The organism is Paraburkholderia dipogonis, assembly GCF_042680985.1.
In the GTDB taxonomy this organism is placed as follows: domain Bacteria; phylum Pseudomonadota; class Gammaproteobacteria; order Burkholderiales; family Burkholderiaceae; genus Paraburkholderia; species Paraburkholderia phytofirmans.
The window spans coordinates 1-461373 of record NZ_JBHUFR010000001.1 but is presented as its reverse complement, the minus strand read 5'-3'; the positions used below and the strand labels follow the sequence as shown (position 1 = coordinate 461373).

The window sequence follows — 461373 nt, the reverse complement described above, 5'->3', positions numbered from 1 at the left end:
TTCGAATGTCAAGGATGCCGGTTTGGTCTGGATGGACGTGATGGTGATTCCGAAGGACGCGCCGCATCCGGAAGCGGCGATGAAGTGGATGAACTACATCGAAGATCCGAAAGTGAGTGCAGAGATTACGAATGAGGTTTTTTATCCGACCGCGAATCGTGCGGCGCGGCAGTTCGTGACGCCGGCTATTGAGCAGGATGCAAATGTATATCCACCTGAGGCCGTGCTGAACAAGATGACGTTGATGCGGCCGCAGCCGGCGCCGATCATGCGATTGGAGAATCGGCTTTGGGCGCAGTTGAAGTCGGGGAGTTGAGGCGCTTTGTAGCTGGCGGTTGGATTGGTAATTTCAGGTGAGTCTTTTGGGCGTGGCGCGGGCAGTGGGTGCAGGCGCTGCGCTTCTTTTTTCTATTCTTCTTTCTATTCGAGACGTTATGACTATTTTGACTATTGTGGATTTTTCGGCACCTGCCAAGGAAAGTAGTGAGTACATGCCCAAGGCGGAGGCTGTGCTGGCTGGTGATCCTTTGCAAATGGTTCACACGCATTTTTCTAGCCCTTGTGGGCAGCTTGCGGCCGGGACTTGGGAAGGCGCCTGTGGTCAGTGGGCTGTTAATTTTACGGAGAGCGAGTATTGCGAGATTCTTGAAGGGGTATCGGTGATTCGCGATGCAGACGGCGTGGCGAAAACTGTGCGCGCTGGGGATCGGTTTTTGATTCCCGCGGGGTTCAGGGGAACCTGGGAGGTTGTGGAGCCGTGCAGGAAGGTTTTTGTTTCGGTGGAGTTTAAGGAGTAGCTCGATGCAAGGCGGACGCGCAATAATTCTGCGCACAGCCGTCGTCCCGTGAAGTGAGGCGACCCGGCTCGCGCGATCAACCCTGCAAACGAAATTATCGGCAAGTTCGTCGTGTCCTCGACTGACTATCGACGGGGACAAACTCCATGCTCGACCCGGACGAGCTTTTGCGCTTACCATAAGCCGCGCTCACCGGAGTCCAGCGACGCAGCAAGCGCTTATAGCGCATGGTCAAAATGTGACGCGTGGTGAAGCCTGCGGTGGACGAGAGTGAATGAGCCTGGCAAATGAACACTAGCTTTCACTTCGGCGAATCCAAACCGATGATCTTGTGGCGGCGCCTGCTGTGGGTGTGGGCCACGTTCTGGCTGCTTATGCTGGCTCTCGGGATCCAGCAATCCCTCTGGACAGGCAGACTGCAGATCTGGCGGCCGCTCGTCAACACGGGCTCATCGGCCCTTGCCGCAACGGCGCTGATTGCGGTGCACGTAATGCGCGGAGATTGGCGCGATAGCCTTCTCAACCAGCCGTTGCGATGGTTTCTTCGCTCCTGGGCCTCGATGCCGCTGCGAATGGTCGCTTACATTGCTGCAATGTATGCGTTGCGATTCGGTATCTACGCAGTTGCGGGAGCCAGGTACCGGCATGGTCCGTGGACCGAAGTGATGGCCTACGAAGCGACGAGTTTCGTCATGTTCTACGCGTTGTTCACCGGTATCCTTTTCGGCGCTCGCTCTTACGGGGCGTGGGTTGAAGAACGGCTGGCCGCCGAAAAAGTGGCGAACCTGGCGCGACAGGCCCAACTTGCGCAACTGACCCAGCAACTACACCCTCACTTTCTGTTTAATGCGCTGAACACCGTTTCGTCGCTGATCCACGCTGATCCGGACGCGGCCGATAGGCTGCTCACCCGTCTGGCGATCCTGTTGCGCGCGGCGACCGATGCAAGCCAGCGTTCAGAACAGTCACTGGCCGAAGAGTTGACCTTGCTGCGTGCCTACGCGGACATCATGGTTCAGCGTTTCGCCGCTCGCGTCCGAATATCGTGGGAGGTCGATGCAACTCTACAGAATTGCCGCGTTCCCACACTCGGACTTCAACCGCTGCTGGAAAACTGTTTCCGTCATGTTGTCGAGCGACGCAGCACCATCCGTTCAATAATTTCTGGAGGCAGTTTGCGTTCCCGAGCGATCGCTATGCTGTCGCGACCTCGCGAATCCGAAATCGACGGGTCCGCTCCGGCGTCGATCAATAGGGTCTAGCGAGCCGCTGGAGCCTCGCCGCATAGAAAATGGGTGTCTCGCCATGCGCCCTGAGATTCAGTTCTGGTTTGGACTTCAACAGTGCACGACATACAACGTCGTCGTCGCGCCACACTGCCGCCCAAAGCGAATAGCTGGCGTTGGCGCCACGTTGCAAAAGAAACTCGACCAAAGGAAAGTTTTCTCCACGGGCGACGGCATACCATAGCGGCGTAGCTCGAAAATCCCCTTCATCCTCGTCCATTGGCACGGCCCGTTCGAGGTCTGCACCTGCTTCGAGCAAGGTTGTGATGGTTTTGATGCCGTTCGGTTCGACTAGTTGTGTACTACTGCCAGGTTTGACTTCGCATGCCCGATGCAGGGCGGTGAGCCCCTGCGGATCGCTCGCCGCGACAAGTTCGGGGGCTGCAACCAATAATGCGGCGACTGTCTGCCAGTCCCACATTCGGGATGCAGAGAACAGCGCTGTTCTTGAAGGTCTACCCATTTTCGCTCCGCACTTGATCGCGACCGCTCCGCTTCAAGCAGTGCCAATTGTCGCAAAGTATCGACTATTAGATTGTCGTCAATTTGGGGCAGGCAGTCCAATGACGCTTCTTGGGCGAACCCGGAAGTTCGACCGGCGCCCGTCGGCTACTTGCTCGGACTCGACACGAACTTCTATTGTCGACCCTGAGCGGAAGTAGCGTACGCGAGACTGGGTGCCGCAAAGCGGTCGGTTGAGTGGCGATGCGGCACAGGGATTCCCGCGTGCTAGCGACCTGACCCAGAGCGACTCGCGGTGAAAGACCGAAGCACATCTTCTCGGGGCAGCTCTGCCGGGGCATCGCCTGCGAGCCCGTAAACTTCGATTCCACTTAGCAACCCTGCGCTCTCGAAAATGAATATCCCGGCCGGCGCCTCGTCTGGACCGAAAATATAGTCCCCGAGGATATGTACCCCCGGTGGGGCCGGCTCGTGGTTCTTGATTCGGAAATTGATGGATCCACAGCCGCATGGGCAGCGCCAAGGCGTTACCTCCGCAGCTGTGAGTTGCTCAAGAAACTCTCTCGCCTCCGCTTCGCCGTGTTCAAGCATCCAACGCGCGAGCGACATCTCTGACACAGAGAGCGGGCGGTTTTGTTCGAGAGGACTCGTGGTGTGGGAAATCAACTGGGAACGCCAAGTGTAGCAGGCCGCAACATGCGGAAATGCTTTCTCAGAGCCTCGGGAACGGACCTTCGCGAATGACTCATACCGACCGCACGCTGCCTGCTGCGCTTTGGCTCATTCCGGACCCGACGCTGCCGTTCAATTACGTGGTTGGCTACCAGGACAAACTGGCGCAGGTCTTCGTTTACAAATTCCGGTGTGAACACATGGGTCCTCTGCGCGACAAGAATGCCATTTTACTCAGAGCTTCCAAGCCATTCTCGATGCGCCTACGAAATGCTCGGATTACGATTCGTGCCGCACCAGCGCGCTGTAGGGACGGCAGATTGCGACCCGAAAGAAGACATCAGCGAGCGCATGTGAGTGACCGCAGTTGGTCAACTCGGCCTAACACCTACTCGGGTCCGTCAAAATCCTGACGCAGCGAGCAAACCGGCTTTATATAGACTTGATTCAAAAACAAACGGTCCAACTGCCTCAAGTGACGTCGAATCATATTCGCCCACCTGGTAGGCAAAATTTTCCCAGACGTAGGATTCGCGATCGCGCCGCACGAGGGCCGAATATGCGCCGCAACCAACATCGCCGCACTCTGGGCAGATATAAAGCAGCACACGCTTTCCGTTCTCAGGCGGAGCGTCGAGCAGCGTCGCGCGAGTACGCTCGCATACCTCTGCAAACCCACTCACAAAGCACCCCATGAAATCAGAGTGTCCTCCAGCATTTTTCACCAGCATTTCCAGCAAAGACTGCCCGTCTATCAGGAAGTCTGCGGAGGTTCTCTCAGTGCAGGTAGCAGCCCCCGACCCGGTCCCTGGTCGATGAAGTATGCGATGTCCAAGTAGGTTCATGTTCGTGTACGGAATCGGCTAATTTATCGGCATTGTCAACGATTGAGGAGCCCGTGTCGAATGGCCGTTCATGGTCGACTGTACGCAGTCGCGGCCTCCGCCGGACCCAGGTCAACGGCGAGCGCACCAAACCGCCCCGTTACAGACGACCTGGTTGTTGTACTTCTAACGGCTGATATCTAGCCGGAGCAGACGCTCAATACAATCCCCGTCTCTCAGCACCATCAATACTTCTGAAACGCGATTGCTGAGCATGCTAGCCGGTCTGCAAGACTGCTGATTCCAGTTGCAAACACGAACCGGCAGCCCGATCAACTAGCTCAGCGATGCCCGCGTGTGCTCACTGAAAAGGGTCACGCTCCCAAGCTATCACCCCTCTATCTCCTCCAGTCCTGCCCGTCCACCTGTAGCGGCAACTCTGATTTTCGCCCGTGGCGTTCCGCGTCAAGAAGCAGTTCGCTGTCAGTCAACTTCCAGAAATTTCCGCGACGGACGATTGTCCTGGGGCCGCTCCAACATGCAGTACATGCGGGAGCCGGCCAAAGTTCGGCATATGTGCTGAAGACTTAATGCGGGAGACACAAGGGGTTGACCATGAACACAAGCATCAGATCGAATTCGACATATGAACGGCGGGCGATTGCGTTGCTCGCGCTTGGCTTCGGGCTAGTCGGGCTCGACCGCTGGCTCATTACGCCGCTGTTCCCGCAAATGATGCGCGACCTCGGTCTCACGTATCAGGATCTCGGGAACGTTACGGCCGTGCTGGGCCTCGCCTGGGGGGTGTCCGCGATCTTGATGGGACGTCTGTCCGACACGCTCGGCAGACGCAAGATCCTGATTCCCGCCATCATTCTGTTTTCACTGCTGTCAGGGTCGACGGGCCTTGTCGGCGGTGTTGCATTGCTGATGACGACGCGCGTACTGATGGGCATCACCGAAGGCGCGTATTGCCCTGCCAGCTTCGCGGCAGGAGACGACGCGTCGCCTCCCGTCCGCCGCGGTTTGAACCTGGGCATCATTCAGGGCTGCTTCGCGCTTTTCGGGCTCGGCCTCGGGCCGATCATCGCCACGCAACTGCTCTCGGTCGTTCCTTCGTGGCGCATCGTTTTCGCAATCGTCGCCGCTCCGGGGTTGCTGCTTGCATTCCTGATGTACCGCACGATCCGTGAGCCCGCTCACCTCGCCTCGACGAAGCCGTCCGAGCACACGCCGCACCGCGAGAGTTGGGGTTCGGTGCTTCGTTACGGGAACGTCCGCGTCGGCATGGGCGCCATTTTTTGTGCAATGGCGGGACTGTTCGTTCTCGCCGCGATCACCCCTGTGTATCTGACCGACCTCCGTCACATGCCGACGGCACAGATGGGTTTCGTGATGTCTGGCCTCGGGTTCGGCGGATTTGCCGGTCAGATCTTCGTATGCGGCATTTCCGATTCCATCGGACGCCGAAACGCCGCGAAGATCACCTTTCTCGCCGGCTGTGCGTCACTACTCGCCTTCGCTTATGCACCGACGATTCCGGCGGTGCTGTTCGCGCTCCTCTTTGCGATCGCCTTCTTCTGCTGTGGCGCGATCTCGCTGATGGCGGGTCCGGTCGCGGCGGAGGCCGTACCTTCGCTGCTGACATCGTCCGCGGTGGGCGCTGTCGTCGGCGCCGGCGAGATATTCGGCGGCGGCGTCGCGCCGGCCATCGCGGGCTTCATCGCTCAGCATATGGGCCTTCAATTCACGATCCTGTTCGCCTCGGCTGCGCTCGGCGCCGGCTTTCTGCTCGCCTTTCTGCTGAAGGAAACCGCGCCGGGCAAGCGAGGTGAAGCAGCGACGCACGAAAGCCTGACCACACAAAACAACTAAGTTGCATCGGAGATCTTCAATGAAAATGCTTCATCGGCCGTCAGCCGCTTTTCTGGCCGTGGCGGTTCTGGCGGGCACATCCACGCACGCGCTGGCTCAATCGAATGTCACGTTGTATGGCATCGTCGATTCGGGTCTCGTCTATCAGACCAAGTCCTCCGGCAACGCCGGCGCTCTGAAGGGAGCACTCGATGGCGGGTGGGCGCCCTCGATCTGGGGACTGACAGGACAGGAGGACATTGGAGGCGGGACCAAAATCGGCTTTGCGCTCGAGAACGGTTTCTCGACGACGACCGGTCAGTTCGGCAACTCCAACGGCGGCATTTTCGGCCGCCACGCATATGTCCAGGCAACGGGCAGTTTCGGCGATATCAAGGCCGGCCTGCAATTTTCGCCCTTCTTTCTGGCGATCGGCGGCCGCGACCCGCGCGCCATGTCCAATTTCGCGAGCGCGTTCACGGAGTATCTGGGTAAGGTCGGAATCAACGGGATTTTCGATTCCAACTCGCTGGTTTATACGTCGCCCACATTCGGCGGTTTGACCGGCAGCGTTCAGTACGCGCCGGGCGGAATCGCCGGCAGTAGCGTCAAGGGTCGCCGCCTTTCCGGCTCGCTGGTCTATTCGACCGGCCCCTTCTCCGCCGATGCCGCGTACTATCAGACGAAAGACGCGACGACCAGCGCGACCGCGATTGACGGCGCCACGCTAGGCGCGTCATATTCGTTTGAGTCGGTGACGGGTTACGCGCTCGCCATTCGCCTGCGCAATAACGAGGCTCCAGGCAGCCCGAACTACATGGTCTACGGTGGAGGACTATCCTGGAAGCCTGCATCTCCGATTCTTGTGGATTGCGGCGTGTATTACTCGAAGGACCGATCGGCGAGCGGCAGTCATTCGCTGATGTATTCCGTGGGCAGCATGTACTCGTTGTCGGCGCGGACGTCGCTCTACGCGCAAGTCGCCCTGGTCAACAATCACGGCGGCATGGGAACGGGTGTCGCGGCAAACGGCGACCTCACCCAGATCCCGAACGGCAATACGCTGGCTGCGTCGGTCGGCATTCAACACCGGTTCTAGTCTGGACGGCGTCCAGATCAATAAGAGGTACTCAAATGGCACTAGAACATCCGAAGTATGTTGCGGCCGTCGTTCAGGCCGCGCCGGAATTCCTGAATCTCGACAGAGGGATCGAAAAGACGATCGCATTGATCGACGAAGCGGGACAAAAAGGGGCGGCACTGATTGCATTTCCGGAAACCTGGCTGCCCGGCTATCCGTTTCATGTCTGGCTCGGGCCTCCCGCATGGGCACTTGGCTCAGGTTTCGTCCAGCGCTACTTCGACAATTCGATGACGTACGACAGTCCGCAAGCCGCCGCGCTCAGGGACGCTGCCGCGCGCAACCGGATCACAGTGGTATTGGGCTTGTCGGAGCGAAGCGGTGGCAGCCTTTATATCGCGCAGTGGATCATCGGCCCGGACGGCGCGACGATCGCCACGCGCCGCAAATTGCGGCCGACTCATGTCGAGCGCACCGTATTCGGCGATGGCGACGGCAGCGATCTGGCCGTGCACGATCTCGACATCGGCCGCGTCGGTGCGTTGTGCTGCTGGGAGCACATTCAGCCGCTGACCAAATACGCGATGTATGCGCAGCACGAACAGGTGCACGTCGCGGCCTGGCCGAGCTTCTCCATGTATGAATTCGCGCCTGCCCTCGGCCATGAAGTGAATAACGCGGTCAGCCGGGTTTATGCCGTTGAGGGCTCGTGCTTCGTGCTCGCGCCGTGCGCGGTGATCAGCGAACAAATGGTCGACATGCTGTGCGACACGGCAGACAAGCGTGCGATGATCCGCGCCGGCGGCGGACACGCTGTGGCGTACGGGCCGGACGGAGAATCGCTCGTCGAGAAACTGCCGGAGGCGGCGGAAGGGTTGCTGTACGTTGACATCGATCTCGCGCGCATCTCGCTCGCGAAAGCGGCAGCGGATCCGGTCGGGCACTACGCGCGCCCCGACGTCCTGCGACTCTGGTTCGACAAGCAACCGCGGCGGTGCGTGGAGCATCCTGGCAAAAACGATGCGTCATGCAGGTCGCAGTTGCCGGTGCGGGATGGCATACCGAATGACGCCGACGACCATCAAGACGCCGTCGACTGATGAATTAGCCGGTATTCGCGCGGCGTTTTCATGTAATGAGCACGAAACGCTCGACTGAAATGCGCCGCGCTCGCGAATCCCCAGGTTCCTGCAATCTGCTCGATCGAGCAATTTGCATAGCATTTCAGCGAGAGCCACTGCGCGCAATGCTCTAGCCGGGCGACGAGAATCATGCGGCCGATGGTGGTTTCATCCTGCTGAACGAGGCGATGAAGATAGCGTGCCGACAAACCCAGCGCTGCCGCGGCCATATCGGCGTTCAAATCGGGGTGACGCAAGTTGTTCGCAATGAACTGACGCAATTGCTGCAAGTGCATCGAATGTAGATTCGTTCGAGGGCCGGGGCGGACTTGCATCCACTCCGCCAGCAACCCGCCGACCATATCAGCGGCTGTCGTGGAAATTTGTGGCGCACACGGTGAACCGGCTAGCCGGTCGCGTTCGGCGCACAGTGTGATGAGATGTTGAGCCACGAGCATGCCCAGGCCCTTGGTGCCGGAAATCGTATGCGCGACGAAGGTGTCGCGAAGCGGAATCCGGTACGTGACAAGTGACATCGGGAACCGTATGCAGATTTGGTCGAACGGCTCGGAGAGCTCCCAGCGAAACGGCCTGCGCGAGTCGAATAAAACAAGGTCGTGATGCTCGACCGATGCGCAACGTCCGTCCTGAATGAGCTTGCCTGCACCCTGCAGCTGCAGACTGGCAAGGATGTAGTCTCCGTCCGTCCTGGAGACCGACGCGACATCGTGTTCGGCGACATGCCTTCCGCCAGCAATTCGTGAGATGCAGACATCGGCGATGGTCGCGCTTTGTATGCTTCCGGAGAAGTGAGCTTCTCGCTCGTGCGATATCGCAAGCGGAACGCAGCATTGAGCCGCCGCCGCCTCCCATCTGGCGAGCGATACGAGCGATTCGCCAACACGGCAATTCGCGTTCGAGGTATCGGGCGATCCCATTTTTCGACCTTCCCAGGGCAGTGCCCTTATGTTCGAAATGGCCGCCTGCAGGCTGCGCTACGATCCGCGCCGCGGCCGGCTGCGTAAATGTGTCGACGTACGCTCAACGGCGCGCACGCCGACACGCAACATGCGCTTCAATGCGGGTTTGTCGCTCTGTGCGGCTAACGTGCGCGGGCATCGACGAGTCTGACGAGGCTTGCCAGGCAGTGCGTATACGGCACGTCCACACCGACCTTGCCGGCGGCCTCGATGACCGCGCCGTTGATCGCTTCGATCTCGGTACGGCGGCCGGCCAGCACGTCCTGAAGCATCGACGGGCGGTGCGCGCGATGATGCGCGAGCGCGTCGCGGACATTCGACGCCACATGCGCTTCATTTGCCGCGACGCCGTGAGCTCGCGCGACGGCCATGACCTCCGAAACGATTTTCAACGCGAGTGCTTCGCCATCGGGGATGTTGGTCAACTCGCCGACCATACATTGCGTCACTGCACACAGGCTGTTGAGCGCAGCATTGAACGCAACCTTCTCCCAGATTGCAGCCCAGACGTTGGAATCCACATGACACGCGAGGCCGGCGTCATTCAACGCCTGCACCGTCTGTTCAAGCGCTCCCGTATGCGAGCCGTCCGCACTCATCAGGCGGATCGCACCCTGGCCATGCGAGCTGACGGCGCCAGGCTCCGACTTGTCCGCGGGCCAGGTGGTCACACCGATCATGACCCGATCAGGCGCTGCGGATCGGGCCAGTCTTTCAGCGTTCCCGAGGCCGTTCTGCAACGACAGAATGGCGGTGTCGGGGCCGAGTATTCTGCTTGCGGCAGCGAGCGCGGCTTGCGTATGCATAGTCTTCGTAAAGACGATGACAAGGTCGACAGGCTGCGTGGCTTCTTGCGGCCTCAGCGCGACGAGATTGCGCACGACCTGTTCGCCGGAATCGGTCGAAAGCCGCAGGCCGTTGTTGCGAATCGACGCGATATGCGCCACGTCGATATCGAGCAGACTGACCATATGACCCGCCAGCGCGAGGCGGCCACCGAAGAACGAGCCCATCGCGCCAGCGCCCAAAATTGCGATCTGCATGATGCGCTCCTCAGAACGGATAGTGGCGCGGAGTGGTCTGCAGCGTGATCCATCGCAAATCGGTGAACTCGGCAATCCCCGCGTGGCCACCGAATCTCCCGAAACCGCTGTCCTTGACGCCCCCGAACGGCATTTGCGCCTCGTCGTGCACCGTCGGCCCGTTGATATGACAGATGCCCGACTCGATCCGTCGAGCGACGTTCATCGCTCGCGCGCTGTCACGGCTGAATATGGCTGACGCGAGGCCGTAAGGGTTATCGTTCGCGCAGGCAATCGCCGCTTCCTCGCCGCGCACACGTACGATCGGCTTCACTGGACCAAACGATTCGTCGTGATAGATGCGCATGGCCGGCGTGACGTGATCGAGCAACGTAGCCGGCATGAGTGTGGTCTCCGCCTTGCCGCCGCTTACCAGCGTTGCGCCGTGCGCGAGCGCATCGTGGATCAGCGCGTTGCAGCGCTCGACCGTACTCATGTCGACGACCGAGCCGAGCACCACCGGGCCTTTTCGAGGATCGCCGAGCGGTAGCGCGCGCGCTCGCGTCGCGAGCCGGTCGACGAATGCATCCGCGATCTGTTCGTCGACGATAATGCGCTCGGTCGACATGCAGATTTGTCCCGAGTTGGCGAATGCACCGAAGATGGCCGCATCGACGGCTGCGTTGATGTCGGCGTCGTCGAGCACGATGAACGGCGCCTTGCCGCCGAGTTCGAGCACGGCCGGCTTCAAATGGCGGGCACATTGTTCCGCGATCAGACGCCCAACGCGCGTCGAACCCGTGAAGTTCACCCGCCGGACTTTCGGATGGGCAACCAGCGCGTCGACGATTTGCGGTGCGTCCGCTGGAGCGTTGGTCACGAAATTGACCGTACCGGGCGGCAATCCCGCCTCCTGCATGGCCTCGATGATCAGACCGTGGGTGGCGGGACACATCTCCGAGGCCTTCAATACCACGGTGTTGCCGCATGCAAGCGGCAGTGCGATCGCGCGCACACCGAGGATGACGGGTGCGTTCCATGGCGCAATGCCGAGGACGACGCCCGCCGGTTGGCGCATGCCCATTGCGAGGCTGCCGGGGACGTCCGACGGGATCAGTTCGCCACCGATCTGCGTGGTCATCGCGGCGGCTTCGAGCAAGCCCTGTGCTGCAAGGTGTACGTTGAAACTCGCCCACAGGCCGGATGCGCCCGTCTCGGCCGCCATTGCCGCTGCAATGGCCTCTAACTTTGCTTCGAGTGCGTGGGCCGCCGCAGTCAGCAGTTCGCGCCGCCTGAGCGGACCGAATCCCGACCAGACGGGGAACGCACGGGCCGCCGCGTCCACCGCTGCCTCTGCATCCTCCACGCTCGCGGCGGGCGCGCGCGACGCCAGCGCACCATCGAGCGGACTGCGCCGCTCGAAGATGGCGCCGTTGCGCGCCATGACCTGCTCACCGCCGATCAACATCGACACTGTCTTCATGGTTTGTCTCCTGGATTGTTCGAAGGTCAAAAGCTGGTTATGCGACCACGATTTCGACGAGCGACGGAACGCTTGACGAGAGCGCGTTTCGAAGCGCGTCGCGCAGGCCGTCCGCATGGTCCAGACGCTCGCCCGGGCATCCCATGCCGGCGGCGATCTTCACGAAATCGAGACCGGGCAGATCCGTGCCCTGTACAGGGTCTTCAGGACGGAAGCCGAACACCGGCGCGAAGTCCTGTAATGCCGCATAGCGCGTGTTGTTCAGAATCACGAAGGTGACGGGCAGTTGCATCTGCACGGCTGACCAGATGGCCTGGATCGAATACATGCTCGAGCCGTCTCCGATCACGGCGATCACCCGCTCGCCGTGACTCGCCAACGCCACGCCGACGGCGGCCGGCATCCCGAAGCCGAGGCCGCCGCTGTCCATGGTGAGAAACCCGCCCGCGCGCTGAATGGGCAGATACGCCTGCATTACCGGGCGCGCGCTCGGTGCTTCTTCGACGACGATGTTCTCGACACCGCGGATTTCATTCAGTGTCTGCAACGCGAAGGCGACCGACATGCGCTCACCCGGCGCGGGCGGAAGCGCGCGCGGCGGCAACTGCCGGGGCGCAGGCAGCGGCCGCGCGCGCGGCGCCCGGCGTTCGAGCAGATCCTGAATGCCGAGGCGCACATTTCCGACGACGGCCAGCCCCTGCGGCGTCCATGCCGCCGTGCCCGGATCATCGATCAGCTGACACAGCTGTGCGCCCACGGGAACGTGCGGGCCTTCTCCCTCGACGTGATAACTGAATGCCGCAGCGCCCACGGCGAACACCACGTCGTGGCCGTCGAGCAGTTCGACAATGCGCTCGCGCATTGCCGGCAGAAAACCGGCGAACAGTCGATGAGATTCCGGAAAGCTGCAGCGCCCGGTCATCGGCGCGACGTACACGCGTGCGCAATGACGTTCGGCGAGGCGAACGACGTCATCGACGGCACCGGCGCGATCCACGGCGCCGCCCACCACGAAGGCGGGGCGCTCGCATTGATCGAGCAGGTCTCCAATCTGCGCGAGCGCTTCGGGCGCCGGACGTGTGACGTGCGAAACGACGCGCTCGGGCAGCGGCTCGGCGGGCTGGTCCCAATCGTCGACAGGAATGGACACGAACACGGGTCCGCGCGGCTCCTGCATCGCGATCGCCCATGCGCGGGCGATGGCAAGCGGCACGTCCTGGGCTCGCGCCGGCTCGATGCTCCACTTCACATAGGGCTTGGGGAGTTCCGTGGCGCTCGTGGCCGAGAGAAACGGATCGAACGGCAGGATCGAGCGCGCCTGTTGCCCAGCCGTAATCACCAGCGGGGTTCTGTTCCGGAAGGCAGTAAAGATGTTGCCCATTGCGTTGCCGACCCCGGCTGCCGAATGCAGGTTCACGAGGGCGGCCCGCCCGCTCGTTTGCGCATACCCGTCGGCCATGCCGACGACAACCGCTTCCTGCAGTCCCAGCACATAGCGAAAATCAGCGGGAAAGTCGCGGAACATGGGTAGTTCTGTCGAGCCCGGGTTGGCAAACACGGACGTCATGCCGACGCGACGCGCGAAATCGATCACCACGTCGCGGACCTTCATATCCTGCGTGCCAACCTGATTGCCATGCGGTGGAAGGCTCTGCGCCATTGAAGTCTCCTGTCGTTCAGAACGGTCTTGGTCTACGGATTATCGGAACATCCGGGAGAGTCCGAAATTGCCGATTTCACAAAAAGGCATTACTTTTGGGCATGACCTTTAATCTCCAGCAGTTTCATGCAGTCGCCGTGATTGCATCGTCGGGCAGGCTCGGGCGGGCGGCACCGCACCGTTCGAGCACATGCAGCAGGTGTTCGTCGCAAACGGGCTCGGATTGCCGAACGTTGAGGTTCGATCCCCCACGCCCGCGACGGCGGCTTTCGAGGGTACATCGGTCACTCGTTCCGATTTGGGAACAGCCTTCTCGCTCGTGACATCTATTTCCTCAAACGCAGGCGAGACGCCAGTCATTCGCCAGGAAGAGCACACCGTCCACCGTCGAGGAGGCTCACATGAAAACCATCCGTTGGGTGTTGCTCGCCGCGTTCGCATTCGCGAGCGCCACCGCGTTGGCCCAAGGTTCGACCCCGACCGATCCCCAGATTGCCGCCATCGTCGTCGCAGCGAACCAGGCAGATATCAATGCTGGCAAGCTCGCCGAATCGAAGACGCATTCGAAAGATGTCAAAGCATTCGCGCAGCGCATGGTCGCCGACCATACCAGTGTCAACCAGGCGGCCTTCGATCTCGTGCACAAGCTCGGCGTCACGCCCGAAACGGACCCGACCAGCGACAGCCTCAAGCAAGGAGGCGAGGCCAACATCGCAAATCTAAAGTCGCTGCAAGGGGCACAGTTCGATCGCGCCTATATCGATCATGAAGTCACCTATCACGAGGAAGTCATCGACGCACTCGACAAGACGCTGATCCCCAGTGCGCAAAACGCTGAACTGAAGGCACTGCTGGTGAAAGTCAGGCCGGCGTTCCTCGCGCATCTGGACCACGCAAAGCGCGTGCAGGCGTCGTTGGCGAACGCGCAATGAGCCGCTTACATCGCTTCGCGCTGGCCGTCTGTGCAATCACGTCCGTGGCCGGCGCCAAGCCGGCGGCCGCGAGCACCCATGTCGTCACGATCGAGCAAATGCGCTTTGATCCGCCGACGCAGACGGTGCATCGCGGGGACAGCGTCGTGTGGGTTAACAAGGACCTCGTGGCCCATACAGTGAGCGCCGACGCAAGGATATTCGACTCCGGCAGCATCGCACCCGAGGCATCATGGCGATACGTCGTGAGCGAGCCCGGTCGTTATCCGTACAAGTGCCTGTTTCATCCGACGATGCATGGCACACTGATCGTCGAGCCAACACCATGACTGAGCCGGAGGCGGGAACATGGCCGACGTGTACTCAAGCAGACTGACGGACGCCGACGCGGAGATTGTGCGCCGCATCCTGGCAGGTGACCTCGCGGCTTTCGAACTGTTGATGCGACGCCACAACCGGCGCCTATACCGGCTTGCCCGCGCCACGCTGCGCAATGACGCCGACGCGGAAGACGCCTTGCAGGACGCGTATTTGAAGGCCTTCAGGGCGCTCGCGCAGTTTCGCGGCGATGCAACTCTCGCCACGTGGCTCTCGCGCCTTGTCCTCAACGAGTGTTTCGGCAGGATGCGTCGCGAGGCTCGCCGCCAGAACGTGTTGCCAATGCTGCCGCACTGCCCCGACGACGAGGAGATGTCTTTCGACATGGACCCGATGAACGCCCACGATGACTGCGCCCCCGATCAGGAGGTATCCCGTGCGCAGATCCGCGCGCTGCTCGAACGAAAGCTCGACGCTCTGCCCGTGGGCTTTCGTACGGTGTTCGTGCTGAGATCGGTCGAAGAGATGAGCATCGAAGAAACAGCGGAGAGCCTGGGCATCCCCGAGGCCACGGTACGCAGCCGTCATTTCAGAGCAAGACAGATGCTGCGCGAATCGCTGTCGGAAGAAGTCGAGCGGCTGGGCCCGCAACTATTCGAGTTTGGCGGCAGGTATTGCGACCGCATCGTCGCAGCCGTGCTCGCACGATTGCGGCAGCTGTAGCGTGGTCGATATGCTTCGAGGCCTCTGCACCTTCATCTGCATCGCTTACGCATTGGAAACCAACGCGGGCGTCTTCGCGCAATCCATTCGCATCGAATCCGGAACCTACGGCGCCAACTGCGGCGCGCGCCAAGGCAACGTCACGCGCGATCTCGCCGCACACTGCGATTCGCTCGCGACCTGCCGTTATGTGATCGACGCGACGGCCATCGATGGACGTCAGAATGATTGTGCGGCAGATCTAGTCACCGAATGGTACTGCGGGCCAAACGAGCGTCACATCGCAACGGCTCGTGCCGATACCAACAATGGCAGCTCTCTCGTGTTGACCTGTGTGCAGTCTATGGGCGCAGGCAAATGACCGGCGCCAATCGACGGCACGCGGCCCGCAGCCGCCGTTCAGGCTCGCGACACCGCGACGTCCCTCCGGATATGCAAGCGTCGCTCGCCCCACGGACCCGGCTTAATGCACGCCAAAGTCTGACTGAACCCTTCTCAGCTTCGAGGGGGTGACATTGAATTCGCGCTTGAACCAATGTATGAGATGTGAGCTGTCTGTAAAGCCGCACTCGTACGCGATCTGCGTGATGGACCGGTCGCTGTTGATCACCATCCATTTTGCGGCATTCAGACGCATGCCCCTCCAATACTGAAGGGGTGCGACTCGCAGATGCTTTCTGAAAAGCCGGGTAAGTTCTCGCTCGGTTGTCCCAATCGCTTGTGCGATGCCCGCAATCGAACCTGGCTCAAAGGTTCGTTGCCTCATCAGGCCGACGGCGTTCACGACCCGCCGGTCCGGGCAATGCAGGCCGATCTCCGAGTCGTCCTTCATAGCCTGTATTTCTTCGAATCCCCGATCGGCCATCAAATAGTGAAGTGCCTTGTGCGATCGCGTATTTCCACAGTGGGTCGTAACCAGGTGCATTGCAAGGTTGATCGCCGCAAGACCGCCCGGGCATGTGATGAATCCGCCGTCGACTACTACCGGGGCGTCTGTCACAGCGATGACGTCCGGGAAATTGCTCTGCATCGCCTGCGCGAGCGAGAAGTGAACCGCACATCGTTTTCCGGCCAAATAGCCCAGCTCGGCAAGAATGAACTGACCGGTGCATAGCCCGATGACGGGGACGCGTGCTTCAACGCAGGATTGTATAAATCGGTAAAGCTCGTCGGGGATCGCCTCGGCACTATGGAGCAGGCCGCCGTGCACCACAACGTAGTCATATTCGGATGGATCGTCGAAGAGTCTGGTCGGCACCATCGGGAAACCGCAACTCGATCGGATGGGGGAAAACTCATGGGAGAGAAGGTCCCACGAGCAGTAGATTTGCCTGCTGAAGTCCGATTCGTCTGCCGAGAGTCGCAGAAACTCGACAAAGCACGAAAGGGACATCAGGGTGAAGTCCGGTGTCGGCGCGATACCAATTCTGAGCGGCGCATCGACCTCCGGCGCGGACTTGCCCGGCCGCAGAAAAGAGTAATCACCCCGCATTCGTTGCCTCCATTGCCGTGCCGCCGATTGTCCGAAACATACAATTTTTTTGACGCATGGGCAATTATAGTTTTTGCATCAACACGCAAACGGCACGGAGGCGCCATCTTGAAGATCACGAAAATCTCTCTCTACCAAGTAGACCTACCTCTGAAAGAGGGTTCCTATAGCTGGTCGACATTCTCCTTTGCCTCGTTCGACTCGACGGTGATCGTCGTCGAAACGGATTCCGGACTCTCCGGTGTCGGCGAGATTTGCCCGCTCGGACCGTCCTATCTGCCCGCGTATGCTGAAGGCGCTCGCGCGGGCCTCATCAAGATTGCCGAGGGTCTGATCGGTGAGGATCCGTGCCAGATTGGCCGGATCAATGTCCGCATGGACGATCTTCTCAAAGGTCATCCGTATGTGAAGTCAGCACTGGATATGGCTTGCTGGGACATCCTGGGCAAGGCGACCGGCCAGCCGGTCTACAACCTGCTCGGCGGGCGGTTGCAAGATGCGGTCAAGCTCTTCAAGGTGGTGAGTCGGCAAGACCCCGATGCGATGGCGAAAAAGATCCGGGAGTATCAGGACAAGGGCTTCAAACAGTTCCAGATGAAAGTCGGTGCGGGTGCAGATTCGGATATCGAGCGAATCCGCAAGGTATCTACTGAACTGCGCCCCGGCAATGTCCTGGCAGCAGATGCGAACACCGGGTGGCGGCAGCACGAAGCGCTGCGCGTTGTCAAAGCCATTCGGGACGTCGACATCTACATCGAACAGCCGTGCCCCAGCTATGAGGAATGCCTCACGGTCAGGCAGCATACGGATCATCCAATGATCCTCGACGAATGCATGGAAGACATTCGCCTGCTGATGCGTGGCTGTCAGGACCGCGCGATGGACGTGGTCAACCTCAAGGTGAGCCGGGTAGGCGGTCTGACAAAGGCCAGGCAATTCCGCGATCTCGCCGTGACCATGGGAATATCGCTCACCATTGAAGATTCGTGGGGCGGAGAAATTGCGACTGCCGCACTTTGCCATCTCGCGCACTCGACACCATCCGGTTTTCACTTCCAGTCGTCGGCGTTCCATGAGTACCACAGCCTCACTGTCGCTTCAGGGGGACCGGAACTGAACGACGGCTACATGTCAGTTCCGGCTCAGCCGGGTCTTGGCGTCTCACCAAAAATGGACGTTCTCGGTGATCCTGTTGCCGTCATCGGTCAATCGGCTTGATACGGACCGCGCACGCAGTGAAGCACTCGATTGTCATCGCAATCGAGTGTTCACTCTCTCCAACGCTGCGCAGCAGCGGCTTCTCGACCATTAGTTCAAGAGCTGGACTTTCGCAAAAACAGAGGACGTGAACCGATGAGCGCTGTGATGTTGTCCATGCGAGATATTCGTTCAGTCATGACGTGGGAACGCGCTATTGAGGCACTTCGTGACGGTCACCGCGGGGCGCGGCCTCGCACTGAGGATCTGCTCCTTCAAAGCGGTCCGTTCAGCGTCTTTTCGCGAGGCGTCGTGCTTCCCGGCTATGGGGCGGGCATCAAGGTCTGTTCCATCTTTCCTCCAAATGCAAGTAGAGAAATACCGCTGCCGACCGAGGACGCCATCTTTGTCGTGATCGACGAAGACAAGAAGTCCATCTCGTGCATACTCGATGGCCCGGAAGTCACGCGCTGGAAGACCGCTGCAGACTCGGCGCTTGCATCCGCGATATTGTCGGCCAACGACAGTAAGACGTTACTTGTAATTGGAGCGGGGCCTGTCGCACTCGCATTGGCGCAGGCGCACGTGCATGTCCGACCGTCCGTTGAGCGGATCATGCTCTGGAACCGCACTCCGCAGAAGCTTGATGGCATCGCTCAATCATTGATGCCACTTGGCCGTACGATTGACGTGGTCACGGATGTCAACGACGCGGTATCACAGGCCGATATCATCTCCGCGGCCACGGGCTCCTTCAGTCCGATCATCAACGGTCGGTTCCTGAAGCCCGGCGCACATGTCGATCTGGTCGGCGGCTACCGGCCCGACATGCGCGAGGCAGATGACAACGTGATTGAACAATCCGACGTTTTTGTCGACTTCAGAGAAACCGCCGTCGAGGCTGGAGACATCGTGCAAGCCTTGGCCAATGGCTCGCTGGCTCCAGGCGATATCAAGGGCGATCTTTTCGAATTGGTTCGGGCTGCACCAGAACGAAGCGGAAAGGCGACCGTGTTTAAGAACGCGGGTGGAGCGCACCTGGACCTTCTCATAGCGCTAACCGCTGCCAGAGAATTGGGCGCCGGCGTATAAGGGCAAGGCCGAAGACCTGCTCCGCCCGTCAGAAGCAGTTCAATGAGTGAGGAACGTCTATCGGCTCTGCGTCGCATCGGACGCTTCAAGCGTGCGGCACTGTCGTGCTGGATTAGACCAGAGAAAGATTTTGACCGTGCCGAGAATGCGGCCTTTTGCCGACCGATTGCCTGCCCAGATGCCTTCGCCTAGAGATGATTTGGGCGGCTACGCCGGCTGACCGCTCCTAGCCGCCTCAACCTTTCTTGCGCTCCAGATCGTCTGGCTCCTGCTCGCCTTAAGAGAGAAGATCAGATAGCTCCGTCGGGGAAAGCCGCTTCATTTTCTTTTCGAGCTTGCGATCGTATTGCCGGTCGTTGGGATCTGACGATGCCTGAGCCTTGCGGGCGTATTGCTGGACGAACAGACCGAGTTCACCGGCCAGCCGCGGCTTTGTGCGTTTCGTAGTCATTTGGCGATCTTGCTCTGCTCGCAGTCGTGCCCGGCGCTCGATGGATCGGCGCCGTTGGAGCCATGTTTCTGACGAGCCGCCCATTGATACCGTTCGATCAGCTTTTCGGCAGCGGAGAGCGCCTGGTCACGCCACAGATTCTCGGCAGCCTCAATGCGAACATCCTCGCGTTCTAGAGCATCTGCCGCCCAGTACGCGCGGACGTTGCCGACTGGAAGATCGTCGGTTTCCGACGCAATCGCACGAAACAGCAGAAACTCCGGCTCGTTTTGAACCTTGGTCCAATACGCCAATAGAAGCATGACCCGAGCTGTTTCAATCACGCCAAGGCGACCTTCAAGCAAGTCCAGCGCTCTGGCGCGAATCTTTCGACAGTGTTTGCGCCAAAGCGCTTCGTTCCTGACTCCAGGAGGAATCTTCATCTTTAGTGGATCACGTTTGCGGACGCCGAATCGCATAAATCTCGGTTTTCCAGTCGAGAAGCAATTCGGCGACGCGCCTGGAATGTTCAGGATTCGCTTCTAGGCCCATGCGATCAGTCGCAACGTCGTCGAGGTATGCCGCAATGGGTGACGCGTCCATTCCCTCCTGCAACATCGTGAAACCTTGGGCAGATACCCTTGATATTCGTCGCGTGCAGCCGGACTGGTTGCGACGCCAATTGGGTCCCAGACATAGTACAGAACCTCATCCACTCGCCTGTATAGCTCCAACTCGGCGTCGGCCAATTTCCACCCCATCGTGCCTTTCCTTATTTGCGCACCCGACCATCGACAGGCCAGTACGGCAATTGTCCACAATCCAGGCAACGCCGTCGACCGGCCGCTTCCTGGCCGACTGTACGTATTCGTCTGCCGCGCCGAAAGCTGCCATTGACGAATCCAATGTCAGCTCCAAAGTAAATTCGCGGAACTCATGCTCTCGGCCATGAGCGGTCCTTGGGCTAGCGACTGCAGATGTGCGCTCACCTGTGCTCAGCGGCCCTGGTCGGTGAGTTACTTCCTGGCCGGGCGGTGGGACGTCATGCTCAAGGCCAGACCCGCCAACACCAACGCGACGCCCAAAACAAACGTTGCCCCTATCCGATCGCCGAACATGGCCGATGCGGCCACGACACCGACCACTGGTTGCAGGTATTGCACACTTGCGGCGACGCGCGCGGGAACAACCCGCAGCAGGCTCAACCATATGAAGAGTCCAGCAACTGTCACGACCACGCCAAGATACACGGCGGCCAAGAACCCTTGCGCGGTGACATGAAACGACGAAATATCCCACAGCTCTCGTGCCGTCCACGGTATCAGCGCGATGAAACCAAATAGCGTGCTCCATGCCGCTACGGTGGCGGTACCGTAGGCAGTGGTCAATTCGACGCTCCACACGTAGTAGAACGCAATCGCGAGCGCCGACAACAGAACCCACGTCGCTCCGCCGGCCGTCGTCTGGGCGCTCGTCGTCGCGCCTTCGTGCCCGAGCGCCACAAGCGCGATGCCTGCGAAGGCCGCAAGCAACCCGAGCTGCTGGAGTCCAGACACCGGCTGTCGCAGCCGGAGCGCAGCGAAAAAAACGATGAAGATCGGAATCGTCGCGGAAATGATCGTACCGACCGACGCGGACGTGCCGGCCACACCGAAGGTCTGCGAGACCTGGCCGATGCCTATGCCGAGCACGCCGAGCGCAGCGACCCGAGGCAGCGCACGCCACGGCATCGAATGCTTGCCCACAATGACAAACATCAGCAGCAGCGGCACTGCCACGCCGAAGCGCATCGCGGTGAGTGTCAGCGGTGGCAATGTCTGTAGACCCAGCTTTGTTATCGGGATCGACAAACCCCACATGACGGCTAGCAACAGCAGTGCGCCCAGATTGCGAAGTGTGAGCGTCGAACGAGTTGCCCCGTTGGTGGTCACTGCGGCGACGATGGTTTGATTCGACATAAAACTTTTTGCTGTCACTCGGGTTTAGACGTGCAGAGGCAACACGCCGCCGATCACGACAAAGATGCCGCCGCAGACCCGATTGAATCGTCGACCTACTCGTGAAAGCCAAGGGCGAATGCGGTTGGCCGCGCAGGCAACTGCGTATTCGGCAGCAAACTCGGTTGCGACGTACGTAACGGCGATCGCGACGAATTGGGTTACGAGATTACGTTGCGGATCGATGAACTGAGGCAGCAACGCGCTGAAGAAGAGCAGCCCCTTCGGATTTGTTGCGGAGGACAGAAGCCCAAGCCGGAACAGCGCCCAGCCTCTTGCACTCGTCGGCACATTGTTCATCTCTACCGCAATTGGCGGAGACCGCCACACGCGCACGCCGAGATAGATGAGATAGGCCCCGCCGATCAGTTTGAGCGCCATCAGCCAGAGCACCGACGCCCGCACGAGCGCACCGATGCCGAACATGCACAGCGCGATGACGCCGACAAAGCCGAGCAGCGCCCCCCCGATGGTGAAAAGGGTCTTACGGCTTCCGTACATCGCGCCGTGGGTCATCGCAAGAAGCCCATTCGGTCCCGGAGCCAGCGACATACCGATCGACGTCGCGAGAAAAATGAGCCAGCTATGAAATGCCATTCGTACCTCGTTCAATACTTCGTGGATGCGCCACGGGCGCAGCAGCGCGAACTGATGTTGCGGCAGCGGCAGGCTGCTGACAAACCATTTGTCGTCATATAATGCGTGAGCAAAACTCACGCGTGGCGACTTATGTTCGATCGACTTCCTCCGTTGCAGACCCTGCGAGCGTTCGAAGCAACAGCGAGGCTGCTCAGCATGACACTGGCGGCTGAAGAGCTTCACGTCACGCATGGGGCCGTCAGCCGACATGTGAAGACGCTCGAAACGCACCTTGGCGTGCCGCTGTTTCTGCGCTTGACGAGACGGATCGTGCTGACCGATGAGGGCGCGGAATTTCATGCCGCTGTCGCCCGACTGCTAGGGGAACTGACGCGGGAAGCTGAACGCCTGCGCGGCAATGACGCCGCGTCACGAATGACGATCAGTACCAGCGTGTCCTTCGCAAGCAAGTGGCTGGCGCCGCGCTTGCATAACCTGAAGACTCTGCATCCCGAGCTCGACGTTCATCTCGATGTGACCGATCTGAACGTCGACTTGGAAGACGGGCAGGTCGACGCGGCGGTACGCTACGGCGCGGGACGTTATGCAGGCGTGCAGAGCGAGCGGATTCTCGAAGAATTCGTTAGCCCGGTGTGCAGTCCCCGCTATCGCGACGAGATGGGCGGGCTGCCCGAGCCGGCGAGCCTTTCGCGTTGCACCCTGCTGCACGAGGCGCGAATGCTTGCGGACTGGGAACAATGGTTTGCGGCCGCCGGGGTGGACCGGCGCCGGAGCGTTCGCGGGCCGGCCTACAGTCACGGCAGCATGGCGATCGAAGCGGCCATACGGGGCGAGGGCGTCGCGTTGGGTCGCAGTGTGCTGGTGCGCGACGACATCATGGAGGGACGTCTGGTCGCGCCCTTCCCGCAGATCAGTCTCAAGGCAGAACGCGGATACGACCTCGTGTATCGCGTCGGCAGTCAGAAAAACCCGAAGGTGAACGCGCTGCGCGACTGGCTTTCCGCGGAGGTGCAACGCTTTTTGGCTAGCTGATCCTACTTGTGTGTTTGAAGCCGCGGCAGCAACTTGCGCCAACTCCGTTCGTGTGGGGCGTTGCCTTTTTCGCGGCACTTCAGCAGTTGCAAATTCAAGCCTCGTAGAGGTTCCGGAATCGTCCAATATTCCGACGCGTTCACCGGACACGCGTTCAGCAATCCTATGACGAATGGCGTCGCATTCGCCATTTAAAAAATCAATTGCGCGCAAACCTTTGCGTCAGGCCGTGCAGCGTTTGCCCTCCTTCAGCGATGCGCCAACGCGCCGTAATACCAGATGCATGGGCGTGAAGCTTTTGCCCTGCACTGCCTGAAGCACGCCTTCCGGCATACCCGACCGCTCGAATCCCCTCCCCGTGCACCAACAATTGGCAACTGGAGTTGAAAGATGAATCTCAGCAATCTGTCAGTGAAGGCAAAACTCACGGGAGCTTTTGGCGTGCTGACCGCTGTCGTCCTTATCGTGTCGGGCATTTCGCTGAAGTCACTGAACGATGCCAACGACCGATTCGCAAATTTCGTGTCGGGCGTCAATGCCCGCGCCGATATGGCTGCACAGGTTCGAACCGCGGTTGACCGTCGTGCGATTGCCGCGCGCAACATGGCGCTCGTGACCACGCCGGGCGATTTCGAGTTGGAAAAGGCCGCGGAAGCGCAGGCCCAGATGGATGTCCAGTCGAACATCGCGAAACTTAACCAGATGGCTTCGTCCGCGAACGACGCGACGGAAAAGACCCGCAGCCTTGTAAGCGAAATCAACCGGATCGAAACAGCTTATGCACCTGTCGCCCAGGCAATCGTCGCTCTCGCCGTTAGCGGCAAGCGCGACGACGCGGTGAAGAAAATCGACGACGATTGCCGGCCGCTGCTCGCCGCCCTGGTCAAGGCAACGGACGACTACGCACAATACACGCGCACCCATGAAGCGGAACTCGTCCAACAGTCCGAGGAACATTATGCAGCGCAGCGGAATCTGCTGATGGCGATCTGTCTCGCCGCTGTCGCGTTGGCGGTCGTGGCGGGCATGGTTATCACGCGAGGCTTGCTGCGTGCACTGGGCGCCGAGCCGGTGGCCCTCGGTGAGGTCACACGGCGCGTCGCCGCTGGCGATCTCAGTCCCGTCGCAGGCGCGAAGAATGCGCCGGACGGGAGCGTGCTCGCGTCAATGGGTGAAATGCAGGCAAGTCTCGTCAGCCTGATCGGTCAGGTGCGTACCGCCGCAGACAGTATTGCGACCGGCTCCAGCCAGATTGCTTCGGGCAACGTCGATCTTTCCTCCCGCACCGAACAGCAGGCTGCGTCGCTGCAGGAAACCGCGTCGAGCATGGAAGAGCTGACTTCGACGGTGAAGCAGAACGCGGAGAACGCTCAGCAGGCAAGCTCGCTTTCCGCCAACGCGTCCGAAGTGGCGCTGAAGGGCAACGAAGTGGTGAGTCAGGTCGTCGGTACGATGGGCGAGATCAGCACGAGTTCGACGCAGATCGCGGAGATCACGGGAATCATCGAAGGCATCGCGTTCCAGACCAACATCCTGGCGCTGAACGCGGCCGTGGAGGCGGCCCGGGCAGGCGAACAGGGCCGTGGCTTCGCGGTGGTGGCAAGCGAAGTCCGCAGCCTCGCGCAACGTTCGTCCAGCGCGGCGAAGGAAATCAAGGATCTGATCAACGCGTCCGTCCAGAAAATCCATGACGGATCATTGCTCGCGAATCAGGCGGGAAAGACGATGTCGGAGGTCACGCAGGCTGTCGCGCGAGTGACCGACATCATGGGCGAAATCGCCGCCGCGTCGACGGAACAAAGCCGGGGCATCGAACAGGTCAACCACACGATCACGCAGATGGACGAGGTCACGCAGCAGAACGCTGCGCTGGTGGAGGAAGCGGCGGCCGCATCCAAGTCGCTCGAAGACCAGGGGCGGCAACTTAATAAGGCTATTTCGTTCTTTCGTCTGGAGGCCGGTGCCGTTTTGGCTGTAACGGATGGACAGGCGTCTTCAGTCCATCGTCAGGTGCCGCGCAAACAGCCTGTACGGCGGACCATTGGGAACACCGCGGCGGCGGGCCGTCCGGTCGCTGCGTTGGGTGCCTCGGCAGGCGCGGCAACAACGGCCATGAATAGCGATGGTTGGGACAAGTTCTGAGTTTGGTTGAACGAAGTATTCTGCGGAGCAGGCCATGGAGACAATCGAAAAGATCAGCGTACGCAAGCTTCTTGCTTCTGTGGAGTTTAAGGGGTAGGTTTTCGTGGTCGTTTTGTGAGTGCTTGTGAAGGAGGCGCATGCGCACGCGCGTGTGCATGGCGCCTCGCTTCGTTGATGCTTTTGGTTTACCGCTATCCGTCGATCAGTGCCGCACGGGGACCAAGTGCTGCGTTTGCGTTTTTACGATCGATGCGGTTTTCGCGGGCGTTCTCTTCCGCTTTGCGACGTTGACGGTGGATTGCGATCCAGTCGCGATCTTCGATGCCTCCGCGAGAAGGCGTGTTGCGTGGCTGGCCTTGAGGCGAGTTTGAGAGGCGCCTTTTGCATCGAGTGCAATCACCTGGAAAAGCTCGCGGTCGTTTTCGAGGTCTTGCTGATATTCCTCTGCTGTGTCGACAAGCAGCTCAAGCATGGTCTGGCGACGGCGTCTTTCGTCGCTCGTGATGGGAGGATTCCTACATATCGAGGACGCGAGTGTAATCAGCGTGTTCAGTTGGCTCAATTGCCGGTCGCAGAAGTCGAATGCAGATAGGGCGAGTTTTTCGTACTGAAGTGCGTCGACAGGTGGGCGTGAAGCCGGTTGACTCTTGATGGACTTGGTCATTTTGCGATCTCCCTGATACCTACTTAGATCGCCCGACACTCGCTTTGGGAAGTTGGTGAGCGGGCACGTAGCGGGATTGACAGACCGTGATCGTAACGAAACGGCGAGCCTTGCGGCTCTCCCACTACGACCCGCCCATTGAAATATAGACGTGCAGCAGTAGACGCACGACCCGCTGGGCGGGTGTGCGGTTACGATCGCAGGCTGTCAAACCTGGCCGCCGGGTGTTTCCCGATGGCTTGGTGATTATAAATGAGGTGGGATTATGAGAGGGTAATTGGGCGGGATAAAGGCTTGGTTTTAGATGATCGGACAGGTTAATGATGTCGGCGCCGGTAGGACGAGGGTTTTCCTAGCACGCCGGGCCGGACGGCGCAGCAGTCAAGCCCTGAGGTAATGACCGAACGTCGGCAATTGCTGCCGCCGGGACCGGACGACCGCTACCTCAGCAATGTGGCGGACTGCGGACGGTGGCTTGGCGTCGCCGCCGAGTGACAGCTTTCTCGATCAGCGAACTCACACTCCCGACCCTGAACTGCCCTTCGACCCACCGTCTCGGCTAGGTCCGCTCGCAAAACGATAGCCGTCATTGTCCCGGTGAGCTGCCGCAGCGGCTTGCCTCCGTGCAACATTTCGAATATATTGGAAATATGGAAGACAAAGACGTTATCCGCGCCCTCGCGGCGCTCGCCCACGAACTGCGCCTGCGGGTGTTTCGCATGCTGGTTGTCGCTGGCCCGACCGGCTTGACGCCGGGCGCCATGGCGGAACAGCTCGACGTTCCCAATGCGACGCTCTCCTTTCACCTGAAGGAGCTGATGCACGCGGGGCTCGTCACGCAGGAGCGCGACGGGCGCAGCCTGATCTATCGGGCCGCCTATGACCAGATGAACGCGGTCCTGGGTTTCCTGACCGAAAACTGCTGTCAGGGGCAGCCTTGCCTTGAACCTGGCGCGGCCTCATGCAAATGCTGACGGAGAACCACCATGAAGCGGTTTCATATCCACATCCACGTCGACGACCTCGCAGCCAGTGTCGCGTTCTATTCAAAGCTGTTCGACGCGGAACCGGCGCGCGTCGAGGTGGACTACGCGAAATGGATGCTGGACGATCCTCGCGTGAACTTTGCGATTTCAACGCGCGGCACGAAAGCCGGTGTGGACCACCTCGGCTTCCAGGTCGACGACCCGGCCGAGCTTGCCGAACTCGCAACGCGGGCGGAGGCTGCGGACATGGTCCTGCTCGATCAGGGCGAAACCACCTGCTGCTATGCGCGCAGCGACAAGCACTGGGTTCTTGATCCGCAGGGGATTGCCTGGGAGCTCTTCCATACGCTGGACGGCGCTCCGGTATATGGAGAGAGCAGGCAAACATCGTCGTCGGCAGGGGCAACGTCCTGCTGTGCCCCGAGCGGCAAACCCATTGGCATCCCTGTTAAGCCTGCCGGTTCTGCCTGCTGCTGATCACGCTGCGCACAGACAACACCATGACCACAAACGTACTCATCCTCTGCACTCACAATTCCGCGCGCAGTGTGCTTTCCGAAGGCATGCTGAACCACTGGGCGAAGAAGCTCGGCAAGGACGTGCGCGCGTACAGCGCGGGCAGCGCCCCGAGCGGACGCATCAATCCGTTCGCGCTCGAAGCGCTGACGAACGCCGGTATTGATACGGAAGGCTATCGCAGCAAAAGCTGGGATGAATTCGCGCAGGACGGTGCACCCGAGATGCGCATCGTCATCACAGTCTGCGACAGCGCTGCGACCGAACAGTGTCCGTTCTGGCCGGGCAGCCCTGTCAAGGTCCACTGGGGCTACGCCGATCCGTCGAACGTGCCGGGTGGCGATGAAGGCAAGCGGCACGCATTCGAACTCACGCGCGAAGCGATCGGCTACCGCATGCTGCAACTGCTCACGCTCCCACTCGAAAGTCTGGACAACACCGAGCTGCAGCAGGCGCTAAACGACATCCTTCAGAGCTGAATCCTCTCCATCAAGTCACCCCATGAACACCCCCAATGTTGCCGCTTCGGGGAAGTCGGCCGCGAAACCGGCCATCAGCTTCTTTGAGCGATACCTGACCGTCTGGGTCGCGCTGTGCATCGTCGCCGGCATTCTGCTTGGGCAAGTCCTGCCTGGGGTCTTCCAGGCGATCGGCCGGATGGAATATGCGCACGTCAATCTGCCGGTCGGCCTGCTGATCTGGGTGATGATCATCCCCATGCTCGTCAAGGTCGACTTCGGTTCGCTGCATGAGGTGCGCCAGCACGTTAAGGGCATCGGCGTTACGCTCGTCGTGAACTGGCTGATCAAACCGTTCTCGATGGCATTGCTCGCATGGCTCTTCATCAAGCACCTGTTCGCGCCGATGCTGCCTGCAGAGCAACTCGACAGTTACGTCGCGGGCCTGATCCTGCTTGCCGCCGCGCCCTGTACGGCGATGGTCTTTGTCTGGAGCCGGCTGACCGGTGGCGATCCGCTGTTCACGCTTTCCCAAGTCGCGCTGAACGACAGCATCATGGTGGTCGCCTTTGCGCCGCTGGTCGGCCTGCTGCTCGGCATTTCCGCGATCACGGTGCCGTGGGCGACGCTGCTCACCTCCGTCGTGCTCTACATCGTGATTCCGGTCATCCTTGCGCAGATCCTGCGCCGGGTGCTCCTTGCCAGGGGACAGGCGGCGTTCGATGCCGCGATGGCAAAGATCGGCCCATGGTCCATCACCGCGTTGCTGGCGACGCTGGTGCTGCTCTTCGCGTTCCAGGGCGAGGCCATCCTGAAGCAGCCGCTCGTCATCGTGCTGCTCGCCGTGCCGATCCTGATCCAGGTGTTTTTCAATTCGGCGCTCGCCTACGGGCTCAATCGCGTGGTTGGCGAAAAGCACAACATTGCCTGTCCCTCAGCGCTGATTGGCGCGTCGAACTTCTTCGAACTGGCTGTCGCCACGGCAATCGGCCTGTTCGGATTCAACTCAGGGGCCGCGCTCGCGACGGTCGTGGGGGTGCTGATCGAGGTGCCGGTCATGCTGCTCGTGGTGCGCATCGTCAACCGCTCAAAGGACTGGTACGAGTGCGCCTGAGGAATACAGAAATGATCACAGAGGGCAAACGTGTCCGATTTCACGACTGACCTCCCGCAGGTGGACCCGGCGCTGTTTCGCGTGCCCGATATCAATCGCGTGCAGCCTGCAAAGGCGTCGCCGCATCCGCCGCGTATCCTGCTGCTCTATGGTTCGCTGCGCGAGCGCTCGTTCAGCCGCCTGCTGAGTGAAGAAGCCGCACGCCTGCTCACGGCGATGGGTGCCGAAGTGCGCACATTCAATCCGAGCGGCCTGCCGCTGCCGGACGACGCGCCGGACAGCCATCCCAAGGTTGCCGAGCTACGCGAGCTGGTGCTGTGGTCGGAAGGCATGGTCTGGTGCTCGCCGGAGCGGCACGGCGCGATGACCGGCATCATGAAGGCGCAGATCGACTGGATTCCGCTTTCGGTCGGGGCGGTGCGGCCGACCCAGGGCAAGACGCTTGCCGTGATGCAGGTCAGCGGCGGCTCACAGTCGTTCAACGCCGTCAACCAGATGCGCGTGCTCGGACGCTGGATGCGCATGCTGACCATCCCTAACCAGTCGTCGGTGGCCAAGGCCTTCATGGAGTTCGACGAAGCCGGCCGCATGAAGCCTTCAGCGTATTTCGACCGCGTTGTTGACGTGATGGAAGAGCTGGTCAAGTTCACGCTGCTGACGCGCGACATTGGCCCGTACCTTGTAGACCGGTACAGCGAACGCAAGGAGAGCGCTGAGGAACTGATGAAGCGCGTCAATCAGGCCAGTATCTAAAGCTTGGTGGCCGAAAGCAGTGGGCAATGCGGACGTTCGAATGTCGGGCCGAAAGTACCGGCAAATGTCTGGAAGTGGCCGGGCGCCGCCGTATGCATTCGGCATAGGGTGGTTAAGTTTCGACGCCCGCCTTGCGCAACCTGATCCATTCGTCTGCCACCTCCCCCATGTTCTTGGGTACTCCGCTTTTAATCCAGGCCATGAATGCACGATCGAGCCTGAACGTCTCACCACACTCACTCTTCAGAAATCGACGAACGTTCTGCGTGTTCTTGTAAGTTTCGTCAATTTTGGTGGCCCGGTTAATCGGGTCTCGGTGCCAGTCGAATTTCAAAGAGGCTCCCCTTCTTTAAAGTTGCCGGGAAAGACTGGCTATTGTTAGCGATCTACGCCGCAGCGTCGAGCGGCCGCAATTGGCCGACTGTACTCGTTCAGCACCCCGCACGGTAAGCAGCCACTCGCAGGTTCGCTCGACGCCAACGGTCGCTCCGTGGCGTTCTCGCCGAACGGGTACAACCGGCCACCAATAGCCGGACGCCGGTAGAACTCGAAGCACTGCAGTCGCGGCGATAGCTGCCGTTGACGCGACGCACCCAGAACCGACGCCGTCCGGGTACGCCGCGAGTTGTAGAGGAGGTGGATCCCGCTTCAAATGTATGGAGCGCTTTCAGAACGTCCGAAGTTCGGAACCTCGATTACGGCTATTGACGCAACCTGGGCGAGCGCAATCCGTGGCCTGGGCCTACTACCTTTCAGAATACACCGTGACGTCTATACTTTCGCTTGCTGAGCGAGCGTCGCGAAAGCTGGATGTATTAACTCATTCCTATGCTTCGCATCGGCCTGCCGATCTCTTCTCTTCCGATCTGAACAGGAGACAAGTCATGCTATTCGACGAGCAGAAGGTGCAAGACTTCATGGGGCGAATGGTTGGCGAGTTCGGCGCGGTTGCCGCAGCACCGCTGATCGCATTAGGCGACCGTCTTGGCCTTTACAAGGCGATGGCCGAGCAAGGATGGATGACATCGACCGAAGTCGCCGAGCGCGCCAGCCTCTCTGAGCGTTACGTGCGTGAATGGCTGGCGGCGCAGGCAGCGTCCGGCTTCATTCGTTACGATGCAGCCGCAGGTAAATATCAGCTCGAAAACGAAATGGCGATGTGTTTTGCCGTAGAGACGAGCCCCGCGTTTCTGCCTGGATTTTGCGATTGCGCCGAAGCCATGTTCCGCGATCTACCCAAACTGGAAGCGGCGTTCCGCACGGGACTCGGTGTGGGCTGGCACCAGCATTATCCCTCGCTGTTCAAGGGCACAGAGCGGTTCTTCAGGCCCGGCTACGCCCTGCATCTCATCGGCGAATGGATTCCCGCCCTTGATGGCGTGGAAGCGAAACTGAAGGCAGGTGACGCACAGGTGGCAGACGTGGGATGCGGTCACGGTGTGTCGACGATACTCATGGCGCAGGCTTATCCGAAGGCGACGTTCGTCGGCTTTGACTACCATGAACCCTCTATCCAGCGAGCACGCGAAGCGGCGGATGAGGCGCATGTGTCGGATCGAGTTCGGTTCGAGGTCGCGTCGGCCAAGGAATTTCCGGGAACCGACTATGACTTCGTTGCGTTCTTCGACTGCCTTCATGACATGGGCGATCCAATTGGCGCCGCGGCGCACGTGATCAAATCGCTGAAACCGGACGGTACGTGGATGATCGTGGAGCCGTTCGCGAACGACAAACTCGAAGACAACCTTAATCCTATCGGGCGAATCTATTACTCGGCGTCGACGATGATCTGCACAGGCGCGTCGCTTGCTCAGGAAGGGAAAATGGGACTGGGCGCGCAGGCAGGTGAAGCTCGGCTGAGGGAGGTAGTGACGACGGGGGGCTTTACACGTTTTCGTCGGGCGCATGAGACGCCTTTCAATCTCGTGCTTGAAGCGCGTCCGTGATGGCTGTGCTCGCAGCTGCGGCGTTTAGAGCAGAAAGATTACTCGGGCCGTGAAGGACACGAAGCGGGACGTGCTCGCTGTAAATTGCGCGCGGGGTCGTCCGTCTTTTGTTGGTGTCAAGATAGGTGCGGGTCTTCTCCGCGTTGCGCCGCCGGCGGGTTCGATAGCAAGCGGCCCTTCGCGGCAGAGCGAACTTCGTCCGCATTGGGTCGGGAGTGTGAGTTCGCTGATCGAGAAAGCCGTCACTCAGCGGCGACGCCAAACCACCGGCCGTAGGCCGCCACATTGCTGGCGTAGCGGTCGTCCGGTCCTAGCGTCAGCAAAGGCCGGACTAGGGCCTTTCATCACGCTGCCCTTGAACGTTTCCCGATCGCCCGCCCCCTCACCCCCCACCGCCCCCAACAACGCCGGTGCCCCAAACTCCCCAACCTTCGCATTCGACTTCTGGAAATAAAGCATCCAGAACTCCTTCAAAGCACCCATAGTCTGCGGATCGCGATAAACGTTCCTAACCTTCGCATCCCCAGCCAACAACCCCGCGCCGATCACATAAACCCGCGCCCCACCAAAATCCCCAATCAATCCCGCAGCCGCCGCCTTCTTCATCTCCACCTGCGGATCAATCCGCCGAACGGCATTGTGCGAATAAAAACTCGACACAGAGCTGTTCTCCAGCATGTCCGACGCAAGCAACACAACCTTATCCGAAGCAGGCGAAGCGCGAACCTTATCGCTGATATCCTTCAACGCCGCCAGAATGTCCGACTTCGCGAGATCATTCGTCGCCACCGACTCAACACGCCCAATCGACGTAAGCAGCGCCTTCTTCGCAAAAGCCGACTGCCCCGCCATACACGCATCGAAGTTCCGCAACGCGCGTTCACTAATATCGTCCCGCAATTTCTCAGGTATCGGCGACTCGATAACGCCGCGCGTCACGACCTCCGTGTAATGCCCTTGCGAGAAAGCCGAAAAATCGAACAGCGTATAGGCGCCTGCGGGCCTAATGGCCTTCCCGGCCATTTCCGCAATCTGGGCCTGCAACTTCTCATCGAAAACCGTCGTCTGGTCAATGGCAATGAAAAGCTCGTGATCGACGCCGCCCTCTACCGGCTTGATGTGATTGGCAGCGTAGCAACTCGGAATATCGTTCGTGACGCCGGCTTGTGCCGACACCGCAATCGCGGTGAAACACGCTGCCGCGACTACGTGAGTGAAATGTTTAATCATTAGCGTCGAATCAAGCCTTGAAAAGATCATCGAGTTCGGATTCCAGCGCGAGCTTAGCTTTCTCAGTCCGCTCTTTCCGAAGCTTGATCGCACTGACCACTTCAGTTCGCACCGACTCATCGAGGCCGTAAATCAATTCCTTCTTACGTGCCACATCAGACTCGGCTTCGATCTTCGCGACTAGCGCATCAATGCTCGCGGTCGCCGGCACTTCGTCAGACGCTGCTGCAGGTACCGCGACAACCTTCGCGGGCGCATCGGTCGCAACGCTTACAGGTGCTGCTTGCCGTGCCGTCATCTGAGGCTCCGGCGTATCGGCGGCTACCGTCGCCGCAGTTGTCGAACGAATCACCCCGCTTTCCAGATCGGTGAAATTCCGATGCTCCAGCACATAGTCCCGGAACGTCTTCGAGAAGGTCTTGCCCGAGATATCCGCGTTCTCAGCCATCCGCTTCTGAAGGTTCTCCAGCTGCGACTGCGCAATAGCTCGGAACGGTGCGTAGTAGTTGTTGTAGTCCTCGAACGTCTTGAAGCCCTTCGTCGTTTTCCACGCGGCGAGACTTTCCCGCCCACCGAAGCCCCACGCAAAGCCACCGAAGATACCCACGATCTGCGTGACCACAAAAATCACAGCCAGCGTGATAAAGGCCGCAGCACCTTCGCTTCGAGTCGACGACGATTCCTCTGCTTTCGCACGATCGTCAGCTGCTTTCTGACTGGCGACGAGTTCGGCCGGCATTGCGTTAGCCGTCGCGAACGGATTACCGGCGTCAGCGCCCTGGCTCACGCCCATCGCTTCACGCGTCTGTTCCGCGTTGAGGTTGCTCCAGCGCATCCACGTCGACGTCCCTGCAATCACGATAATGACCGCAACGGTCAACGCCACCATGAAATAGCTGTGACTCGTGCCGACGCGATTGGCAACCTGCGTGTAGTCGGGTTCGCCATCATCGACGGACTGATCGTCGTCGAGTTTGACCTTGCGGCTCGAAAAGCGCTCTTGCGATTTGTCCTGCTTCCATTGCTTCCGGCATCGCGCAACGAGATTCGAACGATAGAGCTGGTGCCCCGCAACGTGCGTCAGAAACACCATAATCACGCACAGCACGAACACGATAGCCACCATCAACAAGGTGTGCGTATTCGCGCTGCCATCACGGGCCATCCAGCTGCCCAGCAGATATGAAAACCCAAGACCCTCTGCGATAACAAGTACGCTCAGCAGAGTGAGAAGCCACAACGGCGTCGGCGAACGTCCGCTGTCGTCCGACTTCGCGAGATATTCATTGCGCTTGCTGAACTCGGCTTTCGACAAATACGAAATGAACTTGTTGTAGTCGCCGCACAGCGTACGCTCGGAATCGGTCCAACCATCTTTACCGTGAATACCATGGCGCGACAGACGCGCCGTCTTCCCGAGAACAGGGAACGTGTACTTCCAATGATTTAGCCAGAATTCGAGTGTCGAGCGGAAAGAGAATGCGCCAACTGCAAGCAGCACCACGACGATGCACCAGATAGCCGGGCCCAAATTGGCCTGAATGAAATCCATCATGTCCGTTATTACCCTCTTGTTAGGTGCGTGCGATGACCGGCACGTAATTCACCGTGAAATACTGACTGCTCTTGCGGCGCACGAGCTCACCGGACGTCGCCTTGCCGTTCGAGAAGATGATGTCGGCACAGTCGAACACGCCGCTGTTGTTCACGAAGACGCGATACAGGACGCCGCCCTTCACCGCGTAGGCGTTCACATCGGGAGACAAGGTCACTTGCGGCGAGCCGTTCGGACCAGCGCTCCGGTCAAAGTCTTTCCATACGAGCAGCGTCGGCTTTGCCCCTGCGGTCGCACCGTTGCGCAAGACGGAAACATCCTTGAGCGCGAGGTATTGTCCGTTCAGCGCGGCGCCCCAGCTGCTTCCATACAGATTCGGCAAGTGGTCGCGCACGGGCACTGCCCGATCATCGGCAACGGACTTCATCGCTCGCGAAACGCGCGGCCGGTCGTTCACGCAGCTCTTAGCCACCGGCGCCTCATCGGCTACCGCTGAAGAGAAGACCGAGAGTGTCGAGGACGATGCCGGCAAAGCTGCAAACTGGAGGCCAAGCGTCGCAGGGAGTGCCTCATGCCAGCCGAAATCGATGCCATCGGACGACGTTGAATGAACGGACGCAACTGGCGTAGGAGGCGCGGAGTTAGATGCGGCCGTCGTGTTGGCCGACACGGGAGCCGATGCTGCGCGCGCGGGCGTGGCGCCGGCCACTGCGGTCTCTGTCGCAACGCGATTCTTGGTAGCTGTGCGACGCGCTGCTTTGGTCGCCGGGTTACCAGAAGTTGAAGGCGGCGCGCCCGCAGCAGCCTGATCGGACTGAGCAGTCACCGCGCGGTAGTACTGGTATTTAGGCACGCGACTGCTCGCGTAGCTTTGCAAAATGTCGGTCCTCGCGCCGCTGAGATCGACGATCTCGACTCGACGGTTGGCCGAACGACCCTCTGCAGTGTGATTATCGGCAATCGGCAACGTCTCGCCTGCGCCCTGGTAGAACACGTTCTCCGGCGCAATGCCGTGGTCCGCGAACAGCCGCGCGACGGCTCGAGCGCGGCGCTCCGACAGGTCCGCGTTCAACTCCGAGCTGCCGGTGTCGTCCGTATGGCCGATGAGCAGGATTTTCGCTTGAGCCGCAGCGGCTTTGTCGGCCGCGCTCGACGCCTGGGCTACCCGACTGGACGTGCGATATTGCTCGGCAATTTCAGCGAAATAGACCGCCGCCTCCGGCGTCAATTCGGCCGAGCCGGTTTCGAATTGGGTATGTCGCGCGGTGTCGACGATCGTGAAGGAACTGCCGACCTGCTCGGTCTTGCCGGTATCCGGCGCACGCGCTTCGAGCGCGGTCGCCGTGTAGGTGAGGTCGTGCTTGGCAGCGATTTTCGACAATGCGCAACGCCGGCTATCGACCGCATGTCCAATGAGCCCGCCGGCCAAGCCGCCTGCGGCGCCGGCGATCGCCGCGGCCGCAACCTTGTTTTTGTTGGCGATGACTGCGCCTAAAACAGCACCAAGCCCGACACCGACTGCGATGCCAATGTTCCGGTTGCTATTCGCGCATGGGTCGGGGTTTGCAAATGTGCTCTCGAACACATTCAAATCTGCGGTTTTGTCCGGATCCGCCGGCGCCCCGCTGGTCTGCTGGAAGCCGCCGGGATTAGCACATCCGGACAACGCGAAAACGGTGATCGTAGCGAGCCAAAGCGGCCTCGCTTTTCCTATTCCTCTCACTGAGAAACCCCTCGGTCGATATATTTTTAATTGCGCCAACGCGTGCAGCGGCTTTGGAAACGCCGTGACGCTGTCGAGACAGGCGCTCACATATCGATATCGGCTGGGGTGGGGTGAACTTTAGGAATATTTTTGTGGGAGGACGGCGGTGAACGTGCGTCGTCGTTGCTGACCCACAGACGCCATGCAGGCTCGCCCGCCATCATTTTTGTTACCATTGCCGCTTAATTTGAACGAGCGCCATGGCAAACGGCAACAAAACCTTTTATCTCCCCTGGATCGACGGCCTCAGGGCAGTCGCGGCTTTGTCAGTCGTCGTGCATCACAGCGATCTTCTGGCGGAGCCGTCGATAGCTGCATTCAGGAATTTCCTCGGGTGGTTCGGGGTTGATCTGTTCCTTGTGCTAAGTGCGTTTCTTCTGTCGCGCCTTCTGCTTATCGAACGAGAAACGACGGGCGACGTCAGCATCCTCAACTTTTACATTCGTCGGGCCTTGCGCATCTGGCCGCTATATCTGTCGTTCGTCACGCTGGCGCTGCTTTGGGGTCTGCTTTGGGGCAGTCAAGAAACCGTGCAGCTGTTCGGCTGGTACGTGTCTCACCTGACCTTTACCCAGAACATCGAGGCGGCGTATCACGGATACACGCCGTTTCCGTTCTCGTCGCATTTATGGACGATCGCGCTCGAAGAGCAGGCTTATTTGCTGATCCCCATCGCAACCGCGACGTACTTTTCGCGTGGTCACGTGCGAGGCTTGAAAATGGCGCTCGCTGCGGCGGCGATAGGCTTTATGTTGATGCGTCTCGGCGTCGTGCTGATCGGTCGTAGCCATCCATTCGTATGGGTCTCACCGCTAAGAGCCGACACGTTTCTGTTCGGGATATTCATGGGCCTCGGCACTTCAGTAGGAGAATCTTTGGATTCGCAGGCGCGCAAGTCATTGCTTTCTGCTACCGCCGCTTTGTTGATACTCTCAGCGCTCGTATGGATGGGGCCGCCCGGTATCTCGCGAGTCTGCGAGGTGATTGGTTATCCTGTCATGGCGTTCGCGTGCTGTCTGATTGTTTACGCGGTCTCGATGTCATCGAAGCTGCGCGCAGCGTTGGGTTGTCGCCCTATGCGGCACCTAGGGAAGATCTCTTACGGGATCTACGTGTTCCACATTTTTGCGCTGACGGAGACCGCTAAAGTCCTGGATCAACTCGAAGTACACAACCGGTTCTCGAGATTCGCCGTCGCTGCCGTGGCCACGGTCTTGCTCGCGGACGTTTCGTATAGGCTTCTCGAGCGCCCTTTCCTGCTCTTGAAGAACCGATTTACCTCGGTACAGAGCCGCCCCGCTTGACGCATTTGGGGCTGTGATCCACTGGCATCAGGGACTCAAATCTCTCGACTCTGACGTCGTGATACCCTTTTTTGTGGGCAAAGGAATTCTCCACGAGTCTTCATCTAATTCTTCGAAGATGGAGTCTCGCGGGATCCCGGTGGCCGATGCCCCTTTGGGATCGCTGGTTATTCTTGCGGTAACCGGCCCATAGGCGGTCGTGTCCAGTACGGGTGGCGGGCGAACATCGTTATCGCAGCCTCCCAAAAGAATACCCAGTGCGCAAGTCAGAGAGGTGGCGACTCGGGCGAGCAATATTCTAGATTTCATTTATCCGCTCCCCAGCTATTGCGGCTGTTCTCCGTACTGCCAATGTCGTCTCGGTTGAGTGCAACGCGTTTGTTAGTACGCAAAGCGCTCCATGGAAAAGTCCCGTCTGCACATGCTACCTTGGCAAACAGCCATCATGGTTCGCATAGGCGGAACTCTGATGACGAAGCGCGAGCGTTCTCTCCCTAGCGGATGCAATCGTGTCACCGCTGGCGCAAAAACAACATTGCGCCGAAGCTCCCGTAATCCCGGGCAGTCGACACATCAATGCTGCCGGCGGGCCGATACTGCGGGAGCGCCCGTATCGCTTGCGCGACGGTCGAGCTGCCAGGCAAGTCTCTCTCGGTTGCTACGACTACATCAGCGGGACAACTTTCAATGGCTCGCTCGATGGCTTTCTCGTCGAAATGCAGCGTGACAGCGGTGACTGTTAAGTTACTGAGGCTGTAACACGGGGGACGGAGGCCCGTGAGGGGATACAGTATCAACATCGCACCGCTCGAACTCAAAGTGGCTTTGGCAGGAGCAAGGCGCCTGATCCGATCAGCCATGAGCAGGTAATTGCTATGCGGAATCGACTCGTCAGCCCAATATTTCCCGTGCGTCTCCTTGAAAGCGGGGTAGGTGAGATTAATAAAGATGCTGCGTTGAAACTCAAGCTGCGGCCACAGGAGCAGTAAGGAGACGCCGATGCAAATACTGCTGCAGATGACCTTTTGCGCTCGGCCAATGAACTGGAAAGTTCGCCAACCAAGGCTCGTGATGCCGCACAGGCCGATCAACGACCACGAGAAATGATAAGGAAAACCCAGCTTCGCGAGCGGTTCAACAAAAGGAATCAAACTGACAGCGGCCCAAAAAACGAAAGACTTAAGATATTCCGTCGTTCTTCCGCGAATCGACGCGATGGCAATGCATGCCGTTGCCGCAAAACTCATGACCAGCCCTGCGGCAGCCGCCTGCGCAGCGAGCTGCCCACTCGACTTGAAGAGCTTCCATCGCATATCGCCAAACGCTCCGTACCCGGCGCCCGTATCAACATATCCGGCTATAAAGCTGGATACGCCGCCCGAGCCTCGCAGGGCGATTGCCAGGATAAGTATGAGCGATCCAGCTGCCAAGCCGCCTGCAACGTAGTACATCAACCTACGAGTGCCCCGCTCCACGAAGATTGAGACCGCCCCCAACACAGCAAAAAGAAGTAGCGTTTCTCGCAGAAGTACGCCGAGTGCGACGAGTACGCCTATGGCAAAGTATCTGGACGAACTAGCTTGCTGCTCGGACAAGAACAGGATCACCGCATAGAGCAATGGACACTGCGCTATGAAAAAGCTGTTCTTGAACCCATATTGGATGAATGTCGGGTGGTTTAGTAACGCGAAAAACAGCGCAGTGATAAGCGCACTCGCTGTCAGGCTTCCACTCAAGCGCGCTGATATTCGCAGCATCAAGACAGCGGCCAGCGCGTCCGGAACGATATCAATCAGTCGCAAGGCAAAAATAGGATTGACCTTAAGCGAGTAGACGAAAGACGTCAGTAGCGGGTAGAGCATCAGCATGCCGTCATTCGGAAGACGCAGGTCTTGCGATAACCGGTCATGAATAATCAGCGCGTAGTACGCATAGATGCCTTCGTCCGTGGATGGATAGCCACCGACGACCGCCAGTCGCAGCACAACAACAACTAGCACGACGAACAAAGCGGCGGCGATTAGCCCTATGCGCTGACTGCGCGCGCCCGACGTTAGCTCCGATCTCAATGTTACGCTGCGGTACATTCTGTCAAACCTGCTTTGACGCTAGATTTTTTATCAGGGCGAGATAGTCATCGTAGTCGCGGATATAGTCCTCTTCCTTGTACATATCAGACGCGAGAATCAGCGCGACCGAGCCCGGATCGAAATTGACCTCTGCCGCCCAAATAAGCGGGGGAACGTGCAGGCCCTTCCATGGCCGATTCAAATGGATGCGCGTGCGGTTCTTGCCATCATCGACTTCGACGTCGAAGCTGCCCGAGAGGCAGATGATCAGCTGATTCAGCGAATGGTGCGCATGTGCGCCCCGGCTTTCTTCAGTGGGCACGTCGTATAAGTAGAAAACCCGTTGGATCGCGAATGGAATATGTTTATCGCTTTCGATAAACGTGAGATTGCCTCGTGGATCGTTGATCTTCGGCAGCTCGTAAAGCTTGCAGTCGGAAATGGCAGGCATAGTATTCATTGGCCTATTCACGGAAGATTGCGCGGGTAAGAATGAACATCGCGGGAACGGTCACACAAACGACGATGAGTGGCGCGACCTGCGTCGGAACGTGCAGCACATGTACGCAGAACCTCAACATGCCTAGTCCAAGCGCATAGTTGAGCAGGTAAGCTAGCGGATATGACGCTGCAGTCCGCACGCTCAGATTTTTCTTGAATACCCACTTAGCACTTAGCAGATAACCCAGCGCGATCCCGACCGCGTATGTGACTGTGTAAGCCCATGTGTACGGAAGAAACTTCAGCAAAAGCAGGTAAAGGAGGTACGTCGCAACGGTATTGACAACGCCCGAAACCAGGAATCGCTTGAACCTCATCTTTACCAGACCTGCTCGATAACTGTCTCAGGGCGCCGGTTTGTTTCTTCGAAGATCCGCCACAAGTACTCACCAATCAAGCCGAGCATGACAATCACGAGTCCCAGCATGAAGGAAATCAAAGAGACAATCGTCGCAAACCCGGGAACGGAAATGTTGTGAAGGAATGCGCCGATCACAACAATGAGTCCGTAGACAAAACTGCACACTGAGATCACGGCGCCGACGCCCGAAATCACCCGGATTGGCGTGATTGAGAATCCCAGCATGATGTCGAGAAACGCTGAGAATTTCTTGGCGAACGTCCAACCCGATTTCCCGTGGCGACGCGCCGGACGGTGATAGGTGATGACGCTGGGCTCGTAACCCAGCCAGTAAGCGAGTAGCGGCGTAAAAACCGATTTCGAACTATTCAGAAGGTGGGGCAACAGCGCCTTGTCCATCAGCGCCATGTCATATCCGCCGTCGGGGTAGTCGCGAATGACCAGTGCCCGCAGCAATTTATAGTGAATACGCGAGAAGAACTTCGACATGACCGGATCATCTCGCGTTACACGCTCGCAGATAACAAATTTGGAGCCGGCGAGCCACCGGTCGACCATCTCATTGATCAGCCCAGGCGGGTCCTGCAGATCGGCGGCAACAACGATGAATGCGTCACCCGTCACGAAGCGGAAGCCCGTCTTCGAACAGTGAACCGCCCCGAAGTTTCGAGTCAGCTTGACGACGGTGGTGGCAGGCCGGCTGTTCTTGAACTCCAGCAGTAGTTCCAGAGAATTATCCTTCGAGCCGTCATCGACGAAGATAAGCTCAAGCAGGATATCGCGGGCGAGCAGGCCCTGTTCGAGCGCGACTAGCTGCGGGAACAGGTGCGGCAGACTTCCGGCATTGAAATACACCGGAACGATCAAGGATATTTTTTTCTGACTCACGATCTCAAATCGCCAATTCGTAATATTCGTGGGCTACACCGCCGCCGCCAAATTCGGACTTGAATCGAAACAGTCCGTCGTTCAGTACCAGGCCTGCTGATTCATTGCTCGTTCCAAAGTCGAAATACCGTGCTCCACTAGCGCGAGCTTCTTCTATCGTGGCGCCGAATACTGCGTCGAGCGCGCCAACCTCATTGCCTCTTTCACTGGACGCAATGTATTGAGCGTGCCACACGTTTTTGGAGCGGAACAAAAGAACGCCCGCGATCACGCTTTCGTCCACGACTGCACAGCGAAGCTGAATCTCGTCCGGAAAGCGCGACGCCAGCAGAGCTATTTCGTCGGACGTGTGAACCGGAACAGCCTCGTGACGGCGCGCGAGCGTTTCGGTCAGAACCGCCCAGAATGCCGGTAGATCATCGATAGCCGCGCGTACCGAGACGGTCTTGCACGCCTTGCGCCTCGCGCGCTTTCGACGCTCGCTGACGGGCCGCTGGTGTTGCAGATCGATCGTGCATGACAGATCGCATCGAACACGCTGCGCGCCATGACGGAACAGCGCATACACGTCGTCTTGCGAGGGAACCTGCGCGTAGATGTACGGCACCACTTTGTAGACCAGTTTTTGGATACCACGGTCGCGATAGTGATCCTTCAATGCGCCGATCGCGTCGATCATTCGCTGACCTTGAAGCCAGCCGGCGTGCGCAATGCCGCCATACGTTGCGCCCGGATGACTTACGACGATATTCGGATCGCCGGTTGCCTTAGCCGCTGGAAACAGACCCACCAAACGCCCCTCGTTCATTAGCAGGACGGAAGCGTCTTCGAAGCGTGCACCGTGGTACGACAGAAAGCGTCGCGTATGCAACAGCGTTGCGTTGTCGCATTCGCGACACCAGTCATCCCATGCCTGCGCGTGTTCGGCAGTGTATTCGACGATATCGATGTTCACTTGATCAGTTCCGCGACACCGAAGCCCGTCACGCCGAAGTCGTTGCCGTTATAAAAGCAGAAAGTTTTGTCACCGGCATCGACCACCGCCGCGTACTCGACCGTCTCGTTGTCCCAGCCGGATGTGGAAACATCCAGTCCCATCTTTTCGTCTAGTCGCGTCCAGTGCCGGCCATCGGATGATTCGGCGTAGCCCATGCGATAACCCAGCGGCTGCTTCTTCCGGACGCTATAGAACATCTGGTAGCCGTCGGGCTTCTTGACCACGTACGGCCGACCGAACCCATGTTCGGCGTCGCGATTCATTTCAAAGACGCGGCTCCCCGCGTCGGGCCATACGATCCCGTCCGGGGACTCAAGATAATGGAGGTCGTAGACCGGCATGGCCTTTCCTTCCAGCGTCTCCCATTCGCTTCCCGCCACGTACCACATGCGGTAAGTGCCGTCTTCGGCCACGACAAATGGGCCTCCGCGAATATGCAGCTCTTGCGGCGATCTTTCCAGAATCGGCGTAGCTCGAAGACGTTCAAACGTCTCGCCGCCGTCGCGACTGATGGCAAGTCCGGTCAATAAACGGTAGCGGATTTGATGACAAATCTCGAAGCCAACGTAGTACATCGCCAACGTACCATCGGGCCGCGCGAGCACACATGTCTGGAACACGCCATTGTCGTCGAAGGCGCCCGGCACACCCACGTCGAGGACAGGATCTGGCGATACTCGAAGCACGCGCGTTGGATCGCCGGCGTCGACGTCGACGAAGCCAATGCGGCCAATGCCTTTTTCGTCACGCCCTTGCACGTAAAGGCGCAACGTGCCGTCCGCCAGAAACAGCGGCGTCGGACACGACGCATGGGATCGGGCCCACCAAAGGTCGCCGTTCGGGCACCAGACGACACCCAGCTTTCTCCATTCCATTTTCAGTCCGCGCGTACTTTGAAGAAGCGGCGAGCGCTTACCCTTGCGGGTTCGCTCTTGACGCCACCGTAGAGCTTGTCAGGTTCCGTGTCACTCGAAATCGAAACGCCGGGTCCGATCCAGTTGCTTTCGCCAATATTGACGTTATTGCTGACCGTCGAGTTAACACCCATAAAGGTATGGTGCCCTATGGTACAAAACCCGGAAATCACAACTTGCGATGAGATGAAGCAGTGACTGTCCACCTTGGTGTGATGCCCGATGTGATTGCCGCTCCAGAGCACGACATTATCTTCGATGCGGACAAACGGCTGCACGGTATTGTTCTCGAAGATAAAGCAGTGTTCGCCAATCGACGCATTTGGCCACACGAACGCTTTCGAACTGATATAGCTTGCGGGCTTGTAGCCCTTCGCCTTGCACGTTTCATAAAGGCGCGCACGCAGCCGATTCAGCTGCGAATAGACAATAGCCGCGTAGAAATCGACCCGCTCGGGCGGATAAAGCTCTTCGAGTCGCTCCAGCGGCACCACCGGCAGATCGAACAGGCGGTCGCGCGTCATGAATTCCGATTCCACGGCGAAAGCGACCACGTTGTACTCCGAGTCGTGCGTAAAGTACTCGTAGGCAACTTCGGCGAATGCACTGTCGCCAACGATAACCAGGTCTCGGGTCTTTTCCATTTGCGTCGCTTTTACGGTCGTTGGATCAGGATGTCTTCGCGGCGATTCGCCATGGGCAACGCTCGCCCTTGTGGCAGCACGTAGGCATCGAACCCGGCGGATCGCGCTCTCTCGAGAATCGAGAAAACGATTGAGTCATCGATCTGGTCATGCTCGATCTGATTGAAGCTCACGACCGGGCCGTCGGCTGTGCGCATGAACTCCTTGTGAAAACGGACGCCCGTTTCGCTGGAGAAGAAACGTTTGCGCTTGGATACATTTGGTATGTCGCCAAGCAACATCTGGCCTCCCGGCGCCAACAGGGACAGCGAATCGTCGAGGAAGCGGAAGAACGGTGCCTCCAGCACGATATATTGCAGAACGCTATAGCAAAGAATGACGTCTGCAGCCTCTCTGAGTCCGTCGATGAGGCCAGGGCAATCGGGGTAGCGCGCCGCAACCTTCGTGATGAATGGCCGGTCGTCCAGTTGCTGCAACATTTCTTCGCTATCCACCAAGGTGAGCGAATGGCCGTTCTTCTCGCAAAGACCGATCAGCATGCCCGGAAGATCGCTACACCCTGGGCCGATGTCGAGCACGTTCTGTTTCGGAAGTTGCAGGTTGTCCAACTTGCCGACGATGTCCGCGAAAATGTGACTCTCGAAACCTTGACGATATTCGTCCGGAAAACCGATGCGCTCGTATTTCGACAACGAGTCGTCGCTCGCGAGGCGCCGGAAATCGTCGAAGCCGATTTGCGATGTGCGGTTCTTTGGTTGATTCATTGCGCGGACTCACGTGCGAAATAGGCACAAACGGATTCGATTACGCGATCCACCTGCGCTTCGGTCATTCCCGGAAAGCACGGCAACGTGACGATCTCGGCCGCGCTCTGCTCCGTCACCGGTAAATGTTGACGGGGTGAAGCGGACCGGCTCGTGTAAGCGGTCTGCCAGTGATCGGGAATCGGATAATGCACTTCCGTTGCGACGTCCTGTTCGCCGAGATAGGCGCGAAATGAATCACGGTCGCGCACGCGAATGACGTAGAGATGGGCGACGTAATCCGCGTCCACGGATGAAGCGACCCTAGCCGGCAGTTCATTGAAGGCAGCGTTGTATCGACGCGCCACGGCTCGACGTTGCGAATTCCAGTCGTTCAGATGCGGCAACTTCTCGCGCAGAATCGCCGCTTGCACTTCGTCCATACGGCTGTTCCGGCCGCCCGCCAGTTCCACGTTGTACTTTGCACTCCATCCGTACTGACGCAGCATCTTCAGCTTCTGCGCGATCGCCTGGTCAGAGCATACGGCTGCACCGCCGTCACCCAATGCGCCCAGGTTCTTTGTCGGATAAAAACTAAAGCAGCCGATGGCGCCAAAGCTTCCCGCAATACGCCCTCCGCGCATCGCGCCATGAGCTTGCGCGCAATCTTCGACGACAGGAACCCCGGCTTGTGCGGCAATCGCCACGATTTCTTCGATAGCGGCGAGTTGGCCGTACAGATGCGTGACAAGAATCGCCTTCGGCTTTTCGCGCGAAAGCAGTTCGCGAAGGGCGGCCGGCGACATGTTCAGCGACGAAGCATCGACGTCGATGTAAAGCGCGCGCGCGCCAATCGCATTGACCGCCGTGCTGCCGTAAAAGCCGGCGTTGGCCACCAGCGCTACGGAATCGCTAGGCGTTACATCGAGCGCCCGCAACGCGAGTTCTAACGAGTCGGTTCCATTAGCAAGTGCAACGCAGGTATCGACGCCGATATACTCGGCGAACTCCCGCTCGAAGTTTGTCACTTCGTTGCCGAGGATGAACCAGTGACTGTCCGCCACGCGGTTGAAGGCACCCGCGAGGTCGATGCCGCGATTCGAGGCTTCAATGGAAAACAGAGGGACCTTGCCGGCCATAGCGCACGTACCTCCGCAATATGATTTAAGTCATCGCACGCGAGCCGTGCGATGACTTCGATTAAGTGGTTACCGTGTGAAATGTGCCCGAATCAGGATCCGAGAAGGTGACGACGGCAAACGCTTATCATAACTCATCGCGAATGTCGATGCCACGTTTGGACGCTATTGGGCGAACGCTGGAAAGACGGGTCGTGAGCTTCGATTTCGATGTCACGTGATAGCGACATACGATGTGCCGGCAGAACGCGGCATGCCTTGATACGAAAAACCTAAACTCCTTCTAACTCCTCTCCCGCTCATCCGGCATATGCCGCCGCATAAAAACGTCGATATCATCCACGCACGACGAGGCAAACGCCCTCACCACCACAACACCCACAATACCCAAAACAACCACCACAGCCGGAATCTCGAACAAGGTCATATCCACGATAAACCTCCTCATAAACCAGGAGCAGCCACGGCACGCCACAACATCGCCGCGGCCACACCTCACCCTCCCAGTCTACGAAGACAGACCTTGCCCACCAAACGAGCATTTTTCATCGCTATGTGAGAAATACTCGCCGTGACGCCGATCCAGCGCCACCGCCTTCTCAATGCCGCTCCGGATAGCGCAACCTCGAATGATTCCGGCCATAAGACATGTAAATGGTCATGCCGATCACAAGCCACACAACGAGCCGCACCCACGTAACAAGCGGTAGCCCGGCCATGAGCAGCAGGCAAAACAAAATCCCCAGAACCGGCACGATCGGCACCCCGGGAACCCTGAAAGGACGCGAAGCATCCGAGTCGCTGCGCCGCAAATAGATCACCGCGCCGCACACAAGAATGAACGCGAACAAAGTACCAATACTGACCATCTCTCCCAGCACGCTGATCGGCGTCAGCGCCGCGACGATCGCAACGACTGAGCCAATTAGAATCTGGCTCAAATAAGGCGTCTGAAGACGCGGGTGAACTCGCGCGAAAAGAGGCGGCAGCAAACCATCCGTCGACATCGTAAAGAAAATGCGGCTCTGCCCGTACAGCAGCACGAGAATCACCGTGGTCAATCCTGTCAACGCGCCGATCTTGATCAGAATCGAGAACCAGTTCACGCCGATGGCATCCACACCCTTGGCGATCGGATCAGGAACATTCAACTCAGCGTAAGGCACGAGCCCAGTGAGCACACCTGCCACGAGAATGTACAAAATCGTGCAGATGATCAGCGAGCCCAGAATACCAATCGGCATGTCCCGCTGCGGTTTCTTCGCTTCCTGCGCCGCGGTGGAAACCGCATCGAAGCCGATGAACGCAAAGAACACCACTGCCGAGCCGCGCAGGATCCCGCTCATGCCAAAGTTACCGAACTCGCCGGTATTCGCGGGAATAAACGGATGCCAGTTCGCCGGCTTGATGAAAAACGCTCCAAGCGCGATAAAAGCCACCACCACGACAAGCTTGACCGCCACCATGATGTTGTTGAGGCGTGCCGATTCCTTCGTACCGAGCACGAGCATGGTGGTAAGAATGGCGATGATCACTATCGCGGGCAGATTGACGATGCCCGTCGCGGTGCTGCCATCGGCTAGCTTGATGACCGTGCCGGGTGCAGTGGCAAAAACAGGCGGGATATTGATCCCCACGTTATGCAGCAAGCTGACGATATAACCGGACCATCCAACCGCGACCGTGGCCGCGCCCATCGCGTATTCGAGGATCAAGTCCCAGCCGATGATCCACGCGAAAATTTCACCCAGCGTGGCATACGTGTACGTGTAACTACTGCCGCATACCGGCAACATGGCAGCCAGTTCCGAATAGCAGAGACCGACGAATGCGCACGCAATGCCGCCGAGCACGAACGACAAGACGATGCTCGGGCCCGCGAATTGCGCTGCGGCGGTGCCCGTCAGAACGAAGATGCCGGCGCCGATGATGGCGCCGATACCCATCGCGGTAATGCTGATGGCGCCGAGTGATTTCGATAGTGAATGGCCTTCATCCGCGTCGGCGCTTCCCACAATATCGGCGACGGATTTTCGTGCCATGTAGCTCGTATCAGCCATGATGAGTCGTCCCGTTCAATTGGTGTTGGGCACGAGCCGACTCGGCTTGCTTCGGCTCGCGGAGCACGACAAAAACATCTGTTACTGAAGACTAGCGGGTAAGGTAAGGAGAATGGAAAATTCAGTGTATTCCGAATTAAAAGCAAAGTGAATATTTGATTCTGTCTCGTCCGCGGTCAAAGCTTTTGCTCGCGTTCTTAGGCAATCCTCAAATCTCCACCCGCGCCCCCAACTCGATCACTCGATTGGCCGGCAGCTTCAGATAAGCCGCGACGTTCCCCACGTTATGCAACATGACCGAGAACAAACGCTCTCGCCACATCGCCATGCCGCTATCACGAGTTGGCACGAGAGTCGCGCGGCTCAGAAAGTAGGAAGTCTCCGCCGGCTCGAATGACAAACCGTACGTTTTGCAAACTTCAAGTGCGCGCGGCAGATCGACTTCATCCATAAAGCCATACGTGATTGTGACCTGGTAGCATTCCGAATCGAGTGGATGCACGCTCACGCGCTCACTGGCGGGCACCCACGGTATCTCTTCGTTGTTGACCGTCACGAACACCACCCGTTTGTGCAGCACGCGGTTATGCATCAGATTGTTGATCAACGAATGCGGTACACCATCAGGATCCGGAGAAAGAAAGATCGCCGTGCCACCGCAACGAATCGGCGATTCCTTCAGCAGTGTCGCGAGATAAGGCTTGAGCGGCGTCGTCCCGGCTCTCACGCGCGCTTCGGCACGCATCATCTCCCAGCCTTTTCCCCAGGTTGCCATGATTGTGTAGATGATCAGTCCGACCAGAAGCGGGAACCATCCGCCTTCCATCAGCTTCAGCAGATTCGCGGAGAAAAATGCCGCGTCGATCATGAAGAAGAAGCCGGTCGCGAACACGCATAGAAACCAGTTGTAGTGCCACGCATAGCGAATGACGAAGAACGTCAGGATGGTCGTGATCAGCATCGTGCCGGTCACCGCGATACCGTACGCGGAGCCGAGCGCCGTGGATGACCCGAAGCCGACCACCGCTGCCACGACGGCAGCCAATAACGTCCAGTTGATGCCCGGCACGTAGATTTGCCCCATCTCCCTTTCGGATGTATAGACGACATTCATGCGCGGAAGAAAGCCGAGTTGCATCGCCTGCTTGGTCATCGAATACGTACCCGAGATAACGGCTTGCGACGCGATCACAGTCGCGACCGTCGAGAGCACGATCATCGGATACAGCGCCCATTCCGGAAACATTTTGTAGAACGGATTTTGCAGTGCGCCCGGATCGGCAAGCAGCAACGCGCCCTGCCCCAGATAGTTCAGCGCGAGTGCTGGAAATACGAGGCCGAACCACGTCAGCCGGATCGGCTTCGCGCCGAAATGTCCCATGTCGGCATATAGCGCTTCCGCGCCGGTCAACGACAGAACGACCGCGCCCAAAGCAACGAACGCAAGCCACCGATGATGCAGGCAGAACGCCAGCCCCGTGAGCGGATTGAGCGCGACGAGAATCGCGGGCGCCCGCATCATGTTGACGACACCCACCACGGCAAGCACGACAAACCAGAGCACCATCACCGGTCCGAACACGATGCCGATACCGGCCGTGCCATGCTTCTGCATCAGGAACAGCGTGACCAGCGCAACCAGCGTCACGGGAATCACACAGGTTTTAAGGAACGGCGCGGCCACTTCGAGACCTTCTACCGCGCTCAGCACCGAGATCGCCGGCGTAATCACACTGTCGCCGTAAAAGAGCGCCGCGCCCATGATGCCGATGCCCAGCAACGTGTGGCGCAAGCGCGGCCGCGCGGAAACCGACGACGCGGCGAGCGCCAGCAGCGCCATGATCCCGCCCTCGCCGTGATTGTTCGCGCGAAGAATCAACGTGACGTATTTGAGCGAGACGACGACGATCAGCGACCAGACGATCAGCGACACAATGCCGACCACATCCAGCGCGTTGAGCGACAGCCCGTTGACTGGATTGAACACCGTCTGCAGCGTGTACAGCGGGCTGGTGCCGATGTCGCCGTACACCACACCTAATGCTGCAAGCGCGAGTGCGGGCATCGCCGGGCGATGATGCCCGCGCCCGCCGGAATGGCCCGCATCGGGCGCGGCGGATACTGACTGGCTCATGTCTCGCTCCAGTTTCGCGTTCTCGCGATGCAACATACGGCTTGGGCCGCTGCGCGTGCGGAACCGCTTCATGCTTTTATCAGGCCTCGTTTTTCGAGGAGTCGCCTGCGCCCCAATAGTCAGCATCGCGGAAGCAACTTTCGTACAAGAAACGTGCGTCCCATCTTTGATGCTTTATGCGCCTTCTTATTGTTCTGATGTTTGCGTACCCGCCTTTCGCGGACGTGACTGTCTTTTTTCCGAAAGGCCGGTGTGCCGCTAATTCAACATATACCATCGGCCGTTTGCCACGCTACTGATACATGAAGTAGTGATCGATTTATTTCTCGGGCAGACATGCAGGACGCAAGCACCATTACATCAGCCTTTCGACATGGTATGCTCGCACCTGTCTTTGGGGAGTAGCCGGCTTCTACCCAGAAGCGCCTGCATCAACATTCTCGGTCGCGCAGACCGTGGTGCAGGTAGCCCTTTGGTTGGCAAGACCATCGACACACCACGCGACCGGTCGGGCGCGGCGGTGTGTCGCGGTTTTCCGCCCGACCACGAGCCCTCCTCTCATGAATCCTGTCGCAACGCTGTTCCTTGCTTTTGCCATGTCCACCGACGCCTTCGCGGCCGCGATCGGCAAAGGCGCCACGCTCAATCGTCCTCATTGGCGCGAGGCGGTCAGAACAGGGCTCATCTTCGGCGTCATCGAAGCACTCACGCCCCTGGTCGGATGGTTTCTCGGCAAAGCCGCGGCGCAATACGTCTCGGCATGGGATCACTGGATCGCGTTTTCGCTGCTGTTGGTCCTGGGCGCCCGCATGATTTTCAACAGCTTTAACACCAAGGAAATCGAGGAAACGAAGCCGTCGGCTCATTCGTTCTGGTTGCTGGCGCTAACCGGCTTTGCCACGAGTATTGATGCGATGGCGGTCGGTGCGGGCCTCGCTTTCGTGGACGTCAACATCTATTCCACGGCCGCTGCGATCGGTCTCGCCACCATGGCGATGGTCACGATCGGTGTGATGCTCGGCCGTGTCATCGGGCACGTGGCGGGCAGGCGCGCGGAACTGGCGGGCGGCATCGTGCTGATCGGCATTGGCAGCACGATCCTGGCTGAGCATCTGAAGGTCTTCGGCTAGACGGTGTTTGACTGCGGCCCGCAGATCTCCATTTCTTTCGGCGCGATCGGCGTCTGACGCCACCGGCCGCCTGTATGATGGCGGCTCCGCGTCCGACCCGAAGGTCCGACCTGAAGTCCACGCAAACGCCTCCATTCACGACAACCCAGAGGAAGATTGGCATGACGGCCGCAACGCAATTCGATCAGGTTTCCATTGTTAAACGAGCCAACGTCTATTTCGACGGCAAGTGCGTCTCGCACACCGTTCTGTTCGCCGACGGCACGCGCAAAACGCTTGGCGTGATCCTGCCGGGCGCGCTCAACTTCGGCACCGACGCGCCTGAACTCATGGAAGTGCAGGCCGGCCAATGCCGCATCCGCCTCGAAGGCAGCGACGAGTGGAAGACGTATGGTGCGGGCGAGTCGTTCTCGGTGCCCGGGAAAAGCCGCTTCGATATCGACGTGATCGAAACACTCGACTACGTCTGCAGCTATCTGTAAAACGCGTCGCATTGCACGACGTTGGAATGACGCGCTCTAAATCCCGCGTATAAAAGCGCGGGCTTTTCATAAAGAACGCACGTGGATTGCAGCAGCGCTACGTCACCGGCGGCACGCCACGTGTCTCATGTTCGCTCAGCCACGCATTGACGTGTCTCTACATTGTTCAACAGCGCCTCAAAATCCTCGATAGGAAGCGGGCGGCAGAAATAATAGCCCTGATACGCGTAGCATCCCGCTGCCGCGAGGAAATCCCGCTGAGCCTCCGTTTCGACGCCTTCGGCGATCACACCCAAACCGAGGCTGCGCGCAAGCGCCACGATAGTTCTGGCAATCACGGCGTCGTTGGAATCGACCAGGACGTCGCGCACAAATGAGCGGTCGATCTTCAGTTGATCCAAAGGCAGGCGCTTCAAATAGGACAGCGACGAATAGCCGATGCCGAAATCGTCGAGTGCAAAGACGATGCCTTTCGCTTTCAGTGCACTCATCTTCTCGATGATGTCTTGCACATTGTCGACCAGCACGCTTTCCGTCAGCTCCAGTTTTAACCTGTCGGGCCGCGCGCCGGTGCGACCGATAATCGTCAACACGTTGTCCACGAAATCGGCTTCGCGGAACTGCTGGACGCTGACATTGACCGCAATCGTGAGATGCGCCATGTCGGGCCGCGTTGCCCATTGCGCGAGTTGCGCGCACGCGGCCTCCAGTACCCAGCTTCCCAGCGCAACGATCAGTCCGGTCTCTTCGGCCAGCGGAATGAACTCGGCGGGCGGCACGATACCGCGCTGCGGATGCTGCCAGCGCACCAGCGCCTCCGCGCCTGTCACTCGCGTACCCACGACCTGTGCCTGGTAGTGGAGCAGGAACTGGTTGTCCTCGATGGCATTGCGCAAGCCCGCTTCCAGCGCGGCTCGCTGCACGACGACGGTTTGCATGTCGGGATCGAAGAAACGGACGGCATTACGTCCCCGTTCCTTGGACTTGTACATCGCGAGGTCGGCCTGCTTGAGGAGTTCGTCGATCGAGGCCTGATGGCCTCTGAACACCGTCGCGCCGATACTCGCACTAGTGCGGTACTCGATCTTGCCAAGCTGATACGGACTGCCCAAAACGGCGAGGATTCTTTCGCCCACGGCCTCCGTCTGGTTGGCCGCCTCCTGGCGGTTCCTGTGCAGGTTGCCGAGCACCACCACGAACTCGTCGCCGCCCACTCGTGCCACGGTGTCGCTTTCGAGTACGCTGTCTGCCAGACGCTGCGCCACTTGCTGCAGCAGCAGATCGCCTTTGTCGTGACCCAGGGTATCGTTCAACGTCTTGAAGTGATCCAGATCGATGAACAACAGCGCGCCACACGCTTCGTTGCGGGCACTGGCCGTGATAGCCTGCCTCAGGCGATCCAGTAGCAAGGTGCGATTGGGCAATCGAGTCAATGCATCGAAGAAGGCCAGTTCCTTGATTCGCTCTTCCGCGATCTTGCGTTCGGTAATGTCGTGATGCGTGCCGACATAGTGACTGACCGTGCCGTTGTCGCTCATCACGGCGGAGATCGTGAGCCATTTCGGGTACACCTCGCCGTTCTTGCGGCGGTCCCAGACTTCTCCTTGCCATCCGCCCGCACTGTGAATCTCTTCCCACATCTCCTGGAAGAATGCGTCGTCGTGGCGGCCGGATCGAAGCACGCGCGGTGTCTGGCCCACGATCTCCTCGGCGGTATAGCCGGTACATTCGGTGAAGGCCGAGTTCACGCGCAGAATGGTGGCGCTCGCGTCGGTGATCATCATCGGTTCCATCGAGTCGAATGCGACAGCCGCAATGCGCAGTTCAGCCTCGACCTGTTTGCGCTCGGTAATATCGCGGCCGCTCGTGCGAAAGCCGATGAACTCGCCCTTGGAATCGGTAATGGGAACCCACGACGCGGACAGCCACATGAGCGAGCCGTCCTTGCGCACGCAGCGAAACTCGAGGTCGTCGCCGCGCAGACCCTGTAGCGCCTTCTGGAATTCAGGCGCCACGCGGGGAATGTCCGCGGGATAAATCACGGTGCCCGCAAAATCCGGCAAGGCCATGCACTCGTCGACCGTATAGCCGATGTACGCCTCCACCGCCGAATTGATCCAGCGCGGCTTGCCGTCGGGTCCCCACCAGATTTCCCAGTTGACCGTACAGTCGGCAATCGCGCGGAATTTCTCCTCGTTCTCGCGCAATTCTTTTGTCATTGCCGAGGCAAGCCGCATCGCGCGGCCGCGGCCGGTCATCATCAGCCAGGTGAGCAGCGCCAGCAGCAGGCTGAGGCCCGTGCCGGTGCTGGCGATAGGCAGCGCGGCGTTACGGCCGAAGCGAGCCTTGAAGTCGTCCTGGGCATTCATCGAGAGTGTCCAGTCATGTCCGCCCACAACCAGATATTCGTTGGCCGACATGTCCGTGGCCCGATGATGACCGGGCGCCTCAGGCGTCTTGTGCAACAGCGCGGCGGCCGACGTTTCGACGCCATCGTAGATCGCGATAGTGAGGCCGGGCGGTTGCTCGCCGTACAGGCTGGCGATGACATCGTGAATGCGGAACGAGGCGAACACCCAGCCGACCAGATGCGCGCGGCGCTGGGCGACGCTGTCTTGCGGCTGACCTCGTGCATAGATCGGCAGGTACATGATGAATCCGGGGCGAGCATTGCCGGAATCCACCGAGAGGCGAACCTTGCCGGAAAGGGTCGCCATGCCTGAGTCGCGCGCCTGTTCCAACGCACGCCGCCGCACCGGGTCGGCCCATGCATCGAAACCGGGCGCCGCGCGATTGATGCCGATGAACGGCTCGCGCTGGATGATGGGCGCGTAGTCCTCGCGCGAGCCTTTGGGCTCGATCGCGTAGTCGGGCAAGCCTTGCCGGCGCATCGAAGCTATGTGCTCGACCATTTGCGTCGCCGGCACCCACGCGACGATGCCGATCGCCTGGATGCCGGAGAAGTTGGCGTCGAGATTGAGCGTGCCGACGTAGTCACGAAACCGGCCGCGGTCGATCTCGCCTGTCGCGGCGAACAGGCTCTGCACACCGCGTAACAAGAGCTCGTACGTGCCCATGCGCTGCTCGATGCGGCTGACCGCGTCGCCCAGCGAATAGTTGAACTGGGACAGCAGTTCATGACGGGCAGCTTGCCGCTCATGGTCCCACAGCATCCAAGTCACGCTGAGCGCGGCGGAGAGGACCAGAAACGGAAGCAGGACGAGGCGTGCCCAGTTCACGGCTGCGTCTTGAAATCGACCATCGAATCGGCGAGGTCAGGTTTGAAATACTTCTCGAAGATGCGCCGCACGGTGCCGTCCGCGCGCATTTCATTCACCAGCGCGCGCCACTTCTCGCGCTCGGCGGGCGACAGCGCCTTCTTCGACATGATCAGGCCATGGCGCACGGCGGGGTCGTCGAATTCCACGATGGTGGTCACGTCGCGGATTTTCTTTTCATCGATTGCAGGGTAATCGAAAGGCTCGATGATCATGCCTTGAATGCGCCGGAGAATCAGCGCCTGATACAGCGGCTCCAAGCCGCCGGCCTGGCTGACGCGGTTTGCGGCCGACAGCTTGTCGACCAGCCGGTTGGCCGAGTCGCTATAGCGGAAGCTGCGGATCACGCCGAGCTGAAACTGGTCGTTGTGCTCGAAGTCGGCAAGCCGATGAATTCCAGCGTCCTTGCGCACCAATAGATAGTACTTGTTGCTGAAGTACCAGGCGAAGTCCGCGTATTCGTTACGCTCGTCGTTGGCAATGCCCGACAGGCTGAAATCCAGTCCGCCGGATTCAATCAGCTTCCAGATCCGGGCTCGCGACATCAGGCTGACTCTGATCTGGCAACCGCTGCGGCGAATCAGTTCGTCAGCGAAGTCCTTGTCGATCCCGCTATCCGTGTCGACGGAATAGAGCAGACCGTGATCGTGTAAAGCGAGCGTAAACGAACGCGAACAATCGGGACCCGCGGCCATGGCGTTGCCCACGCAGCTTAGCGCCAGCAACCAACCCCCGAGGCATTGTCGAATCACAGTGTCTCCGTCGTACGAAGATGACTTGAGTACCACATTCAATTTCCCCGACGATGACGCCGACGAGATACTGCTATCTGGTCAATTTGAATGCGGCCAATGAGATGCCATTTTTTTCACGGACTGGCCAGCATACACCTGTCCGTAGCGCCAGCGGAACATTCAACCGAAGGCGCTCTTCACGCAATATCGGCAATGGGCTGCAGTTCTTGAGGTGGCGGTTGTTATTTTTTTCGTGGGAGCGGATTCTGTCGATTTGGAGAACTTGAGCCTTCATTACGACAGTCCGGACATTCGCGAGATCATAGTTGCCGGGGATATCGCCGTGGTGCGACTCTTTTGGTCATGTCGTTTGGCGACGATGCCGAATAAGGTTCTTGACTGAGTAAGCACGATTCCCCAACCAATGGCACTATTCTCCCCACCCTGCTAGATTTCTACTCAGCCGAATCATTGATCGGGAGAGATCGATGGCCGACAGACCGACTTCCAACGCCTCCACAGTCCGTTCGCTGGTTCTGATTGCAGTCGTCGTGGCTGCGCTGGCCGCGGCCTTCGCCTATACGGCCGGCTGGCTCTCGCCAGGGCGTCTCACGCCGGCAAAGATCGTCAACGGTCTCGCGCCGCCGGGCGGCGCGGCGCTCGGCTTCCGGCGCAATCATGCCAAGGGCATCTGCTTTACCGGCACTTTCGAATCGAACGGCGAAGCCGCGACGCTTTCCAAGGCACCGATGTTCGCGCAAGGCTCGTATCCGGTCACAGGACGATTCAACCTCGCCACGGCCGACCCTAAAGCGCCGGATGCCACGGTTAGGGTGCGAGGCCTCAGCCTGCGCATCGCGGGACCGGATGGAAGCGAATGGCGCACGGCGATGATCGACGCGCCCTTCTTCCCGGTCGCCACACCGCAGGCGTTCTATGCTCTGCTTCAGGCGTCGGCCGACAAGAGCGATCCGGACGCGATGAGGAATTTTGTCGCCGCGCACCCGGAGTTCGGCACGTTCGTCGGCTGGGCCGGCAGCGCGCCGTGGACGGCCTCGTACGCGCAGGACCGCTACAACAGCCTCAATAGCTTCATCTTCACGAATGCCCAAGGGCAGGAGCAGCCCGTGCGCTGGTCCTTCGTACCGGCGGCGCAGCCCGAGGCCGTCTCCCCGGACCAGCTGAAAGCGAAAGGCCCCGACTTCCTCGCCACGGATATCACGCAGCGGGTGCAAAGCGCACCGCAACGCTGGACGCTGGTCATCACCGCCGCCAATCCCGGCGACCCAACTGCCGACCCCAGCAAAGCCTGGCCGGAAGACCGTCGCAAGGTGGAAGCGGGCACGCTGGTGGTCAACGCGATCGAACCCGAGGCCGACGGTCCGTGCCGCGATCTCAACTTCGATCCCACGGTCCTGCCGTCCGGCATGCGCGTCTCGGATGACCCGTTTCCGGCCGCGCGCTCAGCCGCTTATTCCGTCTCGTTCAACCGGCGGACCGCCGAGGATAAGGACTATCCGCGCCATCCGGCGGGAGGAGCCACGCCATGACGACCCCGATCCACGCTCGCTTCACACCGCTGCAACGCGCGCTTCACTGGCTCATGGCGGTCTGCATTCTGGCGATGCTGTTCATCGGCGTCGGGATGGTGTCCACCGTTCGGCCGGATTATCTTTCGCTGGTTTCGATCCACAAGCCTCTGGGCATCATCATTCTCGTGCTGGCGCTGATTCGCCTGGTGGTGAGGTTGACGCGCGGCGCGCCGCCGCTGCCGGCGTCGATGCCGGAGCCGATGAAACTCGCCGCCCACCTGTCGCATCTCGCGTTCTATCTATTGATGATCGGGCTGCCGCTGATCGGCTGGGGCATGTTGTCGGCGGCGGACTATCCCGTCGTAGTGTTCGGGATACGTTTGCCGTCTATCCTGCCGCATAGCAACGGTTTGCACACGCTGCTGTGGAACGCGCATAGAGCACTCGCGCTATGTTTCTTCGCGCTAATCCTGCTGCACCTGGCGGCGGCGCTTCTGCACGCGCTGGTGAGGCGTGACGGTGTATTCGAAGCGATGGCATCCTGGTCGAAGCGGTGAGACGCGCGCCTCCAGCGATTGAAACGAAGCGGGTGACCTGAACAGGCCGCCCGCTTCAAACTCTACTCAGTTACCGCGTCGCCACGCTTACCGCACCTTCCCCTGCTTCCACGCAGTCAACAGCTGGTCATACTTGACCGTTTCGCCTTTCGGCTTCTCGTTCGCCAGCTTTTTCCACGGTGCATGCTGATCCGACAGCCATTTGTCCGGAGAGCTTTCCGGATTCAGCTCCGGCGCGCAGACCTTCATCCCCGCGCGCTGCAAACGGCCCAACACCTGGTCCATTTCCTTCGCCAGATTGTCCATCGCGGCTTGCGGTGTCTTCTCGCCGGCGACTGCCGTCGCGACGTTCTTCCACCACAGTTGCGCCATCTTCGGATAGTCGGGCACGTTGTTGCCGGTCGGCGTCCACGCGACACGCGCCGGGCTTCGATAGAACTCGATCAACCCGCCGTACTTGTCCGCGTTCTTCGTGAAGTAATCGCTATGAATGTCGGAATCGCGAATGAACGTGAGACCGGTAATCGACTTCTTCAGCGAGACCGTTTTGGATGTGACGAACTGCGCGTATAGCCACGCGGCAGCGCGCTGGTTCGGCGGCGTCGACTTGAAGAAGGTCCACGAACCGACGTCCTGATAACCGTTCTGCATGCCGTCCTTCCAATACGGACCGTGCGGCGATGGTGCCATGCGCCACTTCGGCGTGCCGTCCGCGTTGGTCACGTTGCCGGGTTTCAGCATCGACGCGGTGAACGCGCTGTACCAGAAGATCTGCTGGGCAATCTTGCCTTGCGCCGGCACCGGTCCCGCTTCGTTGAACGTCATGCCCGAGGCTTCGGGCGGCGCGAACTTCTTCAGCCAGTCGATGTATTTGGTGGTCGCGAACACCGCGGCCGGACTGTTCGTGCCGCCGCCGCGCGAGACCGACGCGCCCACCGCATGGCAACCGTCCGGCGTGACGCGCACGCCCCATTCGTCGACCGGCATACCGTTCGGAATGCCCTTGTCGGCTTCGCCCGCCATCGAGAGCCATGCATCGGTAAAGCGCCATCCCAGCGACGGGTCTTTCTTACCGTAGTCCATGTGTCCATAGACTTTTTCGCCGTCGATATTCTTCACGTCGTTCGTGAAGAATTCGGCAATGTCCTCATACGCGGACCAGTTCACCGGCACGCCCAGCTCGTAGCCGTATTTCGCCTTGAACTTGTCCTGCAGGTCCTTGCGCGCGAACCAGTCGGCGCGGAACCAGTAAAGATTTGCGAACTGCTGGTCGGGCAATTGATAGAGCTTCTTGTCCGGGGCAGTCGTGAAACTCGTGCCGATGAAGTCTTTGATGTCGAGACCCGGGTTCGTATATTTCTTGCCTTCGCCGGTCATATAGTCGGACAGCGGCATGATCACGCCATAGCGATAATGCGTGCCGATCAGGTCGGAGTCGGAAATCCAGCCGTCGTAAATGCTCTGACCGGATTGCATCGACGTCTGCAGTTTCTCGACGACGTCGCCTTCCTGAATGATGTCGTGCTTGACTGAAATGCCGGTGATTTCGGTGAACGCCTTGGCGAGCGTTTTCGATTCGTACATGTGCGTATCGAGTGTTTCGGACACCACGTGCACTTCTTTGACGCCTGCCGATTTCAGCGTCGCGGCGGTGTCGATAAACCACTTCATCTCGTCCATCTGCTGCTGCTTCGATAGCGTGCTGGGCTGGAATTCGCTATCGACCCACTTCTGCGCTTCGGGTGTGCCGGCGATCGCCGCGTGGCTCGTGAAGCCAGTCGCGATGACGCCTGCCACGGCGAGCGTGACGATTCGTCTCCTCTGTTGCATGGCTCTCTCCTGTCTCCGCACCCCTTGGATCAACTGCCGAGGTCCGCCCGGGGCATCAACGGAACCGGTCTGTCCAGATACGCAAACCTTCAGGACGCAATGCTGTTCATCCCTTCCACATGACGATCAGCAGCACGAGCATCGACGCCGCGAAACCGGGCCACGCGCTCGCATGTTCCGCGCTGATGCCGACCCACGCGAGATTGATATACGCGGCAATCAGCAATCCGATAAAGAGCCGGTCGCCACGCGTGGTGCCGATCGGCAGGAAGCCTTTGCGTTCGACGGTGGGCGAGCGCATTTCCCACACGGTCATGCCCGCCAGCATCACCAGGACGCAACCGAAAAAAATCGCCACTTCCGGTGTCCAGTACATCCACGTGAGCATCAGACTCTCCCCATCGCAAAGCCCTTCGCGATGTAGTTCCGCACGAAATAGATGACGAGCGCGCCGGGCACGATGGTCAGCACGCCCGCCGCTGAGAGCACGCCCCAATCCATTCCCGCCGCCGATACCGTGCGCGTCATCACGGCGGCAATCGGCTTGGCGTTGACCGTGGTGAGCGTGCGCGCGAGCAGCAGCTCGACCCAGCTGAACATGAAGCAGAAGAACGCGGTCACGCCCACGCCCGACTTGATCAGCGGCAGGAAAATCTTGATGAAGAACGCCGGGAACGTATAGCCGTCGATATAGGCGGTTTCGTCGATTTCACGCGGCACGCCCGACATGAATCCTTCGAGAATCCACACCGCGAGCGGCACGTTGAACAGCATGTGCGCGAGCGCGACCGCGATATACGTGTCCATCAAACCGACGCTCGAATACAGCTGGAAGAATGGCAGCAGGAACACCGCGGGCGGCGTCATCCGGTTGGTGAGCAACCAGAAGAACATGTGCTTGTCGCCGAGAAAGCGATAGCGCGAGAACGCGTATGCGGCAGGCAGCGCGACCAGCACCGACATCACCGTGTTCATCAGCACGTAGATGATCGAGTTGATGTAGCCCCAGTACCAGGAAGGGTCGGTGAAGATGACCTTATAGTTGTCGAACGTCACGTGGTGCGGCCAGATCGCGAACGCCGACATCGTCTCCTCGTTCGTGCGCAGCGAGATCGACAGCATCCAGTAGAGCGGAATCAGCGCGAACAGGATGTACACCGTCAGCACGGCCACGCGCATCCAGCGATTACTGCGCATAGTCGTCTCCGCTGCTGGCCGGGCCGCCTTTTCCGACACGCTCCATCCAGTTGTACAGAATGAAACACAGCAACAGGATGATCAGGAAGTAGATCAGCGAAAACGCCGCCGCCGGGCCGAGGTCGAATTGGCCGACCGCTTTTTGCGTCAGGTATTGCGACAGGAACGTGGTCGAATCGCCTGGGCCGCCGCCCGTCAATACGAACGGCTCGGTGTAGATCATGAAGCTGTCCATGAAACGCAACAGCACGGCGATCATCAACACGCCGCGCATTTTCGGCAGTTCGATATAACGGAATACGGCGAAACGGCTCGCGCCGTCGATTTCGGCGGCTTGATAGAAGGCGTCGGGAATCGCACGCAAGCCCGCATAGCAGAGCAGCGCGACGAGCGGCGTCCAGTGCCAGATGTCCATCACGAGCACCGTGATCCACGCGGCGGCGGGGCTGGCCGTGTAGTTGTATTCGACGCCCGCGTGATTGAGTGCATAACCGAGCAAGCCGATATCCGGCCGCCCGAAAATCTGCCAGATCGTGCCGACCACATTCCATGGAATCAGCAGCGGCATGGCCAGCACGACCAGCGAAGCCGACGCACGCCAGCCGGAAGCCGGCATTGCGAGCGCAAGACCGACGCCGAGTGGAATCTCGAACAGCAGCACGCACGCGGAGAAGATGATCTGCCGTCCGAGCGCGCCGCGCAGGTCGTCGTCGTTGATAATCGCGCGAAACCATTCGGTGCCGACGAACACATGTTGCGTCGGGCTGATGATGTCCTGCACCGAATAGTTGACCACCGTCATGAGCGGCAAGATGGCGGAAAACGCGACGCAGATGAACACCGGCACGACCAGCAGCCACGCCTTCTGATTGACGGGCTTGTTCATCGCGTGATCCTTTCGTCGTTGCTGAAGAACACGGTTTCCGCCGTGGCGAGCTTCAACCAGACCGCCCCTTCGCCGACCCGCAGATGTGGTTCGACTTTTGCCCTGAAGACGTGGCCGTCGCATTGCGCCGTGACGAGTTGGTAATTGCCGAGTTGCTGCACACGCAGCAGGTGCGCTTTCACCGCGCCGGCCTCACCGTCGCTCGCCACGCACACGAATTCCGGGCGAATGCCGAGCGTCAGCGTGCCGTTGGCGTGCTTCAGCGTATCGAGCGTAGGCGGGTCGAGTCGTAGATGCTGCGTGCCGATCTTGATGCCGTCGGCGTTCAGTTCGATCGGGCAGAGATTCATGCCCGGACTGCCGATGAAATAGCCGACGAACGCATGATCGGGCCGCAAAAACAGTGCACCCGGATCGCCTTTTTGCACGACACGGCCGTTCGTCATGACGACGACTTCATCCGCGAAGGTCAGCGCCTCCACCTGATCGTGCGTCACGTAGATCAACGTGAGCTTCAGTTGCTGGTGAATCTTCTTCAACTGACGGCGCAGGATCCACTTCATATGCGGATCGATAACGGTCAGCGGTTCATCGAACAGGATCGCGGCGACGTCCTTGCGTACGAGGCCGCGCCCGAGCGAAATTTTCTGCTTCGCATCCGCCGAGAGATTATTCGCCTTGCGCGGCAATTCACGCGTCATGTCGAGAATCTCCGCCACTTCGTGAACGCGCTGTTTCACGTCACGTGCCGACATTTTGCGGTTGCGCAGCGGGAACGCGAGGTTGTCGAACACGCTCATCGTGTCGTAGATCACCGGGAACTGGAACACTTGCGCAATGTTGCGTTCGCGTGGGCTCTTCGCCGTGATGTCGCTACCGTCGAACAGCACCTTGCCTTCCGACGGCGTCACGAGGCCGGACACGATGTTGAGCAGCGTGGACTTGCCGCAACCGGAGGGCCCGAGCAATGCATACGCGCCGCCGTCTTCCCAGACCATGCTCATCGGTTGCAACGCGTAGTCGTCGAGCGTGGCGGGGTTGGGAGCGTAAGCGTGCGCGAGATTCTGGAACTCAATGCGCGCCATGAGCGGCCTCCGGGCCAGACACCAGCGTCGTGTCCGCGCCGAACACGAACAGTTCGGCGGGGTCGATGTACACGTCGAGTTCCGTACCGAGATCGATCTGATGCACGCCTTGCAGTTGCGCCACCAGGTCGACGCCGCCCTGCCGCGTGTGCAGATGCAGATAGGTTTCGGAGCCGCTCAATTCGGCCAGTTCGAGCCGGCACGGCACCGCCACCGAGCGCTGTGTGCGCGGCGCGAGTCGCAGATGGCCGGGCCGCACGCCGATGCGGAACGTTTCGTTCTCGCGGACGGCCCGCGCGCTGGCTCGCCCGAGCGGCACGTCGATGCCGATCGGCAGGCGCGCGGTGCCGTCGACGGTGAGATCGCTGGCGAGCATGTTCATCGGCGGATCGTTGAAGACGGTCGCGACGTCGATATTGGCGGGCGCGTTGTAGACATCGAGCGTCGGGCCGTGTTGCAGCACGCGCCCTTTGTCGACGACCGCCGTATAGCCGCCGAGCAGCAGCGCTTCGAGCGGTTCGGTCGTCGCGTAGACGACGGTGGTTTTGCCGTCCGCGAACAGCGTGGCCAGTTCGACGCGCAATTCCTCGCGCAGCTTGTAGTCGAGATTGACGAGCGGTTCGTCCAGCAACACCAGCGACGAGCGCTTGACCAGCGCCCGCGCCAGCGCGCAACGCTGCTGCTGGCCGCCCGACAGTTCGCCCGGGCGCCGTTGCAGCAGGTGATCGATATGGAGTTTGGCGGCGACTTCGTGGACACGCCTTTTGACTTCGTCGGCGGGCGTCTTTTGCAGCTTCAGCGGCGACGCGATGTTGTCGAACACCGTCATGGCCGGATAGTTGATGAACTGCTGGTAGACCATCGCGAGGTTGCGCTGCCTGACGCTGACGCCGGTCACGTCGTTGCCGTCGGCCAGCACCCGGCCCGAAGCCGGGCGGTCGAGCCCGGCCATCACGCGCATCAGGGTGGTCTTGCCGGCTTGCGTCGGTCCGAGCAGCACGTTGATCGCGCCAGGGACAAGCCGCAGATCGACGCCGTAAAGGTGCGTCTGAGCGCCCGAAACGACCGTCACCCGCTCCAGTTCCAAGACCAAATCGCTCTCCTTTGTTCTAGTGCGTCTCCGGTGCTGCGGGTGCCTTCTGGCTCATTCTGGGCGGATGGCAAGGCGCGCCCCTTTTTCCGAAAGGAAATCAAAACAACGGATTCGATGTTCCTTTTTGTTCGTTTACGTTTAAATTGGTGTTAACCATACAATCTGTCGACAATGAAGTTCGATGGCGTTTACCGTATTGATAACGATTGCTTTCGCTGAAGCTTTTATTTGATGCAAATCGTAATATGGGTGTCAGCGTAACAGAATGACCATCAGCTTGATGGATTGCCTGCTCGCGCCGCGCGAATAGGACGCAGGTTTGACGCGCATGGTCAAATGGGGCTTTTGAGGAGGACCGCATGAGTGCTGTCAACGATAAGGAAGCCGCTGACCGGACCGTCAAGCTCTACTCGGTGCGCGACTTTTTCCGCAGGCCCGAGAAACACCAGTTCACGATTTCGCCGGATGGCCGGCATCTCTCGTTCTCGACCCGGCACGCGGGCCGCCAGAACATCTTCGTTCAGGAAGTCGGACCCGATGGCTCGCCGCTCGGAGATGCGCGGGCGCTGACCAACGAAACCGAACGCGATGTACCCGGTCACGCCTGGAAAGGCAACGACCGCATTCTGTTCGTCAAGGACTTTGGCGGCGACGAAAACTATCACGTGTTGTCGGTGCCGATCCACGGCGGCGAACCGGTCGACCTCACGCCGTTCGAAGGCGTCAAGGCGAGTATCGTCGACGATCTCCGGGACGATGACCGCCATATCCTGATTCAGATGAACAGACGCGACCCGCAGGTATTCGACGTGTTTCGCGTCGACGTGGTCACGGGCGCGTTCACCCCGATCGCTGAAAACCCCGGCAACATAATGGGTTGGATGACCGACCACGCCGGCAGCCTGCGCGTCGCCACGGCCTCGGACGGCGTCAACACGACGCTGCTCTATCGCGATACCGAAACCGAACCCTTCCGTCCCATCCTAACGACCAACTTTCGCGAAACGGTGTCGCCGCTATTCTTCACCTTCGACGATCGGCGCCTGTACGTGCTCTCCAATCGAGGTCGGGACAAGACCGCCATCTTCGAGTTCGACCCGCAAACCGCGCAGGAGGGCGAGCTGCTGTTCGAAACCGAACACGTGGACGTGGGCGGCATGACTTTTTCGACCCACCGACGCGTGTTGACTGCCGCATGGTATGTGGACGACCGCCTGCATCGGCATTTCTTCGACGAGTGGGCTCGCTCAATCCACGAGGATCTGGCGCGTCAGTTGCCCGGCGAGGAAATCGCGATCACGAGCATCACACGCGACGAATCGCGCGCGATCGTGCACGCTTCGAGCGACCTGTCGCCGGGTTCGATCTGGACATACGATATCGCCAGCCGTCACCTGTCCAGGCTCACTGAGCTGATGCCCTGGCTCGACGCCGCGGACATGACGCGCATGGAATCGATCAACTTTGTCGCGCGCGATGGGTTGCGGATCAACGGTTATTTGACGTTGCCCGCGGGCATCGAACTCGGGCAAAAGCTGGAGCGCCCGCTTCCGCTGATCGTCAATCCGCACGGGGGACCTTGGGCGCGCGATTCGTGGGGCTTCAACCCCGAAGCGCAATTGCTCGCTAATCGCGGGTATGCCGTCTTGCAGCTGAACTTCCGCGGATCGACGGGCTATGGCCGCGCGTTCTGGGAAGCAAGCTTCGGTCAATGGGGCAAGTCAATGCAGGACGACATCGACGACGGTATCGACTGGCTCGTCGGGCAGGGTCTGGTCGACCCCGCGCGCGTGGGCATCTACGGGGCGAGCTACGGAGGCTATGCCGTGCTCGCCGGCGTGGCGTTCACACCCACGCGCTATGCGGCGGCAGTGGATTATGTCGGCGTCTCGAACCTGTTTACGTTGCTCGAATCGTTGCCGCCGTATTGGAAGCCGATGCTCGACATGATGTACGAGATGATCGGCAACCCGCAAACCGAAGCGGGCAAGCAGGCGCTGCACGATGCATCGCCGCTATTTTTCGTGGATCGGATCGTGACACCGCTATTCGTCGCGCAAGGCGCGAACGATCCGCGAGTCAAGCAAGCCGAGAGCGACCAGATCGTAAGCGCGCTGCGCGAGCGTGGGATCGACGTCAAGTACATGCTCAAAGACAACGAAGGGCACGGCTTCCACAACGAAGAAAACCAGTTCGAGTTCTACGAAGCCATGGAAGCCTTTCTTGCGCAACATCTGGGCGGCCGTTCGGGGGCGTAGCGTCAAAGGATCTGCATGGGACGGCGGCTGGCGCAAACTCGCGACGGCCTGCCGTGCCGGACACGACAGGCCCGTGCCGATTTAAAGTCCCCTTAAGAACGCTACTAGCAAGTCGTTTACTTCGGCCGAACGTTCCCGCTGAATCCAATGACCCGCGCCATCGAGAATATGGCAGCCGCGCAATCCGGGCAGCACGCGCGTCAGATTCTCGATACGCGCCTGCGAGCCCGGAAACTTGAGAACGTCGTCTCTCGCGCCGGCCACGAACATCGAAGGCTGACGGATCACGGCCCCTCGCCATGCGGCCATGAGTTCCGACGAGCGTCGAATACCGCGGTACCAGTTGAGGCCGCCTCTGAAACCCGTGCGCGCGAACTCGCCCGCCACATAAGCGATCTCTTCGCTGCTGAGCCAGCCTGGCAGCGTCTCGGGGTCGACCGTGCTATCGAGAAAACCCGCGCCGGGCGCCAATATTCCTGCCACGACGCGCTCGGGTCCATCGCCCGACATGCTGAAGGTGATGCGTCGAATCGTGGCTTCGGGGTCCGCCTCGAACTCACGCTCGGCTACGCCGGGCGTCTGGAAGTAATGCATATAGAATGTTCGTATTCCCTGGCGTTCCAGTGCGCTAAGCAAATCTTCCCGTGCGGGGGGATGAAACGGCACGCTCATGCCAACAACGGCACGGAACAGATCCGGACGCAACATCGCCGAATTCCATGCGACCGGCGCACCCCAATCGTGGCCGACGATCACAGCCTCGCTTTCACCGAGCACGTTGACGAGTTCGACCATGTCGCCGACGAGATGCAGCATCGTGTACGAGTCCGCGTCAGGTGGTGCATCGGTGCCGCCATAGCCGCGCATATCGGGTGCGACGGCGCGAAAGCCCGCGGCGGCGAGCGCCGCCAATTGATGTCGCCAGGAGTACCACCAGGACTCCGGAAAGCCATGACATAGCAGCACAAGCGGGCCGCTGCCGTGGCTGGCCACGCGCATGCGCAGCGCGCCCACCTGCAGTGTCTCGAAGCGAAGTTCGTGCAAGGTCGGCTCCATGAGGTTCAGTTTAGCGTGGCAAGCAAGGCCGGCAGCCTGGCGGCGGCCGCCGCGGCCTTGGCCCCGCTATGCAGTTGACGTTCGGCGCAACGTGTACTTGGGAGGATGCCCATTCGCCCACCTCAAGGGGATACCCGTACGCGTACCTCGTTGTTGATCCGCTCGTGAATCGTCTCGCAATGGCGCACGAGCGCCGGGCGCGAGAGCACGTACCGCTTTAACGGCGTGTCGATCCGGTAGAAATAGATGTTCGCGACAAAGCCATAGATCGCCGCATCGACGGTTGTCGGCTCGGGGCCGAAAACGAATCCGTCGTTGCCGAGCAGATCCGCCACGACACGCAGATCGTCGATACCTCTCGCATAGACCTGATCAGGCTCATAGCGGCCAATGCCCTGGTAGTGATAGCGCAACCGGTTGTATTCGCGCGCAGCTTCCAGATCGCTCGCACTCACGTCTTCGTGTGTTGCCAGAATGGCGTCGCGGAAAGACGGCCAGAAGCGGTCGTCGCGCCAGCGTGAAAAGCTCATCGGCCAGTACAGGTCGTCGAGCGTTCTTCGGACCAGGAAGTCGAGATTCAATTGTCCCGGCGAAAGCGCGTGGTCGATGCGCAGGTCGTACCGGTGCTTTAAATGAGCGATGATCCCATCGCTATCGCCGATCGTTTCTTCGCCATCGACCAGATACGGCAACTGTCCGCGCGGCGCGAGGCTGGTGTCGAGGATGTGCCGATGCTCGAACTCCATCCTGCACAGTTGCATGAACGCGAATACCTTGAGACCGAAAGGATTGTTGTCGGCGACGCCGAACAGGTCGGGATAGGAATAAAGCGTCAGCATGAGGCACTCCTCGCCAGGGACCGTCACTTTGCGAAGTAGTCGCTACCGCGGAGTGCGGCAGTGAGCGGGCACGATGCTGCCAAGCTTACTCGACTCGTGGTTGACCGTCATGTAATTGGCGTGCCAACGCGTCACGCAGCGCCCGGAAGCCCGGCGACGATATGTGGGCGTGAACGGTTTTCCCCAGGCGGCCTGCGCTATCTCCCCTCAGTGACCCAGGCCGCTCCTGGCGAGTTGCTGCTCCACGAACTGGGCAAACAGCGAATGCAGATGCGTCGTCGGATGAAGGTCGTCGGCGAACATGTATGTCTGGTCCGCGTTGCTGGTCACGTACGTTGGAGGCGAACACAGCAAGGCCGTGTTATCCGGCGTTTTCTTGGGGTCGCAGGCCTGGCCCGTGTTCGACACGGCAAAGCCATTGGCCTGAAAGTTCGCGATGATCCCGTTCAACCAAGTATAGGCATCGACCTGGATGACTTTCGCCTGCACACCAGCGGTCTGCAACGCGGTGTTCAGGGTGTCGTTGAACAATTGCGATAACTGGGTCAAGTTTGCGCCGCCATCGGACGAGGCAAGGCCGGTTGGCGAAAGTCCGACATTCGGAAGATTGACCACCACGACGTGCGCGCCGCCGTTCTGGACGATCTGCCCGACTACCTGAGCCAGCGTGTTGGCCGCCGTCTGCACGGTCGGCGCAGCAGCTGGCAACTGCCCGGCGCGAAGCACATCGTTTGCGCCGGCCCAGACGAGCACCAGTTGATTGGAATTGAAACTGCCGTGCGCCGAGAGATAGCTGGACACCTGCTGATTGACCGGCATCTCGATGTTGCCGATCACCGAGGTCAGAAAATCCGATTGGTTGGCCGGCGTCGCCACCGTGGCACCCCCTTCCGCGTACCCGAGGCCGCTCTGCGCGGTGAGCTTGTGTGTGATGTCGATCGTGTACGCAGCCTTTAGCGTGTCACCGTAGTACTGCGCGACATCCTGAGTCCACACCTGTCCGGGATTAGTCGTAAAACGGCCGCCGCCAACCGCGCTTGCGAGCGGCGCGTAGGTTCCGACGTCGGAAAGGCTGTCGCCGAACGAGACGATTTGCAAATTGATGCCGCCTGCCGGTGTAGCAGCTGGGCTGCCGCTATTCGAGTCGCCTCCGTGCCCGCCGCATGCCGTAAGCAGTGAAACCGCCACTGCAAAAATTGCAGCGCGTACCGTGTCATTTCTTCCTCGCATCGCAACGTCTCCCTGGCTGGCTGGAGACGTTGCGACGTTACAGCTTGATTGCCGGTCGCTCTCTCCCGATAAGCACTCTTTTAAAGCAATAAGCGTGCGCTATCGTGACCGGCGCTGCTGTGACGTCGCGCAGACTTTCGAGAACGCCGGGCGACGCGGAGCAATCAGGAAAATACCGCCGCTTTTAAGGGAAGGATTCCGTACCAACCCAGTGTCCGGTTTTCGGCACATCCGTGGTGGCATATCCGACGCATTTCGCCAGCGTAGAATCACACACTCACTTCGAAACACCCGCTCCCTACTACACGCAAAACGGCTCCGACATGGAAATCAAGTGGATCGAGGACTTCATCGCACTTTCCCAGTATCAAAGCTTCTCGCGCGCGGCGGAGTTTCGGAATGTCACCCAGTCAGGGTTCAGCAGACGCATTCAGTCACTTGAGCAGTGGGTGGGCGCGGACCTGATCGACCGCAGCAGTTTCCCGCCGACGCTGACGCCTGCCGGACAACTGTTTCGTGAGGCCGCAGTCGACATACTGGGAAAACTGTTCGATACGCGGGCCATCATTCGAATCGATCAACGCATGGCGGGCAAAGGCTTGCAGATTGCAGCGGGCCATACGATCGCGCTGAGTTTCCTGCCGGCATGGTTGAAGGCGCTCACGGCGCGTTTCGGCGAGGTCCGCGCCCGAGTAATACCCACCAATGTCCACGACTCCATTCTGATGCTCGTGAACGGCAACTGCGAACTGATGTTTGCTTATCATCACCCGGAGCTTCCGCTGCACCTCGACCCGGTCAGGTACGAGCATCTCACCGTGGGCGTCGATGTACTACTGCCTGTTTGCCGGCCCAATCCACGTGGCGCGCCTATGTTCCGGCTGCCGGGAACAGCGGCCCGTCCATTGCCGTTGATTTCGTATACGGAAACGAGTTATTTCGGCCGCTGCCTTGCCCTGCTTCTGGGCCGGGTCGATACGACGCCGGCTTTGCGGCCGCACTACGAGTCGGATATGGCCGAGGTTCTCAAGAAACTGGTGCTAGAAGGTGAAGGTATCGCATGGCTTCCCAAAAGCTCGATCGTTGCCGAACTCGACGCGGGCGAGTTGGTCCTCGCGGGCCGCGATACGTGGAGTCTTGAAGTCGAACTTCGCGCCTACCGGGACGCGTCGAACCGCAATGAGTTTCTCGACATGCTCTGGCGCCAGCTTCGCGCTGCGTCGCCGGCGGTCGATTAGGTGTTAACCCGCCTTATGCGAGTTTCGCATATCCCCATGCCAGACCCGCATCGAGTGTTTTTTGCCCATCTCTATCATCCGTCCATACACCTTCCTCGGACCGATGGAAATGAAAAACCGTCTTACTTTCTATATTGTGGCCGGCATGGCGCTCGGCGTGATCGTCGGCTATGTGTGTCATCGCAGCGCTTCAAGTGCTGCCGAAGCGAAGACCATCGCGGGTTACTTCTCGATCATTACCGACATTTTCTTGCGGCTCGTGAAGATGATCATCGCGCCGCTAGTCTTCGCCACGCTGGTGTCCGGACTCGCCGGCATGGAAGGCACGAGCGATGTGCGCAGGATCGGGTTCAGGTCGGTGGGATGGTTCGTGTGCGCGTCACTTTTCTCGCTCGCGCTCGGCCTCGCCCTTGCGAACGCGCTGCAACCCGGCGCGGGGCTGCATATGACGCAGACCAGTTCCGATGTGGCCAAGGGCCTGAACACCGCGGGCCTGAATTTCAAGGACTTCGTCACGCACGCGTTTCCTTCCAGCATCATCGATGCGATGGCGCGAAACGACATCCTGCAGATCCTTGTCTTTTCCGTCCTGTTCGGCGTCGTTCTGAGCGCCATCAAAAAAGATCCGCGTGTCACACCGTTGATCGCCGGCATCGACGCGCTCGTACCGGCCATGCTGAAGTTGACCGACTACGTGATGCGGCTCGCGCCCATCGGTGTCTTCGGCGCTCTGGCATCCGCGATTACCGTGAATGGCCTGGATGTGCTGACCACGTACGGCAAGCTCGTCGGCAGCTTCTATCTCGGTCTTGTCACGCTGTGGATTGTCCTCATCCTCGTCGGCCATGTCTTTCTGGGCAAATCGATCTGGAGGTTGTTGAAAGCGATCCGGGAACCCGCCATGCTCGCCTTTTCGACCGCGAGTAGTGAGGCTGCTTACCCGCGTCTTACCGAGAAGCTCGAAGCGTTCGGTATCGACAAGAAAGTCGTCGGCTTTACGCTGCCGCTCGGCTATGCGTTCAATCTCGACGGCTCGATGATGTATCAGGCGTTTGCCGCGATTTTCATTGCGCAGGCATTCGGTATCGACATGCCACTCAGCGCGCAAATCATGATGTTGCTGGTCCTGATGTTGAGCAGCAAGGGAATGGCCGGCGTCGCGAGAGGTTCCGTGGTGGTGGTGGCCGCCGTTGCGCCGATGTTTCATCTGCCTCCTTCCGGCGTAGTACTGATCCTCGCCATCGATCAGATACTCGATATGGGGCGGACCGCGACGAATGTGATTGGCAATAGCATCGCGACGGCGGTTATTGCGAAGTGGGAAGCGAAGCGTGCCGTCAAACATATCGACGGCGCCGACACCCTGGCGTTGGGCCGATTGCAAGAATTGCGCGAGTTACAAGGCGAGACGAAATGATCGGCGCAAGCGTGCAGAGCGGAAAAAAGTTCGGCGTGGTGGGCGGCCTGGGTCCGCTGGCGAGCGCCGACGTCTTTTTCAAGCTCGTCAAATCGACGCCCGCGTCGAGCGACGCGGAACACGTCGACGTCATCTTCGAGCAGCATCCCTTTCGCGGCGCGGCCGCCGGTAGCGAAGCAACGACTCAGCGGAAGCTGTACATCTTCGACATGATCAGCAGTTTCGAGAAGCGAGGCGTGACGACCGTCGTACTCCCGTGCTTTCTTAGCCATACGTTCATCGATGAGTTGCAGGCTAACTCACCGCTGCAGATTGTCGATATGGTCGAAGCCGTGCGCAGCCATGTGCGTAGAAAATTTCCGACGGCACGGCGAATCGGCGTGCTGACCTCGGACTTCACGCGTCGAAAAGGCTTGTTCGAAAAGTACTTCGCGACGCCGGAGTTTGAAGTCATTCATCCCCGCCTACGCGAGGACATCGACCTCGTCACCGAAGCGGTCTACGGCGCGAACGGCGTCAAGAGCGGCAACCTGTCCGGCCGGCCCGTCGCACTTCTGCGCGAGGCCTGCGAGGACCTGATCGCACAAGGCGCAGATATCATCGTGCCGGGTCTGACAGAAATTGCGCTCGTGGCCGAGGAAATGGGTCTTTTCCGGGTACCGTTCATCGATTCGAATCTTGCATATGCGCAGTACGTGATTGCGGGCGATTACGGTTCGCCTGAATCGATTTTCAAGGTGGGCGTGGTGGGTGGCGTTGGTCCGGCGGCGACGGTGGATTTCATGCAGAAGATCGTGCGCAACACACCTGCGAATCGCGACCAGGACCACATCAAGCTTTTGATTGAACAGAACCCCCAGATTCCCGATCGCACGGAAAACCTGATTGGCGACGGCCCTGATCCGACTGTTTCGCTCTACGCGACCTGCAAAAAGCTCGAGTCGGGCGATGCGGATCTCATCGCTATTCCGTGCAACACGGCGCATGCATTTGTCGAACGCATTCAGCCGTATCTGAGCATACCGATCGTCAATATGCTGACGGTGACGGTCTGTCATCTTCGAGAGATGTTTCCGGCGCTTCGCTCCGTTGGCGTGCTGGCCACTTCGGGGACGATCGCAAGCGGCGTCTACGAGAAAGCACTGGAATCAGAGGGATTGCGGCAAATCGTGCCGCGCGCGGAATTGCAGGCGCGGGTCATGGAAGCAATTTACGGCAGTAAAGGCGTGAAAGCGGGCTTTACCACCGGGCAATGCCTGGACGATATCTCCGCTGCGATTGATGGACTCGTTGCAGAAGGCGTGGAAGTCATCATCCTGGGATGCACCGAGTTGCCGCTCCTATTGCCGAAGAAGAGCTTCGTGGGCACGACCGGCGCGCGCGTCAGTCTGGTCGATCCGACCGATGTCCTTGCACGGCAATGCGTGGCTCTGGCGACGGCGTCCGCGCTACCCGCTGCGGTCTTTAGCGCGCCCGGTCGATCGCGCTGACGGCTAACTCCCGCGCCAAGTCCGCGTACAGTTCGGCCCACTTGCCTATCAAACTGGGATCATCGGTCAGGAACAGCGGATGTTCGGCCCAGGCGCTGACGTCCGCACCCTTCCAGGCCATTTCGAATATCCGCAACTCCTCATCCTCGCTGACGCCGACGTCGACCAGTTCGCCGAACGAGGCCAGATTGGAGAGCGACACATTTTCGGCCGCGATGCCGTGGATAGCGGCCAGCGCGCCGGTCGCCCGCTTTCGGGCGTCGTCACGGCTGCCGGCAAACAGGAACACGATGCTTTCGCCGTGTGCGTTGTTCGCCACCGCTCGATACAGCGAAGTTTTGCAGCGATGACTCAGTTGCGTGCCCATGGTTGCCCCCGGTTCCGAAAACTGTTCGTCGTTTTGCTCTGCCATCTGAGCTGCGCTGATTTGCGTCTCCAGGCGCTGCTGCCGGTCGCGGTATCTGTCGCTGCTCCAGTACAGGTAAATACCGCACACAACCAGGCAGGCCAGCGCGAGAATCCCGACGCCTCCAAGTATCGCAAGATCCGCATGCGCCATTTCGGGCCTCCTCTAGTCTCGCGCGTGTCACGCCCGCCAGTTGCGGGACCTTGCCGGCACGCTATCTATCAGAATACGGCGGCCCCGCTCGACTTTTTAAACCGTCTCACGCAGAAACTGGATGCGGGTGACGGAGAATCGGTCTGCTCGCATCGCCGGCATGGCCAGGATCTTGCGAGCGCAGGAACGATGCTTCGAGTATCTGATGGGAATGGCTAATGATCAACAGAGCACACCTCTCTATTGACCAATCGATCGCGCTATAGGACGCTATGAGGCTATGACAATGCGCCGGACGGCAGTCACGTCGCGCGCCCTCATCTCCCGAGCCGCGCCGGCGCAAAACGCCGGCCCAGGTCGCGGCGCGTAACTTCAGCGGTTTCTTTAGCAGTGCGTGCGCATGCCGCCCATTGCATCTACACCCCGGCCAGCGCCGGGAGTTCCACCTCGTAAGAAACACGTTCGCGCCAGCTGCCCATCTCCGGTTGATGAGCCACGCGACTCTGGCGCGGCGCGCTGTCGACATGTCTCGGCAGCGGCGCCGGATAGCGCGCACGTTTCTTCTCAAGAATGGCCTGGCTCAAAAACTCCGCGCTGTAAGCCTTCAACAAGTGCGCATGATGTGCTTCGATATAGGCGGCGATCTGTGCCTGTTCACCGTCGATCGTAGCGAGCAGCTTCACCGTCTGCGCATCCCAACGAAAGCGCAGGCCGAGTTCATCGAAAGCGGCGTTATAGGCGCACAGTTGCGCCTGGATTTCAGCTTGGTGCGCGCTGTCGCCAGCGTCGAATTGCGAGGGGTTCATGGTCGTCTCCGTCAGGCAGGTGGCATGAACGAAGAGTAGAAGAGCCCATAAATAAACAATAGTTAAAGTTTTTTCGAAAAACGATAGTGCTTCGTTTATACATTGGTTTACCCCAAGTGGTCATTGCATCGAGATACGCGCACCTTGAAGAGCGCATCATCGCCGTCAATCGAGCCATGGGCATGGGTGACAGCGCATCCATTAGGAATGCCGAATGCAAACCATAAAATGTTTTAACTTTTCCTTATTGCTGTTCTCGCGCAGCATCCACTCAGACGCGCTGCACGACCGATTGCCTCTCACTCTCCGGTTTTGCTCTCGACGAGTAAGGGTTTTCGTTAGTGCAGCTCCCTCTGGCCGACCATTGGCGCCTCGCTGCCGCGAATAAAACGGCGATGAAGCGGTTCGATCACGTAAGTCCAACGCGCCGTTTGAGCGCGACGGAATATACAGGAGACGGAGACATGGGACATTCCAGTGCATCGGAAAGAGGCCGCACTGCATTCACGCATCACCGCTGGGTGCAACTCGCGATCGGCATTGTGTGCATGGGGCTCGTCGCGAATCTGCAATACGCGTGGACGCTGTTCGTCGTACCGATGGACAACGCCCACCATTGGGGACAAGCGGCGATCCAGACGGCGTTCACGATCTTCATCGTCACCGAAACCTGGCTAGTGCCCGTCGAAGGCTGGCTCGTCGACAAGTTCGGGCCGCGCCCGGTCGTCATCGGCGGCTCGCTGTGTGCGGCGCTCGGCTGGATCATCGACGCCCACGCGAACAGTCTCGCCGAGCTGTACGCGGCGGCAGTCATCGCCGGGATCGGCGCGGGTTGCGTGTACGGCACCTGCGTAGGCACGGCGCTCAAATGGTTTCCCGACAAGCGCGGCCTTGCGGCGGGTTTGACCGCCGCAGGTTTCGGCGCCGGCGCGGCCGTCACCGTGATCCCGATTGCCGACATGATCCAGCGCTCGGGCTACCAGCACACCTTTATGTTCTTCGGCATTTTCCAGGGCGTCTGCATTCTGCTGCTCGCCACCATGCTGATTCGGCCGAAGCCGCCCGCCACCGCTGTCGCCGCTAAACGCATCGTCGCTAGCAAGATCGACTACACGCCAGGCGAGATGATCCGTTCGCCGCTCTTCTGGGTGCTGTATCTGATGTTCGTGTTCGTTGCAGCCGGCGGCATCATCGCGACCGCACAGCTCGGGCCGATTGCGAAGGAATTCGGCTTCGCCAAGCTGCCGGTGAATCTGATGGGCATCACGCTGCCGCTCCTCACGATGACACTGTCTATCGACAACCTGTGCAACGGTTTTACGCGTCCGTTGTGCGGCTTCCTGTCGGATCGCATCGGCCGCGAAAACACGATGTTCATGATCTTTCTCGGCGAAGGCGTCGCGCTGCTGGGACTCATGCAGTTCGGCCATAACCCGTACGCCTTCATGTTCTTCGCGGCCGCCGTGTTCCTGTGCTGGGGCGAAATCTTCTCGATCTTCCCGGCGACCTGCGCGGATACGTTCGGCAGTAAATACGCCGCCGCCAACGCGGGAACGCTGTACACCGCGAAGGGCACGGCATCGATGCTGGTGCCGCTGGCATCGGTGCTGTCGGCGAACGGCGGATGGAGCACGGTGTTCATCTCCGCCGCCGTCGTGTCGATCGCGGCAGCCGTGTCCGCGAAATTCATCCTCGCCCCGATGAGAAGGCGCTGGATCGAAAACTCAGGCGCGCCGGCCAGCGTCGTCATTGCCGAAGCGCGGCTGCAGCCGTCGTCCGGCGGCTCGCCTGATTGACTGACCTCGTGAGCGCCCCGCTCGCGACATACCACACACGCCCCGCCACCAAGGAGAGATGTCATGGCAGAAGCCGACCAGCCCACAACAGACAACACGTCGACACAACAGGCGACCGAGACGACCGACGGATTCCATCTCGTCATCGACGCGCTGAAACTGAACGACATCAACACCATCTTTGGCCTGGTCGGCATCCCGATCACCGACCTGGCGCGTCTTGCCCAGGCGGAAGGCATGCGTTTCATCGGCTTTCGCCATGAACAGCACGCGGGCAATGCAGCGGCCGTTTCCGGTTACATGACGAAGAAGCCGGGCATCTGTCTCACGGTGTCGGCGCCGGGCTTTCTGAACGGACTAACCGCACTCGCCAACGCGACCACCAACTGCTTCCCGATGATCCTGATCAGCGGTTCCAGTGAACGTGAAATCGTCGATCTGCAGCAAGGCGATTACGAAGAGATGGATCAGTTGAATGCAGCCAAGCCGTACGCGAAGGCCGCTTATCGCGTGCTGCATGCGGAAGATATCGGCATCGGCGTGGCTCGCGCGATCCGCGCTGCGGTGTCGGGCCGCCCTGGCGGCGTCTATCTGGACTTGCCCGCCAAGCTGCTCGCGCAGACCATGGACGCCGTGAAAGCGCAGCAATCGCTGGTGCGCGTGATCGACGCGGCGCCTCGTCAATTGCCCGCGCCGGAATCGGTCAAGCGCGCGATTGATGTTCTCAAGAACGCCAAGCGTCCGCTGATCCTGCTCGGCAAGGGCGCAGCGTACGCGCAAGCCGACGCGGAGATTCGCGGCTTCGTCGAACAAAGCGGCATTCCGTATCTGCCGATGTCGATGGCCAAGGGCCTGCTGCCCGATACACACGAGCAATCGGCGTCCGCGGCGCGTTCGTTCGTGCTGCAGGAAGCCGACGTCGTCGTGCTGATCGGCGCACGTCTGAACTGGCTGCTCTCGCACGGCAAAGGCAAGACGTGGGGCGCCGAGCCGAAGAAGTTCGTCCAGATCGACATCTCGCCGACGGAAATCGACAGCAACGTCGCGATTGCCGCGCCGGTGATCGGCGATATCGGTTCGTGCGTGGCGGCGCTGCGCGAAGGCCTCGATGCGAGCTACAAAAAACCGGACACCGAATGGACCGGCGCGATCGCCGAACGCAAGAACAAGAACCTCGCCAAGATGGCCGCGACGCTCGACAAGAATCCGTCGCCGATGAACTTCCACAGCGCGTTGCGCGCGATCCGCGACGTGCTGAAAACACGGCCGGACATCAACGTCGTCAACGAAGGCGCGAACACGCTCGACTACGCGCGCAGCATCATCGACATGTACGAGCCGCGCAAACGCTTCGACTCGGGCACGTGGGGAATCATGGGCATCGGCATGGGCTTCGCGATCGGCGCGGCGGTGACGAGCGGCAAACCGGTCGTCGCGATCGAGGGCGATAGCGCGTTCGGCTTCAGTGGGATGGAACTCGAAACCATCTGCCGATACGACCTGCCGGTTTGCACCATCGTCTTCAACAACAACGGCGTGTATCGCGGCACCGACGTGAACCCGACCGGCGGCAAAGACGTCGCGCCGACCGTGTTCGTGAAGAACGCGCGCTACGACAAGATGATCGAGGCATTCGGCGGTATCGGCTATCACGCGACCACGCCGGAAGAACTGACGAAGGCGTTGCTCGAATCGATCGCCTCGGGCAAACCGAGCCTGATCAACGCCGTCATCGACGAAGCGGCCGGCACCGAAAGCGGCCGCCTGACCAATCTGAATCCGCAAAGCGCGGCAATGAAAAAGTAATCTGGGCAACCACGGAGATTAAAACATGACCAAACCTCTCGAAGGCATCAGGATCATCGACTTCACTCACGTTCAGGCGGGTCCCGCATGCACGCAGATGCTCGCCTGGTTCGGCGCGGACGTCATCAAGGTCGAACGGCCGGGTTCCGGCGACGTGACGCGCAATCAGTTACGCGATATCCCTGACGCCGACGCGCTGTACTTCACGATGCTCAACAGCAACAAGAAGTCGCTCACGCTGGACACGAAAAAACCCGAAGGCAAAGAGGTGCTCGAAAAGCTGATCCGCGAATCGGACGTGCTGGTCGAGAATTTCGGCCCCGGCGCGTTGGACCGGATGGGCTTTTCGTGGGAACGCCTGAACGAACTCAACCCGAAGATGATCGTCGCTTCGGTAAAGGGCTTCAGCGACGGCCACCACTACGACGACCTGAAGGTCTACGAAAACGTCGCGCAATGCGCGGGCGGCGCGGCTTCCACCACCGGCTTCTGGGACGGCCCGCCGACCATCAGCGCGGCGGCGCTCGGCGACAGCAACACCGGCATGCATCTGGCCATCGGCATTCTGACCGCACTGCTGGGACGCGACAAAACCGGCAAAGGCCAGAAGGTCGCGGTATCGATGCAGGACAGCGTGCTGAACCTGTGCCGCGTAAAACTGCGCGATCAGCAGCGGCTGGAACGTGTCGGCTATCTGGAAGAATATCCGCAGTATCCGCACGGCGAATTCAGCGATGTCGTGCCGCGCGGCGGCAATGCGGGCGGCGGCGGCCAGCCGGGCTGGGTGCTCAAGTGCAAGGGCTGGGAAACGGATCCGAACGCGTACATCTACTTCACGATCCAGGGCCACGCGTGGGAACCGATCTGCAAGGCGCTCGGCAAGCCTGAGTGGATCAACGACCCGGCCTACAAGACGGCGGAAGCACGTCAACCGCATATCTTCGAGATCTTCAAAACGATTGAGGGCTGGCTCGCCGACAAGACCAAGTTCGAAGCGGTCGACATCCTGCGCAAGTTCGACATTCCGTGCGCGCCGGTGCTGACCATGAAGGAACTGGCGAACGATCCCTCGCTGCGCGCGAGCGGCACGATTGTCGAAGTGCCGCACAAGAAACGCGGCTCGTATCTGACCGTCGGCAGCCCGATCAAGTTTTCGGATCTGAAGCCGGAAGTCACTGCTTCGCCGCTGCTGGGCGAACACACCGAAGAAGTGCTCGCGAGCCTCGGCTACAGCAAGCAGGACATTTTCAACCTGCGCGAAATGAAAGCGGTTTAAATGGTGCGACGCAAGGCCGGGTATCAGCCCGGCCTTGCCGATGCGGCGCCCCCGGCGGCGCCGTTTTCTATTGAGCATCGTGCTGTCACATTTGAGGGAACGCCATGCAAAACGCCATCGACTTCCAGCAACTTGCCAACGCAATCGGCGACGCGATCATCATCTCCGACGCCGGCGGCAGCATCACATTCTGGAACCCCGCGGCTGAACGCATGTTCGGCTTCACGCAAAGCGAGGCGCTCGGTAACTCGCTAGATCTGATCATCCCGGAGCGTCTGCGTGGCCGGCATTGGGACGGCTATCACAAGACCATGGCAACCGGCGAAACTCGCTATGGAAACGATGTGCTGCGTGTGCCGGCCGTGCACAAGGACGGACGCTCGCTCTCGATCGCCTTCACGGTCGCATTGCTGCATTCGCCACAAAACGAACTCACCGGCATCGTCGCCGTGATCCGCGACGAGACCAGCCGCTTCCAGGAAGATCGCCTGCTGCGCAAGCGGCTTGCGGAACTGGAGACATCCGCCGGCGCGTAAGCGCTCCTCCACTTCCGTTCGGTCCATCGCTGTAGACTCTGCCAGATCGCGTTTTCAATCACACCGGATCAGGCAACATGGACCGCATCGACGCAATGAAGGTGTTCGTCGCCACGCTCGACGAAGGCAGCCTGGCGGGCGCGAGCCGTCGGCTCGGCCGCTCGCCCGCCGCGGTCAGCCGTGCTATTGCGTTCCTCGAAGAGCATGTCGGCACAGCCTTGCTGCATCGCACGACACGCACCATCAAGCTGAGCGAAGCCGGCGAACGCTATGCCGCCGCCTGCCGCCGCATTCTCACCGATCTCGAAGAGGCCGATCTGCTGATCGCCGGCGAGCGCTCCGCGCCGCGCGGGCTGCTCACGATCACCGCGCCGGTGGCCGCCGGCCAGGATATGCTGCAGCCGATCATCGACGAATTCGTCGACCGCTATCCGGCTGTGTCGGTCCGCCTGAATATGCTCGACCGGCCGGTGAGCCTCATCGACGAAGGGATGGATCTGGCGTTGCGCATCGCTCATCTGCCCGATTCCACGCTGGTGGCGATTCCGGTCGGCGAAGTGCGGCGGGTCGTTGCCGCGTCGCCTCGCTACCTGGCGAAGCACTCTCCCATCACCGAACCGGCCGATCTGGCCCAGCATCAGATCATCTCCATGACTCACTTCGGCCTGGATTCGTGGAGCTTTCCGCCGCCGAACGGTTCGACGATTCCGCGCGTCGTGCAGTTCACGCCGCGCTTCATCGTCAATAGCATTCAGGCGGCCGTGGCCTCGGCGGTCGCGGGACACGGCGTAACCCGCATGTTTTCCTATCACGTCGCCGAACAGGTCAAGGAAGGCACGCTGAAGATTGTGCTGAGCGACAACGAACCCGCCCCGCTGCCGGTCCACCTCCTGACGCCGCACGGGCGCCTCGCCGTGCCCAAAGTGCGCGCGTTCGTCGATTTCGCGACGCCGCGTCTGCGCAAGCATTTCACCCAATCCCAGCGGATTACCACCAGAAATTGAACCGTTTCGCGGAAGAATGTCTGCCGTGTCGCGTGGATTCTCTCTTCGATCGGTTCAATCTAGACTTGTCTCCATCGAGATCACTTGGCGCAGGCCGTCGGCCATTCGGTAATTCACAGGCATGACCGACGCCACGCTCGACTCGAATCGGCAATCTTCGTGACAGGTCGCATCTTGCACATGAACGACGGCCATAGCGCCGGCGCTCCTGGCATTGTCTGCCACATTGCGAAGCATTGCGGGTTCAGTTTGCAATCCTCATAAGAGGCATTGCGAGCGGTGACCTTCGTACCTCTCGTGTCGAACCCGTCAGCAAGACGAGTCGGCGCGTAACGGAACAGTGGAGGCAGTGATGCAACGTGCAGTCGTCAACGGACCGATCCCGCCGGCATTCAGTGTGTGGCGCGGCGCGCTGGCAGGCGCCAGCGCGAGCCTGGTCGGTATCGGCCTCGCGCGCTTCGCCTATACCCCGTTGTTGCCGGCGATCGTCGGCGCGCACTGGTTCCCGGCGTCGACCGCCGCGTATCTCGGCGCGGCCAATCTCGGAGGCTATCTGGCGGGCGCGCTCGCAGGCGGTTGGCTGGCACGGCGTTTCGATGCCACCTCCATATTGCGCGCGATGATGCTGCTCGCGACCGTCGCATTCGTCGCCTGCGCCTTTCCGGTTTCGTTTCTGTGGTTCTTCATCTGGCGCTTCGCATCCGGCCTGGCCGGCGGCGCACTGATGGTTCTGGCCGCGCCGACGGTTCTCGCGCACGTGAGCCCGTCGCGCAGGGGATTTGCAAGCGGCGCGATCTTCAGCGGTATCGGTCTCGGCATCGTGGCATCCGGGACGATCGTGCCGATCCTGCTGCGCCAGGGTCTGATGCAAACGTGGCTGGGACTGGCCGCGATCTCCCTCGCGCTGACGGCCGTCGCGTGGAACGGCTGGCCCGGGCGCGGCGAATCCGCCGCGCAACACACGACGCTTCACACAAGGCATAGCCAGACTTATCCGGCTGCGCCGCTGCGCGCGCTCTACATCGAGTATGCATTGAACGCGGTCGGCCTCGTTCCGCACATGATCTTTCTCGTCGATTTCGTGGCGCGCGGACTCGGCAAGGGTCTCGATGCCGGCGCGCAATACTGGGTGCTGTTCGGACTCGGCGCGATTGTGGGCCCGCTGCTGACGGGCCATCTGGCTGACCGCGCCGGGTTCGGTCCTGCATTGCGTGCGGCCTATGTCCTGCAGATCGTCGCCGTCGCGTTGCCGGCTGTCGTGCCTGGGCCTGCGGCATTGATCGTGTCGAGCGTCGTAGTCGGCGCATTCGTGCCGGGCATCGTGGCGCTCGTGCTCGGCAGGATCAATGAATTGCTCGCGCATCATCCGGCTGCGCAGAAAGGCGCGTGGAGCGCGGCGACCACCAGTTTCGCCGTCTTGCAAGCCGTCGCGGCGTACGGTTTGTCGTTTCTGTTTGCACACGACGGCGGCAATTACACCGCGCTGTTCGTGATCGGCGCGGCGTCTTTGGCGCTTGCTCTCGCGGTGGATCTGTTCTCGGCGCTTCGCTTCAGTCCGAAGCAAGCCTAACCACTCCGCTGCACGCGACTCCACCCACTATTCGAATTGTGAGAACCCCATGACTTCCAACACCCGCTTTCTGCAGGCACTCGGCGTGCAGCATCCCATCATTCAGGCGCCGATGGCGGGCATTTCTACGCCCGCTCTCGCCGCCGCGGTTTCCAATGCCGGCGCGCTCGGCTCGATCGCCGTGGGTGCGAGCACCGCGCAGCAGGCGCGCGAACTGATTGTCGCGACGCGCGCGCTCACCAACAAGCCGTTCAATGTCAACGTGTTCTGCCATCGGCCGGCGTACAGCGATCCGCTTCGCGAAGCGACCTGGCTCGCGCATCTGCAGCCGCTGTTCGCCGAGTTCGGCGCCAGAACGCCGGTGGCGCTCAAGGAGATTTACACGAGCTTCGTGGTCGACGAGGCGCTGCTGCAAGTGTTGATCGAAGAGCGTCCCGCTGTCGTCAGTTTTCATTTCGGGCTGCCATCGCGCGAATGGATCAATGAACTGCATCGTGCCGGCATTCTGCTGTTCGGATGCGCGACCACGCCGCACGAAGCCCTGCAAATCGAGCAGACGGGACTCGATGCGATCGTCGCGCAAGGTGCCGAAGCAGGCGGTCACCGTGGCGTCTTCAATCCTGACGACGACGCGATGATCGGCACCCTTGCGCTAGTCCGGCTGATCGCCAGACAGTCGACGCTGCCGGTCATCGCCGCGGGCGGCATCATGGACGGTCAAAGCATTGCCGGCGCACTGCTCCTCGGAGCGAGCGCAGTGCAGATGGGCACCGCGTTCGTGCTGTGTCCGGAATCAGGCGCGGATGCCGCCTACCGCACCGCATTGACCACCCAACGCGCGTACCGGACGGCCGTGACGGCCGCGATCTCCGGCCGCCCTGCTCGCGGTTTGAGCAACCGGCTCTATATCGACGTAGACTCGCCGGACGCGCCGCCGCTGCCCGACTATCCGATTGCATACGACGCCGCCAAGGCGCTGAACGCCGCCGCCCGTGCCAAGGGCAACACGGAATTTGCCGTCCAGTGGGCCGGCCAGGGCGCACCGCTCGCGAGAGCGTTGCCTGCGGCGCAATTAGTTGCCACATTGATGAGCGAACTTGCCGAAGCACAGGGTCAGTCACGCTCGCATTTGTTTGCCGGGAAGACGATATGAACACCCCCTCGCAAGTTTCCGTGCCGTCCGGTCAGCCAACGCACGGCCTCGATTATTCCGCGCGACATGAACGTTACTGGCGCCGCAATCTGGCCGTGTGCGTATTCGGCTCGTTCACTACGCTTGTCAGCCTGAGCATGCTGCTGCCGTTCCTGCCCATCTACGTCCAGCAACTCGGCGTGCAGTCGCAGTCCGCCGTCATCCAGTGGTCGGGAATCGCGTTCGGCGCCACGTTCCTGGGCACCGCCGTCACGGCGCCCGTGTGGGGCCGCCTTGCCGATCGTTATGGCCGCAAGCCGATGCTGGTGCGCGCGGCCGTCGGCATGGCCGTGGTGATGTCGCTGATCGGTGTTGCGCACAACGTGCATCAACTCGTTGCCCTGCGTTTGCTCGCGGGTCTGGTGGGCGGCTACTCGTCGGCGTCGACGGTGATGGTTGGCACCCAGGCGCCGAAGGAACGCGCGGGCTGGGCGCTCGGCGTCCTGTCGACGGGCGCGCTGGCCGGCAACCTGATCGGGCCACTCGTCGGCGGTTTCTTGCCGGGCTGGCTCGGCATTCGCGGCACGTTCTTCGCCGGCGGCGCCATGATCGCGGTCGCCGCGCTGCTCACGATTTTCGTCGTCAAGGAAGATTTCGACCCGGCCACTCATTCCAGCCGGCGTCCCGCCGAACACACAACGGCGAGCACGCATCGCAACAACTACCCGGTGATCGCCGCATTGCTCGTCACGGCAATGATGGTGCTGCTCGCCAACATGTCGATCGAGCCGGTCATCACTGTCTATGTGGGCAGTCTCGGCGTGCCGTCGCTGCATCTGGCTCGCGTGGCGGGTGTCGTGATGGCCTGTTCGGCTTTCGGCAGCATGCTGACGGCCGCGCGCCTCGGCGCATTGGCCGATCGGGTCGGCAGTTGGAACGTGATCGTCGCTTGCCTGGTGCTCACTGGTCTGGTGATGATTCCGCAAGCGTTCGTTCACGCGTGGTGGCAACTGGCGGGATTACGCGCGCTGATGGGCATGACGCTGGCCGGTCTCCTGCCTGCGATTGCGAAACTCGCCCGGCATGCGGTGGAAGAGCACAAGACCGGTCAGATGCTTGGCTATTTGCAGTCGGCGCAATTCAGCGGACAGGTTGTCGGTCCGATTATCGGCGGCGTGATCGCTGTCCATCTCGGGCTGCACTCCGTGTTCTTCGTCACCGGCTCGTTGCTGGTGGCGTGTGCCGCGCTTGCGCAGTGGGCGCGGACTCGTCAGAGTCTCGCCGTTTGATCGGCGAGACTGCCACCGTCATTCGCCCGCGACTGTTTTACCCGACGGATTCTTTACCCTCGCGTGCAACTGCGTGCGAATCTCGCTCACGACTGCCGGCGGCAGCGGAATATAGTCCAGGTCCTCAGCGGCCTGGTTGCCGTTCGTCAGCGCCCAGTCGAGAAATCTCAGCGTTTCCTCGCCGCGCTCCGGTTTGTCCTGCGTGTCGTGCAGCAGGACATACGTCGCGCCGACAACCGGCCAAGCGTTCGCCCCCGCTTCGTTGGTCAGGATCGGAAAGAGCGATCTGGACCAGTCGGCGCTCGCGGCCGCGGCCTTGAATGTTTCCGGCCCGGGCTGAACCACGGCACCCGACGCATTTTCCATGGCTGCGTACGACATATGATTCTGCTTCGTGAAGTCCCACGCAACGTAGCCGATCGCGCCCGGCAAATGTTGTACGAAGGTAGCAACCCCTTCGTTGCCTCTTCCGCCTATGCCGCGCGGCCAGCGCACTGAAGTCCCCTCGCCGACCTTGCTCTTCCACTCAGGGTTGACCTGCGCGAGAAAGTGCGTCCAGATCAGCGTGGTACCTGAACCGTCGAGCCGACGAACCACCGCGATAGGCGTATCGGGCAGCTTGATCGTGGGGTTGATGGCGGCAATGGCTGGCGCATTCCAGCTGATGATTTTGCCCAGATAGATATCTCCAAGCACACGCCCCGAGAGAATCAACTCGCCAGGCTTGATACCAGGTAGATTGATGACCGGTACGACACCGCCGATTACGGTCGGAAACTGAATCAGTCCGTTCTTCGCCAACTCGTCATCGCTCAGCGGTGCGTCCGACCCGGCGAAATCGACCTGGCTGACCATGATTTCCTTCAAGCCTTCCGTCGACCCGACAGCGCGATAGCTCACCGTGCCGCCACCCGCGCGTTGATACGCGGTGGCCCATTTCGTATAGATCGGCGCGGCAAAAGTGCTGCCGGCACCGGTGATATCGGCGCTGTGCGCAGCGGCCGCCAGAAAAGCGCCGGCCACACCGGCCAACAAGGTTTGTATATAGCTCACGAAAGACCTCACTCAGAATTGTTGTTGAAGCTCATGAAGTGAAGCTCGCCGGGTAACGACGCGTGGCGCAATGAAACTATTGTCTGGCGGGCTCCTTTACGATTTCTATTTCCGCCAGTGGGTCGTCGCGCTGCGATGTGCCAATCTGAAATAGACCGTGTGCAGCGCTGAATAACAACTTTTCTTATTACAGGACGATGAAGAGCGGGAAGCAAATTGAATCGCTCTATCACCACGGCACGGAAACACTCGCCATTCGATTCGCCATACTGAACAGCGTGAGGCCTTCTGCGAGCGAAGGCATGTTGAACGGTCGAGTGGAATCCGCTGCGTGCACAGTGCGGGCATGGCCGCCGGGATTTTTACGTTGTAGGATTGGTATCACAGTTTGCCAAGCGACCCGATACGCGTCACCTTACGTTCACCTCACTTCCGTCCGCTTTTGGGACTCATGCAACTCGAGCCGATGAACTCCACACCTGACACGCGTGATCCCGCATCTGCAACCGCATCCGCACAGGAGCGCAACGCAGACAATCCCGGCAAACGAGGCGGCACGATTGCGCCGGACATGTCGCCGGCAGCGGCTTTTTCGATGCTGGCCATGCCAATGGCCGCGCAAGTGGCGCAACGCATCGGCGGCTTGTGCGTAAGCGCGGATGCGGAAAGTCCGCACAAACTGCGTGTCGTGCTGCGGCGCTTGCGTTCGCTGTGGTGGGCTTACGATCCGCTTATCGACAGATCGCAGGCAAGATGGCAGCGGCGCGAATTCAAGGCGCTCGCTGATGCCGCCGGTCAAACGCGTGACTGGGATATCCTGAAACACTTACTGGCGGAAGACGTGTCGACCGCGCATTCTTTTGCGGCGCTCATCGAACGTCTCGATCTATTGCGTGGCAATGCGCTGTTGCGCAGTCGCGCAACGATCGCCGATGCGAACGCCGAAGCCGTGCTGACGCAGCGCATAGCGAGTGTGATTCAGCAACTCGATGGATGCTCGTTCGACGAACCACTCGCGGTATTCGCCACGAACCGAGTTGCAACGGCGAAGCAGACGCTGCGAAAACGGTTGAAGCGCGCGCTGGGAAACCCGCACGCCGGCTACGCCGAACTTCACGACGTCCGCATCGCGGGAAAGAAAGTGCGCTATCTGCTGGAGTTTTTCGCGCCGCTACTCGGTAGCGGCAATGAGATCGGCGTCGTGGAACTCACGCAATTGCAGGACGAACTCGGCAAGCTTAACGATATCGTTTCGAGCGAAGCGCTACTCCTGGCGCATGCGGATCGGCTCGGTGAGTCCAGCGTAGTAGACGACGCAATCGCGTATCTCGGGCAGCGCAAAGGCCAGCACATGCAACGAGCGGATGCGGAGCTGCACGCACTCAGCGACCGGCTTGCCCTCGAGCGTCCCGGCGCCGGCATGAACTGACACTGACGATACGGCGTTACACGGCCACTGCCACTGCCACTACCACCGAAGCCGGACGCAACAGCCCTTATCGTTCCTTGCGCCGGCGAAATGCCCACCATCCCGCGAGCCCGGTAAAACCGGCGACGAGCAACACCATCACCCAGAAGCCGTGCCGGTTTTCAGCGAGCGGAATACCACCCACATTCATGCCGAAAAAGCCCGCGACGATATTGATCGGCATCGCCAAAACCGTCACCAGCGTAAGCGTAAACAGCGTGCGGTTGTTCTGCTCTTCGAGGCGGGAGATGATTTCCTCCTGCAGCAGCCTGACCCGTTCGATCAGCCCGGCCACGTCGGAGAGAACCACGGAAAACTCTTCCGTCGACTCGCGCAGGTCCTGTACGTCCTCCGAATGAAGCCAGCGCGGCGGCCTTGCGAGCAGACGGAAGATCGCTCCCGGTTCAGGCGCCAGCATGCGCTGTAAGCGCGTCAGCATTCGACGCATCGCGCCCAGGTCGATCCGGTTTTGTGTCGGCCGTTGCGAGAGAAACCTGTCCTCGATCCGGTCGACATCGGCGCTGGTTCGCCGCACGATCTGCACCAACAGGTCAGCCTGATCACGCATCAGATGAACCAGCAATTCCGCTGGAGACCTGAATAATTCGCCCTCCCGAACCGACGCGCGCAATCGGTCCACAGAACGCAGTGGCTTGAGACGCGCGGTGACGATGATCCGCTGATTCGCGTAAATCCACAGCGTCGCAATCTCGGAGGGAGTGAACTCCAGATTGAACATGACGTCGTTCACAACCGCGCGTAGTGCGCCGTCCGCATGTTCGATACGCGTGGAATGCGAGCCTTCGCGCAACGCATCGAAAAAAGTCTCGGGCAAATCGAGCTGGGCTCTCATCCAACGCTCGCTGGCACTATGCGCCAGATTGAAGTGAAGCCAGAGAAACTCGCTGCCTTCCTTCGCGGGGCCGTTGGCGTCGTGGGCCTTCAGCCATTCGGCGACTTCGTCGGCGTCGACAGAGCGGCCGGCGCGATTCGAAGAAAAGAGAAAGCCGCAGACCATGCCGGACGAGTCCGCGCCGTAGGTTTGCAGTAGCAGATCAGATTTCATAGGTCATTCAGCGTTTGCTTCCCATGCGGGATTGGCCTATCCGGCAACTGGCGGCCGGAATCGGAACCGTGGCAGCCGCCACACGTTGCCAGCTTCAGGTGCTGCACAGATTGAACCGGAATCAAAGGCCTGAGCATATCGCGGCCGATCAAAAGAAGGTTAACCCGCTAGTTTTCACGACGTCGACTTAGCGAATGCTTAAGGTTAGGCAAGCGGGTCATTTAATTGGAGTAGTCACAAGAACGTCATATTTCACCCTTAAGTTGCAGCCCATCGAAGGCGCCTGTGTCGCCATGAGGAGTCTCACCATGAATCTCAAGCAACTTACGCTGGTTGTGTGTGCTCTGTGTGCCGGCGCCGCACACGCCGCCGACATCACCGGTGCGGGCAGCACCTTCGCTGCGCCGATCTATACGAAATGGGCCGACGCCTATCAGAAAACCGGCGGCGGCAAGGTCAACTATCAAGGCATCGGTTCGTCGGGCGGCATCAAGCAGATCGTCGCGAAGACCGTGGATTTCGCCGGCTCGGACGCCCCGCTCAAAGACGACGAACTGGCCAAAGACGGGCTATTCCAGTTCCCGACCGTGGTCGGCGGCGTGGTGCCGGCAATCAACGTGCCGGGTGTGAAGGCTGGCGAACTGGTGCTGTCGGGCGAAGTGCTCGCCGGCATCTATCTCGGCAAGATCAAGAAGTGGAACGATCCGGCGATCGTCGCGCTGAACCCGAAAATCAAGCTGCCTGATACCGATATCGCCGTGGTTCGCCGCGCCGACGGCTCGGGCACCAGCTTTATCTGGACGAACTATTTGTCCAAGGTGAGCCCGGAGTGGAAGTCGAAGGTAGGCGAAGGCGCCACGGTGAGCTGGCCGACGGGGACGGGCGGCAAGGGTAACGACGGCGTGGCCGCTTTCGTGCAGCGTCTGCCGGGCGCAATCGGCTACGTCGAGTGGGCGTATGCGAAGCAGAATCACATGACCTATGCCTCGCTGAAAAACGCAGCGGGTACGGTGGTCACACCGGCAACCGACACCTTCAAGGCAGCGGCAGCGGGCGCTGACTGGTCGAAGTCGTTCTACCAGATTCTCACGAACGAGCCGGGCAAGAACGCGTGGCCCGTGGTCGGCGCAACGTTCGTGCTATTGCACACGACACAGGACAAAGCTCCGCAAGGCGCCGAAACGCTGAAGTTTTTCGATTGGGCGTTCAAGAACGGCGGCAAGGCAGCGGACGATCTCGACTACATTTCGCTGCCGGAATCCGTGACGGCTGAAATCCGCACGCAGTGGAAACAGAAAGTGAAGGATGCGTCGGGCAAGCCGGTCGCGCCGTAAGTGCCGGGGGCATGGGGCGCGCGCGGCATGCGCGCGCCTTTCTCCATTGCGCGTCTGACCCATGTCTTGCGTCAGGTCGTGACTTTCGACATCACCGCCGTGGCCGGGTCATAACGGTAGCCCTTCTGCGCGAGCTGGTGCGTCATGGTCGCGGCAATCAGTTTTTGCTGCGTCTCTCTGGAGATCAATTCGTGATCCGGCTTGAGCCGCTCCAGTTCGGATGAAAGCCGCCTGACAAGCGCCACCTCGCCGGTGCTGCGCGCGTCGATGAACAAGATTTTCTCGCTTGCTAGACCGAGCCGCTGCTTCAGGTCTTTTGCGTGCGTGACCCACTGTTCGGCCGTCGTGCGAAGCTCGCTCATGGCCTTTGCATGGGCTTTGGCTTGCGTCGACACTTGACGTTGCAATGCCGCGACCTCTTCCGCATTGTCGTTCTCCTCGGCGCGGGCTGCTAACTGCTGGGCGCGTTGAGCGTGTTGCGCGATGGCCGCGGTTTGCGCCGTGACGCGCTGCTCCAGTTGCGCGACATGGCGTTCGGCGGCCTCCGCGCGTTCCTTCACGGCGGATGCATCCTGCGACAGACGAGCAAGGTTCGCACTGACGAGTATCTTCGCCTCGGTCACGGCGCTGATCTGCTCCCGCGCCTCCTCCAGTTCATGCGTGACGCGCTGCAACTCGCTGAGTTGAGCCGACGCTTCCTCGGCCCGCACCTGGGCTGCCTCGCGCTCCGCGATAAGCACAGCGCGGGCTTGTTTCAACTCAGCTTCCACTGCGGCGAACTGCGCGTGGTTCTCGCTTGCCTGCGCTTCAGCGGCCTTTGCCTGCGATGAAGCCGCATTCAACTCCGTCAACCACCGTGCCGCTTCTTCTTCCTTGGCTTGATAGGCGCTGTTCAACGCCGCGACCTGCCGCAGGGCTTCGTCGCGTTCCTCGGTGGCTCGCGCTATTTCATCGTGCCTCGCTGATAGTTCTGCGGCCAACTCCGCTCGTGCCTTGCGTTCTTCGTCTAGCAAAACCGTTGCGGCTTGCTGTTCGGCAGCTTGCGACGCTGCGCGCTGCGCGAGTTCTTCCAAGCGTGCTTCGGCTGCCTGCGCGCGCGACGTTTCCGCGCTCAGCTCGTCGGACAGTCGCGCCGCTTCTTCCGACTTCGCCTGATGGGCGTCGCGCAAAGCGGCGAACTGCTGCCGCGTTTGCTCGTGTTCCTGCGTGACTCGCGTTACATCGTCGTTCCTGGCCGAGACAAGCGCAGTCAACTCTTCGCGTGCTTTGCGTTCTTCTTCCAGCAACGCGTTTGTCGCAGTCAGATTGGCATGATCCGCCGATGCACGCTGTTCAAATTCTTCTACACGTGTCTCTGCTGCTTGAGCGCGTGAGGTCGCGGCGCTCGCTTCCTGCGACCACCGCGTCGCTTCTTGCGAGCTCGCCTGATACGCGGCTTCCAACGTCGCGACTTGCTGCAGCGCCTGGTCGCGCTCCTGAGTGACACGCGTTATTTCGTCGGTCTTGCTGGCGACAGCCGAGGCTAATTCCTGGCGTGCCTTGCGTTCCTCTTCAAGCGACGCGTTCGCGGTTTCCAGGCTGGCATCTAGCGACGACACGCGTTGCGTAAGCTCTGCCACGCGCGCCTCTGCCGTTTGCGCGCGAGACGCAGCGGCACTCGCCTCGTGCGACTTGGCTTCATAGGCGCCGCGCAGCGATGTGATTTCCTCCAGCGCAAGATCGCGCTCTTGAGCGACGCGCGTCATCTCATCGTTCGTGACCGAAACGATCGACGCCAGTTCTTCGCGTGCCCGGCGTTCCTCTTTGATCGATGACTCCGCAGACTCCAAGTCCTCAACGTGCAGCGACACTTGCCGCGCCAGTTCTTCCGCGCGCGCCTCCGCAGCTTGCGCACGCGACGAAGCGGCGCTCGCCTCCTGCGACCGTTGCGTGGCTTCCTGCGACTTCGCCTCATGGGCGTCGCGCAAAGCGGCGATTTCCTGCTGGGCGCGATCGCGTTCCTGCGTGACTCGCGTTACTTCATCGTTCTTGCTCGTGACGGCCGTCGCCAACGCTTCGCGTGCCTGGCGCTCCTCTTCAAGCAACGCGTTCGCAGCTTCCAGTTTGGTCTGGTCGTCGGACGCGCGCTGCACGAATTCCTCGATGCGTGCCTCCGCCGCTTCAGCGCGCAAGGTAGCTGCGCTTGCCTCTTGCGCGAATCGCGTCGTCTCTTCTGTCTTCGCCTGACAGGCGTCGCTCAATGTTACGGCTTCGTGCCGCGCCTGATCTCGCTCCTGCGTGATCTGAGCGACTTCGTCGGTTTTGCCGGTCAGCGCCGTGGCCAACTCTTCGCGCGCGAGGCGCGCTTCGTCGAGCGAGGCTTTCATGCCTTCCAGTTCGGCGTCTTGCGCGGATGCACGTTGCACCAGTTCGTTGGCGTGAGTTTCAGCCGCTTCGGCGCGACCGGCGGCGCTCGCGCGTTCCGCCTCGAGGCGTAAGGCAGCACTTTCCGACGCGCTTAGCGCGTCCGTCAGCGCGCTGAGACGATCGCGCCCCGCTGCCATTTCATCGATGCTCTTTTGATACTCGGCAAGCGCTTCGTCCCGTTCCGCGCGGGCAGCTTCGAGGTGCTGGCTCACCGCGGCGAGACGTTGATTGAACGCCTTCTCCGCATCGTGCTGGGACGCCGCCCAGATCCGATCCGCGGCGCTGATGACCGTTTCGGCGAGGCCTTCCGGCAAGCCGGGCTGGACCTGCGCTTGCGGTGTGTCGGCCTGCCGCGCCTCGCGCCAGCGTTGCAAGGCTGCGACTATCGCCACCAGCGAACCGCCGCGAACCTCTTTCCAGATTGTCACTGGCGAAACTCTGCTGCCCTCTTCGACCATGCGATCGGCGATTGCAGCGATCTGTTCATCGGTGATTGTGTCTGTGTCCGTGGACATATGCGCCTCAAGAATCAATGTAACGGGGCGAAAGGTTAAATTTTATACGTTACTACGTCTGCGGACGTCCGGCGACGTTCGGGATACAAGCTAAATGACAGCTAACAGCGCGCGGACCGCTGATATTAGGGCTCAACGGGCGTCTCGAATGCGCGGAACAACGGACCATAAGGCCGCTATATCGCCGCGAATCGCTCGCGTGAAGGAGGTACCCGCGATACCGGTACGAGCGCTTGCCTTGTTAGCCCGCACCTGCGTTGCAACAATGCAGCGGAACCGATCGGGCGCCCGCCGGCGTGGAAATACGAAGCGGCGTCGACACGACACACCTGATACCGAGGCATACGGCAATGCGTATTTCGTTTCTGCATACGATGGATGGAAACCGCCAGGTGTTTGAGCAGGCAGCAGAAACGCTTGGACTGCGGGCCGAAGATCTTCACCATGAAGTGAGAGCGGACCTTCGCGAGGCGGTCGACCGAACGAAGGCGTTTACCGACGAGTTGCGCGCCCAGACAAACCAGCGTCTTCTCGCGCTGGCAGCCGATTCCGACGCTGTCATTCTCACTTGCGCCACACTCGGGCCCGCAGTGGCCGATATCAAGAGTCCGCCTGTGCCTATCGTCCGGGCGGATGTCGCTTTGGCTGCGGCAACAGCGGAAGTGGGCGGGAGAATCGTCGTATTGTGCGCGGCGGAATCGGCAATCGAAGCGACGCGGAAGCTCTTCGCGGAGCACGCAGGCAAAAGCGCTGCGTCGGTGGAAGTCGTTCACGTCGGCCACGTTTGGGCGCTGTTCAAAGCGGGCGACATTCGAGCATGCCTCGCGGCGACCGCGTCATCAGCCGATGCGGCGTATGAGGCAGGCGCGACCGTTGTCGCCTTCGCTCATCCGTGGATGGCGGCCGCCGCCGGCCTCGTTCAGAAGGGTAGACGGCCGCTCGATAGTCCGAGCGCGGCGCTGCACGCTGCGACACAGCGATTCAACGAACGCTCGAGGCACGCCTGACAGTAAACGTCGCTTGATCAGCCACGACCGGGCCGCAGACAGCCCGCGTCAAAAGAGGAATCGTGACGCCCGACTCCACGATAACTGCCGGCGACGACCCACGTTGAAGTTGTCACACTTCAAATCCGCTCACCACGGCGAACGTTTCTCGCTCTGACCGAAGCGCACGACGCGTGACTCGGCTTGGTCCACTGCGAATACCGGCGCTGTTTGCAGCTGCTGCTCGTGCAAATCAAGAAGCCTCGTGATCGGCGCGCAGTCCACTGCCGCGATCCGCCAGATTTGCCGGCTCGCGCTGCGGGCAGCGGCATCCAGAATACGTTCGGCATCGAGATAAAGGTCACGCTCCAGCGCGCCGAACCCGGCCTGTTGAAGATACCAGGCGAGGTAAAGCACCTTCACCAGTTTTGCCAGTAATTCACCATTGCCTTTGCCCGCCTGAAATGCGGCCAAGGCGAGATGCCAGCGCAACGACTGTTCGCGCACATATGTCGTGGTATGTGGCAAAAGTTTGGCTTTACCCAGCGGTTTTCTACGCGCCTGATTCCCCGTCGGTCGTTTTTTACGATTCTGAGACATGGATCGTTTATCTTGTCGATGCTGCTTTTAATTCCAGCATCGTAATGCATACGACAACGGAAAATCTATCTTCGAAACGATTTAACAGAATTTATTAGCATGCCGATCGCATCATAGACTTTTCGATTAATAAAGCGTGGGGTGATGGATATCCCGCAATCATCTGTTTCACCTAATTTTTTCAGGGTCAAGCTAACCTGGATTACCGCTCCAATCGGGACAAGCTTAGGGCCATCGTGATTATCATGGCCCGCAATATAAACGCGACCGGCAACTCAAACTAATATTGCGCTCGGCAACGACGCTATCGGGCGGCCACTCCTCGACCATGAATCAGGTTTCCGATGAGAAAAATACACGAATGTCGCGCTAGCTTCGATCTCGCGAGTCCACTACCCCGCTCAGGCCGCGCGAACCGGCTTAAATCGCTGACGAAGAGCCCACCGCCACCGCCTGAATCTCGCCCGCAGACTTGCCGCTCGCCCCAAATGTTATTATCGGAAACAACATTGTCCCTCCCAAGCGCGCATTCAAAGCATCAAGCCCCATGGACACCCATCTCGCCAAATCCGCCGATCCGTCCATCACCGACCTCGGCCGCCGCGTCCGCGCCGCCCGTCAGGCGCAGGATCTGACACTGGAAACCGCCAGCCGCCTGTGCGGCGTGTCCCGCTCGACGCTCTCGAAGGTCGAAAACGGCCTGATGTCCCCCACTTTCGATGTGCTGCAGAAAATCGTCCTCGGACTGAAGATCGAAATCGGCGAGCTGTTCGGCTCCACGCCAAAAGTCAGCGCCAGCGGCCGCCGCGCGCTGACCCGCAAAAACGAAGGTCAGCGCCACGCGTATCGCGGCTACCAGATGGAACTCCTCGCCACCGACCTCGCGCACAAGGCGATGCTGCCGTTTCGTATCCGCATCTCCGCGCACACGCTCGACGCCTTCGACGACTGGGGCCGTCACGAAGGCGAGGAGTTTCTGTACGTGATCAGCGGCAGCGTGTGCCTCTATTCGGAGTTGTACGCGCCGACGCATCTGAACGCCGGCGACAGTCTCTACTTCGACAGCCGCACCGGTCACGCAGCGGTCTCCACGAGTGAAGAAGACGCCGAAGTGTTGTGGATGGCGACCAGCGCTGACATTCCGCAAGCGCCGGCCACCATCGAATCGACGAAAAAGTAAACGCAGGCGCAGCAGCGCGCGTGCATGTGCTTTAGCGCGCCGCCAACGCCCGCTGCGCGAGTTGCGCGATATGCATTGCGTGACGCCCCGTCCCCTGCTCGATCTGCTCACGGCAACTGAAGCCGTTGGTCAACACGATCGTCTCCGCGCCCGCCGCACGCACCGCTGGAAATAGCTTGTCTTCGCCGATCTTCGTAGACAGCGCGTGATGCTCCGCGTTGAAGCCGAACGATCCGGCCATACCGCAGCATCCCGTATCGAGCAGTTTCCAATTCACGCCGAGCTTGTTCAGCAGCGCGGTATCGCCCTGCATGCCGAACAGCGCCTTCTGATGGCAATGCCCGTGCACGATCACGTCCGCGGCGAGCGTCGGCCAATCGAACGGCTGACGCGCGACGAAATCGGAGAACAGGAAAGTTTGCGCCGACAGCTTCTTCGCCAATGCATGATTGGGCAGTTGCTTCAGCAATTCGTCCTTGAACACCGACAAACAACCCGGTTCGAGACCGACTAGCGGCACGCCGGCGGCGATATCGTCCGCGAGGTCGTCGAGAATGTGGGTGAGCAACTCGCGCGCGCGTTCGAGCAGGCCGAAGTCGTACAGCGGGCGCCCGCAGCACAACCGGTTCTTCGGCAACACGACATGCCAGCCCAATTGCTTTAAGACATCGGCGGCTGCCTGCGCGATCTCGGGCGTGAAGTGATCGTTGAACGTATCGACCCACAGGATCACTTTCTTCACGTCGCCGCGAGCATCACGCGCCGCTTGCGGCGAACGCCGTGCGATCTGCCTGTATGTGGCACGTGCGAAATGAGGCAGTTCGCGCGTTTGCGCCACACCGGCCAGCCACTTGCCGAACGAAGCCAAACCTGGCGCCGACGTCATGAAATTCGTCAGACGTGGAAAACGCGCCGCCCACGGCGCCCATTCGCCGATGCGTCCCATGAACAGCGCCTGCCGTGGCCGACGATTCGACTCGTAGTAATGCGAAAGAAATTCCGCCTTGTATGAAGCCATGTCCGTATGCGTCGGGCAATCGGATTTGCAGCCCTTGCAGGCGAGGCACGTGTCAAGCGCTTCCTTCACCTCGCGGCTTTGCCAGCCGTCGGCAATCACGTCGCCTTGCAGCATTTCCCAGAACAGATGCGCACGGCCACGCGTCGAATATTTCTCTTCGCGTGTCGCGCGATAACTCGGGCACATCGTGCCGCCTTCGAGCGAACGGCATTTGCCCATGCCGATGCATCGCTCGACCTCACGCTGAAAACCGTCGCCCTCCTGGCTCGCAAACGTCAGTCTGGTTTGCAACGTGACCGGCTTGTAGGCGGGCCCCATGCGCAGGTTCTCGTCGGCGCGATAGGCGTGCACGACTTTGCCTGGATTCAGACGATTAGCCGGATCCCAGATCGCCTTGAACTGCTCCATCGCCTGCATCAACTCGGGGCCATACATGATCGGCAGAAACTCGGCCTTGGCCTGCCCGTCGCCATGTTCGCCCGACAGCGAACCGCCGAATTCGACGACCAGTTCGGCCGCTTCGCGCAGAAACTTGCGCCACGTCGCGACACCTTCCGCACTGCGCAGATCGAAGGTAATGCGCGCGTGCACGCAGCCATCGCCGAAATGGCCGTAGAGACTCGTCTCGTAACCGTAGCGATCCACCAGCGCCTGGAATGCGCGCAGATAATCGCCGAGACGCAGCGGATCGACCGCGGCATCTTCCCAGCCGACCACGGGGTCCGGCGTGCCGCAATCGACCGACAACGCCACCGCCGACGCGCCCGTCTCACGAATCGACCAGACCTTGGCCTGTAACGCCCGGTCTTCAACAAGCATCGCCGAGACGTTCGGCCCGGCTTCGCCGGAGGCAAAGTAAGCGGCGGCGGCTCGCGCCTTAAGCATCACATCGTCTTGCGTGTCCGCGCCGAATTCGAGCACGACCCACGCATCGCCTTCGGGCAGCAACGCAATCTCGTCCTTCTTCAAACCGCGTGCCTGCAAACCGCGAATGATCGCGCGGTCCAGTCCTTCGACGGCGATCGGCCCGCAGCGCATGAAATGCGGCACGGCATCCGCCGCCGTGTAGATATCCGTGAAGCCGACAACGACGATCACGCGCATCGCCGGACTTTTCACGAGGCGCACTTTCGCCTGCAAGGTGAGCGCGCACGTCCCCTCGGTGCCGACCAGTGCGCGCGCGACGTTAAAGCCGTTTTCCGGCAGCAATTGATCGAGATTGAAGCCCGACACACGTCGCTTGATCTGAGGGAATTTCGCGCGAATCTGCTCAGCGTAGGTATCGCGCAACTGCTTCAGCGCGGCGTAGATTTCACCCTGACGGCCGCCCTCGGCGATGATGCGTTCGAGTTCCTGATCGGAGGTCGGACCGACCCAGAAACGCGCGCCGTCGAAGGTCGCGATTTCCAGCGCTTCGACGTTTTCGACCGTTTTGCCGGCCATCACCGAATGCGCGCCGCACGAGTTGTTGGCGATCATGCCGCCGAGCGTGCAGCGGCTGTGCGTCGCCGGGTCGGGTGCGAAGGTGAGGCCGTGCTGTTCGGCGGCATCGCGCAAGGTATCGCAGACCACGCCGGGTTCGACGATCGCAACGCGCGCGAGCGGATCGACCGACACGACGCGGTTCACATACTTGCTCGCGTCCGCGACCACCGCGACGTTGACGCACTGTCCGTTCTGCGACGTGCCACCGCCGCGCGGGAGAAACGGCACGTCGTTGCGACGGCAAGCGGCGAGCGTGGCCAACAGGTCGTCTACATCCGCGGGTACGACGACGGCGAGCGGCACTTGCCGATAGTTCGACGCATCCGCCGCATACAGTGCTTTCGACCCCTGGTCGAAGCGCACTTCGCCACGCACGTGGCTACGCAAATCGGCTTCGAGCGCCTGCATTACGGCGGCGGTGCCGCTGAACGGCGTCGCCACGTGCGGCGCCCGCTTCAATGCGTTCCTGCCGTAATCGTGCAGTTCGTCGACGCCCGCGCCCTGTTCCTCATCAAATGACGTTCCCACTGCGCCCCCCGTCTCTCGTGCCTGTGCGCCGCTGCGCGCTCAGGCAGCCTGGCTCGCGGTCATCTTGAAGATGCCCTGTGCGTTGCCCGCGTCAAAACGCAGGTCCGTTTCCCAACGACGCGCGTCCTGATCGAAAGTCCGCTTGCGCGTGATGAATTCGTAGAAGGAGCCCGGCACGTCACGCGTCACGACGCTGCCGTCAGCCGCGCGGAACTCGCGCTTCACGAGGTCGGCACGATAGGCCGTCTGAAACACGCGTCCCGAGCGCGAACGCTCCACTTCCGGTTTCATTGGACGACCCTTGGCCTTCTCGTCATCGGACAATTGAAAGACATCCGCGACGCGGTCGGTGGCATGGTTGAACGCGTTGCCTTCCGTGGCGATCCACGCCATCTCCGCCGATTCCATAAACAATACTTCGTAATCGGCTTCGCGTGGCGTGTCGTGCTGGCGCGCGAACGCGCCGACGATCACCGGCAGCAATTCGTGCGCCGAGTCGAGCGGCAGCACGCCGTCGCGCTCGAGCTCCCACAACTGGCCGACGGCGCGCGGCGTCAACGGATCGCGCGACGCGCCGATCACGTTGGTCACCGCCTGCTGAAATTCCGGCGAGAACCGTTCAGGATGCAATTCGCTGACGAAGTACTGCGCGATTTCATCGGGCGCGTCGTCATGCGCCCACGCGCGGCCGGTCATGCCGAGGCGGTCGAGCGGATAGCGGCCGTTGATGCTGAAGCCGAGCGGACGAAGAATGCGCGCGAACGCGGCTTCGCCAGTCGGCAGCGCGCCGCTGTGCGGCCAGCGCACCGTGCGCAACGCGCCGTGATCGAAGTACACGCTGCCGCCCGCCGCGATCGTCTCCTCGGTGTACTGACGGCCGTTCGCCGAGCGCGCCAGCAGATCCTCGAACAGCGTCATGTTCAACGCCTGCGCAAGCTCGGCGCGCGTGACGATGCCGCCTTCCCATTCGTCCAGAATGCGCGGATGGTTCAGTGTCGCGAAGAGCCGTGTGGTTTTCTCGGCGCCGAGCAATTTCAGCAGCAGTTGTTCGACATTCGCATTCTTGATGTTTCGCATAGCGGTTCTCTACGTGACTTTGACGGGCGCTGATTGACGTGTTCGAACGAACCTGCCGGCGCAGAGGCAATAGCACCGGATGGCAGGCTCGACGACGTGATTATTCAAATCGCCTGGGTTCCCGTAAAGCGAGATAAAATCGCCACTTGATGCGCTTTTGGAATCAACGTGCGAAAATTCAAGATCCCCAACATGGGCGCGCTGCTCGCTTTCGAAGCTGCCGCGCGGCACGAGAGCTTCACGCACGCGGCGCGCGAACTCTTTCTCACCGAGAGCGCGGTGTCGCGGCAGATCAATACGCTGGAGAGCAATCTCGGCGTGCGGCTGTTCGTGCGCGTCAAACAGCGCGTGGTGCTGACGAAAGCGGGCAAGGTGTATAGCGCGCAGGTGCGGCGCTCGCTGGAACAACTGGATCGCGACACATTGTCCATCATCGCGCACGGCAGTGGCGGCGGTTATCTGGAACTGGCGGTTCTGCCCACTTTCGCGTCGCAATGGCTGATTCCGCGGCTCGCGGCATTCAACGCGCGGTATCCGGACGTGCGCGTGAACATGGGCGTGCGAACCGGCACGTTCCCGTTCGCCGAAACCCATTTCGAGGCCGCGATTCACTACGGCAAGCCCACTTGGCCGGGTACGTCGGCGGATTTTCTGTTCAGCGAAGAGGTCGTGCCGGTGTGCGCGGCGAGTCTGCTGAAGCGCCCCGTTCAAAGCGCCGCTGAGCTTCTGAACTACCCGCTGCTGCACTCCACCACCCGGCCGGACGACTGGGCCTCATGGTTCGCCAGCGTGGGCGTCGACGACAACCGGGCCATGCAAGGCGTGCGCTACGAGCTCCACACCATGCTCATCAGCGCAGCCGCGGCCGGCCTCGGCATTGCGCTGGTGCCGCGTTTTTTCGTCGATGCGCAGCTCGGCCAGCTCGGGCTCGTGATTCCGCTCGATGCGCCCGCCGTCGCCGACTCGGCGTACTACCTCGTCTATCCGACCGAGTTGAGTCATGGCAGGCCGCTGGCGAGTTTCCGCGAGTGGCTGTTGCACGAAGCCGCGGCCTATAACGCGGTGAATCCCGAGCTAGGCAGCCCGCCCGACAAGGCTTGAGCCAGCGCGGGCGTCAGGTCGAACCTTCAGGCGCCAGCCGGTTCGCGCGCTTTGGCCAGTGCGCTCAGATTGCCCTCGCCGAAGCCGTGATGACCTTGGCGCTGCACGATCTCGAAGAATATTTCGCCGGCGCGGCGCCGCACGAAGGTCTGGAAAAACAGTTGTGGCACGCCGTCCGCGCCGATTTCGCCGTCCACCAGCACGTGCGTGCGTTTGAGTCGCGCGACATCGAGCCCATGACCCGGCAGACGCGCGTCGAGTTGATCGTAGTAACGCGGCGGCGGCTCGACGAATTCGACGCCGTTCGCGAGCAACTGCTCGACGCACGCGAAGATGTCGTCGGTGGCGAGGGCGATGTGCTGCACGCCTTCGCCCGGATGGTCCGGCAAATACTCGTGCATCAGATTGGTCCGGCTCGTGCCTTCCTCGTACAAGGGCACGCGAATCGCACCGCACGGTGACACCATTACGCGCGATTCCGCCGACACATGCCAATTGGCGTGCAACTCGTGAATCTCGCGGAAGTTGAGCAGGTCGCGATAGAAGTCGAGCCACTCCTGCATCCGGCCTTCGCCGACCGTTTGCGTCAGATGGTCCACGGCGACGAGGCCGTTGCCCGCATGACTCAAGTCGGCATGCGCCGTGTCGATTTCGATGGGCCGGAAGTCGATGTCGAAGATGGAGATGTCGCCGAGGCCGCCACGCTGGCCGCCGCGGCCGCGCCAACGGTCGACGAAATAGATATGCGAGTCGCCGATGCCCTGAATGGCCGGAATCAGCAACTCGCCCGTGCCGATCTTTTCGCCTTCAAACGCCCATGCGCCGAGTTCGATCGCGCGGTCGAAGGCGCGCTGCGCGTCCGCCACGCGAATGCCGATCGCGCAGATGCCCGCGCCGTATTCCTCCGCATAGCGCGCGGCGAACGAGTCCGGCTCGGCGTTGATGAGGAACTGCATCTCGCCCTGACGGTAGAGCGTGACGTCCTTGCTGATATGCCGTGCAATCGCTTTGAAGCCGAGCTTGGTGAAGGTCTCGCCGAGCGCCTGCGGATCGCGCGCCGCGAATTCCACGAATTCGAGGCCGGCAGTGCCGAGCGGATTGTGCTCAGGCGCCGACACGGCGCGCAGCGCGGCGTCTGGAGTGGGCAAGTCGCTGGGCATGGCAATCTCCTTTACAGTCTTTCGACGCTATTCGCACTGTTTCTGGTGTTCGGTGCAAGCCGCCGCCGCACCCGCAGTGTGACACCGCATGCGTGGCGTGCCGCGGCATCGCGGCACGCGACGGCTTTTGCACCGTGTTTGTACACCGGGTAGCAGGGCGTTCGCAACCTTCATTTTGTACCGAATGGTTCACTCGACGGTGCCGCCCTGCGCCTCGCGCTACCAGACACTCACGATCGGGACGAAACGCCCTATTTACCGCTCCGCTTCTGCGCCCTTTTCCCTGTTGCCTTGTCCGCACGCGAAGCCATGCGCTGCTGCGCGACCTCACGCACCGCCTCGATAAACGCCCGTCCGACCGGCGACGGCTGCGTGTCCGAGCGCCGGATCAATCCGACCGGCTCGCCGGTTCCGGCGAAGGGCAATGGCAAACGTACCAGCATGCCGTGCGCCAGTTCGTATTCGACCGCGCTCAGCGGAACGAACCACACGGCGCCGTTCTCCAGCGTCAACGCGCGGCCCGTCGAAACCGACAATACCTCGATGAACGCCGACAACGGCGGCACGCCCCATGCGCTCAACAGACTGTCCGCCGATTGCCGGATCAACGTGCCGAACGGCGGCAACACCACCGGGAAATCTTCGAGCGACGCGGCCGGCAACCCCGCGCCCGCGGCCAATGGATGCCCGGCGCGGACGACCGCGATCAACGGCTCGCTGAACAGCTGCTCGAAACTGAGCCCGACCATCCGCTCGGGATCGGCCAGCCGACCGATCGCAAATTCGATCGTGCCCGCTTTCAGGCGCTCGAGCAATTCGGGGTTGGCGCCCGTCGCGAGACGCACGATCACGCGCGGCCAGAGCGCGGCGAACCGCTTCAGCACAGGCGGTATCAACGCCGCCGCGACGGTCGGCAGAATGCCGATTTCCAGCGTGGCGGCGGCCGCGCCTTCTGCGCGCGCCAGCAGATCGACGCCTTGGCGCAGCGCGCTGACGCAAGCGCTCGCGTGCGGCATGAAGAGTTGCCCCTCGCGGGTCGGCACGGCGCCGTGGCGGCCGCGCTCGAACAGCTTCACGCCAAGGATCGCTTCCAGTTCGGCCACCGTCTTGGAAACCGCGGGCTGGGTGATCGACAGGCTGTCGGCCGCCCGCTGGACGCTGCCGAACTGCGCGACGGCCAGAAAGCACTGGAGATGACGGAATTTGACGCGGCTATCCGCGAGGCTGCGTTGCATAACGGCAGGTTATACGAAAAGGGCGAAAACGTCATTTTGCATAACCTCTTAGGTTGGATAAAGTCTCTCCATAACGTCGTATCCCACAATTCCTCGAAGGAGACACTGATGGACGATTCCTTTCTCAGCGCGCGCGACTTCCCGTCCCATCCGCCTTACGTCTATCCCGGCTACGGTTCGTCGGTCAAACGCGGCCCGACACTTCCGCTGATTCCGCTGAAGGAAAAGCTGCGCGACCAGCGCGTGCCGGTCTACGGCACCGACGACCTCGGCGCGCTCGATCACGACCTGACGCGTAACGCCGTGCGTAACGGCGAACCGCTCGGCGAACGCATCATCGTGACGGGCCGTGTGCTCGACGAAGGCAATCGCCCGGTGCGCAACACGCTGGTCGAAATCTGGCAAGCCAACGCCGCCGGCCGCTATGTGCACAAGGCCGATCAGCACGACGCGCCGCTCGACCCGAATTTCCTCGGCGCGGGCCGCTGCATCACGGACAACGAAGGCCGCTACCGCTTCCTGACGATCAAGCCGGGCGCGTATCCGTGGGGCAACCATCCGAACGCGTGGCGTCCGAACCATATTCACTTCTCGCTCTTCGGCGACCATTTTGGCTCGCGCCTCGTCACGCAGATGTACTTCCCCGGCGATCCGCTGCTGGCGTTCGACCCGATCTTCCAGGGCACGCCGGAGCAAGCCCGTGACCGTCTGATCGCGGATTTCTCGCTCGACACCACGCAAGAGGCCTATGCGCTCGGCTACGACTTCGACATCGTGCTGCGCGGCCGCAACGAAACTCCGATGGAGCGCTAAGCCATGACCACTCTCAAGCAGACGCCTTCGCAGACGGTTGGACCGTACTTCGCGTACGGTTTGTGCCCGCAGCAGTACGATTTCGACTTCAAGAGCCTGTTCACACCGGTTCTGGCCGACCGCGAAGCGGCCGGCGAGCACATCACGCTGGTCGGGCAAGTATTCGACGGCGACGGCAAGGTGATTGGCGACGCCATGCTCGAAGTGTCGCAAGTGGACTCGAACGGTCACTTCCCGGAGTCGCGTGAGGAAATCCTGAAAACCGGCTTTCGCGGTTTTGCGCGCGTGGGCACCGGCACCGATCCGCACAAACGTTTTGTCGTGGAAACGGTGAAACCGGGCCGGGCCAGTCCGGACGAAGCGCCGCATCTGAATGTGATCCTGACCATGCGCGGCATGCTGCTGCACACGTTCACGCGCATCTATTTCGAGGACGAAGCTGCGGCGAACGAGAAGGATCCCGTGCTGGCAACGGTTCCAGCGGAGCGGCGCGACACGCTGATCGCGCGCCGCGAGCCGAATGTGGCGAACGTTTACCGCTTCGATATCCACATGCAAGGCGCTAAGGAAACCGTATTTTTCGATCTTTGACGCGGTTTTTCTACACTTTCATATAGCTTTCACATACACTGACCATGATCCTTCTAGCGACTGGATCGCGAAACTCCGAGTAGTTGAGCCCGCCTTGCGCGGGCTTTTTTTTGGCCATCTTTTTGGCCTTTTTTCTGGCCTGTCTCGTCTGACGAATACCCCTCATCGCAGCGAGCAGTGCAGCCAGCGGCTGATTCTCTCCACGTCGGCAATGTGATCGTGCGCGCCAGGCGCGCCCAGCACCACGATGTCCACCGGCCTGCCGTGCACCTTCATTCGCACCACGACGCAGTGCCCAGCTTCGTTGATGAAGCCGGTTTTCTGCAGCACGATCGAGCGGTCGCCGCCTCGCACGAGCGCATTCGAGTTGTGATAACTCAAGCTCGCTCGCCCGCCGCCGGGTAAGACCACCTGACCGCGATCGGTGGAATAAGCGCGAATCAGCGGATAACGGCTGGCCGCGGCAACCAGCAGCGACAAATCGCGCGCGGTGGAAACGTTCTGCGCCGACAAGCCCGTGCCATTCACGAACGACGTGTGCCGCATACCAAGCAAGCGCGCCTTCGCATTCATCGCCGCCACGAAACCTGGACGGCCGCCCGTGTAATCGCGACTGAGCGCGGCCGCAGCGCGATTCTCCGACGACATCAGCGCAATATGCAGCATGTCATGGCGCGACAGCGTCGAGCCGACACTCAAACGCGAACCCGTGAATTTGTCGAAATCCTGGTCCTGAACCGTGACGTTGAGCGGCGCGTTCAATGCATGCTTTGCGTCGAGTGACACGACCGCCGTCATCAGTTTGGATACCGAAGCGATTGGCATGACGCGGTCCGCCTGCTTTTCGGCAAGCACGGTTTGCGTGCGTTCGTCGACGACGTAGACGGATCTGGCGCGAAGCAAAGCGCGGGATCTCGGCGTATAGCCGCAGCGCGCCAACAAACGAGGGCCTTTATGCGACATCGCGGCGCGCGACGCTGACGCACGTTGCGTCTCGCCCTTTGCCGTCATCGCTACGGGACGTCTCACGCCGCGTGGATCCCGCGCATTGCGCGCAGCTTGCCGACGATGTTTGGGCGTGACTTTGCTGACATGCATCGTCCGCACGGGGCTAGCCACGTGCTTGCACTTGTGTGCGACACGACGCCGAGTCTTGCCGGTGGTCGGTTTCTTGGCTTTGTTCGAGCGTTGTGCTTTCGCCTTGGAGGTGCGCTTGGCGGACTGCTCAACGTGCCGGCTCGTGCGCGCGGACGGCTGCCGTGCAGGCTCGTGGGCCGCACCAAACGACCAGTCGATATTCAGCCACAACAAGCCGAATATCGCGAGACAACGGAGCCATGCAGGAAAACGAAAAGCCGGAAATTCAGATGAAGGAGTTCGATGACCGTACGGCATGCAGCTTCCAGTTCTGTGCCGCATGCGCCCGCATGAATGGGCACGGAATCGGCAACGACCCGCCGATCTTAAGGCAGATCGTGCATGCGATCAACGGCAAAGGAACGCGCCGACGGGCTATGCGACATCCGCACGCAAGCCGCGGACGCCCTTCCTAGCAACGGAAATGATCGATGTTCTGTCCAGCGTAAATTGCACGCGCGAGCCAGTCCGGTTTATCACCGTGACCGTCCCATGTATTACCGTAGGCGTCGCGATACATCACGGCGCGCGTCGCGGCCGCGTCGGCTTCGATCGCTTCGGCGAGCGCTTCTATCGTAATGCCGTATTCGTCCATGCGTCGGCGGATCCATGCGACCAGGCGCTCGCGCGCATTCCCGTCGAAGTCGAGCTGCCGTTGTTCCCCAAGCTCTTTCATAACGTACCAGTGTCGCGGCTAATAATGCTCGCGTTAGATAAGCAAAAGGCTTCGCTAAAAAACGCGAAGCCTATGCGTGATTCAGATGGCTCGAGTGCGAATCGAACTCGCGACGCCTCTCCCGATGCGGGAAAACTCGCACCTGGAAATCATGCCCAATAAATCTTGGATTATGGGGGATTCGGCGGCAACCGGATCGAATTGCGCTCGTGTCTCGCCCCGTGGTTCGGGGCTGCTTCAGCGTATGGAAAGCGATTCTAGCATCCAATTTCTTTTGCTTGCAGCAAGGAATTGTTAGTCCGCGATGCAGCGCTTTTCAATTCTAGTCGGGTTATCCAGACTGCGAGTAGAACCGGCAATACCCATCGACAAGAAATGAGCGCACAGCAAGGACAAAAAAGCAAAGCCTCTTCTCTCATGTTATGTTCACTGACTGGCACGCTCGCGCATAGGAGACACTCGACCATGACCGCTTCAACCGCCATCATCACCATCCTGGCCGCACTGCTGTTGGGCGCCATGAGTCCGGGACCGAGCTTTGTGATCGTCGCCCGCAATGCGATCGGATTGTCGCGCGGCGATGGGCTCGCTACCGCCCTCGGTATGGGCGTCGGCGGCGTATTCTTTAGCGGCGTCGCGTTGCTCGGTCTCTATACCTTGCTGGCGAGCGTCGAATGGCTCTATGTCGGCCTGAAAGTGGCGGGTGGGTTATATCTGATCTACCTCGCGTCGAAAATCTGGCGCGGCGCGGCCAAACCGCTTGCTTTCGATGCCTCGCAAGCGGTCTCGGGCAATGCTCGCAAATCGTTCTGGATCGGCTTGAGCACGCAACTCAGCAATCCGAAGACAGCCGTCTATTACGGCAGCATTTTCGCGGCGCTGCTGCCGCAACATCCGCCGCTGTGGTGCTACTTTGCATTGCCGCCCGCGATCTTCGCGATCGAAGCCGGCTGGTACACCATCGTCGCGTTGTGCTTTTCGAGCAAGCGGCCGCGTGAAATCTATCTGCAATGGAAAGGCTGGGTCGATCGCGTCGCCGCGAGCGCAGTCGCCGCGCTCGGATTGCGCCTGATCCTGACGGCGCACAAAGTGGGCATCTGATCTGAAACGCGTTGCCGCTGGAATGGCTTGCCGCGCTGAACCGCACGGCGTGGCAGGCCGGGAACCAACGCCCTATCGGCACGAGCTCAGCACAAGCCGCGCGCCGTGTGCGGCAAAACAGTTACAAGTTAAGTGTTGACGCTGACATACCCCGGCGGTTACTGTGGCGTCCGAAGTTCAAGAAGTTCGATTGCTGTTCATCAATGTCTCGCTCCCTCAGCGGTATTCGTTGTCCTCTCCCTCCTTGACGCTTCACACGCTCTTTCACAGAGCACATTTCTCTATTTTTTACCTCAAGGATTCTTCATGGATACCGGTACCGTTAAGTGGTTCAACGACAGCAAAGGCTTTGGCTTCATCACCCCGGACAAGGGCGGCGACGACCTGTTCGCGCACTTCTCGGAAATCAGCGGCGACGGCTTCAAGACGCTGGCTGAGAATCAGAAAGTGAGCTTCGAAACGAAGCAAGGCCCGAAGGGTCTGCAAGCGGCTAACATCAAGCCGCTGTAAGTTTGAAGGGCTCGGTGTCCGGCAACGGACATCGGGCTGCAGCGACATCCTCGCGGAGCTTTGTCTCCCACAGTTGGCGCGTATCGCTTTGAGCTGCATGTCATTTCAAGCAGCTTGCCTGAGCGCCAAACGCCTCGTTGCACCTCATTCTCCCCTCCGGCTTCTACGCCCATTTTTCACTTTCCGACTGCGTCAGGATTCGGCTCGCAATGGCTTGAATCAGCTCGTCCGCGCGACTCGTTAGAAGGGTCCGCAAGGCAGGCGCGCACTCGAACATCATTAAAATATAAAATGCAAAACAAACATATTCATCACTACAACGGCTATGCCGTCAAACCCTCGGCGCACCGTTTGCCCGATGGAACTTTTTCTTCCAATCTGTTGCTCGAACGCGCCGACAGCGCGCGTACCGAAGGGCGCTATCAGTTCTATTCGCTCGACTACTTCAAGAACGAAGAGCAGGCGCTGCAGCACTCGGCACGCTGGGCACGTCACTGGGTCGACACGCGCGGCTAAGCTCGCGAGCGGCGGGCGATCCTGTGCGATAACGCACATGTGATCCACGCCCCCACGTGCGCTTGCCCCGCGGCACGTATTACCGCCAACAGGCGTGCCATTCGGCACGCCTTACCATCGCATCATGGCTTTTCTTCCGCTTTGATGCGCGCGCGTAGTTCGAACTTCTGAATTTTTCCCGTCGACGTCTTCGGCAATTCACCGAAACGCACCGCTTTCGGCAACTTGTATCCAGCAAGAAAAAGCCGGCAGTGCGCAATGATCTCTTCCGCGCTCACCTGCGCCCCTTCCTTGAGCTCGACGAAGGCACAGGGCACCTCGCCCCACTTCGGATCAGCCATCGCCACCACGGCTGCTACAGACACCGCGGGGTGACGGTACAGCGTGTCTTCGACCTCGATGCTCGAAATGTTCTCGCCGCCGGAAATGATGATGTCCTTGCTGCGATCGCGAATGCGAATGTAGCCATCGGGCATTCGCACGCCGAGATCGCCGGTATGGAACCAGCCGCCCTGGAAGGTGGCTTCCGTCGCGCGCTCGTTCTTCAAATAGCCCTTCATGCAGATGTTGCCGCGGAACATGATTTCGCCGATCGTCTCGCCATCGTCGGGCACGGGTGTCAGCGTGTCCGGGTCGAGCACGGTTACCGCGGCCTGCAGGTGATAGCGCACGCCTTGCCGCGCGTTCATCTCGGCGCGTGCGCCGTCGTCGAGCGTCTCCCAATCCTCCTGTTTCGCGCAAACCGCGGCCGGACCGTAGGTTTCGGTGAGCCCGTACACGTGCGTGAGATCGAAGCCAATCTCTTTCATCTTCGCGATCACCGCAGGCGCGGGCGCCGCGCCCGCCACCATCGTCGACACGCGATGCTCGATACCCTCGCGCCATTGCGCCGGCGCGTTCGCGAGCGCGCTCTGCACGATCGGCGCGCCGCAATAGTGCGTGATGCCTTCGCGGCGAATCAGATCGAACACTGTCTTCGCATCGAATTTGCGTAAGCAGACATTGACGCCGGCTCGCGCGGCCACCGTCCACGGGAAACACCAGCCGTTGCAGTGAAATAGCGGCAAGGTCCACAGATAGATGGCGTGCTTGGGCATATCCCATTCGAGGATATTGCTCAGCGCGTTCAGATACGCGCCGCGATGGTGGTAGACCACACCTTTCGGATCGCCGGTCGTGCCGGAGGTGTAGTTCAGCGCGATGGCGTCCCATTCGTCGGCGGGCATGGTCCACGCGAATTCGGGGTCGCCGGATTGCAGGAACGCTTCGTAGTCTGTGGCGCGGATAAATTGCGAGGGATCGGCGGGCATCGCGTCCGCCACGCTGATCACGCGCAGGTCAGGGAATTCGAGCGCGGCACGATGCGCGAACTCGCCGTACTCGGTATCGACGATCAACGCCTTCGCCTCTCCATGGCGCAGCATGAACAACAGCGACGATACGTCGAGCCGCGTATTCAGCGTATTGAGCACGGCGCCGGCCATGGGCACGCCGAAGTGCGCTTCTATCATCGGAGGAATATTGGGGAGCAAGGCCGCGACGGTGTCGCCACGCTGAATGCCGGCCCGCTGCAACGCGCTGGCCAGACGCCGGGCGCGTTCGTAGGTCTCGCGCCAGTTGCGGCGGATCTCCCCATGGACGACCGCCGGCCGCTCACCGTAGACTTCCGCTGCGCGCACGATGAAATCGATCGGGGTGAGCGGTACGTAGTTGGCCTCACGGCGCTCGAGGCCTGCTTCGAACATGTGTTTCATCGCATCGTCTCCTGTCGACCAGAGTTAGCGCTTCAGCGCTTACTCGGGTCCCATGCAAAGCGGTCGACCAGAGTTAGCGCTTCAGCGCTTACTCGGGTCCCATGCAACATGGTTGCTAAGGCGCTGGCCGCGCCGTCGATTATTCTGCTTGATGAGCTAGGCTAACAATGGTCATGGTGAACTGTCTGTCATTCAAATGACAGAGTGGCACGCCCTGGCGCTCTCGCACTTACTTCCACCCGAAAAACCCGCAAGCTGCCATGAACGACGCTCCGCTCACCGCCCCCGCCGACGCCCGTCCGCGCAGACCGGAGCGAGTTGCGAGCGCCGATCTGCCGGGCCTGTTCGCCACCTGTGCGTGGTTCCGGGCGCTCGCCGCCGAGCATCAGTGCATGGTCCTCGCGAGCGCGCACGCGGAGCATCTGGAAGGCGGGGCGTGGATCGCGCGCCGCCAGGAACCCTCGGACTACTGGATCGGCGTCCATTCCGGACTCATCAAACTTGCCATTTATAGCCCTTCGGGCCGCAGTTGCACCCTGTCCGGCGTGCCGCCCGGCGGCTGGTTCGGCGAAGGCAGCGTGATCAAGCGTGAATTGCGCAAATACGACGTGGCGGCAATTCAGCCTTCGCTGGTCATGTTCGTGCCGTCTGAGACGTTTCACACGCTGCTCGCGTCCAGCTTGCCGTTCAACGCATTCGTGATCCGGCAACTGAACAACCGCATGGGCGAATTCATCGCGTCGATCCAGAATAGCCGGCTGCTCGATGTCGATGCGCGCGTCGCGCAGTCGCTCGCGCAGTTGTTCAACGCAGATCTTTATCCCGACACCGGCCGCACCCTCGCCATCTCGCAGGAAGAAGTCGGCCTGTTGGCGGGCGTTTCGCGTCAGCGGATCAACCAGGCGCTGCAAAACCTCGAACGGCTGCAAATTCTGCGCCTCTCGTACAACCAGATCGACGTGCTCGACCTCGAACGTCTAGGCGCATTCGGCCGGGAACAGCTCTAGCACCCAACGCCCTGCCTGCCGTTTTTGCTCCGCGTATTGCGGCAGCCGCCTGCGCGCGGCCGTTCGACTGTTTTTTGAGCAATCGGATAAAGAAAGCGCCGCACGCGCCGTTATGCGAGCTATGCAGCGCAGATTGCAGCCCGTCCCTATTCCGATTTCAACGTATTGTCGAATCCGATAATGAACCGTCTGACACTGAAACAGAAGTTGTGGGTGCCGTTGCTGCTGTGCTGGGCCGCGCTCCTGATCGTGACCGTTGTGAACGCGTACGAAGCGCGTAACGGTCAAATGGACGCACGGCGCGCAGATCTGGCCGACGTCACCGACATGGCGGTATCGATCGTCGCGGACTACGCGAAACAGGCCGACGCCGGCAAGTTCTCCGTCGACGAAGCGAAGCAGCAAGCGATCGCGCGCATCAATGCGCAACGTTACGGTGCCTCCGGCTACGTGACGATCGTGCGCAGCGACTCGGTCATGGTCGACCACCCGATGAGCCCGAAGCTGAACGGCAAGGACATGGGCGGCTTCCGCGACGCCAAAGGCAACGCGCTGTATCACGACATCGCCCAGGCCGGCGGCTCAGCGGCCGGCGCCGGCTATCTGCGCTACTGGTGGCCCAAACCCGGCGAAACGACGCCTAGCGAGAAGATCGGCTACGTGAAACGCTTCGCCCCGTGGGGCTGGGACTTCATCGCCGGCGCTTACATGGACGACATTCAGGCGCAGTTCTACACGACGCTCGCACGCTCGGCCGGCATGCTGGTGGTACTCGGCGTGATCGTGTCGTTCGTGGCGTCGCGCGTGGTGCGCAGCGTGTCGCGCTCGATTGGCGGCGAGCCTTCCGCCGCGGCCTCGATTGCGATGCAGATCGCGCGCGGCGATCTGGCCACTCGCATCGAGCTGCGCCGCGACGACACGTCAAGCCTGCTGTTCTCGCTGCGTGAGATGCGCAATCAACTTGCGTCCACCGTCGCGCGGATCAAGAACTCGGCGGAAACCATCACCGTCGCCTCGAAGGAAATCGCCGCGGGCAATCTGGATCTGTCGAGCCGCACCGAGGAACAGGCCGCGTCGCTGCAGCAGACCGCCGCCAGCATGGACGAACTCACCAAGACCGTCACGCAGAACGCCGACAATGCGGCCACCGCGTCCGAACTGGCTAGCGACGCGTCGAGCATCGCCGCGCGCGGCGGCCAGGTGGTCAACGACGTGGTCGAGAAAATGGCGGGCATCACCGATAGTTCGCGCAAGATCGGCGAGATCATCAGCGTGATCGAGGGCATCGCGTTCCAGACCAATATTCTGGCGCTGAACGCCGCGGTGGAAGCCGCGCGCGCCGGCGAAGAGGGTCGCGGCTTCGCGGTGGTGGCGGGCGAGGTGCGCAATCTCGCGCAACGCAGCGCGACAGCGGCCAAGGAGATCAAGGTGTTGATCGATCAGTCGGTCGCGCAAGTCGGCGAAGGCTCGACGCTCGCGGGCAAGGCGGGTAGCACGATCGGCGAGGTGGTCGACGCGGTGCGCCGCGTGACGGCCATCATGAACGAGATCTCGGCGGCTTCGAAGGAACAGAGTTCGGGTATCGGCGAAGTCAATCTCGCGATCCGTCAGATGGACGACGTGACGCAGCGCAATGCCGCACTTGTCGAGCAGGCGGCCGCCGCGGCCGGCTCGCTCGATGAGCAAACCGAACACCTGCGACATGCCGTCGCCGTGTTCAAGGTCGAGCAAACTGTGTGAGCGGGTCATACGGGCCACGGTCCGTCGTGCCCGATCGGCGGACTTCCTGACCGACCAAAAAAGGCTGTCGCCGAAAATCGGGTGACAGCCTTTTTTATCTGTCGCTGCGAAGCTGCAATCTACGCAGCACGCACGCCGCTCCTTCGCGTGATAGGCCGCTCGAGAATTGCATCGGTCCCGAACAGCGTGAACACGATGTCGGCCAGCACGCCGGACTTCTTCCAGCGCAGATAGTAGCGATGCGCCGTCTGATACGGCGCATAACGCTCCGGCATCGCGCTCCATGGCGCGCGCGCGTGCAGCACCCACATCACGCTATTCACCACCCAGCGGATATCGATGCTGGGACGCCCACGGCGAGGTCCAAGCGCTTTCATTTCAGGCAGCAGCGGGACGATGCGATGCCATTGCTCGTCAGTCAGATCGTAAGTGGTCGGCAAATGAGGCTGCGGCTTTCGAGTGGAATTATCCATGCGGTAAAAACGCGCGGCCGCTGCACACGGGCTGGCGTCGCCGCGAAATAGCGTCTATCAATCAATGGATTTCAGACTAACCCAAGCACGCCTGCGAGAAAGTTAACTCTTGTCAGACAGCGCGGGACAATGGTTAGAAACTGCAATAAGTTATTGCGCTAAAGGACTTTTGGCTCGACGCGGGTGTGGGTCTATCATCGGCGCGCCGGCGCGTGGTCCGTCTGCACACGCCGGACTCGAATGAATAAACCATAACCATCTAGCAGATATTCCAATGAGACAAATGAGACTGCTCAAGACCGCTGCCATCGTGAGTGGCGCCACCCTCGCGATGACCCCCCAACACGCCTCGGCACAGAGCTCGATCACGCTGTACGGCGTCGCCGACGTGAGCGTGCGCTATCTGACCAACTCCAACGCCAAAAACGATGGCCGTCTGTTCATGACGAACGGTGCGATCACCAATAGCCGCTGGGGTCTGCGCGGCTCGGAAGATCTGGGCGGCGGACTGAAGGCGATCTTCGATCTGGAAAGCGGCATCAATCTGCAGGACGGGTCCGCCTCGGACAGCCAGCGGCTCTTCAACCGCAATGCGTACGTGGGCCTGAGCGGCCAATACGGCACGCTAACGCTGGGCCGTCAGAAGACGCCGTTGTTCGATCTGCTCGGCGACACCTACGACCCGCTCACGGTCGGCAACTACTTCGAGAATTCATGGTTGCCGGGCGCGCTCGGCGCGGGGCTTTACGCGGACAACGCCGTAAAATACACCGGCACGTATAAAGGCCTGACCATGGCCGCGATGTACTCGTTCGGTACCAACTCCGAATCGACCGGCGCGGGCGGTTTCTCCGGCCAGGTGCCGGGCCATCTCGGCGCGGGCACGATGTACGGTTTCACGCTGTCGTATGTGGCCGGCCCGTTGAGCGTCGCGGGCGGCGTGCAGCAGAACAGCGACAACAGCAATCACAAACAGACTATCTTCAACGCAAACGCGGTCTATGCGTTCAGCACGGCGAAGGTGTACGTCGGCTATCTGCATTCGAAAGACGACACCGGTTTCGTCGACAGCGCGCTGGCGCAGCAAACGCTCGTGCCTGGCGTCGATATCCTGAAGGGCTCGGGCCGCGTCGACAACGGTCCGTTCGCCGGCATCACGTGGCAGGCCACACCCGCGCTCACGTTGACGGGCGCGGCGTACTACGACCACATGTCCAACGCGGCGATCGGTAACGGACAAGTAAGCAGCGGCAATCGCTATACCTTGGTGGCGTTAGCTGAGTACGCCTTGTCCAAGCGCACCGAGGTGTACGGTACGGTCGATTTCGACAAGGTATCGGGTGCGGCCTCGGTCGAATTGCCGGGCAAGAACAACCAGACCGGCGTTGCACTCGGTCTGCGTACGATTTTCTGAATCAGGCAGGGCCGCCTGTGCCCTGCAAGCCGCGCGGCATCCGGCATTCTCGCCAGGTGCCCGCCATCGAATCGCGCGCGCATAAAAAAAGGTGCCGCGCACGGCACCTTTTCGTACAACGACCAGCTTCTGCTGAAGCTTAGAAGCGGTGACGCAGACCGACCGTAGCAGCCGTCTGGTTCTTCGACGACGACGGCAGTTGCGTGTTGTCGCCGCTGTAGATCGAAGCGACACCGCCGTCGCCCATTGCGTGCTGGTACACGGCTTGAGCGTAGACGTCCGTACGACGCGACAGCGAGTAGTCAGCCTGCACGCCGATCTGGTGGTAGCGCACCGACTCCGAACCACCGTTCGCGCCAACGCCGTAGCCCTTGCCGTCCGTGAACGTGTAAGCCACGCCCAGGCCGAGAGCCGGGGTCAGGTTGTACTTGCCGTTGACTTCGTAGTTGTTAGCGCGCAGCGATTGCTGCCCGCCCACGAAGTTGTCCGAACGCGATTGAGTCCATGCCAGACCGACGGTTGCCGGGCCGAATGCGTACGAACCAGCAACGCCGAATTCACGTTGACGGAAGTTGCCGACGTTGCCGGCCAGTGCGTTGACGTACGAACCGTCCGAAGCACCCGTGTTGCCTGCGCCCGGGTTGTTTTGCTGGGCGTAAGCAGCACCCAGGTGCAGACCTTGCCACTGGTATGCAGCACCGACGCTGTATTCGCGGTTGTTTGCGAATGCGCCAGCCTGGTTCGAGAAACCGTACGTGCCGCCGAACGTGAAGCCAGCGTAGTTAGCGCTCGAGTACTTGACCGAGTTGTTGACTGCGTAGCCGCCGTTCGTGTTCAGGTTGTCGTTGTTGAACGGGTGCGCGAAGTACGTACCGCCCCAGCTGCCCGTTGCGGTCAGCGGTGCCAGGTAGTCTTGAGCTGCGTCATATTGACGACCCAGCGTGACCGTACCGAATTGCGCGCTCGACAGACCGACGAACGCTTGACGGTTGAACATGCCGTTGTTGTTAGCGAACTTGCCGTTGTTGATGTTGAAGCCGCTTTCCAACGTGAAGATAGCCTTCAGACCGCCGCCCAGATCTTCCGAACCGCGCAGACCGAACATGCTTTGGTTGATGCCGCCGCTACCGGCTGCCCACTTTGCGTTGTGATTGACGTTGCTGGTGTACGTCAGGCCCGCGTCCAGCAGACCATACAGAGTCACGCTGCTTTGTGCGTGAGCGACGGAGGCGAACGATGCGGCAACCGCAACGACGATGAGACTCTTTTTCATGCGTGGGACTCCTGTTCGATAAATTTACGCGGGGAGCGGGACCTGCCTCGGCAGCGTGTGCATCGCACCTGTTGCCGCCCTTCAACCGACCCGTTCCGGATCGTCGGGCACCCTTGAAACGAAGCGTGAGTGTAGGGGGACGCCCTGGTAGCGAGGTCGGCAATTCACGCAACAGGATTTTTCGTAAACAGCAACAATCCAATGGCCGCAGGCATTAAGTCTTTGTTTTCCCGATGTTTATGACTAAATCAGGCGGATGTCGCACCTGCCGTGGCCATAAGTAATTTGCAACTTCTCAATATATTCAGTTGTGCGCATGCAACAGCGTTTTAATAATCGTGACGTAATCGGGTCGGAGCAATTAAGAAATCAGAGGCGTGTGATTGCCTGGAAACGAGGCAATTGGCCGCATGCATCCGGCCGCTGTAAATTTATTTTTGAAAACTGGGAACTTTATTGAATTGATGCAGTCGCTTCATTCGATTCGAATTAGCCCATGTTAATTGGCTTTGACCATTAACTTTCTTTTTGCGAAGGCAATTGAATTTGACGGTATGTTTTTATTCTGGCGCTAGGCAGTCGAGCAGTTCGATAGCGCTGAAATCCGCGCGCGGCCGATGCGCCGCGTTTGTCTGCTGTCGCGCGACAGGTGACGGAATACAGCCCAGCAGAAGTGCTCGTAGCAACGCCCGCGTCTCATTTGGTCTGCAAGGGCCCGTAAGCGGGTCCGAAACCACTGAGACGTTTTCACAAAGCCCGTGCGTCGAAGGGAAAGCCTTCAGCACGGGCATTGCCCGGAGGTGTAATGCGGCGCCGACCGCCGCGTGACAAGAACCCGTGCTGAAAGCGGATGGCAAACATCGAACAGCCTTCCACTTTCATTAAACGGCACGAGCGTGCCATTCTTTTACACGGAGTTTCCCTAATTCCCCACAACCACGGCCTTATATCTTGTCTTGCGACCGACGCAGCGCGTCCTCGTCCTCGGGTGAAGCGCCAGGCGCGAGCGGATCGGTTTCGGGCGGCTCGCCCGGCAATGGACGCGGTTGCTCGCCGGGTTCATCGAGTGGCTGGTTGGCGGGATCGGCGACGGGGTCGATGGTGGGATCGGTTTGCATAATGAGCATCCTGAGAATGGGAATGTCTCCCAACACTCAGCGCGCAACGGCTATTCCCGAAAGCCCGGCGCTACGGTGGACCTGCGGGGCCTTCGCGTGACGATCCCGATCGATTGATGTCCGGCTGCAGAAATTGCCTCGACGAGCGGCGAAACTTTCAACGCCCAAATCGCACGACTGCGCACGCTGCTCCGTGTCACAGACTATTAGCGATCAAGCCTCGAGCGCGGAATCTCAGCGGCCGGTCCGGTCAGGAACGGCTCCAGCCCGAACAGCCACGCAAAGCAGAACGTGACGCGCGACAACGCGCTAACCTGCGGTTGCGGCACGCCTGCGCGTTCGATTTCCGGCGAAGTAGGCAACAAGGTTTGAGTCTGGACAAACTCATCAGCGGTGTGGTCAGGTCGCATGGTCGTTCTCGTTATTGATATGGTTTGGAAGCCGTCCTTACGCAAACGACGTGCCACTCCCACCGAGCGGACTTCGGGCCGCCTTGTACTCAGGTTAGCGCTGCCATCGCGACAGAGTCTGTGCGTCAGAGCGCCAAACGGAAACCAACAAATGACAAGACGAAACTCTGACGGAGTTTGCGCCGACGAACGCAAAAGGAAATGACGATTTTTCCTCAGCGTGAAATGTGTTGCTTAACACGCGTCTGAATGCCGCCCAAATGACGACGAACAACTTTTATCCAACTGGATAGAAGTCCGCGGCGCGTAGCTTAATAACAGAACGGAAGTGACTTATTGCCGCACGCCAAACCCGCTTCACGCCACACAAACAAAAAGGGTTCCGACATTATCGGAACCCTTTCTTTGCATCGATGGTGGGCCGGGTCGGATTCGAACCGACGGTGTCCTTTCGGAGGCGGATTATGAGTCCGCTGCCTGCAACCAGCACGGCGTCCGGCCCAAGAAAAAAGACCCGGTCGTGAAGGCCGGGCCTATTCGTTGATTGGCCGACATACTACACGAAAAAGAGGCCTTCGCAACCGCTTCGCTACGGCGAAACAACCGCGAGGCCCCTTCAAACCGCGACATCATTTGCAACCAACGCCGGCTTCGATCAATTCCCTTCCAGGAACGACTTCAGCTTGTCCGAACGGCTCGGGTGGCGCAGCTTGCGCAGCGCCTTCGCTTCGATCTGACGGATCCGTTCACGCGTCACGTCGAACTGCTTGCCGACTTCTTCGAGCGTGTGATCGGTGCTCATCTCGATACCGAAACGCATGCGCAGCACCTTCGCTTCGCGCGGCGTCAGCGAGTCGAGCACGTCCTTCACGACATCGCGCATGCTGGCATGCAAAGCCGCGTCGGCCGGCGCAACCGTGTTGTTGTCTTCGATGAAATCGCCCAGATGCGAATCGTCGTCGTCGCCGATCGGCGTTTCCATCGAGATCGGCTCCTTCGCGATCTTCATGATCTTGCGGATCTTGTCTTCCGGCATTTCCATCTTCTCGGCCAGCGTTGCCGGATCCGGCTCGAGACCGGTTTCCTGCAGAATCTGACGCGAGATGCGGTTCATCTTGTTGATCGTTTCGATCATGTGAACCGGAATCCGGATCGTACGTGCCTGGTCGGCGATCGAACGCGTAATGGCCTGCCGGATCCACCACGTTGCATACGTGGAGAACTTGTAGCCGCGACGGTATTCGAACTTGTCCACCGCCTTCATCAGGCCGATGTTGCCTTCCTGAATCAGGTCGAGGAACTGCAGACCACGGTTCGTGTACTTCTTCGCGATCGAGATCACGAGACGCAAGTTCGCCTCGGTCATTTCGCGCTTCGCCTGACGCGCCTTCAGTTCGCCCGCCGCCATCTGACGGTTGGTTTCCTTCAGGTCCTTCAGCGGCAACACGACCCGCGCCTGCAGATCCAGCAGACGTTGCTGCTGTTCGCGAATAGCCGGAATGTTCCGCGTGAGGATCGCGCTATAAGCATGACCTTCACCGACGATCTTGTCGGCCCACTCGAGATCCGTTTCGCTGCCCGGGAAACGCGCGATGAATTCCGCACGCGGCATGCCACACTTGTCGACCACCGTGTGCAGAATCTGACGTTCGACCTGACGCACTTCGTCCACCTGCGCGCGCAGCGTGTCGCACAGACGCTCGACGGTGCGCGCGGTGAAGCGGATCGTCATGAGCTCGTTCTGGATCGTTTCCTGTGCCTTCAGATACGACTTGGACTTGTAGCCTTCCTTCTCGAACGCGCGACGCATCTTGTCGAACCATTCGCTGATCATCGCGAATTTTTCGAGCGAGGCACGCTTGAGCGCTTCCATCTGCGCTGCGTTGGCCGTGGCTTGCGCCGTGCCGTCGTCTTCTTCCTCGTCGTCGGACTCTTCTTCTTCGACTTCCTCGTCTTCGCTCTCGATCGCTTCCGCTTCTTGCGCGGAGAAACCGTCCGCGTCTTCCGCGTTGGCGTCGATCAGGCCGTCGACCAGTTCGTCGATGCGAATTTCCTCATTCGCGACGCGCTCCGCCATCGCCAGGATGTCGGCGATCGTGGTCGGGCATGCGGAGATGGCCATCACCATGTGCTTCAGGCCGTCTTCGATCCGTTTGGCGATTTCGATTTCGCCTTCGCGCGTGAGCAGCTCGACCGTGCCCATTTCACGCATGTACATGCGGACCGGGTCCGTAGTGCGGCCGAATTCCGAGTCGACGGTGGACAGCGCGACTTCCGCTTCCTCTTCCACTTCGTCGTCGGACGAAGCCGCCGGCGCGTTGTCGTTCAGCAGCAGCGTTTCAGCGTCCGGGGCCTGCTCGTACACCGCCACGCCCATGTCGTTGAACGTGCTGATGATGCCTTCGATCGCCTCGGTCTCGGTGAAGTTGTCCGGCAGGTGGTCGTTGATCTCAGCGTACGTGAGGAAGCCGCGCTCCTTGCCGAGCTTGATCAGCGCGCGCAGTTTGGAGCGGCGCTCCTCGAGTTCCTCGACCGTGCCCGGCTGTGACGACGCGAAAGCGTCTTTCAGCAGCGCTTTTTCCTTTGCACGACGGTCGCGAGCCTTGGCCTTTTCCACCTTGGCCGGAGCAGCAGCCGCGGGGTTTTCTTCGCTTTGGGTTGCGTCGTCATCGACGGGTACTTCGTTCAGCTTTTTCGTCATGGAGTTCGCCGTACCGGCTGTAGTCTCGACTCGCGGCTGGTGGACGCCAGCCGGTTGAACCGTGGATACTGGAACCTCGCGCACTGCCGCATCGTCCTGCGCGGCAGCCGCTTCCCTTGCGCTTCTGACACCCGACCCCTCTGTGGCCGGTACTGCTACAACTTTCGCCGCCCTGACCGGCTCCGCTCGCGCAGCCGAAGTGGTCGAGGACTTCTTCGCGGCAACCGGTGCAACACTGACCGCAGACGCTTTTCTGACAGAAGAAACTAACCTGGCTTCGGTGACCTTTCTGGTCGGCTCCTTGGAGCTCGTGCCTGCCGTTTTCTTTCCGCCCGTTGTTCCGCCCGCAGTCTTTGCCATCGCATCGCCTTTTCGCCTTTGCTAGGAAAACCCTTGAAAAACAATCCGCTGGAAACCTTTTATTATAGCACCGAGGGTCTCCGCGCTCCGCCTACAGCCCGAGCTGGCGCTTCATATCAGCCCGCTTCCGATTGAGCTCCGAGAGCTCCGCAAACTCCTCCGGCGTGTGCCGGGATTGCCGCGAAAGCTGCTCGAGACGATCGCAGTAAGCGTCGTACCGCATCTTCAGGATCGCCGCCTTCAGCTCCTCTCCGACGATCCGTTCCTGCTCGCGCCGCTCCTCGATGACGGTCGCATCTTCCGGGTCCTTCAGCAGCAAATCCCGGACGTTTTCATCATAGTCTAGAATTTTGCGAAAGATTTCCTCGAAAGTTGGGGCGTTCGCGCCGTTTCGCAATAGGTCGGACAACAGTTGAAACTCCGCCGAATCGCCCAGCGCACGCGCGTGCGTCGTCACTTCCTCGAACAGTTCACCGTGCCGCGTGACCGTGAGCAACGCCTGTTCAGCCTCTTCATCCAGCACGCCCACGGTGCGCGGATACATCACCAGATTGCGCAGCGTTTTTTCCTCGATTCCCGTCACACTGCGCCGGTCTTTGCGGGCCGGTGCGGCGCGGGCCGCCGCCGCGATCCGGGAATCGACCTCGCACAGCGCGGCGACCTCGTCGAAGGGCACATCGAGCCGGTCGGCGAACATATGCATGATCTGCGCGCGCAGAGCATTGGCCGGCAGTGCCTGCAGCAGCGGTTTGGCGTCGAACAGCGCGCGGGCGCGGCCTTCCGGCTGATCCAGCTCCTTGCCGGTCAGCACCTCGTTCAGCATGAACTGCGACAGCGGCATGGCTCGCTCGACCTGCTCGGCAAAGGCCTCGGTGCCGTATTCACGCACGTAGCTGTCCGGATCGTGCTCGGACGGCAAAAACAGGAACCGGATGGTCCGGTTGTCCGCCGCGTGCGGCAAACAGGCATCCAGCGCCCGGCGAGCGGCGCGCCGGCCGGCCGAATCGCCGTCGAAACTGAAGATGACCGTGTCGGTCTGGCGCATCAGCTTCTGGACATGAATCGGTGTGCAAGCCGTGCCGAGCGTGGCGACCGCGTTCTGGAACCCCAATTGGGCCAGCGCGACCACGTCCATGTAGCCTTCTACGACCAGCACGTAGTGTTGTTCGCGGATCGCCAGACGCGCCTCGAACAGCCCATACAGCTCGCTGCCCTTGTTAAATAAAGGCGTTTCGGGCGAATTCAAATATTTGGGCTCGCCGCTGTCCAGCACGCGTCCGCCGAAGCCGATCACCTGCCCCTTCACATTGCGAATCGGGAACATGATCCGCTCGCGAAAGCGGTCGTACCGGCGGTTCTGGCCCTGAGCGTCGGACTTTTCGCTGACGATCACCAAACCCGATTCGACCAGCGCATCGTCGCGGTAGTTCGAAAAAGCCGGTTCGAGGTTCTGCCAGCCGTCCGGGGCATAGCCGAGTCCGAAACGGGCGGCGATCTCGCCGGTCAAGCCGCGCTTCTTCAGATACTGGATCGCGACCGGCGCGCTGCGCAGTTGCTTGCGGTAGAAGTCGCAGGCGGTCTGCATGACATCGGAAAGCGCGGTGGTAACCGCTTTGGATGCGGCCGGCGCATAGCCGCCGCCGGACCCGCCGCCATAGCCGGGCGACGGCTCGTTAGGCACGGTCAGCCCGACGGACTGCGCCAACTCGTTGACTGCCTCGGGAAACGAGGACCCGACGTGCTCCATCAGGAACCCGATCGCCGTACCGTGCGCGCCGCAACCGAAGCAGTGATAGAACTGCTTAGTCGGACTAACCGTAAACGATGGGCTTTTCTCGTTGTGGAACGGGCACAGCCCCATGAAGTTCGCGCCGCCCTTTTTCAACTGCACATACCGGCCGACCACGTCGACGATATCGACGCGGTTGAGCAGGTCCTGCAGGAATGACGGTGGAATCACGGTAAATGACGCTGCCTTAAAAAAAGCCAACGCCGCGCACGCCGTCGAAAAACAGCATGCACGACGCGAAAATACGGAAATTTACTTCGCGAGCGCGGCTTTGACTTGCGCCGAAACAGCGGTCATGTCGGCGCGGCCGGCCAGCTTCGGCTTGAGCACGCCCATCACCTTACCCATGTCCTGCGGTCCGGCTGCACCGGTTTGCGCCACCGCGGCCTGGACTTCGGCAACCATCTCCGCCTCGGACATCTGCTCCGGCATATAGGCAGACAAGATCGCCAGCTCGGCCTTTTCCTTGTCGGCCAGATCGGTGCGGCCGGCGGCTTCGAACTGGCTGATCGAATCCTTGCGCTGCTTGATCATCTTGTCGATGACAGCGGTGATCGCGGTGTCGTCGAGCGTGATGCGCTCGTCGACTTCGCGCTGCTTGATCGCGGCGAGCAGCAGGCGGACCGTGCCGAGGCGCTCGGTCTCACGTGCCCGCATGGCGGCCTTCATATCGTCGTTGATCCGGTCCTTGAGACTCATCACTCACCTGAATGCGTTGGAATTTGAAAAACCGGCCAGACTAACCACTCAACACGCGCATCAACACGAATACCCGCTTGGGACTGCTTCCTCAAGCGGGTTGACACACTGTGCGTGGTGGTTGCGACCCTGCCGGCTGGCCCGAAGGGCCGTGTTTTCCGTGATGGCACCTGTCGCGCCCTCACCGGTTGGATGTCGCCGCTCCGTTAGACGGGAACCGCGGCAACGCCAGAATCAGTAGAACTTCTTTGGCAGCATCTGGCTACGCAGACGCTTGAAATGACGCTTCACCGCAGACGCCTTCTTACGCTTGCGCTCGGTCGTAGGCTTTTCGTAAAACTCGCGAGCGCGAAGTTCCGTCAGCAAGCCGCTTTTCTCCATGGTGCGCTTGAACCGGCGCATGGCAACTTCAAACGGCTCGTTGTCTTTTACGCGGATGGTCGTCATTTTTCAATAACGGAACTTTGTAAAGGTTCAGGAGTATAGCAGAGCTTTCTCACAAAGCCAGAGCGCCGTCAAGCCCCTCTGGCATACTCCGCGGCCGCCTCGCCGGCCGCCACACCCGACGCCCACGCCCACTGAAAATTGTAGCCGCCCAGCCAGCCGGTTACGTCGACGGCTTCGCCGATGAAGTACAAGCCCGGCGCGCGCGCGCTCATCATCGTCGATGACGACAGGTCGCGCGTGTCGATGCCGCCGCGCGTCACTTCGGCTTTGCGATAGCCTTCCGTGCCGTTTGGCGTGAGCGTCCAGCGCGACAGCGCCTCGCCGACGCGGCGCAGGGTTTTGTCCGGCAGATCGGCCACGCGGGCATCGGCGGGAATCTGATGGGTTTCCAGCCAGATATGGGCGAGCCGCTGCGGGACCCATTCCGACAGCAGATTGGCGATCTGCCGCTTCGTGCCGGTCTTCGCTTCCAGCAAGTCGGTCGTGGCGTCCCGCTCCGGCAGCAAGTTGATGTGAATCGGCTCGCCGGGCTGCCAGTAGCTCGAAATCTGCAGCACCCCTGGGCCGGAAAGACCGCGGTGAGTGAGCAGCAGGTCTTCGTTGAATTCGGCACCGGTCTTTTTGTTGCCGGTCGCCAGTTGCACTTCCAGCGAGACGCCGGACAGCGCCGCGAACGGCTCCCAGTCTGCGGCTGCGAAAGTCAGGGGGACCAGCGCCGGGCGCGTGTCGATCAGCTTGTGACCGAACTGCTTGGCAAGCCGGTAGGCGAAATCGGTGGCGCCGATCTTCGGAATCGACAGCCCGCCGGTCGCGACCACGAGCGCGCGCGCAGTGATCGGCCCCGCCTGCGTACCCAGCGCGAAGCGCCCTTCCGGATCCTGGCGCACCTGCTCGACCGCAAGCGGCGTGCGCCACGCCACGCGGCCCACGTCGCACTCGTTCTTCAGCACATTGATGACCGCGTCGCTCGACTGGTCGCAAAAAAGCTGGCCTTTGTGCTTCTCGTGCCAAGTCACGTGATGACGCTTGAGGAGCGCCATGAAATCGCGCGGTGTATAGCGCGCGAGCGCGGAGCGGCAAAAATGCGGGTTGGCCGACAGGTAATTGGCCGGCCCGGCATACAGATTCGTGAAGTTGCAGCGACCGCCGCCGGAGATGCGGATCTTCTCCGCGAGACGCTGCGAGTGGTCGATCAGCACCACGCGACGGCCGAGCTGCCCGGCTACCGCCGCGCACATCATGCCGGCCGCGCCCGCGCCGATCACTGCTATATCGAAGGATTCCATGGGGCCGCATTGTACCCGCGCGTCGGCGGCGCCTTGCCCGCGCTGCTATACTTTCAGGCTTGCCTTCTCACTTTCGGGCGCCGGAGTTTTGTCGCTTCTGCGTCTGCTCAAAGCCCACCATCATGCTCGTTCTCGGCATCGAAAGCTCTTGCGACGAAACCGGTCTCGCGCTCTACGACACGGAGCGTGGCCTGCTCGCGCACGCGCTGCATTCGCAAATTGCGATGCATCGGGAGTACGGCGGCGTGGTGCCGGAACTGGCGTCGCGCGATCACATCCGGCGCGCGCTGCCGCTGCTCGAAGAGGTGATGGAACGCGCCGGCGCGGCCCGTAGCGACATCGACGCGATCGCCTACACGCAAGGCCCCGGTCTCGCGGGCGCGCTGCTGGTCGGCGCGAGCGTCGCCAACTCGCTCGCCATGGCGTGGGACAAGCCGACCATCGGCATTCATCACCTTGAAGGGCATTTGCTGTCGCCGCTGCTGGTCGATGAGCCGCCGCCGTTCCCCTTTGTCGCGCTACTGGTGTCCGGGGGCCACACGCAGTTGATGCGTGTCACGGACGTGGGCGTCTACGAGACGCTCGGCGAAACGCTGGACGATGCCGCCGGCGAAGCGTTCGACAAAACCGCCAAACTGCTCGGCCTCGGTTACCCAGGTGGCCCGGAAGTCTCGCGCATGGCCGAATTCGGCACGCCGGGCGCGGTGGTCCTGCCGCGTCCCATGCTGCATTCCGGCGACCTCGATTTCAGCTTCAGCGGCTTGAAAACCGCTGTCCTCACGCACGCCAAGAAGCTCGGCGGCTCGAATATCTGCGAACAGGCGAAAGCCGATCTGGCGCGCGGTTTCGTCGACGCCGCAGTCGACGTTCTGGCTGCGAAGTCGCTGGCCGCGCTCAAGAAGACCAAGCTCAACCGGTTGGTAGTCGCGGGCGGGGTCGGCGCAAACCGGCAGTTGCGCGAAGCGCTTTCCGCTGCCGCGAAGAAGCGCAATTTCTACGTGCACTACCCGGACCTGTCGCTGTGCACGGACAACGGCGCGATGATCGCGCTGGCCGGCGCGTTGCGACTGCAGCGCTGGCCGGATCAGTCCGGCAAGGACTACGCATTCACAGTGAAGCCGCGCTGGGATCTGACGTCCCTCGCACGCTGAGTCCTGGATTCGTTTGGCCGTAAAAAAAGCCGCTTTCAAAAGAAGCGGCTTTTTTGTTCGATTCAACTAAAGCGTGTGTCAAGCCACCCGCTTGTCCCGCTCGATCACCGCGTACGCGCTGTGATTGTGAATCGACTCGAAGTTCTCGGCTTCCAGCACGTAGGCGACGATCCGCTCATCCGCGTTCAAACGCTGCGCAACATCGCGCACCAGGTCTTCGACGAACTTCGGGTTTTCATAAGCGCGCTCGGTGACGAACTTCTCGTCCGGGCGCTTGAGCAAACCCCATAGTTCGCACGAGGCTTCTTCTTCGGCGATACGGATCAGTTCTTCCACGGCCACATCGCCTGCCAGTTCGGCGTTGATCGTGACGTGCGAGCGCTGGTTATGCGCGCCGTACTGCGAGATTTTCTTCGAACACGGGCACAGGCTCGTCACCGGCACCAGCACCTGCAGGAACAGACGCGTCGCACCGTTGCGAGTCTCGCCCGTCAGCGTGACTTCGTAGTCGAGCAGGCTTTGCACGCCGGACACCGGCGCGGTCTTGTTCACGAAGTACGGGAACGACACCTCGATGCGGCCGGCCTCGGCCTCGAGCTTTTCGAGCATCGCGGCGAGCATGATGCGGAACGTGGCCGGTTCCAGCGGCGCCTTGTTCTCTTCGAGCAACGCGACGAAACGCGACATGTGCGTGCCCTTCTGGTCAGCCGGCAGATGCACGTCGAGATTCCACGTACCGACCGTCGGCTGCACCTCGCCGCTTTGCGTGCGCACCGTCAGCGGATGGCGCACGGCCTTCACGCCGACCCGTTGAATCGGGATCTGACGGGTGTCCGGCGTGCTTTGTACATCGGGCATCACAAAGGCGGGATTCATCTGATTCATCTTCTTGTCCTTTCAGGAAACGCCGGACTGCCGCGAGTCTTTCGCCCGCGGAAAGCCCTTCAGCAGTCTGCTCGCGAGGGCTGTCGCGAAGCGACAGGCTTGGCGGCTCCCAGCGGTCGCGCGGATCAAGGCGCGCAATGGCGAACGCCGGCCCCGGCCGGCGTTGGATGATGGGCCCGAAGGCCCACCGATTCAAGTTGGAGATTGCTTGTGGCCGCCATGGCACGGCGGCCGCACCGCGAGCGGCGACGCTTTACGCGACGCGCTTCACCGACGACTGGCCGCCGACCGCGCCGCTCGCCAGGAAGCGCTCGCGGATCGACTTGGTGATACCCGCGGCGTCGAGACCGCACGCGGCGAGCAGCTTGGCCGGGTCCCCATGATCGATGAACCGATCGGGAAGGCCCAATTGTAGTACGGGTCGCATAACCCCACTTTCAAGCAGGGCTTCGACGCAAGCCGAACCTGCGCCGCCCATCACGCAGCCTTCTTCGATCGTGACGATGGCGTCGTGCGTTTCAGCGAGCTGACGGACCAGAGCGGCGTCGAGCGGCTTCACGAAGCGCATGTTGGCAACCGTCGCGTCCAGTTGCTCGGCGGCTGCCAGCGACGGCGCGACCATCGTGCCGAACGCCAGAATCGCAATACGCTTGCCGGCCGGCTGCGACGTTTCGCGACGAATCTCACCCTTGCCGAGCGGCAGCGCCGCCATCTGCTTCACGGTCGCGACACCCGTGCCGGCGCCACGCGGATAGCGCACCGCCGTCGGGTTCGGCTGCTGCAACGCCGTGTACAGCATCTGGCGGCATTCGTTTTCGTCCGACGCGGCCATCACCGTCATGTTCGGGATGCAGCGCAGGAACGCCAGGTCGTAAGCACCCGCGTGCGTGGCGCCGTCCGCGCCGACCAGACCCGCGCGGTCGATAGCGAACACCACCGGCAGGTTTTGCAGCGCGACGTCGTGAATCAGCTGATCGTAGGCGCGTTGCAGGAAGGTCGAGTAGATCGCGACCACCGGCTTCATGCCTTCCGCGGCCAGACCGCCGGCGAACGTCACCGCGTGTTGCTCGGCGATGCCGACGTCAAAGTAGCGGTCCGGGAAGCGCTTCTCGAACTCCACCATGCCCGAGCCTTCGCGCATGGCCGGCGTGATGCCGACCACGCGTGCGTCCAGCTCGGCCGCGTCGCACAGCCATTCGCCGAACACCTGCGTGTAGGTCTTCTTCGACGGCGTGGTGGCTGGCTTGATGCCTTCAGCCGGATTGAACTTGCCCGGACCGTGGTACAGCACCGGATCGGCTTCGGCCAGCTTGTAGCCTTGGCCTTTCTTGGTCACGACGTGCAGGAATTGCGGACCGCGCAGTTCCTTGATGTTCTGCAGCGTCGGGATCAGCGAATCGAGATCGTGACCGTCGATCGGCCCGATGTAGTTGAAGCCGAACTGTTCGAACAGCGTGGCCGGCACGATCATGCCCTTGGCGTGCTCTTCGAGCTTGCGGGCGAGATCGAGCATGGGCGGCGCGACGCGCAGCACGCGTTCGACACCGGCACGCGCGGCGGCATAGAAGCGGCCCGACATCAGACGCGCCAGATGGCGATTCAGCGCGCCGACCGGCGGCGAAATCGACATGTCGTTGTCGTTCAGGATGACCAGCAGCGGCACGTCGTCTTCCACGCCGGCGTTGTTCATCGCCTCGAACGCCATGCCGGCCGTCATTGCACCGTCGCCGATCACGGCGATGCCCGTGCGGTTCTCGCCCTGCAGCTTGCTCGCGATCGCCATGCCGAGCGCGGCGGAAATCGACGTGCTGGAGTGCGCCGTGCCGAACGTGTCGTATTCCGACTCGTCACGCTTGGGGAAACCCGAGATGCCTCCGAGTTGACGCAGCGTGTGCATCTGGTCGCGGCGGCCCGTCAGGATCTTGTGCGGATAGGTTTGGTGGCCGACGTCCCAGACGATCCGGTCGCGCGGCGTGTCGAACACATAGTGCAGAGCAATGGTCAACTCGACCGTGCCGAGGTTGGACGAAAGATGGCCGCCCGTCTGCGATACGCTGTCGAGCACGAAGGCACGCAACTCGTCGGCAAGCGGTTGCAATTGGCGGCGATCGAGGCGGCGCAAGGCTGCCGGGTCGTCAATGGTTTTCAGCAAGTCGTACATCGTCGTTCCATTGTAGGAAAACTTACGCGCCCGCACTTCATACATGCGCCTCATAACGAAGACGCGCGGCGGCGGGCTTTCGCGTTCAGCTAACCCGGTTCACCACCAGGTCGGCCAATTCGGCAAGACGCTGCGCGCGTGCGCCGAACGGCGCCAGCGCGGCGTGAGCGTCGCTGCGCAACTGCGCAGCGAGCGCGCGCGAAGCGTCGAGCCCAATAATCGACACGTAGGTCGGCTTGCCGTCCTTCGCGTCTTTACCCGCCGTTTTGCCGAGCGTCGCCGAATCGGTCGTGACGTCGAGAATATCGTCGACGACCTGAAACGCGAGGCCGACAGCGGCCGAATACGCGTCGAGCGAACGCATGGCGTCCGCATCTGGCGTTTCGCCCGCCAGCGCGCCCATGCGCACTGCCGCGCGCAGCAAGGCGCCGGTCTTCATGCGGTGCATGGTTTCCAGTTGCGTGCGTGTCAGCGTGTGGCCGACGCTCGCCAGATCGATGGCCTGCCCGCCGCACATGCCGATCGAGCCGCTCGCCAGCGCCAGTTCGCGCACCAGCGCGGCCTGCTGCGCCGGGGCCAGAACATCAGATGTCAGCGAAACGAACGCCTGCGATTGCAGCGCGTCGCCGACCAGCAATGCCGTCGCTTCGTCATATTTGACGTGTACGGTAGGCTTGCCGCGACGCAGCGCGTCGTCGTCCATGCACGGCATGTCGTCGTGGACGAGCGAGTACACATGGATCATCTCCAGCGCAGCCGACGCCGCGTCGAGGCACTCGGCGCGCGCGCCGGTCAGCTCGCCGGCCGCGTGGCACAACAGCGGGCGAACCCGCTTGCCGCCGCCCAGCACCGCGTAACGCATGGCTTCATGCAACGTGGCGGGCTCGGTTGCCGCGGTCGGCAGGTAATGTTCCAGTGCCGTTTCGACACGCTCCAATACCGAGCGCATCCATTGTTCGAATGTCATAGGTCGTCCCCGCTTTCAGTAGCGGCTGTGCCTGCGGTATTCATGGGCAGCGGCTTGAGCGTCTCGCCGTCGAGCACGCGCACCTGCTGCTCGACCTTCTCGAGCTGTTGCTGGCAGAACGCCACAAGGGCGGCGCCGCGCCGATAGGCGGTAAGCGACTCCTCGAGGCTCAGGTTGCCGCTTTCCATGCGGGCAACCAGCTCTTCCAGCTCCGCCTGGGCGGCCTCGTAATTCTCGGGCAGCGGCGTGCTGTCGACGCCTTCGGCTGGCGTGGCAGCAGTATCTTTCGACGCGGTCTTCGCCATGAATAGTCGCAAAATTAAAACAAGTCGGACATTCTACGGCAAAAGCGATATTTCCGAGCCGCCGCCGCCCTACGCCTCGCCTTCCCGCTGTGCGCCGTCCCAGCAGTCTCGCAGAAAAAAAACGATCGGTCTGCGGCGAAAACGTCGAACTTTCCCGAGAATTTTGACCCAAATCAGGCACTTAACGGCCCCAAACAAGGGGAAACAGGTATAATCGCGGGCTCCCTAAATCGAATCTATCGATGGTTGGGTTGTTCACTGCTTTCACGTCTTCACGGGAGTGGGAATGTCCAATCTGAGCAATGCATTGCAGTTGCGGTCTGTCCACAGCCAGCTGCCAGTCACGGCTTACTTTGACGAAGCGCTTCTTACGCGCGAAATCGAAACCCTTTTCAAGAAAGGTCCTCGTTACATCGGCCACGATCTCATGGTGCCCGAAGCGGGGAATTATTTTGCTTTGCCAAGCGAGAGCGAAGGGCGTGTGCTCGTCCGTAACCAGCAGTCGCAAGTCGAACTGCTGTCGAACGTGTGCCGCCACCGGCAAGCCATCATGCTCAACGGCCGCGGCCAGACGGAGAACATCGTCTGCCCCCTGCATCGCTGGACTTACGACCTGAACGGCCAGCTGCTCGGTGCGCCGCATTTTGCGGACAACCCCTGCCTGAATCTCGGCGCCACGTCGCTGCAGAACTGGCAAGGCCTGCTGTTCGAAGCGCAGGGGCGCGACGTCGCGCGTGATCTTGCGCGGCTCGGCACCAAGCAACACTTCGATTTTTCGGGCTTCATGTTCGATCACGTCGAAGTGCACGAGTGCAACTACAACTGGAAGACCTTTATCGAGGTCTATCTGGAGGACTATCACGTCGCGCCGTTCCATCCGGGCCTTGGCAGCTTCGTCAATTGCGACGAACTGACGTGGGAGTTCGGCGAGTGGTATAGCGTGCAGACGGTCGGCGTGCACAAGGATCTGGAGCAGCCGGGCAGCCCCACGTACCGCAAGTGGCACGACGCAGTGCTGCGTTTTCGCGGCGGCAATCCGCCCGAATTCGGCGCGATCTGGATGGTGTACTACCCGGGCATCATGATCGAGTGGTATCCGCACGTACTTGTGGTGTCGTGGCTGATTCCGCGTGGTCCGCAGAAAACCACCAACGTGGTGGAGTTCTATTACCCTGAGGAAATCGCGCTGTTCGAGCGTGAGTTCGTCGAAGCCGAGCGCGCCGCCTACATGGAAACGGCCCGCGAAGACGACGAGATCGCCGAACGCATGGACGCCGGCCGCCGCGCGCTGATGAATCGCGGCGAATCGCAGGTCGGCCCGTATCAGAGCCCGATGGAAGACGGCATGCAGCACTTCCACGAATTCTTGCGGCGCGAACTCGGTACGATCTGATCGGCGCTGAATCAAATTCACCAGATTCTTCTGGCCGCAATCAACGCATGGAAAGACGGGCTTCGGCCCGTCTTTTTTTGTTTAGACTAACGACATAGCTCGGCCAGCCATTGGTGGCAGCAATTTGCTCCAACGGAGCCGCCATCGCCCGCATCGAGCTTTACATGGGACGCGAGTTAGCGCTAAACCGCTAACTTGGGTCGACCGCTTTGCATGGGACCCAAGTAAGCGCTAAAGCGCTAACTTGGGTCGACCGCTTTGCATGGGACCCAAGTAAGCGCTAAAGCGCTAACTTGGGTCGACAGGAGACGTCATGCCGCACACTCACTACACCACTCTGATTTCCGCGACCAATCTCGCGGAACGGCTTGCCGCCGCGCCGGGCAGCGTGTTCGTCATCGATTGCCGATTCGATCTGGCCGACACGGAGGCAGGCGAAAAAGCCTATCTGGCCGGTCATCTGCCGGGCGCGCACTACCTGCATCTGGACCGCGATCTGTCGGGACCGAAGAACGGTCAAAACGGCCGCCATCCGCTGCCGGATCGTGCGCGGCTGGTGGAGACGCTGGAGTCGCGCGGCCTGAAGCAGGGCCAGCAAGTCGTCGCCTATGACGCGCAAGGCGGCATGTACGCCGCCCGCGCATGGTGGCTGCTGCGCTGGCTCGGTCACGACGCGGTCGCGCTGCTCGACGGCGGACTGCAGGCGTGGGAAGCCAGTGGCCAACCGCTGACGCAGGACGCGCCGGCCCAGAACACGGGCGACTTCAAGGCAGGCGCGCCGCTGTCCGTTACAGTCGATGCGCAAACGGTCGAGCGCAATCTGGGCTCGAAAGAGCGCGTGGTGGTCGACGCGCGCGCGGCCGACCGTTATCGCGGCGAGAACGAGACACTGGACCGTGTCGGCGGCCACATTCCGGGCGCACTCAATCGCTTTTTTAAAGACAACCTCACCGCCGACGGCCGCTTCAAGCCGGCTCATACGTTGCGCGAGGAATACCACGCACTGCTTGCCGACACGCCGCCGGAGCACGTGGTCCTGCAATGCGGCTCGGGCGTGACGGCATGCGTGAATGCCCTGGCGATGGAAGTCGCCGGCCTGCACGGCGCAGCGTTGTACGCAGGCTCCTGGAGCGAGTGGAGTTCGGATCCAAAACGGCCTATTGCAACGGGTGCGAATCCTTGAGCGCCGCAGCGAAAACCACAGCACGCCATTAGCAAAAAAGGCCGTTGCCGCCCGAAAGCGGCAATGGCCTTTTTATCGCAAGCGAGGAAGCGCGGGCCCGCCGCTGGTCCTCAGGTCGCAAGCTCAGCCACCCCATGCTGTTTGAACCACGCCAGCGCACGGCGCCAGCCGTCTTCCGCGTCGGCCTTCTTGTAACTCGGCCGGTAGTCCGCAAAAAACGCGTGACCCGCATCGTGATACACGACGAATTGTGAACCTCGCCCCGCTTGCGGACCTTGCGCGATAGCCTGCTTCATCTGTTCGAGCGAGCCCTGCGGGATGCTCTGATCCTGCAATCCGTATAGTCCCAGCATCGGCGCATGAAGCTGCGCCACCTGATCAAGCGGATTTGCCGGCATCATCGCGTTCTTTACGCCTGTTACCCGCCCATACCAGGCCACCCCCGCCTTTAGCCCCGGGTTATGTTCGGCGTACAGCCACGCCATCCGCCCGCCCCAGCAGAACCCGTTCACTCCCAGCCGTTTCAGATCTCCGCCATGCTCGCCAGCCCAGGCAGCGGTCGCGTCGAGATCGTTCATCACCTGTTCGTCCGGCACTTTGCTGACCAGTTGCTCGCTGAGTTGCTGCATGCTCGTATAAACGGTCGGATCGCCCTGCCGTTCATACAGATTCGGTGCGATCGCGAGATAGCCCTCTTTGGCGAAACGCCGGCACACGTCAGCGATATGTTCGTGCACGCCGAAAATCTCGTGCACGACGATGATCACCGGCAAGTGCGTCTTGCCTTTCGGCTGCGCGCGATAGGCCGGCACCAGCGTGTCGCCGGAGCGTACCGCTACTTCGCCGGCTTCGAGGCCGTCGCTATCGGTATGAATGGTTTGCGCCGAGACGGGCAGCACAGCGGCGGCGAATCCCGTGCCGAGCGCGGCCTTGATGAAGGTACGCCGGTCGAAGGGGACGTGCGGGACCAGGCTGTCGATGTCGGGTTTCAGCATGCGGCGCTCCTCGGTTGAACGTTGGAGGCAACAGGATACGCCCGACACGCATCCTGTTGCAGATGCAACGTTTCCGGGCGCTGCCCGGCGCCTCAGTGCAGCTTGACCCGCGGTAGCGTGGTACGGCGCAACCAGTGAGCAAACGTATCGAGCACCATCCGCGCGTAGCCGTGCAGCGCGGCGATATGCAGCCGGTACAGCGACATGTACATGAAGCGCGCGAACAGCCCTTCGATCAGCATGTTGCCGCCAATCACCCCGCCCATCAAATTGCCAACCGCGCTGAAATGCCCGAGCGACACCAGCGACCCGAAGTCGCGATAGGTAAACTCCGGCAGCGGCTTGTTTTCGAGCCGCGCCGCCAGCGCCTTCATCAGGAAGCTCGCCTGCTGGTGAGCCGCCTGCGCGCGCGGCGGCACGTTGCGCTCGTTGCCCGGCCACGGGCACGCCGCGCAATCGCCGAGCGCGAAGACGTTATCGTCGGTTTCGGTTTGCAGCGTGCGGCGCACGATGAGCTGGCCCAGCCGATTGACAGGCAGGCCGTCGAGCTCGCTCAAAATTGCCGGCGCCTTGATGCCGGCCGCCCACACGGTCAGATCGGCGCGCACGGTTTTGCCGCTGGCGGTGCGGATCATGCCGGGCGCGACTTCAGCCACGGTTTCGCCGATCATCAGCTTCACGCCGAGCTTGGTGAGCAGCTCGGCCGTGGCGGTCGAAACGCGCTCCTGCAAAGCCGGCAAAATTCGCGGCCCCGCTTCGATCAGCACGATGCCGACGTCATGCCGCGGATCGAGCTTGTGCAGACCGTAGGCGGACAGCACCTGCGCCGTGTTGCGCAATTCCGCCGACAGTTCCACGCCCGTCGCGCCGCCGCCGACAATCGCCACCTGAATGCGCGGCTCGCCGGGCGCGCCGGCGTCCGGCGCTGCCTCGACGGGTTCATGCACCTGATGCTCAGCGCGCATGCAAGCCGCAATCAGACGTTTGCGAAAACGTTCAGCCTGGCTCACGGTGTCGAGTGCGAGGGAAAATTCAGGCGCGCCTTTAACACCGAAGAAGGCGGTCGTGCTGCCGATCGCGATGATCAGCGTGTCGTATTCGAGCTGGCGTTCGGGCAGCAGCTCGGCGCCGTCGTCGTCGAGCACGGTGCCGAGCGTGAGGCGCTTATTCGCGCGGTCCAGCCCCGTCAGGTCGCCCTGCTGAAATTCGAAGCCGTGCCAACGCGCTTGCGCCGCATACTCGAGCTCCTGCGTGAACGGATCCATGCTGCCCGCCGCCACTTCATGCAGCAGCGGCTTCCAGATATGAGTGGGGTTGCGGTCGACGAGCGTGACCTGCGCCTGTACACCGCCCTTGTTCTTGTGGGGTGCATAGCGATCGCCCAAACGCGTCGCCAGCTCCAATCCCCCCGCGCCTCCGCCAACGACGATAAAACGATGCATGGAACTCTCCGTATTTGCCGATGGGTTATGCGTCGTGCGGCGCCCATGCAATTTCACATGAGCGCCGTCTTGCAGCGATTGTCCGCGAGCAGCACGGGTTGTCACAAGCCATCAATACGCATATGTGACATGCGCACGACGATATCGCGTTCCGTCACACGCACGTCAATGGGCTTCTTCCCAGTTCAGGCCGGCGCCCACTTCGGCGACCAGCGGCACTTTCAGGTCGGCGACACCGCACATCAACTCGGGCAAGCGCTTGCGGACGTCGGACAATTCCGCGTCCGGTACTTCGAGGATCAATTCATCATGCACTTGCATGATCATGCGCGTGCCTATCTTCGACTCTTCGATCCAGTTCTGCACCGCGATCATGGAGAGCTTGATCAGATCGGCGGCCGTGCCTTGCATCGGCGCGTTGATCGCGGCGCGCTCGGCAGCTTGACGACGCGGACCATTGCCGCCGTTGATCTCCGGCAGCCAAAGGCGGCGGCCGAACACCGTCTCGACGTAACCCCTGGCCTTCGCGCTCACGCGTGTTTCGTCCATATACCGCGCCACGCCCGGATAACGCGCGAAATAGCGGTCGATATAGAGCTTGGCTGCGTCGCGCGTGATGCCGAGGTTCGCGGCGAGACCGAACGAACTCATGCCGTAGATCAGGCCAAAATTAATCACTTTGGCCACGCGGCGTTGATCGTTCGACACTTCGAGCGGCGTCACGCTGAAAATCTCCGCTGCGGTGGCGCGGTGAATGTCTTCGCCCTGCGAGAATGCGCGCAGCAGCGACTCGTCGCCGGAAATGTGCGCCATGATGCGCAATTCGATCTGCGAATAATCCGCCGAGACCAGCTTGTGTCCGGGCGGTGCGATAAACGCTTCGCGAATACGGCGGCCTTCGCCGGTACGCACGGGAATGTTCTGCAGGTTCGGATCGTTCGACGCCAGACGCCCCGTGACCGCCACGGCCTGCGCATAGTTCGTATGCACGCGGCCCGTGGTGGCGTTGACCATGCGCGGCAGCTTGTCGGTGTAGGTGGACTTCAGCTTCGACAAGCCACGGTGTTCGAGCAGGATCTTCGGCAACGGATAGTCTTCGGCGAGCTTTTGCAGCACTTCTTCGTCAGTGGATGGCGCGCCGCTCGGCGTTTTCTTGACGACAGGCAACTCCAGCTTCTCGAAGAAGATCTGCCCGATCTGCTTCGGCGAACCCAGATTGAATTCGCCGCCGGCCAGCACATATGCTTCGCTTTCCAGCTGGATCAGACGCGTCGCGATCTCGCTGCTTTGCAGGCGCAGTTTCTCCGCGTCGATCAGCACGCCGGTGCGCTCCATCTTGCGCAGAACACGCGAGGTAGGCAGTTCGATCGCGCGATACACGTACTCAAGTGTCTTCTCCGCAGTCACTTGCGGATACAGCGCCTGGTGCAGCCGCAAGGTGATGTCGGCGTCTTCCGCCGCGTATTCGGCGGCCTTGTCCAACGCGACTTCGTCAAAGCCGATCTGCCCGGCGCCCTTGCCCGCGACCTCTTCGTACTTGATGGTCTTCACACCGAGATGGCGCAGCGCGAGGCTGTCCATATCATGCGTGCGATGCGATTCGACTACGTACGATTGCAGCAGCGTGTCGTGTTCGACACCGCGCATTTCAATGCCGTAGTTCGCCAGCACCTGCTCGTCGTACTTGAGATGCTGACCGACCTTCTTATGCTCCGCGCTTTCGAGCCACGGCTTGAGCCTGGCGAGAACTTCCTCGCGCGGCAATTGCACGGGGGCGTCCGGGCCGCGATGCGCGAGCGGCACGTACGCCGCGCGGCCGGCTTCCACCGACAACGACAGCCCCACGATCTGCGCGGTCATGGGATCGAGCGAGGTGGTTTCCGTATCGAACGAGGTGAGTTCAGCCGCGTTGATCTTCTCGAGCCACGCGTCGAATTGTTCCCACGTCTGCACGGTGTCGTAGTGCCGCTCGTGATCCACGGACAAAGCCGGCGGCACATCCGTTTCCGGGCCTTCCACGGCGTCCGCGATTTCCACTTCGCGCAGCCACGTCTTGAAGCCGTGGCGCGTGAACACCTCGCGCAACTCCTCGCGCGATTCCGGCCGGCTCTGCAGGCTTTCCTCGATCGACACGATATGGTCGGTCATGTCGCAGTTGCGCTCGACGGTGACGAGTTTCTTTGCCATGGGCAGAAAATCGAGCGCTCTGCGCAGATTGTCTCCTACCGCACCTTTGATTTCGTCCGCATGTGCGACGATGCCATCTAGCGAATCGAATTGCGTCAGCCATTTGATCGCTGTTTTCGGCCCGCATTTCTCGACGCCGGGCACGTTGTCGACGGTATCGCCGATCAACGACAGGTAGTCGATAATGCGTTCCGGCGGTACGCCGAACTTGGCGAGCACGCCGGCGCGGTCGAGCGTTTCGTTAGTCATCGTATTGATGAGGGTGACATGATCCGACACAAGCTGCGCCAGATCCTTGTCACCCGTCGACACGATCACATTCATGCCACGCTTTTCCGCTTGCGTGCTGAGAGTGCCGATGACGTCGTCGGCCTCGACGCCGTCTATCATCAGCAAGGGCCAGCCGAGCGCCCGCACGGCTACGTGAATCGGCTCGATCTGGCGCGAGAGGTCGTCAGGCATCGACGGGCGGTTCGCCTTATAGTCGGGATACCAGTCGTCGCGAAACGTTTTGCCCTTGGCGTCGAACACGCACGCGCTATACTCTGCTGTGACTTCCTTGCGCATGCGCCGCAGCATGTTGATCATCCCGTAGAGCGCTCCCGTCGGACCACCGTCGGGGCTGCGCAGATCCGGCATCGCATGGTAGGCCCGGTAAAGATAACTCGAACCGTCGACCAATAGCAGGGTCTTACCTTCAAGGCTTCGTTCTTCAGGCATTATGACTAAGAGAAAAGTGATTCCGAGTCTGCGATCACTCGCAGATCAAGAGCGCGCAACGGCCAAAAAGGCCCGCGCATCGTGGCAGATGTTCACGATTATGGCAGAGTTTATCGAGGCGACCGAGTACCTCTCGGAGATTCGTCCGGCTGTCAGCATCTATGGTTCAGCACGTTTGAAACCGAACTCGCCCTACTACAAACTTGCCACGCAAATCGCGCGCAAGCTCTCGGACGCCGGCTTCGCCGTGATCTCGGGCGGCGGCCCGGGCATTATGGAAGCGGCCAACAAGGGCGCGCATGCAGGCAAGGCGCCTTCGGTCGGCCTGAACATCGAATTGCCGCACGAGCAGTCGGGCAATCAGTGGCAAGACATCTCGTTGCGCTTCCGCCATTTCTTCACGCGCAAGGTCACGTTCGTGAAGAACTCGGACGCCGTGATCGTCATGCCCGGCGGCTTCGGCACGCTGGACGAACTCGCCGAAGTGCTCACGCTGATCCAGACCAAGAAGTCGCGCCACGTGCCGATCATTCTGGTTGGCGCCGAGTTCTGGGAAGGCCTGCTTACGTGGTTCAAGAACTCGCTCACGCCCATGGGCCTGATCAATCCGACCGACATGGACCTCATGCAGGTCATCGACGATCCGGACCAGGTGCTCGAAGCGGTGCTGAAGTTCTATGAAGACCGCGAGGAAGCCGAGCCGCAACCGACCAAGTCGGACGAAGACCGGATGTTCTATCTGTGAGGCTGCGCGCTTCGCGCCATGGCGCGAGGTGAATGCAACGCAACGCGACCAACTCGCTTACGCAAAACGGGCAGCCTTCGAGGCTGCCCGTTTTGCTTTTGATCGCCTTGATAGGCTTGCGCTCGTGACTTGAGATCACAAGTGCGGTGCTCAAAAATCGTTTTGCTCGACGCCGGTTCAGCGCTAACCTCCTGAGCTTGAACCGGAAGCCAACCGATATGGACCACGATCTCACCTCGTCCGAGCCCGCGCTTGCGCCCACCCCCACCTTGCGGCAAATCTTCAGCGGCTTTCTCGGCCTCGGGCTGATCTCGTTCGGCGGCGCGCTGCCGCTGGCGCGCCGGGCGCTGGTGGAACAACGCCGCTGGCTGAGCGCCGACGAATTCACCGACTTGCTGGGCCTCTGCCAGTTTTTGCCGGGCGGCAATGTGATCAACCTCTCGGTGGCGATGGGCATGCGCTTTCGCGGCGTGCCGGGCGCGCTGGCCGGTCTGCTCGGATTGATCGCGGGACCGTCGCTGGTGGTGATCGGCCTTGGCGTGCTGTACGAACACACGCAAAACGACCCGCACGTTCGCCATCTGTTCGCCGGTCTCGCCGCCGCGGCCGCCGGCCTGCTGATCTCGATGGCCGTGAAAATCCTGCTGCCGCTTCGACATAGCCCAATGGCCGCGCTCATCGCGGCACTCGGCTTCATTGCGATTGCGATCATGCGGCTGCCGCTTCTGCCCACCATGCTGGTGCTGACGCCACTCAGCATCTACATTGCGTCGAGGAGCGCACGATGAACGACACGCTCGTTGCCCTCGCCGTTATTTTCAGTCAGCTTTCGCTGCTCGCGTTCGGCGGTGGCAATACGATTCTTCCGGAGATGCAGCGGCAAGTGGTGGATGTGCATCACTGGATGCCGGCCAGCGAATTCAGCGCGCTGTTCGCGCTCGCGCAAGCCGCGCCGGGGCCGAATCTGATGATCGTCACGCTGATCGGCTGGCACGTGGCCGGCTGGGCGGGCATGCTGGTGACGTCGGTGGCGAAGTTCGGGCCGTCGTCGCTGGTGACGATCCTCGCGATGCATGCGTGGGAGCGCTTCAAGGACCGCCCGTGGCGGCGTTACGCGCAACTGGGACTGGTGCCCGTGACCGCTGGCATCATCGCGGCGAGCGCGGCGCTGATTGCCGAAGCCTCGAACTCGACGGCAATCGCGTGGGCGATCACCTCTTTCACCGCCGTCATGGCGATGACGACACGCATTCATCCGCTGTGGCTTCTGGCGGCCGGCAGTTTGATCGGGCTGATCGGCATCGGGCAGCTTTGAGTTTGTTCGAGCAGGAGCGAGCCGAAGTAGCGCTCGCCCTCGCCTGCGAAAAACCCGCTTACTGAAACGCGACTTCCGCGAAGCTGCGCAGCTTGCGGCTATGCAAACGATGCAGCCCGTTCATCCGCAATAGCTCCATCGCCTTCACGCCGATCTGCAGATGCTGATCGACCTGCGCACGGTAGAACTGATCCGCCATGCCGGGCAACTTCAACTCGCCGTGCAAAGGCTTGTCCGACACGCACAGCAAGGTGCCGTAAGGCACGCGGAAACGGAAACCGTTCGCGGCGATGGTCGCGCTTTCCATGTCAAGCGCAACCGCGCGGCTTTGCGAGAGCCGCTGCACCGGCTCGCGATGATCGCGCAACTCCCAGTTGCGGTTGTCCACACTCGCCACCGTGCCCGTGCGCATGACGCGCTTCAGTTCGACGCCGTCCAGCTGCGTGACCTGCGCGACCGCGCGCTCCAGCGCCACCTGCACTTCGGCGAGCGCCGGAATCGGCACCCACAGCGGCAAGTCGTCGTCGAGCACGTGATCCTCGCGTACGTAGCCGTGCGCCAGCACATAGTCGCCGAGACGCTGCGTGTTGCGCAGCCCCGCGCAGTGGCCGAGCATGATCCATGCATGCGGACGCAGCACGGCGATGTGATCGGTGATGGTCTTTGCGTTCGACGGTCCGACGCCGATGTTGATCATCGTGATGCCGCTGCCGTCCGCGCGCTTCAGGTGATACGCGGGCATCTGCGGCAGACGCGGCGGCGCCGTGCCTTCCTGCTCCTGTTCGCCCAGATTCGCGTTGTACGTGACCACGTCGCCGGGCTCGACGAACGACGTGTATTCGCTGCGATAGGCGCGCAATTCTTCGTCGTCGGTATGGGCCATCATCGTGCGGCCGAGTTTGACGAACTCGTCGATATAGAACTGGTAGTTGGTGTACAGCACGTAGTTCTGGCAGTGCGTGGGCGAGGTCGCCGTGTAGTGCTTCAGCCGATGCAGCGAGAAATCGACCCGCGCCGCCGTGAACAACGCAAGCGGATGCGGCTCGCCCGGCAGCGGTTCATACGTGCCGTTGACGATGCGGTCGTCGAGCAGCGCCAGGTCCGGCGTGTCGAACACGTCGCGCATCAGGAACAGGCGCTCGCGATCCAGATCGCCTTCGAGATGGATGCCCTCGGCGAAAGCGAAATGAATTGGAATCGGCTGGTCCGACACGCCGACTTCGATCTGCACGTGATGATTCTTCGCCAGCAGGCGCAATTGCTCGCGATAGTAATTGCCGAACAGATCGGGCCGCGTGACGGTCGTCTCGAAGACGCCCGGACCCGCGACGAAACCATATGAACGGCGTGAGTCGATATGCGTGTTGACCTCGGTGCACACCCGCACGAACGGATAGCAGGCGCGCACCCGGCGTTCGAACAACTCGTTGCGGCGATAGCGCGCGAAGGCATCGCGCAGGAACGAGGTGTTCGCTTCGTAGATCGCCGAGAGGCGCGTGACGGCCTCGGTCGCGTCGTCGAAGGATTCGGTTGGGAAGCTGTTGGCGGGAGTCTGCACCGCGCGTTGATTGGTATCGTTGTTCATCTTCATTCGCCTCTAATGATGAGGCCACATTACCACGGAACCGTTGCTCGCCAAATCACCTGACGGTGCTGCAACACACGTTGCCGCACCGCCCGCAAGTTTGCGCGCACGCCGCGCGAAAGCGGCGCAAAATAAGGCGGTCGCGCCCGAGGACCAGGTGGGATTTGCTAGAATCGGGGCACCATATTGGAGAATCACCATGAAGCCGCTCCTTCCCGTCGCCGTTGCACTGGCCTTCGCCTTTGGCAACGCCGCGATGGCTGCCCAGCCTGTCGACGATACACCGGCTCCCGGCGTGCCTCAGTCCGCCAACGAACGGGCCGGTCTGCCCGACCTGGAGAAGATCAATCGTCCGGCCGCCGAGGTCAGTTCGAAGGTCGAAATCAACGTGCCGCGCACGCCGAGCTTCTACGAACGCAGCGCCAACGGCACCGAAATCACCGAATACCGCGACAAAGGCAAGCCCGTCGAAATCAACGTGCATTCGAACCTCGGCACGCGCTATCAAATGAGCGCGCCGCTCGACACGTCGCCCTCCGTGCGCGACAACGGCCGTGCAAGTACGCGTTTGCCGTCGGTGCACCTGACCTATTGATGCATGCCGGGGCGGCGCCCCGGTGTGGGGCGCCGCCCGGATCCACGCGCCCGCAAGGCGCAGTCCCGAGCCTCGGACTGGCTGGCCGCTCACCTTGGCGGTAAGGCGTTGACATACCGCCGCGCTGCACGGTGCCGAAAAACGCTTTCTCGATACCGCATTTGCCTTACATCGCACTGGCCGACTCGCGCCAGCCCGACCAACCTGATCTGACGTTTCCCGCATGGCTGTCTTCACCGCTGTCACCGAACCCCAACTTGCAGAATGGATGAGCCATTACGATCTCGGCGACGTCGTCGAATTTCGCGGCATTTCCTCCGGTATTGAGAACAGCAACTTCTTCCTGACGACGACGCGCGGCGAATACGTCCTCACGATTTTCGAAAAGCTGACGGCCGAACAACTGCCCTTTTATCTCGACCTCATGCGGCATCTGGCCGCGCACCGTGTGCCGGTGCCGGACCCCATGCCGCGCGAAGACGGCGCGCTGTTCGGCACCTTGCATGGCAAGCCCGCCGCCATCGTGACCAAGCTCGAGGGCGCGCCGGAACTGGCGCCGGGCGTCGAACACTGCATCGAAGTCGGGCAGATGCTGGCACGTATGCACCTGGCCGGACGCGACTACACGGGCTATCAGCCGAATCTGCGCAGCCTGCCGTGGTGGCGGGAAACGGTGCCGACCATCCTGCCGTTTCTGGAGGGCAAGCAACGCGAGTTGTTGTCGTCAGAACTGGCGCATCAGGAAGCCTTCTTCGCCTCGGTCGATTACGCCGCGCTGCCCGAAGGCCCGTGCCACGCCGACCTGTTCCGCGACAACGCCATGTTCGCGCACGCCGCGCCGGACACGGGCCACGAAGTGCGCCTCGGCGGTTTCTTCGACTTCTATTTCGCCGGCTGCGACAAGTGGCTGTTCGACGTGGCGGTGACGGTCAACGACTGGTGCGTCGACCTCGCCACCGGCAAGCTCGACGACGCGCGCACCGAAGCCATGCTGCGCGCCTACCAGACCGTGCGTCCCTTCACCGCCGAAGAAAATTGCCACTGGGGCGACATGCTGCGAGCGGGCGCGTACCGTTTCTGGGTCTCGCGCCTGTATGATTTTTATTTGCCGCGCGCGGCCGAACTGCTCAAACCGCACGATCCCGGCCATTTCGAGCGCATTCTGCGCGAACGCCTAACCGGCGTTGCACTTCCAGGCATTCATACCTCATGCAACTGATCGAAGTCCCCGCGAAAGCCGGCTATGTGTGGTTCCGGCAGGGTATCTGGCTGTTCCGCAAGAACCCGCTCGCGTTCCTGACGCTGTTCTTCACCTATCTGCTGGTGATGACGCTCGTGGCGCAGATTCCGGTGGTCGGCGGCGTGTTGCCGCTGGCCTTCATTCCGGGCGTCGCGGTCGGCTTCATGGCGGCGTGCCGCAACACGATCGCCGGCAAACCGGTGTTCCCGACCATTCTGGTGGACGGTTTTCACTCATACGGCCCGGTGGTCGCCAAACGGCTGCTGGTGCTCGGCGTGCTCTACGTCGTCGCGATGGCATTGGTGCTGGCCGCTTCAGCGCTCGCCGACGGCGGCATGCTGCTCAAGGTCATGCTCGGCGCAGCCACGATGGATCAGGACGCGATCGCCAACAGCAATATCCCGCTAGCGGTGATCACGGCTTTCGTGGTCTACATTCCTGTGGCGATGATTTTCTGGTTCTCGCCGATTCTCGCCGCGTGGCATGACGTGCCGCCCGTCAAGGCGATGTTCTTCAGCCTCGTCAGTTGCTGGCGCAACCGCGGCGCGTTCATCGTGTTCGGCGCGCTGTGGTTCGCGGTGGCGATGACGGTGTCGCTCGGCTTGTCGGCGCTGATGCAGGCGCTAGGCGCGGGCGACTTCGCGTTCGCGATCCTGATGCCCGCCACGATGATCGTCACGACCATGCTTTACTGCTCGTTCTACGCCACTTATCGCGGCTGCTTCGGCGTGCAAACGCCCGAAGCACCGGACTTGCCGACCACACCGGCGGCTTGAGTTCCATTCGGGCGCGGGTGCTGTTCTGGCGCCCGCGCCGCGTCGCCTTCGCGGCGACGCCTGCCCGCGCCGTTTCCTGAAACTCTAGGCTGCACTCGTCAAGCTGCGTCGATTTGCGGCACAATGATTTGCGCGCAATCCATTTGCACGCTCTTTTTATACGAGATGCATCATGACCCAGCGCCCCGCCTTGCCCTTCACGCTCGACGAGCAACTCTGCTTCGCCCTCTATTCGACCTCGCTTGCCATGACCAAGGCGTACAAGCCGCTGCTGGACAAGCTGGGCCTGACGTATCCGCAATATCTGGCCATGCTGGTGCTGTGGGAGAGCGACGACGTCACGGTCAAGGACATGGCCGCGCGTCTGAATCTCGATTCGGCAACGGTCACGCCGCTGCTTAAACGCCTCGAAACACAAGGGCTGCTGGAGCGGGTACGCGGTGTCGAGGATGAGCGTCTCGTGTATATCCGGCTCACCAAAGCCGGTGCGGCGCTCAAGCGCCAGGCCCGCGAAGTGCCCGCGGAAATCTTTTGCGCGACCCAGCAGACGCCCGAATTTCTGCTGCGTTTGCGCGACGAACTGACTCGCCTGCGCGCCACTCTCAACGATTACATGGACCACTAGCCGGTTCGTTGCAAAACACGTGCTATCGCTACGATGCGAAAATTCATTTGCACACAAATGATTTGTGTACTATCTTACTCACATACCGCAGCGATAGCGCTCCGCCAAAACGGCGGGCTCAGCAAAGAGCGGCGAATTTGCAGATCCTGACAACCCAGACAAAGGAGCAGCACCATGAACATCCTCTACAAAGCAAGCGCAACGAGCACCGGTGGCCGCGACGGCCGTGCGGTGTCGTCGGACAATGCATTGGACGTGAAGCTGGCAGCACCGCGTGAACTGGGCGGCACGGGCGCGGCGGGCACGAATCCGGAACAGCTCTTCGCCGCAGGCTACTCCGCATGTTTCCTGAGCGCCATGAAGTTCGTGGCCGGCCAGAAGAAGCAGACCTTGCCGGCCGACACGCAAGTCACGGCGGAAGTCGGCATCGGCCCGAACGACACGGGCGGCTTCGCACTCGACATCGATCTGCGCGTCTCGCTGCCGGGTCTGGACGCCGGCGCAGCGAAGGAACTGGTCGACGCAGCGCATCAGGTCTGCCCGTACTCGAACGCCACGCGTAACAACGTCGACGTCCGCTTGCTAATCGCCTGAGCGAAGGATTCGACGCATCGCCAGAGAAATCGATTGAGCGGCGCGGAAAACCGCGCTGCTTGCCACGACAGCGCCCGCACCCTGCACAATAGGGGCGGGCGCTGTGTCGTTTGCAGACGCGGCATGCAATGTGCAGCGCAGCTCCGAAACGCAGCCGTCCACCTTAATTCCACTATCTACGTTCCCGATGACACGCGTCCGACGCTTGAACGACTCTTTCGACACCGGTCTGGTCTGGTTTCGCCGTGACCTGCGCAGTACGGACAACGCCGCGCTCTACTACGCGCTCAAGCATTGCGAGCGCGTGTGGTGCGTTTTCGTGTTCGACACGACGATCCTGCAACCGCTGGTCGACGCCTGGCAGGCTCGCCATCCGGATACGCAGCCGCAGGATCGCCGCATCGAGTTGATTCTTGGGGCGCTGGGCGAACTGGATGAAGCATTACGTGCCGATGGAGGCGGGCTGATCGTGCTGTACGGCGACCCCGCCGACCTGGTGCCGAAGCTCGCCGGCGAACTCGGCGTGGACGCTGTTTTCGCGAATCACGACTACGAACCGGTCGCCATCGCGCGCGACGAGACAGTCCGCGAGACGCTCACTGAAGCCGGACGCGAGTGGCTAACGTTCAAGGATCAGGTGATTTTCGAGCGGGACGAGGTGCTCACCGGTCAGAACAAACCGTTCACGGTGTTCACGCCGTACAAGAACGCTTGGCTCAAACAGCTGACGGCCTTCTATCTGAAGCCATACCCGGTAGAAAGTTACACGAAGCAACTGGCAGCGCCGCCGTCGAAGCTCGACCGCCGTTTACCAACGCTCGATCAACTCGGCTTCGCGCCGAGCAATCTCGCGGAACTGGACCTGCCCGCCGGCATGAGCGGCGCGCAGCGTCTGCTCGACGACTTCGCGACGCGCATCGACAGCTACAAGGACCGGCGCGACTTTCCCGCCGCGAAGGGTCCGAGCTATCTGTCGATCCATCTGCGCTTCGGCACGGTCTCGATCCGCACGCTCGCGCGCCTCGCCCACGAGATGTCGCTGCAACCCGACGGGGAAGGCTCGGCGACGTGGCTGTCGGAACTGATCTGGCGAGACTTCTACTTCATGATCCTCGCGCATCATCCGCGGCTCGCGAGCGGCGCGTCGTTCAAGGAAGAGTACGATCGGCTGCGCTGGGAGCAAGGCCCGGAAGCCGACGAGGCGTTCGCCGCGTGGTGCGACGGCCGCACCGGCTACCCGCTCGTCGACGCCGCGATGTTGCAACTGAACCGCACCGGCTATATGCACAACCGTCTGCGGATGGTGACGGCGAGTTTTCTGGTGAAGGATCTCGGCGTGGACTGGCGACTCGGCGAGCGGTACTTTGCCGAACAGTTGAACGACTTCGATTTTTCGGCGAATAACGGCGGCTGGCAGTGGGCGGCGTCGACGGGATGCGACGCGCAGCCTTATTTCCGGATCTTCAATCCGACCACGCAGTCCGAAAAATTCGACGCCGAAGGTCGCTTTATTAAGCGTTATTTGCCGCAACTCGCGAAGCTACCGTCGAAGTGGATTCATGCGCCGTGGCTGGCGGGCACGGAGACGCTCGCGGAATTCGGCGTGGTATTGGGCAAGGACTACCCGGCGCCGATCGTCGACCACGCCGAAGCGCGGGCGCGCACGCTGGCGCGATTCGGCAAGTGAGCACACGCTTACGTCGCTTTGCTTCGATTCTGGATATCTGAAGGAGACTCGCGGATGCGCCAATGGCCGTCGCTGGTATTGTTTCTTGTTCTGGCGTTCACAGCCGCGTTCGTCGCGAGCCGGTTTCTGCCTGACGCCTGGTACGAGGCGCTGCAAAAGCCTGCGTTCAATCCGCCAGACTGGGTTTTCCCGCCGGCGTGGTCAGTACTTTATGCGCTGATGGCGATTGCCGCCTGGCGCGTGTGGAAACGCGACGGTCTGAGCGCAGCGATCGTTTTATGGCTGGTGCAATTGCTGTTCAACGCAGCCTGGATGTGGCTCTTCTTCGGCTTGCATCGACCGGACGTGGCGCTGGCCGACATTCTGATACTGCTGGTATTGATCGTCGCGCTGACATTTGCATTCTGGCGACGAGACCGCTGGGCAGGCGGACTATTGATGCCCTATGTGGCTTGGGTGGCGTTCGCCGCAGTGTTGAATCACGCGTTGTGGCAATTGAATCCGGCTGTCTGAGCGCTTGCAACGACTGCGACAGCTTGGGCGCCTCACCCTGAACACCGGCGTTGCAATTCGCGCCGATGCTTTAACCGATACAACTTAGTGCTGGGTCATCCACGACGGTTGGCGGACGTTCGACTCACGGTCCAGCTTGCGCATACGGAATTCCAGATCGTACAGATCGGTCGCTTCAGCGAGGAAAGCGTCAGCGCGTTCTTTCGCGAGTTGATCGGGCGATTTGGTCAGAAACAGAAACAGGCGGGTAAGCAGGTACATGGTCAACCTCGACAATGAATTTAGGCGTTAACGCCTAAGGGATAACCCGTATTATAGGGAAAACCCTAGGAATGCGCCAGCACTCATTTCGAAATGTTGTATCACCGTCAACGCGCGCCCGCGGAGGCCGCTGCAGCGTCGGCTTCCGCAATACGGCCCGTGCCCGTGCGGCGCTGATGCTTGAAGAATTCCCACACCATGGCGCTTGCGTCGGGACCTTTGGCGGAATGAAACGGCACAGCGTCGTCGCCGCCGCTCCAGGCATGGGCAAGCCCTTGCACCCGGCACAGCCGGACCACGCGCCGCCCGCCGCGCAGATAGTCGCGCATGACCACGCCGCCCTTGCGATCTTCGCGGACTTCGCCTGATTTGCGCGCGCCGTTCTGGTCGACGATGCGGTTCAGGCGGAGAAACTGTACCGCCAGCTGGTCGGCATTGACCGGCGAGACCACATGGTCGGCGTCGCCGTGGATGACAATGGCCGGCATGCCGGGGTAACGCGCCACGTCGGCGGCTTCGTCGACCAGTTCGGCCGGTTCGCGGCGCGCGCCGCGCCGCATGACGTCCATCGCCGTAATGCCGGAACGTGCCTCGCCAAAAGCAGGGCCGGAGTGCAGCGCGACCGCCGCGAAATGCTCCGGATGGTTAAGGGCGAGCAGCGCCGTCAGGCCGGCGCCAGCGGAGATGCCGGCGACATACACGCGCTCGCCGTCGAAACCGTGCTGCGCGACCAGCGCGTCCACTAGCGAAACCACCGCGCGCGCTTCGGCGCCGCCGGCGCTTTCGCCGGCGTCGTACCAATGCCAGCAGCGGTGCGAATGCACGTGCTTCGACTGTTCCGGATAAACCACGGCAAAGCCGAAGCGGTCGGCGAGCACGTTCATCCGCGTGCCTTCGGCGAATTCGTCGATCGACTGCGTGCAGCCGTGCAGCATCACCACCAGCGGCATGGCTTCGAGCGCATGGCCGGTTGGGACATACAAGCCGTATTGAAGGTGGTTGACGAGCCGGCCGGGCGCGGCAGGCGCCGAGTGGAACGAGCGCGTCCATGACCCGCTCGCCCATGCCGAGGCGCGCGGACGCACCCGTGATTCACGTGCAGCGGCGTGCGGCACCTCGCGTTTGGCGGGCGCGCGCACGGCCGCGGCCGGCTTGATCGGGCGAACTTTGGTGGACGGCTTACTGGTGGCGGCGCGGGCCGGTCGCGTCGTGGTGCGCTTGGTGGTCTTGCGAGCGTGCTCGGTCTGGATCGCGAGCAGGCGCTTGAGACCGCGCAGCCAGATTTTCGATAGACTTTTTGCCATTGGCGGAAAACCTCGCAAAAAGGGACAGGGTCCGTCCGGTAGAACGGTACTTTGTTGTGCAATGCACAATAACACCATTCCTCATGCGATGCTGGCACCTCTGAGTGCTATCCGGGACCGCGATTTCCGCTCGGCGAACCTTGTCACGAAGGCGGCGTCAAAGCTCGGCAAGGCTCGTGCACTGTGCGTTTTCCGCTTGCTTGTCGCTTTGTCTGCCGGTTGCCGCCGGATCTTTGCCGCTTGTTCGCGAGCCGACTCCCAGCGTCAAAAAGTCTCGCGCGCAGTGCGATCGCTTTTCAGCACCCGTCTATACTGGCGGTTAATTCTCTGCCGCACGGACTTTGCCGCGCCGGCCGAGTCGGCGACTTGCGCCGCTCGTGCGTTAATTCACCACCAACCCGATTCTACGCGGCCTTGGTCGCGCCTTTTGCCATGCTCGATTTGCCTGCCCACCTTTGGTATTCGATCACCAGCCTCGGCGGCGCCGGCATGACGCTGCCGCTCGCGTTCGCCATTTCGCTGTGGCTGGCGGTCGGCTACACGTGGCGCATGGCGGCGGCCTGGCTGCTGCTGCTCGGCGCGGCCATCGGTATTGTGACGGTGACGAAGCTGGCGTTCCTCGGCTGGGGTGTCGGCGTGCGCGAACTCGATTTCACCGGCGTCAGCGGTCACGCCATGCTGTCGACGGCGGTCTATCCGGTCGTGCTGTTCCTCATGCTCTTGCCGGCGCGGCCGTCCATCCGTCTGGCTGGCGTGCTGCTCGGCCTCGCTGCGGGGATCGCGGTGGGTTTGTCGCGCGTCGTGCTGAGCGCTCACTCGCCGTCTGAAGCCATTACCGGCTGTCTGACCGGTGCCCTGGCGGCGCTGGTGTTCGTCCGTCTCGCGTGGCATGCGGAGCCGGGCCGGTTGTCGGCCCTCCCCGTCGCCATCAGCATGATGGTCCTCGCGGTGCTGGCGCACGGTGTCCACGTGCCGACGCAGCGCTGGGTCACGCATATCGCACTGAAAGTGTCCGGTCATGACCGGCCGTTCATTCGCGCAAAGTGGAAGGCGGTGCGCGATGTCCGTCCGGCCACGGCGCCGCTGTCGCAAACGCTCAACATGCTGACGCGGCCGCATTCGTCCGACGTCTGAATCGACTCCCGTTGCTCGATATACCGCTTCATGCTCATGGCTGAATAGTTGTCATGGGCGACCGCTATAACCTGTCATATATTACGATGGCGGTTTAACCCGCCGATCCGGGTCACGCCGGACTTCCAAGCCTTCATGACACTCTCCCGCCGCCTTCTGAAGCAAGCGCTGTTCGTCGCCAGCGCCGTCTCCGTCGCCATCAGCGCCAATGCGCGCGCCGACGAACTGGTGGTCTCCGCGGCCGCCAGCCTGACCAACGCGTTCAAGGCGGTCAGCGAAGTGTTCGAGCAGCAGCATCCGGGCACCAAGGTGCTGCTGAACTTCGGCGCCTCCGACGTGCTGATGCAGCAGATCGTCAAGGGCGCGCCTGCCGACGTGTTCGCGTCCGCGGATCAAAAAGCCATGGACAAGGCCGCCGCCGAAAAAGTGATCGTGCCGGCTACACGTAAGGACTTCGCCGCCAATTCGCTGGTGCTGATCGTGCCGACCGACAGCCATTTCGCGCCGACCGCGCTGAACGACCTGGCGTCGGCGAATGTGAAGCGCGTGGCGTACGGCGATCCGGCGTCCGTGCCGATCGGCCGCTACGCACAGGGCGCGCTGCAGGCCGCCGGCGTGTGGGATGCCGTGAGCGCCAAGGCCGTGCTGGCGGCGAACGTCCGTCAAAGCCTCGATTACGTATCGCGCGGCGAAGTCGACGCCGGCTTCGTCTTCAGCACCGATGCCGCTGTCATGCCGGACAAGGTCAAGGTCGCGCTGAACGTGCCGACGCAAACGCCGATCACCTATCCGATCGCGCAAGTGGAAGGCAGCCGCCATGCCGCGGACGCGCAAGCGTTCATGAACTTCGTGCTGTCGCCGGCCGGCCAGGCCGTGCTCGCGAAGTACGGCTTCAAGCCCGCGCACTGACACCACCAGGACGACGCACGCTCATGCAACAGGCCTGGATTCCGCTCCTGCTGTCGTTGAAAGTGGCGGGCTGGGCCACGGCGCTGAATCTGGTATTCGGCGTCGCGGCGGGCTTCGGTTTGTCGCGCTGGCGCTCTGGCGCGCGCGACGTGATCGATTCGCTGCTGATGCTGCCGCTCGTCATGCCGCCCACCGTGCTCGGTTACTACCTGCTCGTCCTGCTCGGACGGCGCGGTATGATCGGCGGCTGGCTCGACCGTTTCGATATCCAGTTGGTGTTCACCTGGCAGGGCGCGGTGATCGCGTCGACGGTCGTGGCTTTTCCGCTGGTGCTGAAATCGGCGCGCGCCGCCTTCGAGGCCGTCGATCCGCAACTCGAACGGGCCGCGCGCACGCTCGGCGTCAGCGAAACGGCCGTGTTCTTTCGCGTGACGCTGCCGCTCGCGGCGCGCGGCATTCTCGCCGGCGGCTTGCTGGCTTTCGCGCGAGCGCTCGGCGAATTCGGCGCGACGCTGATGATCGCGGGCAATCTGCCGGGCCGCACGCAAACGCTGTCGGTGGCGGTTTACTCGGCGGTGCAAGCCGGCGACGACAGCACCGCGAATTTCCTCGTGCTCGTGACCTCGGTGACGTGCGTCGTGATCCTGTTACTCGCGGGGCGTCTCGTGCCGCAGCACACCCTGTTGAAGTCGGGTTGATATGCTGCTCGCCGTCGACATCCGCAAGACCTTCCAGAGCGCCGAGCGCCGTTTCACCCTCGACGTCGCCTTCAAGGCCACCTCGCAACGCGTGGTTTTGTTCGGACCATCGGGGGCGGGCAAGAGTCTGACCTTGCAGGCGATCGCCGGCCTGCTGCGTCCCGACGAAGGCTCGATCACGCTGCATGGCCACGCGCTGTTCGACAGCGCGCGCGGCGTCGATCTGAAACCGCAAGCGCGCAAGCTCGCCTACCTGTTTCAGGACTACGCGCTATTTCCGCATCTGAACGTGCGGCAGAACATCGGTTTCGGTTTGCAGCAGGGCTGGCTCAATCCGCGCAAGCGCATCACGCATCCGCAGATCGATTACTGGCTCGATGCGCTCGAATTGAAAAGCGTGGCGGGCAATCATCCGGCGCAGCTTTCCGGTGGACAAAAGCAGCGCGTGGCGCTGGCGCGAGCGCTCGTCGCGCAACCTCAGGTGCTATTGCTCGACGAACCGTTTTCGGCACTCGACAGCGCCTTGCGTCAGCGCATGCGCCGCGAACTATCCGATCTGCAGACGCGGCTCGATATTCCGATGGTGTTGATCACGCACGATCCCGACGATGTCGCCGCCTTCGGCGATCAGGTCGTGCAGGTCAACGACGGCTGCGTGCGCGAGGATCATCCGTTCGCGGGGTATGTGCGCAGCGAGCCTTGAGTCTGGACGGCGAGCCCGTCGCCCGCTCAGTCCTTTACGCCAAGTATCACGCTCGACGCCTTGAACGCCGCGACGGCGCTCCCGCCTTCGACAAGGCCAAGCATGTCGACGCTTCCATTGGTGACGACCGCGGTGATCACCGCGCCGCCTTCCAGCACCAACGACACCTCGGCGTTGACCGCGCCGCGCTTCACGCTCTGCACCGTGCCGCGCAACTGATTGCGCGCCGAGAGTTTGAGCGGCGCGCCGCTTGCGTTGTCGACGAGCAGCACGACCCACGACGCCTTGATCAACGCGAACGCCGCTGCGCCTTCGGCGAGCCCCAGCGTCTCCGTGCTTTCATGTGTGATGACCGAGACGATCGCGTGGCCGCCGGGCAGCGTTAGCGTGATTTCGTCGTTGACGGCGCCGCGCGTGATCGCCGACACCGTGCCATACAGCTGATTGCGCGCGCTCGTCTTCACACCGATGCGGCCGATCAGATCCCAGTCCGTCGCAAATCCTTCTATCGCCGCGCCCGCGCGTTCGAGAAAGCGTCGATGCTCGCGCTCCACCGCGCGAAACGTCTCGATCAGTTTGACGGCGCGTGGCGTCAGCGTGGTGCCGCCGCCGCCCTTGCCGCCGGTCAGACGCACCACGAGCGGCTCGCCGGCGAGATTGTTCATCGTGTCGACGGCATCCCACGCGCCTTTGTAGCTGATGCCGACCGCTTTCGCCGCGCTGGTGATCGAGCCGGTCTCGCCGATCGCCGCGAGCAGCGCGATTCGCGACGCGCCGCCGAGCGTCTGCGCGCCCGCCTGAAACCAGACAGAGCCGCCGAGTTCAAGCGTTTCGCGGAAAGGATCGGTGCGGTCGGATGTCATGGCGAGGCGCGGTCGATGACCGGAGGAAGGACGACGAATGATTATAGCGACGCGCGCCTGCGCCACCGGCCGCTAACCTGGCGGACCTCGAAAACGGATAGATGGGATACTTCGACTTCGACGCTTCGAACGCCAGGCCCTTTGCATTTTCGGCGCGGCTGGCCACCGCCGGTGCGCTGCAACTTCAACAAGGAGCAAGACAGTGAACATCGATCTATCCGGCAAGACCGCTATCGTCAGTGCATCCACGGCGGGCATCGGCCTTGCTATCGCCACCGGCATTGCCGCGGCCGGCGCGCTGACCATCATCAACGGACGCAAGCAGGAGGCGGTGGACCGCGCGATCGACACGATCCGCAAGACCGCGCCGCAAGCGAAATTGCAGGGCTTCGCGGGCGACCTCGGCACGTTGGAAGGTTGCGACGCGCTGGCGAAAGCCGTGCCGCAGGCGGATATTCTGGTGAACAACCTCGGCGTCTTCGGGCCCGGCGACATCTTCAGCACCGAAGACGACGACTGGGAACGCTACTTCCAGGTCAACGTGATGTCTGGCGTACGGCTCACGCGCTGCTACCTCAAAGGGATGATGGAGCGCAAATGGGGCCGCGTGGTGTTCATCTCGTCCGAATCCGGGCTGAATATTCCGCCGGATATGCTCGCTTATGGTTTCTCGAAGACGGCGCAACTAAGCATTGCGCGCGGCATCGCCAAACAGGCGGCCGGCAGCGGCGTGACGGTGAATGCCGTGCTGCCCGGACCGACCTTGTCCGACGGCCTCCGCTCGATGGTCGAAGAAACCGCCAAAGAGCAAGGCAAAACCGTCGAGCAGGTCGCCACGGAGTTCGTCCGCGAGCATCGAAGCAGTTCGATCATCCAGCGCGCGGCTACAACGGAGGAAGTCGCGAACATGGTCGTCTATGTCTGCTCGCCGCAGGCCTCGGCGACGACCGGTGCGGCGCTGCGAGTGGACGGCGGCGTGGTCGATACGATTGCGTGATGTTGGCGCTTTTCCGATGAATGACGGGCGGCATGGCCGCCCGCCTCTGCTGTTGTCAAAAGGTATGGCGAATGCCGATCGTTGCTCCAGTCGTCGTGCCTTGCAAGCCATATAACGCGTAGCCGATGGCGAGACCGCTATTCATTGCACCACGGTTGTTGATCGCTGCCACCTGCGCGTAGAGCGCGGTTCGCACGGACAATGAATAAACAGTGCCTAGCGCACCCATGATCGACGAATTCGCCGAATCGTTTCGGTCCATTCGGTAGTACACGCCACCGTTCAGGTTCAGCGCGGGCGTCGCATACCAATCCATGCCCAGCCCATAAAGATTCGAGTTGAACGATCCTGCGACCTTGTAATTGACGAACTGCGCCTTTGCGGAGACGGCACCGAACTTGTAGACCGTGCCGACTGTTCGGCCTGAGAATTGAAGCGTCGTGGGAATGGGCGTTGACACGGTTCCGCCGCCGTTTCCCGAATACAACGCCGCATTGACCATGAAGTTGCCGTTCTGGTATTTAAGGCTTGCGGAATACTGCCTGCCGGCCTGGTAGTCGCCTGCCTTCCCGCCCAGTGCGACAAGCGCGCTGCCTTCAAATCCTCCAATAGACGGGCTCGCGTAGGAAATTCCATTGGCGTTGAATGCGCCGGTGCCCAGCACGTTATTGACGTAGTTGACAAGGCCGCTGCCGAACTGCGAAAAACCTCGCGGGTCAGTCTCAAATAAGGCCATGAAGAACGGCGAGAATTGCAGGCCGAATTTCGCCTGACCATAAGGACCCGCCAATGCGACAAATGCCTGGCGCCCGAACAGATTTCCATTGGAATTCTTAAAACTTCCATCCATCAGGCTGACACCGCTTTCGAGCGTGAAAAGAACCTTGGTTCCTCCTCCAATGTTCTCGACACCTTGCAGCCCGAATAACGTGGGCGAAGCCCCGCTGTTGATGGCCGATAGTTGATGTCCGTCATTCCCGCCGCTTTTCACGTCGAATGTCCGGCTTGTGTACAGGAGGCCGGCGTCGAGACGTCCGTATAGCGTGACGCTGCTTTGCGCGCACGCGCTGTCTAAGATGAAAATCGCGCCGATGCACGCAGTCAGCCTTGCCAGACATCTAAAAAGTCGATTCATTATCTCCTCACATATTATGGATAGCTAATCATATAATTTACAAAAATCGTCACGAAAAGGTCACGCTTGCCGCCGGCCTACACGAGGGCCTCGGCTTGCGGGCATCGGCCGTCTTTGTGTACGTTAGCCGCGCCGACGGCTTCTAAGCGTGCGAATGGAACGCAAACTGTACTTTGCCGTCACGGATCGGCATACCGTCCACGTTGTCCTTACCGATTTCGGCATCAATAAGCAAATTCAATTTTTCGTTCATGGCGAGCAATAGCCCTTCGTGATGCCTGCGTTCGAGCGCAAGATTGCGCAGTTCATGCGGGTCGCTCTCGAGGTCGTAAAGCTCGACATCGTTATGTGCGAATAACTCATCGACATTGCGCGGCAAGTTGAAATCCATCAGCGAGAAATAACGACTGAATCTATATCTGCCGTCATACACGCTGCGAATCGCACCGCGCTTTCCGAAATCCGGTTGCTGCGCCCGAATTCTGCGGTGAATCTCTTCCGGCGGAGTCTTTCTGTCGAAAAGCATGCTCAGTTCCCTGAGCATCCACTCGCTGTCGTAATAGAGGAGCATTGCGTAGCAGAACAATGCGGCTGGGCGAACTGCGTCGATTGAGGAGTTTTCGGGTGAACGCAGCAGTGGAACAAGGCTCGATCCCTTCAACGCCTTTCCTCCGATTCGCGCGGCGTCCTTTGTGTCCATGCCTGTCAAGTCGAGCAAGGTAGGCACGAGATCCATGTGTGACGTCAGGGAACGACACACCTCTCCGCCCGGATAGGCCGGATGCCGGATTACAAGCGGCACATGATTCTGCTCGCGATATGCTGTCGCCCCTTTCCCGACGAGTTGGTGGGCGCCGACGTGGTCGCCGTGATCCGAACTCATAACGACGATAGTATTGTCGTCAAGATTCATATCGACGAGCGCATCGAGCAATCGCTCAATATGGCGGTCGCAATCGCGAATGCAATTGAAGTAATAGTCCTGGTAGACCTTGATACGCTCGTCATTGAGCGGATATCCGCCTACGAGATTGGCATGAGCCATGTTGTACATTCCGTGCGCGGCCGGACGTCCTGGCGCGTCATACGGTTGACGCCGGGAAACGGAAAGAGGTTCGTTCCAGCGCGCATCGTAGATCACGTCACGCGGCGGCCTTGCATTGCCAAGCAGCGGATGACGGCGATTCTGCAAATCATCGTTTCCCCGATCTGTATCGACGAACATGACGTCATGCGGATTGACAAGATTCACTGCCAGAAACCAGGGCTTGCTATTCTCGGAGCGTTGCCTGAGCCAGCTCACGGCGGCACCTGCGGTGATACCGTCGTAGTCGTAACCGCCTCGTACCATGCCAATGAGATCTCCGACACCGAAATAGTCGTCGAAACCATAGTCCTGCATCGACTTGTTATAAGCGTTGATCGGTGCGGTATACGGGCTGCCCGTTTCGTGCAGACTCTTGCTGAGATGCCATTTCCCCAGATAAGCGGCGTGATAGCCTGCGTCCCGCATCATATGGCCAATGGTACGAATGCCGGTGGACATATCGGGTTGCCACGGCAAGCCCGCATTGTCGAACACACCAGTTTGCGGCGTGTGCGATCCCGTATAGATCGTGGAGCGCGAAGGAGAACACACACAGGCCGCGATCTGGTGATTCGCGAATGTTATTCCGTCGCGCTTTAACCGTTCGCGGCCCGGTACAGGGAACGGCCAGGTGTCGAAGTGACGTTCCTGGTCCGTCAGAATAAACAGAATGTTGTACCCTTTCGGCGGCACGGCAGGCGCGGGCGCCACAGTACGCCTGTTCGCGGCAGGCCGGTCGGAAGTGGCATTCGCGAAAGCCGGCAGATCGACTCCGGCAGATGCGACCGCGGCACTCGCGGCTTTCAGAAAATGACGGCGTCCCGCATCACCAAGGCCGGATGCGTGATTATCCTGTTCATTCATGGTTGTCTTTTGAATGGCGCATGTCTCATTACGCCATCGCTTCCGAATGGAATGTGATTGATGTTATAGAGAACTCGTCTCCACCATTTGGCAATAATCTGAATGGTTTGTGCTCGCGTTAATCCCGGCCGGCCTGGATAATCTTTTCGGCGAGGCCGGCAGGATTCGAGAACATGACCTGGTGACTGCCACTCATGTGCACGACGCGGCAAGGAAATAGACGCTCCGCAAAGCGCGGGAACCATGCGTACTCCCCGGGCGGCATTGCTACATCCGCTTGAGCATTCAGGTAGGACTTCGGAATTTGCAGCTTGTCGAAGCTCTTCAATGGAACCTTATCGGTCAGCATCCGATAAGGTTCCGGGCACAACAGGCCGTAAGTATGCTTTGCAGTGGCCTCGTCCGCGTCGCCGATAAAGCCGTCTCGCCAAACCTGATACGGAAGCACCACGCAATTGTCTCCGCGCTCCTCTGCGATTGCGTCCATCATCAGGTTGTAAGTCGGCGGCGACACATCAGCCACGCTCTCGCCGTCTTTCAGCACGAATGCGTTCCAGTAGACGAGGCGCCTGATAAGCTCGGGAACCTCTTCGGCGACTCGAGAAATAATCGACCCGCCGAAGCTGTGCCCCACCAGCACGATATTCTTCAACCCGTTGCGCCGGATATATTCGACGACGGAAGCCACCCCGTCTGCGTGGCCGACATCACGCTCGCGCGGCTGGGCGTTGTACGCATGCCCCGCCACAGTCGGAGTATGGACTTCGTGCCCGGCAATCCTGAGGTTTTCGGCGACAGGCGCCCACAGGTCCCCGTAGTGCCAGGCGCCGTGAACGAGTACGAACGTATATCCCCTTTCCATTTCTTCACCTTTGATTCAAGAGCAACGATTATTGAATGTTCAATTAATGTTGAAGAACCCGGGCGCATTCCCGCCAAGTATCTTCTGCTTTGCCTGCTCGCTCAGATCGGGATGTACTGCGGCATTCGTGCCGCCGAGTTCGAACGAGATATCCTTCACGCCGTCGGCGACGTTCTTCATGATCGCGGTGCCTGTGCGCGACTCACGCGTGAGCCGCAATAGCCGCTCAGTACGCGCGGCGCGAGCCGATCCGCGACCACAGTGTCTCCTCCCAGATCAAGGTATGAGCGAAGTCTATGAGCAGCGCGCGGGAAACGAAAATCAGGGTTTCGTCGTTGGGTATGCGAAAGATGCATACCCACGCGCGTCCCGTCAGGCTTTCAGCCCCCGCTTAGCCGATTTCGTGCGTCGTATCGGTGGCCACGCGGCGCAGGCATTCTATGAACGCGAGGCACGCAGCGCTATGTTGCTTGTTCGAGCGCACTGAGAAACCGATCGTGCCAAACGCGCCCGTTTCGGGCAGATCGAGGATGCGCAAAACACCCGCAGCTTCGAACTGGCGGGCGGCGACGCGGGGCATCAGCGCAACCCGCTGCGTTTCCAGCAGCAATCCAATATTGGTCAGCAGCGAAAGCGATTCGACAATGTCGACCGGCAACGGCAAGCCGGCTGCGCGAAACAAGTGCTCCGCCGCCAGCCGCGACGGCGAATCGGGCGTAGGCAAAATCCACGGCGATTCCGCCAGCTGGGACAAATGCTCGATGCGGCAACTCGACGCACTAAAGCCCTTACCGACCACGACACACATCGATTCCTCGAAGAGCACTTCGTGGGTCAATGGAAAAGCGCTCGCGATGGGTAATTCCTGTTCGGGCAGACGGCCGACCACGACGTCGAGATCGCCGGTGGCGAGCGCAGGAAAGAGCTGTGCGGTGGTGCCCTCGCGCACGGTCACGAGCACCCTGGGCGAACGCGCCTTGAGAGCCGTGATTGCATGCGGGAGCAACCGCGCCGAAGCCGAGATCAATGTGCCGGCGACCACATGGCCACTCGTGCCGAGCCGAAAGTCGTTCACCTCGTCCGTCATGTAACGAATCTCGGCCATCAGCGACTTCACGCGCCGCCCGAGCAGCGCGCCCAGAACCGTCGGAACGACGCCGCGATTTGACCGGAAAAATAGCGCTTCGCCGAAATACGACTCCAGTTCCTGAATTAGTCTGGTCACGGCTGGCTGCGTGAGATTCAACTCGTTGGCGGCGCGCATGACCGACCGCGTTTCGAGTACGCGGTCGAAGATCATCAGCTGATTCAGCTTCAGACGGCGAACCAGAGAGTTTTCGCTGATCGTTTTTTGCATGACGAGCTTTGCCTGCCGATAGAAATTGCACACATGACCTGCCGGTGCGCGAGCTTTTTGCCTCGCACGATGACGGTCGCTGGGGCGCAGAATACAGGAGGCAAGAAACGTTTTCCGATCATCGGCCGCTATCGGTCGGCTCGAACGCGGCGAGCGGATCGACTTGACACTGAAGCAACCCGCAGACGTCGGGTTGTTTTGGCACCCGTGGAAGGTCCCGTCTCCACGCCTGGAAAAGCGTGTCGACACGCATTCTCGAACTTGGGCGCAGGGCGCTGAGTCCGCCGGGCTGCAAGCCGAAAACGCGAACGCACGGCTGACGGTGGCTCAGTGAAGAATTGGCGGCAGCGAACCGCTGCTGGCGGTGGCCGGATTGCTCGTTGCGTTTGCCGCCTTGGCGCTAACGCTCGCGGACGCCGCCGGCACCTTCCCATGCAATAAGGCCGGATTTTTCACGCCAGTTTTCGCCACCGCGCGGGCAGTCTGCGGATGAGCCGAACGAGCCGGTTTGCTGCCATGTCCGCTTGCTGCCACGACGCGTGGCGCGGCGTGCTTCGTGGCAGCTTTCGAAGCGGCCTTCGGCCCGGCTTTCGGCCCGGCTTTCGGCCCGGCTTTCGACGCGGCAGCAGACTTGGCCTCGCCCGACTGCTTCGTGACATGCCCGCTCGCCTCGGGCGGATTCCACACTTCGGCATAACCGGCGGCCGACGCCGTGCCCGACACACACCACACGGCAAGCGCCGCTCCTGCTGCTACTGCTCGAACGCCCATCTCCTGCTTCTCCTGATCTTCGATTTTTTCAACGAGCGAGGATTATATTCTCTTGCAAAAATCCATATTTAGACTAATATAAATTTCAAGTACAAATTAGGACTTACCTGTTCATGGCTCACGCTGCCCGTGCCACTCAACCCGAAGCACCGATTCGTCGGCCGGTTTCGGAACCCACGCTAACGGAAATGTCCGCGGCGGGTCTACGCGCGTTCTTCAACATTGCGCGCGACTGGGACCTGAGCGCGGAAGAACAGATCGTGCTGCTCGGTTCGCCGGGCCGCTCCACCTATTTCAAATGGAAGGCGGCGCCTGAAACGGCCCGTCTCGGGCGCGACACGCTCGAACGCCTGTCGCTGCTGCTCGGCATCTACAAGGCATTGCAAATCCTGCTGCCGCAGGCCAGCGCCGCCGATACCTGGATCAAACGCCCCAATAGCGCGCCGCCGTTCGGCGGCCGCCGCGCGCTGGACCGCATGCTGGCGGGCAACATCAGCGACCTCGTGGCCGTGCGCCAGTATCTCGACGCAATGCGAGGCGGCTGGGCGTGACACAACCGCATTGGCAGGACCGCTGGCGCACGGCGCCGCTCGATTGGTCGCCCGCGTATCGCGTGATTCCGACGCGCTTTCCGGCCGTCAATCTATTCGACCGGGTTGCTTCGCCGGAAGATTTCGACGCGCTATACGCGCTCGAAGCGATGACCAACGACCGCCTGCGCACCGAAGTCGGCGAACTCGATCTGGTGCCGCGCGAGGAGCGCCGCTTCGGATCGGGCTACGGGCCGATCATGGCCGCGTTGACGCATCTGAATCCGCTTGGCAGCCGTTTCTCGGACGGCACATACGGCGTGTTCTATTGCGCCCGCTCGCGCGCCACCGCGATCGCCGAAACGCGTTATCACACGGGGAAATTTCTGGAGGCAACCGCCGAGCCGCCCATGCGCCAGCAGATGCGCCTCTACACCGTCGTCGCGCAAGGCAACGTGGTGGACATACGCGACGACACGTCGGTGGATATCGCGGTGCTCTCACCGGACGACTACCTGGCCGGACAATCGCTCGGCCGGCGCGTCCGCGAGGCGGGTGCGCCAGGTATCGTGTATCCGTCGGTTCGGGATGACGGCGGTGAGTGCCTCGCCGCTTTCAAAACCACGCTGCTACGCGATTGCCATCACGCGGCTTATCTGGAATACAACTGGAACGGCACGAGCGTGGATATGGTGTTCGAACTTAGCCAGGTCGGCTGATCGGGTGGCCTGAATGGCCGATGCGTAGCTCATGCGCGGCCGGCATGTGTCCCATGTGCGGCCAATACGCGGCAGACGTGCAGCCAGCGCGCGTCGCCCGCCGTCAAGGCAGCGCCAACGCCGCCGCACCTTCCGCTCGCGCCTCTTCGGTTGAGACGGACCAGCGCCTCAACGCGAGCGGCTCCACGATCGTAAGCTTGCCGCCCGGCCCGAACGCGCCGGTGTCGATGAACAGCTGCGAGCCGACCTGCTTGATGTCGCGCATCGGCGTGTGGCCGCAATAAGTCAGCGAGAGTCCGCGCTGCCGCTGCGGATCGCTATTGCCCAGCGCCAGGTCGCGGCCCCACAGCAATCGCTGGCGGGTTTCGTCGGAGAAATTGCCCGCGTCGAGTTCCGCGTCCGAGCCGAAAAATTCGGCATGCAGAACATTGAAGCGGTCCTTGCCGCTGCCCACCACGCGCACAAGCGGCAACCCGCGCAAAACTTCTGCGTAGTGCTGCAAGCGTTCGTCGGACAATTGCGCTGCCCAGATGCCGCCGATTCCATACCACCACTGGCGCCGCAAGCGTCCGTCGGCGACGGCGCACAGCGTGTCCTCATGATTGCCGAGCACAGGGAAAAACCACGGCTTGTCGAGCAGCGCCAATGCCAGTTCGGAATGCTCGCCGCGGTCCACCAGATCGCCGACCGAAAACAACCGGTCCCGCGTCGGATCGAACGTGATCACGCTCAGCAGATAGCGCAATGCATCGACGCAGCCATGCAGATCGCCGACCACAAAGTCGCGGCCGCTCTGGTTGGCCAGGTGATGCTGAACGGAATTGACGAGTACGGTAGCCATGAGTCCATGATAATGCGGCATCCGCGATTCGTATGCGCGCTGCCCATCGTTTCCTGGCGCCGTGGGGGCCGGGAATGACGCAAATCATCGCAAAAGCGGCTCGTTTTCGGCAGGCCTTACCGGAAACAGCCGTCTGCGTGGTCACTATTGCTGAGTTCGCAATTTGCCGACTTGATCGGCCGTCACGGTGGACTGGGGATTGCCGAACTGTTTGGTCACATAGTTGGTGATGGCGGCTACTTGGTCGTCGGTGAGTTGATTGGCGAATGCGGGCATCAACACGTCTGCCTGTTTCGTCGTACGAGTGACGCCGTGCAGAATCACCATCGCCAGATTGTTGGCATCGCTCGCCCCCACCGCCGAGTTATGAATCAGCGACGGATAAGCCCCCGTCGCGCTCGCACCCACGCCTTGCCCCGTCCAGCCGTGGCAGCTCGCGCAATTGGCGACGAACAGTTGCGCACCGTTTACGGCATGGACGGCAGTGCCGCGCAGCGCCGTCACGTCGTCGGCGGGATTGCCCCACTGGTCGCGCGGGCGCGATTCGCCGCCGCTGATCGGCGGCACGGCGCGCAGATACGCAACGATCGAGCGGAGATCTTCACGCGTCAGATATTGCGTGCTGTCGGTCACCACTTCGGCCATCGGACCGGCCGCATTGGCACGGCCCGGCGCCGCACCGGTCGACAGATACGACACCAGTTCGTCGTCGCTCCAGTTGCCCACGCCGCTGTTTTTGTCGGAGGTGATGTTGTACGCGTGCCAGCCGGCCTGCACCGCGCCGGAGAAACGCGCGCTCGACTTCAAACCCTGCGTGAAATTGCGCGGCGTATGACATTCCTCGCAATGCGCGAGCCCTTGCACCAGATACGCGCCGCGATTCAATTCGGCGCTTTGCTTGGGATCGGGCACGAAACGGCCCTCGGTGAAATTGAACAGGTTCCAGAAAACCATCAGCCAGCGCTGATTGAACGGAAAATTCAGGCTGTTGCGCGGCGGCGTGTAGTGGATCGGCGTGAGCGTTTTCAGATACGCGCGAATGGCCAGCACATCCTGATCGGTGACCTTGGTGTACTCCGCGTACGGAAAGGCCGGATACAGCCGCTCGCCGCCTTTGCCGATGCCCTCATGCATGGCGCGCAGAAAATCGGCGTCGCTCCATTGACCGATGCCCGTATCCGGATCGGGCGTGATGTTCGGCGTCACGATAGTGCCGAACGGCGTGTTGATCGGCAGGCCGCCCGCGAAGGGCCGCGCTTTGTCCGCCGTATGGCACGCCACGCAATCGCCCACGCGCGCAAGGTATTCGCCGCGCTTGACCAGGTCGCTGCCGGCCGCCGTGGCCGGCAAGGCCGCGCCGTTGACCGCTTGCGAAGCGTCGTCGGCGCGAGCCTGGGTGATCGGCAGTTCATCGTTGCGTTGCGTGCTGGGACCGTGCGCCTCATACCAGGCGATATACAGCGCGAACAGCGAAAAAATCGCGGCCAGCGTCGTGACCCTGAGGTGACGGCGGCGGACGTTCCGCGCCCGTGCATCGAGCGGCTGCGCGCGAGAGGTGTTCTTCGTCATTGTGGCTCTCCGTTCACGCTCAGATTTCACGCTTGAGCTTGTCGGCCAACTTCAGCGACAAGGCCGCGATCGTCAGCGTGCAATTCACCGATGCCGCGGTCGGCATCACGCCGCTGCTGGCGATGAACAGATTGGAGTGGTCATGCGTGCGGCAGTCCGCATCGACGACCGAATCCGCCGGATCGCTGCCCATGATCGTAGTGCCCATGATGTGATTGTTCGGCGCGAAGGTGTCGTCGAAGGTGACCTCGGCGCCGCCGAACAGCGCGGCGATCTGCGCATACACTTCGTGCGTGTTGGCGGCGCTTTTCTTCACGTAGTCGTTGATCGAGTAATAGATTTCCGGCTGCGGAATGCCGAGCGAATCCTTGTGATCTGCCGACGGCACCACGCGGTTCTGCGGCTCGGCCAGATGCTCGTGGAAGCTGTTGATGTTCAGCGTGCGCGCCGCGCGGTCGCGTATCTGCCGGTCGAGTTCGGCGCCGGTCAGGCCTTTTTTCAGCAGGTCGGCGGTCACGCTCATGGTCGGCACGCCGTTCGAGAGATGCAGCTTTTTTGCGGCGTAGTCCGAACGGAACGCGCCATCGCGGAAGTTGACAATCGAGGTCATCTCCATCGGTCCGCGTCCGGGCCACAGCGGTTCATTGGCGAGGAACGTGACACCCGTGCCCGGATGATCCATCAGGTTGCGGCCCACCTGATCGGAACTGTTGCCGACGCCATGCGGGAATTTATCGGATGTCGACATCAGCATCAGCTTCGGCGTCTCGATGCCGTTCGCGGCAAGCACGAACAGTTTGCCGGTCACGCGCGTGCTGTTGCCGTTCGGGTCCTTGTAGTGGACCGCCGTGATCAACCCTTTGTTGTCCGCTTCGACGCGATACACCACGGCTTCGGGAATCAGTTTCGCGCCGGCCTGTTCGGCTTTCTCCGCATGCGCGACGCCGTTGTACATCGCGGCAATCGGGCAGATCGGCATGCAATTGTTGTTGCCGCAGCAGGTAGGCCGCGCATCGTACGGACGGCTGTTGCGCGCCACCGGCTCGGGCACGACCTTGAAGCCTTGCGCATTGAGCACGTCGCTGAAACGCTGATCCATGTACGAAAGCGGAAGCGGGTTCATCGGATAGGGCTTCGAGCGCGGCGAGCCGAGATCGATCGAATTGCCGGGGCCGGACACGCCGAGTTGCACTTCAGCCGCCGAATACCAGGGCTCCAGCGTTTCATACGGATACGGCCAGTCGCGTCCCACGCCGTACAGCTTGTGCAACTGGAAGTCCGACGGCAACAGCCGCCATGCGGCCGCCGCCCAATGCCAGGTCGTGCCGCCTACCAGCCGCAGGTACTGCGAGCTATAGGGATAGTCGCCTTTCTGGATCAGATAATTGTTGGCGGGCGCGTACTCGGGATGCGGCGCGTACGGCGTCGATGGATACGGCGTCGCAAAGTCCGACTTGACCGGCGAGTTGCGGAAGTTCTCGACGATCTGCCAACGCGGAATGCGCGGCCCGGCTTCGAGCAGAATCACCGACGCGCCGGCGAGCGCCATCTGATGCGCGACCAGTCCGCCCGCTACGCCCGAACCGACCACGACGATGTCGGCGGAATTTTTGTTTGCCATTGTTGCCCTCTTGCAGGCTTGTTGTATTCACGTGCCAGCGCTGCGTCGAATGATCAATCAAGCGACGCGGCACGCGCGAGAGGAACGTCTTCAAGCGCTCAGCGGTTTCTTCGTCCAGTAGAACGGCACGTCCCGGCAATAGGACGGAATCGTGAGCACGTCCTTGACAGGCTCGAACATCAAGGCCTTTTCATAAGCGACCACATCCACGTGCGGCATCTCGCCAACGAGGCCGAGATACCACGCGCGCATGATCGCGCTCACGGTTTTGGCGAGCGCGGGCTGGTCGACTTGCAAAGCCTGCGTGACGGTATCGGACGGCACGCCGCCATGACCTTGCAGCCATGTATTGAGCGCGGCGACGTTCTGCGTGAACTGACTATCCGATTTGACGAGCGCGCCGTACACGCGTTTGCCGAGCGCGGCATCGAAGCCCGTGCGGCCGGTGAGGCGCTGCGAGAGTGCGAGGAAAGCGTCGAGGCCGCCGCCTGCGGGCGTGTCGGCAAACGCCGGGGCGATCCATGAAAGCGAGCGGCCGGCGCCGGCGAACGCGAGCGCCGCGGCCGCCGCGCATGCGCCGAGCACCCATGCTCTGCGCGAAGCGGAAAACGATGCGGACGGCGACAACTCTGCTGGATGCGTCACTACGTGGTGCGCATCATTGTTGTTGGGTACATCTGTCATGGGGACTCCAGATGGTGAGTGATTCTCAACGTGCCTCGCGACCGCGGCGTGTTGCCATTCGCGCGTGGCGTCGATCTCTACCCCAAACCTGGTCTAAGCGCCGCTTGAGCGGTCTTTTATGAGCAAGCGCGCACCGAGTGCGAACTGAATGACGCCATGCTGATGACATCCGTATGAAACCGCCTGCACAACATGGCATGCCCGGCAAAAAACCGGGCCGCCTGCCAATCGCCTTTCAACTGAAAGCGGCGCGCAAGGGCGTTGCGAAAGACTATAGCCTGTGACCCGTCCATTCGACAAATGATGCACCCGGCGCGGGTAGAATCCGCGACACTGAGAGCCCAACCCCGACATTCCATGCTCACCAAATACTATCCACAGGTTCTTCGCAATCGGCCGCGCATGCTGGTCGGCCTTGCGCTCGGCGTCGTCGGCGCGCTGCTCGTGCCCGCGCACACACGCCCGATGGTCCGCGTGCTGGCCGGCTGGGACGCAACCATCTGGAGTTATCTGGCGATGATCTGGGTGCACATGGCTGTCGCCGACGAAGGCCGCGTGCGCGAATTCGCCCGTCGCGACGACGAGAACGCAGGCGTGGTGCTGATGGTGATCTGCGTGGCGACCATCGCGAGTATTGTGGCCATCGTGATGGAACTGGCCTCGGCCAAGGGCACGGCAGGCGCTTCCACCGTTTGGCACTATGTGCTGACCGGGCTCACGCTGTTCGGCGCATGGTTCCTGATCCCGACCATCTTCACGCTGCACTATGCGCGGCTTTACTACGACACCGATGCGAAGGAAACGCCGCTGCTGTTTCCCGACCACGCGCTCCAGCCGGACTACTGGGACTTCCTGTATTTTTCGTTCACCATTGCCGTGGCCTCGCAAACGTCGGACGTAGTGTTGCGCTCGCGTTCGCTCCGCCGCGCGGCGCTCGCGCAATCCGTCCTGTCGTTCTACTTCAATGTGGCTGTGCTGGGATTGTGCGTGAACATCGCGGCAGGCTTGCTCGGCTCGTAATACTGTCGACACAAAGCGCCCTCGCGAAAACGCTTGCCGCATAAAACGCCGCCTTTTGCGGCCATCGCCCCGCCACTGAAACACCACGTGTAAATCCCGGACCGCAGCCGCCCGTTTTACACGCGGCGGCCGTGCATTCGACGTCTCCTGACGGCTCGCGCCTTTTCCGCACCTGCCTGCGAACCTTACTGCAGGGCGTCCGCTCAGCTATCCATCGCTCTCGCTCAAGCCGCACTGGCACAGCGTTTGCTGCGTCTCCCGAATCGATCTGGCCGGCCCGTGCAATCGACGCCTGGCGTCAAAGCACCCCTTACTGGCCAGCGGCGTGACGATCTTTGCACTACATTGACCAGTACGCGCCTTCGCTTTACGCATCGCGCGGTATCCGGCTCTGGAAGCCCAATGAGCGCTGTGATCGCATGCCAACTGCATCCACACCGCAGCAGGACGAATCTGGAAACCATCGATGGAACCTCGAAACGGGTACGCGCCGCGGATTTACTTTTTTCATTCACTTCTGGTTGGGCCGCTCGATGCATGGCCTGCACAGTTCGCGCATGCAGCCGCGCTGGGCTTCGATCACGCGCTGATCGGCAGCCTCTTCGAGCCGGGACAGGCCGGTCACGGACAGGTGGTCGGCAACCACGCCCGCCTGCATCCGTTGTTCGAAACCCGGCAGCAATCCGCTACCGAGGCGATTCGCACGCTTGCGAACGCGGCGAAGCAGAACGGCCTGACCTTGCTGGCCGATCTGGTGATCGACCGGATGGCCGCGGATGGCGCGCTGTACGCCGAACACGCCGACTGGTTCCATCCCTTCGAATCTGAAGAGGCGCGGCTCGATCCGCGCCATGTGCATCGCGAGGACAACGTCGCGTATGCGAACTTCAACGAGGCCGGCAGCAGCGCCGCGCTAGTCGGTTGGTGGACGCAGCAACTGCTGGCGCTGGCCGAGGCCGGCGTGGGCGGGTTTCGCTTCGATTCGCCGCATCGCGTGCCCGCCGCCATCTGGCGGCAATTGAGCGACGCGGTCCGCGCACAGCATCCCGAGGTACGCTTTCTTGCCGCCACGCCCGGCCTGGCGCGTGACGATCTGCTCGGCCTGCAAGGCGCCGGCTTCGACAGCGTGTTCTCGTCGGTGCGCTGGTGGGACTTCCGCGCAAGCTGGATGGTCGAGGAACATGCCGCGCTCGCGCGCATCGCCGCGCCCATCGGCTTTCCTGAAGCGCCGTACGGCACCCGCCTTGCCGCCGAGCTGACCGATGTGCACGACGCCGCCATCGTCGAGCGGGCTTACCGGCGCGCGCTGTTTGCCTCGGCTTCGATCGGCACGGGCTGGATGATGCCGATGGGTTTCGAGTACGGTATCGCCGAGCCGATGTCGCAAACCTGCGGCGACGCTGCGCATTTCGCCCTCGCCGCCCAAGCCAAAAAATTCGATCTCTCGGAAGCCATCACGCACGTGAACCTGGTGGCGAGTAAAACGAAAACGCTGCACGCCAATGGTGAATTGCGCCCGCTCAGTGGTCCCGGCGCACCGGCGTCGGTGTTGCTGCGCGCCGACCAGCCCGACCTGCGCGATGCCAACGAAGCGATCCTCATCGCGATCAACCCCGAACTCGGCGCGCCGGTACGCGTCGATCCCGCGCGCTTTCTCGCGGGCGTGCCCGGTAACTTCACGCGCTTCGTGCCGCTCGATGCGCCCGACAACGCCTCACCCGCCACGCTCACGTCATTCACGCTTGCGCCTGGCGCGGTCCGCCTGTTCCGCGCGGTCACAGAAAAGCCGATCCGTCTCGCGCCGCCCATCGACAAGGCGAACAGCAAGCGCAGCGGCCGCAAGACCGTGGTCGAAGCGCTGAGCGCGCCGCGCGTGGCCATCGAGAGCGTGACGCCCTCGGTCGATAACGGCCGCTTCGCGGCCAAGCGCAGCGTGGGCGAACGCGCCGAAATCACCGCCGCGATTTTCGCCGAAGGTCACGACAAGATCGCCGCCGCCGTGATCTGGCGCGCCGCCGATGAAACCGCGTGGCACGAAGTGCTGATGGAGCCGGCGCAACCCGCCGGCCTCGACATCTGGAAGGCGCGCATTCCGCTCGAACGCATGGGCCGTCACGAATTTACCGTGATCGCGTGGCGCGACGACTTCGCTTCGCTGGTCGAGCACGTGCAGAAGAAGCTGAAGGCGGGACAAACCGTCGAACTCGAACTCGACGAAGCGTCGCATCTGTTCGCGCTAGTGCTCGCCGAGGTCGAAACCACGGAAGGCGCGCACATTGAACCGCTCGAGCATATCGTCAAACTGTTCACCAAGGCCGACGCGGAAACGAAGCTCGCGCTGCTGCTCTCGCCGACCACGGCGAAGGCGATGACCGCCGCGCGCCACCGCCCATTCCTGAGCCGCGATCCGGTCATCTACAAGATCGACGCCGAGCGCACCGCCGCGCGCTTCGCGAGCTGGTACGAGATCTTCCCGCGCTCGATGAGCGACGACGAATCGCGCCACGGCACTTTCGCCGATGTCACGGCCAAGCTGCCGCGCATTCGCGACATGGGCTTCGACGTGCTGTATTTCCCGCCGATTCACCCCATCGGCGTGGCGAATCGCAAAGGCCGCAACAACACGCTGACCGCGCAGCCGGGCGATGTCGGCAGCCCTTATGCGATCGGCGGGGTTGAAGGCGGCCATACGGCCGTGCATCCGCAACTCGGCACGCTCGACGATTTCAAGGCGATGCTCGCCGCCGCACACGCGCACGGCCTGGAAATCGCGCTCGACTTCGCGGTGCAATGTTCGCCGGATCACCCGTGGCTGAAGGAGCATCCGACGTGGTTCGCGTGGCGCCCCGACGGCACGCTGCGCTACGCGGAAAATCCACCGAAGAAGTACCAGGACATCGTCAATCCCGACTTCTACGCGCACGACGCCAAACCCGATTTGTGGCTCGCGCTGCGCGACGTCTTCCTGTTCTGGATCGAAGCGGGCGTGCATATTTTCCGCATCGACAATCCGCACACCAAGCCGCTGCCGTTCTGGGAATGGGTAATCGGCGATGTGCGGGCGCGCTATCCCGACACGATCTTTCTCGCCGAAGCCTTCACGCGGCCGAGAATGATGAACCGGCTCGGCAAGATCGGCTTCTCGCAGTCGTACACGTACTTCACGTGGCGGGAATCCAAGCGCGATTTCATCGAGTACATGACCGAGCTTACGCAGACCGGCGCGCGCGATTCATACCGGCCTAACTTCTTCGTCAATACGCCCGATATCAACCCGCGGCATCTGCAATCGCAGGGACGCACGGGCTTTCTGATTCGCGCCGCACTCGCTTCGACGCTGGCCGGTTTGTGGGGCGTGTATAGTGGTTTCGAGCTATGCGAGGCTGCCGCGCTGCCGAACAGCGAGGAATATCTCGACTCCGAGAAGTACCAGTTGCGCGCGTGGGACTGGAACCGGCCCGGCAACATCGCCGGCGAGATCACTGCGCTGAACCGCATTCGCCGCGCGAACCCGGCATTGCAAACGCATCTCGGCCTGACATTCCTGCCCGCGCACAACGACCACATCCTGTTCTTCGAAAAGGCGACCGAGTCGCGCGACAACGTGATCCTCGTCGCGATCAATCTCGACCCGTTCAACGAACAGGGCGCGGATATCGAATTGTCGTGGGAGACTTTCCAGAAATGGAATCTGCACGATCATGGCCCGCTGGAAGTCATCGACCAGATGACCGGCGCCCGCTTCGAATGGCACGGCCGCTGGCAGCACGTCCAGCTCGGGTCGGGTCAGCCGTTCTCGATCTGGCGCATCGCGCCGCTCGGCGGTCTGCCCGCCGACCGGCCGGATGAAGCCGACAGCGACTCCGACAGCGTTCATCACGCAGACGCTGGCAACCCAACCTCAACGGAAGGTGCGACATGAAGCGTGACGACCCAGCTGAAACCACGACACAATCACCGGTGGGCAATGCTCCTGGCAATACGGCCAAGCCGCGCACCAATCGGCGCGGCAAGCCTGCGGCCTTGAGCGACGATCCGCTCTGGTACAAAGACGCGATCATCTATCAGGTACACATCAAGTCGTTCTTCGACGCGAATAACGATGGCGTCGGCGACTTTCCCGGCCTGATCGCGAAGCTCGACTACATTGCCGAACTCGGTGTGAACGCGATCTGGCTGCTGCCGTTCTATCCGTCGCCACGACGCGACGACGGCTACGACATCGCCGACTACCGCAATGTGCACCCGGACTACGGCAACCTGTCCGACGTGAAGCGCTTCATTCAGGAAGCGCACGCACGCGGCATTCGCGTGATTACGGAGCTGGTGATCAACCACACGTCCGATCAGCATCCGTGGTTTCAGCGCGCGCGGCGCGCGAAGCCGGGCTCGAATCACCGCAACTACTACGTGTGGTCCGACACCGATCAGAAGTACCAGGAAACGCGGATCATCTTCATCGACTCGGAGCCGTCCAACTGGACGCACGATCCGGTGGCGGGCGCGTATTACTGGCACCGCTTCTACTCGCACCAGCCCGATCTGAATTTCGACAATCCGGCCGTGCTGAAAGAAGTGCTGCAGGTGATGCGCTTCTGGCTCGATATGGGCATCGACGGGCTGCGGCTCGACGCGGTGCCGTATCTGGTGGAACGTGAAGGCACGAACAACGAGAACCTGCCGGAAACGCACGCGATTTTAAAGAAAATTCGCGCCACCATCGACGCCGAATATCCGAACCGGATGCTGCTCGCCGAAGCCAACCAGTGGCCGGAAGACGTGAAGGAATATTTCGGCGACGAAGACGAATGCCACATGGCGTTCCACTTCCCGCTGATGCCGCGCATCTACATGTCGATTGCGAGCGAAGACCGCTTCCCGATCACCGACATCATGCGGCAAACGCCGGACCTCGCCGAAACGAATCAGTGGGCGATTTTCCTGCGCAATCACGATGAACTGACGCTGGAAATGGTCACGGATTCCGAGCGCGACTACTTGTGGAACACCTACGCAAGCGATCGCCGCGCGCGCCTGAATCTCGGCATTCGCCGCCGCCTCGCGCCGCTCATGGAGCGCGACCGCCGCCGTATCGAACTGATCAATTCGCTGCTGCTTTCCATGCCCGGCACGCCCGTGATCTATTACGGCGACGAACTCGGCATGGGCGACAACATCCACCTGGGCGACCGCGACGGCGTGCGTACGCCGATGCAGTGGTCGTCGGATCGCAACGGCGGATTTTCGCGCGCCGATCCTGAGCAACTGGTGCTGCCGCCGGTCATGGGCTCGCTATACGGTTTCGACGCGGTGAACGTGGAAGCGCAGAGCCGCGACCCGCACTCGCTGCTGAACTGGACCCGGCGCATGCTCGCCACGCGCCGCGCGAAACAGACTTTCGGACGCGGCACGATCCGCTTCCTGAAGCCGGAAAACCGCAAGATTCTCGCGTATCTGCGCGAGATGCCAGGCGAACCGCCGATCCTGTGCGTGGCGAATCTGTCGCGCGCGCCGCAAGCGGTGGAGCTCGATCTGTCCGAGTTCAACGGGTCGGTGCCGATCGAAATGACTGCGGATTCCGTGTTCCCGGCCATCGGTCAACTGACTTATCTGCTGACGTTCCCGCCGTACGGCTTCCTGTGGTTCATGCTGTGCCCGGGCGGCCAGCGTCCAACGTGGGCACAGGCTCATTCGGAATCGCTGCCGGAATTCGTCACGATCGTGATCCGCGAAGGCCAGGTCGGTCCGACGCCGGAGAACGTGCGTTTGCTCGAATCGGAAGTGCTGCCCTCGTGGCTGAGCCGGCGCCGCTGGTTTGCGTCGAAGGATCAGAAGCTCAATGCCGTGCGGCTTGCGGCATTGACCACGATTCCGCACGGCGGCTTCGCCTTCACCGAAATCGAAGCGGACGTGGGCGGTCATACCGAACGCTACGTGGTGCCGATCGCGATTACGTGGGGTGGCGAAACCACTTTCCCGTTGTTCAAGCAACTCGCCTTCGCGCGCGTGCGGCGCGGCCGCAACGTGGGACATCTGACGGACGCGTTTGCCTTGCCAATCTTCGCGCATGGCGTGATGCGCAAGCTGCGCGAACGCGCCGTGGTGCCGACCGTGCAGAAGAGCGAAATCAAGTTTCTGCCGACCGAGCGTTTCGCCGAACTCGAAGGGCTCGGCGAACGGCCGGAGATTCGCTGGCTCGCGGCCGAGCAGAGCAATAGTTCGTTGATCATCGCCGACACGGTCGTGCTGAAGCTGGTGCGGCGTCTCGTGAGCGGTGTCCATCCGGAAGCCGAAATCAGCCGCTATCTAACGCAATTGGGTTACGCGAACACCGCGCCGCTGTATGGTGAAGTGGTGCGCGTCGATCCCGAAGGCGTGCCGCATACGCTCTGCATCCTGCAAGGCTATATCGAGAATCAGGGCGACGCGTGGAACTGGTCGCTCGACTATCTGCGCCGCTCGGTAGACGAACTCGCCATCGCCGTCGATACCGAAGCGCAGTCGGCGCCGGACCGCACCAATGAGGCAATCCTGCTGGAAGGCTATAGCGCGTTGGCCGGCACGATCGGCAGAAGGCTGGGCGAACTGCACGTGGCGCTCGCCTCGCCGACGGACGACCCGGCATTCACGCCGGAACCCGCCAGCGCGGAGCAGGTGAAGGCATGGGTGGACGGCACACAGGCGATGCTCGCCAGCGCGCTCGATCTGCTCGCGCCGCGCATCGAGCAGATGAGCGATCCGGAAACCAAAGCGCTGGCGCAAAGCCTGATCGACCGCCGCACGGAACTGGTAGCCGCCGTCGACAATCTTGTTTCCGCCGACGCAGGCGCGCTGCGCATTCGCATTCACGGCGACTTCCATCTGGGCCAGGTGCTGGTCGCGCAAGGCGACGCATTTCTGATCGACTTCGAAGGCGAGCCGGCACGCTCGCTTGAAGAACGTCGTCAGAAATCGAGCCCGCTGCGTGACGTGGCCGGTCTGATGCGCTCGCTGTCGTATGCGAGCGCGGCGGCGCAGTCCACCATGGAAGCCGCGCCGCAACAGACCGCCGATCGCAAGCGCGCGCTGTTCGACCGTTTCCGCGCGCATGCCACCGAAACGTTCCTCAGCGAGTACCGCGCAGCGGCAGCAGAAGCCGCGACGCCGCTCGTCGCGCCCGAAGCCGAACAGGCCTTGCTCGATCTGTTCCTGATCGAAAAAGCCGCCTACGAGATCCGTTACGAAGCGGCCAACCGCCCGACGTGGCTCAGCTTGCCGGTACGCGGCCTCGCCGCGCTCACCAGCCGCTTGCTCGGCGACACCGGCGCGCCAGGCCACGATTCCTCAACCCAGGCGCCAGGCGCCGCCACACCGCCTAATCCGGCCGAGGGCGACTATGAGTGAGCACGATCCGGCCGTAGGCCTCCAACCGCTCGAAATCGACGCGCTCGTCGAAGCGCGTCACCCCGATCCTTTCTCGCAACTCGGGATGCATCAGACAGACGCGGGGCCGGTGGTACGCGCTCTGTTGCCGAACGCCGCGCACGTCAGCGTGATCGCGCGCGCCGACGGTGCGCTGCTAGGCGAACTCGAACAACTGCGGCCGGGGCTGTTTGCGGGCCGCGTCACGACTGCGGCGCCGTACCGTTTGCGGATCGACTGGCATGGCGTGGTGCAGGAAATCGAGGACACATATTCGTTCGGTCCCGTGCTCGGCGACGAGCCGCTTGGCCGGCTCGCCGGCGGCGATCCGTACGCGGTGCTCGAATGCCTCGGCGCCCATCCAATGGAATTTGACGGCGTGCCGGGCGTGCGCTTCGCCGTATGGGCGCCGAACGCTCGGCGCGTTTCGGTGGTGGGCGACTTCAACGCGTGGGACGGCCGCCGTCATCCGATGCGGCTGCGGCATCAGGCGGGCGTCTGGGAATTGTTCGTGCCGCGTGTCGGGCCGGGCACGCGCTACAAATACGAGCTGCTGTCGCGCGATGGTCATCCGCTGCCGTTGAAAGCCGATCCGTGCGCCATGCAGACCGAGAAGCCGCCGGGCACCGCGTCGATCGTGGCGCATGTGGACGAGATCGAGCAGTTTCCGTGGACCGATCACGAATGGATCCAGTCGCGCGCCAGCAAGCAGACGCCGCGCTCGCCGATCTCGATCTACGAAGCGCATGCGGAATCCTGGCTGCGCGTCGCGGAACAAGGTCAGCGCGGACTCGATTGGGATGAACTCGCGGAGCGGATGATTCCGTACGTGAAGAGCATGGGTTTCACGCACGTGGAATTCATGCCGATTGCCGAGCATCCGTTCGGCGGATCGTGGGGTTATCAGCCGCTCGGGCAGTTCGCGCCGTCGGCGCGCTTCGGCAAGCCCGAACAGTTCGCGAGATTCGTCGACAAGGCGCACGAAGCCGGACTCGGCGTGATTCTCGACTGGGTACCCGCGCACTTTCCGAACGACGCGCATGGCCTGATCGACTTCGACGGCACGCCGCTCTACGAGCACGCCGACCCGCGCGAAGGCTATCACCAGGACTGGAACACAATGATCTACAACCTCGGCCGCAACGAGGTGAGCGCGTTCCTGGTCGCTTCGGGGCTGGCGTGGCTGAAGCGCTATCACGTCGACGGTCTGCGCGTAGACGCGGTCGCCTCGATGTTGTATCGCGACTATTCGCGCGCGGCGGGCGAGTGGGTGCCGAATATTTACGGCGGCCGCGAGAACCTCGAATCGATTGCGTTCCTCAAGCGCCTGAATCATGAAGTCGGCTACGTTCCGGGCGTGCCGGGCGCGATCACGATCGCAGAGGAATCGACCGCGTGGCCGGGCGTGACGGCACGCGTGGAAGACGGCGGCCTCGGTTTCCAGTTCAAGTGGAACATGGGCTGGATGCACGACACACTGCACTACATGGAAGAAGATCCGGTTTACCGTCAATACCATCACCACAACATGACGTTCGGGATGGTGTACGCGTATTCGGAGCGCTTCGTACTGCCGCTTTCGCACGACGAAGTGGTGCACGGCAAGGGCTCGTTGCTCGGCAAGATGCCCGGCGACAGGTGGCAGAAGTTCGCCAACCTGCGGGCGTACTTCGGTTTCATGTGGACGCATCCGGGCAAGAAGCTGCTGTTCATGGGCGGCGAATTCGGCCAGATGGCGGAATTCGATCACGATACGTCGCCGCATTGGCATCTGCTCGACGATTCGAACCATCACGGCGTGCAAAAGCTGGTGCGCGACCTGAACCGGCTGTACAGCGAGGAGCCCGCGCTGCATCTGCTCGATTGCGAGCCGGGCGGCTTCGAATGGCTGATCGGCGACGACAGCGGCAACAGCGTATTCGCCTATCGCCGTACCGACGGCGCCGGCCGCGAAGTGATCGTGGTCTGCAATATGACGCCGGTGCCGCGGGTCGGTTACCGGATCGGCATGCCGCGCGGCGGACGCTGGTCGGAAGTGCTCAATACGGACGCCGGCGTGTACGGCGGCTCGAACATGGGCAACGGCGGCCTGATCCATACCGACGAGCAATCGAGCCACGGCTGGCCGAATTCCGCTTCGCTCACGCTGCCGCCGCTTGCGACGATCGTATTGCGCGCGGACTAACGAGGGACGAGCGGTGAAGCGAGCGCGCGGCGTGCGAAATTTTCGCGCCGCGCGCTCGTTGCATGAAGACCCACGATAGCGTTCAACAATCAGAACAAGGAAGGGGAATCATGTCGCATGCAATGCCCGACCGGCTTCTGCCCGGTTCGCCCTATCCGCTCGGCGCCAGCTGGGATGGCCTCGGCGTCAACTTTGCAGTGTTCTCGGCGAACGCGCAAAAAATCGAGCTTTGCCTGTTCGATCCCACCGGCCGCAAGGAAATCCGCCGCTACACGCTGCCCGAATGCACCGACGAAGTCTGGCACGGCTACCTGCCGAATGCGCATCCCGGCACCGCGTACGGGTTTCGCGCGCACGGGCCGTATCAGCCGCAGCATGGGCATCGCTTCAACCCGCACAAGCTGTTGCTCGATCCGTACGCGCGCAAACTGGTCGGACAATTTCGCTGGTCGGATGCGCTGTTCGGCTATCGCGTGCATTCGAATCGCGCGGACCTTTCCATCGACCGGCGCGATTCGGCGCCGGCCATGCCGAAGTGCGTGGTGATCGACGAAGCGTTCGACTGGTCGCACGATAAACGCCCGAACGTGCCGTGGGGCGAAACCGTCGTCTACGAGACGCATGTGCGCGGCGCCTCGATGCTGCGCGCCGATTTGCGCCAGCATGAGCGCGGCACCTTCGCGGCGCTGTCTTCGCCGGAGTTCATCGAGCATCTGCTGAAACTCGGCGTGACCGCGGTCGAACTGCTGCCCGTGCATGCATTTCTCAACGACCGCTTTCTGGTGGAGCGCGGGCTGCGCAACTACTGGGGGTACAACACGGCGGCGTTTTTCGCACCGGAGCCCTCGTATCTGAGCACGCACCGGCTCGACGAAATGCGTATCGCCGTACGTCAGTTGCACGCGGCCGGCATCGAGGTGATTCTCGACGTGGTCTACAACCACACCTGCGAAGGTAACGAAATGGGGCCGACCGTGTCGTGGCGCGGTCTCGACAACGCCAGCTATTACCGTCTGATTCCCGGCGACGAACGCCACCATATCAACGACACGGGTTGTGGCAACACCGTGAATCTGCCGCATCCGCGCGTGCTGCAAATGGTGATGGACTCACTGCGCTACTGGTCGACGGCGTTCAATATCGACGGCTTCCGGTTCGATCTCGGCGTCACGCTCGGCCGTGAGCAGCACGGTTTCGATCCCGGTTCCGGTTTCTTCGACGCATTGCGTCAAGACCCGATCCTGTCGCAACGCAAGCTGATTTCCGAGCCGTGGGACATCGGTCCTGGCGGTTATCAGCTAGGCAATCATCCGCCGGGATTCAGCGAATGGAACGATCGTTTCCGCGACACCGTGCGACGTTTCTGGCGCGGCGACGCCGGCTTGCGGCCCGACCTCGCCGCACGGTTGACCGGCTCGGCGGATCTCTTCAACCGGCGCGCGAGAAAGCCGTGGGCATCGGTCAATTTTGTCACGTCGCACGACGGTTTTACGTTGGCCGACGTCACCGCTTACGAGCAGAAGCACAACGAAGCCAATCGCGAAGACAACAACGACGGCCACAATGAAAACTGCAGCCGCAACTGGGGCGTGGAAGGCACGAGCGACGACCCCGCGATTCTCGCCACGCGCAAACGTGTGGCGCGCTCGCTGATCGCCACGCTGCTGATGGCGCTCGGCACGCCCATGGTGCTGGCCGGCGACGAATCGCTGCGCACGCAGAACGGCAACAACAACGCGTATTGCCAGGACAACGAAATTTCATGGATCGACTGGGAACGGGCGGATTCGCCGGACGGGCAGCAGATGACCGCGTTCGTCGCGCGGGTGATCGCGCTGCGCAAGCAACATCCGCTGTTGCGCGAAACGCGTTTTCTGTTCGGCGATCGTGAAGTGTTGCCGGGCCTGTTCGATGTCGGCTGGTTCGACGAACACGGCGACCCGCTCACCATCGAGGCCTGGCAGGACCCCGAAGGCCGCGCGTTCACGCTGCGCCGCGCGGGTCCAGGTTTAAACGGCGAAACAGAAGTATTGTTGATGATGCTCAACGCCAATGAAGAAACACTGCGTTTTTCACCGCCCGCCCCGCACCTGGAATGGCACGTGCTGTTAGACACTGCTGAGCCGGAGAGCGCGCCGCATCGGCTGGCGGTGGCGGAGGTCGAAGTGGCCGCGCATAGCCTCGTGATGCTGGCTGCGCAGCCGGTGGGCGAAGCGGATTGGCAAGCGGGCTGGAAGGCCGGTGCGCAGCATGGGCCGCGGCTGCTGACCGCGCTGCCGCCCGATCCGGGTGCGCATCCGCCCAGCAGCGATACGTCGCCGACCACTTAGGCAGCGGCGCCGCGACCCGACAGCATGCGGGCCGCGTTTTTGCGCGTTGTCGCAGTACGCGTTGTGCGTTGTCTCAGGCAGCGCCGGCGCGAGCGGCGCGTGACACGCGGCTCGAAAGCAAAACTGAATGGTGACGAATCATGTCCGAAAGTCCGATTGATCCTCATGCGCACCATCACGCGCATTGTTTGCCGTTCGGCGCGCAGCTGCTAGGCGCGACGGGCGCGAAGCCGCGCACGCGGTTTCGCTTCTGGGCGCCTTCCTGTCAACACGTCCAGGTGGAAATCGAAAACGGCCCCGCTCAAGGCGCGCACGATATGACGCCCACCGGCAACGGCTGGTTCGAAGCGAGCGTCGACGGCGGCGCGGGCACGCTATACCGCTTCCGGCTGGATGGCGAGCATGCGGTGCCCGATCCGGCGTCGCGTTTTCAGCCGCAAGACGTGCATGGGCCGAGCGAAGTCATCGATCCGCGCGCCTATCATTGGGAACATACGAACTGGCACGGCCGGCCTTGGGAAGAAACGGTGCTGTACGAGTTGCACGTCGGCGCGATGGGCGGCTATGCAGGCGTGCAGAAGCGGCTGCCGGAACTCGCCGCGCTCGGCGTCACCGCCATCGAATTGATGCCGTTGAACGACTTTCCCGGCAAGCACAACTGGGGCTATGACGGCGTGTTGCCGTATGCGCCCGATTCCGCTTACGGCCGCCCCGAAGAGCTGAAGGCGTTGATCGACAGCGCGCATGGCCTCGGCCTGATGGTGTTTCTCGACGTGGTCTACAACCACTTCGGCCCGGACGGCAACTATCTGCATGAATACGCCCGCTCGTTTTTCCGTGAAGGCACGCACACGCCGTGGGGCCCGGCGATCGACTTCGAGCGCAACGAAGTGAGCGACTTCTTCACGGATAACGCCGTCTACTGGATCAACGAATATCGGCTCGACGGCCTGCGTTTCGACGCGGTGCACGCCATCGACAACCACACGTGGCTGCGCGAATTGTCCGATCATATCCGCGCCAAAGTGCAACACGGCCGGCATGTGCATCTGGTGCTGGAAAACGAGCACAACAGCGCGAGCCTGCTGGAGACGCATTTCGACGCGCAATGGAACGACGACGCGCACAACACGCTGCACGTGCTGCTGACCGGCGAAACCGAAGGCTATTACCACGCGTACGAAGACCAGCCGATCCAGCGTCTTGCGCGCGTGCTATCGGAAGGCTTCGCGTATCAGGGCGACCCATCGCCGATTCACGACGGCAAGCCGCGTGGCGAAGCAAGCGGTCATTTGCCGCCCACGTCGTTCGTGATGTTTTTGCAGAACCACGATCAGATCGGCAACCGCGCGTTCGGCGAGCGCTTGCGCAAACTGACCTCGGACGACGCATTGCGCGCCGCCACCGGCCTGCTGCTGCTGTCACCGCAAATCCCGCTGCTTTTCATGGACGAGGAATACGGCTCCACGCAACCGTTCCTGTTTTTCACCGATTACAGCGGCGATCTCGCCGACGCGGTCCGCGAAGGACGCCGCCGCGAATTCGCGCGCTTTTCCTCGTTCAGCGACGAGAAACGTCGCGCCCAGATTCCCGATCCAAACGACGTGAAGACGTTTGCGGCCTCATCGCCGCCGGCGTCGCACGAAGTTGCGACACACGACAGCGATGAAGCGAAAGACCGGCTCGACTGGATGCATTTCTACAAATCCGCGCTGGCGGTGCGCGCCAAGTTGATTACGCCGCGTCTGCAACATAGCAAATCGTGCGGCGTGACCGTGCTCACCGCGGCGAACGGCGGCGACGCCAATGCGCTGATCGCGCGCTGGAAACTCTGCGACGGGGAGACGTTGTCGGTCGCGCTGAATCTCTCGAAAGAGAGCGTGGCGTGCACAGAAATTCCAGCCGGCAAAGTGATTTTCGAAACGCCGCCGCGCGTGCGCGAACAGGTCGAGGTCAAGGTTTTGCCGCCCTACGCGTTCGTCGCATGGCTAACCGGCGACGTCTGCGGCTATGCCAGCGGCCACGATGCTCGCATCGCCGGACAACAGGAGCGCCACGCGTGACTACCCGACGCCCTCACGACACGATCGTCACGCTTGCCTCGCGCGCCGGCTTCGAGGTGGAGTGGCAGGATGCGCACCATACGACGCAGCATGTGCCTGAAAGCACACTCGCCGTCCTGCTCGCACGGATGGGTTTGCCGTGCGGCAACGCCACGGAAATCCGCCACAGCGCCGCCGCATTGGAAGCCGAATTGTCAGGCCGCAAACTGCCGCCGCTGATGACAGCGGAAGTCGGACGCGGCATCGCCTTGCCCATGGCCGCGATCAAATCCGGCAGCCACTATCGGATCGAACTGGAAAGCGGCTCGATCATCGACGGCCGGTTCACGGCGCCCAAAGGCGAAGAAGCGCTGCTCGCCCCAATCGACGAAGCCGGCTATCACACGCTCGTGATCCACGAACAACGCATCACGCTGGCGGTGGCGCCGCCGCGCTGCTATACGGTCGCCGACGCCTGGCGCACGCTGCATAACGACGCAAGCGGCGGCGACACGCCCGCGCCGCCGCTCTGGGGCATCGCCGCGCAGTTATACGGCTTGCGCCGCACTGGCGACGGCGGCATCGGCGACTATTCGGCGCTCGCGCAAATCGCCGTGGAAAGCGCGAAGCGTGGCGCGCACGCGCTCGCCGTCAGTCCGACGCATGCGATGTTCAGCGCGGAGCCGGAGCGCTTCAGTCCGTATTCGCCGTCGTCGCGTTTGTGGTTGAACGTCACGCACATCGATCCCGCCGCCGTGTTCGGCGCGGATGCAGCGCATGCCGCGCTCGTAGCCGCCCAGGCCGGCGACGCGTGGTCGAAACTCGAACGCTTGCCGTTGATCGACTGGCCGAACGCGGTCGTGCTGAAGCTGAAGGTGTTGCGCGCGCTGTACGAGCAATTCTGCGAACACGAGCGCGCGCAGCACACGCCGCGCGCGCTGGAGTTCCACGGCTTCTGCGAACGCGCCGGGCGCGCGCTCGAAGATCACGCGCGCTTCGAAGCGTTGCAGGCAGCGCAACTCTCGCAAGAAGGTGGGAACGGGCATTGGCGCAACTGGCCCGAGGCATTGCGCGATCCGCGCAGCCCGGAAGTCGAAGCCTTCGCCGAGGCCAACCGCCACGAGGTCGATTTCCATCTGTTCCTGCAATGGCTGGCCGCCAAGGGTTTGTCGCACGCGCAACACGTCGCGCACGATGCCGGCATGGCCGTCGGCCTGATCGCCGATCTCGCGGTGGGATGCGATAGCGCCGGCAGTCACGCGTGGTCGTATCGCGACGACATGCTGCAGGGCGTGTCGGTCGGCGCGCCGCCGGACCTGTTCAACCAGGCCGGTCAGGCGTGGGGACTCACCACGTTTTCGCCGCGTGCGATGCGCACCCAAGGGTTCTCCGCGTTCATCGACATGTTGCGAGCGGCGTTCGCGCATGCCGGCGGCATCCGCATCGATCACATTCTCGGCTTGCGGCGGCTTTGGCTCGTGCCGGAAGGCGAAAGCGCGCGTAACGGCGCGTACCTGCGCTACCCGCTCGAAGACCTGCTGCGTCTGATCGCGCTCGAATCGTGGCGGCATCGCGCGATCGTGATCGGTGAAGATCTCGGCACGGTGCCGCCGGGTTTTCGCGAGCGGCTCGAAGAGCACGGCATCGCCGGCATTCGCGTGCTGTGGTTCGAGGGCGCGCACGACGGCAAAGGATTCAAGCCGCCGTCCGACTGGGACCGCAATGCGGTCGGCACCACGACCACGCACGATCTGCCGACGGTCGCCGGCTGGTGGCGCGGCAGCGACATCACCTGGCGCAACAAGATCGGCCAGACGATGGCGCGCGCCGACGGCCGCGATCCTGAGGAAGCCGCCCAGGAAGAGCGCGCGAAAGATCGCCCCGAGTTGTGGCGAGCTTTCCAGCTAGCGGGCGTGGCCGCGCCTGATGTGCCCGCGCCGCCGCCCGACAGCGCGCCCGTGGACGAAGCGCTCGCCTTCGTCGCCGCAACGCCCGGCCCGCTGGTGACCTTTCCGCTCGAGGATTTGCTCGCGCAAGTCGAGCAACCGAATCTGCCCGGCTCTATCGACGAGCATCCGAACTGGCGCCGCCGCGTGAGCGTGCCGATCGACGAACTGTTCGACGACGACACGTTCTGTGACCGGCTGCTCGCGGTGGATCGCGCGCGCCGCGCCGCCGCCCCGCTTCCTTCCACCAACGCTTCTTCGGAGCCTGATACGCCATGACCGTCCCGCGCTCCACGCTACGCCTCCAGTTCCATCGAGGCTTTACCTTCGACGACGCCGCGAAGCACGTCGACTACTTCGCCGCGCTCGGCATCAGCCACGTGTACGCGTCGCCCATCACCACGGCCGAGCCGGGCTCGATGCACGGCTACGACACCGTCGACTACACCCAGGTCAGCGCCGAATGCGGCGGCGAGGCGGGTTTGAAGCGCCTCGTCGACAAATTGCGCGCGCACAATATGGGGTTGATCATCGACACGGTGCCGAACCATATGGGCGTCGGCGGATCGAGCAACGCGTGGTGGCTCGATATTCTCGAATGGGGCCGTCACAGTGCCTACGCACGTCATTTCGACGTCGACTGGCATTCGCCCGATCCCGCTTTGCGCGGCAAGGTGCTGCTGCCCACGCTCGGCGCGGCGTACGGCGAGGAACTCGTGGCGGGTCGCATCGCGCTGCATTTCGCGGCCGACATTGGGCGCTTTTATATCGGCTACGGTCCGCACGTGTTTCCGGTATGCCCGACCGATTACGCGTCGATCCTGCAAAGCGCCGACCGTGCCGATCTCAACGCGCTCGCCGAACGCTTCCACGGACTCACCACGCAGCCCACCGATCATCCGCGCGCCGCCGAAGGCCGCGACATGCTGCGCGAATTCGTTGCGCAAAACGGCGACTCGGCGATCGAGATCGCGCTGCAGGCGTATTCTCCTGACGACCCGGTGACGCGTGACCGGCTGCATCGGCTGATCGAGCGGCAACACTTCCGCCTGGCGTGGTGGCGCACCGCGTCGGACGAGGTGAACTGGCGGCGTTTCTTCGACATCTCTACGCTCGCCGGTGTGCGCGTGGAGCGGCCTGAAGTGTTCGAGGCCGTGCATGCGCTGCCTTTCCGTCTTTATCAGGAAGGCGTGGTGGACGGCTTGCGGATCGATCACGTCGACGGGCTCGCCGAGCCGCGTGAATACTGCCAGCGTTTGCGGCAGCGTCTAACGGAATTGCGCGACACCGCGCCGTATGTGGTGGTCGAAAAGATTCTCGGACGCGGCGAACCGCTGCGCGACGATTGGCCGGTAGACGGCACGACCGGCTACGATTTCATGAGCGACGTCGGCGCGCTGATGCACGATCCGGCCGGCGCCGAACCGCTCGCGCAAACGTGGACCGAACTGACCGGCCGCAGCCCGCGCTTTGCCGACGAAGCGCTGGTCGCGCGCCGCAAGATTCTCGCGGAAAACCTCTCCGCGGAACTCGACCGCGCAGCGCGCGCGCTGCATCGCATTGCACGCGATTCGCTGGCCACGCGCGACTTCACGTTCACCACGCTGCGGCGTGTGCTGACCGAATTGGTCGTGCATTTTCCGGTGTATCGGATCTATCCGCAGAACGGTCTGCGCAGCGCGGCGGATAACGTCTATTTCGACCAGGCTTTGGAGGGCGCAAGGCAAACGCTTTCGCGCGCGGATCTCGTCGCGCTCGAGCGCGTGAACGCGTGGCTCGGCGGCAGCGCCGAAGAGGCGCCGCCCGGCCGCGGCGGCACGCCGCAGCAAGGCCAGAACGGCGCGCCGCCAAGCCATGCCGGTTCCGCGCGACGCACCGCGCAAACGCTGTTTTCGCAGTTGACCGCGCCGGTCGCCGCGAAGGCCGTCGAGGATACGGCATGCTATCGCTATGGCCGGCTGTTGTCGCGCAACGAGGTCGGCTCGGACCCGGGCGAGTTCGCGTTGTCGGTCGAAGCGTTTCATGCAGCGAATCTGGAGCGCTCGCAGCGCTTTCCTCATGCGATGCTCGCGACCGCCACGCACGACCACAAACGTGGCGAAGACGTGCGCGCGCGGCTCGCCGTCTTGAGCGAGATCGCGCGCGACTGGAGCGCGACGTTGCGCGCGTGGTCCACAGTGAATGCGCCGAATCGTCGCGCGCTGGATGGCAAGTCCGTCAGCAGCGTCGGCCAGGACACGAGCTACGACTGGGCGCCCGGCCCCGCCGCCGAAGCGATGCTCTATCAAACGCTGGTGGGCTGCTGGCCACCCGATCTTCAACCCGACGACGAAGCCGGCGTAAAGGAACTGGCCGAGCGCGTCGCGCAATGGCAGTTGAAGGCGTTGCGCGAAGCCAAGCTGCAAACCAACTGGCTCGCGCCCGACGAAGCGTACGAGGCCGCCTGTCGTGATTTCCTGTTCGACATCCTCGCGCCGCAACGGCGTGACGGTTTCCTGAAGGAGTTGTCCGCGTTCGTGGCGCGAATCGGGCGCGCCGGCGCGCTCAATAGTTTGCAGCAGACGGTTCTGCGGCTGGCATCGCCTGGGATTCCCGATCTTTATCAGGGCACCGAGTTGTGGGACTTCAGTCTGGTCGATCCGGACAACCGCCGGCCCGTCGATTTCGCCAAACGCGAGGCGTGGCTCGTGCAAACACCGCCGTCGGAGTTTCTGCCAGGCTGGCGCGATGGACGCGTGAAGCTCGCGGTGGTGCAGCGCGTGCTCGCGTTGCGAGCGCATTTGCCGGAGTTGCTGAGTCAGAGCGAATACCTGCCGCTCGCGGTGCGCGGTAAGCACGCGTCGAGCGTGATCGCGTTTGCACGGCGGCATGGCAATGCGTGGGCCGTGGTGGTGGCGAGCCGGCTCGCGGCTGGATTGCTCGGCGAGGAAGGCGACTTGCCGATGGTCGATCCGGCCAAATGGGAAGACACCGCGCTGGAGATGCCGGCGGATTTGTCCGCGAGAGCGCTGTTCGACTGGTTGAGTCCCGCCGCGCCGAAGGTGGATGAAAACGGTCTGCTGTATCTGCGCGATGCGCTGGGTGCAATGCCGATCGCGGTGTTGGTGGAGGACGGCGTGCCGCGCGGTTGATCTCGCAGATCTTGTTGATGAAGGCGGTTGGAGCGTACGTGCTCTAACCGCCTTTTTTTGTCCTATTCGAATTGAGACATCAACATGCTGCGCTGCTCTGCTGTTCGATTTTCTCGAACGCCAGGTCGATCGGGTCGATGAGGCGTACACGCAGCACCAGTTGCGGCATCTGCAACTGCCGCACTATCGCGTGAACGAACTCGGCGATATCCAGACCGAGCCGCCGGTGCACGGCGGCCTGACCGATACCGGCGTGCAAGTGACACGCCGCTGCAATGCATTAAGGATCGTCGTGGATGTCGCGCACGGCAGGTACGATCTGGTCAAGCGCGCGGCAGACACGTCGGCTAGTCAGCCACGCGGCTAGATCGAGGCTAGCGCCCCGCCGCCCAAAGCAGTGAAAGTCCCGACGACAACATCAGACCGTCGACGACCAGTTTGAAAGTCGATGGACTCATCCGAACCACGATCGACCGCGCGGCAAACGAGCCGACCATCAGAGCGGATCCGGTGATCAAGCCGTCGATCACCACATGCAACGGCAACGCGCCGAAATGATTGAAGACCGCGACTTTGGCGGCATAAACGGTCAGAGAGGCCGCCGCTTCGGTTGCGAGAAAAGCGCCCTTCACGAGGCCATAAGACATGAACACGGGCACGGTGATCGGTCCGGTGGACACGACGATCCCTGTCAGAAAACCCACCACGCCGCCGATCAACGAAAGCTGCCACAACGAGAACTTGATATCCCGGCGCGCGAGCCAGCGCCGTGTCGGCACCATCGCGACGAAGAACAGGCCCAACGCAATTTCGACCGCGTGCGGTGGCAATGCAAGCAGCGTTCGCACACCCAGCGCCGCGCCCGGCACGGCCGTCACGCAGTAGGCGCCGCATGCGCGCCAGTCGATCTCGCGCCACCACGCGAGGACCTTGCCGAAGTTGCCCATGATCGCGGCGATCGCCATGATCGGCACCGCCTGTTGCGGACCGAACAGCATCACGAGCACGGGCATCAGCATCATCGACGAGCCGGTGCCGACCACGCCGCTTAACGTGCCGGCCAGCAATCCGACGCACAGCACCAACAGATATCCCATGTCGCCCTCAACGTGTGGACGGCAATTCTACCTGTGGCGTGCCGCGGCGCTATCTCGGTTCAACCACCTTCGTCGTCGAAGGTTTTCGGATAAACCCGCACGAGCACGATACGCGGCCCCTTCATTTTCTTGACCACGACGTCGAAGCGGTCGAACTCGACTCGCTGCCCTTCGCTGGGCAGGTCGTTGAGCGCCTGAATCACGAGGCCGCCGACCGATTCGGCCTTGCCCTCGTCGATGTCGATTCCCAACGCGCGTTCCAGCGAGACCACCGGCAAGCTGCCCTTGCCCATCAAGGTACCGTCGTCCATGCGCGTCCAGTCGGCGTCGCCCTGACGGAACTCGTCGTGGATCTGGCCCACCAGTGCGCCGAGCAGATTGTCGAGCGTCAGGAAACCGATTGGCTTTTCGCGCTTGTGGCCGACCAGCGCGAAGTGCGGCGCGCCCTTGCGGAAGCGGCGAAAGAGTTCGAGCGCCGGCATTTCCGGCGTGACGTATTGCACGGGCCGCGCGTATTTGGAGAGATCCTCGAGTGTGCTGCCCGCATGGCGGGCCAGCAGCAAGTCCTTCAAATGGATCATGCCGGCCACGCGCTCGCCGGACGCATCTTCGAACAGCGGATAACGGCTGAAGCGATGCCGCGCCACCACCTGCATGTTGTCGCGCAACGGCAAATCGCGCCGCAAGCCGATCATCTCGTAGGCCGGACGCATGAGGTCCGACACGGTCATGCGCGAAAAATCGAGCGAGTGCGCGATCGTGTTCCATTCGTCCTGACTGTAGGCGCCGTCCGCCGAACCCAGTTCCGTGGCGACGTTGGCGCGGCGGCCGCGCAGGATCAGCTTGAGTTCGTCGGTGGAGTAGTGCGAGTCGTGGCCGTGATCGGCGTCGAGGCCGGCGAGTTTGAGCACGGCATTGGCGCTCGAATTGAGCACCCAGATCGCCGGATACATGGCCCAGTAAAAGCCATAGAGCGGTGTGGCGGCCCAGAGCGAAACCTTCTCCGCCTCGCGAATTGCCAGCGACTTCGGCGCGAGTTCTCCCACGACGATGTGCAGGAACGAAATGCATGAGAACGCGAAGAACAGCGAAATGCCGTGGATCAGCTTCTCCGACTCCACGCCGAGCAGGCTGAAGACCGGCGTGAGCAACTCCGCGAACGCGGGCTCGCCGATCCAGCCGAGCCCGAGCGACGCCAGTGTGATGCCGAGCTGGCAGGCGGACAGATAGGCGTCGAGACGCCCATGCACCTTGGCCAGCAGACGCCCGCGCATGCCATGTTTGGCGGCAAGGCTTTGCACGCGCGTCTGCCGAAGTTTGACCAGACCGAATTCAGCGGCAACAAAGAAACCGTTGAGGGCAACGAGAAACAACGCACCGATAAGGGCGACGACCTGGATCAAAGCGAAAGGCTCCGGCAACAAAAGTTGTCAGTATAGAGGGTGAAAGCTCGGTGAAATCTGAATCGCGCAAACGAAGTGGCTGAGCCGGACCGTTCACTTTGCCGCAGTTGCGCTCAATGGGATGCGTAGCGCGAGCGTGGCCATGCTGCTGCCGGCTGCGTCGCCGCCGGTTGCTTCGCCTTGCTCGAAACTGCCGCCGTGCGCTTCCGCGACGCGCTTGCACAACGCCAGCACCCACGCGATCCGTTTCGCTTCGCGCGGCTCGCAGGCCTGCTTGCGGGCAAACGCTTCGAGCACATGGGGCAAGGCGGGGTCCTGCAACGTAGTGCTGCTCGTGTCGTAGGCGAGACTGGCGTGCCATGCGCTCGTGTCGGCCTTCGTGGACAGAACGACCGCGGTGCCTTCCGGGCTCGTTTCGACTGCGAACGTCAGCATCAGCCATAGCGCCGCAGCGAGGCGCTCGCGGTCGCCGCTGAGTTGCTCGGTGGCGAGTTGCGAGTCGAGCGTGACTTCCACGCCGCGCGTGCGAGCGAGGCCCGAGCGGACTTCTTCCACGGTTTCATCGAGTAGGGGATGCAGAGGGAATGACGCATAGTTCAGCGCCAGCGATTTGGTTTCGGCGCGCGTGGCGTCGACGATCGTCTCGAGCAACTTGACCTGCTGGTCCACGCCATTGCGAATGCCGATAACGGCGCGCTGCGAGTTGGGGTCGCTCGCGTCGAGCTTGCGCTCCAGCACGTACGCCCAGCTGTGAATGGCATTCAACGGACCACGCAGATCATGCGACACCAGCGACAGCACATGGTCACGCATGAACAGCGCGGTTTCCGCGCGCAGATGCGCGGTGCGTTCGGATACAGCGAAGCCGGAAGGGACTGGCTTTTCGCCGGCAATTCCGGTTGAAGACGTTGTCACGATCGAGCCCTCTCAGGCAGTTCACGATGATTGAAAGAAGCCCCATTATAGGCATGCCGTCCGGCGCGACCAGCCTGGCCGGACGGCCAACTGGCACGCAATCCGTGTGCCACGCGGCAACCCTCGGCATGCGGCGCCAACACGCCTACAATGTCGGTTTTTACTTGTTTGACCTGAGGAGCGACATATGTCGACTGTGACTACCGAATCCGGCTTGAAGTACGAAGACATCGTTGAAGGCACCGGCGCCGAAGCAGTGGCCGGCAAGACCGTCAGCGTGCATTACACCGGCTGGCTGACCGATGGCCAGAAGTTCGACTCGAGCAAAGACCGCAATGACCCGTTCGCATTCGTGCTGGGCGGCGGCATGGTCATCAAGGGCTGGGACGAAGGCGTGCAGGGCATGAAGGTCGGCGGCACGCGCAAGCTGACCATTCCGCCGCAACTCGGCTACGGCGTGCGCGGCGCGGGCGGCGTGATTCCGCCGAACGCAACGCTCGTGTTCGAAGTCGAATTGCTCGGCGTCTAAGTTTTTCGCCGTCCTGTCATCGCGCACCGTCGATGAGCCACGCCGCCGTTACCGCTCCTAGCGTTTCGCTGCGCCGCTACGGCACGATCGAAGCGTCGGACGTGCACGACTTTCACCAGGTCGTGCTCGGGCTCGACGGCGCGATGGTGATGGCGGTGGACGGCATCGCGCAACGCATCGACGCCGGCTCCGCCTGGCTCATCCCGGCGGGCGCGCGGCACGATTACGCGGGCGTCGGCGAGAACCGGCAGCTGGTGCTGGACTTGCCGGCCGCATCGCTGGCCGTGCCGGAACGCTTGTTCGACCGCGCGCGGGCCGTCTGCGTGGAGGGCTCGCTTGCGCAACTCGTGCATCGCATCGCGGCGCACGCCACCGGCGGCGCTCTCGGCGACGATCTTGATTCACGGCGTTTTCATTGGGACGCAGCCGCGCGTCTCGGCGCTGCGTTGGTGGCCGACGCGGGCATCACGGTCGGCGCACCGGCAGCCGGCGCGGGTGCGGGCGCGGGTCTCGACTTTGCGCGTATCGACCGCTGGTTGCGCGCGCATTTGTCGGAGCCTTTGCGGATCGCCGACCTGGCCGCGCACTGCGGCTTCGGCATGCGGCGCTTTCATCAGCTTTTTATCGAGGCCTTCGGTGAAACGCCGCATCGCTATTTGCAGCGGCTGCGGCTCGATACGTCGCTCGCGCTGCTAGCCGATCCGCGCCGTTCGCTGACCGATATCGCGTTGGATATCGGCTTCGGCGATCAAAGCGCGTACACACACGCGTTCACGCGGCGTTTCGGGCTGGCGCCCGGTCAGTGGCGCGCGTTGCGCCACTGAGCTTTCAACGCGCTGGGATTCATTGCAGTGAGTCGCCACGCGTTGCTCTATGTACTGTAGTTTCATTGCGCGAGCCACCTGAACGGAACGGCTCGCGTGTCCTGCTTCACCCATTCGTTCGAGCCCTCGCTCGAACCTTCTTCGCTCAACCCGCCAGACCGCGCTCCAGATCGCTGCGAATATCGCCGGCGTTTTCCAGACCGACGGCAAGACGGATCAAGCCTTCGCTAATGCCCGCCGCCGCGCGCGCTTCCGGCGTCACGCGACCATGCGTGGTCGTAGCCGGATGCGTGATGGTGGTACGCGTATCGCCGAGGTTGCCGGTGATCGAGCAGATCTTCGTGTTGTCGATCACGCGCCATGCATTCGCGCGCATCTGCTCCGGCGTGTCGCCCTTCAGTTCGAACGAGAGGATCGCGCCGCCCGCCTTCTGCTGACGCATGGCCAGCGCGTGCTGCGGATGCGATTCAAGCCCCGGATAGAACACGCGATTCACGGCCGGATGCGCTTCTAGCCAGCGCGCGATTTCGAGCGCATTCGCCGACTGCTTTTCGACGCGCAGCGACAGCGTTTCCATACCCTTAAGCAGCACCCATGCGTTGAACGCGGACAGCGTCGGCCCAGCGCTGCGAACGAACGGGAACACCTTTTCCATGATGAACTGCTTCGAGCCGACCAGCGCGCCGCCGAGCACGCGCCCCTGGCCGTCGAGGAACTTGGTGGCCGAGTGCATCACGACGTCCGCGCCGAGCTTCAACGGCTGCTGCAAGGCCGGGCTGCAGAAGCAGTTGTCGACCACGAACAGTGCGTTGGACGCCTTGGCGATCTTGCTGATCGCTTCAATATCGGCGACTTCGGTCAGCGGATTCGACGGCGTTTCGAGGAAGAACATCTTCGTCTCCGGGCGCACGGCGTTTTTCCACGCGGCCAGATCGGTCGGATCGACAAACGTGGTCGTGATGCCGAACTTGCTGAAGATCTGCGAGAACATGCCGAGCGTCGAACCGAACAGCGCCTGCGAGCTGACCAGATGGTCGCCCGCCTGCAATGCCGACATCACCACCGACATGATCGCGGCCATGCCCGACGCCGTCGCCATGCAGGCTTCGCCGCCTTCGAGCGCGGCCAGACGATCCTGGAACATCGAGACGGTCGGGTTCGTGAAGCGCGAGTAGGTGTAGTTGTCTTCGGAATTCTTGAATTTTTCGGCCGCGTCCGCGGCGCTCTCGAACACGAAGCTCGAGGTCAGGAAAATCGCTTCCGAATGTTCGTTGAAGTCGCTGCGCACCGTGCCCGAGCGGACTGCCAGCGTGTCGAAGTTCAGGGAGTCGTCCATGTTGGTTCTGGTTTCCAATGTTCCATGGCTGCGTTCGGCCTCTGCGGCTCACGTGCGAGGTGAGCGCGTGATGCCGAACGGCAGCAACAAAAAAGCCCGCTTTTGCGTCGGCATAAGCGGGCTTCATGTGCGGGGAAAGCTGGAGCGGAGGTAGATGAATGCGGCTCTTCCACCATTCGCTTTAGCTGTTTCGGGTTGCCCCGCGTCCGCAAGCTGAGTTCAAATCGACGCAAGCCGTCATGCTAACACGCTCGCGGCGCGGCGTGCAGCGTGCCTTGCCGGGAGCATGCTCGAACCGCGCTCAACCCACCGACAGTTGCAAATGCAGTTGCGAACGGGCCGGCGCGCCGCCGTCGATCGCATCGCTCGCGGCGTCGCGGTCCGATTGCGAGGACGGTGCGAGACGCGCGGTTTCGATGCGGTCCAGGTACTCGGTGGTCACGTCACCGGTCACGTAGTTGCCGTCGAAACACGACGCTTCGAATTCCTTCAGCGCCGGATTGATGTCGCGCACCGCTTGCTTCAACGCGTCGACGTCCTGATAGACGAGGTGGTCCGCGCCGATCATGCGCGCGACTTCGTCGTCCGAGCGGCCGTGGGCGACAAGTTCACCGCGCGTCGGCATGTCGATACCGTAGACGTTCGGGAATTTCACCGGCGGCGCCGCCGAAGCGAAGATCACCTTGTTCGCGCCGGCATCGCGCGCCATCTGCACGATTTCGTGCGACGTAGTGCCGCGAACGATCGAGTCGTCGACAATCAGCACGTTCTTGCCCTTGAACTCGATTCCCATGGCGTTCAGCTTCTGGCGCACCGACTTCTTGCGCACAGCCTGGCCCGGCATGATGAAGGTGCGGCCGACGTAACGGTTCTTGAAGAAGCCTTCGCGATATTCCACGCCCAGCTTCTTCGCGACCTGCATCGCAGCCGGACGGGACGAATCGGGAATCGGCATGACGACGTCGATTGGAACGTCGGGCAGCTCGCGCTTGATCTTCTCGGCGAGGTAGTCGCCCATGCGCAGGCGCACGTTGTAGACGGGCACGCCGTCGAGCACCGAGTCCGGACGCGCCAGATACACGAGTTCGAAAATGCACGGGTTCAGGCTCGGGTTCGTGGCACATTGCTGCGAATGCAGGTTGCCTTCGATGTCGATAAAAATCGCTTCGCCCGGCGCAATATCGCGCACGAACTCGAAGCCGATACCTTCGATCGCGACCGATTCCGACGCCAGGATCCACTCGACGCCTTCCGCCGTTTCCTGCTTGCCGAGGCACAGCGGGCGGATGCCGAACGGGTCACGGAAGCCCAAGAGGCCATAACCGGCGATCAGCGACACGATCGCGTACGACCCGCGCACCCGGCGATGCACGCCCGACACCGCCTTGAACAGCGCAGCCGGATCGAGTTGCAGGCCCGAACTGGACAGCTGCAATTCGTGCGCGAGCACGTTGAGCATGACTTCCGTGTCGGAATTGGTATTGATGTGGCGGCGATCGATGCGGAACATCTCATCTTTCAGCTGCTGCCAGTTGGTCAGATTGCCGTTGTGCGCGAGGATGATGCCGAACGGCGCGTTCACGTAGAACGGCTGGGCCTCTTCTTCGCTCGATGCGGAACCAGCGGTCGGGTAACGGACCTGGCCGATACCGGTCGTGCCGGGCAGGCTGCGCATGTTGCGCGTGCGGAACACGTCGCGCACCATGCCGTTGGCCTTGTGCATGTGGAAGTTGCTGCCGTTCGCTGTCGCGATGCCGGCGGCGTCCTGACCGCGGTGCTGCAGGAGCAGCAAGCTGTCATAGATCAGCTGATTGACCGGAGAGTGGGAAACTACGCCTACGATGCCGCACATGGCATGTCCTTCAAAGGTACGAAATTCGTCATGGCGGCCGCTGCCTGCGATGGTGTCCCGAAGTGACGTCTTTCGGGACGTTCGCGAAGCTACGCGACCGAACGTAAAGGCAGCCGGTTTGCGCCGGTGTCCTGCTGCGTTTCCCTTTCCGCTCGCCTGATCGTCACACTCGGACGTAAGCAGCCAGCGTCTCGGGAAGCAGCGGTTTCATTACGTGCACGCCCTCGACCGCATAGGGCCGAAGCAAGGCGTTGCGCCAGAATTCCTGTTGGGGCAGTTCGGTCAAGCCAGCGAGGGCGACCAGAATCAGCACCAGAATGACCCCGCGCACGAGGCCGAACATCAAACCGAGCGAGCGGTCCACACCGCTCAAGCCGGTTGCCTGCACAATGCGGCTCAAAAGGGCGTTCAGCACGCTCGCCACCAGCACCACACCGATCACCACCAGCGCAAAGGCCAGCAGCCATTGGGTCAACGCGCCGCCCGGCCAGGTGGACGGGATATACGGCACGACGTAACCGACGAAGCGGCAAGCAATGAAAAACGCCGCAATCCATCCGATCAGCCCAAATATCTCCGACAAAAACCCGCGCCATGTACCGCGCAGCGCCGACAAACCGATCACCGCCATTACAGCGTAGTCGAAGGCAGTGAACATCGCTCGCTTACTGTGCGGTGCCGCTGTTCGCGCCCGACGTCAAGCCGACCTCGCGAACCTTTGCGATGGCGGCGCTTGCCGCTGCGCGATCGGCGAATGGGCCGGCCCGCAGCAACGTGAGCGTGGAGCCGTCAGCCTGCTTTCGATGTTCGGTATATGCGGGCACACCCGCCGCTTTCAACTTGGCCGCCCAATTGCGCGCGTTGGCGTCGTTCGCGAAGGCGCCGAGCTGCACGGCGAAACGGCTGCCCGGCGGCGAAGCCGGCGTGCCGGAGTTCGCGTCCGCGCTGGCGGCTGTGGTCGTATCGTCGGAGCTTGGGGCTTGAGCGGCCGGCGCCGGTGCGGTCGCGGCGTTATGCGTGACCGGCGGTTTCGTCGCCGGTTTGGCGGGCGCTGCGGGCGCCGATGGCGTAGTGTTCGCCGCCACGGACGGTGCTTGCGGCTTCGCTGCCGGCTTGGCGGCGGACGCCACCGCGGTCGTCTCCGCGCTCGATTGCTTCGTAGCGCCGGACTGGCCTTGCCTCGCTGCCGTTGCCGGCGCAAGGCCGGATGCTGCGAGTGCCGCGTCTGGCGTTGCGGGATTATCCGGTGCTACGCCGGCCTGCGTGTCTTCCTGCGCTTTGGCGAGCTTCGGCGCGGGACGGCTTGGGATGTCGATGGAGATGTCGTCTGTGACAGGCTTGGGGTGCGAGTCCAGCACCATCGGCAGAATCACGACCGCCGCCACGACCATCGCGATCGCGCCGACGAGGCGGCGACGCGCACGCTGCTTTTCCGGCAACGTAGGGTCGAGCAGCATCGCATCGGCGTCGACGGTGCGCTCCGTGCGGCGGGTTCGCCGCTCCACGCGCTCGCCACGGGCGGCCCGGGTGGAACTGGTGTTTGCGCCGCGCCGGGTGGGCGCGTCGTCTTTCTTGCCGAACGAGAAAATTCCCATGAATCGCTTGGTTCGAGCCTGGCGCCCGTTCAGTGTTGCTGCGATTTACGGTAGGCCATCACGCCGGCTACCGTATAGAAACTGCCGAAAACCACGATTCTATCATTCTCTGACGCTCGTTTTAGCGCGTCTTGGAAAGCCTCTGCCGGTGTGGCGTAGCGCGTCACGCTGCTGTCGGCTGCCTCTTCCACGCCCTGCTCGCGCAAGGCCGCTTCGAGTTCTTCCGCCGACGCCGCCCGCGGCGTCGGCAAATCGGTCACGCACCAGTGATCGATTTCGCCTTTCAGGTTCGCCAGTACGCCGGCAATGTCCTTGTCGCGCATCGCGCCGAACACCGCATAGGTGTAGGGGAAGAAACCCATGTTGCCCAGGTTTTGCGTCAGCACGGCGGCCGCGTGCGGATTGTGGCCGACGTCCAGCACGATAGCCGGCTTGCCCGGCAGCACCTGGAAACGTCCCGGCAGTTCCACATTGGCAAGACCGAGGCGAATGTCCTGCGCCGACACCGGCAGACGGTCACGCAGCGCTTCGAGCCCTGCCAGCGCCGCCGACGTGTTGATCAACTGGTTTGCGCCGCGCAGCGCCGGATAGGCCAGCGCCGAACGCCGCATGGTCGGGCCGACGTAGCTCCATTGCTGGCGCTCGCTGCCGGCCTGGCCTTCATAGCGGAAATCCCGGCCGAACAGCCACAACTCGGCGCCGATTTTTTCCGCGTGATCGATCAGCGATTGCGGCGGAACCGGGTCCGCGCAGATCGCCGGCGTGCCCGGACGGAAAATGCCGGCTTTTTCGAAGCCGATTTTCTCGCGCGTGTCGCCGAGATATTCCGTGTGATCGATATCGATGCTGGTGATGATCGCGCAATCCGTATCGACGATATTGACCGCATCCAGACGGCCGCCCAGACCGACTTCGAAAATCACCGCGTCCAGTCCGCGCGAAGCGAACAGGCTCATGATCGCCAGCGTCGTGAATTCGAAGTAGGTCAGCGTGACCGGTTCGGCGAGGCTCAGACGCGCGGCTTCGACGGCTTCGAAGTGCGGCAGCAGCTCCGCGTCGCTGGCCATTGCGCCGTTCACCCGCGCGCGCTCATTGAACGACAGCAGATGCGGCGACGTATGGCAGCCGACCGTGAATCCGGCGCGCAGCAGAATGGATTCGAGAATCGCGCAAGTGGAACCCTTGCCGTTCGTGCCGCCTACCGTGATCACCGGACACGCGAACGACAGTTGCATCGCGTCGCGCACCTGGCTGATGCGGGCCAGCCCCATGTCGATGCCGACAGGATGCGCGGATTCTAGGTGCGTGAGCCACGCGTCGAGGGTGGGGAATGTGGTCATCGGGCGAATCGCGAGTAAATCGATTAGGCAGTGTTGCGAATGGGCGCGGAGCGACGCGGGCGGCTGCGGCTGCGGCTGCCGCTGCGGCTGCGGCTGCGGCTGCGGCTGCGGCTGCGGCTGCGGCTGCGGCTGCGGCAGGAGTTTAGTGGCGGGCGCCGCTTTATGCGCGCAAACCACATGTGCCTGCGCTGGCCGCCGTCAGCAACTTTAGCCGCGTTGCGAGACCGTGATTATCCCGGAAATGACAGCGCGCCGCTTGATCACTCAACGCGGCGCGCTATTTTTTACTGCTTCTGACGGCCGCCGCGCGAAAAGCGTGGCGACAGTTCACGCTGGCGCTGCTTACGCGACTGCGTCAGCCGGCTGATGGCTCAAAAGCGCCATCAATTGAGCAAGCTCTTCACGCAGCTTGCGACGGTCGACGATCATGTCGATCGCGCCCTTCGTCAGCAGGAACTCGGCGCGCTGGAAGCCTTCCGGCAGCTTCTCACGCACGGTTTGTTCGATCACGCGCGGACCGGCAAAACCGATCAACGCCTTAGGCTCCGCGATCACCACGTCGCCGAGGAACGCGAAACTGGCCGACACGCCACCCATGGTCGGGTCGGTCAGCACGGAGATGAACGGCAGCTTCGCTTCGGCGAGCTTGGTCAGCATGGCGGTGGTCTTGGCCATCTGCATCAGCGACAACAGGCTTTCCTGCATGCGCGCGCCGCCCGAAGCGGTGAAGCAGATGAACGGCACTTTCTGTTCGAGCGCGTTCTGCGCGCCGCGCGCAAAGCGCTCGCCAACCACCGAACCCATCGAGCCGCCCATGAACGAGAACTCGAAGCAGGCTACCACCACCGGCAGCGTGTGGATTGCACCGCCCATGACGACCATTGCGTCGGTTTCGTCGGTGTCGTCCATCGCCTCTTTCAGGCGGTCGGGATACTTGCGGCTGTCTTTGAACTTGAGCGCGTCAACCGGAACGATTTCCTGGCCGATCTCGTAGCGGCCTTCCGGATCGAGCAGACCGTCGAGCCGCTCACGCGCGCCAATGCGCATGTGATGGTCGCACTTCGGGCAAACATGCAGATTGGCCTCGACGTCGTTACGGTATAGCACCGCTTCACACGACGGGCACTTGATCCACAGCCCTTCCGGAATCCCCTTGCGGTTCTTCGGGTCGGTTTGTTTGATTTTCGGCGGCAGCAGTTTGTCGAGCCAGCTCATAGTGAATCCTTCTCGAGTCTACGATCGCGCAAACGGCGGGACAAGCCCGCCGCTCACACTACAGAAGACAAAAATAACTGTTATCGGGCAGTCGCGACGCTATCCAGCGCCTCGCGCACCTCGGCGACGAAACGCGTCAGCGTCTCGGCAGCGGCTTCGGGTGCCGCCTGTTCGAGCAATTGCACAATACGGCTGCCGATCACGACGGCATCGGACACTTCGGCCACCGAACGCGCGGTTTGCGCGTCGCGAATACCGAAACCGACGCCCACCGGCAGGGGGACGCGCGACTTGATGGCCGGGATTTTACTCGCGATGCTGGAAACGTCCAGATTTGCCGCTCCAGTCACGCCTTTCAACGACACATAATAGACGTAGCCGCTGGCGATTTTGCCGACTTCGGCGATACGCTCGTCGGTAGACGTGGGCGCCAGCAGGAAGATCGGATCGATGCCCGCAGATCGCATCTGTTCAGCGAAGTTAGCGCACTCTTCCGGCGGATAATCGACAACCAGCACGCCATCCACGCCAGCTTCCTTCGCCGCTCTCGCAAAGGCTTCAGTACCCATGCGTTCGATTGGATTGGCGTAGCCCATCAGCACGACGGGTGTCGTGTCGTTGGTCTCGCGGAAGCGCTTGACGTCGGCGATCACGTGACGCAGCGACACGCCATGCGCCAACGCCCGTTCCGACGACTGCTGGATCACCGGGCCGTCGGCCATCGGGTCGGAAAACGGCACGCCGAGTTCGATCACATCGGCGCCGCCGGCGGCGAGCGCGTGCATGAATTCGACCGTGCGCGCGGGGTCCGGGTCGCCGGCCGTCATGAACGGAATGAGTCCTTTCTTACCTTGGGCGGACAGCGCAGCAAACGTGTTCTTGATACGGGACATGGAATATTCTCGGATTTGGGTCACTGCGCAGCGTGCTCATCGCACGTCGCTCGCTGCACTTCGCTCATTGCACTTCGGTCTGCCGTTGAGTTTTGGCTTTGACCCGACGCGCAACAGGCGGATTGGCAGCGGCGCTCACGCGTTCGCGCGCGATCGCGCAGTAACTTTCATTGATTTCATAGCCGACAAATTCGCGCTGCTGACGGGCGCAAGCGACCGCGGTGGTGCCGCTGCCCATGAAAGGGTCGAGCACGCGCCCGCCCTTGGGACAACTTGCCAGCACCATCCGCTCGACAATTTCCAGAGGCTTCTGGGTAGGGTGCGCGACGCGCTCGGCATGTTGCCGATGCAGCCGCGATACCGACCAGACATCCTTTGGATTATAGCCAACCTCCAGCCACTTACTGCCTTCGAACAATTTACGCGAACGCGCCTTCTTCGTGGCGGCATCGTACGGGATACGGACGGGATCGAGATCGAAGAAATAATCCTTCGACACCGCGAAAAAGCCGATGTTGTCGTGCACCGAAGTAAATCGGCGCACCGTTCCGCCCATGCTCGGCACACGCCGGTCCCAGATGATTTCGTTGATCATCGTGAGTTTTGTCTTCAGGAAGCTGAAGATTTCCGGCGCGTACTGCCAGGTGCAGAAAATGTAGAGCGAACCCGACGGCTTGAGCTTGGGAATAGCCAGTTCGAGCCAGCCACGCGTCCAGGCGAGAAAATCTTCGCCCGTACGCATGTCGGAGTCGTTGCCATAATCCTTGCCAAGCCCATAAGGCGGATCGCATACGATCAGATCGATCGATCCGTCGGGGATGTTCGCTACATCGGTCAGAAAATCGCGGTTCAACAGTTGGATGCCGGCAGGCACCTGCGGCAACAGCGATGCAGGCGCCTCGGCCGCCGGGATATCGGCGGCCGGCGTGGTTTCAATTGCCGGCTGCGGCTCGTCGAACTCGTCACGCATCGTCGCGGCGCTCAGAACTGAATGCCCGATCGCTCAGCGACCGTATGCATGTCCTTGTCGCCGCGGCCCGACAAATTGACCAGAAGGTACTTGTCCTTCGGCAGCGTCGGCGCGAGTTTCGCGGCATAGGCCAGCGCGTGGCTGGATTCCAATGCCGGAATGATGCCTTCGATTCGGCAGCAATCGTGGAATGCTTTGAGTGCTTCTTCGTCGGTGATGCCGACATATTCCGCGCGTTTGCTGTCTTTTAGCCAGGCGTGCTCGGGGCCGACACCGGGATAATCCAAGCCCGCCGACACCGAATGCGTCTCGATGATCTGGCCGTTTTCGTCCTGCAGCAGGTACGTGCGGTTGCCGTGCAATACACCGGGGCTTCCGCCAATCAGCGACGCGGCGTGGCGGCCCGATTCAATGCCGTCGCCGGCTGCTTCGACGCCGATCAATTTCACCGAAGTGTCTTCAATGTACGGATAAAAGATGCCCATTGCGTTCGAACCACCGCCAACACACGCAATCACCGCGTCCGGCTGACGGCCGACCAGTTCAGGCATTTGCACCTTGCACTCGTCGCCGATCACGCGCTGGAAGTCGCGCACCATCATCGGGTAAGGATGCGGTCCCGCCACGGTGCCGATGATGTAGAACGTGTTTTCGACGTTGGTGACCCAGTCGCGCATGGCTTCGTTCAGCGCGTCCTTCAAGGTCCGCGAGCCCGACTCGACCGGCACGACTGTCGCGCCGAGCAGCTTCATGCGATACACGTTGGCGGCCTGGCGGCGCACGTCTTCGGAGCCCATGTAGACCACGCATTCCATGCCGAAACGCGCCGCAATGGTTGCCGTAGCCACGCCGTGCTGACCAGCACCGGTTTCCGCGATCACGCGCGGTTTGCCCATGCGTTTAGCAAGCAATGCCTGACCGATCACATTGTTGACCTTGTGTGCACCGGTGTGATTCAGGTCTTCGCGCTTGAGGAACATCTGCGCGCCGCCGAGCATTTCGCTCCAGCGCTGAGCGTGATAAATCGGCGACGGACGGCCGACGAAATACTTCAATTCGCGCTCGTATTCCGCGACGAATTCCGGGTCTTGCTTATATTTGTCGTATGCCTCACGCAACTCGTCGAGTGCGTGGACCAGCGTTTCAGCGACGAACACGCCGCCAAATTGGCCGAAATGGCCTCTTTCGTCAGGCAAGTTATACATGGTGATCACTCTTCTCAGTGTGGCGCGCGGCTCTCGTGCGAGACAACCGCCGCGCCGCAATCATTCGGCGTCCGCTGCGCGCACCGCGCGTACGAACGCCGCCATCCGGGCGTGATCTTTCACGCCCTTGGCGCCCGGCGTTTCGATGCCGCTCGAGACATCGACCGCGTACGGGCGCACGCGATGGATCGCTTCACTGACGTTTTGCGCGTTCAACCCACCACTCAAAACGGCCCGACGCGCGAGCTCTGCTGGAATAAGTGACCAATCGAAGACCTTCCCGCCGCCGCCGTACCCTTCGACATGGGTGTCGAACAGAAGGCCGCTGGCTGATGAATAGCTAAGAGCCGATTTTACCAAATCGGCCGGCTGAGTATCCGCCGCAACGCGCAACGCGCGCAACCAAGGCAAACCCGCAACGCCCGCGAGCGATTCGCACTGCTCGGGCGTCTCATCGCCGTGAAACTGCAACAGCGTGAGTCCGACGTTGCTCGCAACCTCGCGAATCCAGTCCGGCGTCGCGTTGACGAACAAGCCGACCACCGAGACGAACGGCGGCACATCGTGCACCAGTTCGACCGCCTGCGCGACGCTGACCGACCGCGGGCTCGGCGGGTAGAACACGAGGCCGATTGCGTCGGCGCCGAGGTCGATGGCCCGGGACACGTCTGCGGGCTTCGACAGGCCGCACAGCTTGATGCGCGTGCGATGCGGCGCGGCCTGCTGCTGGGCGCCTTCGTGGGATTCGTTCGCGAGGTTTTCGGTTGAGTTCATGTTTGCGCTTGCTCGGTCCATACGGTATTCCACGGCACGCTGCCCGTTTGCGGCGCGGGCACGGCGAATTGCTCAGGATAGCCCACCTGCGCCAGATATAAACCGTCCGGCATGAAGGTCGGCGCGGCGAAATCGCGATCGCGGCTCGCGAGCACCTCGGCCATCCATTCGACCGGGCGACGGCCACCGCCGATGTACACCAGGCAGCCCATCAGGTTGCGCACCATGTGGTGAAGGAACGCGTTCGCCCGAAAACGGAAATGGACGAAGTCGCCCTGTTGCTTCACATCGATCTGATACAGGTGCTTGACCGGCGTTTTCGCCTGGCATTGCGAAGAACGGAACGCCGAAAAGTCGTGTTCGCCGAGCAGATGCGCGGCGGCCTTCTGCATTGCGTCGACGTCGAGCGCCGTATGCACCCAGCCGGCCCGCGTCGCCAGCATCGGCGAGCGCACTGGATGGACGTACAGCACGTAGTAATAGGTCCGCTCGAACGCCGAGAAACGCGCGTGAAACTCGTCGGGCATCGGCTTGGCCCACTGCACCGAGATCGTCTTCGGCAGGAACGAATTGGTGCCGCGAACCCAGGAAACGTCGGCGCGATCCAGTTCGGTATCGAAGTGCACAACCTGCCCAAGGCCATGCACCCCCGTATCCGTGCGCCCCGCGACGACGGTTTGCACCGGCGTCCGCGCGAACTCGCGCAGCGCCCGTTCGAGCTCGTCCTGCACGGTGTTGCGGTGCGGTTGCGATTGCCAGCCGCAGAATGCCGAACCGTCGTACTGGACGCCTAGCGCAATACGCTTCACGACAAAGGGGCGAGCGTCGAGAGCAACGCGCGGGCCTCGGTGCGCGTACCCGGATCGTTCGTCTCGATCACTTCGTTGATGAGCGTGCGCGCGCCGGAAAGGTCGCCCAGTTCGATATATTCGGCCGCCAATTCGAGCTTGTTGCGGGCGATGCGGCTGAGATCGTTCTGCGTAAACGCCGGCAGCGGCTGGGCCGGGCTCGGCGGCAACTCGAGATCGAAATCGAGCTTTAACGCGCCGAAGCCGGCCGCGCCCAGGCCCGTGCCAAACCCCGCGCCCAAGCCCGCGACGGCCGCGTGGCCTGCGGTGCCCGCAGTGATTTCGTCGGCAATGTGTGGCGTCTCGTCGTCCGGTTGGGGCAGCGGCACGGCCTGTTGTGCTGTGGTTTCCGGCGACGCCACCGGCTGGCTCGACAGCGAGGCGGGCGCTGGCAAGGCATCGGCGGACGACTCGACGCGTGGCGGCAACGGCATGTCGAGGCTGCCGAACGCATCGACGGCGTCGCGCGGGAATTCGCTCGGCACGGCGGCGGGCGCGGACTGCGGTTGCGCTCGCGGTTCTGGCTCGCGGGTCGGCGAGGCATCGGACGGTAACGTTTGAACCGGTTGAAGTGGCTCGTGTGCCGGTTCGCTATGCGCCCGCTGCGCCTCGTCCGGCAACGGCTCGACAGGCGAAGCTGCATCGCTGTGTGACTGACCGAACTCCGAAATAGAGTGCGGCTGCGTGAGATCGACCGGCGGCGGCACGTTCAGATGACGCTGCGATTCGATCGACGGCTCCAGCCGCGCGGCCGGCGTATCGTCCCATTGCAGACGATGAGCGGGTTCCTCGTGCAGGAAGGCGTCGTCGACGGGCTCGAGCGGCGCCAACGGCAAGGCGTCGGCGCCGAGTTCCGCGGCGGCGGCAAGGCTTGCGGCCGTGGTTGCGCTGTCGAAGTCGTCGTGGTGGGGCGCGGGGAAAGGTTCCGGACTCAAACCGCCCTGAGCGGACGGAGCGACGTTCGGATTCAATTGCGCAGGTTCGACGGATTCGGGCGCGGCGTCGCGCGTATGCGAGATGTGGTCGGGCGCGTTGAGGTCGGGTGAGGGGACGGGTGTGTGGGCTGCAACGGGTTGATTTTCTGCTGCACGTTCCCCGGTTGCGCGTTCTGCTGCTGCGCGCTCGGCTTCGGCCTGCTCTGCTGCCGTGCGCTCCGCCGCTGCGTGTTCTGCCTCTGCTTGCTCTGCTGCGGTGCGTTCCGCTGCTGCGTGTTCAGCCGCAGCCTGCTCTGCTGCCGTGCGTTCCGCCGCTGCGCGTTCTGCCGCTGCCTGCTCTGCTGCCGTACGTTCTGCCGCCGCGCGTTCAGCCGCTGCCCGCTCTGCTGCCGTGCGTTCCGCCGCCGCGTGTTCAGCCGCAGCCTGCTCCGCTGCCGCACGCTCTGCCGCTGCCTGCTCCGCTGCTTTTTCCGCCGCCTCCCGCGCAGCGGCCTGACGAATCTCCGCGTCGCGCTCCGCCGCGACCCGTTCCGCCATTTCACGCGCCGCCGCGTCGCCTTCCGCAGCTTCACGCTCCGCAGCCGCCAGTGCCGCCGCGTTTCCAACGGCCGAATCATCGCCGACGTCCGACGCTCCGCGCGCCCAAACCCGCTCGCGCGTCGACACGACGTCCTGCGGCCCCGTTGCCCGCGCGGACGCTGCCTCACCGTCATCCGCCGACGCAGCTTCCGCCGCCAGACGTTCGCGCTTACGCCGGCCCATGCGCAGCGCCGCCAGCAGCGCAACCAGCGCCGCGCCAATCGCCGCCGCCACGCTCAACTCCGTCTGCGACATGCCAGCATCACTCGATGTCGATGCCACCGGCGTAGCGCCATGACTCGGCACAGCCGCCGCCGATGACACGCCAACCACCGGCTGCGCGACGCCGGTCGACGCCGTGTTCGTAGCGGGAGGCGTCCCGCCGATACCGTGTTTCTGCAACTCCATCAGCACGCGATTTTTCAGCGCGAGCAATTGCTGCAAGCTCGACACCTGCGCACGCGGTTGCGATGCCGGCTGCGCGGCGGTCGTCGCCGGAGTTGTGCCGGCACCAGCCGATGATGCGCCTTCAGCCTCGCTAGCCGACGGCTGAATCGAACCGGTCCACTCATGGGTACCGCTGGCCGGCAATGCCGCCGCCTGAGATCCCGCGATAGGCGCCGACGAAGCCGTGCTACCCGGTGTCGCCGAGCTCGCCTCAGTGGCCGCACTGGCCATCGCCGAAACAGCGGGGGCGGCTGGCGTCGCAGCGCTTGCCGCGGCCGCGTTGACCTGCGCCACGGCACTCGCCGCGCTAGTCGCAGATGCCGCATTGGGCGCCGAAGCAGGCGCAGCCGCGACACCCGCCGCCGACGCCGCCAGCGCACCCGACGCGTCTAGCACCGGCACCGTCAACACCGCACCCAGCCGCAACCGGCTCGGGTCGTGGCTCATGAAGGCATTCGGGTTCGCATCGAACAACGCGCGCGAGGCACGTGCGAGCGTCGCCTTGTCGTGCGACTGCGTGACGGCAATCGCCACGTCGTTCAGCGACTGCCCAGGCCGCACCGTCACTTGACCACCGTTCGCGTACGAAACGGAGGCGGCGTCCGGTGCGCTCGCGGCATCGCCCGTTGCGGCGGCCGCGCTGCCCATGCCAGCGCACGCAAGCGCGGCGGACACGGCGGCGGCCGTCAATCGGCTCGCACCCGAAAGATTGAACATAGCCCGAAGGGATGAGAGTCGAAGGTTCATCGGGACTCCTGGCGCGTCAGCGCGCAGCCCTTTTTTGCGGTTGGAAAGAGACAAGATAATCGGAGCACACAATGAAAAAAGCGCCGCGCAAGCGCGACGCTTTTTGAGTTTTCTACGCGTCGTGAGCGCGTAGTTTACTTTACTTGTCGAGCACAATGCGAAGCATGCGACGCAGCGGTTCCGCGGCGCCCCACAACAGCTGATCGCCGACCGTGAAAGCCGACAGATATTCGCCGCCCATGGCCAGTTTGCGCACGCGGCCGACCGGCACCGTCAGCGTACCCGTCACCACTGCCGGGGACAGATCGCGCATGGAAGCTTCGCGCTCGTTCGGCACGACCTTCACCCAGTCATTGCCAGACGCGAGGATGCTGTTCACTTCGTCCAGCGGCACGTCCTTGTTCAGCTTGATGGTCAATGCCTGCGAGTGGCAGCGCATTGCGCCGATGCGCACGCACAGGCCATCGACAGGAATCGAACCCGGCGTGCCCATGGCCGGCTTGCCGAGAATCTTGTTGGTTTCCGCGCCGCCCTTCCACTCTTCCTTCGACATGCCGTTGCCGAGATCCTTGTCGATCCACGGAATCAGCGAGCCGGCAAGCGGCACGCCGAAATTGTCGGTCGGCATGCGGTCGCTGTTCATCGCGGAAAGCACGCGACGGTCGATGTCGAGAATCGCCGACGACGGATCCGCCAGGTCTTCCTTGGCCGCGCCGTACAGCGTGCCCATTTGCTGCAGCAGTTCGCGCATGTTTTGCGCGCCCGCGCCCGAAGCGGCCTGATACGTCATAGCCGTCATCCAGTCGACGAGGTTTTCGCGGAACAGGCCGCCGAGCGCCATCAACATCAGGCTGACCGTGCAATTGCCGCCGATGAAATTCTTCTGGCCCTTGACCAGCGCGTTCTTGATCACGTCGAGGTTGACCGGATCGAGAATGATGACGGCGTCGTCCTTCATGCGCAGCGACGAAGCCGCGTCGATCCAGTAGCCGTTCCAGCCTGCCGCGCGCAGCTTCGGGAACACTTCGTTCGTGTAGTCGCCGCCCTGGCAGGAGATGATCGCTTCGCACTTCTTCAGGTCGTCGATGCTTGTCGCATCTTTGAGCTTGGTCTCGTTTTTGGCGAACGACGGCGCGTTGCCGCCCGCGTTGCTGGTGCTGAAAAACACCGGTTCGATAAGATCGAAATCGCCTTCCTGCTGCATGCGTTGCATCAGGACGCTGCCGACCATGCCGCGCCAACCTACGAGACCTACGTTCATGACTTCATACCCTTCGAATGGAAACTTCCCCGCATCTTTGCCCGCAGTGACCGCGCGGGGAAGATGAGCGGGCACGACGGACGATCAGCGTTTCGTGATCGTTTTCGGGGTAATCGTTTTTGCGCGCGTTGCAATGCGCTTGGTGGTAATGGCGAGCTCAACCACACGGGCCGTTTTGCCGTGCAGTTTCGAAATCGAGGAGATTTGAGCCAGTTGTGCCATCACCACAATATACACGAAAACCGGAATCCGGCGACGCCGTTGCTGTCGCTTTCGTCCATCGCCGTTGTCTGAATTACACGCGAATCAGCCCGTTTTCGAGGCCGATCCGCGTTTTATGCCGCTTTACAGCGCTGCGACCACCGCGTCGCCCATCGCCACCGTGCCAACCTGTTTGCAACCCGGCGTGAGAATGTCGCCAGTACGATAGCCTTGCTCCAGCACCTTTTTCACGGCGCTTTCGATGCGATCCGCCTGCTCCGCCTTGTTCAGCGAATAGCGCAGCATCATGGCAGCCGACAGAATGGTGGCGAGCGGATTCGCGACGCCCTTGCCGGCGATGTCCGGTGCCGAACCATGCGACGGCTCGTACAAGCCCTTGTTGTTCTTGTCGAGCGAGGCCGACGGCAGCATGCCGATCGAGCCAGTCAGCATGGCCGCTTCGTCGGAGAGAATGTCGCCGAACATGTTGCCCGTGACGACCACGTCGAACGCCTTCGGCGCCTTCACCAGCTGCATCGCCGCGTTGTCGACGTACATGTGCGACAGTTCGACGTCCGCATATTCCTTCGACACGTCGATCATCACGTCGCGCCAGAATTGCGAGGTTTCGAGCACGTTAGCCTTGTCCACGCTCGTCAGCTTCTTCTGGCGCTTTTGCGCCGCCTGAAACGCGACGTGCGCAATGCGGCGCACTTCGGGCTCCGAATAACGCATCGTGTCGAAGCCTTCCTTCGCGCCTTCGAACAGCCCGTCTGGCGAAGAACGCACGCCACGCGGCGCGCCGAAATAGATGTCGCCGTTCAGTTCGCGCACGATCAGGATATCGAGGCCCGAAACGATCTCTTCCTTCAACGACGAAGCGCCCGTGAGTTGCGGATAGCAGATCGCCGGACGGAAGTTCGCGAACAGTTGCAGGTGCTTGCGCAGACCCAGAATGGCCTGCTCCGGGCGCAGCGCGCGTTCGAGCGAATCGTACTTCCAGTCGCCAACGGCGCCGAACAGGATCGCGTCGGCTTCTTTCGCCAGCGCCAGCGTCGAATCGGGCAGCGGGTGGCCTTTCGCTTCGTAGCCCGCGCCGCCAACCGGCGCTTCTTCGAGTTCGAACTTTTCGCCGAGCACGTTCAGAACCTTAACGGCTTCCTTGACGATTTCGGGACCGATGCCGTCGCCCGGCAAGACTGCGATCTTCATGCGAATTCCTTGAGGTTTGCTTCGAGAATGAGAGTGCCCCCAGACCTGTCGCTGCGCGTCAGCCCCCCCGAGCGTGCAAGAAAGCTTGTGGCGGGCCGGCGTTTTCTTGCGAGCGTGAATCTGCGGGCGGGCCTAGATCGGCCCTCGTGCATTTAACCGACGATGCGGTGCGCCAGCCAAGGCTGCTTCGCAATACGCTCTGCTTCGAACTGGCGAATCTCGTCCGCGTGACGCAGCGTGAGGCCGATGTCGTCGAAACCGTTCAGCAGGCAGTACTTGCGGAACGCCGCGACTTCGAACGGATATTCGGTGCCGCCGTCCGACGTGCGCACCACTTGCGCTTCGAGGTCGACCGTCAGTTTGAAACCGTTGAACGCATACGTTTCGTTGAACAGGTGATCGACCTGCTGTTCAGTCAGCACGATCGGCAGCACGCCGTTCTTGAAGCAGTTGTTATAGAAAATGTCGGCGAAACTCGGCGCGATCAGCGCACGAAAGCCGTATTGCTCCAACGCCCACGGCGCGTGCTCGCGCGAGCTGCCGCAGCCGAAGTTCTTGCGCGCGAGCAGCACCGAAGCGCCCTGATAACGCGGCTGGTTCAACACGAAATCCGGATTCAGCGGACGCTTCGAATTATCCTGACCCGGCTCGCCGTGGTCGAGATAACGCCATTCGTCGAACGCGTTCGGACCGAAACCCGTGCGCTTGATCGACTTCAGGAATTGCTTTGGAATGATCGCGTCCGTGTCGACGTTTTCACGATCGAGCGGCGCCACGACGCCGGTATGTACGATGAATTTTTCCATGACGCTTGCGCCTGTTTCAAGACCGGGCGATGCGCGCGGCGGCCGGAAAGCCGCTCGGCGCATGGCCGGCAAAAATCAAAAACCGCTTATTTATCAGCGTGATTGCTGATCGAATTGCCGAGGTGCGACATGTCCTCGCCGAATCCGTGCACCGTGTTGCAACCGGCCAGACCGAGCAACAGCCCAGCCAGCGTACCGAGAGCGAAGCGGCGCAATAGAGTGGTGCGATTGATGTTCTTCATCATGCGTGTTTATCCAAGCTTGCGAATATCGACGAAATGCCCTTCGATGGCCGCAGCCGCAGCCATCGCCGGGCTCACGAGGTGGGTACGGCCACCGGCGCCCTGACGACCTTCGAAATTCCGATTCGACGTGGACGCGCAACGCTCGCCCGGATCGAGCCGGTCAGCGTTCATGGCGAGACACATCGAGCAACCTGGCTCACGCCATTCGAAACCGGCGTCGGTGAAGACCTTGTCGAGACCTTCACGTTCCGCCTGCGCCTTAACGAGCCCCGAACCCGGCACGACCATGGCCAGACGGATATTCGGCGCGACGCGGCGGCCCAGCTTCTTCACGACGTAAGCCGCGGCGCGAATGTCTTCAATGCGCGCATTGGTGCACGACCCAATGAAGATTTTATCCGGCTTGATCGACTCGATCGGCGCATTCGGTTCGAGCGCCATGTATTTCAGCGCGCGCTCCATGGCGTCGCGCTTGACCGGGTCTTTCTCGCGATCCGGATCCGGCACGCGGCCGTCCACGGCCGTGACCATTTCCGGCGACGTGCCCCACGTGACTTGCGGCACGATCTCGGCGGCGTTCAGTTCGACCACGCGGTCGAAGTGCGCGCCTTCGTCCGTCTTGAACTGCTTCCAGTACTCGACCGCGTGATCCCACTCCACGCCTTCCGGCGAGAACGGACGGCCTTTCAAATATTCGATGGTGGTGTCGTCGACCGCGACCATGCCGGCGCGCGCGCCGGCTTCGATCGCCATGTTGCAGACCGTCATGCGGCCTTCCATGGACAGCGCGCGAATGGTCGAGCCGCCGAACTCGATAGCGTAGCCGGTGCCGCCCGCCGTGCCGATCTTGCCGATAATAGCCAGCACGATGTCTTTCGCGGTGCAGCCGCGCGGCAGCGCGCCTTCCACCTTCACCAGCATGTTCTTGCTTTTCTTCTGCAAGAGCGTTTGCGTGGCCAGCACGTGCTCGACTTCAGACGTGCCGATGCCATGCGCCAGCGCGCCGAACGCGCCGTGCGTGGACGTGTGCGAGTCGCCGCAGACGATCGTCATGCCCGGCAGCGTAGCGCCCTGCTCCGGCCCGATGATGTGCACGATGCCCTGACGCAGATCGTTCATCTTGAACTGCGTGATGCCGTAGGCGTCGCAGTTCGAATCGAGCGTGTCGACTTGCAGCTTGGAAACCGGATCGGCGATGCCATGGCTGCGGTCCGTGGTCGGCACGTTATGGTCCGAGACCGCCAGGTTCGCGCTGATGCGCCACACCGGACGCTCAGCCAGCTTCAGACCTTCGAACGCCTGAGGGCTGGTGACTTCGTGCAGCAGGTGACGGTCGATATAGAGAATCGTCGTGCCGTCTTCTTCCGTGTGGACCACGTGTGTGTTCCACAATTTGTCGTAGAGAGTCTGTGCCATGGTATGCGGGGTAGTAATGACTTCGGGCTGACCGTGTCGGTCGATTATGCCACGCAGAGTTCCGCCTGGGCCGCTCAATCAGGGAGAAAACCGATAAAAAACAGGGAGTTGGGTGGTAGTGTCGATACCTGTATGGACGTTACCCGGCAAGCGCGCACACGTTCGCTGCTTGCTGCGTCGCCGCGCGATTAAACGCTCACAGCGCGGAATCAGAAGCCGGAAACAAAACGCCCCGACGGAAAACCCGTCGGGGCGTTTTTATCAGCAGCAGACTCCGTACGTCCTAATTCGCAGCACACGCAGCCACGACGAACTATGCGGACTCAAACCCGATCAACGTTGCGCGATCGGCTTGGCTTCACGTTGCGTGTCGCCGATAAACAGCTGACGCGGACGGCCGATCTTCTGCTCCGGATCGGCGATCATTTCGTTCCACTGTGCAATCCAGCCGACCGTACGTGCCATCGCGAAGATACACGTGAACATCGAGGTCGGGATGCCCAGCGCGCGCTGCACGATGCCCGAGTAGAAATCGACGTTCGGGTACAACTTGCGCGACACGAAGTATTCGTCTTCCAGCGCGATCTTTTCCAGTGCCATGGCCAGCTTGAACAGCGGGTCGTCGTGCAGGCCCAGCTCTTCCAGCACTTCGTGGCAGGTTTCGCGCATCAGCTTCGCACGCGGGTCGTAGTTCTTGTAGACGCGGTGACCGAAGCCCATCAGCTTCACGCCCGAGTTCTTGTCCTTCACCTGCTTGATGAACTCAGGAATGTTGTCGACCGAGCCGATTTCTTCCAGCATGTTCAGCGCGGCTTCGTTCGCACCGCCGTGCGCCGGGCCCCACAGACACGCGATACCGGCCGCGATACACGCGAACGGGTTCGCGCCCGACGAGCCGGCGAGACGCACGGTCGAGGTCGATGCATTCTGCTCGTGATCCGCATGCAGAATCAGGATACGGTCGAGCGCGCGCACCAGCACGTCGTTGACCTTGTACTCTTCGCACGGGTTCGAGAACATCATGTGCATGAAGTTCGCGCTGTACGACAGGTCGTTCTTCGGGTACGCAAACGGCTGGCCGATGCTGTACTTGTACGCCATGGCGACCAGCGTCGGCAGCTTCGCGATCATGCGAATGGCCGACACTTCACGGTGACGCGGATTGTTGATGTCGAGCGAGTCGTGATAGAACGCCGACAGCGCGCCGACTGCGGCGACCAGAATCGCCATCGGGTGCGCGTCGCGACGGAAACCTCGGAAGAAGAAGTGCATTTGCTCATGCACCATCGTGTGGTTCGTCACCGTCTTGACGAATTCGGCGTTCTGCTCTGCGTTCGGCAGTTCGCCTTTCAGCAGCAAATAGCAGGTTTCGAGGAAGTCGGCGTTTTGCGCGAGGTTGTCGATCGGGTAGCCGCGATACAGCAGCTCGCCCTTGTCGCCGTCGATGTAGGTGATCGCCGAATTGCAAGCCGCCGTCGACATGAAGCCCGGGTCGTACGTGAACTTGCCGGTCTGGCCGTACAGTTTGCGGATGTCGATCACGTCCGGGCCGAGAGTGCCCTTGTAAATCGGCATTTCAACGCTCGGCGAATTGTCGCTGAACGATAGCGTGGCTTTAACATCTGACGGGGTCATAGCACATCCTCAATCGAAGTATGGAAACAGGGTTTCGATAATTGCACGCCTGGAACAACGGACAAGCTGCGCTCAAAGCCGGTTATGCCGGTCAGGCATTCCGCAGCAGCTCCAGCACCCGGATCACATCCGGGTCGGCAAGGTCGCCTTCCGGTTCCTTGCGTACGAGCAGCAAGTCCATCAGGTCGTTATCGCTCAGCTCGAGCAGGCGCGTGAGAGCGCCCACATCTGCATCGCTGAGGTCATGCTCATATCGGCTGAAAAAACGCTCAAAGATCAGATCGTTTTCCAGCAAGCCCCGCCGCGCGCGCCAGCGAAGACGCGCGCGGCGGAGAGGGTCGGACTGATGCGATGTTGAATCCATCTCAGACAGCGCGGCGAACCATCAATTCCTTGATCTTGCCGATCGCCTTGGTCGGGTTCAGACCCTTCGGGCAGACGTCGACACAGTTCATGATGGTATGGCAACGGAACAGACGGTACGGATCTTCGAGGTTGTCGAGTCGTTCGCCCGTCGCTTCGTCGCGGCTGTCCGCGATGAAACGGTAGGCTTGCAACAGGCCGGCCGGGCCGACGAACTTGTCCGGATTCCACCAGAAGCTCGGGCACGAAGTCGAGCAGCTAGCGCACAGAATACATTCGTACAGGCCGTCGAGCTCGTCGCGCTCTTCCGGCGACTGCAGACGTTCCTTTTCCGGCGGCGGCGTGTCGTTGATCAGGTACGGCTTGATCGAATGATACTGGTTGAAGAACTGCGTCATGTCGACGATCAGGTCGCGAATGACCGGCAGTCCCGGCAGCGGACGCAGCACGATCTTTTGCGGCAGATCGTTCATGTTCTGCAGGCAGGCCAGACCGTTCTTGCCATTGATGTTCATGGCGTCCGAACCGCACACGCCTTCGCGGCACGAACGGCGGAACGACAGCGTTTCGTCAACTGCCTTCAACTTCAGCAGCGCGTCGAGCAGCATGCGTTCGTGCGAGTCGATCTCGATCTCGTACGTTTGCATGCGCGGCGCTGCGTCCTTGTCCGGGTCGTAGCGGTAAATTTCAAATGTACGCTTTGCCATTTCTGAATTCCTTTACCTTGTGCCTTAGAAGGTCCGCGCTTTCGGCGGAACCGATTCGACCGTCAGCGGTTGCATGTGAACCGGCTTGTAGTCAAGGCGATCGCCCTCGCTGAACCACAGCGTATGGCGCATCCAGTTTTCGTCGTCGCGATGTTCGAAGTCGTTTTGCGCGTGCGCGCCACGGCTTTCTTTACGCGCTTCGGCGGAAACCATGGTGGCGCGTGCCACTTCGATCAGGTTCGCCACTTCCAACGCTTCGACGCGCGCGGTGTTGAACACCTTCGACTTGTCCTTCAAATGGATGTTGTCGACGCGGTCAGCCACTTCGCGAATGCGCTCCACGCCCTCGGCCAGCAGCGCCGAGGTGCGGAACACGCCGGCGTGCTTCTGCATCGTGCCGCGAATGTCGTTCGCGACCGATTGCGCGTACTCGCCCGAAGACGAGCTGTCGAGCTTCGCCAGACGCGACAGCGCGAAATCAGCGGCGTCGGCCGGCAGCGGCTTGTGCTCCTTGATTTCCTTCACGTGCTTGACGATGTGGTTGCCGGCCGCGCGGCCGAACACCACCAGGTCGAGCAGCGAGTTCGTGCCGAGACGGTTCGCACCATGCACCGACACGCACGAGCATTCGCCCACTGCGTAGAAGCCGTTGACCGGCTCTTCGTGACCTTTCGACGTGCCCACGACCTGGCCGTTGATGTTCGTCGGAATACCACCCATCTGATAGTGGATGGTCGGCACGACCGGGATCGGCTCTTTAATGCAATCGACGTTCGCGAACTTCAGCGCGATTTCGCGGATCGACGGCAGACGTTTCATGATCGTCTCGGCGCCAATGTGCGACAGGTCGAGCAGCACGTGATCCTTGTTCGGGCCCACGCCGCGGCCTTCCTTGATTTCCTGGTCCATTGAACGCGACACGAAGTCACGCGGCGCCAGATCCTTCAGGGTCGGCGCGTAGCGTTCCATGAAACGCTCGCCGTTCGAGTTGCGCAGAATGCCACCTTCGCCGCGCACGCCTTCGGTAATCAGCACGCCCGCGCCGGCCACGCCGGTCGGGTGGAATTGCCAGAATTCCATGTCTTGCAGCGCGATGCCCGAACGCGCCGCCATGCCCAGACCGTCGCCGGTGTTGATGAACGCGTTGGTGGATGCCGCGAAAATCCGGCCCGCGCCGCCCGTGGCGAACAGCGTGGTCTTGCCTTCAAGAATGTAGACGTCGCCGGTTTCCATTTCCAGCGCGGTCACGCCGAGCACGTCGCCTTCGGAGTCGCGGATCAGATCCAGCGCCATCCATTCGACGAAGAATTGCGTCTTGGCCTCGACGTTTTGCTGATACAGCGTGTGCAGCAGCGCGTGACCGGTACGGTCAGCCGCGGCGCAAGCGCGTTGCACCGGCTTTTCGCCGTAGTTCGCCGTGTGGCCGCCAAACGGGCGCTGGTAAATCGTGCCGTCCGCGTTACGGTCGAACGGCATACCCATGTGTTCGAGTTCGTAGACGGCGTTCGGTGCTTCGCGGCACATGAACTCGATCGCGTCCTGGTCGCCGAGCCAGTCGGAACCCTTGATCGTGTCGTAAAAGTGGTAATGCCAGTTGTCTTCGCTCATGTTGCCGAGCGATGCGCCGATGCCGCCTTGAGCAGCAACCGTGTGCGAACGCGTCGGGAACACCTTGGACAGCACGCAGACCGACAGACCGGCGCGCGCGAGTTGCAGCGAAGCGCGCATCCCCGAGCCGCCTGCGCCGACGATAACCACGTCAAACTTGCGACGCGGCAGAGAATTCTTGATTGCAGCCATTCTTTTACACTCTCCAGAGAATCTGCGCAGCGTAGCCCGCACACGCGAGCAGCCAGACGATCGTCAGCGCTTGAAGCAACAGGCGGATGCCAACGGGCTTCACATAGTCCATCCAGATGTCGCGGATACCCACCCACGCGTGGTAGAACAGCGAAAGCAGCGTGACGAACGTGGCGAGCTTCATCCATTGAGTGGCGAAGATCGACGCCCAGCCGTCGTACGAGAAATCGCGCGCGCCGAAGAACCAGGCGAGCAGGATGACCGTGTAGATCGCCATCACGGCGGCGGTAATACGCTGGGCCAGCCAGTCGCGCAGACCGTAATGCGCGCCGACGACGAGACGCTTCGAACCGATTCGGTTATTTGACGACATTTTTTAGAATGCTCCGAACAGTTTTGCGGCGAATGCAATGGTGAGCAGCGACGACACGACGAGAACGACGACGGAGGTCGACTTGCCCTTTTCCTTCGTCACAGCGTTGTGGTTCGTGTCCATGAGCAAGTGACGGACGCCGGCGCAGAAGTGAAACAGGAAAGCCCACGCGAGAACGAGCGTGATGAGCTTGACGATGATGTTGGAGAGGAAACCCTTGAAGACTTCGAAGCTGAGTTCAGAAGTCAGGCTCTGATCGAAGAGGTACAGCAGGAACGGAAGAAAAACAAAAAGCAGACCACCGCTCACGCGGTGCAAGATCGATACTCGCCCCGCTAGAGGGAGACGATACGCCGTCAATATCTGCCCGATACCGATGTTCCGGAATTCCGGCCTCGGTTTTTTTACGGCTTCAGCCATGCTAGACCCCTACTATGTAGTCACACTAATCCGCAATTTTAGCGCCTTTTTATATCGCGCTGCAGCGAAAACCACGACAGGTCCGTTACAGCGCGCGCGATAAAGGCGCCCTCAAACAGGCGCGCGCGTGGGACGCAGCGCCCTCGTTCAGCCCAATTCAGCTTAGATCGTTCTGATAGTAATACCCGGTTGTGACATACCAACCGCGGCGTACTTCAACCGGCCGGTCCCCATATGTATAGGACACGCGCTCGACAGATAGCAGCGGAAAACCCGCTGGCACATGCAGCAGATCGGCCACGGAAGGCTCGGCCGCCACCGCGCGGATCTTCTCCGTGGCGCGGATCATGCGGGTGCCGAATTCCGTCTCGAACATCGCGTAGAGGGGACCTTTATACTCCGACAGCCGCTCGAGCGTGAGGCCGCGGAACACCGCGCCCGGCAGCCAGATTTCATCCAGCACGGTGACTTCGCCGTCGAACTGCAGCAAGCGCTTGATCAGCACCACCGGATCGGCCGGTTTCAGATCGAGTTGGCGGGCGATGTCCGCCGAAGCACGCAAACGCCGGCACTCAAGCAGACGGCTGACGTGCGGGTGCTCCGCGCCGTCATCGGCCAGTAATCTGAGGAAGCGAAACTGGGCGCGGTCTTCGTTGTGCGTTGCAACAAACGTGCCTTTGCCCTGGCGGCGCACGAGCAGGTTGTCGGCGGCAAGTTCGTCGATCGCTTTGCGCACCGTTCCCTGACTGACCTTGTATCTGGCCGCCAATTCGACTTCACTGGGAATGATCTCGCCCGGCTTCCACTCGCCGCTTTCAAGGCTCTGCGTGATCAACCCCTTGATCTGCTGATATAACGGGCTGAAAGTGGGCGACGTGGCCGTGGGCGCAGCGGATACACCCTCTCCCGCGACCCCTTGGCCGCTCGGATTCGTGGTGTTCGCCGGGTTCGAATTCATGCGCGCATTTCATCATAAAGCGCTAGGCCGCGTCTAGGGTTTTCCCCGCAACAGATATGTCTTATATAAGACATAAGATAATGTTGACTTTGTGTCTGACGACTCCTACACTCCTTGTCGAGCAAGGGTTTGCGGGGTTTTCGGCGGCTATTCGATGCAGCGCCGTGACGTACCGGCAGCCACTCTGCACCATGCTGTTCCCACGCAGTTCAGGTTTCGATTTCGCCGCCATTCGCTGGTCAGACGCTTGCCGAAACGCGCTGTTTGCAGGAGCCCGCACCGTGCAGCGGCTACCCGGCGCCTCATATTCCGCTCCCGTGCGGCAGTACAGATTCCAGCATGGCGGTCTCGCCGCAACGCGCCGCTCGGCCTCCGCAGATTTCGAGGCAGGCCGCGTTAGTGAATTCCGCCGTGTTTCACTACGCTTCGCTGAACGCGCATATAGAATGGCGTTTTCCCTAGCGTCTAACGCATCGTCCTGGAGATTTCTCAATGGCTAAGCCCGCAAAGCGCGTTGCCGTCACCGGCGCCGCAGGTCAAATCGCTTACTCCCTGCTGTTCCGCATCGCCAATGGCGACCTGCTCGGCAAGGACCAACCGGTGATCCTGCAACTGCTCGACCTGCCGCAAGCGCAAGGCGCCGTCAAAGGCGTCGTGATGGAACTGGATGATTGCGCATTCCCGCTACTGTCGGGCGTCGTAATCACCGACGATCCCGAAGTTGCGTTCAAGGATGCAGACGTGGCCCTGCTGGTCGGCGCGCGTCCGCGTTCGAAAGGCATGGAGCGTAAGGACTTGCTGTCGGCCAACGCTGAAATCTTCACGGTTCAGGGCAAGGCGCTGAACAAGGTCGCGAGCCGCGACGTGAAGGTGCTGGTGGTCGGCAACCCGGCCAACACGAACGCCTACATCGCCATGAAGTCGGCGCCGGATCTGCCGAAAAAGAACTTCACCGCCATGCTGCGTCTGGACCACAACCGCGCGCTGTCGCAACTGGCTGCCAAGTCGGGCAAGCCGGTCGCGTCGATCGAAAAGCTGGCTGTGTGGGGCAACCACTCGCCGACCATGTACCCGGATTTCCGCGTTGCAACGGCAGAAGGTCAAGACCTGACCAAGCTGATCAACGACGAAGAATGGAACCGCAACACGTTCATCCCGACCGTCGGCAAGCGCGGCGCGGCGATCATCGAAGCGCGCGGCCTGTCGTCGGCAGCGTCGGCGGCTAACGCGGCAATCGACCACGTGCGTGACTGGGTGCTCGGCACGAACGGCAAGTGGGTCACCATGGGTATTCCGTCGGACGGCTCGTACGGCATTCCGGAAGACATCATCTACGGCGTGCCGGTTACGTGCGAAAACGGCGAGTACAAGCGCGTCGAAGGCCTGGAAATCGACGCGTTCTCGCGCGAAAAGATGGACGGCACGCTGAACGAACTGCTGGAAGAGCGCGAAGGCGTTCAACACCTGCTCGGCTAAGCGGCTGGCTGATGCAGACGAACCGGAACTCGTGAGAGAACGCCAGGCTGCCCTCGGCGGCCTGGCGCGAAGCGAGAAGTCTGGCGCGGCGCTCACAGGCGCCGCCGCGGCGGGTTCCAGTTTTTACATGCGAATGCGGCTATTCGCATCTGATCCGAGCGCGCTTTGCGCACTTACCGCGATGGTCCGGCAGAGCGCGCCCGAATCGGATTTCTCCAAACATTACCCACGCTCCTGACGCCGAGAATGCGCGCCCTCACACCCGCCGAAGTGCTGTTTGACGGCGAAGTGCCGCCCGCTGTGCTGCCTGCCTGCGATCACTACGCCGGCAGCGAAAAGCTGATGCTGAAATCGTTGGCCTTGCAGCAGCAACTGGGGCCCGTCTTCGACATCACGCTCGATTGCGAAGACGGCGCGCAGGTCGGCCGCGAAGCGGAGCACGCGGAACTGGTCGCCTCGTTGCTGGGCGGCGAGCATGACCGCTTCGGCCGCGTCGGCGTGCGAATTCACGACTTCGATCACGCGCACTGGCGCGACGACGTCCGTCTCATTCTGCGTGCTGCGAAGCGAGCGCCTGCTTACATCACCCTGCCGAAAATCCGCAACGTCCCCGATGCCGCCGAAATGGTCGCGTTCATCGAGGCGACGCGGCGCGAACTCGGCATCGCGCAACCGGTGCCGGTGCAATTGCTGGTCGAAACGCACGGCGCGCTGACACGTGTGTTCGACCTGGCCGCGCTGCCCGGCGTGGAAGCGCTGAGCTTCGGCCTGATGGACTTCGTCTCCGCGCACAACGGCGCGATTCCCGATACCGCCATGCGCTCGCCCGGCCAGTTCGATCATCCGCTGGTGCGGCGCGCGAAGCTGGAAATCTCGGCTGCCTGCCATGCGTGCGGCAAAGTGCCTTCGCATAACGTCAGCACGGAGGTGCGCGACATCAGCGTGGTCGCCAACGACGCCGCGCGCGCCCGCAACGAGTTCGGCTACACGCGCATGTGGAGCATCCATCCGGCGCAGATCGAAGCAATCGTCGCCGCATTCGCGCCGCGCGACGAAGAGATCGCCACCGCCACCGAAATCCTGCTTGCCGCGCAGTCCGCGCAATGGGGCCCGACGCGCCATCACGACACGCTGCATGACCGCGCGAGCTATCGGTACTACTGGTCGGTGCTGCGTCGAGCGCAAGCTACGGGGCGCGCCGTCCCGCAAGACGCTGCGCCGCTCTTCGCGAAAGTGGGCACTGACGTGCCGGCAGGATCATGAGTGTGAAAGTCGCTGCGGCAATTGGCGCGGCGGCCATGAGCGGTCTATGCGCAGCCCATGAGGCAAGCGGAACCGTCCACCGTGTGGCGCTGCGCGGGACGGGCGTCGAACGCACGGATCAATCAGAAGCATCGAGCAGGCACAAAGGAGATTGCGGGAGATGAGCGAGACGACGCAAACCGCCGGTGCACAAGGCGGCAACGAACCCCAAAGCGGCTTCAAACCGAAGAAATCCGTCGCCCTGTCGGGCGTGACGGCGGGCAACACGGCCCTCTGCACGGTCGGCAAGACCGGCAACGACCTGCACTACCGCGGCTACGACATTCTCGATATCGCGAGCGCTTGCGAATTCGAAGAAATCGCGTATCTGCTCGTGCACGACAAGCTGCCGACCCAGGCTGAACTGACCGCGTACAAAACCAAGCTCAAGGCGCTGCGTGGCCTGCCCGCCAACGTGAAAGCCGCCCTCGAATGGATCCCGGCCGCCGCGCATCCGATGGACGTGATGCGCACCAGCGTGTCGGTGCTCGGCACCGTGCTGCCGGAGAAAGACGATCACAACCTGCCGGGCGCGCGCGATATCGCCGACAAGCTGATGGCTTCGCTCGGCTCGATGCTGCTCTACTGGTACCACTACTCGCACAACGGCAAGCGCATCGAGGTGGAAACCGACGACGATTCGATCGGCGGCCACTTCCTGCATCTGCTGCACGGCGTCGAGCCGTCGAAGGCGTGGGTCGACGCGATGCATGTGTCGCTGAACCTGTACGCCGAACACGAATTCAATGCGTCGACCTTCACCGGCCGCGTGATCGCGGGCACGGGCTCGGACATCTATTCGGCGATCACCGGCGCGATCGGCGCGCTGCGCGGACCGAAGCACGGCGGCGCCAACGAGGTCGCGTTCGAGATCCAGTCGCGCTACCAGACGCCGGACGAAGCCGAAGCGGATATCAGAAAACGCGTCGAGAACAAGGAAGTGGTGATCGGTTTCGGCCACCCGGTGTACACGATCTCCGACCCGCGCAATAAGGTCATCAAGGAAATCGCGAAGAAACTCTCGAAGGAAGCGGGCAACAGCAAGCTGTTCAATATCGCCGAGCGGCTCGAATCGGTGATGTGGGACGCGAAGAAGATGTTCCCGAATCTCGACTGGTTCAGCGCGGTCTCGTATCACATGATGGGCGTGCCCACGGCGATGTTCACGCCGCTCTTCGTGATCGCGCGCACGGCCGGTTGGAGCGCGCACATCATCGAGCAGCGCATCGACAACAAGATCATCCGCCCGAGCGCGAATTACACCGGACCCGAGAATTTGAAGTACCTGCCGCTAAATAGGAGAAAATAGCGGTCGCTGTGCGCTTTCAAAGCGCGTGCAGTTCAACCCGCGCGGTCGCCAGGACCGGTAGCCCGCGCGTTTAACTGAAATTAGATAGAAAGGTTTTCTCCATGAAAAAGCTGATGATCGCCGCCGTGATTGGCGCCCTGTCCACGACGATGTTGAGCGTCGCGACTGACGCCGCCGCGCAAACGGCGACCACCACGAAGCCGGCGGCAAAAGCCACGGCAAAGCGTCCGCAGCCGAAGCGCCTGATCAAGCGCAAAGCGAATCCGGCTAAGGAAGCGAAGGTCGATCCGGTGCCGGAAGGCGCGGAAAAGTGGTCGTGCAACGAAGGCCTGGCTTTCGAACTGAAGGGCGACATGAAGCGTGACCAGATCGTCACGGTTCACTGGGCCAACAAAAATTACAATTTGCCGCGCGAAGCGACCACCACGGGCGCGGACCGCTTCCACGACGCCGCAACCGGCATGGACCTGGTTGTGATCCCGACGAAGGCAATGTTGTTCTCGGACAAGGACAGCTCGCGTCTGGCCGACGAGTGCAAGACGGCATCCATGCAGCAAGGCGCGCCGGCTCCGACGCAATCGAACGCGCTCGACAAGACCAGCAACTAAATATCGTCATCAGGAAAGCTCCCGATGTCCGCTCCGATTTCCAATGTGCGACCCGACCCGGACTCAGTCCTGGCCGATATCGTCGACTACGTTCGGGATTATCGGATCGACGGCGCGCTCGCGCTGGAAACCGCGCGTCACTGCCTGATCGATACGCTCGGCTGCGGACTCGAGGCGCTTACCTACCCGGCCTGCACCAAGCTGATGGGACCGATCGTGCCGGGCACGATCGTCCCCAACGGCGCGAAGGTGCCTGGCACGTCGTTCCAGTTGGACCCGGTTCAGGCCGCCTTCAATATCGGCGCCATGATCCGCTGGCTCGACTTCAACGACACCTGGCTTGCCGCCGAATGGGGGCATCCGTCGGACAATCTCGGCGGGATTCTGGCCACGGCCGACTGGCTCTCGCGCAGCGCCATCGCAGCGGGCAAAGCGCCGCTGGCGATGAAAGACGTGTTGATCGCCATGATCAAGGCGCACGAAATTCAAGGCTGTATCGCGCTCGAAAACTCCTTCAACAAGGTCGGGCTCGATCATGTATTGCTGGTGAAACTGGCATCGACCGCGGTGGTCGGCCAATTGATCGGCCTCACGCGCGACGAACTGATCAACGCGGTGTCGCAGGCGTTTGTCGATGGGCACGCGCTGCGCACGTACCGCCACGCGCCGAATACCGGCTCGCGCAAGTCGTGGGCTGCGGGCGATGCGACCTCGCGCGCCGTGCGTCTTGCGCTGATCGCGAAGACCGGCGAGATGGGCTATCCGTCGGTGCTGACGGCGAAGACGTGGGGCTTTTACGACGTGCTCTTCAAGGGCAACGCATTCCAGTTCCAGCGTCCGTACGGTTCGTACGTGATGGAAAATGTGCTCTTCAAGATTTCTTTTCCGGCAGAATTCCATGCGCAAACGGCGGTGGAAGCCGCGATGAAGTTGCACGCGCAACTCAACGCTGCGGGAAGGAGCGCGGACGACATCAGCAAGATCACGATCCGCACGCATGAGGCCGCGATTCGCATCATCGATAAAAAAGGTCCGCTGAACAATCCGGCCGACCGCGATCATTGCATTCAGTACATGATCGCCGTGCCGCTGATCCACGGCCGCTTGACGGCCGCGGACTATGAAGATTCGATCGCGCAGGACCCGCGCATCGATGTGCTGCGCGCGAAGATGGAATGTGTAGAAGACCCGCAGTTCACGCAGGATTACCACGATCCCGAGAAGCGTTCGATTGCCAATGCACTGACGGTCGAATTCAACGACGGCTCGTCATTCGACGAGGTCATAGTCGAATACCCGATCGGTCACAAGCGTCGTCGCGAAGATGGGATTCCGTTGCTGGTCGAGAAATTCAAGACCAACCTCGCACGCCGCTTTCCGGTCAAGCAACAACTGGCGATTCTCGACGTGTCGCTGGATCAGGCAAGGGTCGAAGCCATGCCGGTCAATGAATACGTCGATCTGTACGTCATCTAGTTAGTACTGTAGTTCCGCGATCAAACCAAGGAAAACACCATGGCCCACAACCTCCACAAAACGCTCAAGGAATTCGACAGCGGTTCCGGCAAAGGCAAGTTCTACTCCCTGCCGCAACTCGGCAAGGCGCTGAACATCAAGATCGACCGCCTGCCGGTTTCGATCCGAATCGTGCTGGAATCGGTGCTGCGTAACTACGACGGCAAGAAAATCGCCGAAGAACACATCGAGCAACTCGCCAACTGGAAGCCGACCGCCGCGCGCGTCGACGAAATCCCGTTCGTGGTGTCGCGCGTCGTGCTGCAAGACTTTACCGGCGTGCCGCTGCTCGCCGACATCGCGGCAATGCGCGGTGTCGCGAAACACATGGGCAAGGATCCGAAGTCGATCGAACCGCTGGTCCCGGTCGATCTGGTCGTCGATCACTCGGTGCAGATCGATCACTTCCGCGAAAAGAACGCGCTCGACCTGAACATGAAACTGGAATTCCAGCGCAACAACGAGCGCTACCAGTTCATGAAGTGGGGCATGCAGGCATTCGACACGTTCAAGGTCGTGCCGCCGGGCGTCGGTATCGTTCACCAGGTGAACCTGGAATACCTCGCACGCGGCGTGCACAAGAAGGCTGAAGGCGCGGACACGGTGTACTACCCGGATTCGCTGGTCGGCACCGACAGCCACACCACCATGATCAACGGTATCGGCGTGGTGGGCTGGGGCGTGGGCGGTATCGAGGCGGAAGCCGGCATGCTCGGCCAGCCGGTGTATTTCCTGACGCCGGACGTGGTCGGCGTCGAACTGAAGGGCAAGCTGCGCGAAGGCCTGACGGCGACCGACCTGGTCCTGACCGTCACCGAACTACTGCGTAAGGAAAAGGTGGTCGGCAAGTTCGTCGAATTCTTCGGCGAAGGCACGAAGTCGCTGTCGCTGCCGGATCGCGCGACGATCGGCAACATGGCGCCGGAATACGGCGCGACCATGGGCTTCTTCCCGGTCGACGAAAAGACGATCGAGTATTTCAAGGGCACGGGCCGCACCGACGCGGAAATCTCCGCCTTCGAAAACTATTTCAAGGCGCAAGGTCTGTTCGGTATTCCGAAGGCTGGCCAGATCGACTACACCAAGGTCGTCACGCTGGATCTCGGCACGGTGACGCCGTCGCTGGCAGGTCCGAAGCGCCCGCAAGACCGTATCGAAATCGGTCACGTGAAGTCGACCTTCAGCGACCTGTTCTCGAAGCCGGTTGCGGAAAATGGCTTCGCGAAGAAGGCGGACGATCTCGAAGCGCAATACACGACGACCAATGGCGTCGACGTGAAAAACGGCGACATCCTGATCGCCGCGATCACATCGTGCACGAACACCTCGAACCCGAGCGTGCTGCTGGCCGCCGGCCTGCTGGCGAAGAAGGCGGTCGAAGCCGGCCTCACGGTCGCGCCGCACATCAAGACGTCGCTGGCGCCGGGATCGCGCATCGTCACGGAATACCTGACGAAGACCGACTTGATGAAGTACCTCGACAAGCTCGGCTTCACGCTGGCCGCTTACGGTTGCACGACCTGTATCGGCAACGCGGGCGATCTGACGCCGGAACTGAACGAAGCGATCACGAAGAACGACATCGTCGCGGCAGCGGTTCTGTCGGGCAACCGTAACTTCGAGGCGCGTATTCACCCGAACATCCGCGCCAACTTCCTGGCCTCGCCGCCGCTGGTCGTCGCTTACGCGATCGCCGGCAACATCACGCGCGACCTGATGACCGAACCGGTCGGCAAGGGCAAGGGCGGCCGCGACATCTACCTGGGCGACATCTGGCCGACCAGCGAAGAAGTCAACGAACTGCTCAAGTTCGCGCTCGACGCCGACGCATTCCGCAAGAACTACTCGGCGCTGACCAAGAAGGGCGATCTGTGGAGCAAGATCGAGGGCGAAGAAGGTCAAGTCTACGACTGGCCGAAGTCGACTTACATCGCTGAGCCGCCGTTCTTCGGCAAGGACTTCTCGATGCAACCGGCCGACAGCATCGCCGCCGTCAAGGACGCGCGCGCGCTGGGTATCTTCGGTGACTCGGTCACGACCGACCACATCAGCCCGGCCGGCTCGATCAAGGAAGACTCGCCGGCAGGCAAATGGCTGAAGGAAAACGGCGTGCAGAAGGCCGACTTCAACAGCTACGGCTCGCGCCGCGGCAACCACGACGTGATGATGCGCGGCACGTTCGCCAACGTCCGGATCAAGAACCTGATGATCCCAGCGAAGGCAGACGGCACCCGCGTGGAAGGCGGCCTGACGATTCACCAGCCGAGCGGCGAACAACTGTCGATCTATGACGCAGCGATGAAGTACATCGACGCCGGCACGCCGACCGTCGTGTTCGCGGGCGAAGAGTACGGTACGGGCTCGTCACGTGACTGGGCTGCGAAGGGCACGCAACTGCTGGGCGTGAAGGTCGTGGTGGCGCGCAGCTTCGAGCGGATCCACCGTTCGAACCTGGTCGGCATGGGCGTTCTGCCGCTGCAGTTCAAGGGCTCGGATAGCGTGCAATCGCTCGGCATCACCGGCGAAGAAACGTACGACATCGAAGGCCTGGGCGCTGATTTCAAGCCGCAACAGGAAGTGACGCTGGTGATCCGCGGCAAGGATGGCGCCGAGAAGCGCGTTCCGGTGCTGTTGCGTATCGACACGCCGATCGAAGTCGACTACTACAAGCACGGCGGGATTCTGCCGTTCGTGCTGCGTTCGCTGCTGGCTGCTTGAGGTATTTGCTTACCTGAGCAGTTGCTACGAGCTGTTTGCAGGAGCTGCGCCCTGTGGAGGACGCAGCTGACTTTGAAGCCCGACCGGTGGTCGGGCTTTTTTTTGGCGGCCTACTTTTGGGCGCGGCCTGTCTGGAAGGCGTCGGGGCTGTCGGTGATGCGGCGCTGGGTCATGCGGGCGTTCCAGTCGGTGTCGCCCGGCGTGGGTGTGCTGGCGCGCGTCGTGATATTTGAGCGACGCTGTTGCGCCGCCCAGTCGCGCAGTGCTGCGCGCTCGGCTGTGTCGGTGGCGGAGGTGGGGCGTTCGCGCTGTTCAGTCCATTCGCTCCGTTCGGACAGTTTCGACGCGGATGGCTGCGTGGCTGGGTTGGTCGTGCGGCTCAGCGCGAGGCGTTTGTCGACTTGCGATTTGCTGAGGCGTGCAACTGGCGTCTGGTAATGTGCCTTTGCGAGGTCGATCGACGCCGTGTGCCGTATGGACACGCGGCCAGTTGGCTGCGGCACGAGATGTTCGACGTGTTGCGGTTCCGGCGCACGGCGAAGAGTCGTCCCCAGTGTGATATCGGGGCGCGTAGGAGCGCCGGGAGCCGTCGAATTCGGCCTCGAGCTAGCGGCCGATGGCGCACTCCGCGCAGTCGTCCCCGCGAATTCGACCGATGGCTGCGCCGGTTTGGCTCGCGCTTGTGGATGAACCGCCGTCGCACTGCCGTCCATCGACGCGACCGATTGTGTTCTTACGCTGGCCGCTGCCGTCGTCCTGTCGGCATCATGCGTCGTGCAGGTGGCCAGCAACCAGGCCAGCGCGATGCTACAGCTCGCGAAAATCGCCGCGCCGAGGAGATGATCGGAACGGGTCGAACTCGGACGCGCTCTGCCCATCTCGAGGTAGTAGCGGGCTTCGGCCAACTGCTCCTCAAAACGACGCGAATGGTCAGGTTGCTGCGGCAACTTGTAGAAAAAGAGAAACCTGGCGCCGTGCGGAACCGGCCCGCGACTCGCCGTTGACGCCGGACGCCGCATCGCATTCTGGATCGCCTGTTGCGCGACGGCGGGTGCAGCGGCGTGTGGCTCACGTTGCGCCGCGGTCCGCGCCTGACGACGCCACGAACCGAAAGGCGGCGGCAAGGCATCGAACGGCAACGGAATCGGAAGCGCCAGATCACCTTCGATCAAGGCAAGCGGTCGGTTCATTGTGATCTGCTCCGGAAGGCGCGGGACGCAGCCTCAAGTTGCGTGACGAGGCTTCTGGCGCGCGCCATTAGCGCGTCGATTACTTCAGCGCCCAGTTCGGGCGGCGACAGGCTCGCGCGCCGCAACGCGTCCATCAAACTGTGCGCGCCAACGAGCGCCACTGCTCCGCTCAGGCGATGCAACACGCGATGAAAACGGTCGAAGTCGTCTTCACGAAATAACGCGTCGAGGCGCGCAAGGTCGTCATTCATTGCTTGACGCCAGTTGTTGAGAAACACGTCAAGGTTGACGCCCTCTTCGCACAACGCGTCCAGGTAACGAACTTCAAAGGGCTCAAAAGGACCGTTTGATAAGCTGTCCGATAACTGCACGTCGCTGCCGAAAAGAGGCGTCTGTGCATTGCCGTTAACCATTTCCACGGATGACTCCCGTTGCTTGCCGGTGAACGGCGCGTTGAAGATCGCACACATGCGCCGCGCTCTCTTTGAAGACAAATACGCGGGAATCCACGAACCCCATATCCAGCAGATCGTTTAGCGTTTGGCTCCTTATGCACCCAGCAGAACAAGATAGGCTCACCGTATTCATAACCCGCAAACTTATTCGACCAACCGGTGCAAAGTCGCGAACTCGATGAGTCCTGCCAACGACGTGAGGCCGAGTTTCTCCTGGATACGGCTCTTATAGGTACTGACGGTTTTATCGCTGATAAACAAGGCATCGCCAATTGCCTTATTCGACATGCCCTTCGACAGCATCTGCAAAATCACGAGTTCTTTATCCGACAGCAGGCCGATCCTGGCCTCCTCCCCTCCCACTCCGTCAGCGGACGTCATGCCTGCGCCACCGGCCGCCATCGGGAACACCGTGTAACCGGCCATCACCGCCTCGACGCCGCGCATGATCTCCTTCATTTCCTGCGACTTGCCGACAAAACCGTGGACGCCCGAGCGCATCGCGCGCGGTGCGAATGTAGCCGGATCGTGACCCGACAACACCATCACGCGAATCCTCGGATGAGCGAGCTTGAGCCGGGGAATCACATCCAGTCCGCTGATGCGCGGAATATCGAGGTCCAGTATGGCGAGTTCCGGAGCGTGTATCCGGGCCAACTCGACAGCAGTCTGGCCGTTATCGGCTTCGATCACTTCTTCTACGCCAAGCAATTGCACGAGCTGCATTTTGATGACCATGCGAAACGCAGGATGGTCATCGATAACAAGAATAGTTGACATTTTTCTTTATCCTTCTGAATACACAGGCTTCGCGACGTTCGTCGCCGCGTGTCTCAAACTCGAAGACGCATTGATGTGCGCGGCATGGTTGCTAGCTCTCGATCCAAAAACACTACGAGCCCGCCGCGACAAGTTCAATCTCGACGCGTCGATTCGGCGCGAGGCATCGCATCAACACATCTCGCTTTGATTGCCGGCAGTCCACCAGCGGATTTGCACTGCCTCTGCCCTGAGCGATCATCGGCAGGCTCACACCGTGCGCGCGAAGATTTCGCTCGACAGTGAGCGCGCGCAGCCTCGACAAACTCAGGTTGTATGATTTTTCGCCGAGGCGGTCGGCGTAGCCGGTGATCTTCAACTCGCGCGCGCCAGGAAAGTTCTTCAAACGCATTGCCACGTCGTTCAACTGTCGTTTGCCTGCGGGCAATAGTGCGGCGTCGTCACCACCGTCGAATCGGAAAAGAGAATCCGCCTTTAGCGTGATCTTCGGCGGCGTATTCGCGGCAAGCGTGGCCGCGGGAGTGCGCGCCTGCGCCGGAGCGGAGACTGCGGTTTGCATCGCCTGCTTGCATTGCAACGCTGTTTGCGCCGACTGACGCAAGCTTTCCTGCACCTCAGGCAAGCGCTTTTCCGCGCTGGAGAAACTGTGCCGCCATGCGTCATGCCCCGCTTGCATCAGTCCGACTTCAGCACACGCGAGCGGCGGCTGCGCTTGCGGACATTGCGCAATGGCGGGATCCGATTTGATGGTATTGGCGATCTCCCACAGATCGGGACGCACCGTGGACACGGTACGCAGCGCGGGATTGGCAGCCGACAACGGCACACGGTTTTCCAGGCTCATCGTGATCATGGCGGCCTGACCGACGGCTTCTTCGACGAAGCCCCAGTGGTCGTTAGCTTGCCGCGCCTGTTGCGCGGCATTGATCCAGCATTGCGCCTTGGCGCGAAAATAGCCGTTCTTATCGCCCGGCAGACGGTCGAGCCGCGTCTGCAACAAAGCCAGCGCCGTGCTGCTTACAACCGGCGAGTAAGTGCTGATCCATTGTGAGTTGGCTGCGCCCGCGGCTTCGTCTTGCGTGACGCCGAAACCGCTATGCAGCAAGGTGGCGTCTTCAATGCCGAGCCGGTCGCGTGCGGCATGGTTTGCGCAAGCCGTCAAGGCCAACGCGCACATTAGCACCGTGAGCTGGTGTTTCATTAATCCCCTGCGTCGAGCGCATCTTCTTTTTGAGGGCTCCGAGTATGAAGAGCCGCCGATGCATAGGGAATGGGAGCAGTCTTAGATTGACGTCAAAGGTGGATTGATTTTATTCGTTGCCAATGAAAAACTGTCGTCCGCTTGAGTCGATACTCAAGCCTTAACTGCTCGCGCTGCATTTCTCCCGCGCAACCATTCAAGCGCCAATAATAGGCTAGTGGAAAAAACAACCAGAATTGTCGCCAACGCGGCGATGGTCGGGCTGATATTTTCGCGGATGCCGGTAAACATCTGTCGGGGCAACGTAGTCTGATCCGCGCCCGCCAGGAACAAGGTGACGACGACTTCATCGAACGACGTCGCGAAGGCGAACAGCGCGCCCGAAATCACGCCCGGCGCGATCACCGGCAACGTGATGCGGAAGAACGTCTTAACCGGATTCGCGCCCAGCGACAAGCTCGCCCGCACGAGGTTGTAGTTGAAACCCTGCAACGTCGCGGCCACCGTCGTCACGACAAAGGGCACGCCGAGCGACGCATGCGCGAGAATCAGCCCGATGTACGTATTGGCCAAGCCGAGCGGTGCGAAGAACAGATACATGCCCACACCGACCACCACCACCGGCACGATCATCGGCGAAATCAGGATCGCCATGAGCAAGCCTTTGCCGCGAAAGTTCGCCTTGGTCAGTCCGATTGCGGCCAAGGTGCCGAGCACGGTTGCAACCACCGTCGCCGACGGCGCGACGATGAAGCTGTTCTTAGCGGCCATGCGCCATTCATCAGATGCGATCAGATTCTGATACCAGCGCAACGACCAGCCCGGAATCGGATACACCAGAAACGTGCTCGACGAAAACGACAGCGGCACGATCGCCAGCACCGGCAAGATGAGATACAGCAGCGTGAGCACGGCCAGCGCGCGCAACGCGAAATACCACACGCGTTCAACGAAAGACGTATGCGGCGCGAACAAAGGCTTGGCAAGTTTCATCGCAATAGACTCCGTTCAGCCGAGGCTCAGTGACGAGCGCGTGAAGCGTCCGTAAATGACGTACAGCACGAGCGTCGCGGCGAGCAGCAAACCGCCGAGCGCGCACGCCATGCCCCAGTTGATCGTCACGTTCGTGAAGTACGCGACGTAGTAGCTGACCATCTGATCGTTCGGTCCGCCGAGCAAGGCCGGCGTGATGTAGTAGCCGATCGCCAGAATGAACACCAGCAGCGCGCCCGCGCCGATGCCCGGATAGGTTTGCGGTACATACACGCGCCAGAACGCGGCGAACGGATGGCTGCCGAGAGAGATCGCGGCGCGCTGATAGGTTGGCGGAATCGACTTCATCACGCTATAGAGCGGCAGGATCATGAACGGCAGCAGAATGTGCGTCATCGAAATGTAGACGCCGGTGCGGTTGAACAGCAGCGCCAGCGGATCGTGCAGCAGCCCGCTGCCGATCAACGCCTTGTTCACCAGCCCTTCGCTTTGCAGAATCACGATCCATGCGGCGACGCGCACGAGGATCGAGGTCCAGAACGGAATCAGCACCAGAATCATCACCAGATTCGCGCGACGCTCGGGCAGCGTCGAAATCCAGTAAGCGAGCGGATAGCCGAGCAACAACGCGAAGAAGGTCACCGCCGCGCCGATCACAAAGGTGCGGCTGAATACAGCGAGATAGATCTGTTGATCCGGATCGGTCGGAATGATGTGGCCGAACGCGTCCTGTTTGTGGTCCAGCGAAGCCAGCAGATAAAACGGCGAATAGGCGCCGGCGTTTTTCGCAATGGCTTGCCAGTACGCAATGTCGTTCCAGCGTTCGTCCAGTTCGGCGAATTTTGCGTGCATCTGGGCTGGCGTCAGTTGCAAGGGCTTGCTGTTGTCGTCGACGAACGGCATGGCGCGCGCGGATTTGGCGACCAGCGAACGGTAGCCGGGAATCTCCACGTTCAGGCGCCGCGCGAGCGCGCCCATGCCGTCGCTATCGGCGATCGCGGCGAGGTCGACCGCCAGCGCGCTATACGCGGTGTCCGGCGGCGGCGTCTTGCGATCCCACGCGCTCAACGAGGCGAGCGTGTGCGGCAGCGCGTTGACGACCTCGGGATTTTGCGCCGCGCGCGTGAGAAGCGCACCGATCGGCACGACGAAAATCAGCAGTAGAAAAATCGCGAGCGGCGCGATCAGCAGCAGCGCCATCGCACGCTTTCTGGCTTCCGCGGCCTTCAACTCGCGCTTGAGTCGGCCACTTGATTCAGGCGTCGAATCGGCAGCGATCGTCATCGTAGTCACACCTGTCTCCAGCTCTACGTTGGAACCGCGCGCACATCCACACAAAATGCGCGCGCGTCATTTCACGTGTAGAAGGCGCGGCCTCACACAGCCCACCACGCCCTCTCACACACCACTCATTACTTCGAAGCCCACGACGAAAACCGCTGCTCCAGTTCGTCGCCGTGATCGGTCCAGAACGCCAGGTTCTGCAGCACCGCGTTCTTCCCATTGGCCGGCGAGTTCGGCAAATTGGCCAGCGTCTTCGGATCGAGCGCCTTGATCGCCGCCACATTCACCGGACCGTACGCGATGTTGTGCGCATAGTCCTGCTGCGGCTTGGACGAAAGCGAATAGGCAATGTACTTCTCGGCCAGCGCCTTGTTCGGCGTGCCCTTCGGAATCGCCCAATAGTCGAGGTCGTAGATGCTGCCGTTCCACACCACCTTCAGGTTCTTGCCTTCCTTCTGCGCGGCGTCGATCCGGCCGTTATACGCAGTGGACATCACCACGTCGCCCGCTACGAGGAATTGCGGCGGCTGCGCGCCCGCTTCCCACCACTGGATGTTCGGCTTCAGTTCGTCGAGCTTCTTGAATGCGCGGTCCTGGCCTTCCTTGGTGGCGAGCACCTTGTAGACGTCCTTCGGCGGCACGCCGTCGGCCATCAACGCGAATTCGAGGTTGTAGCGCGCGCCCTTGCGCATCGCCCGCTTGCCGGGGAATTTCTTGACGTCCCAGAAATCGGCCCAGCCGGCCGGCGCCGTTTTCAGCTTGTCGGCGTTGTACGCGAGTGCCGTCGACCACACGAAGAAGCCCACGCCACAGGTTTGCGGCGCTTCGGGAATCAGATCCGACTTCTTGCCGATCTTCGACCAGTCGAGTTTCTCGTACAGCCCTTCGTCACAACCACGGCCGATATCGCCCGATTCGACTTCCACCACATCCCAGTTCACGTGTTTGGCTTCGACCATCGCTTTAACTTTGGCCTGCTCGCCGTTGTATTCGACGGCGGTGACTTTATTGCTGGTCTCTTTTTCGAACGGCTGGTTGAATGCAACCTTTTGCGCGTCGCCATTCGCGCCGCCGAAATTGACGACCGTCAATTCCGCTGCATTGACTTGCGCGGCGCCCAGCGCGAGCGCCACAGCACCGACAGCGATGGCGCAGCGCGATTTCCCGATCTTGCTCATGGTGTGTTGCTCTCCTTTGGTGGTGTGCTTCAGTACGTTCAGTGCGACTTTGTTATGTGCTGCTTGACCTGCTCTGCCTGCGTCGAACGCATTGCGTATTCGACGCGTTCACGCCCCTGCGAAAACCCGCAGATGCTCGGGTGCGAATTCGAGTGCGACCGGTGCGCCCGGCGCAAAGGTGTCGAGCACGCCGGTGCCGAGCGGCACCTTCACGAAGCACTCGTCCTGTTGCGGCAGACCACAACGCATGCGCACGTGGTCGCCGAAATAGATCAGCCCGCGCGCTTCACCGGCGAGCGCATTGGCGCCCGGACGTGACGACCCGTTGCCGAGCTTCATGCGCTCGGGCCGGATGCATGCGACCGCCGGCGTGCCCGCTCGCGCGCCGCCGATATTGCGGCCGGTAAGACGCGTGCCGTCGATCAGATGAAATTCGCAATACTCACCGTCCACATTCGCGATCGTGCCGCGCAGTTTGTTGCTGTCGCCGATAAAGTTCGCCACGAATTCATTGCACGGCGATTCGTACAGCCGATCCACGGTATCGAGTTGCTGCACGATGCCTTTATCGAATACGGCGACGCGATCGGACATGGTCAACGCCTCGCCCTGATCGTGCGTGACGTACACGAACGTGACGCCGAGTTTCTCGTGCAACGATTTCAGTTCGTATTGCATGTGTTCGCGCAACTGTTTATCCAGCGCGCCGAGCGGCTCGTCCATCAGCACGAGCTTCGGCTCGAACACCAGCGCGCGGGCGAGCGCGATACGCTGCTGCTGGCCGCCGGAAAGCTGCGCCGGATAGCGCTTCGCGAAGCTCTCCATGCGCACCATCTTGAGCGCGTTATTCGTGCGATGCGCACGCTCTTCCGCCGAAATCTTGCGTACGGTCAGCGGATACGCGACGTTCTGCTCGACCGTGAGATGCGGGAATAGCGCGTAGTTCTGAAACACCATGCCGATGTTGCGCTTGTGCGGCGGCACGGTATTGAGCAGCGTGCCGTCCAGCCAGATTTCGCCGCCGGTGGGAAATTCGAAACCCGCCAGCATCATCAGACAGGTGGTCTTGCCCGAACCGGACGGCCCGAGCAGCGTCAGGAATTCGCCCTGATAGATATCCAGATCGAGCTGTTTGACGACCAGCGTTTCGCCGTCGTAGGTCTTGCGAACACCTCGAAAGCTGACGATCACGTCTTCGGTTTTCATCGTCCAAGTCTCCTCTGCGGTCCGGCTGGCTCCCGTGCAAGGCAGCGGGATTGCATCAATTGCGTGGCTCACTATAGACCGTTACGGTTCTACAATATGGAACCATTTCATTATTCCGGATAGAACCACTTGGACACCGTGATCTTGTCGGATTGGCTCGCCGCGCGGCTCGACCGCGCAGCCGCCGAACCAGTCTACCGGCAGACCTTGCGGCTCATGCAGCAGGCGATCCTGACCGGCCAGTTGCCGCCGGGCACCAAGCTGCCCAGCTCGCGCACGCTCGCCGAAGACCTCGGCATCGCGCGCAACACGGTGCTGCACGTCTACGACCAGTTGACCGCCGAAGGCTATGTGATCTCCACCACCGGCAGCGGCACCTATGTCGCCGACACGCGCCCGGACACGGCCGCCGTGAACATGCGTAAGAAGCCGGCGGTGGCGAGCGTCGACAAAGAAGACAGCACAGCCAGGGAAACCACCAAGCCGCCGAAACGCGACCTGGGCGATCTGTCGGCTCGCGGACGGCGTCTGATCGACAAAGCCGGCGTGTCCGCCAAACAGTGGGGCGCGTTCATGCCGGGCGTGCCCGACGTCGCGGAATTTCCGGCGCGCACATGGAGCCGCCTGCAGGCTCGTTTGTGGAAGGAAGCCAATCCCGATCTGCTCACTTACGCGCCCGGCGGCGGCTATCGGCCATTGCGGCGGGCGTTGTCGGATTACCTGCGCGTGGCGCGTTCGGTGAATTGCACGCCGGATCAGATCATCATCACCACGGGCATTCATCAATCGATCGATCTGGCGGTGCGCCTGCTGACCGATGTCGGCGACCGCGCGTGGGTGGAAGAACCGTGCTATTGGGGCGCACGCAGCGTGCTGCAGTCATCGGGGATTACCCTCGTGCCAGTGCCGGTGGATGACGAAGGCCTGAATCCGCGCGAACAGGACTTGCAACAGCCGCCGCGGCTCGCGCTCGTCACGCCGTCGCATCAGTATCCGCTCGGCATGGTGATGAGCCTCGCGCGCCGCCGCACCTTGCTCGAATTTGCGCGTCAGCACAACGTGTGGATCATCGAGGACGACTACGACAGCGAGTTCCGCTACGGCAGCCGGCCGCTCGCGTCGCTGCAAGGACTCGACGAAGCCGGCCAGGTGATCTACGTCGGCAGTCTGGGGAAGATGCTGTTTCCGGGCTTGCGGATCGGCTACATGATCGCGCCGGAGCATCTGGTGGACACATTCCGCACGGGCGTGGCCGAGTTGTATCGCGAAGGTCAGTTGATGCAGCAGGCGGTGATGACCGACTTCATCATGGACGGCCATCTCACCTCGCACGTTCGGCGCATGCGCGCGCTATACGGCGAGCGGCGGCAGATTCTGATCGATGCGATTACCGCGCGCTTCGGCAGCGAACTGCCGGTGATGGGCGACGAGGCCGGCCTGCATCTTGTGCTCGGCCTGCCGGATCACGCGAACGATCGCGCGGTGACTGCCGCCGCTTATGACGCCGGTGTGATCGTGCGTCCGCTCGCGAGCTATTACAGCAGCGATACGCCCGCGCGTCGCGGGCTGCTGCTCGGTTATGCGTGCGTGCCGAACGACAAGATCGGTCCCGCGTTCGACACGCTCGCGCGCGTCATCGAGCAAACCGCGTTGAAGGCGCCGACGCGCGCCGCTTGAACGCGCTCACTTCAGTCCAAAGTCGACCCGCGTCGTCGCGCCCTTGTCCTTGATGCCGTCGGCGTTCAGTTTCGGCGCGACGATAAACACGCGGCTGCTGTCGATCTTGCCGTCCAGATACTGCTGCACGCTCTGCGCCCTTTGCTGCGCGAGTTGCCGCAGGCTGGCGTCGTCGATCGGGGCGTTGGCGGCGAGCGCGCTCTTCATCTCGTCGTCCGGCAAGCTCTTGGTCAGGCCGACAAAATTGCGCGGCTTCTTGAAATCCACCGACTTGTAGGCCTTGCTCAGATACTTGTCGTAGTCCTTCGGGTCGACGGTGACGGTCGACAGATCGACGCTCTCGCCGTTGCCCACCACGTCCTTGATCTTCTGCTGCTTGACGAGGCGATCCACATAGCCAGTGCGCAACGCGGGTTCGTCCACAGCCGGATCGACGCGGCCGATCAAATCCATACGGATCGATGGTTTGTCGGACAGCGCCTTCACGATCGTGTCGAGTTTCTGGTTGTCGGCGTCCGTGAGTTTTGCCGAACCGGGTTCGAACTCGACGTAACCCAACTCCTCGCCCTTGCCGCCGAACGCGTTGGCGATCAGCGAGAACGGCGCGGTCACCGCCTTCTGCAGCAGATTGAGCACGGCATGCCAGATCAGGCCGCCAATACTGAACTCAGGATTCGACAGCGAGCCCGACACCGGCAGATTCACGTCGATTTCGCCGCGCGAGTTCTTCAGCAGCGAGATTGCGAGACGCACAGGCAGCTTGGTCGCCGTATCGTTATCGACGTGATCGCCGAACGTGAGCTGGTCGATGAAAATGTGGTTGTTCGCGTCCAACTGATCGTTCGCCAGCTTGTAGTGCAGATCGACGTTCAGCTTGCCCTTGGTGATTGGATAACCGGCATATTTCGCCGAATACGGCGTGAGATTGGTCAGCTCGATATCGTGCGCGACCGCCGTCAGATCGAGTGCCGGTTTCGCGATCAGCGGATTGACCGTGCCGCGAATCGACACCGGGCCATTGGCCGCCAATTTTGCGGCGATGTCGACCGGAGCGTCCGTGGTGGACTGCGTGCCGAATGCGCCCACCGTGCCCTGAATGTTGACCAGATTCGCCGTGTAATTCGGCTTGATGAAGTTGTCGGTGTAGGTCACGCGGCCCTGTTGCAGCACCAGTTGGCCGAAGTGGAGCTTGACTGGGCTTGACGGTGGCGTGGCCGCCGTCACCGTGGCAGGCGCGGCCGACGAAGCCGGCGCGGCCGCGACCGCCGATGCCGGTTGCGGCGTCAACGGCACGGGCTCAGCACCGCTCTTGTCGCGCGTTAGCGATTGCGCGGCACCGGTTTCGTGCGCGACCACGTCCTTCAGGTTGAGCTTGCCTTGCGCGTCGAGCAGCACGCGTCCATAGAACTTGGTGAACGTGACGCGGCCCGCGTCGACCACCGTGCCGTGCTCGTCGTAATCGGCTTTCAGGTTCGACAATGCAAGCGAGCCCCATCCGGCGAACGGGTCGGAGGTCGCCTTGTCGAGCATGCGGACCTCGACGAGCGCCAGATCGCCGTGATAATTGGCTTTCAGCGACTTCGCCTGATTCAGCGTCAGGTCGCCGTTCGCATTGAGCAGCGCGCTCGCGACCACCGCATTCAGCTTGCTGCCGAAGTAGGGTTCGAAGGCCGCCGCGTCGAGCCGGTTGGCGTTCACCTTGACGGCCACCTTGAGCGGCGTTGCCGTGACGTCGCCCTTTACGCCGAGCGTGCCCTTCTTGTTCAGCGTCGCCTGCAGATCGACCGGCAACGGACGGCTGAGGTCGTCGCTGACGTTCTGCACCTTCAGTTGCAGCGGCGTGATGTTGAGTTTCACCGGCTGCGGCGTGGTGTTGTCGGTGAAATTGGCGGTGGCGTCTTTCAGGTTCAGTTCGCCGATCTTGTAATGCCACGCGGGGCCTTCCGCCTGCGCCTTCTTGACCGCGTGAATCGCGGTACGCTGCGGCGCGGCTTCGCGCTGGCCGGCAAGCGCGGCGAGGTTGATGCTGCCGTCTTTCAGACGCTGCGCATCGACCGCGAGGCCGGTCGTGTCGACGCTGGCGATCTCGGCGTTGCGCGCCGCCACATCCACCTGCCTGACCTTCACGCTACCTTGCGCGAGCGAGATCAGCGGATTCTTGCTGTCGCGCGCCGCGACTTTCAGCGATTGCAGATCCAGTTGCGAGTCGGTGACCATCACCGCCACCGGCGACTTCGACCAGTTCGCGCCGACATTGGCGGTGGCGGACAACGCGCCGTCCGTGATCTGCGCGACGGTCGCGGTGTCGATATACGGCTGCAACAGCGGCAGCTTCACCGACTTTACGTCGACCTTCGCGCTCGCGGTCTTCGCGACGAGGCCGAATGCACCGGCCACGCCGAGCGAGCCGCCGGCGTCCTTGAAATCCGTGTTCAGCGTGTAATGCGCGGGCGCGCTGGCGAGCGTCGAAAAATCGGTCAGTGTGACGGCCAGCTTTTGCAGCCCGACGTCGACGGGCCGCGCGGCGGCGTTGTCGTGGACATTCACGGTGCCGTCATTGAGCACCAGGCGTTTGATCGACAGATCCAGCGGCGGCGCCGTCTTTTCCGCGGCGCTAGAACCGGATGCGGCAAGCGGCGCGCTCGCGCGCGGTTGCGCCGCAGCGGCTTCAGATGCGGGCGCGGGCGCAAACATCTTCTCGACGCTCACCACGCCGTCCTTATCGCGCGCAAGGTTGGCGGTCGGTGCGTCGATGCGGATCTCGTCGAAGTGATAGAGGCTCTTCAACGGCTCGAGCGTGGCGGCGGCCACATGCAGCGCGCGCGCCGCGAAGAACGGCGCCTTGCTCTGGTCCTGCACGTCCACGTCGTTCATATCGACGGTGCCCGCCACGCGCAGCGAAGGCGCGTCGTTGGAGACCACGAAGTTGAGCTTGAGATCGGTGGACAGTTTGCCGGACTGCACGATCACCGGCAGCTTGGTCGGCACGTAGGACATGAGACGAGGCACATCGAGCCCGTCGAAGCGCAACGACACTTCCGACTCACGCGACGCGGCAAACGGCTTGGTCCGGCCGTCGATGGCAAGCGGACTGCCGTCGATCCGCGCACGCAATAACGGCTCGACGAAGATATCGGTTTTCGACGGTAGCGTGGCGATGAACGGAATGCCGAGCTTCCACTGATCGACTACATGCGTTGTGCTGAGGAGTTTGTCGTCGAAAGTGATCTGGCCGTTTTCGAGCCTGATGTTCGACACGGAGAACAGCGTGGGTTTGCTATCGGGCTTGGCCGGCTGCTTCGAGAATTTCTCGATCAGGTCGGTGAAATTGAAACGCTGCGCATCGTAGCGAACGATATGAAAGCGCGGCGAATCGAGCTGCACTTCGTCGATGATCGGCGCCGCGCGAAACAGCGAACTCCACGACGGCTGCACGATGAGCCGCGAGATATCCACGAAGTCGCCCGCGCCGCCGCGCTCGCCGATATGCACGCGATCGGCTTCGAGCTTGAGCGTGTACGGATTGAGCGCAATGCGGCCGATGGTGGCGGGACGGTCGAGTTGTTTGCTGAGCTGCTGTTCGGCAATGTGGCGAATCAGCGGCGGCGCCGCGAAGAAGCCCAGCAGACCGAACAGTACAACGAAGATCAGCAGACCGGTGATGACACGCCGGGTGCGGCGTGACTGCGCGACATCGCGCACGGTCTGCATGGACGAGGCTAACGATGCTTTATTGAGGCTTGCCATGCTCGGTGTTGGGTAGTGCGGCGGCAAGCCCGCCGCGAAAACGAAAATCCCGCAAGCGGCAGTATAAGTCGTGAATCTTTCGTGGGATATAAATGTAAGGCGTGGCTTACACATTACTCCGGGCGATAGCGTCGCAGGTCCGCCGAGCCTTTGCGGCTGACCTGCGACGCTCGATGCTTCAAGCGCTCGTTATTGAAGCGCGGCTGTCACGTCATGGACACAAGTATCACTGACGCACGACGGCCGGCGGTTGCCAACTGCCGTCTGTGGCTTGCGGCTTGGGTGCGTACAGACGCAGCACGAGTTGCAGATCGGCACGCGGCGCCGGCAGCCAGTTGCCGCTCCTGCTCCGGGTGGACGACACCGTCACGTCGAGCGAGCCGTCGCGATTGCGGCGCGCGCCATTGCGATCGCCAACCGCGAGACGCGCCGGCGCGCTTTCGCCGAGTGCGCCGTCCTTCGTGTAAGCGGTGATCGACCAGAAGCCGCGCACCGGCGGCAACTGATTCGGCGCGAAGTGGATGACGTAGCGGTTCGCGCCATTGAGCGCGCGACCGTCGCTGTCCTGCGTAATGACCGCGCGAACCTCGTCGTCTTTCGTGCCGATGCCCGGCTGCGCATAAGCGGCGTAGGCGCGCATCGCGTAGTCGGGGCCGTAGCTGCCCACGCCATCGCCGAACCAGTTCCAGCCGTTGCCGCTCAGCAAATTCGACGGCGGCGTGACGACGCGTTCATGACCGTCGGCGAGACCGGCCGCGATGGCGTCCGGCGCTTTCGGCAGCTTGACCGGCTCGCCGGGCGTCACACCAAGGTCCGAGAGGAATTTGAGCGCGTGCGGATCGGCCGGCGTCGGCGGATTGTCGGGCAAGGCCTGCGCGAGTCGCGTGAAGAAGCCGTTCGCGTCGAGCGCCGCGACTTGCGCGGCCGGCGTGCCGGAAACGCCCGCGGCGGCGTCGGCGGCATTGCTGCGCGGCGGCGCGATCGAGGCGGAGCGGCCGTCGCCCGCGTAGATACTGAGCGGCGCGACGCGAATGGCGCGCTGCAGCTTACGGACTGCCGTCAGATCGCGCGTGCCGTTCGACTGGATACGCACGCTCACCCACGCGTTGCGAGTCGGCACGTCGACGCGCTTCACACCCTTGGGCAAATCGCCTTGCCAACCCGGACCGACAAAGGCGATCGCCTGCGCCTTGATGCCGGCCGCGCGCGTGTCGAACTGCGAACTGGTCGACCACACCACGTTGGTCCACATGTCGAGCACGCGGGCGTCGACGTAGCGGCCGTGCGAATCGGGCAGCGAAACGATCACCGGTTCGCTGCCGACGTCCAGCCAGCCGGTCGAATCGAATGTATCGAGACTCGGCTGCATCGGATTGGACGCGCCGATCGGCGGCAATGACTGGGCGTGGCGCAGCGTATTGAGGGGCGCCTGGCCCGGATTGGTGCCGACCGCCGCATCGCGCGCGACGCCCATCAGCACGAGCGGGTAGCCGAATACGTACGAGTCGGCCACTTCGTCCTTGATCCACCCCGTGGATTTTTGTGTCGCGGTGGGGGCCGACGCGCAACCGGCCAGAAATGCGAGGCCCGCGAACGACGCGCAGGTCCAGTGAATCGAAAACGATGCTCGGCGATTTTTTATCATTCGTTCAGGTGGCGGAACGTGTGGTCCTAAGGGAGACGCCGGCGTGCAACGAACCCTGTTTGCGCGGCCTCCCGAAGCCCAACGCAGCCAGTCCGCGATTCGCGATGCCGACAACATCGGGTTGTATCGTATCCTTGCTCACCAGGCAAGCGCAAAGGCAGGATTAGCGCCGGTTGCCGCGCGCAAGCCGCTTTTTTGCGGTACGGTTGACGTTTTTTGTTATGTCGCGCCGGCGCCCCACACCTCGGACGACTTTTCGTCACTGCTCTCTCGCCTCTCGTATCCGGAGCGCTTCATGTACATGCCCGCCCATTTCGAAGAGAACCGCCCAGAGGTTCTCCATCGCCTGATCGCCGAGCAGCCTTTCGGCGCGCTAATCACCAACGGGCCGAATGGGCTCGATGCGAACCACGTGCCGTTCGAGTTCGAAGTCCCCTCCGCGGCCGGTGAAACGCACGGCATCCTGCGCGCTCACGTTGCCCGCGCGAACCCGGTGTGGCAGGAAGCCGCCGCGAATCCGGAAGCGCTTGTGATCTTCCAGGGTCCGGCCGCTTATATTTCGCCGAACTGGTATCCGAGCAAGCACGAAGCGCATCGGCAGGTGCCGACTTACAACTATATGGTGGTGCATGCTCACGGCCGCATCGTCGTGCGCGACGACGAGTCGTTTGTGCGCGGCCTGGTGGCGCGTCTGACGCGCAAGATGGAAGCCGGCGAACCGGTGCCGTGGAAAATGGGCGACGCGCCCGCGGACTTCATTTCCCAAATGCTCGGTGCGATCGTCGGTATCGAGATCGAGGTGACCCGGCTGGTCGGCAAGTGGAAGCTCGGCCAGAACAAGGCTGCGGACGACCGCCGTGGCGCGGCCGAAACCCTGCTGGCGCGCTCGAGCGACGACCAGCAGGCCGTCGGTCAAGCCATGCTGAACGCGCCGCCGGCCTTCTGAGCGGGCGTTCGGCGACGTGCGGGCGGCCTTGAAACGCGCCCTGCAATTCGTCCTTGACCTTGCCATCATGGGAAGGTCAATACTGGGTTCATGATGCGGCCCGATGCCGCCACGAGCCTTGCCAACCATGACCGAACTTGCCAACCCGCAGCGCCCCGCGGACGCTGCCACCCCTTCCGCTCGGACCGCCGAACTCGACATCGGCGGAATGACCTGCGCCTCGTGCGCGCTGCGCGTCGAAAAAGCGCTCGCCAAAGTGCCGGGCGTCACGCGCGCGTCCGTGAATCTCGCCACGGAGCGAGCGCGCATTGAAAGCGACGCCGGCGTCGATCCCGAGACGCTCGCCAACGCCGTGCGCAAGGCGGGCTACGACGCCACGCTGTCCGCCTCGACCTCCACGGAGACGCCTGCGCCCGTTGCCGAGGCGCAGCACGCCACGGAACTGGCGATCGGCGGGATGACTTGCGCTTCGTGCGCAATGCGCGTCGAAAAAGCGCTGGCGAAAGTGCCGGGCGTGCTCGGCGCGTCGGTGAATCTGGCGACCGAAACGGCGACCGTTAGTGTGGCTGGCGCGGCCGCCGCGCCGGACGCGCTGATCGCCGCCGTCAAAAAAGCGGGCTACGAAGCGACCTTGATCGTGCCGCCGGATGCATCGGCGGTGGCGGATCACGCCGACAAAACCGCGCCCGCTGACCGCAAACGCGACCAGACGCGCCGCGAACTCGCCGCCGTGCTCGCCTCCGCCGTGCTGACGCTGCCGCTCGTCGCGCCGATGGTCGGCGAATGGTTCGGCCTGCACGCGATGCTCTCGCCGTGGCTGCAGCTCGCGCTCGCCTCGATCGTGCAGTTCGTGTTCGGCGCGCGCTTCTATCGCGCGGCCTATCGCGCCGTGCGGGCCGGCGCGGGCAACATGGATCTGCTGGTGGCGCTCGGCACGTCGGCGGCGTACGGCATCAGCGTGTACGAACTGGCGACCCATCCCGGCGACATGATGCATCTGTATTTCGAGGCGTCGGCGGTCGTGATCACGCTGGTGCGTTTCGGCAAGTGGCTCGAAGCGCGCGCCAAGCGCCAGACCACGGACGCTATCCGCGCGCTTAACGCGCTGCGTCCCGACCGCGCGCGCATTCGCATCGGCGCCGACGAGCGCGACGTGCCGCTCGCTCAAGTGCGGGTCGGCACGGTGGTGATCGTGCGTCCCGGCGAACGCGTGCCGGTCGACGGCGCGGTGCTCGAAGGCCGCACGCATATCGACGAATCGCTCATCACGGGCGAAAGCCTGCCGGTGCCGAAGCAGGTGGCCGACGCGGTCACCGCCGGCTCGATCAACGGCGAAGGCGCGATTGCCGTGACGACCACCGCGATCGGCGCGGAAACGACGCTCGCGCGGATCATCCGCCTCGTGGAAAGCGCGCAGGCCGAGAAGGCGCCGATCCAGCGCCTCGTCGACCGGGTCAGCGAGATCTTCGTGCCGGCGATTCTGGGGATCGCCGCGCTCACGCTCGTTGGCTGGTTGATCGCGGGTGCTGGCGGCGAAACGGCGATTCTGAACGCGGTCGCCGTGCTGGTGATCGCGTGCCCGTGCGCACTCGGTTTGGCCACGCCAGCGGCGATCATGGCCGGCACCGGCGTCGCGGCGCGGCATGGCGTGCTGATCAAGGACGCCGAAGCGCTGGAAACCGCGCATCGCGTGACGATTGTCGCCTTCGATAAGACTGGCACATTGACGCTTGGCGAGCCGTCGGTGACGGCGTTCGAGCCGATCGGCCGCATTGGCCGCGATGAAGCGCTGGCGCTTGCCGCAGCGGTGCAACGCAATAGCGATCACCCGTTGGCGCGGGCGGTGTTGAAGGCGCATGAAGCCGTGGCGAGGAATAGGGGCGATGGGACGGTGGCGGACGCTGGCTGTGCGGCGGCGGCGAGCACCGGCGGTGCGCTGGCGGTCAGCGCTAGCGGTGCGGTGGCAGCGAGCGCCGGCGATGCGGTGGCGACGGAAACTGGCGTCGCGCTGACGTCAGGACAAATCCCGCCGCCGCATGCGAGCGCCGCGCGCGCGGTCGCAGGGCGCGGCGTCGAAGCGGATATCGACGGACGCACACTGGCGCTCGGCAGCACACGCTGGCTCAATGAACTCGGCATCGATCTGCCGCCGGAACTCGCCGCTCGTGCTCACGAACTCGAAGCCGCGGGCAACACCGTCTCCTGGCTCATGCAGCGCAATCCGCAAGCGCCCGCGGCACTCGCCCTGATCGCTTTCGGCGACACCGTCAAGCCGACCGCACGCGCCGCCGTCGAGCGGCTCGCGCGGATGGGCATCAAAAGCGTACTGGTCACCGGCGACAATCGCGGCAGCGCGGCGAGCGTGGCGAAAGCGCTCGGCATCGACGAATTCCACGCGGAGGTTTTGCCCAACGACAAGGCCCGCGTGATCCGCGACCTGAAAATCCGCAGCGCCGGCATCGTGGCCATGGCGGGCGACGGCATCAACGACGCCCCCGCTCTCGCCGCAGCCGACATCGGCATCGCGATGGCGACCGGCACCGACGTCGCCATGCACGCGGCCGGCATTACGCTGATGCGCGGCGATCCGGCGCTCGTGGCCGATGCCATCGACATCTCGCGCAAGACGTGGCGCAAGATCCAGCAGAACCTGTTCTGGGCGTTCGTTTATAACCTGATCGGGATTCCGCTGGCCGCCTTGGGTTTGCTGAACCCGATGCTCGCCGGCGCGGCAATGGCGTTTTCGAGCGTGAGCGTGGTCAGCAACGCGCTGTTGCTGCGCACCTGGCGCGGCGCGCAGGATCGTTCGGCTCGCTAGCTATTGCTGCGCGCCCCATGCGGCGCGCAGCGCAGTTCGACACACTGAGCGCGCCGCGTACCAAAACGCTCCGCTGCCGGCAGAACTAATTACGAAATGCTTTCGAATCCCTAAAGAAAGCGGACGCCGTGGCCGTAAACAAGTCATCGATGCCGGGCATGCCTACGCCCGGCTCATGCAGCACTTGTCCTCCCTTACTCCACAAAAACGTCCATGGAATTTCTCTCTCTGCGCCGCGTCAGCGTCGGCGCGCGGCTCGCCATTCTTTCGTGCGTACTGGTGGCGTTGATTTTCGCCGCGTTCACGTGGGCGCTCACCCGCACCGCCGGCCAGCAGATCAGCGATCAGGTGCTCCAACGCATCGCCGATAAGGACCGCTCGATCGCCGCGATGATCAAGCTGTTCGACAAAGCCTTGTCGAACGAGGTCGATCGCTCGATGTCGCTGTTTGCGAGCTTTCTGCCCGCTGGCTACACGCTCGACGAAACCCAGAAGGTCGACATCGGCGGCGTCGCCACGCCGACCATCAAGGCGGGCGACAAAGTCCTGAACATGGACTTTTCCATCCCCGATCAGTTTCTCGAACGCAGCGGCGCGGTGGCCACGGTCTTCGCGCGCAGCGGCGATGATTTCGTGCGCGTCACCACATCGCTGAAGAAACAGGACGGCTCGCGCGCGATCGGCACGCTGCTCGACCGCAAGGGGCCGGCCTACGCGCTGCTGCTCGCCAACAAGCCTTATACGGGGCTCGCCGCGCTCTTCGGCAAACGTTTGATCACGCAATACCGGCCGATCACGGACGCAAGCGGCCGCGTGATCGGCGCGCTGTTCGTCGGCGTGAATGTGGACAAGGAAATCCAGTCGGTGCAGGACGGCATTCGCAATCTGAAGATCGGCGACAGCGGTTATTACTTCGTCGTGAATGCGTCGAACGGCGCGGAGCGCGGCAAGCTGATCGTGCATCCGGCCGCCGCCGGCCAGAACGCCGACAACGCGAACGCGCCGTATCAGCAAATGCTCGACATGAAGGAAGGCCAGCTCGAATACACTTCGGCCGATGCGGCACTCGGCGAACGCGGCTCGCGCGACAAGTTCGTGTCGTTCGTCACCGTGCCGGAATGGCAGTGGTTGGTGGGCGGCGTCGCGCCGCGCGACGAAGTGATGGCCGACGTCATCACCACGCGCAACGAATTCCTGCTGCTCGGCCTGGTGCTCGTCGGCGTATTCGCGGCCGTGTTCCTGTTTGCGGTGCGGCGCCTCGTGAGCCGTCCGCTCGACGAAGCCGCCAAGGCGTCCGAACGATTCGCCTCGGGCGATCTGAGCGTGCGCGTCGCGAAAGGCGCGAACGCACGCGCTGATGAAATCGGCCGCCTGATGCAGTCGATCGACGGCATCGGCGAGGGTCTCGCGCGCATCGTTTCGCAAGTGCGCAACGCATCGACGGATATGTCGCACGGCACCGAAAAGATCGCCACCGGCAGCGGCAATATCGCCGCGCGGATCGCCACCCAGGCGAGCAGTCTCGAGGAAACGGCGGCCAGCATGGAAGAGATCACCTCGACCGTGCAGCAGAACGCCGACCACGCCGCGCAAGCCAACACGCTTGTCACGCGCGCTGCGGACGCCGCGCTCGAAGGCGGCCGCGCTGTCGAACGCGTGGTGTCGACGATGGGCGAGATCAGCCGCTCGTCACAGAAGATCGCCGAGATCACGAGCGTGATCGAAGGCATCGCATTCCAGACCAATATCCTCGCGCTGAACGCAGCGGTGGAAGCGGCGCGCGCCGGCGAGCACGGCAAGGGCTTCGCGGTCGTGGCCTCGGAAGTGCGCGCGTTGGCGCAGCGCAGCGCGGCTTCGGTGAAGGAGATCGAGAGCTTGATCGCGACATCCACGGCGACTGTGCAAAACGGTTTCCAGATCGCCGAAGAAGCCAGTTCGACAATGCAGGGCATCGTTCAACAAGTCGGCCAGGTGCGAGCGATCATGGGCGAGATCAGCGTCGCCTCGCGCGAGCAATCGGGCGGCATCGAGCAGGTGAATCTCGCCGTCACGCAGATCGGCGAAGCCACGCAGCAGAACGCGACGATTGTCGGCGAGGCCGAACTCGCGGCGGCCGAGTTGCGCGATCAGGCCGCGCGTCTCGCGCAAGTGGTCAGCGTGTTCAAACTGGGAAGCGGGCGCGATTGAGGCGCAGTGGCGGCGGCGCGGTGTGGTTCGCCACGCTGAACGCCGCCCGCTGTTGCGGCAGTGTCGCCGCTCGGCTTCTTCAGAACTCGACGTCCAGCTCGTCGATCTCTTCCACCTCCTGTTGCGCGTCGGCGATCCACTCCTGCATCTCGGGCAGCGCCATGATCCGCTGTCCGTATTCGACGATCTCCGGATCGAGTTTGACGTCGTAGGTCACGAAACGCGTCACCACCGGCGCGTACATCGCGTCCGCCGCGGTGCGCTCGCCGAACAGAAACGGCCCGCCGTACTGCTTCAGACAATCGCCCCAGATCGTCACGATCCGATCGATATCCGACTGCGCCCGCGCCCACACCTTGAAGCCCGGAAAGTGCGCTTTGAGGTTCATCGGCAGAGCCGAGCGCAGCGAGCCGAACCCCGAATGCATCTCGCCGCAGATCGAGCGGCAATGCGCGCGGGCGCGAATATCCTCGGGCAGCAGCTTCGCGTCCGGTTTCAATTCGTTCAGATATTCGGCGATCGCCAGCGTGTCCCAGACCTTGATGCCGTCATGCATGAGGCACGGCACCAGGATCGACGGCGACAGCAGCAGGAGTTCGGCGCGTGCCGCGGGATCGTCGATTGGCATGACGATCTCTTCGAACGGCAAACCGCTGAACCTGGTCAGCAGCCACCCGCGCAACGACCACGACGAATAGTTCTTGCTGCTGATGGTGAGCGTGGTATTCGCCATACGATTCTCCTCCAGATGAGGCGCTCGGCCGACGCCCGACGCCATGCATGCACGTTGCCGTGCGCGCACGCACCAAAGCGCGGCAAATTCGGCCCGTTCTCCCGACTCGCGCAAATGCTATGCCAACGTGAGGTCACGGCTGCGCCAGTGCGTATGCATGCATGGCACATGACTTGCCTTTAGTTGGGCTCCTTTCTCTTCAGCATTCGTGCGAAGGTTATGAACCTGTTCGCATATCCAACCTTCCAGGCTTTCGCCGACATGATGCTGCCGATGCGGCACGGCGCGGCGCTGATGAATCATTCGCTCGACGCGTGGCCTGCGTTCGGCGAAACGTCGCATGGACGCTCGATCCGCGCGGCCTGCGAGTTGTTGACGCTGGCCGCACTCACGCCCGTGAGGCCGCCGTTCGAGATCGACAGCGTGATATCGGAAGGCAAATCCGTGGCGGTCGTCGAGGAAATCGCGGCGCACACGCCGTTCTGTTCACTGCTGCATTTCCGTAAGGAGACGCCGCCGTCGGCGCCGCAACCGCGCGTGCTGGTGATCGCGCCGATGTCCGGCCACTTCGCAACGCTGCTGCGGGGCACCGTGCGCACAATGCTGGCCGAACACGACGTCTACATCACCGACTGGCACAACCCGCGCGACGTGCCGCTAACCCAGGGCCGCTTCGGCTTCGACGAATTCGTGCAGCATGTGATCGACTTCACCGAAACGATCGGGCCTGGCGCGCATCTGCTCGCCGTGTGCCAGCCGACCGTCGCCTCGCTGGCCGCGGTTGCGCTCATGGCCGCCGACGATCATCCCGCGCAACCGGCGAGCATGACGCTGATGGCCGGTCCGCTCGACACGCGTATCAACCCGACGCGCGTCAACGAGCTCGCCAGAAGCAAACCGCTGGAGTGGTTCGAGCAGAAGCTGATCAGCGCTGTACCGTTCGGTTTTGCGGGCGCGCACCGGCGCGTGTATCCGGGCTTCATGCAGTTGACCGCGTTCATGGCGATGAATCTCAACCGCCATCTCGACTCGTTCGAGACGATGCATTACGAGCGCGCCAAAGGCGATCCAGCGAAAGCCGACACGATCCGCACGTTCTATGAAGAATACTTCGCGACAATGGATCTCACGGCCGACTTTTATCTGGAAACCGTCGATACGGTTTTTCAGCGTCATGCACTGCCGTTGCATGCGCTCGAAGTGCAAGGGCGTCTCGTCGAACCGTCGAAGATTCGCCGCACGGCGTTGCTTACCGTCGAAGGCGAGAAGGACGATATCTGCGCCGTCGGTCAGACGCTCGCCGCGCAGGACATGTGCGACAAGTTGCGGCCGTATTTGAAGACGCATCACGTGCAGACCGGCGTCGGGCATTACGGCGTGTTCAATGGACACCGCTGGGAGCGGCACATTTATCCGCGAGTGCGCGCCGTGATTTACGACAACGAGCCGCGCGCGGTGCTGGTGAGTTCGCGCGCACGCACGATTCGGCCGGTCCCAGCCGCGACGGCTGCGGAAGTTACTCCGGCCGCGCCGGCGGCAACGGCGGTGGTCGACGTGGAAGTGGGTGCGGTAGCAACGGACGCTGTGAACGGAACCAGCACTACGCCAAGTGCTGGTTCGGCTGCGGCCATCAAGCCGCAAGCGGCGCGCGCGCCGCGTAGACGGCGGCCTGCGGCGCAATGAGCTGTTGTTCGGAAGCGCGCGGCGGCTGCCTGCCTGCTTGCTTGCTTGCGTAGCACCCGCTATTCAAGCGTGCAGCTGCCTTCCACGTTCGCTAAGCCGCAACGCTCTTCCAGGGCGTCACTGTCGGCACGTCGCACGGCCCTTCGACTTCGATCGATTTGAAATCGGCCGGCGAGACGATTTCGATGTACTCCATGTCTTCCGAGTAGTCGAACAGATAGTGGACGATGCCCGGCGCCTGATGCACGCAATCGCCGGCGGCGACGAGCGTCTCCTTGTCGCCGTACATGAAGCGCGCCCAGCCCTTCAACATGATCACAATGTGGAAATCGGCTTCATGACGGTGCCAGCCGGTGCCTTGCTCTGGTGCGTGGTTCGCTTTGACGAGTTGCGCGAGCACCTTGCCGCCGGTCGCCTGCGCGATGCCTAAGTCGCGGTACAGAAAAAAGTCGCGTAAGCCCTGATCCTCATAGGACGTGTCTTGCGGACGGACATGACTGAATTGCGTGGCGAATTTGGTGGACATGGTCGCGCTCCTCGCGAGTGAGCCGGCAGTTGAAAACGACGCGTTGGAGCGTCGGTTGCAAGCATCAAGCGCGCCAGCGTGCGGGCGCTGCCTTTTTGCTTTGGCGCGATTCGGAGACGATGCCGTGAATGTCGGTCGCGCCATCTGGCGCGGCGCGACGTGGTTTTAAGCGCTGTGCTGTCTATGCGGTCGGGCGGAACATCTGGAACATGTCGCCGATTTCCGCGTAGTCGGCGCGGTAGCCGGCGCGCATGATCGGCTGCGCGGCGTGCGTGTCAAACAAGCCGTCTTTCAGATACGCCTCGTTGATATGCACGCCGACCACTTGCCCGAGCGACAGATAGTTGTCCATCGGCGTGCCGTCGAGCGTATGCAGCCGCACCACTTGCAACAGCTTGCATTCGAGCGCAGCCGGCGATTCCGCGACGTGCGGCACGGCCACGTTGCGGCCCGGCGCGGGAGTGAGGCCGGCGAGTTCGAATTCGTCGACGTGCGGCGCAACGGGCGCCGACGAGCGGTTCATCTGCTCGGCGAGCGGTTTGGTGGCCAGATTCCAGACGAACTCGCCGGTGGCTTCGATGTTGGCGACGCTGTCCTTACGGCCTTCGCTACAGAAACCAATGATCGCCGGAAAGGTGGCGAACGCGCCGAAGAAACTGTACGGCGCGAGGTTCAATGTGCCTGCGGTGTCGCGCGAGGAAATCCAGCCGATCAGACGCGGCGCGACGATGGCTTTGAACGGATCGTGCGGGAGGCCATGGCCGGTGGCGGGGTCGTAGAAGTAGTGGGGCATGGAGATTGGAGGCCCTGCAGATGGGACGAAACGGCATTTATACCGCAGAGCGGCGCGGGCTGCCGGGCGTGCTTTGACTGCGAGGCTTCTCGTGACACCGCACTTTTAAGCCTCGCTGTTTTCGCGTCAATCAACCGCGACTAATCACACGCTTGCGCCCTTGCTTTACGTGCTCCAGATGCGCGTCGTCCCAGTCGTGGAAACCCGCACCGCTGCGCACGCCGACACGCCCTGCTTCGACCTGCTCGCGCAATAGATCGAGCACGTCTTCGTCTTTGGCCAGCTCCGGCATCAGATGGGATGCGATATCGAGGAAGGTGTCGAGGCCGCCCATGTCCGCGCCTTCGAGCGGTCCGACGATCCCCCAGCGGCGACCCAGCGACGCCGTCATCACGCGATCGACCACGTCCGGCGTTGCCGCACCCGAACGCACGATATGCAACGCCTCGCGCAGCACCGCGAACTGCAACCGGTTGCCGACGAACCCCGGAATCGCTTTCGCTAGCACTACGGGCTCCATGCCGATCGCACTCATCAGCGCAGCGGTTTGCTGCGTCACTTCGGGCGCGGTCGCCGTGCCCGGCACGACTTCGACGAGCGGGATCATGTGCGGCGGATTCCAGAAATGCGCGATCACAAAGCGGTCTTTCGCGCGCAACGGGGCGGCGAGTTGATCGGGATGAAAACCGCTGGTGTTGCTCGCGAGAATCGCGTCGTCGGCCAGCAACCGGGTCAGCGCCGCGTACAGGCGATGCTTCAGTTCGAGGACCTCGGGAATCGCCTCGATCACGAATTGCGCCGATGCCATCACGTCGAGTTCGCCATGTGTTTCGATGCGCGCCAGCGCCGCCTGTTTGGCCGTCGGGTCGATGCGTCTGGCGTCGATCAGTTCGTCGAGCACCGCTTGCGCTTTCGGCGCGACGCTCGCGAGACGCGCCGGATCGACGTCGTGAACGATCGTCCTGTGTCCGTGCAAAGCGCTTTGCGTCGCAATGCCGACGCCCATCAATCCCGTGCCCACTACGCCAATCACTGCCTTGTCCAAGCCGCTCTCCCGCTGCCGTCGATAAAAGCGTTCAAGCATAGCGCAGCGAGCCGATTGGTAAGACCGAACGTGACAAAGCCGGTCTTCCGCGAAGAAGAACCGGCTTTGTGGACTTCAGGCCGACGCCGCGTCGTGCGGCGCCGTCACGCGCGAATTAGTAGCGCGGGGGCGGGCGATGCTCGTCGCGGTGATGCGGATCGTAGTCGTGCGGATGATGGCGCATCCACTCGTCGTGCGCCCAATAGCGATGGCCGTCATAGTAACGATCGCCGTGCCAGCCGATATTGATCGACACGCCCACCGGCATCATGTGCGGCTGACCGTAGACCGCCGGTCCCGGACCGTTTTCGACAACCACGCGTTCTTGAGCGAAGGCGCTGCCGGCCGCGAGCAATGCGCCGCCTGCCAGCAGGGTTGCGATGATCGAACGCGATGTCTTGTTCAAGGTTTTCATAGTGACCTCCCATCAGAGTTTGGTATCAAGCCGGCGTCCGTGCTCGAGATCGACCTGGACCTGCAACTTCAGGCTCGAACCGGACGCCGTACGCTTGAAACCAACTTTAGCGGCGCAAACCGCATGGAGACGTGAGCACTTGTAAGCGCACATTTCATAGAAAGGGACGGATGGTGAGAGCGCATTTTGCCCGTCCCGCCCTGTCTGCAACGCCATGCGCCACGATTGGACCCTGCGGGCGCGGCGGCCATCTTTCAGGCTCCGTTACATCCATTTCGGCCGGGAAATATTAGGAGTCAAGGCCCGAGCGGTGGAAACGAGCCTGAAAAACAAAAAGCCACGGTACGCATTTCGCGAACTGTGGCTTCAATTGTGATGCTATGCGCACCCAAGTTGCGCGCCCGTACGCGGTTGCTCCGCGCTTGGGCCGGTACGGCTTTGCTCTTAGTCGCTCAGCTTGACGCCGAACAACGTAGCTTGTGCTCTACGCATGCGTTCTGCTTCGCGGCTACGCGCTTCGTACGAGTAGTCCGAATCCAGCGGCAGATGGGGCGACGCAAAGAGGTCGCTGACCTTTTGGAACAATGCAAAAATGAAGCTCATGGCGACTCCCGGTTAGTTACTGCATTTGCTAGGGTTTTCCCTTAAGAAGAAGTATAGGGTTTTCCCTAGGCAAAAGCTAGTGCAATGCAGCAATTTTTCGGTGTGGTGCTTTGTCGCGGGTATTTTTCATATGTTGCGTTGCATCATGACAACGTCCCTGTTTTTGGTTTTTCAGGGTCACGAAAAGTCTGTCTCTGTAGCGGGCTTGTCACCGGGTCTCTGTTGCGCACGAACTTTTGGCTCTCGCCGCTGCCTGGTGCGGGTGGATTATGGCGGCGTCGACGACGCTTGGTGCCGCGCTGTGCGCACGTGTCAACGTCGCGTTGGCGGACGCTGGTAGCTGGGCAACGGGCGGTGGGCGTTGTGCTGCGGGTGGCCGACACCGGACAGCAGTAGAAAAGTGAATTCACCGCAACCGGCTTGTCGCCGGCGCGGCGCTCCCTGATGGTCAGTGCGGGGTAACCGCCTTCTGCTTATGGACATGCTGCGCTCGCGCTGCGCGCCTCGCATGCGTCGCCGTCACGGCTTGCTGTGGCGCGGCGGGCGCGGGCGCTGCCGCAGCCGCGTCGGAAGCGGTATTGGAGGCGGCTGCGGTCGCCATCGCCATGTGCGTGTCGAGCAAGCTGGCCATGGCCGCCTGCTGGTTCTGCATCATCTGCTCGATGCGTTGCTGCTGCGCGGTCGTCTCACGCGTGAGGCGCATCAGCAGCAACGTTTGCGTGATGCCGATCGCGACCGTCACCAGCAATGCGCCCACCACGATCGAGAGCATCCATTTCATGCGTCTTGAATGATCGGTCGCGGCGTGGCGTTGATCGGCGATCACGCCATACAGCGCGTCGACGGTATCGGCGAACGCGGTGGCCCGCAGGCGGTCGAGTTCCGGCGCGGCGCGCAGCGCGGCTGCAGCCGCTTCGGCACGCCGGGCTTCCCGCCAAGGCGTAGCGGACGCGGCGTGAGCTTGCGCGGACGCCGACGAATCCATCGGCGTCTCCGACGCCGTGCTGTTCGGCGCGGCGATTGCCGCTTCTGTCGGCGCCCGATGCTGGTTCGGCACTGCGCCCGGCTTCGCCTCTTCAGCGACAGCGTCCGGTTGTGCCGACGCCGGTTCGTCCGCCGCGTCCGTCACGTTGGCCGCAGCCGGTTCTTGCGATGCCGATACCGAAGCCGCACCAGAAGCCGAAGCCGCCTTGGCAAAAGTCGCCGCGAAGCGCTGCGGCGCCTTGCCGCCGCCGGCGCTCGACGCAGCCGTCGCACCGCCCGTCGAATCCGGTTCAGCCGCCTGGCGCAGCGCGGTCACGCTGCGCGCCACGGTTGCTGCAGCCATCGCCGGGGTAAGCGGCGCCGATGCATCGCGCGCCGGTGCCGCCGATTTCTCTTCGGCAGACGCTGCCGTGTCCACTGCCGGTTTCGCATCGCCCGAAGCCAGTTCGCCAGCCGGTGAAGCCACCACCAGCGGCTCGATTTCGAGCCCGCTCAATAACGCATTGACCGGCACCGGCTGGTCATCGGCCTTAGCCACGCGGGGCGCACGGCGCGTAGCCCGCGCGTCCACAGCCGAACCATCACCGCCATCGATCGCGCCGACCGCGGCCAACACCACATCAGGCAATTCGAAACCATGCAGCGTACCTTGCCGGATGTCGATATTCATCGCTTCCAGCGTGGCGCGGGTGGGATCGTCGGGGAACAGGTCGAGCGTGCTGTCGTCGCGGGAGGCATCGCTCAGTTGCGCGAGGCGTTGTGCGGAGCGCGCGGCCCGCGCCAGCTTGTTTTCAGTTTCGGTCGGGACGGTGGCCTGGCGGCGCTTCTTTGAAGCGGCGCGCTGAGGCCGGGACTGCGTGGATGCTACGGAATCTGCCATAGAGAAAAGAGCGGTCGTCGCCGGAAAGCGGGCGCCGAGCACCGCTCGTCAATGCCGTTGGAATTTTTCGAGACCGCATTGTCGCATGGCCGCCCGCGCCCGCCGAAGCCATTCGGCGAGGATTTTCGTTTTCAGGAAGTCGCGTCGTCCTGCCGGAACTGCCTGACGCCATGCAGTTGCCGCAAGCGCCCGCAGATCGCCTCATATTCAGTATTCGACACGCGATGCAAGGTGATCACCACTTCGTCGCACTCGGGCGCGTCTTCGCTTTGCTGCATCACGAACTGCTTGACGCGCGGGCTCGCGGCGCCGAGTTCGTCGTGCAGCGAGTGGAACGTCATGGCGCCGCGCTCGACGATCATCGTCAGTTGGCGCCGTTGTTTGACCGTGATGAAGCGGCGTTCGAGCGGCTTGATGCCGGCCAGGATAATCAGAATGATGATGGTCGCCGCGATCGCCGCCGTGTACAGCCCGCCGCCGACCGCGAGACCGATGGCGGCCACCGACCAGAGGCTCGCCGCTGTCGTCAGTCCGCGGACGATCTCGCCGCGCAGCAGGATCGAGCCCGCGCCGAGAAAGCCGATGCCCGACACCACTTGCGCGGCCATCCGCGAAGGATCCAGCACGACGTGGTCGCCTTTCAGGACTTCCGCAAAACCATACGCCGAGACAATCATGATCAGCGCCGAACCGACGCACACCAGCATATGCGTGCGCAGCCCCGCGGCCCACGAAAGCCGCTCCCGCTCGAAGCCGATGACGCTGCCGAGCGCGGCGGCCACCATCAAACGGGCGATGAGTTCGAGATTCCCCAGCATTGTTCTTCCTCCTTATCGGAAATTATTCGAAGTGGTTTCCGCACCGGTGACGCAGTGCCAGTGTGACCCGTTTGCTTTATGCTAGGCCGCACATCGCGAGACGGTTCGCACGGCTTGTCGCTATCCTGATTTTGCGGTTGGCGGTTTGCAAAACAGGTAGCATCCACGCTCGTCGACACGTTCGCCCACAACCGCGCCGCGCTGAAACTCAGGCCACGGACACAACAAAACACGTCCGCCGTCGCTTCGCTTTGAAATACCCTGTCCGCCCCATTTGACTATGCAGAGCATGAACCCACCCGCCGCTTCCACCATCGCACTCGCTGCCGGTCTGCGCGAACACTTCACAGGCGTGGTGCTGCCGATCTGGCGCGGCCCGGGTTTCAACACCGCACTGAAGCTGCCCTACGAAGCGGTCAGCGCAGAAGATCATCAGCCGCTGCCCGCCGAGCGTTACCGGGCCATGGCCTGCGCGCGACAATTGTTCGTGTTCTCGCAAGCAGGCGACGCAGCCCATGCGCAGGTGTTGTTCGATTCGTTGACGCACACCTTTCAGGACACGCGCCACGGTGGATGGTTCTACAGCGTGGATGCGCAAGGCGCGCCGCTCGACACCGCCAAGGACCTGTACACGCACGCGTTCGTGGTGTTCGCGTGCGCGGAGTATGCCCGGCGCTCCGGCAATCGCGACGCGCTGGAAATCGTGCATCGCACGTCCGCGCTAATCCAGTCGAACTTCGCCGCCGAGGACGATCTGTTCAACGCCGCGCTGACCGCGGACTTCGCCGGCGTGGCGGGCACGCCGATCCAGAACCCTTTGATGCACCTGACCGAAGCCTGGCTGGCCGCTCGCGAAGCCACGCACGACAACGCTTTCGACGCCGCGCTGCGGCGTCTCGCCGGCGCGGTTGCGCGGCGCTTCGTGCATGCGCCCACGGGCTGCATCGCCGAATTGCCGATCGGCGCGGACGACAACCGGCTGGAACCCGGGCATCAGTTCGAATGGTTCTGGCTGGTGAAACAGGCGGGCGCCGTGTTCGAAGATTCGGGTCTCGCCGAAGCCATGCCGCGTGCGTTCAGCTTCGCCCAGCAACATGGCGTGGATCGGGAAACCGGCGGCGTGTACGCCTCGCTCGACGAAACCGGCCGGCTCAAGGACGCGACTCAGCGGATCTGGGCCCAAACCGAATATCTACGCGCGCTGGCAAGCCATGATGAACCGTCGACGCGCGACGCGCTGCCCCGGCAAATCGAACTGTTCCAGCAACGATTTTTGCGGCCGCAGGGCTGGTTCGAATGCAAAACGCCAGCGGACGAAGTGGCGCGCGCCGACATGCCGTCCACCACGCCGTATCACCTCGCCACCGCCTACGCGGCGTTGCCGGCCTGAACGCCGCCGGCTAGGCCAAACAACGGCCAAGCGCCTGACACTTCGCTAGCCATTCGTGCGGCCATGGCCAAAAAACTCGCCGAACCTTGGTATCGACCTCCGCCTGCGGACGAAATCTGCCCGCTCTGCGGCCGGCCGATCCCGGCGAGCCAACGCGATTTGCATCATTGGGTGCCGAAAACGAAAGGCGGCAAGGAAGTCGCCGCCTTGCACCGCATTTGCCACCGCCAGCTTCACGCGCTGTTCACGGAAACCGAGCTGGCGCAGCGCTATTCAACGGTGGAGGCGCTCCTCAGCGACGAGGCGGTCCGCACCTTTGTGCGCTGGGTTCGCACCAAGCCGAATGATTTCTACGAACGCACGCGCCGCAGTGGGCGCAAAGGCTGAGGCCGAAAGACGGCCAGCGACCTGACCGATCGCGAAACCGGCTGAACGCCGGCTGCGATCTCACGACGGGACGGGGACACACAAAAGCCGACCGCGCGGTCGATCAATACTCTTCGCGTTGCCAAGGGCTCCAACCGCTGTCGGCCGATTTAAAACGCATATAAGTTGCGCTGTGCCCGGTGGGAGTGTCCGACGTGTCGCCGTGCGGCTTCTGATCGGTGACGTGGAGGGCGAAAGCCTGGCGGTCTTCGGTATCGACAGTGATACGGCCGACCGGGTCCGGGGCGCCTTCTTGAGGTGATTTAGACTCCAATATCGCCAGATAGGGGGTCAAACGACTCCAGAACGAGGTAAGTTCTTCTTGCAAATAATGTGTCAATGTCTTTCCTGGAAGAGTAATACGAGCAGTTTACCCTACCCGCGGGAACAGCCTTCCAATTGCTTGCCGGGCCTCAAAAACACCGGAGCGGGGGAATACCCGAATACTGGTTGGTTGGCGTCCGTCATTAAGACGTGATACAACTCCTACTTCGCGCTCGATCTCGTGTTGAGAAATAGCGGTCGCGAATGCAACACACAACATTTACTGGATTAAAAATGGCAACAGGTACTGTGAAGTGGTTTAACGATGCAAAGGGCTTTGGCTTCATCACGCCGGACGACGGCGGCGAAGACCTGTTCGCGCACTTTTCGGAAGTTCAAGGCAGCGGCTTCAAGTCCCTGCAGGAAAACCAAAAAGTGACGTTTGAAGTTAAGCAAGGCCCGAAGGGCAAGCAAGCTGCGAACATCCAGCCGGCCTAAGTACCGTCAGGTACATTGAGGCACCCTTAGGCGCTTGCGTCTAATGCAAAATGGCCCGCTTCGGCGGGCCATTTTCTTTGTCTGACGTTTTATTTTTGAGCGCTTTCGCGAGCTAGATTGCGCGCATACCGGACAACGAAAAATCGGCCGATTGCCCTCGCGCTTCGTCGATTTGTTGCATCCGCAACACAGATTCAGAAATTTCGAAGACAGAAACAGCCTGCTTCAATTGCTGCGTCTGCTGATGCAGTGAAGCCGCCGCCGCTGCAGCTTCTTCGACGAGCGCCGCGTTCTGCTGCGTCATCTCATCCATTTGCACCACCGCCTGATTGACCTGCTCGATGCCCGTGCTCTGCTCGAGCGACGACGCGCTGATCTCCGCCATCATCTGCGTGACGCGCGAAATCGAGGCGGACACGTTGCTCATCGCCGAGCCGGCGTGCTCGACCAGTGCCGAACCGCCCTGAATCTCGGCGACCGATTCGCTGATCAGCGTTTTGATCTCCTTCGCCGATTGCGCGCTGCGCTGCGCGAGGCCGCGCACTTCGCCCGCCACCACGGCGAAGCCGCGTCCTTGCTCGCCTGCGCGCGCCGCTTCGACGGCCGCATTTAGCGCGAGGATGTTGGTCTGGAAGGCAATGCCGTCGATCACCGAAATGATCTCGGCAATCTTGTCCGAACTCTGCGCAATGCCGCGCATCTTGTCGACCACCTCGTTGACCACTTCGCTGCCGCGCGAGGTCGCTTCGAGCGCGGTCTCGGCGAGCGCGTTGGCCTCGCGGGCGTGCTCGGCGTTCTGGCGCACGGTAGCCGTCAGCTCCTCCATGCTCGACGCGGTTTCTTCAAGCGACGCCGCCTGGTTTTCGGTGCGCGCCGACAGATCGGCGTTGCCGGTCGCGATTTCATCGGCGCCAAGGTGGATCGAGTCGGCGGATTCGCGCACGGTCTGCACGGTGCGCGCCACGCTCGCCTGCATTTTCGCGAGGCCCGAGAACAATCGGCCGATTTCATTGGTGCCGCGCGCGGCGATAGGTTGGTCGAGACGGCCTTGCGCGATCCGGTCGAAGTGACGGCCCGCTTCCTCCAGCGGCGCCACCACGCCGCGGCGCAGCCCCGCGTACACGGCGAACGTGCCGGCCACCAGCGCCACCAGGATCACGATGCTGACGGCACGGAAAGTCGCCATGCGTGTATCGATCGAGTCGAGCGACGCACGGCTCGCAGCGTTGCCGAACTGCACGAAGTTGTGCGACTCGCCAAGGTACGCGTCCTGGAACGACTGCGTCGGCTGATCGAGGAAGGCCTGAATGTTGTTCGAATCCAGAAACTGCACCAGCTCCGCGAGCGCGTCGTGCAGCTTCTTGTAGCGCTCGGCGAGCGCGGCGGCGCGGGTGCCGTTTTCGTCGCCGGTCTTCGGCACGCTCATGAAGGCCGCGAACGACTGGTCGGCGGCCGTCAATTGTTCGCGGGCGTGCTGCACGATATCGGCCGGCTCGGAGCCGCCGCGCACCATGCGCGTCCCGGCGCGCGAGAGGTTGATGCGCGCGTCCATCAAATGCTGGGTCGTCTCGTTGACCGCGTCCACCTGCTTCAGAGCGATGTTCGACAGATCGCCCACGTCGTCATGCGTGCGCGTGAGCGACCAGAACCCCAAACCCACCGTGACAAGCTGGAAAACGCAGAACGCGGCCAGAACACACAACAGGCCGGAAGCGACCTTGATCTTGCTGAACATCGTGAATACCTGAAGACAGAGAATGACGGGAGCTACGTCAGGGTTAACGGCATCAGCCCGCCGCGCTTGAGGCCAATTCCACCAAAGATCGTCTTACGCCCCCTTTTCATCGGTCAACGTCACTATTGCAATCAATTCGCGCAACAATGCACCGCACGAATTGCCGATTCACCTTGACGCGGTGCGTGCGCGCTTCCTAGAGTGGGTAGGGACTGCACGACGCAGGCCAGTGCAGATTGCCACCGCGGGCCACGCCCGAAGGAATCACAATGACCGACCTCCTCGACCGGGCGCGCGGCGCACTGCATGCCCAGCCGTTCAGCATGCTGTTAGGCGCAGAGTTGATGCAGACAAGCACCAGCGAACTCACGCTGAGCCTGCCGATCCGCGACGAGTTGCGGCAGCAGCACGGCTTCGTGCATGGCGGCGTCATCAGCTATCTCGCCGACAATGCGCTGACCTTCGCGGGCGCGCTGCTGCTCGGGCCGAAGGTCGTGACCGGGGAATACAAGATCAATTACCTGCGGCCGGCCATCAACGGCACGCTGATCGCGCGCGCGAAGGTCGTCTACGCGGGCCAGCATCAGGCGACCTGCCAATGCAACGTGTATGTGATGGAAGGCAACCGCGAAAAGCTGATTGCCGTCGCACAAGGCACGGTCAACCGCATCGGCGAGAACGGCGAACACGAACACGCGGGCTGACGTCATCGCGCCGGTCGGCTAAAGCACATCGCGCTGGCATGAATGCGCTTGTCCACGTTTTGTCATTTAGCTAATATACGAAATGTTATCGAAACAAGGCTCCGTTCGGCGTACCGCCTCATGACAGACGAACTCACCCGCATCAACGCGCTCGCCAACGCAAGCCGCCTCGCCGTAATGCGCTGGCTGAAAGAACCGACGCGGCATTTCCCGTATCAGGACCACGCCGATATCGAAGCGGTCGGCGTGTGCTGCACATTCATCACCGACAAGCTCGGCATTGCGCCCGCCACCACTACGCGTCACATGCGCATCCTCGCCGATGCGGGACTCGTGCGTGCGCAGCGGATCGGCAAGTTCACCTACTACAAGCGCATCGACGCCGAATTGCAAAAGCTCGGCCGCGACCTCGCCAATCTCTAGGCGCGTGGCCTTCTTCGGGCTACCGCGCCATCACGTTATCGATACTTGAAGGAACCACATGAACGAACTTGCCCTGATTGCCGACGCCGACCGGCGCGCGCACGCTTACCTTGCCGACATCGGCAAGCGCCGGGTGTTTCCGGACGCCGCCGCGCTCGCGCAACTCGCCGCCTTCGACGAAGCCTTCCCGCAACACGGCCACGCGCCCGCCGACGTGCTGCGTCTGCTCGACGAAAGTGGTTCGCCGGGCACGGTCGCGTCGAATGACCCGCGCTACTACGGCTTCGTAATCGGCGCGGTGCTGCCTGCCGCAGCGGCCGCCGAACGTCTGATGGGCGCGTGGGACCAGTGCGCATCAACCTTCGATAACTCGCCGGTCGCGGCCACGCTGGAGAAAATCGCGGCGCGCTGGGTGCTCGACGCGCTGGATCTGCCGCGCGAATCCGCGATCGGCTTCGGCACCAGCGCGACGGCGTGCACGCTCGTTTGCGTCGCGGCGGCACGGCGCGCGCTGCTCGCGCGCAAGGGCTGGGATTTCGACAACGACGGCTTGAACGGCGCGCCGCCTGTGCGCGTCGTGATCTCCGAGATGGCCCACATCACGGTGAAGAAGGCGCTGCGCGTGCTCGGCTTCGGCATGAAGCATGTGATCAGCGCGCCGGTCGATGAGCATGGCCGCATCGACCCCGCGCAGCTACCGTCGCTCGACGACATGACGATCTTCTGCGTGCAAGCCGGCGAAGTGAACACCGGCGAGTTCGATCCGTTCGCGGAACTGATTCCGCGCGCCAAGGCGGCCGGCGCGTGGGTTCACGTGGATGGCGCGTTCGGTCTGTGGGCGCGGGCATCGTCGAAACGGGCGCTGACCGATGGCATCGACGGTGCCGACAGTTGGACCACCGACGGCCACAAGTGGCTCAACACGCCCTACGACGGCGCCATGGCGATCTGCCGCGACGCGCAGGCGCTTTCATCGGCGATGAACAGCGACGCGGTCTATCTGACCGGCGCGCACGACGCGCAGAAGAACGTGAACCTGGAGTTCTCGCGCCGTGCGCGCGGCATTCCGATCTGGGCAGCGCTGCGCTCGCTCGGACGCAGCGGCGTGCAGGAGATGGTTGACCGGCATTGCGCGCAGGCTGCGCGGATCGCCGAAGGTCTGCGTGCCGCGGGCTTCGACGTGGTGAATCGCGTCGTGCTGAACCAGGTGCTGGTACGCGCGAAGACCGACGCGCAGACGGTCGCGATTCGCGAAGCGGCGCAGGCGTCGGGCGAAACGTGGTTCGGTCAGACTGTCTGGCAAGGGCGGCCGGCGTTTCGCATCAGCGTGTCATCGTGGCGCACTGAAGACGCTCACGTCGATCAGTTAGTGGCGCTGCTCGCGCGACTGCTCGCCGAACACGGCGAGCGCTGAGGCATCGCCGCGTGTAATCGGCCACCGCGCACACAAAAAAGCGGTTCCTGCCCGTTGCTGCAGGAACCGCTGTTCTTCATGCCCCGCGAAGCCCGCGGGCGCGAATCACTCCGCCGCGTACGTCTTCTGCGTTTGCTCGCCCAGCCCTTCAATACCCAGGCGAATCGTCTGCCCCGGCTTCAGGAACACCGGATTCGGCTTCACGCCCATGCCGACGCCCGGCGGCGTGCCAGTCGAAATCACGTCGCCCGGTTGCAGGCTCATGCACTGCGACACATACGAAACCAGTTTCGCGACGCCGAACACCATCGTCTTCGTGCTGCCGTTCTGATAGCGGTGGCCGTCCACTTCGAGCCACAGGCTCAGGTTCTGCGAATCGGCGACTTCATCGCGCGTGACGACCCACGGGCCGATCGGGCCAAATGTGTCGAAGCCCTTGCCCTTGTCCCACGTGCCGCCCTTTTCGATCTGCCATTCGCGTTCCGACACGTCGTTGATCACGCAGTAGCCGGCGACGTAATCGAGCGCGTTGGCTTCGTCGATATATTTCGCCGGCTTGCCGATCACCACGCCCAGTTCGACTTCCCAATCGGTTTTCTTCGAGCCGCGCGGAATTTCAACGTCGTCGTTCGGGCCGCTGATCGCGCTCGTCCACTTGTTGAAGATGACCGGCTCGGCGGGCACCGGCAGATTCGATTCAGCCGCGTGATCCGCGTAATTCAAGCCGATGCAGATGAACTTGCCGATCTTGCCGACGCACGGACCCATGCGCGGATTGCCTTCGACCAGCGGCAGCGAAGCCGGATCGAGCGCGCGCAGTTTGGCGAGGCCTTCGTCGGTCAGCGCGGCGCCGTCGATATCGGCGACCACTTTCGACAGATCACGAATCTTGCCTTGCGCGTCGAGCAAGCCCGGCTTTTCCTGGCCCTTCGGCCCATAACGAAGCAGTTTCATCCTGGCACTTCCTTTCAGTGGTGTTCGGTTCGTGGTGCAGCTTGGGTCGGCATACGTCGGCGTACATCAGTTCGACCAGCCGCCGTCGATCACATGCGCGTGGCCCGTGGTAAACGACGACTCGTCGGACCCGAGATACAGCGCCAACGCGGCGATCTCTTCCGGCTTGCCGATGCGGCCCATCGGCTGACGCGCGACAAAGGCGGCCTGCACGGCGTCCAGCGTCGCGCCTTGCGCCTGAGCCTGCGCGACGATCCGCTGTTCGAGCGACGGCGAAGCCACCGTGCCCGGGCAGATCGCGTTACAGCGTACACCACGCGTGATGAAGTCCGCAGCAACGGACTTGGTCAGCCCGATCACCGCGGCTTTGGAAGCGCTATACGCAAAGCGGTTCGGCACGCCCTTCACGCTCGACGCCGCCGACGACATATTGATGATCGAGCCGCCGCCTTTGTCCAGCATCGCAGGCAGGAACGCGCGGATCATGCGGTACATCGCCTTCACGTTCAGGTCGAAGGCGAAGTCCCAATCTTCTTCGCTGCATTCGAGAATATTGCCCGCGTGCACGAAGCCCGCGCAGTTGAACAGCACGTCGATCGCGCCGATCTCGGCCGCTAGCGCCTTGATCGCCGCGGCGTCGCGCACGTCGAGCTTGCGCGCTTCGACCGGCTTGCCGGCGAGTCCGTCGATGCGGATATCCGTGGCGATCACGCGCGCGCCTTCGCGTGCGAAGAGTTCGGCGGTGGCGAGTCCAATGCCTTGTCCTGCCGCCGTGATCAGGGCCGTCTTGCCGGCCAGTCTTTGTGTCATCTACGACTCCAGTTGAATGGGCTGTTGCTTGTCTCTTCCAGAAATCACAATCGATAAAACGCGGCGGCGTTGCCGCCGAAAACCGCTTCGCGCTCGGCGTCGCTCAACGACGTGAGCAAGGTGTTCGCCACCGAATGCCAGAGCAGATAGTCGCCGTTCAGATCGAGCACGGGCCAGTCGCTGCCCCACATCAAACGCGCCGGACCGAAAGACTTCAGCAGATGCTCGACATACGGGTGCAGCGTCTCCTCGGTCCAACCCGGCGACGCCTCGGTGACGAGGCCCGACAGTTTGCAATGCACATGCGGCAGTTGCGCGAGCCGAGTGATCGCGTCGGCCCAGCTTTGATAGCCCGCGCGTCCATAGCGAATGGGCGGCTTCGCCCCATGATCGACGACGATCCGCAACGCTGGAAAGCGCATCGCGAAAGTTTCGAACGGCTCGACGTGACGCGCGTAAATCAACGCGTCGAAGGCGAGATCGTGTGCGATCAGCGCTTCGATTGCCGGCGCAAGATCGGGGTTCGCGATCCAGGTGTCGTCCGGCAGATCCTGCAGCATCGGCCGCACGCCCTTGAACTTCGGCTCGTGCGACAGTGCTTCGATCACCTGTGGCGCGGTAGGCAGCAACAGCGGCACCCAGCCGACCACGCCCGCAATCGACGGCTCATGGCGCGCCAGGTCCAGCAAATAACGCGTTTCGTCGATGGTCGGCGCCGCCTGCACTACCACCGTCCGTTCGATGCCCGCGCGTTCGCGCAACGGCTTGAGATCCTCCGGGCCGAACGTCCGGTAAAGGATTTTCAGTTCCGGCGTGAGCCACTCGTAATCGCCACGAGCGGGATCCCAATAGTGCTGGTGAGCATCGATATGCATCGTCGAATCAATCCTCTGGCGCGGGCGCGCGGCTGTCGAGCAAGCCTTCGTCACGCAACGCGGACCACAAGGCCGCGGGGATCGGCAGCTCGAACGACGCGGCGTTCTCGCGCAATTCATTTGCACTGCGCGCGCCGGTCAACACCGTGGCGACCGCCGGATGCGCATACGGAAACTGCAAGGCGGCGGCTGGAAGCGGTGTGCCGTACGTGCGGCACACGGCTTCCAGCCGCGCGACGCGCTCGATCACTTCGGGCGGCGCCTCGCCGTAGTTGAATTTCAGATCGCCTTCGACACCGCGCGCCAGAATGCCCGAATTAAACGCGCCGCCTAACAGGATGCTGACGCCGCGTTTTTCACAGGCCGGCAACAGGTCGTTAAGCGTGGTCTGTTCGAGGAGCGTATAACGGCCCGCGAGCAACGCGCAATCGATATCGAACTCGGCCATCGCATCCAGTATCGCCGCGCCTTCGTTGACACCGAGGCCGACGGCCTTGATCGCGCCAGAAGAGCGCAACGCGTCCAGCGCGCGAAAGCCGCCGCCTTCTGTCAGTTGCCGCCAGTAACGGGGATGGTTGTCGCCGTGCGTGACACGGCCAATGTCATGCACCAGCAGAATGTCGATATCGACGATGCCGAGGCGCTGCTGGCTATCTTCGAACGAACGCAGAATGCCGTCGTGCGTGTAGTCGTAAATCGCTTCGAAAGGGAGCGGATTTTGCCAGCCTTCCTTGTCGTCGAAAGGCGTGGTGCGCGGCACGAAGCGGCGCCCCACCTTGGTGGACAACACATAGTCGGCGCGCGGGTAGCGCCGCAAGGCGTCGCCCAGACGATGCTCGGCTTTCGTGTTGCCGTAATGCGGGGCGGTGTCGAAGTAGCGCACGCCGGCATCCCACGCGGCGGCGATGGTGGCGTGAGCTTCTTCATCGGACAGATCGCGGTAGAGGCCGCCGAGCGGCGCCGTGCCGAGTCCCAAAGCGGTCACCTGCAACGGCCCACGGCCGATACGGCGCCGTTGCCCGATCTTCGATCCGATCGTTGCGGTCATTGAGCGCGTCTCCAATTTGTCGTGTTTTACCATGCATGGGCTAGGTTTGCCCACGGTGTGTGCAGACGGCTTGCGGCCAGGCCGCGCGGCGAGGACGCAGCCGCTCAGTGCGGCTCGATCGCGACGACCCGATGCTGCGCTGCCGCGCTCGACGGCAGGCAAGCCGGTCCAACCGGTTCGAACGTCTTGTACGTCAGGATGAATTCCTGATGCCCAAGCGTCTCCGACTTCGAAGCGGCACCGCGCGATACCGCCACCGTTTGCTCGAACACCTCGCGGCCCACTTCGTCCAGCGTGCCGCGGCCTTCGAGAATGCGGCCCGCATCGACATCCATATCGCCGGAGAGATTGCGATACGTCGCGGGATTCGCGCACACCTTGATCACCGGCGAGATCGCCGAGCCGACCACCGAGCCGCGTCCGGTCGTGAAGAGAATCACGTGCGCGCCGCAGGCGATCAGTTCGCCGATCTCCGCGTTGTCGCTGATATTGGGAAAGCCGAAACGCGGCTCGCCGTCCGGCACCACGTCGAGCAGATACAGGCCGCCGGTCGGCGGAATATCGCCGGGCTTGATGATGCCGACAATCGGCGATGCCCCACTCTTCGCATACGCGCCCAGCGATTTCTCTTCCTGCGTGGTGAGTCCGCCGTCCGCGTTGCCGACCGCAAAACTGCCATGGCCGAGAATCGAGTAATAGCGCGCCGCCTTGGCGACGCAGGCCACGATTTCCTCGCCGAGCGCCGGACGCGCCGCGCGCGTCTTCATGTGGAATTCGCAGCCCACCAGCTCGCCGGTTTCTTCGAAGATGCAGGTCGCGCCCGCGTCGATCAGATGATCGAACGCGCGGCCCACCGCCGGATTCGCCGTGATGCCGCTGGTGCCGTCCGAGCCGCCGCAGATCGTGCCGATCACCAGTTCGCTCAGCGCCATGGGCACTTTCTGCTGCGCGGCGAGTTGCTTGCGCGCGCCGCGAATCCAGTCGACGCCATATTGAATCGTGCTGCGCGTGCCGCCCTTTTCCTGGATCGTCAGCACTTCGACGGGACGGCCGCTCGCGCGCACTACGTCCACCAGATAGTGCTTGTTCATGCTTTCGCAGCCGAGCGACACGAACAACACCGCGCCCACGTTGGGATGCGTGGTGAGCCGCTCGAGCATTTTTTCCGCGTAACCGTTTGGATAGCAGCCCGGAAAGCCGATCAAATGCACGGGCGGCTCGCGCTCGGCGGAAGGATCGTCGAAGGCGTCGAGCGGTTCGCGAAACTGCGTGACGATCTCGCGCGCGACGTGATGCGCGCACTCGACCAGATACGCCACCGCGACCACATTGCGGATACCCTTGCGGCCGTCGCCACGCAGATAGCCCTCGAGCGTGGGCTGCCGCGCGGCGACAGGCAGAGATGCTACGGAAATGTCAGTCATGATCGTTCCAGCGCGGCGCGAGGCCGCGTCGTTGTGCGCACATCAGTGATGGACGAATTCGTGGCCCGCGTCGTGCGTGTACGTCGGCAGGTAATCGCTTTCGAGGTTGTGCGTATGCAGATGCGCACCGCGTGCCACGGCTTCTGTCACGTGACCGATCACTGCGCCGTAGCGCAGCACCTTGTCGTCCTTCGCGAGTTCATGGCGCGCCACCTTGTGACCAAGGTCGATGGTTCTGGTGAGCGTCACGCGCTCGCCTTCGATCTCGACCTGCGTGCCGCAGTCCAGACGCGCCGCCGCGATCAGGCAGTTGTCGGCGGGGCTGAGCAGAATCAGGCGTGGATCCGTTTGTAGCGGCAATGAGCGGCTGGTCAAATGAGTTCTCCGAGGTGCTTGCGCATCAGTTCTGCCCTTCGCCGCTCGCGAGGCGCGCCACCATCAGCGAGCCCAGGATGATCGCGCCGTAAATTGCCTGAATCCAGAAAGACGGCACCTGGGCAAGCGTCAACAGGTTCTGCACGACGCCGAGCAGCAGCACGCCGGTGAGCGCGCCGAACATGGTGCCCTTGCCGCCGTCGAGCGAAATGCCGCCGATCACCGCCGCCGCGAACACCGTGAAAATCATGCCGTTGCCCTGGTTCGCGTTGATTGCGCCGACATAGCCGGTCACGATCAAACCGCCTATCGAGGCAAGGATGCTGCCGAGCACGAATACGCCCCAGGTGATGCGCTCCACGCGAATCCCCGCCGCGCGCGCCGCTTCCGGATTGCCGCCGATGGCGTACAACGCGCGGCCCAGCCGGTGGTAACGCAACATGAAGGCCGCGATCGCGAACGCCACCGCCGCGAGCCACACGGACAAAGGCAAGCCGAGCACGATGGTGGTCGCGAGCGCGAAGAACGACGACGGCATGTCGAACAGCGTGCCGCCCTTGGTCGCGCCGACCAGCATGCCGCGCAACACGATCAGCATGGCCAGCGTCACGATGAACGCATTGAGCCGCAAGCGCACCACGAGAAAGCCGTTGATGAACCCAATCACCGCGCCGACCACCACGATGGCGAGCAAGCCGACGGCTGCCGGCCATTGCATGCCGAAGCCCGCGGACGCCGCCGGCATCACGAGCATTGCGCCGACAGCCGGCGCGATGCCGACCGTCGATTCGAGCGACAAGTCGAATTTGCCGGTCAGCACGATCAGCGATTCGGCAAGCACGACGAGCGCCAATGCCGCCGACGCGCCCAGCACGCTGATGAGATTCGCCTTGGTCAGAAAGCTTGGGCTGACAAACGCGCCGATCACGATCAGCAAAGCGAGCGCGGGCAGCAACGCCAGCTCGCGCAGGCGCGCGAGTTCGGAGCGCGCGCGTTTGCCGCGCGAGGCAGGCGCGGCAAACTGCGGCTGAGCCTGAGCTTGCGCGGCGCCGAAAGCGGGACTGGGCACACTATTCTTCATGAAGACTGACTCCTTCAACGGATGCGATCAGGTCGTGGTCCTGCCAACCCGCGGGAAATTCGGCCGCGACACGGCCACGGAACATGACCAGCACGCGGTCACAGGTGCGCAGATCGTCGAGTTCGCCGGACACGACCAGCACGGCCTTGCCCTCCTCGCGCACGCGATCCACCACGGAGAGCAACGCTTCCTTCGATTTCACGTCGACGCCAGCGGTGGGATCGATCAGCACGAGCACATTGGGATTGGTCGCGAGTGCGCGTGCCATCACCACCTTCTGCTGATTGCCGCCGGACAGACCCGACACGACATGCTCCGGACCTTGCGCGACGATGCCGAGCGCGTCGATCATCTTCTGGCCGAAGGCATTCTTTTTCGCGGGCGGCGCGATGCCGAATTTGCCGAGCAAACGGGCGATCGTCATGGACGCGTTTTCCGCGACCGATTGCGTGAGCACCAGCCCTTCGTGATGCCGATCCTTCGGCACGCAGCCGATGCCGTGCGCAAGCGCCGCGGGCACATCGCCGGGCGGCAGGATTGCGCCGTCCACGCTGATCGTGCCGCGTTTGGCCGCGCGCAGGCCCGCAATCGCTTCGGCCACGCTCGTGCGGCCGCTGCTCGTCGCGCCAGTCAAGCCGACCACTTCGCCACGCTTGACGGTGAACGACACGCCTTCGTAATCGGCGCCCGCCAGTTCCTTGAGTTCCAGCGCGACCGCCGTATCGGCGGGCAATGCGCCACGTGCTGCCGCATCCGCGACGGCGAGCCCACCGCGTTCGCCGGTCATCGCTTCGATCAGCTGCTCGCGCGGCAAGGCGGAAACCGGCGCGCTGACGATATGCCGCGCGTCGCGCAACACCGTCACGGCCTGGCAGATTTCATAGACTTCCTGAAGATGATGCGAGATGAAGAGGAACGTCACGCCCTCGCGCTGCAACTCGCTGATACGGCGGAACAGGCGCTTGATCTCGTCGCCGTCGAGCTGCGCGGTCGGTTCGTCGAGAATGATGAAGCGCGCGCCGTACGACAGTGCGCGCGCAATCTCCACCAGTTGCCGCGCTTCCACCGAAAGGTCGCCGGCGCGGGCATCTTCGCGCACGTCGATCTTCCAGTGATCGAGCAAGGCGCGCGCGTCGCGCCGCATGGCTTGCCAATCGATCACGCCGCCGCGCAACGGCTGCCGGTTGATGAACAGATTCTCCGCGACGCTCAGATCGCGGATGATCGTCGAATGTTGATAGACGCATGCCACGCGCTCGCGCCATGCGTCGCGATCCGCAATCGACGGCGCGGCCGCGCCGCTGAAGCGCACCTCGCCGGTGTCGGGCTTGCGCAGGCCGGTGAGAATCGACACCAGAGTCGATTTACCCGCGCCGTTGCGCCCGACGAGCGCATGCGACTCGCCGGGCATGACGCGAATGCTCACGTCGTTCAGCGCGGCCGTCGAGCCGAAGCGTTTGGTGACCTCGAGCGCTTCGACCACGGGCACGGAGGACGTGAGTTCGCTCATTTGACCGTTCATTTAACGGTATTACCCCACAAGGCTTTGTCGTCGACGTTCGACTTCGTGACGAGCGGCGCGGGCAATTGGTCTTCCAGAATGCCCGGCGCCAGCTGGATGATGTTGCTGCCGTGATCGGTCGGGCCCGGCTTGAAGGTCTGACCAGCCAACGCCGCCTTGATATAGAACAGCCCGTATTTCGCGTACGAATCGGCGGGCTGCGACACGGTCGCGTCGATATCGCCGCGGCGGATCGCGTCGAACTCCTGAGGAATGCCGTCATTGCTGACGATCACGACATGCTTCGCATCGCCGGCGGGGAACAGCATCTGCTTGCGACGCAAGGTTTGCAGCGTGGGTGACAGATAAACGCCACCTGCCTGCATGTAGATGGCCTTCACGTCGGGATTCGCGGTCAGCAGACTGTCGAGCGCGGTGGCCGCGACGTCACCCTTCCAGGCCGCGGGAATTTCCAGTACCGATACGCCGGGATAACCCTTCATGCAGGTGCGGAACGCTTCCGAGCGATCGCGCCCGTTGACGGATGCCAGGTCGCCCATGATCTGCACGACCTTGCCCGACTTCACATGATCGCCGATGTATTTGCACGCCTTCTCGCCGTACGCGTGGTTGTCGGCGCGCACCACCATCGCGACTTTGCCTTGCGTCGGCGCGACGTCCACAGCGACGACCGGCACGTTCTTCGCGGCGGCGGCGTCGAGCGCGCGGCTGATTGCCGCCGAATCCAGCGGGCCGACCACGATGCCCTTCGCACCGAGGTTCAGCAGGTTGTTCATGTCCGTGATCTGCTGGACCGGATCGCCGTTCGAGTTGACAGGCGCGAGGATATCGAGGCCGCTCTCTTTCGCGTACTTGGGCAGATAGTTGTTGTACGACTGCCAGAACGGCGACGTCAGCAGCGGCAGACCGAGGCCGATCTTGCCGGAGTCGGCGGCTTGCGCGGCGCCCGTTACGGCGAGGCCGGCCAGGCACGCAGCGGCTGCCGTGACGGAGAGCGAAGTGCGGAACAAACGGCGGGCCGTGAGCGGCCCTTTCGCGAACGACATGGTTGTCTCCAGATATGCGTTGTGGGAACTGCATGAACCGGCTCTGAGCTCGGCACTTCGTCCTGCGCTTTTCTTATTCGAGTCTTGTCGAGGATTGGCGGCATTCATTCACCAATGAACGTATTATTCATATATGGACTTTTCGAAGTCAAGGAATATACACTGCGCCGACCGTCCGTATTTTCCCTGGACGTGCGCCATCTCCGCGAGATTCGTCCCGCACGTACACTCACGCGCCACATAATGAGAACAGCCCAACGAACCTCCCTCACGATGGACGCAGACGACAAAGACGACGCCGACCGCTACCGCGCCCCGGCGCTCGACAAAGGCCTCGACATCCTCGAACTACTCGCCGAGCAGAAGGAAGGACTGACGCGCGCTGAAATCACCAAACTGCTCGGACGCAACGCGAGCGAGATGTACCGCATGCTCGAACGGCTGGTCGCGCGTCAGTACGTGGTGCGCTCGGCGGGGGGAGACCGCTATTCGCTCAGCCTCAAGCTGTATGCGCTCGCGCACCGTCATCCGCCGATGAACCGTTTGATCTCCGAAGCGCTGCCGCTCATGCAGCGCTTTGCCGATGCTGCCGAACAATCGTGTCACCTCGTGGTGTACGACCGAGGCAACCTGTTGGTGATCGCGCAAGTGGATGGTCCGGGTACGTGGGGCATGTCGGTGCGGCTCGGTTCGCGTGTCGGCCTGATCGACACGGGTTCAGGGCGCGTGATGCTCGCGTTTCAAAGCATCGAGCAGCGTGAACAGATGCTGGCTGAACACACCAAGGTGAAGGGCGAGGTCACGATCGATCGTGACGCGCTCGAACAGGCCTGCGAGCGGATTCGCGCGGCAGGTTTTTCGCAGAAGGACAGTCAGCAGACGTTCGGCGTGACCGACCTCACGTTTCCGATTCAGGGTCCATCCGGCCAGGCGATCGCGGTCCTCACCTGTCCGTATCTGCGGCGCATCGACGAATACGTCGCGCCGACGCTCGAAGCCGCCACCGCGCTGCTGCGCGAGACGGTTCAGGCGCTGTCGATGTTTCACGAGAACGCCGCCTAGCGCGTGATGCGGCGGGTCGAACCTGAGCGGCGATCCGCCGAAAACGGGCCGCTCTCGCACATGGTTTAGAATGGCGACCCTCTCAAAAATCACGCCGCATGGGTTCGCTCATGCGCGCTCATCGATAAGCAATGGCGAAACTTCTGACCGATTCCGAATTCCAGCGTTTTTCCGAACTCCAGCAGAAGCAGTCGAGCTTCACGATCACGCCTGAAGAAGCCGACGAACTGCGCGACATCGTCGCTCATGCGCAAAAGCGCCGCGACGACCGCGCGGCGGCGATGCAAAGCATCGAGACGTTCATTCAGCAATTCGACATCAGCCCGGACGAACTGTTTTCACCGGAGCAGATCGGCGACGCCGCGCGCACGTATGGCCTGATTCCGGCCGCGAAAAAAGAGCGCGTGCTGCCGCCGCAATTCACGTTCAACGGCAAGCCGTATCAGTGGACGACGCGCGCGCTGCCGGACGATATTCGCGTGCCGTTGTTCGACGCGTTCAAGGCGGGTGAGTCGGTGAAGTCGTTTATCGCGACGCCGAAGGATGCGGGCCGTTGTGCGGCGACGATTGCGCGGTTGGAGCGCGAGACGGGAGCAGTTTACGGGGATGCGTGGCTTGAGGAGTTGGCGGTGACGCGGTCGCAAGTCGATGAGGCTGCGGCCAAGCTGGCGGCTTGAGGTCGTTCGCCGCCATCTGGTTTCTCGCGGCGCGAGGCCTTCAGCGCCTCTCGTCGCGTTGATCACCGCCTCGAACGCATTGGGTGCTGTGATCCATTCAATTCAGCGCGTTGGGCACGCCGCCTAAGCGCTGGCCTCTGTCGCTTCATCCAGCGCCATCCGGAACCCGACCACGCCCGGATCCTCCGTCCGCGTAATCGTGAAACCGTTGGCCTTGGCGAGCCCGATCATCGGCGTATTCTCGCGCAGCGCCTCGCCAACCAGCCAATGAATGCCGCGCGCCCGCGCGTACTGGATGATCCGGTCCATCAGCAACTGGCCGAGGCGCCGGCCTTTCTGATCCGAGCGCACCGCCACCGCGAATTCGGCGGTTTCGTTGTCGGGATCGGCCACCGCGCGCACCACGCCCAGCGTCCGCGTGACACCGTCTTCGCTTTGCACGGTGGCGATCAGCGCCATTTCGCGGTCGTAGTCGATCTGCGTCATGCGCGCGAGTTGCGAGTGGTCGAAGCTGCCCACCGCGCCGAAAAACCGCAGACGCAAATCTTCGGGCGTCATTGCTTCGACGAAGTCGTGGTGCGCGGCCTCGTCTTCCGGGCGGATCGGCCGCACCGTCACCCGCGCGCCCTGCCAGTCCAGCGTTTCTTCGAAGCGGCGCGGGTACGGCACGATCGCGAGGCGGCTGCGCGTGGACGCAAGTTTCAGCGTGGGCTCGACGACCACCACGCGATCGCGGTACACCCTGAGCGTCAATGTGAGCCCGACGAGCTCCTTGACGTCGCACACGGCTTGCGAGAGCGCCGTCAGCGCGGCCAGCGCCGGCTCCGGCGCAACCAGCCGCGCGTAGGGCGAACGCGTGACCATGTCGCGCGCGAGCATCGGGTTGAGCGGCGGCAACCCGTAGACGCGCAAGGGCGCGGACACACCGTCGGCCGATGGCGTCGTGAAGCGGAAGACAGGGCCGAAGTTGTCGTCGTCGTGGAGTTCGACGGCGATGTCGACGACGGGTCGGGTAGACGAGTCCGCACTCGATTCCGGGCAATCCGACGCCCGCAGTGCGTCCGAAGCTGCCGCTGCGACCTGCGCCGATCCCTGCGCGATTTCTTGCGCGATTTCTTGCGCAGCTTGCCCCGCGCCACCCTCGCTCGCACTTCCTTCCCGCGCTTCCACCTGCAATCCGAACCGCCCCAAAAACCGCGCCGCCGCTTCGCCGGTTAGTTGGTGTTCACCTGCTGCAAGCGCCGCGCGCGCCTGAGCCTGAGCCGCGTCGATGCATTCGGGAATTTGCGCCGGCAAACCCTCCGGCGTCTGCATCAACAGTTCGCGTCCCATCCGGTAATCGACCAGCCGCGCGAAGGCGCGCGCGAGGCGCTGCGGCGTCGTATGAACCGGAATGCCTTGCGCGTGCAGGGCGTCGCGCGTGGCGGCATCCACGCCGCCGAAAAAGCACGCAAGCAAGCCACGGTAGGCGTACCGCTGATTCGCGATCAAGGCCTGCGCCACTTCGCCGACCGGCGCGCCATGCGTCGACGCGTGGACCACGAAGGCCGTGCCGGTGCTGCGATGCTCCGCGAGCAGTTTGAGCGCCGTGCCGAAGTGCTCCGGACGCGCGTCGTCGCCGAGTTCCAGCGGATTGCCGCCGACCGCGTACGGCAAGCTCTGCTTCAAGGCCTCCGACGCTTCGTCCGGCCACGGCGCGAGCGTATCGCCGGCCGCGGCGAAGGCGTCGCAAGCCAAAGTGGCGAGGCCCCGGTCGCTCGTAATCAGCGTGGCCGTGGCGCCCGCCGCCACGCGGCCCACGCCGAGCGTCTCGATCTCGTCGAGCAGGTCGTCGAGCGCATCGACGCGCACCATGCCGGCGCGGCGGAACGCGGCGGTGTAGAGCGCGTCGGCGGGATCGGCGCGGCCGGAGCGCAGCGCCAGCACCGGCTTGTTGCGCGCCGCCGCGCGGGCCGCCGACATGAACTTGCGCGCCGCCCGCACGCTATCCAGTTCGAGCAGGATGGCACGCGTGCCGGGGTCACTGGCCAGATAGTCGAGCACGTCGCCCGCATCGACATCCGCCTCGCCGCCGAGCGCGACCGCGTGTGAAAAGCCGAGGCCGCGCGCGTGCGCCCAGCCGAGCACGGCGTTGGTCAGCGCGTTCGACTGCGAAACCCAGGCGACGCCGCCCGCCTTCACCGTGCACGACGGCGCGCCCAGATGCGCGCACAGCGCCGGCGACACCACGCCGAGACTGCCCGGCCCGACGATCCGCAGGAGATTCGGCCGCGCCGCTGAAAGCGCGTGCCGCAGCGCGACCCGGTCCTCATCGCACCGCACTTCGCCGACGATAATCGCCGCGCGCGTGCCCAATCCGCCGAGCTTATGGATGATGCCGGGCCACGTCGCCGGTGGCGTGCAGATCAGCGCGACCGTGGGCGCTTCCGGCAGATCGCCCGCGTCGCGGATCACGGCGTGGCCGCCGAGCGTTTCGTACTTCGGATTGACCGGCCAGAGCGGGCCGTCGAAGCCTCCGTCGAGCACGCGCGTCCACACCATCTCGCCGGTGCTGCCGGGCCGCTCCGAAGCGCCGATCACGGCGACGGATTTGGGTCGAAACAAGGCGTCGAGATTGCGAACGGTCACAGGCGCTCCGAGGTCAGGGAAAGCGAGCCGGCTTGGCGGCCGGGCGCGCGTTTTCGTCAGCATAGGCGAAGTTGAGCGCTCGCGCGGCGCTTCTCCATCAGCGCCGGGCCGGCACCCGATCGCGGCCGGCTGTCCAGGGCGCGCCGGGGATATTTGTTATCGAGATCAAGCAAACATCGAGCGCCAATGCGACAATCTTCCAGCCGCCACGATGGCGGTTTGCCTTGAAAAATCGCTGGCCGATGGCGGTTCGAATCGCGTGCGCCGGAGACGCGCCAAAAGCGATTCGTTTGTGGACAACGCCCGGCTAGCGATGCAGCACAACCACCGTTCGCGGTCCGACCATCTTGCCGCCGGATCGCGCGCGATTAAAAGTAATAGAAGGTGATTTATGCGGCGCTTGCCATCGCTGATCGCGTTGCGCTTCTTCGAAGAGACGGCCCGGCACATGAGCTTCAACCGTGCAGCCATTGCGCTGTGCGTGACTCAAGGCGCTGTGAGCCGGCAAATCAAGCTGCTCGAAGAATCGCTCGGCGCGAAACTATTCGAGCGCGACCACAAAGGTATCCGCTTGACGCAGGCGGGCCTGCAATTGCTGCCCTGCCTGTCTGAAGCCTTCGATACGATCGAGCGAGGCTTTCGCCAGATCACGGCGGCTAAAGGACGACGGCGTCTCGTGCTCGCTCTGCCGCCCACCTTCGCCACCCAATGGTTTTCGCCGCGGCTGGGCTCGCTCGCGGTGGAATTGCCCGACGTCGAACTCTCCGTTCGTACCGAAGCGCACGGAGACCTTCACTGTCAGATTCGCTTCAGCCGCGAGGCGCTGCCGGACGCGCACTCCGAACTGCTGATGATGGAGCGCCACGTGCTCGTAGGCGCGCCGCGTTTGCTCGGCCAACCGCTCGACGCGCTGCTCGAACGCATGCCGGCGCTGCACGTGCTGCACAACGACGCCCGGCTCGAATTGTGGCCGAACTGGCTCGCCAAGGCGGGCATGCCCGCGCGTTACGCGGATAACGGCATCGAGTTCTCGACGCTGGAACAGGCGATTCGCGCGGCGAGTAAAGGCGCGGGGCTGGCGATCGTCGACCGGAACATGATTGTGGAGGAACTGGCGGACGGCAGTCTCGCGCAGTTTTCCGACGTCGAGGTGAGCGGGCCGTTTGGTTATTGGCTCGATATTCCGCAGCGGCATGTCGGGCTGGAACATGTGCAGGCGCTGGCGGGGTGGATGCGGGAGGAGGTGTTGAAGCTGGAGCCGCGCTGATGAAGCGCCGGTGATCGTAGTGCCGTTAACGCAAAAGGCCCCGTTTTCAACGGGGCCTTTCGATTGGCGCTACGTCACCCAGCACTTGCGTACCACTGCGGCGAACTTACATCGCCTTCTTGAACGGCGCGCCCGAGTGCTCGCGCAACTCGTTGAACACGATCTTCGGCCACGCCTTCTGCGCGACTTCGATCTCCGACACGTGCGAGGCCAGATACGTCGGTGCGTCGGACGCATCGAGCGCAATCCGCGCTGCGTACGAATCGGTGAAGCGGCGCAGTTCGGCTGCGTCGTCGCAAGTCACCCAGCGCGACATGCGGTAACGCGCCGGCGCCATGCGCACGTCGACCTTGTATTCCGTCGACAAACGGTGCGACACCACTTCGAACTGCAGTTGCCCGACCGCGCCGAGAATCATCAGGCCACCCACTTCCGGACGAAACACCTGAATCGCGCCTTCTTCGCCGAGTTGCTTGAGCGCCTCGCCGAGCTGCTTGGCGCGCATTGGATCGACCACTTCGACGGTCTGGAAAATTTCCGGCGCGAAAAACGGCAGGCCGACGAATTGCAACTGCTCGCCTTCGGTCAACGTATCGCCGAGGCTCAGCGTGCCATGATTCGGAATACCGATGATGTCGCCCGGATACGCCTCGCTCACCGTCTCACGACGTTGCGACAGGAACGTCACCACGTTATTGGCGCGGAAGGTCTTGTTCGTGCGCGTCACCTTCACGGCCATGCCGCGTTCGAAATGCCCCGAGCACACGCGGATGAATGCCACGCGGTCGCGGTGCGCCAGATCCATGTTCGCCTGCACCTTGAACACGACGCCGGTGAACTTCGGCTCGTCCGGCATGACCGGACGCTGCACGGTCATGCGCATCGACGGTGGCGGCGCCAGATCGACCAGCGCGTCCAGAATTTCTTTCACGCCGAAGTTGTTGATCGCCGAGCCGAACAGCACCGGCGATTGCTGACCGGCGAGAAATTGCTCGCGATCGAAATCAGGCGACGCGCCGGTGATCAGATCGATCTCTTCCTTCGCCTTGATCCACGCGTGGCCGAAGCGGCGCTCGCCTTCTTCGTCGCTCGGTGCCTGCAGCGTTTCCACTTCGCCGCCAGCCTTGTCCTGTCCCGCGCGGAAAATGCGCACCTGATCGCGCTGAATATCGTAGACGCCCTGGAAGTCCTTACCCATGCCGATCGGCCACGTGAACGGCACGGCGGCGACGCCCAGATGCTGCTCGATTTCGTCGAGCAGTTCGAGCGGCTCGCGCACTTCGCGGTCGAGCTTGTTGATGAAGGTGACGATCGGCGTCTTGCGGCTGCGGCAGACTTCGAGCAACTTGAGCGTTTGCGCCTCGACGCCGTTCGCGCCGTCGATCACCATGACCGCGGCGTCGACCGCGGTCAGCACGCGATAGGTATCTTCCGAGAAGTCTTCGTGACCCGGTGTGTCGAGCAGGTTGATGACGGCGTCGCCGTACTCGAACTGCATCACCGAGCTCGCCACCGAAATGCCCCGCTGCTTTTCGATCTCCATCCAGTCCGAAGTTGCGTAGCGGTTGCTCTTGCGGCCCTTCACGGTGCCGGCGATCTGGATCGCGCCCGAGAACAGCAGCAGCTTTTCCGTGAGCGTGGTTTTACCGGCGTCCGGGTGGGAAATGACCGCGAACGTGCGGCGGCGTTTGAGTTCGGAGACTGACATCGGGTCTGGCGGTCACGGATAGGGGTTCGGGCGGTTCCCGGCGGCTTGTGGCTGCCGGTATGCCACGCCTTGCGCGGCGGCGTCGAACTGCGGGAATTGGGCTGGCGGCCCGCATCACAGTGGCAACTCAGCCGCGTCGGAACCAGGTCACGAACGAGCGTTCGACAGTACGGGAATCGCCGGCGCAGAACAGCGCAGGGAACGAATGATACACGTCATGGCCGCAAGAGGGTTTAAAGGCGCCCCTGAAGTGGCGTCACGAGTAGCCAACCTGTCACGGCGCAATGGCTGTCCGACCCGGCGGGTATGCAACTGCCGGATCGACGAAAAGCATACTCTGCGACCGTGCGGATGATGTGAACTCCGCACCGCACCGCACCGCGCACGGTCCACCAACGACTTTCGGCAATTCAGACGAGCCGTATCGAAGCAGCGCCGCGATCACTGATACGACATGGTGAACGTCGCCTTCGCATTTGCCGAGCCGGCGCGGATGACCCCGGTCCGCACGTAGCGCGCCGTGAGCGGCACATTCACGACGCCTCCGACCGTCTGGCCCGCTGTAACCGCAAATTGGTTGGCATTTCCAGCCATGGCGGAATCGACCCCGAATGCAACAGGCGCCTCGGCGTAGACAATCTCGTAACCGATGCCTTGTGCGGTTGAATCTGTCGTCAGGTTCAGGGTCGTGCTCGTGTTGGAAGGCATTGTGACGTCCGATAAGGTCGCGTAGACACTAACACCCGCGTCACAATCAAGACTCACATTCAAAGGGGTGCTACCAGTCGTCGAGCCCACCGACGGCAAATCTTTCGTACGGGCCTGTGGCATCGTGACCTGAACCGCCGGTGTCGTGACTCTGCAGGCTTGGCTGGCGAAAGTGCCGCTAGCAGATCCACTGAAGACATTGCCCCACAGTGTGTTGACGCTTTCGTTATTCAGGGTGTTCGTGGCAGTTAGGACCGGTATGGTCGTCAACGTGCCGATTGTGGCGTTCGCTGTCTTTACGAATTGGGCTGATACGCTGACGGAATAGTTGTAACCGGGATCAGTGGGAGCCAGCAATTGGTGACACCTGATAACGGCCGAACCGTTGTCGACAGTGGCCGGAAGGCTAACGCACGCCGTACCCGCCTCGTTCGAAACCGTATAGCGTACACCGACCCCCTGGACATTTGTCTCGTAGACATTCGTGTACCCCGAAACGACAGTCGCCGGAGTCGCGGCAAAGGTCACATAGATATCTCGATCCGCGTCAGTGTCTCCCTGGCAGTGAAAGCTGAGCGTGGCCGCGTAGCTCTGTGTGGCGGAGCCGACTGGCGCGTCACGGGGAAAGGTAGTCGGAGCCAACATCGGCGAATAGTTCGGCACAGCAGTCGCATTGCAAGTCGGATTGTCTGCATGAGCTGCAGATACCCCAAAAATAGCCTGCACCATCATGAACAAAAACACGCTGACTGACTTCCGCCACGTGCGCATGTTTTGCACGCGCGAGCACGAACCGCTCAATAGGACTCCAAGTCGGGCGTTGACACTAAACATCGTTTCTCTCGTCGCTTTAGACACACATATCTCCTGGCCTTATTTTGCAAAGTCGAGCGCGCCTAAGTCCGCGCCGACATTTTCATTTGCCGGCGCGCAATGGGCCTGCATGGACAAGTACGCGTCCGCGCCCCTGGCCGCTTTCTTTGGCAATACATAATCGATCTTGCACTGCTCCGCCCCCGCCGCACCCCACTTGACGAAAAGCGTGCCGCTCTCCTCGAGCCTGCGCGCAAAAATCCGGCTGTCCTGTGCGACGACGCCTATGCTAAGTCCACTCGCATCGACCACGTCCGCGCCGAACGGCAGTGCCTTACCCCCGAGTTGCGGCGCCCGGATCAATGCGGCACGTCCAGTCACCGTCTTGTATCTGATCATCACCACCGATCCAAACCGCGGCACCGCCTGTTCCGACGTCGATTCGAACTCGACATCGGTCGACGTACCCTTTGGATCGATATCGATGAGATTCATGCCATACGGCGTCAGATACGGCACCACAGCGTAACCACGACGGTCGATCTTCACTCCCGTCGCGGTCGACACGGTCGCCCCCGTCGCCCCCGGTGCTTCGACGATGCCGAACGTATCGCCCACCGTCTGCGAGAAGGTCACGCCGCCCGGGTGCGCGACGATCGAGCCGCTCACCCCCACCGATGCCTGATTCGAACCCGTCCCCGCGCTTGCCGACCCGGTGAGCTGCGCGGACGATCCGCGGTAGACGCCGCTCACGCCGGCATTTCCTGTGCTGTTGCCGTGCCCGGCGCCGTATGCGCCATACGCGTTGTATGAGTACTGATTGCGCTCGCCGAGCGCCCCGCTCAAGCTGGCCTGCAGGTTCCTGCTGCCGCCGGAGTTCGACAGGTTCGTCGACATCAATGGCGCGTGCTGGTTGCGGCCGAGCGGCAGCGTCGCACTGAGCATGATCTGGTCCGACATCACGCCGTCCGAGGAGCGTGTGCGGCCCGCGGTGATGCTGTAGGTGCCGAATTTGAACCCGTTGGTATAGCCCGCCTGATAGAACACATCGCTGCCCTCGCGATTCCAGTACTGCCGGGCGGACGCGTTCAGAAAGACCGTGCCGTATTTCTTGAAGCTCTGGTTGAGCGTCACCTGAAACCGGTTGCGATCGCGGTAGACGGAGTTCGGATCGCCGCCGCGCAACGCGAGGTCGCGCACGGACGCGGCATCCGACAAATCCATGTAGCCCGCCGTCGAATACCGGTATGCCGCAACCGCAATGTTCGTGTCGGTCGGATCGATGAACTTGCTGTAGCCCACGCGCAAGCTGGTGCCCCGTGCGGCGCCCCGATTCGGAACCTGGGTCTGGGCACCGGTCACGTCGGCGGAAAAAGCCCCCCACTTCGTGTTCAGCGCGGCGCCCATGTCGGCGGCCATGTAGCCAGTAGCGGCTATGCCGCCGCCGTAAACGGTCACCAGATTGGTCAGCCCGCGTTGCAACGTGAACTGCGCGAAATTCGGCTTCGTCTCGAGCGCGGAGGTGCGAAGTTGCCCGGCGGTAACGGCGAAGCGCGTGATGCCAGGCCGCAGCGACTGTGCGACCGCGGCGTACGCAACGGTAAAGTTCCTCTTGCGGCCATCAGCTTCCGTGACGGTGACGTCGAGATTGCCGCCATAACCCGTCGGGTACAGGTCGTTGATCTCGAACGGGCCCGGCGGGACGGTGGTCTCGTAGATCACCTGAGCATTCTGACGCACCGTCACACGCGCGTTCGATTCAGCGGTGCCGCGCACCACCGGCGCGTAGCCACGCAGCGATTCCGGCAGCATGCGATCGTCGGTGGCGATCTGCGCGCCGCGGAATTGAACGCTGTCGAACACGTCGCCGGTCGTGAAGCCGTCGCCGACGATCACCTGCGACCGCAGCGCGCTGACATCGTGCTGAAGGTAAGTCGCGATGTTGTCGAAGTCCGTGCCGGCGCGGGCTTGCCGCGTCACCGACGACTGATGCCGGAAGTGCCACGCGCCGATGTTCACGCCGGCGTTCAAACCCAAATAGCTTTGGACCGATTCCACACCCGATCCGTTACTGTAATAAGTGTTCGCGTTATAGCTCGCGAAGGCCGCGTTGACCCCGTCCTGCCACATGTCAGGCGGCACATAGCCGCGCGCCGTATTGCGCATGAACTTTTGCGGCAAGCTCAACGAGAGCGTCTGCTCCGCGAAGTCGAAGTCCACCGAAGCGGCGGGGATTGTTGTGGCAAGACTGACGCACGCATCGGGGTCAGCGTCGGCGGCGGCATGCACGGCCTGCTTCGCGTCGCCGCTCGCGGCAAGTTTCGCGAAGTCCACACCGAGCGTTTCCAGCATCCTGCGTGTCAGACAGGGACGCGCGCCGGCAGCGGGGCTCGTCTCGACAAAACGGATATCCTGGCGTGCAACGCGAATGCCGTTCACCAGGATGTCGACCGAATAAACACCCGGTGTGACCGGGTTGCCGCGTGCAAAACGCGCCACGTCCACGACGCCATCAGGCTCGACCCGCAGGAACATCGAGTCGAATTCCACCGGCGCGTCGCCGTCCATCGCTTCCGTGGACTGCGCGCTCACCGGTTGAACGCCGCCCAGCACCGCGAATACCAAGGTTGCCACTACCGCGGCAGGGGTTAGGCTGAACCCGTCGAAGAGTTCATCGGTGCGATCAGCCGAATAGCGACGAAACGAGCCCTTCATGGTCTTGCAGAATTCCAGAGTCTTATGAGCAGGCGTGCGTCGTCACGGTGCGTTGCCAACGCAACGCACGCCGCGAATCGAATGGGTGGATGTGAAACGGGAGACTTCGGCGACTTACTCGCCGAGTGGCGCGTCACCGTCGATCGGACCACCGTAGTCGCTGATCGCGATGTAGCGCACCTTGGCGCCCGCCGCGACGGCATTCATTGCGTCGATCGGCAAGATCGTTGAAGCGCGCGGTGCGACCATGCCGCCACGTTTGTTCGTGAAGATATGACCGGTGCTTTCGACATCGACCTCGCTGAACGACACGTAGTAGGGTGTCGGATTCGATACGCTAATCGCCTGCCCCTTGCCGTTCGGCGATGCAGTGAGCTTCCAGGTCAGTTGCGCCGGTGCATCTTCAGGTTTGCCCGGCAAACTGGCTGGCCGCACGAACACCTTGATACGGGTCCGATATGCCAGACTCAACGTATTGGCCTCGTGCGCACGATTCGCTTTCGGTGGAATGTCCAGTACATTGAGCCAATAAATCGACTCACGATCCTGAGGCAACGCCTCGCCGCTATACATCACGCGCAGTGTCTGCGCTTTCTGTGCGTTCATGCGGAAAATCGGCGGCGTAATCAGGAACGGTACTTTCACTTCGCTGGGCTTTGCATTCGGATCGCCGTCGTCGATCCAGACCTGGACCAGCGAAGGCGCATAACTGTCATTGTTCAGTTTGACCGTGACCTCGCGCTGATCGAGCGGATACACCACACGCGTGCCGCCTACGGTCACGCTCGCCGCAGCGCCGTCGGCTAGCAGCATGCCTGCAAGAACAATTTCCATGGTCATTTTTTTGAGCAACTTCATCACCTTCCGCCTGTTTCTATCCCGAATGAAGAGCGCAAAAAGGACGCTCGCATGGCGAGCGCCTCTGACCCCTGCTTACTGATACTGCAGGATGTATTGAACCGAAGCGTTGACCGTCCCCCCTTTGGCGGCGCCCGTCGCGAAGTACTGTGCGTAGTACTGCAGGGTGCTCGCGCCGCCGGTGACGACTGCGCCATCCGTTTCCAACGTGTTGTTCTGGCTCGTCAAGACGTTGATCGGCTTCATCTGTGAGTTGAGGAGTTGAATCTCCACATTCTGCGCAGTGCCGCCGATGTTCAACAGGTTGCCACTTGACTGATTGACACCCGAGCCGTTCTCGAAGTTGGCGATCGCCTTGGTAACGCTACCGCAGCCCGTCAGTTTGAGTTGCAGATCGGTCGGGCTCGACAAACCGGCCACCTCACCCGTCGCGCCAAGCGAAGTGTTCAAAACCGGCGCCAATGTCACCGCCACGTCAGCTTGCGTGCCGGCCGTCGCGCCGTTGATCGAGCAAGTCGTGTCGGTCACGGAACCGGTAAAACTGATCGTGCCGTCCGCCGCGTAGGCACCGAACGATGCAAAACCCAGCAGACCGCCGGTCGCGATCACGATTGCGGATATCTTTGATTTCATTGCTGCCATTCCTCTGTATCGAAAAAAGTGTGGACAGAAGCGATCGAGACCGACTGAAAGACCGCCAAACTGTTTCAAACGCTCTGATGTTTCAAGCCAGATACATAAGAATTTTTACGTCAAAACATTTTTTATCCAGAACTACGGAATCTTAAATTTTCCTAGATAAAAAGTACCCAGGACAAAACGCCCTTCTCGCGAACTGAGCGGAAAGGGCGTGGCGAGTCCAATTCGGCTGACAGGCGCGCGCAGCAAGTCTTCGAGCCTCTCGAAACCTTGGTGCAATTCATGGGCGGTTGACAGACGCGGCGAACAGCCACATCAGACGACAAAACCCGCCGCATCGTTACCGATGCGGCGGGTTCTTTACAGCGTCGGATTGATCGCGCGTTTACACGCCGCTAGCTTCGTTCAAAGTCAAATGTTTCGTTTCGGGCGCCCACGCGATCGACACCAGCATGCCGATCAGCAGCACCGCCGCGAGCACCATCATCGTGATATGGAAACCTAAATGCACGATGCCGAGCGGCAGCAAAAACGTGCCGACGGCCGATCCAAGCCGGCTGCACGCAATCGCGAGTCCAACACCACACGCGCGCACCTCGGTGGGGAAACACTCCGGCGGAAACACGCCGACGAGATTCGAGAACGCCGACATGGTGAGCGTGAAAATCCCGAACGCGACGATCATGCCGAGCGTCGCCGATTCCGGCAGCACACTCAACGCGATCAGCGACACGCACGTCACCGCGAACGAGCCGATCAGAAACGTGCGCCGCGGAAGTTTGATCGTCAGCCAGATGCCGATCAACGCACCGAGCACGAGAAATCCGTTCAGCAGAAAGTCCGCGCTCGAGTCATTGTTCAAGTGGATCGCTTTCAGAATGGTCGGCAGAAACGTATAAACGGCGAAGTACGGAATGACGAGACACACGAAGAACGCGCAATTGAAAATCGTGCGGCGAATCAGATCCGCCTTGAACAGACGCATGAAGCCGCCCGCCGATTGCGCGTGCTCGTCGTGGCCGCCGTCCAGTGTGACGTTGGCACCGAAGTGCTTCAGCACGATCGATTTCGCCTCCGCCGTGCGGCCTTTGCCATGCAGCCAGCGCGGCGACTCCGGCGTACCCATGCGCAGCACGAGAACGATCAACGCCGGCACACCCGCCGACGCCAGCAGCCAGCGCCATGCATCCGGCGAGGCATCGGCGTAATGCATGCCGAGCACATTCGCCACCACGTAGCCGATCGTCCACACCACGCTGAACGAGCCAAGCAACGTGCCGCGATGCTTACGCGGCGAGAACTCCGCGAGAATCGCATGGCCCACCGCAAAGTCGCCGCCCATGCCGAAGCCGATCAACACCCGCAGCAGACACAACTCGAGAGGTGAACGCACATAGAACTGCGCGAACGCAGCCGCGGTGATGATGATAAAACTCAGCAGGAAAATCTTCTGGCGCCCCATGCGGTCCGACAACCAGCCGAAAACCAGGCTGCCGATAAAAATGCCCATCAATGCGGAACTGCCGATCATGCCCATCCAGAACGCGTCGAGCGGCATCTGGCGATTCAGCGACGCGAGCGCATAGCCGATCGTGCCGAGTGCGAAACCTTCAGTAAAGTGCGCGCCGAACGTCAACCCAGCGATCTTGACGTGAAAGGCGTTCAGCGGAACGTCGTCGAGAGGAATGGGGCCGTGCGCGGATGCCGCTGCCGCCGGCAAAGTAGGGGCGAGGCCGAGAGCGGCCACCTGCATATCCTGATTGCTCACGCTGTCTCCTTCGTTAGTATGGATCGCCGGGCGCGGTCGGCATGTCGCCGTGCGCCCGATTGCGTCATCCGCCCGTGCGTCACGCATCTGCAGGACGTGTGGCGGACGCGCGGTGTGAAGATCAGCGTCCGAGGCCGCCCATCATCATGTACTTCAGTTCGGTGTATTCATCGAGCCCGTACTTCGAGCCTTCGCGGCCGAGTCCCGACTGCTTGACGCCGCCGAACGGCGCGACTTCCGTGGACACGATCCCTTCGTTGATGCCGACCATGCCGCTCTCCAGTGCTTCGCCGACGCGCCACGCGCGCGCCAGGTCGCGCGTGTAGAAATACGCCGACAAGCCGAACGGGGTGTCGTTGGCCGCTTCGATCGCTTCCGCTTCGGTCTTGAAGCGGAAACACGCGGCGACTGGTCCGAAGGTTTCTTCGCCGGCGATCAGCATCGAGTTGTTGGCGTCGGCCAGAACAGTCGGCTCGTAGAAAGTTCCGCCGAGCGTGTGCGGCTTGCCGCCGGTCAAGATCCTCGCGCCTTTTTGCAACGCGTCGGCCACGTGGGTTTCGACCTTCTTCAGCGCCGCCTGGTTGATCAATGGACCTTGTTCGACTTCGCCTTGCAACGCATTGCCGACGCGCATTTTACGCACCGCTTGCGTCAGTGCGGACGTGAACGCATCGTAGATGCCGTCCTGCACGTAAAAGCGGTTGACGCACACACACGTCTGCCCGGTGTTGCGGAATTTCGAAGCCATCGCGCCTTGCACGGCGGCGTCGAGGTCCGCGTCGTCGAAGACGATGAAAGGCGCGTTGCCGCCGAGTTCGAGCGACAACTTCTTCAACGTGTCCGCCGACTGCTTCGCCAGCAGTTTGCCGACGCGCGTCGAACCGGTGAACGACAGTTTGCGCACCACGTCGGATTCCGTGAGCGCGCCGCCGATCGCCACGGCATCGCCGGAAACGATGTTGAACACGCCGGGCGGGATGCCCGCTTTCGCGGCCAGCACCGCCAAAGCGAACGCGGACAACGGCGTTTCTTCCGATGGCTTCAGCACCATCGTGCAACCGGCTGCGAGCGCCGGACCCGCTTTGCGCGTGATCATGGCAAGCGGGAAATTCCACGGTGTGATCGCCGCGACCACGCCGACCGGCTCACGCGTCACGATAATCTTCGCGTTCGGATTCGGACTCGGGATCACGTCGCCGTATGCCCGCTTTGCTTCTTCCGCGAACCATTCGAAGAAGCTCGCCGCGTAACCGACTTCACCGCGCGCTTCGGCAAGCGGCTTGCCTTGCTCGAGCGTCAGCAGTTCAGCAAGCGCGTCGCGATTCTCCAGCATCAATTCGCCCCAGCGTTTGACGCGGGCGCTGCGTTCTTTCGCGGTCAGTGCACGCCATGCGGGCAACGCGCGCTCGGCCGCCGCGATAGCCTGCGCCGTTTCCCCCGCGCCACCTTTGGCCACTTGCGCAACGACCTCGCCGGTCGCGGGATTCAAAACGGCATACGTGTCGGCGCCTTCGTACCACTCGCCGCCGATGTAATGGCCAGTGCGGAGAAATTCGTTCATGCGGCCTTCTCCAGTGTTTCGACGAACATGCCTTGCGCCAGGCGCGGCTCGCGCGCTATGCGTTTGCCTGCGGTGTAGTCGTTGATCAGATCGCACGGCGTGTAGTTGCGTTCCAGTTCGAACAGTTCATCCGGCGAGAGCGTCGTGTTGAGTGCGGCGAGCGCGCTGTCGAACTGCGCCGGCGTATCCGCGCCGACCAGCATGCTCGCGACACCGCCGTGGTTCAGCACCCACGCTTGCGCGATCTGCGCAGCGGAAACGCCACGCCGCGCGGCCACGCGCGCCACCGACGCGGCAATTTCACGCGAAGCCACGTCGCCATACATTTGCGCGGTGAAGAAGTCGGTCTGATTGCGCGTGGAATGCGGGTCGCACGTCAACAGCCCGCGCGCCAGCGGACTGAACACGGACACGCCGACGCCCTGATCCTGGCAATACGGAATCATTTCGCGCTCTTCCTCGCGGTACGCCAGGTTCAACTGCAATTGCATATTGATCGGCTTGTGCCAGCCGTTGCGCTCGCAGACCTGCATGATCTTGGCAAACTGCCACGTGTACATGGTCGACACGCCGATATAGCGAGCCTTGCCGGCGCGCACGATATCGTTGAGCGCACCCATGGTCTCTTCGACGGGCGTATTCACGTCGAAGAAATGCAGCATGTAGATGTCCACGTAATCCATGCCGAGGCGCTTGAGCGAGCCGTCGATGCCGTCCATGATGTGCTTGCGCGAATGGCCGCCGGCGTTCTGATACGCGCCCATGTCATAGCCGACCTTGGTGGCCACGACCATTTCCTCGCGACGCGTGAGACGCTTCAGAATGCGCCCCACCACTTCTTCACCGACGCCGGTCGAATAGAAATCAGCGAGGTCGATAAAGTTGACGCCCGCTTCGAACGCATGACGAACGATCGACTCGCTTTGCGCCTCGTCGAAAATCCACGGCTTCCATTGCGGCGTGCCCATGTTCATCGTGCCGAGGCACAGACGCGAAACCTTCAGACCGGATTGGCCGAGGCGAATGTATTCCATAGTGCGTGTCTCCTTCCTGATCGCATCAAGCGGCGCGGACGGTTAGTTGCGCATTCCTGAGGACGCACGACCGAACCGCGCTGCGTGCCATTAACGTTGTTTCGGTGTATAGAACGGGTTCGATACGTCGCGCGCGGCGGCGAAGACTTCATCGCGATGCGGCAGGCCCTTCATCGCCGCGACGATTGCGTGCTTGCACGCGCGATAGTTGTTCTCGAAGACGGCGTCGAGATCGTCGGTCGACGGGTTGACCCAGTTTGCCGACACCACCACCCAGTCGTCCTCCGCTTCGGGCGGCAGCGTGCCGTTCTCCAGCGACTCGGCCACCGCCTTCGCGATACCGGCTTGCGAGGCGCCCCACGTCGCGTTGCCGTGGAAGTCGCCGCCTATCTGCGCCTTATTCACGTACAGCGTGAGCGGTTTGGTCGGCACGCCCGGACGCGCGATCACGACGAACGGCGCGTGACCCGCCGAAGGCGTCGCCAATGCGGTGGCGAATGCCTGGCCGGCCGGGCCGTTGCGCGGGCCGACCAGCACGTTGATGTGCGCGAGATTGACGCCGGGGCCTTCGAATCCTTCGCCGATAAAGAGTTGTTTGTCCGTCGATGCGCTCATGGTCTTTCCGTCGAGGTTGAGTGGATGGCCGATTGTGAGGTTCGGCATCCGCGACCATGTATCGATGAGTTTTGATGCGGGGTATGAGAGGAACTCAACTCCGGGTTAGCCCCGAGCACACTGGCCCGCGTGTATCGACGCGCGCAAAGGTGAGGGTTTTCGGGACTATCACGGCAGCACTGCGGAATCGCTGCGAAAGGTGAGCGTGTCGATGAACGGTCGCGCACCTGCGCCGCGAAACTTTGCACAGCTTCGTACGGGCTAGACGCGACTGAAAGAGATGCAAGCAATCGCTGCAACGATTCTTCGGACAGCCTGGGAACGCCCACCAGCAAGGGTTGGCGCGGGTTTCGGAGGAAATGGGGCGATCACGGCGGACTGCGGTGGCAGGCTCGCCGCAAGGTGCGGGATTTGGAGAAACCAGGCTCACCGAAGCAACCCAGCCCGTCGCGGGTTGCACATTCGAGCCTATGCTTCACATGCCAGGTGCACGCGAAAGGTGAGCGTTTTCGGGACTTACTCTAGCGTGCGAGAAAGGTGCGGGAAAAACCGCCCGCGACATCACTTCAGACAAGCGGGCCCACGACGAGTGGACACGTCATGCACTGAAGCACTTCAACCTTCGATCAGAAACCTTTCGCGATTCTTGCCTACCAGCCACGCAGGCGAACGTCCGCGGCCGCTCCAGGTCTCGCCGGTCTTCGGGTTGCGATACTTGGCGACCGAAGGCGTCTTGCGGGCCACGCTGCCCTTGCTCGTGAAACCGAGTTCTTCAGCCGTCAGGTCGTACTCGGCTACTTTCTGCTTGATGTCGGCGATCGCCTGCGCAACTTCCTTCTCACGCGCCGCCGCGACTTCCTTGTGGAGTTTTTCGAGCTGGGCAGTCAACTGCTTGTACGAGGCCATGACGGGTGCTCCGATCATTTGACGAGAACTGAAGTGCGGACACTATCAGACGAATAAATTACCGGATAGAGAAGCCCGACTCCGCGAGCGGGTAACGCGCTTAAAAGACGCCGGCCGGGTCGCGGCCGATTCGCTCAATCGTCAATTGCATCGTACACGCGGCGTTCGAAGTCCACCGCCATTGAAAACGGTTCGACGGAGCGCCTTTGAATCAGCATCAGGCCGATCAGATCTTCCACGGGATCGCCGAACCAGCTCGTGCCATACGCACCCGGCCAGCCGAACGAGCCCATCGAGCGATACCCGAGCGGCAGCTGCAGCGCCGGATCGTCGACTATGGACAAGCCGAGGCCGAACCCTTGGCCCGCCCACAGCGCATGACCGAAGGCGGACACGCGACGTTGGTCGCGCGTCAGAAAATTGGAGCGCATCAGATCGACCGAGCGATGCGACAACACACGCGTCGTGCCGACCCGCCCGCGGCCGAGCAACAGTTGCGCGAATTGCAGATAGTCGCGCGCCGTCGAAACCAGCCCGCCGCCGCCGCTCTGGAAGCGGTCCGGATCGGCCCATCGACTCGACGACGGATGGTCTTCGACGATACGCCGCCCTGAGCCCTGTTCGATAGCATAAGCGGTGGCCAACCGGCCGAGTTGCGCGTCAGGCACCCAGAAAGCCGTATCGCGCATGCCGAGCGGCTCGAAGATCCGCGTCCGGAAAAACTCGCCGAGCGGCATGCCGCTCACGCGCTCGATCAGTACGCCGAGCACATCGGTCGCGACGCTGTAGTGCCAGCGCGAACCGGGCTGGAACATGAGCGGCAGACTTGCGATACGGGCAAGCCAGACGTTGCCGTCCATGCGTGCTTCGAATCCGTTGAAAGCGGCGGCGTATGCCTCGGCAAGCGGCCCGGTCGCGGTGAAGTGGTAGGCGAGGCCAGCGCGATGCGTCAGCAGATCCAGCACGGTGAGCGACGCTCTGGCCGGGTCGGTTTCGTCAAGCGGGCCCGCGGGGTCGCGCAGCACACGCGGCGCAGACAATTCCGGCAACCAGAGTGAGATCGGCGTGTCGAGGGCGAGCCGATCTTCTTCGATCAGCAGCAGGATCGCGGCGCTGGTCACCGGCTTGGTCATGGAGGCAATGCGGAACAGCGTGTCGCGCTCCATCGGCAACTGCGCCGCTTCGTCGCGCCAGCCGAGCGGCTCGAAATAGCCGATCTCGCCGCGCCGCCACACCATCGACACCACGCCCGCCACTTCGGCGCGCTCCACATAGCCTTGCATGGCGTTGGTCAGCGCCGTCAGCCGAGACGCGGAAAGGCCTGCTGGTTGCATGTTTGTCCTGAATCAGTGGAGAGGGATGGTGGCCTGCGTGGCCGTTACGTTCCCTTATTTTTGCAGAAACGTTCCCCGATCGAAGGGTACGTTGCAGCCATCCACTGCGCTGGGCGTTCAGGCTTTCTGGCGTTGTTCCAGAGCCGACAGCGCGGCGTTGAGCCGTTTGACGCGGTTCGCCTGCGCAGGCACTAGTGCCGCGCCGGAAACGGAGTCGATGCGGTTTCGCCAATAGGACAGCGGGATGCGGTCTTCCGCGGAAATATGCGAGATTACGTGTTCAAGATGTTCAATATCTTTTTCGAGTTGATGATGATTCATTGCTTTCCCCGGATTACTCGTTGAACTATTTTCAATGCGTAAATCGAAGCATAAAGCGTGCCGCAATATCTCCGGTTTTTGCCTGAACGGAAAATCCTTCCTGGCGCTTTCCGCATGAGCGACCAAACCGGCAAAACCTGCTTGCTGCTTGAATCTTGAACCACTGGCAAAAGAATACTGCGGCTCAACTTCGCGTTCCGTTAGGTGCCGCACCGACTTCGCTAAACGACGCGAATTGAAGGCGTTTTTAATTGCACCCAGTGAAGGAAAATAATATGAAGCGCGGTATTAATACCCATCAAGCATCAAAGCCACGGAGAGAACCCGCATTAGACGCAGGTCTTTATGACGGCCATACGCTTATCGCGACCAGCTCGAAGCGTTGCGAAATGCCGTTTTGCGCGCACGAATAAATCGGTGCGGCGATCGAAACGCCCGCGCTCGTCGTCGGGGCGCGGGCTCAGCGCAGATTGTTTAAGGCGTTGATCGCGCCGGTCTTGCGCCGGCACGCCATTATTATTTCGCCCGGCAGGCGTAAATCAGGTTGAGCGCGCCGTTTTCAGTGGACTGACGCACGACATCGAACGCGCCGCCGCAACTTGCGCTGGCCTGCTGCGAACAGGAATCGGAACCGGCGGGGCATTGCACCAGCGTCGTCGCGCGGCCGTCCGGCAAAAACAGCGGCGCGCTGCTGCTGCAACCGCTCAGCGCAACCGTGGCGCCGGCCGCCAGCGTGGCCCAGGTCCGGCGCGCGTAGAAGGAGAGACTGCGTTTCATTTGAAACCCCGATCACGTCTTGTTTTTCGATCTCGCGATTGTGCCACGCGTCAATTACGCTGCGTCAATCGCCGTCGCGGAGCGTTGTCACACGTCGATGCCGTGTGCTGCGATCTTCTTATAGAGCGTCGCGCGGCCCATGCCGATCTGGTTTGCCGTATCGATCACCCGACCGCCATTGGCGCGCAAAGCATCGCTCAGGAATCGCTTTTCGAAGGCCGCCATCGCCTCGCTCCACGTGGCCGATTCAGGAGGAGTAGCCTGCGCGTTTGCCGATTGCATCGTCGAAAGCGCCTCGGGCAACGGCGCATTCGCACGATGCGCACCGCCGCCGGGCGCCGAGCCGACAAACGGCGCCAGCGCCCGCGCATCGATCCGCTCGCTGTCGGACAGCATCACGGCACGCTCCAGCGTGTTGCGCAATTCGCGCACATTGCCCGGCCAGCCATATGAACACAGCAGCCGCAGCGCATCGTCCTGCAATTCGAAGTGACTGGCGCCGCGCGCCTGCGTCGACAGATCCTCGAGCATGGCGTAAGCGAGCGCCTCGATATCGGAGGTGCGCTCGCGCAACGGCGGCGCATGGATCGTCAGCACGTTCAGCCGATAGAACAGGTCCGCGCGAAAGCGCCCGGCCGCGACCAGCGCGGGCAAATCGGCCGAGGTCGCCGCGATGATCCTAACGTCGGCGCGCACGATCCGGTTCGAGCCGAGCGGTTCGAACTCCTTGTCCTGCAACACGCGCAGCAGCTTGCCCTGCAAGGGCAGCGGCATATCGCCGATTTCGTCGAGAAACAGCGTGCCGCCGTTCGCCAGCTCGAACTTGCCGACGCGCCCTTTGCGGTCCGCTCCGGTATAGGCGCCGGGCGCGGCGCCGAAGAATTCGACTTCGAGCAAGGTGTCGGGAATCGCCGCGACGTTGACCGTCACGAGCGGCTGGTTCGCGCGCGCCGAGCCGCCGTGAATGGCATGCGCGAGCAGTTCCTTGCCGGTGCCGGTTTCGCCGAGCAGCAGCACCGGCGATTCGAGCTGCGCGGCGCGGCGCGCCTGACGCTTCACTTCGAGGCTGGCCGCGCTCGTGCCGACGAAACTGCCGAACGTATATTTGGCGCGCCGCGCCTGGGCGAGCGAGCGGCGCGTGGCGATCAACTCTTCCTGTACGCGTGAGTAATGGGAAAAGAGCGGTGTAAGCGCCTTCAGTTCGTCGAAGAGCGCAAAACCGACCGCGCCGACCGTGGCGCCCGCATCGTCTTTCAGCGGCAAACGCGTGACGACGAGCGGTTCGCGGTCCGTCTCCAGAATATCGAGCAGAATCGGTTTGCCGGTGTTCACGACCTCGCGCATCAGGCTGTTCGGAATCACCGCTTCGCAATCGCGGCCGATGGCCTGCTCGGGGTCCGCAAAACCGAAGCGCGCCGCATAGCGCTTGTTGATCCAGACCACGCGCGCGTCGGCATCGACGATAAAGGTGCCTTCGCTGAAGTTTTCGAACGTGCGGAAGAGCGAGTCCATCGCCCGGCGCAGTACGTCGCCGTAAGTGGCAGGAAGGCCTGCCCAGTCGTTCATCATGCTGTCGCTGTCTCCGGCTATCGTTTTATTATGCTTTGTCTCGTTTCGTAGACAAGCTTATCTCATTGAGGAGATCGCGAGCAAGCCTGTCGCATAAGGGTTTAACCTTGGTTTGGCCTAACTTGAGCCAATTTGCGTCCCGTTTTAGAGACGTTTGGGTACAATCGGCCCGATCACGTTTTGAACTTCGGTCTGCGAAATCAGGCTGCTGGCTGTTGCCGCGTACGTGGCACGGAACCTGCGTTCGCGGGCGCCGTGCCGCCGCACCTTCGAGACGGCGACCATGTAGAACAACCAAGCTTTGGAGACTCAATGTCCTTTGTTATCGTCCTCGCCGCGCTGGCGTTTCTGATGTTTGCCGCTTATCGCGGCTACAGCGTCATTCTATTTGCGCCGATCGCCGCGCTCGGCGCCGTTCTGCTGACCGATCCAGCCGCCGTCGCGCCGGTTTTCACCGGCATCTTCATGGAGAAGATGGTCGGCTTCGTGAAACTCTACTTCCCGGTGTTCCTGTTGGGCGCCGTGTTCGGTAAGGTCATCGAACTGTCGGGCTTCTCGGAATCGATCGTGGCCGCCGCGATCCGCTATATCGGCCGTTCGCGCGCCAATGCGGTGATCGTTGCGGTGTGCGCGCTGCTCACCTACGGCGGCGTCTCGCTGTTCGTCGTGGTGTTCGCGGTCTATCCGTTCGCCGCCGAGCTGTACCGCCAGAGCAATATTCCGAAGCGCCTGATGCCTGGCGCGATTGCACTCGGCGCGTTCTCGTTCACGATGGATTCGCTGCCGGGTACGCCGCAGATCCAGAACATCATCCCGACCACGTTCTTCAAGACGACGTCGTGGGCTGCGCCAGCACTCGGCGTGATCGGCTCGCTGTTCATCATCGTGGTTGGCCTGACTTATCTGGAATGGCGCCGCCGTTCGGCGATGGCGACCGGTGAAGGTTACGGCACGGAGCTCGTCAACGAGCCGGATCGCGTGGAATCGAAGCAGCTGCCGCATCCGCTGCTGGCGGTTGCGCCGCTGGTTCTGGTGGGCGTCGCGAACTTTCTGCTGACCCGCTGGATTCCAAACTGGTACGGCGCGTCATACACGGTTGCGCCGGACATTCTGCCGGGCATTCACGCACCGGTCACGACGACGATCAAGGCCGTGGTCGCTATCTGGGCCGTGGAAGGCGCACTGCTCCTCGGCATCATCATGGTTGTCGTGACGGCGTTCAACCGCGTGCGCGAGCGCTTCGCGATCGGCACCAAGGCTGCGGTGGCGGGCGCGCTGCTGGCCTCGCTGAACACGGCGTCGGAATACGGTTTTGGTGGCGTGATTGCCGCGTTGCCGGGCTTTCTGGTGGTCAGCAACGCGTTGAAGAGCATTCCCAATCCGCTCGTCAATGCAGCTGTTTCGGTGAGTTCGCTGGCGGGCATCACGGGTTCAGCATCGGGCGGCATGAGCATCGCGCTCGCGGCCATGTCGGACACGTTCATCAAGGGTGCGGAAGCAGCGCATATTCCGATGGAAGTGCTGCACCGGGTCGTCGCCATGGCGAGCGGCGGAATGGACACGCTGCCGCACAACGGCGCGGTGATCACGCTGCTGGCCGTCACGGGCTTGACGCATCGGCAGTCGTATCGCGACATCTTCGCGGTCACGGTCATCAAGACGATGGCGGTGTTCTTTGTGATCGCGGTTTATTACGCGACCGGTCTGGTCTGAGTAAGCGGGTGTTGGGCACGATACCTGGTCGACCAAGCAAATATGTTTAAGTTGAGAACTTATTTGCTTGGAATTCGCATCACCCGCTGTCCGATATCAGATCTCGCTCATCAAGGCTCGACGAAGCAGAAAGACGAACGTCGAAAATTCATGGAGTCGTTGCTTCTCGGGTCCTTGCCATGAAGAGCGCGATCAAAGACCTGACCGGCCGACGCTTTCACGCGCCAGTTTGCGGCATCACCAGTTGTCCGAATTCGCCACTCTGATAAGCCTTGATCCGGTCTTCGAGTTGTCCGCGCGAATTCATGACAAACGGTCCGTGTTTGGCGAGTGGTTCATTCAGGGTTGGCCCGAGGAGCACGACAAAGTGGCTAGCTTTGTCGGCGACAAAGCGGACTTCCGCCCCACGTTCCGTGGCGCGCCGATCTACCGCTACACCAATCGCATCTCCGGCCCGGAGTTCGCGCGTGTCCAGTCCAGCGTGCACGCAAAGCGTACCTGAGAGCAAATAGATCAGGCCGCTCCACCCGGCCGATATCTCGTGGCCAAACGCCGAATCGGTATCGAGAAATCCGTCCAGCAAGGTAAAAGGTTCGGGTAACGCTACTGAATGTGTTGCACTCACACCATTGCTTCTCCCCAATACCACGCGGACGCGAACACCGGACGCAGTGACTTCGGGAATTTCGTGCGGCTCCGCGTGAACGGCATAGGGCGCGTCGTATTTCTTACTGGCCGGTAGGTTGACGAATATCTGCAGCGCGTGTATCAGATTCCCCTCGCCTTCCGGCTGCTCCGTATGGACGGCCCCTCGGCCGGCCGCGAACCAGTGCAGCGCACCGGGATGGATCGGCCCGTGGTTGCCCATCGAATCGTAGTTGACATGCGCCCCGACTGCGTCCTCGAACATGTACGTTACCGCGGAGATCCCCGCATGCGGATGCGGAGCAAACGTGGGCTGTGTCATGCGAAAGTGATCGAGCATCACGACCGGGTCGATCAATCCGTCGAATACCTGCTCATCAAAGCGATTTGCCCAAAATGCGTCGCCTATGGTCACGTCGTGACCTCTCATGACGCGCGACATCTGTACCCAACTGTTCATTGTGAATCTCCGCGTAGATTGCGTTGCCGCGTTACTTGCCCCCGGCATTCTTGAATTGCCAGACGAGATTCGCGAATGGCATGTCGAGGTCTGCATACACCGCTTGTGCCTTCGGGTCCGTATTGCTGCCGAGCATTTCCACGCCGGCGGTCGCATAGTCGGTCACAGGAATGCCGACCCCAGCCAGGCGCTGCAACCCGACAGTACGCTTTGCATCACTAAACGTACCCGAGGCATCCAGCACTACACGAGGATCGTAGCCAGCAGCCTTGAGCGACAACGCCGGGAACGTGGCACACACCTCCAGCGACACACCCGCAATCAGCACCTGCTTGCGCCCCGTCTTTTCGATCGCCGCCCGGACGTTCGGATCGTCCCACGCATTGATCGAGGTCCGGCTTATCACCTGAACGCCTGGAAGTGCGGCGGTAAGTTCAGGGATAGTGGGACCCCACATGCCGTTGGGCATGTTCGCGGTGACGATGACCGGAATGCCGAGCGCCCGCGCCGCTTTAGCGAGTCCCACCACGTTGTGCTTGAGTTGCCCGACGTCGATATCGCGCACGCCCATGAATAGGCCAACCTGATGGTCGACTAGTATCAGCACTGTGTTGTCTCGCGACAGCAGGGAGTATGGCGCGCCGGAAGGGGCAACAGCATTCGCGATAGACGCCGGGTTACCCGGTTGTGCCACAGCGGCGGAGGTGGCAATAACAGCCGCGGCAAGTACGGCAGCATTCAGAGTGGAAATGAGTTTCATGGTCTTCTTCCCAAGTGGCAGTAAATAAGGAGTTCAAGGCTTGGACAACCGTATATCCGGTTTTGTGAGATCATACTTACGCAACGACGCCAGATAAATACGCTGAACGGAAACCTATCGTTTCCCTCAGGAAACGATGAAATGCTCCTTCGAACTAGGGAACATTCGATGAACCCGGCGACACCCGATCTAAACGATCTCTATTTTTTTGCTCAGGTGGTGGAGCACCGTGGATTCACAGCGGCAGGGGAAGCGCTCGGCGTCAGTAAATCGCACTTATCTCGCCGCGTAACGGAACTGGAGGGCAGGCTTGGCGTGCGAGTGCTGCAGCGAACCTCTCGCCGCCTCAGTCTGACCGATGCCGGTCAGGAGCTTTATGTCCATTGCCGCGCCATGATTTCGGAGGCGCGAGCAGGCGAAGATTCGGTTCGTCGCCGAACTGCCGAGCCCACAGGACTTGTGCGGATCAGCATGCCGGTAGCTTTGACGGATGTCGTGCTGGCGAAATTGTTGCCCAGCTTCATGCGGCAATTTCCCAAAGTGCAGTTGGCGGTTCAGTCTAGTAACCGACAAATCGACCTCGTCGAAGAAAACGTCGATGTGGTTGTGCGCGGCGTCGGCTTCGAAATGGAGTCTTCTAGTCTGGTACAGGCGCCGTTATGCTCGACCCGCTGGAGTCTTGTGGCCAGCCCAGCGTATCTGTCCGGCATCGGGACGATAGATCGACCGGACGCCCTTCCACACAACGGCTGGCTGATCTATGCACCCATCAGCGAGCCGCTCGTCTCGCTTCGATTGATTGGTGTGAATGGCGAGGTTGCCGCGCCGCCGGTCCAGCCTCGTCTGCAAAGCGACAATATCGCAACCCTCAAGCAAGCGGCGTTGGCCGGAATGGGCATCACGAGTCTGCCGCTCTATGCGTGCGCGCAAGAGGTTGAAACGGGGGCGTTGCAGGTTGTGCTTCCGGCGTGGCGTTCGAGGGAAGGACGCCTTGCGGTCATGTTCCCGACGCGACGCGGCATGATGCCAGCAGTGCGCGCCCTGGTCGACTTCCTGAAGAATGAACTGCCGCCGCTGTTGGGTTGAGGCATGCGCTGCAAGCATGTAAGGCGAAGATCACCGAGCGACGGACGTCGACATGTTTCGTGTCCACAGGATCATCGTAAAACGTCACGCTTATTTGTCCGCTAATGAAACAGCGGATCGCTGCGATTATTTGGATTAAGCAAATTTTCATAAAAGCGAAATTGCTTAGCCGGCGCTGAACAATTCGTTCCTGACGTGGCCGATGTCACGCCATCACGTCGACGGCAACGCCGCGATTGAACAAGGCCGCCAGAACGAAGGCTCAAGGGAGCCGCAGCATCCTCGGGATCATCCTCAGGGTGTAGCCGGTGCCGCACAGCACCGCGTGCGTTGCATCACCGATCGCGTTCTTTTGGCCGCCTTGCAACTTAGCCGGGGCGGCGGCGCTGCTGGAAAAGAACAACACTTTTTAAGCAACACCGCATGAGTCCCAGCCTTTTACTTTTTATCGGCGCGCAGCCCAGGAGCCGGAAGGTTACGGCTACAGTTGGTTCTGCAAGCACTACGAGCGCTGGACGGCGGCCCTACCGGTTACGCTGCGCCAGACACACACTCCGGGCGAGAAGCTGCTCATCGACTATTCGGGTAACAATGCGATGTTAGCAAGGCCCTAGCGCCACGTGACACCGGCTTCACGGCGACTTCAAGTAACCAAATTCGGCTTCAGTTTAGTTGGGGCGAGCGGCCAGAAAAGCCCATGTCAATCGCTCGATGGCAGTCACATTCCCGTCCGCGTTTGCCACCGTCAGGCCCGACATCCCGAATTATTGGGTTGGAAAACTTAAACTTTATTTGGTTGGTCGCCCAATGCTGGCAATACGCCGGCATCCTGAGTTTTGATCGGTTACCTTGTCATCCCGACAACCGACCTTGCCCTGCACACCCGCCATGAGCTCAGCCCCTTCTTTCTGGATGATTCCCACAGCACCCACGCCGGTCGGCCCGTTCTCGCACGCTGCCGAGGCCGACGGCTGGATCTTCCTGACCGGCCAGATGCCGACCTCCCCGACCGACGACACCGCACCGCTTCCCGAAGGCGTGGTCGCCCAGACCAAGCGCGTGATGGACAATCTCGTGCTGGTGCTTCAGGGGCTGGGTCTCGGTCTGCAAAACGTGGTGGCGACACGCATCTTCCTGACTGAGTTCAAGCGCGATTACACGCCGATGAACGAGATCTACCGCGCCTACTTCCCCGCCGACGCGCTGCCCGCACGAACCTGCATCGGCGTCACCGCATTGGCGCGCGAAGCGCTGGTCGAGATCGATTTCATCGCCAAACGGCCGGGTTGAGCGCGCGAAGCCGAACGGCGTGTCAATGCGCCGACTGCTCGTCGAGTCCGTAGTGATCGGATAAGGCTTCGTGCAGGGAGATCGAGATTTCGTCCATCTCGGTGGTCCAGCGCCCCTCGTCGTTGCATAGCCGCTGCAATCGCCGGCATTGTTCGACGAAGCGCGGTTCCTGCACGACGACGAACGCACCGCTCGCGCTATGCGCCCAACCGGCCAACGCCTGCACGTCTTCCTCTTCGACGATCGCAAGCAGTCTCGGCAGATCTTTTTGCAAGTGCTGTTTAAGCATCGCCGTGTAGCGCGCCTTGTCGTCCGCGCTGAGCGAGCTTCCCGCGGCGGCGGCGGACGACATCGCCTCGGCAGGCGCTACGCTCTGCGGCGCCGCCTCCAGCAAGGCAGCTTGCAACTCGCGCAACGACGCCGGCTTGGCCACATAGCCGCTAAAACCGCGCTCGCGCCAATTGTGCGCTTCCTCATGTTCGGCGACGGCGCTGAAGGCGAGCACCCGGACAGTCGCTTGCAACTTGCGCAGCGCGGCCAGTAGTTGGTAACCGTCCATCTCCGGCATGTGGATATCCGTCAACACCAGCTCGAAAGGTGTTTCCTCGAATAACTTCAGCGCGTGCTTGCCGTCATGCGCGATGGTCGGCACGCATCCCAATTCGACTAGCTGTTCGGCAATCAGATTCTGGATCAAGGGATTGTCTTCCGCGACGAGGACTGGCAGCCCCCGCAGCGTCGGATGGATTCCCGCCGGACCGGCCTCGGCCCGCGCGGCGGTCGGCACCTCGGTCGTGGACTTGGTTTCGTGCGCCAGTTCGATCGCCGACTGAACCGCGGTCCGGCTGAACTCAGTCACCTCGAGCACGCCCTCGCCGCGCGCCTCGGGGTGAAGCGGGCCCGCACGGGTGATCCAGACGACGCCGACCGGCTGCAAAGCACGTAACGCGGCAATCACGTCGAGACCGTATTCGCCTGAGACGACCACCGCGTCTGCGCTATTCAAACGTAACCAGGCCTGCGCGGCGTCCGGCAATGTCACCAGGTGTCCCGCCCAGCCCGCATGGTGAAGCCATTGCTCCATCATCTCGCCAGCTTCCCGCTCCATGGACAGGACGAGCACTATCCCGCGTTGCTCGCGGGCCTTGGCCGGTGCGCGCGAAGCAGCGGGCGGCTTCGCGAGAGGGATCGATATGCGGAACGCGCTGCCCACGCTTGGCACACTTTCCGCGGCGATTTGACCGCCCATCAGTTCGCACAGGCGCGCGCAGATTGCCAGGCCGAGTCCGGTCCCGCCGGCACCACGCGACGCACCCAACTCACCTTGCGCGAACGGCTTGAAAAGCCGTGCGAGCGTTTCCTCGTTCATGCCGGGGCCCGAATCCGAGACGCGGATAGTCAGCATCGCTCGATCCGGTGAATCGTCCGTCACTTCGGCGCGCAATGTGATCTTGCCGGTCGAAGTAAATTTGAACGCATTGCTGAGCAGATTGTTGACGATCTGCGAGATGCGCATACGATCGCCGACCAGGGTTTGATCGAGCGTTGGAGACAGGAGCGCGTAGAAGCGGATCGAGCGCTCGCCGTGCATCGGCGCGTAGGACAGTGCGATGTTTTCGAAAACGTCGATCAAAAGAAACGGTTCCCTGACCAGCAACATCTCGCCGGCGTCGATCTTCGAAAAGTCGAGAATGTCGTTGACGACGCGGCGTAGCGCATCTGCGGCCAGGTCCAATGTTGCGAGCCGTTGCGAATGCGCCTCGAGCCCCGGTGTACGCGCGAACAGTTCGAGATTGCCGAGCAGCGCGTTCAACGGCGTACGGATTTCGTGGCTCATCGCGGCGAAGAAATTCGTCCGCGCACGCATCAGCGCCTCGGACGTTTGCTGTGCGTGCCGCAATTGCTGTTCGAGCACGGTCTGCGCGGTCACGTCGAGAACCGCGCAGAACAGCACGTTCTCGCCAGCGTAACGTGCCCGCGCGTAAATGAATTGCAAAAACCGTGAGGGCGCGGCGCCGTCCTGATCCGGCGGCGATGGATGCAAAGCATGAGCCGGCATCCGCGCCGGCCGCGCGGGCACGACGAAGGCAGCCACCCGCGCAAATGGCATGGCCGACGGCTGATCCGGCGCCTGAGCCAGAAATTCGCCGACGATATGCGGCGGGAGCCGTTTGCCATCGCCCTCGATCCCGAGCAGCTCGATCGCAAGCGCGTTGGTGGTCAGGACCGAATAGTCGCTCTGCCGGACAATGCACAAGCCGACCGGTGTCGCGCTAACCAGAACGTGGTTGAGCATCTCGCTTTGCAGCGCGCGTGAAGTCTCCCTAAACGAATTACGCAGCAAGCGCAGCCCGAAATAGCGGGCCGTCAGCGCAATTGCCGTCAGGATGAGCGCCGTCAGGCAACCTATCACCGCCAATTGCCAGCCGAGTACGACCGCCAGCGCGCGCCAAGGCACGTAGCCGACCAGAAGGCCGAAGCCCAGCGCCAGTGGCTCGTGAAAAATCACGCCTTCGCGGCCGTAGTGAAAGATCTGCGTTGGGGTGGCGGCTACTGCCCGTTGCACCAGGTTGATGACCGAAGGGTCGAGCGGCATCGACGATACGGCAACGCGGTGGTCCACCGTCATCAGCAAATTGACGCCCTCGTTGTCAGGCGGCGCCAGACGCAATGCGAGCGTGTCCAGCGGAAAGCTCGTGCTGATCAGCACGGTCGGCGTGTCGCCGTCATAGTAGGCGCCCACTACGGAAATCACCGGGCGGTTCTGCAGCGGATCACGGTACGGTCCGAGCCAGATACGTTCGCCTTTTCGCGGCACGCGCCTGCCGGTTTGCGCCTCGATCCGGCGCTCGAGCGTCTCGCGCAGCAAGCTCGCAATCGCCGGTTGCGGCGCGGCCATTGCGGGCCGATCGGGCGCACTGGCTTGGCCCGCGAGCGGATGAGTCAGCGAAGGCAGAATTGCTGCATAGTCTTCGTTCAGCCCGATCAGCGTTGCGCGTTGCTGAATTTCAAAAGCCTGCTGGGTCACGAGCGTCGATTGCGCCGCTTCGTAGAGGCGCCCGAGTTTTTCGCCTAATTGCGAGCCCCACGCGTTGCGCGTGATTTCACCGACCACAATGTCGAAATTCGAGTCCGCACCGTCCGTCTTGCCGAGCGCTACGCCGGTCTTCAGGATCGCTTGCTGTACGTCATCCGGCGCGCCCCGCCCGCCGGAAGGGCCGTAGTAATAATCGAGCGTCAACGCGGCACGCCGCAGAAACGACTCCTCCTGGTGGATGAGCAGAGAGATGTCGGTGGCGTTCTGCGACGCGAGGGCCCGGCGATAGTCGAGCTGCTTGAGCCCAGCGACGACAATCAGCACCAGCGCGAAGATCAGCACGATCAGCATGAGCGAACCGATCGTCACCAGGTAGAGCCGCTGTTGGCGCTTCGCGCTCTGTGCGAGCGTGGCGAAAGCCTGCGCTAGCGACTCTTGAGTACGGTCGAGGATTTTCTGCATCAGTTCGCGAGTGTGGCGCGGGGGTGGCAAATTCGCGCAGGCAGACCGCTGCGGACCGGGGACTGGCTGCGTCCGCAGTCCTTATACCGGCGCAGTGTAGTCCTTTTGAAGGTATCGCGCGACGCATCCGGCACTCTTTCACGCGACCATCCACGATGCGTCAAACAACCCTGTAATAACGGCTTCGGCCTGTCTAAACCTGAGTGGTTTACTGGGAAACCCTCAAGGCCAAGGGGTCAATTGCCGTTACTCCTTGCAAACATGTAAGCGCCGCGCCCACCCGCGGGCCAGCACCAGCAAGGAAAACCATGCGCAATAACCAGCCCGTCACCGGGCACGAATACGAATTCCCGTCGTCGCACATGCTTGTTTCGGCGACCGATCTGACCGGCCGCATCCAGTACTGCAATCCGGCCTTCATCGCGGTCTCGGGCTTTACGCGCGACGAACTGATCGGTCAGCCGCACAACCTGATCCGTCATCCGGACATGCCGCGCGAAGCCTTTGCCGACCTGTGGGCGACGATCCGCGACGGCCGTCCCTGGACCGCGCTCGTGAAGAACCGCCGCAAGAACGGCGATCACTACTGGGTGCACGCCAATGTCACGCCGGTGGTCGAGAAAGGCGCGGTCGTCGGCTATTTGAGCGTGCGCGTGAAACCGGAACGCACTGCGGTGCGCGCCGCCGAAGCGCTCTACGCACGCATGCGCAGCGGCGAGTCCCGCGGCGTGCAGTTGCGCCGCGGGGCGGCGGTGCGCACCGGCGTGCTGGGGCGTCTGCAGGCGCTAATGCGTCTGCCGGTCGCTACGCGCGCGGCGCTTGGCTACGCGATCACGCCGCTGGCGCTGCTGCTGACGGGCCTCGCTGCATGGCAAGGCGCGCCGCCCGTGCCGTTCTGGATCGGGTTCGGCGTCGCCACGGCGGTCAGCATCGCCTCGTGGCAGATGCTGACGCGGCAACTTGCCGCGCCGATCCGCGATATGTCGGGATTCGCCACGCGTCTCGCCGCCGGCGATCTGACCGCCGATCTGCAGATCGCGCGCCACGACGACCTCGGCGACGTGCTGCAAGCGCTGAATCAGTTGAAGGCGAATCTCGCGGCGATCGTCTACGACGTGCGCGCCCAGATCACCGGCATGCTGGACAACGCGCGCGAGATATCCAGCGGCAATGTCGATCTCGCGAGACGCACGGAATTGCAGGCGGCGTCGCTCGAAGAAACCGCCGCTACCATGGAAGAACTGACCACGACCGTCCAGGCCAACGCCGATGCCACCGTGCGCGCGCTCGATCTGGTAAGAGACGCCCAGGCGGCGGCCGCGGTCGGCGGCAAGATTGCCGGCCAGGTCGAGCAGACCATGGCGAACATCACCGCGGCATCGCGGCGTATTGCCGACATCACCGGCGTGATCGACGGCATCGCGTTCCAGACCAATATTCTCGCGTTGAACGCCGCCGTCGAAGCGGCGCGGGCGGGCGAAGCAGGCCGTTCGTTCGCGGTCGTTGCGGGCGAAGTGCGCATGCTGGCGCAACGCTGCGCGGCGTCGTCGAAGGAAATCAAGTCCGTGGTCGAAGCAAGCGCATCCGAAGTCGCGGCCGGCACCGAACTGGTTGCACGGACAACATCGCAAATGCGCGTGATCGACGAGGCGGTGGGCCGCGTGTCGTCGATCATCGTCGACGTGGCGAACGCGAGCAGCGAACAGGCCGAAGGGATTCGCCAGGTCAATCAGGCGGTCTCGCATCTGGACGGCGCCACGCAGCAGAACGCCGCGCTCGTCGAGCAGGCGGCGGCCACTGCGCAGCGTCTCGCGGAACAGGCCGACGTGCTGGATGAAGCCGTGCGGCTATTCACCGTCGCCGACGCAGCGCCGGCGCAACGCGTTGCCGGCACGAAGCGCGAGCCGTTCACCGTCGATGCAGCGCGAATGCCCGCGCCTGAGATCAGACGACACCGCGCGCCAGCCGTCGCAGATGATGCTGAGCAGGAAGAAGCTGCATTGATCTGATGGATCGGCGTTACTCCCACCTCGACAGTCTACTATTGACGCAGCACGATGGCTCCGTCAGCGCCCAGTTGTTTGCAAGGGCAGGCTGACCCGAGTAACAACGGCGTTTAGCGGCCCGCCCCCTTCTGTGGACGGGCCTATTTTTTTGGCGCTGGCGCTGGTGTGCTGGCGTGCTGGTGTTGACGCAGTTGAGGATCGTCGAGGCAGCGCCTTCGCTCACGCACCGCTGCCAGTGCAGCAGATCAGGTGCACGGTGAGGAAATACGGGAGCACATCCTCGCAAACTCGCCACAAGACGATTGCCTCGCGCGAAGCGATGCGATGCTACGCTAGACAGGCAGCGCTTCCATTCTCGCGCCACGCGCCGCCACTAAGACGCGCCAGCGCGTACCCTCATGCCGATTCGCCACCGGAGGCCGACGTGATCCCTTCCGACCCGCCACGCGCCAACCCGCTGTCTTCGCACCTCGCCGCCATGGCGCGCAACAACGCGTGGTCGAACCTGCGCCTCTACCGCGCCTGCCTCACATTGACCGACGAAGCGTTCGCCGAACGCAGGGTGAGCTTCTTCCCGTCGTTGCAGCTCACGTTGAATCACATCCTGCTGGTGGACCGCTACTACTTCGACGCGCTGATCGGCGGCGGCGCAGGTCTCACCATTTTCGACAACGAACTGCCCTATCCGCGCGCAGCCGACCTGTGGGATGCACAAGCGCGGAGCGATCAGCAACTGCTCGCCTTCTGCGAATCGCTGACTGACGACGATCTCTCACGCGAAGTCCAGATCGACCGTGGACCGCCGGTCGGGGTGCAACGCGAGCAGATCGGCAACGTACTGCCGCATGTTTTCGTCCATCAGATTCATCATCGCGGGCAAGTTCACGCAATGCTGAGCGGCACAGACGCCGCCCCGCCGCAACTCGACGAATTTTTCCTCGCCGCCGACGCACCGCTGCGCGATTCCGAACTCGGCGATCTGGACGCGATGCGCGAGCAGCGAGTCACGCCGCGCCGCGCCCAATTCCCCTAACCGGAGCGCGCGTCAACTGCGTGACAGTCATGGAGAAGGTTCGCACCGGCACGGGGCACGAAAAATGCATTCGTGGTGACCTGGAGTCGCGTTAAACTGGTTGTCACGGCGGGACGTCACGATAGGCGCTGCCCGGCGGGCCGCGCCAGTCAACGCGCCTGGCGGCGCAAGCCAAGCAGGCAGATGAACGGCGCAAACGTGACCGCGGCGCGACAGACGCCGCCCGATCCTGCCCGTACAATGGTTCGATCAACAACGGAACGAGGACAACTTCGATGCGCACTACCGGGTCTTCCGGGTCAATGGCCCTGCTCACCGAATACGACGACGCAACGGCGCGCGAACTTCGCTCGCTGCGCCTCGAATCGACAGAAGACGGCAAAGGCATTCTTTTGATCGAAGTCGATGAGCGCAAGCCAGGCATACACCGCGAAGTGCGCTACGAAATCACGCCAGCCGAACTGATTGCGGCCATTCGCGCACACGGCGCCGAATTGCCGGGTGAACAGCACAATCATCGTCAATGAAATCCGCCACGCGGCATTGCATTTCTTGTGCGAATGCCGCGTGACGTTTAGCATCTCCGGTTTCTAATTGCTTGCGGGGCTGGCGTCCGCGCACGTCAATCGGGCATTATTTCCGTTCCCGCATACCGCGCGACTTTCGCACCTATTTCGGTTTGTTCAGGTCGCCGTGCTAATGCATTTTCAGGTGACTCGTTGCACTTGAGATAGCGCTTTCCATACCCAAGTAAAGGGCTACTTTTCAGGGCGTTTGCACGTCATGAAAATGCGTCCATAATCCTTGCATTCTCCTTCGCATTTCTACCTGCGCCGCACCCGAAAGGGCCGCGGATGTAAGCCGATGCTACATGATCTCGTCGAGCAATATGGGCCGGCGCTCGTGTTCGTAAACGTGCTCGCCGCCTCGATCGGGCTGCCGGTTCCGGCAATGCCGTCGCTCGTGCTGTTCGGGGCGATGGCCGCCATGCATCCTGGTTCTGTGGGCACGCAGCTGGCGCCGGTGCTCATCCTGTCGATATTCGCCACGCTGATCGGCGATAGCGCCTGGTATTTGGCCGGCCGTATGTACGGCGGCAATACGCTGAAAACGATTTGCCGGCTGTCGCTCTCGCGTGACACCTGCGTGAAAAAGACCGAACGCTTTTTCGGCCGCTGGGGCGTGCGCGTGCTGGCCGTGGCCAAGTTCGTGCCGGGACTGTCGATCGTTTCGATCCCGATGGCGGGCGCCATGGGCACGCGCTACCGCACGTTCCTCACTTACGACAGCATCGGCGCCGCGTTGTGGTCCGGCACCGGCCTGATCATCGGCGCGTTGTTCGCCAAGCAGATCGACATGCTGTTCGCCCTCGCCGGACGCCTCGGTCGTACGGCAGCGCTCGTCGCGGCGGCTCTGTTGCTGGCGTACGGCGCATATCGCTGGATACGCCGGCGTCAGGCGATGGCCAATCTCGCGTCCGCGCGAATCGAAGTCGACGAACTGGCATCGCTCGTGAAGGCCGGCAATACGCCGGTGCTGTTCGACATCCGTTCGAACGAGAAGCGCAAACTCGATCCCTTTGTCATTCCGGGCTCGCAATTCGCCGACGAGCGGCAGCTCGACGAGATCGTCGCGACCTATCCGCGCGATCAGAAGTTGGTGATCTACTGTTCCTGCCCGAATGAGATTTCCGCGGCATGGATGGCCAAGCAATTGAACGAAGCCGGCTTCTCCGACGTGCTGCCGCTGCGCGGTGGCATGGAAGCCTGGCGCGACTCGGGCAAGCCGGTGGAATCGCTGCCCAACATGCCGCCGCCCGAAGTGGCGGTCGACGACGTCGCGCCGAAGGCCGTGTAGCGCAAGCAGCGCATCGTGATTCGCGCCTTCGGGCGCCGCGCCGCTTCGCCCCTCGTTCGATCCATCAATGAACACCGAAGGAGCGGTTCAATGCTTTCGACTCAAGAACCTGAAGTGCAGCAACCCGAAGTGCCACAAGCAGACGTGCCGCAAGCAGACGTCGTCCCCGACGCGCCGTTTTCGTCGCTCTCGACGCGCATGCATCAGATGTTCCCCGCGCTCACGTGTGCCGAAATCGGCCGCCTGCGCAAGTTCGGCGAGATCGGCCACTGGAAGTCCGGTGAACTGCTCTTCGAAACCGGCCTCACCGGTCCCGGCATGTTCGTGGTGCTCGAAGGGCGCGTAAAGGTGTATCAACGCGACGGCATCGGACGCGAAGTGCTGATCAACGAACATGGCGCCGGGCATTTCCTTGCCGAAGTCGGTCAACTGTCGGGACGGCCCGCGCTGGTCAACGGCATGGCGATTGGTTCGGTGGAAGCGCTGCTGATTCCGCCGGAGCGGCTGCGCGCGCTGATCGTCGCCGAAGCGGAACTGGGCGAGCGCATCATGCGCGCGCTGATTTTGCGGCGCGTGTCGCTGATCGAAAAGGGCGCGGGCGGCCCGATCCTGATCGGCAACAGCAGCGACGCGCGGCTCGTCATGCTGCAAGGCTTCCTGTCGCGCAACGGCCATCCGCATTCCGTGATCGACGAGCGCGATGAAGATGCGTTGCGTCTGATCGAGCAATTCGCCGCGCAAAAAGAAGACATGCCGCTGGTGATCTGTCCGGACGGCTCGGTGCTGCGTCATCCGAGCATGCCGGAACTCGCCACGTGCCTGGGCCTGCTGCCCGATCTCGACGATGCGCATGTGTACGACGTCGCGATCGTCGGCGCCGGACCGGCTGGGCTCGCCACCGCGGTGTACGCGGCCTCCGAAGGCTTGTCGGTGATCGTGCTCGACAGCCGCGCGCCGGGCGGCCAGGCTGGCGCGAGCTCGCGGATCGAAAACTACCTCGGCTTTCCAACCGGCATCTCCGGCCAGGCGCTGGCGGGCCGCGCGTTCGTGCAGGCGCAGAAATTCGGCGCGCACGTCGCGATTCCGGTCAACGTGAAGGCGCTGCATTGCGCCGACCGGCCGCATCGGCTGGAATTGAAGTGCGGCGGACACATCACGGCGCGCGCGATTGTGATCGCGAGCGGCGCGGTTTATCGGCGTCCGGCGCTCGAAGGCCTCGATCGTTTCGAAGGGCGCGGCGTGTATTACTGGGCGTCGCCGGTCGAAGCCAAGCTGTGCAAGCGTCAGGAAGTCGTGCTGGTGGGCGGCGGCAACTCGGCCGGCCAGGCGATTGTCTATCTGGCGACGCATGCGGCCAAGGTCCACGTGCTGATCCGGCGCAGCGGCTTCGAAGCCACCATGTCGCGCTATCTGATCGACCGGATCCGCTCGCTGCCGAATGTCTTCGTGCATCCGAATTCGGAGATCGGCCGGCTGGATTCCGACGACAGCGGTTTGTCGTCGGTCGCCCTGAAAAAACCGTTGCCCGACGGCACCGACCATTTCGACACGCGCCATCTGTTCCTTTTCACCGGCGCGGATCCGAATACCGACTGGTTGCGCACCTGCGGCGTGGCGCTCGACGAGAAAGGCTTCGTGCTGACCGGCGCGAATGCCGATGGCGCCTCCGTCTGCGATCTCGCGACCACGGTCGAGGGCGTATACGCGATCGGCGACGCGCGCGCCGGCTCGACCAAACGCGTGGCGGCGGCCGTCGGCGAAGGCGCCGCCGTGGTCGCGCAGATTCATGAACTGCTGGCGGTGTCGGCGGGAGAAGCGATCGCGCTGGGCGCCTGAAGGTCTGGACGGTCTGACACCCCGCCGGGCTTGCAACCGCCGGCGGGTAACCTGCTGTTACACACACCTTCAACTGGTTGCACCTGCTTGCCTTTCTGTCTCGTAATATTGTCGTCAGCCATTCGACAGGAGACAAGCATGTTCAAACGCGCGATTGTTTTCGCAGCCTTCGGCCTTGCCGCCGCCTGCGCATCGACTGCCGCCTCGGCGCGGGTGGACGTCGGCGTGTTCGTCAATACGCCGGGTCCGGTGTACGCAGCGCCGCCTGTCTATGCGCCGCCGCCGGTCGTCTATGCGCCCCAACCGGTCTACGGTTACGGCTACCGGGACGACTACTATCGCGGTGGCCGTCACTGGCGTCACGATCGCGGCCGTCATCGCGGCTGGGATCGGCATCACGGGCGCGGCTGGTAAAGGCAAGCTCGGGCGCTTCACGCTACAGTAGCGGCTGCTGGTCCAGGCCGGGCCTCGCGCCGGCCCCCTTCGCAGTCACTCACTGATCGACGCCCGCGTGAAGACTCTTTCGCTTTCCGCCGCCCGCACCCTGCATCTGGCCGCGCAAGGTTTGCTGACGCCGCCGCGCCGCAAGGCCGTCAAGACCGACGTGCTCGACGCGATTCGCCGCATGGCGCAATTGCAGATCGACACGATCCACGTCGTCGCGCGCAGCCCCTATCTCGTGTTGTTCAGCCGCCTCGGCGCTTATCCGCCGCAATGGCTCGACGAACATCTCGCCGAAGGCAAGCTATTCGAATACTGGTCGCATGAAGCCTGTTTCGTGCCGATCGAAGACTACGGCCTGCTGCGCCATCGCATGCTCGATCCCAGCGGCATGGGCTGGAAATACGCGGCCGAGTGGCACAAGAAACATCGCAAGGAAATCGACAAGCTGCTCGCGCACATTCGCGCGACGGGTCCGGTACGTTCCGCGGATTTTGCCCGCGAGGCGGGCACGGGCAACGGCTGGTGGGACTGGAAGCCGGAGAAACGCCATCTGGAAGTGCTGTTCGCCATCGGGCAATTGATGGTGGCGGAGCGGCGCAATTTTCACCGCGTCTACGATCTGACCGAACGCGTGCTGCCGGCCTGGGACGACGCGCGCGATCTGCCGCCCGCGCACACCGTGACCGACGCCGTGTTACGCCGCACGTGCCGTGCGCTCGGCGTCGCGCGCGCCGACTGGGTCGCCGATTACTACCGGATGCCGCGTCGTCCGTATCGTGACGAACTGCATGCGCTCGCCGATCAGGGCGAGCTGATTTCGGTAAGCGTGGAAGGGTGGAAGCAGGACACATATGTGCATCGAGACTTCGCCGCGCTGCTCGACGATGCTGTGAGCGGCAAACTTACCTCGACGGTTACGACGGTGTTGTCGCCGTTCGATCCGGTGGTGTGGGACCGCAAGCGCGCCGCGGCGCTGTTCGACTTCGACTACGCGATCGAATGCTACACGCCCGCGCCGAAGCGCAAATACGGTTACTTCGTCTTGCCGCTGCTGAGTCGCGGCCGTCTGGTCGGCCGCGTGGATGCGAAAGCGCACCGGACTCAAGGTGTGTTCGAACTGAAGTCGCTGCACATCGAACCGGGCGTGCGGCTGAGCGCGCGTCTCGCCGGCGATCTGCGGCGCGCGTTGCAGCGCTGCGCGGATTGGCACGGCACGCCGCAACTGGAAATCACATCCGCGCCGCCGGAATGGCTCGACGCGTTAACAGTCGGTGACGCCCTGGACGACAGCGTGGCTGCCTGAGCGCCACCTGAACGCTACCTGAGCGCCGCATCAACGTCGCACTCAATGCAGCGCCGCCCACGCGAGCGACAAGGAAAACACACCGAGCACGATCGAAGCGCCGCGCTGCATCTTCACCGGATTGAGCCAGTTGAGCTTGCCGCTGCCGAGCGCCGCGCCGAACGCGATCCACGCGAGCGCAATCGGCACCAGCAGGCACGCGAATATCAGCATCGAAAAGACATAGGCCGGCAGGTGCGCGAAAGCGATAGCCGGAAAGATCGTGCCGGCGAACAGCAAGCCCTTCGGATTGAGCAGCGTCGCCACCAACAAGGTCCGCATGCCGCTCGCCCGCTGCGCCGAGTCGGGCAAGGCGACTGCCGCGCGCCACATATCGACAGCGAGGTAGGCGATGTACAGGCCGGCCGCCACGCGTAACAGCGAGGGCAACCACGGCACAGCATGCGCCGCCTGGACGAGAAAATGCCCCCACACCGAGATCGAGACCAGATAGCCGCCCAGTTCGGCGGCGATCAACGGCAGTGAACGCCGCACGCCCTGGCGCAAGCCGGCCGCCGCGAGCAGTGTATTGGTGGGGCCGGGCGTAATCAGCACGACGATAATGCCGACGGCCAGCAGCGCGATGGCAGACGCAGAGAGCATAAAAAAGGCGCAGTGTTCGAGAGACAGTGCGCCTTTTTATCATAGACAGCGGCGGCGCCGAAATGCGGCGGCCAATTACGGTGACGAATCGCAACCGCGTGATGCCGTCACCAAACCGGAGCAACGGCCAGTCGGCATCGGCATGCATGCCGATGTGAACCGCGCCGCCCACCGGCAACGCGCTGTCGCCTTAATGATCCAGCTTCGCGCGCAGCTCGCGAGCGGCTTCCAGCAGCCCTTCGTAACCGGAACGTGCATGCTCCGGCAAATCGGGATCGCCGACGAACGTGCCGAGCGTTTCGATCAGGCTATACAGAATGCCCTTTGCGGCGCCGGATGCAATGCTGCCCGACGAAACCTGCTGATCCACGTGACTGAGCGCTGCGTCGAGGTTTTCCAGATCGGGCCGGTCGCCCGTGGGTGGCTTAGGCGTTACGTCTTGCGTCATGATGAAACTTCGCTCCTGTTGATGCAGCGGTGAACAAGCCATCCTTTCACGTTGTTATATACCGATCGTGCGTTGCCGTCTATTCGTGATCTGCACGCATGCGACCGGCGTCAAGGCGTCCATCGATACATCAGAATTTTTGCGCGGGCGTCGTCCTCGAGTAGCACGACGTACTCGCCGTTGTCGCGTTGTACCGCGCTGATGCCGAGATACACATCCACCCAGCCGCTCGTGTTGCCGACGCTCGCGCCCGGCGTCATATAGCCGACCACCTGGCCGGTGCGCGCGTCGTAGACATCCACCCTCTGCGTGTATAGCTCCGCTACGAAGATGTAATTGCCGGCCACCGCGACGCCCACGGTTGTCGTTTGCGGATTGCTTTGCGTGTTCCAAGGCAGTGAGATCGTGTACTGCTGCGCCGGCGTGCCGGAGCTCCAGTTGTCATAACGCGCGAGCACCGGGCCCGCCTCTTTCCAATGCGTCGCATCCCATGGAATCGCGCTCGTGAAGCCGGAGATATACATCGTGTCGGTCGCCGCGATGTAGACGATCCGCGCAATTCGCGTGAACGGTTGCGGCATCGCGAACATCTTCGAACTGGCGTATGTGTAGATCGGATTGCGGGCGGAATCGAGACCCTGCAGCGGCATTTCGCGTATGCCGCTCAACGGCGTGGCAAGCCAGACATTGCCCGGCGTGTCGACCCACCAGAAGCCGTTGCCGACGGTGCTGCCTGTCGATGGATTGCTGCTGATCTCGCTGGCGTCGACGCTGCCGTTGCCATTGCTGTCGCGCCACAGCCATTCGCCATACGCGGGCTGCGCTGCGGGCCAAGTGCCCGGCAGCGGATTCTGCGCGAGCAGGCCGGATGGAATCGCCATTTCACCGTGGGCGGCGTCGAAGCGATAAACGTTCAGATAATGCGCGCCCGGATCCAGCGTGTAGAGAAACCGCTGGCCGTTGATTCGACGCACCATCGGCTCGCCGCGCACGCCGCGGGGCTGATGAAACGCGGGGTCGTCCGGATAATCGAAACGGTCGAGCGTGAAACCCGCATACGACCATTCGCGACCGACAGGTTGGCTGTAGTCGAGCGTGAAGCGTTTCGAGCCCGTGTAGACGGAATTGGGCGTGGCGGGATCGAACGCGGCGCTATCGACGAACGTCAGACCGTACAGGCGCCAGTTGAAGGCGTGCGAACTGTACACGTAGCTTTCGAGCACCGCGCCTTGTCCGACCGATGCCGACCCGACCGGCCGCGGCCCTTCGCCGTTCTGCGCGACGTACAGATTGCCCGCCGGATCGACACCGATGCCCGTCACGCCGTTGAAGCGCCAATTGCCCTGCACACCTTTGACCGCGTGAAAAATCCCGTTGCGCGTGCCGATCGGCGCGGCCGCTTGCGGCTGGCCGTTGGCGTCTTTGTTAAAGACGAGAATCTGCTGCGACGGTCCATTGTCCGCAACGAGAATTTGCCCCGTCGGCGTGACCGCGATGTCGGCCGGCACGGCGCCCACGGGCAGTGTCAATGTGCCGGCGAGCGCGGTGCCATTCGCGGCGTAGTGCTGAATAGTTAGGCTTCCCGACGAGATACCGCTTATCACCCACAACGTCGAATCGGCGTCCACCGCAATGCGTCCCGGCGACGTCACGTTCCACGAGCGCAAACGCTGCATCGAATTCGCGTCGAACACGACGATCCGGTTCGCGTAGGTATCGGCCACGTAGAGTTCGCTGTCGGTGGCGGCCATGCCGCGGATGCTCGCGTCGTTGCCGGTCGTTACCGTCTCGAGCGGCAGAAAGCTGTTCTTCGTCGCATTGGCGCTATTGCCGATGCCGCCGCTGAACGGGGCGCCGGTCGCCAGATTGGCGAGCGTGCGGCGCGTGATGCCGTACCAGGTCAGGTCGGCTGCGGGATAGTCCGCGCCGACCAGCGCGTTACTTTCGTTACCGATCGACATCGCCGCATACAGATACGTGTGATTCACCGCGACCGCGTCGCCGCCGGCCGCGCCCCAGCCATGTGTCGACCCGGCTACGGCAATCTTGTCGCTCGCGCGATAAGCGGCGATTTCACTGCCGCTTTCGTCCCAGGGCGCGTTGGTGTACACGGTGCCATCGGCGCCGACGCTGATGGCCTGAATATCCTGCTGCATCCATTTGCCGTCGCCGAAACCAAAGCTATTGCCGATCCATGAAGTGGTGTAATTGAGTTGAGATTGCGCTGACGCATTCAGTGGAATAAGGCTGTTAAAAATAACAGCGACCATGCCCAGGCGAGAGAACAATGTCACGACGGTATTTCCTTGCGAGGTACGAAGCGCGTCCAGTTGGCATGTCCGGTGCGTGTTCGCGCGCATGCGGATCGATAGGCAATCGCGCATACGTAAAGTTTGGCGCTTTATCCTCGCATAGAAAAATCGGAAATATATTGATAAAAAATCGCGTTAAATGTTGAATCACCCAAACCATTCGAAGCGCATAAGCTTGCGCACGAATACGGTGCTATTTGCCTTTCACGCGAATGCGATAAGCACACCGGCGCGCGCCGGCCAGCACACGTTCCTCGCGCTCGATCGAGCCATCTTCGCCCACAATCTCCGCAAAGAGTTGCAACTCCGTACGGCAAAATCCCTGGCAGGTTCGCGCCGCCGCACAAATCGGGCAATGGTTTTCGAGCAACAGCCAGTCGCGCCCGTCTTTTTACAACTCCGCCATGTAGCCCTCGGCGCTGCGAATTTCCGCCAGCTTCGCGAGCCGCGCTTTGAGGCCTTTGATTGGCCTGAGCGCCGTTGGCCGCGTTTCATGCGCAGCATCCGCATGTGGAACTGGCGCTCGGCGTGCAGCATCGATCGCTCGATCTGGTCGGTGAGAGCGTGGATTGCAGCATCGAGCTGGGCGAGCTGCCTTGGTTTGATCGAACGAGTGACCTGCGCGAGCCCAGCCTATCTGGCGCGATTCGGCGAGCCGCGCCATCTCGACGACCTCTCGGATCACATCGCCGTGCACTGGCTATCGACGCAAACCGGCCGCCGTATGGACTTCGACTTCAGCGTCGCAACGCGATCCAGCAAAGTGAAAATGGACAGCTTCATCCAGGTGAACGACGAGCACACTTACCTCGCCTCCGGACTCGAAGGCCTCGGCCTGATTCAGCCTGGACGCGCCGGTGCCGCGCCGTATCTTGCTTCGGGACAGATGGTCGAAGTGTTGCCGAAGTGCAGACCCGCGCCGGTGCCCGTTTCAGTGACGTATGTGAAGAGCCGGCAGATTTCGCCGCGTGTGCGCGCTTTCGTCGACTGGCTCGTCGAGGTATTCGAAAGCGCGCCTGGGATGGTGAGAACGGCGGCGGCGCAGCCGGTCGATTCACCGCAGTGGCCGGTGCTCGATTCGACTCGCGGCGCCGCGCTCACGCCACTTTGTTAATTGGCGAGTTTCACGCGCGACGCGCAGGAGTTCTCCGCGCGGCCCCAGCCGCTGCGCTGCTAATGCAGAGGAACCGGAGCGCATGCTGCCGTTGGTTCTTGCTCGATATGCGCTCTCCCGCAAAAGCTCACCGGTGGGTTTTCAACAGCTTTTTAGCTCCCGAAAACGCTCACCTCAAAAGCCTGCACGGTCCCTCACGAAGTCCGCACCCGGCGCACAAAAATACGCCGCGCGAGATCGAACGCCACCAGATTGCCGGCCACCACCAGCAACAGACCGACCACGGCCAGTGCGGACCACCGATAGCCTTCGAATACCGTCGACACCGCCAGCGCCACGATCGGAAACAAGACCGTGCTGTAAGCGGCGCGTTCCGGTCCGATGCGCCCGACAAGCATCAGGTACGCCGTGAAGCCAATCACCGAGCCGAAAATCGCTAGATAGGCGAGCGCGCCGAGATAGCGCGCGGACGGCTCGACGGCAAACGAAAAGTCGGCCAATAAGCTGCCCACAGTCAGAACGCTAGCGCCGATCAGCATCGCCCAGCTATTCGTGGCGAACGGGTGCAAGCCCATCGCCTGCATGCGGCTCGACAACAGATTGCCGGCCGAGAAGCACAAGGTTCCGAGAAACGCGATGCCAAGACCGAACCACGCGGCGTGATCGCCGAGATGCCCCGTCATCTGTTGAACGAACAGACATACGATGCCGACGAGTCCCAACGCCGCCCCCGCAATCGCCGTGGGTTGCAACGGCCGGCCCATGAACAGGCGGCCGTTGATCGAATTCAGCAGCGGCGCGGTGGAAAACACCACTGCCACGAGGCCGCTCGGCACCACCTGTTCAGCGTAGTAGAAGCACAAAAAGTTCAGACAGAAGAGCGCCAATCCTTGCGCGATCAGGAAACGCCATGCGGCGCGCGGCGGCCAGATCGGCCGGCGCATGACGCGCAGCAACGCGAACAACACCAGCGCCGCGATCCAGAAACGCCAGGCAATGGACACCGGCGGCGGCACCGCGCCCAGTTGCCATTTGATCGCGATCCACGTGGTGCCCCAAATCAGAACGGTGACGGCATAGAGGAACAAATTCATGGTCGAGCCTGCAGCGGCAAATACGGAATTTCACTATGCCGCAGCCCGGCTGGCTGCACTTGTCCAGGATTGCGCACTTTTTCGGAGCGGCAAGCCGCCGCGCGCGGGCGGCCGTATACTGGTGCTCATTCAGTCCTGACAAGAATTTCGCCCGCTTCGTGAACACCAGACCGCCCGCCCCCGTGACCCATTCCGCTGAAACGCCGTTCGGCCTTCAGTCGGTGTGCCACACGCTGAGCAGCGCCAACGCGAATCTGGACCGCTTCGCGTGGCTCGGCGACCGGCTGGCTATCGCCGTCTGGACACGCGACACGGAAGAAGCCGAGACCGTCTACGAGCGGCCCGGCCATCACACATTGTCGTGCTATCTGGACGGCGGCTATCGCACCGAACGCCAGAAAATGCCAGGGCATTACGGCGCGCCGTCACGGCTCTGCGCGCTGCCGGGCGAACACGAATCGCGTTGGTGGGTGCGCGGGCACATGCATTTCATGCACCTGTACTTCCTGCCGGAGCACTTCACGCAGCGCGCGGTTCAGGAGCTCGACCTCGAGCCGCGCGAACTGACGCTCGCCGATCGCACGTATTTCGAAGACGCCCGCATCGCCACGTTATGCCAGTCACTGGCGAACGAAGACTGGCAGGATCCGGACGGCTTGCTGCGCACCAACGAGACCGCGCACCAGGTGCTGAGTCTGCTGTTGCGCGCGCAAGGCGTGCGCCGCACGAATGCCTCGCTCAAAGGCGGCTTGTCGGTCGCGACTCGTCGGCGCCTGCACGACTATATCGAAAGCCATCTCTCGCAGACGCTCACGCTCGGCCAGCTGGCCGGCGTAGCGGTGCTGTCGGAATTTCATCTTGCGCGCATGTTCCGCACCTCGTTCGGACTGCCGCCCGCCGCGTGGATCGCGCAGCAGCGGCTCGAACGCGCGCGCACGCTGTTGCGCACCACGACGCTGCCGCTCGCTCAGGTCGCCGAACAATGCGGCTACGCGAACGCCAGCCATTTCAGCCATCGTTTCCGCGAGAGCGTCGGCGTGGCGCCGACCGCTTATCGGCAGGCTGTCGCTGCCTGAGCGCGGCCGGCACGCTTCCCGCGTTGCCGTGGTTGCCGCACTTACCGCAACGCCATCGCCAGCACTCGTGCCACATGGATCGCGTCGACTCCCGCGCCGTCATGAATCTGGTGCCGGCAACTCGTGCCGTCCGCGACCATGAGCGTGTCGCCGTCCATCTTGCGCACCGCCGGCAGCAGCGACAGCTCCGCCATCGCCTGCGACGTCGCGTAATGCTCGGCCTCGTAGCCGAAACTGCCCGCCATTCCGCAGCACGACGATTCCACCGTCGATACCTTCAACTCAGGAATCCACTTCAACACGGTTTGCACGGGCGTGAAGGCGTCAAAGGCTTTCTGATGGCAATGGCCATGCACCAGCGCCTGCTGCTTCGCCAAAGGCTTCAACACAAGCTGCAGACGCCCGGCCTTTTCCTCGCGCACCAGAAACTCTTCGAATAGAAATGCCTGTTTCGACAACCGCTGCGCTTCGTCGCCGAAACCGTAGTGCAGGAACTCGTCGCGTAACGAGAGCAAGCACGACGGCTCCAACCCGACGATCGGCACACCGCGCTCCACGAACGGCTTGAACAGATCGAGCATACGCCGTGCTTCCTGCTTCGCTTCATCCACAAGACCCGCCGCGAGAAACGTGCGACCGCAACACACGGGCCGCTCGCCCTGGCGTTTGTTGAAGTGCACCGTATAACCCGCAGCCTCCAACACTTGCTGCGCAGCGCGCGCGTTCTCCGGCTCCATGTTGTTGTTGAACGTGTCGACGAATAGCAGGACTTCTTTGAGTGCGACACCTTGGGCTGCGTTGCGCGACGACACCGCATCAGCCAGAAAAGACTTCTTGAAGCGCGGCAAGCTGCGCTCGCGCGCGAAACCCACGGACCGCTTGAACCACGCCGACAGCACCGGCACGTTATCGGCGAGCGCCATCAAGCCCGGCATGCGGCTCGCCGTCGACGCGTAACGCGGCATGAAAGCCACCAGCTTGTCACGCAGACGCAGCCCGTGACGCTTGACCCGCGCAGCCCGCGCCTCGATCTTGAACTTCGCCATATCGACGCCAGTCGGGCAATCGCGCTTGCAGCCCTTGCAGGACACGCACAGATCGAGCGTTTCCTTGACCTCGTCGCTCGCGAGGCCCGCTTCGCCGAGTTGACCGGAAATCGCGAGGCGCAACGTGTTCGCGCGTCCGCGCGTGACGTGCTGTTCGTCCTTCGTCACGCGATAGCTCGGGCACATGGTGCCCGCGTCGAACTTGCGGCAATGGCCGTTGTTATTGCACATCTCGACGGCTTTCGCGAGACCGCCGGCCAGATCGTTGCCGCTGCCCGGCAAGCTCTCCTGTCCGGTCAGCGGATCGCGTTCGACATTCCATGCCGACCAGTCGAGCGCCGTATCTATGCGATGTTCCTTGTAGCCCGGTGCGAAGCGGAAATTGCGCGCGTCGTCCATTTTCGGCGGACGCACGATCTTGTCGGGATTGAAGCGGTTGTCCGGATCGAACAGCGCCTTGATCTCGCTGAACGCCTGATTCAGACGCGGCCCGTACTGCCACGCGACCCATTCGCCGCGGCACAGTCCATCGCCGTGTTCGCCCGAATAGGCGCCCTTGTACTCGCGTACGAGGGCTGCGGCTTCGTCGGCGATCGCGCGCATCTTCTGCGCGCCGTCGCGGCGCATGTCGAGAATCGGCCGCACGTGCAGCGTGCCGACGCTCGCATGCGCATACCACGTGCCCTCCGTGCCATACCGATGGAACACCTCGGTCAGGCGGCTCGTGTATTCGGCCAGATGTTCGAGCGGCACGGCGCAATCTTCGATGAAGGACACCGGTTTGCCATCGCCCTTCATGCTCATCATGATATTGAGCCCGGCCTTGCGGACTTCCCACAACGCTTTCTGTTCGTTCGCGTCGGGCATCTCGACGACCGAATCGGGCAAGCCGAGATCGGCCATGAGTTCCGTGAGCTGTTTGAGCGACGCGAGTTGTGCGTCGCGGTCCTCGCCCGCGAACTCCACCAGCAGAATGGCTTGCGGTTCGCCGACCAGCGCCTTGCCGATCACCGGACGAAACGCCGGATTGCTCATCGCGAGATCGATCATCGTGCGATCGACCAACTCCACCGCCACCGGCTTCAGCTTGACGATGTGCTGCGTGAGATCCATCGACTGCCAGAAGGTCGGAAAGTTGACCACGCCAAGCGTTTTATGCACGGGCAGCGGCGCGAGCCTGAGCGTCAATTGCCGGCTGAAGGCAAGCGTGCCTTCCGAGCCGACCAGCAGATGCGCGAGATTCGCGATGCCGTCGTCGGTATAGGCGCGCGGGTTCTGGCAATCGAACACGTCGATGTTGTAGCCCGCCACGCGGCGCAAGACCTTCGGCACGCGCGCCACGATTTCGTCGCGCTCGCGTTCGGCGATCTGCTTCACGCCCGCGAGTATCTGCTGCAAGCGCGCGCCTTGCGGCGCCTCGCGCAACGAGGCGAAATGCGCTTCGCTGCCGTCGGCGAGAATCGCGTCGATCGCGGCGACGTTGTGCACCATGTTGCCGTATTCGATTGAGCGCGAGCCGCACGAATTGTTGCCGGCCATGCCGCCGATCGTGCATTGCGCGGCCGTCGACACATCCACCGGAAACCACAGACCGTGTGGCTTGAGCCAAGCGTTCAGATGATCCAGCACGACGCCCGGTTCGACCGTTACGGTACGCGCTTCGGCATCGAAGGCGACGATGTTGTTCAACCATTTGCTCGTGTCGATCACCAGCGCTTCGCCAACCGTCTGGCCGCATTGGCTCGTGCCCGCGCCGCGCGCGAGCAGCGGCACTTTTTCGCTGCGCGCGATTTCCAGCGCGATGCGCAGATCGTCCTGATCGCGCGGCACCACGACACCGACCGGCGTGATCTGATAGATCGACGCGTCGGTCGCGTAACGGCCACGGCTCGCCGCGTCGAACAACACGTCGCCGCGCAATGATTTGCGCAGATGCTGCGCGAGCGGACTCGTCAGACGCGCGGCGGAGGGAACCAGGTGGATCGGTTTGACGAGTAAAGCGGAAGTGGGATTCGTCATTTCGTCGGCCTATGGCAGAGACAGGAAGCGGCTAGTACAGCGTGAGGCTGACCGGCGCGAGTCCTTCAATGCGCCCGCTCGCCGTGCCCGCCGTCTTCGGAAAGAACATGCCGGTGTATGAACCGGCCGTGATGACCATCTCCGGCGTCACGGCAATGCCGCGCGACGTGGCGTGATTGACGAGCCAGGTCAGCAGGCGCCGTGGATCGCCGGCCGGATTGGCGGGCGTGGCTTTCACCACGTCCTGTCCGTCGAAACTGAATTGCAGCGACGGCGCCACGAACGGAAAGTCCTCGCGATACGGCGTGAATTCCCCGACGATCAACGCGCCGTGATTCTGCAAGTCCGCGAGTTGAGCGAGCTTGTCGATGGCGGGCCATTCGGCGTAGCGGCTCGCCACGATCTCGATGGTCGCGCCGATCGAGCCGATACTCGCCAGCACTTCGGCCTCGCTATACGGCGTGGCGGAAACATCGAAGCGCCGCCCGAAGCGAAACGCGATTTCGAGTTCGAGTCCTAAGGGCGCGAAGTCATCGCGCGGCAAACGCGCGCCGTCGGCATGCAGGTCGAGGTCGGGTAACGGCGCGCCCTGGATCGGACCGCTTTCGGACTTCGCGCCGATTTTCCAACCGGCGATCCGCGCGCCGCATGCGTCCAAGATCTCGTGCTGGATCGCGTAGGCCGCGGCGGCGTCGGTCGGGATTTGCTCGGGCGGCAACGTGTCGAGCGTGGCGCGATTGCGGCGTGCGTCGGCGAGACGCCGGGTGAGTGCTGTCGTCATAGTGTCGTGTCGTGAGGCGCAGAGATAGAGCGGTGCAGTGCGCTCAAACGCCCATGCCGGTGGGAACATGCGCCTTGTCGGCCGCGTTGAGCGCGAATTTGCTTTCCGGCTGCATGCGGAACGCGAGCACCACGCCGATCGCCATCAACAGCATGCTGCCGACGAACGGCAATTCCCAGCTCCCGAAGTAGTCGATCAGAAAACCGCCGACCACCGGCGAGATGATTGCGGCCAGTGCCGAGCCGGTGTTCATCATGCCGCTCGCCGTGCCCGAGTATTCCGGCGCGATATCCATCGGAATCGCCCACATCGGACCGATCGTCATTTCAGCAAAGAAGAAGCCGGACGCGAGACATGCCATCGACAGATACAGGCTGTGCGTGAACATCAGCGGAATCAGCGAAAGCAGGCAGAAGAACATGCAGACCGACACCATCCAGCTACGTGCGCGCTTCAGACTGCCGGTGCGGGTGAAGATCCAGTCGGTCACAATGCCGCCGAGCGTGTCGCCGATCACGCCGGCAAAGAACACCACCGAGGCGAAGATCGCCGACTTCTGCAATTGCAGGTGATAGCTGTGCAGAAAGTATTGCGGAATCCAGCTCAGGAACAACCACAGCGTCCAGCCGTAGCAGAAGTACACGATCGTGACCGGCCACATGCGGCGAAACAGTTTGCTCCACGGCACACCGGCGGCTTTCGGTTTCGGCGAGGGCAGCACGGACAGTTCGTCGTTCGTGATACGCGGGTGGTCTTTCGGATGCTCGGTAAACGTGATGACCCACACGCCGACCCACAACAAGCTGAACACGCCGCAGATATAGAACGATTCGCGCCAGCCCCACGTCGCCATCACGAGAACGATCAGACCGGGCGCCACCGCATTGCCGATCCGCGACGCCGCGTGTGTGATGCCCTGCGCGAAGCCGCGTTTTTCCTTGGCGACCCAACGCGCCATCGCCGAGGTGGCGGCGGGAAACGTCGCGCCTTCGCCGAAGCCGAGCAGCACGCGCGCGGCCAGCAGCGAAATCAGGCCGCCGGCAAAACCCGTCAGCAAAGTCGCAACGCCCCAGATCGCGCCGCAAAAAATCAGCGTGCGCTTCGCGCCGAAACGATCACTGACCCATCCGCCGATGATCTGAAAGATCAGATACGGATACGCGAAGGCCGAGAACACCAGGCCGACTTCCGTATGCGAAAGATGGAATTCCTTGCCGAAACCCGCGGCCGCGGTGCTGACGTTGACGCGGTCGAGGTAGGTGATGAAGTACATGATGCAGAGCATCACTAGAACGATACTGGTCGCACTGGTCACACGAAACCGCTTCATCGTCTCTCTCCATTGCATGTGTCGACGGCGGACCTGAGATGGCGCGCTGCGTCGTTGCCCGGCGGCGGCTTGCGCCGCGGGACCATCGCATTCGTTCGGGCCGCGTTCTATGCGCGGCTTCGTGAGGGAAGGGCTTCACGCCTTCCTTTTTTCCGCGAGTCGCGGGTTGCGCTCCGCTCGATGCCTCGAAAGGCACCGCTTTCAGGGCGTACTCAGGCTGCGGCTTTCAGGCCGGATGCCTTGGTCGGCTGGCTCAACCACTCCATAGCGGCAGGCAGGCCGCTTTTCTTGAGCGGCACGCCCGCGAGCCGCAGACCCATTTCGCAGCCGGCCAGCGTGGCCAGCAGCATCAGGTCGTTGCAGTCGCCGAGATGGCCGATGCGGAACATGCGCCCCTTCATCTTGCCGAGCCCCGTGCCGAGCGACATGTCGAAGCGTTCGTAGATGAGCTTGCGCACCGCGTCGGCGTCGATGCCGTCGGGCATCATCACGCCCGTGAGCACCGGGCTGTACACCGACGGATCCGCACACTGAATTTCCAAGCCCCACGCACGCACCGCGCGACGGGTCGCTTCGGCGAGACGTTCGTGACGGGCGAACACGTTGTCCAGCCCTTCGCCGAGAATCATTTCGAGCGCTTCGTTAAGGCCGTAGAGCAGGTTCGTGTTCGGCGTGTACGGCCAGTACCCGGTCTTGTTCATCTCGACGATGTCAGTCCAGTCCCAGAAACTGCGCGGCAGTTTGGCCTGCTTGCTGGCGGCCACGGCTTTCGGCGAGATCGCATTGAAGCTGATGCCCGGCGGCAGCATCAAACCTTTTTGCGAGCCCGAGACGGTGACGTCGACGCCCCATTCGTCGTGACGGTAATCCGCACACGCGAGGCCCGAAATCGTGTCGACCAGCAGCAAGGCCGGATGACCCGCGGCGTCGATTGCGCGGCGCACGGCGGCGATGTCGGACGTCACCCCCGTGGAAGTTTCGTTGTGCACCACGCACACCGCCTTGATCGCGTGTTGCGTGTCGGCACGCAGACGCTCCTCGATCATTTGCGGCTGCACGCCGCGACGCCAGCCTTCAATGCCCGGCAGGCCGAGGAACTCCGGCTTCAGCCCAAGGCTTTCCGCCATCTTTTTCCACAGCGTGGCGAAGTGGCCGGTCTCGAACATCAGCACGTGGTCGCCGGGGCTCAGCGTGTTCGACAACGCCGCTTCCCAGGCGCCCGTGCCCGAAGCCGGGTAAATCACCACGGGCTGCTGCGTCTTGAAGATTTTCTTGATGCCGTCGAGCACCTTCAGACCAAGTTCGCCGAACTCCGGACCGCGGTGGTCGATGGTGGGGTAGCTCATCGCCCGGAGGATACGGTCGGGTACCGGGCTCGGACCCGGGATCTGCAGAAAGTGACGGCCAGCGGGATGAAAGTCTAACTTGAGCATTGGGCTCCTCCGATTGAATTTTGCATTCAAAAAACTATATCAGACGAACTGCGACAATCCCAAGGTGAAAATTGCGTGTTGGCACCGGTGTTTACCCGCGCTATTAACTAATCTTTGAGCTTCCTATAAAATCCGGGTTAATAGGATGTCGAGGGCTTTTGTATGCAAAATTCGGATTTTGAAGCGAGCATCGCCGCTTCCCCGCTCATGCCGAAGGTCGAGCGGCAGCGCTTGCACGACACGGTGGTGGAGCACATTCGGCGCTTTATCGTTGAGGGCGTGCTCGAGCCGGGCAAGAAGCTGAATGAGCGCGAGCTGTGCGAAACGCTCGGCATTTCACGCACGCCGCTGCGCGAGGCGCTGAAGGTGCTGGCCGCTGAAGGGCTGATCGAGATTTCGCCGAATCGTGGCGCGTCGGTGTCGAAGATGTCGGAGGCTGAGCTGCGCGAGACCTTCGAATTGATGAGCGGCCTTGAAGCCTTCTCCGGCGAACTGGCGGCTGAGCGGATGACGGCGGCTGAACTCGCCGAGATCAAGGCGCTGCACTACGCCATGCTCGCGTGCCGCACGCAAAACGATCTGGCCGGGTACTACAGCCGCAATCAGGCGATTCACGACAAGATCAACGAGGCGGCCAGGAATTCAGCACTGCGGCAGACTTATGTCGCGGTGAACCGTCGCTTGCAAGCGCTCAGGTTTCGGTCGAACTTTCAGATCCCCAAGTGGGATAGCGCGATTCATGATCACGATGAAATGCTGAAGGCGCTCGAGGCGCGAGATGGCAAGAAGCTGAGTGCGATTCTTCGGCAGCATCTGCTTGATAAGCGCGATGCGGTTTTACAGGTGCAATCGCGGGAAGAGCTGGCTGCGTCGCCGTTGAAGACTTGAGGCAAGTCGAGTCAATGCATCTGAACGCCGGTTGTGTTTGGCGTTGATGTGAATTTGCACGTCCGCGCAGATGGCAAAACTTGTCCACCTAAAATGTTGGCAAGCCTGTGGACAACGTTCTTACATCTTGCGCAAGTGGTTGATGCAAAGGGTGTATCGACTGGTGGGGCATGCATGAGCATGAGCGGCGCCACGGCCAGCGGGGTCTGTCGCCTCGGCGCCGCGCAGATCGGCACGGGCACGATACCCAACCTCAAACAAGTATCTCTACGGAGTGCAACGCCCGGAGAATTTCCGGCGTTCGCACCCAGGATTCGTCGCGGATCGTATCGATCAGGCAGTCGATAAAACAGCTCGACACAGCATCGGGAGGTTGTCCCGCACGCGTGATGATGCCGACGGTCGACTCTTCCAGTTGTTCTCGCACGGGGATCGCGCAGAGCCCTTCGTGCGCCGCGCATAGCTCGACGAGCGGCCATGGAAAGATGCTGACCATGTCCGTGCGCTTGAGCAGCGAAACGGCGACGGTCAATGAGTGAAGAAAGTGAATGCTGCGCGGCACGGTCAACCCGTACTGCGCGAACATCGTGTACGGCGTCCGCCCTTCCGTTTCAGGATCCAGCGCGACGAGCCAGTCGAGGTCGAGCAGGTCGACCAGCGAGCGGCTGTCCGCACACGGATGACCTTGCCGCGCGACAATCGCCCGTCCCGAAGAAAACAGCGGCCGGTAAGCGAACTCGGAGCCTGTCTCGCCCGGCGTTTGCCTGCCCACATAGATGTCCAGGCTGCCGTCGCGCAAACGCGGATTGGCAATCGCCGGCAGACCTTCGAAGATCTCCAGCTGGATGTCCGGCATCCTCGCACGAAAGCGTATAACAGCCTCCGGAAGAAACGTCTTGGTGACCCACGCCGACACGGCCACCGAGAGGCGCCCGTGCGGAGCGCCGCGCATCGCGTTGACGGCCTGATGCGCATGGGTTATTTGCGCGACGACGAGGCGCGCATGGACCAGTAGCGTTTGCCCGCATTCCGTGAATGTCACGCCTGACGAAGTGCGCGCCACGAGCTGCATTTGTACGGTCTCCTCCAGATACTTAAGGTTCTGAGTGACCGCCGCGGGCGAGGAATTGAGCAGTCGCGCCGCGCCGCGGACGCTGCCCGCGTCGGCAATGGCGACAAGCGCACGTAACTGATGAAATTTCATTGCACTTTGAGATTAACGATGCCACCGGCGAACGCGTTGAAAACGACGGTGGCCGCGGCGACGCCGGCGACGGCCCGGTCATGGAAAATCGCAGGCGACCGCGACACCACGTTCGACAACGCGCCAGCAGCCTTCAGTGCAGAATCTTCGCGAGAAAATCTTTCGCGCGATCCGACTTCGGATTCGCGAAGAAATCTTCCTTGCGGTCGTCTTCCACGATCAGGCCGCGATCCATGAAGATCACGCGATGGGCGACCTTCTTCGCAAACCCCATTTCGTGCGTGACGCACATCATCGTCATACCCTCCTGAGCGAGTTCGACCATCACGTCGAGTACTTCGTTGATCATTTCCGGATCGAGCGCGGAGGTGGGTTCGTCGAACAGCATCGCGATCGGATCCATAGAAAGCGCGCGCGCGATCGCCACCCGCTGCTGCTGACCACCCGACAGTTGCGCCGGAAACTTGTCCGCCTGCGCGCGCAGGCCGACGCGATCCAGCAGCTTCAGCCCCTTCGCCGCCGCTTCGTCTTTCGAACGGCCCAGCACCTTGACCTGCGCGAGCATCAGATTCTGCACAATCGACAGATGCGGAAACAGTTCGAAGTGCTGAAAGACCATGCCGACTTTCGCGCGCAACTTCGACAGATTGACCTTCCTGTCGGTCAGCGATTGACCGTTGATGACGATCTCGCCTTTCTGAAACGGCTCGAGACCGTTGACGGTTTTGATGAGCGTGGATTTCCCCGAACCAGACGGACCACACACCACGACTACTTCGCCTTTCTGGATCTTGGTCGTGCAATCCGACAGCACCTGGAACTGCCCATAATATTTAGAAACGCCATTCAACTCGATCATTTTGCCAACCTCGTTCGGACCACTTTGACGGTTACCGTCAACCCTGTAGTAATCGACCAGTAAGCGACGCCGGCGAACAGCAGCATCGGCACGACCGTACCGTCGCGCTCGCCGATTGCCGATACCCGGCGGAAAAAATCGCCCAGCGCTATCACGTAGACCAACGACGTGTCCTGGAAAATCACGATGCACTGTGTCAGCGCCACCGGGACCATCGCGCGAAACGCCTGCGGCAGAATCACATAACGCATGGTCTGTCCCGCTGTCATGCCGAGCGCAAGCGCGGCCTGCGCCTGGCCGCGCGGCAGGCTTTCGATCCCGGCCCGGATGATTTCGCAAAAGAATGCGGCTTCCAGCAGCGAATAGGCCACCATCGCGGAGATAAGCCGCACGTCGACACCGGCGGGCAAGTTGAACAGCGCCTTCAGGAACTGCGGCACGATCAGGAAGAACCACAACAACAGCATCACCAGCGGAATCGATCGGAACAAGGCAACGTAGCCTTGGGCGAAAACGCGCACCGCGCGCTGCGGCGACCGGTGCAATACCGCTAGCACGGTGCCCCATAGCACGCCGCATAAGATCGCCACGAACGTAATCTGCAATGTGACGCCCATGCCCGCGAGCACGATACCCTTTGATTCCGCGAGCGCCTGCCAATCTATGTTGAACATCTCAATCTCCCAGCAAGCCCGGCAGACGGGTTTGGCGACGAATCCAGTTCATGCCGTGCAGAATCGCAAAGTTCAGCGCCATATAGGCCAGCGTCACGCAGATGAACGATTCATAGGGCTGTGCCGTGTAATCGACCAGCTGACGCGCCTGCCCCGATAACTCCAATAGGCCGATGGTCGAAGCGACAGCAGAATTTTTTGAAATGATCAGAAACTCGGATGTGAGCGGACCGAGAATGGTGCGAAACGTTACCGGCAGCAACACGTAGCGGTAAGTCTGCGCGCGCGTCAGACCGAGCGCGAACCCCGCGTTGAACTGGCCGCGCGGCAGCGCCTGAATGCCGGCGCGCACCTGTTCGCAAATTCGTGATCCTGTATAGATACCGAGCGAGAAGATCGATACCGACAAAAACTGCGTATACGGCGGCAGGTTTTTGAACCAGTCGCCCAACGCCGTCGGCACCAGCTCCGGCACGACAAAGAACCAGATAAAGAACTGCACGATCAGCGGCACGCCGCGGAACACCGACACATACATAGTGCCGAGCATCGCCGCGGGACGGCTCGGCAGCGTGCGAAGAATTCCGAAGCCGGTGCCAACCACGAGCGCCAGCGCGTAGGCCGACACGGTCAGCAGCGCGGTGTTCAGCAGGCCGGAAAACAGCCATCCGAGGTACGTCGTGTGCTCGCCGGTAGACACGGCCTGCAGCAACACACCCCAATCCCACGAGTAATCCATAACCCTCTCCAGGCCGGCGGACCGTGGCCCGCCGCAAATGACAACCGCCCGTCAGGACGCCGGTTTATCGTTCGGATGCGCGAACAGCGTCTGCATGCGAGTGGACATCGGGAAGTTGAGATTGATGCCCTTCGGCGGAATCGGCGTCATAAACCACTTCTTGTAGATTGCCGTGGCCGCGCCGGAGCGTTCGGCATCCGCAATCGCGGCGTCCATCAGCGCTTTCAACTGCGCATCGTTCTTGCGCAGCATGCAGCCGTAGGCCTCGAATGATTGCGGCGTGCCGACGATTGCGTAGTCTTCCGGACGGCTGGTTTTGGCACGCTCGCCAGCCAGCAGCGCGTCATCCATCATCATCGCCTTGGCGCGGCCGGTGGAGAGCATCAAGAACGATTCGCTGTGATCCTTTGCGCTGATAATGTTCATGTCCATCGATTTCTCGACGTTCATGTTGCGAATGGATTTCTCCGATGTGGTGCCCGCACCGACGACAACCGTCTTGCCCTTGAGGTCGGCGAAATCATGGATACCGGAATTTTGCCTGACGAGCAGGCGCGTGCCGATGTCAAAGAAGCTGTTGGAAAAATCAACTTGCTGCGCTCGCGCAGCGTTGTTTGTCGTGCTCGTGCACTCGAAGTCGATCGTGCCGTTCTGCAGCAGCGAAATTCGGTTCTGCGACGTAATCGGAATCAGGCGCACTTGCAGGTCGCCCTGCTTGAGCTGCGCCTTGATGCGCTCGACAATCAGATTCGCGATGTCGATTGAATAGCCAATCGGTTTTTGTTGCGCGTCATAGTATGAGAACGGAATCGACGCGTCGCGATAACCGATAGTGACAACGTGCTGGTCCTGGATCTTCTTGAGCGTATCGGTCTGCGCCGCATCGGCCGCTATTACGGGCATCGACACGACGGCAAGCGCGGCTGCAAGCGCTGAAAGGCATGCGCCGAATGCGTGGCGCGGACTCAATCTGGAACGGGTTTGTTGCATGGTGTCTCCCCTATGTGAGGTTGATTTCGATTTTGGCAGTCGGCGCGGGCTGTCCGGCTCCAGGAAAGCGAAGTGGAGAAATCGGCATGGCCCGCGCTTTATGCGCCAGTGATGGCCGATACATCGATTACATACATCTGGCGCTCGCCTTCATGTACGGAATCGATGCAGACCGCGCGGCCGTCGCGGCGCCAACGCGGATGCAGATCGCAGCGGTTCTCCTTCTTCAGATCGGGTGGCGTGTAGAAAGAGCCGATGTCGTAGCGCAAACCTTCTTTGGTGTCGAACAGGAACAACACCCGCTCGTTGGTCTGCGTATCCGGATACGTGTCGGACAACAGCCAGCGCGCGTCGACGGGCGAATACGTCATGTGACCGTTCTCGGTCAGCACGCCCTCGCCGACGACATCGACCTGACCTGAATCACTGTCCTCGTAAAGATGGTAGTGAATGCTGCCCGCATGCGGTCCCCAGACGATGATGTGCCGATCGTCCCGCCACAGCGGGTGAGAAATCTGGTACTCGGACTTCTCGTAGTCGAAGGTGCCGACCGCGGCAGGATCGAAATCTTCCGCGAGCTGCGGCAATGGATGGTCGGAACATTCGAGCAAGCGCATGGCCGTTCCGTCCGGATTCATCGTGATCAGCCGATGCAGGAAACAGGTCTCGTCGGCTACCCGCTCGGTCCAGCGATGCAGGAATAGCATCCGCGACGACGCCGGATTGATTTCGATATGGCTCACCCAGTGGATTGCCTTCTCCATCGACGCCTTAGGATGAAAATTGCGCAAATCAGCGTAACTCACCAGCAACTGCGTGGCGCCAGTAGCAAGGTCCATCCGATAGATACCGTCGTCCGATGGCGCGAGCGGCAGTTCGAAGGGGCCGCCGTGCTCGCCATATCCAATCGTCTCGTGCGTGACATACAGGCGACGGTAGTCGACGCACAGCGCGTAGCGGCTGTTGGGTGCGACCACATAGACAGGCAGCGGCAGCGCCGTCGAGGCGTTGCTGTCGATATCATGGATCGCTGCGCCAAAACCCGGATAGCGCGCGGTCATGTCACCGGTGCGGACGTTGTAAACGATTTTGCGTCCAGGTTCGCCATCGAGCCATTGCAACTGGCAGCCCATTTGCCAGTTCCATGCGCGCGTAGTGCCGACCGCGCGAAATGCCTCGCGCTCGCCCAGAGTGAAATAGCCCACTTCGGCCTCCAGCTCCGGTGTCAGGCGCGCATCCATCATCGGCACCTGATTGGCCAGCAGATAGCTGTTCGTCTTGTCCCAGACAGATTTATTGTAGTAACCGAAGAAGTGATGTTTCCCCCCCGGCTCCAGGCGATGTACGGGGCATGGATGTTTGATGACGCGAGACGAAGTCATGAGCTGGTGCGTTCAAAAATCGGTGAGACCGCGATAGGAAGCGTTGCGGCCGGAAATGGGATAGCTGGATCATATATTTGGGCAACCTATGCGAAGTAATTCTTTTTTTTCGATAGGCTATTCACTTTTGGTATAGTCTGGACCTCGCGCCGTCATCCATCCTCTTCGGTGAAACTATGGCTAGGCCTTTGAATTTCCAGCAGATCCAGGCCTTTCGCGCCGTGATGCAGATGGGCACCACGACTGGCGCCGCCTCGATGCTAAACACGACGCAGCCGTCAATCAGCCGGCGCCTTGCGGAGTTGCAGAGTTCCACCGGGCTCGAACTCTTCGAGATGCACCAAGGGCGGCTTCGGCCGACCAGCGAGGGCAAGCTGCTCTACAAGACCGTCCAGAAGCACTTCGACGGACTGGAAAAGATCGAATCCGTGGTCGCGATCATGCGCAAGTCGGGCACGGGTGCGCTTCGCATAGGCTGCACGCCAACGCTGGGGGCCGGGCTGCTGCCGCAGGTGGTGCGCTCGTTTCTATCGGAATTTCCGGGCACCTATCTCAACATGCAGACCATGAACACGCCACAGCTAGCTGATCTGCTGCGGCAAGATCTGTTCGACGTCGTGCTGACCACAGGCAAGCTCGATCCGCGAGACTTCGAGCCGGTGATCATCAAGACCGTGCCGGCGGTTTGCGTGTTGCCGCCTGGTCACCGGCTGCATGTCGAGCCGGAGATTCATGTGTCCATGCTGCTCGACGAAACGATGCTGTCGCTGGGCGAAGCCGACGACCTCACGATCGAAATCAAGAAGCTGCTGCAAGCTCACGGCTTGTCCGACAATTTTCTGATCGAAACCACGTCATCCATCGCGATCTGCGCGCTCGTTGCAGCCGGCAACGGTATTGGAATCGTCAACCCCTACGTGGCCAGTACGTTTGCAGGGCAGTTGCTGATCAAACCGCTTGTCCCCACTATCGACGTCGCCGTTCAGATGGCTATGCCGAGACACACGGCGCCGTCGCTATTGACGCGTCATTTCGTTGACGTCCTGCTGGCACACATCAATGGGATGCGCACGGACCCCGGGTGCTGAAAGTAAGGCTCTGCTGAATTACACATAGGCCGGGAATATAGCGAGCGGATAAAGTCCGGAACCCTCCATCGCCGCCTGACTTGCCGCGCTTCTCCGACGAGAACCGCGAGGCCAACGCACACCTCGTCAAAACATGGGCCACCTGGACGCGGCATATCACCGCACCTACAGATGGCGCATTAAGACAATCGTTACCCAGCAGACAAAGTTATCAAATAAGGATAACTACTATTATCCGCAGCGATCGCCTATTCGCGCCAGATAGACACCTTATATTTTCAACCGGGTCGATTGCCTGATGCGGCAATCCGTTCACCTTTGCTTTACGCGTTCACCCAAACGACCCGTTTTCTCATCACCGATTCTCGGATATCGTGACAGCACATTCATGACCGCCCGCGCTGAGACATGCAAATCATGCTGCTTATGCCGGTGCGCATGATTCTGACCTGCATGACAAGTTGTCATGTGTCGGACGAAATTCAGGAAGGAGTGCAAAGATGACTCGTCGAGCGACCATTGCGCGTGTCAAGGCAAGTCTGCCCGAACTAGCCGCTAGCATTCCACTCGGCGACGCGGCGTTTAATATGCGCTGCACCGTGAGCAGTGAACAGACAAGCCCAATTCGACACTTCGGTTATACGTCGTTTCTCGACTCGCTCACCGGTTTGTATAACCGCGCTTATGTTGCCGAACGCGTTCAGCATTTGCTGAAATTGAAACCTGCGGCGCGCGTCGCCGTGCTTTTCATCAATCTCGATTGCTTCGGCAAAATCAACGACGTCGCCGGTTACGAGCTTGGTGATCGCGTCTTGCGCGGCATCGCGCGCCGGCTTGCCGGACTGATGAATCATGATGATCTGCTCGGGCGTATCTGTGGCGACGAGTTCGTTGTCGTCGTCGATAAACGCGGCGACGCGTCGGACATTGGCGAGTTCGCGCTGCAAATCCTCGATCTGTTCAGCACGCCACTGGAAATCGCGGGCCGTGAGTATCACCTCGGCGCATCGATCGGCATCGCCTGCTCCTCCGGCGACACTCGCGATGCGGACACGCTGATACGCAACGCCGGCTCGGCGATGCGTCGCGCGAAGGAGAGCGGCCGCGGCCGCGTGCAATTTTTCACGGAGGGCTTGCAAGACGAGTCGCAACGTCGTTTCAGGCTGGAGGAGTTGTTGCGCCACGCGCTCGCCGCCGGTGAATTGAGGCTGGTTTATCAGCCCATCATCGACAGCGCGTCGCACCAGACGGTGGGTGCCGAAGCGCTGCTGCGCTGGACCAGCAGCGAGTTGGGCGAAGTCGCACCAGCCGAGTTCATACCGGTTGCGGAAGAGGCTGGTCTGATGGCGAGCATCGGCGACTGGGTGCTGGAACAGGCCTGCGCCCAAGCCGCTCAATGGCGCACAAGCATTGCGCCGCGCCTGCCTGTCTCAGTCAACATTTCGCCGCTCCAGTTCAACGAGCGCCTCGTGCGGCAGGTTGCCGCGTGCCTCGAACGCAACGGACTCGACGCGTCAGCGCTGCAACTGGAGATTACGGAGCGCGTATTGATGCCGGATGACCCGACGGTTGCGGCGACGACGGCAGCATTGGCGAGTCTCGGCGTCACGCTCGCTCTCGACGACTTTGGCACGGGCTACGCGTCGCTGTCGTACCTCAAGCGCTTTGCTTTGCACAACCTGAAGATCGATCGCTCGTTCGTCGCGGGTTTGCCACGCGATAGCGATTCGATCGCGATCACTCGTGCGCTCGTGGCGATGGCTCACGCGTGCAGCATGACAGTCACGGCCGAAGGCGTGGAAACCCATGAACAGGCAACGGTTCTGCGTGAGATGCATTGCGACATGTTGCAGGGCTATCTGTTCGGCCGCCCGGCGAGCGCGGATAAATTTGCCGGCCCGCTGCTGAGCGCCAGTCGCGCGAATACACGGCGCGCTGCGCTGTAGAAAGCATTCGGCAACACAACAATTGAAATTGTCGGCGCGTCGCGACGTCTTTTGGGGGCGTCTTTGCGTTGCCTACATGATGTGAATCAGGAGAGAGACCATGTTCGATGCGGAAATCGCCGCTGCACTGCTAAACCGCTGGGCAAGTCAGGCGCCCAAGGAAGAGTGCCACGCGTACCTTGGCTTGCTGCGCGAAGGCAACCTGCACTTCACTCGCAAAGTCGGCTGCATGGGTACACACGGCATCCGCGATACGGGCGTGTGCTGCACCGAATCGCTTTTTTTCGGCGACGGTTCGCGGGCATTGCGAATCGGCGCGCCGGACAGTGATACAGGTTGGACCCGATGGGCGGCGCTGCAACCGCTTCAATGATACGGGCTGCAGAAGCGATGGCGGCCCGGCTGCGAACAAGCCTCCGCCGCAGGCGATTACTAACCACGAACCAACGTCGGATAGGCGGTCTTCCGATGTGATGGACAACAGTGCATGGATAAAACGAACAACACAATGCGGGCTGACGCGTGTGCACTCAACTGGACCAGCGCGCGATGCATGCCGGGGAAATTTTCAGCCACCGCCACACGTCGCGTCGCTATGGTCACAAGCCTATTTATCATGACATCGTGGACGATTGGCGATGCCTTCGCGACCGAAGGTGGCCTGGGCCGTCCTGTTGCCGGCATGAGTGTCCTTTCCGGAGCCGGCATCGTCGCACCTGAGCCCATCACTGCGGTGGGCATCGAACAGATCTATATCAACGGCTCGATTGGCGGCAGCCGTGAGATACCGATCGCCGGAAAGACATCGTTGGGGATCGATGCGCCGGTTGCCTTCACGCTGGCGTCACTGCTGCGTGTATGGGGCGGCGCCGGTGGCTGGGATTTCGCATCCGGCATTACCGTGCCCTATGTCTGGACTGAAGTGACCGGGTCGCTCGCGGTTGGAGGCGCCGGCGCTTCGACGAGCGACCGCGCGTCGAATCTATTCGACCTTTATTTCACGCCAATCATCGCCGGTTATCACTTTTCAAACACCGCGCATATTGCCGCCAGCTTCTCCTTTTGGGCGCCTACCGGTCACTACGATGCGAATGCATTGGCAAGTCCGAGTCTGAACAACTGGACGTTCGTGCCGCAGGTCGCCTATACGCAACTCGTACCCAAAAACGGCCTTGAGTTCAACGTTGTCGCGGGCCTGCAGTTCTACACGACCAATACTGCGACCGATTACCACAATGCACCTCTTTTCACGCTCGATATCATGGCGTTGAAAAAATTTGTGAACGGTCTCGGTGTAGGCATCGTGGCCGGAACCGTGCAACAACTCGGCAACGACTCAGGCCCTGCCGCCGAGCGTCTGCACGGTTTTCGCGGACACGACTTCGCACTGGGGCCCGTCATCACCTATGACACGAAGATCAACGGCAAGCATCCATTGTCGGCGAGCCTGCGTTGGGTTCCGACAGTGACCAGCACCAACCGCATCAGGAGCACGGCGAGCGTCATGGCAACAGGAATGCTCGCGTTCTGATGCGACGGAAGGTGGAAATCGGCAAGGAACTAACCAAGTGCGCGCAAACCTCGCATGTCGATAGAAATCGACGTGACGTATGGACTCCGACAGAACGCCTTTTACGCTCAGGTTAACGGCGCCTGGCGCCAACGACGTACGAACAGGGAGAAATCATGGAACTCAATATCGTCGAGCAAGTTGCATCGACGCTGCGACGCGCGGCCGAACACAGACGGCTGGTCCCCTACCAGCAGTTTCACACGCTCTTCGACCCGATGGATCCGCTCTCCAGCCGGTACGCCGCACTCGAGAAAGCCGTTGCTCTGCTGGCTGGGAAGAGCGGCGTCGATTACGGTGCGCTACTCAGTTTGGCTAATGGACTTGCGGGGAAGGAATTTTACTTGCGCTTCAGGCGCAACAGATTCGACGACTATCTGGCTGTCATGGGCAGTCAGATGCATGAACATTCGTTAAAGAAAAAGCGGTGTCTCGTTGAAGCAGAGCGCGCCCGCGTTTTCGATGATGCCAAGCTGCGGCAAGGTTCTGTAGAGAGGGGGACGGCACGACGAACCGCTGGGTTGCACCAGCAGGCAATAAGGGCGCAGCCTGAATCGCACCATAAAGCGTAATCCGCCAAATAGTCATTTCTCTAACCTGACGCAGGATCATCTATGAAGAACCGTCAACATCATCATTCGCACATGCTCCGCTCGGTCCTTCTGGCTTCAGCCTTCGCTAGTCCCGTGTTCTGCGCTCAGGCGCAGGACAGCCTGTCTGCAAGCGCGCCACAAGCGCTCGGCGCTGCTGCGCTCGTCGAAGCGACCGCGCGCGTCGTTCATATCGATACGCAAAACCATGCTGTCACCCTTCGGGGGCCGCGAGGAAATACCAACGTTGTCAAAGTCGACCCGGCGATCGGCGACGTGAGCAAACTCAAAGTCGGCGATGAGGTTCACATCGCCTATGAAGGCGAGTTGCTGTTGTCGGCGGACAAGGTGGATACCAAGGGTATTCGTGCGCGCGTCGAAGACCAGGCGACGAACCCTGCGTCGGGCGGTGTATCGGTGCAGTTGCGACGCGTCGAAATTATCGCCACGGTCCAGAATATCGATCGAAAGAAGCGGCAGGTGACGCTTCGCGGGCCTTCCCGCACGGTGACGTTACAGGCGTCGCCAGACGTGCAACTGGAAAAATTTAAAGTGGGTGACAGCATCCGCGCCGACTATGCATCCGCGAAGGCCGTGCAGATCACGCGGAACGGTCAGGACATTCAATAGCCGTGAGGCCGGTGCAACGCACACACCAGGCCCATCTTAGCGATCACGTACAAGGCCGGTGTTGTACTGCCGGTCAGGTCTCTCACACGCCCCACCATCATCGGCTCACCATGCCGCCGAACAGGATGATGCACGGCATCCCGAACTCCAGTTGTCCCCACAAATTGTTCGCAAGCCTGTGGACAACCTGCGCATAGCCCAGCCAAGTGTTTGATCCCACGGTCCTATTCCGTCCCGACGCAACCGCGGGCACCCTTGCTGCGGTGTGATAAAAAGTAGTTCCGCCGCCACTTACCGAGGCCGAACATGTCGTCCGTCATGGGCTTCAAAGTCGTCCTGCTGTCGCTCGTCGCGATCATCGGTCTCGAACTGCTCGCCAAGCGGCTGCGTCTGCCGCCAGCCGCCGCGCTGCTGGTCGGCGGCGCCGCGATGGCTTTCGTGCCCGGTCTGCCGCGTTTCAATCTCGATCCCGAACTGGTCCTGATCGTGTTCCTGCCGCCGCTCCTCATGGACGGCGCGTACTTCTCCGTGTGGGACGAGTTCAAGAGCAACCTAGGCGGCATCCTGCTGCTTGCGATCGGCGCCGTCGCGTTCACCACGCTCACGGTCGGGCTGGTCGTGCATTGGGTCGTGGCCGCGCTGCCATGGGGCGCGTGCTTCGCGTTGGGTGCGATCGTCTCGCCGCCCGACGCCGTCGCCGCGAAGGCGGTGCTCGAACGTGTCGCGCTGCCGCGCCGCCTGATGGTGCTGCTCGAAGGCGAGAGCCTCCTCAATGACGCAGCCGGACTCGTGCTGTTCCGCTTTGCAGTCGCGGCCGCACTGACCGGCACCTTCAGCGCGCAGCATGCGGCCGGACGCTTCGCCGTGCTCGCCTTGGGTGGCGTGGCAGTGGGCGTAGCGATCGGCTTCGTGGTCGTCAAGCTGCTGCATTATCTCCACGATGGGTACCTCATCATCACCGCAGCGACCCTGTCCGCGTGGATCAGCTACATCGCCGGCGACACGCTGGACGTGTCGGGCGTGATCGCGACCGTGAGCTGCGGGATGGTGCTCGGCTGGCATCAGCATGAAGTTTTTTCGGCGGCGGTCCGCATGCGCGGCACGGCCTTCTGGCAGGTCGTGATCTTCCTGATGGAAGCGCTCGTGTTCATTTTGATCGGACTGTCGCTGCGCGGTGTGATGGTGCGGCTAGGCGGCTTCGGCGACGCGTTGACCGCGTTCGGCCCGGCCGTCGGCGCAGTACTCGCGGTAGTCGTGCTGTCGCGCTTCGTGTGGGTCTTCGCGGTGGAATGGTTGAAGGCGCTGGTGTGCAAAGCGACAGGCCGCGCGGGCGGCACGCCCGACTGGCGCTCCGCGACTGTCACGAGTTGGGCCGGCATGCGTGGCGTGGTCACGCTGGCCATCGCGCTCTCCTTGCCGGAGACGATGCCGGGCCGCGATCTGATCCTGGTCGCGTCATTCGCCGTGATTCTGGTCACGGTGCTCGGTCAAGGCACGACGATCGGACCGCTGATTCGATGGATCAATCCGGACCACGCATCCGAGCGAAACGAACGGCATCTGACTGAGCCGCAGGCGTGGGCGCGGCTCGAAGCCGCGCAACTCGCCGCGATTCGGCCGCTCGTGCACGGACCGGATGGCAGCGTGATTCATCCACGCTTGCTGGAACAGTACAGCTATCGTGCGCGCATGACCAAGGCTCATCAGGACGAAGCCGCCTTCCCTGCGAAGGAACGCGCCGCACACTACGACGTGGTGCTGGCCGCCGTTTCGGCGGCACGGGTCGAGCTATTGCATCTGCATCGAACGGGCTTGCTTCACGATGAACTGCTGACCGTGCTCGAACACGATCTCGATCTGCAGGAAATCGCAGCGATGCATGGCAGAGGCTGAACCGAACGATCTCTACCGCGCGGCTTCCCTGCGTCGCAACGAATCAGGCAAGCCGTACAGCACGATCAGCGCGCACACCAGGCTCATCGTACCGATCACATACAAGGCCGGTGTCGTACTGCCGGTCAGGTCTCTCACGCGTCCCACCATGATCGGGCTCACAATGCCGCCAAGTTGCCCGAGCGTGTTGATCAGCGCGATCCCGCCCGCTGCGCCGGCGCCCGTGACGAGCTTAGGCGGCAGCGCCCAGAACGCCGGAATCGAAGCGACCACGCCCGCGCCCATCACAGCCAGCGCGACGACCAGCAACGCCGTCTGCTTGTCGAAGAAGCCCGCGGCAAAGAAACCGATCGCCGACATCACCAGCAAGCCGAACACGAACTTGCGCCGCTCGCCGCTCGCATCGGACAAACGCCCGACCACCACCATGCAGATAGCGCCGGCAATATAAGGCACCGCCGTCAGCAAACCGATCACCGTCGGATTGTTCGTCCCCGCCACGTGAATCAGATGCGGCGCCCAGAAGTTCAAACCGTACGACGCCACCTGAATCAGAAAATACACCAACCCCAGCGTGAGAAAGCCCGGTGTCCTGATGGCGCCCATCAACGAATGCCCGGTTTCCGGATGACGGCTTTGCTGCGCAATCTGCCCCGAAAGAAAAGACTTTTCCGCGGCCGACAGCCAACCTGCGTCCTCGATACGATCCTTCAGCACTTTCAGCACCAGATAGCCGAGCACGATGCACGGCAACCCACCGAGCAGAAACAGCCAGTGCCAACCCGGCATGCCAAGCACGCCGTTCATGTGTCCAATCACGAGTCCCGCAAGCGGCGCGCCGATCAGGCCGGAAAACGCGGACGCCAGAAACAGCATCGACGTGACACGTCCGCGATAGCTCGGCGGAAACCACAGCGTCAAGTAGTACAGCACGCCCGGTGCGAAGCCCGCTTCCATCGCGCCGATCACGAAACGCAACCCATAGAACTGCCATTCGTTGCTGACGAACACCATCGCGGCCGTCGCCAGTCCCCACGAGATCATGATCCGCGCAATCCAGCGCCGCGCGCCGACCTTGTACAGAAACAGATTGCTCGGGACCTCGAACAGCACGTAGCCGATCACGAACAGGCTCGCACCGAGACCATAAGCGGTGTCCGACAAGCCGAGGTCGCTTTGCAACTGAAACTTCGCGAAGCTGATGTTGATGCGGTCGAAGAATGCAAACAGATAGCAGATCATGATCAACGGCATCAACCGCCACGCTACTTTGCGGATGATGGCCGCGGCATCGTTCACGCTGTGCTCGCGGTTGCCGGTTGCGACTGCGCCCAGGTCACTCATGTTCGTCTCCAATGCCGGATTCGGCGAAGCCGTCCGGTCGTCTAATCGATTAGGGGTTATCAGATTTGTAGAACGTATTCAGGTACGGGATGCAGATCGGAATTACGGCCCGCCTTTGCCAGTTGTCCGGGCACGTCGTGGCCGAGCAGCGCGGGCAAGCCGCGCGACAGCGCGATCAGTTTTTTCAAATCGATTCCGGTGGGAATGCCCATTTCGTCGCACATGTTCACGAGGTCTTCCGTGCAGATGTTGCCGGACGCGCCCGGCGCGAACGGACATCCGCCAAGACCACCCAACGCGGCGTCGAAGCGGCGCGCGCCGGCTTCGTATGCCGCCAGCACATTCGCAAGGCCCAGCCCGCGCGTGTTGTGAAAGTGCAGCGTGAGCGCGGCGGCCGGCAGCCGCTCGAGCACGCGCGTGACGAGGCGCGTCACCTGGCGTGGGTTCGCCATGCCGGTCGTGTCGGCGAGCGTGATGCCCTCGATCCCCATCTCGCGATACGTATCGACAATGCCGATCACGCGGTCTTCGTCGATCTTGCCTTCGAACGGGCAGCCGAATGTGGTCGCCACCGATCCGTTCAACAGCACGCCCGAGCCCTTCACGTGCCGCACGATATCGCCGAACGCGACCAGCGACGACTCGCAGCTCATCCTCATGTTGGCGCGATTGTGGGTCTGACTCGCGGACATCACGAGGTTCAGTTCGTCGGCACGCGAAGCCAGCGCACGTTCGGCGCCCTTCAGGTTCGGAATCAACGCGACGTAGATCACGCCCGGCTGCCGCTCGATCTGCTGGAACACGGCCTCGCCGTCACGCAACGCAGGAATCGCTTTCGGCGAAACGAACGAGCCGCCCTCGATGCGGGTGAAGCCCGCAGTAGATAGCGCGTTGATCAGCGCGATCTTGTCCGCGGTTTCGACCCAGGTGGGTTCGATCTGCAAGCCATCGCGCGGCGCGACCTCCTGCACGATCAGTTTGTCGAATTGCGGGGTGTTCAAAACGCGATTCATTGCACGGCTCCTTCGCGGCGCAGCCGCTCGATATCGTCGTTGGCGAATCCGAGTTCGCTGAGCACGCTGCCGGTATGCTCGCCGAGCGTCGGCCCTTGCCAGCGCACTTCGCCCGGTGTGTCCGAGAGCTTCGGCACGATCCCCGGCATCTTCACCGACGCGCCGCCCGGCAGTTGCGCGTCCAACAACATGTCGCGTGCGAGGTAGTGCGGATCGGCGACGATATCGGCCACCGAAAAGATGCGCCCCGAGGGCACTTCAGCGCGTTCGAGCGCCGCTAACACGTCGTCGGTGGAGTGATGCGAGGTCCACTCGGTGATCGCCTGATCGAGCATCGCGCAGTGCTGAACGCGGCCGTCATTGCGCGCCAACGCTGGATCGTCGGCGAGATCGGGACGGCCGATCACCTGCATCAGGCGTTTGAAAATCGGATCGCTGTTGCCGGCGATCACGACGAAGCCTTCGTCTTCCGTGCGATACGTATTCGATGGCGCGATACCCGGCAGCGCGCCGCCGCTCCTCTCGCGCACATGGCCGAGCAGATCGTATTCCGGCACCAGGCTTTCCATCAGATTGAACACGCTCTCGACCAGCGAGACATCGACCACCTGGCCTTCGCCCTGTCCCGTCTTCACGCGCAGCAGCGACATCAGCGCGCCGATCACGCCATGCAGCGACGCGAGCGAATCGCCGAGACTCACGCCGACGCGCGCCGGCGCACCGTCCACATCACCGGTCGTGTAGCGGATGCCGCCCATCGCTTCGCCGATCGCGCCGAAGCCCGGCCGGTCGCGATACGGACCGCTCTGACCGTAGCCGGAAATGCGGACCATCGTCAGTTTCGGATTGATGGCGTGCAGCACGTCCCAGCCGAGGCCGAGCTTTTCGAGCGCGCCAGGGCGGAGGTTTTCGATCACGACATCGGCGTCGGCCGCGAGCCGTTTGACGATCTCGACACCGTCCGCCGACTTCAGATTCACGCAGATGGACTTCTTGTTGCGCGACTGCAGATACCACCAGAGCGAGGTGCCCTCATGCAGCTTGCGCCATTTGCGAAGGGGATCGCCGGTCTCGGGCGCTTCGATCTTGATGACGTCGGCGCCGAACTCGGCCATGAGGCGCGCGGCAAACGGCGCGGCGATGAGGGTTCCGATCTCGATGACGCGGATACCCTGAAGCGGTCCACCCATTGTGCTGTCTCCAAAGCGGGTTTCGAGTTGAGAGACAGCTTATGAGCGGCGCAGCCGTGGCGTCCAACCGCAATTCGCCAACGACCGTTCGCGAACGGCGAACGCTCTCCGTCAAGCGGCAGCGGGCGGGGCTTCCGAGGCTTCGATGGTGCGCAGATGGTCGAACAACAGGCGGCTCACCGGCGACAATGCTTCGACGTCGCGCACCACCAGCACGAGGCTGCGTTCCGACCAGTCGTCTTCGAGCGGCGTGCCGGCGAGACCGAGCGGCCGGCCCATCAGTTGATACACCTTCAGCGGCAACACGCCGACGCCCATGCCGGCCTGCACCATCCGGCAGACCGCATCGAAGCCGGGCACGTGAATACGCAGCCGCAGCGGCTTGCCCGCCTGACGCGCGGCGAGATGCGTGCGAGCATTGATCGAACTCGCGGCGTGCAGACCGACGTGATCGCCGTCCAGCGTTTCGACGAAGGCAACGCTTTTGCGCGAAGCCAGCGGATGATCGTCGCGCATCACGAGCACTAGCGAATCGTGCCGGTAGTGTTCAACGTGCAGGTCACGCGTGTCGGCATCGCCGGAACAGATGCCGACGTCGACGAGGCTGTCGTCGACGGCTTCGACCACGCCGCCGCTCGGCCGCTCTTCCAGATCGAGCTTGACGCGCTCATGCTGCAACTGGAACGCGCGCAAATCCTCCGGCAGGAACTCGACGATCGCCGAGAGGTTGGCCATCATGCGCACGTAGCCGCGCACGCCGCTCGCATGACCGGCCAGTTCAATGCCGATGTTCTCGATGTCGCGCATCACGCGGCGCGCGTGGTGCAGCAGCGTTTCGCCCGCCGGCGTGAGCGTCATGCCACGCGCGTTGCGCTGGAACAGCGTGGCGCCGACCGCCTGTTCGAGTTCGAGCAGACGCTTGCTTGCGGCGGAAACGGCGATCGCCTCGCGCTCGGCGGCACGCGTGAGCGTGCCTTCCTCGTAGACTGCGAGAAAGAGTTGCAGCGTGGTGAGGTCGAGCCTTCGGAGAAGGTTTTTGATTACCATGGCGGGGCGCCGCGTTGTTGTGCGATCCGCCTATTCTGACGCCAGATGCAAAATTGGTGTCGAGCCCTCGCGGATTCCGTCCCTCGTCAAAGGAAGTCTTCCGATGCCCACCGTCGCGATCGCGATCTTTTCCGGCGTGCAGGCGCTCGACGTCGCCGGTCCCGTCGACGTGTTTTCCGAAGCCAACCGCTTCATCGCACCCGCGGATGCCTACGAGGTGAAGTTGCTCAGCGCCGAAGCCGCACCGCTGCGCGCGTCCAACGGCATGATGCTGGTCGCCGACGCTACCTTCGACCAGGCACGCGGGCCATTCGATCTTGCGCTGGTCGCGGGCGGACCGGCGCTTCCGGACACCACGCCCGATGCGCCGCTGCTGGAGTGGCTGGCGAACGTCGCCACACAGTGCGGCCGCTACGGTTCGATCTGCACCGGCGCGTTCGCGCTCGGTCACGCGGGGTTGCTCGACGAGCGCAACGTGACGACGCATTGGCAGCACGCCGCGCAACTGGCGGCGCAATTTCCAAAGGCGCGCGTCGACTTCGACCGCATCTATCTGCGCGATGGGCAACTCGTCACATCGGCCGGCGTGACCGCGGGCATCGATCTGTCGCTCGCTTTAGTCGCCGAGGATCACGGTCCGCACACGGCGCTCGCCGTCGCCAAACGTCTGGTCGTATTCGCACAGCGGCAAGGCGGTCAGTCGCAATTCAGCCCCTACCTGACCGCGCCCGCCGACGACACCTCGCCAGTCGCCAAAGTCCAGGCGCACGTCATGGAACGGATTCGCGAGAGCTTTTCGGTGAAGCAACTCGCGGATGTCGCGGGCATGAGCGCCCGCAACTTCGCGCGCGTGTTCGTGCAGGAGACCGGCGTGACGCCGCATGAATTCGTCGAACGCGCCCGTGTGGATGCGGCACGCAAGCTGCTCGAAAGCAGTGGTGCGGCGCTCAAGGCGATTGCGTACGACTGCGGTTTTGGCACGGCGGACCGCATGCGCATTGTCTTCACCAAACGAATCGGTGCGACGCCGATGCAGTATCGCGAGCGCTTTCGCTCGGCTTGAAGTGAACCGGACGCGCGCGCCGTCAGGCGCCATTGCACGCGGAAAAATGTCGCGTGAGAAAATAGCCGCTTCCCCAAGCCAACGATCCCAAGGACCGACATGCCCCCCTCTTCTCCGATCCGTGCGATCGTCACCGGCCACACACGCGGTCTGGGCGCGGCGCTCGCCGAACAACTTCTGGCTCGCGATATCGCCGTGCTGGGATTGTCGCGCTCGCGGCATGCCACGCTCAAAGCACGCTTCCCGGCGCTGCTCGAAGAAATCGAACTGGAACTCGCCGACACCACCCGCGTCGCACAATGGATCGCGAGCGATGCGCTGCGTGAATTCGTCAGCGGCGCGCAAACGGTTCTGCTGATCAACAACGCCGGCATGGTGCAGCCCATTGGACCGATTGAAGGACAAGACGCGGCATCCATCGCAACCGCCGTGAGCCTCAATGTCGCCACGCCCTTGATGCTGGCCAGCGCGCTCGCTGCCGCCGCCGTCGACGCAAGCGACCGGCGCATCGTGCATATTTCCAGCGGCGCGGCACGTAACGCGTATCCCGGCTGGAGCGTCTATTGCGCGACGAAGGCCGCGCTCGACCACCACGCACGCGCCGTCGCGCTCGATGCGAATCGGGCGTTGCGCATCTGCAGTCTGGCGCCGGGTGTGATCGATACGAACATGCAGGCGGAGATTCGCGGCAGCGGCGTCGAACAGTTCCCCATGCGCGAACGATTCGAAGAACTCAAGCGCAACGGCCAACTGTCGACGCCTGAACAAAGTGCGACCCAGTTGCTCGAATACGCCTTGAGCGATGCATTCGGCCAAACGCCGGTCGCGGACATTCGCGAGATCGCAAAGCCGGCGTAATGCGCCGATAGCGAAGCAGCAACGGGGCGCATCGAGCGCTCCCGAAAACTCTCACCTTTCGCCTGATTCTCCACAAATCTACACGCCAGGCGCGACCATCACGCCGCGCTCGGCCGCCCCGAGTTCGCCGTGCGGCACGAACACGTAGCCGCGTCCCCATACCGTTTGCACATAGCGCGGCTCGGAAGGATCGATCTCGATCAGCCGACGCAGCCGCCAGATCGACACGTCCAGACTGCGCCCTTGATGCAGGACGCTATTGCCGCGCAGTTTCTCGTTGAGCTGCACGCGCGTGAGCACGGTCATCGCGTGGTTGACGAAGATTTTTAGCAACGCGAATTCGGAGCTGCGCAACGCGAAGTGCTCGTTGTCGCGGCGCAATTCGCGCGCGGAGAAGTTCAGTTCGCAGCGTCCGAAGCGATAAGGCGGTCGCGTCTCGGGCGCGCCTGGCGCGAGCGTGCCGCGCCGTCGCAGCAGGACGCGAATGCGCGCGAGCAGTTCGGCCGGGTCGGCGGGCTTGCTCATGAAATCGTCCGCGCCGAGTTCGAGACCGATCACGCGGTCAATCGCTTTGTTGCTTGCCGATAGCAGAATCACGGGCACGTCGTTGCCGCTCATGCGCAAGTCGCGCAGGACAGCGAGGCCGTCGCCGTGCGGCGCCGAGATGTCGAGCACCAGCAACGAAGGCCGCTCCCTCTCGATCACGTGCTTGAGCGCGGCGGCAGGCGGACGTGCCGACACGCCGCAGCCCTGCCCGCGCAATGATTCGCCCACCACGGCAGTCAAGCCGGCGTCGGCACCCACGAAAAGAATATGCTGACTCATCCAACTGATTCCAGGAGACGATCGTTTTTCAGAGACAGGCATCTGGCAGGCGGATATAGCCGATCCGCGCACCCTGTCGTCCGCGTCGCCATCTTCCCTGCATGCGGGTGTTCTCAAAACGCGGAACAGCCCCCAAGGTTGCCAATTTCTTCCCAACTCTTTCAACACGAAACGTGATATGAGCCGGCGCGTGTGACGCACCATATTATTTTTTGGGTCGGCTCCTGAAAAACCTCACCTTTGGCACGGAGCGCGTGGGGTTCGAGACGAGGTGCGCGTCGGATTGCTCCCGAAAACCCTCACCTTTCGAGCTTGGGGGCAGGCCGCAAAGGCATGCTGGGCGTGGTTCGACTACTCCAAAACGGGCAACTCCCGCAAACCCTCACCTTTAGAACCGGTGGAGTAATTTGCATACCCAGGTAAGCAGCGGTGCGCGTGCGGGCGTTTGCACGTGATGGAGAAGATGCGGGATTGATGCGAGAGATGCGCGGCGTGATCGATCAATGCCGGCCATTGCAGCGAGCGTCGCATGAACACGCACAAGGTCCCGAATATCCTCACCTTTGAGCTGGCAGAGTCATGCGGAAGCATCGTCTCGATCACTGCGCCGGGCGGTTAATTGGCGTTTTTCACGTGTTTCGACAGCCACGGTGACCGCGAACCAGGCTTAAACACCATCTCGACGCGAGGCTCCCGAAAACTCTCACCTTTGCGCTCGCCTGAAGCGAAAGAAGCGCTCAGCTCGCCAGTTTGCGGAACGTTTCCAGCACCGCGTCGCCCTTGAACGGCTTGACGATCCAGCCTTTCACGCCGGCCGCCTTGCCGCGCTCCTTCATTGCCGGGCTGCTCTCGGTCGTCAGCATGATGACGTTGACGGTCTTGTTCGCGAGCTCGCCGCGAATCTTCTCGACCATCGTCAGGCCGTCCATATTCGGCATGTTGACGTCGCTGATCACCAGCTTGATGCCGGGGCTGGCCTTCAGCTTGGCGAGGCCATCCTTGCCGTCCACGGCCGTGTCGACGTCCAGACCGTTCTTCTTCAGAAAGCCGGCCACTTCGTCGCGCACCGTGCTCGAATCATCCACCACCAGAATTTTCGACATGTTTTTTCCTATGACAACACTCAGAACAGATCCAGTTCGCCTGCCTCGACCATTGCGCCGACGTCGTCCGCGACTTCCTTGAAGTCCTCCGGCGACCAGCTGAGGCTGAACACAAAACGTTGATGCAACTTGACCGCGCGGTTCGTCTGCGGGTCCTTCAACCAGTACGTGAAGCACAGTTGCGGATTGCCGCTGCCGAACGAGATGTACTTGTGCTTGTGATTCACCAGCAGCGGCACCTGCACCTGGCTGCGCGCCCAGGCGTCCGCGTCGCCGACATAGCGGTTCTTGAAGGAACCCCAGATCAGATTCGTTACTTCGCCGAGCACGCTGTTCAGATCGCGGAAATCCGCTTCGCCGTGCCGCGCGCTGCCGATCATCTGATAACGATCGAGCAGTTCGAGGATCGGCGTCTCTTCGGCCTGCATCATCATGTAGCCGCGGCACCATGCGCTTTCCAGCGGAATCAGGCTGAACACCTCGCCGAAGATGATGCGGTCGCGCACGATATACGGCGTGTCGCACGTGATGGTCAGGTCCTTGAACACATCGCCGAGAATCGCCTGTGTCATGTCGGCGATGCCGCGCACCAGTGCGTTCGGATAGTCCAGGCTGAAGATGTAGTCGTCGATCACCTGGCGCAGCGGCGCCATATCGTGCGCGACGTACGCGGCGCAGACCACGCGCCGCAAACTCTCCGGCAAGCCATCCATGCCGGGATCGTTATCGCGGCGCATGATGATCGGCAGCTCGGGGCGCACCGCGTTGATCCTGATCGCGATCTCGGCGCTCGCTTCCGGCGAGCCGCCATAACGCTCGGCAAACAGCACCGCGCCCAGATCGATGTTCGAGCGCAGCACCGATTGCAGACGGTTCTTGCCGACTTTCACGCCGACCAGATTGTTCTCGTCACAAAAGCGCTTGAGCGCTTCTTTGTGCGACGGGCAGTCGTCCAGCACCAGCACTTTGCTGACCGGCTTGTTCATGTTCATGTCGCGTTCCTGCTCACAACGGCTAATCATTTCACGGTCAGAACAACTCCAGCTCGCCGCTGGTTTCTTCGACAGCACTGGTGTCGGCGACGAAGTCGAGCGGCGCATCCGCGCACACGCACACCGTCGCGGCCAGCCGCACGCTGCCGCCGAGCGTGATCGAATACGACGACAGCAAAGCCGGCTTCAATTCATGCAGATGCGGCAGGCAACGCGCGTTCAACACATAAGGCGTCGACATGCCGAGGTCGGGGAAATAGCGCAGCAACTCCTGATTCATCGCTCCGCAACACAGATTACAGATTTCCAGAAAGGCTTCCTGGAAATTGCGTTCTTCAGTGGCGTCTTTCAGGTAGTAGTTGCGCGTGCTGTCGTCTTCGTCGAAATGAAGGATCAGCAGCAATCTGAACACGATCGACGAGATGGTCAGTACGACCACTTGCGTGTCTTTGGATACGCCGACGCTGGCGTCGGCTATCGGCGCGATCTCGCACAGATCGCCCGAATCCAGCGGCAAGCGCGCCTGCGCCGCCTTAAGAAAAATGCGCTCGAAGCTGTCTTTCGCGTGGGCCGAGATCACACCGCCACCTCGTGCAGCTTCGAATGAAACTGGTGGGCCAGTGATTCGACGCTAGCGAGCGATGCCGCGATCATCTTGCCGCCCGCCTGAATGTCCTGAAACGTGGACGTCGTGGTCAGGTCGTTGCGATGCAAGCTGTCGCGATAGCTCTTCGACAACTCTTCGGAACGCGCGGCGAGGGCGCGCACTTCGCTGGCCACCACCGCGAAGCCGCGACCGGCCGGTCCCGCACGCGCGGCTTCGATCGACGCGTTCAGCGACACGATCACCACGTGCCGCACGATCGAGGACAGCTCCTGATTCTTCGCGTGCATGTCGTGGTTTTGCGTCATCAGCGAAATCATCTGTTCGTGCCAGCGCTCGAACGTCGCGCCGAGGCTCTTCAGACGCTCGGCTTCGGCGGCGATCTGCCGCGCGTGATGCGCCAATTGGTCTTTATCTTCGCTCGCCGCTTTCAGTGCGGCGCGCAGTTCGTCGGCGTCGCTTTGTTGCCGCGCGAGTTCCTCGTGCAACTGCGTGGTCAAAGCGTGCAGTTCTTGCTCCGCCTCGTCTCGCTCGCGCATGGCTGCGGCGTGATCGGCCCGCTCGGCTTCGAACCTGGAGATGCTGGCTTGCGCTTCGGCGCGCAGTCGTGCCGTCAGCTTCGCGCTGTACAGCCTGTGCGCGGCAAATGCAAACAGCGCGGTCACCGCGCTGCCTGCTGCCGCCGCCAATACATACTGTTGAATCACAACCGTTCCCTTCGAATTCCGTCGCGACGTACGCCGGTGCGGCGCTCAGTCCGCCATCGCGTCGAGTTGCAGTGTGCCGGCTTCGCCACGCGCTTCCACGCCGAGTGTGTCGACGGCAACGCTGTCCGGCAGGCAGACAATCGTCTGGAACTGACGGAACGCCGCGCCTTTGCGATCGTCGGTGAAGCGCAGTTCTATGCTGCCGTTCGCGCGCTTGAGGAAATCGCGCACGGCGTCCATGCCGACTCCACGGCCCGACAGTTCCGTGACCGTTTCCGCGGTCGAAAAGCCCGGCCGGAAAATGAAATCGGCGATGGCTTCGTCGCTCAGCGTGTCGTCGTGGCCGATCCAGCCGCGCTCCATGGCGATGCCGCGAATGCGTTCGAGTGCGAGGCCGCGGCCGTCGTCGCTCAGCGTGATCTGCAATGCGCCCTTGTCCACGCCGACTTCGATATCGATCGTGCCGGCCGGCGCTTTGCCGTGGGCGCTGCGCGCCTCGGCGGTTTCAATCCCGTGATCCATCGAATTGCGCAGCAAATGCATGAACACGTTGTTCAGCGTGCCGCCCGCCTGGCCTCGCAGACGGTAACCGTTGTCGTCGATACGCACGTTGGGCGCGGGCTTGCCCAACTCGCTCGCGAGCGACGGCAGCGAGTCCAGCACACCGGAAAGTGCATCGCGCACGCTTTCGCTGCCCAGTGCGCGCAGCGTGCGGCGCAGCGCATCGCGCATCGACTGAAGTTCGTGCAATTCGCCGGCGTTGGTTTGCTCCAGCATGCTCAGGGTGTGCTGGATATGTTCCGTCGCGACCATCACGTAGTGAGCGGAGTTGGCGGCGTTGTTCGTCTGATTCTTGTTCTTGCGGCCAAGGCTCTGTTCGTTGATCTTCGCGTAGCTCTCGATAGCTTCGCGCACGCGCGTCAGTTCGCTCATCAGATGCTCCTGATCCCACGAGCGATCCGCGTCCGGTTGGCGCAACTCGTGATAGCTCTGCTCGGTTTCGTGCACGACGTTGGTCAGATGCTGGAGGTTGTAGGTCCGCGCATTGCCCTTGATGGTGTGCATGTTGCGGAACAGCTCGGCAATCGCCGCGTGATCGGCCTCCGAATGCTTGCGGATGATCCGCTCGTTCTCACTGACAAAGCCCGCCGAGCTTTCGATGAAATGGTGAAACTTCTCCTCGCTGACCGCGAGAATCTCGCCGATCATGTCGAGTCGGCGACGCTGTTCGCTGGCTTCCGCAGCGAGCTTGCGCAATTCGGTGACGTCGCGCACGCATAGCATCAGGCGTTGGATCACGTCGTTTTCATCGGTAATCGCCGACCAGCTCAGGTCGAGGATCTTGACGCGGCCGTCCGGCATGCGTTTGGAAATTTCGCCGACCAGCAGATGCTGATTGAACGCGAAGTTGATGCAGTCTTCACCCAGACACGCATGCGTGGCCGCATCGACTTGCGAGAGCGCGTCTGAACCGAGATCGGTATCCGCGAACACCAGATCCATCAAACCGCGCCCGGCGATATCCTTCGTTTCGAAGATGTCTTCCAGATACGCCGAGTACTCCGCGTGGATCACGGCGCCGTCGATCACCGTCAGAATGCCTTGCTGCATGTTCTGCAACATCGCCTGAATGTCGGCGGTTTTCTGCTTGAGCTGCGCCGAGCTTTCCTGAATCTTCTCGATCATGCCGTTGAAGGCGACGATCGAATGGCCGATCTCGTCGAGCCGCCCCACCGGCACGCGCCGCGTGAAGTCCTGACTCGAAGCGATCTCGCTCATCATGGCCTGCATGCGGCTGAGCGGGCGCGTGATCTGACGATACAGCAGCGAGCCGATGGATGTCAGCAGAATGATCGCGATGCCCGTGACGGCGGCGATGGCCGTGGTCGTAGTCGAGAGCGTGGTGTTCAGCGCGCTGATCGCCTCGTCTTTCTCGCGGTTCTTCTCGACGCGCAAAGTCTCGACGATCCCTTCGAGTTCGTCGCGATACTGCGCGACGTTGGCGAACAGATAAGCCTGCGCGAGTTCGTTCTTGCCGTCGGCCTTCATTTTGGCCGTCTCGGCGATCGCGGAGAAATAGTTCTCGAGGCTGTCGTTGGCCTGCGCGACGAGACCCTTCTGGGCGTGGCTCGCGGCATCTTTCGCTTGCAAGGCGAGCGCCTGTTGAAGCGAGGCGCGCTTCTTCTTCAGTTCGTCCTGCGCCTGGGCGACCATGTTGGCGTCGGGCGCGTAGACCAGCGTCATCGTGGCAAGTTGCACGTCCTTGACTTGCGAGACGAGGTCGGCGGAAGCGAGCGCGCTGGGCACGACGCCTTCCGTTACCTTGCGCACCTCGGCGGCGCTGCCGCGTGTCTGGTAGACGGCGTAGCCGCCAATCGCCGATAAGGCGACGAACATCAAAACAACCAATAGCGTGATGCGATGACGAATAGTCATGTGAACCCCCCGGGGTCTGGCCTTCGCGTCAGCCCTCGTTGGGAGCAGCGCGTTTTATGCAAAATTTGGTCTGACTTGCAGCGCTGCGGAGTATTGCGCAGGCATGTTACTAAGCGATGACTGAAGACTTTTTCGAAGCACATTCAGCGCTCTAAATTAATCGCTAAAGTTTTCGAAGAACACGCCGTTATTTACGGCTCTTTTGTTTTTTCGTCTTGTCACCATTTCAACAAACTGCGCGACCAGACTGAAGCTCCATCGACATCGTGGAGCCCAATGATGAATGTCAGCGTTCGCAGCTATTTGTCCCCGACACTCGTCCTGCTTGCTTTCGATTGGCCCGAAGGCGGCACGCGCGAAGACTTTCTCGGTTTCGCCATCAAACGGACGCCGGGTTTTCTCTCCGTAGATGGAAAAGAACGTGAAGCCAGCAGTTGGCTGCCGAACCGGTTGACCTTTAAAGGCGCGGTGCCGGACACGCAGAAAGACGCGCCGACGAACGAAGCGCCCATTCAAAAATTCATGTGGTGGGATGCGCGGATCGATGAAGCGGATCGGGAGAAGTCGTTCACTTATCTCGTCTATCCCGTGGTCGGCACGCCGCAGGCGCCGCAATTGCTCGACGCGCAAAAAGGCGAATGCAAGCTGACTTTGCCCGCGCATAGGGAAGCGAACATCGGCTCGTGGTTCAACCGCGCCGTGGTCAGTTCGCAGGCGTTCGCGCGTAAAGTCGCGGCGCTGCATCTGGCGCCGAACGCTGCGCCGCCGCCGGAGCAGGCATTGCGCCTGCGTACATGGCTTGCAAACGACTTGCAGGAAGTTTTCGCGCTGACGCTCGATCATGCGCATCGCGCGGCGTCGGCGGTGTACCACCTGACCGATCCGCTGTGGGCGATTCCCGCCTTCGAGGCGTTCGGCAAGAAGCAGGGCAAAGCGTCGCTCGCGATTGTTTACGACTCGCACGAAGTCTCGCAGAAGGGCAAGCCGCCCGCGCCGTCGCCGAATCAACCCGCCGTCGATCAGCTCGCCGATGTCGCCACGTTCGCGCCGCGCGACAAGACGCACATCATGCACGACAAGTTCATCGTGGTGGACAACGGCAACGGCGAGGCGTCGCCGGCGCGGGTACTGACGGGTTCGGCCAACTTCACCACCGAAGGCATCACGGAGCAGGCCAACGTGCTTCATCTATTCGATTCGCCGGAATTGGCCGCGCTGTACAGCGAACGCGCCAAGGCGCTCGCCGGCAACCCGACCATTGCCGCCACAGCGAAGCTCACGCCGGGCTGGTCCGAGCCGATTCAGATCGGTAGCGCGAAAGTGCGGGTCTGCTTTTCACCGGAAGCGAAGGACTCGCGTTTGCAAATAGACACCATTGTCGACGCCATCGACAACGCGAAACACTCCGTGCTGTTCTGCCTCTTCATGCCGACCGACGCGCCGCTGCGTGACGCCTGTTTCGCGGCCGGCGACAAAGGCCGGATGATGTTCGGCCTGGTCAATCACATCAGCCCGAAGTCGGCGGAAACCGAGGAAGAGGCGGAGAAAAACGGGCAAATCGTCTCGACCACCGCGCTCGCCAACATGGAGTTGTATCACCGCGGCCGCGATAAGCGCGACGTGATCGACGCAGAGTATTTTTCACCGGCCACAGTGCCGGCAGGCTTCGACCCTGAGTTGCGGCTTTTTCCGGGCGAACATGCGCCGAGCTATGCGCCGGTCATCATTCACCACAAATTTCTCGTCATCGATGCGGAAGGTCCGAATCCGATCGTCTACACAGGCTCAGCAAATATGAGCAACAACTCGGAACATTTCAACGACGAGAACTTGCTGGAGATCCGCGACCGCCGCATCGCCGGCACGTATCTCGCGGAATTTTTGCGGCTCTATGAGCACTACCGTGCGCGTGCGTTGGCGATACGGCAGAAGAACGACGGCACGCATCAGCGTTTGATGCTGGCGCCGGATGGATCGTGGGCAAAGAAGTATTTCGTTGCGGACAGTCCGGAAGACAAAGCGCGGGTTGCGCTCGCGCACGGCGGCGATTGAACCGCGTTCGGGCGAACGTCAGGCGGTCGAGGCGCGCGTCAGCGAATCGGCGGAAGATGCTTCGACGCCTCGCGCAAGGTGAGCGGCGAGATGAGGTCTCGGGAAGCCGATAGAAAATCGCTCACCGCCTCTGGCGCATGTCGCGCGTAGTCTCGCAGTGCCCAGCCGATCGCCTTGCGGATAAAGAAATCGCTTTCCGCGGCCAGCGAACGCGCGTAGCCGAACAGGCGACCTTCGTCCGTGTGCGCGCGCCAGCCGAGTTGATGAATCATCGCGATACGCCGCACCCACATGGATTCGTGCAAAAGCGCCGCATCCATTGCGGCCTGAGCGTGCGCTTGCGGCGTCTGAACTCGCGCCGCTTTCAGCACGTCGCCGACCACTGCGGCGAGCGGGTCGATCGTATCCCACCACGAAGCGTGCTGAGCGATTGTCTGCAAATGCGCGATATCGGTGACGGCAAGCGTCTTCCAGTTGCGCGCCAGCAGATCGGTCGCGACGTACTGGTATTCGCGCGCCGGCATCGTCCATAAGCGATTGGCGCATGCCAGCAAGTGTTCGGCATTCTGCACCGGCAGCCGTTTGAAAACCGGCGTGACGGCCTGCCGCCGCAGCGGCGTCGGCACACCGATAAAGTCGAACTGATCACGCATATAGGCGCGCATGGCGAGCGCGCGTTCTGCATTGGCATGCGGGACGAGCGCCGCCTTGATTTCCCGGGCGAGGGCGTGGGGCGTCATTGAGGAAAGCGCTCCACGTGAACTTCGCCACGTCGGCCGAAATAGTGCACCTGACGTCCCGCGATCCACACGAAATAGCCGACACATCCCGCCGCCAGCGTTCGGCGCACGAACTCGGCGTATTTGACCGCGCCGCTTTGCGCGCCGCGCACGGCCTGGTTGACGCCGTCGGCATCGAACGTATTCGCGATGGCGACGTCCGGCAGCGGCAACGCGATCACATGCGTCTCGCCGCCGGACGCGTAATACGTATGCTCGCCGCGACGATAATCGGTGAAATACGACTCGATGCCGGCCTCACCGAGCGCGCGCACCACGGAGCCGAAGTCGATCGTGCCGTCGTGCGAGCGTTGCGCGCAGTCTTCGGCAACGCGGCGGCTTGCTTCATCGAGCTTGGCGGCCATGGTGATCTCCAGCAGAGTTGAGCATTTTGAGCGATGGAAACAGAGATGATCCGTCAATCGAATACTAGTTTCCTAGGAAATCAATGTCAAGCTGGCGGACAAATCTCGGCTCGATGAGGACCCCGCCCTCCGCTCCCGAATTCCCTCACCTTTGTACGTAAAGTGCGCACACAGGTAGTGATATTTTCACCTCGCCGGCTCCCGAACCTTCTCACCTGTCCGCTTTCAGCCCTGCTGCCAACCGCCGCCCAACACCTTGTACAAAGTCACGAGATTCGCTTGCCGCGACAGCGTATCCGTTGCAAGCTGCTGCTGCGCGGTGTAGAGCGTGCGCTGCGCATCGAGGAACGTGAGAAAACTATCGGTGCCCGCTTTGTAACGCGCTTCGGCCAACGTGTAGTACCGCTGCGAGGATTCCACGTATTCGCGATCCGCCTGCACCTGATCGACATAAGTGGCGCGCGCCGTCAGCGCATTCGAAACTTCCTTGAACGCCGTCTGGATCGTGCTTTCATAGTCGGCGACCTCGATCTGCTTCTCGATCTTCGCGACATCGAGCGATGCCTTGTTGCTGCCGTAATCGAAGATCGGCACTGACACGCTCGGCGCAAATGCCCACGCGCCCGTGCCGGCCTTAAATAGACTTGAGAGCGTCGAACTCGACGTGCCGGCCGTCGCGGTCAATTCGATCTTCGGAAAAAACGCGGCGCGCGCGGCGCCGATGTTCGCATTCGCCGCTTTTAACGCGTGCTCCGCCTGCACGATGTCCGGACGACGGGTGAGCAGCAGCGACGGCACACCCGCACCGATGTCGGCGAACATCGACTCGTCGTCGAATGAGCGGGCAGGCGGCAGGTCATCGGGAATCGGCGCGCCGAGCACAGCGATCAGGTTGTTGCGATCCTGCGCGACAGCGCGACGGTAAGACGCGAGACTCGCCTTCGCGCTGGCCAACGAGTTCTCGGCTTGTTGCACGTCGAGCAGAGACGAATTGCCCACCTCCTGGACGCGCTTCGTCACGTCGTAGGTCGACTGATCCGCCTTGACCGTATCTTCGGTCAACTGCAGCAGGCGTTCATCGGACAGCAAGGTCAGATAGTCGGTCGCCACCGTCGCGATCAGACTGAGCTGCGTGCTTTGCCGCGATGCATCCGTTGCAAGATAGTTTTCCAGCGCCTGACGCTTCAGGCTCCGCAGGCGTCCAAAGAAATCGATTTCCCACGACGTCGTGCCGACGTTGAGGTCGCTGGCACTGCTCGTCACGCCTTGGGTCCGCTCACGAGTCAGGCTGCCGCTCGCGCTGATCGACGGCGCGAGCGCGGCGCGTGTGATGCGGTATTGGGCCTCATATTCGGCGACGTTCAACGCCGCCACACGCAAGTCGCGGTTGTTCGCCAGCGCGATTTCGATCAATCGCTGCAGGCGTTCGTCGCGAAAGAAACTGCGCCATACGGTATCCACGGCAAGCGGCGGTGCGGCGGCGGTAGCGCTCTTTGCAGCCGCGGCCGTGCTCGTGCTCGTGCTTTCGTACGCATCGCCTTGTGGATACGCCACCGCCACAGGCGCCGCCGGGCGTTCATAGTGCGGATCGAGTGTGCAGCCCGCGAGCACGGCGAGCGCAAACGCCACTGCACCGGCACCGAGTTTGAGTCTTATCATTCAACACCTTCCTGTTGCTTGGGATCGCCGTGTTCGCCGAACAGGCGTCGCACGACGACGAAGAACACCGGCACGAAGAAAATCGCGAGGAACGTGGCGGCGATCATGCCGCCCATCACACCGGTGCCGATCGCGTGACGGCTCGCCGAACCGGCGCCGCTGCTGATCACGAGCGGCAAGACGCCGAATATGAACGCGAGCGACGTCATCAGAATCGGCCGCAGCCGCAGCCTGGCGGCTTCGACGATGGCCTCGATCAGTCCACAGCCCTGCGCTTGCAGATCCTTGGCGAACTCGACAATCAGGATCGCGTTCTTGGTAGACAGACCAATGGTCGCGAGCAGGCCGACCTTGAAGTAGATGTCGTCGGAGAGCCCGCGGATATGCGCGCCCAGCACCGCGCCGAGCACGCCGAGCGGCACCACCAGAATCACCGCGATCGGAATGGACCAGCTTTCGTACAGTCCTGCGAGACAGAGGAACACGACAATCAACGAGATCGCGTACAGATAGATCGCCTGAGAGCCGGCGATGCGCTCCTGGTACGATTGTCCAGTCCAGTCGATGCCGTAGCCCGCGGGCAGTTTCTTGACGAGTGCGTCGACGGCGTCCATTGCCTGGCCGGTGCTGGTGTTCGCGCCGGTTTGCGCGGTGATTTCCATCGCGAGCGTGCGGTTGAAGCGCTCGATCTGCGGCGGCCCAAAGGTCCATTTGCCGGTGGCGAAGGCGGAGAAGGGCACCATCTCGCCGTCGTAGCCGCTGGTGGTCGTGCTGCTGCTCGTGCTGCTCGTGCTGCTTGTTGTATTCGCCGTACTCGTGCTCGTCGAAGCGGTGCTCGACCGCACGTACCATCGGCCGATATCGGACGGCATCATCCGGTACGGCGCGTCGGCTTGCACATAGACCTTTTGAATCCGCCCCGTATCGACATAGTTGTTCACATACGACGAGCCGAACGCGGTCTGCAACGTGTCGTTCACATCGGCAATGGAAAGCCCGAGCGCGCTCGCCTTCTCACGGTCGATATCGACATGGAACTGCGGCGTGTCGTCGAGACCGCCGGGGCGCATGCCCGACAGCGCGCTGTCTTTGGCTGCGAGCGCGAGCAGTTGCTGGCGCGCAGCCATCAGCTTGTCGTGGCCCTGGCCCGCGCGATCCTCCAGTTCGAAGTCGAGGCCGCTTTGTGTGCCGAGTTCCTGAATGGCCGGCGGATTGAGCGCGAAAATCTGTGCGTCGCGCGTGGCCGCGAAGTGCATGTTGGCGTGCTGGATCAGCGCCGCCGCCGAGCCGTCTTTGCCGCGCCGCGTGCTCCAGTCCTTGAGCTTGACGAAGGTCAACGCGTTGTTCTGTCCGGAGCCGTTGAAACTGAAACCCGTCAGCGCGATGATCTTGTCGACCTGCGGAAGCCCGAGATAATAGGCTTCGACTTTTTTCACGGTCTCCAGCGTCTGTGCGGCCGGTGTGCCGACGGGCGCTGAAATCGATGTGATGATGATCCCCTGATCCTCGTCCGGCAGGTACGACGACGGCAGCTTCGTGAAGAGCAACGCCACCACGCCCGCGATCAATACGTAGATCACCATGTAGCGCATCGGCTTGCCGATCACGCGCGAGACCGCCGAGTCGTAGCGATCGGTGCCGCGCGCAAGCACGCGGTTGAACCAGCCGAACACGCCACGCTTCGCCTGATGCTCGACATCCGCGCGCCGCAGCAAGGTTGCGCAGAGCGCCGGCGTGAGTGTCAGCGCGAGGAACACCGAGAGAAGCATTGCCGCGACGATCGTCACCGAGAACTGCCGGTAGATCGCGCCGGTCGAGCCCGAGAAGAACGCCATCGGAATGAACACGGCGATCAGCACCGTCGTGATACCGACCAGCGCGCCGGTGATCTGCTTCATCGCCTTGCGCGTGGCTTCGACGGGCGACAGTCCTTCTTCGGCGATCAACCGCTCGACGTTTTCAACGACCACAATGGCGTCGTCCACCAGGAGGCCGATCGCCAGCACGAGCCCGAACATCGACAGCACGTTGATCGAAAAGCCGACCGCCGACATCACCGCGAACGTACCGAGCAAAGCGACCGGTACGACAATGGTCGGAATCAGCGTCGCGCGCAGGTTTTGCAGAAACACGTACATCACGACGAACACCAGCATCACCGCTTCGACCAGTGTCTTCACCACTTCTTCGATCGAGATCTTCACGAACGGCGTGGTGTCGTACGGATAATCGACCACCACGTTGCGCGGCAACTGCCCGCTCATTTCGTCGAGCTTCGCGCGCACGGCCTTCGCCACGCTCATGGCATTCGCACCGCTCGCGAGCTTGACCGCGAGCGATGCGGCCGGCTTGCCGTTCAGGCGCGAGTCCGTGCTGTAGTCGTCGCCGCCCACCTCGACGCGCGCGACGTCCTTGAGCACGACCTTCGAGCCGTCGCTATTCACACGCAACAGAATCGCGCCGAACTGCGCGGGCGTGGTGAGCAGGCTCGACGCGGAAATCGTCGCGTTGATGGCTTGCGTTTTCGTGGACGGCGAACCGCCAATCTGGCCCACCGAGAGTTGCACGTTCTGATTCGTGATCGCGGTGGTCACGTCGGCGGTGGTCAGTCCGACCGCCTGCAACTTCACCGGGTCGAGCCAGATGCGCATGGCGTGTTGCGCGCCGAACAGCGTAACGTCGCCCACGCCGTCGATCTGCGTGAGCGGGTCCTCGATCTGCGTCGCGATGATATTGCCGAGATCGATGGAATTCATGCTGCCGTCCGCCGACGACAACGACACGATCATCAGGAACGCGTTGGCCGCTTTCGCGACCTGCACGCCTTGCTCCTGAACCGTCTCCGGCAGCGACGAGCTGGCCTGCTCGACCTTGTTCTGCACCTGCACCTGAGCGATGTCCGCGTTGGTGCCCTGCTGAAATGTCAGCGTGATACGCGCTTGTCCCGACGAGCTGCTGGTGGACGACATGTAGAGGAGATGGTCGATGCCGCTCAGTTTCTGCTCGATCACCTGCGTGACGGTAGTCGCGATCGTTTCCGCCGAAGCGCCAGGATATGTCGCGGTGATCTGCACGGAGACCGGCGCCACGCTCGGATACTGTTCGACCGGAAGCGTCCCGATGGAAGCGCCGCCAATCATCATGATGACGATGGCGATGACCCACGCGAGAATCGGTCGGTTGATAAAAAATCCTGCCATGAGAATCTCGCTTTAACTATGTGCTGCCGACGTGTTGTCCGCGCTGGTGGGCGCGCCCGATGCACCCGATGCGGCCGCCGTAGCGGGACTTTCGACCGGCTTGACGAGCGCACCGGCGCGCGCCTTCTGCGAGCCCGCGACGATCACGCGATCGCCCGCCTTGAGGCCGCTCGTGACGAGCCAGTCCCCGCCTGATGCGGTGTCGGCGGTCACGGCGGTTTGCGCGACCTTGTTGTCGGCGCCGACAGTGAGCACGCTGGCCGAACCGTCCGACGCACGCGAAACCGCGAGTTGCGGCACCGTGATCGCTTGCTGATTCACGCCTTCTTCGAGTCGCGCGCGCACGAACATGCCGGGCAACAACACGCCGTCCGGATTGGGAAATACGCAGCGCAAGGTCACCGAACCGGTGGTGGCGTCGACGGTGATATCGGAGAACAGCAGCTTGCCGGGTAGCGCATAAATGCTGCCGTCTTCCATCACCAGATGAACGACCGCGCCGTCGGTACCCGACTGCTGCAATTGCCCGCTCGCGAATTCCTTCTGCAAGCGCAGCCAATCCGCCGAAGATCGCGTGACGTCGAGATACATTTCCGCGGTTGCTTGCACGGTTGCGAGCGCGGTGGTCTGTTCGGCGGTCACGAGCGCGCCTTCGGTCACGCTCGATTTGCCGATGCGGCCCGCGATCGGCGCCACCACCTTCGTGTAGCCGAGGTTGATCGCCGCGGTCTTCAACGCGGCGCGATCGGCGACCACGTCGGCTTTTGCTTCGTCCAATGCGGCGACGGCGTCGTCGTAGTCCTGACGGCTCACGCCCTGGATCTTCGAGAGCTCGGCGTAGCGCGCGGCCTTGGTCTGCGCGGCGCTGGCCGTCGCCACGGCTTTGGCCAGCGTGCCGACCGCCTGGTCGTAGGCGGCTTGATAACTGGACGCGTCGATCTGATACAGCACGGCGCCGGCCGCGACTTGCGAGCCCTCGGTGAACAGGCGCTTCCTGACGATGCCCTCAACCTGCGGCCTGACTTCCGCGACGCGAATCGCCGAAATCCGCCCGGACAATTCTGTGCTCGACACGACGGTATGCGGCGCGATCGTTTCTACGCTGACTTCGGGAACCGACTGCATCGGCCCGTGAGACGCCTGTTCGCCGCAACCCGATAACATGAACGTGGCAGCGGCGACGGCTGCGGCAAGAAGCGTGAATGCGGGCGCGCGCCGCGACCGTTCGACCGCGATGGAAAGAGTGGGCATGCTGTGAGCATCCTTCGACTGGATTCGACCAAGGGCCGTCCGGCATGCGCCGTTCGCTCGCGAAAGAGCCCACGCAGCGCCGCGCCGGCGGCAAGATGGGGCTCAGCATAGAGAGCAGCGTCTTACGGTGGCTTAGACAGGGATTACGGCGTGTAACGCAGTGAGGAGTAATCGCGTGAAGAGGCTTGAAGGGACGCACCAGTTCGCGCCGGCCACTCGAACTGGCGCCGCTGCCGTAATAAACTGTAAGCGCGGTTAAGAACCCGAAACCGCCGGCGCCGCGCGATTCGATATATTTCGACGAGTGACAGGCGCGCGCAAACGCCGTCAGTCAAATGTCCTCATCGATCAGGGCCCAGCCATGTCAGACACGCCCATCCAGGTTTTACTGGTCGACGACGACGCCGACCTTCGCGACCTGCTCCGCACCTTCTTCCAGCAGCGCGGCATCGAGATGTCGGTACTGCACGACGCCAATCATCTGGCTCGCCGGCTCGAACGCGAGCGGCCGTCCATCATCGTGCTCGATCTGATGATGCCGGGCATCGACGGACTCAGCGCGCTCAAGCAATTGCGCGCCAACGGCGACACGATTCCCGTGATCATGCTGACCGCGCGCGCCGACGGCGTGGATCGCGTGGTCGGTCTCGAACTCGGCGCCGACGACTATCTCGGCAAGCCGTTCATGCCGCAGGAATTGCTCGCACGCATTCATGCCGTGCTGCGCCGGCATGCGCAACCGGCGCCCGCCGCTGCGGCGCCGGTCGAGAAGCGCGAGGCGTTGCGCTTCGGCCGCTTCCGACTCGATTTCGCGAGCCGTACGTTGTTTCGCGACGACGAGCCGCTCAAGCTGACCGGTAGTGAATACGCGTTGCTTGAAGTGCTCGCCTTGCATCCAATGGAAACGCTGTCGCGCTCGAAACTCGTCGATCTGCTGCACGGTCCGTATTCGGACGTGACCGAACGCGGTATCGACGTGCCGGTGTGGCGCCTGCGTCGTCTGCTCGAAGAGGATCCGGCCAATCCGCGCCTGATTCAGACCATACGCGGCACCGGCTACATGTTCGTGCCTGGCGGCAGTGACGATGACCAATCCCTTTAACACACTGTTTGGCCGGCTCTCGTTGATGACGGTGAGCCTGATCGTGCTAGTGCACATCACCGCTCTACTGCTGGTGGACCGTGAGCGCGGGCAGATCGATACGGGGCACGCGCGGCAGGCGCTGCTTCTGGCGGTGCAGGCCGAACACGACGGCGCGCTGGCCGCTTCGCACGTCGCGGCGATACTCGGCGTGTCGTATGTCAAGGCGGGCGATGTGATCGCTGCGGGCTGTCCCGCGCCATGTGAGAACACGTCGGGTCCATTTGAACGCGACCTGCGCGCGAAGTTGCCGCCCGGCAGCCAGGTGGTGGCCGACGCCGATGACGGCACGGTGTGGGTGCACTACGCCGGCTACCCGGACTGGCTCAAACTGCAAAATTCGATGCTCCCGGCACGGCGCTTTCTCGGCGCATCGGCAACGATGCTGGTGCTCGCCGTGATCATCGCGTTGGTTGGCGCCTGGCATTTGCAGCGGCCATTGCGTCGGCTCGCGCTTGCGGCGCGCGAATTCCGCATCGACCATCGCGCGCCGGTCGTCGAGGCGAGCGGTCCGCGCGAGTTGAAGGAATTGATAGGCGACTTCAATCAGATGGTGCATGAGCTCGCGCAGGCCGGCCAGGAACGCGCGGTGATGCTCGCGGGCGTGGCGCACGATCTGCGCGCGCCGATTACGCGCATGCAGGTGCGCGCGGACCTGCTGCCCGACGAAGCGAACCGTCGCGGCTTTTTGCGCGATGCGGAGTCGTTGTCGCGCATCGTCACGCAGTTTCTGGATTTTGCGCGCGAAACCGCGGACTCCTCGCCGCGCACCAATGTCGACGCGCATTGCCGCCGTCATTACGGCGACAGTCTCGCCGACGATGCACTCGTGCGTCTGAATCTGCACGCCGGCGAGGGCTTCGAGCTACCGCTCGTCGACCTCGACCGGATTCTGACTAACCTGATCGAGAACGCGCTCACCTATGGCGAACCGCCGGTGGAAATCTCGACGTCACGACATGACGGCCGCTTTACGCTCGAGGTGCGCGATCACGGCGGCGGCATTCCCAGCGGTCAGCTCGACCGCGCGCTGCAGCCCTTCGTGCGACTCGACGAAGCACGCAGCGGCGATGCGCATTGTGGCTTGGGCCTCGCGATCGTTCGGCGTCTGGTGCGCTATAACAGCGGCGCTTTTCACGCGGATAATGCGGCCGGCGGCGGCTTCGTGGTGTCGATGACGTTTCCGGCGTAGTTGCTTGCGCAATTGCGTCGATGAGCTGTTCGTACGATTGCCGCGCGTGAACTCACGCGCGGCGTGTATCGGTCAGGCTTGAGCGGCGTTGCCGGGAGCGACGATCGCGCCATGAGGCCCATCTCCCCCACCGGGGCCGCCGCCGGGACTACCGTGCCCCGGACCGCCGCCGCCCCAACCCGGCGGCGGTCCCCACCAGCATCCGCTCAAAGTTGCGCTCAAGGCGGCCAGCGTCGCGATTGCCAATAACTTCTTCATGCTTTCTCCCTTCGACGAGTCTATGGTCACGTCACGTCGTCGTCCGTGTTTGGAGTGGCGGCGTTGCGTGTCATGCGCAACTTATCAACCCGCGAAAGATCATGTTTTACGAAGCCGTTACAAGCTCGGTGGTGAATAGCGCCTGCCGCGAAAGGTGTGAGCGAGCGTGTCCCCCGACGGCGCGAGCGACGCGGCTTTTTGCAGCGTTGCGCGGCCGAGCTGATGCGTTCACGCTTTGTTTGCATATGGAAGAGGATGTAAGCAGATGAGCAGCATCGGCACTGCGTAGATGCCTTCGAGGTGAGGTGCTTGAGTGCTTGGTGCTTCACCGTTGGCGCTATGAATCGAACTCCCTGGAAATCCTCACCTTATCTTCGGTGCGAATTCAGCGCGACGATGACTCACCTCCTGGAATCGCTCACCTTTGCCGGGTTTTCTCCTGGAACGGCTCACCTTGACGTCTTTTGTTTGTGATTGAGGTGCGGCTCTCGCTCCTGGGACTGCTCACCTGTCTGCAAGTTTGAGCAGTTTGTCTCCTGGAAATCTTCACCGTTGAACGTCATGAAGTGATCTCCTGGAATTCCTCACCATTCACCGTGCGGCGCTATCTCCTGGAATTCCTCACCATCCTGGAACGGCTCACCTCAACGAGCGACCAACACCAGCAAAGACTTGTCGATACCTGATGACATTTCGCGATTTTTCGGCCACCCGCAAAACATTCGTAACCGGCCTTTCTCAATGCCGCGATGACCGGAGACCGGCCACAGGCCTCCCTCCGTCCCATTGTTCGGTTTGTAGCAACTGTGATTTCACGCTATCGGCATAGAAAAAAGATAGGCGCCATCTAAACTGCGTCTTGTCAGCAGCGCGCATCTCACCAGATTCGCGATGCTCCTAAAAAAATCGCATTGGAGGTTCATCATGAAAAGCAAACTTCTTGCAGCGTTGCTCGTCGCAGCTACCACCGCTTTCGCTGCTCCCGCATTTGCTAGCGGCTACGGTCCGGCACCTTCGTATCGTCCGTCGGTTGGCGCCCCGGCTTCGCAGCGCGGCCAAAGCGCGCAAACCGTCGCGGCAGAACGCAACGACGCAGTCGGTTCAGTCAATAGTGCGTACGGTGGCGTCGTGACGTCGTCCTCGGAATCCGGCAGCCGTCAACCGGACCAGTCTTTTGCCCGCGTGTACGCAGGTCACTAATCTGAAGGTCGTGTGCGTAGCAAAGCGGTAGCGAGGTGTCGAAATGTTGAAGACTATCGAAGGTGCAGCGGTTCTGGGTGCGCTAATGCTGTATCTGGCGCCCGCGATGATTGCGGACGCCAGAGAACGGAAAGACGCCTTTGCGGTGACCATGGTGAACATCCTGCTCGGATGGACGGTGATCGGTTGGTTCGCGGCGCTGATCTGGGCGCGGCATCCTGTGACCGATCGCCGTCTGAAGCATTTCGCGAAGCGGGCGCAACGCGCAGTGGCGCGAGTCACTATCGATTCAATCGTCACTCGGGCTGAGTGTCGTGGTAGTTCGATCCCAGCGTTAAATCCGCGTGTGGTGCCGATCGTTGCACGCATTGCGGCGAGCAGTAGTCGGCGGAAAATTTAGCTCGGCTGCTGGTTGCGTGGCGTTGTCGGATGATCGCAAGGTGTCGGGGTATCGACAGTTCGTATCACGAGACAATAAAGTTCCGATGTTGACACCCGGACATTGCAAGGGATTGGAGCCAGCAGAGGCTCCCGTCTGTATAAGAAAGTACTGAGCGTTTGCAGAATCATACGCATTTAGGCCGGAAATCGAGACAAAAAGTGGCGACCGTCCATGGTGCATAACGGTTTGCGCGGCACGGCTCAAATGGGGCCTTATTGTGTTCGGAGGTGGTCCGCAAGGATGCTTGGATTCGCCCGGCTTAGCTAGGTAAGGCGGGAGACTGTTCTCTTCCTTAGGCGGACGTGGCGTCGGCTTCAGGCTCGGCATCTGCCTCGGCTTCCGTCTCAGAATCATCGACCTCAAATACGCCCTCCAAGTAAGCTGCGTAGCGTTGTTGCAGGTATTTGAGCGAAGCGTCGCGATCGACCTGAACGTCTAGGTGGTCCTGAAAAAACTTCAACCGTGCACGGTTTTCGTCGAGGACCTGCCCCCAAGTTTTCGCGTAGATGTTGACGTTCGGCTTTTCGAGGATCAGGCCGGTTTCGTCCTTCACCAGTTGCTCGGTATAGGGCGCGAGCTTGTCGCTGATTGCCCAAAAGTTCCACGTCACGCCGACCTTGGCGAACCGAGAGTCGGCCATGACGGAGAACGCGTAGCCCTGTATCTGCGTCACCTCGTCTGAACCAATGTCCACCTTCGGGGCTTTGAGTTCGACGACGAGGTGTGACAACTGGTTGGCACGATGTTGCTTCGTCGCTTTCGACAGCATCAGATCGACGATGCCGCGCGTCTGCGAGATGTGCTTGACGGGTTCGTCGATCACGATCTTTGGGTCCAGCGCTTTCTTGTGCGCGATCAGCACCTGCGTGAGCGATTGGTCGTCCACGGACAGGCCGAACTCCTCCCCGAAAAGCCAGCAGTTCTGCGCGATGATCCGATGCAACTGTGACCGCTCCTTCAACCGCTTCTTCGGTTCGGGATCGAAGAGCACCGCTTCCAGGCCCGTCAGAAACTTCAAGCGGTCGGCCACGACCTTGGCGGCACCAATGATCGACGACAGGGATGTGTCCCGCAGCAGTTGTGCCAGTTCTTCGCGCTGCCGCTTGGGCAGGCGTAGCACCTCGTCCAGAATGACCTGCAAGTCTTCGGGGCTGCGCTCGATTGCCTGCCGCAACATCCTGAGTTGGAACGCCTTGCTCTTGCTCTGCGTGGTGCGGAAATCCGGCAGATGGCGCGCGACGTTGACCGCCACGATGTCGAACACCTGACGCTCGACCTTCTCGACAGGCGTCACGGGATCGCCCGAGAACGGGTAGACCTCTTCGTCCTTCCACTCCTCGACCACCGTGCGGGCTTCCTCCGCGGAGCGCGTCCGGAAGTGGTCCTTGATCGTCTGCTGAGCCTCAGTGATCGCATCGATGATCGCGGGCTGCATTTCCGCCAGATCGACCGTGCCCTCCTTCTGTGCCACATCGAAGTATGGCGAAGACAGGTAGCCGGAAAACTGGAACGGTCCGATGTGGAAACGCCGATCGACCTGCACCAACGGGAACCGCTGCTGGTTGCAAAGGTAGAGCGCGCGGTTGCCCGCGGTTTTCCACTCGACCACCTGTAAGCGCACCCAGTGTACCTTGCCGTCGATCTCCACATCGCTCAGTGGGAAAGACTTGCGGTGGGCGATCGCCGCCGCCGGGTCAATCGCTCGGCCGTCGAGCACGATCTTGGCGCTCTCTTCGTAGTCTGCCAAGTAGATCGCGAAGACTTCGGTCAACTCTTGACGTCCCTCGTCGGACGTGAAGGTACGGAACTCCTTGATGGGTTCGCGGATCGTGAGCGTGACGCCCGTTTGCGGGTCGCCTTCGATCTCCGTCTCGTCGCTGACGTTGACGTGCCGCATGTCGATCGCGGTCATGCGGATGGTGTACGACCAGCACTTGCCGTCACGCTGGTAGACCACAGCCCATTCGGCGACGTTGCCGAGTGCGAAAGCTTTGAAGCGCCCGCGCCCCTCCTTCCCATGGAGAAACCGCCCCGACGCGGTCTGCGTTTTGGACTTTTTCCACGAACCGCCGAGGAACCGGAAAAAGCCGGCAGCGTCCACGCGCGGAATCCCTTCGCCGTTGTCGTTGACCACAATCGCGTCCAGCGACCCGAGGTCGTTGTACTCGAACGACACTTCAACGGTCTTCGCATCGGCGTCGAATGCGTTCCAGATCAGCTCCGCCAATGCAGGGACGGGGCGGGCGCGGGTAATTTTCTCCAGGAAGTCCGATTGCACCTCGACCGGATACTGTTCCACCGCCATGCCCTCTCCCGTTCTGTTGTTTGTCGCCGCGCAGCTTGCAACAGTACATTCTACCGCCGGTGGACCGTCAAGCCCTTTACGCCATCGCGGCCTCAATGTGCTGCTTCGTGCGTCCCAGCAGCGATGCGCCGGTCACCTGCGATCCTTCACAACGTTCGGCCAGCGCGTAGTGCAGTTCCGTGGCGATGGTGACGGCTATTTGACCGCGCGCGCCCTCCTCTTTGGTGTCACTATCCCGGCCGAATTTGACACAACTGGGCGTAACCTAACAAGGAAGTCTTTCGGCTCGAAACTCAAGTAGGCGGCGCGATAGCGAGCGACCGCCTGCCCATCAGAAACGTAGAAGCCGGAAAACTCTCGGGGAGTTATCGGCCGGCGCCGTTGCCCAAATGACGGTTCATTGGAAAAAACCACGTGCCCTTCGTCCCATTCCACCTCGAAAACTGACCGAACGTCGTTTTGAAGAAATTGAACCGAGAGCGGCCCCTGTCGCGAGAGCTTGTCAAAAATAGCCAGCGTCGGGTCGTTCTCGCCAATGCGATCCGAAATGTAAATACTGATGTGTACTCCTTGCGCAAGGCATGAACGGAGACGCTTTATTACGTCACCATCAATCTTTGCCGCTGACGGATTCGTCGTGGTGATTGTTATCGAACGCGTCGCCTTTTCAAGCGCCTGAAAGAGGTAATACTCCATCTCATGGCAACGGACAGGGACAACGGGCAAGCGATCAAGCTCCTGTTCGAGCCCGTTAAGCTCGATCTCGTATTCAATCTTCTTTGCTAACAACGAGTCGACCCGCTCTTCCGCAAGGCGCGAGTTTACTCCACGTAGATTCAGCAACAGAATACTTCTACGCTGGACAAGACTTGCGACGTTCGGGCCTTGGCCGTTTCCACAAATCAGCTCACGGTAGCGTTTTCGGACTGCCTGCACGCCTGGCTTGTTCGCCATCGCTCGATCGACCCCAATCAGCTTTGGCAGGCCAATCTTCGCGCAGGTGGCGGTAAGGTCGTTGTCGATTGAGCCGTTGATAGCGAGGCGAAACGTCTGCTCACCATCGGGCCCGGCGAATATCAACGCCACAGACTGTCGGTATCTGCCAAAGGATTTGTGAATACCCGTTACACGGAGCACTTCGAAGCTGGAGGCCCCGAGATCACCAACGGAGCTACTGGCAGCCCGAAGCTTGTTAATGTCACCGACGGCGAGTTCTTCAGTCAGCGGCCTCGCAAATGCATTGGGTACCGGCGCCATCAGTCCATCTGGACCGGCTCGCTGTTTTGTATAGACCAGCGTTCTGTCGAGCACGACGCGCTGGATTGGATCCCACAGCACATACATGCGTCGATCCGATGGGCTCGCTTCCCCGCCCTGTCGCAACAACTCCTTTCCGCGCCGTAGCAACAGATATTGGCCGAAGGCGTCCGTTCCAAGGTAGTCACCGTCACACAGACCGCGCAGCAACCGTCTGCCATACGCAAGGTCAACGCCAAGGAATTCGCATATATTTCCGTCCTCCACCAAGCCCGCTTCGACTGCACGAAGGCAGAATTCTGTCGGTGCCGGAACTGGCCTGCGGTCAAGACCGATAATATCTACAACGAGAAGTTGAACTGGCAAATGCAGGATGAAATAGTCGACCAGGGTATGCCCCGTCACTGAATCGAAACGCTTTGCAATTTCAGTTTGGTCTCTCATATGTCCTTCAGCAGGCAGAAGTCCGGGTTCGCGCGAATGTAGTCGATGACCATCCGAAAATGGTTCTGTCCTTTGATGCGGTGACAGAAAGTCGCATCTCCGACAACTACCAGAGCATCCCTCGCTCGCGACAACGCGACATTAAGGCGTTCCTTCTCACGTTGAAAACCAATTCTGTTTTCGTCGTTTGAGCGCGTGACGCTGTAGAGGCAGATATCCGCCTCTCTCCCCTGGAACGCATCGACGGTATTCACTTCCACGGTAAAACCGGCGTGAGGTCCTATCTGCTGCGAGATGTCGTCACGCAACCGCGCGACTTGAGCTGAATATGCTGCGACGACCGCCACCTCTATCGCCTTCTTGCTTTTTCGCGTTTGCCTGGATATCTCTTTCAATTGTTCAATGATTTCGTGCGCTTCAGCCACATTTTCGTACGTGCCGCCCGGTGCCTCAGTCTCCGCATGTTTCGGCATCTTGGATGTGGACAGCCACGTTACTGCCATCGGATAGATTCGCGCTACCACCGCATTTCGCTTATCGTCATCGCGTACGTTGACGAGTTTGTTGTCGTAAAAAACTTGACTGACCAATGCTCCGATTGTGCTGCACATGCGCCTCTGCTCCACCAACTCCTCGACACTCTCTCTCGGGAGTCTGGACAGAAGGACGGATAAGAGGCTCTTCTTTGCATCGTCTGAAAAGGGAGATTCACCATTTTCGTTCAATGCTGACTCAATATATGGTGGCAACTGCTTGGGGTCACCGACCAGGATTGTTCGTCGACTTCGAGACATTGGGACAAGCGTCTCAGTTGCCGTCGCCTTGGATGCCTCGTCGACAACGCATAAATCGTACTCGTCCTGCTGGAAGGCGGGCGTGCTTCCCAACCCGATACACGTTCCCGCCACAATCCGCGCCTCGCGAAGGACAGCGCCATGAAAGGAGCGTTCAGAACCAAGCCGATTTAGCCAGTCCAGATGAAGCTTCATGAGCGGCAACAGATCTTTTCTGGCGCTATTTTCTGTAACAAGACCATCGAGCAACCCTTCGAGTTCGTTGTCGTCCGCCGTCCTGAAATCGACGCCAAAACCATTGAGCCTGTCGAGACTATTGACCAATCGACCAAGTCTCGCGTCCAATGAATCAATGCTCGTTTGTAGTTCGTCCTCTTCGCCCAACGTATCCACCGTCTGGCGCAGAATCTCATGCGGGTCCGGAAGCTGTCCCTCCCCGAGTTGCTCCAACCGTCGGTCGTCGATCTTCAGTTTTTTGTCTCTGAGACTTTCTTGTCTCTCGTTGAGCGTCCGGAGCGCCTTCCGTGTTTCCAGGTAGCTGCGCCCCAATAACTCGACCTTTACTTCGAACGCGTTTATGCCCTTTCCTTGAGCATAGGCTTCCATGAAACGCTCGGAACGTGCTTCGGCCTTCAGGCACCAGTCTTTGACTTTCCGCTCAAGCGTGAGGCGCTCTACAGACTTATTTACCTTGTGTGCATTCTCGGATCCAAATGACACGATACGCACCACTTCGTCCGCGAGCTTTTTCTCGTCCAGTTTTGCAATGATATGGTCGAGTGCGACATGAGTCTGTGACGACAGGAGGATGCGTCGGTCGGGATAACGTTTCAGATACGCGCTGATCAGCTCTGCAATCAAGGTCGTCTTACCTGTTCCCGGCGGACCGTTCACGACGAGTAGGCTGCTTACCTCCATTGCCTTGTCCAAAACCTGTCGCTTGTCCGAGCTCAGATGATCGGGAAACTGAAGGCCGGCCGGTTCAGGGGGTGTAGCAGTCTCCGGCTCGGACAGGACGGCACCGATTGTCGGGCTGACCGCTCTCCCCGCGCGTATATCTTCAAGCGCCGCACGTTGCTTCTGAAGCGACTTGCGCTCCGCCTCGAAGTTGGTCTGAAGCACTGCATTTGCGCGTGGAACGTCTCCTCTCCTTCCAGACCGCAGAAAGAGTGTTACCTGGTCGGCCTCCACATCAACCACTGTAAAAATGACGGGCCTACCGCTGACCGTCTGCAATACCAGCGACGCACCGAGTTCCTCTCTTTCGAAATCACCCTCGATTGTTGCAATGAGAAATTCCTCTTCGTCGTCTATCCGACGAGCAAGGAATTCTTTTTGCTTGTACTTGTAGAGACGCTCCTTCTCGCGCAGAAAATCCGCCCAACAATCAAACCAGTAGTCACGCCTCTTCTGCTCCGCCTCATTAGCCCGCGCGTTGTCCACTACGTCAAGTCGGCTAAAGAACGTGCGCAGCCCATCACGGGCCGTCTTGTATTCGCGAACAGCGTCAGCCCGGAAGGTTACTCCTGGCACCGTGGCGTATTGCTCGCGCAGTTCGCTTGCCCGATCGGGCGTGTGAATTGCCAATTCCTCGACCAGCAAGTCGTTATCCCGAGTCCTGCAACGAATCCGCAAAGTGGCGCCCACTATGCGGACGAATCCTCCGTCCTGATCGTTGAAGGCAGACCAGTTGGAATTGAGGTCGTCAACAATATAGGATGCACACTGTCTCTCGTCTAAATTCGAAAACTCGGCCTTTAGTGACGCGGTACTGGATGGTTGAAGGCACAGAAAGACGTCGATTGGAACTTGCGACTTGGAAATCGCGGCCGCGTGGTAAGAATCGAGGTCTGCGAGAAGAACCGAGATAGTCTCTTGTCGACCATCCGGTGATTCAGATAACGCTTTGCGCAAGATAGATTTCGGCGTCGACAGATCACGCAAACTTTCCAGTGCGAGACGCAAATCCTCCGCCGTATGAAATATTGTGCCGGCCAAACAAGATGTGGCAATTGCCGCCCAGGAGTACAAATCCCTCTGGTCTGACTGATAACCGTCGTCTGCCTCGGGGGGCGTGTACGGGGGCGATCCCGTCTGGGAAAAGGTCAGGCCCAGTTGAGGCTGTGTGGTGTTGCGAGCAATGCCGAAATCCACGATCTTCGGTGTCCCGTCCTCGTCGAAGAGCACGTTCTGCGGTTTTAGGTCACGGTGAGCCCAGTGCCGTTGGTGAGCATATGCCAGCGCTTGTAACAACGGCCGACCAATTTCTTCATAGAACTCGCTCCAGCTTGTCGGACCTTGTGCTTCGATGCGCTTTGCGAGATCACCGCCCGGAAGCCACTCGAGCACCAGATACGGGATGTTAGAAACGTTTCCGCTGTCGACGAGCCGAACAATGTTTGGATGCGAGAGATCATCGAGCGCTCGCCCCTCTCGCTCGACTGAGAGCGCCGCGCGCGCATAATCCGATCTGTTTAACGGCACCTTTATCGCCAGCTCTCGCTGGTCGGTTATCTGTGTTGCGCGAAAAACCGCTGACATGCCCCCGTCCGATCGGTCAGCAGAGATATCATATTTTTGATCGAGCACAATCCCGTGCCGGATCGGAAAGCTGTCGTCTGCGTGGGCGGCATGCTCGCTCTCGCTTCTCAGGTTCATTCTTTTTGTCTCCAGGGCGCTTTCTCAAATCGCAGTCCGGCCAATTTTCGGGCCGACCTCATGATGCACGAGGTTTTTCGTCCAAGTTTAGTTCTGTACAGAATATTATCGGCCGCCAAGCATAAAACCTAAGGCCTCTGTGCCTGCGTCATCACCGTATTTCCCAGAGCAAGAACATTTCAAGATTGAAAGCCATCGTTGTGAACGGAGCGACGCCCGTCACCTTTCTGGTACTCGGGGTCAGGAGGTCAGGGCCAATGTTAGTATCCGGAAACAAGCACCGACTGCGATGTTTAGGAATGAGTCTGTAAATCTATATAACCCTGACACTTATGAGAAAGATTCCCACGTTTTCCAGGCGTGGCGATGAATCAATTCAGCCTTGTACAAGCCGTTGAGGTAGCTGCGCAAGTCTCATAGCACGCAGCGACGAGCTAGAAGAACAGCCTAGCGCCGTTCGAACCGATCGGTAAGTTGACTCGGTTCAACTATATTGGGTACGAGGCGAAATGGAAGTGGCGCACACGTTGCCTGCTCAGCGTCGAGCTCCATGAGCGCGGTAAGGAGCAGTCGGCGGGCGCCCATCGGCCCCCCTTGTCTTTACTTTTGCCATCGAGCGGATGTTCACAAACAGGCATCGCGTGTCGCGCTTGCAGGGTGAGGTACTCTATATCTATCGGGAAAGGAGATCGGGCACATGTGGCACGTTGTCCGGTTGCGAGTCACCGCATGGTGCTGGGAGAAGCATGGCTGAAAAGAAACAAGGAGGATTGAGTGGATATCGAGGCTACGAATACCAGATCGAGGCTTCGATCTGGATCGCGCTGTCGCTAATGCTCGAGGCCCGGCGCGTAACGGAGGTAGTGGTGGAACCACAGAACCAGGAAGACCTCGAGGCCGAGATTGTCGGAGCGGTGCTGTCGCCGGATCAGGAATCGTCCACCTTGGTAGCGTCTGATGGAAAGTCGACGCGCGTGATCTACCAGATGAAGACACTATCGAACCAGCTGTGGTCGGTTAAGGCGCTACGCGACGTGATCGGCGAAGGCACATCGGCGCGCGAGGCTGACTCTGTATCGCGACGTAGGCCCAGGGCCCTAGAGATGCTTTTGAACGATGCCTCTCTGTCGTACACGCTGGTGACGGATGCACGTGTGAACGGCAAACTAACTGCTCTTGCGCGCACTACGATACCGCTCGGGCACGACGACGCCGAGTTGCCCGGAGGGCTGTTAGCCGTTAGCTTGCATGACCGCTTGGCCGCTCTCCGCGGGCGCCTGCACATCCTGCATGACTTGAATGCGGAACTTTTGGAGCATCGGATTCACGATCTCCTCGCTCAAAAGGGCCGGGTGCCACATAGCCAAGTGGGGGCCTGTATCGCTGCACTCAAGCATGCGTTCCGGCTGTGCATGCTTGGCAAGCGGGATACCCGGTTTACCGCCGATGAGCTTCGGTTGATACTGGAACAGCACGGGGCAAGACCAGTATCAGGACCCAGCCCGGGATATGTGCCGCCAGACGTTGCCGCCCAAGCCGCATCAACCCTGCGTGAACACGGTTGCGTGCTGATCGTGGGGTCTCCGGATATCGGCAAGGCTTCGCTGGCCGACTACCTCGCGACCGGTTTCAAACTGACTGAGCTGCCGTGTCCGTTGATCCAGTTGGAAACTTTCGCCGGCTTGCCGGCCCGCCTATGGGATGAAGGTCCAGCGTTGCTAATTGTAAAGAATGGCTGGACAGAACATGGCGCGGCTTATCCGTATGCGCCTGCCAACTTGCCGGAAATGCTTGCAAAGGCCCCAGGCGATAAGTACGTGATCGTCACCTGCGACCTCGATATGTATCGACGCTTGCCTGACCACATGTGCACACGCCTTGAGCGCTACAAGGTGACACTGGAAGCGGAAAACTACGATGACAATTCCCGCTGGCAGATTGTGCTGAACCAAGCTGGCCTGACCGACTGGCAACTGGAGGCGCTCGACGCCGTGCGCGAGGCGGTCTTGCGCGACATTGCGGAGCCATTTTCCCTGAATCTATTCGGCACGTTAGTGCGCGAACACGCGCAACACCTGATCCGGTCGGCGTCGACCAATGACTGTGGACTGTTTCAGGACCTGGCTGAGCGCGCGCTTCAAGAGACGGTAGTCCGCCGAGCGGTGCAGCAGGTGTCGGCCTACCACAACGTGCCGTGGCAACATGCGGCACTGGTACTCGGCGTCTACGTGGCGTTAGCGCAGCATAGCGTCTTATGGATGGAAGTTGGCTTGCCCACCATGGAGCGCGTCGCCGAGCAGGTAGCTCGCAAGACAGGAGTGCGTCTGCAGGGCGAGGCGTTCATCGAGTACCTCGTCAAAAAGGGCCTTGTCCAGCGGTGGGAAAATCAACGGCTTACCTTCGAAAGGGCGTCACTCGACGCTTTGCGTCGGCTCGTCGGGGACACGAGGTCCGAGGTTCATCCGGTGCTTGTGGCCGTAGTATCAGACCTAGCTGAGGCGATGGATCAAGTCAATTTCGCGGACCGGCTCGAGCGAATCGTGACGCTGGTCACCGTGGCCTATCCAGACGCGCCACCGCACGGCAGCGCTTGGAACGACGTGACCGTGGCGATCGACGCTCAGCTCCGACGTGCATTGGATGTGGAGGACCGCACTCAGTTCATCCGCAATGTGGAAGCGTCCATGGAATGGCTCTGGGGGAAGTCCGTACTGTCCCGCCTGCTGTACGCGCTGCATCCGAAACGGATTCCCTTCGTCGCGACTCACGAATTTTGGCCCTCTTCACATGACGTGTGGCGCGCCGTCGAGATGGAAATGCCCAAGTATGACGTGCGCCAGTTCGTGCATCGCTTCCTCGTCGATTTCATGCCGTATACCTCGATCGACTACAGTGCCGTGCCGGACTGCTTCGACAGCTTCCTTCGCGCTTCGCGGCAAGTGTTGGACGATGACGTGCATATGGCCGTGCATGCCCTAGAGAGATTCGTTTCGACGGATTGGGGCGATGGCCGTTGGGATTGCGACGACGGCAATCATAATAAGCCGGTACTGTTAGCGTTGCTAAAAGCGTCCAGCGGAGTTCCGTTCGTATCGCGCCTGCCGCCCCCAACACCGTCTTGGGATCTATAAACGAACGTTGCGCACATCGACGCGTCGACTGCAAGTATCTTGTACAGATCAACGATCGAACGAATGGCATGTCGGATCCGCTACCCGTGACCCTGGATGATGGGGGGCGAGGCGCAATGTCTGGTGTCACCCCCCGTGGCAGATACCATTGGAGCTATGGATGCGCCTGAATGGCGCGAAACGGTATCGATCTATCACTGTTCCAGGATTTGCACGACATGTCCATAGACTCACTTGGAACATGATTCCAATTCTGAATTGTGAAAAACAATCTTTCCATGTGTGCTCCTAGTTTCAAACTCGAGCTACACGACTCAAATTCATCGAAGCCCTCAATATATTTGTTTGCAATATTTACCTTTTGACTCTTTGCACGAACCGTATTCCGCTCATCAACTATAAAGTTCTTAGCAAAGAAGTCTGAAGGCAGGTAGCACTCGATAGTGTACCCCTCCGTTACCCACACAAATGCGCCGCGACGACGAGAAAATTCTTCCAGAATTCGTGATTTTGCAGAATTCAATGATTTACAAAATAAAACCCCATTTTTCTCTTCAAAATCGAAATCCTGATCTACCACAATCGCACAATTTCTGTTCAAACCCAGCATCTTCACAAAGCCATTTTGCTCCTCCAAACTAAAATGAGACAACAATGAGCCACCATAGAAGCAGAACGAATAATCAACGTTTTCTACTGGCGGTGACACCTTCCTCATCTTGCACCACAATTCGAGCCAATGCTTAATGTACAGCCGATCAGATGCTCCCTCCACCCAAATTACGCCGTTGCTCTGGGAAACGTCCGATGCCTTGATTCCAAGTCGATCAAGCAGTCCGAGCGCGTCAGAATATTCAACAAGTTTTTGACCACCCGCATCAAATATTCGTGAGGAATTTTTCCATATAGCCATTTGCTGAAAGACCGTTGAGTGCGTCGCCATGAAAATCTGCAGCCCCCTGTCCTTGACGTAGCAATCTATCTCGTGCGCAAGATGCCGCTGCAATGTAGGATGCAAGTGCGTTTCCGGCTCCTCGATGAGACAAACTGATCCCTGTTCGCAATTTTCCAGCCAATCAATAATTGAAGCCAGCCGTCGCCATCCCGCCGGTAGTGAAGCAATTTGAATATGGTTACTTTGCCGCGAATCGTCGGACAGCCATACCGCTACCCTATCGCTGTCATGTGGCCGGAACGGATTTCGCCTCTTATATTCCAGCCCGCTCGCAAACGAATCGTCCGAATCGAAGCTTGACAACGAGAGGACCCCTGGCAAATGAGGTGCAGCCCGATTTAGTATCCGACAAAGAGAATCAGCCTCTACGCGATGCGATTCGCGCCAGTAATTAATATTTAAATCAATTTCACACTGAACATCTCGAAGTTCCGATTCATATTCAGGATCGACATTTACCTTACTTATATTTCTTCGCAAAGAAGATGAAATGCCCTCACGAGAAATACATGTCACATTGATATATTGAATATCGAGACCATCCGTGGATTCCGATTGTATATTTTTAGCTCGCGGAGCGCCTTTAATTTCATTTGGTGCGGTTTGACACAACATGACCGATGAATCAGAGAAGACAAACTCAAACGCCGACAGCGAATCCCTTCCTTGGTTTTCTCGCGGTAACGTGACCAATCTCAATGGATTTCTTACCGAGTCTACGAGATCTATGACGGTTGATTTACCACCACCATTAGCGCCAATGAAAATGTTAACATCGCCGAAAAAATAAGTATTTTCCCGAGTACGCCAATCTAGGAATGTCCCTTTCTGTTTGATTTTAAACACGTTCAGACGACGAATCCCGCAAAATGCCAAAGTTGCAATGTGTGCCATCCGACATAGCCTGTCTAATTTTATTTTACGAAATCAGCCTAATTACTATCTCTGGCGAGACCAATAAAATAAGTTTTCACTGTAACTCTTTGTCCGCCAAGAAACGCCGGCAAGAAATCGGCAATACTCTTTGCCGATCGATTCCTACACGTGAGCTAACAAGCACCTTCCAGCGAAGCGTCCCACAAGAGTTACCGAGATCGTTCTCAACTTCAAGCAAGCGCGTCGTGCTCAACTAGGCTTGCGTAATGAATCGAAAAGGTCGTCAAGCCCGCGGTCACCTTCCCTCATTTCTTGTCGCAGTTCCTTCCACTCCTCATACTTCTCGTCCGCGTACGCCTCCTGACGCTCCTCGAACTTAGCCTTCGCTTCGGTAACCAACTGAACCGGTTGATCCAAGTCGAAATCAGTCCGCTCGCCGATGGTCAGGAGATCCTCTCCAAGCGATTCATACTCGGATTCGGACTTACATTCGGACAATTCACGGCCGAAAAATTCTGCGCGATAGACTTCGGCGGCTGTGTGCAAACACCCCTTCATCTCGTCGTCAAGATCATCTGACTCCAATACATACAACAGCTCGCGGAGTTCGTCTGAGCGACAACCGGTTGATGCTTCCATCACCAACGCGCGAGCGATGCGCATGCGCACCTCTTCATTAGACGGCTTTAACACAAGTGGACTTCCCCCGATCTTGGCAAGCAGTGCGACGCCGTCGCTGATACGCGCGGATTCTGATTGCCAACTAACAAGGAGATCCTCAATCGCCGATGTCACGAGGTCCGTGAGAGCGGCCGACCGGTGCCTTTCCGCCAATTCGATCAGCGTGGCGACCCGGAGCTCGATGCTGTCATCAAAAAATACCACCCCGCCCGTCACAGCGGCCTTTCGCGGTGCCGTTAGCAGGCGCTTGAACGCGTCAGTGAGACGCGCCGATTCAGTAACAAGGTCGCGAAGTACGCTGGTGTTTCGTTCGGCGAGCGCGAAGGTCCAGATGCGACGTGCTTGTTCGAATCGAACCGCGCCCTCGATCATATCGAGCGCATTGGGCGTATCGTGGCGCACAATGGCGTTGAGCATGTCCAGAACCGAAGGGTCAATGACTTCAATTTGGTTTCCGGGCCGCACGAACGACCCATTAAGCTCGCTGAGCGCCCTTCGCCAATCCGAAGGTTCGGTCTTGAATCCGTAGCGCCTAGCCCGCAGCGCATGCAACTCTCGGAACGCACGTTCGAGTACACCAGGACCACATTTTCCACCATATGTGTACAAACCGAGCAGAACACTGCGCGCAGCATCGCTTATCTGCTGTTCATAGGCATGACGCCATATCTCAGCTGGATTGGCGATCAAATTGCGTACAAAGTCCCGGTATTGTTCGGGCACGATAGATTTGACGCGTCGAAAGCTCGACAGCCAGTCGACCAGACGTGGATTGAATTTCCGATGCCGGACAATCTCCATGTAGAAACGGTCGACGAGAAGCGCCGCGCGATAGGCGTCGGGTAAGTCGCTGAAGTAGATGTGGTTGTACAGGATTTCGGCCCGCTGCACTTGGCTGTAGTCTTCGATCGCCAGCACGCACCTGCTGTCAATGAGGCTGGAATGCTTGAGCTTTTCTGACGTGGCGACCGCTTGCCGGAGGATATGTTCGCGGGTGGTCATAACCAACCGAGCCGTTGGCGAGGCTCGAACCATTTCGATAAAATCGAGGATTGACCGATCCTCATTTCGTGTAAATGCGGTGCTGCGCTCACCTAAGAATGTGGCCCCGATGAAATCATCGAAATAGAAAATCTGCTTCTTTCCAGGTTGATAGCGATCACGGCCACTTTGAAAGTCCGTAAGAATCGACACGGTTTCATAACCGTGCGAAAGGTGCGCGTAGAGCAACATCTTGGCAAGGGATGTCTTCCCAACCCCCGGCGCACCAGAGATAATTGCCACGTGATCGTTGTCAAGCATCTCAAGCGCGCGAGGATATGCGGCGCTCCGTACGTAGCGGCAGATATCGCGGTGCACGCGTTCAACATCGAATTCGCTCTGAACCAGCGAAGCGTTATGAATTGCGCGATCAAGCACGGCCTTGCTTGCCAGCCAGAGTTTGTAATGTTGTCGTTCGATCGTTGGATGCAGGCCGAGCAGGTTGTTGAGATCGTCAGCGCCCAAGATGTCGCCATTGACGAGTACGGCACCGAACAGCGCCTGAATGTCCGTCTTGTTAGGCGGTGACAATCCAACCGAGGTCACCAAGATGTAGCGAGCGGGCGTCAGCTTAGATACTTTGACCGCCTCCTTCTTGAGTTCGCTCATGAGACCGGCGAGCCCAGTTCCAGCATAGTGTTTGCATTGAACGATGATGTCGCCCGCCGCAGCCGCGCGACGAAAATCGATTCCAAGATCACGGCCCGTCTTGAATGACTCGAGGACAAATCCATCGCGCGCCTGAATCAAGTCGCGGGAGAGCACCTCAAAATCGTGGGGCGACAGTTGTTTAAAGTCGTAACTTGGCATCAAAGAACCTAGATGAGAACTGAATCGCCTCGACTGCGGACCTGTCCGATCACACCTCCGCCGTACACTGCGAATCCAGTCATCCGAAGCTACCAACTCGTCAGGGCGAACTCGGATTGTACCGCTCCACTACAGCCCGGCCCCGCGCTGATGACGTTCGCACAGGGAATCGATAAGTCGTCCCGCGGATGTTGAAAAATTCGCGTGCCGGTCCGCTGGCCAGTACACTGGCTTTCCCGGTGGAACCATGACCGTGCGGCTCATCGAGAACTAGGAGGAATATCGCGAAGTGCGCAGGACCGTTTCGGCGCTGCTTGACCGCGATCCGGCGCCCGGTTCGCCGGACAGCAACCGGGAAGAGGCACTTGTGCGCCTGACTGGGCAGTATGAGGCGCCGTTCATGCAGTGCCTCGCCCAGCGAAGCGGCTGGGCGATTTGCCAAGGTGACACGATATGATCGGAAACAGCATCCGACTTTTGCCTCGTGGAGTTCATTCATGACACAGCATCCTGACTTCAGGTCGACAGCAGCGGTCATGTTTCGCGACGAGTTACTTGACAAGGGATGGCCTGACGATTCTGAGGTCGCCATGCTGGCCGGCAAGGCGCCCGGTCCGGAAGCGGCAACGTACGCGATCCAAGAGCGAGCGGGAGGTGCTCTGCTGGGTGTGTGGTCAGAGCCCCGGCATTGCTTCGTCTATCCGGACTTCCAGTTCCTCCAGTCTGGCGCAATCAGGAAGGAAATTGCAGCACTCCTGGCCGTGCTCCCACGCGACGACGATCTTGATGGCTGGAGACGCGCATTCTGGCTTTATTCGCCGCACGCACTACTCGATGAACGGACGCCGGCAGACGTTTTTCCAGACGCACCTATGCGCGTGATAAAGGTCGCTCAGGTCGAATTCCGAGGCGACCCCGAGGCGACCTGGTAGGGCCGCAGCTTGCGCAGGTGCACGCAAGACATCTCTAGTATCGATCGGGTAGCTTATGAACAAGAATCACTTCATAGGCCTCCAGATTCCGCGACAACACGACCGGCAGCAGCAAACCAATCAGCGTAGCCGTCCAACAATTTAACTTCGGACTATAACTGGCATCCTAACTAAAACCCACGCACAGGTGAGCGTTTCTTCAAAAGTCGGGACACGACTTGTGGCGAAGCTCCTATCACATCAGCTATGTGTGCCAAGGTCGCGCCCGTGTCTTCAAGACTTCGGGCGAGTTCTGCATGGCTATGTCCGTAGACCGTGGGACGGACATCTTGGGGAATCCCTGCCTCTGTGAAACTATAGGTAAAACGGAATCCGCAACTGCATTTTCCGGAGAACCGCCCCGCTTTTTTGTGGTACTGGCGACGCTCGACAATATGCCCCGGCCCGTGGCAAGCCAATTCGTTCGGACATAGGGGCCACGCTAACCCGCTATCTCGCTCATGGAGGGAGGCCATGAATATCACCACCAACACCGCCCGGATTGTAAATCTCGGCGGCAAACGACCATTGACAGCTTTCGCCAGCCAATTATTGTTTCCGAGTACAGGCAGCGATCCTATATGGTACAGATACGGTTCACCATAAAACTCTATGAAATGCCTGGTCAATCTTCGACAGTCGACATCATGAGGACCAAACGTGAAACCGGCGGTCCAGGCCGTCGCCTTGAATTGCGCCAGCGCGGCCCCAACGTCCGTCGACACGTGATTGTGGAGCAGCCAGACTGACGCACGCGTCACACGCTGGCAGGCGTCGAGCTGTGCGGCATTGAGGTCAAGTGCGATTGGAAGGACATCCTTCGCGGGCAGAAGTTGGAGCGTCGGCCAAGACGTCAGAAAGTGGAGATCATTGCTTGAAATTTCGGTCAGCCAGCGACCGTGCTCAGGGCAGAGTACGACGCCCGGCAACAGATGAGACCGACGCCAATATTCCGGTCGTCCAGACGCGCGGTCGGCTGCACGACAGCCTTCGCAAAAGCGCAACGTCGAGTGCACGACGAGTGGGGACGGCTTCTGTTGTTTTTGTCGCATGGCGACCAGCAGAGCGTCACGAAATGGCATGGGAAGCAACGCTGCATAATACGGATACAAGGTACGCTGCTCGGCCAGCTCATCGCTACTTAACGCCCACACATGACGGGTTTCCTCTGCGACTCGCTCGAGTCCATAGGCTAAGGTAACCGACAGGCGTTGCTGGTATCCGAACAGATTCTTCAGAAATCGCACCTTATCTCCGACGTCGACGTCCACCATGTAGCGTGCGACGACGCTGAACAGGGGCTCGTCTGGATATGGAGGATCAAGATCAACCGACATCGTTTCGCCTGTCTGTCCGTGCCAAGCCAAATTTTTTATTGGACATACCAACCACAGTCGTCACCCGAGGCAGCTTTTCCGTATGTGGCGGCTGTGCGACAGCAAATTAGCCCGTCATTGGCCCGTTCGGCTCGGTCTATTCCATACGTATTCACGTTTCGCGCTCCCGCCTCGCGTCCGCCACCGATGCTCCTGCAGTACCTCAGGAGAATACCGCCGTACCGCTTTCCATAGTCCAGGCTCGGCGACTGCCGCCAGCCGGACGGTGCCGTATTCCTTTACGACCCGGCGCCACTTCGCACGAAGCTGCGCGACCGAATCTGTCCGGTTCGGCAACGCATCGACTACCCGGCGCCTGACCATCCTTCGGGTTGTGGTTTCCGATATCTGAAGGTCGCGCGCGATCTGGGCAACGGATCGACCAGTGCGGAACAATAAGCTCGCGCGTTCGGCATAGGCTCGTCCGTATACCGTGACCTCCACACCAAGTGGCTCCCCTCCGGCGACCGAGCGATAGGCAAACGAGTGGCCGCATCGGCAATGCGCATAGTATCTGCCGTTGTGCACTTCCCGGGCCTCGACCTTGTGTCCCGGGCCATGAGCAGCGAGATGATTCGGACAGGACGGCCACCCGTCGACTGACAACTGGCTCGCGTGGCTACCGCAGAAAACTGCCAGCAGGACGTTGGGCAACGCACAGCAAGCACGCTGCCGCCCGGCGAGTCGCGCGACGACCCAGTTCTGGCGGCTGGCAGGGCGTAGGTCGACCATCTCCAGATAGCGCTCGCCGTAAAACGTAACGAATGCCTGGAGTACCCGATTGCTCGACAGCGCCTCCCGTCCATGAGCAAAGCCTGCATTATGGAGTGCCTCCCAGCATGACTGGCGCAACTGTTCTCCGTCGACTGCGACCCTGGACTCCAGCAGATACTGCGCCGCCAGGGCAACCCGCCTGAGATTGCCTATTTGCTCTGGCGTCGCTGTGAGCGAAGCGATCTGACCACGCGCAAGTGCCTCCTGGACGGAAGGCCATGGTGTCCGAGCACTGGAGCCATAGTCAAGATTGCGCAACCACAACCCGTGTCGTGGGCACACAACGACACCTGGCAATTGATGAACGCGCCTGAAGTGCATTGCATCGCCTTTGCGCCTGTCCTCAGCAACGCAGGCGTCACAAATCCGGACGACCCGCTGCTGGTGGATCAGCTTGGGCATAAACGTGGCCAATGCACGTGACCGCCGCACGACGAGCAGGTCGAGCATGGTTTGCGATTGCGTTCGCGTGACAAACGCCGCGTAGAAGGGAAATAGCGTGCGCTGCTCCGCGATCTGTTCGGGCGACACGCCCCACGTCTGGGCCGTATTCTCGGCTACGCGCGAAAGATTGTACGCAAGAGCCGGAGAAAAGTGCGCACGAAAACCGAAGAGGTTCACAAGAAAACGCTTCCAGTCCCGTACGCCTAGTTCAATCGCGTACCTCGAAATCATTCCGAACAGCGGCTCGTCGGACTCGGGTGGAAACAGATCGGTCGCCATGATTCATTGCAGAAAGCTTTCCAGCGCAACTGCTTCAGTTGTGCGATTCCTGCTCCGCCAGTTCACGGGTTTAGTCATGGCTTGTGGACCTCAATAAATCACGCGGCTTTCGGCGGCCGGGTGGGAGACTGAGACTTTTCCATCCTCCTGAGTACTTCCAGTACCACGCCATGCGACGTCGAACCGGGCCTTTCGCGAAGGACCTCGTTGACCCACTGATCAGCATGGCTCTGGCTGACGCCGAGCGCCAGAAGCGAAGAGACAGCCGACGCAAAGGTCTGGTCACGGACCTGATCATGGAAGTCCTTGGCGCCGGCCGACCGGCTCAATGCACGTTGATGCGCCTCGGCCACCTCTCCGCTTAGCACGTCGACATAGCCGGCCAGCTCAATGGAGTTCCGTTTGCGCAACGCCTTGACGATACCAGATAGCGGTGCAAGCAATTCGTGCTGGACCTGCCCCACCAGCTTTGGTGTGATCTGTTCACCGTCGGTCTCAATTGCCACAGTCTGGGCGAGCTTGACCAGCAGTTTGATCAGGGCCGGCAATCCGGCGCTGAGGCCGAGAACGACGGATTTCACGCGCCCGAGATCCTTGGTCGGCTTTTCGAGGAAATTCAACGCCAGGACTTTGTCGACGAACATTTCATACACCTGTCCGTTGCTGAACGGTTCCAGTATTTCGTACCCGTCGTTCGACACGCGCCGGGCCAGACGTAACCGCGTTTTTAGAATAGGCTCGATTTCGGGGGTGCCCATCACCATCATGGCGCAGCAGCCGCTGTTCAGCAGGTTCACCACGGTGTCCAGCAGTTCGGTGTTTGCAGCGGCCCTGAGGAGATTCTGGAATTCATCAATGACGAGCAAGCCTGTGAAGTACTTCCGCAGGACATAGATAACCTTTTCCACGTAGTCGCCACTGTTATCGCGTGTTCGCATCTCTTCCAGATAGTGAGTGTCAAGATGCTGATCGACCCACCGGAGTATGTTCTTGAGGAAGGTCAAAACACTGCCATTTGATGGGCATATTACGTAGATCCAGACGAGTTGCCTGAACCGGTACTGGGGATTCCGGAAGTCCGGATGACGGATTACCGGTGAGAAGAGACTCAATACCAGCCTCATAGCGGTGGACTTGCCAGTGCCAGACATGCCCACAAGCGCACGACACGCGGCATGCCCTTCCACGAGGTCTGCGATTACGCCCGGCTCACCATTCTGGGTTTTTTCATAGGATTCCTGCATGACCTTATGAAGATTAACGCCAGGCCTATATCGCCCAAGTTGGTTACGTAGCGCTGTGTGGAGCCACGTCAGCAGGGTGATGTGAACAGGCAGAATAATCAACAAACGATCGATGCGATCGATCGCCATGAGACGACGCTCTTTTGACCAGGTACAGCATGCTTCCGGACACGAAACAGCGAAGCGACGTTGAAGGCAACCAAGCGTCGCATCCAGGTTTACGAAAGGCGGGAGCGCCAGGATAAGGGGGTTATCGGCGTGCTCGGGTAATTCCAGGGCCCTGTCGTGATACACAGCGTCTACATACCGCTGAGTTAACGCAAAAATGGGATCATTGAAAATATCTCCCGGCGCGTATGCCTCGGCGAGCGTATCAACAGTATTCCCTGGTTCAGGAATGCGGTGGTCGTTGTGGCGTTTCATTGCGACACTCCTTTGGCATTGGTGTGCTGCCGGATTTCCTGCGTCGCGCCCAAACGTTTGAGGGCGGCGGCATCCCGCTCCTCGCGCAGTGAACCGTCTGGTTCCTGCTGTGGCTGCGCGGAAGTGGGACTGTCAGAGGGGGTGGAATACTGGGCTCTGGAAGGACCGGTCTGCGATGGCGAACCCGCGTCCATCATCCGGTTCAGCGCGTTTTCGTGATGCCGCGCGTCGCTCATGCCCGTTGAGGTCGGATGCGGCTTGCCCGCGTCCTTGAGCGCGGCGCGCGTCCGCTTTTTTGCGATTTCCGTGTCGATACGGGCGTCGTTCATCTGCCTGATCCGCTCTGCCTGCTGCATGAAGTCTTCCTCGCGGTTGTTTTCATGCAGTTGATCGACATACTGTTGATGTTCGGCCCATGAGATGCCCTGCATCGCGACCCCGGTATCCACCGCCGGGCAGAAAATGGGGAAGCCATTCAGTTCGACCCATACTCCGCCGAGCTCATCGGGATCGCTCTGGATACGAACATGCCGGTCCTTGCCGCCAAGTCGGCCCAGATAGGCGTCTTCCGTTTCCCTGGACGCATAGAATCTGCCGTGGACCTTGACACCGCGTTCGGTAAGGAGCCCCGTATCTCCGTACCAGGTTGCCAGCTGAATGTCCCTGACGGAATGCTCATGGAGCGCCCCGGAAAGGTTCTCGATCCCCCACCGCCAGCGGTTCAGCGGCGTGTTCGCCTCCCGCGCGAACACCAGCTCGGGGTGTGCGAATTCTCCGGAGAGCGGAGTCCTGTGATAGACATGAACGGCACGCAAGACGTGCGTCATGAACTCACTCAATGTGTAGATGGCGTCCCACGGATAGCGCTGCGGCCGGCCATGCTCATGCCAGTCGCGCTCGACCACTCCGACCTGCTGACGCTGCCAGATCACCGGTACACTTCCCCAGCGCCGCTCCGCAGCGGCTCGCCACGTCGGCGTATACGGACGACAATTGCTGATCGAGATGCCAAGCCTCGCGAGGCGCTGCCAGGGCTCCGCAGCCATGAACTCACTTCCGCGGTCTGCAACAATTGAGGCAGACAGGAAATCGCACGGCCATTCCACAGACAAGATATGGAAGCCGTACCGCGCACAGAAATCGTGTTTCGGCGTAACCGCCGCCTCGATCACCGACGCCGCAGCCGCGTAGCTTGGGCGCTCGAGACTCACGCGCAGTGCGACGATCATCTGGCTGAACCAGTCAATGAGGAAATAGATCGTCGGCCTTCCTACCACCACGGTCCGGTCCAGCCGCGAAAGCAGGTAGATATCCCCGATCGTCGCATCGAGCAGGAACTTGTCGCCCGGGCCCTTCGTCCGCCGGTCAGCGCGCCCGTGCAGCAGCAACGGTCCCGCACGTCCATGCCGGCGGGCAATCATCACTGCACGAACATCCGGCTCCGACTGGCAGAAGTACGCGACCTGTCTGGGGGTAATGATGCCGACCTCCCCCAGTTCCAGTTCCTTCAGGCGACCCTGCTCATCCCTCACTTCGCGCTGCGTGCGCGTCAGCCGGTTAAGTGTGTCGGCGACATTTTTATACGTTGGCCGCGACCTCACCTTGCGCGTCGATCGTCTTGTCTGCCCATGACGTTTCGCCCCTGCGAGCTCACGTCCTACCCTTCGTGCAATCGTGTCGGCCTTCTCTTCTTCACTCCTGCCGGTTCCTTTTCGGGCGCCAAGCGCTTCAAGCCACGGGGCTTCGCTTTCGGTCAACAGCAGATCAACCGCCTGCCAGAGCAGACAGGTCAGTTGCTTGCCGGGGAGCATGTATTGTCGCTCCGGATGCAGACGCTGCGATTTCGCCCGACGGCCTGGCCGGCACGTGTAGTTCCGCCTGATACGCTTCCCACCCGGCTCGCTGCGATAGGCCCCGCCGTTTCGTGGCCGTCCGCAGTTGGGCAGATCGCTGCGCACTGCCAGCTCCGTCATGCCACGCTGGAAATATCTGAGCAGGTCTCCATGAATGGTCTTTACCTGAACGCCCTCGCGTTCGGCCGTCTCGCGGATAAGCCGGCCGCGCGTCGCCCGGTCAAGCAGCGGCCGGATCGCCGATGGATTGAATGATTCTCCGGGCTGGACGAGGGGACGGATTCGCTTCCAGACTTCCGACGATTTGCTGTCGTGCCCGACGAGCGCTCGGCGCGTCCTATTCTGGTCAGCGAACGGGTCCTCCAGAACCGGCATCATCCGCTCTGCGCCGCGATAACCATCTTCGGTGAAGACCCGCAGATCCGCGGTCCTGTATCGGGAAAACTTGAGGTGCTTTCCCGTGATGGGGCAAAGCTCGGTGTGTTGGGTATCGGAGTACACGACCCGGTAGACAAGCCCGGAGTCCGGAGCGCGCCAGAGACTGCATACGGGAAATGGAATCCTGCATTGAATCCGCATCGGCATGTCGTGCTCCCGCAAAAGAGTCAGTCCTGGGCACGAGACGCGGTTACCGTGAAGGCTGCAGGGGGCAGGCAGAACAGGTCGCGCGCCGACAGGTCTACCACCAGTGCCTGCATGGCGAGCAGTTGCCGGAACGCACACACCGACGCGCCCGCAGGCAGAGATCCACGTCGGGTGGCCGCGCGGCAGGCCTCGCGAATGGTAACGTGATCGTGATGAACCAGTTCGTCGAGCAGCACGGCGTGGACCAGTTGCTGCGCAGCTGTCACGCCCGTGCGCACGATCTGCTCGGCAACCGGAAAGAGCCAGCAGAGATTGGCTGCGAGGGGGGCGTTGACGCCATTGCGGCGACAAACTGAAAACTCGGTGCCGCACTCCCTCCAGTAAAGCTCGAGCAGCCTGCACTCGTTCTCGAAGGCAGGGGTCGATGCGCCATCTGAATGACGCGTCAGAATGGCTTCTTCCTTTACTGCGCCATCTTTCTGCAGGGTCACGACGAGGTCGGTCAGCAGCACTTCGGGGTTGCTCGTCCCACCAGGATGATGCAAACCATTTCGGAGAGCAATCGCAGTCGTATGCGATGTGACCGAAGGGACGTGTTCACGGATGTCCGTGACGCCTGTTCGGAAATACTGCTCCAGAAATACACATAGCTCGGCATCCGAGCGCAATTCCACTGGTCGGTCGCCAAACCGTGCGCACGCGAACCTGTGAATGAGACCCGAGCGGGGCAACTCCCGACCTCTCAGTGGAGAAACATAGCCGTCACCATGCAATTGCCCCGCATGCTGCCGCGTCAGCAGACGACGGCGCGTCGAAAGCGACAGACCAATCATGTTTGCACTCCAAATCAATTGAGATGCCGGCCTGTCGCTATGCGGTGCAATGGCGGCAGGCTGCGCCGCGGGCTTCACAGGAATCAAGGCATTGCCCTGCCCACACACCACCGCTGGCAACCGCAGTTCGCCATTGTCGCGGAACGTGGCCCGCCATCCGGTTAATACATCTGGCCCTGGCAATCACCCATGATCTGCGCCACTGGCAAAATGACGACCATCACGCCGTGGGCGAAGGCCCACTGCTCGACCTGGGCAAGCATATCCGGTTGATAGTCCATAACGAGTGCGTGAGGTACCCTTTTCTGTTTGGAAAGGCGCACAAGGCATGCCACCGCACCATCCTGCCTGTACGGACCAAGATCTACAGACGTTAGGAACCGCTGGGTGTGCCAGTCCCGTACGCTAACGCGGCATGTGTTCACAACGGCTGATAATCCGGTTATCGATCTGACGTTAATCTGCCAGGTTTCATTGGCAAGATCCGTCCAGAATCCCTGCCCCGCTGCGCTGGAGCGGCGGCTCCTAAACCGACGCGCGCTGTCATCAGGATGTAGCCGCGGAACGGGTCTTATGAGCGGGTTGTCGGTTAAACCGGTTCGCCTCGACGAAGGCGGAACGCAGGCCACATCACGCCCAATGTCTACCAGTCTGGTTCGCAGCTTTCCAACGCCCGACGCGGGTGCCGCCACAACGTGGGACCTCTGTTCAGGCCATCGCGGTGGCGGCAGCAAGGCGTCGCTAGTCGGCAAGCCGCCCAGCGTACGCCGGATCTGCTCGAACGCGGGCGAGGCGCCGCTCAGGTCCCAGTCTTGCGCTTCATGCTTATGGTGCTTTGCATGCTTATGGGACTTTTTGGGTTTAGGGTGCGTGGCATCCATGTGCGGTCTCTGATGCTTTCCCTTGGTGCTAATACCTGCGGTTGGCTTCATGAGCCCTCCTGAGTGTGAAAATGCGGCGCCTGATGCGGCCGCGTTGGCGAGCACCGAAGATGCATCTGCACCCATTGAAACGGAAGTGCCGAAAACACGCCGGGCTCTGAACCCGAGGGTGCGGTGCGATCCTCATGCCGAGTCGCACCCTCGCCCCGCCTTTTTCTCAAGTACTCCATATTTATTGGTGAGAATGCCTCGCATGACTGTGTGCTTCAGGCGGAGTACCCGACAGCTTTTTCAGGTAACTTTAGCCCATGGTTGTCCAGGGTCAAGATGGCCGCGTCGGTACCGTCGTGCTTGTGCTGGCCGCGATCGTATCGTGAATAACAGACACTAATAATTTTTCACGGCGACCTGATGGCGTTGAAAACACGGGCCATTTCCAGGTCCGATCTGGCCATCTCCCCACCGTGCTCCGTCCACAGGACAATGCTTCGTACTGCAAACGATATCAAGATCCATACAGGCAGAATCGCGCGAGTCATCGTACAACGGTGCTATCCTTCAGACCATTTCAACCGAAGGGTCTTAAGTTTCTTTTATATGACTTCTCTGTATATGTCGAGGGTAGTTTTTGGCCTGCCCTGAAGTGAACTGACTGGACGAGATGAGGCCGCAGTCTGACTTCAGGCAGGACGCGTTCTTGCGCCCCGATTGGCACGATAATCAAACTTATCCTGCACTGCGGATCTGTTCCCTGACGTTTTTTCCTGAATTTCCACAAACTGCGCCATGAAATCGGGAAATCCCGTCAACCCCGTGATTTGCGGCCATAATGGATCGATGGGACGAACACCGCTCAATTCCGTGCAGACCGTTCGTATCGTGGTCCAGCAGCTGCTGGACGCGGCCGGCGTGGCTGCGCCCGTCACCCCGCTACTGTTCCGACGCGTCGTGTCCACGCGCCATGTCAGAGAGCTGTTGGGAGGTGGAGATCCTTCGTGGATTGGCCGGCAGATCCGCACAATCGAGGCCGAGGTGATCAGCGAGAGCGCCGCGCGCTACAAAGCGAGCGGCCTTCCCGAACCGGTGGCCGACTCGATGCGCGGGCTCTGGCTGATGGCGCTGGAAGCCGCGCGCCGTGAGTTCGCCGCAGCACAGGCGGACGCCTTGGCCTCGGTCGCCGCCGCTGCGGCAGAGCGCGACAACGCCAATGCGCTGGTGGTGATGTTGCAGACCGAACTTGCCGACCGGCAGAAAGAGGCGCGCGAGCGGGACGTGCGGGTCGCACAGCAGCAGGCGGAACTGGTCCAGCTCCAGCAGCGGCTCGCCGGGGAAACGGACCGTGCGCTTCGTGCCGAAGCGGCACGTGACCAGGCGCTCCGCGCCAGCGATGAAGCCCGGCGCCAGCACGACGAGGAACTGGCAGCGGTCCGGGAGCGGTATGCCGGCCTGTCAAAGCAGTTATTTGCGATGACCGACGAGCTTCGCCAGTCGCGGGCCGTGGCACAGCCCCTGCCGTCCAGCCAGAAATGAAAGCGTTGCGCCATCGTCGCGCCCAGGTGAGCGCGCAGTATCAAGAAACTGCTTGGCGCCGGCACACAAACCCATGCAAGCGCGCCCTCCACTCCGCCCGCGGGCCAGCAGAACCCTCCCGCCGGCTAGCCCGCCAGGCAGCCAGCCAGATGGATGACGCGCCATGCTACGCCCCTCAGACTACCTCGACGTTTCGGTGGACCCGCCGCAACCGCTGCCTTGCGACATCGGCGGCGTCATCGCGTACCTGTCGTCTGTATTGAACCTGCCCGTCTACGAGACATGGACGCCCGCGAGGCTTCTCCAGCAGTACGGATCCATGCCGGCGGCCAAAACCGCCCAGCCAGAAGTGTTTGCACTGCTGCTCGGCGGCGGAGCAGCGGTCCAGTTCTGGGACCTGGGTCAAAGCCGCACGCTGGGCGCGGCACAGGCACCCACTGCGGAAGCTGTCGTCGGGCGCCTGCTGCGCACCCTCAGGGTCCGGTTCCGCCCGGTGCATCCGCCGGCGCCGCGGGAACCTGGCCCGAAGCGCCCCGGGGCCGCAGTCATCCACCCCGACCTGCGGCCGCCGCGACGCCCCCTTGCATGCGAACCCTGGCTCTCGGGCACCGGCCGGTTTTACAACAGTGATCTGACGACCAATACCCTGGGCGTCTCCGATGACGGCGTCGCGCTCCACCGATTCCTGCAGGAGCGGGCCAGCGGCTCGCCCCATACCCTTCGCGCCTACACGTCGGAAATACGTGCGCTGGTCCGCTGGTGCGAAGCGAATGGCGTGGCCGGCCCGCTGTCTGCGCTGACGCGCCATACCCTGCTCGATTACCGGGATGCACGCCGCAAGCGGGGCGAAGCACCAACGGAACACGAGGGAGCCGCACGCAGCGAAGCGGGCCAGCAACGCACGATGGCGGTCCTGCGCAGTCTGTTTGGTTTTCTGACGCTCACGGGTTATCTGACGTCGAACCCGTGCGCCGGGCTGGGCGACACCGCGGCTGTCCGCGCAGGATTCCGTCCCGAGCGTCTCCTGCCGGCTGCCGCGGTAGCCGCTATCGACCGCTGGCTACGCGAACGGACTGGGGGCACTGGCCGTCAGCCGGACGTCGCGCGGCGCGCCGCGATCCTGGCGACCTATCGTTTTACCGGCATCCGGCTCGATGAGCTGGCGACCCGGGACGGCTATCCGCGCCTGAGCGTCGACGCCGACGGCTGGACGATCAGGGTCAAGGGCAAAGGACGGAAGCAGCGTTCCATTCCGGTCCCCGACAGCTGCACGGTTTTCCTGAAACAGTATCGCGTTGCATGCGGACTCGGGGCAACGCCGTTACCGGGCGAGGTCGCGGCCCTGATCCGGGGAAAGCGTGGCGCCGGTCTCGGCGCATCGGGGCTCTACCGGGAGGTCAAGGCTGCATTCCGGGAGATGGCTTCGGCGATGCCCGCGAGCGATACGGCGGCCCGTCTGGTTCTCGAAAGCGCCTCGCCTCACTGGCTCAGGCATCTCGTCGGCAAAACGCTGGTGATCGATAAAAAGGCTCCGCTGCCGATGGCGGCGGCCCTGCTCGGTCACGGGTCCGTGGTGACAACCGCAGGCTATTCCCAGACCGACCTTTCCGAACTGCGTGCACTCATGCAGGGCAGCTTCCCGCTGTGATCCTCAGACGAGGCGCAGCAGCCATAACAGCCACTCACACGGTTGCGGGCGCAAGGGCGGGCCGCGCATTTTTTCAAGGTGAAAAGCGGGCGTGGACACGGGCATGCCGCTCACTTCCCGCGTGGTCGCGGTGACGGTGGAGACAGCAGCTCGCCCACGTCTCTCCCAAGAGCACCGGCAAGTGCGGCAAGAATCAGCAGTGAGGGATTGCCAAGCGACCGCTCGATCTGACTCACGTAGGTGCGATCCACGTCAGCCTCAAGGCTCAGACCTTCCTGGGAGAGCGCATGCTCTCGCCGGAACGCTTTAATGTTGATCGCGAGATGCCGTCGGAGCGTCTCATAGTCGCGTTGCTTCATATAGCGAAGCGTGACTATGCCGAGACTCCTGGTCCACGGGATATAATCTACAAACTGAAATTACGTGAGCTAAAGATGTTGTTGACCCATGCCCAGTGGGCCGAATCCAACCCGGCGAAACAGAAACTTTCCGCACCCCACCGCCCCTGGCGGTGCGTCGGCATTTCGGCCGAATCACCGATCTTTTTCGTCGACCTGTTCTGGGGGCCCGACAATCCGGATCAGGCAATTCGAAGTGTACTGGTGTCGTCGCCGGAAGAACTCATTGAAATCGTAACGGAGGTCGGTCCGGATCGCTGTCGCGTGTTTCATCTCGGCCTTGCCAATGGCCGTCGTGACGGGCAGCCTGCCCTGACTGAAGTCACGGGACTGCGGAGTCATCGGGCGCCCGGCAACCCGATGAAATGGTACGTCTATGCAGATGCGCAAGGTTGCCAGCACGCGTGCGTTTCATGGTCGCCCCGCGCGGATGAGACTTCGGTGTGGGAAGAGGAACTGGTACTAAACATCCGTGCGTTGTAATGCCTGACCAGCCTGTTATTGCGGAAGTAGCCCTGCCATGAGACCGAAATGCATGGAGAGCCTTGGGATATCAACAGCCAGCGGCAAATATAGGCGAGGCGCATGTCACGTAATCGTGTTCAAACCGGGTGCGAATGGTCATGGTTCTGATATGTGTTGCCGCCGACGTCCGTTTGACCCGGATGCCGACATTTGGCTGAACCGCCAAGGAAAGCCCCGAATCGTTGCTGCTGAAACGTTTTTCTGCTTGGAAACAGTGGTCAGTCCGCCGTCGGCATGTGGGTCGATACTGTGTCGGCGTCAACCACCCAAGGGCAAACAGGCGTCCAACATTCAACCAATCTGACGGCTGGTGCGCTGACAATCGCCTGGAAGATGGTCCACCTCGGTGGACCATCTCTCTTTCAACTACGTGCCATCTGTGGACGCGGCTGGGAAATCGTCCAGCATCCAGTGCAAAGGGGGCTACCTCTCGTCATTGAGCAAATCGATGCGCTCGCCGAACTTCTGGTGCCAGTTGGTGCGTGGTTTTTCGGGTCAGGCGCAGCCTGGCGTTAACACCGGTTCTGGCGCTCGCTGCTTTCCCGCAGAATGCCCTTGCGCAAGAAATCCCAATAGATGGGCTGTCACATGTCGGTAACGGTCTGCGCTAATAGTCGTGCCGCAATGCTGGAATCCCGAAGACACCTTCGCTCGGACGAAGGGCTCACAATGGAGACACCGTTCATGAAGGTAGCCGTTTTGACGCTGCATCGCGGCTATCAACTCACGGCTAGCGCATGTCCCGCGCACGGCGGTTTGCATGCCGCAGACCTTCTCATCGAGAGGCCCGGCCGCACGCCTGAAACCTTCGCTTCACTCGACTACTTCTTCGACGACGAGCAGGCATTGCAGTATGCGACCCACTGGGGGCGCATCTGGGTTGACATGAAGACATGAGGCCCACGGCCCGTTTGAGCGTCACGATACGTACAGGCAACCAACGGAGACCTGCATGCGCGATGTGCCACAAATCGAACCCTCGTCCTACCTCGTTACCGAAAAGACGCTGCGCTTTCTTGCACGCGACTCCCAGAATCCCGCTGGCGCCCTCGTTTATTGGCTCGGAGTAACAGAACCATCGCGAGCGCCACGTTTTTTCGAGGCTATGCAAAAGTTCGGACAGCTGATGCAACTGGTTCTTCCAGACGAGCGCCCGGGTGTTTTCGTGAAGCGCAGCGCCGTTAAACTGGCCCAGGATTACGGCGATGTGAAGCGACTTGTTTTCAAGGACGGGTCGTCGCTTGATGTTCGATATGCCGGGCCATGCAGCGACCTCCACGAGTGAGCGTCACAACATCCCAGAAGCGGAATGAAGTGCGACGCGTCAAAGAAGCTCGTTCGAAACAACTTTTGAGGCATTACGGACGTTATCCGATTCGGTACTGGCTAACCGTGTGCATCGACCCAGGCGCGCGCCCAATCTAAGCCTGCATGTTGCGCTTCCTCCTCCGTGTCAAAGTAGGCGAGGATGCCTGAGGCCTCGACGAGCTTGCCGCTCGAGGTTATGGTCCCGCTTGCGGCATAGCGCTCCGGCTGGAGAATATCTTCCTGCTGCAGGACGGCGTGGCCCCACACGCTGTACCCGCTATAACTCTCCGATTCCATCAGCGAGTGACCTCCACAGAAGCTCCGCGAGTGGTCACTCGAAGAACGTTTCCCTCGGGCGTTATCTGCCGTGGAATTTCTGACATATCTGGCTTGTCTGCCGGCACGGCATTCTGCATTTGGCTCTGCTTCGCCATGAGTTTTGGCGCGAACGTCGGGGCACGCCGCGCGTGCACTTTCACCGCATGCGGGACCAGATGTCGATGAGCCGCCGTTTTGTGCGCAGCACTGACCCTGTGTGGGGCAGTCGCACGAGCTTCTGGCGGATTCCAGACTTCCGTGTATGTGCCAGCCGCAAACGCAGCCGGCGCAAGCGCCGCCATCAGAACGGCCAGTCCGATTCGCTTCACATATTCTCCTTGCCGGCGTGCCGTTGCAGCCATTCTGTGCAACCCACACCCTGTCCGACGCATCCGCCATCAGAGCCGGGACAATTATGCCGGTCCCGTATGTCAGCATTGACGCGCCACACATTCTCCTGCGTCGGACTTGCTGTGCCAATCGTTCGCCCATTTTCACAAACGTAAAACGTCGGCTCATCGGCTTTGCCGCGCCGAACCGCATCGTCGACACATGCGTCGCCGAAGGCATCACGCATGTTTGCCATGAACGCCGCCATCTCGGGCATCGGATGGTCGACCTTGCTGCGAACGCGTGCATCCATGATGCGGCCCCGATTAAAAGTGTCTGTTCACTGTCGCAAAATTACGTGTAGCATACTGTATGAATATACAGGTTTTTTGACGTGCCACGTCTACCGCTACTGTCCTCGCTGAAGAAATACATCTGGCCCTTTGGCGGGCGTCCCAGCTCGCGCGTGGCCGTGGGCGGGTCGTGGAAATGGGATACCCGGCGCTGTCTGCCGAGTTGCCCGGCGGCGGGTGGACGGTCGGCGCGCTCGTCGACCTGCTGGTGCAGCAAGCCGGTGCGGGTGAACTCCGGCTGTTGCGCCCTGCGCTCAGTGCCGCTGGGGAGCGACCGGTCGCATTCGTGCAGTCACCGCATACCCCTGACGGGCTGGGGCTGAGCTACATCGGCCTTCCTATTGAGCAGGTGCTGCGGGTGTAGTACCGTTTCGATTTGTCAGTGGAGCTTGACGCGAGGCATTGCCGCACGACGGAGGCCGTGCACGACGAGGTCAACGAGTGTGCGACGAAAGCCTGACACTGAGGCGAGGTGCTTCCGATAGAGCGCTGCGTACATCACCTTCGCCACCAGGCCTTCGACCAGAAGGTTCCTGCCGACGCCGCCGCCCATCAGATTACCAACGGCAGACGAAGAGCCGAGCGACACGAGCGAGCCGTGGTCGATGTAGCTGAAGCCGCCAAGAGGACGTCCTTCAACACGCGCGCGAAGGGCCTTCGCCAGAAACGTCGCCTGTTGATGCGCTGCTTGTGCGCGCGGTGGCACCACACGGTCTTCCTTCCACGAGCAACTTGCACAATCACCGAACGCGAATACGTTCGGGTCGGTTTCGCTCTGAAGGCTTCGCGAAACCTTAATCTGGTTGATTCGATTTACAGCGATACCGTCCAGTGACGCCAGCACATCAGGCGCCTTGATGCCTGCGGCCCAGATGGTGATGTCTGCTGGAATGATTCGTCCGTTCTTCGTGAAGACGTCGTGTCGCCCGACTTCCGTGACCGGGTCAGCTACTGACACTTCAATCCCAATCTTTTTGAGCAACTCAGTCGTGGCTTCGGCGACCGTGGTCGACAAGGCAGGAAGAATCCGGGGGCCGGCCTCAAGCAGAGTTACATTGATATCGCTATCTCGCCCAGAGGCATGAAGGCCGAACTGGCGAAACGCCTTCTCCATCTTGCGCAGTTCGGCGGACAGTTCGACGCCCGTTGCTCCACCACCGATGATTGCGACGTGCACCGCAGCCTGGGTCCCTGAGGCGTTGAGGGCGGCTTTTTTCACGCAGGTCTGGAGAAGCCTGCGCCTCAATCGTTCGGCCTGCGCCAAGGTATCAAGAGGTATTGCATTTGACTGCGCGCCCGGCACTCCGAAAAAATGCGTTTGACTGCCCAAGGCAAGAACGAGCGTGTCGTACTCGATGCATCGCGCAGGCAAAATTTCCTCGTTGTCACCTTCGGTGTCGAACATGGGAGCGAGACGCAGAAACTGCGACGCACGCTCTAACCCGACCATTTCTCCGCGGACAAATTCGAAGTGATGCCAATGAGCTTGTGCTGCATACTCAATCTGATGTGCATGCGCATCGAGACTTCCTGCAGCCACTTCATGCAACAGTGGCTTCCAGACATGGGTCGGGCAGCGGTCAACCAGGGTGATGTGAGCTCGCTTCGATTTCCCGAGCTTGTCGCCAAGGCGCGTAGCTAATTCAAGGCCACCAGCGCCGCCGCCCACGATTACGATGCGATGCATCACAAGCTCCTTGGGTTAGTTGTAGCCGAGAATCGCGACAGACGAAACGTCAGCACGGTCGGAAACATTGCTCGCAAGTGCATTCATCGGTGCCTGCAGCATGATTGTGTAAAGCGAAGGTTTCTGACCTGCGCTGACGCGCGCAGCAGCCGTTTTGATGCTAGTTGCGAGGTACGGGGAGACGGCCATAAGAGGAGTTTTAAGCGAGTTCATCTGCGCACCAGTAGGTTGATGGTTAGGACGATTTGCGTGGCTTCCGACTCCGTCCGGGAAGTTTTGCTGGACGAGAACAGGCCATGAGGCAACGCTTTCTGAGCCACCACAACCACCTGATTTGTCGTTGTTTTTCACAAAAATCACAGTCAGTTGCATGCCCAAGTCTCAACTATAGGAAGCCAAATTAAGAAAAAAAAGACGACACATTTTGACTATATAGGAAGGTTTTTCTTTCTAATTGTCGTCTTCTCGGGCAGGGGCCCGGTAAGCGGCGACTTGCCGCGTCAGGGGCGGTTCGAGACAGGCGGCTTGCTTGAACGACCCGTGGATGCTGCAGCTTCGGCGGTTCAAGCAAGAGCCTTCGCGACTTTGAGTTGGGGTGTTCCGGTGCAGGTTTTCAACTGTAGCGTGGCACGCCCGGAGTGTCGCTGGAGCCCAGGACGACGATGAGGTGAATCTGAATACGGACGTAACTTGAGCTGTCTCGAAAGAACAGAGCCGTGTCCGATATGGCGCTGCCCAGAGAGCTTCGCTTAAAAAACGAAACCCCACGCTCCGAAGAATGCGGGGTTTGGTCGAGCCTCGGGCGCCCTGCCTGAGACACGGTCCTCGATACCGTTTAACAAATATTATTTGAACGCTGGACTGATAATCGTCGAGATGAGTTGCACAACGGCCAGATGCGTCGCCTCGGGAATTCCGTCGACATTAGCGTCGATGACATTTGCTACCGAGTTGATGAGGCCGACATCCACGCCTCGCCTGAGAAGCGAAGCCTCCAACGCCGGCGTGTGTGCCAACGATGCTTTCCCTTGGCGAGCCGCGAACGCGCCCGCGATGGCATAGCAGCCCCAGTTGGAACACGCCGCTGTTACGAGCACGTCCGTTCCGGTCACCGCCCCGATGCCTGCGCTGCCATCAGGTCGTTTGTCGCCAAACTTGACGTGCTTTTGAACTGCGTCCATGACGACACCCATACCAATCTCGTTGCCACCATCGCCGACAGCAACCGTCGGGATTTTCCGCGCGATAGCATCATCGAAGAGGAAATCGATGCGAGCGCGTCCCATACCGTAGTCGATGCCGCGCATGCTGCAGTAGACGCCGTCGACGTTTCGACCGACGCGCTCTGTCGAGAAGAACAGTGCCGGCATGTACTTGTCGAGAAGCGATTTCGAAGCGTCCCGTGCCGCCGAGTCCTCGACAGGGAAAGACTCGACGCACACAACGGCAAGGCTGCCATCGTCGCGCGCGATTACTGCCTGTTCATAAGGGAGAACAGTCAGTCCTGCCGCCGTCAGAATCGCCGAAGTAGTCTCAATGAGCGTCTCTTCGACGAAGGTGATGCAAAGCGCTTTCTTTTCCAGTGAGAGCGCGCGCACGACTGCCGCAAGTCCGGCGGGACCATCGTTTTCGCCGATGGCGGGCGAAATCCACGCGCGTGACACTGAACCGGTGGTCACAAAGACGTTCGCTTTTTCGGGGATGGCCGCGAGCGCATCGGCCGCGGCACCCACGAGGGAGCCGCCTTGTCGCTCCCGGGCAGCCAGATAGAGATGCTCAACGCCGCGTCCGCCCAGGTCCAACGAGACAAGGGCATCCAACCTATTGTCGACGGCTCTGAAATTACGTGAAGTCATATTTAGCTCCCTACGATAAGGCGTTTGATTGCGTCGGGGTTATCGATAATTTTCGCGACCTTATCGAGAGACTCCATAACCGCCGTCACAACAGCGTCGAAGCCCCCGACGCGACCCAGTGCGTCGAGCGTTGGCTTAAGACGTAGTGACACGCGTGCGCCCGGCTGCCCGTGGGTGTTCACGGTCAATACGCCGTAGTCCTGGAGCAGTACCATGCCAAGCGCCGATGTGGCTTCGCATGGGACGACGACCGGCTTCGAATCTTCCTTGCCCGCGAGCTTCAGGAGCACGCGCAGTACGGCATCTTCTTCAACCATCGGTCCGAGGTCGCTACGCTGGACAAGCTCCTTGCCTAACTTTTCCTCAAGGACGGCAGCGAGCTGCTGACCCGCGACAGACTCCTTGCGCAGGTCTTCAGGTTCATATTTCTGGAGCGACCGAAAAACAGCAGCTGCAATCGGAGCCCGTGCCTCCATACCAAACTCCGCACCTTTTGCAGCTGCTGCGGTCACCAACTCCGGACGCCCAACGAGAACGCCTGCACGCGGACCTGACAGCCCGGCCTTATCGCAGTTCGTGATGGAGATATCCGCGCCCATCTGAAGGCTCAACCGACCGCCGTGCAACACAGTCCGTAGACGTGCGCCATACGCTTCGTCCAGAAAGACCTTTGCTCCGAGTGCGTGGGCGTATTCGGTGACCTGGGTCGTGATATGGTCGTCCAGACGCTCGAGACTGCTCGTGACCGTGGTGATGACCACTAGAGCAGGCGCGTTCTTCTGAATCGCCTCTGCCCACTCTTTATCGCCTTGAACCTCGATGACCGGGACGTCGGCGATTTTCGAACCACGGACAACCGATGCGTGCGAACGTCCACCGGGCGGGACCACTGACACCACGGGTTTGCCGTTCGCCAGCGCCGCGATTATCGCAATGATGCCGGCGCTGGTTCGATTGAACGTGGCAACAGCGTCGTCGGTCTTTCCGCCCATGTGACCAATGGCGACCTGGCGCAGAGATTCCGCTTCAAGTCCCGGCCCAACCCACTCTTCGCAGAGCGTTGCAATGTCTTCCGGCTTAATCGGGAAGTCGCGCTGATTACCCGTGAATACGCCTATCGACTCTGCGCCAAGGGTTTTCACACGTTTCGCAGCAACGGCCTGCCCATGGCGAAGCCGGAGTGCCTCGTCGATGCTGGAGCGGATGATGTCGCCTCTCGCGAAGCCTACTGTTGGGTCGATGGGGTTTCCAAAGCTGTCCGTCTTCACGGGACTCGTGGTCGGGGTGCTTGCTGCCTTGGTGGCTTCCTTGACGTCATTCATGACTTACACCTGTGTATTCAAATGGGTGCTGCTGCGAGAGTGTTGGGAGGGCGCCCTGCGTAGTCATAGCGACACAGTGACGATGCTTCGCAAGAGTTCGACGAACGAGGTATGTCCTTGCCAGTTGATGCCGTCCACCGCGACCTCAGCTTTCGACGTCGCACCGTCTCTGGCACCGGCTCTCACTGTTGCCTCAATCAGCTCGTGTTCGAGGGCCTGGGTATGAAGCACATCGATGTTTCCAGTCTTCGCGGCCAGCGCTGCGGCGATTGCATACGCACCCCAGTTCGAGACCGACGCACTGACAACCACGTCGGTCGCCGTCACCGTGACAACGCCGGATTCATGCCCAGCTAGCGATTTTCCGCCCAGAGGGTGCACAGCAGTAATGGCATCGCGAACCGCGCCAAAGCCAACTTCATTCCCACCGTCGCCAACGCCAATCGTCAGCACCCCGCGCCTGCGCGCAAAATCAGCGAGCAGGTATACGTGACCGACATCCTCAGGGTTGCGACAATCACCTCGCACCCCGTGGAAATAACCTTCCTTGTTCGGGCCATCACGTTCGACGAAGACGACTGCGCTCGGTCGGTACTCTTCCATCAACGTTTGCGCGATATCGCGACCAGCCTCAAGACCAAGCGGGAAGCACACCGTCGAAATTGCGGCGGGTTCGTCAGATTGAGCATTGACGGTCGCAGCGACCGCCATCACGGGGGCTGCATGTGCGTCTTCGGTGACGAGGATGACACGCACCCCGAAGGCGACTACCAGCGCACGGGCGAGAACCGCCGCGCCGACCGGGCCATCTGTTTCACCTTGCGGCAGATTGGGTGGTGTCCCGGCTCCCGTGGCAATGAAGACAACGTCACCGCGGGACAATGTGTCGGCGAGCTTTCGTGCTGCGAGTGAACTGAGTGGCTCTCCATGGTGAGCGCGGCACACGTTGTACATCGGCACTACGTAGCCTGCTGGAAGACCGCCGTTTAGCGGGCGGATTTCCACTGTCATAAGACGGTCAATCCGCTCACCTGTAATCTGGTCGGTAATCGAAGTCATTGTTGCGCTCTTTTTAACGGTCGATAGGTTCACGATAGGTCTCCTTCACGAGAAGGACGCAGACCAGTGAAATGATTGCCGCCACTACTACGTACCAGGAGACGGACATCGAGTTGCCACTTCGCGCCACGAGCCAGGCGGCAATTAGCGGCGTCGGCGCACTGGAGATAATCCCGGAGAGCTGGTACGCGGTCGACGAGCCGCTGAACCGGTAACGAGTCGGGTACTGCTCAGCGTAAATAACGCCATGCAGCGAGCCGGTGGACGCGTGGCCGATGCCGAGGCCGAGAGCAAGTCCGACCGTGATAAGTACGGGGTTCGCAGTATCGAGAAGCCAGAACAACGGAAATGCGTAAAGTGCGAAGAAGATGGCACCGAACCCGTAGACGACTCGCCGGCCAACCTTGTCCGAAAGCCATCCGAAAACCGGTTGCATGAAAAGGTCGACCGCAGCTGCTACGAGAAGCCCTGTTGAGGCAACGCTTCTCGGCAGGTGCAATGTTCCGGTGATGTACGTCAGCGCATAAACGGTGATGAGGAAGTAGCCGACGTTCGCCACAGTCTGGAAGAACACCATGATGACGGTCTTCTTCTTTTCGTTTTGCCATACTTCAAGCAGCGGGGCGCGCGATACATTGCCGGACTCTTTGACCTTCTCAAAAGCTGGTGGCTCAGATACCTGCAAGCGGATGTACATCCCGACTGCCAGCAGGGCGAGACTGAAGATGAACGGCAAACGCCATCCCCATGCGAAGAACTGCTGGTCCGGCAACGCGGAAACGAGAGCGAATGCCCCGGTGGACACCAGCAAACCGGCCGGTACACCCATTTGCATAGTGCTTCCGAAAAGACCTCTACGGCCCTCTGGCGCATGCTCGACAGACATTAGCGCTGCGCCACCCCATTCACCACCCAAAGCGAAGCCTTGAATGACGCGCAGGAGAATCAGAAGCGCGGGGCTCCAGTGACCCACTGCGTTGTAAGAAGGCAGAAACCCAATGCCGGCAGTGCAAAGCCCCATGACAAGCAGCGTGAACACCAACATCTTCTTGCGGCCCATCCGGTCACCGAAGTGACCGATGACCATACCTCCAAGCGGGCGCAGCACGAATGCAACAGCGAAGGAAGCCATCGAAGCAAGCGTTGCCAGCTCCGGGGTCAAGTCGTTAAAGAAGACTTTCGGAAATACCAGTGCTGCGGCTGTACCGTACAGAAAATAGTCGTACCATTCGACGGTCGTGCCGATGAACGAACTGAATGCTGCTCGCGTCGAAACGCTGCGAGCCTCCTTAGCTTCGTCCGAAGCCGTTGCTGCCAGATTTGCGCTCATGATTAACTCCCAACCTGTTGCCCAGTAAAGGTGTGGTGGTAACCCGGTCGGTCGCCGGGCTACCTTATCTGCAGCGTTATACGTTGATAGTCACGCTCTTTCTGGACGTGTACGCTTCCAGCGCCCCTTCAATCGAATACTCGGCACCGATACCGCTTTGCTTCGCGCCGCCGTATGACATACCCGGAATCTGGCCGCCGGCGCGATTGACCTGCAACCAGCCTGCATCGATTTTTTCCGTGACGCGCAGCGCCGTAGTGAGGTCGTTCGTGAAGACATACGCAGCAAGGCCGTAGACGGAGTCGTTCGCCCATTGCAAGACTTCCTCTTCTTCCTTCCAGGGCAATGCCACCAGAACCGGGCCAAAGACTTCTTCGCGGCACACACGCCAGTTGTTGTCGACACCAGTGAAAATCACCGGTTCAGGGAAGAAGCCTTTTGCTTCGTCGACCGTCGGCGGCAACGAGCCCGTCAAAACCTTCGCACCGCTGCTGATGGCTTCTTCGATAAACGCGCGGACTTCCGAGTAGCGTTCAGCGCTGATGATTGCGCCGATGTCGCTCGATTCATCCAGTGAATCGCCGATTTTCAGTTCCTTCACCTTGGCGACGACGTTGGTCATTACCTGGTCCCAGACGCTTTCGTGCACATACAAACGCGAGCCGGCGGTACAGGACTGACCTTGGCGAGCGAAGCGCATCGCGTTGATGATGCCTGTGACCGTCGAGTCGAGATGTTCCGGCGTAGCTGCATCCGGGTAGACGATGCACGGGCTCTTGCCACCGAGCTCCAGCGTTGCATGACCGATGCGGTCAGCAACCGCGTGGCCGACCAGCTTGCCGACTTCCAGCGAGCCGGTGAACGAAACCTTGGCGACATTCGGATGCGCCGCCAGAGGTGCGCCGGCATCGATACCCGTGCCCGTCACCACGTTGAACACGCCCGCTGGGAACAGGCCAGTCGCGAGCTCCGCGATTTTGATAACAGCGAGGGGGGCGTCTTCGGCCGGCTTCAAGACCAGCGTATTACCGGTGCCTAGCGCCATACCGATTTTCACGGCCGCCAGGACAACCGGCGAATTCCACGGAATGATGGCGCCGACAACGCCGAGCGGTTCACGCGTCGTATAGCTGAAGAGACCCGGGCCCAGCGGAAGCGTTTCGCCCTTTTGTTCGGCGATGACACCGCCGTAGTAACGCAGAACTTCTGCGGCGCCCAGAACTTCCGGGCGGCTCTGTGTGCGCAGTGCATTGCCGCTTTCCGCGGCGAGAACTCGAGCGATTTCTTCGGCGTTTGCGGTAATGCGATTGCCCAGTTCAATCAGGAGGGCGCCGCGTGCACGCGATGCCATACGACGCCATGTCGGGAACGCAGCGCTCGCTGCAGCGACAGCCGCCTTGACGTCCTCTTCGTCGCTCGCGCCGATGGAGACAATCTTCGTGCGACGCGACGGATTTTCGACATCGAAGGTCTTGCCCTTCGCGGGGGTGCGCCACTCGTTGTTAATCAGCAAGCCGGTAACGCCCGCCTTCGGAACGACGATTTCAGCGGAAACGTTGTCAGTCATGGAATTCACGGTATGTCCTTTGGTGTTCACTTTGCTTGCTGGGCGGCCGGCAGGCTAAGGCGCACGCCGAGCAGTTCTTCGTAGATTTCATTCACGCTGGTCGAATCCTTCCCGCCGAGGCCCTTTGCGCGAGCTGCGTTGTAGGTTTGCAGCACGAGTTGGCCGAGCGGCATCGGAAGATTCGAGAATTCGTCGAGACACAACTTGATGTCTTTGTGCATCAGGTCGATGGCGAAGTTGGCAGGGCGCTGCTCGGTGAATAGGGTCTTCGGCAAGTAGTCGAGCATCTTGCTGCCAGCGAGGCCGGCTGTCAGAACATCGCAAAGTACGTCGAGCTTCGCGCCTGCCTTGACGCTCGCGGTCAGGACTTCACCAAGCGCAACGGTATTGATTGCCGTGAGCAGGTTATGGCTCAACTTCGTGAGCTGACCCGCGCCGGTATCGCCGCAATGCACGACGCGGCCGGCCAGAACTTCGAAAATCGAGTTCAGTTTTTCGATAACTTCCGGGGAGCCACCGACCATCAGAACGAGCTTGCCGTTCTCGGCGCCGGCAACGCCGCCGCTCACGGGCGAATCGACGAAGCTAACTTTCTTTGCCGCAGCTGCGGCAGCAATCTCTTTGGTCGTCGCCGGGTCGACGGTGCTGAAGTCGACAATGATTGCGCCTTCTGCTGCCGTTTGCAGAACGCCAGTCTCGCCAGTCACCGCATCGCGGAGCGTCTTCGGACTCGGCAGGCTGAGGAGAATGCGTTCTGCGTCCTGTGCTGCGTCGGCCGGGCTCTTCGCAGCGATTGCACCCTTCGATGCGAGCGCGTCGACTGCTGCCTGGCTGGGGTCGAACACGCGCAGCTGATGACCCGCTGCGACCAGGCGGGCTGCCATACGGCCACCCATGCGTCCCACTCCGATAAATGCAACCTTCATTTAAGCTTCCTCCAACTGGAATCTGATTGGTTAAGCCGGGCAAAACGCACAACGCCTAAGTCATTGTCAGTCAAGGGTTTTCCCTTGTTTTGACCAGGAATTGCGTGCCGGTGATGTGACTATAGGAAGACAAATTTAGAAAAAAAAGACGACACTTTTTGACCCTATGAGTAAGTTTCACTTACCATTCGACACATATCCTTGTGGGAGCGCGGAATGCTCAACCTCAGCCGTCTTCACCTGTTGCACGAGTTGTCGGTCCTTGGGACGATTTCGGCGGTCGCGGAAGCGATCCAACTCACGCGGCCTGCGGTTTCTCAACAGCTCGCCCAGCTGGAAGAGGAACTCGAGACGGTTCTAATCGAGCGGTCGGGTCGCGGCGTTCAATTGACGCCCGCCGGACGGCGCCTGGTGGCGAGAGCGACCGGCTTGTTCGAAATGGTTGCCGACATTGAATCCGAGGTCGCCGCAGCGAACGTGGAGGTCAGCGGCGAGGTGCGTATGTCGGCATTCGGCTCGCTAGCAAGCAGTGTGGTGCCAGTCGCCATCAGCCATCTGCTTAAGGAGCACCCTCAGCTGAACGTCATCTTTACTGAACTGGAACCATCCGAGGGCCTGCGAGCGGCGGCGGCAAAGCAGACCGACCTCGCCATCGTGGATGACCTCGTGAGCGCCGAAGCACTTGCTAGCGCACTTGAGTTTCATCCTTTGTGTGTTGACCACTTTGATGCGGTTGTATCGTCGAAGCACAAGCTTGCAGGACGAAAATCGATTGCGTTATCGGACCTCGCGCACGAGCGCTGGGCGCTGAATCAGTCAGCGGCGACCTATCACACGTTCCTTCTGAACGCATGTTATGCGGGAGGCTTCACCCCAAAGGTAACGACCAGCAGTCGCAATACCGCAGTAACGCTTGAAATGGTTAGGACAGGCTGTGCTGTCGCTGTCTTACCAAGGCTCGCATTGCGCCAAGTCGAGAAAGACTCCGATTTTTCGATTATTCCGATTGACCCCGAGTTGAACCGGCGTGTGTTCATTGCGTTGCCGCGTGGAACGGCGAAGCGCCCTGCCGTGGCAGCGGTCCTCGATGCGCTGACCATGTCAGCTACTCCGGGCGAGTAATTCCTCGCGTGAAACACCCCAAGGTGTCGGGACGAAGTGATTCAGGGAACGGCGCATTCAATGACTACAAGCAGTGAGTACCCAAGTGCGACTTAATCGATTTGTACAAGCGGGGCCGGCCGTGCCTCTGAAATTGGGCAGTGCTTCCTCTCTTAACATTTCACGGCTCAGATAGCACCCAGTAAAGCCTGCCACGTCGAGTACGCGCCGTTGATGCCAAGCGCAACGACTCCTCCGCGTCGGTGATAATCCCGGAGAATCCCCCTCGTTTCACTTATTGCAGATGGCGGCACGATTGCCGGTCCAACGAAAAACGCTCAGGTCTTCAACGCTAACCATGCCCATTGACATGGCATCCAACTAACGCCTATCGACGGCGATATCTGTATTTTCGATGTCGATACGCCGAAACGGCGGTCCTCGCACTCCGTCGTGTTCCAATTATTCGAACTACTTTACAAACGGCGGGAATGTCAGCTCGTTCGGGATTCGTACGCACTATCTACTCGCCATCTTGTGCGTTTACAGTTGGTTTTCGAGACGACTATCGGTGCTTAGCAAGCGGCACCGCTTTACGCGGCTGGAACGCTGCCAATCCGATTTTCAGGAAGTACCATGACCAGACAACCGATTGTGAACCGAACCAGGTTCGATAGCGTGATGGTCCCCACCTATTGCTGCCTCTATCATCCCCGTCCGGGCCGAAAATCTATGCGCGGCACACACGCCAGCTAGTGTCGACACCGGTGAAAATCACCGGCTCAGGGAAGAAGCCTTCCTGACTCTTCCGTACAGATTTAAGAGGCATGCCTTGTAACCTGTGCATCTGAACTTGGGAGGATAGCAGCCGATAGCTGGATACTGGCGACGCAGAGGACAAGGAGAGTGGCGAAGCCCTTGGCCACTGCATCATCGACTCCTAGCGGGCACCTAACGCTGCTGACCAGGGCGAGTACGCGTCGCTGATACCTCTCGCGACATCTCCCGACCGCCTATCGACGATGCTCGGACGAGCAAAGTTAATCGGAAGTACATTATGGTCGACGACCTCAAGTGGCCCAGCGGCCCGCAGCGCCTCGAGAATCTTTGTGTCAAACCGCCGGTCCGCAGTCACCATGTCTGGACCCGAAACGTCGATTCGCGGCCAATGCCCCGCCTCTTCGACATTCATGTCGAAGTCGTGCACCAGCAGGAGAATTTGTGCAACCGCCGCCATGATTCGCCGGCCCCCAGCTGCGCCGGCCGCCAACGTTGGGGTACCGTCACGCGAGACGATAGCAGGGCACATGTTCGTGAGGGGCCGCTTGCTTGGTCCGACGGAGTTGACATTTCCTGGACGCGGGTCGAACCACAAAATCCCATTGTTCATAACGAGTCCAGTGTTGGGGAGCGTCACGCGGCTACCCATAGATGATAGAAGCGTAGTCGTCATCGAGACCATCGAACCTGACGCATCGCAAACACTGAGATGAGACGTACAACCCTGTTCTTTGGGTTCCACGTCCCCAACTGTTTCGAGTCGATGCGCGTACGCCGCTCGCATTGCCCTCGCTAGGTCGGCGTACCACTCACCGGAAGGTGTATCTTGGGCTGGCGATTTGGCGGCGCCTCGACTTAGCAGGTCAAACAGGTGGGCAAGGGTCGGTCCAGCGTTCAGACCGGAAGATAGCTGTATGGTGCTTCCATGCCATGGCACAGCTATTGGCGCATGAACATCTGGGCGATATAACCTCAGTTCGTCGGCATCTATCAACCCACCCAGCGAAGCAATGTCAGCAACGACGCTCTGTGCTATTGCACCTTCGTAGAAATCCCTCCATCCCCCCCGCCCAATCTGCTCAAGGGTCGCCGGCAACTGCCCTAGCGACATGAATCCAGGTGTGCCCTGATACGGCGGAACTGGCGGGAGACCATCTTTCAGAAAGATTTGACTGCTCGTTTGGTACTTACGCAATAAAGGGGCGGCTTGGGCCAGCATTAGCGTGGTGAACCAATCGAGCGAGAGCCCTCGTTTTGCAAGGGCAATTGCTGGCGCAACGACTTCCTTGATGGGCATCGTACCCCATCGTTCGAGCATAAGACCATAGCCGGCAACGGCAGTTGGTAGGCAAAAGGATAGCGGACCGTGCGCGTTCGCGTCGTCGTTCACCTGAGGCCATGGAAATAGGTCATTCCCGGGCTTACCGGTCAACGGAAAGAAACCCGGTGAGATGCGAGACGGTGCCACCGGACCAAAATGTACGGAGTGAGCGCGGCCCTCATCGGACTTATGGACCAGGGCGAAGCCAATACCGCCAAGTCCAGAGTTCCATGGTTCGACCGCGGCAAGCGCAAAGGCCGTTGCGACAGCTGCATCAACCGCATTACCACCAGCCTCTAGAATCGACGTTCCGGCTGCCGATGCGTCGTAAGCCTGGGATGCAACGACTCCTCTCGCTGATTCCACGGCGGGCTTTCGCACAGTCCAATGGTGAATCGGGTACTCGGTCGGGTTGAAGGGAATCATCGAGGGTATCCGTATCGACATTTGTAGGTGCATGCACTCGCTCGCAAACATCGAGACGAAAGCTACTGAGGCATTCCATCAATCATTCCGTAGCATGCACCCGCCACAATGGGCGCGACGTCAGGTGTCGTGGCAAAGGTGTTCTAAAAATTCGAACAACTTTCCAATTGGCGCAGTTGCTTCAATGTTTTTGGCTATTTGAAACTCCGGCAGGTCGTTCCCTAATCATAAACGGGCAATGAAGACAGCACGCTCCTACGAGCCCGCCTCACCGACGAGTCCAGACCATGAGCACCGAAGCAATCGAAACGATTCACACACGTACGGGTACCGGTAGCTACGCGAAGTTGTATTTGTTTGCCCTGCTGATTATCGTGGTGGCGGGCCTCATTGGTCCTGTTTCGTTCAATGTTGGGCCGGGAAAGGTGGTCCTCCTGCCCATGGTGTGGGCCATCCTGCTCGGGGGTGCCCTAGGACTAGCTCGCGGTTTTATGCCTGCTGCGTTGAGATTAGACGTTCCTCTGCAGTTCAAGTCATCCGCAATCCTGCAAGCCGGCCTGCTTGTCTTTACGGCCAAGCTCGGTTTAATGGTCGGAAGTTCTTTGCCAACAATTATGCGTGCAGGCTGGTCCCTTGCTTTCCAGGAACTCGGGCATTTCGTAGGCACTATTCTTCTTGGGCTTCCCCTTGCACTCATTTTGGGTATCAAACGCGAGGCCATTGGGGCCACGTTCTCTGTCGGCCGGGAACCTAGCCTGGCAATCATTGGAGAACGCTATGGCATGAACTCTCCGGAGGGCCGTGGTGTCCTGGCCGAATATTTGACAGGTACTATTTTTGGTGCGGTTTTCATCGCCATTTTTGCCGGTCTAATCACCAGCCTGAAAATCTTCGACCCAATTGCCCTGGCAATGGGCGCAGGAGTTGGGTCGGGCAGCATGATGGCGGCGGCGGCGGGTGCAATCGCAGCACAGCAGACGCCTGAGGTCGCGAAAACGGTCGCAACCTTCGCTGCCGCCAGCAATTTGATTACGTCTGTCGTCGGCACGTATTTCACACTTTTCATCTCGCTACCGCTCGCGGTGTTCACCTATAAAGTTTTCGAGCCGATTATTGGCCGAAAAACCAAGGCATCCGTGACATCTGAGCAATCGAGCGCTGAGGCGCGCGAACACGGCGACGCAAACGCGAGCGAACGACACGGCGAACTCTCATCAGGCGAACGATGGGTGGCGTGGATTGCAATTGCCATACTTTCGCTGATTAGTGACCTCATTTTGTACAAAACGAGTCCGGCGTCGGCGCTGCCCGGCATGGCCATTATCGTTGCATGTGTTGCCGCAGGCCACTACCTGACACGCGCGCTGAAAGGCGTCGTCCCCGCAGTATGCGTCATCTCAGTTGTAGCGATGTATCTGACGTCGCCCTGGTGTCCTTGGGCACCGTCCATTGTCGCCATCACTGGAAAAGTAAACTTCCTCGCTGCGACGCCGCCGATGTTGACGTTTGCCGGACTATCGCTCGCGAAAGACGTGCCGGCGTTTCGTCGCCTTGGCTGGCGCATCGTGCTGGTTTCCCTTGTCGCGAACGGGGGCACCTTCCTTGGGGCTACCGCGATTGCCCAAATCTTTCATCATTAAGCGAGGAAAAATGAAAGACGCACATATGGTCTCTCCGCATGGCGTGCTCAGCGAATGCTACGACACTGTTCGAATGGGCTCTCGTGCCGCAGTCGTTAGTAACCATCCAGTTGCAACCTCAATCGGCATGACTATCCTCGCTAACGGCGGCAATGCAATTGACGCCGCCGTGGCGGTAGGGTTCGCGATTGGCGTCGCGGAGCCAAACGGCTCGGGCATCGGAGGCGATGGTTACGTGATGGTCCACAAGGCAGCAGACAGGAGCGTTCACGTCGTCAATGGGACAGGCTCGTCGCCAATGGCAGCTCGCCCCGAATTTGGAATAGACAGGTTCGGAATCCGCTCCGCATCGGTTCCCGGAATTTTGGATGCGATGTTAGAAGCCCATGCGCGCTGGGGACGACTAACGCTTATGGAATGCATCTCTCCTGCTATCGCGCTGTGCCTCGACGGCGTACCGGTTAGCTTCTTTCAGGCTGAAATGACTCGGAAGTATGACCGGCTCCACCGGGACGCCGAAGCTTCCAAAATCTTCGCACCACAAGGCCAGCCCCTGAAACCAGGAGAAATTCGCAGGAACGCCGACCTGGCGCAAACCTACATTCACGTTGCCTCGCATGGTCGTGACTACTTCTACAACGGTCCGGTTGCAGATGCTATCGAGAAGTTCTCATCCGACACGAATGGACTCTTACGACGGGAAGACCTCGTGCGACATCGTGTGCGCGTCGAGGCACCTATCTCCACCACGTACCGTGGCAAGCACGTGTATGAAGCAGGCCCAAATTCTAGTGGCCATCTTTTGCTACAGCAGTTAAACATGTTGGAAAGTTTCGATATAGGAGCGATGGACTATCTCTCGCCAGAAGTGGTCCACCTCATGGTAGAGGCGAAGCGCCTCGCCTACATTGACCGCGAGGCTTTTCTATCGGACCCTGACGATACCGACATTCCTCTTCAAGGGTTGCTGTCCAAGCAGTACGCGGCGGAGCGGGTGGCTCTCATACGTCCTGAACGTTCGTTGGCGACAGTGTCTCCCGGAAACCCATGGAAGTACGTCGAAAAGAGGTTTGGAAAGCAAGCTCCCGCGGAATTCAAAGTTCTTAACGCTAAGGAAGACACGACACACTTTTGCATTGTGGACTCTGAGGGCAACGCAGTCAGTCAATTGCAGAGCCTCAATATGATGTTCGGCTCCCAGTCGGTCGTTCCCGGCACCGGCATCATCCTGAACAATCGAATGACTTACTGGCACCTGAACCCGGAACATCCTAATTATCTTCGTCCAGGCGCCCGTACCCGACACACAATGAACCCCGTAATGGTCTTCGACCGTCCCGCTGAGACCGGCGCACCGCTGCGCTGGGTCATGGGGACGCCAGGCGGCGACACGCAAGTCCAAAGCACGTTTCAAGTTATTTCAGCGATGGTCGACCACGGACTCAACGAGGCCGAGGCAGTGCAAGCACCCCGTTGGTGTCAGGAGCAAGATGGAACGTATTCCAATCATCCTCATTCGGTCGACGAGTTGCTAACGGTGGAGACGCGGCACGGCGACACATCGTTGGTGGACGGACTTGCTGCCCTGGGCCATGAGGTCGAGGGCATTGGTGCATGGAAAGCTCGTGGCAGTATGGGTATCATCGGCGTCCATCCCGAATCCGGTGCTCGGATGGCCGCTGCTGACTTGCGCCGCGATGGACAGGCACAAGCGATGTAACCGGACGCACCAGTGCGATATTCGAACCGACCTGCACGGGGTGTTGCGTTTATTCGAACATGTTTGCGACGCTCCCGCATGGGCAGAAAAATATAACCATTGCAAACTGAAGCCTCTCACCAGAGCGGTCCGCAGTGTGTAACGAAAGGACGCTCTGGCCATAACGTCACTATGGCATCAATGATGCGGTCGAGATAGTCGAGCGGCCCACTTGTTTGTCGCACAGGAAGCTGCAATGACCAGACAACCGGCAGTGAGCCGCCTCACATTTGATGACGTGATGGTTCCCACGTACTCCCCCGCCCCCTTTATCCCGGTTACGGCCGAAGGCTCTCGTGTACGGGATAGCGAAGGTCTCGACTACATCGACCTTGCAGGCGGGATTGCCGTCACAGCTCTCGGCCACGGACATCCGGAGGTTCTGGCCGCATTGGTCAGCCAAGCTAAACAACTTTGGCACATCAGCAATCTATACACGAACGAACCTGCTCTGCGCCTAGCTCGCCGGTTGACCGACGCGACTTTCGCCTCAAAGGTGTTTTTCGCAAATTCAGGTGCTGAGGCCAACGAAGCTGCACTCAAGCTCGCGAGACGTGCTGCTCATGGCCGCTTTCCGGCGAATCCGGAAAAGGGCAGGATTATTTCCTTCGCCCAATCATTTCACGGCCGGACACTTTTCACTGTGAGCGTCGGAGGGCAACCCAAGTATGCGAGCGGATTCGGCCCCCTGCCGGGTGACATCCAACATTTACCCTATAACGATGTCGAAGCAGCGCGTAGCGCAATCGGTGCGAAGACATGCGCCGTTATCGTAGAACCGGTGCAGGGAGAAGGGGGTATCCATCCCGCAAATAGGGAGTTTTTGACAACACTCAGGGCACTTTGCGACAGGCACGATGCGACGCTCATCTTCGATGAGGTACAAATTGGCATGGGCCGGTCTGGTTCACTCTATGCCTATATGGAGTACGGCGTCACACCCGACGTCCTAACGACCGCTAAATCGTTAGGAAACGGCTTCCCCATCGCAGCGATGTTGACGACGGACGAACTCGCGGCTCATTTCTCCCCGGGTACGCACGGGTCAACATACGGCGGCAATCCGTTGGGCGCAGCTGTGGCAGACAAGGTGGTCGAACTTGTCAACGTTCCGACGGTGCTCAATGGCGTACGCGAACGAAGCGCACATGTCCTTGCCGCGCTCCGCGGCATCAATGGCCGCCATGGAATCTTTAAGGAACTCAGGGGTATGGGTCTGCTGCTTGGCGCCGAGCTCAGCGATGACTTCGCCGGTCGCGCGCCCGATTTCGTGGCGGCAGCACTCAGTGCCGGTGTGATGATTCTCAACGCTGGACAGAACGTTCTGCGCCTAGCCCCGTCTCTCATCATTCCATTCGAGGACATCGACGAAGGTCTGCGTAGGTTTGAAAGCGCGATTCCGTCGGTTATTGATTCTCAGGCGACAGTGTGACTCGAGTCCGCTAGTCACGTTGCAACGGCTAGCGCGCGTTCAGAAATCCGGCGATGCGCTTCATGACTGCATCCGCGCCCCACTGCGTGTCCGTCAGCGCTCGACGAAAGCGCAGGAAACCATGTATCTGGCCTGGCACTTCAATGTGTTCGGTTTCGGTCCCTGCTGCGGTAAGGCGCGCTGCCAACTCCGCGCCTTCTCCGCTCAGAGGGTCAAGCTCAGCAGTAATCACGAGTGACCTTGGAAAAGACCCGAGCAAAGTCGACTGCAAAGGCGAAACCTTCGGTTCCATTGCTCTTTCCTGCAGGTCAACGAATGAGCATCCGATGTACTGCTCCCAATACCACTGCATGACCGGGCGTGTAAGCCTGTAACCTTCCCCAAGCTCATCCCAACTCCGATTACGCATCTTCGCGTCTGCGACAGGGTATATAAATGCAGCAGCCGACGGCAAGGTTTCATTTCCTGCTGCGAGACAGTGAAGGGCTGCTCCAACCAGCTGCGCGCCGGCACTATCGCCTGCAATTGCCAGCTCTGAACCGAATTCAGTGCAGCGTGCCGACATCGCACGGACCACTGCCAGGACTTGTTCTAGTGCACGAGGGAAGCGCTGCTCCGGCGACAGGTCGTAGTCAATGCTTATGACAAGTCCATTGGCTCGCAAGGCCAGGGAGCGACACAATACGTCGTACGACTCGATGGTGCCAGTCACCCATCCGCCCCCATGGACATACAAAATCATAAGCTCCGGCTTAGCCTCCCTTGGCTGATAGCAGCGAACAGGAACGTCCTCCCCGAACCCCGACGCCACCGCGTCCCAGACTCTAGCCACGACTTCACCCGGCCCGATGAGAGGTGCAAAAATCTCGTCATTGGTCATCCGCATCTGCTCGACGGAAGGCGCGCCAGCGCCTGGCGTTGCTTTGAACACCGTCGAAAGAAGTTCGGCGACCTGCGGGTGCGGCTTACGGTTCATGGGCGGATACCTGACGGATGGAAGACCACGAGTAATATGCCAGTCGTCAGGCTATTGCTTCGAGAGGAAGCGATGTACCAGTTTCACGAAGTAGCTTGAACCAATCGGCAGCAACTCATCGTTAAAGTCATAGCTGCTGTTGTGCAAAAGGCAAGGTCCGGCTCCGTGCCCGGGCGTACGGTGGTCCCCGCTCCCATTTCCGAGAAACGCGTAACAGCCAGGTTTTGCGCGCAGCATGAAAGCGAAATCTTCCGCTGCCATCGTCGGGTCGACGGAGGCATTCACCCTCCCGTCGCCGACCAGTTCGCGCATAACCTCCACAGCAAGTGCCGTCTGCGTTGCATCGTTCACGGTCGGCGGATAATTCCTATCGAACGCGACGTCGCACTCGCATCCGAACGCCAGTGCGGTCGCCGAAGAAATGGCGCGCAGCCGGTCCTCTATCAAGTCCAGCGTCTCATCCGAGAAAGTTCGTACTGTGCCGCCCAGCCAAGCTTCCGTTGGCACCACGTTCTGTGCTTCTCCGGCATGTACCTGCGTTACAGAGAGGGCTGCGGCTTCAATAGGGTTCTTGTTTCGGGTCAGAATGCTCTGGAGCGATGTCACGAGTTGTGCCGCTGCAATTACAGGGTCTCGACCAAGGTGGGGCATGGCGCCATGACAGCCGGCACCTATCAAAGTTATCTTGAACAGACTGGTCGACGCCATTATCGGCCCAGGACGAACACCGAAATTTCCGGCTGCAATTCCTGGCCAGTTGTGCACACCAAACACGGCGTCCACCGGAAACCGTTCGAACAGTCCATCGTCAATCATTGCCTGAGCTCCGGCCCCAGCTTCTTCGGCCGGCTGAAAGATAAACTGGACCGTACCATCGAACTCATTGTCGGCCGCCAGGTATTGAGCAGCGCCGAGCAGCATGGCTGTATGACCGTCATGGCCGCAGGCGTGCATCGCACCAGCGATGGTAGAACGATGTGCAAACTCATTGGACTCCTGCATCGGTAAAGCGTCCATGTCTGCGCGCAAACCAATCGCACAGGCGCTCGTTCCGCGCTTAAGCGTCGCAACTACCCCTGTCTTTCCTACGCCCCGGGTCACACTTAATCCCCATTGCTCGAGCTTTGCCGCGACAAGTTCGGAGGTTCGGACAACGTCGTAGCCGACTTCCGGATGGGCGTGGATATCGCGCCGAATGGCTTGGATTTCCGCCGCACGAGACAAAATGTCGTCAATGATTTTCATCTTTTACACCTTTGTGTTCGGCCATTCGGTCTAGATTTGGCGACCGCGAGAAGCCTTCGACCGACGTCGAAAGCTTACTCAACATTCAATAATGTTGACCGCTAGCCCGCCCCGAGACGTTTCTTTGTACTTCGTTTTCATATCCGCGCCCGTCTGCATCATGGTGCGAATCACTGAGTCTAGCGAGACATAGTGCGAGCCATCGCCATGCATCGCCATCCGTGCCGCATTTACCGCTTTCACAGAGCCCATCGCGTTGCGTTCAATGCACGGAATCTGCACCCTGCCGCCGACCGGGTCACATGTCAGCCCAAGGTTATGCTCCATGCCAATCTCGGCGGCATTCTCGACCTGCTCTACCGTGCCGCCCATGACTGCGCAGAGCCCTGCCGCCGCCATCGAGCAAGCAACGCCTACCTCACCTTGGCAGCCAACCTCTGCCCCGGAAATGGACGCATTGAGCTTGTACAGAATGCCAATGGCCGCTGCGGTCAGCAGAAATTCGATGACCCCTTGGTGGCTCGCGCCGGGAATGAAGCGAACGTAGTAGTGGAGAACTGCGGGAATGATTCCAGCCGCACCGTTCGTGGGGGCTGTCACTACTCTGCCGCCTCCGGCGTTCTCCTCGTTGACCGCCAATGCGAAGAGGTTCAGCCAGTCCATGGCTGCGTGCGATTGGTCGGCCTCCGTGGCCGAGCGCGTCAGAAGCTTTTGATGCAACTGATGCGCCCGACGCTTCACCCCCAAAGGACCTGGCAATTTCCCGTCGCCGGCGCATCCCCTTGCTACGCAGTCCTGCATCACGTCCCAAATCTTCAAGAGGCCTTCGCGAATTTCCGTCTCAGAGCGCCATGCGAGTTCATTCGCGAACATCAGCTCCGCTATTGACCTATTGTTTCGGGCGCAGAGTTCGAGCAGTTCTGCACCGCTTTCAAATCGATAGGGAAGTTGCTGCGCCGCCGTCATCACCTGAGCGTTGTCCGCTCCGGCAGTCACTACGAACCCTCCGCCGACGGACAGATAAGTTCCAACTCGAAGTTGTTCGCCGTTCGCCCCGAAGGCAATCAGCTTAAGCCCATTGGGATGCTCGGGCAGTGCCTGACGATAGAAGCCAATATCGTGGCGCGCGGAGAACGGAATGGACCGCTCATGAATCAACGTGATTGACTGCGACGACGCCACCTCATCGATGCGCGGTGCAATCGAATCTGGGTCGATAGTATCCGGTGCTTCGCCCATCAGGCCGAGCAAAACACCAATATCGCTGCCATGACCTTTGCCCGTTGCTCCAAGCGACCCATACAGCTCCGAACGAACACGATGCACATACGGCAGAAGCCCGTCCTTCTTCAGTCCCGTTACAAAGAGATAAGCTGCGCGCATTGGGCCAACGGTATGCGAGCTCGAAGGACCGATGCCTATCTTAAATAGGTCGAATACACTGACTGCCATAGCTGGGTAACCTGATGGGTGTTATCCGGATGGGCTCGCGAAAGAACAGGTTCGAATACCATCCTTCCGCCCGACACGTCAGACGTGGAAAATCTGCGCGACAAGTGATGCACCGAGAAAGGTGCCCGCGTTGGCGACGAACGAGACAAGAACGATTCGCCATCCGAGCCGCCGGAATGCAGGGATGTCCTTTGCGATGGACAAACCTGCAAATGTCAGCATCGGAGTCGTAACACCGAGAAAATCATTCTGCGCGCTAAACGCAGCAATCTGCGTCGCCCAAGGACAAACGGGTGACGTCAGGAACATGGCGACTAGCGAGACCCAACAAACTGCCGGAATTTTCCGACCCGTGAGTCTGGCAATCCCGTCGCCGACTACAGTCGCGAGCACCATGATTGCCATGCCCGGCAACCCTTGGACCGGCGTCGTTCCGTGGATAATCCAGTCGCAGACAAGGGCGAGGACAGCAGTAACTCCCCACGCCAGCAACTTTCCCGCATAGCCCAATTCAGGCGCCTCGGTTTTCACCTCACCCAGCTTCGGCGCGGAGTTCTCGATAGCCTCGGAAGCAGAAGACGCCTTCGTCGTGCGCCCAATGAGCGGCTCAAGGACGCGGTAACCCCAAATCGCAAGCGGGAGAGAAATGAACAACGTAAAGTACGTACCAACCGTTGTCGTGATGAGGTTACTGGCCGCAGCAAAGGTCAGAACCGTCTTGGCCATTTCTGGTATTTGCTGAGCGGCGATAGCTCCCGAAGCCGCCGCCATCATGCTGCCAGAGCCGACGCCGGAACCCATCGCCAACGCCAGCGGATGGAAGATTCCCAGGCTGGCTACGAACCCGGCAAAGATAGCGATGAAGACCGCCCCAAAGACGGTGCCAGTCAGATATTCGGCGAGGACGCCACGGCCTTCGGCGGAATCCATGCCGTATTTTTCGCCAATGATGGCAAGACTCGGCTCACGTCCGACTGAAAACGTAGCTCCGATGGCTTCACGCTTGATACCGAGAAGAAGCGCTAGCGGAAGCCCGAGCAAGATGGTGCCGACAAAGTGCCCCAACTCCTGGAATGCGAGCGCCCAACCGGCGGCAACCAGTTTAGGTAATGCGCTGCCGACCATCAGACCAAGCTTGGCCACAAACAGCAGCAGAGCTGGTTGCAATATTGCCGCAGCCAGGAACTGAGTCTTTACGTCGAGTCGGGCCGGACTGCGCCAGCGGTCGCTCACAAGTCCGAGGGCCGCGCCCATGAGCAGCGCCCAAATCATCGGCAGCAAGACGACCTTGCCCGGCCCCACCTTGAAAGTGAACGACCCGATGAATTCTGCAATGACAAGAATCACAGCCGCGTAAAAGAGCAGCTTCGCGCCCCTAAAGCCCATACTATCCGACTGCCCGGTTGTCAGCGTGTGTTCCATCATCACTCTCCTTAGAAAATACCCCCGCTTCCTGGAATCACGGGGGCACGCAGGGCTTTAGTTGTCCACGTATCCGAACGGGGTCACGGGGTTCATCGCCGTTTCGACCCACACGCTCTTGGTCTGCGTATACTCGTACAACGCCTCCACACCGCTTGACCGACCATAGCCGCTGCGGCCATAACCACCGAAAGGTGAAGCTACGTTAATTGACTTGTAGCCGTTAATCCAGAAGGTGCCAGCGTTTACCTGAGCTGCAACGCGATGCGCACGAGCAACGTTTTGCGTCCATACCGCACCAGCAAGGCCGAATTCGCTGTCGTTGGCAATGGCAATCGCTTCCTCTTCCGTATCGAACGGAATCGCAGCAACCACCGGACCGAAGATTTCAGTGCGGGCCACATCCATGTCGTTCGTCACGTTAGACAGGACAGTCGGGCTGACAAAGTAGCCCGCCTTCGACCGCTCAAGCGTGCCGGCCGAAAGCGTTGCGCCGGCGTCGACGCCGTTCTGAATCATCTTCACAACGTGCTCGTACTGAGTCTTGTTGTTGATGGGTCCCACTTCCGTCGCGTCGTCGAGTGGTGCGCCGACCTTGATTTTGCGGGCACCATCCGAAACCATCTTGACAAACTTGTCGTAGATGGGGCGATGCACCAGAAGACGGGAGCCAGCAACGCAGCTCTGACCAGCAGCAGCGAAGATTGCTGCCTGGGCGCCGAGCGCGGCCAGACGCAAGTCAGCATCCTCGAACACGATGTTTGCCGACTTACCACCCAGTTCAAGAACGCACGGCAGCGTGCGTTTGGCGGCAGCTTCAGCAATGCGCACACCGGTTGCAGGAGAACCAACAAAAACAACCTTCTTCACAGCTTTGTCCGCAATCGCTGCTTGTGCCACCGTGTGGCCGTATCCGCTGAGCACGCTGACCAGGCCCTTCGGGGCGCCGGCGCGCTCAATCAGCAGACCGACGACGAGGGAGGTGAACGGAGTCAGTTCCGACGGTTTGAGCAAAACCGCATTACCCATCGCGATAGCTGGCGCAATCTGCCAGCCGCAGGTATTCATCGGCGCGTTCCACGGCGTGATTTGAAGCACCGTGCCCATCGGCTCACGACGTGTGTAGTTGAGATGGCTCGTCGGAACCGGGATGACTTCACCGTAGAACTTGTCCGCCCAGCCGCCGTAGTACTCGAACATCTCCGCAACCTTCGCGACCTCCCCTCGGCAATCGCGAATCGGCTTGCCTGCAGCGATGGATTCGAGACGCGCGAGCGGTTCGATTTCGGCGCGAATTTCGCGGGCAATTGCGAACATAACCCGGCCGCGCGCAGCGTGCGTCAGCGCCCACCATTCTTTCTGCGCCCGCTGCGCAACCTCGCTGGCCAAGGCAACGATTTCAGCGCCTCCGTCCGCGTACGACATGCTCTTCTCGCCGGTTGCCGGGTCGAAGAGTTGAATCTGTTCGCCTTTACCTGCCACGAGCTCGCCATCAACGAAGGAACCCATTTCCTTTGAATTCGGAAAATAATGGGCAAAGGCGGTCAGCAGATTTTCGGTTTGATTCGCTTGCATTAGATTGCTCCTTTTTCGGTTCGATTACTTCGGCTCGATGAACTGGACGATGCGGTTGAAATCCTCGGCGTCGCCAATGCTCTTCTCGCTTTCAGCCCAGAGCCGACCGGTCTCGGTCGATACGGGCGCATTGGCACCAACACTGGACAGCAATGCCATCGCGAGACGGATGTCCTTGCGCATGAGCTTCATCGTGAAGCCGGAGTCAAACTTGTTGTTGAAAATCCACGTCGGATAGTTCGTCAGGGTCGAGCTGTTTCGACCGGAACCGCCATTCAGCGCCTCGACCAGCTTTTCCGGATTCACGCCAACAGCTTCCGCGGCTCGCAACGCTTCGCTTGTGGCCAGCAAATGGACGCCGGTCAAAAGGTTGTTGATGATTTTTGTGACGTGACCTGCGCCCACCGGGCCGACATGCACGCGCTTTGCGCTCATAACAGAAAGGATGGGCTCGACTGCAGCAACGTCTTCGTCGGAGCCACCGAGGACCATAATCATCGTTGCCGTCGCGGCGCCCTTCGGGCCGCCGCTTACAGGGCCGTCGACCCAACCCACATTGACTTCAGCCAACGCAGCAGCAACCTTCTTCGTGCTGTTCGGGTCCGCCGTCGTTGTGTCCACGACGATAAGACCCGGCTTCGCATTGGCGACGACGCCACCCTCGCCAAGGACGACTTGCTCCACGATTGCCGAAGTCGGCAGCGAAAGAATCAGGACTTCCGAGTCACGCGTGATGTCGGCGATGGAAGCACGAGCAGACACGCCTTCCGCTTCCAGCTTTTCCGCCACGCCTGGCGCCGCGTCAAAACCCAGCACGTTGTATCCGCCGCGTTTGAGCGACAACGCCATACCGCGCCCCATGTTTCCCAAACCGATGACACCAACCGTCTTCATAAGTCCTCCGTTTCGAGCACGCGACCGACCTGGTAGAGCCCTCCACCAGTCGTCCAGCGCAAATTAGGTGTTGCCATATTCAACTTCTGGCGCCGTATAATCAATCAACGCCAATATTGATAATGTTCTAATTTTTCGCACACAGCCATGGCAGACAACCTCACCGAAAGCCGTATCGTCTATTTTTTCGAGGCAGTGCGGTGCGGAACAATCCGCGCAGCCGCGGACTGGTTGGACGTGGCTCCGTCTGCCGTAAGCAGACAGATTGGCCTGCTAGAGGCTGAACTGGACGTCGCACTCATTGAACGGCACTCGCGAGGCGTCAAGACGACCGAAGCGGGCGAATACGTCATCGAATACTTCAGAGAGCAGTTGGCTCACAAGGATGACCTGATTTCCCGGTTGCAGGAATTGCGCGGGTTGAAAACCGGACACGTCAACATCATCCTCGGCGAGGGCTTTGTCTCAGACGTCTTGTCCGGTCCGATGCTGCAGTTCTGCAAGCAGTACACGGGCATTAAGCTGAATCTGGACCTGGGCAGCACCAATGACGTCATTCGAAAAATCTCTGAAGACGAGGGTGACATCGGGCTCGTCTACAACCCGCCGACGGAGCCGAAACTCGTCTCACGTGCAATCAAGCAGCAGCCAATGATGGCCATCGTCGGTCCAAACTTTCCGCGCGCAAACAAGCAAAAGGCGATGTCGATTCAAGAACTCGCGACCTACCCACTGGCTGCAACCCACCCCTCCTACGGCACGCGACAAATGCTGGAGGCAGTGGAGTTTGCCGACAAGATTCGGCTCGACCCGGTCGTCACGACAAACTCCATCGCAATTCTCAAGCAGTTCGTGAAGTCAGGATTGGGCGTAGCCGTATTGCCCGCTTTTGCTGTAACGACCGAATTGCAGGCGGGTGAACTATTCGCCATCGAAATCGACCATCCCATTCTGAAGAACGCCGAAGCCCATCTGGTGACGCGTGTTGGTCGAAAGCTGTCTGTAGCATCCAACAAAATGCTGCAGTTCATGACGTCTCAAATGCGCGCGTTCCGTTAGTGCAACCGCGTCGGTCGCCGGACCTACCCTCGGGCGACGACGTTTCCAGAGAACCGTCTTCCCGAGACAAGGAGTATTAGCGCAAGAGCGGCAGCCGTACCAGCCATCCATAGCCAAGATGCGGAGTAGCCGCCGCTCGCATGCCGTATCGCTCCAAAGAACGCAGGGAAGGTCATAACCCCGCCGAAGCTGAAAAAGAGACAACCGGCGGTGGCAGTACTCACCTGGTTGACTGGCACTGCTTCAGCAATCTCTGCCAGCAACACTCCATTCCAGCCAATTGCTGCAGCTCCCATTACAAAGCAGACTGCCATCGCCGCGGCGTGACTGGCCATGAGGGATGGCCAGGCGACAATCGCCTGTGCAAAGCAGGTCAACAGCGCGAGTGCTGCGAGGAGCAAGCGGGGGTTTGCCCCGCGGTCCGCTGCAGCACCCCATACGAGCCGAAAGACGACGCCTGCCACGTTCGCCACAGAAAGCATCGCGCCGGCGGCTAATGGTGGATAGCCGAGACCACGATAGAAATACGAAATGAGGAAGGTGCTCGCGCACATCTGCGCACCGCCAAGCACGAACGCTGTAAGTGCAAGCAGTCGGAGATAGGGCTGGCTCAATGCAATCGTAATCGACGAAAGCATGCCGGGACGCGCGTTGTAGCCGTGATTATTCGTTGGCTCGTCCAGACCGGTTCGGACCGCCTGCAGACCCAGCGCGACCAGCAAACAAACGATAACAACCAAGCCCAGCGCGACCCGCCACCCTAGTGCAAGCGTTGCGACTGGCACGAGAGCACCGGCAAGAGCGGTCCCAGCCGGGACGCCAGTCTGTTTCAGGGAGAAAATGAGCCGTCGGTTTGCTGCCGATGTCGACTGGCTTAGCAAGTGAGAACTGGCCGGCGTCACCGGGCCATAGCCCAGCCCAAGTGCAACCGCTCCGGCAACAAGTCCGACCGCGCTCCCGGTGCGTGCCATGAGCAGACCTGCGGCGCACAGCGCGACCGCAAACTGACAAGTCCGGATGGCCCCAAATCGATGGACCAGATGTCCTGCGAAGATAGTCACTAGAGCCGCGGCAGCGTAGACAATCGAAATGAAGGTGCCAACATCGACTGCGTGCAGGCCAGCCTCGCCGACGACCAGCGGAACCAGACTGGGAATGGTAAGCGCTGCAAACGCGGTCAATACCTGGACAACGGTAGTCGAAGTAACGGCAGTGGCGGCGTTCATTGTCGGGCGCATCATGGAAAGCCTGAAGCGTAATCACAGCTTCGTTCATGCGCCATCTCATTCATAGCGCTTCGTTACCCGTCGCTGCGAGGTGGTTCGGACAATAGGCAACGCCTTCCGTTCACTGCTGTGGTCGGCGAGCCAATGCTGGCGCGACGTGACCCCGCCCTCCATCGCCATAAGATGCGGAACGTTGTCCTTGTCAGCCATCTCTTTTTTCGAACAATTTTTTCTTCCCGCGGCATTCCTGTTTCAATTTGTGCGACCGAAACTATCATCAAAGGAGGTAGACCTTGGAAAACATTGCTCCGGCTGTGCTCTGGCAGGAAATTCGCGAACAGGCCACCCTAGAGGTTCGAGCGCGTCCCGTAATGCAGCGGTACTTCGAGACCCATGTACTACAGCACGACACCCTCGGTACCGCGCTGGCGACGCTAATCGGTGCCGAGGTAAGCCGGTCCGATTCAACACTCCCGAACTTTGCGGGTGAATTCGCTACTGTTACCGCCCAGACGGGCATTGAGCCGTGCGCCGCAGCGGACGTGCATAAGATTGCGTCGTCGAATCCGGCGTGTCCGAACGCTCTGACCGCGTTTCTCTCCTTTCGCGGCATTCATGCGCTCCAGTTCCACCGCATCGCGCATGCGTATTGGCAAGGTGGAGAGAAGACCTTCGCTGCACTATTGCAAAATTGGTGCGCCAAGTCGTACAACGTCGATATTCACCCTGCGGCACGCATTGGCAAGGGCCTTTTCATGGACCATGCGATGGGACTCGTCATAGGGGAAACGGCTGTCGTCGAAGACGACGTGAGCATGTGGCATGGGGTTACCCTCGGCAGCACGTTTTCCGAAGCAGGAGACCGGCATCCGAAAATTCGCCGTGGAGCGACGCTCGCCGCTCATGCAATCATTCTGGGTAATATCGAAGTCGGCGAGGGAGCGGTCATCGCAGCGGGCAGCGTCGTGCGAACTTCCATCCCGGCGGGCATGGTTGCTGCCGGTGTGCCTGCGAAGGTAATTAAAGCGGTATCCGGCAAATACGCAGCCATCACAGCGCCCGCCACCAAATAGGACAAGCGAATGATTCCTCCGAACCAACATCGTTTCGGCATTGACCATCCGGTGGTATCCGTAAGAAATCATCCGGAAGCCGTTGAGAAATACGTGCGTCTTGGGTTCTCACCCAGCCCAATTTCCTACCACCCTTGGGGTTCCGTTCTCACCGTAATGATGTTCGAGAATAACTTCATTGAGCTTATCGGCATCGACGACCCAAGAAAGTTTGGGACAGGCGAAGTAGATGGTTTTTGCTATGGAAGAACGCTCGGCGAATTCCTCGCACGTTCCGAAGGCCTTGGACTGGTTTCGCTGCACAGCAAGGATATAGAAGCGGACTTTGCCGCGGTTCGAGCCGCCGGGCTACCGGTCCAACAGCGAGTCGACTTTCGCCGAAAAGTGACCGCGCCTGATGGCAGCCCCGATGAAGCAGTTGTTTCACTCGGAATGGTAATGGACCCTGAATTAGGAGACGTTTCCAATTTCCTCTGTCAGCAACATCGACCAGAGTTTATCTGGCGCAAAGACTGGCAAAGCCACCCCAACGGTGCGACGGCCGTCGAGGAGGTTGTCTACGTTGCATCAGACCCTACCCCGCTTGAGGCGCGATGGTCAAAACTGTTCGGTGCAGACAATACCAATCGTGTAGAAGGTCACATTGAAGCAAATACTGGTTGCGGACGATTAGTGGCACTCACTCCGGAACAAGCTGAGGCACACTTCGGCTCGGTGGGCTTGCCGGTCAGCTATACCTCGAAGCCTCACGGCATCGCGCTTCAGGTCCGTGTTCGCGACCTGAAGGTCGTTAAGCAGCTTCTTTCCGAAAACGGCGTGGTTCACGCAGAAACGGCCCGCGGTATTGCGGTGACTCCTGCCGCCGCCGGCAACACCGTTATTGAGTTCGCCGAGTAACTCACCCTTCGTTCTTCACGTCTGAGTTGGACTTACGTGCATTGCGGTAGCAATGTAATGCACGTCTTTTTCCTGACGCCGTCAAGGCCACCGTTGCCGAAGCATCACCTCGTTATACCGAAATGCGAACGATGTTATGAAGCTTGCCGCGCAAGGCTGAATGCCCGCCGAGGTCGATTCCGTCGACAGCGAGCGCCGCCTTGCACGACGCGCCATCCCGAGCACCAGCAAGTACTGTAGCCTCAATCAGCCGGCGGTCGCAGCTCTGACTGTGCAGGAGATTTGCATTTCTTACGTGTGAAGCCAGTGCTGCGGCAATCGCGTAAGCGCCCCAGTTTGATATCGACGCACTGACGACCACATCTGTTGCAGTGACTGTCACCAGACACGATGCATGACCTGCGTGCGACCTCGCCCCTAACGGATGCACTGCGGCAATTGCATCCCGCACAGCTCCGAATCCCACCTCGTTCCCGCCATCACCTATGCCGACTGTCAACACACCTAGACCGCGGGCGACATCAGCCAACAGATAAACATGTTCAACATCTTCTGGGTTGCGGCAGTCTCCCCGTGCACCATGGAAAAAACCCTTTGTTCGGGCCGTCCCGTTCAATGAAAATTACCGCACAAGGGCGGTGCTGGCGCATGACTCCTCAGCGCGCGCTATCCCCTGTTGAAGGCCAAGTGGAAAGCACACGGTTGAAATCGGAGGGTAGTCTTTGAGCTCAGCGTTGATGACTTCAGTCCCCGCTTTCACGGGTTCTGCGTGCGCCTCTTCGGTCACGAAAACCACGCGGACCTCAAAAGCCATCATTAGCGCGCGCACGCACTGCTGCTCCGACGGGGCCATCGGTCTCCCCTTGCGGAAGGTTTGGCGGAGTTCCCGCTCCTGTCGCTATGAAAACTGTACCCCTCCCGAAAGGTGATGGAGCGGTTCTTCCTGAACCTGAAAATGGAGCGCGTATGGCAGCGTCAGTACGCCAACCACGACGAGGCACGGCGCGACATCAACCAGTACATCGTCGGCTTCTACAATGCCGTACGCCTGCATTCGACTTTGGGCTATCTGTCGCCCACTGCCTACGAGGCAAATCCGACAGTAAAAGAACCTATCTACCTGTCCGAAATAACTTGACCACTACAAATCCACCGCTCAATGGCTGAATCTCCACAGTCATAAGACGGTCGATTCGCTCTCCAATAATTCTGTCGCGAGGGGAAATCACTGCAGGTCCTCTAAGCGCACATCGCCTAGTATGTCACGAAGATTCGCTTTATCTCGTTCAAGTTGGCCGTTCGGGTCAACGCCAACGCAAGCAACAGTCTGGCTTTCTGAGGATTGAGGTTATCTGCCGCAATTAAATCGTTTTCCCGTAGCTCCACTCCGTCACCTACGCGACCGCTGCCCGCGCGAGTCGAAACAACGACTTTGATATTAGCATCAACGGCTTCGCGTAAAGCAGTGAGCTCGTCTCGGGTAAAGCAACCGGGAGCGAAAGCCGCAACAACTATCCCACGCATTCCTGCTGCAATGAAAGCCCGAATTACGCATCCGTCAGAGCCGGTGTGCGAATAGCTAATGCCCACCTTTGGCAAGCTATTCAAGCCCGCTAGGTTGAATTCCGTATTCGGCGCTCCCAGTCGAAGGGGGAGGCGATAATAAGCGATTGTGTCGCCATCGCAATACCCGAGAAGACCGAAGTCCGGTGACCTGAACGTTTGTAGACGATAGGTCGAAGTCTTGCTTACTTCACGGGCGGCATGAATCTCGTCGTTGAGGACCACCAAGACACCCAACCCCCATGAGTCAGGGTCCGCGGCAACACGCAACGCGTTGTAAAGGTTTAATCCGGCATCGGATGACAGTGCGTTCGACGGTCGCTGGGAACCAACCAAGACCACAGGGACGCGAACCTTCAGTGTCAGGTTGAGAAAATAGGCTGTTTCCTCCATCGACGCAGTCCCATGCGAAATAACAATCCCGACTAGGTCTGGGACGTCTCTGACAAGCTCGTCGCACGTCGAAACGAGTTGCTTCCACTCGTTTAGATAGATGCCCGTACTGCTTATCGGCTCGAGAGGCACTGTGATGACATCGATGCCAGCGGGTACCCTCGGGAGCAACCCAAGGACGCCGGCCGCATCAAGCATCTGCCCGTTGGCGTCGTAGTCAATTAGGTCGTATGGGCCGCTCCCAACTGCAGAGATTGTGCCTCCGGTGCCAATGAGCGCGACCTTTCGCGAATCTGTCATTGATTTGTCTTCTCGGAAAGAAATATTCCACGGGCGGCCGTCAATGTTTCAACACTCGCGAAAGAAACGTTCTCGTTCTTTCCTGCGCCGGGTGGTCGAAAATCGCCTCGGGCGTCCCTTCCTCCAGAACCTTGCCGTGGTCCATATAGATAATTCGGTCAGCGACCTCGCGGGCAAACCCCATCTCGTGCGTGACAATCATCATGGTCATTCCGGATTTGGCCAGTTCCCGCATGACTTCGAGTACCTCACCGACCATCTCCGGGTCCAGCGCTGACGTGGGTTCGTCGAAAAGCATCAGGCGTGGCTCCATAGCCAGCGAGCGGGCGATTGCAACTCGTTGTTGCTGCCCTCCAGATAGCTGGGACGGATACTTGTCGACATGCGCGGCTAGTCCCACGCGTTCCAGCAGGCTGCGTGCGGACGCCTCCGCACGCGCCTTAGGCCATCGACGAACGCGAATCGGAGCGAGCATTACGTTCTCAAGCACGGTTTTATGCGGGAAAAGGTTGAAATGCTGGAAGACCATTCCCACGTCGCGTCGAATCGCAGCAAGCTCCCGCTTCGAGGTGCCGAATCCGTCCACGGAGGGTGCCAGTTCTACACCGTCCACGAGCAGGCGACCATCACCGAAATGCTCGAGCCCATTGACGCATCGAATCAACGTAGACTTACCCGAACCGCTTGCGCCGATGACGACAACGACTTCCCCGGCCTCTACCTGCAAGTCAATGTCCTTGAGCACATGAAACGCACCATAGGACTTGTTCAATCTTTCCATCTGCACGATAGCCGACATACGATACTCCCTAAACGTTGCGTCTTTACCGCCGATTGACGACTCAACCGGTCTTCAATGCATGGTCCGCTAGCGTGAGCCGCGATTCATCCTGGCTTCAATTCGCCGAGCGACATACGAGATAAGCGCACCAATCGCCAGGTACACTGCAAACAGGAAGATGTACACCTCGTACTGCGAACCGCTGTATTGTGGATTCGCGAGAATAGTCTGCCCTGCCTTCAGGAAGTCCGTGAGACCGATAATGAACAGAGCTGGCACGTTGTTAAACAGGTCAAGGACGTTGCCAACAAGTGCCGGGATGACTGCTTTCAGAGCCTGAGGCAACACGATGATGAAGTTTTCATCGAGCTTGCCGAACCCAAGCGATTGGGCGGCTTCGGACTGACCTCGAGCAACCCCCTGAATCCCGGCCCTCACATACTCGGCGGTGTACGCTCCATAAAAGAGGACGAAGGCCGTAACACCGCGTGCCAAGTCAGAAATGTGAAACTGCGGCGGAAAGACGAGAGGGACAATAATCCACGCCCAGTAAACGATGCATATGACCGGGACAGAACGCACCAGCTCAATGTACCCAGAGCACGCTAGACGCAGGCTTGAGTATCGGCTGTTCTTACCAAACGCCAGCAAAATTCCCAACGGTAGGCTGAGCAAGGTTGCGATGGAGGTAACCAGAACGCTAGCGAGCAGGCCGCCCCAGTTGCTAACGCCCGCCGGCGCCAGCACAGCGCAGATACTTCCGAGTCCGAGCAGCCACAACAGGCCGATACCGCGAGAAACCATCGGTGCCCGGATGACTGCGACGCGTGCTAGGGCAGCAATGCTTATGCACACCAATGCACCGGCGACCGCCTGCTGGTGCAAGGCGAACGAGAGGGCAGCCGCAACCAGACAGACAGAGGCCAGAATCGCCGAGGCCTTCCATCGTCGCGTAGCCAGCACGACACCTATAGTCAGCCCAACGAGCAGACTCAGCACCGCGCCTGCAATCACGGCGCGCCAAAGCTGGTCCCGCGGAAAGGTGCCAACAAGGAGAACTACAAGGTTGTCCGTAATCACCGACCAGCGGGCGTCGACCATCGCCCACCGCACAGCGAGGAATGCGACGTAGATGGTCAGCGGAATCGAAACTATCGAGAGGACTGCGCTGCTAGGAGTTGCGAACAGGTTATAGCGCGTCCAGCGCTGAATAGTCATAGCCATTATCGCGCTCCCTTCCTGATAACGTGACGGTTATATGCATTTGCCAGGCCGCCAATCGAGACACTCATAATCAGATAGACGGCCATGATGATGAGAATCCCCTCGAGTGAGCGGCCACTTTGATTGGCGACAGTTCCGTAAACATTGAACAGGTCAGGAAAGCCAATGGCAATTGCGAATGACGTGCTCTTGGCAAGGCTTACGTACTGGTTACCCAAAGACGGGAGAATGACCTTTACCGCCTGGGGCAGAACGATTACCCAAAGAGACTCACGGGCACCAAGACCCAGTGCAGCAGCGGCTTCCCATTGGCCCTTTTCGATAGATTCGACCGCACCGCGTACGATTTCTGCGATGAACGCCGCGGTGTTGACACTCAACGCGACAATTAGACTAGCCATCTCTGGCGAGAAGCCTGCCCCGCCAGATACGGAGAACGTGCTGGCAACCGGCACGTCGACACGAAACGGACTGCCTGCTATGGCGTAGCCGGCAATTAGCATGATGACGGCAGCCAGTCCGAAAGAGTAGCGATACCGTCTGTTCCGAACGAAGCCCGCTCCCACCAGCATTACAACGGCGCTCGCGGCGAACCATTCAAATGTGGTCGCGCTTTCGGTTGCGATGAGCCATGGCAAAAAGACGCCTTGTCTGCTGAGGATTAGCGACCCGTGGAATATCGACGCCTCGGCGATACTCGGAAGCTGGAGAAAAACTGCGAAGTACCAGAAGAGGATTTGAATCAGCAACGGGGTGTTGCGAATGAGCTCGATGAAGCCCCATGCCCAGTTCCGCGCCACCCAGTTTTTCGACATCCTTGTTACGCCAAGAAGAACCCCAAAGATTGTCGACAGGACAATCGAGATGGCGGCAACTACGAGCGTGTTGTAAAGACCGGCAACCAGCGCCTGCGCATTCGTCTGTTGTGCATTGAACGGTGCCAACGTCAGACCATGCGGGCCGTGAGCGATGGTCAGGCCTTCACTGATATCGAACCCAGCCTGCTGTTGCAAAAAATCAAGGCTGAACCCTATCCCGTGGCTCCGGAGGCCAGCCCAGACTAACGACAGGAAAACGCCAAGCGCGGCGACTATCGCTGCCAGTATCGACGCCTGGAACGTGAATGCTCGGAAACGCGCCAGTCGGCGACCAGATTTTCCTCGCGGCGGTAGGGGCGGCGGCATATGAGCAAAATGCGTCTTTTGGGCATCAGACATGTGTACTTGCGTCACAGTAACATCTCCATTGTCGGTGCACGCATAGGAATCTGGGTAGACCAGTTGCAGTTGCGCACCGAGGCAAATCATCAAGAGCCGGTCAGGCGACTCGGCCGGCTCTACAGTCCCTTAGTACCAGGGCGGCGAGTACAGCAATCCGCCCTCGTTCCATGTTGCATTCAGCGAGCCTTTACGCTGAATCGAGTAGGGAGTATCCGGTCCGATATTCCGGTCGTAGATTTCGCCGTAATTGCCCACAGAGCTGATGACCTTCTGCACGAAGTCGGGCTGAATGCCGAAGTCCTTACCAAAAGTTCCGGTGACGCCCAAGAACTTCGCGATATACGGGTCGGTGGTCTTCAGGAAAGTCGGCAGGTTCTTCGACGTAATGCCGTGTTCCTCAGCTTCAAATGTCGCATAGATGACCCATGTTAGTGCTGCGTGCCATTTCGGGTCTTCATTTGAAGTGAAGCCGGCTAGCGGCGATTTGTCCAGCGTTTCCGGAAGGATGTCAAATGCCTTCGGGTCGCTTGCGTTGCCCTTCCATCCGGCTAGCGCCGATTTGTCAGTGCTCATTACATCGCATCGCCCACTATTCAAGGCTGCGAATAGTTTGTCAGTATCTTGATACGTCAGCACCTTTGTGGAGGCCTTCCAATTATGAGCCTTAAGATAGCCAGCCCACATCACTTCGGTACCCGAACCCTGAGTCGTACAAATGGTCGCTCCGTTCAGGTCACCAACGTGCTTCGCCTTAAGCGAGCTCTTTACTAGCAAGCCGGTCCCGTCGTAGAACGTGATGGGAAGAAACGATACACCAACCGCCGATTCGCGAGTGGGCGTAACCGTGGTGTGTGCGAATACTACATCCGCCTGCCCGGTTCGAAGAGCGTTGAACCGGCTCTTGTCCGTGACAACCACAAACTGAACCTTGTTGGCATCACCCAGCACAGCAGCTGCCACCGCTCGGCAGAGGTCAACATCCATACCTTCCATCTTTCCCGTCTTGGTATTAAGGTAACCGAAGCCTGGTGTAGTGTTGTCCGTCCCGCAGAGCAGCGTGCCACGCTTGGCCACCGTGTCAAGATGGTTTTCTGCCGCCCTCGCTGTCGATGCACCAAAGGTCAGCGCTGTAAGACCGACGGCAAATGATGTTAATAAGCGGCCAGTAAGTAAGCGATTGTTCATTTGATTCTCCCCGCTCGGATGAAGGAACGTCGCCGCGCCTTTTCCGAGCATCTAGGCGCGACGCGGCTGTCAAATCTGCACTCCTATACACCGCTCATTAGCGACATACGTTGACGATGAATTTCTCGAGGGGACAATCGCCATCGCCCAAGAGCTACCCGGTCATGCTGCATGGATTAGCCCGCGTTCCAAGCATCCCCAAGCTTGTAGTTGAGAGCCCATCGGGCGTTTATCGACTGACTGCATCCACCACTCAAATGTCCGTCGGCAAAAACAAACGAGGGTACTCGTCGATGTTGATTCGTGCTCTAAAAATTCGAACACTCCGACGAATTCTCTCGATTCGCCGCGACACCAGCCGTGGGCTCGCTAACGGCCTGAACTTTTCAGGCGTAGTTGCCTCGCTAGGCCTGCAAGCCTCGCATGCACAGGACGCCTGGCCAGGGCAATACGCACGACGGTTACACTGTCAGTCGGCTTGCACCGTGGCAGCAAGATTCTGTTCATTCAGTCCCTCTCGAATGATTTTGACAAGTTGGTCGATATCTTCGAGCGTGTTGAACATTGCAAATGAGATGCGAATTCCGCCGCGTTCCGGCGACACACGGACCTGGTTGCGCGCAAAGTAATCGGCCCATTTGTCCACCGGGAGCGCCAGCACGTAGATGTGGGAGCGCTGGCCACGCTCGCGAGGACCGACCAGGGGGACGCCCAGTTCATCAAGATACGTAATGAGACGGTCGCCAAGTGCTGACACGTGCTTCTGAATGTCACTTACCCCGACGCTGTTAATCAGGTCGATTGCCGCGGACAGCGCCTGCAGGTCAGGCAGGTTCACGTTACCGAATTCGAAACGGCCAGCGTCCTTGCGAACGACCATGTCCTCGGGCCGGGCGATGTAGTCGGCAGGCGGGTTCGCCATGCTGGACATTGCCAGATAGGCCGGCTGCAGTTCGTCAAGGCCGTCGGCAACGTAGAGGACTCCCAGACCCTGCGGAACCAGCAAGCCTTTGTGCGTACCCGCTGCCAGCACCGAAATGTTCAGCGCTTTCACATCGAGCGGAACAACACCGACCGACTGCATTGCGTCGACCACCAGATAAATGCCCCTGTCCTTGCACAGTTTGCCGATGCTTGCGAGGTCATGGACCTGCCCCGCATGGAACGTCACATGCGAAAGAGTAACGACTTTCGTCCGTTCATCGATGTACGGTCTGAAAGTCTCTGCAGTCGCGATTTCGTCATCCTTCAGCGTAGCGAATCGGATTTCCACTCCCTTTCGCTTGAGGTTTAGCCAGGCGTATGCGTTGTTGGGATGGTCGCCCTCAATAAGCACCACGTTGTCGCCGGCTTCCAGCGGAACGGCGTTCGCTGCAATGTTCAGCCCTTCGGACGTGTTCTTGGTGAACGCGATTTCGTTGGGTGCCGCGTTGAAGAACCTCGCCACGCGCTCCCGCGTTTCCTCGGCACGACGCAACCAAACGGGCTTCGGGCCACCCATCTCAAGGCCTTCCGACAGAAACCCCTCAATGGCTTCGCGGACATTCGTCGACAGCGGGGTCTGATGCGCGGAATCAAGGTATAGCAGGCGCTTGGTTACCGGGAATTGGGCGCGTGCAGCGGCGAGTTTCTCAGTTGCATTCATCATATTTCTCACTGTGGATGTATGTAACGCTGGCCACCGCCCCGTTCTGGATGAGCGGAATATGGCTCGCGGACGTGACCAGCGGATACTTGGCGCTCAGATGCGGCACGGTAAGCGATTGCTTCAATTTCTCGACAACTTGGGCAGACAGGTCCATTAAGAATCCAATTCTTTGGGTCTAATAAGCATCTAAAAATGGAACTTGTTCATCCCGACAGGCAATCGCCAGCTGTTTGCTGCCTTGACTTGGTCACCTGTCCCGCCGGTGGGGGCGGCAGCTACTGCCACGCAGCTGAGGCATATCAAAAGCGCTAAAGCAAATTCACTCGTTCCAAATCTGGGCCACCTTTATAGAAGCTTCGAAAGGAGGCTCGGTCCGCCCCTGCTTACCCGTCAGAGCCGGTGCACGACCTCACGTCCATATTTAACGCGCTCAAAATAGCGAAGTCAAATAAATACCGATTAGTGGAAACTCTAAGAGCCGATTTTCGGAACACATAACTTTGTCAGACGAACCAAGGCACGCCCCCCGCATAGGTGCGCTTCAGTTTTAGCGATAGGATTTATAGCTGGAAATAACCAACGGTATTCGACAGTTCGGTGGCTTGCTGCGCGAGTGCGTCCGTTGCAGCAGCGGACTCCTCCACTAGAGCAGCGTTCTGCTGGGTGACATCATCGAGGTCGCGCAATGCCATGCGCACCTCTTCCAGTCCGAAGGCCTGTTCGGCGCTAGCAGCGGATATGCGGCCCAGAATGTCCGACAGGCGCGCGGCGCCTTCGGCAATCTCCGAAGTGACCCCGACACTGGTTTGGACCAGCTCACTGGCGCTGGCCACACGCCCACGTGCATCAATAGCCAGCGCCGAGATTTCTCGCGCCGATACCGCTGTGCGTTGAGACAATTGCCGGACTTCTGCGGCAACCACCGCAAACCCGCGGCCGGCAACGCCGGCTCGCGCCGATTCGACCGCAGCGTTCAGGGCGAGGATGTTAGTCTGCGCAGCTATACCATTGACCGTATCGCTGACTGATGCGATATGCTCAGCAAGGGCGCTGATTTGCGTCATCGTCTCATTGATTTTCAGGACGGCATCCGTTCCGCGCGCCGCTGAATCAATCGAGTCAGCCGCAAGCGATGCAGCCTTCGACGTGTCCTGACTGTTCTGGTTGACCATTCCAGACAAAGCTTCGGTTGAAGCCGATGTCTGCTGGAGCGCAGCAGCCTGCCGCTCAGTTCTCGCAGACAAATCTTGATTTGCCCCTGCCAATTGCGTAGAACCAGACATCACTTGTTCGCTTGCCGCCCTCACCTTGGTGAGCACTTCAGCGATGGTGTCGACAAACCGGTTGAAAGCACCTGCAATCTGCACAATCTCGCGACCACCCGATACCAGAAGGCGCCGCGTTAAGTCGGCTTCACCGGATGCGATGTCCTCCAGCGCCCCTTTGATTAAATCAAGGCTACGCATTGAACGCGCGAGCACGAGAACAAGCACAAAAACAGAGATAAGCAACGCTGCTATCGTTATAAATATCGCCAGTCGCCGGGACGCCGATACAGCCGCCAACGCCTCTTGTGCATCCGCGACGATAACGAGCCGCCACGGTGTCCCAGCAACCTGCCGGACGAAAACGAAACTATCACGTCCACTTACGCTCAACTTTGCACTGGCACCGGAGGCAGCCAGGTCGTCAAGGAGTTGCGGCGTCACCCCCTGAAAAACATCTGCCACGGGGTGAAGCACTTTATCGCTGATTGGGTGTGCCAATATCAGACCATCCGTCCCAGCGAGAAACGCTAGGCTCGCGGGGGTAGGTTTGATTGAGGCCAAAGTGTTCTGTACGGTCTCCATCAGAACGTCCGCTGCCGTGACTGCCTGGACTTGCGTGCCGTCGGCGACTGGAGCCGAGAAGGTAACGGTGAGTTTTCCGCTTCCCGCACCGACATATGGTTGGCTGATGAACGGACCCATTACCCGCGAAGCACCGACGTACCAACCACGTTTTGTGGGGTCGTAGTCCGCAGCCCGGGTACGCTTTTGAAAGAAGGTCGCGCGCTTGTCTGCGTAGCCGATATAAACGTCGTCGAAGCCACCAGACACCTGAGCAGCACGAAGTTCGGCGGACACGTCGTCACGTCCGACCGCTGGCTTCAAGGAGCTGACGATGCGCTGCTTGTCCGCCGCCCACTCTGCAATCTTTGATGCAATTGCCAGCGACAGCTGACTCAGGTTTTGTTCAAGTGTCGTTTCTGCGCCGCGCTGTGCGGTCACTATCAGTGCCGCCGCGATTGAGATGAGCCCTAGCGCAGTCACTGTCGCGCTGACAGCAACCACGCGCCCCTTTAAGGTCGAAATCATTGTTCTTTGTCTGAAGTCTGTGAAGCTGCGTATTCACCGGCCGCAGCGCGTGACTGGTCCAGGGAACAAACGCCCCGGACCAGCTTCTTTTTGTGACCGTGGTGGCCGACTGGTTGCACATTTCCGTTTGCAGGAACGGGCGACTGTGCCGTTCGCCTGTCCGCACGGCGGGTCTCCCACTTGGCAATCACCCCCGTCGCAATGCTGTTGCCAACGACGTTGGTAACGGTGCGCCCCATATCGATGAATGCGCTTCATGGTGCGTACCCTGCGACAAAAACCTGCAACTGGGCCCACCCGGCCCAAGGGTCTTCGACAGTCAAATATTCAACTTAAATGCCGTCAAAGATTACGGGCGTGATGCTCAAGATGAGCAGCAATGAAGGTCGAAACGAAATAGTAACTATGGTCATACCCGGCGCGCATCCTCAGACGTAGCGGAACGTCCCCCATCTCGGCCGCGCGCGTCAGAAAGTCGGGTTTGAGCTGGGACCGGAGGAACTCATCACCCTCTCCTTGCTCAACCAGAATTTCCGGACCGCTCCATCCCTGATTCAACATCAGATTTACAGCGTCGTACTGTTCCCAGTCTGCCGCGTCGTCGCCCAAATATCCGGCTAGTGCCTTCTTCCCCCACGGGCAATTTATCGGCGACGAAATTGGCGAAAATGCTGAAACCGTTTTAAACAGGTCCGGGTTTATCAGTGCAATAGTCAGAGCACCGTGGCCGCCCATCGAATGGCCCGATATCCCAATTCTTAAGGGGTCGACAGGAAACGATTCAATGACCAGTTCGCGAAGCTCATGTACGATGTATGAATACATTCTGTAGTTCTTCGACCATGGCTCCTGGGTCGCATCAACATAGAAACCAGCTCCGCTTCCGAAGTCGTAAGCGTCGTCATCAGGCACGCCCTCTCCACGAGGACTGGTATCTGGAACGATGAGAGCAAGTCCAAGCGCGCTTGCCGCGCGTTGTGCGCCTGCTTTCGTGATGAAGTTCTGCTCATTGCACGTAAGCCCGGAAAGCCAGAACAGTGCGGGTCCTTTCCCAACGTTCGCACCGGGCGGGAGGTAGATAGCAAATCGCATCTCACATCCCAACACTTCCGACCGATGGTGGTAAATGCGTTGAGTTCCGTCAAAACATCGGAAGCTCGAAAGCAGCTCAAGACTCATGACAACCCTAAAACTGAAGGCCGCGAGAGGCGGCAATGTTCGCAACGTGCGCCGCAGGCATACAGACCACCCGCGGCGCGCTACTACTTAGATGCCCGGCATTGGAATGAAGCCAGGAATCTGCTTGACACGTTCAATCCATGCGAGGACGTTCGGATAAGGCTTCAGGTCGATGCCACCTTCACCCGCAAGTGCGGTGTAGGGGAAGCACGCGATATCACCGATGGTCGGATGACCCAGCTCGAGCCACTCACGGTCCGCAAGATGGTCATCGAGAATCTTGAACACGCGATTCGCGCCGGCTTGCAGCTTTTCGAGGTCGAGCGGGTAGTTCAGAATCTTGACAAGGCGTGCGCCCGCCGCGTTCATCACTTCACCGCCGCCTGTCGACAGCCACTGATTGATGCGCCCCATCGCTTCGGCCGTGTTCGGGTACCACGTGTTGTCCTTGTCGTACTTGCTTGCGATGTAGACCATGATGGCTTGAGCATCGCGCAGACGAAGGTCGCCATCTTCGAAAATCGGAATTTCACCGAACGGGTTGAGGTCGGTATATTTCGACGTCTTGTGTTCCTTGTTCACGAAGTCGACCGGCACCGCGTCGTACTTCAAGCCGAGAATATTCGCGAGCAGCCGGACCTTGTAGCAGCTACCAGAGAGTTCGAAGTCGTACAGTTTTGTCATTTGCGTTCCTGCGTTCCAGGTGATGAAAAAGAGATGAGTAAGGTCGTCAGAACGTGACGACCGAGCGAATCGACTTGCCGTCGTGCATCAGGTCGAACGCTTCGTTGATACGCTCAAGCGGCATGACGTGGGTAATCAGGTCGTCGATGTTGATTTTTCCTTCCATGTACCAGTCGACAATCTTCGGCACGTCGGTGCGACCGCGCGCCCCGCCGAAGGCCGAGCCCTTCCAGACGCGGCCCGTAACCAGCTGGAACGGACGGGTCGAAATTTCCTGGCCGGCACCTGCAACGCCGATTACCGTGCTCACGCCCCAGCCCTTGTGGCAAGACTCGAGTGCCTGGCGCATCAGGGTGGTGTTGCCGACGCATTCGAACGTGTAATCTGCGCCGCCTTTGGTCAACCCCACGAGGTATTGAACGATGTCGCCATCCACCTCCTTCGGATTGACAAAGTGGGTCATACCGAACTTTTCAGCCAATTCCTTGCGTGCAGGATTGATGTCGACGCCGACAATCATGTCTGCGCCAGCCATGCGAGCGCCCTGGATAACGTTGAGGCCAATGCCGCCAAGACCGAAGACAATGACCTTCGAGCCGACCTCGACCTTTGCTGTGTAAAGGACTGCGCCCAGCCCCGTCGTCACGCCGCAGCCGATGTAGCAAACCTTCTCGAACGGCGCATCTTCGCGAATCTTCGCAAGCGCAATTTCAGGTACGACCGTGTAGTTGGCGAAGGTCGACGTGCCCATGTAGTGCAAGACTGGCTCGCCGTTCAGGCTGAAGCGGCTTGTGCCGTCCGGCATCAGTCCTCGCCCCTGAGTCGTGCGGATTGCCTGACACAGGTTGGTCTTGCGCGAAAGGCAGTATTCGCAGTGACGGCACTCCGGCGTGTATAGCGGGATAACGTGGTCGCCGGGCTTGAGCGACTTCACGCCTGCGCCGACCTCAACCACTACACCGGCTCCCTCGTGACCGAGAATCGCTGGGAACAGGCCCTCCGGGTCGTCACCGGATAGCGTGAACAGATCCGTGTGGCACACACCTGTCGCCTTGATTTCGACTAGCACTTCGCCAGCGCGCGGCCCGGCGAGTTGAACGGTTTCGATACTCAAAGGTGCACCCGCTTTCAGGGCCACTGCTGCTCTTACGTCCATTTAATCCTCTCTTTTGTACAGACTCTCGCCGCCGCCTCGAACCTCGACGAACAATGTCCCATTTTTTGCCGCTCAAAATTCCATAGTCAAGCGCCATTTTTTGACCTACAACGGTAGGCGCGGCGTCTGTATTTCGGCAGCGTCCCGATGAATATTGGGCTTCAGGCCGATAGGCTGGGACGGACGCATCAAAAAATGCGGCGTAAACACCTACGACATATTCCCCTCAGTGGAACTATTGAGTTCCGGTTTTTGGGATTTGTGAAATATACTGACAGAGTCGGACCGGGAAGAGTCGGGTGAACGACCAGCAGACAATCGACTGAGGAGAAGAGAAATGGCGGAGACAGCGCAAACCCGGGTTGAGCACGACCTTCTCGGTGACAGGGACGTGCCCACATCGGCGTATTACGGCGTCCATACACTACGAGCACTTGAGAACTTCCCTATCAGCGGCATACCAATCAGCCAGTACCGCGAACTGGTCCGAGCGATGGCATTCATCAAGCTGGCCGCGGTCAAGGCGAATGGAGAGTTAGGGCTTATCGATAATCGGCGAGCCGAAGGGATAGCTCTGGCCTGCGAGGAGATAATCGCCGGCAAGTTGCATGATGACTTCGTAGTCGACGTGATTCAGGGCGGGGCTGGAACTTCGACGAACATGAACGCGAACGAGGTGATTGCAAACCGCGCTCTTGAAATCCTCGGCTTCGTTCGAGGCGAATACGAGACCGTGCATCCGAACGAACACGTGAACATCGGACAGAGCACAAACGACGTCTACCCAACTGCAATCAAACTCGCGCTTCAGTTCTACATCGACACGCTACTCAAATCGATGGCGTATCTGCGACAGGCGTTCGCTGCCAAGGCGGAAGAATTTCATGACGTCCTCAAGATGGGGCGCACACAACTGCAGGATGCGGTGCCGATGACGCTTGGTCAGGAATTCAGCACCTACGCGGTGATGCTGGAAGAAGACGAAGCTCGGCTCGCCGAAGCGCGTTTGCTCCTCCTGGAAATAAACCTTGGTGCCACGGCCATCGGAACCGGCATCACGGCTCATCCTGACTACGCTGCCGCAGTGTGTCGTCATTTGCGCGAAGACACTGGCTTCAGTTTCCTCACCGCAGCCAACCTGGTCGAGGCCACCCAGGACTGCGGGGCGTTTGTACAGCTATCCGGGGTACTGAAGCGCATCGCTGTGAAACTATCGAAAACATGCAACGACCTGCGCCTGCTATCGTCGGGCCCACGATGCGGGTTCGCTGAAATCCAGTTACCGCCAATGCAAGCTGGCTCGAGCATCATGCCCGGCAAAGTGAACCCGGTAATTCCTGAGCTCGTGAATCAAATCGCCTTTGAGGTCATCGGGAACGACCTGACCGTAACCATGGCTGCGGAGGCCGGTCAGCTCCAACTCAACGCGTTTGAGCCCATCATTGCCCACAGCCTCTTCAAAAGCATCCAGCATCTGGCTGCAGGTTGCGTGACGCTTGCCGACCGGTGCGCTCGCGGAATAGTCGCCAATCGTGAACAACTTCGGACAAGTGTCGAGCGCTCGATTGGTGTGGTCACCGCACTGAATCCGTACATTGGCTATGCGAACGCAACGCAGATTGCTAGCGAGGCACTCGAGACGGGAGCAAGAGTGTATGACTTGGTGCTCTCCCGCGGCCTTCTCTCGAAAGTTGACCTTGACCGTATCCTCGACCCACTTTCGCTGACGCTACCGGAAAAGCAGCCTCGCTCGTACGCGCGTACCCAGAGAATTCCCGCGAGCTGCGAACCGTCTGAGGGCGCCATTACCCCGGTCGCAAGAGGCGTCGCGTAGTCGCACGCGCTCGTATAGCGGGCGCCCCGGCTTCCCCTCGCCTCGGTAACCCTATTGATTTCAGGTATTCTTATGCCTCCAATGACCGTACCAGCCGAATCGACCAAGCGCCAGCGCTTGCCCGTAGAGCGTGAGATTGCAGAAGCCATGCGCAACGCAGAAATTCCCATTCCAGAGACACCGGAGCCTGAGGTATCACCGACTGAGCGCGCGTTCCACGTAATCGAGATGACTGCTCAGCTCGGACGTGTCTCAACGGCGGACATCGTGACCGCTTTGGGCATACCCAAGACAACCGCCCACCGGCTCGTCAGCAACCTCGAAGAATTCGGTTTTCTCGAACATGGAATGGAGCGCGGTCGCTACCAAGTTGGTCCACGCCTGCTCGAACTTGCAACGAACATCCTCGCGGCCTCCACCTCCCATGGCCCCATTCACGCGCTCCTCATGGAACTTTCGCGCCGAACCGCCGAGACGACCAGTCTTGGCGTGATGCGCGGGTCGGAGGTTGTCTACATCGACAGCGCCATTGGCAATTCGCCGCTCACGCTCAATTTCCAGAAAGGACATCGTGCACCGGCACATTGCACCTCCAGCGGGCGAGTGTTTCTCGCCAACATGGAGAAAAAGCAACTGGATGCATACATGTTGAGCGGCCCGTGGGAACCCATTACCCCGTACACCATCGTCGACCCGGACCGCCTGCGCCAGGAAATTGACCAAGTTCGTAGGCAGGGCTTTGCGACCAACGACTCCGAGTTTGCGATTGGAGTTGTGGGGGCAGCGGTTCCCATTGCAGGACCTAACGGACGCATCATCGCCTGCCTTAGCATTTCGGCACCAAAGGCAAGAAAGTCTCTGGAAGAAGTGACGCTGCTCGTCCCGATGATGGAGGCCGCCGCCCTCCGTATTACCAAGATTCTGACCGTACTCGAGGGCGACCCGGTTAACGAGGAGCCAGAACCAAAAGCATCGCGCCGGAAGCGGACTTGATTAGAAGCGCGGCCCCTGCCGCCGACACGAATGGACGACTTGCGGGGGCTCTTCGGTCGATTTGAAGTCCCGCGCACCGCACGGTTAGACCCAGCACGCCCTCAAGTCGGCAGAGAGTACTAATTAAATGCCGGGCTAATAATCATGGAGATGACCCGAACAGAGGCGCCCACTAGATAGCAACCGTTCACTGCCATTCCAAGAATCATATGCGTTACCCGAACAAGCTCAGTGGCGAATTCAATGCAGGTCAGCAACAGCGAAGGACGTCTCTATTAAAGCAGGCAAACGTGGCCGGCTGACAACGGAATGCGCACTCTCTACGAAGGATGAGCCGAAAATGGGCCTCCTCAGGCGGTCGGGATGTCGCGTCGTGAATCCGGGGTCATGCTGGCCGGCACCCGGTCGCAATTTCAGGGAGCGCGATGGCGCGGTACTGCGAGTTGTACAAGGGACCTAAAATGAGCCCCTACGAAAGTTAAAACATCATTCGCTAGATGTCTTTTTACTTCTTCATCGACATGAAGAGTCCTTTAAGACACAAAGCCATAAATGGATGGAAGTCTTTTAAGCTCACAGGTCTGCCTACCCGTGAGTGTCAACCCATGCGCGAGCCCATGCCATACCGACTGCGCGCGCCTCGTCCTCGGTTCCGCATGTCGCAAGCACGCCTGAACCTTCAATGAGCTTCCGGCCAGACGTTATGGTGCCGCTGGCCGCGTAGCGTCCGTTCTGTGGGATAGCATGCCCCCACACTTCGTATCCGTTGTATAGCTCCGGTTCCATTTTCTGCTTGCGCTTCAGCTTAGTTGCTCGAGTTTCGTACGATGTCTGCACCGGTACCGTCGTCGTTCCGTTTGGGCTTACTGCTTTGCACTTCGTTATGTGAAAGGTCCCGTCGGCAAGGACTCGAAGGCGGTGCGCGCAATTTGCGCGGCCGAGACGCGCGGGGCGCCGACGATGCGAACCAGGTATGGTCATTCGCGTCTTTGTTCCCGCGCCGCCTAGGGCCGCGACTCAGGTTTGCGCCCGAAGGCGAACCAGCGCTTTCCACACAGCCCCGTTGTCACTTATCCGCGACTCGTCATAGATAGTTTCGAGGGTCCTGCAAATTGTCACCCTCGCGGTCGTCCAGACCGCCGCCACGCCCGTGAACAACTCAGCAATACTGGCGTAGGCCAGAGCGGTAGCATCGCTGCGACTGAACGTGATGCAAGCCTCTAACAGTTCGTTGAGCTTTCGTGCACGTTCGTCTACCCCATCAACATTAACGGCTGTCGCATTACCCTTGAATCGGTCGCCGAGCGCTTCGGCAAGCTGTAACAATTGCGCTGTGAAGGCTGCTTGAGTATCAACATTGCCTAGTAGCCTTACGCAACCGGCAAAGCAACGCCAAGCGATGAGGACGTCCACCCCGAGTTCAGCAAGAGAAATTAGCCGCGCGTTCGCCACTATCTCAACGAAGCGCTGCCGGTTAGCTGCGCTCAGCCCCATCCGAGCCAACGTGTACAGGTGAACCCACAGCATCGGATTGTCGGTTGAAGTCTCGAATGCCTGAATTAGTTCGTTTTCAAAGTCTTCAGATAGCGTTGACGGCAAATCAAATGACTCCACGCGAACCGTCGAATCTACGCGCAAGAACGATTCAAGGCAATTCGGACACAACTCGCGCGATGCAATGAGCCAGGGATTGACATGGTTGTTGACTCGAGTCAACGTAAGAGCCTGCTCCCGTTGCTCCGCTGAAAGCAGCGAGTCGCCTTGTGCGCCTTGCAATACGTGGTTCATGCCGCCGTGAAACAACACTACGCCAACAAAATTATTGGGAGACGCACAATCCAAGGACCGACTGAACCCGCCGAAAGCGGTATCCACCGACATTGCGCCGCGCGCCTTCGCAAAGTGCTCGCGAATTTGCGTTTCCATGTCAAGATTGCGGTTGAGTATGCACATCAGGCGCGCCGCATGGTACCAAGTCGCGACTAACTGCTCTTCGACGGTCTTGCTTCGCCACTCCTGCATCTCATGCGCGTGATTTTCAGACCACATTAACAAGGGACCCATTGCGTCGGCCAAGCCGCTCCAGCGCGACAGCACGTCGGTTGCCATGCGTGAGCCCAGCGCTCTAACGTCGGAGGGCAAACCTTCACATTTCAGCAATGCGAATGCGTGAAGAAAATGCAGTGGAGAGCGTGCAGCGAGTTCGGCGAAACTTGCGTATGCAGACCTCTGCGTTTCCGGCGGACTTGTCCCAAAACGCTCGACAAAAACGTGCGGCAATGGCACGGGGAGACAACCCAAGCGAAGGAACGCTTCCTCAAGCCCGCAGTCCGCCAGAAGAGCGTCCGCTGCTATAGCCCATCTCTCAGAAAACCGCGCGCCGCCTGCCTCGAGGCGTAGATGTCTGAATACTTCTTCCGGCCGAGGTGGGATGCATCTTGCGAGCGGAACGCTGTGGTTCTCGTTGAGTTGGTCTTCAATTTCCTTGTAGCGGAATGGAAGGCTCTGCCTTCTAACTTCGTCGAGCGCCTCGTATCGCTTAGACTCGGACTTGATTTCAACAAGCGCTTCCATGGCCTCTTCACGCTCCGCCTGGCTGCGGTCGAACCAAGCGAGGTGTTCGTTCAGAAACAAGCGGATTTCGCTTTCATTCCTGCACTCAAAAATAAGAAAGGCACGGTCGCTGATTTGAGCGGTCTTTTCTTTGCACTTGATTGCGACGGCTCCCGGGGGTTCCATAGGTTGGAACGTGGCTATATCGGTTGATTCGTTCGCCCTTGCTCGGGACATGCCATGTTGGATGGCTCGCCGAACCGCCGGGATAAAGCGGTCCTGGCGCAGTTCGATTTCGCCTATATGGACGACTTTCACGATTTTGGTCATCAGGCCCCGCCGCAAGCTAGGGTCACCGAGCAGTCGGTCACGGAGGTCCTCGGGCAGGAGGTCGAGCGCCTGACGAAGATAGGCGGCGACAATTTCATTCGAATACTGCTTGTCTTTCGGTGGCGCATCGTGCGCAAGGACGCCGACGAGCAAAATCGTGAATTGTGCGACGAGATGATTGGCCAGCAGTTGGTCAGCGTGAAATCGGTTCTTGATAACACAATCATCGAGCCACTGCGAGTATGCCCTTTTTCGCGATTCCGAATGCCCAATCGCGAGCTGTATGATGATGCTCAAGGCAGCACTGAAAGTGACCGCAGTGAACGTTGCCAATGAGTCTTGGTCCCCTTTGATTGAAGGATGGTCCCCCAACGGACGTTCCATCCGAAGCTGTGACCAAATCCACGTAGCCCAAGCTATGCATTGCTCGTCGGTATGCGTTTTCGACTGCCACACTTTTGTTAGGCACTCGTCTGTGAGACGACGTGTCGCAATGAAGACATTTATCTCGTCGGGCCGGTCGCTTTTGATAGCCGGAAAGTCTCCAACTTTCAGGCGACATTCCTGAAGCGCAACGCGAGCCAAGTACCGTCTGAGGACAGACAAAGCATGGGTTTCTACAACTTGACCATTGACGATGGCTGCCCGCTCAAGATGGAACAGGACCTCCTCCGCTTCTATCGGTAGGAACATTGCGTTGGCACTGCGCAGGTGAAGCAGCTTCGCGAAGTAGTCGGAGTCCGAAAATGCGCCCGACTTTCTGAGCTCTCGTAAGAGTTCATAGATGCCGACCACAGGGGCCACGCCAAACCTTGGATATCCCGAAACAAATCGGTCATCGCAGCAAAACACTGCGTTGATATCAGGCTCACAACGGAGGAACTCGAGTAGCCCGCGAATCTGCACGGAATAGCTAGCGTACGTTTCCTCGTTGTTCTCGGCGTGTCCTGCGCGCCCTTTCGCCGTCTGGTAGCCGCCGTCCAGGAATCGATTTGCAATATGAGCTCGGAGCTCGTTAACTACTTTCAGCACTTCCCGCCGCTCATGCGCGGCACGGACGTTTTGCACGAGCAAAGTCGCGAATTCGGCGTCAACCAGGACTGTGAAGGTCTTCAGAACCGCCTGTAGCGAGCACTTGAATGCAAGTGTACCGAGCGTGCCCGCGCGAAAGTGCAACTGGGCGCCTGATGGCGGAACCGGCAACTCGGCCTCGACCGGACCAGCGTCGAAAACTGCATCTTCGAATTCCGCTGCGTCAATCTGACCGGCTTGCCGGAGCCCTTCCAAGACGCTCGTGAGTGTGGCGCGATGACTGCCATCCGGCACGGATTCTGAGTCGTCGGCAACGACAGTCCACGCTCCAAAATCATCATCCGAGGGTAGCAGCCGAGAGCCAGTATTCTGGGGCTGTGTCCAAATGCCGATAGCGTCAGTTTTCAGAGCTTCAGCGATGGCCGTCTCGACTTCAAGTCTCTTGGGCTGAGGATGCTCCAGCGAATCAGCGAAAGTCAAGAGCTGTCTCTGAACGCACTGCGGGACAATCACCGCTACGACCGCAGAGTCAATAGTCTCCAAAACCCCTAGCTGCTTTGCCAGCAGCAAGGACGAGACGTCGATGTAAAGGTGCCAATCCTTAAATGCTAGCCCGGTATCGAAATCGACAGTTCGCGCGCCGTGCCGAATCATTAACGGCGGCCGCTCATCGTTGTCTTGCGAAGCCACCGCGCCGATGTAATACCGCCCGCTGAAATCAATGTCGGCAGGCTGCGCCGCGACATGAAATGGCATTGCGCCGTCAAGATAGGCGTTCCATAGGTTGAGCTGAGTCTGAACGCGAGCAGCCTGGAGTTGTCGAAATTCCTCGAAGGTCATCATCTGAAACCGACCGTCGTTCGACTTGGCCATCAGCGTAGCGATTGCGGACTCGAAGACAGTGGCCTCTCTATCCATCCCGAGCCGAATAGCCTGGACGTGAGCCTCAATGGCGAATTCTTCGGACAAGCCCATCGCTCCAGCATGTTTCAGCAGCTTACGGGCTAAGTCCCTGTCTTCGAGCGCTACCACGCGGGCCCAGCGAAGAGCATCACTGGGCGGCAATTCGTTCTTCGACATCTCATTACGGATGACTGGAAGAGCACCGCGTATATCGCCGAATCTCAGCCGAATGTCCGCGGGCAACATACGCTCCCGGATTCCGTCGAATTCCGAGGACAACGTCTCTGCAGCCTTCAGGGCCTGTCGGTGCTGACCTTGTTCAGCAAGCGAATGAGCTTCGATAGCGGCCAAATTTCGGGGAAACTTCCGACGAGGGAAAGCTGCCCGATTCGTTTTCAGTACAGTTAGTGCCAACGCCGCGTTTCCCGTGTTGAACGCTGCGTGTGCTGCAATTTCAATGGCTGATGCCGTCTCAAACTTGGTGAGCAGCTGGACGTAACGACCGAGAAATTCCCAGCGACTCGCAGCAGCGAGCCGTGACGCCGCTGCGAGCAACGCGACTGAACGTGCATCCCGGGTCGCCAGACTGGAAAACAGCGATTCAAGCTCCTCCCAGGCTAAACCGTCCGATACATCGCTGACCATTGCAAAGATTCGACGCTCAACGCTGGCAGTGTCTTGGCGCGATGTAGTGTCTGAATCGGTCGAGGACGGCTCAAGAAACTCGACGCGCGCGTCGTATGCTGCTCGTTGCGCTTCATTCTTGAAGAGCTCGCGGTTTGACTGCAACACTTCCTTTGCGCCAAGGTCGTTCGAATCAAGTGTCAAAAGCCAACTGTAGGCCAGCACATGAGCAGCGTCTTTGTGGGTTCCCTCAGCGACAACACGTAATGCCTCACGACTGCGTTTCTGGTCAAATTTCAGGCCACGCGTGAGAGCCCAGCTGATGACCTCAGGGCTTCCTGGGTCAGCGTCCAGCAGCCGGTCGCAACGTGCTTGGGCCGAGAAGAAACCTTCGACCAGATTGCATTCACACGCCAACGCCCACAATTCATCGTAGCAGCCAACAGGTGACTCTCGCCGCTCGATGGCGAGACTGTCAAACGTTGCCAACGCTTCGCTGAGGAGCGCTTGGTTAGCGTCGTCTTGGCGCACAAGTTCGGCTGCTATGGGCGCTGGGTTGGCGAAGTGCTCGCCCCCCACGACCTTTGACAACGCATTCGCGTAGCGAATAATCGCACCGGCGCGTCTCACAATGAACCAGCGAGGCGCACGTGCTTCCGCTCGCCGTATCTCTGCCAGAGCGGCAGTGCGTTTCCCACGGAACAGTAATAGAAATGCACGTAACCTCAACGCTTCGATTGTGGGCATGCCATCAACGGATGGGAGCCGGTCGAGGATGTGCTCAGCGTCATCCAGACGCCCTGCCTCGAGCAACAGTGCAACCTTCATCTCCTGAGCGTCTGATACAGACACGTGCTCGAGAAGCTGAAGCGCTTGTTCGCGGTCCCCTTGGTGGGCCGTCAAAAGCGCCTTGAACGTCGCCGCGCCCTCGCTGGAAATGGCGTCGGCCTCGCTTGCGAACACAGTCGCCGCGCCGATATCTCCTTCTTGGAGCTTAGCAGATGCCAGATACCGCAAGCATTTGCTTCTGACATGTGGCGCGATGCTCGACCAATGGGTGCTGGTCCTCATCTTTTCGAGCTCAAGGACAATGCCGCTTGGGTTTTCTTCGCGCAGTCGCGCCTTTAGCGAATCAAGTTTGCTATCCACCTCCGAACTCAAAGCAGAGGCAAGCGGCGCTACGGTGTTCGTGACCAGGTCAAGGACCGCACTTTGGTCGGCCGCGACCGCATTGGCGCCTACGGGAACGTCACCACAGAGGACGTTGGCCCAATAACCGCCAAGAAACTGCGTGACGATTCCACGCTGGAATCTGAGCTTTTCCTGGAATTGCCGCGGCCCCCAAACCTCGTATTCCATTCCCAAGGCGTGGAAGAGCTTTTTCTGTGTAAAGACGGCGTCGGAGGTGCCGCGCCCATGAACGGGCGAGGCAACGGCGAGAATGAAACGTCGGACATTCCGTTCTTTCCAGAACGATTCATGATGCTTGAGGAAGTCGTTCGACCAATCCTTAATCTGGCTCGCGATGATTTTTCCGTAGCATTTCGATGAAGCGACGGCTATCGCGAATTCGCCCCGAAGGTCGCCGTACGAATCCGCACCAAACTGCTTCTCGCCGTCCTCGTGAAATAAATCCGCGGTTTTGATGTCGGGTTCATGACCCAGTACGGCACATGTCAACTCTTCGAACTGCTTCGATTCCATCTTCGAAAAGTCTGGCGGGTCTCCGCGGTTTGTGCTCGGAACGATTGTGGTGCGGGAGGAGTCTTCGGTCATCCTAGCGTCAGGGCGGGTTGTCTTTCTTCGAAGGATATTAAACGACACCGTCGTTTTTTAGTCCGACGGGCCGTCGAAAGCACCGAAAAAACTAGGACGTCTGTCGTATATTCAACCGCTTCTGAGCCTTCCACAGAAACACGACCCTAGCGGGGCATATCCAAGCAAGCTGCGCGCTAGGTAGAATCGCCGTACTCGTCTGGCGTCCACCGGTTGTCACCCGGGCACAGCGTTTAGAGCTTCTGCCCCAGCGCTTCGTTCTCCCCTGCCACGAGCAGGTTGCGCCACGCTTGCGCGCACGTGCTAGCGCAGGTTTGGCCTTTTTCCTTTCGTTCGTGGCATATTGCGACCACATTCACTAGGAGGCCACCTGATGGCAACGACTTTGGAAGCAATTCAAGCACGAATGAAAAAACTGCAGGCACAGGCCGACGCATTGATGACAAAAGAAGCCGCAAAGGTCGTAAGGGCCATTCATGAGTTGATGGCAAAGCATGGCATAACCACCGCTGACATCGACGCGCACACTGGCGGCAAAAAGCGTGGACCCAAGCCGAGCACTAAGGCCGCCGCCAAGTCGTCGGCTTCGGCCGCAAAGTACCGCGACCCGAAGACGGGCGCGACATGGTCGGGCCATGGCCGCGCGCCAGGCTGGATTGCCAGCGCTAAGGACCGCTCGAAGTTTCTCGTTGAAGGCAATGCTGTGGTGTCGGCACCTGGTGCCAAGAAGTCAGCGAAAGCCGGAAACTATGTGAGGGGCCCGCAGCCAGCGCTCTATCGTGACCACAAGAGCGGCGCGACGTGGAGTGGACGTGGGCGGGCGCCGGCTTGGATTGCTAACGCCAAGGACCGCAGTCGATTTCTGATTGACGGCGCTACTGCGGCCGACAAGAAGCCAGTGGTCAAGAAGGCTGCGGCCAAGAAGGCCCCGTCGGCGAAGGAGGCTGCTGCAAAAAAGGCCGTCAGTGCGAAGGCGGCGACTAAAGAGGCTGCGGCGAAAAAAGTATCGCGCAAGAGCGTGGCTGAGCTCGCTTCGGTGGGGCCGGTCAGGGTTGATGCGGAGTTGACAAGCTAAGCGCGCGGGTCGCGCCGGTGAGACCGAAGCATTGTCGGCCCCACCGGGCGTGGCCAAGAACACCCGTTTTTAATGCGGTGTTGATTTGCACGGGAAACTGTTTGCGTCGCCTTCTTGGGCCAGCATGAATATGATTGCCTTCATAGTAGAACCTTCGTCGCTGTCGCTGAGCGCAGACGACGCGCAAGCCTCCAACATAGCGCGCATGCCAGACCAAAACCAAGAGCTAATCCGGCGACGAATGACATTTGGCATGCCGTCAATTGCGAAGCATCTCTTGCTGGTTGGGCGCAGGGGTTCACTTGGAGATAAGTCTCCGGTTGAGAGCAATACGCCGGTCAAAGCGGTTCCGGCTCGCGCTGAGGATTGTGGACAGCGAGGTAGATGTAGAAAGCCCACAGAAGGCGCTAAAGGCTGGCGAAGGTCTGAGCCGGCTTCGCCTTTCGCCGTCCAGACTTTTCTTGCGCCGCGTGCGAATCACGTAGGCCGGTTGGGACGTCTGGCGGACTCACTGGCTGAGACGTTTATCCACCCACCGGAAGCGCTGTTGCCGATGTAGCTACGCAGCTACCCAGCTATCCAATTTCCGAATCACCTTGTCTCGATTGCTTATCGCTCGTTGAATGGCTGTTTGTGCGGTACTCGGCTTTAGCGCAAAGCCGTACGAAGCAAACTCCTTGTGAATGTTGAAATAAAGCGAGGTCTGCGGTTTTCCTGGCTCTCGGGGTGCGTCAGACTCGAGCGACCTGAGTGCGGCGAGCTGGGAATATAAGCTGCCAACGTTGTCGACGATGACTCGCTCGGCCTTGAGCTCCGGGGTCGCCCGTTTCAGAGCGGCAACAGCCAGTTTCTCCTTGGCGCCAGGCTCCCCGGTCGCCGCTTGATGCTGTGCAGCGCGGTATTCGAAATACTTGACGAATCTGTCTATTGCTTGGTCAAGCTGGCGGAAGGGTCGGTCGAACGGCAAGACCAAGGCCAACTGGTTCTGGAGCGGCACCGCGTCAATCGTGATTTCAGAGCGTTCACTCGAAAAGTATATTGGCCCGCTGGACGAGCGAGGCACAACGCGACAGCTGAGGTTCGGAGCATTCTTTAGATATTGCTCACCCGATATCGCAGGCAAGTCAACGCTGACTTTGTCGACTTTCCAGTTCGTAACCCATTGTTTTTCGCCGGCTACAAGCGCCGCAAAGTCAGCCAGTATCTCCAACGCTCGGCGAGGAGGCTGAAACAATGCTCCCCAAGGATAGTAGCGGTCAATTTCGATATCAAGATGCTTGGCCCGTTCATACAACCGTGACGTCATCGCGGTCACGAATTCTGCTCGTATCACACCTACGCAGGCCGTTCGAGCGCGGCGCAAATATAAACTTAGCACGCTGCGTTGCTGATGCGCTGCTTCCTCTTCGGTGATTTGATTTCGGTAGCGCGATACAAACACCGTGTGCACAGCTTCTGCGATAGACGGCAAATGCAATGGCGCCGGAATCAGGAGTGGAGCTCCACGCAAGTGGTCCTTCGTGAGCGTCAGGACTTGGTCCCGAGTTGTTATTGACCTGATTGACGACGGGATGATTTTCTCTAAATACACACATATTCCTTGAATCACATTCCACGACTCGAGCGTTGTGCTCCAAGTCTCAACTAGTGCGAGAAATTGTTTAGTATGCGGTGCATTTAGCCATTCGGACCTTGGTTCTTCGGAGGGTTCGGGATTGCGAACGAGGTGGCGAAGCCCATTCATCGTTTCGTGGCAAATGCCGAGCCGGTCCCGCAGCGGGAGCGACGCCAATATCGGACTGTGCTTCGCCTCGCTTTCAACCTCCTGCCCCATTTGTTTCAACAGTTCCAAATGGTTATTTTTTCTAGCCTGGTAGTAGTACGCATATGCGTAGGCTACCTGGTCATCAAGCGCATCTACGAGAAGTTCGCGCTGCGTGGAGTTGCTGGGCATGATGAGGTGCGAAGCAGTGGAATTGCAAATACGCAATTATATCAATTGATTACGTCTTGCAGTTTTTGGGGGAGCCCAAAAGCTCCAACGCATTTGGTTGCCGAGGGCGGCCGGCTAGGGCATCGTGGCGGAACTGACCGGCCGGGCAGTTTATTCCTCCACTGCAAAGTGGCAACGTCCAACAGCCAAGGAGTTCAAAATGGCAAGTCTTACTCAGAAGGCGAAGGCGGCGCATGTCGTCGTTGAATGCGGGCCGGAGCTTTATCACCTGGAATGCTACCGCCGAGAAAATGGTGATGATGGTACGATAATGTATCTGAGCAAACACTATCAAAAAACAGAGAGCCTGACGCCGGCTGATGGCGCAATCCGAGCGGGCAATTTCATGAAAGATGTTGAGTCGCTGAAGCAGAACGCTTTTAACTTCAAGCAGGCGCGCGAACTCGCAAAGAGCACGAATGCATTTGAAGACGTCGAACTCGACGACCTCGGCTTCGCGGGTGCATAGCCCAAACGAAGAAGGTTGCTATCGTTGCCCACCGGCTATCCGGTGGGCAGTTCTCGTTTGCCGGTGGGTATATGAAGGTTTCATTCTTCACGGCCCTTCAAGCAAATCGGCGACGCCGTTGAGACAGATTCCGATAAGTCGGCTTTGTACCGCCGACGGAGCGAATCCAAGGACGAATTCCCTTCGAGGCACGATTCCCTTCACAACCTCATCGAAATCGTCGTATTTCTGATGTCGGCGATACAAGTCAAGGGCCTCTTCGTTGTACCAGTGATACCGCTTCTTAAGCTTGAAAAATTTGACGAACGCTTTGTCCGCCTTCCCTGCACCGGTCACCGTCAATTCCACATCGTCTGCGCTATTTATCTGTGTGAACTTCGTATAGCCCTTAATCCCGAACTCGATGAGCAACGAGGAATTTCGGTCGCAAGGGTGCGGTAACGCAACGTCCAAGGGGTCAGCATTGGATTTCACGCTTGAATTGCATTGCCAGCATGAGGGAATCAGGTTATACGCGGAGACTGCGAGAAACGGATATCGCGACCTTGGGTAGAAGTGGTCCAGTGGCGGCCGCATCGAGAACCTGTCATCGCCTTCCTTTAAATGGAAGTTGACGTGCGCCAGTTGGCAGTATGGGCACAGTCGCATTGAGTAGGCCTTCACCAATGAATAAGCATTCCAACCAGTTTTACGGCGAGAAAATCCGTCGTAATCGAAGAGTTTGTTTAGCCGGACTATCAGTAGTTCAATGCGCTTGTCATGGCCGTCTTTCCCCTCTTTGGGGCGACGCAGGCAGTAATCGTAGAATTTCGGGAAAGCTGCCGCGACGTCCGCGATAATCGTCGTGAGCGTACTTGGCTCGCCACTTAGAATATCGTCAAGATGCATCTCAAGATGTTTTAGCAAGTCAGGAATCCAGACATGCTTGGCGACCGCTGCCTTTCCCTCATCGCTTGTGAAGGACGTAGCCGACGACTTTGCCAGAATGAATCGGTCTCGCAGCGCGGTTCGATGAGCATTCAGTGCTGCCAACTTCAGGGGATGGAGCTTACCGTCAGGATGAAGGCTTGGACATATCAGCGATATACCACTGCTTGTGGAACTCGCTGAAATCGTCCATTTGCTTGCTCATCACGCCAAGCCAACCTCCCTCCCAGCGCCCGAACGCCGCTGAACCATCTAGCTTCTTCAAATTTTCAGGCAAGGTCCGTATCGTATAGACCGGATTTTGCGTCCCGAACTCTGCTCCTAGTTCGTGGAAGTACGTTCCATCGAGCATGAACTTCGATGTGCCGGCATAGGCAAGGGTGACATCGCTATATGTGTGCTCTTTCATCACAGCCGAGTACTGCAGCAGCACACGCGTCACGTCCGCCATGGAATTCCCCGGTCCTACCCCCTCAAGGTCAAAAACGAGTGACGAAGGCAGCACGTAGTATTGGAAGTGGGCGCTTGCCTTCACTCCATGATTACGGCTATCCGCTTCGATGAGCTGCTGGAGTGGCCTGGACACGGTGAAGTAGTTAAAGCAGCAAGTCAGGCCTACGATAGCCAAAGCAATTCCACTACTCGCGAGTACGGCTTTTTTCTTCATTTTTCGTTCAATCTTCGTGGACCGGGGGTTCTTCATCCGGTCAATATCGTCATGGTTTTGGTGATTCAGAGCGCTTGCGGCGATTCCGGAAATCCACCCACACTATGTAGGAACCTAGGGATTTCATCATGGCTCTCGTACCAGATGACCGTGACCCCGAGCTCTTGCATTAAGACTTCGGTAAGAGCGTGATTTTCCTCCAGGAAATTGCTGACCTCTTCACGATTCTCGAACAATTGCACCCGCTCCCCGTCCTTCGTTTTTGAGACGGCAAACTCTTCGACATCCACTCGCTTCATAAACGCATAGTGGCGGTGCTTCTCTACACCGCGCTTCGCAATCTCCAGGAGTCGACGGAGATTCGGGTCCGCCATCGATAGGCCAACCATGAGGCAAGTTGAATCCCGAAGCGCGCTCAGCTGGACAAGGTTGGACCAGTGATACGCGTCCGTGTAAATCTGGTGATATCCCTCTTCTGCAAACACCAAGCTTTTGTCCTCAGACCCCGCGTGACCATCGAACTCTGGAATGAAGCCGTGGACGTGCAACACTGGCAGCTCGTCGACGTCGACATCGGCTTCCTGCGTATAGACGCACTTGTACGGGATTGCTGTCGCCTTGAGCTGCTGCTCGAACAAGTCATCGAAGTTGTAGGTGACCACAGAGCGAACAGGTGCTCCCGAACGTCTCGGCATGCACAGACGCGCCAATATCTTAATCAGCTCCGAGGCTGCAGGTTTATCTTTATTTCTTAAGCCATACAGCGCAGCGCGAACAGCGCGCGTGAAAGCGTGCTGGTCTTTGCCAGTGCCAGATATGCCCTTCCTGAGGTACCGGGCAGTCACAAGAGCAGAATGCTTGTTGATATCGTTCATGCGCTCAACAAGCTTCACGGTGCGTTCTTTGGCGGCTACGTCGTTAGCCCGTGTTTCTTTTGACAGGTAAGTCAAAAAGAGGGTATTGAGCAACAAGTTCCAATCGGGCATTCCTGCGCTGGCTGATACGCCCGCGCCGAGAAAGAGGGAAAATTGCCCCGAGGAATAGCGCTCCGAGAGTGAAGCGATGTGCTCGAGACGCTTCTCTTGCCAGGAGCCGGCTTGGTCTTTCGCATTCTTGAACCGGATACGAAGGAGGTCGTCGGCAATGGCGATGGCACCGGGGTGTTGCTTTACCAATGCATCGAGCTTTTCGATTGACCAAATCTCAACGTGCGACTGGTCGACCTTGCCGCCGTACGAGTGAATCAAATCCCGAAATTTTTTATTCTCCTCCTGCCTACTGTGAGTGATTATCAGTAAGGCTGGCCTGGATTGCGCGCCTGCGACTTCGGCCTTATAAGCAAATGCGCCAAATCGCTGAGTGATTTTACTGAAGCGAGCCTTCGAGAGCGACGTACAGATTTCGATAAGTACCGGTCCCGAAAAGTGGTCAAAGCCGTGCGGCGCTACGCAGTCGTACATGTCGGTACTCTGCGCGACGAGTTCTTTGCCTTGCAAATCCAGATGAAGGCCCAGAAGCCTGATGACGAACGTCTCAAACTCACTTGGGTCCATCTGTGCAAATGGGATTGTGCCTGCGAAGTCAGACTCTTGATTGGACATTTGCCTAGTACTTGTTCTGGTAATTTGCGAGACTGGTGAGGTCCGGCACACCGCTCAAGCGAGCTACGCGCTAGCCCCACCTACATCCGCGTCGAGCGGTCACGAGGTCTCTGTGCTTTGCTTCTATTCCACCGCTATATCGACAGAGCAATGCCTAACTTGAGTGCATACAAGTTTTTCGTCTGCATTCGCTCGATTCACAGAAAAATCATTGTTTGTTGCTCCTTTTCCCGTTGCTCTTCCTCCGCCTTCCATTGCCTCTGATAGTCGCGCGCTACGTCCTCTGCGGGGAGTCGGTAAACCTCGAACGACGGTGCGAAGGCCGGTAGCGCGAAGGCGAAAAGATACGTTGAAGCTAGCCCAGCAAGTACCCGCCGGGCAAGTGACCGGTGAGCGGTGCGCGTCCGTCGATTTCTGTTTGTCTTGCCGGTGCGTATCGTCTGTTGCGGGCATTGGTGCGTCGGCACTGGTGCTGATGTAGTCCTAAAGTCGGGGTCGAGAATGCCGATAGTCAAATGACCTTTGGGTGTATGTAGCCGTAACACTTTGACGACGTATTGCTAAATTCATGACGGACTTTCTTTACGAATTGTGGGACTCGGTTTGCAGTCTTGGGGACTGTTTGCGTGACCGACTGAAGTGGGCCTGGCGGACACTGGGAACGCCGGCCGTTGCAACTCTGCTAACGGTCGCAACCACGAGCACGGGCGCGTACTACGCATACAGGGCTGCCGAAGAAGCCAATCAGACTTCGAAGCGTTCTCTGGAGGTATCCGAACGGGCAGAAAAGGCAGCGAATGACGCAGAAAAGCGAGCCCGCCTGGAAAACGTGGCTGAACTTGCAGGCAAGCTCGAGCGCCGATTGTGCGCGCTCGACCAATTTGGCCACGTCAGATGTCAGTATGTTTTCACATTGACCAATGCCGGTAAAAACACAGCGAGTCACATCACGACCATTGTCGCAAGGAAATACGCTTCGCGTCTGACAGATTCACTCTCGGGCGAATTACCGCCGGGCCAAGTGACTAGGTACGAAACCAGCGATGCGGAAGGCTACACTGGTGACGATTCGCAGCCGTTGGTTTTGGCCGTGGCGTATTTCGACGCATCCTTGGGCGTGTGCCGAACGAAAGGTTGGGTGTATCGCGCCATAGCCCCAGCAGACAGCACTGCAACATCCTCTCCAGACTTCGCCGCAGTCGAGGGGGACCAGTCGACACTGGAGTCCAAAGAGGACGATGCTCGGACAACGATGCTAGCGCGTGGCGGCATCCAATGTGGCGACGCTCCAAAATGAGCGCGTGGCGACCACTTTTCGTCTCCGGCGGCGTCCCCCTCATCGGTGCAGTTTCCTCCGTAGAAAGTATGGCGTCGCGGCGATTTCACCATTAGACGCGTCCAATAAGGCGGCCGCTCAACTGCGGCCGATAACGCGCGTCCGCCAAACGGCAGCCTCTGGATTGCGCTACCGTACTTCCGCCCGTCAACAAATCGTCGTCTGAAACCAGAACGACCTTACCAGACAGCGTGTCCGTCGCAGTCTGGCTTCGTTTCGACAAGCGGAAATAGGCTGCCTGCAATTCGCAGTTGCAAACGCAAACCCAAACGCCACAGTACCGACCTTCGTAGGAAGTTGCCATGCTTCATCTCCGTTGATTGTCCAACTGACTAATGCAGCCGGCTCGACCGAATGATGGTATGCGATCCACGACCGACGCCCCTCAGAGGGGATGTGCGGAGTGCAGCATGTCT

General features: G+C 60.9%; 385 protein-coding genes, 1 tRNA gene, 1 pseudogene and 1 riboswitch (1 of these 388 only partly in view). Of the genes and pseudogenes, 150 read left to right on the top strand and 237 right to left on the bottom strand.

The window, feature by feature from the left end; genetic code table 11:
- From ACFSNN_RS01935 to ACFSNN_RS01925, 3 genes are all read left to right on the top strand, one after another.
- Window positions 1-316, top strand: the 3' portion of a protein-coding gene (locus ACFSNN_RS01935) for a polyamine ABC transporter substrate-binding protein (protein WP_134462287.1). Its footprint begins 800 nt before the window's first position; only the last 316 of its 1116 coding nucleotides appear in the window; the start codon falls outside the window, past its left edge; its stop codon occupies window positions 314-316.
- A 118-nt stretch (window positions 317-434) separates the two neighbouring features.
- The gene (locus tag ACFSNN_RS01930; protein ID WP_134462284.1) at window positions 435-797 is read left to right on the top strand and encodes a cupin domain-containing protein; all 363 of its coding nucleotides are present in this window, start codon (window positions 435-437) and stop codon (window positions 795-797) included.
- Between the two features lie 287 nt (window positions 798-1084).
- Window positions 1085-2059 carry a sensor histidine kinase gene (locus ACFSNN_RS01925; protein ID WP_134462281.1) on the top strand — a complete coding sequence of 325 codons (975 nt, stop codon included), beginning with the start codon at window positions 1085-1087 and terminating at the stop codon, window positions 2057-2059.
- Here the strand turns inward: ACFSNN_RS01925 and ACFSNN_RS01920 are convergent.
- Together ACFSNN_RS01920 and ACFSNN_RS01915 are read right to left on the bottom strand one after the other, a co-directional pair.
- A complete protein-coding gene (locus tag ACFSNN_RS01920; RefSeq protein WP_134462278.1) occupies window positions 2046-2504 on the bottom strand; it encodes an ankyrin repeat domain-containing protein in 459 nt (152 codons plus the stop codon). The two genes, ACFSNN_RS01925 and ACFSNN_RS01920, sit on opposite strands and share 14 nt — an antisense overlap.
- Window positions 2505-3618: 1114 nt before the next feature.
- Window positions 3619-3957 (bottom strand): hypothetical protein, encoded by a 339-nt coding sequence (locus tag ACFSNN_RS01915; protein ID WP_208949559.1) that lies wholly within the window; start codon window positions 3955-3957, stop codon window positions 3619-3621.
- A 699-nt stretch (window positions 3958-4656) separates the two neighbouring features.
- Between ACFSNN_RS01915 and ACFSNN_RS01910 the strand changes: the two genes are divergently transcribed.
- From ACFSNN_RS01910 to ACFSNN_RS01900, 3 genes are read left to right on the top strand one after another with little or no spacing between them, the layout of a single operon-like run.
- Window positions 4657-5916 carry an MFS transporter gene (locus ACFSNN_RS01910; protein ID WP_208949558.1) on the top strand — a complete coding sequence of 420 codons (1260 nt, stop codon included), beginning with the start codon at window positions 4657-4659 and terminating at the stop codon, window positions 5914-5916.
- A gap of 19 nt (window positions 5917-5935) precedes the next feature.
- A complete protein-coding gene (locus tag ACFSNN_RS01905; protein WP_134462275.1) occupies window positions 5936-6994 on the top strand; it encodes a porin in 1059 nt (352 codons plus the stop codon).
- A 35-nt stretch (window positions 6995-7029) separates the two neighbouring features.
- Entirely contained in the window at window positions 7030-8076 is a 1047-nt protein-coding gene (locus ACFSNN_RS01900) for a carbon-nitrogen hydrolase family protein (protein WP_134462272.1), read from the top strand.
- Here ACFSNN_RS01900 and ACFSNN_RS01895 read toward each other — a convergent pair.
- The 4 genes from ACFSNN_RS01895 to mdlC form a co-directional block, all read right to left on the bottom strand.
- Window positions 8058-9035: an AraC-like ligand-binding domain-containing protein gene (locus ACFSNN_RS01895; RefSeq protein ID WP_134462269.1), complete on the bottom strand. Its 978-nt coding sequence runs from the start codon at window positions 9033-9035 to the stop codon at window positions 8058-8060. The genes ACFSNN_RS01900 and ACFSNN_RS01895 overlap by 19 nt on opposite strands.
- A gap of 164 nt (window positions 9036-9199) precedes the next feature.
- A complete protein-coding gene (locus ACFSNN_RS01890; protein ID WP_134462267.1) occupies window positions 9200-10120 on the bottom strand; it encodes a ketopantoate reductase family protein in 921 nt (306 codons plus the stop codon).
- A gap of 10 nt (window positions 10121-10130) precedes the next feature.
- Window positions 10131-11582 (bottom strand): aldehyde dehydrogenase, encoded by a 1452-nt coding sequence (locus tag ACFSNN_RS01885; protein ID WP_134462264.1) that lies wholly within the window; start codon window positions 11580-11582, stop codon window positions 10131-10133.
- 37 nt (window positions 11583-11619) lie between these two features.
- The gene (gene mdlC / locus ACFSNN_RS01880) at window positions 11620-13242 is read right to left on the bottom strand and encodes a benzoylformate decarboxylase (RefSeq protein WP_134462261.1); all 1623 of its coding nucleotides are present in this window, start codon (window positions 13240-13242) and stop codon (window positions 11620-11622) included.
- Window positions 13243-13643: 401 nt separating this feature from the next.
- Between mdlC and ACFSNN_RS01875 the strand changes: the two genes are divergently transcribed.
- The 4 genes from ACFSNN_RS01875 to ACFSNN_RS01860 are packed head-to-tail and all read left to right on the top strand — an operon-like array spanning window position 13644 to window position 15576.
- Window positions 13644-14174, top strand: a complete 531-nt coding sequence (locus ACFSNN_RS01875; protein ID WP_134462258.1) for a DUF4142 domain-containing protein — start codon at window positions 13644-13646, stop codon at window positions 14172-14174.
- Window positions 14171-14503 carry a cupredoxin domain-containing protein gene (locus ACFSNN_RS01870; RefSeq protein WP_134462255.1) on the top strand — a complete coding sequence of 111 codons (333 nt, stop codon included), beginning with the start codon at window positions 14171-14173 and terminating at the stop codon, window positions 14501-14503. The genes ACFSNN_RS01875 and ACFSNN_RS01870 overlap by 4 nt, the downstream gene beginning before the upstream one ends.
- 19 nt (window positions 14504-14522) lie before the next feature.
- Window positions 14523-15215, top strand: a complete 693-nt coding sequence (locus ACFSNN_RS01865; protein WP_134462252.1) for an RNA polymerase sigma factor — start codon at window positions 14523-14525, stop codon at window positions 15213-15215.
- A 10-nt stretch (window positions 15216-15225) separates the two neighbouring features.
- Entirely contained in the window at window positions 15226-15576 is a 351-nt protein-coding gene (locus ACFSNN_RS01860; RefSeq protein ID WP_244323060.1) for a hypothetical protein, read from the top strand.
- 102 nt (window positions 15577-15678) lie between these two features.
- On the opposite strand, the gene ACFSNN_RS01855 is transcribed toward ACFSNN_RS01860, so the two are convergent.
- Window positions 15679-16707 carry a GlxA family transcriptional regulator gene (locus ACFSNN_RS01855; protein WP_134462249.1) on the bottom strand — a complete coding sequence of 343 codons (1029 nt, stop codon included), beginning with the start codon at window positions 16705-16707 and terminating at the stop codon, window positions 15679-15681.
- A gap of 108 nt (window positions 16708-16815) precedes the next feature.
- Here ACFSNN_RS01855 and ACFSNN_RS01850 point away from each other — a divergent pair, with 108 nt between their 5' ends.
- Together ACFSNN_RS01850 and ACFSNN_RS01845 are read left to right on the top strand one after the other, a co-directional pair.
- Window positions 16816-17925 carry a cis-3-hydroxy-L-proline dehydratase gene (locus ACFSNN_RS01850; protein ID WP_134462246.1) on the top strand — a complete coding sequence of 370 codons (1110 nt, stop codon included), beginning with the start codon at window positions 16816-16818 and terminating at the stop codon, window positions 17923-17925.
- Window positions 17926-18060: 135 nt separating this feature from the next.
- Window positions 18061-18996 carry an ornithine cyclodeaminase family protein gene (locus ACFSNN_RS01845; protein ID WP_208949557.1) on the top strand — a complete coding sequence of 312 codons (936 nt, stop codon included), beginning with the start codon at window positions 18061-18063 and terminating at the stop codon, window positions 18994-18996.
- A gap of 277 nt (window positions 18997-19273) precedes the next feature.
- On the opposite strand, the gene ACFSNN_RS01840 is transcribed toward ACFSNN_RS01845, so the two are convergent.
- The 4 genes from ACFSNN_RS01840 to ACFSNN_RS01825 all read right to left on the bottom strand — a co-directional run bounded on the left by ACFSNN_RS01840 (window position 19274) and on the right by ACFSNN_RS01825 (window position 22020).
- Window positions 19274-19447, bottom strand: coding sequence for a hypothetical protein (locus ACFSNN_RS01840; protein ID WP_166799336.1), 174 nt, complete (start codon window positions 19445-19447; stop codon window positions 19274-19276).
- Window positions 19444-19869 carry a hypothetical protein gene (locus tag ACFSNN_RS01835; protein WP_244322908.1) on the bottom strand — a complete coding sequence of 142 codons (426 nt, stop codon included), beginning with the start codon at window positions 19867-19869 and terminating at the stop codon, window positions 19444-19446. The genes ACFSNN_RS01840 and ACFSNN_RS01835 overlap by 4 nt, the downstream gene beginning before the upstream one ends.
- Window positions 19870-20442: 573 nt before the next feature.
- Window positions 20443-21384 carry a DMT family transporter gene (locus ACFSNN_RS01830; RefSeq protein ID WP_134462244.1) on the bottom strand — a complete coding sequence of 314 codons (942 nt, stop codon included), beginning with the start codon at window positions 21382-21384 and terminating at the stop codon, window positions 20443-20445.
- Window positions 21385-21408: 24 nt separating this feature from the next.
- Window positions 21409-22020, bottom strand: a complete 612-nt coding sequence (locus ACFSNN_RS01825; protein WP_134465533.1) for a LysE family translocator — start codon at window positions 22018-22020, stop codon at window positions 21409-21411.
- A 132-nt stretch (window positions 22021-22152) separates the two neighbouring features.
- Between ACFSNN_RS01825 and gcvA the strand changes: the two genes are divergently transcribed.
- Entirely contained in the window at window positions 22153-23055 is a 903-nt protein-coding gene (gcvA, locus tag ACFSNN_RS01820; RefSeq protein WP_134462241.1) for a transcriptional regulator GcvA, read from the top strand.
- A 390-nt stretch (window positions 23056-23445) separates the two neighbouring features.
- Window positions 23446-25197, top strand: a complete 1752-nt coding sequence (locus ACFSNN_RS01815) for a methyl-accepting chemotaxis protein (protein WP_134462239.1) — start codon at window positions 23446-23448, stop codon at window positions 25195-25197.
- Between the two features lie 202 nt (window positions 25198-25399).
- Here ACFSNN_RS01815 and ACFSNN_RS01810 read toward each other — a convergent pair whose 3' ends face one another.
- Complete coding sequence (locus ACFSNN_RS01810) at window positions 25400-25861, bottom strand: hypothetical protein (RefSeq protein ID WP_134462236.1); 462 nt, start codon at window positions 25859-25861, stop codon at window positions 25400-25402.
- A 650-nt stretch (window positions 25862-26511) separates the two neighbouring features.
- Here ACFSNN_RS01810 and ACFSNN_RS01805 point away from each other — a divergent pair.
- The 5 genes from ACFSNN_RS01805 to arsH are packed head-to-tail and all read left to right on the top strand — an operon-like array spanning window position 26512 to window position 29688.
- Window positions 26512-26835 (top strand): ArsR/SmtB family transcription factor, encoded by a 324-nt coding sequence (locus tag ACFSNN_RS01805; RefSeq protein WP_069268557.1) that lies wholly within the window; start codon window positions 26512-26514, stop codon window positions 26833-26835.
- Window positions 26836-26847: 12 nt separating this feature from the next.
- Window positions 26848-27324, top strand: a complete 477-nt coding sequence (locus tag ACFSNN_RS01800) for an ArsI/CadI family heavy metal resistance metalloenzyme (RefSeq protein WP_134462233.1) — start codon at window positions 26848-26850, stop codon at window positions 27322-27324.
- A gap of 23 nt (window positions 27325-27347) precedes the next feature.
- Entirely contained in the window at window positions 27348-27842 is a 495-nt protein-coding gene (locus ACFSNN_RS01795) for an arsenate reductase ArsC (RefSeq protein WP_134462230.1), read from the top strand.
- Window positions 27843-27864: 22 nt separating this feature from the next.
- Window positions 27865-28935, top strand: coding sequence for an ACR3 family arsenite efflux transporter (gene arsB, locus ACFSNN_RS01790; protein WP_134462227.1), 1071 nt, complete (start codon window positions 27865-27867; stop codon window positions 28933-28935).
- Between the two features lie 30 nt (window positions 28936-28965).
- On the top strand, window positions 28966-29688 hold the full coding sequence (arsH, locus tag ACFSNN_RS01785; RefSeq protein ID WP_134462224.1) for an arsenical resistance protein ArsH: 723 nt from the start codon (window positions 28966-28968) through the stop codon (window positions 29686-29688).
- Between the two features lie 112 nt (window positions 29689-29800).
- Here arsH and ACFSNN_RS01780 read toward each other — a convergent pair whose 3' ends face one another.
- Complete coding sequence (locus ACFSNN_RS01780) at window positions 29801-30022, bottom strand: DUF6434 domain-containing protein (protein WP_134462221.1); 222 nt, start codon at window positions 30020-30022, stop codon at window positions 29801-29803.
- Window positions 30023-30572: 550 nt separating this feature from the next.
- Here ACFSNN_RS01780 and ACFSNN_RS01775 point away from each other — a divergent pair.
- On the top strand, window positions 30573-31634 hold the full coding sequence (locus ACFSNN_RS01775; protein WP_134462218.1) for a class I SAM-dependent methyltransferase: 1062 nt from the start codon (window positions 30573-30575) through the stop codon (window positions 31632-31634).
- A 246-nt stretch (window positions 31635-31880) separates the two neighbouring features.
- On the opposite strand, the gene ACFSNN_RS01770 is transcribed toward ACFSNN_RS01775, so the two are convergent.
- Genes ACFSNN_RS01770 through ACFSNN_RS01760 form a run of 3 tightly spaced genes read right to left on the bottom strand, consistent with a single transcriptional unit; the run spans window position 31881 to window position 35800 of the window.
- Window positions 31881-32894, bottom strand: a complete 1014-nt coding sequence (locus ACFSNN_RS01770) for a hypothetical protein (protein WP_208949556.1) — start codon at window positions 32892-32894, stop codon at window positions 31881-31883.
- On the bottom strand, window positions 32875-34419 hold the full coding sequence (locus ACFSNN_RS01765; protein WP_134462213.1) for a hypothetical protein: 1545 nt from the start codon (window positions 34417-34419) through the stop codon (window positions 32875-32877). Before ACFSNN_RS01765 ends, ACFSNN_RS01770 begins: the two co-directional genes overlap by 20 nt.
- Before the next feature lie 19 nt (window positions 34420-34438).
- Window positions 34439-35800, bottom strand: coding sequence for an OmpA family protein (locus ACFSNN_RS01760; RefSeq protein WP_166799335.1), 1362 nt, complete (start codon window positions 35798-35800; stop codon window positions 34439-34441).
- A gap of 584 nt (window positions 35801-36384) precedes the next feature.
- On the opposite strand from ACFSNN_RS01760, the gene ACFSNN_RS01755 reads away from it, so the two are divergent.
- Window positions 36385-37488: an acyltransferase family protein gene (locus ACFSNN_RS01755; protein ID WP_134462207.1), complete on the top strand. Its 1104-nt coding sequence runs from the start codon at window positions 36385-36387 to the stop codon at window positions 37486-37488.
- A gap of 512 nt (window positions 37489-38000) precedes the next feature.
- Here the strand turns inward: ACFSNN_RS01755 and ACFSNN_RS01750 are convergent.
- From ACFSNN_RS01750 to ACFSNN_RS01695, 12 genes are all read right to left on the bottom strand, one after another.
- Window positions 38001-39575 (bottom strand): hypothetical protein, encoded by a 1575-nt coding sequence (locus tag ACFSNN_RS01750; protein ID WP_134462205.1) that lies wholly within the window; start codon window positions 39573-39575, stop codon window positions 38001-38003.
- Between the two features lie 4 nt (window positions 39576-39579).
- Complete coding sequence (locus ACFSNN_RS01745) at window positions 39580-40017, bottom strand: sugar 3,4-ketoisomerase (protein WP_377689223.1); 438 nt, start codon at window positions 40015-40017, stop codon at window positions 39580-39582.
- 4 nt (window positions 40018-40021) lie between these two features.
- Window positions 40022-40375 (bottom strand): GtrA family protein, encoded by a 354-nt coding sequence (locus ACFSNN_RS01740; protein ID WP_134462202.1) that lies wholly within the window; start codon window positions 40373-40375, stop codon window positions 40022-40024.
- Window positions 40376-40377: 2 nt separating this feature from the next.
- Entirely contained in the window at window positions 40378-41307 is a 930-nt protein-coding gene (locus ACFSNN_RS01735; RefSeq protein WP_134462199.1) for a glycosyltransferase family 2 protein, read from the bottom strand.
- A gap of 4 nt (window positions 41308-41311) precedes the next feature.
- Window positions 41312-42262: a GNAT family N-acetyltransferase gene (locus ACFSNN_RS01730; RefSeq protein ID WP_134462196.1), complete on the bottom strand. Its 951-nt coding sequence runs from the start codon at window positions 42260-42262 to the stop codon at window positions 41312-41314.
- A complete protein-coding gene (locus ACFSNN_RS01725; RefSeq protein ID WP_377747475.1) occupies window positions 42259-43062 on the bottom strand; it encodes a glycoside hydrolase family protein in 804 nt (267 codons plus the stop codon). Before ACFSNN_RS01725 ends, ACFSNN_RS01730 begins: the two co-directional genes overlap by 4 nt.
- A 119-nt stretch (window positions 43063-43181) precedes the next feature.
- Entirely contained in the window at window positions 43182-43772 is a 591-nt protein-coding gene (locus tag ACFSNN_RS01720; RefSeq protein WP_341868441.1) for an acetyltransferase, read from the bottom strand.
- Between the two features lie 101 nt (window positions 43773-43873).
- Entirely contained in the window at window positions 43874-44626 is a 753-nt protein-coding gene (locus tag ACFSNN_RS01715) for a methyltransferase domain-containing protein (RefSeq protein WP_134462188.1), read from the bottom strand.
- The gene (locus ACFSNN_RS01710; RefSeq protein WP_134462185.1) at window positions 44623-45744 is read right to left on the bottom strand and encodes a DegT/DnrJ/EryC1/StrS family aminotransferase; all 1122 of its coding nucleotides are present in this window, start codon (window positions 45742-45744) and stop codon (window positions 44623-44625) included. Before ACFSNN_RS01710 ends, ACFSNN_RS01715 begins: the two co-directional genes overlap by 4 nt.
- 283 nt (window positions 45745-46027) lie before the next feature.
- Window positions 46028-46177 carry a hypothetical protein gene (locus ACFSNN_RS01705; RefSeq protein ID WP_166799334.1) on the bottom strand — a complete coding sequence of 50 codons (150 nt, stop codon included), beginning with the start codon at window positions 46175-46177 and terminating at the stop codon, window positions 46028-46030.
- A 166-nt stretch (window positions 46178-46343) separates the two neighbouring features.
- The gene (locus tag ACFSNN_RS01700) at window positions 46344-47804 is read right to left on the bottom strand and encodes an amino acid permease (protein WP_134462182.1); all 1461 of its coding nucleotides are present in this window, start codon (window positions 47802-47804) and stop codon (window positions 46344-46346) included.
- Window positions 47805-48012: 208 nt separating this feature from the next.
- The gene (locus ACFSNN_RS01695) at window positions 48013-49938 is read right to left on the bottom strand and encodes a potassium transporter Kup (protein WP_134462179.1); all 1926 of its coding nucleotides are present in this window, start codon (window positions 49936-49938) and stop codon (window positions 48013-48015) included.
- 384 nt (window positions 49939-50322) lie between these two features.
- Window positions 50323-50489: riboswitch (yybP-ykoY riboswitch) on the top strand.
- A 9-nt stretch (window positions 50490-50498) separates the two neighbouring features.
- On the opposite strand from ACFSNN_RS01695, the gene mntP reads away from it, so the two are divergent.
- Window positions 50499-51068 (top strand): manganese efflux pump MntP, encoded by a 570-nt coding sequence (gene mntP / locus ACFSNN_RS01690; RefSeq protein WP_134462176.1) that lies wholly within the window; start codon window positions 50499-50501, stop codon window positions 51066-51068.
- Window positions 51069-51229: 161 nt separating this feature from the next.
- Window positions 51230-51550, top strand: a complete 321-nt coding sequence (gene ppnP, locus ACFSNN_RS01685) for a pyrimidine/purine nucleoside phosphorylase (RefSeq protein WP_116122394.1) — start codon at window positions 51230-51232, stop codon at window positions 51548-51550.
- Window positions 51551-51675: 125 nt separating this feature from the next.
- Here the strand turns inward: ppnP and ACFSNN_RS01680 are convergent, their stop codons facing one another.
- Window positions 51676-54789 (bottom strand): bifunctional diguanylate cyclase/phosphodiesterase, encoded by a 3114-nt coding sequence (locus ACFSNN_RS01680; RefSeq protein ID WP_134462173.1) that lies wholly within the window; start codon window positions 54787-54789, stop codon window positions 51676-51678.
- Window positions 54786-55580: a substrate-binding periplasmic protein gene (locus ACFSNN_RS01675; RefSeq protein WP_134462170.1), complete on the bottom strand. Its 795-nt coding sequence runs from the start codon at window positions 55578-55580 to the stop codon at window positions 54786-54788. The genes ACFSNN_RS01680 and ACFSNN_RS01675 overlap by 4 nt, the downstream gene beginning before the upstream one ends.
- Before the next feature lie 470 nt (window positions 55581-56050).
- Here ACFSNN_RS01675 and ACFSNN_RS01670 point away from each other — a divergent pair, with 470 nt between their 5' ends.
- Window positions 56051-57112: a catalase family peroxidase gene (locus ACFSNN_RS01670; RefSeq protein ID WP_134462167.1), complete on the top strand. Its 1062-nt coding sequence runs from the start codon at window positions 56051-56053 to the stop codon at window positions 57110-57112.
- Window positions 57109-57651, top strand: a complete 543-nt coding sequence (locus ACFSNN_RS01665; protein WP_134462164.1) for a cytochrome b — start codon at window positions 57109-57111, stop codon at window positions 57649-57651. The genes ACFSNN_RS01670 and ACFSNN_RS01665 overlap by 4 nt, the downstream gene beginning before the upstream one ends.
- Before the next feature lie 87 nt (window positions 57652-57738).
- Here the strand turns inward: ACFSNN_RS01665 and ACFSNN_RS01660 are convergent, their stop codons facing one another.
- From ACFSNN_RS01660 to ACFSNN_RS01635, 6 genes are all read right to left on the bottom strand, one after another.
- The gene (locus ACFSNN_RS01660) at window positions 57739-59481 is read right to left on the bottom strand and encodes an ABC transporter substrate-binding protein (RefSeq protein ID WP_012428519.1); all 1743 of its coding nucleotides are present in this window, start codon (window positions 59479-59481) and stop codon (window positions 57739-57741) included.
- Between the two features lie 106 nt (window positions 59482-59587).
- Window positions 59588-59869 carry a DUF2160 domain-containing protein gene (locus tag ACFSNN_RS01655; protein ID WP_134462161.1) on the bottom strand — a complete coding sequence of 94 codons (282 nt, stop codon included), beginning with the start codon at window positions 59867-59869 and terminating at the stop codon, window positions 59588-59590.
- Window positions 59869-60678 carry a carbohydrate ABC transporter permease gene (locus ACFSNN_RS01650; RefSeq protein WP_012428521.1) on the bottom strand — a complete coding sequence of 270 codons (810 nt, stop codon included), beginning with the start codon at window positions 60676-60678 and terminating at the stop codon, window positions 59869-59871. The genes ACFSNN_RS01655 and ACFSNN_RS01650 overlap by 1 nt, the downstream gene beginning before the upstream one ends.
- Complete coding sequence (locus ACFSNN_RS01645; protein ID WP_106313168.1) at window positions 60668-61564, bottom strand: carbohydrate ABC transporter permease; 897 nt, start codon at window positions 61562-61564, stop codon at window positions 60668-60670. The genes ACFSNN_RS01650 and ACFSNN_RS01645 overlap by 11 nt, the downstream gene beginning before the upstream one ends.
- On the bottom strand, window positions 61561-62649 hold the full coding sequence (locus ACFSNN_RS01640) for an ABC transporter ATP-binding protein (RefSeq protein WP_134462158.1): 1089 nt from the start codon (window positions 62647-62649) through the stop codon (window positions 61561-61563). Before ACFSNN_RS01640 ends, ACFSNN_RS01645 begins: the two co-directional genes overlap by 4 nt.
- Window positions 62636-63742: an ABC transporter ATP-binding protein gene (locus ACFSNN_RS01635; protein WP_134462155.1), complete on the bottom strand. Its 1107-nt coding sequence runs from the start codon at window positions 63740-63742 to the stop codon at window positions 62636-62638. The genes ACFSNN_RS01640 and ACFSNN_RS01635 overlap by 14 nt, the downstream gene beginning before the upstream one ends.
- A gap of 359 nt (window positions 63743-64101) precedes the next feature.
- Between ACFSNN_RS01635 and ACFSNN_RS01630 the strand changes: the two genes are divergently transcribed.
- Window positions 64102-66000, top strand: coding sequence for a S9 family peptidase (locus tag ACFSNN_RS01630; protein WP_134462152.1), 1899 nt, complete (start codon window positions 64102-64104; stop codon window positions 65998-66000).
- 81 nt (window positions 66001-66081) lie between these two features.
- Here the strand turns inward: ACFSNN_RS01630 and ACFSNN_RS01625 are convergent, their stop codons facing one another.
- From ACFSNN_RS01625 to ACFSNN_RS01615, 3 genes are all read right to left on the bottom strand, one after another.
- Window positions 66082-67044, bottom strand: a complete 963-nt coding sequence (locus tag ACFSNN_RS01625) for an alpha/beta fold hydrolase (RefSeq protein ID WP_244322907.1) — start codon at window positions 67042-67044, stop codon at window positions 66082-66084.
- A 134-nt stretch (window positions 67045-67178) separates the two neighbouring features.
- Window positions 67179-67895, bottom strand: a complete 717-nt coding sequence (locus tag ACFSNN_RS01620; RefSeq protein WP_134462146.1) for a glutathione S-transferase C-terminal domain-containing protein — start codon at window positions 67893-67895, stop codon at window positions 67179-67181.
- Between the two features lie 207 nt (window positions 67896-68102).
- Window positions 68103-69125, bottom strand: coding sequence for an SGNH/GDSL hydrolase family protein (locus tag ACFSNN_RS01615; RefSeq protein WP_134462143.1), 1023 nt, complete (start codon window positions 69123-69125; stop codon window positions 68103-68105).
- Window positions 69126-69448: 323 nt separating this feature from the next.
- Between ACFSNN_RS01615 and ACFSNN_RS01610 the strand changes: the two genes are divergently transcribed.
- From ACFSNN_RS01610 to cuyB, 3 genes are all read left to right on the top strand, one after another.
- On the top strand, window positions 69449-70363 hold the full coding sequence (locus tag ACFSNN_RS01610) for a LysR substrate-binding domain-containing protein (protein ID WP_134462139.1): 915 nt from the start codon (window positions 69449-69451) through the stop codon (window positions 70361-70363).
- 109 nt (window positions 70364-70472) lie between these two features.
- The gene (locus tag ACFSNN_RS01605; protein WP_134462136.1) at window positions 70473-71780 is read left to right on the top strand and encodes a dicarboxylate/amino acid:cation symporter; all 1308 of its coding nucleotides are present in this window, start codon (window positions 70473-70475) and stop codon (window positions 71778-71780) included.
- Window positions 71777-73270, top strand: a complete 1494-nt coding sequence (cuyB, locus tag ACFSNN_RS01600) for a cysteate racemase (protein ID WP_134462133.1) — start codon at window positions 71777-71779, stop codon at window positions 73268-73270. The genes ACFSNN_RS01605 and cuyB overlap by 4 nt, the downstream gene beginning before the upstream one ends.
- Here cuyB and ACFSNN_RS01595 read toward each other — a convergent pair.
- On the bottom strand, window positions 73245-73829 hold the full coding sequence (locus ACFSNN_RS01595) for a hypothetical protein (protein WP_134462130.1): 585 nt from the start codon (window positions 73827-73829) through the stop codon (window positions 73245-73247). The two genes, cuyB and ACFSNN_RS01595, sit on opposite strands and share 26 nt — an antisense overlap.
- A gap of 416 nt (window positions 73830-74245) precedes the next feature.
- A complete protein-coding gene (locus ACFSNN_RS01590; protein WP_134462127.1) occupies window positions 74246-74635 on the bottom strand; it encodes a hypothetical protein in 390 nt (129 codons plus the stop codon).
- A gap of 464 nt (window positions 74636-75099) precedes the next feature.
- Between ACFSNN_RS01590 and oxlT the strand changes: the two genes are divergently transcribed.
- The 8 genes from oxlT to ACFSNN_RS01550 all read left to right on the top strand — a co-directional run bounded on the left by oxlT (window position 75100) and on the right by ACFSNN_RS01550 (window position 85044).
- On the top strand, window positions 75100-76431 hold the full coding sequence (gene oxlT / locus ACFSNN_RS01585) for an oxalate/formate MFS antiporter (RefSeq protein ID WP_134462124.1): 1332 nt from the start codon (window positions 75100-75102) through the stop codon (window positions 76429-76431).
- 63 nt (window positions 76432-76494) lie between these two features.
- Window positions 76495-78237: an oxalyl-CoA decarboxylase gene (oxc, locus tag ACFSNN_RS01580; protein WP_134462122.1), complete on the top strand. Its 1743-nt coding sequence runs from the start codon at window positions 76495-76497 to the stop codon at window positions 78235-78237.
- 25 nt (window positions 78238-78262) lie between these two features.
- Window positions 78263-79513, top strand: coding sequence for a formyl-CoA transferase (gene frc, locus ACFSNN_RS01575; RefSeq protein ID WP_134462119.1), 1251 nt, complete (start codon window positions 78263-78265; stop codon window positions 79511-79513).
- Window positions 79514-79617: 104 nt separating this feature from the next.
- Complete coding sequence (locus tag ACFSNN_RS01570; protein ID WP_134462116.1) at window positions 79618-80049, top strand: PAS domain-containing protein; 432 nt, start codon at window positions 79618-79620, stop codon at window positions 80047-80049.
- A gap of 77 nt (window positions 80050-80126) precedes the next feature.
- A complete protein-coding gene (locus ACFSNN_RS01565) occupies window positions 80127-81053 on the top strand; it encodes a LysR family transcriptional regulator (protein ID WP_134462113.1) in 927 nt (308 codons plus the stop codon).
- Window positions 81054-81405: 352 nt separating this feature from the next.
- Complete coding sequence (locus tag ACFSNN_RS01560; protein WP_134462110.1) at window positions 81406-82623, top strand: YbfB/YjiJ family MFS transporter; 1218 nt, start codon at window positions 81406-81408, stop codon at window positions 82621-82623.
- 49 nt (window positions 82624-82672) lie between these two features.
- Window positions 82673-83776, top strand: coding sequence for an NAD(P)H-dependent flavin oxidoreductase (locus ACFSNN_RS01555; RefSeq protein WP_134462107.1), 1104 nt, complete (start codon window positions 82673-82675; stop codon window positions 83774-83776).
- On the top strand, window positions 83773-85044 hold the full coding sequence (locus ACFSNN_RS01550; RefSeq protein WP_134462105.1) for an MFS transporter: 1272 nt from the start codon (window positions 83773-83775) through the stop codon (window positions 85042-85044). Before ACFSNN_RS01555 ends, ACFSNN_RS01550 begins: the two co-directional genes overlap by 4 nt.
- 18 nt (window positions 85045-85062) lie before the next feature.
- On the opposite strand, the gene pstS (ACFSNN_RS01545) is transcribed toward ACFSNN_RS01550, so the two are convergent.
- The gene (pstS, locus tag ACFSNN_RS01545; protein ID WP_134462103.1) at window positions 85063-86097 is read right to left on the bottom strand and encodes a phosphate ABC transporter substrate-binding protein PstS; all 1035 of its coding nucleotides are present in this window, start codon (window positions 86095-86097) and stop codon (window positions 85063-85065) included.
- Window positions 86098-86563: 466 nt separating this feature from the next.
- On the opposite strand from pstS (ACFSNN_RS01545), the gene ACFSNN_RS01540 reads away from it, so the two are divergent.
- Window positions 86564-87526, top strand: coding sequence for a CHAD domain-containing protein (locus ACFSNN_RS01540; RefSeq protein WP_244322906.1), 963 nt, complete (start codon window positions 86564-86566; stop codon window positions 87524-87526).
- A 67-nt stretch (window positions 87527-87593) separates the two neighbouring features.
- Here ACFSNN_RS01540 and ACFSNN_RS01535 read toward each other — a convergent pair whose 3' ends face one another.
- Window positions 87594-88631 (bottom strand): transporter, encoded by a 1038-nt coding sequence (locus ACFSNN_RS01535; RefSeq protein ID WP_134462097.1) that lies wholly within the window; start codon window positions 88629-88631, stop codon window positions 87594-87596.
- A gap of 293 nt (window positions 88632-88924) precedes the next feature.
- Here ACFSNN_RS01535 and pstS (ACFSNN_RS01530) point away from each other — a divergent pair, with 293 nt between their 5' ends.
- Entirely contained in the window at window positions 88925-89965 is a 1041-nt protein-coding gene (gene pstS / locus ACFSNN_RS01530; protein WP_279631168.1) for a phosphate ABC transporter substrate-binding protein PstS, read from the top strand.
- A 71-nt stretch (window positions 89966-90036) separates the two neighbouring features.
- Here the strand turns inward: pstS (ACFSNN_RS01530) and ACFSNN_RS01525 are convergent, their stop codons facing one another.
- Complete coding sequence (locus tag ACFSNN_RS01525) at window positions 90037-92886, bottom strand: DNA-binding protein (protein ID WP_134462091.1); 2850 nt, start codon at window positions 92884-92886, stop codon at window positions 90037-90039.
- Window positions 92887-93236: 350 nt separating this feature from the next.
- Between ACFSNN_RS01525 and ACFSNN_RS01520 the strand changes: the two genes are divergently transcribed.
- The gene (locus ACFSNN_RS01520) at window positions 93237-93893 is read left to right on the top strand and encodes an arylsulfatase (protein ID WP_134462088.1); all 657 of its coding nucleotides are present in this window, start codon (window positions 93237-93239) and stop codon (window positions 93891-93893) included.
- 129 nt (window positions 93894-94022) lie between these two features.
- On the opposite strand, the gene ACFSNN_RS01515 is transcribed toward ACFSNN_RS01520, so the two are convergent.
- Window positions 94023-94472, bottom strand: coding sequence for a hypothetical protein (locus ACFSNN_RS01515; protein ID WP_134462085.1), 450 nt, complete (start codon window positions 94470-94472; stop codon window positions 94023-94025).
- A 547-nt stretch (window positions 94473-95019) separates the two neighbouring features.
- On the opposite strand from ACFSNN_RS01515, the gene ACFSNN_RS01510 reads away from it, so the two are divergent.
- Entirely contained in the window at window positions 95020-95652 is a 633-nt protein-coding gene (locus ACFSNN_RS01510) for a helix-turn-helix domain-containing protein (protein WP_106282688.1), read from the top strand.
- A gap of 31 nt (window positions 95653-95683) precedes the next feature.
- Here the strand turns inward: ACFSNN_RS01510 and ACFSNN_RS01505 are convergent, their stop codons facing one another.
- On the bottom strand, window positions 95684-98683 hold the full coding sequence (locus ACFSNN_RS01505) for an FAD-binding and (Fe-S)-binding domain-containing protein (protein WP_134462082.1): 3000 nt from the start codon (window positions 98681-98683) through the stop codon (window positions 95684-95686).
- Window positions 98684-98722: 39 nt separating this feature from the next.
- On the bottom strand, window positions 98723-99760 hold the full coding sequence (locus tag ACFSNN_RS01500; RefSeq protein ID WP_134462079.1) for a DUF1338 domain-containing protein: 1038 nt from the start codon (window positions 99758-99760) through the stop codon (window positions 98723-98725).
- A 168-nt stretch (window positions 99761-99928) separates the two neighbouring features.
- On the opposite strand from ACFSNN_RS01500, the gene ACFSNN_RS01495 reads away from it, so the two are divergent.
- Complete coding sequence (locus ACFSNN_RS01495) at window positions 99929-100861, top strand: LysR substrate-binding domain-containing protein (protein WP_208949555.1); 933 nt, start codon at window positions 99929-99931, stop codon at window positions 100859-100861.
- A 26-nt stretch (window positions 100862-100887) separates the two neighbouring features.
- On the opposite strand, the gene ACFSNN_RS01490 is transcribed toward ACFSNN_RS01495, so the two are convergent.
- Together ACFSNN_RS01490 and pcaQ are read right to left on the bottom strand one after the other, a co-directional pair.
- A complete protein-coding gene (locus tag ACFSNN_RS01490; RefSeq protein ID WP_134462076.1) occupies window positions 100888-102021 on the bottom strand; it encodes a 4-hydroxyphenylpyruvate dioxygenase family protein in 1134 nt (377 codons plus the stop codon).
- 251 nt (window positions 102022-102272) lie between these two features.
- The gene (gene pcaQ, locus ACFSNN_RS01485) at window positions 102273-103256 is read right to left on the bottom strand and encodes a pca operon transcription factor PcaQ (protein ID WP_134462073.1); all 984 of its coding nucleotides are present in this window, start codon (window positions 103254-103256) and stop codon (window positions 102273-102275) included.
- 108 nt (window positions 103257-103364) lie between these two features.
- Here pcaQ and pcaH point away from each other — a divergent pair, with 108 nt between their 5' ends.
- Together pcaH and pcaG are read left to right on the top strand one after the other, a co-directional pair.
- A complete protein-coding gene (pcaH, locus tag ACFSNN_RS01480; protein ID WP_134462070.1) occupies window positions 103365-104069 on the top strand; it encodes a protocatechuate 3,4-dioxygenase subunit beta in 705 nt (234 codons plus the stop codon).
- Window positions 104070-104072: 3 nt separating this feature from the next.
- Window positions 104073-104660, top strand: a complete 588-nt coding sequence (pcaG, locus tag ACFSNN_RS01475; RefSeq protein WP_134462068.1) for a protocatechuate 3,4-dioxygenase subunit alpha — start codon at window positions 104073-104075, stop codon at window positions 104658-104660.
- A 162-nt stretch (window positions 104661-104822) separates the two neighbouring features.
- On the opposite strand, the gene ACFSNN_RS01470 is transcribed toward pcaG, so the two are convergent.
- A complete protein-coding gene (locus tag ACFSNN_RS01470; protein ID WP_134462065.1) occupies window positions 104823-106055 on the bottom strand; it encodes a serine hydrolase in 1233 nt (410 codons plus the stop codon).
- 154 nt (window positions 106056-106209) lie between these two features.
- Complete coding sequence (locus tag ACFSNN_RS01465; protein ID WP_012428557.1) at window positions 106210-106473, bottom strand: H-NS family nucleoid-associated regulatory protein; 264 nt, start codon at window positions 106471-106473, stop codon at window positions 106210-106212.
- Window positions 106474-106938: 465 nt separating this feature from the next.
- Between ACFSNN_RS01465 and ACFSNN_RS01460 the strand changes: the two genes are divergently transcribed.
- The 3 genes from ACFSNN_RS01460 (at window position 106939) to ACFSNN_RS01450 (ending at window position 108600) form a co-directional block, all read left to right on the top strand.
- Complete coding sequence (locus ACFSNN_RS01460; protein WP_134462062.1) at window positions 106939-107574, top strand: LysE family translocator; 636 nt, start codon at window positions 106939-106941, stop codon at window positions 107572-107574.
- A 306-nt stretch (window positions 107575-107880) separates the two neighbouring features.
- Window positions 107881-108084 (top strand): cold-shock protein, encoded by a 204-nt coding sequence (locus tag ACFSNN_RS01455; protein ID WP_012428559.1) that lies wholly within the window; start codon window positions 107881-107883, stop codon window positions 108082-108084.
- A 291-nt stretch (window positions 108085-108375) separates the two neighbouring features.
- Window positions 108376-108600 (top strand): hypothetical protein, encoded by a 225-nt coding sequence (locus ACFSNN_RS01450; RefSeq protein WP_012428560.1) that lies wholly within the window; start codon window positions 108376-108378, stop codon window positions 108598-108600.
- Between the two features lie 122 nt (window positions 108601-108722).
- Here the strand turns inward: ACFSNN_RS01450 and ACFSNN_RS01445 are convergent, their stop codons facing one another.
- Window positions 108723-110354 (bottom strand): acyl-CoA synthetase, encoded by a 1632-nt coding sequence (locus tag ACFSNN_RS01445; RefSeq protein ID WP_134462059.1) that lies wholly within the window; start codon window positions 110352-110354, stop codon window positions 108723-108725.
- A gap of 260 nt (window positions 110355-110614) precedes the next feature.
- On the opposite strand from ACFSNN_RS01445, the gene ACFSNN_RS01440 reads away from it, so the two are divergent.
- Both ACFSNN_RS01440 and ACFSNN_RS01435 read left to right on the top strand, forming a co-directional pair.
- Complete coding sequence (locus tag ACFSNN_RS01440) at window positions 110615-111361, top strand: Crp/Fnr family transcriptional regulator (protein ID WP_134462056.1); 747 nt, start codon at window positions 110615-110617, stop codon at window positions 111359-111361.
- Window positions 111362-111541: 180 nt separating this feature from the next.
- Window positions 111542-113101 (top strand): methyl-accepting chemotaxis protein, encoded by a 1560-nt coding sequence (locus tag ACFSNN_RS01435; protein ID WP_134462053.1) that lies wholly within the window; start codon window positions 111542-111544, stop codon window positions 113099-113101.
- Between the two features lie 119 nt (window positions 113102-113220).
- On the opposite strand, the gene ACFSNN_RS01430 is transcribed toward ACFSNN_RS01435, so the two are convergent.
- Window positions 113221-113574: a transposase gene (locus ACFSNN_RS01430; RefSeq protein ID WP_134462050.1), complete on the bottom strand. Its 354-nt coding sequence runs from the start codon at window positions 113572-113574 to the stop codon at window positions 113221-113223.
- A 283-nt stretch (window positions 113575-113857) separates the two neighbouring features.
- Between ACFSNN_RS01430 and ACFSNN_RS01425 the strand changes: the two genes are divergently transcribed.
- Window positions 113858-114988, top strand: a complete 1131-nt coding sequence (locus ACFSNN_RS01425; RefSeq protein WP_134465530.1) for a porin — start codon at window positions 113858-113860, stop codon at window positions 114986-114988.
- A 139-nt stretch (window positions 114989-115127) separates the two neighbouring features.
- Here ACFSNN_RS01425 and ACFSNN_RS01420 read toward each other — a convergent pair whose 3' ends face one another.
- The 9 genes from ACFSNN_RS01420 to ACFSNN_RS01380 all read right to left on the bottom strand — a co-directional run bounded on the left by ACFSNN_RS01420 (window position 115128) and on the right by ACFSNN_RS01380 (window position 125071).
- Complete coding sequence (locus tag ACFSNN_RS01420; protein ID WP_012428566.1) at window positions 115128-116261, bottom strand: porin; 1134 nt, start codon at window positions 116259-116261, stop codon at window positions 115128-115130.
- A gap of 944 nt (window positions 116262-117205) precedes the next feature.
- Entirely contained in the window at window positions 117206-117379 is a 174-nt protein-coding gene (locus ACFSNN_RS01415; RefSeq protein WP_166799332.1) for a hypothetical protein, read from the bottom strand.
- 206 nt (window positions 117380-117585) lie between these two features.
- The gene (locus ACFSNN_RS01410) at window positions 117586-117789 is read right to left on the bottom strand and encodes a hypothetical protein (protein WP_166799331.1); all 204 of its coding nucleotides are present in this window, start codon (window positions 117787-117789) and stop codon (window positions 117586-117588) included.
- A 414-nt stretch (window positions 117790-118203) separates the two neighbouring features.
- A tRNA-Ile gene (locus tag ACFSNN_RS01405) sits at window positions 118204-118291 on the bottom strand.
- A 153-nt stretch (window positions 118292-118444) separates the two neighbouring features.
- The gene (gene rpoD / locus ACFSNN_RS01400; RefSeq protein WP_134462047.1) at window positions 118445-120850 is read right to left on the bottom strand and encodes an RNA polymerase sigma factor RpoD; all 2406 of its coding nucleotides are present in this window, start codon (window positions 120848-120850) and stop codon (window positions 118445-118447) included.
- Between the two features lie 91 nt (window positions 120851-120941).
- The gene (dnaG, locus tag ACFSNN_RS01395; protein WP_134462044.1) at window positions 120942-122810 is read right to left on the bottom strand and encodes a DNA primase; all 1869 of its coding nucleotides are present in this window, start codon (window positions 122808-122810) and stop codon (window positions 120942-120944) included.
- 81 nt (window positions 122811-122891) lie between these two features.
- On the bottom strand, window positions 122892-123338 hold the full coding sequence (locus ACFSNN_RS01390; protein WP_134462041.1) for a GatB/YqeY domain-containing protein: 447 nt from the start codon (window positions 123336-123338) through the stop codon (window positions 122892-122894).
- A gap of 234 nt (window positions 123339-123572) precedes the next feature.
- On the bottom strand, window positions 123573-123785 hold the full coding sequence (gene rpsU, locus ACFSNN_RS01385) for a 30S ribosomal protein S21 (protein WP_012428570.1): 213 nt from the start codon (window positions 123783-123785) through the stop codon (window positions 123573-123575).
- A gap of 68 nt (window positions 123786-123853) precedes the next feature.
- Window positions 123854-125071, bottom strand: a complete 1218-nt coding sequence (locus ACFSNN_RS01380; protein ID WP_134462038.1) for a BaiN/RdsA family NAD(P)/FAD-dependent oxidoreductase — start codon at window positions 125069-125071, stop codon at window positions 123854-123856.
- Between the two features lie 122 nt (window positions 125072-125193).
- Between ACFSNN_RS01380 and tsaD the strand changes: the two genes are divergently transcribed.
- Window positions 125194-126222 (top strand): tRNA (adenosine(37)-N6)-threonylcarbamoyltransferase complex transferase subunit TsaD, encoded by a 1029-nt coding sequence (gene tsaD / locus ACFSNN_RS01375; RefSeq protein WP_116123866.1) that lies wholly within the window; start codon window positions 125194-125196, stop codon window positions 126220-126222.
- Window positions 126223-126300: 78 nt separating this feature from the next.
- Here the strand turns inward: tsaD and folE2 are convergent, their stop codons facing one another.
- The 4 genes from folE2 to ACFSNN_RS01355 form a co-directional block, all read right to left on the bottom strand.
- Window positions 126301-127107 carry a GTP cyclohydrolase FolE2 gene (gene folE2 / locus ACFSNN_RS01370; protein WP_134462035.1) on the bottom strand — a complete coding sequence of 269 codons (807 nt, stop codon included), beginning with the start codon at window positions 127105-127107 and terminating at the stop codon, window positions 126301-126303.
- 253 nt (window positions 127108-127360) lie between these two features.
- The gene (gene dxs / locus ACFSNN_RS01365) at window positions 127361-129268 is read right to left on the bottom strand and encodes a 1-deoxy-D-xylulose-5-phosphate synthase (RefSeq protein ID WP_134462032.1); all 1908 of its coding nucleotides are present in this window, start codon (window positions 129266-129268) and stop codon (window positions 127361-127363) included.
- Between the two features lie 85 nt (window positions 129269-129353).
- Complete coding sequence (locus ACFSNN_RS01360; RefSeq protein ID WP_134462029.1) at window positions 129354-130235, bottom strand: polyprenyl synthetase family protein; 882 nt, start codon at window positions 130233-130235, stop codon at window positions 129354-129356.
- The gene (locus ACFSNN_RS01355; RefSeq protein WP_134462026.1) at window positions 130232-130540 is read right to left on the bottom strand and encodes an exodeoxyribonuclease VII small subunit; all 309 of its coding nucleotides are present in this window, start codon (window positions 130538-130540) and stop codon (window positions 130232-130234) included. The genes ACFSNN_RS01360 and ACFSNN_RS01355 overlap by 4 nt, the downstream gene beginning before the upstream one ends.
- A 286-nt stretch (window positions 130541-130826) precedes the next feature.
- Between ACFSNN_RS01355 and ACFSNN_RS01350 the strand changes: the two genes are divergently transcribed.
- Entirely contained in the window at window positions 130827-131933 is a 1107-nt protein-coding gene (locus tag ACFSNN_RS01350; protein ID WP_134462023.1) for an aromatic ring-hydroxylating oxygenase subunit alpha, read from the top strand.
- A gap of 313 nt (window positions 131934-132246) precedes the next feature.
- Window positions 132247-133116 (top strand): sulfurtransferase, encoded by an 870-nt coding sequence (locus ACFSNN_RS01345; protein ID WP_134462021.1) that lies wholly within the window; start codon window positions 132247-132249, stop codon window positions 133114-133116.
- Between the two features lie 110 nt (window positions 133117-133226).
- Here ACFSNN_RS01345 and ACFSNN_RS01340 read toward each other — a convergent pair whose 3' ends face one another.
- The 3 genes from ACFSNN_RS01340 to polA form a co-directional block, all read right to left on the bottom strand.
- Entirely contained in the window at window positions 133227-134111 is an 885-nt protein-coding gene (locus ACFSNN_RS01340; protein ID WP_134462019.1) for a dienelactone hydrolase family protein, read from the bottom strand.
- 92 nt (window positions 134112-134203) lie between these two features.
- A complete protein-coding gene (locus ACFSNN_RS01335) occupies window positions 134204-135553 on the bottom strand; it encodes an NAD(P)/FAD-dependent oxidoreductase (RefSeq protein ID WP_134462016.1) in 1350 nt (449 codons plus the stop codon).
- 165 nt (window positions 135554-135718) lie between these two features.
- Window positions 135719-138460 carry a DNA polymerase I gene (gene polA / locus ACFSNN_RS01330; protein ID WP_134462013.1) on the bottom strand — a complete coding sequence of 914 codons (2742 nt, stop codon included), beginning with the start codon at window positions 138458-138460 and terminating at the stop codon, window positions 135719-135721.
- A 1-nt stretch (window position 138461) separates the two neighbouring features.
- Between polA and ACFSNN_RS01325 the strand changes: the two genes are divergently transcribed.
- The 3 genes from ACFSNN_RS01325 (at window position 138462) to ACFSNN_RS01315 (ending at window position 140520) form a co-directional block, all read left to right on the top strand.
- Entirely contained in the window at window positions 138462-139205 is a 744-nt protein-coding gene (locus ACFSNN_RS01325) for an LOG family protein (RefSeq protein ID WP_041759380.1), read from the top strand.
- Between the two features lie 218 nt (window positions 139206-139423).
- Window positions 139424-139993 (top strand): chromate transporter, encoded by a 570-nt coding sequence (locus ACFSNN_RS01320; RefSeq protein ID WP_134462010.1) that lies wholly within the window; start codon window positions 139424-139426, stop codon window positions 139991-139993.
- Window positions 139990-140520: a chromate transporter gene (locus ACFSNN_RS01315; protein ID WP_134462007.1), complete on the top strand. Its 531-nt coding sequence runs from the start codon at window positions 139990-139992 to the stop codon at window positions 140518-140520. Before ACFSNN_RS01320 ends, ACFSNN_RS01315 begins: the two co-directional genes overlap by 4 nt.
- Before the next feature lie 58 nt (window positions 140521-140578).
- Here ACFSNN_RS01315 and ACFSNN_RS01310 read toward each other — a convergent pair whose 3' ends face one another.
- A complete protein-coding gene (locus ACFSNN_RS01310) occupies window positions 140579-142105 on the bottom strand; it encodes an AMP nucleosidase (protein WP_012428586.1) in 1527 nt (508 codons plus the stop codon).
- 199 nt (window positions 142106-142304) lie between these two features.
- Here ACFSNN_RS01310 and ACFSNN_RS01305 point away from each other — a divergent pair, with 199 nt between their 5' ends.
- The 7 genes from ACFSNN_RS01305 to ACFSNN_RS01275 all read left to right on the top strand — a co-directional run bounded on the left by ACFSNN_RS01305 (window position 142305) and on the right by ACFSNN_RS01275 (window position 148135).
- Complete coding sequence (locus tag ACFSNN_RS01305) at window positions 142305-142700, top strand: hypothetical protein (RefSeq protein ID WP_012428587.1); 396 nt, start codon at window positions 142305-142307, stop codon at window positions 142698-142700.
- A 223-nt stretch (window positions 142701-142923) separates the two neighbouring features.
- A complete protein-coding gene (locus ACFSNN_RS01300) occupies window positions 142924-143919 on the top strand; it encodes a homoserine kinase (protein ID WP_134462004.1) in 996 nt (331 codons plus the stop codon).
- Entirely contained in the window at window positions 143910-144716 is an 807-nt protein-coding gene (locus tag ACFSNN_RS01295) for a BPSS1780 family membrane protein (protein ID WP_012428589.1), read from the top strand. Before ACFSNN_RS01300 ends, ACFSNN_RS01295 begins: the two co-directional genes overlap by 10 nt.
- Window positions 144717-144888: 172 nt before the next feature.
- Window positions 144889-145341 (top strand): MarR family winged helix-turn-helix transcriptional regulator, encoded by a 453-nt coding sequence (locus ACFSNN_RS01290; RefSeq protein WP_134462001.1) that lies wholly within the window; start codon window positions 144889-144891, stop codon window positions 145339-145341.
- A gap of 174 nt (window positions 145342-145515) precedes the next feature.
- Window positions 145516-145935 (top strand): organic hydroperoxide resistance protein, encoded by a 420-nt coding sequence (locus tag ACFSNN_RS01285; protein WP_134461998.1) that lies wholly within the window; start codon window positions 145516-145518, stop codon window positions 145933-145935.
- Between the two features lie 187 nt (window positions 145936-146122).
- The gene (locus ACFSNN_RS01280; protein WP_134461995.1) at window positions 146123-147622 is read left to right on the top strand and encodes a cryptochrome/photolyase family protein; all 1500 of its coding nucleotides are present in this window, start codon (window positions 146123-146125) and stop codon (window positions 147620-147622) included.
- A gap of 54 nt (window positions 147623-147676) precedes the next feature.
- Complete coding sequence (locus ACFSNN_RS01275) at window positions 147677-148135, top strand: TspO/MBR family protein (protein WP_134461992.1); 459 nt, start codon at window positions 147677-147679, stop codon at window positions 148133-148135.
- A gap of 84 nt (window positions 148136-148219) precedes the next feature.
- Here the strand turns inward: ACFSNN_RS01275 and ACFSNN_RS01270 are convergent, their stop codons facing one another.
- On the bottom strand, window positions 148220-148396 hold the full coding sequence (locus ACFSNN_RS01270; protein WP_134461989.1) for a DUF3563 family protein: 177 nt from the start codon (window positions 148394-148396) through the stop codon (window positions 148220-148222).
- A 107-nt stretch (window positions 148397-148503) separates the two neighbouring features.
- Window positions 148504-149700, bottom strand: a complete 1197-nt coding sequence (locus ACFSNN_RS01265; protein ID WP_134461986.1) for an extracellular catalytic domain type 1 short-chain-length polyhydroxyalkanoate depolymerase — start codon at window positions 149698-149700, stop codon at window positions 148504-148506.
- Window positions 149701-150132: 432 nt separating this feature from the next.
- Here ACFSNN_RS01265 and ACFSNN_RS01260 point away from each other — a divergent pair, with 432 nt between their 5' ends.
- The 4 genes from ACFSNN_RS01260 to ACFSNN_RS01245 all read left to right on the top strand — a co-directional run bounded on the left by ACFSNN_RS01260 (window position 150133) and on the right by ACFSNN_RS01245 (window position 153144).
- Entirely contained in the window at window positions 150133-150834 is a 702-nt protein-coding gene (locus ACFSNN_RS01260; RefSeq protein WP_134461983.1) for a phosphatase PAP2 family protein, read from the top strand.
- Window positions 150835-150969: 135 nt separating this feature from the next.
- A complete protein-coding gene (modA, locus tag ACFSNN_RS01255) occupies window positions 150970-151743 on the top strand; it encodes a molybdate ABC transporter substrate-binding protein (protein ID WP_134461980.1) in 774 nt (257 codons plus the stop codon).
- Window positions 151744-151766: 23 nt separating this feature from the next.
- A complete protein-coding gene (modB, locus tag ACFSNN_RS01250) occupies window positions 151767-152441 on the top strand; it encodes a molybdate ABC transporter permease subunit (RefSeq protein ID WP_134461977.1) in 675 nt (224 codons plus the stop codon).
- A gap of 1 nt (window position 152442) precedes the next feature.
- Complete coding sequence (locus tag ACFSNN_RS01245; protein WP_134461974.1) at window positions 152443-153144, top strand: sulfate/molybdate ABC transporter ATP-binding protein; 702 nt, start codon at window positions 152443-152445, stop codon at window positions 153142-153144.
- A 26-nt stretch (window positions 153145-153170) separates the two neighbouring features.
- On the opposite strand, the gene ACFSNN_RS01240 is transcribed toward ACFSNN_RS01245, so the two are convergent.
- Complete coding sequence (locus tag ACFSNN_RS01240; protein ID WP_134461971.1) at window positions 153171-154007, bottom strand: TOBE domain-containing protein; 837 nt, start codon at window positions 154005-154007, stop codon at window positions 153171-153173.
- 202 nt (window positions 154008-154209) lie between these two features.
- On the opposite strand from ACFSNN_RS01240, the gene ACFSNN_RS01235 reads away from it, so the two are divergent.
- Window positions 154210-155004, top strand: a complete 795-nt coding sequence (locus ACFSNN_RS01235) for an SDR family NAD(P)-dependent oxidoreductase (RefSeq protein ID WP_134461968.1) — start codon at window positions 154210-154212, stop codon at window positions 155002-155004.
- Window positions 155005-155059: 55 nt separating this feature from the next.
- Here the strand turns inward: ACFSNN_RS01235 and ACFSNN_RS01230 are convergent, their stop codons facing one another.
- The 6 genes from ACFSNN_RS01230 to ACFSNN_RS01205 all read right to left on the bottom strand — a co-directional run bounded on the left by ACFSNN_RS01230 (window position 155060) and on the right by ACFSNN_RS01205 (window position 161080).
- Window positions 155060-156139: a porin gene (locus tag ACFSNN_RS01230; protein WP_134461965.1), complete on the bottom strand. Its 1080-nt coding sequence runs from the start codon at window positions 156137-156139 to the stop codon at window positions 155060-155062.
- Window positions 156140-156281: 142 nt separating this feature from the next.
- The gene (locus tag ACFSNN_RS01225; RefSeq protein WP_134461962.1) at window positions 156282-158090 is read right to left on the bottom strand and encodes a sulfatase-like hydrolase/transferase; all 1809 of its coding nucleotides are present in this window, start codon (window positions 158088-158090) and stop codon (window positions 156282-156284) included.
- Between the two features lie 118 nt (window positions 158091-158208).
- A complete protein-coding gene (locus ACFSNN_RS01220) occupies window positions 158209-158952 on the bottom strand; it encodes an alpha/beta hydrolase family protein (protein ID WP_134461959.1) in 744 nt (247 codons plus the stop codon).
- A gap of 39 nt (window positions 158953-158991) precedes the next feature.
- Window positions 158992-159132 (bottom strand): hypothetical protein, encoded by a 141-nt coding sequence (locus ACFSNN_RS01215; RefSeq protein WP_166799304.1) that lies wholly within the window; start codon window positions 159130-159132, stop codon window positions 158992-158994.
- A 211-nt stretch (window positions 159133-159343) separates the two neighbouring features.
- Window positions 159344-160309, bottom strand: a complete 966-nt coding sequence (locus ACFSNN_RS01210; protein ID WP_134461953.1) for a LysR family transcriptional regulator — start codon at window positions 160307-160309, stop codon at window positions 159344-159346.
- Window positions 160310-160636: 327 nt separating this feature from the next.
- Window positions 160637-161080, bottom strand: coding sequence for a hypothetical protein (locus tag ACFSNN_RS01205; protein WP_134461951.1), 444 nt, complete (start codon window positions 161078-161080; stop codon window positions 160637-160639).
- Window positions 161081-161193: 113 nt separating this feature from the next.
- Here ACFSNN_RS01205 and ACFSNN_RS01200 point away from each other — a divergent pair, with 113 nt between their 5' ends.
- Window positions 161194-161631, top strand: coding sequence for an MbcA/ParS/Xre antitoxin family protein (locus tag ACFSNN_RS01200; protein WP_134461948.1), 438 nt, complete (start codon window positions 161194-161196; stop codon window positions 161629-161631).
- Window positions 161628-162329: an RES family NAD+ phosphorylase gene (locus tag ACFSNN_RS01195; RefSeq protein WP_134461946.1), complete on the top strand. Its 702-nt coding sequence runs from the start codon at window positions 161628-161630 to the stop codon at window positions 162327-162329. Before ACFSNN_RS01200 ends, ACFSNN_RS01195 begins: the two co-directional genes overlap by 4 nt.
- Before the next feature lie 103 nt (window positions 162330-162432).
- Here the strand turns inward: ACFSNN_RS01195 and ACFSNN_RS01190 are convergent, their stop codons facing one another.
- The 4 genes from ACFSNN_RS01190 to ACFSNN_RS01175 form a co-directional block, all read right to left on the bottom strand.
- A complete protein-coding gene (locus tag ACFSNN_RS01190) occupies window positions 162433-163170 on the bottom strand; it encodes a metallophosphoesterase (protein WP_208949554.1) in 738 nt (245 codons plus the stop codon).
- A gap of 144 nt (window positions 163171-163314) precedes the next feature.
- Window positions 163315-164739: a cytochrome c gene (locus ACFSNN_RS01185; protein ID WP_134461940.1), complete on the bottom strand. Its 1425-nt coding sequence runs from the start codon at window positions 164737-164739 to the stop codon at window positions 163315-163317.
- A gap of 19 nt (window positions 164740-164758) precedes the next feature.
- Window positions 164759-166360, bottom strand: a complete 1602-nt coding sequence (locus ACFSNN_RS01180; RefSeq protein ID WP_134461937.1) for a GMC family oxidoreductase — start codon at window positions 166358-166360, stop codon at window positions 164759-164761.
- Between the two features lie 90 nt (window positions 166361-166450).
- Window positions 166451-167044, bottom strand: a complete 594-nt coding sequence (locus ACFSNN_RS01175; protein WP_134461934.1) for a sugar dehydrogenase complex small subunit — start codon at window positions 167042-167044, stop codon at window positions 166451-166453.
- Between the two features lie 357 nt (window positions 167045-167401).
- Between ACFSNN_RS01175 and ACFSNN_RS01170 the strand changes: the two genes are divergently transcribed.
- The 9 genes from ACFSNN_RS01170 (at window position 167402) to ACFSNN_RS01130 (ending at window position 187466) form a co-directional block, all read left to right on the top strand.
- Window positions 167402-168064: a DUF1345 domain-containing protein gene (locus ACFSNN_RS01170; protein WP_134461931.1), complete on the top strand. Its 663-nt coding sequence runs from the start codon at window positions 167402-167404 to the stop codon at window positions 168062-168064.
- A gap of 466 nt (window positions 168065-168530) precedes the next feature.
- On the top strand, window positions 168531-171986 hold the full coding sequence (locus ACFSNN_RS01165) for an alpha-1,4-glucan--maltose-1-phosphate maltosyltransferase (RefSeq protein WP_134461928.1): 3456 nt from the start codon (window positions 168531-168533) through the stop codon (window positions 171984-171986).
- Window positions 171983-175447 (top strand): maltose alpha-D-glucosyltransferase, encoded by a 3465-nt coding sequence (gene treS, locus ACFSNN_RS01160; RefSeq protein WP_134461925.1) that lies wholly within the window; start codon window positions 171983-171985, stop codon window positions 175445-175447. The genes ACFSNN_RS01165 and treS overlap by 4 nt, the downstream gene beginning before the upstream one ends.
- On the top strand, window positions 175440-177650 hold the full coding sequence (glgB, locus tag ACFSNN_RS01155) for a 1,4-alpha-glucan branching protein GlgB (protein ID WP_134461922.1): 2211 nt from the start codon (window positions 175440-175442) through the stop codon (window positions 177648-177650). The genes treS and glgB overlap by 8 nt, the downstream gene beginning before the upstream one ends.
- Before the next feature lie 110 nt (window positions 177651-177760).
- A complete protein-coding gene (glgX, locus tag ACFSNN_RS01150; RefSeq protein WP_134461919.1) occupies window positions 177761-179980 on the top strand; it encodes a glycogen debranching protein GlgX in 2220 nt (739 codons plus the stop codon).
- Window positions 179981-180120: 140 nt separating this feature from the next.
- Window positions 180121-182043 (top strand): malto-oligosyltrehalose trehalohydrolase, encoded by a 1923-nt coding sequence (treZ, locus tag ACFSNN_RS01145; RefSeq protein ID WP_134461917.1) that lies wholly within the window; start codon window positions 180121-180123, stop codon window positions 182041-182043.
- Window positions 182040-184247, top strand: coding sequence for a 4-alpha-glucanotransferase (gene malQ, locus ACFSNN_RS01140; RefSeq protein WP_134461914.1), 2208 nt, complete (start codon window positions 182040-182042; stop codon window positions 184245-184247). The genes treZ and malQ overlap by 4 nt, the downstream gene beginning before the upstream one ends.
- On the top strand, window positions 184244-187099 hold the full coding sequence (gene treY, locus ACFSNN_RS01135; RefSeq protein WP_134461910.1) for a malto-oligosyltrehalose synthase: 2856 nt from the start codon (window positions 184244-184246) through the stop codon (window positions 187097-187099). Before malQ ends, treY begins: the two co-directional genes overlap by 4 nt.
- Window positions 187014-187466 carry a membrane dipeptidase gene (locus tag ACFSNN_RS01130; RefSeq protein WP_341868440.1) on the top strand — a complete coding sequence of 151 codons (453 nt, stop codon included), beginning with the start codon at window positions 187014-187016 and terminating at the stop codon, window positions 187464-187466. The genes treY and ACFSNN_RS01130 overlap by 86 nt, the downstream gene beginning before the upstream one ends.
- 7 nt (window positions 187467-187473) lie before the next feature.
- Here the strand turns inward: ACFSNN_RS01130 and ACFSNN_RS01125 are convergent, their stop codons facing one another.
- From ACFSNN_RS01125 to ACFSNN_RS01115, 3 genes are all read right to left on the bottom strand, one after another.
- A complete protein-coding gene (locus ACFSNN_RS01125) occupies window positions 187474-188196 on the bottom strand; it encodes a sulfite exporter TauE/SafE family protein (protein ID WP_134461907.1) in 723 nt (240 codons plus the stop codon).
- A 59-nt stretch (window positions 188197-188255) separates the two neighbouring features.
- Entirely contained in the window at window positions 188256-189599 is a 1344-nt protein-coding gene (locus tag ACFSNN_RS01120; RefSeq protein ID WP_012428621.1) for a hemolysin family protein, read from the bottom strand.
- A 93-nt stretch (window positions 189600-189692) separates the two neighbouring features.
- On the bottom strand, window positions 189693-190514 hold the full coding sequence (locus ACFSNN_RS01115) for a sensor histidine kinase (RefSeq protein ID WP_134461904.1): 822 nt from the start codon (window positions 190512-190514) through the stop codon (window positions 189693-189695).
- A gap of 187 nt (window positions 190515-190701) precedes the next feature.
- On the opposite strand from ACFSNN_RS01115, the gene ACFSNN_RS01110 reads away from it, so the two are divergent.
- Window positions 190702-191043, top strand: coding sequence for an FKBP-type peptidyl-prolyl cis-trans isomerase (locus tag ACFSNN_RS01110; RefSeq protein WP_027803023.1), 342 nt, complete (start codon window positions 190702-190704; stop codon window positions 191041-191043).
- A 32-nt stretch (window positions 191044-191075) separates the two neighbouring features.
- Entirely contained in the window at window positions 191076-191867 is a 792-nt protein-coding gene (locus tag ACFSNN_RS01105) for an AraC family transcriptional regulator (protein ID WP_134461901.1), read from the top strand.
- Between the two features lie 145 nt (window positions 191868-192012).
- Here ACFSNN_RS01105 and ACFSNN_RS01100 read toward each other — a convergent pair whose 3' ends face one another.
- From ACFSNN_RS01100 to ACFSNN_RS00980, 25 genes are all read right to left on the bottom strand, one after another.
- Window positions 192013-193203: an O-succinylhomoserine sulfhydrylase gene (locus ACFSNN_RS01100; RefSeq protein WP_134461898.1), complete on the bottom strand. Its 1191-nt coding sequence runs from the start codon at window positions 193201-193203 to the stop codon at window positions 192013-192015.
- Between the two features lie 301 nt (window positions 193204-193504).
- Complete coding sequence (purF, locus tag ACFSNN_RS01095; protein ID WP_134461896.1) at window positions 193505-195055, bottom strand: amidophosphoribosyltransferase; 1551 nt, start codon at window positions 195053-195055, stop codon at window positions 193505-193507.
- 163 nt (window positions 195056-195218) lie between these two features.
- Window positions 195219-195713, bottom strand: coding sequence for a CvpA family protein (locus ACFSNN_RS01090; protein WP_134461893.1), 495 nt, complete (start codon window positions 195711-195713; stop codon window positions 195219-195221).
- 7 nt (window positions 195714-195720) lie between these two features.
- Complete coding sequence (locus ACFSNN_RS01085) at window positions 195721-196650, bottom strand: SPOR domain-containing protein (RefSeq protein ID WP_134461890.1); 930 nt, start codon at window positions 196648-196650, stop codon at window positions 195721-195723.
- A 29-nt stretch (window positions 196651-196679) separates the two neighbouring features.
- A complete protein-coding gene (gene folC / locus ACFSNN_RS01080; RefSeq protein WP_134461887.1) occupies window positions 196680-197990 on the bottom strand; it encodes a bifunctional tetrahydrofolate synthase/dihydrofolate synthase in 1311 nt (436 codons plus the stop codon).
- A 342-nt stretch (window positions 197991-198332) separates the two neighbouring features.
- Entirely contained in the window at window positions 198333-199205 is an 873-nt protein-coding gene (gene accD, locus ACFSNN_RS01075) for an acetyl-CoA carboxylase, carboxyltransferase subunit beta (RefSeq protein ID WP_012428630.1), read from the bottom strand.
- An 80-nt stretch (window positions 199206-199285) separates the two neighbouring features.
- Window positions 199286-200098: a tryptophan synthase subunit alpha gene (gene trpA, locus ACFSNN_RS01070; RefSeq protein ID WP_134461884.1), complete on the bottom strand. Its 813-nt coding sequence runs from the start codon at window positions 200096-200098 to the stop codon at window positions 199286-199288.
- A 64-nt stretch (window positions 200099-200162) separates the two neighbouring features.
- Complete coding sequence (locus tag ACFSNN_RS01065) at window positions 200163-201068, bottom strand: DNA-methyltransferase (protein WP_134461881.1); 906 nt, start codon at window positions 201066-201068, stop codon at window positions 200163-200165.
- A gap of 11 nt (window positions 201069-201079) precedes the next feature.
- The gene (gene trpB, locus ACFSNN_RS01060; RefSeq protein ID WP_134461878.1) at window positions 201080-202273 is read right to left on the bottom strand and encodes a tryptophan synthase subunit beta; all 1194 of its coding nucleotides are present in this window, start codon (window positions 202271-202273) and stop codon (window positions 201080-201082) included.
- 60 nt (window positions 202274-202333) lie between these two features.
- On the bottom strand, window positions 202334-203047 hold the full coding sequence (locus ACFSNN_RS01055; protein WP_134461875.1) for a phosphoribosylanthranilate isomerase: 714 nt from the start codon (window positions 203045-203047) through the stop codon (window positions 202334-202336).
- The gene (truA, locus tag ACFSNN_RS01050) at window positions 203044-203856 is read right to left on the bottom strand and encodes a tRNA pseudouridine(38-40) synthase TruA (RefSeq protein ID WP_134461872.1); all 813 of its coding nucleotides are present in this window, start codon (window positions 203854-203856) and stop codon (window positions 203044-203046) included. Before truA ends, ACFSNN_RS01055 begins: the two co-directional genes overlap by 4 nt.
- Window positions 203853-206603 (bottom strand): FimV C-terminal domain-containing protein, encoded by a 2751-nt coding sequence (locus ACFSNN_RS01045; protein WP_134461869.1) that lies wholly within the window; start codon window positions 206601-206603, stop codon window positions 203853-203855. Before ACFSNN_RS01045 ends, truA begins: the two co-directional genes overlap by 4 nt.
- A gap of 139 nt (window positions 206604-206742) precedes the next feature.
- Complete coding sequence (asd, locus tag ACFSNN_RS01040; RefSeq protein WP_012428637.1) at window positions 206743-207864, bottom strand: aspartate-semialdehyde dehydrogenase; 1122 nt, start codon at window positions 207862-207864, stop codon at window positions 206743-206745.
- Between the two features lie 84 nt (window positions 207865-207948).
- Complete coding sequence (locus ACFSNN_RS01035; RefSeq protein ID WP_166799303.1) at window positions 207949-208101, bottom strand: hypothetical protein; 153 nt, start codon at window positions 208099-208101, stop codon at window positions 207949-207951.
- A 108-nt stretch (window positions 208102-208209) separates the two neighbouring features.
- Window positions 208210-209277, bottom strand: coding sequence for a 3-isopropylmalate dehydrogenase (leuB, locus tag ACFSNN_RS01030; RefSeq protein WP_012428638.1), 1068 nt, complete (start codon window positions 209275-209277; stop codon window positions 208210-208212).
- A 152-nt stretch (window positions 209278-209429) separates the two neighbouring features.
- Window positions 209430-210083, bottom strand: coding sequence for a 3-isopropylmalate dehydratase small subunit (gene leuD, locus ACFSNN_RS01025; RefSeq protein WP_134461866.1), 654 nt, complete (start codon window positions 210081-210083; stop codon window positions 209430-209432).
- A gap of 86 nt (window positions 210084-210169) precedes the next feature.
- On the bottom strand, window positions 210170-210328 hold the full coding sequence (locus ACFSNN_RS01020) for an entericidin A/B family lipoprotein (RefSeq protein ID WP_012428640.1): 159 nt from the start codon (window positions 210326-210328) through the stop codon (window positions 210170-210172).
- A gap of 6 nt (window positions 210329-210334) precedes the next feature.
- Complete coding sequence (gene leuC / locus ACFSNN_RS01015) at window positions 210335-211744, bottom strand: 3-isopropylmalate dehydratase large subunit (RefSeq protein WP_134461863.1); 1410 nt, start codon at window positions 211742-211744, stop codon at window positions 210335-210337.
- A 333-nt stretch (window positions 211745-212077) separates the two neighbouring features.
- Window positions 212078-213379: a citrate synthase gene (gene gltA / locus ACFSNN_RS01010; RefSeq protein WP_012428642.1), complete on the bottom strand. Its 1302-nt coding sequence runs from the start codon at window positions 213377-213379 to the stop codon at window positions 212078-212080.
- 91 nt (window positions 213380-213470) lie between these two features.
- The gene (locus tag ACFSNN_RS01005) at window positions 213471-213743 is read right to left on the bottom strand and encodes an FAD assembly factor SdhE (RefSeq protein ID WP_134461860.1); all 273 of its coding nucleotides are present in this window, start codon (window positions 213741-213743) and stop codon (window positions 213471-213473) included.
- A gap of 1 nt (window position 213744) precedes the next feature.
- Window positions 213745-214449, bottom strand: a complete 705-nt coding sequence (locus ACFSNN_RS01000) for a succinate dehydrogenase iron-sulfur subunit (RefSeq protein ID WP_012428644.1) — start codon at window positions 214447-214449, stop codon at window positions 213745-213747.
- A gap of 24 nt (window positions 214450-214473) precedes the next feature.
- On the bottom strand, window positions 214474-216249 hold the full coding sequence (gene sdhA, locus ACFSNN_RS00995; RefSeq protein WP_134461857.1) for a succinate dehydrogenase flavoprotein subunit: 1776 nt from the start codon (window positions 216247-216249) through the stop codon (window positions 214474-214476).
- A 4-nt stretch (window positions 216250-216253) separates the two neighbouring features.
- On the bottom strand, window positions 216254-216622 hold the full coding sequence (sdhD, locus tag ACFSNN_RS00990; protein WP_012428646.1) for a succinate dehydrogenase, hydrophobic membrane anchor protein: 369 nt from the start codon (window positions 216620-216622) through the stop codon (window positions 216254-216256).
- A gap of 3 nt (window positions 216623-216625) precedes the next feature.
- A complete protein-coding gene (gene sdhC / locus ACFSNN_RS00985; RefSeq protein ID WP_134461854.1) occupies window positions 216626-217042 on the bottom strand; it encodes a succinate dehydrogenase, cytochrome b556 subunit in 417 nt (138 codons plus the stop codon).
- Between the two features lie 157 nt (window positions 217043-217199).
- Window positions 217200-218000 (bottom strand): GntR family transcriptional regulator, encoded by an 801-nt coding sequence (locus ACFSNN_RS00980; RefSeq protein WP_134461851.1) that lies wholly within the window; start codon window positions 217998-218000, stop codon window positions 217200-217202.
- A gap of 492 nt (window positions 218001-218492) precedes the next feature.
- Between ACFSNN_RS00980 and ACFSNN_RS00975 the strand changes: the two genes are divergently transcribed.
- The 6 genes from ACFSNN_RS00975 (at window position 218493) to acnA (ending at window position 226928) form a co-directional block, all read left to right on the top strand.
- Complete coding sequence (locus tag ACFSNN_RS00975; RefSeq protein ID WP_134461848.1) at window positions 218493-219476, top strand: malate dehydrogenase; 984 nt, start codon at window positions 218493-218495, stop codon at window positions 219474-219476.
- A 246-nt stretch (window positions 219477-219722) separates the two neighbouring features.
- Entirely contained in the window at window positions 219723-220739 is a 1017-nt protein-coding gene (locus tag ACFSNN_RS00970) for an HpcH/HpaI aldolase/citrate lyase family protein (protein WP_134461845.1), read from the top strand.
- Window positions 220740-220899: 160 nt separating this feature from the next.
- Entirely contained in the window at window positions 220900-222087 is a 1188-nt protein-coding gene (gene prpC / locus ACFSNN_RS00965; protein WP_134461842.1) for a bifunctional 2-methylcitrate synthase/citrate synthase, read from the top strand.
- A 101-nt stretch (window positions 222088-222188) separates the two neighbouring features.
- Window positions 222189-222695 (top strand): hypothetical protein, encoded by a 507-nt coding sequence (locus tag ACFSNN_RS00960; RefSeq protein ID WP_134461839.1) that lies wholly within the window; start codon window positions 222189-222191, stop codon window positions 222693-222695.
- A gap of 24 nt (window positions 222696-222719) precedes the next feature.
- Window positions 222720-224171, top strand: a complete 1452-nt coding sequence (locus ACFSNN_RS00955; RefSeq protein WP_134461836.1) for a bifunctional 2-methylcitrate dehydratase/aconitate hydratase — start codon at window positions 222720-222722, stop codon at window positions 224169-224171.
- A gap of 39 nt (window positions 224172-224210) precedes the next feature.
- Window positions 224211-226928: an aconitate hydratase AcnA gene (gene acnA / locus ACFSNN_RS00950; protein ID WP_134461833.1), complete on the top strand. Its 2718-nt coding sequence runs from the start codon at window positions 224211-224213 to the stop codon at window positions 226926-226928.
- A 110-nt stretch (window positions 226929-227038) separates the two neighbouring features.
- Here the strand turns inward: acnA and ACFSNN_RS00945 are convergent, their stop codons facing one another.
- The 8 genes from ACFSNN_RS00945 to ACFSNN_RS00910 form a co-directional block, all read right to left on the bottom strand.
- Complete coding sequence (locus tag ACFSNN_RS00945) at window positions 227039-228118, bottom strand: hypothetical protein (RefSeq protein WP_134461830.1); 1080 nt, start codon at window positions 228116-228118, stop codon at window positions 227039-227041.
- A complete protein-coding gene (locus tag ACFSNN_RS00940; protein ID WP_134461826.1) occupies window positions 228115-228588 on the bottom strand; it encodes an Hpt domain-containing protein in 474 nt (157 codons plus the stop codon). Before ACFSNN_RS00940 ends, ACFSNN_RS00945 begins: the two co-directional genes overlap by 4 nt.
- Before the next feature lie 129 nt (window positions 228589-228717).
- Window positions 228718-229353, bottom strand: coding sequence for a response regulator transcription factor (locus ACFSNN_RS00935; protein WP_134461823.1), 636 nt, complete (start codon window positions 229351-229353; stop codon window positions 228718-228720).
- A 112-nt stretch (window positions 229354-229465) separates the two neighbouring features.
- Entirely contained in the window at window positions 229466-230554 is a 1089-nt protein-coding gene (locus ACFSNN_RS00930; RefSeq protein ID WP_134461820.1) for an OmpA family protein, read from the bottom strand.
- Window positions 230555-230707: 153 nt separating this feature from the next.
- Window positions 230708-231547, bottom strand: a complete 840-nt coding sequence (locus tag ACFSNN_RS00925; RefSeq protein WP_134461817.1) for an ABC transporter permease — start codon at window positions 231545-231547, stop codon at window positions 230708-230710.
- A gap of 15 nt (window positions 231548-231562) precedes the next feature.
- Entirely contained in the window at window positions 231563-232840 is a 1278-nt protein-coding gene (locus ACFSNN_RS00920; RefSeq protein WP_134461814.1) for an ABC transporter permease, read from the bottom strand.
- Window positions 232841-232959: 119 nt separating this feature from the next.
- Complete coding sequence (locus tag ACFSNN_RS00915) at window positions 232960-234009, bottom strand: ABC transporter substrate-binding protein (protein WP_134461811.1); 1050 nt, start codon at window positions 234007-234009, stop codon at window positions 232960-232962.
- 108 nt (window positions 234010-234117) lie between these two features.
- Window positions 234118-235215 (bottom strand): ABC transporter ATP-binding protein, encoded by a 1098-nt coding sequence (locus ACFSNN_RS00910; protein WP_134461808.1) that lies wholly within the window; start codon window positions 235213-235215, stop codon window positions 234118-234120.
- 129 nt (window positions 235216-235344) lie between these two features.
- Between ACFSNN_RS00910 and pdxR the strand changes: the two genes are divergently transcribed.
- On the top strand, window positions 235345-236892 hold the full coding sequence (gene pdxR / locus ACFSNN_RS00905; RefSeq protein ID WP_134461805.1) for a MocR-like pyridoxine biosynthesis transcription factor PdxR: 1548 nt from the start codon (window positions 235345-235347) through the stop codon (window positions 236890-236892).
- Between the two features lie 6 nt (window positions 236893-236898).
- Here the strand turns inward: pdxR and ACFSNN_RS00900 are convergent, their stop codons facing one another.
- Window positions 236899-240639: a DUF748 domain-containing protein gene (locus ACFSNN_RS00900; protein ID WP_134461802.1), complete on the bottom strand. Its 3741-nt coding sequence runs from the start codon at window positions 240637-240639 to the stop codon at window positions 236899-236901.
- 226 nt (window positions 240640-240865) lie between these two features.
- Complete coding sequence (locus ACFSNN_RS00895) at window positions 240866-242284, bottom strand: DUF1254 domain-containing protein (protein WP_134461799.1); 1419 nt, start codon at window positions 242282-242284, stop codon at window positions 240866-240868.
- Between the two features lie 295 nt (window positions 242285-242579).
- On the opposite strand from ACFSNN_RS00895, the gene ACFSNN_RS00890 reads away from it, so the two are divergent.
- From ACFSNN_RS00890 to ACFSNN_RS00880, 3 genes are all read left to right on the top strand, one after another.
- A complete protein-coding gene (locus ACFSNN_RS00890; RefSeq protein WP_012428683.1) occupies window positions 242580-243230 on the top strand; it encodes an FMN-binding negative transcriptional regulator in 651 nt (216 codons plus the stop codon).
- 127 nt (window positions 243231-243357) lie between these two features.
- Window positions 243358-246048 carry a heavy metal translocating P-type ATPase gene (locus tag ACFSNN_RS00885; protein WP_134461796.1) on the top strand — a complete coding sequence of 897 codons (2691 nt, stop codon included), beginning with the start codon at window positions 243358-243360 and terminating at the stop codon, window positions 246046-246048.
- Between the two features lie 213 nt (window positions 246049-246261).
- A complete protein-coding gene (locus ACFSNN_RS00880; protein WP_134461793.1) occupies window positions 246262-248235 on the top strand; it encodes a methyl-accepting chemotaxis protein in 1974 nt (657 codons plus the stop codon).
- Window positions 248236-248314: 79 nt separating this feature from the next.
- Here ACFSNN_RS00880 and ACFSNN_RS00875 read toward each other — a convergent pair whose 3' ends face one another.
- Entirely contained in the window at window positions 248315-248968 is a 654-nt protein-coding gene (locus ACFSNN_RS00875) for a glutathione S-transferase family protein (RefSeq protein WP_134461790.1), read from the bottom strand.
- A 219-nt stretch (window positions 248969-249187) separates the two neighbouring features.
- Between ACFSNN_RS00875 and ACFSNN_RS00870 the strand changes: the two genes are divergently transcribed.
- On the top strand, window positions 249188-250651 hold the full coding sequence (locus ACFSNN_RS00870) for a polyhydroxyalkanoate depolymerase (protein ID WP_134461787.1): 1464 nt from the start codon (window positions 249188-249190) through the stop codon (window positions 250649-250651).
- A gap of 91 nt (window positions 250652-250742) precedes the next feature.
- Here the strand turns inward: ACFSNN_RS00870 and ACFSNN_RS00865 are convergent, their stop codons facing one another.
- The 7 genes from ACFSNN_RS00865 to ACFSNN_RS00835 all read right to left on the bottom strand — a co-directional run bounded on the left by ACFSNN_RS00865 (window position 250743) and on the right by ACFSNN_RS00835 (window position 256754).
- Window positions 250743-251177 carry a cupin domain-containing protein gene (locus tag ACFSNN_RS00865; protein WP_134461784.1) on the bottom strand — a complete coding sequence of 145 codons (435 nt, stop codon included), beginning with the start codon at window positions 251175-251177 and terminating at the stop codon, window positions 250743-250745.
- A 181-nt stretch (window positions 251178-251358) separates the two neighbouring features.
- Entirely contained in the window at window positions 251359-251970 is a 612-nt protein-coding gene (locus tag ACFSNN_RS00860) for a flavin reductase family protein (RefSeq protein WP_134461781.1), read from the bottom strand.
- Between the two features lie 130 nt (window positions 251971-252100).
- Window positions 252101-253054, bottom strand: coding sequence for a 3-hydroxyacyl-CoA dehydrogenase family protein (locus tag ACFSNN_RS00855; protein WP_208949553.1), 954 nt, complete (start codon window positions 253052-253054; stop codon window positions 252101-252103).
- 115 nt (window positions 253055-253169) lie between these two features.
- Window positions 253170-253469: a hypothetical protein gene (locus ACFSNN_RS00850; protein ID WP_134461775.1), complete on the bottom strand. Its 300-nt coding sequence runs from the start codon at window positions 253467-253469 to the stop codon at window positions 253170-253172.
- A 444-nt stretch (window positions 253470-253913) separates the two neighbouring features.
- Window positions 253914-254072 carry a hypothetical protein gene (locus ACFSNN_RS00845; RefSeq protein ID WP_166799330.1) on the bottom strand — a complete coding sequence of 53 codons (159 nt, stop codon included), beginning with the start codon at window positions 254070-254072 and terminating at the stop codon, window positions 253914-253916.
- Window positions 254073-254520: 448 nt separating this feature from the next.
- Complete coding sequence (locus ACFSNN_RS00840; RefSeq protein WP_134461773.1) at window positions 254521-255936, bottom strand: hypothetical protein; 1416 nt, start codon at window positions 255934-255936, stop codon at window positions 254521-254523.
- A 131-nt stretch (window positions 255937-256067) separates the two neighbouring features.
- The gene (locus tag ACFSNN_RS00835) at window positions 256068-256754 is read right to left on the bottom strand and encodes an MgtC/SapB family protein (protein WP_134461770.1); all 687 of its coding nucleotides are present in this window, start codon (window positions 256752-256754) and stop codon (window positions 256068-256070) included.
- A gap of 280 nt (window positions 256755-257034) precedes the next feature.
- Between ACFSNN_RS00835 and ACFSNN_RS00830 the strand changes: the two genes are divergently transcribed.
- Both ACFSNN_RS00830 and ACFSNN_RS00825 read left to right on the top strand, forming a co-directional pair.
- Window positions 257035-258144 (top strand): AGE family epimerase/isomerase, encoded by a 1110-nt coding sequence (locus ACFSNN_RS00830; RefSeq protein WP_134461768.1) that lies wholly within the window; start codon window positions 257035-257037, stop codon window positions 258142-258144.
- A 63-nt stretch (window positions 258145-258207) separates the two neighbouring features.
- On the top strand, window positions 258208-258531 hold the full coding sequence (locus tag ACFSNN_RS00825) for an HNH endonuclease (protein ID WP_134461765.1): 324 nt from the start codon (window positions 258208-258210) through the stop codon (window positions 258529-258531).
- Window positions 258532-258634: 103 nt separating this feature from the next.
- On the opposite strand, the gene ACFSNN_RS00820 is transcribed toward ACFSNN_RS00825, so the two are convergent.
- Window positions 258635-258910, bottom strand: a complete 276-nt coding sequence (locus tag ACFSNN_RS00820) for a hypothetical protein (RefSeq protein ID WP_012428697.1) — start codon at window positions 258908-258910, stop codon at window positions 258635-258637.
- Window positions 258911-259128: 218 nt separating this feature from the next.
- Between ACFSNN_RS00820 and ACFSNN_RS00815 the strand changes: the two genes are divergently transcribed.
- Entirely contained in the window at window positions 259129-259332 is a 204-nt protein-coding gene (locus ACFSNN_RS00815) for a cold-shock protein (RefSeq protein WP_007178724.1), read from the top strand.
- Window positions 259333-259444: 112 nt separating this feature from the next.
- Here ACFSNN_RS00815 and ACFSNN_RS00810 read toward each other — a convergent pair whose 3' ends face one another.
- Window positions 259445-261067, bottom strand: coding sequence for a methyl-accepting chemotaxis protein (locus ACFSNN_RS00810; RefSeq protein ID WP_134461762.1), 1623 nt, complete (start codon window positions 261065-261067; stop codon window positions 259445-259447).
- Window positions 261068-261336: 269 nt separating this feature from the next.
- Here ACFSNN_RS00810 and ACFSNN_RS00805 point away from each other — a divergent pair, with 269 nt between their 5' ends.
- From ACFSNN_RS00805 to ACFSNN_RS00795, 3 genes are all read left to right on the top strand, one after another.
- A complete protein-coding gene (locus ACFSNN_RS00805) occupies window positions 261337-261771 on the top strand; it encodes a PaaI family thioesterase (RefSeq protein WP_134461759.1) in 435 nt (144 codons plus the stop codon).
- Window positions 261772-261891: 120 nt separating this feature from the next.
- Window positions 261892-262194, top strand: a complete 303-nt coding sequence (locus ACFSNN_RS00800) for an ArsR/SmtB family transcription factor (RefSeq protein WP_134461756.1) — start codon at window positions 261892-261894, stop codon at window positions 262192-262194.
- 58 nt (window positions 262195-262252) lie between these two features.
- Window positions 262253-263608 (top strand): pyridoxal phosphate-dependent decarboxylase family protein, encoded by a 1356-nt coding sequence (locus ACFSNN_RS00795; RefSeq protein ID WP_134461754.1) that lies wholly within the window; start codon window positions 262253-262255, stop codon window positions 263606-263608.
- A gap of 105 nt (window positions 263609-263713) precedes the next feature.
- Here ACFSNN_RS00795 and ACFSNN_RS00790 read toward each other — a convergent pair whose 3' ends face one another.
- The 9 genes from ACFSNN_RS00790 to ACFSNN_RS00750 all read right to left on the bottom strand — a co-directional run bounded on the left by ACFSNN_RS00790 (window position 263714) and on the right by ACFSNN_RS00750 (window position 272743).
- Window positions 263714-264562, bottom strand: a complete 849-nt coding sequence (locus ACFSNN_RS00790; RefSeq protein WP_134461751.1) for an ureidoglycolate lyase — start codon at window positions 264560-264562, stop codon at window positions 263714-263716.
- Window positions 264563-264628: 66 nt separating this feature from the next.
- Window positions 264629-265372 carry an SDR family oxidoreductase gene (locus ACFSNN_RS00785; RefSeq protein ID WP_134461748.1) on the bottom strand — a complete coding sequence of 248 codons (744 nt, stop codon included), beginning with the start codon at window positions 265370-265372 and terminating at the stop codon, window positions 264629-264631.
- Between the two features lie 44 nt (window positions 265373-265416).
- Window positions 265417-266247: an amidohydrolase family protein gene (locus ACFSNN_RS00780; protein ID WP_134461745.1), complete on the bottom strand. Its 831-nt coding sequence runs from the start codon at window positions 266245-266247 to the stop codon at window positions 265417-265419.
- 7 nt (window positions 266248-266254) lie between these two features.
- The gene (locus ACFSNN_RS00775) at window positions 266255-267295 is read right to left on the bottom strand and encodes an aldo/keto reductase (RefSeq protein WP_134461742.1); all 1041 of its coding nucleotides are present in this window, start codon (window positions 267293-267295) and stop codon (window positions 266255-266257) included.
- A gap of 104 nt (window positions 267296-267399) precedes the next feature.
- Window positions 267400-268719, bottom strand: a complete 1320-nt coding sequence (locus ACFSNN_RS00770; protein ID WP_134461739.1) for a UxaA family hydrolase — start codon at window positions 268717-268719, stop codon at window positions 267400-267402.
- A gap of 42 nt (window positions 268720-268761) precedes the next feature.
- Window positions 268762-269094, bottom strand: coding sequence for a UxaA family hydrolase (locus tag ACFSNN_RS00765; RefSeq protein ID WP_208949552.1), 333 nt, complete (start codon window positions 269092-269094; stop codon window positions 268762-268764).
- Between the two features lie 25 nt (window positions 269095-269119).
- The gene (locus tag ACFSNN_RS00760; RefSeq protein WP_134461736.1) at window positions 269120-270175 is read right to left on the bottom strand and encodes an ABC transporter permease; all 1056 of its coding nucleotides are present in this window, start codon (window positions 270173-270175) and stop codon (window positions 269120-269122) included.
- Window positions 270165-271685: a sugar ABC transporter ATP-binding protein gene (locus ACFSNN_RS00755; protein WP_134461733.1), complete on the bottom strand. Its 1521-nt coding sequence runs from the start codon at window positions 271683-271685 to the stop codon at window positions 270165-270167. Before ACFSNN_RS00755 ends, ACFSNN_RS00760 begins: the two co-directional genes overlap by 11 nt.
- Window positions 271686-271693: 8 nt before the next feature.
- Window positions 271694-272743 (bottom strand): sugar ABC transporter substrate-binding protein, encoded by a 1050-nt coding sequence (locus tag ACFSNN_RS00750; protein WP_134461730.1) that lies wholly within the window; start codon window positions 272741-272743, stop codon window positions 271694-271696.
- A gap of 273 nt (window positions 272744-273016) precedes the next feature.
- Here ACFSNN_RS00750 and ACFSNN_RS00745 point away from each other — a divergent pair, with 273 nt between their 5' ends.
- Window positions 273017-273805 carry an IclR family transcriptional regulator gene (locus tag ACFSNN_RS00745; RefSeq protein WP_134461727.1) on the top strand — a complete coding sequence of 263 codons (789 nt, stop codon included), beginning with the start codon at window positions 273017-273019 and terminating at the stop codon, window positions 273803-273805.
- Window positions 273806-273936: 131 nt separating this feature from the next.
- Entirely contained in the window at window positions 273937-274482 is a 546-nt protein-coding gene (locus ACFSNN_RS00740; protein WP_134461724.1) for a hypothetical protein, read from the top strand.
- A 123-nt stretch (window positions 274483-274605) separates the two neighbouring features.
- On the opposite strand, the gene ACFSNN_RS00735 is transcribed toward ACFSNN_RS00740, so the two are convergent.
- Window positions 274606-277110: a bifunctional acetate--CoA ligase family protein/GNAT family N-acetyltransferase gene (locus tag ACFSNN_RS00735; protein WP_134461721.1), complete on the bottom strand. Its 2505-nt coding sequence runs from the start codon at window positions 277108-277110 to the stop codon at window positions 274606-274608.
- Window positions 277111-277501: 391 nt separating this feature from the next.
- Here ACFSNN_RS00735 and ACFSNN_RS00730 point away from each other — a divergent pair, with 391 nt between their 5' ends.
- Entirely contained in the window at window positions 277502-278377 is an 876-nt protein-coding gene (locus ACFSNN_RS00730; protein ID WP_134461718.1) for a LysR family transcriptional regulator, read from the top strand.
- 106 nt (window positions 278378-278483) lie between these two features.
- On the opposite strand, the gene ACFSNN_RS00725 is transcribed toward ACFSNN_RS00730, so the two are convergent.
- From ACFSNN_RS00725 to ACFSNN_RS00660, 14 genes are all read right to left on the bottom strand, one after another.
- Entirely contained in the window at window positions 278484-280085 is a 1602-nt protein-coding gene (locus ACFSNN_RS00725; RefSeq protein WP_012428715.1) for a peptide chain release factor 3, read from the bottom strand.
- Window positions 280086-280526: 441 nt separating this feature from the next.
- Window positions 280527-281651: a fimbrial protein gene (locus tag ACFSNN_RS00720; protein ID WP_166799329.1), complete on the bottom strand. Its 1125-nt coding sequence runs from the start codon at window positions 281649-281651 to the stop codon at window positions 280527-280529.
- 15 nt (window positions 281652-281666) lie between these two features.
- The gene (locus ACFSNN_RS00715) at window positions 281667-284321 is read right to left on the bottom strand and encodes a fimbria/pilus outer membrane usher protein (RefSeq protein WP_134461712.1); all 2655 of its coding nucleotides are present in this window, start codon (window positions 284319-284321) and stop codon (window positions 281667-281669) included.
- A gap of 114 nt (window positions 284322-284435) precedes the next feature.
- Complete coding sequence (locus ACFSNN_RS00710; RefSeq protein WP_134461710.1) at window positions 284436-285179, bottom strand: fimbria/pilus periplasmic chaperone; 744 nt, start codon at window positions 285177-285179, stop codon at window positions 284436-284438.
- Between the two features lie 75 nt (window positions 285180-285254).
- Entirely contained in the window at window positions 285255-285812 is a 558-nt protein-coding gene (locus ACFSNN_RS00705) for a fimbrial protein (RefSeq protein ID WP_377689176.1), read from the bottom strand.
- A 391-nt stretch (window positions 285813-286203) separates the two neighbouring features.
- Window positions 286204-287586 (bottom strand): MFS transporter, encoded by a 1383-nt coding sequence (locus tag ACFSNN_RS00700; protein WP_134461707.1) that lies wholly within the window; start codon window positions 287584-287586, stop codon window positions 286204-286206.
- Between the two features lie 121 nt (window positions 287587-287707).
- Window positions 287708-289147 (bottom strand): NAD-dependent succinate-semialdehyde dehydrogenase, encoded by a 1440-nt coding sequence (locus ACFSNN_RS00695; RefSeq protein WP_134461704.1) that lies wholly within the window; start codon window positions 289145-289147, stop codon window positions 287708-287710.
- On the bottom strand, window positions 289144-290181 hold the full coding sequence (locus tag ACFSNN_RS00690) for an aldo/keto reductase (protein WP_134461701.1): 1038 nt from the start codon (window positions 290179-290181) through the stop codon (window positions 289144-289146). The genes ACFSNN_RS00695 and ACFSNN_RS00690 overlap by 4 nt, the downstream gene beginning before the upstream one ends.
- 90 nt (window positions 290182-290271) lie before the next feature.
- The gene (gene fae, locus ACFSNN_RS00685; RefSeq protein WP_134461698.1) at window positions 290272-290796 is read right to left on the bottom strand and encodes a formaldehyde-activating enzyme; all 525 of its coding nucleotides are present in this window, start codon (window positions 290794-290796) and stop codon (window positions 290272-290274) included.
- 615 nt (window positions 290797-291411) lie between these two features.
- Window positions 291412-291702: an H-NS histone family protein gene (locus tag ACFSNN_RS00680; RefSeq protein ID WP_134461695.1), complete on the bottom strand. Its 291-nt coding sequence runs from the start codon at window positions 291700-291702 to the stop codon at window positions 291412-291414.
- A 134-nt stretch (window positions 291703-291836) separates the two neighbouring features.
- A complete protein-coding gene (locus tag ACFSNN_RS00675; protein WP_134461693.1) occupies window positions 291837-293036 on the bottom strand; it encodes a serine hydrolase domain-containing protein in 1200 nt (399 codons plus the stop codon).
- A gap of 117 nt (window positions 293037-293153) precedes the next feature.
- Window positions 293154-293357, bottom strand: coding sequence for a hypothetical protein (locus tag ACFSNN_RS00670; RefSeq protein ID WP_012428726.1), 204 nt, complete (start codon window positions 293355-293357; stop codon window positions 293154-293156).
- Between the two features lie 516 nt (window positions 293358-293873).
- Window positions 293874-294134, bottom strand: coding sequence for a hypothetical protein (locus tag ACFSNN_RS00665; protein WP_134461690.1), 261 nt, complete (start codon window positions 294132-294134; stop codon window positions 293874-293876).
- A gap of 87 nt (window positions 294135-294221) precedes the next feature.
- Entirely contained in the window at window positions 294222-295703 is a 1482-nt protein-coding gene (locus ACFSNN_RS00660; protein WP_134461687.1) for a sigma-54 interaction domain-containing protein, read from the bottom strand.
- Window positions 295704-296015: 312 nt separating this feature from the next.
- Here ACFSNN_RS00660 and ACFSNN_RS00655 point away from each other — a divergent pair, with 312 nt between their 5' ends.
- Window positions 296016-297416 carry a GntP family permease gene (locus ACFSNN_RS00655; protein WP_134461684.1) on the top strand — a complete coding sequence of 467 codons (1401 nt, stop codon included), beginning with the start codon at window positions 296016-296018 and terminating at the stop codon, window positions 297414-297416.
- Between the two features lie 217 nt (window positions 297417-297633).
- Here ACFSNN_RS00655 and ACFSNN_RS00650 read toward each other — a convergent pair whose 3' ends face one another.
- Window positions 297634-298521, bottom strand: a complete 888-nt coding sequence (locus tag ACFSNN_RS00650; protein WP_134461681.1) for a pirin family protein — start codon at window positions 298519-298521, stop codon at window positions 297634-297636.
- A 31-nt stretch (window positions 298522-298552) separates the two neighbouring features.
- Window positions 298553-299281 carry an isochorismatase family protein gene (locus ACFSNN_RS00645; RefSeq protein ID WP_134461678.1) on the bottom strand — a complete coding sequence of 243 codons (729 nt, stop codon included), beginning with the start codon at window positions 299279-299281 and terminating at the stop codon, window positions 298553-298555.
- Window positions 299282-299449: 168 nt separating this feature from the next.
- Between ACFSNN_RS00645 and ACFSNN_RS00640 the strand changes: the two genes are divergently transcribed.
- From ACFSNN_RS00640 to ACFSNN_RS00630, 3 genes are all read left to right on the top strand, one after another.
- Window positions 299450-300367 (top strand): LysR substrate-binding domain-containing protein, encoded by a 918-nt coding sequence (locus ACFSNN_RS00640; protein ID WP_134461675.1) that lies wholly within the window; start codon window positions 299450-299452, stop codon window positions 300365-300367.
- Window positions 300368-300569: 202 nt separating this feature from the next.
- A complete protein-coding gene (locus tag ACFSNN_RS00635) occupies window positions 300570-300794 on the top strand; it encodes a hypothetical protein (RefSeq protein WP_134461672.1) in 225 nt (74 codons plus the stop codon).
- A gap of 461 nt (window positions 300795-301255) precedes the next feature.
- Window positions 301256-301657, top strand: coding sequence for a RidA family protein (locus ACFSNN_RS00630; protein WP_134461669.1), 402 nt, complete (start codon window positions 301256-301258; stop codon window positions 301655-301657).
- 22 nt (window positions 301658-301679) lie between these two features.
- Here ACFSNN_RS00630 and ACFSNN_RS00625 read toward each other — a convergent pair whose 3' ends face one another.
- Window positions 301680-305156, bottom strand: coding sequence for an ATP-binding protein (locus tag ACFSNN_RS00625; protein ID WP_134461666.1), 3477 nt, complete (start codon window positions 305154-305156; stop codon window positions 301680-301682).
- Between the two features lie 308 nt (window positions 305157-305464).
- On the opposite strand from ACFSNN_RS00625, the gene ACFSNN_RS00620 reads away from it, so the two are divergent.
- The 7 genes from ACFSNN_RS00620 to ACFSNN_RS00590 all read left to right on the top strand — a co-directional run bounded on the left by ACFSNN_RS00620 (window position 305465) and on the right by ACFSNN_RS00590 (window position 313635).
- A complete protein-coding gene (locus ACFSNN_RS00620; protein WP_134461663.1) occupies window positions 305465-307165 on the top strand; it encodes a methyl-accepting chemotaxis protein in 1701 nt (566 codons plus the stop codon).
- A 421-nt stretch (window positions 307166-307586) separates the two neighbouring features.
- Window positions 307587-308195 carry a DinB family protein gene (locus ACFSNN_RS00615; protein ID WP_134461660.1) on the top strand — a complete coding sequence of 203 codons (609 nt, stop codon included), beginning with the start codon at window positions 307587-307589 and terminating at the stop codon, window positions 308193-308195.
- 275 nt (window positions 308196-308470) lie between these two features.
- On the top strand, window positions 308471-308722 hold the full coding sequence (locus ACFSNN_RS00610) for a hypothetical protein (RefSeq protein WP_007178686.1): 252 nt from the start codon (window positions 308471-308473) through the stop codon (window positions 308720-308722).
- Between the two features lie 337 nt (window positions 308723-309059).
- Window positions 309060-310052 carry a DedA family protein/thiosulfate sulfurtransferase GlpE gene (locus ACFSNN_RS00605; protein WP_134461657.1) on the top strand — a complete coding sequence of 331 codons (993 nt, stop codon included), beginning with the start codon at window positions 309060-309062 and terminating at the stop codon, window positions 310050-310052.
- A gap of 90 nt (window positions 310053-310142) precedes the next feature.
- Entirely contained in the window at window positions 310143-311888 is a 1746-nt protein-coding gene (locus ACFSNN_RS00600; RefSeq protein WP_134461654.1) for an FAD-dependent oxidoreductase, read from the top strand.
- Between the two features lie 138 nt (window positions 311889-312026).
- Window positions 312027-312302 carry a hypothetical protein gene (locus ACFSNN_RS00595; RefSeq protein ID WP_134461651.1) on the top strand — a complete coding sequence of 92 codons (276 nt, stop codon included), beginning with the start codon at window positions 312027-312029 and terminating at the stop codon, window positions 312300-312302.
- A 97-nt stretch (window positions 312303-312399) separates the two neighbouring features.
- Complete coding sequence (locus ACFSNN_RS00590; protein WP_134461648.1) at window positions 312400-313635, top strand: winged helix-turn-helix domain-containing protein; 1236 nt, start codon at window positions 312400-312402, stop codon at window positions 313633-313635.
- Window positions 313636-313677: 42 nt separating this feature from the next.
- Here ACFSNN_RS00590 and ACFSNN_RS00585 read toward each other — a convergent pair whose 3' ends face one another.
- The 3 genes from ACFSNN_RS00585 to ACFSNN_RS00575 form a co-directional block, all read right to left on the bottom strand.
- Complete coding sequence (locus ACFSNN_RS00585; protein ID WP_134461645.1) at window positions 313678-314277, bottom strand: LysE family translocator; 600 nt, start codon at window positions 314275-314277, stop codon at window positions 313678-313680.
- 190 nt (window positions 314278-314467) lie between these two features.
- On the bottom strand, window positions 314468-314725 hold the full coding sequence (locus tag ACFSNN_RS00580; RefSeq protein WP_012428738.1) for a hypothetical protein: 258 nt from the start codon (window positions 314723-314725) through the stop codon (window positions 314468-314470).
- Between the two features lie 110 nt (window positions 314726-314835).
- Window positions 314836-316995 carry an NHL repeat-containing protein gene (locus ACFSNN_RS00575; RefSeq protein WP_134465528.1) on the bottom strand — a complete coding sequence of 720 codons (2160 nt, stop codon included), beginning with the start codon at window positions 316993-316995 and terminating at the stop codon, window positions 314836-314838.
- 535 nt (window positions 316996-317530) lie between these two features.
- On the opposite strand from ACFSNN_RS00575, the gene ACFSNN_RS00570 reads away from it, so the two are divergent.
- Window positions 317531-318151, top strand: a complete 621-nt coding sequence (locus tag ACFSNN_RS00570) for a LysR substrate-binding domain-containing protein (RefSeq protein WP_244322902.1) — start codon at window positions 317531-317533, stop codon at window positions 318149-318151.
- Window positions 318152-318345: 194 nt separating this feature from the next.
- On the opposite strand, the gene ACFSNN_RS00565 is transcribed toward ACFSNN_RS00570, so the two are convergent.
- Window positions 318346-319245, bottom strand: coding sequence for a DMT family transporter (locus ACFSNN_RS00565; protein WP_134461642.1), 900 nt, complete (start codon window positions 319243-319245; stop codon window positions 318346-318348).
- 158 nt (window positions 319246-319403) lie between these two features.
- Here ACFSNN_RS00565 and ACFSNN_RS00560 point away from each other — a divergent pair, with 158 nt between their 5' ends.
- Window positions 319404-320321 carry a helix-turn-helix domain-containing protein gene (locus tag ACFSNN_RS00560; protein WP_134461640.1) on the top strand — a complete coding sequence of 306 codons (918 nt, stop codon included), beginning with the start codon at window positions 319404-319406 and terminating at the stop codon, window positions 320319-320321.
- A 41-nt stretch (window positions 320322-320362) separates the two neighbouring features.
- Here ACFSNN_RS00560 and ACFSNN_RS00555 read toward each other — a convergent pair whose 3' ends face one another.
- The 4 genes from ACFSNN_RS00555 to ACFSNN_RS00540 all read right to left on the bottom strand — a co-directional run bounded on the left by ACFSNN_RS00555 (window position 320363) and on the right by ACFSNN_RS00540 (window position 326930).
- Window positions 320363-323386, bottom strand: a complete 3024-nt coding sequence (locus ACFSNN_RS00555; protein ID WP_134461637.1) for an FAD-binding and (Fe-S)-binding domain-containing protein — start codon at window positions 323384-323386, stop codon at window positions 320363-320365.
- A gap of 31 nt (window positions 323387-323417) precedes the next feature.
- Entirely contained in the window at window positions 323418-324167 is a 750-nt protein-coding gene (locus ACFSNN_RS00550) for a 2-keto-4-pentenoate hydratase (protein ID WP_134461634.1), read from the bottom strand.
- A 43-nt stretch (window positions 324168-324210) separates the two neighbouring features.
- Entirely contained in the window at window positions 324211-325497 is a 1287-nt protein-coding gene (locus ACFSNN_RS00545; RefSeq protein ID WP_134461631.1) for an MFS transporter, read from the bottom strand.
- A 212-nt stretch (window positions 325498-325709) separates the two neighbouring features.
- Complete coding sequence (locus tag ACFSNN_RS00540) at window positions 325710-326930, bottom strand: pyridoxal-phosphate-dependent aminotransferase family protein (protein ID WP_134461628.1); 1221 nt, start codon at window positions 326928-326930, stop codon at window positions 325710-325712.
- Window positions 326931-327092: 162 nt separating this feature from the next.
- Between ACFSNN_RS00540 and ACFSNN_RS00535 the strand changes: the two genes are divergently transcribed.
- A complete protein-coding gene (locus ACFSNN_RS00535; RefSeq protein ID WP_134461625.1) occupies window positions 327093-327818 on the top strand; it encodes a GntR family transcriptional regulator in 726 nt (241 codons plus the stop codon).
- Window positions 327819-328071: 253 nt separating this feature from the next.
- Here the strand turns inward: ACFSNN_RS00535 and ACFSNN_RS00530 are convergent, their stop codons facing one another.
- The 6 genes from ACFSNN_RS00530 to ACFSNN_RS00505 form a co-directional block, all read right to left on the bottom strand.
- Window positions 328072-329022: a LysR family transcriptional regulator gene (locus ACFSNN_RS00530; protein ID WP_134461621.1), complete on the bottom strand. Its 951-nt coding sequence runs from the start codon at window positions 329020-329022 to the stop codon at window positions 328072-328074.
- 133 nt (window positions 329023-329155) lie between these two features.
- Window positions 329156-329881, bottom strand: coding sequence for an amino acid ABC transporter ATP-binding protein (locus ACFSNN_RS00525; protein WP_134461618.1), 726 nt, complete (start codon window positions 329879-329881; stop codon window positions 329156-329158).
- Window positions 329878-330555 (bottom strand): ABC transporter permease subunit, encoded by a 678-nt coding sequence (locus ACFSNN_RS00520; RefSeq protein ID WP_134461615.1) that lies wholly within the window; start codon window positions 330553-330555, stop codon window positions 329878-329880. The genes ACFSNN_RS00525 and ACFSNN_RS00520 overlap by 4 nt, the downstream gene beginning before the upstream one ends.
- A gap of 1 nt (window position 330556) precedes the next feature.
- Window positions 330557-331294, bottom strand: coding sequence for an amino acid ABC transporter permease (locus tag ACFSNN_RS00515; protein ID WP_134461612.1), 738 nt, complete (start codon window positions 331292-331294; stop codon window positions 330557-330559).
- A 51-nt stretch (window positions 331295-331345) separates the two neighbouring features.
- The gene (locus tag ACFSNN_RS00510) at window positions 331346-332284 is read right to left on the bottom strand and encodes a glutamate/aspartate ABC transporter substrate-binding protein (protein WP_134461610.1); all 939 of its coding nucleotides are present in this window, start codon (window positions 332282-332284) and stop codon (window positions 331346-331348) included.
- 98 nt (window positions 332285-332382) lie between these two features.
- The gene (locus ACFSNN_RS00505; protein WP_377690029.1) at window positions 332383-333666 is read right to left on the bottom strand and encodes a hypothetical protein; all 1284 of its coding nucleotides are present in this window, start codon (window positions 333664-333666) and stop codon (window positions 332383-332385) included.
- Window positions 333667-333842: 176 nt separating this feature from the next.
- Between ACFSNN_RS00505 and ACFSNN_RS00500 the strand changes: the two genes are divergently transcribed.
- The 6 genes from ACFSNN_RS00500 to ACFSNN_RS00475 all read left to right on the top strand — a co-directional run bounded on the left by ACFSNN_RS00500 (window position 333843) and on the right by ACFSNN_RS00475 (window position 339490).
- On the top strand, window positions 333843-334754 hold the full coding sequence (locus tag ACFSNN_RS00500; protein WP_134461605.1) for a LysR substrate-binding domain-containing protein: 912 nt from the start codon (window positions 333843-333845) through the stop codon (window positions 334752-334754).
- Window positions 334755-335341: 587 nt separating this feature from the next.
- A complete protein-coding gene (locus ACFSNN_RS00495) occupies window positions 335342-336700 on the top strand; it encodes a putative bifunctional diguanylate cyclase/phosphodiesterase (RefSeq protein WP_341868453.1) in 1359 nt (452 codons plus the stop codon).
- 100 nt (window positions 336701-336800) lie between these two features.
- The gene (locus tag ACFSNN_RS00490; RefSeq protein WP_134461599.1) at window positions 336801-337073 is read left to right on the top strand and encodes a hypothetical protein; all 273 of its coding nucleotides are present in this window, start codon (window positions 336801-336803) and stop codon (window positions 337071-337073) included.
- A gap of 222 nt (window positions 337074-337295) precedes the next feature.
- Window positions 337296-338231, top strand: a complete 936-nt coding sequence (locus tag ACFSNN_RS00485; RefSeq protein WP_244323047.1) for a SphA family protein — start codon at window positions 337296-337298, stop codon at window positions 338229-338231.
- Window positions 338232-338386: 155 nt separating this feature from the next.
- Window positions 338387-338842: a hypothetical protein gene (locus ACFSNN_RS00480; protein ID WP_134461596.1), complete on the top strand. Its 456-nt coding sequence runs from the start codon at window positions 338387-338389 to the stop codon at window positions 338840-338842.
- Window positions 338843-338884: 42 nt separating this feature from the next.
- Window positions 338885-339490: a hypothetical protein gene (locus ACFSNN_RS00475; RefSeq protein WP_134461593.1), complete on the top strand. Its 606-nt coding sequence runs from the start codon at window positions 338885-338887 to the stop codon at window positions 339488-339490.
- Window positions 339491-339587: 97 nt separating this feature from the next.
- Here ACFSNN_RS00475 and ACFSNN_RS00470 read toward each other — a convergent pair whose 3' ends face one another.
- The gene (locus ACFSNN_RS00470) at window positions 339588-339710 is read right to left on the bottom strand and encodes a hypothetical protein (protein ID WP_279631164.1); all 123 of its coding nucleotides are present in this window, start codon (window positions 339708-339710) and stop codon (window positions 339588-339590) included.
- Window positions 339711-339796: 86 nt separating this feature from the next.
- On the opposite strand from ACFSNN_RS00470, the gene ACFSNN_RS00465 reads away from it, so the two are divergent.
- Window positions 339797-341383 carry a Na+/H+ antiporter gene (locus ACFSNN_RS00465; RefSeq protein ID WP_134461590.1) on the top strand — a complete coding sequence of 529 codons (1587 nt, stop codon included), beginning with the start codon at window positions 339797-339799 and terminating at the stop codon, window positions 341381-341383.
- 12 nt (window positions 341384-341395) lie between these two features.
- On the opposite strand, the gene ACFSNN_RS00460 is transcribed toward ACFSNN_RS00465, so the two are convergent.
- The 4 genes from ACFSNN_RS00460 to ACFSNN_RS00445 form a co-directional block, all read right to left on the bottom strand.
- Complete coding sequence (locus ACFSNN_RS00460) at window positions 341396-342727, bottom strand: MFS transporter (protein ID WP_134461587.1); 1332 nt, start codon at window positions 342725-342727, stop codon at window positions 341396-341398.
- Window positions 342728-342786: 59 nt separating this feature from the next.
- Window positions 342787-343740 (bottom strand): hydroxymethylglutaryl-CoA lyase, encoded by a 954-nt coding sequence (locus tag ACFSNN_RS00455; RefSeq protein WP_134461584.1) that lies wholly within the window; start codon window positions 343738-343740, stop codon window positions 342787-342789.
- Window positions 343737-344930, bottom strand: coding sequence for a CaiB/BaiF CoA transferase family protein (locus ACFSNN_RS00450; RefSeq protein WP_134461581.1), 1194 nt, complete (start codon window positions 344928-344930; stop codon window positions 343737-343739). The genes ACFSNN_RS00455 and ACFSNN_RS00450 overlap by 4 nt, the downstream gene beginning before the upstream one ends.
- A gap of 111 nt (window positions 344931-345041) precedes the next feature.
- Window positions 345042-345977, bottom strand: coding sequence for a LysR family transcriptional regulator (locus tag ACFSNN_RS00445; protein ID WP_134461578.1), 936 nt, complete (start codon window positions 345975-345977; stop codon window positions 345042-345044).
- 103 nt (window positions 345978-346080) lie between these two features.
- Here ACFSNN_RS00445 and ACFSNN_RS00440 point away from each other — a divergent pair, with 103 nt between their 5' ends.
- Both ACFSNN_RS00440 and ACFSNN_RS00435 read left to right on the top strand, forming a co-directional pair.
- On the top strand, window positions 346081-347040 hold the full coding sequence (locus ACFSNN_RS00440) for a GlxA family transcriptional regulator (protein WP_134461575.1): 960 nt from the start codon (window positions 346081-346083) through the stop codon (window positions 347038-347040).
- A 99-nt stretch (window positions 347041-347139) separates the two neighbouring features.
- Window positions 347140-347898: an SDR family oxidoreductase gene (locus ACFSNN_RS00435; protein WP_134461572.1), complete on the top strand. Its 759-nt coding sequence runs from the start codon at window positions 347140-347142 to the stop codon at window positions 347896-347898.
- Window positions 347899-347976: 78 nt separating this feature from the next.
- On the opposite strand, the gene ACFSNN_RS00430 is transcribed toward ACFSNN_RS00435, so the two are convergent.
- The 6 genes from ACFSNN_RS00430 to ACFSNN_RS00405 all read right to left on the bottom strand — a co-directional run bounded on the left by ACFSNN_RS00430 (window position 347977) and on the right by ACFSNN_RS00405 (window position 354565).
- Entirely contained in the window at window positions 347977-348723 is a 747-nt protein-coding gene (locus ACFSNN_RS00430) for a response regulator (protein ID WP_134461569.1), read from the bottom strand.
- 737 nt (window positions 348724-349460) lie between these two features.
- Entirely contained in the window at window positions 349461-349826 is a 366-nt protein-coding gene (locus ACFSNN_RS00425) for a response regulator (protein ID WP_007178665.1), read from the bottom strand.
- Between the two features lie 20 nt (window positions 349827-349846).
- A complete protein-coding gene (locus ACFSNN_RS00420) occupies window positions 349847-350818 on the bottom strand; it encodes a chemotaxis protein CheX (RefSeq protein ID WP_134461566.1) in 972 nt (323 codons plus the stop codon).
- 37 nt (window positions 350819-350855) lie between these two features.
- Window positions 350856-351398: a hypothetical protein gene (locus ACFSNN_RS00415; RefSeq protein ID WP_134461564.1), complete on the bottom strand. Its 543-nt coding sequence runs from the start codon at window positions 351396-351398 to the stop codon at window positions 350856-350858.
- Entirely contained in the window at window positions 351395-352129 is a 735-nt protein-coding gene (locus tag ACFSNN_RS00410) for a methyl-accepting chemotaxis protein (protein WP_134461561.1), read from the bottom strand. The genes ACFSNN_RS00415 and ACFSNN_RS00410 overlap by 4 nt, the downstream gene beginning before the upstream one ends.
- A gap of 45 nt (window positions 352130-352174) precedes the next feature.
- Window positions 352175-354565 (bottom strand): ATP-binding protein, encoded by a 2391-nt coding sequence (locus tag ACFSNN_RS00405; protein WP_134461558.1) that lies wholly within the window; start codon window positions 354563-354565, stop codon window positions 352175-352177.
- 279 nt (window positions 354566-354844) lie between these two features.
- On the opposite strand from ACFSNN_RS00405, the gene ACFSNN_RS00400 reads away from it, so the two are divergent.
- Complete coding sequence (locus ACFSNN_RS00400; protein WP_134465526.1) at window positions 354845-356617, top strand: phospholipase D-like domain-containing protein; 1773 nt, start codon at window positions 354845-354847, stop codon at window positions 356615-356617.
- A gap of 38 nt (window positions 356618-356655) precedes the next feature.
- Here the strand turns inward: ACFSNN_RS00400 and ACFSNN_RS00395 are convergent, their stop codons facing one another.
- From ACFSNN_RS00395 to ACFSNN_RS00375, 5 genes are all read right to left on the bottom strand, one after another.
- The gene (locus ACFSNN_RS00395; RefSeq protein ID WP_134461555.1) at window positions 356656-357357 is read right to left on the bottom strand and encodes a DNA alkylation repair protein; all 702 of its coding nucleotides are present in this window, start codon (window positions 357355-357357) and stop codon (window positions 356656-356658) included.
- Entirely contained in the window at window positions 357354-357761 is a 408-nt protein-coding gene (locus ACFSNN_RS00390; protein WP_134461553.1) for a DUF1398 domain-containing protein, read from the bottom strand. The genes ACFSNN_RS00395 and ACFSNN_RS00390 overlap by 4 nt, the downstream gene beginning before the upstream one ends.
- Window positions 357762-357986: 225 nt before the next feature.
- Complete coding sequence (locus tag ACFSNN_RS00385) at window positions 357987-359420, bottom strand: efflux transporter outer membrane subunit (protein ID WP_134461550.1); 1434 nt, start codon at window positions 359418-359420, stop codon at window positions 357987-357989.
- Entirely contained in the window at window positions 359417-362620 is a 3204-nt protein-coding gene (locus ACFSNN_RS00380) for an efflux RND transporter permease subunit (RefSeq protein ID WP_134461547.1), read from the bottom strand. The genes ACFSNN_RS00385 and ACFSNN_RS00380 overlap by 4 nt, the downstream gene beginning before the upstream one ends.
- Before the next feature lie 12 nt (window positions 362621-362632).
- Window positions 362633-363871: an efflux RND transporter periplasmic adaptor subunit gene (locus ACFSNN_RS00375; RefSeq protein WP_134461544.1), complete on the bottom strand. Its 1239-nt coding sequence runs from the start codon at window positions 363869-363871 to the stop codon at window positions 362633-362635.
- 361 nt (window positions 363872-364232) lie between these two features.
- Here ACFSNN_RS00375 and ACFSNN_RS00370 point away from each other — a divergent pair, with 361 nt between their 5' ends.
- A complete protein-coding gene (locus tag ACFSNN_RS00370; protein ID WP_134461541.1) occupies window positions 364233-364973 on the top strand; it encodes a response regulator in 741 nt (246 codons plus the stop codon).
- Window positions 364957-366204 (top strand): ATP-binding protein, encoded by a 1248-nt coding sequence (locus ACFSNN_RS00365; RefSeq protein WP_134461538.1) that lies wholly within the window; start codon window positions 364957-364959, stop codon window positions 366202-366204. The genes ACFSNN_RS00370 and ACFSNN_RS00365 overlap by 17 nt, the downstream gene beginning before the upstream one ends.
- A 72-nt stretch (window positions 366205-366276) precedes the next feature.
- Here ACFSNN_RS00365 and ACFSNN_RS00360 read toward each other — a convergent pair whose 3' ends face one another.
- Window positions 366277-366462, bottom strand: a complete 186-nt coding sequence (locus ACFSNN_RS00360; protein ID WP_134461535.1) for a hypothetical protein — start codon at window positions 366460-366462, stop codon at window positions 366277-366279.
- 924 nt (window positions 366463-367386) lie between these two features.
- Here ACFSNN_RS00360 and ACFSNN_RS00355 point away from each other — a divergent pair.
- Both ACFSNN_RS00355 and ACFSNN_RS00350 read left to right on the top strand, forming a co-directional pair.
- Complete coding sequence (locus ACFSNN_RS00355) at window positions 367387-367662, top strand: hypothetical protein (protein ID WP_134461532.1); 276 nt, start codon at window positions 367387-367389, stop codon at window positions 367660-367662.
- Between the two features lie 43 nt (window positions 367663-367705).
- Window positions 367706-368062: a superinfection immunity protein gene (locus ACFSNN_RS00350; protein ID WP_134461529.1), complete on the top strand. Its 357-nt coding sequence runs from the start codon at window positions 367706-367708 to the stop codon at window positions 368060-368062.
- 334 nt (window positions 368063-368396) lie between these two features.
- Here the strand turns inward: ACFSNN_RS00350 and ACFSNN_RS00345 are convergent, their stop codons facing one another.
- The 3 genes from ACFSNN_RS00345 to ACFSNN_RS00335 all read right to left on the bottom strand — a co-directional run bounded on the left by ACFSNN_RS00345 (window position 368397) and on the right by ACFSNN_RS00335 (window position 375562).
- Window positions 368397-370409: an ATP-binding protein gene (locus ACFSNN_RS00345; RefSeq protein ID WP_377690018.1), complete on the bottom strand. Its 2013-nt coding sequence runs from the start codon at window positions 370407-370409 to the stop codon at window positions 368397-368399.
- Window positions 370410-370604: 195 nt separating this feature from the next.
- A complete protein-coding gene (locus ACFSNN_RS00340) occupies window positions 370605-372110 on the bottom strand; it encodes a hypothetical protein (protein WP_134461523.1) in 1506 nt (501 codons plus the stop codon).
- Window positions 372107-375562, bottom strand: a complete 3456-nt coding sequence (locus ACFSNN_RS00335; RefSeq protein WP_134461520.1) for an AAA domain-containing protein — start codon at window positions 375560-375562, stop codon at window positions 372107-372109. Before ACFSNN_RS00335 ends, ACFSNN_RS00340 begins: the two co-directional genes overlap by 4 nt.
- A gap of 746 nt (window positions 375563-376308) precedes the next feature.
- Between ACFSNN_RS00335 and ACFSNN_RS00330 the strand changes: the two genes are divergently transcribed.
- Window positions 376309-378693, top strand: coding sequence for an nSTAND3 domain-containing NTPase (locus ACFSNN_RS00330; RefSeq protein WP_134461517.1), 2385 nt, complete (start codon window positions 376309-376311; stop codon window positions 378691-378693).
- A 154-nt stretch (window positions 378694-378847) separates the two neighbouring features.
- Here the strand turns inward: ACFSNN_RS00330 and ACFSNN_RS00325 are convergent, their stop codons facing one another.
- Together ACFSNN_RS00325 and ACFSNN_RS00320 are read right to left on the bottom strand one after the other, a co-directional pair.
- Window positions 378848-380542 carry an ATP-dependent nuclease gene (locus ACFSNN_RS00325; protein WP_134461514.1) on the bottom strand — a complete coding sequence of 565 codons (1695 nt, stop codon included), beginning with the start codon at window positions 380540-380542 and terminating at the stop codon, window positions 378848-378850.
- Window positions 380543-380773: 231 nt separating this feature from the next.
- Entirely contained in the window at window positions 380774-383056 is a 2283-nt protein-coding gene (locus ACFSNN_RS00320) for an nSTAND3 domain-containing NTPase (protein WP_134461510.1), read from the bottom strand.
- A gap of 497 nt (window positions 383057-383553) precedes the next feature.
- On the opposite strand from ACFSNN_RS00320, the gene ACFSNN_RS00315 reads away from it, so the two are divergent.
- Window positions 383554-383988, top strand: coding sequence for a hypothetical protein (locus ACFSNN_RS00315; protein WP_134461507.1), 435 nt, complete (start codon window positions 383554-383556; stop codon window positions 383986-383988).
- A gap of 170 nt (window positions 383989-384158) precedes the next feature.
- On the opposite strand, the gene ACFSNN_RS00310 is transcribed toward ACFSNN_RS00315, so the two are convergent.
- From ACFSNN_RS00310 to ACFSNN_RS00290, 5 genes are all read right to left on the bottom strand, one after another.
- Window positions 384159-385364: a TnsD family Tn7-like transposition protein gene (locus ACFSNN_RS00310; protein WP_134461504.1), complete on the bottom strand. Its 1206-nt coding sequence runs from the start codon at window positions 385362-385364 to the stop codon at window positions 384159-384161.
- A gap of 114 nt (window positions 385365-385478) precedes the next feature.
- Complete coding sequence (locus tag ACFSNN_RS00305; RefSeq protein ID WP_134461501.1) at window positions 385479-386900, bottom strand: TnsD family Tn7-like transposition protein; 1422 nt, start codon at window positions 386898-386900, stop codon at window positions 385479-385481.
- Window positions 386901-386998: 98 nt separating this feature from the next.
- Window positions 386999-388567: an ATP-binding protein gene (locus tag ACFSNN_RS00300; RefSeq protein WP_134461498.1), complete on the bottom strand. Its 1569-nt coding sequence runs from the start codon at window positions 388565-388567 to the stop codon at window positions 386999-387001.
- Window positions 388564-391005 carry a DDE-type integrase/transposase/recombinase gene (locus tag ACFSNN_RS00295; RefSeq protein ID WP_134461496.1) on the bottom strand — a complete coding sequence of 814 codons (2442 nt, stop codon included), beginning with the start codon at window positions 391003-391005 and terminating at the stop codon, window positions 388564-388566. Before ACFSNN_RS00295 ends, ACFSNN_RS00300 begins: the two co-directional genes overlap by 4 nt.
- Window positions 391006-391025: 20 nt before the next feature.
- On the bottom strand, window positions 391026-391838 hold the full coding sequence (locus ACFSNN_RS00290; protein WP_134461493.1) for a TnsA endonuclease C-terminal domain-containing protein: 813 nt from the start codon (window positions 391836-391838) through the stop codon (window positions 391026-391028).
- Between the two features lie 1667 nt (window positions 391839-393505).
- On the opposite strand from ACFSNN_RS00290, the gene ACFSNN_RS00285 reads away from it, so the two are divergent.
- Together ACFSNN_RS00285 and ACFSNN_RS00280 are read left to right on the top strand one after the other, a co-directional pair.
- On the top strand, window positions 393506-394249 hold the full coding sequence (locus ACFSNN_RS00285; protein WP_134461490.1) for a DNA-binding protein: 744 nt from the start codon (window positions 393506-393508) through the stop codon (window positions 394247-394249).
- 163 nt (window positions 394250-394412) lie between these two features.
- Window positions 394413-395897 (top strand): tyrosine-type recombinase/integrase, encoded by a 1485-nt coding sequence (locus ACFSNN_RS00280; protein WP_134461487.1) that lies wholly within the window; start codon window positions 394413-394415, stop codon window positions 395895-395897.
- A 110-nt stretch (window positions 395898-396007) separates the two neighbouring features.
- Here the strand turns inward: ACFSNN_RS00280 and ACFSNN_RS00275 are convergent, their stop codons facing one another.
- The gene (locus tag ACFSNN_RS00275) at window positions 396008-396256 is read right to left on the bottom strand and encodes a helix-turn-helix transcriptional regulator (RefSeq protein ID WP_134461484.1); all 249 of its coding nucleotides are present in this window, start codon (window positions 396254-396256) and stop codon (window positions 396008-396010) included.
- Between ACFSNN_RS00275 and ACFSNN_RS00270 the strand changes: the two genes are divergently transcribed.
- The 3 genes from ACFSNN_RS00270 to ACFSNN_RS00260 all read left to right on the top strand — a co-directional run bounded on the left by ACFSNN_RS00270 (window position 396185) and on the right by ACFSNN_RS00260 (window position 398105).
- Window positions 396185-396778 (top strand): hypothetical protein, encoded by a 594-nt coding sequence (locus ACFSNN_RS00270; RefSeq protein ID WP_166799302.1) that lies wholly within the window; start codon window positions 396185-396187, stop codon window positions 396776-396778. The two genes, ACFSNN_RS00275 and ACFSNN_RS00270, sit on opposite strands and share 72 nt — an antisense overlap.
- A gap of 726 nt (window positions 396779-397504) precedes the next feature.
- Window positions 397505-397717 (top strand): hypothetical protein, encoded by a 213-nt coding sequence (locus ACFSNN_RS00265; RefSeq protein WP_134461478.1) that lies wholly within the window; start codon window positions 397505-397507, stop codon window positions 397715-397717.
- A gap of 55 nt (window positions 397718-397772) precedes the next feature.
- Complete coding sequence (locus ACFSNN_RS00260; protein ID WP_134461475.1) at window positions 397773-398105, top strand: hypothetical protein; 333 nt, start codon at window positions 397773-397775, stop codon at window positions 398103-398105.
- 101 nt (window positions 398106-398206) lie between these two features.
- Here ACFSNN_RS00260 and ACFSNN_RS00255 read toward each other — a convergent pair whose 3' ends face one another.
- Both ACFSNN_RS00255 and ACFSNN_RS00250 read right to left on the bottom strand, forming a co-directional pair.
- Window positions 398207-398425 (bottom strand): hypothetical protein, encoded by a 219-nt coding sequence (locus ACFSNN_RS00255; RefSeq protein WP_134461472.1) that lies wholly within the window; start codon window positions 398423-398425, stop codon window positions 398207-398209.
- A gap of 346 nt (window positions 398426-398771) precedes the next feature.
- Window positions 398772-399089 carry a hypothetical protein gene (locus tag ACFSNN_RS00250; RefSeq protein ID WP_134461466.1) on the bottom strand — a complete coding sequence of 106 codons (318 nt, stop codon included), beginning with the start codon at window positions 399087-399089 and terminating at the stop codon, window positions 398772-398774.
- A gap of 170 nt (window positions 399090-399259) precedes the next feature.
- Here ACFSNN_RS00250 and ACFSNN_RS00245 point away from each other — a divergent pair, with 170 nt between their 5' ends.
- Window positions 399260-399493 (top strand): hypothetical protein, encoded by a 234-nt coding sequence (locus ACFSNN_RS00245; protein ID WP_244322901.1) that lies wholly within the window; start codon window positions 399260-399262, stop codon window positions 399491-399493.
- Between the two features lie 15 nt (window positions 399494-399508).
- Here the strand turns inward: ACFSNN_RS00245 and ACFSNN_RS00240 are convergent, their stop codons facing one another.
- The 8 genes from ACFSNN_RS00240 to ACFSNN_RS00205 form a co-directional block, all read right to left on the bottom strand.
- A complete protein-coding gene (locus ACFSNN_RS00240) occupies window positions 399509-400816 on the bottom strand; it encodes an NAD(P)/FAD-dependent oxidoreductase (protein ID WP_134461463.1) in 1308 nt (435 codons plus the stop codon).
- Between the two features lie 15 nt (window positions 400817-400831).
- A complete protein-coding gene (locus ACFSNN_RS00235) occupies window positions 400832-401188 on the bottom strand; it encodes a hypothetical protein (protein ID WP_134461461.1) in 357 nt (118 codons plus the stop codon).
- Between the two features lie 473 nt (window positions 401189-401661).
- Entirely contained in the window at window positions 401662-402672 is a 1011-nt protein-coding gene (locus ACFSNN_RS00230) for a glutamate cyclase domain-containing protein (RefSeq protein WP_134461458.1), read from the bottom strand.
- Between the two features lie 2 nt (window positions 402673-402674).
- Window positions 402675-403994, bottom strand: coding sequence for a PLP-dependent aminotransferase family protein (locus ACFSNN_RS00225; RefSeq protein WP_134461456.1), 1320 nt, complete (start codon window positions 403992-403994; stop codon window positions 402675-402677).
- A gap of 63 nt (window positions 403995-404057) precedes the next feature.
- A complete protein-coding gene (locus tag ACFSNN_RS00220) occupies window positions 404058-405086 on the bottom strand; it encodes a glutamate cyclase domain-containing protein (protein ID WP_134461453.1) in 1029 nt (342 codons plus the stop codon).
- Window positions 405067-406383, bottom strand: a complete 1317-nt coding sequence (locus ACFSNN_RS00215; RefSeq protein ID WP_134461450.1) for an MFS transporter — start codon at window positions 406381-406383, stop codon at window positions 405067-405069. The genes ACFSNN_RS00220 and ACFSNN_RS00215 overlap by 20 nt, the downstream gene beginning before the upstream one ends.
- Window positions 406384-406459: 76 nt before the next feature.
- Complete coding sequence (locus ACFSNN_RS00210; RefSeq protein WP_134465525.1) at window positions 406460-407950, bottom strand: aldehyde dehydrogenase family protein; 1491 nt, start codon at window positions 407948-407950, stop codon at window positions 406460-406462.
- 26 nt (window positions 407951-407976) lie between these two features.
- Entirely contained in the window at window positions 407977-408876 is a 900-nt protein-coding gene (locus ACFSNN_RS00205; RefSeq protein ID WP_134461447.1) for an NAD(P)-dependent oxidoreductase, read from the bottom strand.
- A 216-nt stretch (window positions 408877-409092) separates the two neighbouring features.
- On the opposite strand from ACFSNN_RS00205, the gene ACFSNN_RS00200 reads away from it, so the two are divergent.
- Window positions 409093-409998 carry a LysR family transcriptional regulator gene (locus ACFSNN_RS00200; protein WP_134461444.1) on the top strand — a complete coding sequence of 302 codons (906 nt, stop codon included), beginning with the start codon at window positions 409093-409095 and terminating at the stop codon, window positions 409996-409998.
- A 919-nt stretch (window positions 409999-410917) separates the two neighbouring features.
- On the opposite strand, the gene ACFSNN_RS00195 is transcribed toward ACFSNN_RS00200, so the two are convergent.
- Window positions 410918-412504: a gamma-glutamyltransferase gene (locus ACFSNN_RS00195; RefSeq protein WP_208949549.1), complete on the bottom strand. Its 1587-nt coding sequence runs from the start codon at window positions 412502-412504 to the stop codon at window positions 410918-410920.
- 287 nt (window positions 412505-412791) lie between these two features.
- On the opposite strand from ACFSNN_RS00195, the gene ACFSNN_RS00190 reads away from it, so the two are divergent.
- The 3 genes from ACFSNN_RS00190 (at window position 412792) to ACFSNN_RS00180 (ending at window position 417335) form a co-directional block, all read left to right on the top strand.
- Window positions 412792-414144, top strand: a complete 1353-nt coding sequence (locus tag ACFSNN_RS00190; RefSeq protein WP_134461441.1) for a DUF3100 domain-containing protein — start codon at window positions 412792-412794, stop codon at window positions 414142-414144.
- Window positions 414145-414154: 10 nt separating this feature from the next.
- A complete protein-coding gene (gene ggt, locus ACFSNN_RS00185; protein ID WP_134461438.1) occupies window positions 414155-415864 on the top strand; it encodes a gamma-glutamyltransferase in 1710 nt (569 codons plus the stop codon).
- A gap of 235 nt (window positions 415865-416099) precedes the next feature.
- The gene (locus ACFSNN_RS00180; RefSeq protein WP_134461435.1) at window positions 416100-417335 is read left to right on the top strand and encodes an acetylornithine/succinyldiaminopimelate transaminase; all 1236 of its coding nucleotides are present in this window, start codon (window positions 416100-416102) and stop codon (window positions 417333-417335) included.
- Window positions 417336-417363: 28 nt separating this feature from the next.
- On the opposite strand, the gene ACFSNN_RS00175 is transcribed toward ACFSNN_RS00180, so the two are convergent.
- The 6 genes from ACFSNN_RS00175 to ACFSNN_RS00150 all read right to left on the bottom strand — a co-directional run bounded on the left by ACFSNN_RS00175 (window position 417364) and on the right by ACFSNN_RS00150 (window position 424899).
- Window positions 417364-418311 (bottom strand): alpha/beta hydrolase, encoded by a 948-nt coding sequence (locus ACFSNN_RS00175; RefSeq protein ID WP_134461432.1) that lies wholly within the window; start codon window positions 418309-418311, stop codon window positions 417364-417366.
- Between the two features lie 51 nt (window positions 418312-418362).
- Window positions 418363-419556, bottom strand: coding sequence for a M20 aminoacylase family protein (locus ACFSNN_RS00170; protein ID WP_134461429.1), 1194 nt, complete (start codon window positions 419554-419556; stop codon window positions 418363-418365).
- A gap of 78 nt (window positions 419557-419634) precedes the next feature.
- A complete protein-coding gene (locus ACFSNN_RS00165) occupies window positions 419635-421008 on the bottom strand; it encodes an L-serine ammonia-lyase (protein WP_134461426.1) in 1374 nt (457 codons plus the stop codon).
- A 78-nt stretch (window positions 421009-421086) separates the two neighbouring features.
- A complete protein-coding gene (locus ACFSNN_RS00160; RefSeq protein WP_134465523.1) occupies window positions 421087-422430 on the bottom strand; it encodes a DUF3100 domain-containing protein in 1344 nt (447 codons plus the stop codon).
- Window positions 422431-422487: 57 nt separating this feature from the next.
- Window positions 422488-424005 carry an aldehyde dehydrogenase family protein gene (locus tag ACFSNN_RS00155; RefSeq protein ID WP_134461423.1) on the bottom strand — a complete coding sequence of 506 codons (1518 nt, stop codon included), beginning with the start codon at window positions 424003-424005 and terminating at the stop codon, window positions 422488-422490.
- Window positions 424006-424029: 24 nt separating this feature from the next.
- The gene (locus tag ACFSNN_RS00150) at window positions 424030-424899 is read right to left on the bottom strand and encodes an NAD(P)-dependent oxidoreductase (RefSeq protein WP_134461420.1); all 870 of its coding nucleotides are present in this window, start codon (window positions 424897-424899) and stop codon (window positions 424030-424032) included.
- Window positions 424900-425046: 147 nt separating this feature from the next.
- Between ACFSNN_RS00150 and ACFSNN_RS00145 the strand changes: the two genes are divergently transcribed.
- A complete protein-coding gene (locus ACFSNN_RS00145; RefSeq protein ID WP_134461417.1) occupies window positions 425047-425958 on the top strand; it encodes a LysR family transcriptional regulator in 912 nt (303 codons plus the stop codon).
- 23 nt (window positions 425959-425981) lie between these two features.
- Here the strand turns inward: ACFSNN_RS00145 and ACFSNN_RS00140 are convergent, their stop codons facing one another.
- Window positions 425982-427184, bottom strand: a complete 1203-nt coding sequence (locus tag ACFSNN_RS00140) for an MFS transporter (protein WP_166799327.1) — start codon at window positions 427182-427184, stop codon at window positions 425982-425984.
- A gap of 57 nt (window positions 427185-427241) precedes the next feature.
- The gene (locus ACFSNN_RS00135) at window positions 427242-427394 is read right to left on the bottom strand and encodes a hypothetical protein (RefSeq protein WP_166799326.1); all 153 of its coding nucleotides are present in this window, start codon (window positions 427392-427394) and stop codon (window positions 427242-427244) included.
- Between the two features lie 83 nt (window positions 427395-427477).
- Between ACFSNN_RS00135 and epsC the strand changes: the two genes are divergently transcribed.
- Window positions 427478-428257 (top strand): serine O-acetyltransferase EpsC, encoded by a 780-nt coding sequence (gene epsC, locus ACFSNN_RS00130; RefSeq protein WP_208949548.1) that lies wholly within the window; start codon window positions 427478-427480, stop codon window positions 428255-428257.
- 9 nt (window positions 428258-428266) lie between these two features.
- On the top strand, window positions 428267-429154 hold the full coding sequence (locus tag ACFSNN_RS00125) for a VOC family protein (RefSeq protein ID WP_134461411.1): 888 nt from the start codon (window positions 428267-428269) through the stop codon (window positions 429152-429154).
- Window positions 429155-429266: 112 nt separating this feature from the next.
- Here the strand turns inward: ACFSNN_RS00125 and ACFSNN_RS00120 are convergent, their stop codons facing one another.
- Window positions 429267-429683, bottom strand: a complete 417-nt coding sequence (locus ACFSNN_RS00120; protein WP_465263557.1) for a glutamate cyclase domain-containing protein — start codon at window positions 429681-429683, stop codon at window positions 429267-429269.
- 396 nt (window positions 429684-430079) lie between these two features.
- Here ACFSNN_RS00120 and ACFSNN_RS00115 point away from each other — a divergent pair.
- Window positions 430080-430292: pseudogene (locus tag ACFSNN_RS00115) on the top strand (IS3 family transposase); the annotation flags it as partial.
- A 116-nt stretch (window positions 430293-430408) separates the two neighbouring features.
- On the opposite strand, the gene ACFSNN_RS00110 reads toward ACFSNN_RS00115, so the two are convergent.
- From ACFSNN_RS00110 to ACFSNN_RS00060, 11 genes are all read right to left on the bottom strand, one after another.
- Complete coding sequence (locus tag ACFSNN_RS00110; RefSeq protein WP_134461406.1) at window positions 430409-431410, bottom strand: asparaginase; 1002 nt, start codon at window positions 431408-431410, stop codon at window positions 430409-430411.
- A 40-nt stretch (window positions 431411-431450) separates the two neighbouring features.
- Entirely contained in the window at window positions 431451-432209 is a 759-nt protein-coding gene (locus ACFSNN_RS00105) for an amino acid ABC transporter ATP-binding protein (protein WP_134461403.1), read from the bottom strand.
- Window positions 432210-432278: 69 nt separating this feature from the next.
- Window positions 432279-433415 (bottom strand): amino acid ABC transporter permease, encoded by a 1137-nt coding sequence (locus ACFSNN_RS00100; protein WP_134461400.1) that lies wholly within the window; start codon window positions 433413-433415, stop codon window positions 432279-432281.
- Entirely contained in the window at window positions 433415-434632 is a 1218-nt protein-coding gene (locus tag ACFSNN_RS00095; protein ID WP_166799325.1) for an ABC transporter permease subunit, read from the bottom strand. Before ACFSNN_RS00095 ends, ACFSNN_RS00100 begins: the two co-directional genes overlap by 1 nt.
- Before the next feature lie 129 nt (window positions 434633-434761).
- A complete protein-coding gene (locus ACFSNN_RS00090) occupies window positions 434762-435820 on the bottom strand; it encodes a transporter substrate-binding domain-containing protein (RefSeq protein WP_134461394.1) in 1059 nt (352 codons plus the stop codon).
- A gap of 469 nt (window positions 435821-436289) precedes the next feature.
- Window positions 436290-437468, bottom strand: a complete 1179-nt coding sequence (locus ACFSNN_RS00085) for an aminotransferase class V-fold PLP-dependent enzyme (protein ID WP_244322900.1) — start codon at window positions 437466-437468, stop codon at window positions 436290-436292.
- Window positions 437452-437622 (bottom strand): hypothetical protein, encoded by a 171-nt coding sequence (locus ACFSNN_RS00080; RefSeq protein ID WP_166799324.1) that lies wholly within the window; start codon window positions 437620-437622, stop codon window positions 437452-437454. Before ACFSNN_RS00080 ends, ACFSNN_RS00085 begins: the two co-directional genes overlap by 17 nt.
- Before the next feature lie 406 nt (window positions 437623-438028).
- Window positions 438029-439825, bottom strand: coding sequence for a methyl-accepting chemotaxis protein (locus ACFSNN_RS00075; protein ID WP_134461391.1), 1797 nt, complete (start codon window positions 439823-439825; stop codon window positions 438029-438031).
- A gap of 342 nt (window positions 439826-440167) precedes the next feature.
- Window positions 440168-441004, bottom strand: a complete 837-nt coding sequence (gene fghA, locus ACFSNN_RS00070) for an S-formylglutathione hydrolase (RefSeq protein WP_134461388.1) — start codon at window positions 441002-441004, stop codon at window positions 440168-440170.
- 87 nt (window positions 441005-441091) lie between these two features.
- Complete coding sequence (locus ACFSNN_RS00065) at window positions 441092-441688, bottom strand: glutathione S-transferase family protein (RefSeq protein WP_134461385.1); 597 nt, start codon at window positions 441686-441688, stop codon at window positions 441092-441094.
- A 46-nt stretch (window positions 441689-441734) separates the two neighbouring features.
- Window positions 441735-442844 (bottom strand): S-(hydroxymethyl)glutathione dehydrogenase/class III alcohol dehydrogenase, encoded by a 1110-nt coding sequence (locus ACFSNN_RS00060; RefSeq protein ID WP_134461382.1) that lies wholly within the window; start codon window positions 442842-442844, stop codon window positions 441735-441737.
- A 337-nt stretch (window positions 442845-443181) separates the two neighbouring features.
- Here ACFSNN_RS00060 and aspA point away from each other — a divergent pair, with 337 nt between their 5' ends.
- A complete protein-coding gene (aspA, locus tag ACFSNN_RS00055) occupies window positions 443182-444678 on the top strand; it encodes an aspartate ammonia-lyase (RefSeq protein WP_134461379.1) in 1497 nt (498 codons plus the stop codon).
- Between the two features lie 54 nt (window positions 444679-444732).
- Window positions 444733-445671, top strand: coding sequence for an IclR family transcriptional regulator (locus ACFSNN_RS00050; RefSeq protein ID WP_134461376.1), 939 nt, complete (start codon window positions 444733-444735; stop codon window positions 445669-445671).
- A gap of 585 nt (window positions 445672-446256) precedes the next feature.
- On the opposite strand, the gene ACFSNN_RS00045 is transcribed toward ACFSNN_RS00050, so the two are convergent.
- Together ACFSNN_RS00045 and ACFSNN_RS00040 are read right to left on the bottom strand one after the other, a co-directional pair.
- On the bottom strand, window positions 446257-446457 hold the full coding sequence (locus tag ACFSNN_RS00045; RefSeq protein WP_134461373.1) for a hypothetical protein: 201 nt from the start codon (window positions 446455-446457) through the stop codon (window positions 446257-446259).
- Window positions 446458-446688: 231 nt separating this feature from the next.
- Complete coding sequence (locus ACFSNN_RS00040; RefSeq protein ID WP_134461370.1) at window positions 446689-452889, bottom strand: hypothetical protein; 6201 nt, start codon at window positions 452887-452889, stop codon at window positions 446689-446691.
- Between the two features lie 373 nt (window positions 452890-453262).
- Between ACFSNN_RS00040 and ACFSNN_RS00035 the strand changes: the two genes are divergently transcribed.
- Complete coding sequence (locus ACFSNN_RS00035) at window positions 453263-453964, top strand: H-NS family nucleoid-associated regulatory protein (RefSeq protein ID WP_134461367.1); 702 nt, start codon at window positions 453263-453265, stop codon at window positions 453962-453964.
- Between the two features lie 559 nt (window positions 453965-454523).
- Here ACFSNN_RS00035 and ACFSNN_RS00030 read toward each other — a convergent pair.
- The gene (locus tag ACFSNN_RS00030; protein ID WP_134461364.1) at window positions 454524-455918 is read right to left on the bottom strand and encodes a hypothetical protein; all 1395 of its coding nucleotides are present in this window, start codon (window positions 455916-455918) and stop codon (window positions 454524-454526) included.
- A 124-nt stretch (window positions 455919-456042) separates the two neighbouring features.
- Between ACFSNN_RS00030 and ACFSNN_RS00025 the strand changes: the two genes are divergently transcribed.
- Window positions 456043-456426, top strand: coding sequence for a hypothetical protein (locus ACFSNN_RS00025; RefSeq protein ID WP_134461361.1), 384 nt, complete (start codon window positions 456043-456045; stop codon window positions 456424-456426).
- 87 nt (window positions 456427-456513) lie between these two features.
- On the opposite strand, the gene ACFSNN_RS00020 is transcribed toward ACFSNN_RS00025, so the two are convergent.
- The 3 genes from ACFSNN_RS00020 to ACFSNN_RS00010 all read right to left on the bottom strand — a co-directional run bounded on the left by ACFSNN_RS00020 (window position 456514) and on the right by ACFSNN_RS00010 (window position 459621).
- Window positions 456514-457332 (bottom strand): hypothetical protein, encoded by an 819-nt coding sequence (locus ACFSNN_RS00020; RefSeq protein WP_134461358.1) that lies wholly within the window; start codon window positions 457330-457332, stop codon window positions 456514-456516.
- Between the two features lie 148 nt (window positions 457333-457480).
- The gene (locus tag ACFSNN_RS00015; RefSeq protein WP_134461355.1) at window positions 457481-458020 is read right to left on the bottom strand and encodes a hypothetical protein; all 540 of its coding nucleotides are present in this window, start codon (window positions 458018-458020) and stop codon (window positions 457481-457483) included.
- Window positions 458021-458085: 65 nt separating this feature from the next.
- The gene (locus tag ACFSNN_RS00010; RefSeq protein WP_134461352.1) at window positions 458086-459621 is read right to left on the bottom strand and encodes an SIR2 family protein; all 1536 of its coding nucleotides are present in this window, start codon (window positions 459619-459621) and stop codon (window positions 458086-458088) included.
- 568 nt (window positions 459622-460189) lie between these two features.
- Between ACFSNN_RS00010 and ACFSNN_RS00005 the strand changes: the two genes are divergently transcribed.
- Window positions 460190-460918 (top strand): hypothetical protein, encoded by a 729-nt coding sequence (locus tag ACFSNN_RS00005; RefSeq protein WP_134461349.1) that lies wholly within the window; start codon window positions 460190-460192, stop codon window positions 460916-460918.
- Window positions 460919-461373: the final 455 nt, after the last annotated feature.

What these genes read in the sequence shown, in the direction of transcription:
- ACFSNN_RS01930 (WP_134462284.1), top strand. Translation starts at nt 435, where the DNA reads ATGACTATTTTGACTATTGTGGATTTTTCGGCACCTGCCAAGGAAAGT.
- ACFSNN_RS01925 (WP_134462281.1), top strand. Translation starts at nt 1,085, where the DNA reads ATGAACACTAGCTTTCACTTCGGCGAATCCAAACCGATGATCTTGTGG.
- ACFSNN_RS01920 (WP_134462278.1), bottom strand. Translation starts at nt 2,504, where the DNA reads ATGTGGGACTGGCAGACAGTCGCCGCATTATTGGTTGCAGCCCCCGAA.
- ACFSNN_RS01910 (WP_208949558.1), top strand. Translation starts at nt 4,657, where the DNA reads ATGAACACAAGCATCAGATCGAATTCGACATATGAACGGCGGGCGATT.
- ACFSNN_RS01905 (WP_134462275.1), top strand. Translation starts at nt 5,936, where the DNA reads ATGAAAATGCTTCATCGGCCGTCAGCCGCTTTTCTGGCCGTGGCGGTT.
- ACFSNN_RS01900 (WP_134462272.1), top strand. Translation starts at nt 7,030, where the DNA reads ATGGCACTAGAACATCCGAAGTATGTTGCGGCCGTCGTTCAGGCCGCG.
- ACFSNN_RS01895 (WP_134462269.1), bottom strand. Translation starts at nt 9,035, where the DNA reads ATGGGATCGCCCGATACCTCGAACGCGAATTGCCGTGTTGGCGAATCG.
- ACFSNN_RS01890 (WP_134462267.1), bottom strand. Translation starts at nt 10,120, where the DNA reads ATGCAGATCGCAATTTTGGGCGCTGGCGCGATGGGCTCGTTCTTCGGT.
- ACFSNN_RS01885 (WP_134462264.1), bottom strand. Translation starts at nt 11,582, where the DNA reads ATGAAGACAGTGTCGATGTTGATCGGCGGTGAGCAGGTCATGGCGCGC.
- mdlC (WP_134462261.1), bottom strand. Translation starts at nt 13,242, where the DNA reads ATGGCGCAGAGCCTTCCACCGCATGGCAATCAGGTTGGCACGCAGGAT.
- ACFSNN_RS01875 (WP_134462258.1), top strand. Translation starts at nt 13,644, where the DNA reads ATGAAAACCATCCGTTGGGTGTTGCTCGCCGCGTTCGCATTCGCGAGC.
- ACFSNN_RS01870 (WP_134462255.1), top strand. Translation starts at nt 14,171, where the DNA reads ATGAGCCGCTTACATCGCTTCGCGCTGGCCGTCTGTGCAATCACGTCC.
- ACFSNN_RS01865 (WP_134462252.1), top strand. Translation starts at nt 14,523, where the DNA reads ATGGCCGACGTGTACTCAAGCAGACTGACGGACGCCGACGCGGAGATT.
- ACFSNN_RS01860 (WP_244323060.1), top strand. Translation starts at nt 15,226, where the DNA reads ATGCTTCGAGGCCTCTGCACCTTCATCTGCATCGCTTACGCATTGGAA.
- ACFSNN_RS01855 (WP_134462249.1), bottom strand. Translation starts at nt 16,707, where the DNA reads ATGCGGGGTGATTACTCTTTTCTGCGGCCGGGCAAGTCCGCGCCGGAG.
- ACFSNN_RS01845 (WP_208949557.1), top strand. Translation starts at nt 18,061, where the DNA reads ATGAGCGCTGTGATGTTGTCCATGCGAGATATTCGTTCAGTCATGACG.
- ACFSNN_RS01840 (WP_166799336.1), bottom strand. Translation starts at nt 19,447, where the DNA reads ATGACTACGAAACGCACAAAGCCGCGGCTGGCCGGTGAACTCGGTCTG.
- ACFSNN_RS01835 (WP_244322908.1), bottom strand. Translation starts at nt 19,869, where the DNA reads ATGAAGATTCCTCCTGGAGTCAGGAACGAAGCGCTTTGGCGCAAACAC.
- ACFSNN_RS01830 (WP_134462244.1), bottom strand. Translation starts at nt 21,384, where the DNA reads ATGTCGAATCAAACCATCGTCGCCGCAGTGACCACCAACGGGGCAACT.
- ACFSNN_RS01825 (WP_134465533.1), bottom strand. Translation starts at nt 22,020, where the DNA reads ATGGCATTTCATAGCTGGCTCATTTTTCTCGCGACGTCGATCGGTATG.
- gcvA (WP_134462241.1), top strand. Translation starts at nt 22,153, where the DNA reads ATGTTCGATCGACTTCCTCCGTTGCAGACCCTGCGAGCGTTCGAAGCA.
- ACFSNN_RS01815 (WP_134462239.1), top strand. Translation starts at nt 23,446, where the DNA reads ATGAATCTCAGCAATCTGTCAGTGAAGGCAAAACTCACGGGAGCTTTT.
- ACFSNN_RS01810 (WP_134462236.1), bottom strand. Translation starts at nt 25,861, where the DNA reads ATGACCAAGTCCATCAAGAGTCAACCGGCTTCACGCCCACCTGTCGAC.
- ACFSNN_RS01805 (WP_069268557.1), top strand. Translation starts at nt 26,512, where the DNA reads ATGGAAGACAAAGACGTTATCCGCGCCCTCGCGGCGCTCGCCCACGAA.
- ACFSNN_RS01800 (WP_134462233.1), top strand. Translation starts at nt 26,848, where the DNA reads ATGAAGCGGTTTCATATCCACATCCACGTCGACGACCTCGCAGCCAGT.
- ACFSNN_RS01795 (WP_134462230.1), top strand. Translation starts at nt 27,348, where the DNA reads ATGACCACAAACGTACTCATCCTCTGCACTCACAATTCCGCGCGCAGT.
- arsB (WP_134462227.1), top strand. Translation starts at nt 27,865, where the DNA reads ATGAACACCCCCAATGTTGCCGCTTCGGGGAAGTCGGCCGCGAAACCG.
- ACFSNN_RS01775 (WP_134462218.1), top strand. Translation starts at nt 30,573, where the DNA reads ATGCTATTCGACGAGCAGAAGGTGCAAGACTTCATGGGGCGAATGGTT.
- ACFSNN_RS01770 (WP_208949556.1), bottom strand. Translation starts at nt 32,894, where the DNA reads ATGATCTTTTCAAGGCTTGATTCGACGCTAATGATTAAACATTTCACT.
- ACFSNN_RS01765 (WP_134462213.1), bottom strand. Translation starts at nt 34,419, where the DNA reads ATGATGGATTTCATTCAGGCCAATTTGGGCCCGGCTATCTGGTGCATC.
- ACFSNN_RS01755 (WP_134462207.1), top strand. Translation starts at nt 36,385, where the DNA reads ATGGCAAACGGCAACAAAACCTTTTATCTCCCCTGGATCGACGGCCTC.
- ACFSNN_RS01750 (WP_134462205.1), bottom strand. Translation starts at nt 39,575, where the DNA reads ATGTACCGCAGCGTAACATTGAGATCGGAGCTAACGTCGGGCGCGCGC.
- ACFSNN_RS01745 (WP_377689223.1), bottom strand. Translation starts at nt 40,017, where the DNA reads ATGAATACTATGCCTGCCATTTCCGACTGCAAGCTTTACGAGCTGCCG.
- ACFSNN_RS01740 (WP_134462202.1), bottom strand. Translation starts at nt 40,375, where the DNA reads ATGAGGTTCAAGCGATTCCTGGTTTCGGGCGTTGTCAATACCGTTGCG.
- ACFSNN_RS01715 (WP_134462188.1), bottom strand. Translation starts at nt 44,626, where the DNA reads ATGAATCAACCAAAGAACCGCACATCGCAAATCGGCTTCGACGATTTC.
- ACFSNN_RS01710 (WP_134462185.1), bottom strand. Translation starts at nt 45,744, where the DNA reads ATGGCCGGCAAGGTCCCTCTGTTTTCCATTGAAGCCTCGAATCGCGGC.
- ACFSNN_RS01700 (WP_134462182.1), bottom strand. Translation starts at nt 47,804, where the DNA reads ATGGCTGATACGAGCTACATGGCACGAAAATCCGTCGCCGATATTGTG.
- ACFSNN_RS01695 (WP_134462179.1), bottom strand. Translation starts at nt 49,938, where the DNA reads ATGAGCCAGTCAGTATCCGCCGCGCCCGATGCGGGCCATTCCGGCGGG.
- mntP (WP_134462176.1), top strand. Translation starts at nt 50,499, where the DNA reads ATGAATCCTGTCGCAACGCTGTTCCTTGCTTTTGCCATGTCCACCGAC.
- ppnP (WP_116122394.1), top strand. Translation starts at nt 51,230, where the DNA reads ATGACGGCCGCAACGCAATTCGATCAGGTTTCCATTGTTAAACGAGCC.
- ACFSNN_RS01670 (WP_134462167.1), top strand. Translation starts at nt 56,051, where the DNA reads ATGGCCGACAGACCGACTTCCAACGCCTCCACAGTCCGTTCGCTGGTT.
- ACFSNN_RS01665 (WP_134462164.1), top strand. Translation starts at nt 57,109, where the DNA reads ATGACGACCCCGATCCACGCTCGCTTCACACCGCTGCAACGCGCGCTT.
- ACFSNN_RS01660 (WP_012428519.1), bottom strand. Translation starts at nt 59,481, where the DNA reads ATGCAACAGAGGAGACGAATCGTCACGCTCGCCGTGGCAGGCGTCATC.
- ACFSNN_RS01655 (WP_134462161.1), bottom strand. Translation starts at nt 59,869, where the DNA reads ATGCTCACGTGGATGTACTGGACACCGGAAGTGGCGATTTTTTTCGGT.
- ACFSNN_RS01650 (WP_012428521.1), bottom strand. Translation starts at nt 60,678, where the DNA reads ATGCGCAGTAATCGCTGGATGCGCGTGGCCGTGCTGACGGTGTACATC.
- ACFSNN_RS01645 (WP_106313168.1), bottom strand. Translation starts at nt 61,564, where the DNA reads ATGAACAAGCCCGTCAATCAGAAGGCGTGGCTGCTGGTCGTGCCGGTG.
- ACFSNN_RS01640 (WP_134462158.1), bottom strand. Translation starts at nt 62,649, where the DNA reads ATGGCGCGCATTGAGTTCCAGAATCTCGCGCACGCTTACGCTCCCAAC.
- ACFSNN_RS01630 (WP_134462152.1), top strand. Translation starts at nt 64,102, where the DNA reads ATGAGTGCTGTCAACGATAAGGAAGCCGCTGACCGGACCGTCAAGCTC.
- ACFSNN_RS01620 (WP_134462146.1), bottom strand. Translation starts at nt 67,895, where the DNA reads ATGCTGACGCTTTATTCCTATCCCGACCTGTTCGGCGTCGCCGACAAC.
- ACFSNN_RS01615 (WP_134462143.1), bottom strand. Translation starts at nt 69,125, where the DNA reads ATGCGAGGAAGAAATGACACGGTACGCGCTGCAATTTTTGCAGTGGCG.
- ACFSNN_RS01610 (WP_134462139.1), top strand. Translation starts at nt 69,449, where the DNA reads ATGGAAATCAAGTGGATCGAGGACTTCATCGCACTTTCCCAGTATCAA.
- ACFSNN_RS01605 (WP_134462136.1), top strand. Translation starts at nt 70,473, where the DNA reads ATGAAAAACCGTCTTACTTTCTATATTGTGGCCGGCATGGCGCTCGGC.
- cuyB (WP_134462133.1), top strand. Translation starts at nt 71,777, where the DNA reads ATGATCGGCGCAAGCGTGCAGAGCGGAAAAAAGTTCGGCGTGGTGGGC.
- ACFSNN_RS01595 (WP_134462130.1), bottom strand. Translation starts at nt 73,829, where the DNA reads ATGGCGCATGCGGATCTTGCGATACTTGGAGGCGTCGGGATTCTCGCG.
- ACFSNN_RS01590 (WP_134462127.1), bottom strand. Translation starts at nt 74,635, where the DNA reads ATGAACCCCTCGCAATTCGACGCTGGCGACAGCGCGCACCAAGCTGAA.
- oxlT (WP_134462124.1), top strand. Translation starts at nt 75,100, where the DNA reads ATGGGACATTCCAGTGCATCGGAAAGAGGCCGCACTGCATTCACGCAT.
- oxc (WP_134462122.1), top strand. Translation starts at nt 76,495, where the DNA reads ATGGCAGAAGCCGACCAGCCCACAACAGACAACACGTCGACACAACAG.
- frc (WP_134462119.1), top strand. Translation starts at nt 78,263, where the DNA reads ATGACCAAACCTCTCGAAGGCATCAGGATCATCGACTTCACTCACGTT.
- ACFSNN_RS01570 (WP_134462116.1), top strand. Translation starts at nt 79,618, where the DNA reads ATGCAAAACGCCATCGACTTCCAGCAACTTGCCAACGCAATCGGCGAC.
- ACFSNN_RS01565 (WP_134462113.1), top strand. Translation starts at nt 80,127, where the DNA reads ATGGACCGCATCGACGCAATGAAGGTGTTCGTCGCCACGCTCGACGAA.
- ACFSNN_RS01560 (WP_134462110.1), top strand. Translation starts at nt 81,406, where the DNA reads ATGCAACGTGCAGTCGTCAACGGACCGATCCCGCCGGCATTCAGTGTG.
- ACFSNN_RS01555 (WP_134462107.1), top strand. Translation starts at nt 82,673, where the DNA reads ATGACTTCCAACACCCGCTTTCTGCAGGCACTCGGCGTGCAGCATCCC.
- ACFSNN_RS01550 (WP_134462105.1), top strand. Translation starts at nt 83,773, where the DNA reads ATGAACACCCCCTCGCAAGTTTCCGTGCCGTCCGGTCAGCCAACGCAC.
- ACFSNN_RS01540 (WP_244322906.1), top strand. Translation starts at nt 86,564, where the DNA reads ATGAACTCCACACCTGACACGCGTGATCCCGCATCTGCAACCGCATCC.
- ACFSNN_RS01535 (WP_134462097.1), bottom strand. Translation starts at nt 88,631, where the DNA reads ATGAAATCTGATCTGCTACTGCAAACCTACGGCGCGGACTCGTCCGGC.
- pstS (WP_279631168.1), top strand. Translation starts at nt 88,925, where the DNA reads ATGAGGAGTCTCACCATGAATCTCAAGCAACTTACGCTGGTTGTGTGT.
- ACFSNN_RS01525 (WP_134462091.1), bottom strand. Translation starts at nt 92,886, where the DNA reads ATGTCCACGGACACAGACACAATCACCGATGAACAGATCGCTGCAATC.
- ACFSNN_RS01520 (WP_134462088.1), top strand. Translation starts at nt 93,237, where the DNA reads ATGCGTATTTCGTTTCTGCATACGATGGATGGAAACCGCCAGGTGTTT.
- ACFSNN_RS01515 (WP_134462085.1), bottom strand. Translation starts at nt 94,472, where the DNA reads ATGTCTCAGAATCGTAAAAAACGACCGACGGGGAATCAGGCGCGTAGA.
- ACFSNN_RS01510 (WP_106282688.1), top strand. Translation starts at nt 95,020, where the DNA reads ATGGACACCCATCTCGCCAAATCCGCCGATCCGTCCATCACCGACCTC.
- ACFSNN_RS01500 (WP_134462079.1), bottom strand. Translation starts at nt 99,760, where the DNA reads ATGCGAAACATCAAGAATGCGAATGTCGAACAACTGCTGCTGAAATTG.
- ACFSNN_RS01490 (WP_134462076.1), bottom strand. Translation starts at nt 102,021, where the DNA reads ATGCCCAGCGACTTGCCCACTCCAGACGCCGCGCTGCGCGCCGTGTCG.
- pcaQ (WP_134462073.1), bottom strand. Translation starts at nt 103,256, where the DNA reads ATGCAACGCAGCCTCGCGGATAGCCGCGTCAAATTCCGTCATCTCCAG.
- pcaH (WP_134462070.1), top strand. Translation starts at nt 103,365, where the DNA reads ATGGACGATTCCTTTCTCAGCGCGCGCGACTTCCCGTCCCATCCGCCT.
- pcaG (WP_134462068.1), top strand. Translation starts at nt 104,073, where the DNA reads ATGACCACTCTCAAGCAGACGCCTTCGCAGACGGTTGGACCGTACTTC.
- ACFSNN_RS01470 (WP_134462065.1), bottom strand. Translation starts at nt 106,055, where the DNA reads ATGCCGTACGGTCATCGAACTCCTTCATCTGAATTTCCGGCTTTTCGT.
- ACFSNN_RS01465 (WP_012428557.1), bottom strand. Translation starts at nt 106,473, where the DNA reads ATGAAAGAGCTTGGGGAACAACGGCAGCTCGACTTCGACGGGAATGCG.
- ACFSNN_RS01460 (WP_134462062.1), top strand. Translation starts at nt 106,939, where the DNA reads ATGACCGCTTCAACCGCCATCATCACCATCCTGGCCGCACTGCTGTTG.
- ACFSNN_RS01455 (WP_012428559.1), top strand. Translation starts at nt 107,881, where the DNA reads ATGGATACCGGTACCGTTAAGTGGTTCAACGACAGCAAAGGCTTTGGC.
- ACFSNN_RS01450 (WP_012428560.1), top strand. Translation starts at nt 108,376, where the DNA reads ATGCAAAACAAACATATTCATCACTACAACGGCTATGCCGTCAAACCC.
- ACFSNN_RS01445 (WP_134462059.1), bottom strand. Translation starts at nt 110,354, where the DNA reads ATGAAACACATGTTCGAAGCAGGCCTCGAGCGCCGTGAGGCCAACTAC.
- ACFSNN_RS01440 (WP_134462056.1), top strand. Translation starts at nt 110,615, where the DNA reads ATGAACGACGCTCCGCTCACCGCCCCCGCCGACGCCCGTCCGCGCAGA.
- ACFSNN_RS01435 (WP_134462053.1), top strand. Translation starts at nt 111,542, where the DNA reads ATGAACCGTCTGACACTGAAACAGAAGTTGTGGGTGCCGTTGCTGCTG.
- ACFSNN_RS01430 (WP_134462050.1), bottom strand. Translation starts at nt 113,574, where the DNA reads ATGGATAATTCCACTCGAAAGCCGCAGCCTCATTTGCCGACCACTTAC.
- ACFSNN_RS01425 (WP_134465530.1), top strand. Translation starts at nt 113,858, where the DNA reads ATGAGACTGCTCAAGACCGCTGCCATCGTGAGTGGCGCCACCCTCGCG.
- ACFSNN_RS01420 (WP_012428566.1), bottom strand. Translation starts at nt 116,261, where the DNA reads ATGAAAAAGAGTCTCATCGTCGTTGCGGTTGCCGCATCGTTCGCCTCC.
- ACFSNN_RS01415 (WP_166799332.1), bottom strand. Translation starts at nt 117,379, where the DNA reads ATGCAAACCGATCCCACCATCGACCCCGTCGCCGATCCCGCCAACCAG.
- ACFSNN_RS01410 (WP_166799331.1), bottom strand. Translation starts at nt 117,789, where the DNA reads ATGCGACCTGACCACACCGCTGATGAGTTTGTCCAGACTCAAACCTTG.
- rpoD (WP_134462047.1), bottom strand. Translation starts at nt 120,850, where the DNA reads ATGGCAAAGACTGCGGGCGGAACAACGGGCGGAAAGAAAACGGCAGGC.
- ACFSNN_RS01390 (WP_134462041.1), bottom strand. Translation starts at nt 123,338, where the DNA reads ATGAGTCTCAAGGACCGGATCAACGACGATATGAAGGCCGCCATGCGG.
- rpsU (WP_012428570.1), bottom strand. Translation starts at nt 123,785, where the DNA reads ATGACGACCATCCGCGTAAAAGACAACGAGCCGTTTGAAGTTGCCATG.
- ACFSNN_RS01380 (WP_134462038.1), bottom strand. Translation starts at nt 125,071, where the DNA reads ATGGAATCCTTCGATATAGCAGTGATCGGCGCGGGCGCGGCCGGCATG.
- tsaD (WP_116123866.1), top strand. Translation starts at nt 125,194, where the DNA reads ATGCTCGTTCTCGGCATCGAAAGCTCTTGCGACGAAACCGGTCTCGCG.
- folE2 (WP_134462035.1), bottom strand. Translation starts at nt 127,107, where the DNA reads ATGAATCAGATGAATCCCGCCTTTGTGATGCCCGATGTACAAAGCACG.
- dxs (WP_134462032.1), bottom strand. Translation starts at nt 129,268, where the DNA reads ATGTACGACTTGCTGAAAACCATTGACGACCCGGCAGCCTTGCGCCGC.
- ACFSNN_RS01360 (WP_134462029.1), bottom strand. Translation starts at nt 130,235, where the DNA reads ATGACATTCGAACAATGGATGCGCTCGGTATTGGAGCGTGTCGAAACG.
- ACFSNN_RS01355 (WP_134462026.1), bottom strand. Translation starts at nt 130,540, where the DNA reads ATGGCGAAGACCGCGTCGAAAGATACTGCTGCCACGCCAGCCGAAGGC.
- ACFSNN_RS01350 (WP_134462023.1), top strand. Translation starts at nt 130,827, where the DNA reads ATGTCCAATCTGAGCAATGCATTGCAGTTGCGGTCTGTCCACAGCCAG.
- ACFSNN_RS01345 (WP_134462021.1), top strand. Translation starts at nt 132,247, where the DNA reads ATGCCGCACACTCACTACACCACTCTGATTTCCGCGACCAATCTCGCG.
- ACFSNN_RS01340 (WP_134462019.1), bottom strand. Translation starts at nt 134,111, where the DNA reads ATGCTGAAACCCGACATCGACAGCCTGGTCCCGCACGTCCCCTTCGAC.
- ACFSNN_RS01335 (WP_134462016.1), bottom strand. Translation starts at nt 135,553, where the DNA reads ATGCATCGTTTTATCGTCGTTGGCGGAGGCGCGGGGGGATTGGAGCTG.
- polA (WP_134462013.1), bottom strand. Translation starts at nt 138,460, where the DNA reads ATGCCTGAAGAACGAAGCCTTGAAGGTAAGACCCTGCTATTGGTCGAC.
- ACFSNN_RS01325 (WP_041759380.1), top strand. Translation starts at nt 138,462, where the DNA reads ATGACTAAGAGAAAAGTGATTCCGAGTCTGCGATCACTCGCAGATCAA.
- ACFSNN_RS01320 (WP_134462010.1), top strand. Translation starts at nt 139,424, where the DNA reads ATGGACCACGATCTCACCTCGTCCGAGCCCGCGCTTGCGCCCACCCCC.
- ACFSNN_RS01315 (WP_134462007.1), top strand. Translation starts at nt 139,990, where the DNA reads ATGAACGACACGCTCGTTGCCCTCGCCGTTATTTTCAGTCAGCTTTCG.
- ACFSNN_RS01310 (WP_012428586.1), bottom strand. Translation starts at nt 142,105, where the DNA reads ATGAACAACGATACCAATCAACGCGCGGTGCAGACTCCCGCCAACAGC.
- ACFSNN_RS01305 (WP_012428587.1), top strand. Translation starts at nt 142,305, where the DNA reads ATGAAGCCGCTCCTTCCCGTCGCCGTTGCACTGGCCTTCGCCTTTGGC.
- ACFSNN_RS01300 (WP_134462004.1), top strand. Translation starts at nt 142,924, where the DNA reads ATGGCTGTCTTCACCGCTGTCACCGAACCCCAACTTGCAGAATGGATG.
- ACFSNN_RS01295 (WP_012428589.1), top strand. Translation starts at nt 143,910, where the DNA reads ATGCAACTGATCGAAGTCCCCGCGAAAGCCGGCTATGTGTGGTTCCGG.
- ACFSNN_RS01290 (WP_134462001.1), top strand. Translation starts at nt 144,889, where the DNA reads ATGACCCAGCGCCCCGCCTTGCCCTTCACGCTCGACGAGCAACTCTGC.
- ACFSNN_RS01285 (WP_134461998.1), top strand. Translation starts at nt 145,516, where the DNA reads ATGAACATCCTCTACAAAGCAAGCGCAACGAGCACCGGTGGCCGCGAC.
- ACFSNN_RS01280 (WP_134461995.1), top strand. Translation starts at nt 146,123, where the DNA reads ATGACACGCGTCCGACGCTTGAACGACTCTTTCGACACCGGTCTGGTC.
- ACFSNN_RS01275 (WP_134461992.1), top strand. Translation starts at nt 147,677, where the DNA reads ATGCGCCAATGGCCGTCGCTGGTATTGTTTCTTGTTCTGGCGTTCACA.
- ACFSNN_RS01270 (WP_134461989.1), bottom strand. Translation starts at nt 148,396, where the DNA reads ATGTACCTGCTTACCCGCCTGTTTCTGTTTCTGACCAAATCGCCCGAT.
- ACFSNN_RS01265 (WP_134461986.1), bottom strand. Translation starts at nt 149,700, where the DNA reads ATGGCAAAAAGTCTATCGAAAATCTGGCTGCGCGGTCTCAAGCGCCTG.
- ACFSNN_RS01260 (WP_134461983.1), top strand. Translation starts at nt 150,133, where the DNA reads ATGCTCGATTTGCCTGCCCACCTTTGGTATTCGATCACCAGCCTCGGC.
- modA (WP_134461980.1), top strand. Translation starts at nt 150,970, where the DNA reads ATGACACTCTCCCGCCGCCTTCTGAAGCAAGCGCTGTTCGTCGCCAGC.
- modB (WP_134461977.1), top strand. Translation starts at nt 151,767, where the DNA reads ATGCAACAGGCCTGGATTCCGCTCCTGCTGTCGTTGAAAGTGGCGGGC.
- ACFSNN_RS01245 (WP_134461974.1), top strand. Translation starts at nt 152,443, where the DNA reads ATGCTGCTCGCCGTCGACATCCGCAAGACCTTCCAGAGCGCCGAGCGC.
- ACFSNN_RS01240 (WP_134461971.1), bottom strand. Translation starts at nt 154,007, where the DNA reads ATGACATCCGACCGCACCGATCCTTTCCGCGAAACGCTTGAACTCGGC.
- ACFSNN_RS01230 (WP_134461965.1), bottom strand. Translation starts at nt 156,139, where the DNA reads ATGAATCGACTTTTTAGATGTCTGGCAAGGCTGACTGCGTGCATCGGC.
- ACFSNN_RS01225 (WP_134461962.1), bottom strand. Translation starts at nt 158,090, where the DNA reads ATGAATGAACAGGATAATCACGCATCCGGCCTTGGTGATGCGGGACGC.
- ACFSNN_RS01220 (WP_134461959.1), bottom strand. Translation starts at nt 158,952, where the DNA reads ATGGAAAGGGGATATACGTTCGTACTCGTTCACGGCGCCTGGCACTAC.
- ACFSNN_RS01215 (WP_166799304.1), bottom strand. Translation starts at nt 159,132, where the DNA reads ATGAAGAACGTCGCCGACGGCGTGAAGGATATCTCGTTCGAACTCGGC.
- ACFSNN_RS01210 (WP_134461953.1), bottom strand. Translation starts at nt 160,309, where the DNA reads ATGCAAAAAACGATCAGCGAAAACTCTCTGGTTCGCCGTCTGAAGCTG.
- ACFSNN_RS01205 (WP_134461951.1), bottom strand. Translation starts at nt 161,080, where the DNA reads ATGGGCGTTCGAGCAGTAGCAGCAGGAGCGGCGCTTGCCGTGTGGTGT.
- ACFSNN_RS01200 (WP_134461948.1), top strand. Translation starts at nt 161,194, where the DNA reads ATGGCTCACGCTGCCCGTGCCACTCAACCCGAAGCACCGATTCGTCGG.
- ACFSNN_RS01190 (WP_208949554.1), bottom strand. Translation starts at nt 163,170, where the DNA reads ATGGCTACCGTACTCGTCAATTCCGTTCAGCATCACCTGGCCAACCAG.
- ACFSNN_RS01185 (WP_134461940.1), bottom strand. Translation starts at nt 164,739, where the DNA reads ATGACGAAGAACACCTCTCGCGCGCAGCCGCTCGATGCACGGGCGCGG.
- ACFSNN_RS01180 (WP_134461937.1), bottom strand. Translation starts at nt 166,360, where the DNA reads ATGGCAAACAAAAATTCCGCCGACATCGTCGTGGTCGGTTCGGGCGTA.
- ACFSNN_RS01175 (WP_134461934.1), bottom strand. Translation starts at nt 167,044, where the DNA reads ATGACAGATGTACCCAACAACAATGATGCGCACCACGTAGTGACGCAT.
- ACFSNN_RS01170 (WP_134461931.1), top strand. Translation starts at nt 167,402, where the DNA reads ATGCTCACCAAATACTATCCACAGGTTCTTCGCAATCGGCCGCGCATG.
- ACFSNN_RS01165 (WP_134461928.1), top strand. Translation starts at nt 168,531, where the DNA reads ATGGAACCTCGAAACGGGTACGCGCCGCGGATTTACTTTTTTCATTCA.
- treS (WP_134461925.1), top strand. Translation starts at nt 171,983, where the DNA reads ATGAAGCGTGACGACCCAGCTGAAACCACGACACAATCACCGGTGGGC.
- glgB (WP_134461922.1), top strand. Translation starts at nt 175,440, where the DNA reads ATGAGTGAGCACGATCCGGCCGTAGGCCTCCAACCGCTCGAAATCGAC.
- glgX (WP_134461919.1), top strand. Translation starts at nt 177,761, where the DNA reads ATGTCGCATGCAATGCCCGACCGGCTTCTGCCCGGTTCGCCCTATCCG.
- treZ (WP_134461917.1), top strand. Translation starts at nt 180,121, where the DNA reads ATGTCCGAAAGTCCGATTGATCCTCATGCGCACCATCACGCGCATTGT.
- treY (WP_134461910.1), top strand. Translation starts at nt 184,244, where the DNA reads ATGACCGTCCCGCGCTCCACGCTACGCCTCCAGTTCCATCGAGGCTTT.
- ACFSNN_RS01130 (WP_341868440.1), top strand. Translation starts at nt 187,014, where the DNA reads ATGAAAACGGTCTGCTGTATCTGCGCGATGCGCTGGGTGCAATGCCGA.
- ACFSNN_RS01125 (WP_134461907.1), bottom strand. Translation starts at nt 188,196, where the DNA reads ATGGGATATCTGTTGGTGCTGTGCGTCGGATTGCTGGCCGGCACGTTA.
- ACFSNN_RS01110 (WP_027803023.1), top strand. Translation starts at nt 190,702, where the DNA reads ATGTCGACTGTGACTACCGAATCCGGCTTGAAGTACGAAGACATCGTT.
- ACFSNN_RS01105 (WP_134461901.1), top strand. Translation starts at nt 191,076, where the DNA reads ATGAGCCACGCCGCCGTTACCGCTCCTAGCGTTTCGCTGCGCCGCTAC.
- ACFSNN_RS01100 (WP_134461898.1), bottom strand. Translation starts at nt 193,203, where the DNA reads ATGGACGACTCCCTGAACTTCGACACGCTGGCAGTCCGCTCGGGCACG.
- purF (WP_134461896.1), bottom strand. Translation starts at nt 195,055, where the DNA reads ATGTGCGGCATCGTAGGCGTAGTTTCCCACTCTCCGGTCAATCAGCTG.
- ACFSNN_RS01090 (WP_134461893.1), bottom strand. Translation starts at nt 195,713, where the DNA reads ATGTTCACTGCCTTCGACTACGCTGTAATGGCGGTGATCGGTTTGTCG.
- ACFSNN_RS01085 (WP_134461890.1), bottom strand. Translation starts at nt 196,650, where the DNA reads ATGGGAATTTTCTCGTTCGGCAAGAAAGACGACGCGCCCACCCGGCGC.
- folC (WP_134461887.1), bottom strand. Translation starts at nt 197,990, where the DNA reads ATGACCACATTCCCCACCCTCGACGCGTGGCTCACGCACCTAGAATCC.
- accD (WP_012428630.1), bottom strand. Translation starts at nt 199,205, where the DNA reads ATGAGCTGGCTCGACAAACTGCTGCCGCCGAAAATCAAACAAACCGAC.
- trpA (WP_134461884.1), bottom strand. Translation starts at nt 200,098, where the DNA reads ATGTCCCGTATCAAGAACACGTTTGCTGCGCTGTCCGCCCAAGGTAAG.
- ACFSNN_RS01065 (WP_134461881.1), bottom strand. Translation starts at nt 201,068, where the DNA reads ATGCGTGACGAGTTCGACGAGCCGCAGCCGGCAATTGAAACCACGCCG.
- trpB (WP_134461878.1), bottom strand. Translation starts at nt 202,273, where the DNA reads ATGTATAACTTGCCTGACGAAAGAGGCCATTTCGGCCAATTTGGCGGC.
- ACFSNN_RS01055 (WP_134461875.1), bottom strand. Translation starts at nt 203,047, where the DNA reads ATGAACTCAACCGAAAACCTCGCGAACGAATCCCACGAAGGCGCCCAG.
- ACFSNN_RS01045 (WP_134461869.1), bottom strand. Translation starts at nt 206,603, where the DNA reads ATGAACCTTCGACTCTCATCCCTTCGGGCTATGTTCAATCTTTCGGGT.
- asd (WP_012428637.1), bottom strand. Translation starts at nt 207,864, where the DNA reads ATGAACGTAGGTCTCGTAGGTTGGCGCGGCATGGTCGGCAGCGTCCTG.
- leuB (WP_012428638.1), bottom strand. Translation starts at nt 209,277, where the DNA reads ATGAAGATCGCAGTCTTGCCGGGCGACGGCATCGGTCCCGAAATCGTC.
- leuD (WP_134461866.1), bottom strand. Translation starts at nt 210,083, where the DNA reads ATGGAAAAATTCATCGTACATACCGGCGTCGTGGCGCCGCTCGATCGT.
- ACFSNN_RS01020 (WP_012428640.1), bottom strand. Translation starts at nt 210,328, where the DNA reads ATGATGAAGAACATCAATCGCACCACTCTATTGCGCCGCTTCGCTCTC.
- leuC (WP_134461863.1), bottom strand. Translation starts at nt 211,744, where the DNA reads ATGGCACAGACTCTCTACGACAAATTGTGGAACACACACGTGGTCCAC.
- gltA (WP_012428642.1), bottom strand. Translation starts at nt 213,379, where the DNA reads ATGACCCCGTCAGATGTTAAAGCCACGCTATCGTTCAGCGACAATTCG.
- ACFSNN_RS01005 (WP_134461860.1), bottom strand. Translation starts at nt 213,743, where the DNA reads ATGGATTCAACATCGCATCAGTCCGACCCTCTCCGCCGCGCGCGTCTT.
- ACFSNN_RS01000 (WP_012428644.1), bottom strand. Translation starts at nt 214,449, where the DNA reads ATGGCAAAGCGTACATTTGAAATTTACCGCTACGACCCGGACAAGGAC.
- sdhA (WP_134461857.1), bottom strand. Translation starts at nt 216,249, where the DNA reads ATGGCTGCAATCAAGAATTCTCTGCCGCGTCGCAAGTTTGACGTGGTT.
- sdhD (WP_012428646.1), bottom strand. Translation starts at nt 216,622, where the DNA reads ATGTCGTCAAATAACCGAATCGGTTCGAAGCGTCTCGTCGTCGGCGCG.
- sdhC (WP_134461854.1), bottom strand. Translation starts at nt 217,042, where the DNA reads ATGGCTGAAGCCGTAAAAAAACCGAGGCCGGAATTCCGGAACATCGGT.
- ACFSNN_RS00980 (WP_134461851.1), bottom strand. Translation starts at nt 218,000, where the DNA reads ATGAATTCGAACCCGGCGAACACCACGAATCCGAGCGGCCAAGGGGTC.
- ACFSNN_RS00975 (WP_134461848.1), top strand. Translation starts at nt 218,493, where the DNA reads ATGGCTAAGCCCGCAAAGCGCGTTGCCGTCACCGGCGCCGCAGGTCAA.
- ACFSNN_RS00970 (WP_134461845.1), top strand. Translation starts at nt 219,723, where the DNA reads ATGCGCGCCCTCACACCCGCCGAAGTGCTGTTTGACGGCGAAGTGCCG.
- prpC (WP_134461842.1), top strand. Translation starts at nt 220,900, where the DNA reads ATGAGCGAGACGACGCAAACCGCCGGTGCACAAGGCGGCAACGAACCC.
- ACFSNN_RS00960 (WP_134461839.1), top strand. Translation starts at nt 222,189, where the DNA reads ATGAAAAAGCTGATGATCGCCGCCGTGATTGGCGCCCTGTCCACGACG.
- ACFSNN_RS00955 (WP_134461836.1), top strand. Translation starts at nt 222,720, where the DNA reads ATGTCCGCTCCGATTTCCAATGTGCGACCCGACCCGGACTCAGTCCTG.
- acnA (WP_134461833.1), top strand. Translation starts at nt 224,211, where the DNA reads ATGGCCCACAACCTCCACAAAACGCTCAAGGAATTCGACAGCGGTTCC.
- ACFSNN_RS00945 (WP_134461830.1), bottom strand. Translation starts at nt 228,118, where the DNA reads ATGAACCGACCGCTTGCCTTGATCGAAGGTGATCTGGCGCTTCCGATT.
- ACFSNN_RS00940 (WP_134461826.1), bottom strand. Translation starts at nt 228,588, where the DNA reads ATGTGTGCGATCTTCAACGCGCCGTTCACCGGCAAGCAACGGGAGTCA.
- ACFSNN_RS00935 (WP_134461823.1), bottom strand. Translation starts at nt 229,353, where the DNA reads ATGTCAACTATTCTTGTTATCGATGACCATCCTGCGTTTCGCATGGTC.
- ACFSNN_RS00930 (WP_134461820.1), bottom strand. Translation starts at nt 230,554, where the DNA reads ATGAAACACCAGCTCACGGTGCTAATGTGCGCGTTGGCCTTGACGGCT.
- ACFSNN_RS00925 (WP_134461817.1), bottom strand. Translation starts at nt 231,547, where the DNA reads ATGAAACTTGCCAAGCCTTTGTTCGCGCCGCATACGTCTTTCGTTGAA.
- ACFSNN_RS00915 (WP_134461811.1), bottom strand. Translation starts at nt 234,009, where the DNA reads ATGAGCAAGATCGGGAAATCGCGCTGCGCCATCGCTGTCGGTGCTGTG.
- ACFSNN_RS00910 (WP_134461808.1), bottom strand. Translation starts at nt 235,215, where the DNA reads ATGAAAACCGAAGACGTGATCGTCAGCTTTCGAGGTGTTCGCAAGACC.
- ACFSNN_RS00900 (WP_134461802.1), bottom strand. Translation starts at nt 240,639, where the DNA reads ATGGCAAGCCTCAATAAAGCATCGTTAGCCTCGTCCATGCAGACCGTG.
- ACFSNN_RS00895 (WP_134461799.1), bottom strand. Translation starts at nt 242,284, where the DNA reads ATGATAAAAAATCGCCGAGCATCGTTTTCGATTCACTGGACCTGCGCG.
- ACFSNN_RS00890 (WP_012428683.1), top strand. Translation starts at nt 242,580, where the DNA reads ATGTACATGCCCGCCCATTTCGAAGAGAACCGCCCAGAGGTTCTCCAT.
- ACFSNN_RS00885 (WP_134461796.1), top strand. Translation starts at nt 243,358, where the DNA reads ATGACCGAACTTGCCAACCCGCAGCGCCCCGCGGACGCTGCCACCCCT.
- ACFSNN_RS00880 (WP_134461793.1), top strand. Translation starts at nt 246,262, where the DNA reads ATGGAATTTCTCTCTCTGCGCCGCGTCAGCGTCGGCGCGCGGCTCGCC.
- ACFSNN_RS00875 (WP_134461790.1), bottom strand. Translation starts at nt 248,968, where the DNA reads ATGGCGAATACCACGCTCACCATCAGCAGCAAGAACTATTCGTCGTGG.
- ACFSNN_RS00870 (WP_134461787.1), top strand. Translation starts at nt 249,188, where the DNA reads ATGAACCTGTTCGCATATCCAACCTTCCAGGCTTTCGCCGACATGATG.
- ACFSNN_RS00865 (WP_134461784.1), bottom strand. Translation starts at nt 251,177, where the DNA reads ATGTCCACCAAATTCGCCACGCAATTCAGTCATGTCCGTCCGCAAGAC.
- ACFSNN_RS00860 (WP_134461781.1), bottom strand. Translation starts at nt 251,970, where the DNA reads ATGCCCCACTACTTCTACGACCCCGCCACCGGCCATGGCCTCCCGCAC.
- ACFSNN_RS00855 (WP_208949553.1), bottom strand. Translation starts at nt 253,054, where the DNA reads ATGCTTGAACGCTTTTATCGACGGCAGCGGGAGAGCGGCTTGGACAAG.
- ACFSNN_RS00850 (WP_134461775.1), bottom strand. Translation starts at nt 253,469, where the DNA reads ATGAAAACCTTGAACAAGACATCGCGTTCGATCATCGCAACCCTGCTG.
- ACFSNN_RS00845 (WP_166799330.1), bottom strand. Translation starts at nt 254,072, where the DNA reads ATGAGCTTCATTTTTGCATTGTTCCAAAAGGTCAGCGACCTCTTTGCG.
- ACFSNN_RS00840 (WP_134461773.1), bottom strand. Translation starts at nt 255,936, where the DNA reads ATGGCAGATTCCGTAGCATCCACGCAGTCCCGGCCTCAGCGCGCCGCT.
- ACFSNN_RS00835 (WP_134461770.1), bottom strand. Translation starts at nt 256,754, where the DNA reads ATGCTGGGGAATCTCGAACTCATCGCCCGTTTGATGGTGGCCGCCGCG.
- ACFSNN_RS00830 (WP_134461768.1), top strand. Translation starts at nt 257,035, where the DNA reads ATGCAGAGCATGAACCCACCCGCCGCTTCCACCATCGCACTCGCTGCC.
- ACFSNN_RS00825 (WP_134461765.1), top strand. Translation starts at nt 258,208, where the DNA reads ATGGCCAAAAAACTCGCCGAACCTTGGTATCGACCTCCGCCTGCGGAC.
- ACFSNN_RS00815 (WP_007178724.1), top strand. Translation starts at nt 259,129, where the DNA reads ATGGCAACAGGTACTGTGAAGTGGTTTAACGATGCAAAGGGCTTTGGC.
- ACFSNN_RS00810 (WP_134461762.1), bottom strand. Translation starts at nt 261,067, where the DNA reads ATGTTCAGCAAGATCAAGGTCGCTTCCGGCCTGTTGTGTGTTCTGGCC.
- ACFSNN_RS00805 (WP_134461759.1), top strand. Translation starts at nt 261,337, where the DNA reads ATGACCGACCTCCTCGACCGGGCGCGCGGCGCACTGCATGCCCAGCCG.
- ACFSNN_RS00800 (WP_134461756.1), top strand. Translation starts at nt 261,892, where the DNA reads ATGACAGACGAACTCACCCGCATCAACGCGCTCGCCAACGCAAGCCGC.
- ACFSNN_RS00795 (WP_134461754.1), top strand. Translation starts at nt 262,253, where the DNA reads ATGAACGAACTTGCCCTGATTGCCGACGCCGACCGGCGCGCGCACGCT.
- ACFSNN_RS00790 (WP_134461751.1), bottom strand. Translation starts at nt 264,562, where the DNA reads ATGAAACTGCTTCGTTATGGGCCGAAGGGCCAGGAAAAGCCGGGCTTG.
- ACFSNN_RS00785 (WP_134461748.1), bottom strand. Translation starts at nt 265,372, where the DNA reads ATGACACAAAGACTGGCCGGCAAGACGGCCCTGATCACGGCGGCAGGA.
- ACFSNN_RS00780 (WP_134461745.1), bottom strand. Translation starts at nt 266,247, where the DNA reads ATGCATATCGATGCTCACCAGCACTATTGGGATCCCGCTCGTGGCGAT.
- ACFSNN_RS00775 (WP_134461742.1), bottom strand. Translation starts at nt 267,295, where the DNA reads ATGACCGCAACGATCGGATCGAAGATCGGGCAACGGCGCCGTATCGGC.
- ACFSNN_RS00770 (WP_134461739.1), bottom strand. Translation starts at nt 268,719, where the DNA reads ATGACTGACATTTCCGTAGCATCTCTGCCTGTCGCCGCGCGGCAGCCC.
- ACFSNN_RS00760 (WP_134461736.1), bottom strand. Translation starts at nt 270,175, where the DNA reads ATGAAGAATAGTGTGCCCAGTCCCGCTTTCGGCGCCGCGCAAGCTCAG.
- ACFSNN_RS00755 (WP_134461733.1), bottom strand. Translation starts at nt 271,685, where the DNA reads ATGAGCGAACTCACGTCCTCCGTGCCCGTGGTCGAAGCGCTCGAGGTC.
- ACFSNN_RS00750 (WP_134461730.1), bottom strand. Translation starts at nt 272,743, where the DNA reads ATGTCGTTCGCGAAAGGGCCGCTCACGGCCCGCCGTTTGTTCCGCACT.
- ACFSNN_RS00745 (WP_134461727.1), top strand. Translation starts at nt 273,017, where the DNA reads ATGGACGCAGACGACAAAGACGACGCCGACCGCTACCGCGCCCCGGCG.
- ACFSNN_RS00740 (WP_134461724.1), top strand. Translation starts at nt 273,937, where the DNA reads ATGGCGAAACTTCTGACCGATTCCGAATTCCAGCGTTTTTCCGAACTC.
- ACFSNN_RS00730 (WP_134461718.1), top strand. Translation starts at nt 277,502, where the DNA reads ATGCGGCGCTTGCCATCGCTGATCGCGTTGCGCTTCTTCGAAGAGACG.
- ACFSNN_RS00725 (WP_012428715.1), bottom strand. Translation starts at nt 280,085, where the DNA reads ATGTCAGTCTCCGAACTCAAACGCCGCCGCACGTTCGCGGTCATTTCC.
- ACFSNN_RS00715 (WP_134461712.1), bottom strand. Translation starts at nt 284,321, where the DNA reads ATGAAGGGCTCGTTTCGTCGCTATTCGGCTGATCGCACCGATGAACTC.
- ACFSNN_RS00710 (WP_134461710.1), bottom strand. Translation starts at nt 285,179, where the DNA reads ATGAAGTTGCTCAAAAAAATGACCATGGAAATTGTTCTTGCAGGCATG.
- ACFSNN_RS00705 (WP_377689176.1), bottom strand. Translation starts at nt 285,812, where the DNA reads ATGAAATCAAAGATATCCGCAATCGTGATCGCGACCGGCGGTCTGCTG.
- ACFSNN_RS00695 (WP_134461704.1), bottom strand. Translation starts at nt 289,147, where the DNA reads ATGAACGAATTTCTCCGCACTGGCCATTACATCGGCGGCGAGTGGTAC.
- ACFSNN_RS00690 (WP_134461701.1), bottom strand. Translation starts at nt 290,181, where the DNA reads ATGGAATACATTCGCCTCGGCCAATCCGGTCTGAAGGTTTCGCGTCTG.
- fae (WP_134461698.1), bottom strand. Translation starts at nt 290,796, where the DNA reads ATGAGCGCATCGACGGACAAACAACTCTTTATCGGCGAAGGATTCGAA.
- ACFSNN_RS00680 (WP_134461695.1), bottom strand. Translation starts at nt 291,702, where the DNA reads ATGGCCTCGTACAAGCAGTTGACTGCCCAGCTCGAAAAACTCCACAAG.
- ACFSNN_RS00675 (WP_134461693.1), bottom strand. Translation starts at nt 293,036, where the DNA reads ATGCAACCAGCAGGCCTTTCCGCGTCTCGGCTGACGGCGCTGACCAAC.
- ACFSNN_RS00670 (WP_012428726.1), bottom strand. Translation starts at nt 293,357, where the DNA reads ATGAATCATCATCAACTCGAAAAAGATATTGAACATCTTGAACACGTA.
- ACFSNN_RS00665 (WP_134461690.1), bottom strand. Translation starts at nt 294,134, where the DNA reads ATGAAACGCAGTCTCTCCTTCTACGCGCGCCGGACCTGGGCCACGCTG.
- ACFSNN_RS00660 (WP_134461687.1), bottom strand. Translation starts at nt 295,703, where the DNA reads ATGATGAACGACTGGGCAGGCCTTCCTGCCACTTACGGCGACGTACTG.
- ACFSNN_RS00655 (WP_134461684.1), top strand. Translation starts at nt 296,016, where the DNA reads ATGTCCTTTGTTATCGTCCTCGCCGCGCTGGCGTTTCTGATGTTTGCC.
- ACFSNN_RS00650 (WP_134461681.1), bottom strand. Translation starts at nt 298,521, where the DNA reads ATGAACAGTTGGGTACAGATGTCGCGCGTCATGAGAGGTCACGACGTG.
- ACFSNN_RS00645 (WP_134461678.1), bottom strand. Translation starts at nt 299,281, where the DNA reads ATGAAACTCATTTCCACTCTGAATGCTGCCGTACTTGCCGCGGCTGTT.
- ACFSNN_RS00640 (WP_134461675.1), top strand. Translation starts at nt 299,450, where the DNA reads ATGAACCCGGCGACACCCGATCTAAACGATCTCTATTTTTTTGCTCAG.
- ACFSNN_RS00635 (WP_134461672.1), top strand. Translation starts at nt 300,570, where the DNA reads ATGTCACGCCATCACGTCGACGGCAACGCCGCGATTGAACAAGGCCGC.
- ACFSNN_RS00630 (WP_134461669.1), top strand. Translation starts at nt 301,256, where the DNA reads ATGAGCTCAGCCCCTTCTTTCTGGATGATTCCCACAGCACCCACGCCG.
- ACFSNN_RS00625 (WP_134461666.1), bottom strand. Translation starts at nt 305,156, where the DNA reads ATGCAGAAAATCCTCGACCGTACTCAAGAGTCGCTAGCGCAGGCTTTC.
- ACFSNN_RS00620 (WP_134461663.1), top strand. Translation starts at nt 305,465, where the DNA reads ATGCGCAATAACCAGCCCGTCACCGGGCACGAATACGAATTCCCGTCG.
- ACFSNN_RS00610 (WP_007178686.1), top strand. Translation starts at nt 308,471, where the DNA reads ATGCGCACTACCGGGTCTTCCGGGTCAATGGCCCTGCTCACCGAATAC.
- ACFSNN_RS00605 (WP_134461657.1), top strand. Translation starts at nt 309,060, where the DNA reads ATGCTACATGATCTCGTCGAGCAATATGGGCCGGCGCTCGTGTTCGTA.
- ACFSNN_RS00600 (WP_134461654.1), top strand. Translation starts at nt 310,143, where the DNA reads ATGCTTTCGACTCAAGAACCTGAAGTGCAGCAACCCGAAGTGCCACAA.
- ACFSNN_RS00595 (WP_134461651.1), top strand. Translation starts at nt 312,027, where the DNA reads ATGTTCAAACGCGCGATTGTTTTCGCAGCCTTCGGCCTTGCCGCCGCC.
- ACFSNN_RS00585 (WP_134461645.1), bottom strand. Translation starts at nt 314,277, where the DNA reads ATGCTCTCTGCGTCTGCCATCGCGCTGCTGGCCGTCGGCATTATCGTC.
- ACFSNN_RS00580 (WP_012428738.1), bottom strand. Translation starts at nt 314,725, where the DNA reads ATGACGCAAGACGTAACGCCTAAGCCACCCACGGGCGACCGGCCCGAT.
- ACFSNN_RS00575 (WP_134465528.1), bottom strand. Translation starts at nt 316,995, where the DNA reads ATGGTCGCTGTTATTTTTAACAGCCTTATTCCACTGAATGCGTCAGCG.
- ACFSNN_RS00570 (WP_244322902.1), top strand. Translation starts at nt 317,531, where the DNA reads ATGCGCAGCATCCGCATGTGGAACTGGCGCTCGGCGTGCAGCATCGAT.
- ACFSNN_RS00565 (WP_134461642.1), bottom strand. Translation starts at nt 319,245, where the DNA reads ATGAATTTGTTCCTCTATGCCGTCACCGTTCTGATTTGGGGCACCACG.
- ACFSNN_RS00555 (WP_134461637.1), bottom strand. Translation starts at nt 323,386, where the DNA reads ATGACGAATCCCACTTCCGCTTTACTCGTCAAACCGATCCACCTGGTT.
- ACFSNN_RS00550 (WP_134461634.1), bottom strand. Translation starts at nt 324,167, where the DNA reads ATGACGACAGCACTCACCCGGCGTCTCGCCGACGCACGCCGCAATCGC.
- ACFSNN_RS00545 (WP_134461631.1), bottom strand. Translation starts at nt 325,497, where the DNA reads ATGAAGCGGTTTCGTGTGACCAGTGCGACCAGTATCGTTCTAGTGATG.
- ACFSNN_RS00540 (WP_134461628.1), bottom strand. Translation starts at nt 326,930, where the DNA reads ATGCTCAAGTTAGACTTTCATCCCGCTGGCCGTCACTTTCTGCAGATC.
- ACFSNN_RS00535 (WP_134461625.1), top strand. Translation starts at nt 327,093, where the DNA reads ATGCAAAATTCGGATTTTGAAGCGAGCATCGCCGCTTCCCCGCTCATG.
- ACFSNN_RS00530 (WP_134461621.1), bottom strand. Translation starts at nt 329,022, where the DNA reads ATGAAATTTCATCAGTTACGTGCGCTTGTCGCCATTGCCGACGCGGGC.
- ACFSNN_RS00525 (WP_134461618.1), bottom strand. Translation starts at nt 329,881, where the DNA reads ATGATCGAGTTGAATGGCGTTTCTAAATATTATGGGCAGTTCCAGGTG.
- ACFSNN_RS00520 (WP_134461615.1), bottom strand. Translation starts at nt 330,555, where the DNA reads ATGTTCAACATAGATTGGCAGGCGCTCGCGGAATCAAAGGGTATCGTG.
- ACFSNN_RS00515 (WP_134461612.1), bottom strand. Translation starts at nt 331,294, where the DNA reads ATGGATTACTCGTGGGATTGGGGTGTGTTGCTGCAGGCCGTGTCTACC.
- ACFSNN_RS00510 (WP_134461610.1), bottom strand. Translation starts at nt 332,284, where the DNA reads ATGCAACAAACCCGTTCCAGATTGAGTCCGCGCCACGCATTCGGCGCA.
- ACFSNN_RS00505 (WP_377690029.1), bottom strand. Translation starts at nt 333,666, where the DNA reads ATGACTTCGTCTCGCGTCATCAAACATCCATGCCCCGTACATCGCCTG.
- ACFSNN_RS00500 (WP_134461605.1), top strand. Translation starts at nt 333,843, where the DNA reads ATGGCTAGGCCTTTGAATTTCCAGCAGATCCAGGCCTTTCGCGCCGTG.
- ACFSNN_RS00495 (WP_341868453.1), top strand. Translation starts at nt 335,342, where the DNA reads ATGCGCTGCACCGTGAGCAGTGAACAGACAAGCCCAATTCGACACTTC.
- ACFSNN_RS00490 (WP_134461599.1), top strand. Translation starts at nt 336,801, where the DNA reads ATGTTCGATGCGGAAATCGCCGCTGCACTGCTAAACCGCTGGGCAAGT.
- ACFSNN_RS00485 (WP_244323047.1), top strand. Translation starts at nt 337,296, where the DNA reads ATGGTCACAAGCCTATTTATCATGACATCGTGGACGATTGGCGATGCC.
- ACFSNN_RS00480 (WP_134461596.1), top strand. Translation starts at nt 338,387, where the DNA reads ATGGAACTCAATATCGTCGAGCAAGTTGCATCGACGCTGCGACGCGCG.
- ACFSNN_RS00475 (WP_134461593.1), top strand. Translation starts at nt 338,885, where the DNA reads ATGAAGAACCGTCAACATCATCATTCGCACATGCTCCGCTCGGTCCTT.
- ACFSNN_RS00465 (WP_134461590.1), top strand. Translation starts at nt 339,797, where the DNA reads ATGTCGTCCGTCATGGGCTTCAAAGTCGTCCTGCTGTCGCTCGTCGCG.
- ACFSNN_RS00460 (WP_134461587.1), bottom strand. Translation starts at nt 342,727, where the DNA reads ATGAGTGACCTGGGCGCAGTCGCAACCGGCAACCGCGAGCACAGCGTG.
- ACFSNN_RS00455 (WP_134461584.1), bottom strand. Translation starts at nt 343,740, where the DNA reads ATGAATCGCGTTTTGAACACCCCGCAATTCGACAAACTGATCGTGCAG.
- ACFSNN_RS00450 (WP_134461581.1), bottom strand. Translation starts at nt 344,930, where the DNA reads ATGGGTGGACCGCTTCAGGGTATCCGCGTCATCGAGATCGGAACCCTC.
- ACFSNN_RS00445 (WP_134461578.1), bottom strand. Translation starts at nt 345,977, where the DNA reads ATGGTAATCAAAAACCTTCTCCGAAGGCTCGACCTCACCACGCTGCAA.
- ACFSNN_RS00440 (WP_134461575.1), top strand. Translation starts at nt 346,081, where the DNA reads ATGCCCACCGTCGCGATCGCGATCTTTTCCGGCGTGCAGGCGCTCGAC.
- ACFSNN_RS00435 (WP_134461572.1), top strand. Translation starts at nt 347,140, where the DNA reads ATGCCCCCCTCTTCTCCGATCCGTGCGATCGTCACCGGCCACACACGC.
- ACFSNN_RS00430 (WP_134461569.1), bottom strand. Translation starts at nt 348,723, where the DNA reads ATGAGTCAGCATATTCTTTTCGTGGGTGCCGACGCCGGCTTGACTGCC.
- ACFSNN_RS00425 (WP_007178665.1), bottom strand. Translation starts at nt 349,826, where the DNA reads ATGTCGAAAATTCTGGTGGTGGATGATTCGAGCACGGTGCGCGACGAA.
- ACFSNN_RS00420 (WP_134461566.1), bottom strand. Translation starts at nt 350,818, where the DNA reads ATGAACATGAACAAGCCGGTCAGCAAAGTGCTGGTGCTGGACGACTGC.
- ACFSNN_RS00405 (WP_134461558.1), bottom strand. Translation starts at nt 354,565, where the DNA reads ATGACTATTCGTCATCGCATCACGCTATTGGTTGTTTTGATGTTCGTC.
- ACFSNN_RS00400 (WP_134465526.1), top strand. Translation starts at nt 354,845, where the DNA reads ATGAATGTCAGCGTTCGCAGCTATTTGTCCCCGACACTCGTCCTGCTT.
- ACFSNN_RS00395 (WP_134461555.1), bottom strand. Translation starts at nt 357,357, where the DNA reads ATGACGCCCCACGCCCTCGCCCGGGAAATCAAGGCGGCGCTCGTCCCG.
- ACFSNN_RS00390 (WP_134461553.1), bottom strand. Translation starts at nt 357,761, where the DNA reads ATGGCCGCCAAGCTCGATGAAGCAAGCCGCCGCGTTGCCGAAGACTGC.
- ACFSNN_RS00385 (WP_134461550.1), bottom strand. Translation starts at nt 359,420, where the DNA reads ATGATAAGACTCAAACTCGGTGCCGGTGCAGTGGCGTTTGCGCTCGCC.
- ACFSNN_RS00380 (WP_134461547.1), bottom strand. Translation starts at nt 362,620, where the DNA reads ATGGCAGGATTTTTTATCAACCGACCGATTCTCGCGTGGGTCATCGCC.
- ACFSNN_RS00375 (WP_134461544.1), bottom strand. Translation starts at nt 363,871, where the DNA reads ATGCCCACTCTTTCCATCGCGGTCGAACGGTCGCGGCGCGCGCCCGCA.
- ACFSNN_RS00370 (WP_134461541.1), top strand. Translation starts at nt 364,233, where the DNA reads ATGTCAGACACGCCCATCCAGGTTTTACTGGTCGACGACGACGCCGAC.
- ACFSNN_RS00365 (WP_134461538.1), top strand. Translation starts at nt 364,957, where the DNA reads ATGACCAATCCCTTTAACACACTGTTTGGCCGGCTCTCGTTGATGACG.
- ACFSNN_RS00360 (WP_134461535.1), bottom strand. Translation starts at nt 366,462, where the DNA reads ATGAAGAAGTTATTGGCAATCGCGACGCTGGCCGCCTTGAGCGCAACT.
- ACFSNN_RS00355 (WP_134461532.1), top strand. Translation starts at nt 367,387, where the DNA reads ATGAAAAGCAAACTTCTTGCAGCGTTGCTCGTCGCAGCTACCACCGCT.
- ACFSNN_RS00350 (WP_134461529.1), top strand. Translation starts at nt 367,706, where the DNA reads ATGTTGAAGACTATCGAAGGTGCAGCGGTTCTGGGTGCGCTAATGCTG.
- ACFSNN_RS00345 (WP_377690018.1), bottom strand. Translation starts at nt 370,409, where the DNA reads ATGGCGGTGGAACAGTATCCGGTCGAGGTGCAATCGGACTTCCTGGAG.
- ACFSNN_RS00340 (WP_134461523.1), bottom strand. Translation starts at nt 372,110, where the DNA reads ATGAGAGACCAAACTGAAATTGCAAAGCGTTTCGATTCAGTGACGGGG.
- ACFSNN_RS00335 (WP_134461520.1), bottom strand. Translation starts at nt 375,562, where the DNA reads ATGAACCTGAGAAGCGAGAGCGAGCATGCCGCCCACGCAGACGACAGC.
- ACFSNN_RS00330 (WP_134461517.1), top strand. Translation starts at nt 376,309, where the DNA reads ATGGCTGAAAAGAAACAAGGAGGATTGAGTGGATATCGAGGCTACGAA.
- ACFSNN_RS00325 (WP_134461514.1), bottom strand. Translation starts at nt 380,542, where the DNA reads ATGGCACACATTGCAACTTTGGCATTTTGCGGGATTCGTCGTCTGAAC.
- ACFSNN_RS00320 (WP_134461510.1), bottom strand. Translation starts at nt 383,056, where the DNA reads ATGCCAAGTTACGACTTTAAACAACTGTCGCCCCACGATTTTGAGGTG.
- ACFSNN_RS00315 (WP_134461507.1), top strand. Translation starts at nt 383,554, where the DNA reads ATGACACAGCATCCTGACTTCAGGTCGACAGCAGCGGTCATGTTTCGC.
- ACFSNN_RS00310 (WP_134461504.1), bottom strand. Translation starts at nt 385,364, where the DNA reads ATGTCGGTTGATCTTGATCCTCCATATCCAGACGAGCCCCTGTTCAGC.
- ACFSNN_RS00305 (WP_134461501.1), bottom strand. Translation starts at nt 386,900, where the DNA reads ATGGCGACCGATCTGTTTCCACCCGAGTCCGACGAGCCGCTGTTCGGA.
- ACFSNN_RS00300 (WP_134461498.1), bottom strand. Translation starts at nt 388,567, where the DNA reads ATGAAACGCCACAACGACCACCGCATTCCTGAACCAGGGAATACTGTT.
- ACFSNN_RS00295 (WP_134461496.1), bottom strand. Translation starts at nt 391,005, where the DNA reads ATGCCGATGCGGATTCAATGCAGGATTCCATTTCCCGTATGCAGTCTC.
- ACFSNN_RS00290 (WP_134461493.1), bottom strand. Translation starts at nt 391,838, where the DNA reads ATGATTGGTCTGTCGCTTTCGACGCGCCGTCGTCTGCTGACGCGGCAG.
- ACFSNN_RS00285 (WP_134461490.1), top strand. Translation starts at nt 393,506, where the DNA reads ATGAAATCGGGAAATCCCGTCAACCCCGTGATTTGCGGCCATAATGGA.
- ACFSNN_RS00280 (WP_134461487.1), top strand. Translation starts at nt 394,413, where the DNA reads ATGCTACGCCCCTCAGACTACCTCGACGTTTCGGTGGACCCGCCGCAA.
- ACFSNN_RS00270 (WP_166799302.1), top strand. Translation starts at nt 396,185, where the DNA reads ATGCTCTCGCCGGAACGCTTTAATGTTGATCGCGAGATGCCGTCGGAG.
- ACFSNN_RS00275 (WP_134461484.1), bottom strand. Translation starts at nt 396,256, where the DNA reads ATGAAGCAACGCGACTATGAGACGCTCCGACGGCATCTCGCGATCAAC.
- ACFSNN_RS00265 (WP_134461478.1), top strand. Translation starts at nt 397,505, where the DNA reads ATGAAGGTAGCCGTTTTGACGCTGCATCGCGGCTATCAACTCACGGCT.
- ACFSNN_RS00260 (WP_134461475.1), top strand. Translation starts at nt 397,773, where the DNA reads ATGCGCGATGTGCCACAAATCGAACCCTCGTCCTACCTCGTTACCGAA.
- ACFSNN_RS00255 (WP_134461472.1), bottom strand. Translation starts at nt 398,425, where the DNA reads ATGGAATCGGAGAGTTATAGCGGGTACAGCGTGTGGGGCCACGCCGTC.
- ACFSNN_RS00250 (WP_134461466.1), bottom strand. Translation starts at nt 399,089, where the DNA reads ATGGATGCACGCGTTCGCAGCAAGGTCGACCATCCGATGCCCGAGATG.
- ACFSNN_RS00240 (WP_134461463.1), bottom strand. Translation starts at nt 400,816, where the DNA reads ATGCATCGCATCGTAATCGTGGGCGGCGGCGCTGGTGGCCTTGAATTA.
- ACFSNN_RS00235 (WP_134461461.1), bottom strand. Translation starts at nt 401,188, where the DNA reads ATGCAACTGACTGTGATTTTTGTGAAAAACAACGACAAATCAGGTGGT.
- ACFSNN_RS00230 (WP_134461458.1), bottom strand. Translation starts at nt 402,672, where the DNA reads ATGACTTCACGTAATTTCAGAGCCGTCGACAATAGGTTGGATGCCCTT.
- ACFSNN_RS00225 (WP_134461456.1), bottom strand. Translation starts at nt 403,994, where the DNA reads ATGAATGACGTCAAGGAAGCCACCAAGGCAGCAAGCACCCCGACCACG.
- ACFSNN_RS00215 (WP_134461450.1), bottom strand. Translation starts at nt 406,383, where the DNA reads ATGAGCGCAAATCTGGCAGCAACGGCTTCGGACGAAGCTAAGGAGGCT.
- ACFSNN_RS00210 (WP_134465525.1), bottom strand. Translation starts at nt 407,950, where the DNA reads ATGACTGACAACGTTTCCGCTGAAATCGTCGTTCCGAAGGCGGGCGTT.
- ACFSNN_RS00205 (WP_134461447.1), bottom strand. Translation starts at nt 408,876, where the DNA reads ATGAAGGTTGCATTTATCGGAGTGGGACGCATGGGTGGCCGTATGGCA.
- ACFSNN_RS00200 (WP_134461444.1), top strand. Translation starts at nt 409,093, where the DNA reads ATGCTCAACCTCAGCCGTCTTCACCTGTTGCACGAGTTGTCGGTCCTT.
- ACFSNN_RS00195 (WP_208949549.1), bottom strand. Translation starts at nt 412,504, where the DNA reads ATGATTCCCTTCAACCCGACCGAGTACCCGATTCACCATTGGACTGTG.
- ACFSNN_RS00190 (WP_134461441.1), top strand. Translation starts at nt 412,792, where the DNA reads ATGAGCACCGAAGCAATCGAAACGATTCACACACGTACGGGTACCGGT.
- ggt (WP_134461438.1), top strand. Translation starts at nt 414,155, where the DNA reads ATGAAAGACGCACATATGGTCTCTCCGCATGGCGTGCTCAGCGAATGC.
- ACFSNN_RS00180 (WP_134461435.1), top strand. Translation starts at nt 416,100, where the DNA reads ATGACCAGACAACCGGCAGTGAGCCGCCTCACATTTGATGACGTGATG.
- ACFSNN_RS00175 (WP_134461432.1), bottom strand. Translation starts at nt 418,311, where the DNA reads ATGAACCGTAAGCCGCACCCGCAGGTCGCCGAACTTCTTTCGACGGTG.
- ACFSNN_RS00170 (WP_134461429.1), bottom strand. Translation starts at nt 419,556, where the DNA reads ATGAAAATCATTGACGACATTTTGTCTCGTGCGGCGGAAATCCAAGCC.
- ACFSNN_RS00165 (WP_134461426.1), bottom strand. Translation starts at nt 421,008, where the DNA reads ATGGCAGTCAGTGTATTCGACCTATTTAAGATAGGCATCGGTCCTTCG.
- ACFSNN_RS00160 (WP_134465523.1), bottom strand. Translation starts at nt 422,430, where the DNA reads ATGGAACACACGCTGACAACCGGGCAGTCGGATAGTATGGGCTTTAGG.
- ACFSNN_RS00155 (WP_134461423.1), bottom strand. Translation starts at nt 424,005, where the DNA reads ATGCAAGCGAATCAAACCGAAAATCTGCTGACCGCCTTTGCCCATTAT.
- ACFSNN_RS00150 (WP_134461420.1), bottom strand. Translation starts at nt 424,899, where the DNA reads ATGAAGACGGTTGGTGTCATCGGTTTGGGAAACATGGGGCGCGGTATG.
- ACFSNN_RS00145 (WP_134461417.1), top strand. Translation starts at nt 425,047, where the DNA reads ATGGCAGACAACCTCACCGAAAGCCGTATCGTCTATTTTTTCGAGGCA.
- ACFSNN_RS00140 (WP_166799327.1), bottom strand. Translation starts at nt 427,184, where the DNA reads ATGAACGCCGCCACTGCCGTTACTTCGACTACCGTTGTCCAGGTATTG.
- ACFSNN_RS00135 (WP_166799326.1), bottom strand. Translation starts at nt 427,394, where the DNA reads ATGGCTGACAAGGACAACGTTCCGCATCTTATGGCGATGGAGGGCGGG.
- ACFSNN_RS00125 (WP_134461411.1), top strand. Translation starts at nt 428,267, where the DNA reads ATGATTCCTCCGAACCAACATCGTTTCGGCATTGACCATCCGGTGGTA.
- ACFSNN_RS00110 (WP_134461406.1), bottom strand. Translation starts at nt 431,410, where the DNA reads ATGACAGATTCGCGAAAGGTCGCGCTCATTGGCACCGGAGGCACAATC.
- ACFSNN_RS00105 (WP_134461403.1), bottom strand. Translation starts at nt 432,209, where the DNA reads ATGTCGGCTATCGTGCAGATGGAAAGATTGAACAAGTCCTATGGTGCG.
- ACFSNN_RS00100 (WP_134461400.1), bottom strand. Translation starts at nt 433,415, where the DNA reads ATGGCTATGACTATTCAGCGCTGGACGCGCTATAACCTGTTCGCAACT.
- ACFSNN_RS00095 (WP_166799325.1), bottom strand. Translation starts at nt 434,632, where the DNA reads ATGTCTGATGCCCAAAAGACGCATTTTGCTCATATGCCGCCGCCCCTA.
- ACFSNN_RS00090 (WP_134461394.1), bottom strand. Translation starts at nt 435,820, where the DNA reads ATGAACAATCGCTTACTTACTGGCCGCTTATTAACATCATTTGCCGTC.
- ACFSNN_RS00085 (WP_244322900.1), bottom strand. Translation starts at nt 437,468, where the DNA reads ATGATGAATGCAACTGAGAAACTCGCCGCTGCACGCGCCCAATTCCCG.
- ACFSNN_RS00080 (WP_166799324.1), bottom strand. Translation starts at nt 437,622, where the DNA reads ATGGACCTGTCTGCCCAAGTTGTCGAGAAATTGAAGCAATCGCTTACC.
- ACFSNN_RS00075 (WP_134461391.1), bottom strand. Translation starts at nt 439,825, where the DNA reads ATGATTTCGACCTTAAAGGGGCGCGTGGTTGCTGTCAGCGCGACAGTG.
- fghA (WP_134461388.1), bottom strand. Translation starts at nt 441,004, where the DNA reads ATGAGTCTTGAGCTGCTTTCGAGCTTCCGATGTTTTGACGGAACTCAA.
- ACFSNN_RS00065 (WP_134461385.1), bottom strand. Translation starts at nt 441,688, where the DNA reads ATGACAAAACTGTACGACTTCGAACTCTCTGGTAGCTGCTACAAGGTC.
- ACFSNN_RS00060 (WP_134461382.1), bottom strand. Translation starts at nt 442,844, where the DNA reads ATGGACGTAAGAGCAGCAGTGGCCCTGAAAGCGGGTGCACCTTTGAGT.
- aspA (WP_134461379.1), top strand. Translation starts at nt 443,182, where the DNA reads ATGGCGGAGACAGCGCAAACCCGGGTTGAGCACGACCTTCTCGGTGAC.
- ACFSNN_RS00045 (WP_134461373.1), bottom strand. Translation starts at nt 446,457, where the DNA reads ATGGAACCGGAGCTATACAACGGATACGAAGTGTGGGGGCATGCTATC.
- ACFSNN_RS00040 (WP_134461370.1), bottom strand. Translation starts at nt 452,889, where the DNA reads ATGACCGAAGACTCCTCCCGCACCACAATCGTTCCGAGCACAAACCGC.
- ACFSNN_RS00035 (WP_134461367.1), top strand. Translation starts at nt 453,263, where the DNA reads ATGGCAACGACTTTGGAAGCAATTCAAGCACGAATGAAAAAACTGCAG.
- ACFSNN_RS00030 (WP_134461364.1), bottom strand. Translation starts at nt 455,918, where the DNA reads ATGCCCAGCAACTCCACGCAGCGCGAACTTCTCGTAGATGCGCTTGAT.
- ACFSNN_RS00015 (WP_134461355.1), bottom strand. Translation starts at nt 458,020, where the DNA reads ATGAAGAAAAAAGCCGTACTCGCGAGTAGTGGAATTGCTTTGGCTATC.
- ACFSNN_RS00010 (WP_134461352.1), bottom strand. Translation starts at nt 459,621, where the DNA reads ATGTCCAATCAAGAGTCTGACTTCGCAGGCACAATCCCATTTGCACAG.
- ACFSNN_RS00005 (WP_134461349.1), top strand. Translation starts at nt 460,190, where the DNA reads ATGACGGACTTTCTTTACGAATTGTGGGACTCGGTTTGCAGTCTTGGG.